The sequence below is a fragment of the Nonomuraea sp. NPDC050451 genome (assembly GCF_044458585.1).
Genome location: NZ_JBITHZ010000002.1, coordinates 398,879 through 850,420 on the forward strand (window position 1 = coordinate 398,879; position 451,542 = coordinate 850,420).

Consider the following 451,542-nt stretch of genomic DNA (forward strand, 5'->3'; position numbering starts at 1 on the left):
TCTTTGGAATCCTCGCGGCGACGGCTCAGCGACCCGGCCGCGATGCGGGCGTTCGCGCATCCGGTGCGGCTGGCGCTGCACGAGCTGCTGCTGAGGGCGGGCGCGATGACCGCCGCCGAGGCCGCGCGGGAGGTGGGCATCAGCCAGGCGCTGGCCTCCTACCACCTGCGCCAGCTGGCCAAGTACGGCTTCGTGGCGCAGGCGGCGGCGCGCGACGAGCGCGAGCGGCCGTGGAAGGCGACCGAGACCATCCAGGAGTGGGACGACGACGCGGCCGGGCCGGAACACGCGGCCGCCCGGAGCCTGCTGGAGCAGGTGATCGTCGAGCGCGCGCTGTCACGCCTGACCGAGTGGCACCAGCACCGCGGGGACGAGCCCGAGGCGTGGCGGGGCGTGGGCGGCGTGGGAAACCTGTACCTCTACGCCACGGCGGAGGAGGTGGCGGCGCTGGGCACGGCGGTGGCGGAGCTGCTCGGGCCGCTGATGGCCCGCGTCGACGCCCCCTCCACCCGCCCCGACGGCGCCCGGCCCGTGCTGGTGACACAGATGGTCGTCCCCCTGCCACCCACGGACTCCGGTGATTGACGGGGCCGGCGGGATTCGCGCGCTGTTAGGCGGCAACCGGGACGACCGGCGGGGCGGGGTGTTCGGCGTGCTGGGTAGCGCCCACGCGGCGACCGCGCTGGCCGGCATGGGGCTGGCGGGGGTGCTCGGCGGGGCGGCCGGCGTCGTGCCCGCGTTGTGCGTGCACGCCGCCGGGCTGATCGTCGCCGGGATCATGATTCTGACGTGGGCTCATGCGTGAACCGATATCGATTCCTTCGCGATATCGCTATTAGACACGTGGTGATCGCATCTGCTTTGCTCCTAGCCCACTGACGGACGACCGCAAGGACATAGCATGCGAAACCGCCGCTTCACGGCAGTTGCCACGTTGACGATCTCCTTCCTGGCGGGCGGCGCCCTCCCGGCCGGCACGGCCTCGGCCACGAGCTCCGTGCAGGCGCTCTCGGGCGAGGCTCAGGCGCGCAAGGAACTGCGCGCGCTGGAGGCGTCGTTCAAGGGGCGCATCGGCGCGTACGCCATCGACACCGCCACCGGCAGGACGATCGGGTACCGGTCGAACGAGCGTTTCCCGCTGCTGTCCACGTTCAAGGCGATGGCCTGCGCGGCCGTGCTGCACAAGGCCCGCACCTCCGAGCCCGGGCTGATGGAGAAGGTCGTGCGCTGGACGGCCGACGACCTCAAGCCGAACTCCCCCACCACCGAGAAGCACGTGGAGGACGGCCTGACCGTCAACCAGCTGTGCGAGGCGACCATCACCCTGAGCGACAACACCGCAGGCAACATGGTGCTCAAGCAGATCGGCGGACCGGCCGGCCTGACGCGCTACTTCCGCACGCTGAAGGACCCGATCTCCCGTCTGGACCGCTGGGAGACCGAGCTGAACGACTGGACGCCCAAGGAGAAGCGCGACATCACGACGCCCGCGTCCATCGCCCGCGACCTGCGCGCGGTCACGACCGGGAACGCGCTCACCGCCAAGGACCGCGAGCAGCTCAACGCCTGGATGATCGCGACCAAGACCGGTGACGCCCGCATCCGCGCCGGCCTGCCGAAGACCTGGACGATCGGCGACAAGACCGGCACGAACGGCGCTTTCGGCGGGGCGAACGACATCGCGGTCATCTGGCCAAAGAAGGGCGTGTCTCCCATCATCATGGCCATTTACACCAACCGCAGTGCCGGAGACTCCGGCGACGACACGGCCATCGCCCGCACGGCCACCATCCTGGCCCGCGCCCTCGGCAAGCTCTGAGGGCGCGGATTTCGATACCCCATTCGCACCCGCGCTTAACCTGAAAATAATTCTCTCCGATTTGGGCGGATAATTCCGGACTAAAGGCACCACTTGCCCTCTGACCAGGGGAATCTTCATTCGATTCCGCTTGTGATCGCCAATTGAAGGGGTATCCTCTTGGCAAAGAAGCGGGACCGGAGATCACTACCATCCCCGGTCCCTTACCTCCAAGGTAAGGGAGATCAACATGAGCTTCAAGGAACTCTGCTGCAAACTCGGCACCGAGTTGGACAACGAGTTCATCCGGCTCCGGGCGGACCAGGCAGAGCTCGGGCAGCAGCTCACCGAGCGGATCAACGGCGTGGCCAACCACGTCAAGACCCTCGACACGAAGGTAACCGCCCTGGATGCCAAGGTCACCGTCCTCGACGAGCGAGTCACGGCACTCGACGAGAAGTTCACCGCCCTCGACGCCAAGATCGACACCAAGTTCGAGGCGATCGACACGAAGTTCGAGGAGATCGACAACAGGTTCGAGTCCATGGATGCCAAGTTCACGACCAAGTTCAACGAACTGCAGGGCAACCAGAGCGAGATGATGCACATCCTCATCGACATCCAGCGCAAGGTCAGCGCCAACTAGAGCCTGACCCGCTGTGAAAGGGCGGACTCGTGAAGCACAAGTCCGCCCTTCGCGTTCCCTAGCGCTTGTTGAAGCAAGGACCGTCGAACGTGTAACCCTGCGCCGTCGGCCCCGTGAAGAAGTCGGCCGCCTGGCCGATGATCGTGGCGGGCGTCGGCCGGGTCGGGGGTGAGGATGACCAGGTCGGGCTCGTTCTTGGTGATCTCGATGATGGCCCGGCCCTGCTCCTGCGCCGCTCATGCGGCAGCGGGAACAGCCCGTAGACGCACTACAGGTGGGACTCGGCCGCCGACCTTGACGTTCTCCTCGACGGTCAGCTCGGGAGGATGCGGCGGCCCTCCATCACCTGGCTCACCCCGAGCCGCACGATCTGGGCGGGCTTGAGGTGGTGGATGGGCACGCCCTCCAGCGTCACGCTGCCCTTGGTGATCTCGCCGTCGTGCACGTCGAGCAGCCCGGAGACGGCACGGAGCAAGATCGTCCTGCCCGCGCCGAGCAGCGCCACGACCGCCCCGGGCGGGACGCTGAGGCTCACGCCGCGCAGCACGAGCATCACGTCGTCGTGGACGGCTTCGAGGTTGCGGACCTCCAGCACGCCCGGCTCCAGGGGTGGTGTGGCCTATGTCACTCCCGGATGAGCACGATGTCCACGCTTGCCCGGCGGCCGACAAGAGGGGCGGCCGAAATTTGATCGTGCTGGTGGTCCTAGGATTTCTCTTATGGCAATTTGCGAGCATCTTTCCCAGGCGGACGATCCGGCCGCGAAGACGCCGGAGGGCTGCGAGGAGTGCCTGGCCGTCGGGGGCCGCTGGGTGCACCTGCGGCGCTGCCTCGAGTGCGGTCACATCGGCTGCTGCGACTCCTCGCCGGGCAAGCACGCCACCCAGCACTACCACGAGACGGCCCACCCGGTGATCCAGTCCTACGAACGTGGCGAGGACTGGCGCTGGTGCTTCGTCGACAGCGCGATGGGCTGAGCGGCGCGGCTCCTCCCGGCTAGCGCTCCAGGATCGCCTCCTCGAAGTCGAGTTGCGCCATCACGTCGCGCATCACCTCGTCGTCGAGGCGGCGCTCGTCGCGCAGCCGCACGAAGACCTGGCGCTCGGCCTGGAGCATGTCACGGCGCAGGCGGCGGTAGAGGGCGCTGGGAGTCTCCGCGCCTCCCTGCCCCGTGCCGCCACCCAGGCGCTCCCAGGCGCTCAGCGAGCGGCGCCAGGACTTCTCCCTGAGCTGGTCGATGACCTGCTTCTGGATCTCGTCCGGCTCGCCCTGCTCGGCTACGAGCCGTTCGAGCTCCGCCACCCCGGCCTCCAGCGCGGCCTGCTGGGCCGCCGCCTCGGCCAGGCGGTCTTCGTACTGCTCCCGCTCGCTCGACACGCGCAGCCGCCTGATCAGCGCCGGGAACGTGGTGCCCTGGATGAGCAGCGTGCCGATCACGGTCGTGAACGTCAGGAACAGCAGCATCGCGCGGTCCCGCGCGGGGATCTCCGGCGGGATGGCGAAAGCCGCCGCCAGCGACACCACGCCGCGCATGCCCGCCCAGCCGAGGATCACCGCCTGCGGCACGGTGGGCGCGTTGCTCCTGCTCACCAGCTTCGTCAGGTACGTCACCGCGAACACCCACACGAACCTGCTGACGATCGTCATCGCCAGCACGGCGGCGGCGTAGCCCGCGACCGCCCACGGGTCGTAGCCGGAGATGCCCTGGATGACGGTCGTGAGCTGGAGCCCGATCAGGGCGAACACGATCGTCTCCAGGAGGAAGTCGGTGACCTTCCACACCGCGCCCGACACCAGCCGGGTGCCGAACCCCTGCAGGTGCATGCGGTTGCCCAGATAGAGGCCGACGATCACGACCGCGATCACGCCCGAGGCCTCCACGCTCTCCGCCGCGAGATAGGCGGCGAACGGGATCAGCAGCATCAGCGTGTTCTCGACCAGGGAGTCGCGCGTGTGCTTGAACAGCCAGGCCAGCGCGAACGCCACCGCCAGCCCGATCGCCACGCCGCCCGCCGCGGCGAGCGCGAAGTCGCCGAGGCCGTGCCACATGTCCAGGGTGCCGCCCAGCGCGGCCCCGACGGCGACCCGGTAGAGGGTCAGCGCCGTGGCGTCGTTGAACAGGCTCTCGCCGACCAGGATCGTCAGCGCCCTGCGAGGCAGGCCCAGCCGTCGGCCGACCGCGACGGCGGCCACGGCGTCGGGCGGCGCGATGATCGCGCCCAGCGCGAACGCCAGCGCGAGCGGGAGCTGCGGCAGCAGCAGGTGGACGACCAGTCCGACGGCGGCGGTGGTGAAGAGCACGAGCCCGACCGACAGCAGGGCCACGGGCCGTTTGACGTCACGCAGGCGCAGGTAGGAGCTGTCGAACGCGGCGGAGTAGAGCAGCGGCGGCAGGAAGACGTACAGCACCAGCTCCGGCTGCAGCGGCACCGCCGGCACCAGCGGCGACACCAGCAGGCCGGCGGCCACCAGGAGCAGGGGGGCGGGCCAGCCCCTGCGCCGGGCGACGGCCGCCACGCCGATCGCGCCGCCCGCCACCAGCAGCAGTTGCAGGCCCATGGTCGGGTTCACGGGAGGAGCGTACCTGGCTCCCGGACCCGGCGTGTCACCACTCCCTGCGGTCGCTCCGCTCGTGGTAGTCCGGCTGCTCCCCGGGCCGCAGGCGCTCGCCCGTGGAGAACATGGGGTCCACGACGTACGGGCGGGACAGCGCGTCGGGCTGCTGGTGCTCCTGCCGGCCCATGGACAGCAGCGGGTCCACCGGGTTCGGAGCGGGACTCTGCTGGTAGGCGGCGTAGTCGTCGCGCAGGGGCTGGGGGGCCGCGTAGTCGTCACGCAGGGGCTGGGGGGCCGCGTAGTCGTCGCGGACGGGCTGAGGGGCGGGACGGCGCCGGCCCGCGCCCGGGATGCCGTGCATGGGGGTGCCCAGGCCCGCGGCGGCCGGGGCCTGCTGCTGCGGCGGCTGCTGCTGGTAGGCGTCGGAGCGCCTGGCGTAGGGGTCGGACGAGTAAGGGTCGCCCTGGTACTGGTCGGGCCGGTGCTGGGCCGGCTGGTGAGGAGCCTGCTGGTGGGGGGCGGCGGCCTGGGAGGGGAAGCCGAGCGGGTCGGTGCTCAGCGGCGCCGGGCGGCGCTGGTCGCCGGGCATCTGGTAGACGGGCTCGTTGTCGATGTACTGGGGGCCCGGGAAATGGTCGGCCTGGGCGGCCGGGCCGGCGTACTGGGGCGGCTCGGGGGTGTACTGCGGACCGCTGAAGGGGTCACCGGTGTACTGCTGCGGGCCGCTGAGCGGATCGCCGGTGTACTGGGGCCCGCTGAAGGGGTCGCCGGTGTACTGCGGGCCGCTGAGCGGGTCGCCGGTGTAGCGCTGCTGCGGGGCCGTCGTCTCGACGTACTGGGGGCCGGTGAAGGGGGCCCGCTCGCCGTAGGCATCCCTAGGAGCCTCGCCGTACGCCGGGGGCTCGCCGTACGCCGGGGGCATGGTGTCCCTGGGGGCCGTGGTCTCGCCGTAGGAGGCCACCAGCTTGTCCTGGTGGGCAGGAGGGGCACCCCTGGCCACGAGGACGTCGTTGGGCGACAGGGCGGCCGTGGGCCGTTCCTCGGGCTGGTGCTGCTGCGCCTGCGGCGGCTGCTGGACGGGCTGGGTCGGCCGCTGGTACTGGCCGGTGCCGGGGATGACCTCGGTGCCCGGGTCGTGCGCGGGCACGGCGGGCTGCTCGCCCGTGGCCTCCGCGAAACCCTCGTCGAGAGTGTCGAGCAGGCGCCCGACGTCCTCCATCGGCATGCGGAAGCTCGCGGTGCACATCTCGCCGCGCCAGAGGCTGAGGACCAGCGTGCCCTCATGCCACGTGACGCGGAGACACCGCTCCTGACCTCGCGCATCGAAGAACACTTCGCCGAACGACGGCAACGGGACAACTTCCGACATGGCAGACATACTGCTTTAACCAGCCTTTTCCCGTCCACTCAACCCCGGAAAACCCTCTTGAACCGGCCTTCCCATCTACACCGGGAACCCCTTTGGTCACTCCGCGTGAAGGCCTTCTCTGACCCGCCGGAGTCCCGACCGCCCAGTGTGCCACGGGTGCCGCCGCGAGGGTCCGGGAACGCCGGGATGCATCTGGCCGATCACACCGCGTTCGGCACGGCGACCCCGGAATGCGGGTAGCGTTTACTGCCGTGCCGGACTCCCATCTCCCGTCTGCGGACGAACTTCTCAAGGTCGCGGTAAACGCTCTCGGAGGGAGCGAACGGCAGGGCCAGATGACCATGGTCCAGGCCGTGCAGCAGGCCATCGACGGCGAAGAGCACCTGGCGGTCCAGGCCGGCACCGGCACCGGGAAGTCGCTGGCGTACCTGGTGCCGTCGATCCGCCACGCGATGGACAGCGACTCGCCCGTCGTGGTCTCCACGGCCACGATCGCGCTGCAGCGCCAGCTCGTCGACCGCGACCTGCCCCGGCTGGCCGAGACGCTGGGCAAGGAGTTGCCGCACGAGCCGACGTTCGCGATCCTGAAGGGCCGCCGCAACTACCTGTGCCGCTACAAGGCGACGGCGGGCTGGCCCGAGGAGGACGAGCAGGACCAGCTCTTCGACCCCCGCGAGGTGAGCGCGACCGGCCGCATGGTGCAGCGCATCCAGGAGTGGGCCGACGAGACCGAGACCGGCGACCGCGACGAGCTCGTGCCCGGGGTGAGCGAGCAGGCGTGGCGGCAGTTCTCCGTGAGCGCGCAGGAGTGCCTCGGGGCCAGCCGCTGCCCGAGCGGGGCCGAGTGCTTCGCCGAGATGGCCAGGGCGCGGGCGGGCGAGGTGGACGTCGTGGTGACCAACCACGCGCTGCTGGCCATCGACGCCATGGGCGACCTGCCGGTGCTGCCCGAGCACGAGGTCGTGGTCGTGGACGAGGCCCACGAGCTGGTCGACCGGGTGACCTCGGTGGTGACCGGCGAGCTGTCGGAGCTGACCGTGGCGCTGGCGGTGCGCCGGGTGGGCAGGCTGATCGAGCAGGGGATCGCCGACCAGCTCATGGAGGCGGGCGAGGACCTCAAGGCGCTGCTGGCCGCCGCGCCGCCCGGGCGCATCGACGAGCTGCCGCAGGTGCTCGGCCTGACGCTGGCGCTGGTGCGCGACTCGGCCGCGCGGTGCGTCACGGCCATGGGGCCGCGCGGCGCCGACAAGGACGACCCCGACAAGGCGGGGCAGCGCAAGGCCGCGTTCTCGGCGCTGGACGAGGTGCACGACACGGCGGTGCGCATGCTGGAGGCGTACGGCCATGCCTCGGAGTCCGACCGCGCCGAGGTGGTCTGGCTCGACGCGGGCACCGACCGGCGCCCGCCCACGCTGCGGGTCGCGCCGCTGACGGTGAGCGGCATGCTGCGCGACAAGCTGTTCGGCGAGCGCACGGTGATCCTCACCTCCGCCACCCTGGCCCTGGGCGGCACGTTCGACGCGCTGGCCGCGCAGTGGGGGCTCGGCGACGGCAAGGGCTGGCAGGGCATCGACGTCGGCTCGCCGTTCGACCACCCCCGCGCGGGCATCCTGTACGTCGCCAAGCACCTTCCCCAGCCCGGCCGCGACGGGCTGCCGCAGCAGTACCTCGACGAGATCACCGAGCTGATCGAGGCGGCCGGGGGGCGCACGCTGGGCCTCTTCTCCTCGATGCGCGCCGCCAAGGCGGCCACGGAGGCGCTGCGCGAGCGGCTGGACGTGCCGCTGCTGTGCCAGGGGGACGACTCGACGATGCTGCTGGTCAAGCAGTTCGCCGAGGATGAGCCCACCTGCCTGTTCGGCACGCTGTCGCTGTGGCAGGGCGTGGACGTGCCGGGGCCCTCGCTGCGGCTGGTGATCATCGACCGGGTGCCGTTCCCGCGCCCGGACGACCCGCTGACGTCGGCCCGGCAGCGCCACGTGGCGGCCAGGGGCGGCAACGGCTTCATGGCGGTCGCGGCCAACCACGCCGCCCTCCTCCTCGCCCAGGGCGCCGGCCGCCTCCTGCGCGCCCAGGACGACAAGGGCGTCATCGCCGTCCTCGACCCCCGGCTCGTCACGGCCCGCTACAGCGGTTTCCTCCTGGGCTCCCTCCCTCCGTTCTGGCGCACCACCGACCCGGCCATCCCCCGCGCCGCCCTGAAACGCCTCACCGCCGACTCCCCCACCTGACCCGCCCGCCGAACGCGGCAGCCAGGCGTGCAGCGGCGCTCGTCACCACGCACACCACGCCACAACGCACGGCGGGACGGCGGCGGCACACGGCGGCGGCGCACATCGGGACGGCGGGACGGCGGCACGGCGGGACGGCACCCGCCACCCCGCCGAGCGCGAGCCACCGGGCACCGCCCCCGAGCCATTCGGGCGCCGGTGCGGCGAGCAGTCACGCGGCGGAGCTCGGCGCAACGCGTGCGGCGCGTAACCCGGGCGCCGGTGCGGCGAGAAGCCGTGCGGTGGGGGCGGCGCAACGAGAGCGGGGGAAAGGGGGAAGCATGGAGCCGGTCCGGCTTTCAGCACCCAGCCGGTCAAGCGTGCGCTCCGTAGCGGCGGTCAGCCGGTGAAGGGTCAGCGGCCGTTTCCTGGAGGGCCACCAGCCGAAGTCCGGCGGGTGGCCTGCCCGTGCTCAGCCGTAAAATACTAAAAAGCAGTCAGGTCAGGACGCTTGGGAGACAGCCCGTCGCCGGAGGAGACGCCGCGGAGGCGGCGGGACATCCAGGGGACGAGGTGCTCGCGGATCCATTGGGCGTCCTCGCGCCGCCGCGCCCGGGGGTCGACGGTGCGCGACGGCCAGTCCTTGCGCCAGTCCTCGAACGGCACCCCCAGCACGTCCAGCACCCGCGCCGCCACGAGCCGGTGCCCGTCCTCGTTCATGTGCAGCCGGTCCGCGCTCCACGCCCGCCAGTCGCGCAGCCCCTGCATCGACCACTGATCCACCAGCCGGCACCCGTAGAGGTCGGCGATGGAGCGCACGTGCAGGTAGAAGACGGCGAAGCGGCCGCGCAGCCGCCGCATCAGCGGCGTGTCGCGCGGGTCCACCCCCGTGAACAGCAGCACGTCCGAGCCGGCGGCCCGCAGGTCGCGCACGGCGCGGGCAAGCTTCTTGGCCATCACGTCGGGGTCGCTGCCCGGTCTGAGCAGGTCGTTGCCCCCGGCGCAGAGGCTGACCAGGTCGGGGGCCATCTCGACGGCCACCGGCACCTGCTCGGCGACGATCTGGTCGAGCAGCTTCCCGCGCACGGCCAGGTTGGCGTAGCGGAAGCCGGGTTCGTCGGCGGCGAGCCGTTCGGCCACCCGGTCCGCCCAGCCACGGTAGTGACCGTTGTGACCGGGGTCGTTCAGTCCTTCTGTGAAGCTGTCGCCGAGGGCGACGAAGGACTTGTAGTGCCTCATGAGGTGGTGTTCATCTCCGCGATAGCGTGCAGCGCAAGGACGTACGACTGTAGTCCGAAGCCCGCGATGGTGCCCGTCGCCACCCCGGCGACGACGGAGTTGTGGCGAAACTCTTCCCTGGCGGCCGGGTTGGAGATGTGCACTTCAACGAGTGGCGCCGTGCGCATGGCGATCGCGTCGCGCAGGGCGTAGGAGTAGTGGGTGAAGGCGGCCGGGTTGAGCACGACCGGGATGCGGCCGTCGGCGGCCTCGTGGATCCAGCCGATCAGCTCGGCCTCGTCGTTGGTCTGGCGCACCTCGACGTGCTCGCCGAGTTTCCTGCCGGTGTCGCGGCAGAGCGTCGCGAGGTCCTCGAACGTCTCGGCGCCGTAGATGTCGGGCTCGCGGGTGCCGAGCCTGCCCAGGTTGGGCCCGTTGAGGACGAGGATCATGCGGAGATCTCCTTGTACGCGGCTTCGAGCAGCTCTTCCGAGGGGCCTTCGAGCCGGCCCGGCTCGGCCAGGCCGTCGAGCACGACGAACCGCTGCTTGGCGCCGCGGTTCTTCTTGTCCAGCCGCATGTGGTCGCGCAGGGACTTCCAGGCGTCGGCGCGGTAGGCGGTGGGCAGGCCGACGCCGGTGAGGATGGATCTGGTGCGTTCGACCAGGTCGGCGCGGCCGGCGAGCTTCGACAGCTCGGCGGCGTAGACCATGCCGATGGCGACGGCCTCGCCGTGGCGGATGGCGTAGTGCTCCTCGCGTTCGATGGCGTGGGCGAGGGTGTGGCCGTAGTTGAGGATCTCGCGCAGGCCCGCCTCGCGCAGGTCGGCGCCCACGACGTCGGCCTTGACCTGGATCTTGCGCTCGATCAGCTCGCGGGTGTGGGGGCCATCGGGCCTCGTGGCGGCCTCCGGGTCGGCCTCGACGAGCCTGAGGATCTCCGGATCGGCGATGAACCCGCCCTTGATGATCTCGGCCAGGCCGGCCACGTAGTCGCGCTTCGGCATGCTCGCCAGCGTGGACAGCTCGCACAGCACCCCGGCGGGCGGCAGGAACGTGCCCACGAGGTTCTTGCCCTCGGGCGTGTCGATGCCGTTCTTGCCGCCGACGGCCGCGTCGACCATGGCGAGCAGCGTCGTGGGCACGAGCACGACCTGTACGCCGCGCAGCCACGTGCCGGCCACGAACCCCGCCAGGTCGGTCGTCGCGCCCCCGCCCACGCCCACCACGGCGTCGGAGCGGGTCACGCCGTTGCGGCCGAGCGCCGACCAGAGCCCGGCGGCCACCTCGACGCTCTTGGCCTGCTCGCCGTCGGGCACGGGCAGCTCGACCACGTCGTAGCCGGCCTCGCGCAGCGCCTCGCCGACCGGGCCGGAGATCTCCGGCAGGGTCTCCGGGTGGATGACGGCGACCGTGCGCACGCCGGGCTTGAGCAGCGTGGTCAGCTCGGCCAGCACTCCGGTGCCGACCACCACGTCGTACGGGCTGTCACCGCGTACGTGGATCCTCGTCGCACTCATGCCGGCAGCCCCTTGATGATCTCGTCGGCGAGCTCTTCCGGCTCCCGTTTGTCGGTGACCACGGTCGCCACCGCCAGCCGCTCGTAGACCGGCCGCCGCTCCTCCATCAGCTTCTTCAGCTGGCTGCGCGGGTTGAGCACGAGCAGCGGCCGGGCCGAGGCGAGCCCCACCCGCTGGACCGCGTCCGACAGCCCCACCTGCAGGTAGACGACGTGGTGGCCCTCCAGCAGGGCCTGCGTGTCCTCGTTGAGCACGGCGCCGCCGCCGAGCGACAGGATCCCGTCGTGCTCGGCCAGGGCCCGGCGCACGGCCTCGTGCTCCAGCTCGCGGAAGCGGGCCTCGCCGTCCTCGACGAAGATGTCGGAGACGGGCTTGCCGGCGACGGCCTCCACGTCGGAGTCGGTGTCGCGGAACCCGACGCCGAGCCGCTCGGCGAGCAACCGCCCGAGCGTCGTCTTACCGGACCCGGGGGGACCGATCAATACAGCCCTGCTCATTTGATCACCATCGAAGACAGGTAGCCGGACAGGTTGCGGGCGACCTCCTCGACGGAGTCGCCGCCGAACTTCTCGAGGGCCGCGTCGGCCAGCACCAGCGCGACCATGGCCTCGGCCACGATGCCGGCGGCGGGCACGGCGCAGACGTCGGAGCGCTCGTGGTGGGCCTTGGCCGCCTCGCCGGTCTTGACGTCGATGGTGGCCAGCGCCCTGGGGACGGTGGAGATCGGCTTCATGGCGGCGCTGACGCGCAGGATCTCGCCGTTCGTCATGCCGCCCTCAACGCCGCCCGCGCGGTTGGTGATGCGGCGCACGCCGTCTTCGGCGGTGTATTCGATCTCGTCGTGGGCCCGGGAGCCGGGCCTGCGCGCGGTCTCGAAGCCGTCGCCGACCGCCACGCCCTTGATCGCCTGGATGCCCATGAGCGCGCCCGCGAGCCTGGAGTCGAGCCTGCGGTCCCAGTGGGTGTAGCTGCCGAGACCGGGCGGCAGGCCGTACGCGAGGACCTCGACGACGCCGCCGAGCGTGTCGCCGTCCTTGTGGGCCTTGTCGATCACGGCGATCATCGCGGCGCTGCCCTCGGCGTCGGAGCAGCGCACCGGGTCCTCGTCGATCCTGGCCAGGTCGCCGGGGCCGGGCAGGGTCTCGGCCGGGCTCTTCGCGCCGCCGATCTCGGTGACGTGGCTGACGATGTCGACGCCCAGCGCCTGCTTGAGGAAGCGCCTGGCGACCTCGCCGAGCGCGACGCGGGCGGCCGTCTCGCGGGCGCTGGCCCGGTCGAGCACCTGCCTGGCGTCGTCGAACCCGTACTTCTGCATGCCCGCCAGGTCGGCGTGGCCCGGACGCGGCCGGGACCGGGGCGCGTTGCGCGCGAGGCCCTCCAGCTCGGCCGGGTCGACCGGGTCGGCCGCCATGACCTTCTCCCACTTGGGCCACTCGGTGTTTCCGATCCGGATCGCGACCGGGCTGCCCATCGTGCGGCCGTGGCGGACGCCGCCCACGATCGTCACCTGGTCCTGCTCGAACTTCATCCGGGCACCCCGGCCATAACCGAGCCTGCGGCGGCGCAGGGCCTCGTCGATGGCGGCCGTGCTCACCTCCACCCCGGCCGGCAGGCCTTCGAGGATGGCGACGAGTTCGGGGCCGTGGGACTCTCCGGCGGTCAACCAGCGCAACATGCGTACAAGTCTTCCATGTGCTGCCTAGTGAGATGTCCCGCGTTCACCAGCCGAGACAGAGTGTCATGAACGCGCCCATCAGCATGAACGGCCCGAACGGGAACTGGGTGTGCCTCGTCCCGCGCCTGGACAGCAGGAGCGCCAGGCCGTAGAGGGCGCCGAGCAGCTGCCCGCAGAAGGCCGCGACGATCCACGCCTGCCAGCTCAGCGCCGCGGCGGCCATCCCGATGAGCCCGGCCAGCTTGACGTCCCCCAGGCCCATCGCCTCCGGCCTGATGAACCAGAGCAGCCCATATACAGCCGTCAGCGCCGCGCCGCCGGCCAGCGCCCTGGGCAGCTCTCCCGTCGGCGCCAGGGCCAGGGCCAGGATCGGGTACGCCGGGAGCGTGATCGCGTCGGGCAGCAGGCTGGTACGCCAGTCGACGACCGCCAGGGCGGTGCCGATGAGGGCGAAAGGTACGTACGGCAGCCCGAACCGCCAGGCGACCAGCGCGGCCACGGCGGCGGTCACCAGCTCGACGCCCGGCCCGGAGCGCTGGATCACTGCGCCCTGGTCGTAGTGGACCGGGCCCTCGTCGTAGGAGTCGGCCAGCCCGCGGAGGTGGCGTCCGCAGATCAGCCCGGCGAGCGCCATGAGTGCGACCACGAGCCGACCTTAATGCGCTGCCCCCGGGCACGTGGGGCCGTTCACTCCACCTGATGTCCCCGGCGCCGGACCCCGCCCCCGGAAGGCGTCACCTTCTGGAGAACCACCGGCGGCGCCGTACGGGCTCCACCTTGGCGACGGTCACGCCGTCGAGCCGATCGACGGTGCCCGACTCGACGGCCGCCAGCGCCTCCAGCACCGCTCCCTCGATCACGAACTGCACCGGCCCCGCCACGTCCACCACGACCGCGGCCGCCTTCTCCTGCACCGCCGCCTGGCACACCTGCAACGCCGTGGCCTGGATCGGCCGGGCGTCGGGCCGCCATCGGGCCAGCGCCTCGCTGCCGGTGAACGCGAGCACCGCCTCCCTGCCGTCCGCCCCGACGAGCTTGGGCAGCGCCATCTCGCTCTCCTTCTCCTGCCGCAGCCCGTGCGCGCCGACCTCGCTCTCGGTCAGCAGCGCCACGACGGGCACCAGCAGCCTGGCCCCGCTGAGGGCGTTCAGCACGTCGGCGGCGTCGGCGGTGCCCTCCTGATAGGAGGCGAGGGCTGCGGCCACGGCGGGCGCGGCGCCGCCGTCGTCGTGGGGATCGAGAGGTCGCGGGATGCTCGGCACAACCCCCGAGACTACCCGCGCCCGCCCCTGCCCCCGAGCCAGGCCTGCAGCGCACCGACGGCGGGTCTAGATTGCCGGGCCCGGGTGGTGGTTCAGCCAGCCGGGCACCTGCTGCCTGCGCGACCGGTAGGCCCGCGCGACGGCGTCACGCGCCTGTTCCGCGCCGTCCGCGGTGATCCGGTGGTAGCGGCGGCGCGGGCGGCCCTCCGCGACGTGCGTCTCCGGATCCTCCCACCGGCTCTCCACCCAGCCGATCTGCTCCAGTCTGGCCAGGATCGGGTAGACCGTGCCGCTCGGCAGCTGCGCCAGCTCGCACACCTCGAGCCCGTAGCGATCGTGCCCGGGATCATGGAGCAGGGCTCGGAGCTCGGCGGCAATCCCACCCTGACCGCCGTGCTCGACGGCGCTCGCGGTCGTCCAGACGATCTGGAACCACGTCACCGGCCGCGACCCGGAGCACGGGATCAAGGACTACGACCTGGTCTACTACGATCCGTCCGACCTGTCCTGGGAGGCCGAGGACAGGGCGATCAGGGCAGGGGCCGAGCTCACCGCCCTCCCCTGGCCCTGAGCTTTGACGCGACCCCGGGCCCCTATTCCTGGGGCGACAGGTCGGAGATGGCGGCCACCGGGCCGCCGCCCGAGGGGCCCTGGTGGACGGCCGCCACCGAGACGAACACCGCCGGGTCGCCCGTGACCGAGGCTGCCACCCCGCCCACCGTCGCCTTGATCTGCCGGTGCCAGTGCACGTCCGAGTCGTCCAGCATGATGTTGCGCCGTCCGCGCACCCGTCCCGACGGGTCGGCCTCGCACTTCATGAACACGTTCACCAGCCGCCCCCCGAGGTCTGACGGGTGCGGGCGCTCCGGCAGCGACAGCCCCGAGTCCCTGATGGCCTCCCAGATGCCGTCGGCGTCCAGGGCGTCCTTCATGACGCTGTGGCCGATGCGGTAGCGGCCGCCGATCCCCCGGACGTTCCCCACCAGCACGATCTGCGCCCGGTCCAGCTCCACCCCCGACGAGCACGAGGCCACGGACGAGTACAGCGACAGGTCCTTGTGGATCTGGTCGGCGCTCGGCATGTCGATCTCGCCGAGGGCGACGGCGATGCCGAGGGCGGTGGTCGAGTTGGACAGGTCCATGGAGGGGCCGGTCTCCTCGATGGCGGTGTCCTGGCCACGGCTCTTGGCGTCGGTGATGGTGGCCAGGGTGAGCAGCGGCGTCTTGGTCTGTACGTAATGGACGTCGCGCGGGTCGTCGATGCCGGCGATCTTCATGGCCTCGCGTACGCCTGCCGCGACCTTCTCCACCATCGCGGGCCTGCCGATGTCCTCGGGCAGGATCACCTCGCTCATCGCCACCCCCACCGACAGCCGTGGCTCGTCGGACGGGGGCGCGTCAGCCGTGGTGGCGAAGATGGTGGCGTGCGGGCTGAGCACGCCGTCGGTGCCGCCCGACCACACCAGCGGCACGCTCTCCGGCGAGGGATGCCCGTGCTCCGCCAGCACCTCGCGGAAGGCCCGGTCGGCGAGGATGCGCGTGTAGTCGTTCACGCCGCCGTTGCCCTCGGTCTTGCCGACGACGGCGAGCACCCGGCGCGCCTCGATCACCCCGTCGGCGATGAGCCGCGCGAGACCGGAGGCGTCGGTGACGCTCTCGATCGGCACCTTGCGTACTTCTATCGGGTCCGGCATATGACGCCCCTTCTCCGTTACCGGTCCTCCCCGCCCTCGCGACGCTATCCGAGCCGGTCAGCGGGGTTCATGGTCAATGTCTGCCCATGAAGCCCGCCGACGATGTCAAGGTGCGCTCAGCACCACGGGCCGGGGAGTACGCCGAGAGCCGAGAAGAGTCCGGAGCCGCGAGCGATATGGTCGCCGGTGTGATTCGCGAAGCACACGTCAACGGGATCAAGCTCGTGTACCGGGAGGAAGGCGACCCCACCGCTCCCCCGCTCCTGCTGATCCACGGCCGGACCGCCAACCACAACGACTGGAACGGCATCACCCAGCACTTCGCGGCGCGCTACCGCGTGATCGCCCTCGACCTGCGCGGGCACGGGGCCAGTGATTTCCTGGGCCCGTACGAGCTGCCCGAGATGGCCGAGGACGTCGTCGCGCTGCTCGACCACCTGGACATCGGGCGCACCACGCTGATCGGGCACTCGCTCGGCGGCGTGACGGCGTACCACGCGGCCATGAACCACCCCGACCGGGTCGAGCGGCTGGTGCTCGAGGACGCGCCGCCGCCGCTCCCCTTCAAGAACCGCCCGCCGCTCGTCGAGGACGATTCGACCGGGTTCGACTGGCGCATGATGCACGACACCGAACGGCAGCTGGTCGGCCCCGATCCCGCCTGGCTGGAGGGGCTCGACAAGATCACGGCGCCGACGCTGGTGTTGAGCGGCGGGGAGCAGAGCCAGGTCGACACCGGGGAGCTGGCGGCGCGGATCCCGGGGGCGCGGCTGGTCACGATCGACGTCGGGCATCTGATCCACACCATGGCCCGCAGCCGGTTCCTGCAGGCGGTGGACGCTTTCCTCGACGCCTGACGGGGCCGCGCCGCATCTCATCACGCCGTAACCCTGGTGTCACGTAACCACGGCAGGGTAGGGGCGTGGTTGACATGCACGTACATCAGCGTCTGGGCAGACTGAGGCTGATGGCCCCCTCGATCGGCCAGTGCGCGGTCGGAGCCGCGATCGCCTGGCTGGTGGCCAAGGACCTGCTGGGCCACAGCCGCCCGTTCTTCGCGCCCATCGCGGTGGTGATCTGCATCGGGGTGGCGCTGGGACAGCGGATGCGACGGGTGGTGGAGCTGGTCGTGGGGGTCAGCCTCGGCGTCGGCGTGGGCGACCTGCTGGTGTCGCGGATCGGCTCGGGCGCCTGGCAGATCGCGCTGGTGGTGGCGCTGGCCATGGGCGTGGCGGTGCTGCTCGACAGCGGCTCGCTGATCGTCCTCCAGGCGGGCTCCTCGGCCGTGCTCGTCGCCACGCTCCTGCCGCCGAGCGGCAGCGGCGGGTTCGACAGGATGGTCGACGCGCTGGTCGGCGGGCTCATGGGGCTCGCGGCCGTCGCCCTGCTGCCCACCAGCCCGTCGGCGCTGGCGAGGAGGCATGCGAAGGGGACGTTCGGCGCGCTGGCGGACGCTCTGCGGCAGATCGCCGAGGCCATCGAGAATCGCGACGTGCGCTTGGCCACCGACGCGCTGGAGGAGGCTCGTGGCAGCCACAAGAACGTCGAGGAGTTCAGGCAGGCCCTGGAGACGGGCAAGGAGATCGCCACCATCTCGCCGCTCCACCGCCATCGCCGTCCCTCCCTGGAGGGGTACGAGCAGGCGGCCGTGCCACTCGATCACGCGCTCAGGAACGCCAGGGTGCTGGCCAGGCGGGCCATCGTGGCGCTCGACGGCCCCGCCACCCTCCCTCCCTGGCTGCCCCGCGAGCTGCGCGAGCTGGCCGACGCGACGCTCATGCTGCGGGACGACCTCGCCGCCGAGCGCTCGCCGGAAAGGGCGCGCCGGGCGATCCTGGCGGTGGCCTCGCGGCAGGGGGCGGAGCGGTGGGGCTTCTCGGCGGACGTGATGATCGCCCAGCTCAGGTCCATCATCGTGGACCTCCTCCAGGCCACCGGCATCGATCGGGACGAGGCGGTCGCGACCCTGCCGCCGCTGGACGTCCACCCCGACGACCGGTCAGCTGACGAGGAGGACGAACCCCCAGACTCAAAGGACTCCAGCAGCCCCAGAAAATCCACACAACGCCCGACTAAACGGACTTAGCTGGGGCAAACGTGACCTCAATGTCATATAAATCCGCCAAGGTGGAAGGGTGCGAACCAGGCTCAGCGATCATGTGAAGGAACGACTGGGCACGTTCGGCCTCATGGCTCCCTCCATCGCGCAGTGCGCGGTGGGCGCCGCACTGGCCTGGATCATCGCCATGGAGCTGCTCGGCCACCCCCGTCCGTTCTTCGCGCCGATCTCGGTGCTGATCTGCGTGGGCGTCGGGCTGGGTCAGCGGCTGCGCAGGGTGGCCGAGCTGGTGATCGGCGTCAGCCTCGGGGTGGGCGTCGGCGACCTGCTGGTGTCCTGGATCGGCTCGGGCGCCTGGCAGCTCGCGCTCGTGGTGGCGCTGGCGATGGCCGTCGCGGTGCTGCTGAACAGCGGGGCGCTGTTCGTCGCGCAGGCCGGGTCGTCGGCCGTGCTGGTGGCCACCCTGGTGCCCGGCGACGGGGCCGGCGGACTGGACCGGATGGCCGACGCGCTCACCGGGGGCATCGTCGGGGTCGTGGCGGTCGCGCTGCTGCCCGCCAGCCCGTTCACGATCGCGGCCAAGCACCTGTCCGGGGTGCTCGACGCGCTGTCCACGGTGCTGGAACGAGCGGCGGAGGCGATCGAGAAGCGGGACGTGGAGCTGGCGGCGGAGGCGCTGGAGGAGGCGCGGAACACGCAGGAGGCGGTGGAGGAGTTCGAGCACGCGCTGGAGACCGCCAAGGAGATCACGATGCTCTCGCCGCTGCACTGGCACAGGAAGGCCAGGCTGGCGCGCTACGAGACCGCCGCCGTGCCGGTGGACCTCGCGATGCGGAACGCCCGGGTGCTGAGCAGGCGCACCCTCGCCTCGCTCGGGGAAGCCAGCCCGCCGCCCACCGCCCTGGCGGAGGCCCTGCGCGAGGTCTCGGAGGCGGCGCTGCTCCTGCAGCTGGAGCTCGGCGCCGGCCGGGAGCCGACGCTGGCACGCCAGGCGCTGCTGGCGGTGGCGGCCAGGGAGCGGCCCGAGGGGCTCGGCTTCTCGGCGCACGTGATCATCGCGCAGCTGCGTTCCGTGGTCGTCGACCTGCTGCAGGCGACCGGGATGGAGCACGAGGCGGCCACGGAAACGCTCACCCCCTTGGACGAGCCCCGCGACGAGACCAGCCGCCGCTGACCGCAGGCAGCCTGCCGCGTCAGGGCGGGATCGTGAACATACGCAGGACGTCGGCGACGCCCACCCCGGGATGGCGGGGGCCGAGTGGCGCTTCCAGGCGCAGCCGTCCCAGCGGAGCAGGGTCGGCTGGGGGGTGCCGTGGTCCGGTGGCGGGCGGACCTGGCAGGCCGTGGCGAGCCCGAACAGCAGCTCAGCGGGGGACGAGGTGGAAGAACGAGCCGTCCATGGGGCCGAGGTCGCGGTGGGAGATCTCGTCCAGCCGGGCCACCGCCTCCTCCGGGAGGTCGAGGTCGAACGCCGCCAGGTTCTCCCGCAGCTGCTCCACCGATCGCGGGCCGATCAGCACCGAGGTCACCCCGGGGCGCCGCGCCACCCAGGCCAGGGCCACCTCCGCCGGTGTGGCGCCGAGTTCGGCCGCGACCTTGACCAGTTCGTCGGCGACGTCCAGGTTGCGTTCGTTGAGCAGTGATCGGGCCCAGCGGTTCGCGCCGGGGAGGGAGTGGCCGAGCAACCTGCCCATGCGGCTGTCAGGGGCGGGGGCCTCGCCGTGCTTGTAGCGGCCGGTCAGCACGCCGCCGCCGAGCGTCCCGTGGCGGCGCAGCACAACGGGTGGGACGAGGGCCTGCGGACGAGGACCCTCGCCATCGTCTTCGACGGCCTGCGCCCCTCGTCCGCGACCGGCACCACGCCGCCCGCCTGAGCGCTGATGGCGGGTCAGGTGGAGAGGTGTTTGAGGCGGGTCACGGCCTCGTCGATGACCTCGTCCTTCTTGCAGAACGCGAACCGGACGAAGTGCCGCCCCCGGTCGGCGTGGTCGTAGAAGACCTGGGTCGGGATGGCCACCACGCCGGCGAGGTCGGGGAGGCGGCGGGTGAGTTCGAGGCCGTCGGTGAAGCCCAGGGGGCGGATGTCCGTCTGGACGAAGTACGTGCCGGAGGGCCGCAGGACGGAGAAGCCGGCGGCCGCGAGGCCCTCCATGAGGCGGTCGCGCTTGTCCTGGAGGCCGGCCCGCAGCGCGGACACCCACTCGAGCTCGTGCCGCAGCCCGTACGCCACCGCCAGCTGCCACGGCGCGCTCGACGTGAACGTGAGGAACTGCTTGACCGTCTGCACCGCCGTGACCAGGGCGGGAGGGGCGCAGATCCAGCCGGTCTTCCAGCCGGTGACCGAGAACGTCTTGCCCGCGGACGAGATCATCACCGTGCGCTCGCGCATGCCGGGCAGCGTGGCCAGCGGGATGTGCTCGACCGCGTCGAACGTCAGGTGCTCGTACACCTCGTCGGTCACCGCGATCAGCCCGCGCTCCTGGCAGAGCTCGGCGATGACCTCGAGCTCGGCGCGGGTGAAGACGGTGCCGGTGGGGTTGTGCGGCGAGTTGACGAGGATGACGCGGGTGCGCGGGGTGACGGCGGCGCGCAGCTCGTCGGGGTCGAAGGTGAAGCGCCCCTCCACCGGGCGCATCGTGACGGCGACCAGGCGGGCCTGGGCGAGCGCGATCGAGGCCGCGTACGAGTCGTAGTACGGCTCGAAGGCGATCACCTCGTCCCCCGGCTCGCAGAGGGCGAGCACGGCCGACGCGATGGCCTCGGTGGCCCCCACCGTGACCAGGATCTCGCCCGCCGGATCGTAGGAGAGGCCGTAGTGGGCGGAGCGGTGTTCCGAGATCGCCCGGCGCAGCTCCAGGATCCCCGGACCCGGCGGGTACTGGTTGGCGCCCGAGGTGATCGCCTGGACCGCGCGGTCGAGCATGGCCGCGGGCCCGTCGGTGTCGGGGAAGCCCTGGCCGAGGTTGATGGATCCGGTCTCGACGGCGAGCGCGCTCATCTCCGCGAAAATCGTCGTGCCGAAGGCGCGCATCCTGGCAACAAGTGGTTCGGTCACGGCACTTAGGCTATGCCCGGCGGGAAAGCCGCTCATCATTCCGCCCCCTGATGTCGTGTGGAGCGGTCCGGCGCGCCTTGTCGGTACTCTCGTCTCGTGATCATTCGGGTCGTGCTCGCCCTAGCCTTAACGACACCCCCTGTCATGACCCCGTCGGATGCCGGCCCGAGCGCCTGCCCGGTCGCCATGCCACCCCGTACGACCTGCGGTTTTCTCGAGGTTCCCGAGCGCAGGGACGCGCCGGAGCGGAAGATCAAGGTGGGGTACGCGGTCCACGCCTCCACCGCCAAGGACCGCAAGCCGGACCCCGTGGTGTACATGAGCGGGGGTCCGGGGTCGGCGTCCATGCAGCTGACGGGTTTCCTGAGCCAGATGTTCCCCGATCGCGACGTGGTGACGATCGAGCAGCGCGGCAGCAAGTACTCCGAGCCGGTCCTGGGCTGCCCCGAGACGGCCGAGGCGCTGCTCGGGCAGCTCAGGCGGCCGCCCGCCGACGTCGGCGCCGCGGCCGGCCGCTGCCGCCAGAGGCTCCAGGAGCAGGGTGTCGACCTGCGGGGATACAACACGAAGGAGATCGCGGCCGACGTCGTCGCATTACGGGAGAAGCTGGGGTACGACTCCTGGAACCTGTTCGGCGTCAGCTACTCCACCAGGGTCATGATGGACGTGGCCGCCGCGGACCCCAAGGGCGTGCGGTCGGTGGTGCTGGACTCGTACCTGCCGGAGAGCGTCAACTGGTACGACGACGCCGACCGGAATCTGGCCGACACGGCAGCGCGGCTGGACATGAAGGACGCGTTCGAGGCCATGACGGCCCGGCTGAACGCCGCGCCCGCGCAGGTGACGACGACCGACCCGCTGCTCGGCAAGGCGTTCGCGGCGCGGATCGGCGGCGACGACGTGGCCACGATCATGGCGGAGGCGCTGCACGAGGCGGACTTCGCGGCGGTCGCGCCCGCCATGGTCGGCGCGCTCGCGAAGGGCCACGACGAGCTGCTGCGGGCGCTGGCCGACGCGGTGGGCGGGGGGCTGGTGTCGCACGAGCTCGGGCTGTATCACGCGGTGCAGTGCCAGGACGAGGTCCCGTTCAACACATACGCCACAAAATCCCGACTTTTCACCGTAAATGGGGACAAGGCGGTGTGTGATGCTTGGCAGCTCCCCAAGTCCAAGCCCGTCAACGCCACCACCAAGGCCCCCGTGTACGTCCTGGGCGGCCAGTACGACCCCACCACCCCCACCAGGACCGCCAAGCCCGCGGCCGAGGCCCTCCCCGACGCCCGCTTCGAGGAGTTCCCCCGCGCCTCCCACGCCGTCTTCCTGACCAGCGCCTGCGCCCGCCGCAAGATCGTCGAGTTCCTCGACGACCCGAAGGACGACACGACCTCGCCGTGCGCCGACGACGACACCGGGCGGGCAGGCGACCTGCACGTGACCGGCGCCCCGTACCAGATCTCGAAGTCGCCCTGGCTGGCCGCGCCCTTCGCGCTGTTCGCGCTCGTCTCCCTGATCCAGCTGGTCGCGGCCGCGCTGAAGGGCCGGGCGCTGGCGGCCTTCGGCGGGCTGACCGGTGTGGCCTTCGCCGGGCTGGTCGGGCAGTCCGTGTACGCCCTGGCGAGCCGGAACGAGACCGCGCTCGCCGTCGGCGTGCCCGGCACGGCCGTCGTCTACACCTGGATCGCCGCCGCCTCGGCCGCGCTGACCGCCGCCGCGCTCCTGCGCGACCGGCGCTGGCCGCAGATCGCGGCGGCCGCCGTCGGCGCCGGATTCCTCGTATGGTGGTTGGCCTGGTTCCTGTGACGCGCATCCGTGAGCTCGACGCCCTCCGCGGTTTCGCGGTGGGCGGCATCATGCTGGTCAACACCTGGCAGCACACCGCCAAGGACCCGCGCAACGGCGTCGACTGGGTCATCGAGGCGCTGTTCCAGAGCCGGTTCTACCCGATCTTCTCGCTGCTGTTCGGCATCAGCTTCATGCTGTTCCTGCGCGGAAACAGCCGCTGGGCGCTGCTGAGCAGGCTGTTCTGGCTGTTCTGCCTCGGGCTGGTCCAGCACACGTTCTACGAGGGCGAGGTGCTGACCGACTACGCCGTCTACGGCGCCGCGGTGCTGCTGCCGGCCTCGTTCCTGACCGGCGGCCTGCCGGTGCTGCTGCTCGGGCTGGCGGTGGTGGCGTGGGGGCTCCAGGTGGGCGGCGGGGCGATGCTGATCCCCGGCCTGTTCCTGATCGGCATGGGGCTGTGGCGGCTGAGCCCGTCCAGGTCGCTGCTGCTGCCCTCGTTCGCGGTCACCGCGCTGGCCGGCGCGCTGCTGACGGCCGCCTGGGCGAGCGTGGGCGGGTGGATCCTCTACAGCACGGCCGCGCTGGCGGGCGCGGCGGCGTACTCGCTGGGGCTGCTGCTGGCGCTGCGGCCGTGGTCGTCGGCGGTGCTGGAGCCGCTGGGCAGGATGGCGCTGACGAACTACGTCACGGGCACGGTCGTGATCGTCCTGGCCACCCCGCTGCTGAACACCGACCCGACGCGCTGGTCGGTGGTGGCGCTGGCGGCGGTGACCGTGGCGGCGCAGGTGCTGTTCAGCAGGTGGTGGCAGGCCAGGTTCAGGTACGGGCCTCTTGAGTGGATCTGGCGGTGCCTGACCTGGTTTCGAGTGGTGCCCAACCGGTTAGAGTCGGGCCGTGACCGAAATCGCCCTCTGCCAGATCCCGGTGTCTCCTGACCCGGCCACGAACCTCGAACGAGCCCAGGAGGCGCTCGCCAGGGCCGAGGGGGCCGACCTGGCGATCTTCCCCGAGGCCGCGCTCACCCGCTACGGCCGGCGCATCACGGACCTGGCCGAGCCGCTGGACGGGCCGTTCGTGACGGGCCTGGCGGAGGCGGCCAGGAAGCACGGGCTGGCGGTGATCGCCGGTGTCTTCGAGCCGGGCGACGACCGCGTGCACAACACGGCCGTGGCCATCGACGCCCAGGGCGCGGTGAAGGCGGCGTACCGGAAGATCCATCTGTTCGACTCGTTCGGCGCGAAGGAGTCCGACCTGGTCGCGCCCGGCGCGGAGCCGGCCGTGGTGGAGCTCGCGGGGCTCAAGGTCGGCCTCATCACCTGCTACGACGTGCGTTTCCCCGAGCTGGCCAGGGCGCTCGTGGACAAGGGCGCCGAGCTGTTCGCGGTGATCGCCGCGTGGGGCTCCGGGCCGCTCAAGGAGGACCACTGGGTCACCCTGGTCAGGGCCCGGGCGCTGGAGAACACGATGTGGACGGCCGCCGTCGGCCAGGCGCCCAACCCGGCCGAGTCGTCCGACGGCTACGGCGTGGGCCGCAGCATGCTGGTCGATCCCCTGGGCGTGATCCGCGCCGATCTGGGCACCGCGCCCGGCGTGCAGATCGTGCGGGTGGATCACGAATGGACAACAGCGGCCAGGGCGACCCTGCCCTGCCTCCAACACCGGGTTCTCTGAGGTTCAACCGATCGTAAAGTAGTACCGTGAGCGGAACGCAGATGCAGAAGGTTGTCCCGCCGCGTCTGCTCGTGCCATACCTGTCGGGCAAACGCACGGTGATCTCGGGTTACGTCTACCGCGTGCAGGACTGCGTCAGGCTGACCACGCCTGAGTCGCTCTACTACGGGCTCGATCTGTCCTTCGACGGGTCGGAGCTGTTCGCCGAGGTGCCCGAGCTCTACCTGATGCGCTGGTACGCCCGCGACGTCGACACGTACGCGGTCCCGTACGGGCCCCACATGGGTGGCGACTGGAGCGACGCGCCGCCGTTCGCCGGCAACGGTTTCACAACATCGTCGGACCACGTGGTGCCGCAGTTCCACACCGTTCCGATGCCGATCCCGGCGGGGGCGGAGATCGTCCACGTCACCGCCGACGGCGAGCGGCCCTTCGCCGAGTACGACGGCCTGACTTGGCGGCCCGCCGCATGAGTGAAGAGATCATGCCGGTGGCCTCCGGCTTCGTGGCGCGCTTCGACGATCGCACGCTGCCCGCCGCCCTGGGTCCCGACAACGGCCAGGTGGTGCTGTTCAGCGAGGTCGAGCTGGACGGGTTCGAGCCCGCGTCGGGCTACTGGCGCAGGGTGGTGGCCAGGTCGCAGGTGGAGTGGCTCGTGCTGATCCGCACCGTGGGGGCGTTCGGCGGCGAGCCGTGCATCGTGATCGACGAGGACGACGACGGTCTGCACATCGCCTACACGGGGCACAGCGGGATGAAGGCGGAGGCGCTGGGCTACTGGCTGGTCGACCACGGCGCCTACGAGGTCGTGGTGCCCCGCGAAGAGGTCTTCTCGATCCGCGTCGAACGAATTCCGGTCCCCTAGTCAACCTGCCGCCGTTCCGGGTGTCTCTATGAGGTGACCGAAACAGCGACCATGGCGCAGCCGTCGTTCGCCGACCTGTTCGCGGCCCAGTACCACTCCCTGGTACGCCTGGCCGGGCTGCTCGGCGCGGACGACCCTGAGGACATCGCTCAGGAGGCGTTCACCCGGCTGCACACAAGGCGGTTGCGCGACGACGGGGCCGCCCTGGCCTACCTGCGCTCCACCGTCTGCAACCTGACGCGCAACCGCCTGCGCCACCTCAGCCTCGTCCGGCTGCGCCGCCCCGACCCTCCCGAACCGGCGCGCAGCAGCGAGCACGCCGTGCTCGCCTCCGAGGAGCACCGCGAGCTGCTGGCCGCCGTGGACCGGCTGCCGCGCCGCCAGCGCGAGGCCCTCGTCCTGCGCTACTGGCTGGACCTGTCGGAACGCGAGATCGCCGACGCCATGGGCGTCTCGCCCGGATCGGTGAAGACGCACGCGAGCCGGGCCCTGGCCGCCCTGGGCAAGGCGCTGAAGGAGGAGGACGCGTGAACGACCTGGAAGAGCGCCTTCGAGCCGCGTTCGACGCCCGCGCCCGGACCTACGAGCCCGACCCGCACGCCTGGGCGCGCATCATGGAGCGCCGGCCGCGGCGCCGGCCGGCCCGGTGGCTGCTGGCCGCGCTGCCGGTGGCGCTGCTGACCGTTTTCGTTCCTGCGCTGCTCAACGGGGGCCTGGGCAGGAACACCGCGATCGACCCGACCGGGATCTACCAGCAGCTCATGAAGGAGCGCACGCCCCTCGGCAAGGAGGCGTCCGTCGACAACCCTTCCGAGGGCAAGCCGCTGCGGATCTGGTTCGCCAGAGGGAAGCTGGGCTATCCCGAGGTCTGCTACGTCGTCGAGCGGGCCGCCGGCGAGCCGTACGGGGCCTGCGCCGACGCCGTCGGGTTGGAGCACGCGGACGCCTGGTACGTCGGCAGCACGCTGCGGGACGGCGCGGGGACCGCGATGGACTGGGGGCTGGCCCGCCAGGACGTGGGCGCGGTGGCCGGGGTCACGAAGGGCGGGCAGGAGTTCCAGGGCACGGTGCTGAGCCTGGACGGCGCGCCGTACCGGCTGTGGACCGTGACGTATCCGGCCCAGGAGCCCATGTCCAGGATCCGGATCTCGGACGACGACGGCAAGGGCCTCGGATGGTGGTCCCGCGACGGCCTGTCCGCGCCGAGCGGGCAGCCCATGAGCGCGCCCATGGAGCTGTCCCAGGGCATCTCCGTCCGGCCGTACCGGACGAAGGACGGGACGCGGCTGACGTGGTCGCGGCACGGCGCCGAGCTCGTCTCGCAGCTGCCCGCCGCGGCGAGCCCGGTGGTGATCACTCCCCTGCCCGACATGATCATCGGCTTCGCCCGCAAGGACGTCGCCAGGATAGAGGTCTCGTTCGGCAGCGGGAGCACGGCTAGCGTCGAGACCAGGCCCGATCCCTGGAACCTGGGCGTCACGCTGTTCGCGGCCGGGAGCCCGTCCGACGACCCGGACGAAAGTCGCCGCGTCACCGCCTACGACTCGTCAGGCAAGCAGGTCTGGAGCCACAACGAGCCGGCCAGGACGGCGCCGGACGAGGCCGACAAGGTCGCCGGCGAGGTGATGACCCTCCCGGGCACCGAAGGTTCCGGCCGCCCGGTACGCCTCTGGTTCACTCAGAGACCCGACGACGGGACCGAGTTCTGCTCCACCGGCGGACCCGCGCCGAGCAACCGGAGTATGCGCAGCTGCCTTCTCGACTTCCCGCAGAACTCCCACTCCTTCCAGGAGGCGACCACCTACCTGCCGGACCCCGGCGCCGACATCTACTTCGGCCCGGCCCTCGCGGACTGGGAGTCGGTCGAAGCGGTGCTCCTCGACGGGCAGCGGGTCCGCGCCTCGTTCCTGCGCGGCAAGGGCACCCCGTATCCGGTCTGGCACGTCAGCGTCCCGCGTGGCACCGAGGTCGGGGGCTTCGTCGTCAAGGCGAAGGGCAAGCCGGACAAGCAGGTCCCGAACTACAGCAAGAGCTGCGAGAAGCGGGCCGCGAGGTCCGGGGCCGCCCGCCAGATCCTGCCGGCGGGCATCACGGCGCTCATCGTGTCGGGCTGCGCGACCTTCTGGGAGAACGGCGAGGTGGTGCCGGCGCTGCCGGGGCCGCTGCCCGGCGCGCGCCTGAGCGACCTGCTCGACACCGCGCGGCCGGTCCAGTGGATCGACACCAAAACGGCCTGGTACGGCTACGCGCCCGCGGGCACCGCCAAGGTGGAGCTCCGCATGAAGGGCGGCGCCACCGGAACGGCCGAGGCCGTCCCGGACTCGTGGGGGCAGAACGTGACGCTGTTCGCGGCCCCGATTCCCAAGGGCGACGAGACCGTATCCCTCACGGGCTACGACGCCGGCGGCAAGGAGCTGTGGCGGTACGAGCTGCCCAGGCAGCAGGGCCCGCGTTCCTAGCCGAGGTTGCGGTAGCGGGCCCGGCGGGCCGCGAAACGGTCCGCCGGGCTCAGCTCCAGCAAGTTCGCGATCTCGTACTCCAGCGCCCGCCCCACCCGCTCGCAGAACTGCCTCGGCTCGTACGCGGCGTCCGGCACCTCCGGGACGACGCGGTCCACGATGCCGTCGCGGCGCAGGTCGGTGGCGCGGATGCGCTGGGCCTGGGCGATCTCGGGCGCGAAGTCCACCGAGCGGTAGAGGATGGCCGAGGCGCCCTCCGGCGGCAGCGGCGACAGCCAGGCGTGCTGGGCGCAGAGCACCCGGTCGGCGGGCAGCAGCGCCAGCGCCGCCCCGCCCGCCCCCTCGCCGAGCAGCAGGCACACGGTCGGCGCGTCGAGCATGACCAGCTCGGCCAGGCAGCGGGCGATCTCGGCGGCCAGCCCGCCCTCCTCGGCCGCCTTCGACAGGTCGGCGCCCGCCGTGTCGACGACGGTGATCAGGGGCAGGCCCAGCTCGGCCGCCAGCCGCATGCCCCGCCGGGCCACCCTGAGCCCGGCCGGGCCGAGCGGCGAGTTGGTCCGCTGGACCCGCCGGTCCTGGCCGAGCACCACCGCCGGCGCCGTGCCGAACCTGGCCAGCGCGAGCAGCAGCCCCGGCTCGTTCTCGCCCTCCCCGCTGCCGCTGAGCGGGGTCACGTCGGTGGCGGCGAGCTTGAGCAGCGTGCGGACACCGGGCCGGTCGTCGCGGCGGGAGCGGGTGATCGCCTCCCACGCCTCCACGGGTCGCAGGTCCTCCTCCGGAGGCGTGCCCGCCTCCACCCGTGACCTGTCGTCGGCGAGCACGCCGAGCGCCCTGATCGCGATCTCCCGCGCCTCCTCGGCCGGGACCACCGCGTCGATCAGGCCCTTGCGGTGGAGGTTCTCCGCGACCTGCACGCCTTCGGGGAACGCGTAGCCGTGCAGCGACTCGAACACCCGCGGCCCCATGAACCCGATCAGCGCCCCCGGCTCGGCCGCCGTGACGTGCCCGAGCGACCCCCACGACGCGAACACCCCGCCCGTCGTCGGGTGCCGCAGGTAGACCAGGTAGGGCAGGCCCTCGCTGCGGTGCAGCTGGATCGCGGTGGTGATCTTCACCATCTGGACGAACGCGAGCGCGCCCTCCTGCATCCGCGTGCCGCCCGACGCGGGCGCGGCCAGCAGCGGCAGCCGCTCGCGGGTGGCCCGCTCGACGGCGGCCGTGAACCGCTCGGCCGCCGCCACCCCGATCGAGCCCGCCATGAAGGAGAACTCGCAGGCCACCACGGCCACCCTCCGCCCGCCGAGCAGCCCTTCGCCGGTGATGACCGACTCGTCGTAGCCGGACTTGACGCGGGCCGCGGCCAGCTCGTCGGCGTAGGGGGAGCCGGGCTGCGCGGGGTCGGCGGGCGGCGCGTCCCACGACTTCCACGACCCCCGGTCGAGGATCGTTTCGATCAGTGTGCGCGCGTCCGGACGGCTCACTATCGCTCCCTAAATGTCGGCCAGCCTTGCAATGTTGACGCACGAAGAGATCGTCCGGTGCCGCGAAATGCGGATCATCGTTCACGCTCTTCGAGCCAGGCGAGCACGGCGTCGCCGTCCTGGCCGAGGGCGGGCGGCGCGGTGTGCTCGAACCCCTCGAGACCGTCGAAGCGCAGCGGCGGACCGGGCAGCTCGATCGTGCCCAGCACCGGGTGCTCCACCTCGACGACCAGCCCCTGCGAGCGGGTCTGGTCCCAGGCGTAGACCTCGTCGAGCGTCCTGATCGCGCCCGCGGGCACGCCCTCCTCGCCCAGCCTGGCCAGCCAGTGGGCGCGGTCGTGGGCCGCCAGGGCCTTCTCCATGTCCGCGATCAGCTCGTCCCGATGCGCGAACCTTTCCCTGTTCGTGGCGTATTTCGCGGCATCGGGGTCGATGCCGAGGAGCGTGGCGACCTTCTTCCACTGGCCGTCGTTGGCCGCGGCGATCTGCAGCATGCCGTCTGCGCAGCGGAAGGCGCCGTAGGGGGCGATGGAGGCGTGGTGGTTGCCGCCGGCCGCCGGCACCTTGCCGCCGACCGTCCAGGCGGTGCCGTGGTAGGCGTGGACGCCGGTGATCGCGGCCAGCAGCGAGGTGCGTACGACGCGGCCCTTGCCGGTGCGCTCGCGCTCGTAGAGGGCGCCGGTGACGCCGTACGCGCCGTGGATGCCGGCGAGCAGGTCGGCGATGGAGGCGCCGACGCGGTAGGGCTCGTCGGGCGACGGCCCGGTCAGCGACATCAGGCCGGCCTCGCCCTGGGCGATCTGGTCGTAGCCGGGGCGCCCGCCCTCCGGGCCGTCGTGGCCGAAGCCGGTGATCGACAGGATGACCAGGCGGGGGTTGAGCTCGTGGAGGCGCTCGACGGAGAAGCCCAGGCGGTCGAGCACGCCGGTGCGGAAGTTCTCGATGAGGACGTCGCTCTGGCGCACGAGGCGCTCGATGAGCTGCTTGCCGTCGGCGGACTTGAGGTCGACGGCGATGGACTGCTTGTTGCGGTTGGCTGCCAGGAAATAAGTCGAAATTTCGTGATCCGGCCCGACGAACGGCGGTCCCCACCCGCGCGACTCGTCGCCCCCGTCCGGATGTTCCACCTTGATCACCCGAGCGCCCAGGTCACCCAGCATCTGCGCCGCGTGCGGCCCGGCCAGGGCCCTGGACAGATCGAGCACGACGATGTCACCGAGGGGTCCGAGCAAGATCAACCTCCTGCTTGCGTTCGGGGCGAAAGAACATTCTCTCAGTAGCCCACACCACGTCTTCTACCCTGGGTCCGGTGAACCACCTGGCCGATCGCATCATGACCCTGCGCCCCTCGTGCGGCCCCGTCCGGCTGGTGGCCGTGGACGGGCCGGCGGGGGCGGGCAAGACGACGTTCGCGGGGCGGCTGGGGGCGGCGCTCGGGTGCCAGGTGATCCACAGCGACGACTTCCCCGTGCCGTGGGAGGAGGGGCCCGGCGGCTGGTTCCACGCGCTGGAGTCGCAGGTGCTGGTCAGGCTCCGGGACGGCCTGCCCGGAGGTTTCCGCAGGTACGACTGGGTGCGCGGCGAGTACGCCGAGCACGTGGCGGTCCCGCTCGCGCCGGCCCTGGTCATCGAGGGCGTCGGCACGGCCCGCGCCTCGATCGCCCGCCTGCTGGCGTTCACCGTGTGGGTGGACGCGCCGCGGGCACTGCGCTTCGCGCGGGTCATGGAGCGGGACGGGCCGGAACTGGAGCCGCGGTGGCTGGAGTGGTTCGCGGCCGAGGAGAAATGGTTCGCCGAGGACCGGACCCGCGACCGGGTCGACCTGATCGTCGAGACCGGCTAGACCGGCTGGTCAGAGGCGGGCCGGAGATGGCCGACGTCGTTGAACCGGACGAGCCCGGAGCCGTCCCAGACGGAGACGGAGGCGTTCAGCACCGGCGCGAACTTCAGGACCGCGGCCAGGTCCGCGTCCCTGTCCGTCTCTGGGCCGCCCGCGAGGACGTGGCGCAGGCCCAGCACCACCGAGTCGTGGGCGACGATCAGCACCCGCCGCCCGGCCGCGTGCTCGCGCAGGTCGGCGAGGAGGTCACGGAGCCGCACCACGACGTCGGCCAGCGACTCGCCGCCCGGCGGCCGGAAGGCGTACGCGCCCTCGGCCTCCCGCCGCGCCATCTCCTCGGGGAAGCGCTCCCTGATCGCGGCCAGGTTGTAGCGCGCGAACGCCCCCGCCTCCTGGTCCCTGAGCCGCCGGTCCACGGTGAGCGGGAGCGGGCCGGCCCCCCACGCCCGCAGGGCCGTCCGCCACGTGTCGAGCGCCCGCAGGTAGGGCGAGCACCACACCACCTCGGGGGCCTCGGCGGCGGGCAGGCCCGCCAGCGACCGACCGAACGCGGCGGCCTGCGCCCGGCCCAGGGCCGTCAGCGTGACCTCGTCGTCCCCGCGCTCGTAGACCAGCGGCGCCGGCCCGGCCTCCCGATGGGCGAGGTTGGCCTCGCTCTCCCCGTGCCGCACCGCCATGATCCGCGCCGGTCCCATCCCGCCATCTTGTCACGGGCCCCTCCGGCAAATTACGGTCAAGCCCGTTATATCGCTCTGGGAGGTCATACGTGCCCACCATCCTCCGGGCACCGAACGGCCCCTCACGGGAGGGTCCTCCCGGAGGGGCCGGTCGTGACTAGACCGCGGACAGCTCGCGTTGGAGGCGCGAGGTCCACGGGCACCACACGTAGCCGGGCAGGAAGGCCCCGCCGGCCTCGTCCAGATGGTCTTCGACGTAGGGGATGGTCGCGTCACAGACCTCGATCCCGTAGTCGAAGAAGTCGATCGTCTCGGGCCGCAGGTGGTAGCTCCACCTTGGGTTGTAGTAGGCCCCGTGCGGCAGGATGCGCCCGATGACGTGCGGCCTGTCCCGGGTGGTGCCGTTGATCAGGTCACGGGCGTGCTGGATCTTCCAGGGGTCGGTGAGCTCGATGACGAACCGCTCTCCCGTGATGTCGGTGATCTCGAAGTAGGCGGCCGGAGCCGCCTGGGCGGGCGCGGGGGCGGTGACGACGAGCATCGCGACTGCCGCGAGGACGGCTGCGATCTTGGCGGGGATGCTGCGCATTTGGGGGACGCACCTCCAGTACCGATGGGCCGTTTTCCACGGCCATGCATCGCATACTGTAGTTGATCGCCCACTGAACGTAATGGCGACAGTTCAGTGGCCCCCAAGGGCTGTAAGCACCTTCGCGAGGGCCTCGGCGATGTCGCCGGCCGCCTCAGGGGCGTCCATGAGCATGGCCTGGCGTACCCACACCACGGTCCTGGCGGCCTCCTCGGCGCCCGGACAGGGTTCGACGCGGGCGCCCTCGGCGGTGAGGGCGGCCATCGTGCCGAGCGGCGGGTAGCCGGCGTCGAGCGGCACCCCCTCCGCGGCCATGGCGGCCAGCAGGAACTCGCGGTCCATCTCGGCGTCGAGGCGCAGCATGAGCAGGTGGCGCGAGTCGCGCGTCGTGCCCTCCGGCTGCGGCACCACGGTCACCTCGGGGACGTGGTCGAGCTCGCGCTCCAGGGCGGCGCAGAAGGCGTTCCTGCGGTCGATCTCCTCGTCGAGGCGGTCCAGCCAGGGCAGCAGGAGCGCCGCCTGGATCTCGGTGAGGCGCAGGTTCCAGCCGACGGACGGGTGGCCGTACCAGCGGCCGCCGGGCGCGCGGCCGACGTTGCAGGCCGACCAGACGCGGTCGTGCACGGCCTGGTCGCGGCAGACGATCAGGCCGCCCTCGCCGGCGGTCATCGCCTTGCTCGCCTGGAAGCTGTAGACCCCCGCGTCGCCCAGGCCGCCCACGGGACGGTCCCGGTACGTGGCGCCGTGCGCCTGGGCGGCGTCCTCGACGACCGCGAGCCCGTGCCGGGCGGCCAGGTCGTTGAGCGGGTCCATGTCGGCGGGGCTGCCCGCCAGGTGCACGGGCATGATCGCCGCGGTTCTGGCGGTCACGGCGTCCCGCACGGCTCGCGGGGACAGGTGCAGGTCCGCCGGGTCCACGTCGGCGATGACGGGTACGGCGCCGGCCAGCAGCACGGCGGTGGCCGAGGCCACGAACGTGTACGCCGGGACGATCACCTCGTCGCCCCTGCCCACGCCGAGGCCGCGCAGCGCGGCGAACAGGCCCAGCGTGGCGTTGCCCACGGCGACGCCGTACGGGACGCCGGAGCGGCGGGCGAACGCGCCGGTCAGGTCCGCCACCACGGAACCGCCCTGCGTGGCCCCCCACAGGCCGCTCTCGAGCACCTTGGTGACGAGCTCGCGCTGCGCGGGGTCGAGGGGCGGCGGCCAGGCGGGCCAGGGGGCCGAGCGGACAGGAGTGCCGCCGTGGATGGCGAGCGTCACGGGAGACGTCCCTTCACAGGTGGCCGAGCAGGCGGGCCAGGTTGGCGCCCTGGACGAGGGCACGGTCGGTGTCGGTGAGCGGGGCCAGGGCGACGCGGCCGTAGCCGGTGCGCAGGTCGAGGAAGCAGGCGTCCGAGCCGAACAGCACCCGCTCGGCCCCCGCCAGCGCGGCCAGCCGGGCGATCCACCGGCCGGTCATCTTCGAGCCGCACGTCTCCAGGTAGACGTTCGGAACGTCGGCCACCAGCCGGGCCGCGCGGCCGAACCCGTACGCCCAGAGCCCGGTGTGCCCCATGATCAGCGGCACGTGCGGGTGCCGGGCGCCGACGGCGGCGAACTGGGCGGGATCGCTCCAGGGCGAGTCCGTCTGGCCGTGCGCCAGGACCGGCAGGCCGAGCCGCCAGACCGGCTCGTACAGGGGGTCGTCCAGGCGGCACTGGTGCACGTCGGGGTGGAGCTTGATCCCCCACACGCCGTCGCGGGCGAGCGGGGTGCGGTGGTGCGGGTTGTAGACCTGCCACACCCCGAACCGGCCGGGGAAACGTCCGGCGATCTCCATGGCCAGCTCGTTGCCGCGCACGGCGTCGGGGCCGACGGCGAGCAGGTGGCTGATGCCCATCGCGGTGACGCCGATCCGGTCCATCGCGGCCACGAGGTGTTCGGCGGTGGGATGGGGGATGAGGAAGTCGGGCCAGGTGCCGACGTGGCCGTGGGCGTCGAGGATCACAGCAGCTCCTCCAGAGTCCCGGCGGCGATCCGCTCGACGTCCCGCGGGGGCAGGTCGAGGTGGTCGAGCAGGAAGCGGGGGCCGCAGTCGTCGGACACCGGCGCGCCCGTGCCGAACACCAGCCGCTCCGCCCCGAACAGCGCCGCCAGCCACTCGACGCCGCCCTGGGTGTTGACGGTGCCGATCTCGGCCCGCACGTTCGGCGCCTCGGCCATCAGCTCGGCCAGCGCGCGCAGCCGGCGGTAGCCGGGGTTGAGCACGAGCACGGGCAGGGTGGGCAGGCGCTCGGCGAGGTGGCGGAGCTGGGCGGGCGAGGTCTCGTCGAGGTCGATCGCGACGGGCAGGCCGATCTCGGCCAGCCACCGCAGGGCCCACGGTCCCGTGAGGTCGAAGCGGTGGCGTTCGGGGCAGAGCCTGATCATCCGTACGCCCCACGCCGCCACCTCGTCCGGCCCCTCCGGCGCCCCGGGCACGGGCACCACGACCGGCACGGGGATGAGCCGGGGGTCGTCGAGCGCGAGCAGCGCGTCGTTGCCCGCCTTCGGGTCGGAGTAGAGGCTGAGCGTGTGGGTGACGCAGGCCCGGTCGATGCCCAGCCGGTCCATCTCGCCCCGGGGGTCCGTCGGCAGGTCGTCGAACGGCACGGGACCGATGAGCCGGTGGGCATCGATCACATATTTCGGCACAGACCGAAACTAGCGAGGTTACGGAGTGACGGTCAAGGCCGGGCAGCGCGGATCGAGCCGGATCCTGGCCAGGTCCCGGCCCACGAGCGCCCACGCCCGCCAGGAGCCGGGCTCGAAGTGCAGCTGCGGGTTGGTGTACCACTCGTCACCGAGCCCGGTGGCCAGCAGCTTGGCCTCGGTGCCCAGCTCGTACGCGTTGCCGCCGCCGAAGAACGTGTCCGCGAACACCCTGCCCCGGTGCACGGTCAGCTCGCCGTACCCGGAGAGCTTGCCCTGCCGCACCACCGCCCTGGTCGCCAGGTCCATGGCGATCCAGGTGCCCGAGTCACGCTTGTAGACGCCGTACAGCAGCCCGTCGTGCACCTTGACGTCCTGGAACGTGCGGTGCCCCGGGATCGGGTCCACCTGCCAGAGCACCTTGCGGGCACGCAGGTCGAAGGCGGCCACGGACGCGGACGTCCTGACCGGCGGGGTGCCGCCCCCGCCGAGCACGTCGCCGCCCAGGTAGACGACGCCGCCTCGGGGGTCGACCGACAGGCTCATGAGGCTCTGGTCGGGGATGACGCCCTCATAGACGTCGATGCGGCCGGAGCGGGGGTCGATCACGGACAGGGCGCCGTTCAGCTTGGCGCCGAGCGGGGCGCTGGCGACCACGAGCTTGTCGGTGGCGGGGTCGTACTCGATGTCCCAGGGGCGCTGCTGGCCGTGTCCGAGGTAGCCGAGGCTGCGCACCCGGTCCGTATGCAGGTCGACGGAGACGATCTGCCCGCTCGGGTAGATGGCGGCGTAGATCTTGTTGCCCTTCCGCACGAGGTCCTTCGGCTCGCCGGGCATCCGGAACCTGCGCTTCTCGCCCGTGCGCAGGTCACGCACCTCCATGGAGAAGTGGCCGCCGATGTAGACGGCGCGGTTCGGCACCACGAGCATGCTCTGCGGCCGCTCCGGGCCGCTGGGCAGGCCGGCGTCGATGAGGTCGACGAACTCGGACTTGCCGGTGCGCAGGTCCAGCCACCACATGCCGCCGCTGCCCGAGAAGCCGAGCAGGGTGTTGTCGTCGAGCTGCTGGATCCGCCTGGTCTCGTCGCCCGGCGACGGCGGTTCGGCGACCTTGGTGAAGGCGGTCTCGCCCGTGCGGTAGCGGTGGACGGCGCCGTCGGGCCGGGAGGTGGCGTAGATCGTGTCGTCGCCCGCCACGGTCAGCATGTCGATCGTGCCGCCGGCCAGGGTCGTCCGGCGCTCGTCCGTGCCGTCCGAGCGGATGTCGATCAGCGTGTCGCCGGCGGCGGCCAGCACCCGGTCGCCGTGCACGGCGACGGCGCCGATGCCGGTCGGGGCGGCGGCCAGCTCCTTCACCGTGCCGTCCGCCCGGGTGATCCGGACGAGCCGGCCCTTGTCGAGCAGCCCCGCGTACACGTAGGTGGCGTCGGCGGCGACCGCGCGCACGTACCGCTCACCCTGGACCAGCACGCCGAAGTCGCGCACCGCGCCCGTGCCCGGCTCGTACTCCCGGACCCGGCCGTCAGGGTAGGTGCCGGCGTAGAGGGTGCCGTCGGGCGCGGCGGCGAGGCTCCAGACGAAGCCGCCGTTCTTCCCGAACGACGCCAGCCGCTCCACCGTGCCCGTGGCCGGGTCGAAGCTGTAGAGGTCGGGCACCGGGTAGGTGCCGACGTAGATCTTGCCGCCGGACACGGCCGTGGCCCAGGCGCCCTCCGGCTCACCGGTGGCCGGGCCGTCGGGCAGGGTGACGCTCCTGACGACCTTGCGGGTGGCGAGGTCGATGTCGGCCAGCACGGGGGGCTTCAGTCCGCGGGTCACCACGTAGGCGTGCCCGTCGAGCACGGTGGCGCCCACGATGGCGCCGGTGACCGACGCCGGGCCGAACCGCTCCACCGCCGGGGCGTCACAGGACGTCGCCGCCTGCGCGACCGGGCCGGTGAGGAGCGCGGGTAAGAGCGCCGACAGAATTACCAGGAGGGATCGGAGCATGGGCGCACCTCGCGTTCATTGCTGAGCAATTATGGGCCAGACCGTAACTTTATAAGCACAGTTCGTCAATGGCATGATGTGCCGCATGGCGATTGAGGATGGGTCCGGTATTCCGTTCGACGCGTGGCGCCTGGTCGGCGGGCTGGAGGTGGCGCTGGACGTGGACGTGCTGTTCGGGGCGTACCCGGACCGCGACGGCCCGCCCGGCGCCCCGGAGCAGGTGCTGCGGCTGCTGGGTGAGCACCGGATCAGGGCGGCGGCGGTGGCGAGCCTGCGGGCGGCGCTGTTCGACGTGCGATCGGGCAACGACGAGCTGATCGCGCGGGCGGCCCCGGAGGTCGTCCCCGTCGGGGCCGTGGACCTGCGCGACCCGATCGGCGCCGCGCGCGAGCTGGAGCGGCTGGCCGCCGAAGGTGTGCGGGCCGTCCGGCTGTTCCCCGACGAGCAGGGCGTCGAGGCGGGCTTCCCGTCCGTCAGGCACGTCGCGCGCCTGGCGGCGCGGCTCGGCCTGGTGGTGCTCACCGGCGGTGACGTGCGCAGGTTCTGGCAGCCCTTCGCGGGGCTCGGCGCCAGCGTGGTCTTCCTCGACACGCACTTCTACCACCTGGGCGACTTCCTGGTGGCGGCCGCGGACGAGCCCGGCTTCCACACCTCCACCCGCCTGCTCAACTCCCCCGACGCGCTGGAGCTCGCCGCCGCCGAACTCGGCGCCGACCGCCTCCTGTACGGCTCGCGCACCCCCCACTACGAGCCGCTCGTGCCCCTCCTGCGCCTGGCCACCAGCGGGCTGAAGCCGGAGGAGATCGCCGCCGTGGCGGGCGGCAACGCGGAAAGGCTGCTGAGGAGGCCCCAGTCATGATCATCGACGTGCACGCCCACTGGGGCCCGTGGTTCTTCACCATGGACGTGGCCGAGGCCAACCTCGCCACCATGGACCGCTACGGCATCGACCGGGCGATCGTCTCGGCCACCGAGGCCGTCATCTACGACGCCGCCGCCGGCAACCGCGCCCTGGCCTCCTACCTGGAGACGCAGGACCGCCTGCTCGGCTACGTCACGGTCAACCCGCGCAGGCTGCGCGAGGCGGAGGCGGACCTGGCGGCGTACCTGCCGGGCGGCCGGTTCGTCGGCGTGAAGATCCACACCGACTACACGGGCTCGCCGGTCGGCTCCGCTCAGCTCCGCGAGGCGCTCACGATGGTGGCCGCGACGGGGCGGCCCGCGCTCGTGCACACCTGGGGCACGTCCGTGCTCGCCCTGGCGGAGGCCTGCGCGGACATCCCGGACCTGCGGGTGATCGCCGGGCACATGGGCGCCGACGGGTTCCGCCACGCCATCGAGGCCGCGAACGCCTGCGACCGCCTCTACCTGGAGCCCTGCTGGTCGCACTTCCCCGCCGGCCGCATCGCGGAGGTGGTGGCGGCCGTGGACCCGGCGCAGCTGCTGTTCGGCACCGACGCGACGCTGATCGACCCGTCGTCGGCGTTCGGGGCGGTCGCGGCGGCGGGGCTCACCGGCGGGACCGCCGAGCGGATCGCCTGGCGCAACGCCGCGGCGCTCTTCTCTCTGGACATTACGGCCTAGCCCGTTATAGCGTGCGGGCCAAACTTCACCAAGGGAGCCCGCGCATGATCCCCCGCCGTCGTTTCCTCCAGGCGGCCGCCGCGACCACGGCGGCCGCCACGTTCACGGCCACCCCAGCCCGCGCCGCCACCCACGAGAAACCGCAGCCCGAGGGCACGGTCACGGACCTGGGGCCGGCGAGCGTCGCCAGCCCGCTGGGCAACGGCGAGTTCGTCGGCGGCGTGCTCTACGCGGGCTCGCGCGGCCTGTCGCCCAACGTGGTCGGCGCGTTCGACCTCGCCCAGGATTCGGTCACGACCCATTTCGACATCCCGACCGGCGTGGGCATCTGGGCGATGTGCAAGGTCGGCACCGACGTCTACGTCGGCACCCACGCGAGATCCGACCTGTACAAGATCGACACCGTTGCCGGCCAGGTCACCAAGGTCGCCGAATACCCCGACCACTACATCTGGACCATGGCCTCCTCCCCCGACGGCAAGGTCTACATGGGCACGTCGGAGCCCGGCCGCATCTGGGAGTACGACCCGGCCACCGGCACGAGCCGCGACCTGGGCCAGCCCGCCCCCGGAGAGGCGTACGTCCGCAGCATCCAGGCCGACGACACGTACGTCTACGCCGGGATCGGCGCCAACGCCCACCTGATCGCGATCGACCGCAGGACCGGCGAGAAGCGCGAGCTCCTGCCGTCCGCCGTGGCCGACCGCGACTGGGTCTCCAGCATGGGCATGTCCGAGACCCACCTGGCCGGCGGCATGAACTCGCTGGGCGAGCTGCTCGTGCTGGAGAAGGCCGCGCCGCAGAACTACAAGGTCGTCAAGGCCACCGCGGCCGGCGAGAAGTACATCGTCGCGGTCCTGATCCACGACGGGTACGTCTACTTCGCCGGCCGCCCCTCCGGCACGTTCTACCGCTACCACCTGGCCACGGAGAAGCTGGAGGTGCTCGGCGTCCCCTACTTCGAGGCCCTGACCCACCGCCTGCTGGCCCACGAGGGCCGGATCTACGGCATCCAGGACAGCGCGGTCTTCGTCTACGACCCGGCGACCGGCTCGCTCGACTACGTCAACCTCGTCCAGCGCGGCTTCAAGGCGGCACCCGAGGAGCCGATGTCCGTGCACTCCGACGGCCGGCGCGTCTACGTCGGCGGCAAGGGCGGCGCCGACGTCCACGACCTGGCGACCGGCAAGGTGACCCGGCTGGGCATCTCGGGCGAGCCGAAGACGCTGCTCACCGTCGGCGACACCACGTACCTGGGCGTCTACACGCAGGCGGCCCTGTACGCGCACCGCCGCGGCAAGACCGAGGCCGAGCTGATCGCCCGTACGGGCAACCAGCAGGACCGCCCGCGCGACCTCGCCTACGACGCCACGACGGGCCTGATCGTGATGCCCACCCAGCCGGAGCCCGGCCACATGAACGGCGCGCTCTCCCTCTACTCGCCCCGGACCGGCACGTACGAGACGTACCGGCCGGTGGTGGAGCGCCAGACCGTCTACTCGGTTGTCGCCCGGCACGGCGTCGCCTACCTGGGCACCCTGATACAGGAGGGCCTCGGCCTGCCGCCGGTCACGACGACCGCCCGCCTGGCCGCGTTCGACATCCGCACGCGCAAGCTGCTCTGGCAGCTGGAGCCGATCCCCGGCGCCCGCATGATCTCCTCGCTCGCCCTAGGCAGGAACGGCACCCTGTACGGCATGGCGAGCACGGGCGAGGTGTTCGAGTTCGACGTGCGGAGCAGGAAGGTCACCAGGACGATCAAGGTCGGGACGAAGGGCGGCGAGCTGTTCGTCACCGGCCGGGTGGCGTACTGCACGGACGGCGGCTCGATCTACAAGATCGACCTGGTCGCGTTCACGTCGAAGGCCATCGTGGAGGGGCTGGCCGGGCAGTGGTTCGGCGGCGAGCCCAAGCTGGCGCTCGATCCCTCCCGCCGGGCCCTGTACGCGGTGCGCGCCCGCAACCTCGTCCGGGTGGCCATCGCGGGCCGCTGACTCACCCGAACGCGGCGACCACGACGGCCCGCTCCTCCTCCTGGAGGGGCGGGCCGTACGGGTCGTGGGCGTGCGTCCCGGGCACGCGACCCTCGGCGGCGGCCAGCCAGAGCATGCGCTGCACGTAGCCCTCCATGGGCTCGGTGAACGTGACCTGCGCCAGCCGGTCCAACCGCCCGGACGCCTCCTCGAACGCGCGCAGGTCCTTGCCCGCGAACGCCTCCAGGACCGCGGCGGTCACCCCCACGCTGGCCGCGGCGATGCCGACCAGGGCCGCCTCGGCGCCCCACAGCAGGGACGGGCCGAACATGCGGTCCTCCCCCGTGATCGCCAGCCGGTCCGCCTCCCTGGCCAGCGCGATGGCGCGCTGGCAGCCCATCGCGTCCGACAGCAGCGCCGTCTTCAGCCCCGCCACTCCGGGATGCGCCAGCAGCTCGCGCAGCGTGCCGGCCGGGCACGGGCGCGTGTAGAGATCGAAGGCGATCATCGGCAGCCGGGCCGCCCGCCACACCTCCTCGTGCAGCGCCACCCGGTCACCGTCCGATGGGAAGACGAGCACGCCGTCCGCGCCCAGCTCGGCCGCCACCCGCGCCTGCGCCGCCGGGTCCTCCGCCCCGCCGCCCACGCCGGCCAGCACCGGGACGCCCCCTTCACCGGCGCAGGCGACCGCGCGCTCGATGACGGCGGCGCGGACGTCCGGGGCGAGATACGGGCCGCGACCCGTGTGGGCGAGCACGGCCAGGCCGGTGGCGCCGTCGGCCACCAGGCCGGCGAGGTAGCGGGAGACCAGGTCGAGGTCCACCTCGCCGGATGCGGTCATGGGGGTGGCCGCGGCGGCGATCAGCGCGCCGCGGAGCCGGTCCCGAAGGTTTCGTACAGCGATGTCCACCCGCACGACCCTATTTCAGGCCGGTCATCGCGATGCTGTTGACCAGGTACCGCTGCAGCAGGAAGAACACCAGCAGGCAGGGCACCACCGACACGGCCGCAGAGGACATGAGCACCGACAGCTGCAGCTCCTCGGTCCGCAGCGTGGTCAGCCCGACGGTCAGCGTACGGGTGGCGTCGCTCTGGCCGACGACCAGCGGCCACAGGAAGTCGTTCCAGTGCCACAGGAACACGAACACGCCCAGCGTCGCCAGGATCGGCCTGGTCAGCGGCACCACGATCGTCCAGTAGACCCGCCACTCGGAGGCCCCGTCGACCTTGGCCGCGTCGAACAGCTCGTCCGGCAGGCCCAGGATGAACTGCCGCATGAGGAAGACGGCCTGCGAGTTCGCCAGCGTCGGCACGATCAGGCCCCAGAACGTGTCCACCCCGCCCAGGCTGTTGACCAGCACGAACGTCGGGATGAGCGTGGCCTGGAACGGCACCATCATGGTGGCGAGGAACGTCCAGAACATGGCCTCGCGGCCGGGGAAGCGCTTCTTGGCGAACGCGTACCCGGCCATGGACGAGGTGAGCAGGATGATCACCACGGAGACCACGGCGTAGACCAGCGAGTTGATCGTCCACGTGACGAAACCCGACGACTCGAGCACCCGCGTGATGTTGTCGAGCGTGAGCGAGTCCGGCCACTGGACCGGCACGGTCGGCCGGCCCGCCGGCGAGAGCGCCACGATGAACATGGCCACGAACGGGCTGACGGTCAGCACCGACAGCACCGCGAGCAGGGCGGCCAGCGGCCACCTGCCCCGCCACCACCGGCGGCGGGCCGCGCGCACCTCGGTGACGGGCCGGGAGGCGATGATCGTCATGTGTTCCCCCGATCCAGGAAGCGGCGCTGGACCAGCGACACGATCAGCACGATCGCGAACAGCACCATGCCCCACGTGGCGGCGTAGCCGAAGTCGAACGATCGGAAGCCGTGGTCGTAGATGCCGAAGATGAGCGTGTAGGTGGCCCTGGCCGGGCCGCCGCCCGTCATCACGTACACGGTGTCGAAGGTCTGGAACGCGCTGATCGTCTCGATCACCACGACGAAGAAGATCGTGGGCTTGAGCAGCGGCAGCGTGATCCTGCGGAACCGCTGCCACGTGCTCGCCCCGTCCACCGTCGCCGCCTCCAGGTAGGAGGACGGGATCGACTTCAGCCCGGCCAGCAGGATCAGCATCGAGTAGCCGAAGCCCTTCCACACCGACACCACGGCCAGCGCGGGCAGGACCACGGCCGACTGCTCCAGGAACGCCACCGGGCCGAGGTCCGCCTTGGCCAGCAGGCCGTTGATCAGCCCGTCGAACTCGTAGATCCAGCGCCAGATGATGCCCGCCAGTACGAAACTGGTCACGTACGGCAGGAACAGCATGCCGCGGAACAGCCCGCGCATGAAGACCACCTGGTTGAGCAGCAGCGCCGTGCCGAGCGCCACGAGCAGCGTGAGCGGCACGTAGATCGCCACGTACACGAGCGTGACCCGCAGGCTCAACCAGAAGTTCACGTCGTCGAGCAGCCGGGCGTAGTTGTCCGCGCCGATGAACTCCCAGTCTCCGCCGATGTTCCAGTTCGTCAGGCTCATCCCCGCCGCGCCCAGCGACGGGAAGATCCGGAAGATCAGGAACAGCACGAGCACGGGCAGCACGAACAGCAGGCCGGTGACCGGGTCACGCAGGCGATGACGCACCAGGGTTTCCTTTCTGGCGGGTGTGCGAGGGCTCAGCCGCCGCTGCCGAGCAGCTGGTTGGCCTCCTTGGCGGCCGCGTCGAGCGCGGTCTTGGCGTCCTCCTTGCCGAGCAGCGCCGCCTGGATGTGCGGCGCGAGCACGCCCATGACCTGGCGGGCCTTGGGGTGGGTGTCGCCGGGGAAGGCGTACTGCAGGGACTTGGCGAACTCCTTGGAGGCCGCCGACTGGTCGGGCACGGTCACGTCCGTGCGGGCGGGGAAGAAGCCCGACTCCTTGGCCAGCGCGCCGGACACCTCGGGCGAGGCCAGGTAGGTGGCGAACTTCTTGGCGGCGTCCTTGTTCTCGGTGTGCTTGGCCAGCACCAGGGCGCCGGGGATGCCGAACGCGACCCGCTTGGTCCCTTCGAGCGGCAGGCCGATGCCGACGTTGTCGGCCCCGATGGCGGCGCCGAGCTGGTCGGCCATGCCCGCGGTGGCCGCGTGGTACATGGCGGTCTTGCCGGCGGCCAGCGGGCCGCCCTCGATGTCGTTGGCCTTGCTCGCGGTGTTCTCCGGCAGGCCGCCCGCGGCCTTCAGGTCGAGCAGGAACTGCAGGCTGGCCACGCCCTCCTGGCCGTTGAACGCGACGCTCTTGCCGTCGGCGGAGAAGACCGAGCCGCCGTTGGCCCACAGGATCGGGTAGAAGCTCTGGTTCAGGCTGACGTCGGGCTTGCCCGGGTAGTCCAGCACGGCGACCTTCTTGGCGGCCAGCTTGGGCGCGGCCTCCTTCAGCTCCGCCAGCGTCTCCGGCACCTTCTCGACGCCCGCGTCGGCGAACAGCTTCTTGTTGTAGATGGGCGCGGTGATCGTCTGGTAGATCGGCACGCCGTACAGCTTGCCGTTGGCGGTGAGGGCGGCCAGGGAGTTGGGCAGGTACGAGGCCTTGGCCGGGGCGACGATGTCGTCCACCGCCTCGACCGTGCCCTGCTGGGCGTACTGGGGGATCTGGTCGGGACCGAGCACCACCAGGTCGAAGCCCTTCTTCGAGACCAGTGCGGTGGTGACCTTCTCCTGGCGGCCCTCCCAGGGCTGCTGGTCGATCTTGACGTCGATCGTGGGGTTGGCGGCTTCGAAGTCCTTCTCCACCTTGCCCCAGAACGCCTGGCCCTTGGCCTGGTCCGCGATGACGGGATACATCCACAGGGTCACGGTGCTCTTGTCCGAGCCGCTGCTGGATCCGCACCCGGCGGCCGCGAGGCTCAGGGCGGCCGCGAGGCCGACTGCCGCTGCCTTCTTCATCGGCGGCTTCCTTTCGACTAATACCGGTCCTGACCGAAACCTAATGAGCGCGTCTCGACCGGGTCAATCCCTGATACATGAACGTAACTACGGTCGAGCCCGAAATTTCGTGATTTCTTGGGCGATCAGCTCGACGTGCTCGGGGGTGTAGTTCTCGTTCCAGTCGATGACCAGCAGCGTACGGTCCACCATGAGCTCCGCCTGCGGGCAGGGGTTGGGCCGGTATCCCTCGAGCGGATAGCGGGAGGAGCCGTAGATGGCAGCCTCCCACACGGGCGCCCTGTTCAGCGGCTGTGCGAGGTAACCGGCCCGCGCGGGGATCCCGGCCGCGGCCAGGTGCACGGCCAGCTCGGGCGCGTCGCCGTCCGGGCACACGATCGGGAACAGCCACCAGGCGTGGCCGTCCGGGCGCGGCAGCAGTACCCCTGGGAGGCCCTTCAGGGCGTCCAGGAGCTGTCCGGCGGTGCGGCGGCGGGCCGCGAGAACGCCGGGGAGTTTCGCGAGCTGAGCGCGCGCCACGGCGGCCTGGAGCTCGGTCATGCGGTAGTTGATCCCGAAGGCGGCGTGCGACCTCCCGGCGGCGCGGTCCCATCCCTTGTCCGAGAACAGCCGCATCCGTCTGGCCAGCTCGTCGTCGTCGGTGATCGCCACCCCGCCGTCGCCGCAGGTGATGTGCTTCCACTGCTGCAGGCTGAGGCAGCCGACCTGGCCCACCGTGCCCGCGAGCTCGCCGCCGGGCAGCTCGGTCAGCCAGGCCTGGGCGCAGTCCTCGATCAGCGTCAGGCCGCGCTCGTCGGCGAGCGCGCGCAGCTCCCCGACCTTGGCCGGCGCACCGAACAGGTGGACCGCCATGATCGCCTTCGTACGGGGGCCGACGAGCGCGGCCACCGCGTCCGGATCGAGATTGCCGTCGGAGGGATCCACATCGGCGAAGACAGGGACGGCGTTCTGCGCCAAGATGGGGGCCACGGTCCCGAAATCCGTGATCGGCGTCGTGATGACCTCGTCTCCGGGGTCCGGCGCGGCCGCGACGACCGACAGGTGGAGGGCCGCGGTGCCGGAGCTGCAGGTGATCGCGTGACGGGAGCCGTAGACTCGGGCGATCTCATGCTCCAAGGCCCGCGCCTCGGTCCCCCAGACGGAGTTGAGCATGCCCGAGCGGATCACCCGCTCGGCGGCGGCCACCTCCTCGTCGCCGAGCGTACGGCCGTCCGCTTCTGCCATGGACGGGAACTTCACCGGGCACCTCACAAGATATGATTGCGGTCTTGACCGAAAATAGCGAGAGGGAGGCGTGGGTGGGAATCGTCATCGGGGTCGTCGGCCCGCACGACCTGGTCGACGACGTCGCGGCCGTCTGCGAGGAGCAGCCGGGCGTCAGCACGCTGCGCCTCGACTACGACCACGAGTCTCAGGCGCCCGCGATCGTCGAGGCGCACGCCTCCTCCGTGGAGGGGTGGTTGTTCACCGGCATAGTGCCCTACATGCTCTCGCGTGACGCCGACGCGCTCACCCGCCCGGCGGCGTTCGTCGACTACTCGGGCGCGACGCTGCTCAGCGCCCTCGTACGCCTCCAGCACGAGGGCCAGGACATCACCCGGCTGTCGATCGACACGCTGTCGGCCGCCGACGTCCAGACCACGTTCGCCGAGGCCGGGCTGCCCACCGCCGACCTGCGCACGCTCCCTTACCGGCCGGAGATGACCTCCAAGAAGGCCGTCACCTTCCACCGGAAGGGCGCCGCGCACGCGGTGATCACCTGCCTGAGCTCCGTGCACGAGGCCCTGCGCGACGAGCTCCACGTGCTGCGCCTGGTGCCCTCCGTCCATTCGGTACGGGTGGCGCTGCGCCAGCTGATGCTGACCGCCGAGGGACAGGCGCAGGAGGACGCCCAGATCGCGATCGGGCTCGTCGAGGTGGCCAACGAGGAGGGACTGCTGCGGGAGGCCACGGCGCTCGGCGGCACCCTGGCGGCCTTCCGCGGCGGCACGCACCTGCTGGTGACGACCCGCGGCCCGCTCCACGACGCCACGGGCGGCTTCACCGGGTTGCCCATGCTGGCGCGGCTGGCCGCCCAGAACGACGTCGTACGCGTCGGCTTCGGCCTGGGCCGCAGCGCGGCGGAGGCCGAGAGCCTGGCCCGCCGCGCCCTGGCCAGGGCCCGCCGGATCGGCGAGGTGGCCGCGGTCCTGTCGCTGCGGGCGGACACGGACATCGTCCTGGAGTCGGTCACCCCGGCGCCCACGGGGGCGCAGAACCTGTCGGTCATCGCCCGCCGCGTCGGCCTGTCGGTGCCCACGCTGGAGAAGCTCCTGGAGGCGCGGGCGGCCGCGGGGGACGAGCCCCTGACGACCCGCGAGATCGCCGAACGGCTGGCCGTCCAGCAGCGCACGGCCCGGCGCATGCTTCATCGGCTGGAGCTCGCGGGCCTGGCGGAGCGCACCGGCAACCTCACCAGCGGCACCAGCGGCCGCCCGCTGACCCTCTACCGCCTGACCCTCTGACCCCCGCACCCCGGCCCCCGGGCCAGGACGGCGGCAACCGGCGCAACGCGCACGCACGTTCAGGGCGCAAGCGGGCGGCGCAGGGGTGGCAGGCGTGGGGGCGGTGGGGAGGGGCATGCGGGTCAGGAGAGCCAGCGATCGAGCCCGGCCGAGACGAAGTCGTCGTCCCGGAGCCACGGATACGCGCCCCAGATCCGATCGATCTCCGCGAGCTGCCCCGGCGAAAGCTCCTCCTCCGGGTCGAGGCACCACCGCCCCGCCAGCAGCCCCTGCCGCCGCAGCACCTCGTGGATGCCCGGGATGCACCCGTGGAACCCGTTGGCCGAGTCGAAGATGGCCGCGTTGGCGTCCGTGAGGTGCCCGTCCAGCGTGAGCAGCCGCCGTACCACCGCGTCGTCCCCGCCCCGGGCGAGCTTGGCCTCCTCCAGCAGTTCCACGGCCCGCCGCACCCACACGGCCCACTGCCCGAGCAGCCCGCCGACGAACTCGACCTCCACCTCGCGCCCGTCCACGACCACCCGGTGCGAGGTGATGAGGTCGGCCAGGATGTGGTCGTCGTTGCCCGTGTAGAGCGCCACCTCCCCGGCCCGCCCCGCCCGTACGACGCCGTGCAGCACGTCCAGCGTGCGATACCGGTCGAAGGGCGCGACCTTGATGCCCACGACGGACTCCACGGCGGCCAGCCGCGTCCAGAAGTCACGGGACAGGGTGCGCCCGCCCACCGCGGGCTGCAGGTAGAAGCCGATCACCGGCAGCACCTCGCCCACGGCCCTGGCCCGCTCGATGAGCGCGTTCTCGTCGAGCTCCCGGTAGGGGCTCAGCAGCACCATGTGGTACCCGAGCGACCTGGCCAGCTCCGCCTCGGCCACCGCCTGGGCGGTGGGCCCGGTCGCCCCGGCCACCAGCACCACCTCGCGCTCGACCTCCTTGGCGGTGCGGGCCGCCAGTTCGAGCACGGGCGGCAGCAGGCCGGTGCCGTGGATGGCGAACTGCGTCGTGTGCACGCCCACCGCCAGGCCGCCCGCGCCCGCCTCGACGTAGTAGCGGGTCAGCGCCCGCTGGCGGCGCTCGTCCAGCTTCCTGTCCTCGGTGAGCGCGAGCGGGTGCGCCGGGATCACCAGGCCGCGCCTGAACAGGTCGCGAACGGACGTCTGCGCCTGTGGAGCCGTGCTGAGCACGTGAGGTCCCCCTTGGTCGTCGATGTGGCGTGCAGAGTGGCGTGCAGGGTGCCGGGCAGGGTGGTGCCGGAGCCGGTCAGAAGCGGCCGTCACGGCGTTCGAACTTGGTGGGTTTGCCGAGCAGCGGCCCGCCCTCGGCCACCCATCGCGCCGTGTGCTCGATGAGCTCGGCGGGCGTGAGCTCGGGGTAGCCGAACAGGCGGTGGCAGCGCCCCGCGTTCGACAGCAGCGCGGTCGGCGCCTCCTCCCCGGTGAACACGGGCTCCTTGCCCAGCGCCGCGCCGAGGTCCAGGGCGATCTGCCGCACCGAGAGCAGCTCGGGACCGGTCACGTTCAGGATGTACGGCGGCGCGGAGGCCAGGGCCAGCGACCGGAGCGTGACCTCGTTCGCGTAGCCCTGCCAGACCACGTTCACCTGGCCGGTCGACAGGTCGACGGGCTCCCCGGCGAGGACCTTCTGCGCCAGGTCGATGAGCACGCCGTAGCGCAGCTCGACCGCGTAGTTGAGGCGGACGAGCGACAGCGGCGTGCCGTACGTCTCGGAGAAGTGCGTCAGCACCCGCTCGCGCCCCAGGCAGCTCATGGCGTAGTCGCCCACGGGCCCCGTCGGGGAGTCCTCCGTGCTGCCGCCACTGGTGACGGGGACGAGCGGGTAGACGTTCCCGGTGGACAGGGCGGCGATCCTGCTGTGCCTGAAGCGGTCGGCGACCCTCCCGGGCAGGTACGCGTTGGTGAACCAGGTGGCGTGCTCGCGCCCCTGCGTGCCGAACTTGGCGCCGACCAGGAAGACCACGTTCGGCGCGTCGGGCAGGTCGCGCAGCGCCTGCTCGTCGGCCACGTCGGCGGACACCACCGTCGCGCCGTCCTCGGCCAGCGACTCGGCGAGCCCCGGCTCGGAGAAGCGCGAGACCGCGATGATCCGCCGGTCCCCGTTCGTGGCGTTGAGCGCCAGCCGTACCAGGCTCGGCCCCAGCTTGCCGCCGGCGCCCAGGATCAGGATGTCGCCGTCGAGCCCGCTGAGATCGTCCACCAGCCCGGCGCCGGGCCGGGCCAGCCGCTCCTCGAGTTCCGCTGTCGTGCGCACGCGGGTATCTCCTCCGTCTGTTATTTACGGTCCAGACCGTAACTGTCGCAGACTTCGGCTGTCAACGGGTACGCACAACTGGGTCAGGCGACCTCACGGGCTGTGACCAGCACATCGAGGATCGCCCTGGTCTGCTCCCACGGCACCGGGCTGGGCGCGCCGCGCACCATGGAGAGGAACGCGTCGATGGTCCCCTCGTACCCGAGCCCCTTGACCGGGTCGTCGCCGCTCTCGATCACGATCGACTCGGAGCCGTCGCGCCTGTGCACGGTGACGGTGTAGGCCTCGCCCTCGGAGACGCCGAGGATCTCCACCGTCCCCGTGACGCCGCTCCCCCACCGCAGCGCCATCACGCCGGTGTCCTCGGAGCGCAGGCCCTGGTAGTGCCGCTTGGCCCCGGCGGCGCCCACCAGCCGCACGTCCGGCCCCAGCAGGGCGACCAGCAGCTCGACGCCGTGGATGCCCATGGTCACCATGGTCCCGCCGCCCTCGCCGGGCGTGTCCTGCCAGGCGTTGTAGCCGTCGGCCCACAACCCCACGTCGTGCCGTACGGTGGCCCGCACGGCCAGCACCTCGCCGGGATCGACCCGGACTCCGGCGAAAGCAGGGGCGAACCTCAGCACCGAGCTCGACAGCACCCCATCGCCGATCGCCAGCCGGTCGAGCGCGTCGAGCTGGGCCCGGCTGGCGGCGGCCGGCTTGTTCACGAAACAGGGCGCGCCGGTCTCCAGCACCCGCGCCAGCGCCTCGGGCACCTGCGGGTTGGGCACGGTCAGCACCACGCCGTCGGGCCCGGTGGCCAGCGCCTCGCCGAGGCTGCCGGTCACCTTCGCCGCCGGGTGCTCGTCGGTGAAGCGGCGCAGCCGCTCGGGGTCCTGCTCCCACACCACCAGCTCCGCGTGGCGGGCCAGGGTGTGGGCGTCGGTGTACGGGTGGCTGGTGGCCAGCCCGGCGAGGACAATACGCACGAAGGTATCTCCCTAAAGCTCGTCCACCTCGGCGTACGCGCGTCCGCCCGACAGCTTCGCGTACCCGGGCCCACGGTCGAAGAAGCGGTCGCCCGGCGGGCGCAGGCGGGCGCGGAGCTCGGCGGTGCCCTGCTCGTCGATGCGGTCGCCGTCGAGCACCACGCCGTAGTCGCCCAGCGCGCCCGCGATCGACACCTTCCCGTCCCGCACGTCGGCCGCCACCGCCCGGGGGTCGCGGTCGTACGGGGAGCCCCAGCCTCCGCCCCCGGTCGTACGGATGCGGATCAGCTCACCGGCCTGCACCGGATGGTCGTCGACCAGGCCCTCCATCTCCTTGCCCGCGATCTCCACCCGGAACGGCCGCCCCGCGAGGCCGCCGTTCACGCCCCAGCAGGACAGGATCGACCGGTCGGCGATCGACATGTAGGAGGCGTCCCTGAGCATCCTGATGTGCTTGTCGTAGCCCAGCCCGCCCCTGAACATGCCGGGCCCGCCGGAGTCGCAGGCCAGCGCCAGCCGCTCCACCCGGAACGGCCAGCGCGCCTCGGCGAACTCCACCGGGATGTTGCGCGAGTCGGGCACCACATGGATGGTGTCCTCGCCGTCGGCGTACCAGCGCCCGCCCGAGCCACCGCCCAGGACCTCGCGCATCAGGTACGGCTGGTCGTCGGCGTCCGCGCCGTACACGCCCGTGTAGCGGATGGTCTCCTGGTCGGCGGGCATGCGGCCGCCCGTGGCCTTGGCCAGCACACCGGCGAGCACGCCGAGCAGGCGCAGGATGACGAACGTGCGGGCGTTCGTGGGGGCCGGGAAGACCGGGGTGAGCAGGGTGCCCTTCTCCGGGAAGATCATCTTGATGAGGGGCACGACGCCCTCGTTGACGTCCAGCTCGGCCATCCGCTCGGGCGTGTCGGCCAGGTTGCGCAGCACCGGGGCCAGCCACTTCTTCAGGAAGACGCCGTCGGCGTAGTCGCCCGCGTGGTTGATCGGCCCCTTGGCCTGCGGCGACGTGCCGGTGAAGTCGATCGTGAGAGGGGCGTGTTCATGGTCGCGCCCGCTTCGCTCCTCGTTGGCTCCTTCGTCGCTCTCTCGTCGCGAGCTCCTGCGCTCGAGGGCCGCGTGGTCGACCGTCAAAGTGATCCGCTGGGCGTGCAGGCGGGGCTCGTCCACGCCGTCGTGCTCGGCGTAGTCCTCCCACACGTACGTCCCCTCGGGGATCTTGGCCAGCAGCTCCCTGCGGAACGTCTCGGTGGTCTTGGAGATGATCGCGTCGAAGCACTCCTCGACGGCCTGCCTGCCGTACCGGTCGAACAGCTCGCCCAGCCGCCGCGCCCCCATCAGGCAGGCCGAGCACTCGGCGTCGAGGTCGCCGGCCAGCGAGTCCGGCATGCGGGAGTTGCGGGTCATGATGCGCAGCGCGGCCTCGTTCGGCACGCCCTCGTCCCACAGCTTGATCGGCGGCACCATCAGGCCCTCTTCGAACACCGACCGGGCGTGCGAGGGCATGGAGCCGGGCACGGACCCGCCGATGTCGTCGTGGTGGCCGAACGCCTGCACGAACGCCACGACGGCGCCCTCGTGGAAGACGGGCACGGTCACGCACAGGTCGGGCAGGTGGCCGATGCCGCCCTCGGAGAGGTAGACGTCGTTGTGGAAGTACACGTCGCCGGGCTTCATCGTCTCGACCGGGAAGTCGCGCACCACCGGCTGGACGAGCGCGCTGTAGGAGCGGCCGGTGAGCTTGCGCAGCCGTACGTCGTGGATGCCCGCGCGGAAGTCGTGCGCGTCGCGGATCATCGGCGAGCGGGCCGTACGGGCGATGGCCGTCTCGACCTCCTTCTCGACGGACGCCAGCGTGCCCTCGACGATCTCCACCAAGATGGGATCAGTCACGACGGACCTCCACATTTCCGTACTCGTCCACCTTCGCGGTGAAGCCTGGGTGGATGGGGATCGTCGAGCCGTACTCCTCGATCACGGCCGGACCGGTGACCGTGGCGCCGGGGCCGAGGGCGGAGCGCTGGTGGATCGCGGTGTCGCGGGTCTCGTCGAAATGCACGGGACGCACCGAGGTGGCGCCCTCACCGGCCTTCTCCAGGCGGCGGACGGCCGGACGGGTGATGGGGCCGATGCCGGAGACGCGCAGGTTCACCCATTCGACGCCGTGGCGAGGATCATCGCGGTAGGCGTACCCGTACAGCTTCTCGTGGGCCGCGTGGAAGCGGTCGACCACCTCGGCCTGCCAGTCCTCGTCGATCTCGCCCGCCGGGGCCGGCACGCGCACCTCGTACGCCTGGCCGTAGTAGCGCAGGTCGGCGCTGCGCAGGTAGACCGGGTCGTCGAAGCCCTCGCGGTCGAGCGCCTCGCCCGCCTGATGCTCCAGGTCGTGGAAGATCTCGACGGCCTTGCCGAGCGAGAGGTCGCGGGTGACGTACGTACGGACGTAGTCGTTCTTGACGTCCACCGTCAGCAAGCCGAAGGCTGAAACGTTCCCAGGGTCGCGCGGGATGATCACGGCCGGCAGGCCGAGGATGTCGATCAGCCGGCACGCCAGCAGCGGCCCGGACCCGCCGAACGTCACCAGCGGGAAGTCACGCACGTCCAGCCCGCGCTTGACGGTGAGCTGCCTGATCGCGTTGCTCTGGTTGAACGCGCTGATCTCCAGGATGCCCGTCGCCGTGCGCTCGGGGGTGAGGCCGAGCTTGTCGGCCAGCGCCTCGATGCCGCCACGCGCGGCGTCGGCGTCCAGCGGGATCTCGCCGCCGAGCAGGTGGGGCGGGATCCGGCCGAGGAACACGTGCGCGTCCGTGACCGTCACCTCCGTCCCGCCCTTGCCGTAGCAGATGGGGCCGGGGTCGGCGCCCGCGGACCTGGGGCCGACCTTGAGCGTGCCCTCGGGCGAGATCCACGCGATCGAGCCGCCGCCCGCGCCGACGGTGATGATGTCGATCATCGGGATCTTGCACGGGTAGCGGCCCACGGAGCCCTCGGTGGTGATCGAGGGCTCGCCGTCGATCACCACGGCGACGTCGGTCGAGGTGCCGCCGCCGTCCAGCGTGATCACCGACGGGTGCCCCGCCGTGGAGGCGATGAGCGCCGCGCCGAGCGCGCCCGCCGCCGGGCCCGACAGGACGGTGGTGATCGGCTGGTTGACGACCTCGCGGGCCGACAGGATGCCGCCGTTGGACTTCATGACGGAGAACGGCTTGCCGAGGCGGTTGGACAGGCTCGCGATGTAGCCGCGCATGGCGGGCTTGACCGCGGCGTCCACCAGCGTGGTGACCGAGCGCTCGTACTCGCGGTACTCGCGCAGCACGTCGCTCGACAGCGAGATCACCGCCTCCGGGTGCTCGCGCCAGAGCACCTCGCGCATGCGGCGCTCGTGCTCGGGGTTGGCGTAGGAGTGCAGGAAGCAGACGCCGATGGCGTTGATCCCCTTGGCCCGGAACCAGCGGGCCACCTCCACGGCCTGCTCCTCAGAGAACGGCCACACCTCCTGCCCCAGGTGGTCGAGCCGCCCCCCGACGGTCTTCACCAGGTGCACGGGAACGATCCTGGGCGGCTTGACCCAGAAGTAGGAGTTGCCGTAGCCGTCGGGCACGCTCTGCCTGGCGATCTCCAGGACGAACTCGAAGCCCTCGGTCGTGATGAACCCGAGGTTGGAGATCCGGTCCTCGAGCAGTTGGTTCGTGGCCACCGTGGTGCCGTGGACGATCGACCCGACGTACTCCATGGTCGCGCCCGCTTCGCTCCTCGTTGGCTCCTGCGTCGCGCTCTCGTCACGAGCTCCTGCGCTCCGGATGAGCCCGCCGAGCTTCTCGATGCCCGCGACGAACCCGTCCGCCGGGTTGGCGGGGGTCGAGGGGGTCTTGGTGGTGAGGATCTCACCGGTCTCCTCGTCCACCGCGACCACGTCGGTGAACGTTCCTCCGGTGTCCACTCCGATACGCACGCTACGCATGGCTCCTCAGCTCGGTGACCACAGTTCCTCCTGCGAACTCCAGAGGAGAAATGTCCCACGAGGTCATGGAACAAGCCAAGCCACTAAGCTGGCCCCCCGTGACTGAACTGTCTGCCTTGTCTGCTGTGCCGTCTGGCGCCCGGGATGCCGTGCTCAAGTTTTACTTCGGCCCCATGGACTGTGGGAAGTCCACATTGGCGCTCCAGATGAACTACAACCACGGACGCCAGGGTAGGCGCGGACTGGTGCTGACCAAGCACGACCGCTCCGGCGGCCCCAAGATCACCAGCCGGATCGGGCTCGGCCTGGAGGCCATCGAGGTGGAGGACTCCCTCGACATCCTGGAGCTGGTCACCTCCCACGACCGCATCGACTACCTCATCTGCGACGAGGCCTGCTTCTACACCGTCCCGCAGATCGAGCAGCTCGCGGACCTGGTAGACGAGCACGGCGTGGACGTCTACGCGTTCGGGCTGGCCTCGGACTTCCGCTCGGTGATGTTCCCGGCGGCGCAGCGGCTGTTCGAACTGGCGGACGAGGTGTGCCGGCTGCAGGTCGAGGTGCTGTGCTGGTGCGGCCGTCCCGGGCAGCTCAACGCCAGGGTGGTGGGCGGGGCCATGGCGCGTACGGGCGAGCAGGTCGTGATCGGCGACACCGACGCCTCGCCGGTGCGCTACCAGGTGCTCTGCCGCCGCCACCACCGCTCCGGCCAGCTCGGCGAGGGCGCGAACCAGGCCCTCCTCACACCAAGCGGTCCAGCAGGTCTCTGAACAGCCGCCGATCCTCCTCCGGCAGGCCGGCCAGGAACTCCTCCTCCGCCACGCCCACGGCGCGGGTGGCCGCCTCCAGGACCTCGCGCCCGTGGTCGGTCAGCTCGACCATGTTCTTGCGCCGGTCGGCGGGGTGCGGCCGGCGCCCGACGAGCTTCTTGCGCTCCAGCCCGTCCAGCAGCGCCACCATCGTCGTCCGGTCGATGCCCAGCCGCTGGGCGGCCTCCAGCTGGGAGAGCGGCTCCTGCGTGCGGAGCACCGACATCACGCCGAACTCCCGCCCGTCGATCTCGTACGGCTCCAGCGCCGGCCCCGTCAGCTCCGACAGGCGCAGGTTGGCGTGCTTGAGCAGGTAACCGAGGCGACGTCGCGACACGCCTCGATTGTCACACACCCCTTTCGCCGGGCGGCTATCCGGCGGCCAGCTCCTCCAGGCGGTAGGGAAGGTACGCCGAGTCGTCCACGAGCGCCGAGGCGCCCCGCCACCACCCGAACCACTCGCCGCTGCGCCACATCCAGTCCACGCGTTCGATGGCGGCCACCACGTCGCCGACCGTCTCCCACCGCTCGCCGAGCTGCTCCCGCGTGGCGCCGTGCCGCATCGCCCAGGCCCGCAGGACTCCCCCGGCGGCGGAGGGGACCTCGCGGGCGTACGGGTCGGGGTCCTCGCCCGGCAGCCGGTGCGGCCCGAGCCCGGCCGCCACCCCCCAGCTCCACTGCGCCTCGGCGGGCCGGGAGTAACGCAGGGAGTGGAAGTCGAGGTTGGACCCGAGATCGTCGTCGGGCCTGCGGGTGACGACCGCGTCGAGCCGCCCGCCGGCGTCGAAGTGGACGACCAGCCGCTGCCCCGGTTTCACCCCGGGCGGGAGCCGGAAGCGGTCCTCGGCCTGCCACGAGTTGAGATCGACCTCGGCGACGGGCCGCCCCCACATCTGGTCGGCGGCGTCGTCGGAGATCCAGGCGGCCAGCATCTCCAGCGCGGTCAGATCGGTCCACGGCTCGATCGCGACCGCCGTGCGCACCACCTCGTCGGGGGCCGGCAGCTTGCCGCCCCTGGCCCGGCTCCACCATTCCTCGCCCAGCTCGCGGGTGCCGACGAGCAGCGCGGCGATGGCGGCCAGCTCGGCCGAGCGCCGGGTGAGCGAGGCCCCGAGCGCGAGCTCCAGCGTGCGCTCGGTCCGCTCGTCCCCGAGCACCGGGCGCACGTCCACGATCAGGGTCTCGGCTGTGGGGCGCTCGTCGCCCAGCAGGTTGCGAACGACTCTCCTGGCTTCGGTCCGTGCGTCTTCCGCGTGTGCCTGCCGCATACCAGCCACGCTACGCCTGGAGATCCTTTTCCGCGAGAGCCCTCAGGGGCGCTGACGCCGGGAAGCGCGTCCGAGCAGCCACCCCACCGCGACACCCGTGAGCGCGATGCCCGCCCCCATCCCGAACGACGCCAGCATCACCCACGGCCGCGTCTGCGTGTGCTGCTGAAGGGGCCGGTCGTAAACAGGACCGGCCACCGGGCTCACCGCGCCCGCTTGGGCGCCGGCATCAGCGGGAGCGACCGCCGCCGCACGCAGGTGATCCTCGACGGCCGCGAAGAACTCCCCCGCCGTCCGCTTGGCCACCGACCCCAGCATGCGCTGCCCGACCCCGCCGATCATCCCGCCGATCACCGCGTCGGCGTCGTAGTCGACCCGGGTCCCGCCGTCGACCTCGCTGAGCCGCACCACGACGGTGGCGTCCACCGTCCCGGGCGCGCCCTGCCCCCGCGCCTTGAGCGTGAAGCTCTCGGGCGCCAGCGGGTCGGACAGCGCCACCTCCCCCTGGTAGACGCCCTTGACGGACGCGACGCCCGCGTTCACGGTCATCCGGTACGTGTCCGGCCCCGTCTCCTCAAGGCGCTCGCACCCCGGAATGGTGCTCACCAGCACCGCCGGATCCTGGAGCGCGGCCCACACCCGATCCCTCTCGACGCCGATCACGGCGCTGCCCGCCACCTTCATCGGAGTCCCCCGAGGAAACCCAGCCCTTCAGCTTCAGGGCTGGGAGGGATCGGGGTCCCGTCAGGAGTAGCCCGGCGAAGCCGGGACAGCCTCAAGCACGAAGCTCGCATACTTCCTTCTCCTTCGTGATGATGTACGCATAGCCATCCGCACGCTGCAGCAGGCGGACATGCCGGTGATGGATGCCCTGAACAGTGCCATGGGTGGTGGCGATGTTGAAGCTGCCGGTGGCGCGTACGGCGACCCGGCCCGTGTGGGTTCCGGCCTTCTTACCGGTGAGGACAACAGCACGGACGAGGTCGCCGGTGGCGAAACCGTAGAACTGCTTGCGGCGCGGGAGCCGCAGGCGGGGAAAGCCGTACTTGTCGGTGCGGGTGCGAGTGTGGCTGCCACGGCTCGCGCATCCGGCGATCAGAACGCGGCTGACGGTTTCGGTGATGGTGTCGAGCTTGCCCACCGCTAGTGCGTCGAGCGTGTGGGACTTGGGCAGGCCGCATCGGGTGCGGTTCCACTTGGTCCGGCCACCCGACGCGCTGTGGGTGGGCAGCCGCTGATCGAGGGCGCGCCATAGCGCCCAGCGGACCGATTGGACGGCGGCGGCGTCCCACAACGGTGCTTTCGCTTGGGCCAGGATCCGGGCCAGCACCCGGTGGTTGGTGACAAACTCCTCAACCGGGCGGTTACTCTTGGCCTGGTTACACCAGATACAGGCCAGGACCAGGTTCGACACCCGGTCCGAGCCGCCCCGCGACCGGGGATGGACGTGGTCGATATTCAACGGCACACCAGTCGTGCCACAGTAGACGCAGGCCCGGCTGAACTTGGCCAGCAGGTACTCGCGCACCTCGTATCCGTACAGGGTGCCATGCTGGTACTCGGCTCCTTCCAGCGGACGGCCGGTGCTAATGGCGTGGGTGTCGAACGCGACCCGTTCCACGTGCACCACGCGGACCGGCGCCCACCTGGCCAGCCTGTCTGCCCACGAAACCATGGTGCCGACGCGGTGCCGCAGCGACGGGGCGAGCCAGCCGCTCGGGCGGGCGCGGTTCAGGAACCGCGGTGCGCGGTAGCGCAGGTTCGCGGACCGGCGCCGCCTGCGGTAGTCAGCCCGCTGCTGCAGTTTCTTGCGGATCTGCGCGCCGCGATGATCGAGCTGGAGAGCAAACCGGCCGCGGCGCTCCCCGGCCACGGCGGTGAACACGGCGATGCCGGTATGGCGGGAGCCGGGGTCAACGCCCAGCTCCACCCCGTCGACCTGACTGTCGGCGGCGGTGCGATCCTTCAAGCGGATCACGAACGGAGTGTGCCGGGCGACCGCCGCCCGCCCGGACTTCAGCAGCCTTCGCGCCCTGGCGGGCGTGCACGGCTGCAACGGTGTGCCTTGCTTGTCGAGCACGAACACGAACGGGTGCCGCTCACGCGGCCTCTCCCCGGCCCCGAAAGGCTCGGGGGTGACGCCACCAGGCGCAGGTGAACGCCTGGCGGTCTCCTCTCGACCATCTTCCATGCACGGTGCCGTACGGCGCTGCGGGCCCGTTTCGTTCCCGATCCGGGGAGTGTCTGCTGCCCGCAGTTCCAGAGCAAGCTGCTGAGGAAGCACAGCCTGGTGGGTCTTCTGTCCTGCACGAAAGGTAGCCAACGTAGTCACCTCCTTGTCGGTGTTGGCTGGGTCTGGTAACGGCGGCCCTCAGCCCGTGGGGCTGAAAGCCCGTCCTTTGAGGCCGGGATCCCGTTACGTCGCCACTCTAAGCACCCAGGACCAGGCGGATAAGGGCAACAGCTGCCGAAGGAGTGGCGCGTGCCATTTGGTGGTCGAGCGGCGGATTGCCGTCACACACCTCCTGTCGCAGAAGCATCACCCACCGCAACATTATTACCCACTGTTATCGAAGTTTTCCATACTGTTTTCGAAGGGGGAGCGGCGCCACCGATCCCCGGGGGCCACACCTCCACCCCCGGACGTACGAATGAATCACCCCGGCGGCGGACGCGCCGGGGCGCTCCCGCACGGGATCCTCGACGCGGCAACAACCAACGGGGGCGATGTGACCAAGCTCGCATCGCGTTGCTCTACGAGTTGTAGTACTACTTCAAGTAGATAAACTACACGCTGTAGAGCTCAGGGAGTCGGCGGGGAGATGGACGCACTTGACCTGGCACGGTGGCAGTTCGGGGTGACCACCGTGTACCACTTTCTGTTCGTGCCCTTGACCATCGGTCTGGGGATTTTCGTGGCGGGCCTGCAGACGGCCTGGCACCGGACAGGGAAAGAGCACTACCTGAAGCTCACCAAGTTCTTCGGGAAGCTGTTCCTGATCAACTTCGCCATGGGCGTGGTCACCGGCATCGTGCAGGAGTTCCAGTTCGGGATGAACTGGAGTGAATACTCCACGTTCGTCGGCGACGTCTTCGGGGCGCCGCTGGCCATGGAGGCACTGCTGGCCTTCTTCATGGAGTCCACGTTCCTGGGATTGTGGATCTTCGGGTGGGAGCGGCTGCCGAAGAAGGTGCACCTGGCGTGCATCTGGGCGGCCGCCATTGGGTCCAATTTGTCGGCGTATTTCATCCTCGCGGCCAACGCCTGGATGAAGCACCCCGTCGGCTACGAGGTCGTGGACGGCAAGGCCAGGATGACCGACCTGTGGGCCGTGCTGACCAACTCCACGGCGGTGGCCCAGGTGCCCCACGTGATCGGGGCGGCATTCATCGTGGCGGGCGGTTTCGTGCTGGCCGTGAGTGGCTACTGGCTGCTCAGGACGCGCGCCCCCATGTGGCGCAGCGCGGCCCGCGCCGCCCTCGTCATGACGGCCCTCGCGGGCGCCGTCGTCGCGGGCACCGGCGACATGTCGGCCAGGCTGATGTACGAGCAGCAGCCCATGAAGCTGGCCTCCGCCGAGGGCCTGGAGCACGACACGGCCGGCGCGCCGTTCTCCCTGGTCCCCGGCATCGAGATCCCCAAGGTCCTCAGCTTCCTGTCCGCCCACGACCCGAACGCCACCGTCCAGGGCACCGAGGACCTGCAGCGCCGCTTCGAGCAGCAGTTCGGCCCGGGCGACTACCGGCCGGACCAGCCGGTCGTGTTCTGGTCGTTCCGGGTGATGATGGGGTTCGGGATGGCCACGGTGGGCCTGTCGGTGCTCGGCCTCTGGCTGACCCGGCGCAGGCGTGAGTTCCCGAGATGGCTGTCGCGGGCGATGCTGCTGGCGGTGCCGCTGCCGCTGATCTCGGTGATCGCCGGGTGGCTGCTGAGCGAGATCGGCCGCCAGCCGTGGACGGTCGCGGGCGAGCTGCTCACCGCCTCCAGCGTGTCGCCGGGCGTGAGCCTGGCCGAGGTGGCCACGTCCCTGACGATCTTCACGCTCCTGTACGGCGCGCTCGCCGTGGCCGAGGTCGTCCTGCTGACCAGGCATGTCCGCAAGGGCGTCGAGGAGCACGCGCCCATCCCCGCCGCCGCCGAGCGGCGCGAGCCGTCGCTGATGTACTGAGGGAGCAGACAATGATCGAGTTGTGGTTCGTCATCATCGCCTTCCTCTGGACGGGCTACTTCGTGCTGGAGGGCTTCGACTTCGGCGTGGGCATGCTGGCCCCGCTCGTCAGCCGCAACCCCGGCGAGCAGCGGCAGAGCCTGCAGACCATCGGCCCGGTGTGGGACGGCAACGAGGTGTGGCTGATCACCGCCGTCGGCGCCATGTTCGCCGCGTTCCCCGCCTGGTACGCGGGCGTGTTCAGCGCCTTCTACCTGCCGGTGACCCTCGTCCTGGTCGGCCTGATCGTGCGCGGCGTCGGCCTGGAGTGGCGCGGCAAGGTGAGCGACCCGCGCTGGTGCGACCTGGGCATCGTGGTGGGCAGCGCGCTCCCGGCGTTCCTGTGGGGGGCGGTCTTCGCCGACCTGCTGTTCGACAGCGTGCCGGCCGCCCTGCTGGGGGGCGCGTTCTCGCTGGCGGTGTCCGCCCTGCACGGCGCCGTCTTCCTGGCGCTCAAGACCACGGGCCCGGTGCGCCGCCGCGCCCGCGTCGTGGCGATGGCCGCCAGCGGCGTGGCCGTCCCGGTGGCCGTGGCCGCCCTGTCGAGCCTGGGCACGTTCCCCGCGCTGGCCGCCATGGCGGCGCTGGCGGCGGCCACGGCGCTGATCTGGCGCCGCCGCGAGGGCTGGGCCTTCGCGGCCACGGCGGCGGCGATCGTGCTGTCGACCCTGGCGGTCTTCATGGAGCTGCGCCTGCGCCCGTTCCCCGGCCTGACGCTGGCGGAGGCGGCCTCCGGGCCGTACACGCTGACGATGCTGAGCTGGATCGGCCTGATCGCGCTCCCGTTCGTGCTGGTCTACCAGGGTTGGACGTACTGGGTGTTCAGGAAGCGCGTCCGGGTGGAGGGCACCCTCCTCACGCACGGCTAGGTGGCAAGGGGGCGCCGCCGAGGTAGAGGCGGCCGAGGCGGGGATCGGCGGCCAGCTCGCGGGCGGGGCCGGAGATGTGGACACGGCCGAGGTCGAGCACGCACCCGACGTCGGCCATCTCCAGCGCCCTGCGCGCGTTCTGCTCCACCAGCAGCACCGCGACGCCCGTGCGGCGCATCAGGTCGATCTGGTCGAAGACCACCTGCGTGTTGCGCGGGTCGAGGCCCATCGACGGCTCGTCCAGCAGCACCACGGAGGGCGCCAGCATGAGCGCCCGCGCGAACTCCACCTGCTTCTGCTGCCCGCCCGACAGCAGCCCGGCCATGCTTCCCCACCGCTCGCCCACCACGGGGAACAGCTCCTTGACCGCCTCCATCCGGGCCTGGAGCTTCGCGGAGTCGCGCACGGTGAAACCGCCGAGCCGCACGTTCTCGGCCACGGTCATCTCGCGGAACACGCTGTGCCCCTGCAGCACGTGGGCGAGCCCGAGCCCGAGCAGGCGCTGCGGCGACAGGCCCGTCACGTCCTGGCCGGCCAGCAGGACCCGCCCCGACCGGGGTGCGAGCAGCCCGCTGGCGACCTTGAGCGCGGTGGACTTGCCCGCGCCGTTCGGCCCCACCAGGCAGACGACCTCGCCGGCGCGCACGGTGACGGTCAGGCCGCGCAGCACCGGCGCCGCCCTGCCGTAGCCTGCCTCGACGTCTTCCAGCGCCAGGACGGTCTCAGACACCGAGGTACGCCTCCAGCACGCGCGGGTCGTCCCGCACCTCGGCGGGCGGGCCGGCCGCGATGGGCCCTCCCCGGTCGAAGACGATCACGTGGTCGCACATGCCCATCACCATGTCCATGTTGTGCTCGACGACGAGGAACGTACGGCCCTCCGCGTTGAGGTCGCGCACGAGCGAGACGATCCGGTCGATCAGCGCCGGGTTGACCCCGCCCGCCGGCTCGTCCAGCAGCACCAGCTCGGGCTCGGCCATGAGGACGGCGGCCAGCTCCAGCAGCTTCTGCTGGCCGTAGGACAGGTCGCGGGCCTCGGCGTCCTCCAGGTGCTCGATGCCCATGCGCCGCAGCCAGTGCCGGGCCCGCTCGACCTCGCCCTGGTCCCGCAGCCCGGCCAGCAGCTCGCGCAGGCGGGTGCGGCGGACGGCGACCAGCATGTTCTCCAGCACGGTCAGGCGCGGGAAGACGCGGCAGAGCTGGAAGGTGCGCCCGATGCCGGCGTGCGCGACGCGGTGCGGCGAGTGGCGGGTGATGTCGCGGTCGCGGTAGAACACCCGGCCGGAGTCCGGCTTGATCATGCCGGTGACGATGTTGAAGAACGTGGTCTTGCCGGAGCCGTTGGGGCCGATCAGGCCGTTGATCCTGCCCTCCTGCAGCTCGACGCTCGCCCCGTCCACGGCGAGCACCCCGCCGAACGACCTGGTCAGTCCCTCGGTGCGCAACGAGCTCATCGGGCCACCCCCTGAAGCCGCTGTTCGGCCGTCTCGTCCGGGATGGAGGGCCCGGCGCGTCTCCTCGTGAGCCGGGCGAGGATGCCGTCCGGCATGAACAGCACGACCAGCACGAGCAGCAGGCCCGTGGCGGTCAGGTGGATCTGCGTCTCGCCCAACGCGATCAGGAAGTACTCGCCCGCCGGGGCCACGATGAGGGCCCCGAGCAGGGGCCCGAACAGGTGCCTGACCCCGCCGAGCAGGCTCATCAGCACCATGTACGACCCGATCAGGATGGAGAAGACGAAGATCGGGTCGAGGCTGCCGAACCAGACCGCGTAGAGCCCGCCGGCGAGCGACACGAACAGGGCCGACAGGGCGAAGGCCGTCACCTTGTACGCCCCCGTCGGCACCCCCAGGGACTCGGCCTTGTCCTCGTCCTCCCTGATCGCCCGCAGGCCGGCGCCGAACCGGGAGCGCGAGACGTACCACCAGGACAGCAGCGCGAGCCCGAGCAGCGCCAGGAACAGGTAGAAGAACACGATGTGCGTCTGCCCCCGGTGCAGGTCGGGGAAGGGCGAGGGGACCTGCAGCCCGGTGGACCCGCCGGTGAGCGAGCGCCAGCCCTGCACGACGAGGTTCATCATCGACACGAGCGCGATCGACACGATCACGAACGACGCGCCGCGCACCCGCACGGCCGCGACGCCGACGAACACGGCGAACACCGTCACGGCGACCGCCGACACCAGCAGCGCCGCGACCCACGGCACGCCCAGGCGCACGACGAGCAGGCCGGTCCCGTACGCGCCGAGGCCGAAGAACGCCGAGTGGCCGAGGGAGACGTATCCGGTGAAACCGCCCAGCAGGTTCCAGGACGTGGACATGGCCGCGTACATGACGGTCAGCGCGCCCGCGTACACGAGGTAGTAGTTGGGGACCAGCCACGGGTAGGCGAGCGCCAGGCAGGCGACCAGCAGCGGGATCCCTCTAGAAGCGATGCGCAAGCCGGCCTCCGAAGAACCCCTGGGGGCGCGCGAGCAGCGTCAGGAAGAGGAAGACGTAGAACATCATCGTGGCCCAGGTGGCGTCCACGGTCACCAGCACGAGGCCCTCGACCACGCCGAGCATGACGGCCGCCAGCGCCGCGCCGACCACGCTCCCCAGCCCCCCGACCACGATGATGGCCATGAGCTTGCCGATCCACACCCAGTGCGAGGCGGGGAAGAACGGCGTGATGAGCGCGAGCACGGTGCCGCCGACGGCCGCGGTGGCCAGGCCGACGCCGAAGCCGTACCCGGCGACGCGCTCCGTCTGGATGCCGACGAGCCTGGCCGCCTCCCGGTGCTGGATGGTGGCCCGCAGCGCCTGCCCGAACCGGCTCTTGATCAGCACCGCGAACAGCACCGCGAGGGTGAGCGCCGCCACGAAGAAGGCGATGATCTTGTCGTACGGGAGGTGCACGCCGCCGATCGTCAGCGACTTGGTCGCGTACCCCATGCTGACCGACTTGTAGGAGCCGGTGTAGATCGTCCCGAGCAGCCCCTCGATCGTCAGCGCGATCCCGAACGTCAGCAGCACCGACATCATCGCCAGGTTGTCCGCCGGCAGCCGCGCGATGAGCAGCCGCTGCACCGCCACGCCCAGCGCGAAGAAGAGCGGCACGGTGACGGGCAGCGCCAGGAACGGGTCCACGCCGAGCGCCGTGTGCAGGGTGTAGGTCAGGTAGGCGGCCAGGAACAGGAACGCCGGGTGGGCCACCATGACCACCCGCATCACCCCGAAGTACAGCGACAGGCCGGAGGCCAGCAGCGCGTAGAGGCCGCCGGTCAGCACGCCCAGGGCCAGCCCCTGCAGGAGCAGGCTCACCAGTCCTTCTTCGGGTAGACGAGGTCGGCCGTCTTGGCCTGCTCGGGAAGCACGATCTCGACCTTTCCGCCGACGTACTGCTGGATCATGTGCGCCTGCTCGGGCCTGCCCTGGTCGTCGAAGGAGAGCTTGCCGACGACGGTGTCGAACGTGCCCTGCCTGATGTGGTCGGCCAGCTTGTCCTGGCACTCCTTGGTGGCGTCGACGCACTTGACGGCGTTCACGGCGGCCTCGACGACCTGGCCGACGGTGAAGCCGTTGGCGGTGTCCTCGTTCGCCTCGCCCTTGAACATCTCCTTGTGGCGTTTGATCATCTCCTGGTTGCCGGTGAAGGTGGCCGTGGCCGACCAGCCCACGGGCGAGATGATGTTCTCGGCCGCCCCCTTCACCGCGGCGGGAAACTCCGGCTCCGTCGGCCCGGTCGAGAAGGCCGCCAGCTTGGGCTGCACCTTCAGCTCCTGCAGCGCGCGCACCAGGCCCACGGAGTCCTCGAACTGCGTGCCGCCCACCACGATGTCCGGCTTGGCCGCGGCGATCTTGGCGGCGATGGGCGAGAAGTCGGTGGTCTCGGGCGGGTAGACCTCGTCCACGACCGTCTTGATGCCGGCCGCGGCCAGCTTGTCCCGCAGCCCGTACGCGGTGCCCTGCGCGAACGGGTCGTCCAGGCTCGCGTACGCCGCCGTCTTCGGCCGCTTGTCGGCCGGCAGCTTGATGATGTAGTCGGCCAGGTAGTTGTAGTGGTCACCGGCGATCGCGGGCGCCGCGTAGAACAGCCGCTTGAAGCCCTGCTCGAAGACCTCCTTGGCGGCCCCGGCCGGCTCCACGAACAGCATGTTGTACGACTCCGCGACCTTCGCCGCGGGGATCACCAGCCGCGACGAGAACGGCCCGAAGACCAGGTTGACCTTGTCCTGGGTGATGAGCGACTCGTAGTCGGAGCTGACCCGGTTGGGGTCGGAGGCGTCGTCGCGGAAGATCAGCTCGACCTTCCTGCCCAGCAGGCCGCCCTTGGCGTTCACCTGGTCTGCCCAGACCTGGTAGCCGTCCTTGATGCCGTTGCCGGGCTCGGCGAAGTCGCCTGTGAGCGGTAGGGAGATGCCGATCTTGACTGGACCCTGCTGCTGTCCCGCCGGTTGAGCCGTCCCCGGCTCGTCGGTCTTGGCGCAGGCGGTCAGGGCTAAAGCGCAAATCGAGGTGATCGTCAGGCTCTTGAGAACTCTTGCCATCGAGGAGACCCCCGTCAGAAGAGGCGCCGCGAAAGCGCTTACGTAAGCGCTTTCGGTTACGATTACACGGGATTCAGCCCCGGACAAGGGGGGTTCGCAGCGCATGACCGAGCGACCTCATCCGCCCCGCCTCGTCGACGTGGCCAAGGCCGCGGGGGTCTCGCTGGCCACGGCCTCCCGGGCCCTGACGGGCAGCACCGGCGTGAGCGCCGAGGTCGCCGCCCATGTCCAGGCGGTCGCGTCCCAGGTCGGCTACGTGCCCAACAGCCACGCGCGGGCCCTGGCCGGCGGGCAGGCGTCCATGGTCGGGCTGATCGTGCACGACGTCGGCGACCCCTACTTCGGCGAGATCGCCAGGGGCGTGCTGCGCGAGACCGAGAGCCGCGGCTACATGGCGCTCATCAGCCAGACCGAGCGCGACCCGCGTGCCGAGCTGGCCAGGGTCCGGGCGTTGCGCGCCCACCGCGTGACCTCGATCGTGCTGGCCGGATCCGGCTACGTCGAGGCGGGGACCGAGGCCGACATCGCCACCGAGGTGCGCTCGTTCACGGCGGCGGGCGGCCGGGTGGCCGTCATCGGCCGCCACCACCTGCCGGTGGACGCCGTGCTGCCCGACAACGCGGCCGGCGGCTCCACGCTCATGCACCACCTGCTCGACCTGGGCCACCGCCGCCTCGGCGTGCTCGGCGGCCCGGCCAACCTCACCACGGTCGAGGACCGGCTGGCCGGGCTGCGGGCGGCGCTCGCCGCGGCCGGGCTCGACTGGCGTTCGTTCCCCGTCGTGCACGGCGACTTCACCAGGGAGGGCGGCGCGGCGGCCACGGCCCGGCTGATGCGGGCCCACCCCGACCTGACGGCGGTGGTCGCGCTCAACGACCCCATGGCGGTGGGCGCGCTGTCGTGGCTGCTCAACAACGGGCGCAGGGTGCCCGAGGAGATCTCGGTGGCCGGGTTCGACGACGTGCCGGTGGCGCGCGACGTCTATCCGGCGCTCACCACGATCCGGCTGCCCATGGTCGAGATGGGCAAGCAAGCGCTTGAGCTAGTTCTCAAGCCGCCCGCCTCGCGCCCGCGCCGCCGCCGCACCTCGCACGAGCTGGTCGTACGCGCCTCCACGGCCCCACCGCCGCCTTGACCGCAGTTCACCGGGCCCCTTGACAGCCTGGTACCCCGGGTTAAGATCCGCTGGAAGTCCCGAGAAAGCGCTTTCGGAAGCGCTTACGAAAGCACACCCGGCGAGAGGATCCCGGATGTCAGCCTTTCGCACCCTCGTCCTGACGGCCATGCTCGCGCTGGCCATACCGATGCCCGCGCAGGCCGCCACAGCGGCACCTGACTGCCGCCCCGGCCACGCCAAGGTGAAGCACGTCAACGACGGGCGCAACTGGGCGCCCGTGACGCCCGGCAAGTGGCAGTTCCCCGGCGACCAGGTGATCCTCGCCGAGGCCGGCGTCGCCCGCCCGGGCCCGCGGCGGCCCTTCGAGTACGCGGTGCTGAAGACGGGCCCCGAATTCGGCTCGGTGCGGATCGACGCGCAGGTCCGCCTGGACACCCCGACCAGCGTCAGCAACCGCGACGTGATCATCGTGTTCGGCTACCGGTCGGACACGGAGTTCTACTACGTCCACCTCTCGCAGGACAACACCATCTACCCGCACAACGGGATCTTCGTCGTCAACAATGCGGACCGGCTGCGCATCGACGACCAGTGGAACGGCCAGGTGGGCGCGCCGCCCGCGGTCACCGACACGGAGTGGCACCGCGTCCGCGTCACCCACTGCGCCGAGACCGGCCGCATCGCGGTCTACATGGACGGCGCCACCACGCCGCTGATCACGGCCACCGACCGCACGTTCGCGTCGGGCCGGGTCGGCTTCGGCTCGTTCGACAACATCGGCAGGATGCGCGACATGACCGTCAAGGGCACCCCGGCCTGCGACAGCGCCGATCAATAGCCCCCCGACTCCCCTGGTGGTGAGCAGGTATGCCGAAACCCCTCCGGTGCCTGATCGCCGCGGTGCTGGTGACCGCGTTGTGCGCGCCACCGGCAGCCGCGCAGGCCGACCCGACCCCCGTCGACGACCCCATCCCCGAGAAGCCCGCCGCCTCGGGGCTGACGCTGACGCTGGAGGAGTTCGCCTCGTTCCCGAAGACGGAGACGACTCCCGATCCGGTCGACAGCCGCCTGGTCCGCTGGGCCCGGATCAACTACCTGGCCGAGCTCCCCGACGGCTCGCGCCGCCTGTTCGTCAACGATCTCAACGGCAAGCTCTACTTCCTCGACAAGGGCCGGCCGCGCGAGTACCTGGACGTCGGCGCCGCCTTCGCGCCCGACTTCGTCTCCGGGCGCGGCCTGGGCAGCGGATTCGGCTTCGCCGCCTTCCATCCCGAGTTCGCCGGTAACGGCAGGTTCTACACCGTCCACACCGAGTGGGGCGGCGCGCTGACCACGAAGACGCCCGACCTGACGCCGCAGCCCGGCACCAGGTTCCACGGCGTCATCACCGAGTGGACGGCCACCGACCCGAAGGCGAACATCTTCGCCGGCACCCGCAGAGAGGTGCTGCGGCTCGGCTTCAGCGGCCAGATCCACGGCATCCAGCAGATCGACTTCAACCCGACGGCCCGCAGGGGCGACAAGGACTACGGCCTGCTGTACGTCGCCGCCGGTGACGGCGGCCGCGGCTCGTCCAGCGACGACCCGCAGAACCTGGCCATCCCGCAGGGCAAGATCCTCAGGATCGACCCGGCCGGCACGAACAGCGCCAACGGCAGGTACGGCATCCCCGCCGCGAACCCGTTCACCGGCCAGGCCGGCAAGCTCGGCGAGATCTACGCCTACGGCATGCGCGACCCGCACCGCTTCAGCTGGGACCCGCAGGCCGGCAACCGGCTGTTCCTCGGCCACATCGGCGAGCACGCCATCGAGGCCATCTACGACGTCGGCGCCGGCGACAACCTGGGCTGGAGCGAGCGCGAGGGCGCGTTCGTGTTCAACAAGGCCGACCGCTGCCACCTCTACACGCTGCCGGACGACGACCCGCAGTACGGCTACACGTACCCGGTGGCCGCCTACGACCACGACCCGCCGCCCGGACACTCCTGCACCTCCGACAGCGGCCACGCCGTCACCGGCGGGTTCGTCTACCGCGGGCAGAAGCTGCCGCTGCTGTACGGCAAGTACCTGTTCGGCGACATCGTGGACGGCCAGGTCTTCTTCACCGTCGCCGCCGAGATGAACGAGCGCACCGGCCGCCGGGCCACGATCCACAAGCCGCGGCTGGTGGACACGTCCGGCAAGCAGCTGACCATGCAGGACCTGGCCGGCAGCACCCGTGTGGACCTGCGCTTCGGCCAGGACGGCGCGGGCGAGCTCTACGTGCTGTCCAAGGCGAACGGCAAGATCTGGAAGATCACCAAGGCCGGCTGGACCCTGCCGGACGTGCTGCCGACCCTGCGTGACCACCTGGTGGCCGCCTACGACTTCGAGCACCCGCTGGCCGCCGACCCGGCCAAGGAGCGGGACCAGGGCCTGTCCGGCACGAACATCACGCTGGTCAACGGCGGCGCCGCCATGCGCGTGGCCGACAGGGCCTACCGGGGCAGCACGTACGCGCTGCAGACCCGCCAGGTCGACCCGGCCACGACCGGCAACGACGACTGGAAGGCCGGCGTCTACGGCGCGGACGGCGTGCCGACGCTGCGCGCGTTCAACGCCGTCAAGGGCGTGACCGTCATGGGCTGGTTCAAGATGCTGGGCGACGGCCCGGCGCCCAACTCCAACACCGAGGACCCGGCCGACTTCTTCAACGCGATCGGCCTGGCCGGGGTGCTCAGCGGCAACTCCCAGGGACACGACGTCCGCGCGCTCCTGGAGCTCATCACGGTGAACGGCGAGCTGCGGGTCGTCGCGCTCGCCCGGCGCGTGGACGGCAGCGCCTCCCAGACGTTCGCCGCGAACAAGCCCTGGCGCGAGGTGCTGCCGCGCGACCAGTGGGTTTTCCTGGCCGCGACGTTCGACTTCGACACGGGGACGATGAAGCTCTACAGGAACGGCCGCCCGCTCGACGGGTTCTACTCGGTCACCGGCGACCCGTGGGGCGTCGAAGGGGACCCCGAGCCGGACGTCACCTCGGCGACGGACCCGAGAGGCATCAAGATCGGCGGGAGCTATCCGCAGAACACCAGGGAGCAGAACCCCTGCGACTGCCGGATGGACGGCCTGATGTTCCTGGACAGGGTCGCGGCCCCGGCCGAGGTCTGGGCCCAGTACGAGCTGGTCAGGACCCGCTAGCCGATGGTCTTCATCTGCTTCGTACGGTGATCGGTGAGGTGGAGGTCGCCGCCGAGCCGCTCCTTCAGCAGGTCGAGCACCTTGCGACTGGACAGCACGGTCCAGAGGTTGCCGACCAGGTGGGGGTTGTACTCGGGGGCGGCGTCCATCCAGGCGTCCTTGCCCGCCTGGGTCCTGAAGGTCGTGACGAAGAACTCGCCATCGGGGGTCTTGCAGTAGCCGGTGCGGATCTCGGCCGCGTTGACCTGCATCTTCGGCTTGCAGCCGACCTTGGCCGAGAGCTGCTCGACGGTGAGGGGGGCGGCGTGGCCCTGCTTTCCGGCTGCTGCGACATAGCCGCCCGCGCTCCCTGCGGAGCATCCGGCGACCAGTCCGGCCAGCAGCGCGAAAGCGGCCAGACGTGGAAGTGTCGTCATGTGCGAAGGTACGCGGGCCCACCAGCCCCGGTTCACCCCATACCGATCGGTTACTTCGGTGGCGCCGGCGTCTGGGAGACCCTGTGGTCCATCAGATGCAGATCGCCGCTGAGCGGCTCCTTCAGCTGCTCCAGCACCGGGAGCGGGCCCAGGACGGTCCATTGCGGGCCGACCAGGTGCGGGTTGTACTCCGGCGCCCGGTCCATCCACTCGTCCTTGAGCTTCTCGCTGGCGAACGTGTTGACGAAGAACTGGCCGGCCTTGGTCTTGCAGTAGCCGGTGCGGAGGTCGGAGGCCTCGACCTGCATCTTCGGCTTGCAGCCGACCTTGGCGGAGAGTTGCTCGACGGTGAGGATTGCCGCTGGTTTCTGCGTTTCGCCCGCTGCGACGTAGTCGCCCCAGCCCCCTGAGGAGCATCCGGCGACCAGTCCGGCCAGCAGCGCGAAAGCGGCCAGACGTGGAAATGTCGTCATGTGCGGAGGTACGCACCCTCGATAACCCCGGTTCACCCCGAATCAGCCTAAAACCGGAGCGATTTCATCAGCGCAGGATGACGCAGCCCTGATCGCCGAGCCGTCGCAGCACCTCCGGCTCGCCGTCGAGCTTGTTCCACCGCAGGTCGAGCTTCTCCAGCGGGGGCAGGTTCGCGGGCAGCTCACGCAGCCGGTTGTTGCGCAGATCGAGGTGTCTGAGCCCGGGCGGCAGGCGGTCCGGCAGCTCGCGGATCCGGTTGTTGCGCAGGTCGAGCACGCGCAGCTCGCCCAGCTCGGCGACGGACGCGGGCAGCCGCGTCAGCCGGTTGCCTTGGGCGTGCAGCTCCCGCAGCCCGGCCAGGCCGCCGATGGCCTCGGGCAGCGACTCCAGCCGGTTGTTGTAGAGCCGCAGCTCCACCAGCGCGGCCATCCGCCCCAGCGACTCGGGCAGCCGGGTGAGCCGGTTGTCGGTGAGGTTGAGGTAGGCGAGCCGGTCCAGCCGCCCGATCGCCTCCGGCACCTCGGTGAACCGGTTGTCGCTCAGGTAGAGGTAGTCGGTCAGGTCGAGGTCGCCCAGCTCGGGCGGGATGGAGGTGAGCCGGTTGTGCCCGAGGTCCAGCATGCGCAGCCGGGTCAGCCCGCCGATCGCGGCCGGGACCTCGGTGAGCGCGTTCTCGGCGAGGTTGAGGGATTCGAGGCCGGTCAGCTTCCAGAGCGAGCCGGGCACGCCGGTCAGCCCGTTGCCGCCCGCCGCGACGTGCCGCAGGGCGGGGCTCAGCCGGTCGGGGATCGCGCCGACGCGGTTGCCGTACAGGAAGAGCACCTCCAGGCCCGGAGGGCAGCCGGGGAAGGACGTCAGCTCGTTGCCGTCCAGGTGCAGCGCGCGCAGCGCGGTAAGCCCCGACAGGTCGGGCAGCGAGCGCAGCCGGTTGCCGTCGAGCCTGAGCTCCTCCAGCGCGCTGAGCCCGGCCACCCAGGCGGGCACCTCGGCGATGTCGTTCCAGGCCAGGTCGATCAGGCGGACGTCGGCGGGAACGGCGGGGAATTCGGTCAGACCGGAGGCGGGCGCACGCATGGCGCCGATCATCGCACAGCGCTGGTCATCGTTCGGCGGCGCGCAGGTGGAAGAGCTCGGACGGGGAGATGGGCATGCGGTCGATCGCGATGCCCTCGGCGTCCTCGATGGCCGAGGCGATGACCGCGGAGACGGGGATCACGCCGGCCTCGCCCGCGCCCTTGACGCCGAGCGGGTTGAGCGGCGACGGCGTCTCCAGGTGGGCGGTCTCGACGTGGGGGATCTCCGTGACGTACGGCATGAGGAAGTCCATGAAGGAGGCGTTGACGAGCTGGCCGTGCGAGTCGTACACCATGCGCTCGTAGAGCGCCCCGCCGATGCCCTGCGCCACTCCCCCGTGGATCTGGCCCTCCACGATCATCGGATTGATCAGCCGGCCGCAGTCGTGCACGACGGCGTAACGCACCACCTTGATCTCGGCCGTGTCCGGGTCGGTCTCGACGATCGCCGCGTGCATGCCCGAGGCGAACGTGGACCTGATCGGCGAGTAGTAGTCGCGTCCCTCCAGCCCCGGCTCCTCGCCCTCGGCGACCGGCGGCCGGTCGGGCGACGCGGTGCCGGAGAACTGGGTGGCCTTGGCCGTCTCGTCGTCGAACGCGTAGCGCAGCGGGTTGGCCAGCACCGCCACCGTGGACAGCGGGACGGACGCGCTCGGCGTGCCGGCCACGTGCACCATGCCGTCGGTGATCTCCAGGTCGGCCGGGTCGGCCTCCAGCGCGTCGGCGGCGATCCGCAGCGCCTTCTCGCGTACTTTCCTGCAGGCCAGCGCGATGGCGTTGCCGCTGACGACGGCCGCCCGCGAGGCGAACGTGCCCACGGCGTAGCCGAACCTGCGGGTGTCGCCGGTGACCACGCTCACCCGCTCGATGGGCACGCCCAGCTCGGTGGCCGCGATCTGCGCGAAGGCCGTCTCGTGTCCCTGCCCCTGCGAGGTGAGCCCGGTGGACACGTGCACCCGCCCGTCGGAGGTTACCTGGACGTGCCCGCCCTCGTACGGCCCCACGCCGGTGCCCTCGACGTAGCACCCGACGCCGATCCCCCTGCCGGGCCGCGCCTCGAAGGAGTCCCAGCCGATCAGCTCCTTGACCATGCGCAGCATCTCGGGGTAGTCGCCGCTGTCGTAGATCAGCGGCCGGCCGTCCTGGAACGTCATCCCCTGGTCGTACGGGAACTCGTCGGGCCCGATGAAGTTGACCTCGCGTACCTCGGTACGGTCCTTGCCCAGGTATCGGGCGATCTTGTCCATGGTCCGCTCCATGCAGAACACGCCCTGCGGCCTGCCGGCTCCCCGGTAGGGCGTGACCTGCACGGTGTTGGTGTAGACGGCGGTGAACTCGACCCGGTACGCCCCGATCTTGTACGGCCCCAGGAGCTGCGTCGAGGTGACGATCGGCACGATGATCCCGTAGGGCGTGTAGGCGCCGTGGTCGTGCAGGATCGTCACGTCCAGGCCGAGCACGCGGCCGTCGTCGTCGAAGCCGACCCGTACGTACTGGACCTGGCCGCGCTCGTGGGCCGAGGAGATGAAGTGCTCCCTGCGGTCCTCCGTCCACTTGATCTCGCGCCCGAGCGTCATGGCCGCCCACGGCACCAGCACCTCCTCGGGCCACGGGTGCACGATCTTCACCCCGAAGCCGCCGCCCACGTCGGGCGCGATCACCTCGACCTGCGGCAGCGGCAGCTCCAGCGCGGCGGCGACGGCCATGCGGACGCTGGTGGAGGTCTGGGTGCTGGAGTAGACGCGCAGGTCCCGGCCGTCCCACCGGGCGTACACGCCGCGCCCCTCCAGCGGCATGCTGGCGCTGCGCTCGATGTCGAGCCGGAAGGCCAGCGTGTGCGGCGCGGTCTCGATCGCCTCCCGCGCGCCGCGCCCGTCCGTCCCCGCGACCTCCTGGACGAGGTGCGCGCCGACGTTCCCCGGCACGTCCTCGTGCACGAGCTGGGCGCCCTGCACGGCCTCCTCCAGGCCGACGACCGGCTTGAGGAGCTCGTAGTCGACCTCGATCAGCGCGCAGGCGTCCTCGGCGGCGTACCTGTCCCTTGCCACGACCATGACCACCGGCTCGCCGACGTGCCTGACGACGTCCCTGGCCAGCGGGTACGCGGTGCGCCCGTGGGTGAGCGCCGGGTGCGGGATCAGCAGCGGCAGCGGCCGGCCGACCCGTTCGGGCAGGTCCTCCCAGGTGTAGATGGCGACGAGCCCTTCGACGTCGAGCGCGGGGTCCACGTCGATGTCGCGGATGCGGGCGTGCGCGTGCGGCGAGCGCACGAACGCGGCGGCCAGCGCGTCGGGGCCGAGGTCGTCGAGGTAGCGGCCCCGGCCGGTGAGCAGCCTGGGGTCCTCCCGCCGCTGCACGGGCTCCCCGAACAGCCTCGTCGTCATGCTTCCTCCGCCAGCAGCTCGGCTGCCCGGTGGACGGCCTTGACGATGTTCTGGTAGCCGGTGCACCGGCACAGGTTGCCCGAGATGCCCTCCAGCACCTCCTCGTCCGTGGGGGCGGGGTTGTCCCGCAGCAGGGCGGTCACCGTGCACAGGAACCCCGGCGTGCAGAACCCGCACTGCAGTCCATGACACTCGGCAAAAGCCTTCTGCACAGGCGACAACGTGTCCGCGGCACCCAGCCCCTCGACCGTGGTGACCTCGGACCCGTCCACGCTGACCGCGAACGTCAGGCACGACCGGATCGGCTCCCCGTCGAGCAGCACGGTGCAGCAGCCGCAGACGCCGTGCTCGCAGCCGACGTGGGTGCCGGTCAGGCCGAGGTCGTGGCGCAGGCAGTCGGACAGCAGGCGGCGGGCGGGCACGCTGACCCGCCTGGCCGTGCCGTTCACGACGAGCGTGATCTCATGCTCCACGATCCTGTGCCTCCCTGGTCGCGTTCCGCACGGCCCGCTCGGCCAGCACGCCCACGAGGTGGCGGCGGTAGGCGGCCGAGGCGTGGATGTCGCCCTCGGGTTCGACCCGGTCGCGTACGATCCGCGCCGCGTCCGCGGGGCTCTCCGTCACGTCCACGACGACCGGCACGTGGCCGACGCCGATGCAGGCGAGCCTGGCCGCCTCGACGCGGCCGTCCTCGTCGAGCGTGACGACGGCGCAGACGCCGGCCAGGGCGTAGTCGCCGTGCCGCCGGGCCACCTCCTCGAAAGCTGCCCCGGTACGCGGACCCAATGCCGGGAAATATGCCGACACGGCCAGCTCGCCCGGCTGGACCGCCGACTCCATGGGCCCGACGAAGAACTCCTCCGCGCCCACGTCGCGTACCTGCCCCTGCCAGCGGGCCACCCGTACGGAGCCGCCCAGGACGGCCAGCACGGCGGGCAGCTCGGCGGCCGGGTCGGCGTGCACGAGGCTGCCCACCACGGTCCCCCGGTTGCGGATCACCGGATGGGCGACCAGCCGCAGCGCCCGGCTCAGCAGCGGATGCGCCCCGGCCCGCTCGGCCTGCGAGTGCCGGACCGCCGCCCCCACCCGGACACCGTCCGGCGCCGCCTCCATGACCGCCAGCCCTTGGACGCGGTTGATGTCGACGAGATGCTCGGGAGCGGCCAGCCGCATGTTGAGCATGGGGATCAGGCTCTGCCCTCCGGCCAGCACCTTCCCGCGTACCTCCGCGAGGGTCCTGAGCGCCTCGTCGAGGTCGCGGGGGGCGTGGTACTCGAACGGGGGCGGTTTCACCCGGCCTCGCTCCCGACCGGCCGGGCGGGCCGTCCGGCGATGGCCCGCAGCAGGTGGTATCCGCCCAGCACCACGATGGTGCCGAGCGCGATCCCCTCAAGGGTGAAGTCGCCGCCGATGAAGTGGTTCACGGGTCCGATGGCCAGGATGATGCCCGCGCCGATCGGAACCATGTTGACGGGATCGGAGAAGTCGACGCGGTTCTCGATCCAGATCTTGGCGCCGAGGAGGCCGATCATCCCGTACAGGATGACGGTGACCCCGCCCAGCACGCCGCCCGGGGTCGCGGCGACCAGCGCGCCGAACTTGGGACAGAGCCCGAACAGGATGGCGATGAGCGCGGCGATGTAGTAGGCGGCGGTCGAGTAGACCTTGGTGGCCGCCATGACGCCGATGTTCTCGGCGTACGTGGTGGTGGGCGAGCCGCCGACCGCGCTGGCGACCATGGTGCCCACGCCGTCGGCCGTCACCGCCCGGCCCACGTACGGGTCCACGTCCGCCCCGGTCATCTCGCCGACGGCCTTGACGTGCCCGATGTTCTCGGCGATGAGCGCGATGACGGCGGGCAGCACCAGCAGCACGGCGGAGGTCTTGAAGTCGGGGGCGTGGAAGTTCGGCACCCCGAACCAGGGCGCCGACGCCACGGAGTCGAAGTTCACCCGGTCGTGCGGGAAGGCCGTGGCCACGCAGTACGTCCCCTCGGCCGGGCAGCTCGCGCCCGCCGCGTCGCGCAGGTTGGCGCCGGGCAGCACGGACGTGACGGGCCCGGCGGTCCTGTCCAGCACCCACGACAGCACGAACCCCGCGACCAGCCCGACCAGCACCCCGATCCGGCCGACGAACCCCTTGAACAGCACGATCACCACGAACGTGACCAGCATGGTGATGAGCGCGACCCAGTGGTCCTGCGGCCAGTAGACGTCCGCCACCACGTACGCCAGCCCGAACCCGATCAGCATGACGACCGCCCCCGTGACCACGGGCGGGAAGACGCGGTGGATGATCTCCACACCGAGGAAGTGGATGGCCAGCCCGGCCAGCGCCAGCACGAACCCGGCGACCAGGATCGCGCCGGTCACGATCGCGTCCGCCCCCGCCGTGTCACCGCCCCAGGCGGCCCTGATGGCCAGCACCCCGCCGACGAAGGACGCGCTGGTGCCGAGGTAGCTGGGCACCTTCCCCTTCACGATCAGCAGGAACAGGATCGTCGCGACGCCTGACATCATCACGGCGACGTTCGGGTCCAGCCCCATCACCAGGGGGAAGACGAACGTCGCGCCGAACATCGCGATCACGTGCTGCGCCCCGAAGCCCACCATCCTGGGCCAGCTCAGCCGCTCGTCGGGCCTGACCACCTCTCCGGGCGCCAGGTGCTTGCCGTCACCGTGTTTGGTCCATCCCAAAGCCATGGAGAGCCCCTCTTGTACTGGGCCGGCGACACGTTCCGTTGCGGGCACATTAGGCCCGCCGTAACGCTCCTACACGGGCATGATCTGCCAAATCTACGCGCAGGGCCAGTGAAAACCTCGCGCACACGCGATCCGTTTCACTGTGCGGATCGGATCGCCTCTTCTTCTGCCGGCCCGCCCAAGACGTCCGCGCTACTCCACCCGGATGGAGAACCCCTCCCCGCTGACCACCTGCCCCGAGCGGATCTTGGCGCGCTTGCGCAGCTCCACCTCGCCGTCCACCAGCACCAGCCCCTCGGCGATCAGGTGCTTGGCCATGCCGCCCGTCTCCGTGATCCCGCAGTACTTCAGCAGGTCGCACAGCGGGATGTACTCGGAGCGAAGTTCGAAATCCACAACCCCCAACCCTAGATGCCGCGCATCCGCAGCACGTGCAGGGCCAGGGTCAGGTTGAGGCGCAGGTGCGGGTCGTCGGTGAAGTTGCCGAGCAGGCGCTCCAGCTTCCCGATCCGGTAGCGCAGGGTGTTGTAGTGGAAGTGGAGGCGCCGCGCCGTCTCGGCCACGTTCATGTTGGTCTCCAGGAGCACCTGCAGGGTGCGGCGCAGGTCGGCGTTCTCGGCGTCGGCGTCGGAGGCCAGCGGGCCGAGCGTCTCGCGTACGAAGGCGTGCAGCTCGTCCGTGTCGTTGACCAGGGACAGCAGCCGGTAGACGCCGAGCTGGTCGAAATGGGCGACGGCGCCGGGCCCGTGCAGCTGGCGGCCCACCCGGGCCGCCTTCAGCGCCTGCGAGTACGCCTCCGGCAGCGTCTCCGCCCCCGGGCTGGGCCGGGAGGTGCCGGTCGAGAACGTCGCGGGCGGCACGTCGGCGAAGGCCGAGGCCGCGTCCTTGGCGACCCGGGTCGCGTCGATCGAGGCGTCCACCACGGCCACCACCTCGTGCGAGAACCCCGCCACCGCACCGCGCGGGTCGTGCCGGCGCATCGCCGCCGTCCAGCACGCCACCAGCCGGTCCTGCGCGCTGCGCTCGTCGCCGTCCGGGTCCAGCTCGGCCACCAGTACGGTCACCGGCCGCGCCAGGTCCCACCCGAACGCCCGCGCCCTGGCCGTGATCCGCTCCGCCGTGCCCGCCCGGCCGGTGAGCACGTCGCGCAGGAAGTCGGCGCGGTACTTGCTCTCGACGGCGTTGACCGCCTCCTGCCGGGTGACGACCAGCGCGGCCACGGTGGCGGCGCGTTCGAGGATGCCGACGTCGCTGTCGCGGATCGTCCCGGACGGGCTGTAGGCGACGATCCTCCCGTGGTGGTGGCCCCCGGCCAGCACGGGCACCGAGGCGAACGACCGCGCGCGCCCCGAGGCGGGCGTACGGGGCGGGCCCTCCTGGGAGATCGACTCGCGCAGGACGGCCACGTGCTCGGCGGGCCCGGCGGTGGCCAGCACGCGGCCCGAGCCGTCCACGGCCGCCACCGACACGTCGAGCAGCTGGGCCACCTCGGCGGCCACCTCGTTGAGCCCGCCGCCGGCCAGCACCACCTGCACCAGCGCCCGGTGCGCCTCCTCGGCGCGGGCGAGCACGGCGGCCTGGCGGTTGAGGATGTCGGTCAGCACCTGGTTGAGGATGTCGTCGAACCCGACGTCGTTAGGCAGCAGGATGAGCGGGAAGCCGAGCCGGTCGGCCTGCTCGACCATCTCGTCGGGCAACTCGTCCACATACCGGCCGAGCTTGATCGCCAGCGCCGACAGTCCGCGCTCGTCCAGGTCGGCGACCAGCCGGCCGAGCGACTGCGGCGTGTTGCGCAGCGGGTAGCCGGTGGTCAGCAGCAGCTCGTGCGGCTTGACCCAGGCCAGGATGTCGGGGACTTCCATGACGTTCAGCCGCTGCACGATGCGGCCCAGCCCGCTCTCCCCCGCGATCAGCCTGGCCTCGGCGAGGGTGGAGACGCCGAGCACCTCTCCGACGGAAACACCGTGAATGATCGTCCCGGTGCTGGCGAGACGGACGGGGGGCTCCATGTGGAGATTGTGACCCCAGAAGCCGTCTGTCAGGAAGAGCCAACCTTCCCGCTGACTGTTGGCAAATTTACCCGTACGGAGGGTTCCCGGCGCGTTTTACGGTCAGGTCCAAGGTCGGATGGGAGGTCCGGTGACCGTCAGTACTCATGCGAGGCGTACGCGCATCCACGTCACGGGCGCGGCCAGCACGGCGGTACGCCCCGTCCTGGAGTCGCCGCGCCGCCCCGCCCGGGTTCTCGCCGCGTTCCCGGCGGGGGTGTATCTCGAGGTCAGGACGGACCTGGAGCCTTCGGTGATCGCCGTCATCACGGGCGCGGCCACCCGGCTGCCCAACTCCGTGCTGCTGGCGGGCCCGCTGCCCAGTGTCACGGTCGGTGACGACGCCTCTGTGGGCGACCGCAACATCGAGCTGGGCCCGCTGAGCCTGAGTGTGCGCCGCTGGTGGGACCCGGCCCCGCCGCTGGGCCGGATCGATCGGGCCCGGCTCGAACAGGCCGCCGCCCGCTTCGGCGACCCGCCGCAGCCGGGGCTGGCCGGGAACGGCGCCGTCGAGCTGCTGGCCGACAGCTGCGCGAAGGGCTGGCTGCTGGGAGCGGTGACGGCGGCCGAGCAGCTCATGGGCCTGGGGCCCGGCCTGACGCCGAGCGGCGACGACGTCCTGGCGGGCCTGCTGGTGACGCTGCGGCACCTGGGCGCGGCGGCCGGGGCGGAGCGGGCGGTCTGGCTGGCCGACTGGCTGGCGGCGACCGTGACGTTCGACGCGAGGACGCGTACGACGCCCATTTCGGCCACGCTCCTGCACTGCGCGGCCAGGGGCGAGTCCAGCCCCGAGGTGACCGCGGTGCTGCGCGGCATCACGGGCGCGCAGGCCCTCGAACCGGCCCTGCGCCGCCTCCACAGCCTCGGCCACACCTCGGGCTCCGACCTGGCCCAGGGCGTCGCCATCGGCGTGACCGCCGTCCTCACGCTGGGCAGGCCGCGATGAGCGCCGACACGGTGCTGGTTCGGAAGGGCGCGTACGTCGACTCCATCTCCCTGATGCGCATAAGTCGGGCGCTGACTGAAATGTCGGGCGTAGAGGCCGCCATGGTCGCCATGGCCACCGAGCTCAACCTCGCCGTCCTCCGCGACCTGGGCTTCACCGTCCCGCAGGCCGGCCCCGGCGACCTCCTGATAGCCGTACGCGCCCGCGACGCCGGCGCGGCCGTCGAGGAGGCCGACCGGCAGCTCGCGACCTTCCGCCGCCCGGAGGCGGCCACGGCCGACCAGCCCCCGCTGACCACCCGCTCGGCCACCGGTACCCCGGCCGATCTGGTGCTGGTCTCCACGCCGGGCGAGCACGCCTTCGCCGAGGCGCTGGACGCGGTCCAGGCCGGGCTCCCCGTCATGATCTTCAGTGACGGCGTCCCCCTGGCCCAGGAACGTCGGCTCAAGGAGCTCGCGGAGGCCGCGGACGTCCTCGTGATGGGCCCCGACTGCGGCACCGCCGTGATCGGCGGCGTCGGCCTCGGCTTCGCGAACGTCCTCACCCCCGGCCCCGTCGGCGTGGTGGCCGCGTCCGGCACCGGGGCCCAGCAGGTGACGTCCCTGCTCGACTGGGCCGGCACCGGCATCAGCCACGTGCTCGGCGTGGGCGGCAGGGACCTGTCGGCCGAGGTGGGCGGCCTGTCCACGCTGCGGGCCCTGCGCATGCTGGACGAGGACCCGGCCACCGAGCTGATCGTGCTCATCTCCAAGCCGCCGTCCCCCGAGGTGGCGGAGACCGTGCGGGAAGCCGTGGGACGCCTGCGCACGCCGGTCGTCCCCGCGCTGCTCCCCGAGTCCGACCTGACGGAGGCGACCGAGCGGGCCCTGCGCGCGCTCGGCCGGCCGGTGCCCGAGTGGCCCTCCTGGCCCGCGTGGTCGGGCAAGCAGAGCCGGGCCAAGGCCATCAAAGGTGTCTATTCCGGCGGGACGCTCAGCACCGAGGCCGAGCTGGTGGCCGGCAAGGGCGACTTCGTCGACTACGGCGACGACGCCTACACCAGGGGCAGGGCGCATCCCATGATCGACCCGACCCTGCGCGTCGAGGCGCTGGCCCGCGCCCAGGAGACGGACCTGGTGCTCATGGACGTCGTACTCGGCCACGGCGCCGACCCCGACCCGGCCGCCTCGCTCGCGCACGCCGTCGCCCGCACCCCCGCCACCGTCGTGATCGCGCTCATCGGCACCGAAGGCGACCCCCAGGACCTGCACCGCCAGGCCGCCGCCTTCCGCGAGGCGGGCGCGGCCGTCTTCACCTCCAACGCCCAGGCCGCCCGGCACGCCAGGAGCCTCGTATGAGCTCGCTGTCCGTCCCGTCCCGCGTCATCACGGTGGGCGCGGGCCTGCTCGACGAGGCGCTCAGGGCGCAGGCCGTCGAGACGACGCCGGTGTCCTGGCGCCCGCCGCTGCCCGGCACCGCCGAGGCCCTGTCCGCGGTGCTCGCCGACCCGCGCAGGCAGGCCGCCAACGAGCTGGCAGTGAGCCGGCTGACCTCTGCCCGCCCGCACCTGGTGGGGGTGCGGCGGGCCTCGGAGGTGCTGGCGGCGGGCACGTTCCTGCACGCGGGCCCGCCCATCACGTGGGAGCGCGCGTCGGGCCCGATGCGCGGCGCGCTGATCGGCGCGATGCTGCTGGAGGGCCTGGCGGGCGACGAGCACGAGGCCGGGCGCAGGCTGGCGGCGGGCGAGATCGCGCTGCGGCCGTGCCACGAGCACGCCACGGTGGGCCCGATGGCGGGCGTGGTGAGCCCGTCCATGTGGCTGTTCGAGGTGCGCGACGACGAGCACGGCGGCACCGCGTACTGCTCGCTGAACGAGGGCCTGGGCAAGGTGCTCCGGTACGGCGCCTACGGGCCCGAGGTGCTGGAGCGGCTGCGCTGGATGGACGCGGTGCTCGGCCCCGCACTGGCGGCGACGCTGGAGCGCACGGGGCCGATCGACCTGCGCTCGCTGATGGCGCAGGCCCTGCAGATGGGCGACGAGCTGCACAACCGCAACCGCGCCGCCACCTCGCTCCTTCTGCGCGAGCTGGCCCCGTCCGTGGTCGAGGCAGCCCCGGGCGCGGCCGCGGAGGTGCTGCGCTTCATCAACGGCAACGACCACTTCTTCCTGAACGCCGGCATGGCCGCCGCCAAGGTCAGCACGGACGCGGCCCGTGACGTGCCCGGCTCGTCCATGGTCGTCGCCATGGCCAGGAACGGCACCGACTTCGGCGTCCAGGTCTCGGGGCTGGGCGGCCGGTGGTTCACGGGGCCAGCCGGCGTGCCCGACGGGCTCTACCTCGGCTCGTATGGGCCGGACGACGCGAACCCGGACATCGGCGACTCCACGATCACGGAGACGTCGGGCTTGGGCGGGTTCGCGATGGCGGCGGCGCCGGCCATCGTGCGGTTCGTGGGCGGCGAGGTGTCCGACGCGGTGCGGGCCACCCGTTCCATGTACGAGATCACGCTCGCCGAGCACCCCGCCTACCAGATTCCGGGGCTCGGCTTCCGCGGCACGCCGGTCGGCATCGATGTGACTCTCGTCGCGAGAACGGGCCTGCTGCCCATGGTCAACACCGGTATCGCGGGCCGCGTCGCAGGAACCGGTCAAGTAGGAGCAGGCCTGGTCAAACCCCCTGTAGAGGCATTCACTACTGCATTGATCGCATTGGCGGAACAAGCCATCTGAATGGTGATATTTCCGCAGGTCAAGAGCTTTGTAAGGATGCTCCAGCTTCCCTTGCGCATGCCCCGCCGATATCGTAACGAACCACTTTTAATTGCTCGTAGCGCGGGATGGGGGCGGGATCATGGCAGCCGACCGCTTGCTCAGCGGCCCCGGCGCGGAGGGAGGCGCCCCGAGCGGCGCCCCGCAGAGCCAGGGCCGTCTGATCGGCCGGCGTTACCGGCTCATGTCACCTGTCGGCAGGGGCGGCATGGGGATGGTGTGGCACGCCCACGACGTGCTGCTCGACCGGGACGTGGCGGTCAAGGAGCTGATCCTCCCTTACGGCCTCGACCACTCGGGCATGCAGGTGGCCCACCGGCGCGTGCTGCGCGAGGCCAGGTCGGCCGCGCGGCTGACGCATCCCGGCATCGTCACCGTGCACGACGTGGTCGAGGAGGACGGCCGCCCGTGGATCGTGATGGAGCTGGTCCGGGCGTGGTCCCTGGAGCAGGCCGTACGCCAGAGCGGGCCGCTGCCGGTGCTGCAGGCGGCCGAGATCGGCATCCGGGTGCTCGACGCGCTCAGGCACGCGCACTCCGCGGGGATCCTGCACCGCGACATCAAGCCCGGCAACGTGCTGCTGACCCAGGACCGGGTGGTGCTGACCGACTTCGGCATCGCGGCCATCGAGGGCGACGTGACGATCACGCAGACCGGCCTGCTCATGGGGTCGCCGGCGTACATCCCGCCGGAGCGCCTGTCCGGGCAGCCGATCACGCAGGCGGCCGACCTGTGGTCGTTCGGCGCGACGCTGTACGCCGCCCTTGAGGGGCGGCCGCCGTACGAGGGGCCCGATCCGGTGGCGGTGCTCGGCGCGGTGCTCACTCAGGACGCGATCGTGCCCCAGCGGGCCGGCTCGCTGATGCCGGTGATCGAGGGCCTGCTGCGCAAGGACCCGGCCCAGCGACTGACCTCCGACCAGGTCATCGAGATGCTGGAGGCCGTGCTGCGCGCGCACGGCTCCGTCCGGCCGCGCCCGGTCGAGACGCTGCCCCCCACCGGGCCCGCCCCGGGGGACACGCCGGCCTCCGGGCTGCTGGAGTCCCCGTCGGGGCCGATGCCCTCGCGGATCGTGGAGACGCCCTCGGGTCCGATCCGCGTGCCGTACGACCCGCTGACCAGCCCGTCCGGCGGTCACTCGATGCCATACGACGGTCTGACGAGCCCCTCCGGCAGCCACAGGACCGACCAGCTGGTGCCGCCGCCGCCAGAGTTCGGCGGTCCCTCGGGGGCCCAGCCCGCCTTCGGCATGCCCTCGGGCCCGCACCGGGCCCCCAGGGGCGTCGGCGACGACTCCGGCCCGCAGCCGGCGCCGATCCTGCCGCTGACCACGGACAGCCGTACGTCGTCCACCGCCACGCCGTGGCCGCTGGCCTCGGCCGAGGACCTGCGCGAGCAGTCGCGCGACCTGTCCCGTGACCTCGGCCACAACCGGCTGGCCACGCTGCCCAGCGCGGCGCCGCGCACCGGCAAGAGCCGGCGCAGGCCCGACGAGGACGAGGGGATGTGGGTGCGCCGCGGGCGGCCGACGCCGCTCACGATCATCAGCGCTGTCGTGGCGGTGGCCGCCGTCGTGGGTGCCGTCATGTTCCTCATGCCGGGCGGGTCGCCGTCCCAGGTGACGGCCACGCCGCAGGTTGCGACGTCCTCACCCGCGAAATCCCAGAACGCCGAGCCCTCGGCGATCCCCTCGGGCTACACCGAGCACGGCACGGCCGGGTTCGCCGCCGCGGTGCCCGCGGGCTGGAAGCCGGCCACGTCGGGCGGGGTGACCACGTTCAACGGGCCGAAGGACTCCGGCATGCGGATCATGGTGCAGAAGGTGAGCCCGCAGACCGACGGAGGGCTGTCCGAGCTGGGCCGCCAGGAGGCCAAGGGCGGCGTGGAGGGCTACATCCAGGTGCAGCTCCAGGCCGTCGACTACCGCGGCTGGCAGGCCGCCGACTGGGAGTACACCTACACCACGGGGAGCGGCGTCCCCATGCACGCGCTCACCCGGTACGTCACGATCGACGACATCACCGCGTACAAGATCACGTTCGACCTGCCCGAGCTCAAGTGGGACGACCAGGCGGAGACCCGCAAGGTGTTCCTGGACACGTTCCGGCGGGACGGCTGACGTATTGCACCGCTCATTCCAAAACGGGTAATGTGCGAGATATGGGGCGACCGAGGAAGTTCGAGGAGGAACGCGCCGTCGAGGCTGCCATGCGCGCGTTCTGGTCCGCGGGCTTCGAGGCCACCTCGACGGCGGACCTGTGCGCGGCCACCGGGCTCGGGCGCAGCAGCATCTACAACACCTTCGCCAGCAAGCACGACCTGTTCGTGAAGGCCCTGCGCCGCTACATGGACCAGCGCAACGCCGCGCTCGCCGAGACGCTGGACGCCGACCTGCCACTCAAGGAGAAGATCAGGTCCGTCCTGTGGTGGGCCGTCGACCCCGTCCCCGGCGAGCCGCCCGGCTGCCTGGTGGTCAACTCGATGACCGAGCTCGCCCCGCACGACCCGGAGATCGCCGAGCTGCTGCGGCGCGACAACGACAGGCGCCGGGAGATGCTGCGGGCCGCCATCGAGACCGGCCGCTCGCGGGGCGAGATCGACTCGGGCAAGGACCCGCTCGCCCTGGCGCACTTCGTCTTCGCCACCGTCAGCGGCCTGCGCGTGGCCGCGCGGGGCGGGACGGACCGGGACGGGCTCGAGTCGATCGCGAAAACCGCCCTGGGCGTTTTCTGATCTTTTTTACGCCCTCGTTTTGCACCGATCAATCCAAAAAGGAGGAACGCCATGCCCTTGGCCGTCTACATATTGGGGCTTTCGATCTTCGCTCAAGGCACTTCTGAGCTCATGCTGGCCGGGCTGATCCCGGAGATGGCCGCCGACCTGCGCGTGTCCGTGCCCGAGGCGGGGCTGCTGATCTCGGCGTTCGCCATGGGGATGCTGGTGGGCGCGCCGGTGCTGGCCGTCCTCACCCTGCGCTGGCCACGGCGTACGGCGCTGCTGACGTTCATCGCGGTCTTCGCCCTGTCGCACGTCGCGGGCGCGCTGACGTCGAGCTACACCGTTGTGTTCGCCACGCGTGTCGTGGGCGCGTTCGTGTACGCGGGCTTCTGGGCCGTGGCGGCGAGCACGGCGGTCGGCCTGGTGCCCGCGAACGCCCGCGGCAAGGCGATGAGCGTGCTCGCCGGCGGCCTGACGGTCGCCACCATCATCGGGCTGTCCCTGGGCACGGTCATCGGCCAGCACCTCGGCTGGCGGGCCGCGTTCTGGGCGGTCGCGGCGCTGTCGGCGCTGGCCGGAGTGGGCGTGCTCACCACCATCCCCGGCGGCCGCCCAGAGGCCGGCGCGACCCCGCGCGTGTCCGTCGAGCTGCGCTCCATGATCAACCCCAGGCTCTGGCTCGCGTACGGCACGACCGCGCTGGCCACGGGAGCCCTGCTGGCCTCCTTCAGCTACCTGAGCGTGCTGCTGGTCGACACCACGGGCCTGGAGCCCGCCTGGGTGCCCGCGGTCCTGGCGCTCTACGGCGCCGGCTCGCTGATCGGGATCACCATCGGCGGCCGGACCGCCGACGCGCGGCCGTTCCCGTCCCTGTACATCGGCGTCGCCGGCCTGATCGTCTGCTCGGTGGCGCTGGCCCTGACCGCGTCCGTCCCCGTGGCGGCCATCGCGATGGTCTTCCTGCTCGGCGCGTTCGGCTTCGGCATGAACCCCGCTCTGAACACCCGCGTCTTCTCCCTGGCCAAGGACGCCCCCACCCTGGCGGCCGCGGTGAACGTCTCCTCCTTCAACGTCGGCATCACCGTCGGCCCCTGGCTCGGCGGGCTGGCCATCGGCGCGGGCCTCGGCTCCCCGTCCGCCGCCTGGATCGGGGCCGCGATCGGCGTGCTCGCCCTGGCCACCGTGGCCCTGGCGGGCGTTCTGCACCGCTCGCCGGCTCCGGAGAGCAGTCGGGTACCTTCAGCCGTGTCAACGACCACCGATTGAAAGCGGTGGTTTGCTCTCACGGTCCCGTCTGGCTGAAGGGAGGCCGGTAGCGTGTGGCTGGTTGACAACAGCCCAGCCCGCAGCGCCGCGTGCGGCGATGTTGCGGGCCGCGATGTGATCGGCGTGCCCAGCGAGGCCACACCCGGTGCAGACGAACCGGCCCCGCGACGGCCGATTAGCCCTACTGATACACCCGCACTCCGGACAGCGCTGAGAGGTGTATGCCGGGTCGACCAGCACGAAAGTGCCCCCGGCCCGCGCGGCCTTGTAACGGGTGAATGCCATCTGCTGAGCAAACGCCCAGCTATGCAGGGTGCGCCGCTGGAACCGATGAGCCCTTACCCGCCCGCGGATGCCCTGCAGATCTTCCAGGGCGATGCCTCGGCCGGTGCGTTCGGCTTCGCGCACTACATACGTGGAGATTTGGTGGTTGAGGTCGGTCATCATCCGATGTTCGCGCCCGGCCAAGCGGCGCAGGACCCGCCGCGCTGAACTCGTGCCCTTCTTCTGTAGGCGGCGGCGTTGCCGATGCCGCCGCTCCCGCAGCATACGGATGTGGCCGTTGCCGTCGATCGGCCCGGCCAGGGCGGGGTTGGGGAGCACCGCCACGTCGGACGTGACCGCCAGGTTCGCCACCCCTTGGTCCACCCCTAGAAAGCCGTGAACCGGCTCACGCGTCCGGGGCTTGGGCAAGGTAACGGCAACTTGCAGCAGCCATACGCCGCGCCGACAGATCAGGTCGGCCTCTCCGAGAGGCAGCGCGTCGACAGCCTGGAGGTCCTCTGGCCGACCTGCGTATGGCACAGCCACACTCCCCGTGGAGGTCCACAGCGACACGGTCTGGGCTTCACTGGACCAGCTCATCAGGCGCGCGTCGTACGGGATGGCGCCGTGCTGGCGGAAGATGTGGGCCCGTTTCTTGGTGGCTCGCCGATTGCCGTAGGCGCCGGCCACCCGGGCGATCGCCCGCACCGCCGTCTGCGCGCCCAGCCCGGCGAACTGCGCACGCGCGGAATGGTAGGCCAGCCGATGCAGCTTCAGGACGGTGAAGGTACGGTGCTGCCAAGCGAGACGGGAGACAAAGGTGGCCGCCTGATTACATACCAGCACCGTCGCCGTCAGGGCGTCAGCCTGAGCAGGGGTGGGCATGAGCCTCAACTGCACCACCGACGGCAGGCCTGCCAGCTTGGCCGTGGAGCGGCGGATCGCCATCGCGCACCTTCTGTCACCGAAGAGTCACCCATCGCAAACAGTAGCGACTGTTACTGATGTTTTCCATACTGTTTTCGAAAGGAGGAGTGGCGCTTCCCTCCGATCCCGAAGGACCAGGTCTCGCGCCACAACTCAGATGAAGCTGGCGAGCATCCACTTTTACCCCGTCAAGTCCACCGCCGGGCACCAGGTTCCCGAGGCCGAGGTGCAGCCGTGGGGGCTCGCCGGCGACCGCCGCTACCTGGTCACCGACGAGCACGGCGAGCTCCTGACGGCCCGCCAGGAGCCCCGGCTGCTGGCCTGCGTGGCCCGGCTCGACGGCGGCTGGCTCACGCTGACCGGCCCGCACGCCGCCCCGCTGCGGGTCACGCCGACCGCCGCCATGTCCACGGTCACCGTGGGGCGCACGCCCGTTGAGCTCACCGACTGCGGCGACGACGCGGCGGACTGGCTGTCCGGGCTGGTGGGCCGGCCCGTCCGGCTCAAATGGCTCGACGACCCGACCCGCCGGCCGGTCAATCCGGAGTACGGGCGGCCGGACGACCGGGTGAGCCTGGCCGACGGCTATCCGCTGCTGCTCACGTCCAGCGCCTCGCTCGCCCTGCTCAACGACTGGATCGTGGAGACCGCGCTGGAGCGCGGCGAGGAGGCGCCGGAGCCGCTGCCCATGCACCGGTTCCGGCCGAACGTGGTGATCGACGGCGTCGGCACGCCGTTCGCCGAGGACGAGTGGAAGCGGGTGCGCATCGGCGCGGTCGACTTCCGGGTGAGCAAGCGGTGCGACCGGTGCGTGCTGACCACGATCGACACGTCCACGTACACGAAGGGCAAGGAGCCCATCAGGACGCTTTCGCGGCATCGCAGGTGGGACGGCAAGGTGTGGTTCGGCATCAACCTGATCCCGGACGTGCCCGGACGCATCGCCCAGGGGGATTCAGTCACCATTCTCTGAAATATCGCCCTTTGGGGTGATGTCAGGGGCTATGCGAGACTTCACAAGTGACCAGTGCCCCCACAACGCCCGCTGTCTCGTCCTCTGACCGAATTCGCGCCGTTCAGCGCCGCACCTTGGCCGTCCTGTCCGCGACGCAGATCGTGAGCGGAGTGGGGGTCGCCGTCGGGCTCGCGCTGAGCTCGGTGGTGGTGGACGAGCTCTCGGGGTCCACGGTGATCAGCGGCTTCGCGGGCACGGCCACCGTGCTCGGCGCGGCGCTGCTGGCCCTGCCCACGGCCAAGGCGTCGGGCAGCGGCGGTCGCCGGGCGGGCCTGTCGCTGGCGTACGCGGCGGCGCTGGCGGGCTGCCTGATCTCGGCGCTCGCGATCAGCCTGCGTACGTGGCCGCTGCTGCTGGCGGGCCTGGTGCTCGTGGGCGGCGGGAGCGCGGGCAGCCTGGCCGCGCGTTACTCGGCCACGGACCTGTCTCCGCAGGGCCGCTCGGCCAGGCACCTGTCACTGGTCGTCTGGGCCTCCACGATCGGCTCCGTGGCCGGCCCGAACCTGGCCAAGCCCACCGACCAGATCGGCATGCGGCTGGGGCTGGTGGAGAAGGCGGGGCCGTTCGTGTTCGCGGCGCTGGCGTTCGCGGTGGCGATGGCCCTCATCTTCTGCCTGCTGCGCCCCGACCCGCTCACGCTGGCCCGCTCCCTGAACGACGGCCCCGGCACCGGCCGCAGCCCCAAGGGGACGATCCGCACCGCATGGCAGACCCTCCGCACCACCGCGACGGCCCGCCGCGCCCTCGTCATGATCGCGGTGAGCCACACGGCGATGGTGTCCGTCATGTCCATGACCCCGGTCAAACTCCACCACGACGGCTCGAACCTGGACGTCATCGGCCTCGTGATCAGCCTGCACATCGCGGGCATGTACGTGCTGTCGCCGGTGGTGGGCTGGCTGGCCGACAAGGCGGGCAAGGTGCCGGTGCTCGTGCTCGGCATGGCCCTGCTGCTGAGCGCCGCCACGCTCGCCGGCACGGCGGGGCACCGGGTCTGGCAGGTGACGGCCGCGCTGGTGCTGCTCGGCCTCGGCTGGTCGTGCGGCCTGGTGGCGGGCTCGGCCCTGGTCACGGAGTCCGTCCCGCTCGAACGCCGCCCCGCCGTACAGGGGCTCTCGGATCTGCTGATGAACGTCTGCGGCGCCACGGGCACGATCGTCGCGGGCGCCATCGTGGGGACGCTCGGCTACGGCGTGCTCGGCCTGGTCGTGGGCGTCATGGCCGCGCTCGCGGGCGTCTGGCTGACGATCATCTGGCGCGCCGACCGCCCTTAGCCGTGGCGGCGGGACCGTCACTCGGCATCCGCGTCACGGCGGGCCGTTCGTCACTCGGCATCCGCGTCACGGCCGGACGGTCGTCACTTGGCACCGGCGTCACGGCGGGACGGTCGTCACTTGGCATCGGCGTAGGCCGACACCGCCACCGCCTCCATGGGAAAGCGCACCGGCGTGGCCCCGAACAGCAGCCGGGTGGCCTCGGCCGCGGCCGAGGCCACCGCGACGATCACCTCCTCCGCCTGCTCCAACGGGCAGTGCACCATCACCTCGTCGTGCTGGAAGAACACCAGCCGCGCCGGCTCCGGCAGCAGCCCGCGCAGCACCGCCATCAGCGCCAGCGCCCACTCGGCCGCCGTGGCCTGCACCACGAAGTTGCGCGTGAACCGCCCGCGGTCCCGGGCCGCCCGCGCGCCCTCGGGCCCCGACACCAGCTCCTTCCACCGCGGCGAGGGCGGCGGGCTGGTGCGCCCGAGCCAGGAACGCACGAGCCGCCCCTCCTCCCCCGCCTTGGCCGCGTCCTCCACGAACTGGTACGCCTTGGGGAAGCGCTGCCGCATCACCGCCAGCAGCTTGGGCGCGTCACCGCTGGTGCCGCCGTACATGGCGGACAGCATCGCGATCTTGGCGTGGTCACGCTCACCGCCGAACGACTGCGCCAGCGCCGAGTACAGGTCGATCTCCCCGGCGGCCCTGGCCAGCCCCACGTCGCCGGCCATCGCGGCCAGCACCCGCGGCTCCAGCTGGGCGGCGTCGGCGACGACCAGCACCCACCCCTCGTCGGCCACCACCACCCGGCGCATCACCTTGGGGATCTGCAGCGCCCCGCCGCCGCTGGTGGCCCACCGCCCGGACACCACGCCGCCCACCACGTATTCGGGCCGGAAACGCCCGCCCCGCACCCACTGGTCGGCCCACACCCACCCGTGGAAGCTGTAGAGCCGTGCCAGCTCCTTGTAGGCCAGCAGCGGCGCCACCGCGGGATGGTCGATCTGCTTGAGCTCCCACGACCGCGTGGTCTTCAACGCCACCCCCGCCCCCTTGAACGCCTTGACGAGCTGCTGCACCGAGTCGGGGTTGACCGGCTGGCCGAGGGCCGCGGTCACCTCGTCGGCCAGCGCCTGCAGCTTGGCCGGGCGCATGCCGTGGACGGGCCGCGGCCCGAGCAGCTCGGTCAGCAGCTCGTCGTGCACGTCGCGCCGCCACGGCATGCCGTCGTACGACATCTCGGCCGCGATGAGCGCCCCCGCCGACTCGGCCGCCACCAGCAGCCGGAACCTGCCCGGCTCGGGCAGCGCCTCGATCCGGCGCAGCTGGTCGGCCAGCACCTCCGCCACGGCCTCGGCCGCGAGCGGCTCGGGCTCGAACAGCGTGCCGGGCGCGCTCGGCTGCTCCTCCGGCACCGGCAGCCCGTGCAGCCGGGCGTGGGCGGCCCTGGCCGAGCGGCTCTCGCCGTAGCGGCCCTCGTACGCGAGCAGCAGCCCCTCGGTGAGCGCGAGGTCGTGGCAGCGCGAGACCCGCACGCCCGCGCTCAGCAGGTCGGGATAGACCTCCCGCGCATCGGCCCACACCCACCGCGGGTGCTCGGCCTCCTCCAGCTCGCGTACGGCCCCCGCCAGGTCGGCGGGGCGCCGCACCGAGCCGCCCACGGGCAGCAGCGCCTCTCCGGCGACCACGACATGCACGTGGTCAAGGGTGCCAAACGGCCCAGACAAAAAAGCTACGACAACGCGATGCGCACCTCGTCCTCCAGCGGCGGATCGACCTCCTGGGCCCGGCACCCGGTGGCGGCGAAGCACCGCACGGTCAGCTCCTCGGGCGTGACCGACAGGTGCAGGAACTGCTTGAAGAACGGCGGCGTGTCCCAGTCGGACAGCTCCGACAGGTAGCGGTGGAACACCTTGTCGACCGGCAACCTGAACGGCCACGGCCACGCCCCGAGCAGCCGCGCCGCCCACCGCATCCTGCGGGTGATCGTGACCGGGCCCTCGGGGCTTCTGACCGGCTCGTTCTTGATCTGGTCCGACATGATGCACAGGGCCTCGGAGGGCGTCAGGTAGATCCACTTCATCCGCAGGCGGCGCGCGTACAGCTGGCTGTAGAACGACAGGGAGTCGCCGCGCAGCGGGTAGCACCTGAAGTCGTCCTCGTGCACTCCCTTGACGTCGACCCTCTGGATCGTGTGCGTGGCGTGCATGAACGCGCCGCCACCGCCGGACACGATGTACTGGATCACCCGGTCGCCCACTTTGACCGGGTAGCGCTGGTAGTTGTGCACGTCTCCGCCGATGGCCGCGACGTACCGGTGCGCCGGATCGCGCACGATGTCGTCGATCGTGCCGCCTTCCTCCAGCGGTGAGGGCTTGTAGACGTTCGCGGTGTAGATGGGCTTGCCCGTCACGAGGATCTTCGGCCGCGGATCGCGCGAGACGCGCCGCAGCCACGCGGTCTGCCCCTTGTCGATGATGTTCTTGATGCCGGTGTCGACGCCGACGATCAGCAGGCTGTCGCTCTCGATCGCCCAGTACGGCGCCGGCTGCGTCGCCTGCTGGGTCGGCTTGCCCCTGAGCTCGCGCGCCTCGGCCAGCCGTACCTCGTCGATGGCCTCCGGCTTGCGCCACAGCAGGCGGCGCAGCCAGCGGTCGGGCTTCGGCTTGAGCGGCGGCGCGTCGCAGAAGATCCGCATGAAGCCGCCGAGCCCGTCGTACCAGTCGTGGTTGCCGGGGACGGCGTAGATCGGGGCGTCATAGTCCTTGTACGGACGGAAGAACTTGTCCCCGTACTCGTTGCCCGATCCCGTCGGATAGATCACATCGCTCGCGATTACTGCGAACGACGTCCCTTCCCCCACTCTCAACATTCCTGGAACAACGGCGTACTGGGACGCGTCTCCCTCTCCGGTATCACCGAGCAGCAGGAAACTGAAATTTCCCCCGACGGGCGGTTTGATGCGAAATTCCGGATCAATCCCCCGCGCTTCCTGAGCCGCCACCCATCGCGCCCGAACCTCTCCCGACGGATCCCCGAGCAACCCCGCGAGGATGTCGTTACGCGATCTCCACAACGTCACCAAATTCAGCCACGTAAACCCGTGATCGTTGGGTCTGAGCTGCGCGAACGTCCCCGTCTGTGTGCAGGCCCATCCTGCCCCCTCTTCTGACACCCTTGAGGAAAGTTGCTTTCCTCGCTCGGCCGCGACTTCCACCATGACCACATACTTACCGCGATCACCCATTCGCGCACCCGGAACGCTCCGTACCGTAAGGAACACAGAAGGTTCGCAATGGTGTACCCTCAACCCCCCAAGCAAGCGGTAGGGACCGTCGAGGGGGGTGCTCCATGACCCGTAACGGCCCGGACGACACGACCCGGAGCGGCACTTCCGACGTGGAGGTCATCGAGGGCCTGCTGGCATACGCACAAACCCGGTCATCCCGCTGGGGCGGGGCGGCCCTCAAAAGGGTCAGCGAAGCGGTCGCGCGAAGCCGCGCCCTCGACGCCCGCTCTCCCGGCACCCACACGACCCTGCTGGCCCGCAGCCTGCTCGCCAAGGCCAAACTCCTCCTCAAACGGGACCGGGCAGCGGAGGCGCTACCTCTGGCGCAGGAAGCGGTGATGCTCACCCGCCCGACGGGCGGCGCCCCGCTGGTGGTGGCACTGAGCTGCCTGGCCACCACCTTCGAGTCCCTCCACCGCTACAGCGAAGCCGCCGCCACGCTCGCAGAAGCCGACCGAATCCTCCCCCCAGACGAACCCTGACCCACCGCCGGAGGAAGGACCCCCCGTTGGGGCGAGGCAGCGAGGGCGACGAAAAGGACAGCGGGAGCGGTTGGGAGACGGCGGCGGGAGACGGCGGCGGGTGGCGGCAAACGGCGACGGCGAACGGCGGTGCCGGGCCGTGGTGCCGGGCCGTGGTGGGTGTGGCGGTGGCTTGGAGCGGGGGCCGGTCTATGCGGGGGGAAATGAGGTGGGGGGTGGGATGAGGGCGCCGGGGTTGAGGATGCCGGCGGGGTCGAGCCGGGCCTTGACCGCCTGCAGGATGCCCATCCCCACCGGCCCCAGCTCGGCCGCATAAGCGTCCCGGTGGTCGCGGCCGACCCCGTGGTGGTGGGTGATCGTGCCGCCGGCCTCGACGATGGCCGCGTTCACCGCCTCCTTGGCCTGCTCCCACTGCGCCACCGGGTCACCCTCCTGCGCGGTGACGACCGTGAAGTACAGCGAGGCGCCGGTCTCGTACACGTGGGAGACGTGGCACATGACGAGCGGCGAGCCGAGCGCGGCGGCCAGGGCGAGCCGCACCGCGTCGTAGAGGCGTGGCAGGTTCGCCCAGAAGCCGGCCGTCTCCAGGGTCTCGACGGTGGCCCCGCCCCCGAGCAGCGAGTCGCGGAGGTACGGCGCGGAGAAGCGGCCGTGCTCCCAGGCCTCCCCCGGCTCGGTGCCCAGTGGCTCGCCCCCCATCCGGGTCAGGACGGCGGCGGCCCCGGCCTGGCGGGCTGCCACCGAGCCCCATCCGGAAGCTCCTTCCGAGACTGAAGTGCTTTCGTAGCCGGCGATCAGGAGGCAGCCTGAGCCGCCCGACCCGATCGTGTCGGGCTTCGCGAGGCCGATCATGGTTTCGGTCTCGTCCGAGAGCCGCAGCACCGTCGGGAGCGGCCCCTCCTGGGCGAGCGCCCGCACCGCCGCCGTGCCCTCCGCGAACGTCCCGAACCGCCACCCCTCGTACCGACGCTCGACGGGAGCCCGGCGCACCCTGAGCCGCAGGGACGTGATGACTCCGAAGGCGCCCTCGGAGCCCAGCACGAGCTGGCGCAGATCGGGCCCGGCCGCCGACTTGGGGGCGCGCCCGAGGTCCAGGGTGCCGGTGGGCGTGGCCACCGTGAGGCCCACGACCATGTCGTCGAAGCGCCCGTACCCGGCGGAGGCCTGGCCGCTGGAGCGGGCCGCCGCGAAGCCGCCGAGGGTCGCGTACTCGAAGGACTGGGGGAAGTGGCCCAGCGTGAGGCCGTGCGCGGCGAGCAGCCGCTCGGCCTCGGGGGCGCGCACCCCCGGCTCGAAGGAGGCCACGAGGGACTCCAGGTCGACGGAGAGCAGGCGGTCGAGCCGGCCCAGGTCGAGAGCGATCGTCCCCACGAAGCCCGAGCCGGAGCCCGAGCCGGAGCCGGAGCCCGAGCCCGAGCCCGAGCCGGAGCCCGACGCGGACGCCGGTGTGGAGGCGGTGAGGCCGCCTACCACGGAGGTGCCGCCGCCGAAGGGGATCACGGCGACGCGTTCGGCGGAGCACACCCGCAGCAGCTCCGCCACCTCCTCGTGCGAGCCGGGCAGCACCACCGCGTCGGGCGCGGCCGAGCCGTCCCCGACGCGCATCCGCAGCAGGTCGGGGGTGGACTTGCCGCGCGTGTGGCGGACGCGGGCCTCGTGCGAGGTCAGCACGTACGCGGAGCCGGCCACCCCGGCCAGCGCGCCGAGCAGCGGCTCGGGCAGGGCGACCGGCGGCAGGCGGACCGATTCGAGGCCGACGGCGGGCACGTCCGGAGCGCGTACGCCGAGGAAGTCACGCAAAAGCGCACGGACCTCCGGGGGCAGTTCGCGGGCGAGAGCCGGGTCGCCCCAGCCGGACCACAGCATCGGTTCTCCAGTCACGCTTACACTGTGACACATGACGTCGATTCGTCACAATGATGGCGTGCTGGACGCGGCCCGCGACTGCGTGCTGGCCTACGGGGTGCGCAGGACGACGCTCACCGACGTGGCGCGCCGGGCGGGGGTGTCGCGGATGACGATCTACCGCCGCTGGCCCGACGTGCGCACGCTGGTCGCGGACCTGATGACCAGGGAATGGGTGCGCGTGGTCGAGGAGCTCGACATGTCGGACCCCGTGCGGGCGGTCGTCGAGGGCGTCAAGGGGCTGCGCGCCCACCCGCTGTGGCGGAAGATCGTGGAAGCGGATCCGGAGCTGCTGCTGCCGTATCTGCTCGACCGGCGCGGCGCCAGCCACGAGGCGATACTCGAGGTCCTGGAGCGCGCAGTCGGGGGCCCGGGCAGGGCGCGGGCGGTGCTGCTGGTGGCGCAGTCGTTCCTGCTGTCGGCGCCCACGATGCTCGGCCCCGTGACCATGGACGAGCTCGACGGCGAGCTCACCGCCCTGCTGGAGGCCTATCTTGGATAGCTCGCATGGAGGCACCTTGGACGACAGCTCGCTGAACGCCCGCAGAAGATCCCGTGAGCTGCGCCGCGTCGCGGAGGAACGGCTCGACGTGCTGGTGGTCGGGCTCGGCGCGACCGGCGCGGGCGCCGCGCTGGACGCCGCGTCCCGTGGGCTCAGCGTAGCGGCGATCGACGCGCACGACCTGGCTTTCGGCACGTCCAGGTGGAGCTCCAAGATGATCCACGGCGGCCTGCGCTATCTGGCCAAGGGGCAGGTGGACGTCGCCTACGAGAGCGCGGTCGAGCGCGGCATCCTGCTCCGCACGACGGCTCCGCACCTGGTCGCGGCCCACCCGTACCTGCTGCCGCTGACCAAGGGGGTCTCGCGGCGGCAGGCGGCGCTCGTGATGAGCGGCTACCGGCTCGGCGACGGCCTGCGGGCCGCCGCGCGCACGCCGCGCCGGCTGCTGCCCGGTCCGACCCGGCTGAGCGCGGCCCGCACGCGCACGCTGGCGCCCGTGCTCGACGGCGACGGCCTGCGCGGCGCGCTCCTGTCCTGGGACGGCCGGCTGCTGGACGACGCCCGCCTGGTCGTGGCGATCGCCAGGACCGCCGCCGCGCACGGCGCCCGCGTGCTGACCCGCTGCCGCGCGCTGCGGCTCACGGGCCAGGGCGCGCTGGTACGCGACGAGCTGACGGGCGAGGAGTTCGACGTCCGCGCCAGAGTGGTGATCAACGCGGCCGGGGTGTGGGCGGGCGGGCTGGATCCCGAGGTGAAGCTGCGCCCCTCGCGCGGCACCCACCTCGTGCTGACCCAGGGGACGCTGCCCGGGCTGATCGCCGGCATGCACGTGCCCATTCCCGGAGAGACCAACCGATTCGCGCTCGTACTCCCCCAGCGCGACGGCCGCGTGTACGTCGGCCTCACCGACGAACCGGTGGACGGCCCCGTCCCCGACGTTCCCGAAGTGCCCGAGGAAGACGTCAGAACGCTCCTGGAGGTGCTGAACGGGGTTCTTGAGACTCAGGTGACCCGGGAGGCGGTCTCGGGCGCCTACGCGGGCCTCAGGCCCCTTCTGGCGGCTGACGGCAATACGGCCGACATCTCGCGCAGACACGCCGTTGTGTCGCATGACGGGATCGTCACGGTCGTCGGCGGCAAGCTCACGACATATCGGCGGATGGCCGAGGACGCGGTGGATGAAGCGGTCTCGTCCGCGAAACTCCCAGCACGCCGGAGTCGTACCAGGAAGATCCCGCTCGTCGGGGCCGGCCCGCGACCGTCCGGGGTGCCGCCCCGGCTGGCCGAGCGGTACGGCAGCGAGGCCGCGGCCGTGCACGAGCTCGTCAAGGCGTACCCGGAGGAGGTCGGGCTCGGCATCACCGAGGGCGAGCTGGTCTGGTCGGTCCGGCACGAGGGCGCGCTCGACGAGGGCGACCTGCTGGACAGGCGGACCAGGATCGGCCTGGTCAAGCAGGACAGGGACCGCGCACTGCCCGCGACACGGGACGTGTTGGACCGAACCACCCGCGACTGACCCCACCAATCCGTTAGGTTAGTCTTACCTAATTCGGATCGGGGAGGGTGAACAGGCGTTGGCAAGGGGCTGCGAGCATCCGGCCGGGTGCCACACCGGAGGGGTTCCCACGTTGGCCAGCGCCACCGTGGGAGCGCGGCTGTGGCTGCTCGTCGAATACACCGGCGCCTGGCCCTCGCACCTGGAAAACTTCGAACTTCCTGAAAAAATCTCCGAACTGGTCCGCCGGGCGCTCGAGCGCGGTATCAGGCCCCAGTTGATCCGCCGGCCGGGAAAGCGGACCCGCCCACAGGAGCAGGGGATCCGTGTGCTACTCGCGTACGCGGTAGGAGACCGCCCCTGGTTGGCGAGCGGTGTCGTCGCAGGTCCCGACGATCTTGACCTGGACGCGCTCGTGGCGGGAGTGGTCCCGGAGTCCTGCATACTTGAAGACGAGCCGGTATTTCTGGTCTGCACGCACGCCAAGCGCAATGCGTGCTGCGCCCGCATTGGACTACCCCTCGCTCGCACGCTGGCCGATTCTTTGCCGGACAGAGTGTGGGAAACGTCACACGTTGGCGGCGATCGCTACGCCGCCAACCTGGTGTGCTTGCCACACGGAATTTTCTACGGCAGCATGTCTCAGGCTGCTGCACTGGCAGCGGCTAACGCGTACCGGTCGGGCGAGATCATTCTCGACCGCTACCGGGGACGCGCAGGCATCCCTGAGCCATTGCAAGCCGTGGAGCACTTCGCCCGAGCCCATACGGGAGAGTGTTCCGTCGGCGCGGTGGCCGTGGAATCCTCCAGGTCGGACGGCGACGTCACCGTAGCCATCGTGCGAGTCAACGCGCGGAGCTGCGGCGACGTCCGGCTCCAGGTTGTGGTTGAGCCATCGGCGTTCACAGCGCCGTGTGGTACGGCTTGCGCCGAGACGATCACCACCTACCGGCTGGTTTCGCTGGACAGGCTCACGCCTGTGCGGTACGCCACGCCCGCTCTCGCCTGAACAGGGAACATCGCGGCCCAACGTTGCGTTGGAACAGTGACGCCATAAGCGTCCAATGCGGCTCAATTACCGAAATACCTCTCACGAAGGTGGTTTTCTCATGTCTCAGGTACGTCGGCAGCTCGCCCGCCCGCGCCCCAGCTGGGGTTGGCAGGATGATGCCGCGTGCCGGGGTGAGGACCTCGTGCTCTTCTTCGGCCCCGACGGGGAGCGGCAGCCCGAGCGTGACGTACGTGAGCGGAAGGCCAAGGCGATCTGCGCCCAGTGCCCCGTCCGCAACGAGTGCCTTGACTACGCGCTGTCCCGTCCCGAGAAGTACGGCACGTGGGGCGGTCTCAACGAAGACGAGCGCGCCTCCGAGCGTCGTCGTCGCATGCGCCGCGCGGCCAGCGCCGGCATCTCCGCCGCCTGACACACCCGGCAGCGTCACCATCATCGCGTGATCAAGCAGTTGTCCCGATGAACCGGAGCTTGGCCCTCCACGCACAGGCTCCGGCGAACCCGGTCGGGACAACTGCCTGATCAGGCAGCACCTCCGAGGGCACCGGTCCGCACGAGCATCGGCACCACGTGGTCGCGCACGGCAGGCGCGAGGCGCGGCACGTACGCGTCACGCCCGTCCGTCCACCCCAGTGCCGCCAGCTCAGCGGCCGGCCTCGGATCCCCCGAAACCCTGGCGGTGAAGACCGTCATGCGCATGGGCACGCCCTCCAGCGCCGCCATGTCCTCGACGTGGTCGAGCAGGGCCAGGTCGTGCGCAGTCACCCCGAGCTCCTCGGCCAGCTCACGCGCGAGCGTCTCCTCCGGCTCCTCCCCCGCCTCGGGCTTGCCCCCAGGCAGGTAGAAGACGTCCGGAGCAGCGTGCTTGCTCACGACGAGCAGCCGCCCCCGGTCCACGACCGCCGCGGCGACCACGCGCAACGCATCCATGCCCGACAGCATCCCATGCGGCACCGACAAACCGGATCTCCGAGGATTGTCACCCCCGGCCGATAAGGTGCCCGGCATGACAGAATCCCAGCCCTCCCCCGTGACCGCCGACGACCTCGACGAGGCCGTCCGGCTGGCCGTCGCCACCCTTCGCGAGGCACCCGAGACCGCGTGGGACCGCAAGGCCGGCACGCTGGAATGGACATGCTGGGAGACGGTCGAGCACCTGGCCGACGACCTGTTCGCCTATGCCGCCCAGCTCGGGCTCAGGATGCCGCCGCTGGACACGTACGTCCCGTTCGTCCTGGAAAGTCGCAGGCCGGAGGGCCCCGCCAACACCATCCACGCCGACCCCAAGGCCGGTCCCGTCGGGCTGCTGCAGGTGCTGGAGGCGTGCGGCGCGATGTTGTCCTCGATGGCGCGGACCACGCCGCCGGAGGTCCGCGCCCACCACGGCTTCGGCGCGGCCGACCCCGAGGGCTCGGCGGCGATGGGCATCGTGGAGACGCTCGTCCACACCCACGACCTGGCCGAAGGGCTCGGGCTCGGGTGGGCGCCGCCGGCCGGGATGTGCGCCCGGGTGCTGGCGCGGCTGTTCCCCGACGCCCCGCGCGACACGGATCCGTGGACGACCCTGCTGTGGGCCACCGGGCGCGCCGACCTCCCCGGCCGTGAGCGCCCGGTGAAGTGGCGCTGGTACAGCGCGCCGCGGTCCTGAGCGGCGCGCGCTCCCCTAAACGTCAGACCTCAGACGATCAGGTCGTCGAACTCGCCGTCCTTGGCCCCCAGGACGAACGCCGTGATCTCCGCCTGGGTGTAGACCAGCGCGGGACCTTCGGGAAAACGTGAGTTACGCATGGCTATCTCCCCCGTGGGCAGGTTCGCGACTTCGACGCAGTTGCCGTTGGGGTTGCTCCGCTTGCTCTTGCGCCAGACGACAGGAAGGCGGCCGGCGGGCGTTCCGTTCCGGAACTCATGCATGGGGGCAGCTCCTTGCGATCTTACGGATGCACGTGCATCCGCGTTTGCGAGGAGACAATACGGTAACGCGTCGGTCTCCATATAGCGGACGACCAAAAAACCCGATATGGGGTGGGTCACAGGGATATCAGCAGCTCATCGGGAAAGGAGGCGTTCCAGAAAACGCCTGGTCTCCTTGGGTTCCTCGGCCTGGATGCTGAGCCGGTCCATGACTTCCATGTAGTGGTCGGAGTCAGCGGGTTTGTCCAGGTAGAGGGCGCTGGTGAGCTGCTCCATGTAGACGACGTCGGGCAGCTCGGGCTCGGGGAAGCGCAGGATGCTGAACGGGCCCCCGGCCGCCGCGTGGCCGCCGCGGTCGAACGGCATGATCTGCACGGTGATGTTGCGCTCGGCCGTGAGGTCGAGGAGATGGGCGAGCTGCGCGCGCATGATCTCGGAGCTGCCGATCGTACGGCGCACGACGGCCTCGTCGATCACCGCCCAGACCGTCAGCCCGCTCTCCAGCCGCCCCTGCCGCGTGGTGCGCACCGTCACGCGCCGGTCGAGCTCGGCCCTCGGGGCCTTCTCGTGGGCCAGTTCGATCACGGCCCTGGCGTAGTCGGGGGTCTGGAGGAGGCCGGGCACGAACTGGTTCTCGTACGTACGGATGCTGGAGGCCGCGCCTTCGAGCCCGATGTAGACCTCGAACCAGGGCGGCAGCACGTCGCCGTACTTGTGCCACCAGCCTGGGGCGTTGGCCTGCTCGGCCAGGGCGAGCAGCGGCTCGCGCTCGGCGGGGTCGGTGACGCCGTACAGGGTCAGCAGGTCGGCCACGTCCCGCTGCTTGAAGCTGACCTGGCCGAGCTCCAGCCGGCTGATCTTGGCGTGAGATGCGCGAATCGAGTACCCGGCGTCCTCGCGCGAGATACCCTTCTCCGTGCGGAGCCTGCGCAGCTGAGTGCCGAGCAGGATCCGCAGCACCGTCGGGCTTCCCGGCGAATGGTTGAGAAGCTTCCCTTCCGCGCTCTCTGCGCTCACCCTGCCGCTCCTAGATCATCTGCACGTGCAGATGCGATCCGCATCCGTAAACGACGAAAAGTCTTGCATCGGTAAGCACTCCCCGTAAAGATGGGCATTGGATCACCAGACCGCGCTTCGGGGGCCAGAATGACGACTTTCGACGCTCGGCCGCAAGCCGCCATCGGTTCTCGGCCACCAGGATGGCTTTCTTCCATTCTGGTCGAGGGGCATGCCTGGGAGTGCGACGCGGTGTTCCCCTTCCACCAGCGGGTCGCGCTCGAGCCGGCCTGCGTGGCGACGGCACGGCGGTTCGTCGATCAGACGCTGACCACGTGGGGGGTGCTGGGGCTGGCCTTCGACGCTCAGCTGGTGGTCTCGGAGCTGGTGACCAACGCGATGCGGCACGGCGGCGGGGCGGCGCAGCTCCGGCTGCTGTCGCACGGGCCGGAGCTGGCGTGTGTGGTGACCGACCACAGCCGGACCGTGCCGGTGGCGACGGCCCCCGACGTGTTCTCCGAGTTCGGGCGGGGGCTGCGGCTGATCGACGCCCTCTGCACCGCCTGGGGCTGGCTGTCGCCCGGCGGCGCCCGCAAGCTCGTCTGGGCCGTACTCGCCGCCTGACCTCCGGCACGCGTACGGCCTCATCGCCACGCTCGGCCTCATCGCCACGCTCGGCCTCATCGCCGCGCCCGGTCTCATCGCCGCGCCCGGTCGAGCAGTTCGAGCACGTCGGCGTCGGTGAGCTGCTCGAAGTGCTCGTACCACTGGCCGACTGCCCTGAAGTCGATCGGCGTCCGCAGGACCACAACCTCGTCGGCCTCCTGCCGCAGCGACCCGACGGTCTCCCGGGCCCCGACCGGCACGGCCAGCGTCACCTTGGCGGGCTTGGCCGTGCGGACCGCCCTGAGCGCGGCCCGCGCGGTGCCGCCGGTGGCCAGGCCGTCGTCCACCACGATCACCTCGCGCCCCTCCAGCGAGGGCAGCGGGCGGTCGCCGCGGTAGGCGAGCACCCTGCGCGCCAGCTCGCGCCGCTCCTTCTCGACCACGTCCGCCACTGACTCGGGCGTCATGCCGAGTCGGCGCAGCAGCGTGTGGTCGAAGACAGGCTCGCCGCCCTCGGCTATCGCGCCCACCCCCAGCTCCGGGGTGGGCGGATAGCCGATCTTCCGCGTCACGAGGACGTCGAGGGGGGCGCCGAGCCTGCGCGCGATCGGCAGGGCCACCGCCACGCCGCCGCGGGGCAGGGCGAGCACGACGGGGTCGCGCACGTCCTCCAAGCGTTCGGCCAGCAGCTCCCCGGCCTGGGCACGGTCTGCGAAGAGCTCCATGACCAGTGCCCTACCCGCTCAAACGCGCTCCTCGCCTCACCTGCGGCGGCCGGGCCGTCAGGGCCGGCTGCGGCCCGAGCGGCGCATCTCCTTGGTGATGAGCTTCCACTTGTTCTGCTGCTCCTTGCGCAGGCGGGCATCGGTCCTGGAGGCCATCCAGGCCGCCTCCCGCTGCAGCTTGCGCCAGCTCTCCAGCCGCCGCTCCGGCAGCTCGCCGGCCTCCAGGGCGGCCAGCACCGCGCAGCCCGGCTCGCCGGAGTGCCCGCAGTCGCCGAAGCGGCAGCGTCCGGCCAGCGCCTCGATGTCGGAGAAGACCAGGTCGACGCCGTCGGCGATGTCGTAGAGGCCGATCCGCCTGATCCCGGGCGTGTCGATGACCAGCCCGCCCCCGGACAGCGGGATGAGCTCCCGGTGCACGGTGGTGTGCCGGCCCCGCCCGTCGGCGGCGCGCACCTGCTGGGTCTCCATGACGTGCTCCCCGGCCAGCGCGTTGACCAGGGTGGACTTGCCGGCTCCCGACGGGCCGAGGATCACGGCCGTACGGGAGCCCTCCAGGTAGCCGGCGACCAGCGACACACCGTCGCCGTACAGGGACGAGACCGCGTGCACGTCCACGCCGGGCGCGGCCACCCGGACGTCGGCGAGCAACTGGTCGAGACCGTCCTCGAACAGGTCGGACTTGGTGATGAGCACCACGGGCGTGCCGCCGGACTCCCAGGCCAGCGCGACGAGGCGCTCGATACGGCTGAGGTCGGCGAAGTCCGTGGAGTGCATGGACGGCTCGGCCACGAAGACGACGTCGACGTTCGCGGCGAGCACCTGGCCCTGGCCGTCGCCGGACAGGCCGCCCACCGAGTCGCGGCTCACGCCGCCCCTGATGAACGCGGTCGTGCGCGGCAGGACCTCGTCGAGCTCGTAGCGGCCCTCCGGGAGCAGCCTGAGCGCGACCCAGTCGCCCACGCACGGCAGCGCGACCGGGTCGGCGGCCGACGCCCTGCGGACGCGGGCGCCGTACTTGACGTGAAGCTGACCCTCCGCCGCGATCACCTCGGCGGCGCCGCGGTCGACGCGGGCCACGCGGGCGGGGACGGTGTCAGCGGGCAGCTCGGCGGCGCGGAAGTCGGTCCAGCCGAGCAGGGAAAGATCGTAAGACAACGCAGTGAAACCTTTGATCGAGAAGGGAAACCGGGCAGCTCAGTGAAGCCCGGGGAGGTGGACGAAAGGCATACGGAACAGGACGACCCGCATAGTCCTCACCTCCTCGATCAGTTGCCGCCGACTCTACGCACCACTCCCCACGGATGCAATCGGATTAAGTATGGCGATCTGTTGAACCCTGCCTGGGCGGCTGGCCGTACCACCTGCCGACGGACCCGAGAAAGGGGAATGATGCACACCAGCACTTATCCCCCGCCCTCGGCCGAGGGAGCCGCCCCCATGGGGAAGCCGCGTTTTCGACACTGGATCCGCCGCGTGCGGCCGGATGACGGGGTGCCAAATGACGAGGCGGCAGTGTCCGCGCTCTACCGGGAGTATCACAGGCCCCTGCTGGCCTTCGTGATCAGGTTGACTGCGGGCGATCGGCAGTGGGCGGAAGACGTGGTGCAGGAGACCATGATCCGGGCTTGGCGCAGTGCGGACCAGCTCGATCCCGAGTCGGTCTCGTTGATGCCCTGGCTGGCCACGGTCGCCAGACGTATCGTGATCGATGACCGGCGGCGCCGGGACGCCCGCCCTCATGAGTCGGGTGACGGGCCGCTGGAGACGATGCCCGTGCCCGACGAGATGGAGGGTCTGCTGCACCAGGTGGTCGTGTCAGAGGCGCTGAAGGCGTTGTCGCCGGCACACCGCGAGATCCTCAACGAGACGATCTTGCGTGACCGGTCGGTCAACGACGCCGCCGAGGCGCTCGGCATCCCGGTCGGCACTGTGAAGTCCCGGGTCTATTACGCCGTTCGCGCGTTGCGGATCGCACTTGAGGAGAGGGGGGTGACGGCGTGACTTCGAGAGTCGAGCACACGGACGTGGGCGCGTACGCGCTCGGTCTGCTGGAGGAGGACGACAGGCACGCCTTCGAGGCCCATCTCCTGGGCTGCGCTCCCTGTCGTGCCGAGCTGTCCGATCTGTCCGGCATGGCCAGCGTGCTGAGCGGGATCGGCCCGGTGGAGGACTACGGGGCGCCGTCCCCCGAACCGGTGATCGATCTGCTCCAGCGCAAGAGGAGGACCGACAGGAAGACGCGCAGGGGAACGTTCGTGATCGGGATGGCGGCGGCGGTCACGCTGGTGGCCGGCGGGCTGACGGTCGGCACGCAGCTCTCCGCCGACGACGTCCCCCAGATCGCCCAGGGGCACGGCAGCCACATGGGCCCGGCCGAGCAGTTCTACGCCGACGGCACGCCCATCGAGGGGAAGGGCGTCGACGGGGTCACCGGCGGGCTGGTGGTCGAGTCGAAGGCCTGGGGCACGCACGCCGCGCTCAAGCTGGCCGGGGTGAAGGGGCCGCTCGAGTGCGAGCTGGTCTCGGTCGGCAAGTCGGGCGAGCGCCGGGTGATGACCGGGTGGTCCGTACCTCCAGCCGGGTACGGAGTGCCGGGTTCGCCCGATCCGCTCTACATGCACGGCGGCAGTGCGACGCCGATGAAGGACATCGACCATTTCGAGGTGGTCACCTCGACAGGTAAGAAACTGCTCACCATCAACGCCTGACCCGCCAGGCGCTCAAAGCCCTCCCGCCGCTGGTGGGAGGGCTTTTTCATGCCTTTGGGCTTGTGTGCAAAATTACGGATTCGCGGGTTGAACCTCCCCCGGTCCCGGGCGCGTACTGCCTGCCGTACCAACCGGAATATCAAACCGTTTAAGAGGTTTAGCCATGTTCATCCGAAAGTTCGTGATTCCTGGCACGCTGCTCGCCGCCGCCCTGCTCGCCTCCCCCGCCTCGCCGGCGAACGCCTCCGGTGACGACGTCTATCTCGCCGCCGGCCTGCGTGGCGGCAACGAGGTGGGCGTCAAGGGCGACGCCGACGGCCGTTCGACGGTCGTGATCAGGATCAGCGGGAACGAGGTCACGTTCGCGGCCCGCTGGAACAAGATCGGCACGCCCACCGCCGGCCACGTCCACCTGGGGGCGAAGGGCGCCAACGGGGACGTCAGACTCGAGTTCTTCACCAAGCCGCTGCCCGCCGGGGTGCTCGGCGTCACCGGCACCGTCAGGGCCGACAACGAGCTGGTCAAGGCGCTCATCGACAATCCCGGCGGCTTCTACGCCAACCTGCACGACGCCAAGCACCCCAAGGGCGCGGTCCGCGGCCAGTTCCACCGGCTGAACAAGCCGATCGACCTCAACGGCGTGCTGCAGGGCAGCAACCAGGCCACGCTCTCCGCGCGTGCCGACGGGGCGCAGGAGGTGCCGGAGAACGACGGCAAGAAGCGCGGCGACCAGGACGGCCAGGCCGTCTGGTGGCTGCGTCCCGGCGGCTCGTCCATCGCGTACACGGCCTACTGGTCGGGTCTCGGCGTGGTCACCAACGGCCACCTGCACAAGGGTTCCGCAGGCGGGAACGGTCCAGTGGTCGCGGACCTGTTCGCGGGCGCCCTCCCGGAGAACGTGACCGGCGTCGCGGGCGAGACCCCGGTCGCCGCCGGCGTCGTCAAGCGCATCGCCGCCCACCCCGACCGCTACTACGCGAACCTGCACACCTCCGACTTCGACGGCGGCGCCGTGCGCGGCCAGCTGTCCGACCGGCCCTTCACCCACCCGCGCGCGCTCACCGCCGAGGTGCTGCGCGGCGCGCAGATCTACTCCTGCACGGCGCAGCCGAACGGCGGGTACGCCTTCACCCAGCTGGGCGTCTCGGCCAAGCTGCGGCGCGGGATCGACCACTCGTTCGTGACGCCCGCCGCGGGACCGCCGCAGTGGATCGCTCCCGACGGCAGCGCGGTGCGCGGCGCGGTCGTCACCAAGACGCCCAACGGCGACGGCAACATCCCCGAGCTGGTGCTGGACGCCACCCAGGCGGGCAAGGACAGCGGGCTGCTCGCGCACGCCACGCAGATCCTGCGCCTGAACACCACCGGCGGCGTCGCGCCGTCCGGCGCCTGCACGCCGGGCGCCGAGGCCCGGGTCCCGTACGGGGCCGACTACCTGTTCCTGGGCTGAGGCTTCTGGGGGGCGATTCGGTCCCGTCCCCTGGAACGCCTTCCCCGGTCGATCCGGCCCACGTCCCCCGGGCCGCCGGTCGGCCGACCGCGAGCGGGGCACTCCGGCCCGCCCCGCCCGCACCGAACGCCCCGCCGCACTCCGGGAGCCCGTGCGGCGGGGCGTTCGCCGTCTGCGCGCAGTCACCCTCCGCCGTCCCCACACCCGCCGCCCACGCCGGGCTCCCCATTACGCCATCTCCACGCCGCGACATGGGGCGTCCGCCGATCAACACGGACCGGCGCCGCATCGCGGGGCGGGGCGCATCGCGGGGCCGGGCGCATCGCGGGGCCGGGCTCATCGCGGGACGGGGCCCATCGCGGGACGGGGGCGCATCGCGGGGCGGGGTGAGGGAGTGCGCGGGCCGAGGAGCGGGATTGGGACAGCCGGACCCCGGCTGTCCCTTTGGCGCGCCACGTCGGCGGAGCATGGCGCGGGCGGGCCGGTGGCGGCGTCCGGAGGCGGTGCACCGAGTCGCCGGCGACCGCCACAGGCCGTGTGCCGGGCAGGCGGTGACCTCCGCAGGCGGCGCGCCGGACCGGCGATGCCTCGGCCGCGCGCTGGGTCGGCGGCACGCCGGAGGCTGTGTGCCGGGTCGGCGGCGGCACGCCGGAGGTCGTGTGCCGGGTCCGGGCCTTCGCCCTGGAGACCGACGGCGGGCCGCCGTGGCGGGTGAGGTCACCCGCCACGGCGTGAAGCGGTTACAGGCCCGGGGCCGGGAACTGAGCCGTGAGCTCGCTGACCTCGTGGTGTACGCGGGCGATGACGTCCTCCGCGTCCCCCTTGGCCAGGGCCGTGACGACCTCGTCCATCCACGCGCCGATCTGGCGCATCTCGGCCTCGCCCATGCCCCGGGAGGTGACGGACGGGGTGCCGATGCGGATGCCCGACGGGTCGAACGGCTTGCGGGGGTCGAACGGGACCGTGTTGTAGTTGGTCTCCAGCCCCGCCCGGTCGAGCGCCTGGGCGGCGGGCTTGCCGCCGATGCCCTTGGGCGTGAGGTCGAGCAGGATCAGGTGGTTGTCGGTGCCGCCGGAGACCAGGTCGAACCCGCGGGAGGCGAGCTCGTCGGCCAGGGTCTTGGCGTTGGCGACGACCTGGTGGGCGTAGTCGCGGAACGACGGCTGGGCGGCCTCGTGGAGCGCGACGGCGATGGCGGCGGTGGTGTGGTTGTGGGGGCCGCCCTGCAGGCCGGGGAAGACGGCCTTGTTGAGCGCGGTGGCGTGCTCGTCGGCCGTGGCCATCAGCATGGCGCCGCGCGGCCCGCGCAGCGTCTTGTGCGTGGTCGTGGAGATCACGTCGGCGTGGCCCACCGGGGACGGGTGCGCGCCGCCCGCCACCAGGCCCGCGATGTGGGCGATGTCGGCGGCCAGCACGGCCCCGACCTCGCGGGCGATCGAGGCGAAGCCCTCGAAGTCGATGGTGCGCGGGATCGCGGTGCCGCCGCAGAAGATCAGCTTCGGCCGGTGCTCGAGGGCGAGCTGCCGCACCTCGTCGAGGTCGATGCGGCCGGTGTCCTTGCGCACGCCGTAGCGGACCGGGTTGAACCACTTGCCGGTCGCGGAGACGGACCAGCCGTGGGTGAGGTGGCCGCCGAACGGCAGGCCCATGCCCATGACGGTGTCGCCCGGCTGCAGGAACGCCATGTAGATGGCGAGGTTGGCGGGCGAGCCGGAGTAGGGCTGGACGTTGGCGTGGTTGACGCCGAACAGCGACTTGGCCCGCTCGATGGCCACGGTCTCGACCTGGTCGATGACCTGCTGGCCCTCGTAGTAGCGCTTGCCCGCGTAGCCCTCGGAGTATTTGTTGGTGAGGACGGTGCCGGTGGCCTCGAGCACGGCCTTGGACACGTAGTTTTCGGACGCGATGAGCTTGACGGTGTCGGCCTGGCGCCGCTCTTCCGCCTTGATGAGCTCGGCGATCTGCGGGTCGACGCTCGCGAGAGAACTCATGATTCTCCTGTCATCGTTGACAATTGCGAAGACCCAGGCGCACGGCCTCCGCTCCTTTCGCTCCCCGGTGGTCGATCCCACCAAATGCGCCAGTCGCGTCTCCTCCTAGACGATAGCGGATGTCACAGGGCCTTCTTCCTCGTGATCGGCGCTTTCACGAGGAGGCGACGGCCACGTTCCTGATGACGCCGAGCACCGTCAGGTCGACGTCCTGCGGCACGCCCTCGAAGATCGCGTACATCCGTAACTACGCGCCCGCGGGGAACGGCGCCATCGGCAGGTCCGTGCACGCGCAGGTCTTGTCCCAGGCGGGTAGATCGGCCGGCCGACGCCGGGCGGGATGAGGTTCACCCGCGAGACGGTGGTGTCGAGGGCGCCGCCGCCGAGTTTGCCGGCCAGGGGCGCGTTCTCGGTGCCGACGTTCTTGACCGTCCACTGCAGGCGCACCGTGCCGCCCTGGCGGGTCAGGGAGTCGATCTGGACGCTCAGCGTGCCGCCCGCGGCCTGGACGGTGCCGCGGGCGGCCGGGGTCCCGGCCTCGTTGCCCGGCGAATCCCACGGACGCAGCACGGCGAGCATGAGGGCCGCGCCGAGCACGGCGGCGAGCACGCCCCCGGCGACGGGCACCCATGGCTTCCTCCTGGAGGGCGCCGGGGACGGGGGCACCACGAGCGGCGTCACGAGCGGGGTCCAGGTGTCGGAGACCATCCCGGTGGCCGTGTCCACCGGCACCTCGGCGCGGCCGAGCATCCGGTCCATGGGCTGCTGGGCGGTGGGGCGGACGCGGGCGTGCCCATGCTCTGCGCGACCGTGGGCAGCGCCCCGGCGGTGTCGGCGAGCTGGGCGATGCCGAAGTCGATGACGCGGGGGCCGACCGGGCTGAGCAGCACGTTCGACGGTTTGAGATCGCGGTGGACGACCCCGGCCTGGTGGATGGCGGCCGGCGCGGTGGCCACGCCGACGGCCGGCGCCTCCAGATTGGCGCCGGTCAGCGGGGCCTGCCTGACCACGGCGGCCAGATCGGGGCCCTCGACGTATTCGGTGACCAGGTGCGGTGCCGCCGTCCGGCCAGGTAGACGAAGCCCATGCCGCCTTCGCCCAGCTTGCGCACGAGGGTGTGAGGCCCGCCTCTCCGCTGCGCCTCCATATCGGCAGGCTCTATTTGGTACGGCTGACGCCCGGCCAGAGCCGGTCCACCTCGGCGTTCAGGATGGCCCCGATGAGCACGGCCAGGGCGGTGATGTAGAGCCAGAGGAGCACGGCGATGGGCGCGGCCAGCGACCCGTAGACGGAGACGGGCGAGAACCAGGCGGCCAGCACGGCCCGCAGCACGGCCGCGCACACGATCCACAGGAACAGCGCCAGGATCGCGCCGGGCAGCTCCCGGTACCACTTGGTCCGTACCGGCACGCTGACGTGGTAGAGCACGGTCAGGAACAGGACCGAGCCGATGATCACGACCGGCCAGTAGAGGATGTCGATGAGGACGCCGTACTGGGCGGGCAGGGCGTCCCTGAGCAGGGTCGGCCCGATGACGAGGATCGGCATGACGATGATGCCGATGATCAGGCCGACGACGTAGAGGCCGAACGACATCAGCCTGGTGCGGATGATGCCGCGCTCCTCGCCGAGCCCGTAGGCCACGGAGATGAGGTCGACGTACACGTAAAGAGCCCTGGAGCCGGACCAGAGCGACAGCAGGAAGCCGACCGAGATGATCGACACCTTGCTCGCGTCGTCGCTGAGCACGTCGGTGAGCAGCGGGTTGATCACCTTGCTCACGGCCTCGTCGGTGAACAGCACCCCCGCCTGCTCGATCACCCACGCCTTGACCTGAGCGACCACGCTGGAGCCCAGCCACGTGCCGAGCTTGGCCAGCACACCGATCAGGCCCAGCACGAACGGCGGCAGCGACAGCAGCGCGAAGAACGCCGCCTCGCCCGCCAGGCCGGTGACCCGGTAGGTGACACCGGCGTTGGTGGCCGCGCGGACGATCGCCCACGATTTCGTGTCGAGCACCCAGCTCAGCCTGGCCCTGGCGTTGGAGACGAGCCCTCTCTTCGGCCGGGGAGGCGCATCGGTGGACGTCATGGCACCCAACGGTATTCGCAGTGACTCTTCGGGACAGCTTACGTCCCGGGGACTGCCCTAGTCGTTGTCAACGATGCGTGCGCCCAGCGGAAGCAGGGAAACGGGGATGAGTTTGAGGTTCGCGACGCCCATCGGGATGCCGATGATCGACAGGAACAGCGGGATCGACGTCACGACGTGGCCGATGGCCAGCCAGACGCCGGCGACCACGCACCAGATGACGTTGCCGATCAAGGAGAACGCGCCCGCGCCGGGGTCGCGCACCACGGTCCTGCCGAACGGCCACAGCGCGTACGCCGCGATCCGGAACGACGCGATGCCGAACGGGATCGTGACGATCAGGATGCAGCAGATGATCCCGGCCAGCGCGTAGCCGGCGGCCAGCCAGAGTCCCGCGAAGATCAGCCAGATGACGTTCAGAATCGTGCGCATATTCGAAGGATGTCACCGGCCGGGCCGCCCACGTCATCCGGCAAGACCCTGACTTCACCCTGACCGGGGCGCCCGCCCCTTGCCAGGGGGCCCGGCGAATGCCTGCGCGATCTCCATCCAGGCCCGCGCGGGCTCGCCGGTCAGCTCCAGCGCGGTGTCGGACAGGTGGACGCGCTGGGTGACGGCCAGGCAGAAGTCGAGGACGGTGCCGCGGACGAGGCCGTCGGCGCCCTCGGGCCCCGCCGTCCAGGTGGTGCCGTCCGGCATGGCCAGCTCGGCGCGTACGGTCTCCTCGGGCACCGGCAGGCCGCGCACGGCGAAGCTGTAGGGCCGGGCGCGGAAACCCATCGTGGCCACGTGGCGCAGCCGGGCCGTCGGCTCCCTGGCGACGCCGAGCGCGTCGGCCACGTCCTGGCCGTGCGCCCACGTCTCCATCAGCCGCGCGGTCACGAAGGAGGCGGCCGACATGGCGGGCCCGAACCACGGCACCCGATCGCGCGCGTCCAGCGTCGCGAACACCGCCAGGCTGCGGGAGCGGGCCGCGCGGAACCACGCGCGCAGCTCGGCCGGCGGCATCCCGCGCGACTCGAGGGCGAGGTCGTCCACGGACGTGAAACCCGCCAGCGAGTCCTGGAAGCCGCCGGGGTCGGTGGCCGCGCGCACGGCGGCGTCGTCGAACCAGGCCAGATGGCTCACCTGGTCGCGGACCGCCCATCCCTCGGCGGGCGTCGGCCGCTCCCAGTCCACGTCCCTCAGAGGATCGAGCAGAGCTTCGAGGGACGCGGTCTCGGCGCGCAGGTCGTCGAGCAACTCGGCCATGAGATCCACGCCCGCCAGCCTAACCCGAACAACGTTCTAGGAGAATAATCGCAATGTGATCTGCGAGAGCTGCAAGGACAAACGACACGAGGACTGTCGTGGCGGCTCCTGGTGCGACTGCCAGCACCAGGTCCAGGACAAGCCCCACGAGCCCGACCTCAGCTGGAAGAGCCAGGGCTGAGCGAGCTGGACAGTCCCACACTCTGGACCCTGTCTTGGACAAACGGGACGGCCAGAGTATCTTCTAGGTATGCCAGCGGACCCCATGCTCGTCGGTCGACGCCACGTCGACCTCCAGCGTGTCCGCAGTGCCATCTGTTGCGACGCCCGCCTGTAACCCAGCCTTTTCTACCGCTGAGCGCGTCGCACACCTCCTCTCCACCCCTGCCCTCGACGACGAGGCAGGAGGAACCCTGCGCGCGCCCATGAACCGAAGGACGCGCAATGAGCACCCCTGCCAGCCGCACTCCTGCCAGCCGCACTCCTGCCAGCCGGCACCACAAGCGCCCGCGCGGCGAAGGCCAGTGGGCTCTCGGTTACCGTGAGCCGCTCAACAAGAACGAAGAGAACAAGAAGAACGACGACGGCCTCAACGTCCGACAGCGCATCATCGACATCTACTCCAAGCGGGGCTTCGACTCGATCGACCCGGCCGACCTGCGTGGCCGCATGCGCTGGTACGGCCTCTACACCCAGCGCAAGCCCGGCATCGACGGCGGCAAGACCGCCATCCTGGAGCCGGAGGAGCTCGACGACCGCTACTTCATGCTGCGGGTGCGCATCGACGGCGGCCAGCTCGACCTCGCCCAGCTGCGCACGATCGCGGACATCTCCAACGAGTACGGCCGCGGCACCGCCGACCTGACCGACCGCCAGAACATCCAGCTCCACTGGATCGAGATCGAGTCGGTGCCGGACATCTGGCAGCGTCTGGAGGCCGTGGGCCTGTCCACCACCGAGGCGTGCGGCGACACCCCGCGCGTGATCCTGGGCTGTCCGCTGGCCGGGATCGACGCCGACGAGGTTCTCGACGCGACCGAGCAGATCAGCGAGGTGCAGGAGCGGGTCGTGGGCAACCCGGCGTACTCCAACCTGCCCCGCAAGTTCAAGTCGGCGCTGAGCGGCTGCCCCGCCCACTGCACGGTGCACGAGATCAACGACGTGGCGTTCGTCGGCGTGGTCAACGAGCAGGGTGAGATCGGCTACGACCTGTGGGTGGGCGGCGGCCTGTCGACCAACCCGATGCTGGGCAAGCGGATCGGCGTGTTCGTCCGGCCGGAGCAGGTGGCCGACGTCTTCGAGGGCGTGGTCGGGATCTTCCGCGACTACGGCTACCGGCGGCTGCGGCACCGCGCGCGCATCAAGTTCCTGGTCAACGACTGGGGGACGGAGAAGTTCCGGGAGATCCTGGAGACCGAATACCTCAAGGAGCAGCTGCCCGACGGGCCCGCCCCCGAGCAGCCGCGCGGCAGCCGCCGCGACCACGTGGGCGTCTTCCCGCAGAAGGACGGCAACTTCTACGTCGGCTTCGCGCCCAAGGTGGGCCGGCTCGACGGCGACAAGCTGCACCTGATCGCCGACATCGCCGAGCGGCACGGCTCCGGCCGGGTCCGCACGACCGTCGAGCAGAAGATGGTCATCCTCGACGTGGCGCCCGACCAGGTCGACTCGATCGTGGCCGAGCTGGAGGCCAACGACCTGCGGGTCAGGCCGTCCACGTTCCGCCGCCAGACGATGGCCTGCACCGGCATCGAGTACTGCAAGCTGGCCATCGTCGAGACCAAGGCCACGGCCGCCGACCTGATCGACGAGCTGGAGCGGCGGCTGCCCACGTTCGACGAGCCGCTGACGATCAACGTCAACGGCTGCCCCAACTCCTGCGCCCGCATCCAGGTCGCCGACATCGGCCTCAAGGGCCAGCTCGTGGTGGACGAGAACGGCGACCAGGTCGAGGGCTTCCAGATCCACCTGGGCGGCTCCCTCGGCGTCAACGCCGGCTTCGGGCGCAAGGTCCGCGGCCTCAAGACCACCGCCAAGGCGCTGCCCGACTACGTGGAGCGCGTCGTCAAGCACTACGACGCCCAGAAGAAGGAAGGCGAGTCGTTCGCCGACTGGGTGCAGCGGGCCGACGAGGCGGACCTCAAATGAGCGAGCGAGCGGTCCCGTTCCACTGCCCGTACTGCGGCGACGAGGACCTCGAGCCCTATGAGGGGGACGGCGGCTGGTACTGCCGCGCCTGCGCTCGCGCCTTCAAGCTTAAGTTTCTTGGGATCGGAGTGAAGATATGACGCTCGTGGACATCGAGGTCGGCCTGAAACAGCAGCGCGGCACCCTTGACCTGCAGGACATCGTCGAGTCCGCCGCGACGTTCCTCGAGGGCGCCCCCGCCCGCGAGATCATCCGGTGGGCGGCGGCGACGTTCGGCGACCGGCTGTGCCTGACCTCCTCGATGAGCGACGCCCTCCTGATCGACCTGGTGAGCAGGGTCAAGCCCGGCGTCGACGTGCTGTTCATCGACACCGGCTACCACTTCGCCGAGACGGTCGGCACGCGTGACGCGGTACGCCAGGTCTATGACGTCAACGTGATCGACATCAAGCCGTCGCGGACGGTCGAGGAGCAGGATCGCGACCTCGGCCCGCGCCTGTTCGGCCGCAACCCCGACCTGTGCTGCTTCCTGCGCAAGGTCGAGCCGCTCAACCGGGCACTGGAGCCGTACCTGGCGTGGATCTCCGGCATCCGCCGCGACGAGTCCCCCAGCCGCGCCGGCTCCAAGGTCGTCGAGTGGGACGCCAAGCGGCAGATGGTCAAGGTCAACCCGATCGCGGCCTGGACCCAGGAGGACGTCGACAACTACATCGCCGACAACGGGGTGCTGATCAACCCGTTGCACTACGACAACTACCCCTCGATCGGCTGCGCGCCGTGCACGCGGCAGGTCGCTGAGGGAGAGGATCCGCGCAGCGGACGCTGGGCGGGCCTGGGGAAGGTCGAATGCGGCATTCACCTGTGATCCCCAGCAGGGGACCCGTCCCGTTGGCAGGCGGGGCGGCCCCCGGCCGCGTGCCACTGGTGGCGGTGGCGCACGGGTCGCGAGATCCGCGTGCCGCCGCCACCGTGGCCGCGCTGCTCGACCGGGTACGCCTGGCGCGCCCTGAGGTGCCCGTACGGGTGGCCTACCTCGACCACTGCACTCCGGCACTGGGGCAGGCGCTGAGCGGCCTCCAGGAGGCCGTTGTGCTGCCGCTGCTGCTCACCGAGGCCTACCACAGCCGGGTGGACCTGCCGACGGCGCTGAACGAGGTCCGGGCGCGCGAGCCGCGCCTGCGCGTGCACTACGGCACCACGCTGGGGCCGCACCCGCTGCTGCTGACGGCGCTGGAGCGGCGCCTGGCCGAGGCGGGCGTGCGCGCCGGGGACCCGGAGACCGCGGTGGTGCTGGTGTCGGCGGGTTCGAGCGACGCCAGGGCCAACGCGGTGATCGCGAGGCAGGCGCGCGCGTGGCGGCGTTCGGGCTGGTGGACGGTGTCCCCCGCCTACGCGTCGGCCGCCGATCCGTCGCCCGCCGAGGCCGTGGCCGCGCTCAGGCGGGCGGGCGCGCCGAAGGTGGTCGTCGCGCCGTACCTGCTGGCGCCCGGCTACTTCGCCGACAAGGTACGGCAGACGAGCCTGGAGGCCGGGGCCGCGGTCGTGTCGGACGTGCTCGGCCCGGCGCCGGAGCTGGTGGACGTGCTCCTGGAGCGTTACGAGGCGGCCCAGCGGCAGCCGGTGTCCTCCCTGGTCGGCTGAGCCTGGGTCAGTAGCCCCACCGGTCGCGGCGGCCGTCCTCGCGCACCTGCCGGCCCAGCTCGCGGGCCTCCTGCCGCATCTGCCGGCCCAGCGCCCGCCAGTCCTCGCCGTGCAACCGCCGCCAGTGCTCCCGCCAGGCCGCGAACCCGCGCTGCACCGGCTGCGCCTGCGAGTCGCCGATCACCTTGACGTCCCCCATCACCGCGTACGCGCGCACGCGCACCACCGGGACGTTCATGCCGGGGGCCGCCTGGAGGACGTCCACGCGCTTGTCGCCCATGACGGCCATGCCGTCGAGGTCCACGTTGACGCCGTCGGGGACGATGATCTTGACGTCGCCCATCACGGAGACGGCCATGATGTCCACCATGTCCGTACGCACTTCGGCCTCGCGCAGGTCGAGCAGCACGTCGCCCATCACGGCGACCGCGCCGAGCTCCTGGTCGATCCGCCAGGTCCCGCGGCGCTTGGAGTCGCCCATGACGCCCACGAACCACCGCCGCTTCCTGCCCGAGGGCGTCGGGGCGGGCGCCGGAGCGGGCGTGGCCCCCGCCGGCAGGTCCTGGGTGAGCAGGGCCAGCTCGGCGTGCGTGGTCGCGGTATAGGCGGCCTCCGTACGGTCGGTCAGCTCGGCGAGCGTCAGCCTGCCCTCGACCGATGCGACACGGAGCTGCTCGACGACGGCCTCGCGCTCGGCGTCCGAGGCGCGGAGCCCACCGGGATCACTCATACTCGCAACATATCGCGTCTTGCCGGGAATGCGACTCCTCCCATAGAAGGAAAACATGTCATCCCTTGTAGGTGTTTGAACCCAGACGCCGCTTTGGCGCGTACCAAGCGATGACACGGGGCTCTGGCTTGGCCCGGGGCGCGGCCGGACCAGGCTAGGGTCCCTGTCATGCATGAGGAACAGCTCTACCGCGCGGCGTTGAACGGCGAGATCGAGACCGTGGGCAAGTTGCTCGCCGGCGGCGCCGACCCCAACAGCCCAGGTGAGGAGGGGCTGCCGCTGTGCGCGGCCGCCGCCTGGGACCGCGTGGAGGTGGCCGGCACGCTCCTGACGGCCGGCGCCGACGTGAACGGCCGGGAGGAGGGCGGCTGGACGGCGCTGCACTGGGCCGCCTCCAACGGCCACGCCGCCGCCGCCAAGGCGCTGATCGAGGCGGGCGCGGAGGTCGACGCGGCCAACGAGTCCGGCGACACCCCGCTCACGCTGGCCGCCAGGCGCGGCGCGCTGGGCGTGGTGCAGGTGCTGCTGGAGGCGGGCGCCGATGCCGAGAAGTACGACGGCGACGGCGACACGCCGCTCGAGATCGCCGCCTCCTGGGTGGGCGTGCACCTGGAGAGCGCGCTGCTCGACCAGATCGAGAAGGAGGGCTGGGAGTACGTCGTGGCCCGCCAGTACGCCAAGGACGGCACCGAGCTGGTCACGGTGGCCGGGCGCGCGGCCGACGGCTCGGAGAGCGAGCAGGTGCAGGCGCAGCGCGGCCACGCCGCCGTCGCGACCCTGCTGGAGGACGCGACGGGCACGTACACGCCGGTGGAGCAGCTCGTGGCGCGGGCCGTCGCGCACCGCGACATCGACGAGGACGCCGAGACCTGGTGGATCGTGGCCGACTCGCTGGGCAGGCGGGCGGACGACGAGACGTACGAGGCGCTGGTCCGGCTGTGCGGCAGCGAGGACGCCAGGGAGCGGGAGTTCGGGGTCGACGCGATCGCCCAGTTCGGGTTCGCGGAGGGGGAGAAGCCCTACCTCGACACGACGCTGTCGCTGCTGCAGAAGATGGTCACCACGGAGGGCAACCCGCAGGTGCTGCGGTCGGTCCTGGCCGCGCTCGGGCACCAGGGGGACTCCCGGGCTCTGCCGTACGTGCTGGACGTCATCGGGCGTCCCGGGCACAAGCGCACGATGACGGACGCGATCGCGCTGGCCGACGTGCTGCCGCCGGGCCACGAGGAGGGGCTGGCCCTGCTGATCGCGATGACGGAGGACGAGGACACGGAGGTCCGCGACTGGGCCACCGCCGGGCTCGCCGGGCTGTCCGAGGACACGCCCCGCATCCGTGAGGCCCTGGCCGCCCGCCTCGCCGACGCGGACCTCCGCACGGTGGCCGAGGCCACCCGCGGGCTGCTGACGCGGGGCGACGAGCGGGCTTCGCAGGGGGTGGAGCGGGTGCTGGCGGAGAGCGACGACGAGTACGAGCGGGACCTCGTCACCCAGCCCGTCACCGGCTGACCCGCACCCACCGCCGGGCCGAGGGGCGCTCAGTCGCCGTTGAGCACGCGCGTCACCCATTCCAGGGTGCCGGTGCGCAGCGCCTCCTCGGCCAGCCGTTTCCCGGTCGGGGTCGTCAGGGCGTCCAGGGAGCTGTCGATCCAGCCCTGGACGTTCTGGTGCCCCTGTTCCCGGTATTCGACCGCCTGGATGAGGCATTCCAGCTTGTCGGCGTCCCGGGCGCAGACGGCTTCGAGGCTGGCCTTCTCCTCGTACTCCCCCACCGCGTCGCTGACCATGTCCGCCACCTCCGCGGGCAGGCCGCGCATCTGGTCGGCGGTGACGTCCTCGTTGGAGGCCGCCTTGAGGTAGCGCTTGCCGATGTACGGGATGTCGGTGATGCGGGTCTCCTGGGTGTCGTGGAAGAGGCTCATGAACGCGGCCCGTTCCGGATTCGCGCCCTCAAGCCTCGCGATCACGCCGGCTATGACGGCCGCGCGGAACGAGTGCTCGGCGATGCTCTCCGGATCCCGTACGCCCGCCACCAGCCACCCGGTCCGCTTGTAGCGCTTGAGCAACCCGAACTCGTACAGAAGCCCCGCCAGTCCCGTCACGTCGTCCATCACGAGGACCCTCCTCTCCTCATACGGCAAATGCCGTGGCCGTTTCGCCGGCCACGGCATTTGTCATCGACCGTTTTCCGAAAACGGGAGCTGTTTCAGCTCACCGGTTAATTGTCGCCGCCGCCGAAGATATCGCGCCAGTCGTCACCGTTGGGCCACCAGCTGTCGTCCTGGCCCGTCTCGTCCTGGCCCGTCTCGTCGGGGCCCTCGTACTTGTCGTCGTCCTTGACGGGCGGCTTGACCGGCTCCTCCTTGACGGGAGGCGTCTGCACCGTCGGCTGCGTGTGCCGGACCGGATGGTGGTGGTCACGACGCGGAGTGCGGATGCGGATGATCTCGTCATCGTGGCGGCGGTGGTGGTGGTGACCGCCCCAGCCACCCCAGCCCCACGGGCCACACCAGGGGCGCCAGCATCCTCCCCATCCGCGACGACCGCAGTGCTTGCCACAGAGCGGCGGCTTCTCGTTCGAGGAAACCCCGACGCCGGCGGCGCTGCTGGGCACCGCGCTCGCCGCGGCCGCCAGCCCCGTGGGAAGGAGCAGGGAGCCGACGATGGCGCCGGCCAGAGTTAGTGTCGCGGCCCGCCCATGGCGTGGCGTCCGCGATTGCCGACTTTCAGTGTTCACGTGCATTCGTTTCCGTTCATGGGTAGATCGGCCCGAAATCCAGCGCCCACTATCTCCGCAGGCACTCAGACAGGGGCAGACGTACCCATGCGTGTATTCTCGCCTAACTCCGTAAACCCAAATAACCTGTCAAAACCCGGCGGGGTCATTAAACGATGTTTTGGCGGTTACTTAAAGGACCTCGAGGTATATCGCAGGGCATTTCCCGCCCAATTCCCCCAGAATGGACAGCACCGCAGGTCAGGGGCCGGAGAGCGCCGGGGCCGAGGTCAGGACGTCCCTGGCCAGCGGCAGATCGCCGGCCAGCTCGGCCGGGAACTCGGCGGGCTCTCCCCTGCCGCCCAGCAGGAAGCAGAACGCGACCACGTCCGCCGTGATGTGGGCGTCCGGCGTGCCGGGCCGGGTGTCCTCCACGCCCAGCGGCACCTGCCACTCGCCCCCGCCCGCGCCCGTCAGGGTGAGGTGGAGGGTGCGGCCGGAGCCGTCCATGCCCGACAGGAGCATCGTCCAGGGCAGCAGGCGCGCGCACAGGTCGGCGGTCGGGTGGATGTGCTCGGCGACGGGGTCGGGCAGGCGCAGCCGGGCGGTCCGGGCGGCGTCGGCCGTGTGGATCCAGGTCTCCAGGCACCGCGCCAGGAGGTGGTCGCGTACCGGGACCTCCATGCCGTCCAGGGTGGCCGGGGTCGTGGGCGGCAGGTCGGCCAGGTGGCGGCAGAGGGCGTCGGCCTGGGCCCGCCAGTCTCTTCTCGTCTGCTCGGGGCTGCGGGTGCGCTCGTACGCCTGCACGTCGCTCGTACGCCCCAGCGAGTCGGTCGCGCCCATGGGCGGCCCCAGCACGGGGGCGCCCACGGAGGCGGCCAGGAGGCCGTCCTTGGCGGCCAGGTGGGCGACGAGCTCCTGAAGGGTCCAGCCCTCGACGATCACGCGCGACCAGTCGTCGTCCACGGCCGAGGTCAGCAGCGCGTCCATCGCGGCCACCCGGCCCGCATACGGCTCCGCCCAGGCCGCGGTGGGTGCCGCGGGCCTGCGCCGGGCCCTGGCCCCGGCCAGGAGCTGGGGCCGCAACGAGCGGGCCGGCACCTCCGGGTCCTCCATCATCGCGTCCAGATAGAGGCGCTCGAGGGGATCCATTACACCTCTTCCTCCGCAAGCGCGTCCGCCAGGCGTCTCAGCGCCAGCCGGATGCGCGATTTGGCCGTGCCCTCGGGCACGCCCAGCTCCTCGCTCACCTGCCGATAGGTCCTGCCGCCGAAGTAGGCGAGCTCCACGGCCTCCCGGAGGCCGTCGGGCAGCGAGGTCACCGCCTGCCGCACCCGTTTGGCCTCGTCCGAGGCCAGGACCGTGTCCTCCAGTCTGTCAGGCTCGCGCTCGAACAGCCTGGGTCCCAGCGCCGACACCCGCCGCCGCTCCTCGGCCCTCACGTGGTCGACCGCGCGGCGGTGCGCGATCGTCGCGAGCCAGGCGCGTAAGGTGCCGCGCTCCGGGTCGTAGGACAGGGGCCGCTCCCAGAAGACCAGGAACACCTCCTGAGTGATGTCCTCGGCGATCACCCGGTCCCTGGTGACCCGCAGCGCGAGCCCGAAGATCAGCGAGGAGAGCCGATCGTAGACCTCGCCCAGCGCGGACTCGTCGCCGCCGACCACCCGCTGGTGCAGCAGGCGGTCGTCGTACGGTGCCTCCACTGGCACCACACTCCCGTGTAATCCGGACCAAGGCGGCGGGTGCGCCGCGACCCGAGCATGTCATTATTCGCCGGAAAAGTAGAGCCGGATGACCGAGAGGCCGGCTCTTTGCCGGCGCGCGATAAGGTCGGAGGACCAGTACGGAGGGAGCACGTCATGGCCACCACTCGCACCGCCACCACCCAGTGGAAGGGCAACCTGATCAACGGTTCGGGCACCGTATCGCTCGACACCTCGGGCGTGGGCACGTTCGAGGTCTCCTGGCCGTCCAGGTCCCAGGAGGCCGGCGGCAAGACGTCCCCGGAGGAGCTCATCGCGGCCGCCCACTCCTCCTGCTTCTCGATGGCGCTCTCGCACGGGCTGGCAGGCGCGGGCACCCCGCCGGAGTCGCTGGAGACCAGCGCCGACGTGACGTTCCAGCCGGGTGAGGGCATCACGGGCATCGTGCTCACGGTGAAGGGCCACGTTCCCGGCATCTCGGCCGAGCAGTTCGCGGAGGCCGCCGAGACGGCCAAGGCCAACTGCCCGGTCAGCAAGGCCCTGACGGGCACCCTGATCACGCTCAACGCCGAGCTGCTCTGACGGTCCCCGCGACCTGCCCGGCCCGAGGGCCGGGCACGTGGAGACCACGGTACGGAGGGTGATCGGCGCATTGAGAGACCAAGAGCGTGTTCGCGTGCGACAATTGGGCCACATGCGCGAGGTCTGGCCGGGCGAACCCTATCCACTCGGCGGCACCTGGGATGGCGTTGGCACCAGCTTTTCGGTGTTCTCCGAGGTCGCCGAGCGAGTCGAGCTGTGCCTTTTTCATGACGACGGCTCCGAGGAGCGCGTCGACCTGCCCGAGGTCGACGGGTTCGTCTGGCACGGCTACCTGCCGGGCATCCAGCCGGGCCAGCGCTACGGCTACCGCGTCCACGGCCCGCACGACCCGTCACAGGGCCACCGGAGCAACCCCGCCAAGCTGCTGCTCGACCCCTACGCCAAGGCCATCGACGGCGAGCTGACCTGGAACCAGGCGCTGTTCCCCTACTACTTCACCGACCCCTCCCGGCGCAACACCGAGGACAGCGCCCCCTACATGCCGAAGAACGTGGTCATCAACCCGTTCTTCGAGTGGGGCAACGACCGGCCGCCGCGCATCCCGTACCACCAGACCGTGATCTACGAGGCCCACGTGCGCGGGCTCACCATGCGCCACCCCGACGTGCCGCCTGACCTGCGCGGCACGTACGCGGGCGTGGGGCATCCGGCGATCATCGATCACCTGCTGTCGCTGGGGGTGACGGCGGTCGAGCTGATGCCGGTCCACCACTACATCCCCGAGCACTTCCTGGTCGCCCGCGGGCTGACCAACTACTGGGGCTACAACACCATGGCCTACCTGGCGCCCCACGGCGGCTACTCCAGCGCGGGGACGCGGGGGCAGCAGGTGCTGGAGTTCAAGGCGATGGTGCGGGCGCTGCACGAGGCGGGCATCGAGGTCATCCTCGACGTCGTCTACAACCACACGGCCGAGGGCGACCACATGGGGCCCACGCTCGGGTTCCGGGGGATCGACAACGCCGCCTACTACCGGCTGCACGACGGCGACCGGCGCTACTACCTCGACTACACCGGGTGCGGAAACTCCCTCAACGTACGCTCGCCGCACGCGCTGCAGCTGATCATGGACTCGCTGCGTTACTGGGTCCTCGACATGCACGTGGACGGGTTCCGGTTCGACCTGGCGTCGGCGCTGGCCAGGGAGCTGCACGACGTCGACCGGCTGAGCGCGTTCTTCGACCTGATCCAGCAGGATCCGGTGATCTCGCAGGTCAAGCTGATCGCCGAACCGTGGGACGTGGGGCCCGGCGGCTACCAGGTCGGGAATTTCCCGCCGTTGTGGACGGAGTGGAACGGCAAATATCGCGACATCGTGCGAGATTTCTGGAGAGGCACGCACTCCGCGCTCCCCGAGTTCGCCTCCCGCCTGACCGGCTCCGCCGACCTGTACGAGTCCTCCGGCCGCCGCCCGGTCGCCTCGATCAACTTCGTGACCTGCCACGACGGTTTCACCCTCTCCGACCTGGTCTCGTACGACCACAAGCACAACGAGGCCAACGGCGAGGACAACCGCGACGGCACCAACGACAACCGCTCCTGGAACTGCGGCGCCGAGGGCCCCGTGGAGGATCCCGGCATCGTCCAGCTCCGCCACCGCCAGCGCCGCAACTTCCTGGCCACCCTGTTCCTGTCGCAGGGCGTACCCATGCTCTCCCACGGCGACGAACTCGGCCGCACCCAGCGCGGCAACAACAACGCCTACTGCCAGGACAACGAGCTGGCCTGGGTCGACTGGTCGATGCTGCACACGGAGCCGGAGCTGCTGGAGTTCGTCAGGGCGCTGTCCAAGCTGCGCCGTGAGCACCCGGTTTTCCAGCGCCGCCGCTTCTTCCACGGCCGCCATCCCGACGACGGCAAGCGCGACCTGGTCTGGCTCACCCCGGGCGGCACGGAGATGACGGCGGGCGACTGGCACATCGGCTACGCCAAGTCGCTCATGGTCTACCTCAACGGCGAGGCCATCACCGAGCCGGGGCCGAGGGGCGAGCGGATCGTGGACGACTCGTTCCTGCTGCTCATCAACGCCCACCACGAGAACATGCCGTTCACGCTGCCGGGCGAGGAGTGCGGCACCGGTTGGGTGCCCGTGCTCGACACCAGCCACGAGACGATGGAGGACGCGTTCGTGGACGAGGGCTGGCAGGCCGGCGACCTCGTCGCCGTCACGGCCCGCTCCCTCCAGGTCCTCCGCCAGCCGCGCTCGCGGTGAGCAGCACCAGCGCGAACGTCGCCACCCCCGCCAGGCCGTGCAGCGTCACCGCCAGCACCGGGAATCCACGCCCGCCCATCGTGTGCCGCCCGGCCCCGAGCCAGCGCGTGGACATCGCGAACCCCAGCAGCGCCGACACCGCCAGCCCTCCGAACGCGGCCCACGCCAGCGCCCTGCTCCCCGTGACCAGCCCGGCCACCCAGCACGCCAGCGCCGACACGGCCAGCGTCGGGTGGGAGAACACCAGCGCGGCGGGGAATCGGGTGACCTTGGCCCGGCGCAGCCCGTCCCCCGAGAGCCAGAAGTAGAGCAGGTACACCCCGGCTAGCGCGGCGATCGCCCACGCGACAGCGGTGACCAGACCCACAGGGCCTCCCTCCCCCATCCCCTGCGGCCACCGTAAGCATGTGAACGCCCGTGCGTCCTTGGATACACAAAAGTGCTATACGCCCCGTATCCCGAAATGTCGGCTCGCACGGTGATCGGGATCTGCTAGCTTTACCCTCCCGGCCGGAGGTTGCTTCCGGCCGGAACGTGTTTGTATGACCACTTCTCTGGCAACCGTGCGGCCCGTGAGCGCCGCGGACCACCCCACCATCGAACGGCTCTGGCTCATGTTCCGCCACGACATGGCGGACTTCCAGGGCGGGCTGCCCGCCCCCGACGCCACCTATCACAGCGACCGGCTGCGCGCGGCGCTCGAGGACGACGACTGGGCGGCCTACCTGTTCACCAGCGGCGACCGGCCCGTCGGGTTCTCGCTCGTGCGCGCGCTGTCCGGCCCGGCGCGCGTGCTGAACAGCTTCTTCGTGGTACGCGGCGCGCGCCGGTCCGGGATCGGGAGGGCAGTCGTGCGGGAGGTGATCTCCCGGCACCCCGGCCCCTGGAAGATCGCCTTCCAGGACTCGAACACGGCCGCCGTCGCGTTCTGGCGGCGCGTCGCCACCGAGATCGCCGGTGACGCGTGGACGGAGGAACGCCCGCCCATGTCCGACCGGCCCGACGTCCCCCCGGACGTGTGGATCTCCTTCACCACCGCCTGACCAGCCCGAGGCCCAACTGTCGGTGGGGTGTGCCAAGGTAGAGGAGTGCGGCGCATCTATCCCGACATACAGGACAACCCGGACATCGTGCAGGCGTATGCCTACCCCGAGGGGCAGCCGTGGCTGCGGCTCAACATGGTGGCCAGCGCCGACGGCGCCGCGTGGCTGAAGGGGCGCTCGGGCGGGCTGTCGAGCTCTGGTGACAAGCGGATCTTCCAGACTCTGCGCGGCCTGTCCGACGTCGTCCTCGCGGGCGCCGCGACCGTGCGCAAGGAGGGGTACGGCCCCGTCCCCCCGCGAGACTCGTGGGGGGAGATCCGCATGGGCAGGCCGGAGGTGCCGCCCATCGCGGTCATCACCCGCAGCCTCGACCTCGACCTCGACCACGAGCTGTTCACCGAGGCCCCCAGCCGGACGATCGTGATCACCTGCGAGGCCGCCCCGCACGAGCGGCGCAAGGCGGCGGCCAGGCACTCCGACGTCATCGTGGCCGGGGGCGAGAGCGTCGACATGGCGCTGGCCGTCACGGAGCTGCACGCGCGCGGGCTGACCAGGATCCTGTGCGAGGGCGGCCCCAGGGTCAACGCCCAGCTCTCGGCGCAGGACCTGGTCGACGAGATGTGCCTGTCGATCAGCCCGCTGCTGGTGGGGGGCGGCGCGGCGCGCATACTCAACGGCGAGGCCGCGCAGGTCTCGCTGCGCCTCAGCCAGGTGCTGGAAGAGGAGGGGGTCCTCTTCTGCAAATACAACAGGGAGCAGAGCCATGACCCAGCCGACTGAGCCGACCGAGCTCGCGGAGCCCGCCGAAGAGCAGCCGGTGCCCAATCTGCCGGTGCGCCCGCCGGTGCCGCCCATGCTGGCCAAGCCGGTCAAGGCCATGCCCAAGCAGAACGGCTCGCTGTTCTACGAGCCGAAGTGGGACGGTTTCCGGTGCATCGTGTTCCGCGACGGCGACGAGGTCTATCTGGGCAGCCGCAACGAGCGGCCGTTCACGCGCTACTTCCCCGAGCTGGTCGAGGCGGTCAGGGCGGAGCTGCCCGACAGGTGCGTGGTGGACGGCGAGATCGTGTTGCCGAGGGGGACGCAGCTCGACTTCGACGCGCTGCAGCAGCGCATCCATCCGGCGGCCTCGCGGGTGAAGCTGCTGTCGGAGCAGACGCCGGCCCAGTTCGTCGCGTTCGACCTGCTGGCTCTGGGCGACGAGTCGCTGATGGAGGCGCCCTTCTCGGAGCGCCGGGCGCGACTTGAGGGGATTTTTTCGGAAAAGGGCGCGTCCATCCGGCTGACCCCGGTCACGACCAGCGACGAGCAGGCGGCCGAGTGGTTCGAGACGTTCGAGGGCGCGGGGCTCGACGGCATCATCGTCAAGCCGGGCGACCAGCCCTACGTGCCCGACAAGCGCACGATGTTCAAGGTCAAGCACGAGCGCACGGCCGACGTGGTGATCTGCGGCTACCGCGAGCACAAGTCGGGACCGATCGTGGGGTCGCTGCTGCTCGGCCTCTACGGCGACGACGGGCGGCTGCACCACGTGGGCGTGGCGGCCTCGTTCCCGATGGCGCGCAGGGCTGAGCTGGTCGAGGAGATCAAGCCGTACCTCGCGGAGCTGAGCGAGCACCCCTGGGGCCACTGGGCCGAGCAGGCGGCGGCCAACATCGGCCAGCCCGCCGCCGGGCCCGCGACGGGCGGGCAGCGGGTGCCGGGCGCGGTGTCGCGGTGGAACGCCAAGAAGGACCTGTCGTTCATCCCGCTCAGGCCGGAGCTGGTGATCGAGGTGGCCTACGACCAGATGGAAGGCGACAGGTTCCGGCACACGGCGCAGTGGCGGCGCTGGCGGCCCGACCGCACGCCGGAGTCATGCACGTACGAGCAGCTCGAACGTCCCGTGAGTTACAACCTGGACGACATCCTTGCCCGGTAGCCGTAAACCCCGTTATATCTCGACATATGAGTACAGGGGATGAGTTAAAGGCGGCCGTGTCCGCCCGCCGCGACCTCGGGCCGGAGTTCGAGGATGCCGTGGTCGAGTCCTTCCTCGACAAGATGGGGCAAGAGGTCGATCGGCGGGTGGACGAGCGCATCGCCCAGCGGGAGTCGAAGGGGCCGGTGCGCGACCGGGCGCCCGACGGGCAGCGGCTCGCCCTGGCGATCGTGTCGCTGAGCCTCGGCACCATCTCCACCCTCCTGCTGGTCCTGCTGGGGGACGACAAGGCGGGCTACCTGGTGCCGATCTGGCTCGGGATCATCATCATCAACGTGATCTTCAACTCGGGGAGGTCGAGCGACAAGAGCAGCTGACACGCCCGTCGTTCACGCCGGGGAAGCGTCGGTCTCCACCGACCAGCTCCGGCGTGCGTTCAGCGTGGCGGGCTCGAAGCCGGCCAGCTGCTTGTGGCGAAGGGCGATCTCCTCGCACTCGGCCAGCGGCAGGACGTCCTCGATGTCGGTGAAACCCCGCGGGGCGCGCTGGTGGGCCAGCTTCAGGACGACCTCCGCCCCGTCCTTGCGGTTGGCCGGCACGACGTTGTTCGTGACGGGCCGGCGCTGCTCCTCGTAGAACTCCAGCCCTCGGCCGGTCGCCAGCGCGACACGCCCCCACCCGCCCGTTGGCCACCGACCGCGCTGCCTTTGCATCGGAGGTCCTCCAGCATGGCTGAGCCGCGCCCGATCGCCCCCGCATTCGTGGTGCCCGGCCCGTCCGGTGTCGCCGTACGCGACCGGCTCAAGCACCTCACCCCCGCAGACGAGCAGGCGTTGCGCCTGGTCGGCGCTCATCTGGGCGCGCCGGCCTCGCGCGATCTGAAAGCCCGATGTGCCGACGGGCTGGAGCGCTCTTCCCACACCTGGGCAGCGCGCAAACGTGAGCTGACCGTGCAGTCGTCGGCGCGCTGGGCCGGGGCCATCACCAAGGCATCGAGCGACCTCCTCGTACAGGATCCGTCCTCATGACGGGGAACAGGCCCTATGCCAGCCAGATGAGCCCGGCGAAACGACCGCCCGGCTGCTCCCTGCGGTGCGAGTAGAGCTCCGCCGACTCGATCGTGCAGCGGGCGTCATGGCGTACGTCCTGGACCCCCGCCGCGCGCAGCTGGGCCTCGATCCCGGCCCGCAGGTCGAGCGCGGGCGTCTCCCACGACGTCGTGGACCACGTCTCGGGCACGCGGGAGGCCACCCGCTCGCGCAGCTCGGCGGGCACCTCGTAGCAGCGGCCGCACGCGCCGGGCCCGACCAGCGCGAGCATCCGGCCCGGCTCCGCGCCCTTGCCTGCCATGGCCGCCACCAGGGCCGTCGCGATGCCGGCCTCGGTGCCGGGGCGGCCGGAGTGCGCGGCGCCCACCATGCGCGCCACCGGGTCGGCCACCAGCACCGCCGGGCAGTCGGCCCCGAGCGAGGCCAGCGCCAGCCCCGGCTCGGTGGTGAAGACGCCGTCGAGCGCGGGCGGATCGTCCCCGAAGGGCTCGCTCACGTAGGCGACGTCGGCGCTGTGGACCTGGCGCATGAACACGATGCCCCGCACGCCCAGCTCGGCCGCCACCCCCGCCCGGTTGGCCCGCACGGCCTCCGGGTCGTCGCCGACCATCCCGCCGAGGTTGCGCGACCCGTACGGCGGGGCGCTGACCCCTCCGTGGCGATCGGTGACGGCGACACGCACTCCAGGGGCCAGCTCCATGGCTCGATCTTAGAGCGCGAGGCTCACTGGCCCCGCCAGGTGACCTGCTCCTTGGCGAGGAAGGCGGGGACGGCGGCGTGGAAGTCGGCGCTGCCGAAGACCGTGGCCACGATGTCGTCCCCGTCCGGCAGGCCGGCCACGCGCAGCCGCCTGACCGCCTCCTTTGCGGCCCACATCGACAGCGGCGCGTGGGAGAGCAGCCGCTCCTCCACCTCCGCCTGCCGCGCGGGCAGGTCGTCGAGGGCGCACAGCTCGGCCACGAACCCGGCGGCGTGCGCCTCCTCGGCCGTGTACATGCGGGCCCGCAGCAGCATGTCCAGCGTGCGGGCCGGGCCGAGGTGGTGGACGAGCAGCGAGTACGTGTTCATCGACAGGCAGTTGCCCAGCGTCCTCGCGATGGGAGCCCCGAACCGGGCGCCCGGCACGGCCAGCCGCAGGTCGCAGGCGGCGGCCACGACCAGGCCCCCGCCCACGCAGTAGCCCTGGACGACGGCCACGGTGGGCACCTTGACGCGTTCGAGCCGGTCGATGATCCGCTGGACCTTGCGCTCGTACGCGATCCCGTCGTCCCCGTCGACAAAGGTGGAAAACTGCGAAATATCGGTGCCCGCCACGAAGGCCCGCCCACCGGCCCCCGACAACACGAGCAGCTTGATCGCGGGATCCGCGTCCGCCCGCTCGCAGGCGTCATATAGACCGTCCCACATCGCCCAGGTCAGCGCGTTGTGCTGCTCGGGCCGGTTGAACGTCACCCGCAGCACGGGCCCGTCGGCGACGACGACAAGCTCGGTCACACCGTCTCCTTGACTCTTCGGGGGATGAGCTTCAGCTGTGAGGGACCGGCCGCCAGCAGGGCGGCCAGCACGAGCACCGCCAGCGCGATCGGCCGGGTGAGGATGATCGTCAGGTCGCTGTCCCCATCGTGGACGTCTGCACGAGCGCCTTCTCGAACAGCGGCCCCGGGTGGATCCCGTACATCGTGAACGCCCCCAGCAGCACGGCCGTGGTCGCGCCGTCCGGGATGCCCAGCGCGAGGGTGGGGAGCAGGTAGCCGATCACGCTCCCCCGGGCGATCGCCCCCTTGGAGCGGGACAGCTCCTCCCGGATGATCACCAGGTCCCTGAAGCGGGCCCGGATGGGCTCGGCCGCGCCCTGCCTGATCTGGTAGAGCACCTCCCCCGCCGCGAACAGCCCGATCATCACCTGGACGAGACGGCAACCCGGACAGCAGGTCCACGTCCCCGAAGGTGTAACGGGGCAGCCCCGTGGCCGTGCTGGAGGTCAGCTACCGCGGCATGGACTTCCGCGACCGCGCCCACACGTGCCGGGGCAGGGTGGTGTCCACCGCCGGGAACCGGGCGGAGCTGGAGCTGTGGGGCGAGGACGACATGGGCCGCCGCACCACGCTCGGCAGCGCGGAAGTGATCTACGACGAGGAGTTCAGCGGCTGAGGCGGTGGACGGTGAACGCGCCGCCGCCCCAGCGGCCGATCGCCTCCTCGTCGGCGAAGGCCAGCACGCGCATCATGTTGCCGCCGTCGCTGAGTTCCACGTTGCGGCGCAGCCTCCGCCTCAGCGGGCCGGGCAGGCCGGTCGTGCCGGCCTCGACCGTGTCGCCGTAGTGCGGGGCGAAGGCGACGCCCGCGAAGCCGGTACGCCTCAGCAGAGTGCGCACGGTCCACGAGGAGTAGAACATCAGGTGGTTCCTGGTGAAACCGCTCCACGCCGGCCCGTACGCCTTGAGCAGCAGCGACTGGGCGTTCACGGTCATGATGAGCAGCACGCCGCCGGGCGCCAGCAGCTGCCGGAACCTGCGGAAGTCGTCCAGCGGCCTGGGCAGGTGCGCGAGCACCGACCAGAGCGTGATCACGTCGAATCCGCCGCCGGCGATCTCCGGCACGTCCTCGGGGGCGCCGAAATACGCGCGCGCCCTGCTCAGCCGCTCGTTGGCCTGGGCGACCGACTCCGGCGACAGGTCCACCCCGCAGGCGTCGAACCCGCGCCGCTCGGCCAGCTCCAGGAACAGCCCGGCCCCCGAGCCGAAGTCGAGCAGCCGGCGCTCCTTGCCCTCGTCGAACACCGGCGAGAACGCGTTCATGGTCAGCTCGTAGCGGCGCTGCCGGTTGGCGGCGTACGAGCCGGTCAGGAAGGAGTTGTAGCCGGTGGCGTACAGGTCGCCGAGGCGTTCGGGCAGGATGTTGGGGTTGCGGTAGAGAAAGCCGCACGACGGGCAGCGGACGACGTGATAGTGCCAGCCGTTGCCGGAGGGCTCGTACAGCGGCTGCTGGCGGGACTCCCCGCACATCATGCAGGCCAGGAACTCCTCGTTCGCCTTCAGCGGCCTGAGCCTGCGGTAGTCCGTCAGCTCCATGACCGGGGCCCGCGTGGTCAGCAGCTGCCACTGCGCCTCGCGCACCAGACGCTCCCCCGGACGGACGTACACCCGCTGCGCCCAGGGAACTCCGTCGTATCGGGAGCCATACACCAACCGGCCCAACAGTCGATATGCCATGCGAAGCGTCTTCCCCGACACGAAGGATCGCTATGCGTGAAGATCCGGGCACTTTACGTGTTCTTAGGGCTTCATGGCGAATGATGACAAGCAAGCATATGCTTGGTTCGTGCCTGACTATCGCAATCTCATCGGCGGCGAACTGGTCCCCGCGAGCGACGGCAGATTCCTCGACTCGGTCAATCCGGCCACCGGGGAGGTGTGGGCGCGGATCCCGGCGAGCGGGGCGCCCGACGCCGAGGCGGCCGTGGCGGCGGCCCGGCGCGCCTTCCCCTCCTGGTCGGCGCTGCCCGCCCTGGCCAGGGCGGGTTACCTGCGCAAGGTGTCGGAGGTGTTCGCCCGCAACGCCGAAGAGCTGGCCAGGCTGGAGACGCGCGACAACGGCCGGATCCTGCGCGACACGCTGAAGAAGGACCTGCCGGGGATGGCCTACCTGTGGCAGCTGGCCGCCGGGCAGTGCCTGGACGCGGCCAAGGGCGACACGGTCATCCTCGGCCCGGACACGCTCGGGCTGACGCGGCGGGAGCCGTACGGGGTGGCGGTCTGCATCATCCCGTGGAACTCGCCCATCTCCACGTTCTCGGCCAAGGCGGCGTACGCGCTGGCGGCCGGCAACACGGTGATCGTCAAACCGGCCGAGCAGGCGAGCGCGTCGGTGCTGCGGCTGGGCGAGCTGCTGGCCGAGGTGTTCCCGCCCGGCGTGCTGAACATCGTCAGCGGCCTCGGCGAGGAGGTGGGGGACGCGCTGGTACGGCACCGCGACGTCGCCAAGATCAGCCTCACCGGCTCGACGGCCACCGGCCAGGCCATCACCCGGGCGTCGGCGGACGCGCTGAAGCCGCTGACGTTCGAGCTCGGGGGCAAGTCCCCGAACATCGTCTTCCCCGACGCCGACCTGGACGCGGCCGCCCAGGGCGTCACCGTGAACTCCGTCTACACCGGCAACGCCGGGCAGGTCTGCGTGGCGGGCTCCCGCATCCTCATCCACCACTCGATCTGGGACGAGATGCTGGACCGCATCGCGCGCATCTGCGCCGATCTGGTGCTCGACGACCCCCTCGACCTGCGGACGACCATGGGCCCGATCGTCTCCTCGGCCCAGTACGAGCACGTGAGGTCGTACCTGGAGCTGGCCGAGAAGGAGGGGGCGAGCCTGCTCTTCGGCGGGCGGACGGGGGCGGAGGTGGTGCCCGGCCTCCCGGGCGGCTACTGGGTCTCCCCCACTCTCTACACGACCACGGACAACTCGCTCCGGCTCTGCCAGGAGGAGATCTTCGGCCCGGTGGCGGTGGCCATGCCGTTCTCCTCCGACGAGGAGGCCCTGGCGATCGCGAACGACTCCCGCTACGGACTGGCGGCCGGCGTCTGGACGCGTGACCTGGGGCGGGCGCACCGTTTCGTGCGCGATCTGCAGAGCGGGACGGTGTGGGTGAACACCTTCCGGCAGATGCCGCCCGGCCTCCCGTTCGGGGGCGTCAAGGACAGCGGGTACGGGCACGATTCGGTCCTCGAGTACACCCGCGAAAAGGCGGCCATAATCCAGATTTAGTCGGATAGATTTACGCCTCATGAGCGAGGGGATCAAGGACGAATCCGAGCTGCCGGACGCAGCCGCGCAGTCCCGTGCGTCCGTGTTGCGCAGTCGCGCCGAATCGTACATCGCCCTGTCGAGGTACGACGCCGCGATCGCGGATCTGACGGAATCGATCGCGTTAGTACCGGACAACGCCCGCGCCTGGCGGCTGCGCGGCGAGAGCCATCGCGTCATCGAACGCTACGAGACCGCGCTGGAGGACTTCGACGAGGCGCTCAAGCTGGAGCCGGACAGCGCGTACGCGCTGGGCTCCCGGGGCCAGACGTACGCAGCGATGGGTCGGCTGGACGAGGCCATGACCGACTTCGAGCACGCCCTCACCCTCTCCCCCGACTCCCTGTGGATCCTTGAGGCGAAGGCCGACGTCCTGGTGGACCTGGACCGCCTGGACGAGGCGCTTGAGGAACACGCCAAGATCATCGCTCTGAACGAGGACCTCCCCTACTCCTGGGCCGCCCGCGGCGACCTGTACCAGCGCATGCACCTCTACGCCGAGGCCATCGAGGACTACACCAAGGCGCTGGAGGCGAACCCGGAGTATGTGCGCGCGCTGAGCCGGCGGGGCGAGGCGTACCGCATGATCGACCGGTACGAGGAGGCGCTGGCTGACCTGAGCCGCGCGGTGGAGCTGGACCCCGAGAACGACCGGGCCTACGGCAGCCGGGGCGCGGTGCTGAGCGAGCTGGGCGACAACGAGGCGGCGCTGAGCGACCTGAACCGGGCGATCGAGCTGGACCCCGAGTACATCTGGGCGTTCCGCGTACGCGGGGAGATCCTGCAGGAGATGGAGCGCCACGAGGAGGCGATCTCCGACTTCACCCGGGCCCTCCACCTGGAGTTCGGCGACTGACTTCGAGCGGGCGGGAGTGGCGGCCAGGTGCTCGACCTGGCCGCGCCCCCGTCTATGCGTTGCGGGTCTCCAGCAACCGATCGAGCCTGCGGCCGAGGTCGACCATGTCGTGCCGCAGGGAATCGAATACGCCGAGGATCTCCGCGCGAGCGGAGATGAATTGATCGTTGGTCTGCCGTCGAAGGCCGGTCAGTTCGTCGCCCAGGGCCGCGAAGTCCTGGGAGATCTCCAACTGAACATCCGCGATCTCGGCCCGCATCTCGGCGACGGCGATCTCCGCCGAGGTGATCTGCGAGCCTTTCACGCGTGTACGTCTCCCCGTTCGCAGGTGGGCATGGCTGTAGTCGTCAGAATCTGCGTCGCCGGAACGCACGATCGCTTCGAACGCGTCGATGCGGAGCTTCAATGCGCGGATCTCCGCCTCTATGTCCACGTACTCCTGCCTTTGCATGTACTCGGAAGGGATTCCGTGCCCCGATGACGCGGATCTCCGCTTCCTCTGAGGACATCGTCGCAGGTAGTTCGAGATCGCGATGATCGGCGAGAACGCTCTGGGTGTGGTTTTCTCTGTCTCGGGAGTGCCAGAGATCTCTGCGGGGATGACGTATGTAAGCCGCGCCGTCGCAGGAAATGACCAACCATCCGATGACTCTCCAAGGGGGAGAAATGCGGATGGATCCATGCATGATGGTCGGCATGATTGACAAGATCGCGTGGATCCACCTGGCGGACGGCAAGATCCTCAGCACCCGGTCGCGGGGCAAGACCATCTACTACCTCCCCGGCGGCAAGCGCGAACCCGGCGAGAGCGACCTCGACACCCTCGTCCGCGAGATCGACGAGGAGCTGTCGGTCGCCATCGTCCCCGCCACCGCCGTCCACCTGGGCACGTACCAGGCTCAGGCGGACGGCCACGCCGACGGCGTGATCGTGAAGATGACCTGCTACACCGCCGACCACCAGGGGACGCCGACGCCCAGCAGCGAGATCGAGGAGGTCGTCTGGCTCACCTACGCCGACCGCGACCGCGTGGCGCCCGTGGACCAGATCATCTTCGACGACCTCCACCAGGACGGCCGGCTCCGCTGACCCCCGATGCCCGTCCGGGGCCACCCGGACGGGCATCGAGGCCTACCCCGCCCAGGCAGGCAAGGGGAGGCGGGGCGCGGACAGAGGGCGCATGGCGATGCGGAGCAGGGCCAGCGCGTTGTCGTCACCCGCGATGCGGTTGGCGCTGAGCTCGTCGCAGGACTGGCAGTGGTGGATGATCAGCCACTCCCCGTTCGGCCGGACGGTGATGCTCAGCGCCGCCATCCTGCCCCGGCAGGCCGCGCGGCGGTCCCCCGGGATGCGACGGTCGACGTGGAGGCTCGTCAGGCAGTGCGGGCAGTGGTTGCGGTGGGCGGTGCCCGGCGCGATCATCGGGACGTCCAGCCTGCAGGACACGCAGCGGAACGCGTCCGGGTGATGCGCCTTCTTGCGTTGCTGAGCCCTCTCCCGGGCCGGGTTCCTCCTGGGCATGTCACAGACCGCCGAACGCCTCGAGCGGGAACGGCGGCTGCGCCAGCGGCCGTACGGCCATGCGCATGAGGATGAGCTGGTTGTCGTCCCCGCAGATGGGGTTGGACGTCAGCTCACCGCACCGGGTGCAGCGATGGATGAGCATCCAGTCGCCGGTGCGCAGGACCGCGATCGAGATCGGGATCATCCGCGCCCTGCACTCCGAGGGGCCGCCTTCCGCGCGGTCGAGCACGTGCTGCGAGTGCAGGCAGCTCGGACAGTGGTTGCGGCGGGTGCCGTCCGGCGCGGTCGCGGTCACGGTCAGGCCGCAGCGCACGCACTGGAAGGTTTCGGTGTTCACGATGGAACGTGGTTTGCCATTGGTGGACAACCTGGGTACTCCTTGCCGGAATGACTTTGTCGAAAAGCCAGCAGTCGAAAAGGCAGCAAGAGAGCGCCGAGCGAGCCTCGCGGCGTACGCGGGCATGCTGGTACAGCAGGCGGTCCGGGCCTGTCAGAGGTGATGTTTCAGAGGCAGGATCCGCCCACGGCACGACGAGGCGCGCAAGGCGCGGTGCCAGGCATTAATCCACCCCTCCCCAGATCATGAGCTCCATCGTCAGGACATCACGGAGGCTAGCCGGGCGAGTCCGCCTGCCGCCAATGGTTTTCCTGGCCATCGACCGAATGTTCTTCTAGGTTCGGACGTATGGGCATTGGGACCACCGAGGAACACCAGGCGCTGACCGCCTCCGTGCGGGGGCTCGCCACGCGCACGACCGAGCACGCGGCTCTGGCGGGGCAGGGGATTCTGGGGTTGCATCTGCCGGAGGAGTGCGGGGGGCAGGGGTACGGGCTGCTGGAGTTGTGCGTCGCGCTGGAGGCGCTGGGCGAGCGGCGGGTCGCGGGGGCGTACCTCCCGACCGTCCTGACCTCAGCCGCACTCACCTGGCCCCCAACGGCCCACCCAGCCGAGGTCACCCACCCGGAAACGGACTCCCCAGCCCGAGACGCCACGGTCGCCGGGCCGAGAACGGACCGTCCTTATGCGCCCACCGCGCCACTGATCGCGGGGCTCGCCGACGGGTCCATGACCGCCGCCGTCGCGTTCCCCGCCGAGGGTGGCGAGCCGGGACGGATCCTGGCGCTGGGGTCGCCGGAGGCCGACCTCTTCCTCGTACCGGTGGACGGCCGGGGTTGGGCGGTGCTCGACCGTGCCGACGTCGTCGCCGAGCCCGCCGACGGCGTCGACCTCGACCGCCCGCTCTGCTCCATCACCGCCCGCACCGTACCCGCCGACCGGGTCCTCGGCGAGGTGCCGGTACGAGAGCTCGCCGCCGTACTGCTCGGGGCCGACGCATGCGGCGTGGCGGCGTGGGCAGTGCGGACGGCGGCCGAGTACGCCAAGGTACGCGAGCAGTTCGGGCGGCCGATCGGGCAGTTCCAAGGGGTCAAGCACCGGGTGGCCGCCGCGCTCGTGACCCTCGAACAGGCGCGCGCCGCCGTATGGGACGCCGCCAGAGCCCTGGACGCCACACCAGGAGGTGAGGTCCGACCGGCGACGAAGGACCTCGCCAGGGATGAGCTCGATGGCGAAGCCCGGCCGACGGCAGCGCAAGACCTCACCGAAGATCGGCCCGGAGACGAAGCCCGGCCGACGGCGGCGCAGGACGTCGCCGGAGGTGGGCTCGGAGGCGAAGTCCGGCTGGCGGTGGCGGTGGCCGGGGTGCTGGGGACCGAGGCGGCCGTACGATGCGCGGCGGACGCGATCCAGGTGCTCGGCGGCATCGGCTACACCTTCGAGCACGACGCGCACCGCTACTACCGCCGGGCCCTGTCCGACCGCATGCTGGCCGGCGACCCGGGACCGTGGGCCGAGGAGGTGTGCGGGCTGGCGGTGGCCGGGGTGCGGCGGGCGATGGAGCCGGACCTGCCCGAGGAGGCGTCCGCCGTCAGGGACGCCATCAGGGCGGAGGCCGAGTCGCTACGGGCCGAGGAGCCACTGGCCCGGCTGGGCAGGTTCGCGAGGGAGGGGTGGATCATGCCGTACCTGCCCAGGCCCTGGGGCAGGGACGCCTCGCCACTGGAGCAGGTGATCATCCACCAGGAGTTCCGCGACCTCAAACGACCGAACCTGGGCATCGCGGCCTGGGCCGTCCCCTCCATCGTCCGGTACGGCACACGGGAGCAGCAGGAGCGGTTCCTGCCGAAGACGTTCACCGGGGAGATCGTGTGGTGCCAGCTGTTCAGCGAGCCCGACGCCGGGTCCGACCTGGCCGGGCTGGCGACGAAAGCCACGAGGGTCGAGGGTGGCTGGTCGCTGACGGGTCAGAAGATCTGGACGTCCCTCGCGCAGTACGCCCACTGGGGCATCTGCCTCGCCCGGACTTCTCCCGAAAAAGCGAAACATAACGGCATCACGTACTTCCTGGTGGACATGGCGTCCCAGGGGGTCACCGTCAGGCCGCTCAAGGAGATCAACGGGGACGAGGTGTTCAACGAGGTCTTCCTCGACGACGTCTTCGTACCGGACGATCTGGTCGTCGGCGCGGTGGACGAGGGCTGGCGGGTGGCCCGCGACACGCTCTCCTACGAACGCGTCGCACTAGGCGACTCCTGGGGACCCGGCTCGCAGCACACCGACATGGCCGAACTGATCGCGAAGCTGCCCCCACTGCGGCAGTCGCAACGCGAGCAGGCCGGTCGACTGTGGGCCGAGGGCCAGGCCATCTCGGCGCTCGGCCTGCGCGCGACACTCTCCAAGCTGTCCGACCCCAAGCTGTCCGACTCCGGGCTATCCGACGCCGGGCTATCCGGCGACGGCTCGGGCGGCTTTGGACGGCCCGGCTCGGGCGGCTCCGGACAGTCCGGCTCGGGTGCCGCAGATAGGCCCGGGGCCGATGCCGCGATCGCCTCCAGCGTGCGGAAGCTGCTCGGCATGCGGCACGCTCAGGCGATCTCGGAGTTCTGCTGGTCGCTGACCCCGGCGAGCCGCCACTGGAGCCGCATGATCCTCGCGACGCGGGCGTTCACGATCGGCGGCGGCACCACGGAGGTGCAGCTCAACATCATCGCCGAACGCGCCCTCGGCCTGCCGCGCGACCCGTGATCAGCTCTTGGGGTAGTACGGCGCCGCCAGGTGCGCGTACACGATCGTGTTGTCCCGGTAGCTGTGCGCCTGCCGGTCGAACGTCCCGCCGCAGGTCACCAGCCGCAACCCGGGATAGGTGAGCTTGCCGTACACCTTCTTGACGGGGAAGCTGCGCTTCGGCGTGTGCTCGACCTTGTCGACGACGAACACGGCCACCGAGCGGTCGGCACGCAGCACCTGCACCTGGTCGCCGCGCTTGACGTTCTTGAGGTTGGCGAAGACGGCGGGGCCGGACCTGGTGTCCAGGTGGCCGGTGATCACGGCAGCGCCGCGCTGGCCGGGCACGGGGCCGTAGCGGTACCAGCCGACCAGGTCCGGGGGGTCGAACGGCGGGTTCTCGATGGCGCCCTCAGCGTCCAGGCCCAGCTCCATGAGCCGGGCGGCCACGCCGATGGACGGGATGTAGACGGCGGTCGGCTTGGCGGCCCGCATGGGCGCGGCTACCTTGCCTAGCGGCAGGCCGGTGACCGGGGCCGCGCCCTCCATGGGTTCGCGTCGCGTGGCGGCGACGGGCTCCGGCGCGGGCTCGTCACCGACGATGCCGCTCAACCCGAGCCCGATCAGCAACGCCCCGGCCAACGACACCGTACCGGCCACGACCAGCATCATCCGCTGCCCGGACCTTCGGCCACCACCGCCCAACTCCCGCCCCTCGGCAGACTCCGGGCCCATGCGCGACTCACGGCTCATAACAGACACCGACCCACCCGCGACCGGACCCTGCCCCGCGACGGGACCCTGCCCCGCAAGCAAACCTCGCCCCGCGACCGGACCCGCGACCGGACCTCGCCCCGCGACCGAGCCCTGCCCCGGGTCCGGACCTTGCCCCGCGGGCGCCTGCGGCCCATGGGCGACTCCCGACCCTCAGCAGCCGCCGGGCCCACCACCCGCTCCCAGCCCTCGACCCACTCCCAGCCCGTGCACGCCCACAGGACTTCGACCACCCGGCCCGCGACCTGCTCCCGGCCCCTGCGCGACGCCTGGCCCTCAGCCAAGCCCCGGCGCGCGGCCGGGTCCGGGAACTCGGCTGGGTCTCGCGGTTCGGCTGGATCACGACGCCTGGTTGGATCCCAACGCTCAGCTGGGTTCCGGCGCACGGCTGGACCCCAACGCTCAACTGGGCCCCGGCGCACGGCTGGACCCCAACGCTCGGCCGGATCCCGACGCCCGGCTGGATCCCAACACGCGGTGGGATCTCGGCGCTCGGCCGGATCCGGCGCTCGGCTGGGTCCTGGTCCGGGGTTTTCGCTGCGGCCAAGCTAGGCGACACCCTTGCGGCGCCGTACCGCGACTCCGGCCAGGCCGGCGCCCGTCAGCAGTGCCACCCCGCCCAGCGCGAACGGCCACATCGGGTCGTCCGGGGCGAGCCCGCCGCCGCCGGTCTCCGGGTGCCCCCTTGGCACCCGGTGCTCTTCCTCGCCCGCAGGACGCCACGGCCGCGCGGACTCCTCCGGCCCCGGCCAGGAGTCGCCGGGGCCGGGCTCGGCGGAGGGCGGCGGGGTCGGCTGCTCGGGCTCGGGTTCGGGCTGCTCGTCGCAGAGAAGCGGCAGCGGAAGGAGGCAGGTGGGCAGATCGACCGGCAGGTCGACCGGAAGATCGGGACCGGTCCGGGCGGAGGCGTAGGACGGGCCCGCCAGGGTCACTCCTCCCACCACGAAGACGGCCACCAGCGCCGCTAGATGTCGCGCTTTTGCCATGAGACAAGGCTCCAGGAATCGGTTGTCGCCCCCCGATACACAAGAGAGCCTTGCGAATTATTAGATAACGAGTCAAGTAATGTGACCGAAGTGAAATCAGCCAGACACGGAGGGTTTAAGCACGTCCCAATGTGGCAGGAAATAACCTCATAAAGGGGGACAAATGCCATGAGCAATCCACAGCAGCCCGAGATTCGCAGATCAGGCAAATCGCCCACCGAGTTCAAGTCCGCCCACCTCGTTCCCGAAAAGCAGCGCGGCGCCAGGCGCGCCGACCACCCGCACGCGACGGACAAGGGCAACAAAGGGGGCGGCAAGGGCGGCGGCGTGCCTCCCGACCAGCGCTCGCCGTACCCGGGGTGAGCCGAAGTGAAAGGCAGCCTGCAGTTCATCGGCAACGCGACCACGCTGATCCGCTACAACGGCCTCACGCTGCTGACCGATCCCAACTTCCTGCACCGGGGCCAGCGGGCGTACCTGGGCTACGGCCTGTCCTCACGCCGCCTCACCGACCCGGCCGTGGAGATCGAGGAGCTGCCGCCGCTCGACGGGGTGGTGCTGTCGCACCTGCACGGTGACCACTGGGACCGGGTCGCCCGCAGGAAGCTGGACAAGGACACGGTGATCGTCACGACGACCTCGGCGGCCCGCAAACTCCGCCTCCAGGGCTTCCACCGCAGCGTGGGGCTGGAGGAATGGCACACGCACGAGCTACGCGGCGCGCACGGCACCGTAAAGATCACCGCGCTGCCCGCCAAGCACGCGCCGGGCCCGGCCGAGGCGCTGCTGCCGCCCGTGATCGGGACGATGCTGGAGTTCCGCAACCTGGACGAACGGGTGGAGCTGACCGTGCACGTCAGCGGCGACACGCTGCTCGACCGCCACCTGGACGCGATCCCGCGCCGCTTCCCCGACATCGACCTGGCCATCGTGCACCTGGGCGGTACCCGGCTGCTCGGCCTCCTGCTCGTCACGATGGACGGCGAGCAGGGCGCGTCGTGGTGCGACCTCATGAACCCGCACGCGGTCGTGCCGGTGCACTACGACGACTACGCCGCCTTCAGCTCGCCGCTGGACGACTTCCGCCACCACATCGAGCAGAACGGCCTGGCCGACCGGGTCGTCTATATGCGGCGGGGCGAGATCCGCGAACTCGCCCCGCACCACCTCGTCCGCTAGCTAGTCGGCGTTCCGGGCCCGGCTCGGCTGGACGCGCATGGGCTCGCCCGGCATCTTCGGGTAGTTGGGCGGGTACGGCATGTCGCCCCGGTCGTCCTTGGCGTAGAGCTCCAGCAGCGGCTCGATCGAGTACGCCACGTCGTCGATGGCCGCGTGCACGTCGCCCACCTCGGCGAACCGGGCCGGCACCGTACGGATGTCGAAGTCACGCGGGTCGGCGTCGACCAGCTCGTCCCAGGTCAGCGGGGCCGAGACGGGGGCGTGCGGCTGGGCCCTGACGGAGTAGGCGCTGGCGACGGTACGGTCTCGGGCGTTCTGGTTGAAGTCGATGAACACCCGCTCCCCGCGCTCCTCCTTCCACCACGCCGTGGTCACCAGCCCCGGGTCCCGGTCCTCGACGGCCCTGGCCAGGGCGATGCCGGCGTGGCGTACCTGGATGAAGTCCCAGCGCGGCTCGATGCGCACGGCGATGTGCACGCCCCGGTTGCCCGACGTCTTCACGAACCCGGTCATCCCCAGCTCCCCCAGCACCTCCCTGGTGAGCAGCGCGGCCTTGCGGGCGGCGTCGAAGTCGAGGCCCGGCTGCGGGTCCAGGTCGACGCGCAGCTCGTCGGGGTGCTCGACGTCGGAGGCCCGCACCTGCCAGGGGTGGAAGTCGATGGTGCCGAGGTTCGCGGAGTAGGCGATGGCCGCCACCTCGGTGACCCGCAACGACTGCGCCGTACGACCGCTCGGGAACCGCACCGTCACCGACTGGAGCCAGTCGGGGTGCTTGGGCGGCATCCGCTTCTGATAGATCGCCTCGGTCTGGACGCCGTCGGGGTGGCGCTTGAGGTTGGTGGGCCGGTCCTTGAGCGCGCGCAGGGCGCCCTCGCCGATGCTCACGTAGTACTCGACCAGCTCCCGCTTGGTGGCGCCGATCTCAGGGAAGTAGACCTTGTCGGGGTTGGTGACCTTGACGGTCCGCTCCCCCACCTGAAGCTCAATGTACGGCGATGCCATGCACCGAACCTATCTCCTGCTTATGGCCTCCGCTCCGCAGAGGCGGGCTCGATCGCTTCGAGCCGTCGCGCGTCGTGGACGAGGTGGGCCCGTCCCGGAGCCGCCTCGGTGGCGGGACCGAGGGCTCGACGGGACGGGCCGCTAGATCACCCGCCGCCGTTCCGGGCGCTGGCGCGCCACCCGGCCGGCCGTGACGATCCCCAGCGGCTCCAGCACGGGCGTGGGCTGTGCCGCCTGGCGGGATCTGCGGATGATCTCACCCCTGACAGGAGGCGATGACACCCCCTTGCCTACAAAGACGCGAATTCACCCCAGAACAGATGCTTCAGCCTGCGAAGATCTCTTTTTGCCTGATCTCTCATCGCTTCCGATCTCGTACGCTGGACGCATGGAGAAGGTGGTCAAGAGCGAGGCCGAGTGGCGGGTCCAGCTCTCGCCTGAGGAGTTCCACGTCCTCAGGGAGGCCGGGACCGAGCGCCCGTTCACGGGCGAATACGTCGACACCAAGGCGGAGGGCGTCTACTCGTGCCGCGCATGCGGGGCGGAGCTGTTCCGGTCGGACACGAAGTTCGAGTCGCACTGCGGGTGGCCGAGCTTCTTCGCGCCGGGCGACTCCGACGCGGTCCGGCTGATCGAGGACCGCAGCCACGGAATGGTGCGTACGGAGGTGCGGTGCGCGCGGTGCGACTCGCATCTGGGGCACGTGTTCCACGGCGAGGGATATCCCACTCCGACCGACGACCGTTACTGCATCAACTCGATCTCCCTTAGGCTTGAACCCAAGGGGTGATCGGCCAGCGACAGCGCGTACCGATCACCTGCCTCGGGTAGGAGTTTTGCGTGCGCTTTGTCCATCTGCGCCATCGCTGGGTGACGATTGAGACCATCGGGCGGGTCGTGACGCAACGGTGTGACGTGTGCGCCAAGACCCGCGTCCGGGTCCGCTAGTCAGGTTCGGGGTGAGTGACGCGACAGCTGCTGTCGGAAGGGCCGAGGATGTTGGCGAGCACGGGATTCCCGTTCTCGCCGAACTCTGCCTGTACGAACACGACCGGATTGGCCACTCCCCGCGCGCGCAGGTAGGCGAGACCGCGCTCGCACAGCGTGATCGCTTGGGACGAGTTTCCCGCCGTTTCCGGTAAATCCGTGTAAATGCGCAAATATCCGCCGACCGTGCGGATGTCCTTGAGGCGTTTCAGCGCCTTGTCGTCCGGACCCCAGTGCGTACGGAAATACTCGGACGCCTGCTGATCGGTGTGCCGCGACGGGCCGTTCGCCCTGTACCCCTCCGCCTCGCCGGGGTCGGGCCCCTCCGCCAGCAGGTCCTCCGCGTCGGTGGTGCCCGGTACCAGCCCTGGCTCGACCGTACCGGGAGAAGCCGGAGCAGCCGGGCTCGGAGCGGCCTGGGACGGCGGCTCGGACTTCGGCAGCTCACGTGCCTTGGCCTCCGCGCTCGCCCCCGCGCTGATGGTGCTCTTGCCGGGCAGCGCCGCTGAGCCGTTCTCCGGCTGGGCCCGAGCCTGCGGCGTCAGTCGCGCCTGCTGGGACGAGGCTGCGGTCAGCGCCCCGCCGAAGTTCCCGTTCGCGCCGAGCACCGCGGCCACGCCGCCGGCCAGCGCCACGGCCCCGACCGCGCCGGCAGCCCACCGCCGGCCCAGGCCGCGCCGCCGCGCGTGCCGCGAGCGCGTCGCCACATGACGGCCGGCCGCGCGCCGCCGGCTCCCCCGTTTTCCCGATCCACCCATCACCCCGCCCTCCCCGCCTCCGTGGAACGCCGCCACGGAACGCCGCCACGGAACGCCCCTGGAACGCGTCTTGGAACGTGCCACCGCAAGCCGCCCGTACGAACAGAGGATTTCCCTGATTGTGACAAAGCGGATAGATCAATTCGCCTGGATCGCCAACTTCGGCCTCACTCTTTGGTGATCGACCGCAGCAAGAGAGTCGTTATCCGGACAGCCTCCGGGGCAGCGAGAGAGCAGGGGCGATGGATCGTTCCACCCTCGAGAAGCGGCCCGGATGAGCAGGAGGTGGTCCCGTGATTGAGGCAACCGGCAGGGTGGCGTTGGTGACGGGGGCCAGCAGCGGAATCGGTGCGGCCACCGCACGCGTTCTGGCCGCGCGAGGGATGCGCGTGGTGGTCAACTACCTCCGCAGCGCCAGGGCGGCCGAGGAGGTCGTGGCCGGCATCGAGGCCGCAGGCGGCCGGGCCATGACCGCGCAGGCCGACGTACGCGCGGCGACGGCGGTCGAACGCATGGTCCATCAGGTTCAGGCGGCATGGGGCGGCATCGACGTGCTCGTGCACAACGCGCTCACCCCCTATGTGGTCAAGCCGTTCCACGACATGACGTGGGAGGAACTGGGCGGCAAGCTCGATGACGAGATGCGTGCGGCGTTCACGGTCACCAAAGCCGTCCTGCCCGCCATGACCGAACAGGGCTGGGGACGCATCATCTATCTCGGTACCGGCCTCAGCCGCCGGCCCCGGGAGGGCATGATCGCGCTGGGCACCGCCAAGGCGGCACTGGCGCAGTTCGCCCGGTACCTCGCCCAGGAACTGGGCCCGCGGGGCATCACGGTCAACGTCGTCGAGCCCGGCCCGGTTTCGGACACCCGTATGTCGAACGTGCTCGACGAGGAGCTCAAGCAGCGGCAGGTGGCCGCCACCCCGCTGGGCCGCCTGGCGCACCCGGACGACGTCGCCCAAGCGGTCGCCTTCTACGCCGCCGAGGACAACGTCTTCATGACCGGCACCACGGCCGCGGTCAACGGCGGGATGGCCATGTACTGATGCCCGGCCGTCCTGCGGACACGGGGCCGTAACGTCCCGGCCGACGGCACGCCGTCACCCGGCACCATGGCCCGCGGCACGCTCGGCGCATGGCGCTGCGCGACGGCTGCTCCTGGGACGAGGAGCGGCTGCGCCACGTCGCCACCATCGGGCTCGGCCGGGCACTGCTGTCCCGGCTGGCCGCCCTGGTCGGCAGCACCATGGCACCGGAGGCGATCCACGACGAACCCGACACCACGGTCCGGCTGACGTTCCTCGGCCGGCACACCGCGGACGAAGCCCGAGCCCACCACGAGACGTTCATCGCACCACATTTCACCACCGACGGCGCCACCGCGATCATCGCGGTCGGCGCCGAACTCGGCGTCCCTGCCACCGTCACCGCAGCCGAGTTCTACCGCACGGCGGCACCCTGAGCCCTCGGCTCCTGGCGCTGACCCGTTACGGGAGGGCCGCCACCAGCTCCCGCACCGGCTTGCGGGCGCCCGTGTAGAACGGGATCTCCACGCGCGTGTGGCGGCGGGCCTGGGCGCCCCGCAGCGTACGCATCAGGTCGACGATCCTGTGCAGCTCGTCGGCCTCGAACGCCAGCATCCACTCGTAGTCGTTGAGCGAGAAGCACGCCACCGTGTTGGCCCGCACGTCGGGATAGTCGCGCGCCATCCTGCCGTGCTCGGCGAGCATGGCCCGGCGCTCGGAGTCTTCTAGCAGATACCACTCGTACGACCGCACGAACGGATAGACGCTCACGTAGGCCCGCGGCTCCTCCTCCGCGAGGAAGGCCGGGATGTGCGACTTGTTGAACTCGGCCGGCCGGTGCAGCGCCATGGCCGACCAGACGGGCCTGCTGTGGCGGCCCAGCTCGGTGCGCCGGAACCTGGAGTAGACGTCCTGCAGGTCCTCGGGGTTGGGCGCGTGCCACCAGAACATGAAGTCGGCGTCGGCCCGCAGCCCGGCCACGTCGTAGACCCCCCTGGTCACGACGCCCTTGCCGGCGGCCTGGTCAAGCAGCTCCTCGACCTCAGCCGTCAGGCCGTCACGGTCGGCGGGACACGGCTCGGTCACCTGGAAGACCGACCACATCGTGTAACGGATCACCTGGTTGAGATCGCGGGCCTTGGGCCGCGGGGCTGCCTCTGTCATGGCGTCTATTGTCCTCTCAAGGACAGGTGGTCCAGAATCCGGGCCGCGGCCGTACGCGCCGTGCCGATGCAGGCGGGGATGCCGATCCCGTCGTACGCGGCGCCGCAGACGGCCAGCCCGGGCTGCACGGCCACCGCCGCGCGCACCCTGGCCACCCGGTCGAGGTGACCCACGTTGTACTGCGGCAGCGCGCCGCCCCAGCGCGTGACCCTGGTGTCCAGCGGCAGCCCGCTCGTGCCCATCACGTCGGCCATCTCGGCGGCGGCCAGCGACACCAGCTCGGTGTCGTCGCGCTGGAGCAGGTGCTCCTCGCCGACCCTGCCGATCGAGCAGCGCAGGATCACCATGTCCTTCGCCAGGTGCGGCCACTTGACCGAGCTGAACGTCACCGCCTTGACCGGCCGCCCCTCCACGGGCGGCACGAGGTAGCCGCTGGAGGTGGGCGGCTCGGGGAAGGCGTCGATCGGGTACGCGAGCGTGACGATGGCCATGCTGGCGTACTCGATCCTGGCCAGCTCGCTCGCCGCCTTGGGCACCTCGGCCTTGAGCAGCCGGGAGGCCGCGGGCCCCGGCGTGGCCACGATCACCGCGTCCGCCTCGATGACCTCGGGCCTCGGGACCGGGCCGGTGACGAGCTGCCAGCCGTCGCCGGTCCTGCGCAGCTCGCGTACGGTGACGCCGGTCCTGATGTCCGCCCCTGACGCCTTGGCGACCGCCTCCGCCAGGCTGCCGACGCCGTTCCTGAGCGTCGTGAAGACCGGCCCCGTGTCCTGCGGCGCCTCCTCGACGAGCTGCCTGGCCCCGGTCAGCAGCGAGCGCTCGGACCGGGCCACCGCCGCCACGCGCGGCATCGTGGCCTCCAGCGACAACATGTCGGAACGGCCCGCGTAGACGCCGCCGAGCAGCGGCTCGACCAGCCGTTCCACGACCTCGGCGCCCATCCTGGCCCGGATGTACGCGGCCACGGACACGTCGGTGCGGACCAGCGTCGCCGGCAGGATCTGGTCGAGCGGCACGCGCAGCAGGCCGCCGGGCGAGACGATGCCGGACTTGGCCAGCTCGGTCAGGTCGGCGGGCACGCCCATGACCTGGCCCTTCGGCATCGGCCGCAGCGTGCCCCTGCTGTAGATGGCCGAGCCGGCCGTGCCGGGGAAGACCAGGTCGTCGCCGAGCCCCACCGCCCCGGCCAGCTCCTTGCCCTCGGGCCGCCTGGCCAGCATGGCCTCCGCGCCCGCGTCCATGCTCACCCCGGCGACCTCCGAGGCGTACAGCTTGCCGCCGATGCGCGAGGCGCCCTCCAGCACGGTCACCTTGACCTGCTTGCCTCCGCTCTGGCGGAGATACCACGCGGCGGCGAGACCGGAGATCCCTCCGCCGATGACGACCACGTGGGCCCGATTCCCTTCCACGCCTCCTGACGCTACCGCCTCAACGCCCTGCCCACCCCCCTCGGGTGCGAGGGAGCGCCGTTGCCTGGACTGAGGAGCGTCGGGAGCGCAGCGACCAGAGCGACGAGGGAAGGCAACGGCACCAGGGCGACCGAGCCGTCTCCACGAAGTGGAGACCATAAACACGGTGACCTTAACGTGATTCACCCCGTCAAACCGGGGCTATCTCGCGCCCGTCTTATGGGCATGAGGAGAATCCGGTACGGAATCGCACTCGCGACCGCCTGCTCGGCCCTGCTTCTAACCGGCTGCGGCGGCAGCGGCTCGAATGTCCTCACCAGCGACGCGGGCAGCGGGGCGGCCGCACCGGCCGTGGCCTCCGCACCGGCCCAGGAGCAGGACGTGAGCAAGCAGCCGAGACCCCAGCGCCAGGACAGCGACGGGCTCGTCTCGAACGTCAAGGTCACCCAGCAGGACCGCCAGGTCATCTACACCGGCAGCATGACCGTGCGGGCCAAGCAGGTCACCGCCGCCGTGCAGCAGGCCAAGCAGATCGTGACGTCGGCGGGCGGCTACCTGTCCAAGGAGGAGACCAGCTCGGCCAGCGACACCGAGGACACGGCCATGCTGGAGTTCAAGGTCCCGCCGGACAAGTACGCCGAGGTGCTCGCCCGGCTCGGCAAGGACCTAGGCAAGCAGCTGTCCATGAACCAGGGCACCCAGGACGTCACCATGCAGATGGCCGACGTCAACAGCCGGCTCAAGTCGGCGCAGCAGTCGCTGGATTCCCTGCGCACGCTGCTGAAGAAGGCCGACACGATCGGGCAGGTGCTGCAGGTGGAGCGGGAGATCTCTTCCCGCGAGTCGGACCTGGAGTCGCTGCAGGCACAGCAGAAGGAGCTGGCCACGCAGGTCGCCATGGCCACGCTGACGCTCCGGCTGGTCGGGCCGGTCACCGAGGTCAAGGACCCCGAGGAGGAGCCCGCGGGCTTCCTGGGCGGGCTCAAGGCAGGGTGGGCGGCGCTGGTGTCGTTCACGAAGACCGCGCTGACGGTGCTGGGCGCGCTGCTGCCGTGGCTCATCGTGTCGCTGCCCCTGATCGCGCTGGTGATCTACCTGGCGCGGCGCAATCGCGTCAGGCGCCCCCGCGTCCCCACGCCCCCGCCGGGCCCCGGCCCCGAGGCGGCCTGACCGCCCCGAGGCCGGGTACGCCGTCCGGGCCGACCCGACATGGGCCGACCCGGACACCGATCATCAGACCAGGTCGAACCGGTCAAGGTTCATGACCTTGTCCCACGCCGCGACGAAGTCCTTCACGAACTTCTCCTTCGCGTCGTCGCTCGCGTAGACCTCCGCGACCGCGCGCAGCTCGGAGTTGGACCCGAAGACGAGGTCGGCCCGGCTGCCGGTCCACTTGACCTCGCCGGTGACGTCGTCCTTGCCCTCGAACGTGTTCGCGTCCTCGGACGTCGCCGTCCACGTCGTGCCCAGGTCGAGCAGGTTGACGAAGAAGTCGTTGGTCAGCGCCCCGGGGGTGGCGGTGAGGACGCCGAGCTGCGACTGCTGGTAGTTGGCGCCCAGGACGCGCAGGCCACCGACGAGGACCGTCATCTCGGGAGCGCTCAGGGTCAGCAGGTTGGCCCGGTCGATGAGCAGGTACTCGGCCGGCAGCCGGTTGGCCTTGCCGAGGTAGTTGCGGAACCCGTCGGCGGCCGGCTCGAGCGCGGCGAACGACTCGACGTCGGTCTGCTCCTGCGCGGCGTCCACGCGGCCCGGCGTGAAGGGCACCTGGACGTCGAACCCGGCGTCCTTGGCGGCCTTCTCGACGCCCGCGGCGCCGGCGAGCACGATCACGTCGGCCAGCGAGACCTGCTTGCCGCCGGCCTGGGCGCCGTTGAACGCCTTCTGGATCCCCTCAAGGGTGCCCAGCACCGTCGCCAGTTGGTCGGGGTCGTTGACCTCCCACCCGCTCTGCGGCTGCAGGCGGATGCGAGCGCCGTTGGCGCCGCCACGCTTGTCGCTGCCGCGGAAGGACGAGGCCGACGCCCACGCGGTGGAGACGAGCTGCGACACCGACAGGCCCGAGGCCAGGACCTGGCCCTTGAGGGTGGCGATGTCCTCGGCGTCGATGAGCTCGTGCGTCACCGCGGGCAGCGGGTCCTGCCACAGCAGCGTCTCGGACGGGACCTCCGGGCCGAGGTAGCGCACGATCGGGCCCATGTCGCGGTGGGTCAGCTTGAACCACGCGCGGGCGAAGGCGTCCGCGAACTCGGCGGGGTTCTCGAGGAAGCGCCGCGAGATCTGCTCGTAGACCGGGTCGAACCGGAGCGAGAGGTCGGTGGTCAGCATCGTCGGAGCGTGGCTCTTCGACGAGTCGTGGGCGTCGGGGACGGTGCCCGCGCCCGCGCCGTCCTTCGGCCGCCACTGGTTGGCGCCGGCGGGGCTCTGGAACAGCTCCCACTCGTAGCCGAACAGGATCTCGAAGAAGCTGTTGTCCCAGGTGATCGGGGTGTTGGTCCAGATGCCCTCGAGACCGCTGGTGATCGTGTCGCCACCCTTGCCGGTGCCGAAGCTGTTCTTCCAGCCGAAGCCCTGCGCCTCGATCGGGGCGGCCTCGGGGTCGGCGCCGACGTTGTCGGCCGGGCCGGCGCCGTGGGTCTTGCCGAAGGTGTGACCGCCGGCGATCAGGGCGACCGTCTCCTCGTCGTTCATCGCCATCCGGCGGAACGTCTCACGGATGTCGCGGGCCGCGGCCAGCGGGTCGGGGTTGCCGTTCGGGCCCTCGGGGTTGACGTAGATGAGACCCATCTGGACCGCGCCCAGCGGGCTCTCCAGCTCGCGGTCGCCGGTGTAGCGCTCGTCGCCGAGCCAGGTGGTCTCGGGGCCCCAGTAGACGTCCTCGTCAGGCTCCCAGACGTCCGCGCGGCCGCCGGCGAAGCCGAAGGTCTCGAAGCCCATCGACTCCAGGGCGACGTTGCCGGCGAGGATCATGAGGTCGGCCCACGAGAGCTTCTGGCCGTACTTCTTCTTGACCGGCCAGAGCAGGCGGCGGGCCTTGTCGAGGTTTCCGTTGTCGGGCCAGCTGTTGAGCGGGGCGAAGCGCTGCTGCCCGGCCCCGGCGCCGCCGCGGCCGTCGCTGATCCGGTACGTGCCCGCGCTGTGCCAGGCCATCCGGATGATGAACGGGCCATAGTGACCGAAGTCGGCCGGCCACCAGTCCTGCGAGGTCGTCAGCACCTCCGCGATGTCCCGCTTGACGGCCGGAAGGTCCAGGCTCTTGAACGCCTCGGCGTAGTCGAACTCCTGGCCGAGGGGGTTGGTCTCGGCGGGGTTCTTGGCGAGGATCTTCAGGTTGAGCCGCTCCGGCCACCACTGGCGGTTTCCGCCACCCTGAGTCGGATGGGGAGCGCGCTGGTGCGCGACCGGGCAACCGCCGCCTTCTTCCGCCTTCGCGTCTGTGACGATTGCATCATGGTTCTCAGACATGGGAATCCTTCCGGACTAGATCACGGTGCTCAGGAACCGCTGGCGGTGGAACAGTCGGGGCACAGGCCCCAGTAGATGACCTCGGCCTCGTCGATCGTGAAGCCGTGGGCGTCGGACGCGGTCAGGCAGGGCACCTCGCCCACCGCGCAGTCGACGTCGGCGACGACACCGCACGAGCGGCACACGACGTGGTGGTGGTTGTCGCCGATGCGTCCCTCGAACCGGGCCGGGCTGCCGGCCGGTTCGATACGACGTACGAGCCCCGCTGCGGTGAGCGCGTGAAGGGCCTCGTACACGGCTTGAAGGGAGACGTGGCCGACACGGTCGCGCACCCCGGAGGCGATCGCCTCGACATCGAGGTGATCGCCCTCCCGGACGGTCTCGAGCAGCGCGACGCGGGCGGCCGTCACTCTCAGGCCTACACCGCGCAGCTCCTCGGCGGTGGTCTTCATAAACACGAATCATACAAGATAATGAATGATCCAAGTCTAGTGACGCGCCGGGAAACATTCCATGGACATGCGAAAAGGCCTGCCCCGCGCTGCGGGACAGGCCTCGGCTCTGCGGTCAGACGTCAGCCGGTGACGCCGGCCTCGTGCACCAGGTCGGTGAGGCGCTTGAGCTGGTCGGGGTCGGTCGAGGGCAGCACGCCGTGCCCCAGGTTGAACACGTGCCCCTCGGCCGCCCGGCCCTGGCGCAGCACCTCGCGCGCCTTGCGCTCGACGACCTCCCACGGCGCCAGGAGCACGGCCGGGTCGAGGTTGCCCTGGAGCGCCCTGCCGGGGCCGACCCGGCGGGCCGCCTCGTCGAGCGGCACCCGCCAGTCCACGCCCACCACGTCGGCCCCGGCCTCGCCGAGCACGCCGAGCAGCTCGCCCGTGCCGACGCCGAAGTGGATGCGCGGCACGCCCGCCACGCCCTCGAAGATCCGCCGGGTGTGCGGCAGGATGAACTCCCGGTAGTCGGCCGGCGCCACCGCCCCCACCCAGGAGTCGAAGAGCTGCACCGCCGAGGCCCCGGCCGCGATCTGGATGCGCAGGTGCTCCAGGACGATCGTGGACAGCCGCTCCATGAGCGCGTGCCACAGCTGCGGCTCGCCGTACATCATGGCCTTGGTGTGGTCGTGGTTCTTGGACGGGCCGCCCTCGATGAGGTAGGAGCCGAGCGTGAACGGCGCCCCGGCGAAGCCGATCAGCGGCGTGCCGCCCAGCTCGCCGGTCAGCGCCTGGATGGCCTCGGTGACGTACGGCACGTCGTCCGGCTCCAGCGGGCGCAGGGCGTCGACGCCCTTGGCGTCGCGGATCGGGTCGGCCACGACGGGGCCGACGCCCGGCTTGATGTCGAGATCGACGCCGATGGCCTTGAGCGGGACGACGATGTCGCTGAAGAAGATGGCCGCGTCCACGCCGTAGCGGCGCACGGGCTGCATGGTGATCTCGACGATCATGTCGGGCGTCGCGCAGGCGGTGAGCATCGGCACGCCCTCGCGGACCTTCAGGTATTCCGGCAGCGACCGCCCGGCCTGGCGCATGTACCAGACCGGAGTGTGCGGGACGGGCTGGCGGCGGCAGGCACGCAGGAACGCTGAGTCGGCGAGGTTCACCCCACAAGGGTGCCACGTCCGGGCGGCGGTCCCGACACTGATGCGAGGTGTCGGAAAAACATCGATCGAACACCCCAAGTCATGATCAGATAGCCAGATGAAGGTTTACCGGTCTGCTCGGCATCGGCACCGCACGAGGGTCGAACACACCCCATGCCCGGCCAGAGTGCCGGTCTCGACTGGGCCAAATGTTCGCCAACCCCCCGCGCGGCATCGATTCAGAGACCACTTTCGGGACACGCCGAGCGCGTTGCGGGGAAATGTCAGCGGCTCGTGCCAACGTCGGAGCCACGACCCGAAGAAAGGCCCCGGTTCGATGACTCGTGCGACTACCGCGTTGTGGACTTCCCCAGAGCGCCGCAATGAGCGCTGCCTGTCCTGTGCCGGTGAGCGGCTGTTCGAGCAACCGCCGTGCCTCGACGGGCACGAGCCCGGCCACTGCCCGGAGTGGGCCTGCGTCGAGTGCGGTCACGCGATCATCATCGGCACCGCCGAGTCCGTCCGACAGGTTCGCCAGCTGGTTACGGCAGCGGCTTGATCACGAAGGATGAGCACCCCTGTGGTCCCCTTCCGTCCGACTTCGACCTACGCTTCCGCTATGACACTCAGTGACCAGCCTCCTCCGCCCGCGGCGTTCACGCGCGCGGCGGAGAGCATGCGGTTGACCGAGGTCAGGCCGGAGATCGAGCTGGAGGAGCTGCCCGCGCCGCAGCGGCTGGCCCCCTACTCGTCGGCCATCGGCGCGTCGGTCTACCGCGACGACGACGAACTCGCGGTGGGCAGGCTGATCCTGCTCTACGACCCTGACGGCCAGCGCGGGTGGGAGGGCCCGTTCCGGCTGGTGGCCTACGTCAGGGCCGACATGGAGCCGGAGATCACCTCCGACCCGCTGCTCGGGCCGGTCGTCTGGAGCTGGTTGACCGAGGCTCTGGAGGCCCACCAAGCCGACTACTCCGCCGCTGGCGGTACCGTGACAAGAGCCGTGTCAGAGGGGTTCGGCAACAAAGCCGAAGACCCGGTCACGACCGAGCTCGAGCTGCGGGCGTCCTGGTCTCCCGCGCAGGAGGATCTCTCCGGCCACGTCGCCGCCTGGTGCGACCTGATGTGCCTGGCGGCGGGGATCCCGCCGCTCCCGCCCGATGTGGCCGCCCTTCCCCGCCGCCGTGATGATCCGGAGAGTGACCGTACGAAGTGAGGGCACCAGTCAAGACAGCACCAGCGTCATGAGGTCGGTGAACTCGTGACAGAAGAACGTACCGTCGTGCCGCTCCTGGAGCCGCGCGAGGGCATTCCAGCGGTCATCGCGGACGCCGACGCGCTGACTGAAATCGTTTCGCGTTTCGCGGCGGGCAAGGGTCCCGTGGCGGTCGACGCCGAACGCGCCTCGGGCTATCGCTACGGCAACCGCGCCTACCTCGTACAGCTGCGCCGGGCCGGGGCGGGCACCGCGTTGATCGACCCGATCGCCTGCCCCGACCTGTCCGCGCTCGACGCGGCCGTGGCCGACACGGAGATCGTGCTGCACGCCGCCTCCCAGGACCTGCCGTGCCTTCTGGAGGTGGGGTTCAGGCCCAGGGAGATGTTCGACACCGAGCTGGCGGGGCGGCTGCTCGGCTATGAGCGGGTGGGGCTCGGCACGATGGTCGAGACCGTGCTCGGGCTGCGGCTGGAGAAGGGACACTCGGCCGCCGACTGGTCCACCAGGCCGCTGCCGGAAGACTGGCTGCGCTACGCGGCCCTCGACGTGGAAGTGCTGGTCGAGCTCCGTGACGTGCTCTACCAGGAGCTGGCGGACAGCGGGAAGCTGGAGTGGGCGCGCGAGGAGTTCGCCGCCGTGCTCAACACGCCCCCGCCCGTGCCGCGCTCCGATCCCTGGCGGCGTACGTCGGGCATCCACAAGGTCCGGAACGTACGCGCACTGGCGATCGTGCGGGAGTTGTGGACCATGCGCGACAGGATCGCCCGGGAGGCCGACCTGGCGCCCGGGCGGGTGTTGCCCGACGCGGCCATCGTCACCGCCGCGCTGGAGGGGCCCCGCACCAAGAAGGCCTTGACCGAAATATCAGCATTCACCGGGCGTAGCGCACGCCGCCACATGAGCGACTGGCTCTCCGCCGTCACCCGGGCCCGCGGCCTGCCGGACAACCAGCTCCCGCAGCCGAGCACCCCTGGCGACGGACCGCCCCCGCCCAACCGCTGGGCCGACCGCGACCCGGCCGCCGCCAAACGCCTCGCCGCCGCGCGGGCGGTGGTGGCGGGGCTGGCCGAGCAGCACCACATGCCGACCGAGAACCTGCTGCAGCCGGACGCGGTGCGGCGGCTCACCTGGGAGCCGCCGGAGGAGATCACCGAGGAGACCGTGACCGGGCGGCTGCGCGAGCTCGGAGCCCGCGAGTGGCAGCTCTCCCTGACGGCCCACCCCATCACCAAGGCCCTGGCCCGCCTCGAGACCCGCGGCGACCTCTAGCACCCGCCCTTCACTCCAACGCGCCCCGACCCACCCGAACCCGGGAGGGTCGGGGCGCGTCGCGCTGGGCCGGGCACCGCGCGTTGCGCCGGCCACCGCCGCACACCATCCCGCCGACGCGGCGCCATTCGGTTGCACCCGCGCATGACGTAAAGGCGCACCAACGCGCCGCACGACCGGGCGCTCGGAGGGCGGGCGCGCCCACGCGACATGAGCCGGCACCTCGCGCTCCTGCAGTGTGTGTGCAGCGCTGGACGTCCCTCCGACGACGGCCGTGCAGCCGCCTTGCGCACGCCGCAGGGCGGCCGCGCCTGTCCCCGGCGCGTCAATCGGCCGCAACGCGCCGGCGTCCCGCCTCCGGTGCGAGGTTTTTCGGGTGTGTGGGGGTTGGGGCTACTTGACGGGGTTGGTGGGGCGGCCGTACGGTTCGGGAAAGCGCTTTCCCCATGTTTGTCCTGAAGGGATCCTCAATGAGCGTGCGCACCATCGGCGTCGTGATGAACGGCGTCACCGGGCGGATGGGCTACCGTCAGCACCTGGTCCGTTCCGTCCTGGCCATCAACGAGCAGGGCGGGGTCACGCTCTCGGACGGCGGCAGGGTGAAGATCAAGCCAGTACTTGTCGGCAGAAATGCCGATAAATTGGCAGATATCGCGGCGAAGCATGGGATTTCGGATTTCACTACGGAGCTCGACTCCGCCCTCGCCGACGACGACAACCTGATCTACTTCGACGCCCAGGTCACCAGCGCCCGCGTCAAGGCCGTCTTGAAGGCCATCGAGGCAGGTAAGCACATCTACGCCGAGAAGCCCACCGCCGAGTCGACGCAGGAGGCCGTGGCGCTCGCCGAGGCCGCGGCGGCCAAGGGGGTCAAGAACGGCGTCGTGCAGGACAAGCTCTTCCTGCCCGGCCTGCTCAAGCTGAAGCGGCTGATCGACGGCGGTTTCTTCGGCCGGATCCTGTCGGTGCGCGGGGAGTTCGGCTATTGGGTGTTCGAGGGCGACTGGCAGGAGGCGCAGCGCCCGTCGTGGAACTACCGGGCCGAGGACGGCGGCGGCATCGTGCTCGACATGTTCCCGCACTGGCACTATGTGATGGAGAACCTGTTCGGCCGGGTCGAGTCCGTCTACGCCCGCGCCGTGACGCACGTCCCCGCCCGGGTGGACGAGCAGGGCAACACCTACCAGGCCACCGCGGACGACGCCGCGTACGGGATCTTCGAGCTCGAAGGCGGCATCGTCGCGCAGATCAACTCGTCCTGGACCGTTCGCGTGAACCGCGACGAGCTGGTCGAGTTCCAGGTGGACGGCACGCACGGCAGCGCCGTGGCCGGCCTGCGCAACTGCCGCGCGCAGCACCGCTCCGCCACCCCCAAGCCCGTCTGGAACCCCGACCTGCCCGCCACCGCCCGCTTCCGCGACGGCTGGCAGGAGGTGCCGGACAACGCCGAGTTCGACAACGGGTTCAAGGTGCAGTGGGAGGCGTTCATCAAGCACGTGCTGGAGGACGCGCCCTTCCCGAACGACTTCGCCTCCGGCGCCCGCGGCGTGCAGCTCGCCGAGCTGGGGCTGCGTTCGTCCGCCGAGGGTCGCAGGATCGAGGTGCCGCAGCTGTGACGACGATCGACCTGCCCGGGATCGGCGCCTACACCCTGCGCGAGCCCGTCACGTGGGAGGTTCCCGGCGGGCCGCCCGCCGGCCGCGTCGTGTACGCGGCCGCGCACGTGGTGGCCGACCCGCTCGGCGACAACACGCCCGGCTCCCCCGCCGCCGTCGACTGGGACGCGACCCTGCGCTTCCGCCGCCACCTGTGGTCGCACGGCCTGCGCGTCGCGGACGCCATGGACACCGCCCAGCGCAACATGGGCCTGGACTGGGCGGCCACCAAGGAGCTCATCCAGCGCAGCGCCGCCGAGGCCCGCTCGTACGGCGACCCGGCGACGCTGGTCGCCTGCGGCGCGGGCACCGACCACGCGCCCCAGGCCGCCGACCTCAACACGATCACGGCCGCGTACGCCGAGCAGATCGAGACCGTCCAGTCGGCCGGCGCCGGGGTGATCGTCATGGCCTCCCGCCAGCTCGCGAGGGTGGCGGCTGGTCCGCAGGACTACCACCACGTGTACGGCAAGCTCTTCGGCCTGGCGGACCGGCCGGTGATCCTGCACTGGCTGGGCGAGATGTTCGACCCGCAGCTGGCCGGCTACTGGGGTTCGGGCGACGTGGCGGCGGCCACCGAGTCGTTCCTGGAGCTGATCCACGCGCACGCCGCGATGGTGGACGGCGTCAAGGTGTCGCTGCTGGACGAGGACCACGAGGTACGGCTGCGCGCCGCGCTCCCCGAGGGCGTCCGGCTGTACACGGGGGACGACTTCAACTACCCGTCGCTGATCAAGTCGGGCTCGCACGCGCTGCTGGGCATCTTCGACGCCATCGCCCCGGCGGCGACGGCGGCGCTCCAGGCCCTGGACGCGGCAGAGGCGGCGCAGGACGACGACGAGGCCGCCCGGCAGCTCGCCCGCTACGACGAGATCTTCGCCCCGACCGTCCCCCTGTCCAGGAAGATCTTCGAGACGCCGACGTACAACTACAAGACCGGCATCGTCTTCCTGGCCTGGCTGAACGGCCACCAGGACGCGTTCGCCATGGTGAACGGCGCCCAGTCGGCCCGCTCGCTGCGGCACCTGGCGGAGGTGTTCCGCCTCGCCGACCAGGCCGGTCTCCTGTCCGACCAGGAGCTGGCCGTGGGCCGCATGAAGGCGCTGCTGGCGGTGAACGGACTGTGAGTCTTTCTCTGAACCAGTGGACGACCCGGCGGTGGTCGGTGGCCGAGGCCGTGGACGGGTGCGTACGGCACGGTCTGGAGGCGGTCGGGCTGTGGCGTGAGAAGGTCGCCGAGCAGGGCCTCGCGGAGAGCGTGAAGCTGGTGCGCGAGGCCGGCCTGCGGGTGTCGTCGCTGTGCCGGGGCGGCTTCCTCACGGCGGGCGGGCTGCCCGGTGAGGAGGGCCGGCGGGCCTTCGCCCAGGCGCTGGACGACAACCGGCGGGCCATCGACGAGGCGGCCGAGCTGTCGGCGGCCTGCCTGGTGATGGTGGTCGGCGGCCTGCCCGGGGTGAAGCCGGGCGAGGCCCTGCCGCCGAGCGGGTTCTCGCGGGACGTGGCCGGGGCGCGCGAGCGCGTGGCGGAGGCGCTGGCCGAGCTCGCCCCGTACGCCGGGGGGCGCGGGGTCAAGCTGGCCCTGGAGCCGCTGCACCCGATCTACTGCCCCGACCGCGCCGTCCTGTCCACCCTGGGCCAGGCGCTCGACCTGAGCCTGGCCCACCCGGAGGAGCAGGTCGGCGTGGTGGTCGACACGTTCCACGTGTGGTGGGACCCGAGGGTGTTCGAGGACATCGCGCGGGCCGGCCGCAGGATCGCCTCCTACCAGGTGTGCGACTACCTGCACCCGCTGCCGCAGGACATCCTGCTCGGGCGGGGCATGATGGGCGACGGCGTGATCGACTTCCGGCCGATCACGCAGGCCGTCCTGGACGCCGGTTACGCGGGCGACGTCGAGGTGGAGATCTTCAACGCCGACGTCTGGGCCGCCGACCCCGACGAGGTGGTGGCCACGATGAAGGCCCGCTACGAGGACGTGGTGCTCCCCGTACGGTGACGCCCGGCGCTACCTCGGCTTGTCCCGGACCACGAGGTAGCGCCGCAGGAAAGGGCGTCGGATCATGATGGCGTCACGGTCCCGGCGGCGCCGTTCACTTCGATCTCCTGCCCCGTCGTGATGCGGTGGGTGGCGTCGGGGACGCCGACGACGGCCGGGATGCCGTACTCCCTGGCCACCACGGCGCCGTGCGACATCGCGCCGCCCATCTCCATCACCAGCCCGCCCGCCGTCAGGAACAGCGGCGTCCAGCCGGGATCGGTCGACGGGCAGACCAGGATCTCGCCCGGCTCCAGGTGCGCGCCGACGGGGTCGAGCACCACTCTGGCCACGCCCGTGACGGTGCCGGCCGAGGCGGCGGTGCCCGTCAGCGCGCCGTCCGCGGCACCGGTCGCGAGCGCCTCGGGCTCGGTGCCGTCGGACAGTAGGATCCTCGGGACGTGCCTGCGGCGCGACTCCCGCTCGTGCGTCTCCCGCCGCTCCGCCACGAGCGCGCGCAGGTCGCCCCCGTCCAGGGCAGCCCTGGCCTCGTCGAAGCCGAGGAAGTACACGTCCCGCGCCGAGTCCAGGACGCCGAGGCCCACCAGGTGCTCCCCCACCGCGAGCATGCTCCGCCGCACCCCGGCGAGGGTCTTGACCAGGTAGAACTTGGGCAGCTCGCGCAGCCCCGCGAACTCCCTGGTCCGCCGGAGCCCGAAACGCACGACCGCGGCCCGCCAGCGGCCCTTGCGGCCGGCCTCGGAGGCGACGTGGGCGATGGCGGAGCGCGCCGCCTCGGCCCCCTTGGCGAACAGCGCGGAGGGCGCGAGGTCGGCGCCGCCGTCCATGCGCAGGTAGTTGGCCAGCACGCCGAGGATGTGCGCGGGCTCCTCCGACCAGCGCGGCACGCCCAGGTCGATCTCCGCGACGCCACGGTGGCCGTATTTGTCCAGGAACGCGGTGATCTCGCGCTGGGCGACCGGCGGGAGCTTCCCGGCCTCGAAGAGGCGGACCAGCTCGGCCACCGGCTCCTTCCTGAACGGCTCCGGCTCGATGCGGGTGGCCAGGTGCCACAGCTCCAGGTCCATCTCCGTGGTCGGGTTGTGCGGGACGCTGCGCAGGACGTCCTGCATGTCGGCGATCGGCACGCCGGACAGCTTGGAGGCCAGCGCGAACAGGCCGTAGCCGGTGATCACCATGGGCATGATCGAGAGGATGGCAGGGAAGGTGGCGGCGAGCATGCGTTCGGCGTGGTCCAGGCGCTGGGCGGGAGTGGCCGAGTCGTCGAGCTGCAGGCGCCGGTCCAGCTGCTCGCCGAGGCGGGCGGCGTACGCGAGGCCCTCCTTCGGCCGCGTCAGGGCGAGCAGGATCCGGGAGGGGGCGTGGATGCGGCGGGCGAACCTGCGCAGGCCGCGCAGGACCGGGCGTGGGGACGTGTGCACCACCGAGAGCCTCGGGTCCTCCGCCAGCCGCTCGAAGACGGGGACGGTGCGCGCCTCGCCCAGCGCGAGCATGCGCGGCAGGACCGCGCGGCCGAAGCGGCTGCGTACGGCCGTGGTCAGGTCCAGCCACATGCGCTGGCCCGACACGGCCATGAACGGCGCGCCGTCGCGCGGGTCGGCCGGCCCGTAGCCGGGCAGCCCGGCCGCTCCGGAGGAGATCAGCCGGAACGCCGACAGCCCCATCGGGGTGAGCGGCCCCATGACGCCCTGGACGACGTTGACCGAGAAGTACACGCGCAGGCCCGGCCGGGTCTGGTCGGGCAGCGGGTAGAGGGTGGTGATCGGTCTGGCCTGGGTGAGCCAGAGCCGGCCGTCCTCGTCGATGGCCCACTCGGTGTCCTGGGGCGCGCCGTAGTGGTCCTCCACGCGGACGCCCAGCTCGGCCAGCGCGCGCACCTGGTCGTCGGTCAGGCAGAGACCGTCGTGCGCGGTCTCGACGCGTTCCGTGCCGCCGCCGGGCACGGAACGGATGGTCAGGCGCTTGTCGCCGGCGTGGCGTTCGAGGATCTCGCCACCGTGCACGATGAACCGGTCGGGGTTGACGGCGCCGGAGACGACGGCCTCGCCCAGCCCGGGGTTGGCGTCGATGACGGCCTCGCGCCGCCGCCCGGTCACCGGGTTGGCGGTGAACATCACGCCCGCCACCCGCGCGTCCACCATCTCCTGCACGACCACCGCGAGCCGGACGGCGGCGTGGTCGATGCCGTTGGACTCGCGGTAGGCGACCGCGCGGTCGGTCCAGAGGGAGGCCCAGCAGCGGCGCACGGCCTCCACCACGGCCTCGGCGCCGACGACGTTGAGGTAGGTGTCCTGCTGCCCGGCGAAGCTGGCGAACGGCAGGTCCTCGGCCGTGGCGGACGAGCGCACCGCCACGGGCACGTCGTCGCCGAGCGCGGCGTAGGACGTCACGATCGTCTCGCGCACGTCGTCCGGCACCGGCGCCTCCAGCAGGTGCCGCCTGGCCCGCTCGGCGAGCCCGTCGCCGCTCGTCTCCAGGCCCTCCGCGACCCGCCGGTACGCCTCCGTGGTCAGCACCCATCCCGGCGGGACGGGCAGACCGGCCCTGGCCAGCTCGCCGAGGTTCGCGGCCTTGCCACCCACCTCGGCGAGCATCCCGGCGTCGATCTCGGAGAAGGCCAGTGCCGTCTTCATCGTCTGCTCCCCTGAGGTTCAGCGTCCTGTCACTCAGTCTGGCTCGTCCGGGGCAGAAATTCAACAGTTGATGAAAAGATCCGCACCGTCCAGATCCCAGGCGGGCTCGGCCTTGACGCCCAGGACGGCCAGGGCCGTCGGGCCCACGTCGACCAGCCGCGGCTCGCCGAGCGGGCGGCCGCCCAGGTCATCGTCCAGCCGGTTCGCGATCACGAACACCGTGCGCTCCTCGTCCGACGTCCCGCCGTGGCCGCCCCCGTCCACGTGCCCGTGGTCGGTCGTGATCAGCACCGTCCATCGCTCATCGCGGTACGAGGACCGCCCCCGGACCGTGTCGAGCAACTGCCCCAGGTAGGCGTCCTGGGTCTGGAGCGCCTCGAAGTACTCGGGGCAATGGGGCCCGAGGTCGTGGGCCACCTCGTCGGTGTCGCCCAGGTAGACGAAGACGGCGTCGGGGTCGGCCGCCGCCAGGTGCCGCCCGGCGGCCTCGGCGACCCGCCTGTCGGCCTCGGCCCAGGAGCCGAACCCGTAGCCGTCCAGCACGAACCGGTGGTCGATGGCCGGGCTGAACGCGCCGTGCTCGTCCAGCGCCGCCCAGGAGAAGAACGCGGCGGTGCTCAGCTCCGGCCGGGCATGCTTCGCACGAGTCAAGAAGTCCGGATATTTCGTGAAACGGGGGTTGGCGAAGCCGTTGTCCACCACGCCATGTTTGTCCGGCCAGACTCCGGTGGCGATCGACGACCAACCGGGGCCCGAGTCGGTCCGCGACGCGATGACGCGCCCGCCCGGCTCGGGAGACTTGGGGACGACCTGGCCGGGCGACTCCGTACGCGGCGTTCCCGCCTCGCCGTAGGGGAGCTTGCTGGTGCCGTACGCGCCGGAGGACATGAGCGAGCCCAGCACGGGCGCGCCCAGAGCCTGGAGGCGGTCGAACCGCAGGCCGTCCATCCCGACGACCAGCACCTTGTTCCGCTTAGATAGCATCCCCCTATCTAAGCGGCGACAGGTATCTACAGGGCGAAACGCCGCACCCAGTCAGCCGCCCCCGGGAGGATCTCCTCGACCGGGGCGACCTGCAGATACCAGGTGCGCTCCCACTCCAGCGACACCCATCCGTCGTAACCGGCCGCGCGCAGCAGCTCGCCCGACTCCTCCAGCGGCACCGAGCCCGTCCACATGGGCACCGGCGTGGTGTCCTCGGCCGAGACCGCGTCCTTGACCTGGACGTAGGAGAGATACGGGCCCAGCGCGGCCAGCGTCTCGGCCGGGGGCTCGCCGTGGCGCCACGGGTGCAGCAGGTCCCAGATGGCGCCGGTGGTCTCGGGGCAGCCGGCCTCGGCCAGCAGCGCGGCCACGGCGGCACCGGTGGCCATGTGGTCGTGCGTCTCGACGAGGACGCGGGTGCCGAGCACGGAGGCCGTACCGGAGACCGCCTTGAGCCGGCGGGCGCCGACGGCGGGATCGTCGCCGCCCGGGAACACCCGCACAGCGGGGGCGCCCAGGTCGGCGGCGAGCCGGAGGTCGGCGAGGAGCGCCTCGATGAACGGCTCGTCCGGTCCAGGCTCACAAACCCTGACATATCCGGCGAGTGCCGCGATCTCCAGGCCCGCCCGCTCGACCCGTTCCCGCACCGAGCGCCGCTCCACGGCGTCGAGGCCGCTGTGGACCCCGGTGTCGGGGTGCAGGCGCAGTTCGAGGCCCTGGCAGCCGCCGCCGGCCGCGATCCCGATCGCCCTGTCCAGCCCCTCACCGGGCATGCCCAGGGTGCTGACCGCCAGTTTCACGCCATCCTCCGTACGCTCTCTCGCAGCACGACCTCGCCCGCGACCTGCTCGACCACGACCGCCTCCGTCTCGCCCAGCGCGAGCTCCAACGCCCGCGCGCCCATGTCCGTCAGGGGCAGCCGCACGGTAGTCAGCGCGGGCACGTGGTCCCGCAAGGTCACGATGTCGTCGAACCCGGCCACCGAGACGTCCTCCGGCACCCGGACCCCGCGCTCCCTGTAGGCAGCGAGCGCCCCGACCGCCATCACGTCGTTGACCGCGAACACGCAGGTCGCGTCCTTGACCTGCTGGGCAGCCGCGTAGCCGCCGTCGCGGTCGAACGGCCCGTGGATGACGTGCGGCGCGGGCAGCCCCAGCTCCTCCAGCGCCCCGGCGAACCCGGCGCACCGGTCGGCCGCCGTCACCAGGTGGGGTGGCCCGGCCAGCACCGCGAACCGGGTGTGCCCGAGCCCGGCCAGCGCGCGGGCCAGCTCGGCGGCACCCTCCCTGTTGGCGGGCGCGACGGTGTCGACGCCGAGCAGGTCCTGGCCCACGCAGGCGGCGCGGCCGCCGCCCGACTGGTAGCGGGCGAGCTCGTCGCGCAGGCGTCCGGTGACGGCGGGGTCGGCGACGCGCGAGCCGACCAGCAGCACCGCCCGCACGCGCTGGGCGTTCAGCGTCGCCACGTAGGCGATCTCCTGCTCGGGGTCGCGATGCGTGGTGCCGACCATGACCAGCAGGCCCTCGGTGGCGGCCGCCCGCATCGCCCCGTCGGCCAGGGCCGCGAAGTAGGGGTCGGTCAGGTCGTGGACGACGATGCCGATGACGTTGCTGGCCCCGCGGGCGAGCGTCTGGGCGGCGATGTTGGCGCGGTAGCCCAGCTCGTCCGCGGCCTGCTCGACGCGCGCCCGCAGGGTGGCGCCCACCTGGCGGGTGCTGCCGTTGAGCACCCGCGAGGCGGTCGCGAGCGAGACGCCCGCCTGCTTGGCGACGTCCTCAAGCGTGACCACGAGACCTCCCCGGAAAGCGGTTTCCAAGTCTGCCAGATCAGCACCCGGATCCGCATCCTCGCACGTCTCAGGCCCAGGGGAACAGGATGTCCAGAATTCCCTTGCTCTCCTTGGTGGGCGTGGGCGCGGGCGCCTGGGTCTGCGGCGGCGCCTGCGTGGGCGGAGCCTGGGTGGACTTCGACTCCGGCCCCTTGGTCGACACCGTGCTGTCCCTGTTGTCAGCCGTGTTCGGGCTGTCGTCGGTGTCGTTCGTCTGGTTCTGCGGGGCGCGGGTGGGCCTGGCGCTCGCCTTCGCCGTCGGCTGGCCGATGCGCGTGTTCGTCGGACGGGCCGAGGGCTCGCGCGTGGGCCGGGCCGCCCGCGTGGGCGCGGTCGTCGTCGGGGTGTCGGACTCGGACTCGGTCGGGTCCGGGGTGTCCGTATCCTCGGTCTCGGGAGACTCCTCCTCCGAGGTCGTGTCCTCAGGGGCCGCGCTCTCCGAGGGGCGCGTCACCTCGCCCGCGCTGGCGCACTGACCGCCCTTGCAGGGGTCGTCGGAGGAGTTGCCCGTGAGCATGAAGCCGGCGCCCACGCCGACCAGCACCACCGCGGCCGCGACCACCAGCAGCTTCCTGGTCCGCCGGCGCACCTCGCCGTCGTCGCCGTTGCCGCCGCCGGAACGGCCGCCCGAGCGCCGGTCCTCCGGGCGCTTGTCGTCCGAGTCCTCCGTCCAGCCCGCACCGAGGAAGCCGCGCTTGGGCCTGTCGTCGTCGTGGTCGTCGTCGAGCCCGGCGTCGTAGCTGCGGTCGAGCGGGAGGTACGGGTTGTCGTCCTCGACGCGGTGGGGGCCGCTGGGCCCGCCCAGGTCGTTGGCGTCCAGGACCTCATGGGGCCCGCTGGCCCCGCCGTACACGTCGCGGTGGCTCCCGTCGAGCGGGTCGCCGGCCACGTAAACGTCGCGATTGCTGCCGTCGAGGGGGTCACCGGCCACGTACATGTCACGCTGGCCCCCCGCGTCGAGCGGGTCGCCGTACAGGTCACGCTGACTCGCGTCGAGCGGGTCATTCTGACCGCCGAGGACGTCGTGCGGGCCGTCGTCGAGCAGGTCACGGCCACCGATGAGCTGCGGCTCGCTCTTGTCGAGCGGGAGGATGTAGGTCTCGTTGCCGACGACCTGGATGGCGGGCTGCTCGTCGGTGTCATCGGTGCTCCACCGTGGGGAAAGCACGTCGCCCGTCAGATCCGGGTTTAACGACCTCCCCTGCCCATCCTCATAAGGCCTGTCGTTCTCGTCGCGCGCCACGATGAACCTCTCTAGTACGAATTCGGACCGCGCCCTTCTTAACAGACCCGACCATCACTTGTCCGGAAATTTCACATGTTTCCCTAAAAACACTCTCTGTAACATTCGTCACTCTAGGAGATCGAGAGCGCGCTGTTGGTGAGCCGATCGGCCCTCCAGCACCCCCTTTGACCACGGAATTCACCCACGCGGGCACGCTCCGGCGTCGCGGGGCAGGACAGGCCACCGGCCGCCCGAAAACCAGATCCGGGCGGCCAGTCAGGGGGCGCAGTCAGGGGTCACAGGCAGGGGTTGGTGGTGGAGTCGACGACCTTGTCCTTGAGCGAGTCGGGGATCGCCGACACGACGCGCACGCCGGGCCAGTCCGTCCCGATGACGAGCTGGACGATCGGCCCGCCGGGGACCTCGACGCCGGCCTTGGACTTGTACGGCTGCGTGGTGACCGGCCTGACCTTGCCGGCCACGGGCGTCCTCTTCTCCTTCGACAGCCGCGCCGCCACCGCGTCCCCGTAGGCGGGCCCGTCGGCGGCGTCCTTCTTGGCGTACCGGAGGGCGGTCTTCGGGGTCGCGGCGACGTTGCCGACCTCCGTGATCACGAACCCCTGGGCGGCCAGCTCGTCGGCCACCTTGAGCGCCTTGCCCTGCTCCCCCGTGCCGTTGAGCACCTGGACGCGCACCTGCTTGTTCTCGATCTTGGGCCCGGCGGACTTGCCGGGCGTGGGGGTGGTGGTGACCTCGACGTCGTTGCGCACGCTCTCGAAGAAGTCGCGCGCGGCCGGCTGGCTGAACTGGACCCGGTTCTTGTCGGCCGGGTAGGGCTCGGTGGGCACCGTGATGCCCTTGAGCTCCTTGGCCGTCAGGCCCTTGACGCTGACGGCGATCTCCAGCATGCGGTCGAGCGTGAGCTGGTCGTCCAGGGTGACGGCCTTGGTGGCGGCCAGCAGAAACGAGTTCAGCTTGGCCGGGTCGGTGAGCAGGCCGCCGTCCGTGACCGCCTGCAGCACCTTGGTGAGGAAGACCTGCTGGCGCTGGATCCTGCTCAGATCGCTGCCGTCGCCCAGCGCGTAGCGGGTGCGCACGTAACCCAGCGCCTGCTCGCCGTTGACCACGTGCCGGCCCTCGCTGAGCACCAGCTTCGCCTTGGGGTCGTTGACGGCCTTGGGCAGGCAGATCTCGATGCCGCCGATGGCGTCGATGATGCCCTTGAAGCCGGTGAAGTCCACCTTCACGAAGTGGTCGATCCTGATGTTCGTGAGCGACTCGAGGGTCTTGATCGTGCAGTTGATGCCGCCGTCGTTGAAGGCGGCGTTGATCTGGCGCAGGCCGCCGGGGATCAGGGCACCGGTACGGCTCTTGCACTCCGGGATCGCGACCATGGAGTCGCGCGGGAAGCTGATCATGGTGGCCTTGTCCCGGTTCGGGGAGATGTGCAGCAGCATGATCGTGTCGGTGCGCTCGCCGATCTCCTTGAGGTGGGGGCCGTACTTCTTGTTGTCACCCTGACGGGAGTCGGAGCCGACGAGCAGGACGTTGAGCGCGCCGGTGTCCGGCGGGCGGCTCCCGACGTCGATGGGCTCGCGGGGGATCTCGCTCTCGATGCGCCGGTAGTACGCGTACGCCCCGACCGAGACGACCACCAGCACCAGCGTCAGCCCGATGCCGACCCACCCCAGCACGGAGACCCGCCTTCGCGGACCCCGTTCACGCCGCCTCCTGCGCCGCGGCGAAGCACCCACCACGTGTTCCGGACTCTGCCTCACGCGCCCCCCTTCACCCACCCCACAAGAGAACGCGTTCCGCCAGATGGCGGCGCGTAGCTCACCGAGTTACCGATGATTCCAGGACTGTCGCGCCTTGCAGATAAAAGTGGCAATCCTCGGGGCTGCCACTGTTGCGTGCCGGGCGAGGAGCTCCATCCAAAGCACGGGAATCCAGGGCGTCGCCACACAGAGTGACGCCATGATGACATTCATGCTGTTGACCGAGATGGCGCCCCCTCCAGGCGCCCAGGAACTGGCCGGGCTGCGGGCCAGGGCCAGGACCGCCCGCCGCCGGGCCTTCGTCGCGCTCTCCGCCTCGATCGCGCTGCTGGCCACCGCCCAGCTGCTCGCCGACCGGGCGCAGACGAGGGAGCAGACGCTGCCGCTGGCCGTGTTGTCGCTGGTGGTCTTCGCGGCCGCGGTGCCCGCGCTGGCGATCACCCAGTACGTCTGGGGCACCCATGCCCGGCACGTCCACCGTAAAGAGCGCGAGCTGTACGCCGCCTCCCGCACCGGACGCGTGCGCCCCCTCAGCAGGCTGGCCGTGGCCTGCTGCTGGGCGGTGACGCTGCTGCTGGGCTGGACGGCGCCGCGCCTGTTCCGGGAGGCGGCCCTGTACGGCTTCGCCGACTCCCTGGGCTGGGCCATCGAGGCGCTGGCGCTGATGAGTCTCGCCGCGGGGGTGTTGTTCGTCCTCTGGTGGGCACGTGACGCGTTGGGGACACTGGCGCGCGCCCTGCGGTCGGGCGGGTCACCTGGCGATCCGTGGGACCCCGGCCGAGGCGCGCGCCGGCGAGAGGGCGCGGCGCTCTGGACGGGCGCGGCCGTGGCGGTCGCGGCCCTGGTCGGGGCCCGCGCCCACCTCTGGGAGCCGGCCACGGTGGTCGTTTACACATTGCTGACCGCCGCCCTCGTCTGCGGAGTAGTTACTGACGAGTAGCATAGGCACGGAACCCTATCAACGAGGAGCGAATCCGTGCCTTCCTCTCGTGACGTCGTGTTCGTCGACGGCGTGCGCACGCCTTTCGGCAAATCAGGACCGAAAGGGCTGTACGCGGAGACCCGCGCTGACGACCTGGTCGTCCGCGTCATCCGCGAGCTCGTCCGGCGCAATCCCAACCTGCCCCCCGAGCGAGTGGACGAGGTGGCCATCGCCGCGACCACGCAGATCGGCGACCAGGGCCTGACCATCGGCCGGGCGGCGGCGGTGCTGGCCGGGCTGCCCAAGAGCGTGCCCGGCTACGCGATCGACCGCATGTGCGCGGGCGCGATGACCGCGGTCACCACGGTCGCGGGCGGCATCGCGTTCGGCGCGTACGACGTGGCCATCGCCGGCGGCGTCGAGCACATGGGCCGCCACCCGATGGGCGAGGGCGTCGACCCCAACCCGCGCTTCCTGTCGGAGAAGCTGGTCGACCCGAGCGCGCTGGTCATGGGCATGACGGCGGAGAACCTGCACGACCGCTACCCGAACATCACCAAGGGCCGCGCGGACGCGTACGCGGTGCTGTCGCAGGAGCGGGCGGCCAAGGCGTACGCCGACGGCAAGATCCAGCCCGACCTGGTGCCGACCGCGATCAGGACGGCCGAGAAGGGCTGGAGCCTGGCGGTCGAGGACGAGGCGCCGCGACCCGGCACCACGATGGAGGGGCTGAGCACGCTCAAGACGCCGTTCCGGCCGCACGGCAACGTCACGGCGGGCAACTCCTCCGGCATCAACGACGGCGCCACCGGGTGCGTCGTGGCCGCCAAGGAGGTCGCGGACGAGCTGGGGCTGGGCGCGAAGATGCGGCTCGTCTCCTACGCGTTCGCGGGCGTGGACCCCGAGGTCATGGGCGTCGGGCCGATCCCGTCCACGGAGCGGGCGCTCCGGCTGGCCGGCCTGGACATCTCCGACATCGGGCTGTTCGAGATCAACGAGGCGTTCGCCGTCCAGGTGCTGGCGTTCCTCGACCACTTCGGGATCGCCGACGACGATCCCCGCGTGAACCAGTACGGCGGCGCGATCGCCTACGGACACCCGCTCGCCTCCTCCGGCGTGCGGCTGATGACGCAGCTCGCGCGGCAGTTCGGCGAGCGTCCCGACGTGCGGTACGGCATCACCACCATGTGCGTCGGCATGGGCATGGGCGGCACTGTGATCTGGGAGAACCTCGCATGAGCGGTATCGAGACCTGGCGCACGCTCCTGAGCCGGCGCAGCACCGACGAAGTCGTCACCAAGGCGCTCGTGCGCGACGTCCAGCTCCCCTACGGCGCCGGCACGATGGCGCTGATCACGCTGGACAACGGCTTCGACCACACCAAGCCCAACACGTTCGGCCCGAACGGCCTGTTCGCGCTCAACGGCGCGCTGTCGGAGATCGCCGAGCGCAGCGACCTGGCCGCGGTGGGCGTGACGGGCAAGCCGTTCATCTTCGCCGTCGGCGCCGACCTCAAGGGCGCGGCCGCGCTGTCCACGCGCGAGGAGGCCCTGGCCATCGGCGCGCTGGGCCACCACGTGTTCCGCAGGCTGAGCGAGCTGTCGATCCCGTCGTTCGCGTTCGTGAACGGCGCCGCGATGGGCGGCGGGCTCGAGGTGGCGCTGCACTGCACGTACCGGACCATCTCCTCGGGCGTGCCCGCGGTGGCGCTGCCGGAGTGCTTCCTCGGCCTGGTGCCGGGCTGGGGCGGCACGCAGCTGCTGCCCCACCTGATCGGCCCGGCGAAGGCGATCAAGCTGATCATCGAGAACCCGCTCTCCCAGAACCGCATGGTCAAGGGCAAGGAGGCGTACGAGCTGGGCGTCGCGGACGCGATGTTCGAGCCCGCCGACTTCCTGGAGGAGTCGCTGCGCTGGGCCGCCCGGGTGATCAAGGGCGAGCTGGCCGTGGAGCGGCCGGCCCACGACGAGGACTGGGACAAGACGGTCGCCGACGCGCGCTTCCTGGTGGACATGAAGCTGCGCGGCGCCTCGCCCGCCCCCTACCGCGCGCTCGACCTGATCGCCCAGGCCCGTACGGCCTCCCGCGACGAGGGTTTCGCCGCCGAGGACGAGGCGCTGGCCGACCTGCTGATGGGCGACGAGCTGCGGGCCGGGCTCTACTCGTTCGACCTGGTGCAGCGCCGCGCCAAGCGGCCCGCGGGCGCGCCCGACCGCTCGCTGGCCCGCAAGGTCACCAAGGTCGGCGTGGTGGGCGCGGGGCTGATGGCCTCGCAGATGGCGCTGCTGTTCGCGCGCCGCCTGGAGGTGCCGGTCGTGCTGACCGACCTCGACCAGGCCCGGCTCGACAAGGGCGTCGGGTACGTGCACGCCGAGGTCGACAAGCTCCTCGGCAAGGGCCGCGTCTCGGCCGACCAGGCCAACCGGCTCAAGGCTCTGGTGACCGGGTCGCTGACGAAGGACGCCTTCGCCGACGCCGACTTCGTGATCGAGGCCGTGTTCGAGGACATGGCGGTCAAGAAGCAGGTGTTCGCCGAGGTGGAGGCCGTGGTCTCGGCCGAGTGCGTGCTGGCCACGAACACCTCCTCGCTCTCCCTGACCGAGATGGGCGCCGGGCTGGCGCACCCCGAGCGGCTGGTCGGGTTCCACTTCTTCAACCCGGTCGCCGTCATGCCGCTGCTGGAGATCGTCCGTGGCGCCGCCACGGACGACGCCACGCTGGCCACGGCGTTCGCGGTGGGCAAGTCGCTGAAGAAGTCGTCGGTGCTGGTCAAGGACGCGCCGGCGTTCGTGGTCAACCGGCTGCTGACCTGCTTCATGGGCGAGGTCGTGACGGCCGTGGACGAGGGCACGCCCCTGGAGGTGGCTGAGCACGCGCTGGACGGGCTCGGGCTGCCGATGTCGCCGTTCGCGCTGCTGCAGCTCGTCGGCCCGGCCGTCGGCCTGCACGTCGCCGAGACGCTGCACGAGGCCTTCCCCGACCGCTTCGGCGTCTCGGAGAACATGGCCAAGCTGGTCGCCACGGGCAAGCCGGGCGTCTACCGGCCCGACTTCACGCTCGACCCGGAGGCGGTCGCCCTCTTCTCCGGCGGCACGTCGCCGTCCACCGCCGAGCAGGTGCGCGAGCGCGTCCTGGCGGCGCTGGCCGGGGAGATCCGCATCATGCTGGACGAGGGCGTGGTCGCCGCGCCGCAGGACATCGACCTGTGCATGATCCTCGGGGCCGGCTGGCCGTTCCACCTGGGCGGTATCACCCCGTACCTGGACAGGACCGGCATCGCCCAGCCGCGGTTCCTGCCGCCCGGCGTGGCCTCGCTGCCCGCCTGAATCCTTTGAAGGAGGCCCGCCCGGCGGGCCTCCTTAACCCTCACCGATCTCCGTCGTAGCGTTGAGTACCGTTCTACGAACGGAGAGTATTCATGATGAGAGCACTCGGCGCCGTCGCGCTCTGCGGAGCCTTCCTGCTGGGCGCGTCGGCGCCCGCCCTGGCCACACCCCATCCGAAGGCGGAGCTCAAGATCGTTGACGCCGCCAAGGGCGGTGAGACGAAGACGGCCTGGCTCAACTGCGGGCCCGCGGGCGGCACCCACCCGAACGCGCGCGCGGCCTGCCAGCTGCTGGAGAAGGTCGACGGGCACCCCGAGCGGCTCAACGTCACGCCGAACGCCATCTGCACGAAGGAACTGCAGCCGCACGCCGTCGTGGTGGCCGGCCAGTGGCACGGCAGGGCGGTGCAGTGGGCCAAGGTCTTCGGCAACGGCTGCACGATGAAGGCCGCGGTGGGAGCCGTCCTCTCGCTCTGACCGGCCACGGGGGCGGGCCGCGCGCCCGCCCCTCAGCGGCCGCTCTTGGCGCGGACCTTCACCGTCCTGCTGTGGCGGTAGCCGTAGACGAAGTAGATGACGACGCCGAGGATCATCCAGACGAGGAACCTCAGCCACGTCTGCACCGGCAGGTTGAGCATGAGGTAGAGGCAGGCCAGCACCGACAGGACCGGCAGCACCGGCACGAACGGCGCGCGGAACGCCCTCGGCAGATCGGGTCGGGTGTTCCGGAGAATGATCACCCCGATCGAGACCACCACGAACGCGAAGAGCGTGCCGATGTTCACCAGCTCGGCCAGCTCGCCGAACGACACGAACCCGGCCAGCGCCATCGTCACCACGCCGATGATGATCGTGAGCCGGGCCGGCGTGCCGAAGCGGGGGTGGACCTTGGCCAGCGGGCGCGGCAGCAGCCCGTCGCGGCACATCGCGAAGAGCACCCGGGTCTGGCCGAGCAGCAGCACGAGCACCACGGTGGTCAGGCCGGCGATGGCGCCGACGCTGATGATCGTGGCCAGCCAGCCGTAGCCGACCGAGGTGAACGCGTCGGACAGCGGCGCGGAGGTGCTGAGCTGGTCATAGCGCTGCATGCCGACGACGACGAGCGAGACGGCCACGTACAGGGCCGTGCAGATGGCCAGCGAGCCGAGGATGCCGCGCGGCACGTCGCGCTGCGGGTGGATGGTCTCCTCGGCGGCGGTGGCCACGATGTCGAAGCCGATGAACGCGAAGAACACGATCGCCGCGGCGGAGAAGACGCCCATCACGCCGAAGGCGACCGGCGTGATGCCGAACAGCACCTGGATCAACGGCGCCTTCAGCCCTTCCACCCGGGGCGTGGACACGGCCTCGGGGATGAACGGCGTGTAGTTGGCCCCCTTGACGAAGAACAGCCCGGCCACGATGACCAGCAGCACGACCGCGATCTTCGTGATCACCAGGATGAGGTTGACCCGCGAGGAGACCTTGATGCCGATCACCAGGATCACGGTGAGCAGGAGGACGATGAGGATGGCGGGCACGTTGACCACGGGGTTCTCGCCCGCGATCGAGGCGGGCAGATGGATGCCGATGGACGCCAGCATCGAGGCGAAGTAGCCCGACCAGCCGACCGCCACCACGGCCGCGGCCAGCGCCAGCTCCAGGGTCAGGTCCCAGCCGATCACCCAGGCGGGGAACTCGCCCAGGGTGGCGAAGGCGAAGGTGTAGGCCGAGCCGGCGACCGGGATGGTGGAGGCGAACTCGGCGTAGCACAGGGCCGCCAGCCCGCAGACGACGCCCGCGACGACGAACGAGAGCGCCACCGCCGGACCCGCCACCTCCTTGGCGACCTGTCCCGTGAGCACGAAGATCCCGGTGCCGACGATCACCCCGATGCCGAAGACCGTCAGGTCGGTGGCCGTCAGGCGTTTGCGCAGCTGGTGCTCCGGATCCTCGGTGTCACGGATCGACTGCTCGACGCTCTTCGTGCGAAAGATGTCCACGCCCGGTGATCCTTCCCACGCCCTGGGTGATCATGCGTGGCCAGGATCCAGTCTCACCGTGGGGACAGAAGTCCGGGACGCGGCGGTGATCGCCGTACTGGGGATCACCGCCGCGGTGCGCCGGGCGTTCAGTGGCGGGCGGGCACCTCGTGGGAGGTCCGCTTCGCGACCGCCTCGGTGATCTGCCGGGCGAGGTCCTGCCCGGTCAGGCCGACCTTGGCGAGGATCGCGGCCCGCTTGGCGTGGTCGAGGAACTCCTGCGGGATGCCGTACGTGCGCACGGGCACGTCGACGTCGGCGTCGCGCAGAAGGCGGGCCACGGCGTCGCCCACGGCGCCCACGCGGCCGTTGTCCTCGACGACGGCCACCAGCTTGTGGGCGCCGGCGGCCAGCACCAGCGCCTCGTCGAGCGGCTTGACCCACCGGGGGTCGACCACGGTGGCCCCGATGCCCTGGGCGTCGAGCAGGACCGCGGCGTCCATGCAGAGCTGCGCCATCGGGCCCACGCCGACCAGCAGCACGTCGGGGTCGCCCTTGGGGGTGCGCAGCAGGTCCATCTCGCCCAGCTTGCCCACCGGCTCGACCGGCTCGGCGACCGGGCCCTTGGGGAAGCGCAGCACGGTCGGGCCGTCGGTGACCTGGACGGCCTCGCGCAGCAGCTCGGTCAACCGGTCGCCGTCGCGCGGCACCGCGACCCGAAGCCCGGGGACGACCTGGAGGATCGACAGGTCCCACATGCCGTTGTGGCTGGCGCCGTCGTCGCCCGTGACGCCGGCCCGGTCGAGGACCACCGTGACGGGCAGCCGGTGCAGGGCGACGTCCATGAGCAGCTGGTCGAAGGCCCGGTTGAGGAACGTGGCGTAGACGGCCACAACCGGGTGCATGCCGCCGAGGGCGAGGCCGGCGGCGCTGGTCAGCGCGTGCTGCTCGGCGATGCCGACGTCGTAGATGCGCTCGGGGAAGGCGTCGGCGAAGGCGTTGAGGCCCGTCGGGTGGAGCATGGCCGCGGTGATCGCGACGAGGTCCTCGCGCTCCTTGCCGAGCCGGACGAGCTCCTCGCTGAAGACGTTGGTCCAGATGCGCGGCTTGGGCTTCTCCGCGCCGGTGGCCCGGTCGAAGGCGCCGGGCGAGTGGAACTGGTCCTCGTCGTGATTCTCCGCGGGGGTGTAGCCGCGGCCCTTCTGGGTGAGGGCGTGGACGATGACGGGGCCGCGGAAGTCGCGGGCCTTGCGCAGCGCCGCCTCCATGGCCTGCTCGTCGTGACCGTCGATGGGGCCGACGTATTTGAGCCCGAGGTCCTCGAACATGACCTGCGGGGCCAGCACGTCCTTGACGCCCTTCTTGAAGCCGTGCAGGGCGTCGTAGAGCACGGGAACGTTCCCCAACTTGTCCTTGACGTAGTCGAGGAAGTCCTCATACCTGCGGTTGACCCGCAAGGAGGACAGGTGGGAGGCCAGACCGCCGATCGTGGGCGAGTAGGAGCGGCCGTTGTCGTTGACCACGATCACGAGCCGGAGGTCCTTGGCGGCGGCGATGTTGTTGAGCGCCTCCCAGGCCATGCCACCGGTCAGCGCGCCGTCGCCGATCACCGCCACGACCGTGCGGTCCTGCTCGCCGCGCAGCTTGAACGCCTTGGCCAGGCCGTCGGCGTAGGACAGCGCGGTCGAGGCGTGGGAGTTTTCGACGAAGTCGTGCTCCGACTCGGCCTGGCTCGGGTAGCCCGACAGGCCACCCTCCTGCTTGAGCGCCTCGAAGCCGGAGGCCCGTCCGGTGAGGACCTTATGCACGTACGACTGGTGGCCGGTGTCCCAGACGACGGGGTCGCTCGGGGAGTCGAAGACCCGGTGGATCGCGATGGTGAGCTCGACCACACCCAGGTTGGGGCCCAGATGGCCGCCGAACCTGGCGCACGAGTCGACCAGCAGGTCGCGGATCTCCCCCGCAAGCCGCGGCAGCTCCTCGACAGCGAGCCGTTTGACGTCGTGCGGTCCCTCTATCGAGCCCAGCAACCCGCTCACGGATCCGACTCCCCTCTGCTCTTGTGCGCCGATGACCCGAGTCTAGTTCGCTCGCGCCTCACTGACTCCATCGAGTCAAATCCACCCACATATGTATGATCTTGGGATAGTTTTTCGGAACATATGAACTCTGCCCCCAAAAGCAAACTCGCGGCACTGGCGGTCGCCATGCTGGCACTTGCCCTGGCAGCGGCCGGTTTGGTGCTCGTGCTGGCCGACGTGGCCACCACCTCCACGGAGCCGCGCAACGGGGCGGCCCAGCAGCCCTCCTCCCCGGCGGCCAAGGGTTCGAGCGAGTCGAAGAAGGGGCCCTCGATCGGCAGGGCGCTGGCGACGGCGAACCCGCTGTACCGCACCGGGCGCCTGACCGACGTCAACTGCGCGCCCGGCGACCTGCCGGCCGGGAGCATGACCGCGTACCGGCGCTTCCTGACCCGCGTGACCAACTGCCTCAACAAGGCGTGGGGCGCCCAGTTCCGCAAGGCCGACCTGCCCTTCGCCAAGCCGCGGCTGCGCATCATCACCACCAAGGTCAGGACGCCCTGCGGCACGTGGAACACCGGCGCCGACGGCGTCTACTGCTCCACCGACCGCACGATGTACCTGATGATCAGCAGGGACCAGCTGCGCAACCCGTTCCCGCTGGGCATCACCCGCCTGATCGCCCACGAGTACGGGCACCACGTCCAGCAGATCTCCGGCATCTGGAACTACTACTGGACCGCCAGGAATGTCGCGGGCAAGGCGAAGCGGCTGCAACTCTCGCGCAATTCAGAACTGCAGGCGGAGTGCTTCTCCTCGGTGTTCATGAGCACGATGAAGGGAACGGCGCTGGTCACCGACGCCGACTGGGCGTACACGGTCGACTGGTTCAGGAAGAACGGCGCCAAGGGCTGGCCCCAGAACGACCACGGCAGGGGCCCGACGCAGGCAGCCTGGATGACGCGGGGCTTCAACCGCGGCGGTCCGGGCGCGTGCAACACCTGGTCCGCCGCAGCCCGCAACACGCTTTAATCTTCCTTTACCTGGAACTCCCTATTCAATAGGGTGCCTTCTCATGCGAATCACCCGATCGGCGCTTATGGCAGGCGCCCTGGCGAGCCTGCTCTTTGCCGGAACGGCCCACGCGGCCACCGCTGCGCCGGCGTACAAGCCCGTGCTGGCGAAAAGCCCGATCTACAAGACGGGCAAGCTCGGCTTCGACTCGTGCGAGGAGCCGAAGGTGCAGTCCGGCACCCTGGAGGAGATCAAGGGCTACCTGGACGTCGTGCTCGACTGCCTCAACGCCGCCTGGGAGCCGAAGGTCAAGAAGGCGGGCTTCACCTTCAGCAAGCCCTCGCTGCAGGTGATCACCAAGATCGGCGCGAAGACCGGCTGCGGCGCGTACCCCGCGGGCGCGCAGGCGATCTACTGCTCGACCAACAAGAAGATCACCTTCCTGGCCAGCGGCAACCTCGTCGAGGAGCAGACCGACCTGATCCTGATGCTGGTCCTGGCCCACGAGTACGGTCACCACATCCAGCAGATGACGGGCATGTTCAAGGCCATGACGCCGTACAGCCGCAAGAACGAGGCCCGCGTGCTCGACGAGTCCCGCCGCTTGGAGCTGCAGGCCGAGTGCCTGTCGGGGGTCTTCGTCGGCAGCGTCTGGCACTCGCTGGGCCGCCAGGAGTCCGAGTTCACCTACTGGGTCAAGAACGGCGGCACCGGCCTCGACCTGTCCGCCCTCGGCGTGAAGGTCGACAACTGGGGCGAGAAGACGCACGGCAACGCCAAGAACGCCGGCGCCTGGCTCAAGCGCGGCTTCGACACCGAGTCGGCCGGCGGCTGCAACACCTGGAAGGCCCCGAAGTCCCAAGTGTCCTAGAAGTCCTCTAAGATCCGCGATCGTGCGCATATCCCTCTTAGCGGGCATGGTCGCGGGTCTGCTGCTGTTCTCGGGGCTTTTTTCTGGGCCGGCCTGGGCGGCGTCGCGTATCGCGCAGGCCGGCCTTCTGGGGGCGATGGGCGGCGACGTGGTCGCCCACACCTGCGAGATCCCGGAGATCCGCGTGGGGAGCGTCGCCTCGCTCAAGGCGTTCTACCGGGCGATGGCCGGATGCGCCGACCGCTTCTGGGCCGGGCGGTTCGCGCAGGCCCGGCTGCCGTACGCGCCGCCCGAGGTCACGATCACGACGGGGAGCGACTCCGTCTGCGGGGAGATCACCAGCAACGGCGCGCAGTACTGCCCCGAGCAGCGCACGATCGCCATCCGGATCATGAAGCACGACCTGCGCGACCCCTTCAGGATGAACATCGCGCACTCCGTCGCCCACGAGTGGGGACATCACGTGCAGCAGCTCATCGGGGTGCTGGACGCGCAGAACGCGCTGTCCTGGCAGGCGTCCGGCAACGCGAAGGCCCTGCTGAGCCACCGGCTGGAGATGCAGGCCGAGTGCTTCGCCGGCGTCTTCTACAGCGCCACGCTGGAGTCGATCAAGCCGGGGATCAAGTGGGACGACTGGGTCGACGCGGTGCGCAGGGCCGACGAGAGCGAGATCCACGGCAAGCCCCGCAACCTCGCCTTCTGGCAGGAGCGCGGCTACCGCGGCGGGGCCACCGGCTTCTGCAACACCTGGACGGCCGCCAAGTCGAAGGTCGGCTGACGGGTCAGGCGTTGGCGCGGGCGAGGACCTCCAGGGGGTCGGCGAGGACGTTGGCGAAGGCCAGCTCAGCCGCTCCCACCAGCGGGGCGGCGTCCCCTAGCGACGCCGTACGCAGCCGCAGCCTCTCGCGCTGCGGCGCCATCGCGTGCAGGGCGAGCTGGGAACGCACCCGCGCGGCCGACCCCAGGTAGATCTCCCGGAGGATGCCCCCGAAGATGACCATTTCGGGGTTGAAGATGTTGACCAGGTTCGCGACGCCGAGGCCGAGCCAGTCGCCGACCTTCTTGAGCGCGTCCTGCGCTCCGATGTCGCCCCGGTCGGCGGCCTCCACCACGGCGCGCACCGCGTCGCGCCCGTGCTGCCCGGGGCCGATGCGGCCGGCGGCCTCCAGCAGCGCCCGCTCCCCCACCTCCGCCTCCAGGCACCCGTGGGACCCGCAGCCGCAGGCGCGCCCGCCGGGGTTGACGACCATGTGGCCGACCTCGCCGCCGTAGCCGTCGTGGCCGCCGAGCAGGTGGCCGCCCGCGATGATGCCGCCGCCGATGCCCACGTCGCCGTGCAGGTAGATGAGGTCCCTGACGGCGGCGCCGACGCCCCTGCTGTGCTCGGCGAGGGCGGCCAGGTTGGCGTCGTTGCCTACGCTGACCGGCAGCCCGAGGCCGAGCCGGCGGCCCAGCTCCTCGCCGAACGGGATCTCCTCGGCCAGCAGGTTGGGTGAGAACCGCACGACGCCGTCGGCCTTGCGCACGCCGCCGGACACGGCCGCCGCCGCGCCCACGCAGACGGTGTCGTCCCTGGTCTTGCGCCGCATCTGCCGGGCGAAGCCGGACAGCACCCCGGTCAGCTCGTCCAGCTCGAACTTCCCGCGCTCGCGGGTCGTCTCCCGGCGGTCGAGGATCACCCCGCCCAGCCCCACGCGGGCCACCGCGAGCCGGTCGGGGCCCACGTCGAACGCGAAGACGTAGACCCGGGCCGACTCGGGCCGCACCACGAGCGAGGGCCGCCCCGCGCGGCCCGTCTCGCGGGGCAGCTCCTCACGCACCAGCCCGGCCGCGGTGAGGTCCGAGGTCAGCGCCATGATCGTGCTGCGGTTGAGCCCCATCCTCGAGGTCAGCTCGGCACGCGAGATCGGCCCGCCCAGATGGACATGGCGAAGCAGCGCGCCGAGATTGTGGCGCCTGATGTCCTCTTGGGAGGGGCCGGCACGCATCGTCTGGTATTCCTTCGGGGGCTGAGAGTCGCTGATCACCTTAGACCAGCGGCCGACGCCCGTTTGCGGGCCAGGGCGTCGACGCCCGCGGCCAGCAGCAGGACGGACCCCGTGACCAGGTATTTCACGCTGGCCCCATACCCCATCAGACCCATGCCGTTCTCGATGACCGCCACCACGGCGCCGCCGAGCACGGCGTCCAGCACCCTTCCCTTCCCGCCGAACAGGCTGGTGCCGCCGATGACCGCCGCGCCGACCGCGTACAGCAGGACGGAGCTGCCGCCCGTGTTCGGGTCGACCGAGCTGGCCCTGGACGCGGCCACGATCCCGCCGATCGCGGCCATCGAGGAGCAGATCACGAACGCGCTGATCCTGATCCGGTCGACCGGGATGCCGGCCCGGCGGGCGGCCTCGGTGTTGCCGCCGACCGCGTAGATATGGCGGCCGAACGCGGTACGGCGCAGCACCATCGTCCACGCGACCAGCAGCACCAGGATGATCGGCACCACGATCGGCACGCCGGTGAGCGAGACCAGCGCCGGGTTGCGGCTGCGCTCCAGGTTGAGCACGTAGACCGCGAGGCCGGCCAGCACCGCCAGCGCGCCCACGCGGGCGGCGATCAGCGACATCGGGTCGGCCACCAGCCCGCGCTTGGTGCGCTTCCTGGCCCGCAGGAGCTGGACGGCGGCGAAGACCGCCACGCAGGCCGCGTAGAGCACCCACCCCAGCCAGGGCGGCAGGTTCTTGTTGGCGATGGCGACGATCACGCTGTCCCTGATGGAGATGTTCGTGCCCTCCTGGACCAGCACCAGGACCAGGCCCTGGAAGGCCAGGAAGGCGGCCAGCGTGACCACGAACGACGGGATCCCGACCTTGGCGACGAGCGTGCCGAGCACCGTGCCGATGATGACGCCGGTGACGATGGCGGCCAGCACGCACACGTACCAGGGCAGGCCCAGGCTGGTGAGCGTGACGGCGAGCACCGCCGCGCACACGCCGCTGGCGAAGCCGGCGGACAGGTCGATCTCGCCGAGCAGCAGCACGAACACCAGGCCCATCGCGATCAGGGTGATCGCGGCGCCCTGGGTGAAGAGGTTGGCGAAGTTGATCGAGGTGACGAAGGCGGGGCGCGCGACGGCGAAGACCGTGCAGAGCACGACCAGCCCCAGCACGGCGGGCAGCGCGCCCATGTCCCCGCCGCGTACGCGCTCGACATAAGCGAGGAAGCTGTTGCCGATCGACGGCGACTGCGTCGCGGCGGCGATGGCCTCGCCGGGGAGTTCTTTGACCTTGCTCATGGGGTGACCCCGTTCTTGAGGCCGAGTTCCCCGCTGCGGCCTGAGGTGATCAGTTCGACGACCTGGGCGTGCGTCACGTCGGCTGTCCTGACCTGGGCGGCCATCCTGCCGAGGTAGAGCGCCGCGATCCGGTCGGAGACGGCGAAGACGTCGTTCATGTTGTGCGAGATGAGCACGACGGCCAGGCCGGTGTCGGCCAGCCTGCGCACCAGCTCCAGCACCTGCGCGGTCTGGGCCACGCCCAGCGCCGCGGTCGGCTCGTCGAGGATGACGACCTTGCTGTTCCACAGCACGGCCTTGGCGATGGCCACGGTCTGCCGCTGCCCGCCGGACAGGCTGGAGACCTGCTGCCTGATGGACTTCACCGTGCGCACGGACAGGCCGCTGAGGGTCTTCTCGGCCAGCTCCTCCATGCTGTCCTCGTCGAGCAGGAGCCCGTTCTTGCGCTCCCTGCCGAGGAACATGTTCTGGACGATGTCGAGGTTGTCGCACAGGGCCAGGTCCTGGTACACGATCTCGATCCCGAGCTCGCCCGCGTCGCGGGGGCTGTGGACGTGCACCTGCCGGCCGTCGAACAGGATCTCGCCCGCGTCGATCGGATAGATGCCGCCGATGCACTTGACCAGGGTCGACTTGCCCGCGCCGTTGTCTCCGACCAGGGCTGTCACCTCGCCGGCGTATGCCTCGAACTCGACCTTGTGCAGGACCTTCACCGGACCGAAGCTCTTGTCGATCCCGCGCACTTCAAGGAGGGGGGTCATGGGGCTCCCTAAAAGGGGGCACGACCGGTCGGGCCGCGCCCCCTTTGGTCTTATTGAATACCTGCCTCGGTGCACTTCTTGGCGAAGTCACCCGTGCACAGTTCCTCCTTGGTCACGTAACCGTCGGCCACCACGTCCTTGACGTTGTCGAGGTAGATGGCCTGCGGCTCGAGCAGCTCGGAGGGGACGTCCTGACCGCTCTCGGGGTCCTTGACGCTGCCGCTCGCCGTGGGCTTCTCACCCTTGGCCAGCGCCACCGCGAGCTTGGCCGCGGCGTCGGCCTCCTTCTTGACGGCCTTGTAGACGGTCATGCACTGGTCGCCGGCCAGGATGTTCTGCAGGCCCTGGACGGTGGCGTCCTGGCCGGTGACCGGCACCTTGCCGTTGAGGTTCTGCTTCTTCAGCACGGTGATGGCGGCGTTGCCGAGGCCGTCGTTGGCGGCCAGCACGCCGGCGATCTTCGGCTGCTGGGTGAGCATCTGCTCGAAGATCGTGCCTGCCTGGGTGTTGTCCCAGTCGGGCACGGCCTGGTCGGGGCCCTTGACGTACTCGCCGGAGTCGAACTTGGGCTTGAGCACCCCGTCGTACCCCTGCTTGAACAGCGTGGCGTTGTTGTCCGTCGGCGAGCCGTTCAGGTAAGCCACGATGGGCTTGCTGGCCTTCTTGTCGGTCAGGCACTTGCTCAGGCCCTCACCCTGCAGGGTGCCGACCTTGGTGTTGTCGAAGCTGACGTAGTAGGCGGCGCCGCCGCCGAGCGTCAGCCGGTCGTAGTCGATCGTGGCCACGCCCTGGGACTTGGCCTTGTCGATGACCGCCTTGCCGCTGCCGCTGTCCAGGTTCACGATCATCAGGACGGTGGCGCCGTTGGTGATCATCTGGTCGGCGATGGTCTGGAACGCCGTCTTGTCGTTCTGGGCGTTCTGGATGTCGTACTGGACGCCGGCGGCCTTGAACGCCTCTTCGAGGTATTTGCGGTCCGCCGTCTCCCACCGGGCCGAGGACTTGCTGTCCGGCAGGATGACGCCGATCTTCCCGGCCTTCGCAGCCGAGGCAGTGGCCGACGAGGTCGACGTGGTGGTCTGACCGCTGTTCCCCCCGCAGGCGGTGAGACCGAGGGCGAGCACGGCTGCCGCGGCGGTCAGGCTGAGGATCCCCTTGCGCATGGTGCAGGGTCCTTTCTTCCGGAGGGGCCCGGATGAATGTTGTTTGCGGCAACGTATTCCGGGATGGCCTGCTTTGGAAGACCCTGCAGGCCGGGAGTTTGTTGTTTCGGGTAACAATCCAGAAACGTCACCTCAATCTTCCTGGCTCCGGTCTCAGGTGAGCTGTGCGATCACGTTCTGCACGAGCAGCGCCACGGCGGAGGCCGCGGCCACCACGAGCACGGCCGTCCGCACCTTTCCGCCGTCCAGATATCGCCGCAGCGGCCCCGAGACCAGGAACCCGAGCACCATCGGCACGATCAGCACCGCCCCCGTCGTCAGCGCCCGGGCCGGGAGCTCGTCCACGACCGCGAGGATGACCAGCGACTGGGCGGCGCTCAGGAAGAAGAACATCGCCAGCGTCGCCCTGATCTGCGGCCCCTTGGCGTGCTGGTACACCAGCCCCATGGGCGGCCCGCCGATGCCCGTCGCCGTCCCGGTGATCCCGGAGACGAACCCGGCGGAGGAAAGTGTCAGCCCGTTGCGCGGCACGCTCAGCGCCCTGGCCGTCAGGGCGACCGCGACGAGCACCATGACGGCGACGAAGACGCCTCTGGTGTACGCGGAGACGTAGACGACGATGACCGCGCCGATGACGCTCCCGGGCAGCCTCCCCAGCACCGCGAACCCGAGCCCGCGCCAATCCACCATCCGCCACTCTGCGGCCAGCGTGAACAGCGGGAGCGTCGCGTTGACGACCTGGATGGCGCCCGGCATGAGGTCGGGGCCGAGCATGGTGAGCACGGGAGCGGCGACCAGCCCGAGACCGAAACCCACCCCGCCCTGGACGATCGCCCCAACGAAAACCGCCAAACCGCCCACAATCAGCACCAAAGCCGCATCAGTCATGGGCGAGAGTCAACCACCTTTACTCTCTGTCGCCGTTCCCGGTGCGAGGGTGATCGGGCGCGAGGCGCCCCCGCAGATCGTTAAGCTGCCCTCCGTGCAGTTCCTCCCGTTCAAGCGCGCTCTCGCCGCCGTCTCGATCCTCGCGACCATCTGCGTACCCGCCCAGGCCGCCGACGCCGCCCCCGTCAAGAGCCCGTTCTCCAAGAAGGCCGGGAAGCTGCGCGACACCGCCTGCCCCGAGACGGCGATCACGTACGGGGGGATTCCGCGGGCTCGGCAGTACCTCGAAGCAGTCATGAAATGTCTGGACAAGTCGTGGGCCGCCTACTTCGGGCGGGCCGGATGGGCGTTCAGCAAGCCCGTCGTGCGGTACTACGACGAGCCCGAGAGCACCGTGTGCGGCGTGCCGTGGCCCGAGCAGGCGGCGGCCTTCTACTGCATGGAGCGCGGCACCCTGGTGTTCCCCCTCACCGGCCGGTGGATCGAGGACAGGACCGATCTGTACCCGTTCAAGGTCGCCGCCCACGAGTACGGGCACCATGTGCAGAGCCTGCTCGGCGTCTGGCGGTCGTACAAGGCGAAGATCCGGACCGACCGCCAGGGCGAGCTGAAGCGGCGCTTCGAACTGCAGGCCGACTGCCTGTCAGGGGTGTTCCTCGGCAGCGTGTGGGGCTCGCTGCGGCGCGGCCCGGACGACTGGACGGCACTGCTCGACGCCACCCGGGCCAGCGGCGACGAGGACGGCCACCGCAGCCACGGCAAGGGCGCCACCCGCGTCTACTGGCTCCAGCGCGGCTACCGCGCCGTCTCCCCCTCCGCCTGCGACACCTGGTCCGCGCCCGCCGCCAAGGTGGCCTGAGCCTTCAGGCGGAGCTCCATGCCGTCGAGGATCAACTGCAGCCCGCCCTCGAACGACAGGTCGCCCTGCGGGTCACCCACCTCCGCCAGGCCCGCCGTCAGCCGCGGATAGGCCGCCTGGAACTCCTCCATGTCCGGCATGCCGGGTTCCCCGTCCGGACGCGTCCGATCGGCCTGCTCCTCCAGCACGAAGCCGTCCGCCGCTACCGGACGATGTCCCGATGACGAAGAGCCGCCCGGCGGGGGTTGTCCCGCCGGGCGGCTCTTCTTTGTGTCGGGTGGTTCCCCCGATACGGGCGCGTGAGGATCACGCCCCACCCCCGGCTTCAACGAGCGGCCAAGGGATCCCGGCCCCCGCGCGGCTCATGACCGCGCGCGAGCCCGGGAAGTCACTTCGCGAGCAACGAGCGAAGAACGTACTGCATGATCCCGCCGTGCCGGTAGTAGTCGGCCTCGCCCGGCGTGTCGATGCGGACCACCGCGTCGAACTCCACGTCGCCGGCCTTCACGTGCACGGTGCTCGGGATGCCGCCGGAGTTGAGCTCCTCGACACCCGTGATGTCGAAGGTCTCCTCGCCGGTCAGTCCGAGCGACTGCGCCGAGGCGCCCTCGGGGAACTGCAGCGGGAGCACGCCCATGCCGATCAGGTTGGAGCGGTGGATACGCTCGTACGACTCGGCGATGACCGCGCGCACGCCCAGCAGCGCCGTGCCCTTGGCCGCCCAGTCGCGCGAGGAGCCGGAGCCGTACTCCTTGCCCGCCAGCACCACCAGCGGCGTCTCGGCCGCGGCGTAGTTGACCGAGGCGTCGTAGATGAACGACACCGGGCCGTCTGGCTGGGTGAAGTCGCGGGTGTAGCCGCCCTCGGTGCCCGGCGCGATCTGGTTGCGCAGGCGGATGTTGGCGAACGTGCCCCGGATCATGACCTCGTGGTTGCCGCGCCGCGAGCCGTAGGAGTTGAAGTCCTTTACCTCGACGCCGTTGGCCTGCAGGTACTGCGCGGCCGGGGTGCCGACCTTGATGGAGCCGGCCGGCGAGATGTGGTCGGTGGTGACCGAGTCGCCGACCTTGACCAGCACGCGGGCGCCGGCGATGTCGGTGACGGGCTCCGGCTTGGACGGCATGCCGTCGAAGTAGGGGGCCTTGCGGACGTAGGTCGAGGACGGGTCCCACTCGAACGTGTCGCCGGTCGGGATCGGCAGCGAGCGCCAGTGGTCGTCGCCCTTGAACACGTCGGCGTAGTCGCGCTCGAACATGTCACGGCCGATGGAGGAGTTGACCACCGCGGAGATCTCCTCCGGCGACGGCCAGATGTCCCTCAGGTAGACCGGCTTGCCGTCGTTGCCGAGGCCCAGCGGCTCGGTGTCGAGGTCGACGTCCATGGTCCCGGCCAGCGCGTACGCCACCACGAGCGGCGGCGAGGCCAGGTAGTTCATCTTGACGTCGGGGTTGATGCGGCCCTCGAAGTTGCGGTTGCCCGACAGCACGGCCGTGACCGCGAGGTCGTTGGCCTGGACGGCCTCGGAGATCTCGGGCGGCAGCGGGCCCGAGTTGCCGATGCAGGTGGTGCAGCCGTAGCCGACGAGGTTGAAGCCGATCTTGTCGAGGTACGGCTGGAGCCCCGAGCGCTCGAAGTAGCCGGTGACGACCTGCGAGCCGGGGGCCAGCGAGGTCTTGACCCACGGCTTGCGGGTCAGGCCCTTCTCGACGGCGTTGCGGGCCAGCAGCGCCGCGCCGAGCATGACGTACGGGTTGGAGGTGTTGGTGCACGAGGTGATCGCGGCGATCGAGACGATGCCGTGGTCGATCTCGAACGAGGTGCCGTCGGCCAGCGTGACCGGCACCGGCTTGTGCGGCCGGCCGCCGTTGGCGCGGGCGTTGGAGGCGGGCGCGTCGGAGGCCGGGAAGGTCTCCTCGCCCGCCTCGTCGACACCGTCCTCGACGTAGTTCTGCACGTCGTGGCGCCAGGTCGCCTTGGCGGCCGACAGCGCGATGCGGTCCTGCGGGCGCTTGGGGCCGGCGATGGACGGCACGACGGTGCCGAGGTCGAGCTCGATGTACTCGGAGAAGACCGGCTCGGGCGCGGACGGGTCGAGCCAGAGGCCCTGGGTCTTGGCGTACGCCTCGACGAGCGCGATCTGCTCCTCGGAGCGGCCGGTCAGGCGCAGGTAGTCGACGGTCTGGCCGTCGATCGGGAAGATCGCGCAGGTGGAGCCGAACTCGGGGCTCATGTTGCCGATCGTGGCCCGGTCGGCCAGCGGCACGGACGCGACGCCCTCGCCGTAGAACTCCACGAACTTGCCGACGACGCCGTGCTTGCGCAGGATCTCGGTGATCGTGAGCACCAGGTCGGTGGCGGTGGCCCCGGCGGGCAGCTTGCCGTTGAGCTTGAAGCCGACCACGCGCGGGATGAGCATGGAGATCGGCTGGCCGAGCATCGCGGCCTCGGCCTCGATGCCGCCGACGCCCCAGCCCAGGACGCCGATGCCGTTCTCCATCGTGGTGTGGGAGTCGGTGCCGACGCAGGTGTCGGGGTAGGCCTTGCCGTCGCGGATCATCACCACGCGGGCCAGGTGCTCGATGTTGACCTGGTGGACGATGCCGGTGCCGGGCGGGACGACCTTGAACTCGTCGAAGGCCGTCTGGCCCCAGCGCAGGAACTGGTAACGCTCGCGGTTGCGCTCGTACTCGCGCTCGACGTTGCGCTGGAAGGCGTCGGGGTGGCCGAAGTAGTCGACGATGACCGAGTGGTCGATGACCATCTCGGCCGGCGCCAGCGGGTTGATGCGGGCCGCGTCGCCACCGAGGTCACGCACGGCCTCGCGCATGGTGGCCAGGTCGACCACGCAGGGAACGCCGGTGAAGTCCTGCATGATGACGCGCGCGGGCGTGAACTGGATCTCCACGCTCGGCGCCGCCTTCGGGTCCCAGCCGCCCAGCGCCCGGATGTGGTCGGCGGTGATGTTCGCGCCGTCCTCGGTGCGGAGGAGGTTTTCCAGCAGGATCTTCAGGCTGTACGGGAGGCGTGCGGCGCCCTCGACGGCATCCAGCCGGAAAATCTCGTATGACGCGTCGCCGACGCGTAGCGTGTCACGGCTGCCGAAGCTGTTCGCGGACACGGTGATTCGCCTCCTCCATCAGACATTTTCTCAGACCAAATCCTGCCGCACTCTTCGCACGACCAGCACGTTAGGTGACCCTAACTGGCGAGCTCCGCGGCGGATGTCTCGACGTCAAGATATCTCTAGAATATCTCGACATCAAGTTAACCGGGTGCCAGCCGCCAGAACAGCAGGCCGACGATGGCCACCGACAGGATCGGCGCGAGGATCTTCTGCTCGAACTTCTTGCCGGTCTTGATGCCGATCTTCCACGGCAGCAGGAACTTCACCCCCAGCGGCCACAGCACTGGACAGCCCCGTTCGGTCATGCAGTCGCCGACGACATGGATGAGGCAACCGATCGCCACCGCGAGCCCCAGCCAGGCGTAGCCCACGCTGAGGGAGAGGAAGACGGCGTACAGGCCGGCGGTGAGCCCGATGTTGATCATCGCGGAACCCGCCTTGTTGCCGGGGATCCCGACGCCGATCGCCCGCAGGGCCAGGCCGATGAGCAGCACGACCATGATGTCGCGCCCGATGGGATAGGTGTTGGCCAGCCAGTGGGCGCCGAATCCGAGCGCCACCGCGAACGCCAGCGAGTGGGTCGCCCCGCGGTGTCCGCCGCTGACCCAGCACACGGCCTTGCTGATCACCCACGTGACCGGCCCGAACGTCTGCGCGATCGTCGCGCTGGGATGGTCGAGGTCGGGCAGCATCGCGGCGCCCGCGCAGATGAGGGCCCCGGCGATCAGCTCCGCTGGGCTGAGCGCGGTGGCCATGATTCCCGTCTCGACGAACCGGGACGACTCATTCAGCAACGGAAGTGCGGCGAGGGGCGGCGCCAGCCCCAGCCAGGCGATGGCCCCGGTCATCGCGTGCGTGTGCCCCATCATGATCCGGACTGTACGGCAAAGAATCCCTTTACGCGCCGAGACCCGCCTGGCGGGCCTTCACGATGGCCTGGGCCCGATCCGCGACGGATAACTTGGCGAAAACATTGGATACGTGGTTACGCACGGTCTTCTCCGACAGCTCCGGCACCTAGTGCTCGCGGCCGATCCGAGTGGGGTGCGCGGGCACAACGCGCCCCAAACGCAGACGAGGCCGTCTCCGCGGCGACAGCACCCCCCAGCCCTGCCGACGCGGAACGACCTCGTCTGCTCTAGATAACGAGCCCTTCCTCAATCCTGTTCCCGGATTCCGCAACTTTTTCGTGATCTGGCTCACTCCCACCCCAGGCTTGCTAACGACACACTATCGATATATCGTTGACGCATCGAGAACAGATCACGATATAGGGGGAAAAATGGATTCCGCACAAGCAGCAGGCGGGCACTGGCCCGGCGCGCACGAGTACCGGCAGGCGGCCCGTGAGGCCAAGCAGGCCGCCCGCGAGGCGTTCAGGGCCGTTTCCGAGGCCTTCGACGAAATGGGTGGCCGCCGCCACCATCACGAGCACCGCCAGCGCGGCAGGCGCGGCGGTCCCGGGCCGTTCCCGTTCGACTGGGGGCGCGGCGGTCCCTGGGGCGGCCCCGGCGGGCCGTGGGGCGGCCAGCGGGGCTGGGGCGGCCGGGGCCGCAAGGCCAAGCGGGGAGACGTCCGCGCCGCGATCCTGGCCCTGCTCTCGGAGGAGCCGCGCAACGGCTACCAGATCATCCAGGAGATCGCCGAGCGCAGCGAGGGCGGCTGGAAGCCCAGCCCCGGCGCCGTCTACCCGGCGTTGCAGCAGCTCACCGACGAGGGCCTGGTGATCTCGGAGGAGAGCGAGGGCCGCAAGACCTTCCGCCTCACCGAGGCGGGGCGCAACTACATCGAGTCGCACTCGGACGAGGTCCGGGCCCCGTGGGACGAGATGCGCCCTGACATCGACGACAACACCGCCGATCTCTGGCACATCGCCCGGCAGTCGGCCTTCGCCATGATGCAGGTTTTGCAGACCGGGAACGACGCACAAATCCGAGAAGCGCGTAAGACTCTTATAGAGACCCGGCGCAAGCTCTACCAGATCCTGGCGGACGACGAACCGGGCGAGGAGTGAGCGCGAGCTTCCGGAAGGATTCGGGATCAGGTATGGACTCGCACGACCTTCGCATCGGCGACGCCGAGCGTGAGCAGACGATGGCCGTCCTGCGCGAGCACTTCGCGCAGGGCCGCCTGACCCACGAGGAGCTCGACGAGCGACTCGACCAGACGCTGGCCTCCAAGACAGCCCGTGACCTGGCGAAGGTGACGGCCGACCTGCCGGGGCCGCAGCCCGCGCCCGGCTACCGTGAGCCCGCTCCCCACTACGACGCTCCCCGCTACGACATGGACGGCTGGCGGGAGGCGATGTCGGCGCACCACCGGCAGATGCAGTCCATGCACCAGGCCCACCATGACATGCGGCACTCCATGCACCAGGCCCGCCGGGAGATGCGCCGTCAGTGGCGCGAGCAGCGCGGCAACCACCCGTGGCGGCACCACCATCGCGGGCCGCACCCGTTCCTGGGCGTGCTGTTCGTGTTCATGGTGCTGGGGCTGATCTTCGGCGGGTTCGGGATCTTCAAGGCGCTCCTCGTGGTGTGGCTGGGAGCCATGCTGTTCAGCCTGATCCACCGGCGCTTCCACTACCGGCGCTGACGGTCCGCCCAGATCGTTTTGGGCCTTGACCCTGTCAGGGGCTCATTTCATGATCGGGGCGGATCTTCAGAGTCGAAGGGACGCCGCATGACCCAGCAGGGCGCTCCGGCCCGCCGCACGAACCCGTTCGCCGCCGTCGGCCGAGCCGACGGCCTCGCCCTGGACGTGCCGGAGTACCAAGCCGGTTTCGACCGCGACCACGCGATCTGCCCCGAGCCGATGTGGAAGCTGGAGCGGGCCCAGCACTTCTACGAGCCCGACGTGGCGAGCTGGCGGGCCATGATGGACGGCGACTGGGAGCGTTCGCTGGCCCTGACCGAGCGCATGGCGGCGACCGTGGCCGACTATTTCCGGCACCGCGTCCCGGTCAGGCGGGTGCGGGTCGTCGAGTTCCCGATCACCTCGTACCTGCAGTGGGAGATGCACATCCTGGCCCTGCGCGCCAAGGCCGGCTCCCCGTGCCGGGTGGTGCCGGCGGAGCGGGTGTCGGGCCTCGACCCGATGCCGGAGCTGGTGATCTTCTCTCCGTCCCTGATGTACGAAGTGCTGTACGACCGGTACGGCGGGGGCATGGGCGGGCGGCGGATCACCGATCCCGCGGTCGTGGGGCCGTGCCTGCGGACGGTCCAGGAGCTGTTCGCCGAGGGGGAGAACGTGCTCGACTTCCACGAGCGGGAGATCGTGCCGCTGCCGCCGCCGCTGGTCACCGACGAGATGCGGGCCGCGCTGCCCGCCTACGCGCACCGTACCGAGGAGTTCCGGGTCTGACCGACCTCAGCAGGCCGGGAGCCGGGCGCACGCCACCAGATGGCCGGGCTCGGCCTCCAGCAGCGCCCCGGTGCCACCGCGCTCGTGGTAGAGGCAGGTGTCCACGGGCGTGGCGTCGTCCCAGGCCTGGTGCAGGCGCGGGACGGCCGACAGCAGCTCCCGGGTGTACGGGTGCAGCGGATCGCCGAAGACCTTGTCCGTCAGCCCCATCTCGACCACGCTCCCCTGGCGCAGCACCACCGTGCGCTCGGCGAGGTAGTTGCCGAGCGAGAGGTCGTGCGTGATGTAGAGCACGCCGAGACCCCTGGTCTTCAGCTCGGCGAGCAGGTTGAGCACGTCGATGCGGGTGGAGGCGTCCAGCATGCTGGTGATCTCGTCGGCCACCAGCAGCTTGATGTCCAGCAGCAGCGCGCGGGCGATGAGCAGGCGCTGGAGCTGGCCGCCGCTGAGCTGGTGCGGATACTTGCCGAGGACCTGGTCGGGGTTGAGCCGCACGTCGCGCAGGCAGGCCGAGACCCGTGCGGCCCACTCGGCCGCCGGGACGGCCGGGTAGTACGCCTCCTTGACCAGGTCGAACACCCGGTCGGCCTTGAACACCGGGTTGAACGAGCTGAACGGGTCCTGGAAGATGCCCTGGATGTGGCGGTAGTACTCCTTGCCGCCGCGCACGGGCCGCCCGTCGAAGGTGATCGTGCCGCTGGTGACCGGGTTCAGGCCGAGGATCATCCGGCCGATCGTGCTCTTGCCGCTGCCGCTCTCCCCGATCAGGGAGACGACCTCGCCGGGCACGACCTCGAAGCTCACGTTCCGTACGGCCGCGATGCTCTTGCCGCCGAACGCGCCGATCCTGAATTCCTTGGTGACCTCGTCGAGTTTCAGCATCAGGCCTTCCAGCAGGCGACGTGATGGTCGGGGGCGAGCTCGACCACGGGCGGCTCCTCGGCGCACTCGTCGCCCGCGATCGGGCAGCGGTCGCGGAAGCGGCAGCCGGCGGGCGGGTCCAGCAGCGACGGCGGGCTGCCGGCGATGCCTTCCAGCCTGCGGTCGGCGTAGCGGACGCCGACCTCGGGCAGGGAGTCGAGGAGCAGTTTCGTGTACGGGTGGCGGGGCGCCTTGACGATCACGTCGGCGGACGCCTTCTCGGCGAGCTTGCCCGCGTACATGACCATGATCGTGTCGGCGATGTGGTGGGTGAGCGCGATGTCGTGGGTGACGAAGATCATGCTCTTGACGTAGCCGCTCTCGCGGAAGCCGAGCAGCGCGCGGGCGACGGCCTTCTGGGTGGAGACGTCGAGCGCGGAGGTGACCTCGTCGGCGATCAGCAGGGACGGGTCGAGCAGCGTGGAGATGACCATCACCATGCGCTGCTTCATGCCGCCGGACAGCTCGATCGGATAGCGGTCGAGCACCTCGCGGGGCAGGCCGACCTGGTCCATCCGGCGTTCCAGCTCGGTGGCGTCCAGCTCCGCGCCCCTCGACCTGAGCAGCTCGCCGACCATCCTGCGGATCTTGCGGGTGGGGTTGAGCGCGCTCATGGCGTACTGCGGGATGAGGGAGACCTCCTTGAAGCGGAAGTCGTTCATCCTGCGGTCGTCGGCGATGGGCAACTCCCGGCCGTCGAGCACGACCCGGCCGCCGACGTGGCGCATGCGGCCGTCCATGCGGATGAGGCTCTTGCCCAGCGTGCTCTTGCCGCAGCCGGACTCGCCGACCAGGCCGAGGATCTCACCGTCCGACAGCTCGAAGGACATGCCGTCGAGGGCGCGGACCTCGCCCCTGAGCGTGCGGTAGTACACCCTGAGCTCGCTGACCTGCAGGCTCATGTCTCCCTCAGTTTCGGGTTGAAGACCTCGTCGAGGCCGACGTTGGCCACGTACAGGGCGCCCACGATGGCGGTGATGGCCGCGCCCGGCGGCACGAACCACCACCACATGCCGAGCTGGAGCGCGCTCCACTGGTTGGCGTTCTGCAGCATCAGGCCGAGCGAGACCCCCTCGGTCGGGCCGAGGCCGATGAAGTCGAGCGAGGAGGCGATGAGGATCGAGCCGCCGAACAGCAGGATGAACGTCATGAACAGGTAGGAGCTCATGTTCGGCGCGATCTCCCTGGTGATGATCTTCCAGGTGCTCGCGCCGCTCATCCTGGCCAGGTCCACGAACTCCCTCGTACGCAGCGAGAACGTCTGCGCCCTGATCGCCCGCGCCGCCCACGGCCACTGCGTCAGGCCGATGAACAGGCCCTGCACGGCCACGCTCCTGATCCCCAGGTACGCGTTGATGATCAGCAGGACGGCCAGGGTCGGGATGACGAGGATGACGTTGGTCAGCATGTTGAGCACCTCGTCGACGATGCCGCCGCGGTAGCCGGCCACGAAGCCGACGAGCATGCCGATGGCCGCCGCGATGCCGCCGCCGACCACGCCCACGGCGAAGGTGCTGCGCAGGCCGTGCACGAACTGGAGGAAGATGTCCTGGCCGAACGTGGTGGTGCCGAACCAGTGCCCGGCCGAGGGCGGGCTCATGGGCTGGGGGCCGTACTCGTTGGGCGTGCCGCCGGTCAGCACCGGCCCGATCAGGCCGAGCAGGAGCAGCACCAGCACGAGGCCGAAGCCGAACATCAGCTTGCCGTTGCGCACCGCGAAGTAGAGCGCCTCGCGCCGGACCCCGGCCCGCTCGCGCGGGGCGACTTCCTGGAGTGCCGTCATGCCTGCGCACCCGCCATTCCCGCCCTGGTACGCGGATCGACCACGACGTAGACGATGTCGATGATGAAGTTGGCGATCAGCACGCCGAGCACGATGAACAGGAACGTGCCCTGGAGCAGGAAGAAGTCCTTGTTCTTGATGGCGTTGAGAATCAGGCTGCCCAGGCCCGGGTAGGCGAAGACGATCTCGGTGACCAGGGCTCCGGCCACGATCACGCCGAGTTGCAGGGCCAGGCCGGTGATCTGGGGCAGGACCGCGTTCCGGAAGGCGTACCTGCGGATGAGCCTGGCCGGCGCGCCGAGCGCGGCCAGGTAGTTGGAGTAGTCGGACTCCAGCTCATAGATGATCATGTTGCGCATGCCGATGGCCCAGCCGCCCAGCGCCACCAGGAACAGCGACAGGAACGGCAGCGTCCAGTGGTGCACCAGGTCGAGCAGGAACGTCCACGACCAGTTGGGCCGCATCGAGAAGCTGTAGCCGCCGGCCACCGGGAACAGGCCGGCGATCACGCCGAGCGCCCAGGCCAGGAGCACGGCCAGCCACATGTACGGCATCGCGGTCAGGACGTAGCCGACCGGGAGGACGGTGTTGTCGAGCAGCTTGCGCCGGGCCGCGTACGCACCGAACCGGTTGCCCACCACCCAGCTCAGCAGCACCGACGGGATGATCAGCGCCAGCGTGTACGGCACCGCGCTCATGATCACGGAACTGACGGGGGACGGGAACAGCCAGATGCTGATCCCGAAGTCGCCCCTGATCAGCGCGGCCCAGAAGTTGAGGTACTGCGTGATCAACGGCTGGTCGAAGCCGAAGAGGTTGCTGTAGTAGACCCGCATCGCCTCCGCGGCGGCCGGCTGGGTGACGTTGGCCCTGGCCACCATGCTCGCCACCGGGTCGCCGGGCATGAAACGCGGGATCATCCAGTTGACGGTGACAGCGACGAAGAAGGTCAGCCCGTATATGAGCAGTTTTCTGCCGAAATATCGACGCACGTGATGCTTTCTCCGTGAGAGCCGTGAAAGTCCCCCGCTCCGGCGGAGCGGGGGACGATGGGGTCAGGAGCCGGAGGGCTGGAGCTGCGTGAGGGTCTCGAAGCCACCCAGTTCGAGCCAGTTGTGCCACATCACGGCCGGGGTCTTGGGCGTGCTGCCCGCCGCGGCCGGCCAGTTCTTCCAGACCTGGTTGCTCGACTGCGCCCAGAGGCCGTTGTACCAGAGCGGGATCACCGGCAGGTCGTCCAGGTGGATCTGCTGGAGCTGAGAGACGATCTTCTTCATGCCCTCGGCGTCGTCGGTCTTGACCTGGTCGAGCTGCTTGGTCAGGTCCCAGGCCCGCTTGTTCTCGTAGCGGGCGAAGTTGACGGTGTTCTGCTGCTTCTGGATCGGGAGCTGGAAGAGGTACTCGTAGTAGGTGTACGGCGAGTTGGACAGCTGCCGCTCGTTGTTGATCAGCAGGTCGAAGTCGCCCTTGGCGCGCTTCTCCACCAGGGCGTTGAAGTCGGGGAAGTCCGGGGTGATCTGGATCCCGGCGGTCTTGGCGCTGGCGGCGATGGACCTGGCCGACTCCATCCAGTCCGTCCAGCCGGACGGCACGATGATGGTCAGGCTGATCTTGGAGCCGTCCTTGTTCTCGACGTACCCGTCGCCGTCGGTGTCCTTGTACCCGGCGTCGGCCAGCAGCTTCTTCGCCTTGGCCGCGTCGAAGGCGAAGCCGGACTTGGCCACCACGCCCTGGTCGACGTACTGCTCCCACTGCGGCAGCAGGCCGGTCGGGCTGGCGGCCTTGACGAGGTTGCCGTACACGCCTTCGACGATCTTCTTGACGTCGACCGAGGAGGCGAGCGCCTTGCGGAAGGCGGGGTCGTCCATCGGCTTCTTGGTGGTGTTGGGCACCAGCCACGCCGTGTTGGCCGACAACATGTACGGCGGCTCGGCGTAGTAGGTCGTCAGGCCGAAGTTGCCCTTCACCAGGTTGGCCACGCCGGGCAGGAAGTTGTTGCTCAGGTCCATGCCCTTCTGCAGCAGCAGGCCCATCGCGACCTCGTTGCTCGGGGTGGCGATGTCGACGATGTAGCGCGGCTTGGGCTCCATGTTCAGCGCGGTCTTGCCCCACCAGTCGTCGCGCCGCTGCAGCACGACGCGGTCCTGGTCCTTGGCCATGAACTTGTACGCGCCCGTGCCCACCGGGTTCTCGTTGATCCCGTCGAGCACCTCCTTCTCCGAGCGGCCCTTCCAGATGTGCTCGGGGACGATCGACCGGTTGAACAGGTTGAAGTCCCACTGCTGGTAGTTGGCCGTGGAGAAGGTGAACTTCACCGTCTGGTCGTCGACGGCCTCGACGCTCTTCAGCCAGGTCCACAGGTTGTGGTACGGGATCGTCTCCATCTTGCCGAGCTCGAAGGAGTACACCACGTCCTTGGCCGTCAGGGGCTGGCCGTCGGCCCACTTGACGCCCTGGCGCAGCTTGGCCTGGTACGTCTTGTCGTCGGCCCACGAGCCGCTCTCGGCCAGCCAGGGGGTCAGCTTGCCGGCGGTCGCGTCATAGTGGAACAGCGTCTCGTACACCAGGCCCTTGGTGCCCGTGGCGTGGTCCCATTCCCTGATGGGGTTGAAGTTGACGGGCGGCCCCCACTGGGTGCCGGTCGTGTAGAGCGTCTCGTTGCGCGGCAGCGAGTCGGGGTTGGCGTCGGCCACCGCGCCCTGGCTCTGCGGCTGGGAGGCCGGTGGGGTCGGCGTGGCTCCGCCGCCGGTGCAGGCCGCGGCGAGCAGGCCCGCCGCCACGAGCGGAATCATGATCCGAGCCCGGTTTCGCATCGCTTCTCTCCTTCCTCCGCGCGGGGCGCGAAGGTTCGCACGTCTTCCATCGACCCCCGATGGGCCGGCTTGCTCTCGAACGGGCGGCGGGGGCTCCCACCTGGGAGCGCTCCCAGGAAGGACGCAGAACGCGCTCCCGCCCTGGAGACCGGTGAGCGATCACTTTGGAGTAGTCACAGGCCGCACGGGCCTGCTGAACCGGATAAGTACCGCGAACGTAAATTCACGATGTCCGTGCCGTCAATAGCCGTGACGTTTTCGAGACGCGCCCCGCAAACGCTCTCACCGGTTCGATCCGAGGCCCCTGAGGTGGGCGAAATTGACCTCTACCGCGCTTGAGGTTGCACTGTGGAGCGCATGGAGAGCTTCACGATCGGTGTCATCCTGCCGGGGGTCGTCGTGCAGCGGCGCGACGACGTCGACCTGCCTGCCGCCGCGCGGCACGCCGAGGACGCCGGGCTGGACGGCGTCTGGCACGGCGACCACCTGGCCATCGGCGGGCCGACATTGGACGGGCCCATCGCCCTGGCCGCCGCGGCGGCGGGCACCCGGCGGATCAAGGTGGGCATGAGCGTGTTCATCCCCGCCATCCGGCCCCTCGCGTGGGCCGCCAAGCAGATCGCGACCCTGCAGTACGTCACCCGCGACCGCCTCGTCCTGGGAGTGGGCTCGGGCGGCGGGGCCGGGCAGTGGGCCGCCGCGGGGGCGCCCTACCGCTCGCGCGGCCGGCGTACCGACACGGCCCTGGAACTGCTGCCCCGGCTGCTCGCGGGCGAGGAGACGCGGCTGCCGGACGAGCCCGGCGAGCCGCCCGTGCGGCTGGCGCCCGCCGCCACGATGCCGCCGGTGTGGGTCGGCAACGCGTCCGACGCGGCGATCCGGCGGGCGGCGCTGCTCGGCGACGGGTGGTTCCCGTCCCTGGTCCCGCCCCGGGAGGTGGCCGAAGGCCGGGCCCGGCTCGCGGAGCTGGCCGCGGGCCGGGGCCGTCCCGCACCGGTCATCGCGATCGGCGGCACGGCGGCCCTGGGAACCGGCGACGGCGTCCCGTCGCGAGAGGAGATCGCGTCGGGCGTCGCCGCCGCCTACGGCCGTCCCTTGGAGGAGGTCCTGCCGATCCCGCTCACCGGCCCGCCGGAGCAGGCCGCCGAGGTGCTCGCCGCCTACCGCGACGCCGGGGCGAGCCACGCGGTCATCGGCATAGCCGGCGGCGACTGGCGCACCCAGGTGGACCTGCTGGCGAAGGTACGCGAACTGCTGCGGTGACGTCCCCGGCCGGACGTCACCGCAGCCCAGGGTGCTAGCTCTCGCAGAACAGCTCGGTCTCGGCGTCGCACCTGTCGGTGCCGGCGCCGCCGTCCGACGTGTCCACGCCCGCGCCTCCCACGAGGACGTCGTTCCCGGCGAGCCCGCCGAGCTTGTCGTCGCCCTCGTCGCCGGAGGCGAGGTCCCTGCCGAGACCCCCGATGAACCTGTCGGCCCCGGTCCCCAGGGCCACCTTGCTCGGCAGCGACGTCCGGTTCCTGAACGAGTCGTCCCCGGCGCCGGTGGCGGCCGCAACCGCGGTGACGCCGGCGCTGGAGCAGTCGACCTCGTTGGCGGTCACGGCCACGCAGGCCGCGCCCGGGACGACCGTGTCCCCCGTGTTCCTGACGATCAGCGAGCCGTCGGTGTCGACGAACACGACGATGTCGTCGGCCACGTGGTCCCCGGTGATCTCCAGCGCCGAGCCGGTGACGCTCACGCCGGTGGCGGCGTGCGCGGGCCCGGCGATCGCGATCAGCGCGGCCGCCAGCGCGGCGCCCGCCGTCAGGGCGCGCACCCCGTGCCGGCGCAGAACGGTGGCCCTGTTCCCCCGTGTACTCATGAATCCCCCTCGGAGTCGGTCCCTCCGCCGATCGGAGGGCCGAGGACGAGTACAGCGCGGACGCCGCCGGCGGCTCAGTGCCCGAGCCGACAGGCGTTGTGTGCCTTATTGCGCGGTGCTCAGAGCCAGCCCATGCGCTGGGCCGTGCGGATGGCCTCCAGGCGGTTCTGGGCATTGAGCTTGGTCATCGCGCTCGACAGGTAGTTGCGCACCGTGCCCTCGGTCAGGTGCAGCTCGGCCGCGATCCGCGAGATCGTGGCCCCGTCGCCGGCCAGCCGCAGCGCGTCGCGCTCGCGCTCGGTCAGCGGGCTGTCGCCGGCGGCCATCGCCGCGGCGGCCAGCTCGGCGTCGAGGTAGCGGCCGCCCGCCTGGACCTTCCGGATCGCCATGGCCAGCTCCTCCGCCGAGGCGTCCTTGCCGAGGAAGCCGCTCACCCCCGCCGCCATGGCCCTGCGCAGGTAGCCGGGGCGGCCCAGGCTCGTCAGGATGACGATCTTGCACTGCGCGCTGATCTGCTCGGCCGCGCTGAGGCCGTCCATGCCGGGCATCTCGATGTCGAGCACGGCCACGTCGGGCCGGTGCTCGGCCACGGCGGCCACGACCTCGTCACCCCTGCCCACCTGGGCCACGACCTCGATGCCCTCCTCCAGGTCCAGCAGGGCCGCGATGGCGCCCCGGATCAGGTGCTCGTCGTCCGCCAGTAACACCCTGGTCGTCATGCCGGCACCGCCGCCCGCAGCAGGTAGCTGCCCTCGTGCGTCGGCGCGGCCTCCAGGGTGCCGCCGACCGCGCGTACGCGCTGGGCCAGCCCCGCCAGGCCGTTGGGCGCGTGCTCGCCCGGCGGCCCGCTCACCCCGTCGTTGGACATCTCCAGCACCCCATCCTCGATCGTGATCGTGCAGCGTCCGGCCGTGCTGTGCTTGAGCACGTTGGTGGCGCCCTCGCGGACGACCGTGGCCAGCAGCGTGCGGGTCTCCGGCGACAGCGAGCCCGTCTCGGCGCGCACGGTGCATCGTACGTCCGCCGCCTCCAGCACGGCCCGCACGCTGGCGAGCATCTCGTCCAGGTCGACAGCTCGGTAGCTCTGCACGACGGAGCGCACCTCACGCAGCGACCGCCGGGCCAGGTCACGCACCGCGAACATCTCCCCGGCCGCCGCGGCCGGGTCGGCGGGCAGCGTGCGCGAGGCGCCCTCGGTGCGGGCGGCGATGTCGGTGAGGCTCTGCCCGAGCAGGGCGTTCAGATCGCGGGCGAAACGCAGCCGCTCCTCCGAGACCGCCAGCCTGGCCTGCGCCTCCTGCCCCTCGTAGGCCTCCTTGGCCACCCGCCAGAGCCACAGGTTCGTCAGCACGCCGCCCACGCCCATGCCGGTGAACACCGACTGCACCAGGAGCGTGCCCCAGATGGGCACGCCCAGCAGCGCCACGTAGAGGTTGAACAGCACGATCGACAGGACCGACAGGATCACGATGGTGCGTCTGCGGACGAAGGGCCCCAGCATGCCCAGCCACGCCGGGATGGCCCACATGAACGCGGCGACGAACATGACCAGGATGATCACGCCGGTCACGGCCACGATCGCGGTGGGCCGCCTGCCGCCCCTCATGGCCACCCGGTGCGGCCGCGTCGCCAGCACGTTGAAGACCAGCAGCAGGACGACGCCGACGACGACCAACGGCCACGGCACTCCGCCCTGCCAGCGGGCGTAGAGGTCGTAGTAGCCGAAGAGGGAGAGCATGTTGACGAAGTCGGTCGAGTAGACGATCACCCAGCGGATCTTGTCCAGCTTCGTCGCACGGCGTCTCACGCGGGCACCGCCGCTCGCAGCAGGAACTCTCCCGCCGGGGTCGGCTGGGCGGAGAAGGAGCCGCCCGCCGTGGCCAGCCGCTCCGACAGGCCCCGCAGGCCGCTGCCCGGGGCGGAGGGGCGCTCGGCCACGCCGTCGTTGAGCATCTCGAGCACGCCGCCGTCGATCGTGATCGCGCAGCGGGTGGCCGCGCTGTGCTTGAGCACGTTGGTGGTGCCCTCGCGGACCGCCCAGGCCAGCAGCGTCCTGGCGGCCGGCGACAGCCCGTCGGCCCTGGCGTCGATCAGGCAGCGCGCACCGGCCGCCTCTAACGCCACGCGTGCGCCGGCCAGCTCCTCGTCGAGGTCGAGCGTCTGGTAACCGTGCACCGCCTGCTGCACCTCGGCCAGCGACTCGCCGGCGAGCCGGTGCACCTGGGCCATCTCGGCGGCCGCCCGCCCGGCGTCCTTGGCCGCCAGCTTGGCGGCCAGCTCGCTCTTCAGCGTGATCACCGACAGGCTGTGCCCGAGCAGGTCGTGGAGGTCGCGGGCGAAACGCAGCCGCTCCTCCGACACCGCCAGCCTGGCCTTGGCCTCCTTGCCGTCGTGGGCGTCCCTGATCGTCCACCAGATCCAGCGCCAGAGCAGCATGGCCACCGTCAGCGCGACGGCGCTGAGCGTCTCGGGAATGAGCACGTCGTACCACGGCTCGCCGGTCACGGCTATGACATAGCCGCTGGCCAGGCCGACCACGGCCACGCCGAGGCAGAGGGTCACGACCGGCGGCAGGTAGAGGGCGGCGACCGACATCCACAGGACGCCGACCTCCAGCCAGGTGGGCACGCCCTCCAGCGGCTGGCGCGGCACCAGCAGCACCGCGACCACCGCCGACAGCCCCGCGATCACCAGCTTCGGCGTGGGCCGCGGCTTGGCGTCGTAGGCGTCCCTGAGCAGGGAGGGGAAGAGGCCGAAGCACCCCAGCAGGCAGCCGAGGACGACCGCGGCGTGGAGCATGGAGATCCGGCCGTCCACCAGGTAGATGACGGCGATCACCGCGAACATGACGCCCAGGAGGAGGATCGCGGCGTCCATCCAGTAGAGCAGGATCTTTCGCGCCGTCTCCGGACGCGCCGCCATCACGCCATCCCCCTGCCGCTGGAAACCTCGCCCGTCGCGGAAATCCTATAGTCAGGGAGAGGTCTGCCAAAGAATCCGCGACACGTCCGGCTTGGGGGCGACCCCGCGCAGCGACAGCCAGGCCAGCCCGTGGCGGGCGGCGTAGGCGGCCAGGGTCCGGGCGTCGACCTCGTTCAGGTCGCCCTCGCCCGCCAGCACCGGGGTGAGCGCGATGCGCGGCCACGCTTCCTCGGGGTCATCCAGACCCTGGGCCTGCGCGATCTGGTCCCTGGCCAACAGCACGGCCTCCGCCACCCGGCGCAGGCGGCCGTCCGGGGCGCCGCGCGGCTCGATGTCGGCCAGCAGGTTGACGGTGCCGATCTCGGCGCCCGCCTGGCGGGTGGCCCGCAGCATCGCCACGTCGCGGGAGCCGAGCCCGTCCGGCTTCAGCGCCAGCGTGAAACTGACCTGCAGCCGCCGCTCGCGCTGCATGGCGTAGATGGCCCGCGCCCTGCGCAGCACGGCGGCCTCGTCCTCGCTGTCGCTGACCTCGAAGTCGATGCTGTCGGCGTCGAACGCCCCGACCACCCTGCGGTAGGCGGCCGCGAGCCCGCCCGGCCTGGTGCAGGTGTCGGCCAGCTCCTCCCCCTCCGGGCCGCCGAACACCGGCGCGGCGTCGCCGCCCAGCGCCCTGAGGCGGCCGATCCGGTTGGCCACGGGGTTCTTGCCGGGATCGAGCGGGTCGGACTGGGACGGACCATTCCATTTGGGCGCACAGCCGTCGTCGCCGGCGACGAGATGGCCGAGCGCGTACCTTCGCACGCCGGTGCGCCGGGTCTCCTTGGACAGGTCGAACTCGGGCTCGCGAGCGGTGTCGACGAACTCCACGAACGCCGCCTGCGGCTCCACCGCCACCGGTGGCGAGACGGCAGGGGAGTGCCTCACCACCGGCGGCCTCGGGGCGAGCGTGGCACCCGCGGGAAGCAGGCGCACGATCGCTCCGGTGGCGCCGGTGAGCGCGAGGGCCCCGAGGATCGCGAGTGGGCGCGGGAGCGTGCCCGGCTCCCTCTTGTGCCGCGGCATAGGCCACCCCACGTGGTCATTCGGCTACGTACCGGCGCTGACACGAACGGTAGCAAGCGCGCGAGCCGCTGCGCGGTCCTTTTCCGGCACGCGTCCGTTGTGTGCGGATAATGTCGTCATGAAGCTGCGGATCTTCACCGAACCTCAGCAGGGCTCGACATATGACGACCTGCTCACCGTCGCCCAGGCCGCCGAACGGCTGGGTTTCGACGCTTTCTTCCGTTCCGATCACTACATGCGCATCGGACCCGGCGACCCGGGCGCCGGCTCGTCCGACGCGTGGATCATGCTGGCCGGCCTGGCCAGGGAGACCTCGAGGATCCGGCTGGGCACGCTGGTGACGCCGGCCACGTTCCGGCTGCCCGGGCCGCTGGCGATCAGCGTCGCGCAGGTCGACCAGATGAGCGGCGGCCGGGTCGAGCTGGGCTTCGGCACGGGCTGGTTCGACACCGAGCACGCGGCGTACGGCATCCCGTTCCCGCCGCAGAACGAGCGGTTCGGGCGGTTCGAGGAGCAGCTCGAGATCATCACGGGCCTGTGGACCGCGGAGAAGAGCTTCTCGTTCGAGGGCAGCTACTACCGGGTGGCCGACTCGCCCGCGCTGCCCAAGCCGGTCCAGCGGCCCAGGCCGCCGATCATCATCGGCGGATTCGGCGCCAAGCGCACGCCGAGGCTGGCGGCCGCGTACGCCGACGAGTACAACCTCCCGTTCCACACCCTGGCCGACACGGAGCAGGCGTTCGCGCGGGTGCGGGCGGCCTGCGAGACGACCGGGCGCAGCCTGACCTACTCGGTGGCGCAGACCACCGTCGTGGGCGCGGATCGGGCGGAGGTCGAGCGGCGCGCGGCCGCCATCGGCGAGAACCCCGAGACCCTGCCCGTGGGCGGCCTGTGCGGCACCCCGGCCGAGGTCGTGGAGAAGATCGGCAAGTTCGCCGAGCTGGGCGCCGATCGGGTCTACCTCCAGATCATGGACCTGAACGACCTCGAGCACCTGGAACTGATCGCCGCCGAGGTGCTCCCGCACGTGTAAGTAATCATTGGCGGCGCTTCGTGGCGGTACGGCAGACTTGGGGCGTGCTGCTGACGATCACGACCACCGCGAGGCCCGCCACTGACCTGGGCTTCCTCCTGCACAAGCATCCCGGGCGAGTGCAGGAGTTCGGCCAGTCGTTCGGCACGGCGACGGTGTTCTACCCCGAGGCCGACGAGGAGCGCTGCACGGCGGCGCTCCTGCTGGAGGTGGATCCGATCGCGCTGGTCCGGTCGCGCGGCAAGAGCTCGCCCGACTTCAGCCTGTCGCAGTACGTCAACGACCGCCCCTACGCGGCCTCCTCGCTGCTGGCCGTGGCGCTGGCCGACGTGTTCCGCACGGCGCGGGCGGGCCGGTGCAAGGCCAGGCCCGAGCTGCCGGGCACGCCGCTGCCGCTGGAGCTGCGGCTGCCCGCGCTGCCCTGCCGGGGCGGCCCCGAGCTGGCCACCAGGCTGTTCGAGCCGCTCGGGTGGGAGGTGGACGCGCAGGCTCTGCCGCTCGACGAGGGCTTTCCCGAGTGGGGTGACTCGCGCTATGTCCGGCTCACCCTGCGCGGCACGGCCCGCCTGGCCGACGCGCTCAACCACCTCTACGTGCTGCTGCCGGTGCTCGACGACGGCAAGCACTACTGGATCGCGCCCGACGAGGTCGACAAGCTGATCAGGGCGGGCGAGGGCTGGCTGCACGGGCACCCGGAGCGCGGCCTGATCACCCGGCGCTACCTGGGGCGGCGCTGGGCGCTGGCCCGCACCGCGCTGGCGCGCCTGGCCGAGCTGGGCGACGAGACCGAGGAGCAGCTGGAGCCCGCGGTCGAGGAGGACGCGCCCGCCGGGGAGACCGCCGCCGACGAGGCGGCCGCCGCCGAGGCCGAGGCCCAGGGCGACGCGCCCCGGGAGGAGCCGGCTCCCAAGGCGAAGCCGCTCAACCTCCGGCGGCGCGAGGCGGTGCTGGCCAAGCTGGAGGAGCTCGGCGCGGCCAGCGTGATCGACCTGGGCTGCGGCCAGGGCGAGCTGGTCGGCGCGCTGCTGGCCAGGCCCAGGTTCGCCAGGGTCGGCGGCACGGACGTCTCGTCGATGGCGCTCACCATCGCCGCCCGCAAGCTGCGCCTGGACCGCATGCCCGACAGCAAGCGCGCCAGGCTCACCCTGTTCCAGGGCGCGCTCACGTACACAGACAAGCGGCTGTCCGGCTACGACGCCGCGGTGCTCATGGAGGTGATCGAGCACGTCGACCCGCCGCGGCTGACCGCGCTCGAACGCGTCGTGTTCGGCCGCGCCAGGCCCCAGCACGTGCTCGTCACCACCCCCAACGTCGAGCACAACGTCCGCTACGAGTTCCTGACCGGCCTGCGCCACCCCGACCACCGCTTCGAGTGGACCCGGGCCGAGTTCGCCGCCTGGGCCACCAGGGTCGCCGGCGAGTACGGCTACCAGGTCGCGTTCGAGCCGGTCGGAGACGACGACCCCGAGGTCGGCCCGCCGACCCAGATGGGAGTGTTCACCCGTGATCAGCGTTCCTGAGCTCTCGCTGGTGGTGCTCGTCGGCGTCTCGGGCAGCGGCAAGTCGACGTTCGCCAGGAAGCACTTCAAGCCCACGCAGGTCATCTCCTCCGACTTCTGCCGCGGCCTGGTCTCCGACGACGAGAACGACCAGTCGGCCACGCCCGCGGCGTTCGACCTGCTGCACCACATCGTCGGCGTGCGGCTGGCCAGGGGCCTGTTCACCGTGGTCGACGCCACCAACGTCCAGTACGCGGCCCGCAGGAACCTCATCGACCTGGCCAAGAAGCACGACGTGCTGTGCGACGCGATCGTGCTCGACGCGCCCGAGGAGGTGGCCATCGAGCGCAACGCCGCCCGGCCCGACCGCGACTTCGGCCCCGGCGTGGTGATCCGCCAGCGCAAGGAGCTGCGGCGCTCGCTGAGCAGGATCTCCAACGACGGGTTCAGGCGGGTCCACGTGCTGCGCGGCCTCGACGAGATCGACGACGCGGTGATCACGTACGAGAAGGCCTGGTCCGACAGGACCGAGCTGACCGGGCCCTTCGACATCATCGGCGACGTCCACGGCTGCCGCTCGGAGCTGGAGGCACTGCTGCGCAGGCTCGGCTGGGAGGGGCTCACGCACCCGGAGGGCCGCACGGCCGTGTTCGTCGGCGACCTGGTCGACCGCGGGCCCGACACCCCCGGCGTGCTGCGCCTGGTGATGGACATGGTCGAGGCCGGCACCGCGATCTGCGTGGCCGGCAACCACGAGCAGAAGCTGGTGCGCGCGCTCAACGGCCGCAAGGTCACGGTCGCGCACGGCCTGCGGGAGTCGCTCGACCAGCTCACGGCACAGGAGCCAGAGTTCGTGGAGCGGGCCAGGACGTTCATGGACGGCCTGATCAGCCACTACCGCCTCGACGGCGGCCGGCTCGTGGTCGCGCACGCGGGCCTGAAGGAGGCCTACCACGGCCGTGCCTCGGGCCGGGTGCGCGCGTTCGCCCTGTACGGCGACACGACCGGCGAGACCGACGAGTACGGCCTGCCCGTCCGCTACCCATGGGCCGACGAATACCGCGGCCGGGCGATGGTCGTCTACGGCCACACCCCCACGGTCCGCCCCGAGTGGGTGAACAACACGATCTGCCTCGACACCGGCTGCGTCTTCGGCGGCCACCTGACCGCGCTGCGCTACCCGGAGCGGCAGATCGTCCAGGTCCCGGCAGAGAAGGTCTGGTACGAGCCGAGCAAGCCCCTCGGCGTGGGCTCGGCCCGCGATCCCGGCATGCTGGACATCAACGACGTGATCGGCACCCGGCACGTCGAGACCAGGTTCGGCACCAGGGTCAAGGTCCTGGAGGAGAACGCGGCCGCGGCCCTGGAGGTCATGAGCCGGTTCGCGGTGGACCCGCGCTGGCTGGTCTACCTGCCGCCCACCATGGCGCCGCCGGAGACGTCCCGGTTGGACGGCTACCTCGAGCACCCGCACGAGGCGTTCGAGGAGTTCGCCGCCGCCGGGGTGCGCGAGGTCGTGTGCGAGGAGAAGCACATGGGCTCGCGGGCCGTCGCCGTGCTGGCCAGGACGCCGGAGGCGGCGGCGGACAGGTTCGGGGTGACGGACGGCAGCACGGGCGCCGTCTACACGCGCACCGGCCGGCCGTTCTTCAACGACACGGCGCCGCTGGTCGCGCGGCTGCGCGAGGCGTGCGAGCCGCTCTGGGCGGAGCTGGGCTCCGACTGGGTGGTGCTCGACTGCGAGCTGCTGCCCTGGTCGGCGAAGGCCGGCGAGCTGATCAGGTCGCAGTACGCCTCCGTCGGCGCGGCCGCCCGCGCCGCGCTGCCCGGGGCGGTCGCGGCCCTGGAAGCGGCGGCCGGGCGGGGAATGGACGTGGGCGGACTGCTGACCCGCACCCGGCGCCGCTCCCACAACGCTGCCCTGTTCCGCGACGCTTATGCACGTTACTGCTGGCCGGTCGACGGCCTGGAGGGCATACGGCTGGCGCCGTTCCAGATCCTCGCCTGCGAGGGGCGGGCCACGGCGCTGGAGCCGCACGCCTGGCACCTGTCCACGCTGGCGCTGCTCGACTCGCCGCTGATCGCCCCCACCAGGCACGTCTTCGTCACGCTCGACTCGCCCGAGTCGAGGGCCTCGGCGACCGAGTGGTGGGAGTCCATGACGGCGGCGGGCGGCGAGGGCATGGTGGTCAAGCCCGCCGAGTACGCCCCCGGGCGGGTGCAGCCCGGGGTGAAGGTGCGCGGGCGCGAATACCTGCGCATCATCTACGGCCCCGACTACACCGAGTCGCTCGACGTGCTGCGCCGGCGCTTCCTGGGAAAGAAGCGCTCGATGGCGCTGCGCGAGTACGCGCTGGGGCTGGAGGCCCTGTCGCGGCTGGCGGACGGCGAGGCGGCCTGGCGCGTGCACGAGCCGGTCTTCGCGGTGCTGGCTCTGGAGTCGGAGCCCGTGGATCCCCGGCTCTGACTAACGCCATGACCTGCGGGTATGTCCCCCACCACGGGGAAGGACCTGCATGGCAACCAAGTTCTCGCACCACGAGCACCTCGGTCACGTCGTCTTCATCACGGCGGCCGCGGCCATCGGGGGGTTCCTGTTCGGCTACGACAGCGCCGTCATCAACGGCGCCGTCGTCGGCATCCAGAAGTTCTTCCGCGTGGGGCCGGTCGAGATCGGGTTCGTGGTGGCCATCGCGCTGCTGGGGTCCGCCGTGGGGGCGTGGGCGGGCGGCGGGCTGGCCGACCGGCTGGGGCGCACCAGGACGATGCAGGTGGCGGCGCTGCTCTTCGCGGTCAGCTCGATCGGTCAGATGCTGCCGTTCGCCATCTGGGACCTCGCGTTCTGGCGCGTGATCGCGGGCTTCGCGATCGGCATGGCGTCGGTGATCGGGCCCGCGTACATCGCCGAGGTGGCACCGCCCGCCTACCGGGGACGGCTGGGCTCGTTCCAGCAGCTGGCGATCGTGCTCGGCATCGCGGTCTCGCAGCTCGTCAACTACGTGATCGCCCAGCTGGCCGGCGGCAACGTGAACAACCCCCTCTGGGGCCTGCAGGCGTGGCAGTGGATGCTGGGCGCCTGCGTCGTGCCCGCCGTGTTCTACCTGACGTTCGCGCTGGTCATCCCCGAGTCGCCGCGCTACCTGATCATGTCGGGGCGCACCAGGAGGGCCCGCGAGGTGCTGGCCGAGATCGAGCCCGAGGACGTGGACATCGAGGCCCACATCGCGGAGATCCAGCACGTGCTGCGCACCCAGCGGGTGCCGGGGCTGAAGGACCTGCGCGGGCCCGCGCTCGGGCTGCTGGCGATCGTCTGGATCGGGATCGGCCTGTCGGTCTTCCAGCAGTTCGTCGGCATCAACGTGATCTTCTACTACTCGTCCGTGCTGTGGCAGTCGGTCGGCATCGACCAGAGCGCCTCGCTGCTGATCAGCTTCTCCAGCTCGATCATCAACATCGTGGGCACGTTCATCGCGATCTCGCTGGTGGACAGGATCGGGCGCAAGCCGCTGCTCCTGATCGGCTCCGCGGGCATGGCGATCTCGCTGGCCACCGCGGCGTGGGCGTTCAGCGCGGCCAGGACGGTGGGGAAGACGGTCACGCTGCCGGACCCGCAGGGGCTGATCGCGCTCGTGGCGGCCAACGTGTTCGTGCTGTTCTTCGCCCTGTCCTGGGGCGTGGTGGTCTGGGTGCTGCTGGGCGAGATGTTCCCGAACCGCATCCGCGCCGCCGCCCTGGGCGTCTCCGCCGGGGCCCAGTGGATCGCGAACTGGGCGGTCACGGTGACGTTCCCGGCGATGGCGGCCTGGAACCTGCCCCTCACCTACGCCATGTACGCGCTCTTCGCGGTGCTGTCGTTCCTGTTCGTGACGAAGTGGGTGCGCGAGACCAAGGGCCGCAAACTCGAGGACATGGGCTAATCTTCGGCACGTGATTGACGACGTCCTGGTCCCCTCGCTCGACGTGCTGTTCTGCGGCATCAATCCCGGCCTCATGTCCGAGGCCACCGGCCACCACTTCGCCCGCCCCGGCAACCGCTTCTGGCCCGCGCTGCACCTGTCCGGCTTCACGCCGCGCCTGCTGGCCCCGACCGAGCAGCACCTCCTCCCCTCGTACGGCCTGGGCATCACGAACATCGTCGCCCGCCCGAGCGCCAAGGCCTCGGAGCTGACCAAGGAGGAACTGGTCGAGGGCGGCCTGGCCCTGGCCGCGAAGGTGGCGGCCGCGGCGCCGACGATCCTGGCTGTGCTCGGGATCTCGGCGTACCGCACGGCCTTCGTCCGCCCCAAGGCCCGCATCGGCCCCCAGGACGAGCTCGTCGGTGGGGCCAGGGTGTGGGTGCTGCCCAACCCGAGCGGGTTGAACGCCCACTGGACCCTGGCCACCATCGCCGACGAGATGGGAAGGCTGCGCGGTTACTTGGCCGCGAAGTCCTGGGTCCAGTAGATCCGGCCCTGGGAGTTCTTGGCCACGCCGACGCCGATCAGGTTGTACCGGCAGTTCATGATGTTGGCCCGGTGGCCCGCGCTGTTCATCCAGCCCTCGACCACGGAGGCCGGGGAGGGCTGGCCGAAGGCGATGTTCTCGGCAAAGGCCGTGCCTCCGCTGAAGCCGGCGGCCCGGATGCGGTCCATGAAGCTGCGGCCGTCCTTGGAGGTGTGGTCGAAGTAGCCCTGCTTCGCCATGTCGTCGGAGTGGCCGAACGCGGCGGCGCGGAGCTGCGGGTCGTGCTTGAGCGGCTGGCAGCCGCCCTTGGCCCGCTCGGCGTTGGTCAGTCTGAGGACCTCGTTCTCCTCGGCCGTGCCGACCGTCCCTCCGGACGACGGGGGCGGCGCGGTGGGCGTCGGGGTGGACGTGCCCGTGGGGCTGCCCGTGGGGGTGGGCGTCGGCGTGCTGTCAGGGGTGCAGTTCAGCCGGACGGCCCGGGACTTGGCGGTGCCGCCGCGATAGTCGGTCGCGACCGCGTAATAGGTGCCCGGCTTGCAGGCGAGTGTCAGGGTGATGCGGCCGTCCTTGGAGGCCCCGCTCTTGATGACGGGGTCGGGGCCCGGGACGGCGCGCTTGATGCGGATGCGCAGGAGTGCGGTGTCGTCGCAGCCACGGCGGGTGGCGAACGACTTGATCTTCAATGCGTTGGTGAGGCTGGGCTTGGCCACGTTCACGCGGCACGAAGCTGTCGCCTCGGCCGAGCTCTGCGCCGCGGCCTCGGCCGCACTGATCGGCGCGCAGAGCGCCGCCAGGCCGATGAGCCCGGCAAATACCCCAATGGGTCTACGCATAGGGGATTCCCTCCAGTTGCCATAGACGCTGGATGGCAAGGCATTCTGTCGGGAACGAGACCGACTTGTCACTAAATTGCGACATAAATCTCGAAACTCAGGTAAACCAGAGTGCCCCATGGGGCGTCAGTGCCCCCGCCGCCGCGGGCCCGAAACCCCTGCCTCACTGGGCTTTACGCGCCCATGGCCCCCGTGGAAGCCACCTGGAGATACGCGGGGGATCGCTTGGGGGTTCACGAAAAACCCGCGGCGCATTTTGCGCCGCGGGCTGAGGAGGGCCCGGCTCACCCGCGAGGCGGGCCGGGGTGACGGATGCAGGTCCACACACTCCACGCGGTGGGTCAGCGGGAGCACATCGAATCCGCGTTGACGCAGGTCAACGCCTCAGGATCAGTCCCCCGACGCGGCCGTGCGCTGCTGATGCGAAGCGCCTGTTGCACCAACCACGATGCCGCGGTGTGACGGCAGTCGTGCACATCGAGCCGTGGCACGCCGGCGCCGTTCTCGCTGGCCTCGTCGGGCCGTCTCGGTCGGATGAGCAGACCGGGTCCATCATGGCGTTCGTCGCCATGGCCGTGGCCATGTTCGTTCGGCAGGTCTCCAGCCCCAAGGCGGTCGGTGCTCCGCGCCAGCCTTCGCTGGTGGTCTCGCCCCGGAATGCCGGGTGTCGGGACTGCCCGAGATCCGGAGGACGGCATTGCCTGAGTCCGGTGTCTTACAACCAGCCAGGGACGCCTCAGGCGTCGCCTGGATTGGGCCCGCAGGGGCGTGTGCCAGGCCAAGGCCGCGCTCAAATGACCATCAGGCGCCCTGCGGACCGTCTCGGCGATAAAGGGGTGGAGTCCACCTCTTTACTGATGGGATAGTCGAGACGCACGCCTGCATAGCTCAGTCGGCGAGAGCGCCGCACTCATAATGCGGAGGTTCCCAGGTTCGAGTCCTGGTGCAGGTACGCGGGGAGGCGGGGCCTTCGGGTCTCCGAGTCGCTTCAACCGGCGCCGACAGGCGGCGGTGGAGGGGCGAAGCCGGGCAGACGTGTCCGCGTGGATCTCACCTGCTGCTTAGGGCCCGGCCTCGGACGACAGTCCCGGGCTGGGACACCTCGTACGGGGTCGGGTCGCCTTCGGGCAGGCCCCTTCAACCATTTCCGCGCGATGTGCCGGCCGCGTTCGAGGCCGGCCAGACGAGTTACACCGCCTCGACAGCCGTCCTGCCGTACGTGGAGTGGCGGGAGACGTGATGGCCCGCATGCTCCCGCTACAGCTGGTTTCCCAGTCGTTCCAAGCGGCTCACAAGAGCCGACGGGTTGCATGGTCCTCATGAGATCTCGTGTACGCCGGGCTGCGGCTCTGGCTCTTGTGGCTGTCACCGCCGTTCTCACCATCGGTATGGCGAGCGCTCCTGCTCAGGCCATGCCCCCAGGCGACGGCTGGTACCGCTGCTACATCCCGGACCACGGCTGGATGTGGTGCCTGGACGTGTAGGACCAGGACGGACGCCCCGCTCTTCCTTCGGGAGGAGCGGGGCGTCTGTGCGTTGTACAGACTTGGGAGCTTCACATCTCGGATGGGCCGCGGTAGCGGGGCGTTTCATGATCGTGCGTCATGATCTTGAGAATCCGGGCGACGCCCGGTCCCGCTGCTGGTCAGAGCCATGAGCTACTGCTTGACCAGCAGGGCCACGCACTCCACGTGGTGGGTCATCGGGAAGGCGTCGAAGGCCCGCAGGTCGGAGAGCGGGTAGCCGAGCTCGGCCAGCCAGGCCAGGTCCCGCGCCAGCGTGGCCGGGTCGCAGGAGACGTACACGATCCGCTGGGCGTCCAGCGAGGCGATCCGCTCGACCACCTCGCGCCCCAGCCCGGAACGGGGCGGGTCCACGACCACGAGGTCCGCACGCTCGATCTGGAAGCGGTCCAGCGCCTCCTCGACCCTCCCCCGCTCGACGCGAGCCTGCGGCAGGTCGCGGAGGTTGGCGCGGGCGTCGCGGACGGCGGCCGCCTCCGACTCCAGCCCGAACACCGCCCCCTCGGCCCCCACGGCCTCCGCCAGCCCGGCGGCGAACAGGCCCACCCCGCAATAGAGGTCGAGCGCCCACTCTCCCGGCTCCGGCGCCGCGTAGGCCAGCACCGCGTCCAGCAGCGTCTCGGCGGCGCCCGGGTGCACCTGCCAGAAGCCGCTGCCCGCCACCCGGAACCCGCGGTCGCCGACCTGCTCGTGCAGCACCCCGGAGCCGCGGCGCGGCACCGTGCGTCCCTTGCCCTGGTCGAGGAGGACCGAGGCGGGCGCGTCGAGCTCGGGCACGGTGACGCTGCGGCGCGGCCGCGGCGAGACGACCACGGCCCGGTCGCCGGCCGAGGACGCGATGACCTCGACGCCGGCCGCGCCCGGCCAGGCGCGCTGCTCCGCCCCGACCGCCTCCACCTCCGGGTGGGCGATCAGGCAGGCGTCCACGACCTCGATGTCGTGCGAACGGTGCCGGCGGAAGCCCAGCTCGCCGCCGGGCCGGGCGGCGAACTGGACGCGGGTGCGCCAGCCGAGCCCGTCCTTGGCGCCCGGCACCTCCTCCACCACGACCTCGCGTGACAGGCCCGCGAGCCGCTTCAGCTGCTCGGCCACGACCTGCGCCTTGAGCCGCCGCTGCGCCTCGAGCGTGGCGTGCTGCCAGTCGCAGCCGCCGCACCGCCCAGGGCCGGCGTACGGGCAGGGCGGGACGACGCGGTCGGGCGAGGGCTCCAGGATCTCCACGGCGTCGGCACGCAGGAACCTGGCGGTCTCCTCGGTGACGTCGGCGATCACCCGCTCGCCTGGCAAGGCGTGCCGTACGAACACCACGCGCCCTTCATGGCGCGCCACACACCAGCCGCCGTGCGCGACCGGACCTACCGTCAGCTCGAGAGATGCCTGTTCCACAGGGACACCCTATGCCCGAGCCTGCTCCCCATCTTTGGCGGTCTGCTCCCAGGGACGGCGCACCGCGCCCGGCGCGAACGGCTCCGGCCTGCCCTTGAGGCGGTCGGAGGAGTGCAGCTGCCAGGGCACGCTCGTCACCATGACCCCCGGCTTGAACAGCAGCCGCGCCTTCAGCCTGAGCGCGCTCTGGTTGTGCAGCGCGTGCTCCCACCAGTGGCCGACCACGTACTCGGGGATGAACACGGTCACCACGTCGCGCGGCGAGCGCCGCCGCAGGGTCTTGACGTAGTCGAGAATGGGCTGCGTGATCTCGCGGTACGGCGAGTCGAGCATCTTGAGCGGCACCGGGATGCCCCGACGCTCCCACTCGTCCTGCAGCTTGCGCGCGTCCTCGCCCTCGACGCCCACCGTGATGGCCTCCAGCGTGGACGGCCTGGTGGCGCGGGCGTAGGCCAGCGCGCGCATGGTCGGCTTGTGCAGCTTGGAGACGAGCACGATCGCGTGGTTGCGAGCGGGCAGCATGGCCGGCTCGTACTCCTCGCTGATCTCCAGCTCGGCCGCCACATTGTCGTAGTGGCGCCTGATGCCCTTCATCATGAGGAACAGGATCGGCATCGCGATGCACACGATCCACGCCCCGACCAGGAACTTCGTCAGCAGCACGACCACCAGCACGAGCCCCGTCATGATCCCGCCGAAGAAGTTGATCACGCGGGAGCGGTGCATCTGGTGGCGCACCTTGGGATCGGTCTCGGTCTTCAGGTGGCGGGTCCAGTGGATGACCATGCCGGTCTGGCTGAGCGTGAACGAGACGAAGACGCCGACGATGTAGAGGTTCAGCAGGCGGCTGACGTCGGCCTGGAACCCCCACAGCAGCAGGCACGCGCCGAGCGCGAGGATGATGATGCCGTTGGAGAAGGCCAGCCGGTCGCCTCGGGTGTGGAGCTGGCGCGGCAGGTAACGGTCCTGCGCCAGGATGGAGCCGAGCACCGGGAAGCCGTTGAAGGCCGTGTTGGCGGCCAGGAAGAGGATCAGGGCGGTCACCGCCGAGATCACCACGAACGGCAGCGACCCCCCGCCGAACACCGCGTCGGCGACCTGGGAGATGATCGGCTGCTGGTAGTAGCCGGCGCCGACGGGCGTGCCGTCGGGCAGGTGCAGGTCGGTGGCCACCACGGACGGCTCGGCGACCTTCACGCCCGACGCGAGGCCGAGCGCGATGATGCCGCCGAACATCGTGATCGCGACCAGGCCCATCATCAGCAGCGTGGTGGCGGCGTTCTTGCTCTTGGGCTTTCTGAAGGCGGGCACGCCGTTGCTGATGGCCTCGACACCCGTCAGGGCGGCGCAGCCGGAGGAGAACGCGCGCAGGATCAGGAACGCGGCGGCGAAGGTGGTCAGGTTGGTCTGCTCGGGCTCGATGGTGAAGTGGGCGCTCGGCGCCTCGAGCTGCTCACCCAGCACCAGCAGCCGGAACCCGCCCCAGGCGATCAGGCCCAGAACAGCGATCATGAACGCGTACGTGGGGACGGCGAAGGCGGCGCCGGACTCGCGGATGCCGCGCAGGTTGATCACCGTGAGGAGGATCACGATGGCGATGGCGATGGCGGGCCTGTGCTGGCCCACGAACGGAATTGTGGCGCCGACGTAATCGACGCCGTTGGCGACGGACACGGCGACCGTGAGCACGTAGTCGACCATGAGCGCGCTGGCGACGGTGAGCCCGGCGTTCTTGCCGAGGTTGGTGGTCGCGACCTCGTAGTCCCCGCCGCCGCTCGGATAGGCGTGCACGTTCTGCCGGTACGACGCCACGACGGTGAGCATCACGACCACGACGGCCATCGCGATCCAGGGACTGTAGGTGAAGAACGAGACTCCGGCCAACGACAGGATGACCAGAATCTCTTGGGGCGCATACGCCACAGAAGAGAGCGCGTCACTCGCGAAAACCGGCAGTGCTATCCGTTTTGGGAGGAGTTGCTCGTGAAGCTGCCCGCTACGCAGGGCGCGCCCCACGAGCAAGCGTTTGACAAGATCCGTTACCTTCGCCACGTAACGAGATGCTAGCCCTATGCCGAGGCCTTAAACGAGGCGCTCCCCCCTCGGGCCATACTGGTGTCCAGCAATGGGCCGACCGCGAAAGTGCGGGGGGAAATGCATATAGTGATCATGGGGTGTGGCCGGGTCGGTTCGACTCTCGCTCATATCCTCGAGGACAGCGGCCATTCCGTCGCCATCATCGACCGCGACCCGCAGGCGTTCCGGCGGCTTCGCGCCGGGTTCCGAGGGCGGCGGGTGACGGGCGTGGGCTTCGATCGCGACGTGCTCACCGAGGCCGGCATCGAGTCCGCCGCCGCGTATGTCGCGGTCTCCAGCGGCGACAACTCCAACATCATCTCCGCCCGCGTGGCCCGCGAGACGTTCGGCGTGGACAACGTGGTGGCCCGCATCTACGACCCCCGCCGCGCCGAGGTCTACCAGCGGCTCGGCATCCCCACGGTGGCGACCGTGCGGTGGACGGCCGACCAGATCCTGCGCCGCATCCTGCCCGAGGGCGCCGAGCCGCTCTGGCGCGACCCCACGGGCACGATCATCCTGGCCGAGGTCACCGCCCACTCCGAGTGGATCGGCACCCGCGTCGTCGACCTCGAGCACCGCGTCAAGACGCGCGTGGCCTTCATCAACCGCATGGGCGAGGCCCTGACCATCACGGAGGACACCGTGGTGCAGGAGGGCGACGTGCTCCACGTCATCGCCGCGGAGAACGACATGGACCGGATCAACAAGGTGCTCGCCGCGGCACCGGAAGAGGACGAGTGATGCGCGTCGCCATCGCCGGAGCGGGCGCCGTGGGCCGCTCCATCGCGGCCGAGCTCCTGGAGAACGGCCACGAGGTCCTGCTCATCGACGTGGACCCCCGGGCCATCAAGATCGACAGCGTGCCGCGCGCCGAATGGCTCCTCGCCGACGCCTGCGAGATCGCCTCCCTCGACGAGGCCGGGCTCAACAACTGCCACGTCGTGGTCGCCTCCTCCGGCGACGACAAGGTCAACCTGGTGGTCTCGCTGCTGGCCAAGACCGAGTACGGCGTGCCGCGCGTGGTGGCCCGCATCAACCACCCCAACAACGAGTGGCTCTTCAACGAGTCCTGGGGCGTCGACGTGGCCGTCTCGACCCCGCGCCTGCTGAGCGCCCTGGTGGAGGAGGCGGTCAGCGTCGGCGACCTCGTCCGCCTGATGACCTTCCGCCAGGGCCAGGCCAACCTCGTGGAGCTCACCCTGGCCGAGGACGCCCCGGTCGTGGGCCAGCGAGCCGGCTCGGTGCCGTGGCCGGTCGACTCGGCCCTGGTGGCGATCCTCCGGGAGGGCCGGGTTCTGGTTCCGACGGCGGACGACCCGCTGGAGGCGGGCGACGAGCTGCTGTTCGTCGCGAACCAGGAGGTGGAGCAGGAGCTCGCCCACCTCCTCTCCCAGCACTAGAGGCGGGTACGGGCCCGGGGCCGAAAAGCGAGGTCCTCGCCTTGGGGGCGCTTCGCGCCGTGCGAGCACTCGGGCCCTGCCTCCCAGGGGCTCCGCCCCTTCGACCCCGCAAAGGCACGGTCCTCCCATTGGGGCGCGCTTCGCGCGACAGGAGCTCGGGCTGCGTTGTGTGGGGGCAAACCCCCACACCCCCAGGCGGGGACCTGCCGGTCCCCGCGCCCCCGGACGCGACCCTGATTACCGTGGCGTAAAACTGTTGCGGCAGATGACGACGGTGACAGGAAGCAAACGGCATCTGGCCACCCGGGTTAGAAGGATGGCCTGATCCTCGGCCCGATCTTGACTCCGCCTGCTCTTGTGCCCCACGCCATCCGGAAGCTCAGGCTGCATGCCAACTCTCATTCAATGCAGGTGCGGCGAGGAGATCTTTGCGATGATGACTCCGATGCGAGTTCTCGATCGAGAAGAGGGAGGGGTGGAGCCGATGTCCTACAGTCCGAAGCTTGCGGCGGCGCTGTCGGGTGCCACACTTCGCCAACTCTCGCACTGGCGTAAGGCCAGCGCCGGCCGTGGAGCCGTACTCATTGCTGAGATCTCCGAGAGCCGCCCCATTCTCTACTCCTTCCGCGACCTGGTGGCACTGCGGACCTGCGTGAAACTGCGTAATGACACCTCGCTGCAGAAGATTCGGCGAGCTCTGGACACGCTTCGTGACGACCTGCGGGAGCGTGAGCACCTGTCGGCTTACCGCCTGGTGACCGATGGCTCCACGATCTATCTCGTGGAGCCCGGACAGGCGACCGACCTCGTGCATCGCAAGGCCCACGTGGTCATCCATGAGATGGTGGACGTCCTACGCCCGTTCTACCGGGATGGCCGGCACATTCCCGATCTACTTCGGCCTCGTGACCACGTCACCATTGATCCGGCCGTCAGGGGCGGAATCCCGGTGATCGAAGGCACCCGCGTGCCCTATGACGAGGTCGCAGCGTTGTTGCGCGACGGGGTGCCAGCCGAGGAGATCTCCAAGTACTACCCGAGCGTGACGGCCCCCGCGGCATTGGACGCGAAGGACTTCGCTGATTACGTCGACAGCTACGACCTCCCTAGGGAGCCGCGTGAGGCTGCTGCTGGATGAGAACGTCCCCAAGCCGCTCCACCAGGTCCTCACCACATTCATTCTGAACCATGAGATTGTGCATCTGCTCGATCTTGATGGCTGGTCTGGAACCCGCGATGAGACGCTCTACCCCCGGGCTGCGGCTGACGGGTTTGATGCGATCCTGACCAACGACGGGCGGCAGATGCAGCGTCCCCGAGAGGTCGCGGCCATCGCCGCCTCGGGATACATCGGGTCGAGTACTCCCACAAGCACCCAGGTCTGGTCGGGATAGGCATCGCGATCGCGACCGTTGCGGCCGGTCTGCCTGGTGCGCTGACCTTGCTGGAGGAGTCTGATGGTCAGCGGTTGGTCACCTTGCGTGGGATCGATCCGACCGCGGCCAGTCGCCTACATCTCATCGATCCAGCCAAGACGCCGCCGAAGTTCTGGCCCTCGCTTCAGTGAAATGTCGCTTGCCAGGGTGAAGGTCACCTGGTCGTGTAGTCGATCATAGTGATCTCCCTTGTCGGAACCGGCGCTCAGTCGCCGGTCACATAGGCGACGCACTGCTCGTGGTGAGCGAACTGGTCGCCAACGCCGTCCTGCACACCGTCTCGGGGCTGGCGGGCGGGCTGATCACGGTGGCCGTCCGGGAGATCGGTGAGGCTACTGCGCGTATCGATGTGATTGACCGGGGCGCACTGACCGTCCCCCGGATGCGCGAACCCAACGGTACCTAGTGCTCTGGGCGAGGACTGCGGCTCATCGGAGGAACTACGTTCCGCTGGGGCGTAAACAATGACGTCGCGTAAGACCCTGGCGCACGCCTACGTCGACAGGATCGATCCGGAGGTCTTTACCGGTGTGCCGTGTGTGCCGAGAGGTGACCATGGGGCAACCCAGCCGATGACGAAAGACCCCTCGCCACAGGGAGCGAGAGGTCTTTTCCGGAGCGGAACCGGCGCTCAGTCGAAGGTCATGCGGAGGCGCGGGTCGTCCGGGTCGACGCAGCTTGCGGTGATCTTCATGGGCAGCACGATGAAGCCCGTCTCCAGGAACTCCATGTAGCGTTCGCACAGAGCCTCTTCCGGCCCCTTCCAGTCGTCGGCGACCGCCGGCGCGGATGACAGGAGCAGGGCTGCGACGGTCGTGGCCAGGGCGGTGACGGCGCGTGTGTGCATCGGGGCCCCCGATTGGCTCGAAGTGATCGTTCGCCAGCCTTCGTACCCGCACAAGTGGATCAGCTCGTCAAGGGAACGATCCGGAGATCTTTACCGAGGCGCGCGCACGCCGAGCAGGGGTGTGCGGCTCGGCCGGATGGGCGGCCGAGCCGCAGGAGTCAGGCCGGGGCGACCGGGGGCTTGATCGGGGTGCGGCCGCGGCCCAGGACCCAGAGCATGGCGCCGAGGGCGGCCACCTGGAGCGGCCAGCCCATGGCGATCTTGGCGACGCCGAGGGCGGCGACCGCCTCGTTGCCGCCGCCGAACCAGTAGACCGGCCCCTGCACGGCCACCCGGACAGCGCACGGCAGCAGGAGCAGCCAGGTCAGCCGGGTGCACAGCTTCACGATGCCCGCGTCCTTGTGCCAGGCGGTCGGGTCGCCCGTGACCGAGCCGATCAGGAAGCCCACCACCGGCCACCGGGTGACGATGGACAGCAGCATCGCCACCATGTAGCCGGCGTTCCACAGGATGCCGGGCAGGAAGTAGTCCTTCGCGTCGCCGGTGCGGCTGGCGAAGAACGCGCCGATCGCGATGCCGATCAGGCTGTTGATCACGAACTGCGGCGTGGACCGCTGCACGATCCTCACCAGCAGCAGCACCACCGAGAGCGAGACGCTGACGATGAGCGACAGCTTCAGCTCCTCGCTGGTGACCCAGCACAGCGTGAACGCGATCGTCGGGATCGCCGCCTCGATGATGCCGCGCACTCCGCCGAACGCCTTGGCGAGCTGGGCTCGCACCGCCGCCTCAACGGTGTCGTGGGCGACCTCTTCCGCCTCAGCACTCACGTGTCAACTCCCTGGGCGCAGCTCGTAACGCGGATTGAACATCACCTTGCGTCCGTCCTGCATGCTGACCAGGCCCTCGGCCTTGACCGTGCGGCCCGGCTCGATGCCCGCGATCTTGCGGCGGCCGAGCCAGACCAGGTCGATCACGTCGGACCCGTCGTAGAGCTCGGCCTCGAGGGCGGGGGCACCGCCCCTCGGACGGAGTGTCACCGTACGTAGCGTACCCGCCACGCAGAAGCGCCGGCGGCCGCCACACGACACGATGGGGGTCGCACCCACCTCGTCGGCGTCTTCTCGCAGTTCCTGGGCCTCGATCTCGGACTGGGGTGAGGCCAGCCGACTAAAGAAGCCGCGCAATCCCCCGCGTTTCGGAGGCTCTGCCGTACTCATGATGAATCAGCCTATGTGATGTCGGCGCGATGTCAGCCCTCAGCGAATCTCGCTGATTTCGGGTCCCCGTTTGAACGGGTTGAGCCCGGGCCGCTCGTCCGCCTTGTCGCCTGCTTGTTCGTTGGGGCGGCGCAGCGGGATGGGCTCCTCGCGGGCCATCGGCTCGCTGCCCCGGACCACCACGACGTCCTTGACGAAGTCGATGTACGCCGCCGCGAGGGCCTCGTCGAGCGCCGCCTTGCCGGAGATCACCGCGAGCAGGAACCAGCGGGGCCCGTCGATGCCGAGATATCGGGCGGGACGGGAGCCGTCGTCGACCTTCATCTCGCCCTTCAGCTCTCTGCCGAACGGGCCCTCCCGCTCCTCCAGATGCTGTGCCTGGGCCAGGATCTTGGTCTTGACCTCGTCCCACAGGCCCGAGCTGCGCGGTGCGGCCAGGGCCTGGAGCTGCAGCGAGCTCTCCTCGTAGAGGACGACGACACCGACGTGCTGGTCTCCGACGGAGGCCAGCCGGACGTCGAAGTCGGGATTGTGCGGCAGCCGCAGGCCGCCCAGGTCGATCCTGTCGGTCTCCGGGTGGGGCTCGTCGGCGTCCCACGGGCCGGCCTCTCGTACAGGGGCGGCAGACTCCTGCTCGGCCACCTGGTCCGGCTGCTCACGACGACGACGTCGGAACACGTTCCTCACTCTCCTCGCTCGCGGGGCCGTCAGCGCGGCCCATTGGTCATCGTCCTGTCGATCCGAACCCGTTGGCGCCACGCACCGAACCGGGCAGGCCCTCCACCTCGTAGAAGGCCGCGCGCTCGACCCGCTGGACCACGAGCTGGGCCACCCGGTCGCCCCGCTGGAGGCGGAACGGCTCCTTGGCGTCGGTATTGATCAGGGTCACCCTGATCTCGCCGCGGTAGCCCGCGTCGACCGTGCCCGGGGCGTTGACCAGCGTGACGCCGTGCTTGGCGGCCAGCCCGGACCTCGGGTGGACGAACGCGGCGTAGCCGTCGGGCAGGGCGATCGCGACGCCCGTCCCGACGACGGCCCGCTCGCCGGGCAGCAGCTCGACGTCCTCGGCCGCGTAGAGGTCGGCGCCCGCGTCTCCCGCGTGGGCGTAGGACGGCATCGGCAGCCCGGCGTCGAGCCGCTGGATGAGGACCTCTACGTTGCTCAAGGGTTCACCTCGTAGTCCTGGTGTTCTGTACGGTGGCGTGCTTGGCGAAGTGTCCCATGCTCACCTCGACGAACAACGCCGCCGCGCGGACGGGCGGCCGGACCGTCGGGGGCCGTTTCGCCCCTCAGCCTCAAGGTACGCCTTCCCGCCCGCGATGCCGTCGCACCGGGCGCGCGAGTGGAGTGTCGTGCCCGAGGGAGCGGAGAGGAGACAGGGGGTCACGGCTGACGAGGTTACTCGGTGTCGACCCGCCGGCCGTTCTCGCCCTTGCTCCCGGGCTCGGCGCCTCTGCCGCCGGGCTCAGCGCCGCGCGGTCCGGACACGTCGTCGCGGGGAGCGGCTCCCTCGCCGCGCGGACGGGGGACCTCGCCGGGCCCTCCCCCGGCGTCCCCTCTGGGCCCCTTGTCCTCGCCGGGGCCGTGGCTGGGCGGTGGCAGGGCGGGCGGTTGGTGTCTCAGCTCGGGCAGCGCCCGGTAGATCACCGCGGCCACCGGCACGGCGACGGCGGCCCCCGCGATGCCGGCCAGGATGCCGCCGATGGCCAGGACCAGGATGATCGCCAGCGGATGGAAGTTGAGCGCGCGGCCCACGATCAGCGGCTGGAGCACGTGATTTTCCAGCTGCTGCTCGACGATGAGGATCCCGAGGAAGATCAGCGCGTAGACGAGCCCCTTGGCGCCCAGCGTGACGAGGGTGGCGACCGTGCCGGCGAAGAAGATGCCGACGATGGGGATGAAGCTGGCGAAGAAGATCAGCACGGCCAGCGGCGCCCACAGCGGCACGCCCATGCCCGCCAGCACGATGCCCATGATCAGCCCGTGCACGGCGGCCACGGCCACGGTGCCCTGCACGTAGTGGGAGAGCGTGGCCCAGGCGGCCCGCCCGGCCCGGTCAACGCGCGGCGCGACGGTGCCGAACCCCCGCAGGACCCACGCCCAGATGCGGTCGCCGTCCTTGAGCAGGAAGAACGTCACGAACAGCAGCAGCACGATGGACGCGAGCACCTCGAAGGCGACCGCGCCTGCCGACAGCACGGTGCCGGTGATGGCCGTGCGCTGCGTGTTGACCATGGTGGCGATCTCGTCGACGTAGCTCGTGATCTGCGCCTCTTTGAGGTGCAGGGGGCCGGTGATCAGCCAGTCCTGCACCGATCGGGCCGTCGCCTGCACCTGCTGGACGAGGTTGGGGAACTCGTCGCTGGCCCGCGCGCCCACCAGCCACCCGGTGCCGACGAGGATGGCCAGGGCCACCAGCATGGTGATCCAGGTGGCGTAGATGGGCCGCATGCCCGCCTGGCGCAGGCTGTTGGTCAGCGGGAACAGCAGCGCGGTGAGCAGCAGCGCGATCGCCACGGGCAGCGCCACGAACGTGAGCCGGGCGATGACGAGGGCGAAGAAGTAGACCACCACGCCGACGAGGATCAGGCACGCGCACCACGCGGCCATCTTGGCCAGCACGGGCGGCACGAGCTTGGTTGGGCGATCGGGCAACACGTGTTCAAGACTGGCACGTCCGCGGCCCGGATGCGCGCCCATAAATCATGGGGCGGCTGACAACAGAGCAACGCGAAGGCAGCGGAACCAGCACAAGCCCCCTCCCCAAGGTCGGGCCTGTGCAAGAAGTGGACGGCGTGTCACCGTCGTGGTCATGAAGGCTGTGGTGGTCCTCACCGTGCTCGCGTCGCTCTTACCCGCCCCCGCGTACGCCTCCCGCGCCGATCTGGCGCTGGACGTGCTCTCCAGCCGCCCCGGCCAGGTGACCGGCGGTGACGCCCTGCTCAGGGTCCGCCACCGCGAGGGCACGCGGCTGCGCGTCACGCGCGACGGCGAGGACGTCACGGCGGCCTTCAAACAGACCAAGGACGGCCTCACGGCCCTGGTCACCGGCCTGAAGACGGGCGCCAACACGATCGTCGCGACGGCGGGCCGGGAGCGGCGGACGCTGACGTTACGCAACCACCCCATCGAGGGCCCGGTCTTCTCGGGACCGCACCAGTACCCGTTCCTGTGCAAGACCGAGCGCAGCGGCCTCGGCCCGCCAGCGGTGGACAACCAGGACGGCCAGGGCATGCGCGTCGCGGGCGGCTGGAGCAGGGACTGCTTCGCGCCGGCCGTCACCGACCGCCTCTACCGGTCCACGGACGGCACGTTCAAGCCCCTGCCGACGAGCGGACCTGATGGGCGGCCCGCCGACATGGCCACGACCACGCTGCTGGACGGCCGCACCGTCGACTTCGTGGTACGCAGGGAGCGCGGCGTGATCAACCGCTTCCTCTACTCCATCGCCATGGTCGAGGACGGCTGGACCGGGCGGGCGGTCTACCGGTTCGACGGCGGCGTGGGCATCGGCCACGACCAGGGCACGCTCGGCGGCAACGCCCTCGACCCGTACGGGCTGGGCAAGGGCTACGCGATCATGTACTCGTCGGGCACCCGCACCTCCACCCACTACAACCTGATCCTGGGCGGCGAGACGGCCCTCATGGTCAAGGAGCGCTTCATCGAGCAGTACGGCGTCCCGCTCTACACGGTGGGCGTGGGCGCCTCGGGCGGCGCCATCCAGCAGTACCTCTACGGCCAGAACCTGGGCGACCGGCTGATCGACGCCGCGATCCCGCAGTACTCCTATCCGGACATGGTCACCCAGACCATCCACGTGGGCGACTGCGAGCTGCTCGAACGCTACATGGACCACAACCCGCGCTGGGCCCGCTGGGACGACAGGACGGCCCTCATCGGCATGAACGCCGACGACACGGTCGCGAACCCGTACACCGGCAAACCGGGCTCCGACGAGTGCGTCAACGGCTGGCGCGGCCTGACCCCGCTGACCATGAACCCGCTGTGGACCTCGAACAACGACCCCGAGTGGCAGCGCATGGACCCGCCGGGCGTCAAGGACACCGTCCAGTGGACGCACTGGGACGACGTGCGCAATGTCTACGGCGTGGACGAGCACGGGTACGCCCGCTCGACCTGGGACAACGTGGGCGTCCAGTACGGGCTGAAGGCGCTGGCCGACGGCGTGATCACCCCGGCCGAGTTCCTGGACGTCAACGCGAAGGCGGGCTCGTGGAAGGAGGCGGCGGACATGGTCCAGGAGGGCTGCCCGTTCGTCCAGTCCGCCTGCCCGGCCGACTTCGACCCCTGGAGCGCCCGCAACATCAACCTGGGCGACCCGGCGCCGAGGCGCACGGGAGACCCGATCGCGATCAGGAACGTGCAGCGCAGCGGCCTGGTGTTCAGGGGCGACATCGACATCCCGATCATCGACTGGCGGCACTACCTGGAGGACCGGCTCGACATGCACAACTCGCACCAGTCGTTCGCCTCCAGGCAGCGGATGCTCGATCACGACGGCCGGGCGGGCAATCAGGTCATCTGGTTCACGGACGCGCGGCCTGACGGGCCGAAGTTCGACCAGACGCCGCAGGCGCTGGAGACGATGGACACCTGGCTGGCCAACATCCGGAAATATCCGGCGCGCGGCGTGGTCGGCAACAAGCCGCCCGAGGCCGTGGACCGCTGCTTCGCCACCGACGGCACGCGGATCGCCGCGGGCCCGCACGTCTGGGACGGCATCCTCGACCGCCGCTCCCCCGGCGCCTGCACGCAGCGCTTCCCGCTCTACTCGACGAGCCGCGTGGTGGCGGGCGGCCCGCTGGAGGGCGGCGTCTACAAGTGCCGCCTCCAGCCGGTCGATCGGGCCGTCGCGAGAGGCCTGTACGGCTCCTGGCACCCGACCGAGGAGGAGCGGGCCAGGCTGAAGCAGATCTTCCCTACCGGAGTGTGCGACTACTGACGGGCAGCTCGCGCATCGAGCGCAGGGGCGAGGTGACCAGCGGCAGGAACGCCAGGCAGGCCCCGGCGGCGGCGACCAGGAGCGTGTTCCGCACGCCGATCGCCCCGCCCAGCGCGCCGCCGATCAGCCCGCCCAGCGGCAGCGTGCCCCACACGAGGAAGCGCATGGTGGCGTTCACCCGCCCCAGCAGCGGCTCGGGCGTGATGCCCTGGCGGAAGCTGAGCTGCGTGACGTTGTAGATCACCACCCCCGCCCCGACGCAGAACTCGTAGGCCACGAACAGCCCCAGCCGCCAGTCGGCCGCCATCCACGGCAGCACGAACGTCAGCGGCGCGGGCACGGCTATGCCCAGCCACATCGCCGGCCCCTGCCCGAGCCGCCTGACGACCCGGGCGTTGACCAGCGCGCCGACGATCCCGCCGAGGCCGCCCGAGGCCATGAGCAGCCCGATGGCGCCCGCGTCCAGGCCGAGCTCCCTGGCCAGGAGCAGCAGGACCATGGGCTGGGCCACGGAGACGAAGAAGTTCGCGGTGGCGGTGCAGGCGGCGATGCGGCGCAGCAGCCGGTGCCCGAGCACGAATCGCACGCCTTCGGCGATCTCCTTGCCCAGGTGGGCCCTGCCGGGCTCCTGGCGGGGCTCGTGCCTGCGAATCGTCCCCAGGCACAGCGCCGACCAGGCGAACCCGGCCACCGTGGTGACCAGCGCGAACGGCGCGGTGAGGAGGTGGATCAGGTAGCCGCCCCCGCTCGGCCCGCCGACGTGGGCCACCGTACGCACGATCTCCAGCGTGGAGTTGCCCTCGACGAGCCGCTCGCGCTCGACCAGGTGGGGCAGGTAGCTCTGGTACGCGACGTCGAAGAACACGGTGAACACGCCCAGCACCAGCGCCACCGCGTACAGCTGGTGGATCGCCAGCACGTCCAGCCACCACGCGACCGGCACGGACGCGAGCGCCAGCGCCCTCGCCCAATCGCTGACCACCATGACCACGCGCTTGCGCAGCCGGTCGACGAGGGCGCCGGCGGGGAGCCCGATCACCACGAATGCCAGCGTCTGGCACGCCGCCAGCAGGCCCACCTCGAACTCCGAGGCGCGCAGCGCCGACACGGCCACCAGCGGCAGGGCCAGCACCAGGAGCTGACTGCCCGCCTGGCTGGCGACGTCGGCGAGGAACAACCGGCGGAAGTCGTGATCGCGTAACAGGCTCACCCGTCAGAGGATCCCTGACCGATTGATAAAAATCAACCGGTTATAGGGTGGCGGTCCATGGGCACCCAACGCCGCCCCGCCACCGAGGCCGAGGCCCGCGCGCTGGCCTCGGCCGTACGGCTGCGCATCCTGCGGCTCTGTCTCGACCAGGCGCTCACCAACAAAGAGATCGCCGGCCGCCTCGACGCGAACCCGGCCACCACCCTCCACCACGTGCGCAAACTCGTCGAGACGGGCTTCCTCGCCGCCGAGCCCAGCCGTCCCGGGCCGCGCGGCTCCACGGAGATCCCCTACCGGGCCACCGGCAAGTCATGGGAGATGGACGTCCGCGAGAGCGGCGTGAGCGGGGGCAGCGCGGCGATGCTCGCCGCGTTCCTGCAGGAGAGCAGGCTCATCGACATCGACAAGGCCGACCTCGTCAGGCTGGGGCTCAGGCTCAGCCCAGAGGGGCACGCGGAGCTGCGCAGGCGACTGGCGGAGCTGTTCGACGAGTTTCGCGAGCGGCAGCCGCCGCCGGACGGGCAGGCGTACTCGATCTTCCTGGCCATGCACCGCGACGTGACCCGGGACCCCTGAAACGCACGGACGCCGGGCGCCCCGCAGAGGGGGGCGGCCCGGCGTCCTGCCATCCGGACGTCAGCCCAGGTGGACCTCGACTTTCAGCTCGTCACCATACTCCAAGACGAACTCCTCCACAGTGCCTGCGGCACAAAGGTCGTCCTGAGCTTGGCGGACAAGCCCGACTTCGGTCGCCCAAACGGTCAGCCTGGAGACCTCGGCCCGCATCGACAGCTTGGCCGCGGACTTGGCCTTGCGCACCTGACCGAGCACCTCGGACGCCACGGCCAGCACGGCCGGGTCTCCGCTCCCGCGCGACAGGTCGGGCCACGGGGCCCGGTGCACCGACCCCTCGCGCCACCACGACCACACCTCTTCGGTCACGAAGGGCAGGAACGGCGCGAACAGCCGCAGCAGCACGTCGAGCGCCTGCCGCAGCGCCGCGTGGGCGGAGGCGGCGGCCGGACCGGACTCGTAGGCCCTGGCCTTGACCAGCTCCAGATAGTCGTCGCAGAAGGCCCAGAAGAAGCGCTCCACGGCCTCCAGCGCCCTGGTGTGGTCGTAGGCCTCGAATGCCTGGCCGGCCTCGCGCACGACGTCGGACAGGCCCGCGAGCATCGACAGGTCGAGCGGCTCGGTGACCTCCCCGTCGCTCTCGGCCAGGCCGAGGACGAACTTGGACGCGTTGAGGATCTTGATCGCGAGCCGCCGCCCGATCTTGAGCTGCCCGGCGTCGAACGCGGTGTCCACGCCGTAGCGGCCGTTGGCCGCCCAGTAGCGCACCGCGTCGGAGCCGTGCTGCTGCAGCAGGTCGAGCGGGGTGACCACGTTGCCCTTGGACTTGGACATCTTCTTGCGGTCGGGGTCGAGGATCCAGCCCGAGATCGCGACGTCGCTCCACGGCAGCTGGCCGAACTCGTAGTGCGACCTGACCACGGTCGAGAACAGCCAGGTGCGGATGATCTCGTGGGCCTGCGGCCGCAGGTCGGCCGGGAAGACCCGCTTGAACAGGTCGTCGTCGGTCTCCCAGCGGCCCGCGATCTGCGGCGTCAGCGAGGAGGTGGCCCAGGTGTCCATCACGTCGGGGTCGGCCATGAACCCGCCGGGCACGCCGCGCTGATCCTCGGTGTAGCCGGGCGGCGCGTCGGAGGACGGGTCGACCGGCAGCATGTCCTCCGTGGGCACGATCGGCGCGTCGTGGACGGGCTGCCCCGACTCGTCGATCGGATACCACACCGGGAACGGCACGCCGAAGAACCGCTGGCGCGAGATCAGCCAGTCGCTGGTGAGCCCCTCGACCCAGTTGTCGTAGCGCACGCGCATGTGCGGCGGGTGCCAGGTCAGCTCGCGTCCGCGCCCCAGCAGCCGCTCACGCAGCTCCTCGTCGCGCCCGCCGTTGCGGATGTACCACTGGCGGGTGGTGACGATCTCGAGCGGCCGGTCGCCCTTCTCGTAGAACTTGACCGTGCGCGAGACGGGCCTCGGCTCACCATCGAGGTCGCCGGACTCCCGCAGCAGCTCCACGATCCGCTCGCGGGCGCTGTGCACGGTCTTGCCGGCCAGCTCCTTGTACGGCTCCGCCTCCACGCCCTCCGGCGGCTCGGGCAGCAGCCGCCCGTCCCAGCCGATGACCGGCCGGGTCGGCAGGTGCAGCTCCCGCCACCAGGTGACGTCGGTGATGTCGCCGAACGTGCAGATCATGGCGATGCCGGTGCCCTTGTCGGGCTCGGCCAGCCGGTGGGCCAGCACCGGCACCTCAACCCCGAACAGCGGCGTCAGCACCGACGTGCCGAACAGCGGCTGGTAGCGCTCGTCGTCGGGGTGGGCGACCAGCGCCACGCACGCCGGGATCAGCTCGGGCCTGGTCGTCTCGATGAAGACCGGCCCCTTCTCGCCGTAGAACGAGATCTTGTGGAACGCGCCCGGCCACTCCCGGTCTTCGAGCTCGGCCTGGGCGACGGCGGTGCGGAAGGTGACGTCCCACAGCGTCGGCGCCTCGGCGAGGTAGGCCTCGCCGCGCAGCAGGTTGCGCAGGAACGCGCGCTGGGAGACCGCCTGCGCCTCGTCGCTGATCGTGGTGTAGAGCAGCGACCAGTCGACCGACAGGCCGACCCGACGCCAGACCTCCTCGAACGCCTGCTCGTCGAGGGCGGTCAGCTTGTGGCACAGCTCCACGAAATTGCGCCGCGAGATGGCGATCTCACGTTTGCCGGGCTTGTCCGGTGGCACGAAGTCAGGGTCGTAGGGCAGCGACGGGTCGCAGCGCACGCCGTAGACGTTCTGCACCCGGCGCTCGGTGGGCAGGCCGTTGTCGTCCCAGCCGATCGGGTAGAACACCGACTTGCCGATCATCCGCTGGTAGCGGGCCATGATGTCGGTGTGGGTGAAGGAGAAGACATGACCGACGTGCAGCGAGCCGGACACGGTCGGCGGCGGGGTGTCGATGGCGTAGACCTGCTCGCGCGAGGCGGACCGGTCGAAACGGTAGGTGCCCTCGTCCTCCCAGCGAGCTACCCATACCTGCTCCAAGCCGTCGAGGGTCGGCTTTTCCGGCATGGATGCATGGCGTAGTCGCTGTTGAGTCATGCCTCCATATGGTACGGCTTCGCAGGCCCGGCAAGCGGTACAGACTAGTGTTCGTTACAGAGGGGAAGGGAGATCGACATGGCGGAGGACAAGCCCGATGTCGCCTGGCGAGTGATCGGCGGCCTGGTGGGTCTGGCGACCGGCTGGGCGGCGAGGAAGATCCTCGGGTTCGTCTGGGTGAAGGCGACCGGGAAGGAGCCGCCGCTCGACACAGACTCGCCCGAGGTCAGCATGGGGGAGGCGATCGGCTACGCCGTGCTCATGGGCGTCGGCATGTCCGTGGCGCAGATCGTGGTCAACCGGACCGCCAAGAAGCGTTACGACGCGTGGAAGTCTGTGAAGCAGGTGACTCAAGGGCAGTGAGAAACTCGTTGGCCCAGCGGTCCACGTCGTAGGTGGCGACCCGGCGGCGCATCGTGCGCATCCGCCGGGCCAGCTCGTGCGGCGTGGCCCGCATCGCGGCCAGCATCTGCCGCTTGACGTCCTCCACGTCGTACGGGTTGACCAGATAGGCCTGGCGCAGCTCGTCGGCCGCCCCGGCGAACTCGCTGAGCACCAGCGCGCCGTGCAGGTCGTGGTGGCAGGAGACGTACTCCTTGGCGACCAGGTTCATCCCGTCGCGCAGCGGGGTCACGACCATGACGTCGGCGGCCAGGTAGAGGGCGGCCAGCTCGGAGTGGTCGTACGACTGGTGGAAATACTGGACCGGCTGGTAGCCGAGCTGCGCGTGCTCGCCGTTGATCCGACCGACCTGCAGCTCGATGTCGTCGCGCAGCCGCTTGTACTCCTCCACCCGCTCCCTGCTGGGCGTGGCGATCTGCACGAACACGGCCTCGTTCGCCTTCAGCCGCCCGTCCTTGAGCAGCTCGCCGAACGCCTCCAGCCGCTGCCCGATGCCCTTGGTGTAGTCGAGCCGGTCGACGCCGAGCAGCACATGCTCGGGATCGCCCAGCTCCGCCCTGACCTCCTTGGCCCGCGCCATGATCTGGGGGTCGCGCACCAGCGAGTCCAGTTGCCCGAAGTCCACCGAGATGGGGAACGCCTGCGTGGTCACCACCCGGTCGTCGAGGAAGATCTCGTTCCCCTTGTACGGCAGTCCGAGCAGCCTGCGGCACAGCCGCCGGAAGTTGGAGGCCCCGCCGGGCAGCTGGAAGCCCACCAGGTCGGCCCCGAGCAGCCCTTCGACGAGGTCCTTGCGCCACGGCAGCCGCCAGAACAGCTCTGTCGGCGGGAAGGGGATGTGCAGGAAGAACCCGATCCGCAGATCCGGCCTGAGCCTGCGCAGCATGGCCGGGACGAGCTGGAGCTGGTAGTCCTGCACCCAGACCACCGCGCCCTTCTCGGCGGCGTCGGCGGCGGCGTTGGCGAAGCGCTCGTTGACGGCGCGGTAGGTGTCCCACATCGCCCGGTCGAACACCGGCGGCGCCACCACGTCGTGATAGAGCGGCCAGAGCGTGGCGTTGGAGAAGCCCTCGTAGTACAGCTCCACCTCACCGGCCGACAGCGGGATCGGGATGAGGTTCATGCCGTCCTGCTCGAACGGCTCCAGCTTCTCGTCGGGGGCTCCGTGCCAGCCGAGCCAGGCTCCGTGGCGGCGCTTCATCACCGGTGCGATCGCGGTCACGAGCCCGCCAGGGCTCCTGCGCCACGAGGCCGTTCCGTCAGGCTCGAGCGTCCGATCCACCGGCAAGCGGTTCGCGACGATCAGAAACGAGCTACGGCCAGTCACGCAGTTCCTCCTATTGTTCGCCGAGCACACGGCGGACGGCGCCCGCCATCGAGTCCGGACCCGCATGGGGGATGATCGCGGCGATGTGGGAGTCGGGCCTGATGAGCCATGCCTCATCCGGTCCGGCGCCGAGCCTTTCAGCGAGCGAGCCGGTCCCATCCATCTCCGCGAGCCCGCGCACGGCGAGCGGCGCCGTAGTGACCTTGCCCAAGACCTGCGCAAACAAACGCGAATCGCACATATCACCCAACAACACGAGAAATCCGTCGCGACAGAACTCCCGCAATCTGCCGCCCGGAAGTCGCACGTCCGGAAGGATCACGCCGGGCGCCGGAACGCACAGCGCCCCCTTGGGCGGCCTGCCTTCGAACGGCCGCGTCGGCTCGGGGGTCGTCAGCGGCGAGTCCACGTACCAGAACGGCTCCGCGAACCGGCCCGAGTCCACCTCCGCCACCAGCCCGCCCTCCAGCACGGCCCGCCTGCGCATGCGCTCCGCCACGGTCCTGGGCGCGAGGAAGCGCATCGTGGCGGCGGTGATCTCGAGGTTCTCCCGCGCGGCCGCGTGCCGCTCGGCGTGGTACGACTCCAGCAGCCCCTCCCCCGCCCAGCCGTTGAGCACGAAGGCCAGCTTCCAGGCGGCGTTCTCGGCGTCGGGCACGCCGGAGTTGAGCCCTCTGGCGCCGAACGGGGCCACCAGGTGGGCGCTGTCGCCGGCCAGCAGGACCCGGCCGACGCGCATGCGGGAGGCGAGGCGGGAGTGGAAGCGGTACGTGCTGTGCCAGAGCAGGTCGTAGGGCCGGTCACCGATGATCTGCCTGATTTTTCGCGAAATATCGGCCTTTGTTGGGATGAAGTCGGGCGGGATCTGCCAGTCGATCCGGAACGTGCCTCCCGGGCAGGGGTGGATCAGGACCTGGCGGCCCGGGTTCCACAGCGGGTCGAAGTAGAAGCGGCGCTCGTTCTCCCAGCCGGGCAGGTCGGCCTTGATGTCGCAGATGAGGAACTGGTCGTCGAACGTCTCCCCGTCGAACGAGACGCCGAGCGCCTGGCGTACCTGCTGGGCCCTGGCCCCCGCGCAGACCAGCGCGTAGGACGCGCGCAGCGAGCGCTGGCCGCAGCGGACCGTCACGCCCGAGGGGTCCTGGTCGAGGCCGGTGACCTCGTGGTCCCAGCGCACCTCGATGAGCGGCTGCGCCGCGATGGCCTCGTCCAGGATCTGCTCGGTGCGGGTCTGGGAGATGTTCACGCACGCAGGCAGCGGGCCCTCGCGCTCGAACGACCAGGAGAACAGCTCGCGGTCGCGGTAGTACGTGCGGGCGGTCGCCCAGGCCAGCCCCTCCTCGGCGATCTTGCCCGCCCCGGCGGCGGTCCAGATGTCGAGCACGTCGCGCTGCTGGCAGATGGACTTCGACCCGGTGGAGTCGCGCCTGGGCCGCCGGTCGAGCACCAGCACCTGGATGCCCCAGCGGGCCAGCAGCAGCGCGGCACTCTGCCCGACCGGCCCCGCCCCGACCACGATGACCTGCGCACTGGCTGGGGCGTTCATCGAAAGTCTCCAAGGAAACCCGATCCTTTAGGCTCAAGAGGATTCGGGCTCCTGCGAGGCAGGGCAGGAGCGGGTGTTCGGGCCTCAGGCGGACCGCCGTTCGCCGCAACACCCCATCCTTTAACCGATCCTTCTTTAGAATGTGAGGAGTGGCGCAGATCGTGAAGCGGGCCTACAAGTACCGCTTCTACCCGACCTCCGAGCAGGCCGACGAGCTTGCCCGGACGTTCGGCTGCGTGCGCCTGGTCTACAACAAGGCGCTGGAGGAGCGGACCCGCGCCTATGCCCTGCAGGGTCGTCGCGCCTCCTACGTGGAGTCGTCGGCGGCCCTGACGGCCTGGAAGAAGACGCCCGAACTGGCGTTCCTGGCCGAGGTGTCCAGCGTTCCGCTCCAGCAGGCATTGCGGCACCTGCAAGCGGCCTTTGCGAACTTCTTCGCCAAGCGGGCCAGGTATCCGACGTTCAAGTCCCGCAAGAAGGCGCGGGCCGGCGCCGAGTACACCCGTAGCGCGTTCCGCTGGCGCGATGGCCGCCTGACGCTGGCGAAGATGGACGCGCCGCTCGACATTCGCTGGTCGCGCCCGCTGCCGGAGGGAGCGGAGCCGTCCACGGTGGCCGTCTCGCGCGATGCGGCCGGGCGATGGTTCGTGTCGATCCTGGTGGAGGAGAAGATCTCCCCGCTGCCGCCGGTCGAGGCGTCGGTGGGGGTGGACGCGGGCCTCACGGCGCTGGTCACCTTGTCCAGCGGGGAGAAGATCGTCAACCCTAGGCACGAGCGGGTCGACCGGCGCAAGCTCGCCAAGGCCCAGCGTGAGCTCGCCCGCAAGACGAAAGGGTCGAACAACCGCGCCAAAGCCCGGCTCAAGGTGGCCCGCGTGTACGCGCGGATCACCGACCGGCGCCGGGATTTCCTGCACCAACTGTCCACCCGGCTTGTTCGCGATAACCAAGTGATCGCCGTGGAGGACCTCACCATCCGCAACCTGGTCAAAAACCACCGGTTCGCCCGCGCCATCTCGGACGCGGCCTGGCGGGAGTTGCGGATGATGCTGGAGTACAAGGCCGCCTGGTACGGCCGCGCGCTGGTGGCGGTGGACCGCTGGTTTCCCTCCTCCAAGCTGTGTTCGGCGTGTGGCACGCTCGTCGGGAGCATGCCGCTGACCATCCGGGAATGGACATGTGCCTGTGGCGTGGTCCATGACCGGGACGTCAACGCTGCCAAGAACGTGCTCGCCGCCGGGCTGGCGGAGAGCTGAAACGCCTGTGGAGCTGATGTAAGACCTCACAGAGAGTCCTCTCTGGCAGGCGGTCGGCGGTGAAGCAGGAAGCCCAACCCGTGAGGGTTGGAATCCCCCTCGGTTACGAGGAGGAGGAAGTCAAGATTGGAGCTGGTCCCAGACTTCGCGGTCGCGCTCGGCGGTCCAGATGCGCGGGCGCTCGACGCCGTGCAACTCGTCCCAGAGCCTGGAGACGTTGAACGGCAGGCAGTGCTCGAAGATCGGCCAGGCCCCGTACCGGGGTTCCAGCTCCCGGTGCGTGCGCTCGAACGCCTCCTTGACCGAGCCCGCCGCGCCGACCTCGCGCAGCATCACGGCGAGGAAGTCACGCGTCTGAGCGATGGCCGCGTCCACCCCGTGCCTGCCGCGCGCCACCGCGCCCCTGCCCCCGACCAGCGTCTCCGCCCCGAACGACGCGACCTTGTCGAGCGTCGCGGCGGACCAGTCGAGGTGGAAGGCGTCGCCGGTGTAGAGGGCGGCCTGGGACTCGACGAGGTCGCCCGCGAACATGATCCGCTGCTTCGGCAGCCAGGCCACCAGGTCGCCCTCGGTGTGGCCGCGTCCGCAGTAGGCCAGCACCAGGTCGCCCCGGTCGCCGCCCAGGTCGATGGTGAACGTGTCGCTGAACGTCGCCGTCGGCCACGTCAGCCCGGGGATCGACTCGGGCTCCTTGAACAGGCGGGGCATCCTGCCGTACTCGCTGGCCCAGTCCTGCTCGCCACGCTCGGCGATCAGCTCGCGGGTCTTGTCGTGCGTCACGATCACGTCCGCGCCGAACGCCGACGCGCCCAGCACCCGGACGGCGTGGTAGTGCGACAGCACCAGGTACCTGATCGGTTTGTCGGTGTACTCCCGCAGCCTGGCCAGCCACTCGCGGGCGGCCACGGGCGTGGCGAGCGCCTCGAAGCAGACGAGGAAGTCCTCGGCCTCGATGGCGCCCACATTCGGATCGCCTTCTGCCGTGAGCGCGTACACGCCCTCGGCCAGCACCTCCAGGGACTGCTTCTTCTCGCCGAGATCGGCCGACGAGGCGAACGGTTTGGCCATCACCACTCCTCCCGCAGCGCGGTCAGCACCCGCCACCACCCCTTCCCCCTCCAACGCCCCCTCTCCCAACGCCACCCCACCCGACGCCGCCTGCCGTGGCCCCGCCGGGCACTTGCGTCACGCCGCCTCGCGAATACGCCGCACCGCCCGGCGACCCGCCACCGGCGCGGCGCCTCCGCCGCGACGTCGCCGATGGTCGCGCCGGTCGACGCCGCGCAAGGGGGACCTGGCGCCTGCCGCGCGTGGACGGCGACGATCCGGTGTCCGTCACGCGGGCCCGGGGCGGTCGGCGGGTGGGTCACGCTGGGCGCCGGGTTTGGACGATGTGGAAGCGGCCCGCCACGTAGCCCGGGTCCGTGAGCGAAGCCGTGGCGGCCGGGTTGGCGCCCGTGCCGTGGTAGTCGCTGAACGCCGCCGACTGGTTGACGAAGACGCCACCCGTCAGGTTGCACGACAGGTTCACCCCCGCGTCGACGGCGGCCCGTTCGGCCTGGTCGAGCACCTCGGCGGAGGTCGAGTAGGCGGCGGCCGTGAGCGCCCCGCGGACCTTGATCGTGCGGCGCAGCACGTCGAGGCTCTCCTGCGTCGACCCCGTCGGGACGACGAACGCGATCGGCCCGAAATGCTCCCGCCCGTAGACGTCGGAGTCGTCCGGCGAGACCTTCACGATCACCGGCGTCCGCACCACCGCGTCCGGGAACCCCGGGTGCTTGACGGCGCGCGACTCCAGCACCACCTCGCCCAGCGACGGCGCCGCCTCCACGCGGGCCAGCACGTCGGGGTTGACGATGGCCCCGGTCAGCTCCACCGCGCGGGCGTCGTCCCCGAGCAGCTTGCCGACGGCGCCCGCCAGCCCGGCGCAGACCTCGTCGAAGCTCTTGTGCCCCTCGTCCGTCTCGATCCCGCCGGCCGGCACGAGGATGTTCTGCGGCGCCGTGCACATCTGGCCGCTGTAGAGCGACAGCGAGAACGCCAGGTTGCCCAGCATGCCGCGCCAGGAGTCGGTCGAGTCGACGACGATCGTGTTGACTCCCGCCTTCTCGGTGTGCACGAGCGCCTGCCGCGCGTTCTGCTCCAGCCATTCGCCGAACTCCGTGGAGCCGGTGAAGTCGACGATGCGGACGTCGGGGTGGGTGGCGAGCGTCTTGGCCAGCCCCTGCCCCTCCTCCGCCGCGAGCGCGACCAGCCCGGGGTCGAAGCCCGCCTCGGCCAGCACCTCGCGGGCGATCCGCACCGTGATGGCGAGTGGCAGCACCGCGCGCGGATGGGGCTTGACGATCACCGGGTTGCCGGTGACGAGCGAGGCGAACAGCCCCGGGTACGAATTCCAGGTCGGGAACGTGTTGCAGCCGATCACCAGCGCGACACCCCGGGGCACGACCGTGAAGCGCTTGTCCATGACCAGCGGCTCGCCCTTGGCCGGCTTCTCCCAGCGGGCGCTCGCGGCCGAGGAGGTCATGGCCGCGTAGCCGTACGCGACGGCCTCGAGCGCGCGGTCCTGCGCGTGCGGCCCGCCCGCCTGGAAGGCCATCACGAACGCCTGCCCGGTCGTGTGCTGCACCGCGTTGGCCAGCTCGAAGCTGCGCCGGTTGATCCGGTCGACGATCTCGACGCAGGCCAGCGCGCGGGCCTCGGGCCCGGCGTCGCGCCAGGCGGGCAGCGCCGCCTGGGCCGCGGCGATCAGGTCGTCCACGAGCGGCTGTGGGTAGGTGACGCCGAGGTCGATGCCGTACGGCGAGCGCTCGGCGCCGATCCAGGACCCGGTGCCCGGCTGGTCGAGGGGGAACGGCTTGCCGAGGTAGGACTCGAACGCCTCCTTGCCCCGCTCGGCCGCCCCCTCGCCGTAGACGCGCGGGCTCGGCGACTCGGGGTAGGCGCTCCAGTATCCCCGTTCGGCGATGGCGGACAGCGCCTTCTCCAGAGTCTCGCGGTGCTGCTCGAACATGGTGTTCACCCTCTTGACAGGGATGGTCCGGACGGTGAATTGTTTACCGAACATTCGGTCAGTTGACAAGGGAGACCTGCGTTGGAGAGCGCGCGTCGCATGATGGACGCCGACACCGCCTCCGCCGCCCTGGGCATCGAGCTGACGGAGCTGGGCGAGGGGCGGGCGGTGTGCCGCATGACCGTGACCGACCAGATGATCAACGGGCACGCCCTGTGCCACGGCGGCTACGTGTTCCTGCTGGCCGACACCGCGTTCGCCTGCGCCTGCAACAGCCACGGCCCGGTGACGGTGGCGGCGGGCGCGGAGATCACGTTCGTCTCCCCGGCCCACGCGGGCGACGTGCTGGTGGCCGAGGCCGCCGAGCGGACCCGTTACGGCCGCAGCGGCATCTACGACATCACGGTGCGCGGGGCGAGCGGCCAGGTGGTCGCGGAGTTCCGCGGCCGCAGCAGAGAACTGAGACAGGTGGAGGGCTGATGAGACTCGGCGATCCCCCCGCGCCGGAAGACCTCGACCCCATCGAGCGGGTGTCCCGAGACGAGCTCATGTCGATCCAGCTGGAACGGCTCCAGCGGACACTCACCCACGCTTACCAAAATGTCCCGATTTATCGGCAAAAATTTGACCAGGCGGGCGTGCATCCGAGCGACTGCAAAGAGCTCGCCGACCTGGCGAAGTTCCCCTTCACCACCAAGCAGGACCTGCGCGACAACTACCCGTTCGGCATGTTCGCCGTCCCGCGCGAGCAGGTGGCCAGGATCCACGCCTCCAGCGGCACCACGGGCACGCCCACCGTGGTCGGCTACACCAAGCACGACCTCGACGTCTGGGCGGACGTCATGGCCCGCTCGATCCGAGCCTCCGGCGGCCGGCCGGGCGACCTCGTGCACGTGGCCTACGGGTACGGCCTGTTCACCGGCGGCCTGGGCGCCCACTACGGGGCCGAGCGGCTGGGCTGCACGGTGGTGCCGGTCTCCGGCGGCATGACGCCCCGGCAGGTCCGGCTCATCACCGACTTCCGGCCCGACATCGTCATGGTCACGCCGTCGTACATGCTGGCCCTGCTGGACGAGTTCGAGCGGCAGGGCCTGGACCCCCGCGCGTCCTCCCTGCGGATCGGGATCTTCGGCGCCGAGCCCTGGACGGAGCGGATGCGCGCGGAGCTCGAAGACCGCTTCGACCTGCACGCCGTGGACATCTACGGCCTGTCGGAGGTGATCGGCCCCGGCGTCGCGAACGAGTGCGTCGAGGCCAAGGACGGCCTGCACGTCTGGGAGGACCACTTCTACCCCGAGACCGTCGACCCCTTCACGGGAGAGCCCGCGCCGTCGGGCGAGCTGGTCTTCACCAGCCTCACCAAGGAGGCCATGCCGGTCATCCGCTACCGCACCGGCGACCTGACCAGGCTGCTGCCGGGCACCGCCAGGCCCGCGTTCCGGCGCATGGAGAAGGTGACGGGCCGTACCGACGACATGATCGTCCTGCGCGGCGTGAACGTGTTCCCGACCCAGATCGAGGAGCTGGTGCTGCGCGTGGAGGGCCTGTCACCGCACTTCCAGCTCCACCTGACCCGCCCCGGGCGGCTCGACGTGATGACGGTCAGGGTCGAGTCCCGCCCCGGCTTCGCGAGCCGCGCGGAGGCCGGCGAGGCGCTGCGCCGGGCCGTCAAGGACACCGTCGGCGTGAGCGTGGAGGTCGAGGTGGTGGATCCGGAGACGCTGGAGCGCTCGGTCGGCAAGCTCAAACGAGTCATCGACAAGCGGGATAATTAAGACATGGCCTCTCCGACCCCCACCCGTCAGCGCAAGCGCGGACACGACCCGGAGTCCGTGCTGTCCACCGCCGTCGGCGTCTTCAACGAGCGGGGCTACGACGGGACGAGCATGGAGGACCTGGCCAGGGCGCTCGGCGTGACCAAGTCGGCCATCTACTACCACGTGCCGGGCAAGGAGCAGCTGCTCGCGCGGGCGCTGGACCGGGCGCTCGACGGGCTGTTCGCGGTGGTGACCGACGAGCGCGCCGCCTCGGGGCCCGCGATCGACCGCCTGGAGCGGGCCGTACGGCAGAGCGTGCGCATCCTCGTGGACCGGCTGCCGTACGTGACGCTGCTGCTGCGGGTGCGCGGCAACAGCCGCACCGAGCAGGCGGCGCTGGAGCGGCGGCGGGAGTTCGACAGGTTCATCAGCCGCCTGGTCAAGGAGGCGGCGGCGGAGGGCAGCATCCGGCCGGACGTGGACCCGGCGCTGGTGACGCGGCTGCTGTTCGGCGCGGTGAACTCGATCACCGAGTGGTACAAACCGGCGCGCGGGGCCTCGGCGGACGACCTGGCCGACGCGCTGCTCAAGATGACCTTCACCGGCCTACGGGTCTAACGCGTCCCGCCGCTGGGGATCGACCTCAGGGGTCTCGGTGCCGCGGGGCAGCTTGCCGCGCAGGTCGTTGCGTACGGCCTCGCCGAGCTTCTTGGTGGCCATGCGATTGAGCGTGCCGCCGGCGATCGCTCCCGTGAGGAACGGGCCGAGCGTGGTCAGATGGCGGCCGAGCGTCCGGAGGAGGCGGTTGCGCAGGGCGGTCTTGGTGGCCGCGCCGAGCGCCAGCGAGACGGACGTGGGTGTGAGGGGGTCGATGCCACGTTGTTTGGCCCATGCGGCCGTGAACGCGACCGCGCGCTGGGTGCCCGAGCCCTGGACGCGTACGCCGTAGACCTCGTGCAGCTCGGCCAGCAGCTTGACCTCGATGGCGGCGACGACGATGGTCTCGGCGACGAGTTGCGCGGGGGCGGAGAGCAGAAGGGGCGGTGCGGCGAACTCTGCCGCCGCGAGCGCTCCGCCGATGGCGCCGACCGTCATCGTGGCCTTCTGGGCGGTGCGCACCAGGTCGTCGGCGAGTTGCTCGCCGGTCAGGCCGTGATGGTGCTCGGAAAGGGTGTGCAGGTCCCTGATCGGGATGCGAGGCGCGATGTTGAGAAAGACGTCGGCCAGCCAGCGGCCCCGGCCCGCGCCTGTGGCACGCGCCTTCTTGGCCCCGTCGGACAGCGCGCGGGCTAGTCGGCCGAGCAGCCTGCGCCGCTCGGCCGGCTCCAGCTCGCCGGGCGCGGTGAGCTTGCCTACGAGCTCGCCGACCTCGCGTTCGGGGCCGGCGACCTCGTTGTCTGGTTGCTTGTCTTGCTCAGGTACGGCCACGCGTTGCCTCCGTCCTCATGGTCGCGATCGCTCAGGGTCGGGCTTCGTCTCCCTACCCAGAGCATTTCGCTCCAGTCGATTAGGCGGCGCACTCCCGGCAGACCTGCTGGCCGTTCTTCTCGGAGGCCAGCTGGCTACGGTGGTGCACCAGGAAGCAGCGCGAGCAGGTGAACTCGTCGGCCTGACGGGGGATCACCCGCAGGGAGAGCTCTTCGTTCGACAGATCGGCACCGGGCAGCTCCAGCGACTCGGCCAGGTCGGTCTCGTCGATGTCGATGCTGCCGGACGACTTGTCGGTGCGCCGTGCCTGCAACTCCTGGAGGCTGTCCTCCCCCAGGTCGTCATCTGTCTTGCGTGGGCTGTCGTAGTCGGTAGCCATTGTGCTTACTCCATCCCCCTCATCTATATGTCCTCGCGCTCATCGCGCGTCTTCTAACGTCCAGGAAGCCCATCTTGTGCCCGTTCCGCCGGGGAGATTTCCCATGGGTACCCCGCGGGAACGGACGACGAACCTCCCAACACGTCAGGGCCTGCTGCCGTCGGCAATGGTTAGCCAAATATGGCGAAACCCACAGCCTTGGCGCCATGCACCACCGTGTTCGACGGCACATCCAACCACATGTGCGGCGTGAATGAGACGCCCCCCACGCCTCAACACGGGCACCAACACACGGACGAACGCGCCAGAGCAAGACGATCTCAGCGTCTCGGGAGCCGAATGGTCACGACGAGCCCTCCACCATCACGTGGCACCGCGGCCACATTTCCACCGTGAGCCTGAACCACCGCACGAACGATGGACAGCCCGAGCCCCGATCCCTTCGCCGAATCCACGCGGTCCGCATGGAGCCTCCTGAAGGGCTCGAACAGGCTGTTCACCTCGTACGCCGGGACATGCTGCCCTGTGTTGGCCACCTGAACAACCAAGGCACCGTCCGCCATTCCCGTCTGGATCCAGACTTTTCCGTTTTCGGGAATGTTGTACTTGACCGCGTTCTCCAGCAGGTTGCTGACCGACCGCTCCAGGAGCACCGGATCGCCTATGGTAGGCGCGCTGACCAGTTCGGCCGTCACGGTTACCCCGTGCTCCTCGGCGAAGGCGGTCACCTGTTCCACGGCCGTCTGAGCGACTTCCCGGACATCGACCGGTTTGCGCACGGCGAGTTCGCGCTCGCTCCTCGCCAGCAACAGCAGGCCCTCGATGAGCTTCTCGTTACGCGCGTTGACTTCGAGAAGGGTACGGCCGAGCGCTTTGAGATCCTCGGACGCCTCGGGATCGGACAGGGCGATCTCCAGGACGGTCCGGTTAATCGTGAGGGGAGTTCGCAATTCATGGGAGGCGTTGGCCACGAATCTGCGCTGGGTGTCGAAGGCGACGTTGAGCCGGGTGAGCATGGCGTCGAACGTGTCGGCCAGCTCCTTCAGCTCGTCGTTGGGGCCCAGCAGGTCGATGCGCTGGTGGGCCAGGGTGCTCTCGGACAGCTTGCGCGCCGTCGCCGTCATCTGGGCCACCGGCCGCATCGCCCGGTCGGCCACGAAGTAACCGATGATCAGCGCCAGGATGCCGACGCCCATCAGCGCGAGCAGGGAGTTGCCGAACAGCGCGTCCCGCGCGTCCTGGACCGCCTGCTTCTGCAACTTGTCCCAGACGAGCTGGAACTGCTCGTCCGCGGCGGGAGGCAGCCCCAGGTCGACGTTGGGCCACGCCGAGCTGAGCGCCGTCCCGACGATCATGTAGACCGACCCCAGCAGCACGGCGGACGCCACGAAGACCAGCGCGCCGTACGTGAGCGTCAGCCGCCACCGGATGCTGACCTTGGCGGGCAGCTCCTTCATCCGCTCCATCGGCGTGCGCTGCGCCGGCGACTGCCCGGGCGGCGGCGGGCCGTCCCAGGCGGGCGGCCCGCTGGGTGGTGGCGCCTGCTGCACGCGCGTCGCCTTCCTCCCCGAATGCGGGCTGATCATCGGATGCGTCGGCCCCGACTGGAGCTCCTCCGACCTCTCCGTCACGGAACCACCCCCGCGACGGACGTGCGGCGCTCAATGGATCGCCGTTCGCTCACAGTTTGTACCCAACCCCGGGCACAGTCTCGATCACCTGAGGCTCGCCCAGCTTCTTCCGCAGCGTCATCATGGTCACGCGGACCACGTTCGTGAAGGGATCGATGTTCTCGTCCCATGCCTTGTCCAGCAGGTCCTCCTGGCTGACCACGGCGCCCTCGGCCCGCATCAGCTCCTCGAGCACCGCGAACTCCTTCTTGGTCAGCACGACCTCCTTGCCGTCGCGCTCCACCAGCCGCTTGCCCGGGTCGAGCCGGATGCCGGCGCGCTCCAGGACGGGCGGCAGGGCGGGCGCGGAGCGGCGGCCGAGCGCGCGCACCCTGGCGACCAGCTCGATGAACACGAACGGCTTGGCCAGGTAGTCGTCGGCCCCCAGGCCGAGACCCTCCACCTTGTCGTCCACGTCGCCCGACGCGGTCAGCATCAGGATCCGCGAGGCGGTCCGCTGCTCCACCAGGCGACGGCACACCTCGTCGCCGTGGACGACCGGCAGGTCGCGGTCCAGCACGATCACGTCGTAGTCGATGTAGGAGGTCCGCTCGAGGGCGCCGCCCCCGTCGTAGGCGACGTCGACCGCCATGGCCTCGCGCCGCAGCCCGGTCGCGATCGCGTCGGCGAGCACCCGCTCATCCTCAACCACCAGCACCCGCACGCCTGATGCACCTCTCTCCGATTCTGGTCACTCATTCTGTCCACAGCCTCGATAAGCGCACGGTAAGGCATGTTCAGAGGTGGGTGACCCCCCGGTCAGGGAGAGGAGCACAAAATTCATGTTTCGGGGTGCGAGGGGGTGGGGTATGCCTGCGGGACACCCATTGCCCGGACATCACCCGGCAATGGACGTACTTCGCCCCAAGAGCACGGATCGGACCCCAGAGAGTAGGTGAGATGGGCGAGTTCACGACCACGATCGAACACCGCCTCGACCAGGCTTATAAGGGCCTTCGGGAGGCCCGTAGCGTCGGCGACGAATATCTCGCTGACACGCTCACCGCCGAGATCGAGGACCTGCGCAGGCTGGCCGACGATCACGGCATCCCGTTGCCTCGCTGATCAAGCGCGAACGGCCGGAGCCCCCGAGGGCTCCGGCCGTTCGCGTCAGGCGTCCCGTTCGGGGTTCTGCGCCGCCAGCAGGTCGTGCAGTTCCTCGAAGAGCCCCGGCGCCGCGCAGAGCGCGTACTCCGGGCTCACCGGCTTGCCGTGCAGGCCTTCGAGCCTGGCCCCCGACTCCGTCGCCACCAGGCCGGCCGCGCCGTAGTCCCACGGGTTGATGCCGCGCTCGTAGTAGGCGTCCACCCGGCCCGCCGCGAGCGAGCACAGGTCGATCGCGCACGAGCCGCCGCGCCTGATGTCCCGCACCCGGGGCAGCACCGCCGCGACCACCTGGCCCTGGACGGCGCGCCTGCTCACCCCGTAGCCGAACCCGGTCGCCACCAGCGCCTGCGCCAGCGGCACACCCGTGTTGCAGCGCAGCCGCTCCACACCGAGCCAGGCGCCCTCGCCGAGCGCCGCGGTGTAGACCTCGCCGCGCGCCGGCAGGTTGACGACCCCGGCCACGACCTGGCCGTTCACCTCGACGGCGATCGACACCGCCCACTCCGGCAGGCCGTACAGGAAGTTGACGGTGCCGTCGATCGGGTCGACCACCCAGCGCACGTCAGACTCGCCGGGCTTCTCCCCGCCCTCCTCTCCGAGGATCCTGTCGCCGGGCCTGGCGGCCAGGATGCGCTCGCGGATGAGCTCCTCCGACGCCTTGTCCAGCGCGGTGACCACGTCGGTGGGGCTGGACTTGGTCTCGATCTCCTCGGACATCGTGGGCCGCTTGGCGAGCAGCATGTCGCCCGCCTCACGCGCGATGTCCTCGGCCAGTCTCAGGAAATCCGTCATCAGGCCACCGAGTCCGGACGCTTCCACTCCTCGCCGAGCACGTGCTGGGCGAGGAACGCGAACACGGTCTCGTACCAGGCGACGATGTTGCCCGGCTTGAGGATCCAGTGGTTCTCGTCGGGGAAGTACAGGAACTTCGACTCGACCTCGCTGCGCCGCAGGTCCCACCAGAGCCGCAGGCCCTCGCCGATCGGCACGCGGTAGTCCTTGTCGCCGTGGATGACGAGGAGCGGGGTGGTGATCTTGTCGAGCGAGTTGTGCGGCGACAGGAGCTGGTACCGCTCGGAGCCGGGCTCGCCCATCTCGCGCTGCCAGTACATGGCGGCGTCGGTGGTGCCGGCGAACTGGTCGAGGTTCCACAGTGCCGCGTGGGTGACGATGGCCTTGTAGCGGTCGCTGTGGCCGGCGAGCCAGTTGGCCATGTAGCCGCCGTACGAGCCGCCCATCGCGCCGATGCGCTCGCCGTCGATGTCGTCCCTGGCCAGGGCCACGTCGACGATCGCGTCGAGGTCGGCCTGGGTGCGCGGGCCCCAGTTGCCCCAGCCGCGGTCGATCATCTCCTGCCCGTAGCCGGTGGACAGGCACGGGTCCGGCATGAGCACGGCGTACCCGCGCTGGGTCATGAGCCACACCTGCCAGCGCCACTGCCAGTCGTTCCAGGAGGCGACCGGGCCGCCGTGGATCCACAGCACGAACGGCGCCGGCTCGTCCGCCGAGGCGCCTTCCGGCAGCGCGAGCCAGCCGCGGACCGTGGCGCCGTCGTCGGCGGTGGCGGAGATCTCGGTCAGCGTGCCCGGCACTTCGGGGCGCGGCGCGGGCGAGGGCAGGTCGACGATCTCGCCGCTGGCCACGTCGATCCTGGCCGGCCCGGGGGCGAGGGCGACACCGCTGCGCAGCGCGTAGACGAAGCCGCCGTCGGAGGAGACGTTGAGCCCGACGTACGCGGCGTCGTCCGGGGTGAGCCTGGTGCTCTCCCCCTCCAGCGGGACGCGGAAGACCGGGCGGCGGCCCTGGTGGTCGGCCACGATGTAGACGGCCGAGGAGTCCGGCGCCCACTCGATGTCCGCGGGGAACAGGTCGGGCGCGTACGCGCGGCCCTCGCCGGTGGCCACGTCGGCGATCCACAGCTCGCTGCGCGCCGAGACCTCCAGCCCCGTCAACCGATCGCGGGCGCAGGCCACCTTGGAGCCGTCGGGCGAGATCGCGAGCGGGCCCGTGAAGTCGAAGCCGTCGTCGGTGAGCACCGTGCGCCGCTCGCCCGAGGCCACGTCGATGGCCACGAGGTCGGTACGGCTCTCGCCCTTCGGCAGGTACGTGGTCCAGGTCGCGATCAGCGTGGCGCCGTCCGGGCTCAGCTCGAACGAGGCCTCCCGCAGCGCCTCCCCCGCGTCGGGGGTCAGGTCGCGCACGTCCTCCAGGCGGTCGCCGCCGAGCCTGGCGGTGAACAGCCTGGTGCGGGCCGGGCCGAGGTCGTGGTCCCAGTAGCGGATCGGGTAGCCCTCGTGCAGGATGGCGCTGATCCCGGCGTCCTTGCGGGCCTTGCGCCTGGCCTCCTCGGCCGCCTCCTCGCCGTCGAGCACGTCGGCGGCGAACACCACGACGTCGGCGGCCGTACGCACGGCGCCGATCCCGCCTGGGCGGGTGGCCACCTGGCGGGCCTCACCGCCCGCGCGGGGCAGCAGCCAGAGCGCCGGCACCTCGTCGGAGGAGTCCTTGACGGTGGGGTCGGGGCGGGCGGAGGTGAACAGCACGTCGCCCGCGGCCGTGAAGACCGCGGCCGACTCGCCCTTGGCCGAGCGGGTCAGCCGGTAGGGCTCGCCGTCGATCGGAATCGCCCAGAGCGCGGTGCCGTAGGACTTGCCGTCGGGGTTGAGTGACTGGACTGTGGAGATCAACCTGGAGCCGTCGGGGGAGAGCTTCAGCGAGAGAACCCGGGGGATGGCCACGTAGTCGCGTATGTCATTGAATGCGCTCACTCAATCGAACCTACCCTGCCTATGGCCTCACTCCGTGAGGCTGCTGCTCAGTCGCTGGGGAGCCCAATAGGGTGGTCGCGTGGGAACTTACGACGCGTTGCTGGTTCTGTCGTTCGGCGGGCCCGAGGGACCCGAGGACGTGCTGCCGTTCCTGGAGAACGTCGTGCGCGGCAGGGGGGTGCCGCGCGAGCGGCTGCTCGAGGTGGCCGAGCACTACCAGGGCTTCGGCGGGGTCAGCCCGATCAACCAGCAGAACCGCGACCTGGTCGAGGCGCTGCGCCCGATCGCCGGCGTGCCCGTCTACTGGGGCAACCGCAACTGGCACCCGTTCGGCGAGGACACCGTCCGCCAGATGAAGGCCGACGGGATCAGGAAGGCGGCCGTGTTCGCGACCTCGGCGTTCGCGGGCTACTCGAGCTGCCGCCAGTACTACGAGGACATCGCCAGGATCTCCGTCGAGGACGGCCCCGAGCTGGTCAAGATGCGCCACTTCGGCGACCACCCGGGGTTCGTGGCCGCGATGGCCGACCACACGCGGGCGGCGCTCGAACGGCTCGGCCGCGACGACGCCAGGCTGGTGTTCACCGCCCACAGCATCCCCGTCTCCATGGCCGAGACCGCGGGCCCCTCGGGCGGCCTGTACGAGGCGCAGCTGCGCAGGAGCGCCGAGCTGGTCAACCAGGCGCTCGGCCGCACGCAGCCATGGGACCTGGTCTGGCAGTCGCGCAGCGGCCCGCCGCAGGTGCCGTGGCTGGAGCCGGACGTCTGCGACTTCCTGCGCAAGACGGACGCCCGTTCGGTCGTGCTGGTGCCGATCGGGTTCGTCTCCGACCACATGGAGGTCGTCTACGACCTCGACACCGAGGCCAGGCAGGTGGCCGCCGAGCTGGGGCTGCCCATGGAGCGGGCGGCGACCGCCGGCACGCACCCGCGCTTCGTCCAGATGGTGCGCGAGCTGATGGACGAGCCCGAGCCCGTCCCCTGCGCGCTCACCTGCTGCCCTCCTCCCCGTAGACGCCCTCAGGCGTAGGTACGGGCGTAGGCCTGAGCGATCCCCATGACCTTGTTCACGTAGTCCCACGAATGGTTGTAGAACCAGATCGCCTTGCGTAGCTTCTCGCCGCCCTGGCCGGCGCCGTTGGCACACAGGTAGTTGGCGGCGCCGGGCACCGCGTCGTACGGGCTCCAGATGTCGGCCTTGCCGTCCCCGTCGCCGTCGACGCCGTAGTGCTTCCAGGTGGCCGGCATGAACTGCATGGGTCCGAGCGCGCCCGCGCTGGACGGGCCGTTGTTGCGGCCGTGGCTGCTCTCCACCTGCCCGATCGCCGCCAGCACCGTCCACGACAGCCCCGGGCAGCGGGTGGCCGAGGCCTTGTACAGATCCAGGTAGCTGCCCGGGCGGCCCACGTTCACCGTCGTCTGCGGCTTCTGCTGCTTCGGCGTACGGTGCGCCGCGTCCAGCATGACGACCTGCGAGCCCTTGCCGAGCACCTTGCGCACCCCGGCCTCGCTGATCTTGCCGGCCTTGCCGTGCAGCAGCACCGCGACCCCCGGCGCGAACCCCAGCGACTTGCCCAGGTCCGCGCTCACCAGCCCGTCCACGCCCATGAGCCCGAGCGTGGCCGAGGCCGCCACGCGCAGCCTGGGACCGCCGTCCACCTGGTACATGGCGCCCAGGATCATCCCGAACTTGCGCATCGCGCTCGCGTCGGTCACCAGCTCGCCCCTGGCCAGCGCGCTCCACACGGCGGGCTGGTCGGCGACGGGCTGCGGCGTCCAGGAGCGGAAGTCGGCGGGGTCGACGGCCAGCAGGTTCAGGGCGGTGCCGGCCACCTTGACCGCGCCCGCGTCCACCACGATCACCTTCTGCACGTGCTTCAGCCCGCTGAGCGCGAACCTCTTGCTCTTCGGCACCGCGCCCGCGGCGATGGCCAGCACGCGCGGCGGCGTCGCGGTGACCCCGGGGCCGCCCTGGCCGAAGTCCTTGACCGGCTCCTTGACCGGCGCGGCCGTGGGCACGAGCTGGTCGAGGCGCGGCGAGGGCTGCTGCGGCCGCTGCGTGGGCTTCCTGCGCACAGGCTCATTCGCGGTCTTGACCAGGTCGTCGCCCAGGATCACGACGACTCCGCCGGCCGCGGCCGTGACCACGAGCACGGCGGCGACCATGAGGATGACCGCACGGAACGAGGGAAGACCGGACACTCGGGACACGTTAACCCACGCGGCCGCTAAATCACTTGCCATCCGGACATACGGTGCGCCATGGTTACTTGGCTCAAGTAAGGGGGAAACGGCGTGGTCGGGCCTTACCGGGGATTGTTCGACGGGCCCGGCGTCAAGGGATTCGTGCTGGCGGGATTCATCGGCCGCATGCCGATGTCGATGCTCGGCATCGGGGTCGTGCTGCTGGTCTCCGCGCTCACCTCGTCGTACGCCACCGCCGGCGGCGTCGCCGCCATGACCAACCTGGCCTTCGCCGTGGCCGCCCCCATGTCGGGCCGCCTCGTGGACAGGTTCGGGCAGGGCCGGGTGATCCCGCCGTTCGCCGTCGTCAACGCCCTCGCGCTGGTCGCGCTGATGCTGTGCGCCGGGTTCGGGCTGCCCGACTGGACCCTGTACGCCTCGGGCCTGCTCGTGGGCGCCACCTCGCTGTCACTGGGCTCGATGGTGCGGGCCCGCTGGTCGGTCATCCACGGCGGGTCGGGCAAGCTGCACACCGCGTTCGCCTTCGAGTCGGTGGTGGACGAGGTCATCTTCGTCACCGGGCCCGCGCTGGTCACGGTGCTGGCCACCGCCGTCAACCCGTACGCGGGGCTGGTCGTGGCCCTGGTCTGCATGCTCCTGGGCGCCCTCACGCTGGCGGCCCAGCGGCGCACCCAGCCGCCCGTGCAGCCGGTCAAGTCGGCGGCGGGCTCACCCATCCTGATCCCCGGCATCGCCCTGCTGGCGTGCGTCTACCTGGCGCTGGGCGCCGTGTTCGGCTCGGTCGACCTGATCACGGTGGCCTTCGCCGAGGAGCACGGCGCGAAGGGCGCCTCCGGGTTCCTGCTGGCGGCGTTCGCGGGCGGGTCGATGGTGTCGGGGCTGTGGTTCGGGTCGAGGAGCTGGCAGATCTCGCTGCGCGGGCGGTTCGTGCGGACGCTCGGGCTGTTCGTGGTGGGGCTCATACCGATCATGTTCATCGGTGACGCGCGGATCATGGCGGCGGCGTTGTTCCTGGCCGGTTTCGCCATCTCGCCGACGCTCATCACGGGCTTCTCGCTCACCGAGCGGCTGGTGCCGCCGTCCCTGCTCACCGAGGGCATGGCGTGGATCTCGACGTCGATCGGGTTCGGCGTGGCGGTCGGCGCGTGGGCCGGCGGGCGGCTCACCGAGATGTTCGGCGCGTCCAACGCGTACGCCTTCTCCTGGGGTTCGGCGATCCTCGCCGCGGTCGTGGGCATCGGAGGTTCGGGTTTGCTGAGACTTCCCGAGGCTCCTTCACCCGCCAAGAGTTGATCCGCTACGGTCGGGACATCCCTCGCAACACCCATCTCATTGGAAGCATTACCTATGTCCCGACAAATCAGTTCACTTCTAGCTATCGCGGCTGTCTGCGTCACCCTGGCCCCGGCGCCCGCCTTCGCGCAGGCGCCTAAGAAGGCGGCGCCCGTCGACTGCGAGCAGGTCAAGTGCCTCGCGCTGACGTTCGACGACGGGCCCGGCAAGTACGCGGGAACGCTGCTCGACACACTGAAGAAGTACGACGCGAAGGCGACGTTCTTCCTCGAGGGCCAGTACGTCAAGAGCCGCCCCGCGTTCGTCAAGCGCATGGTCGCCGAGGGCCATGAGGTCGGCAACCACAGCTACAGCCACCCCGACTTCACCAAGGCCGAGCCCGGCACCATCAGGAACGAGATCAAGAAGACCCAGGACGCGGTCAAGAAGGCGGCGGGCGTCGAGCCCAAGCTGCTGCGCCCGCCGTACGGGCTGGCCGACCTGCAGGTCTCCGACATCGCCGCCGAGTTCGGCATGCCGATGATCCTGTGGACCGCCGGCTCCGAGGACTGGGCCAGCAAGAACGTCGACGCCATCAAGAAGAAGACCATGGAGGTCGCGCAGCCCAACGGCATCATCCTGATGCACGACTGGGTGAAGCAGACCGTGGACGCGATGCCGGCCCTCATCAAGTCGCTCCAGAAGAAGGGCTACACCCTCGTGACGGTGTCCGACATCGTCAAGGGGCAGAACCTGCAGCCCGGCGACATCTTCCCGGTTCCCGCCGGCTGGGAGAAGTGAGTATCGTTCGCGCTTAACCGAATGACGCTCTGGAGGGGTGCCATGACGTTCGCGAACTGGGCTCGCAACCAGTCGGGCACCCCCGCCGAGGTGCGTACGCCGGCCTCGGTCGAGGACGTCGTACGCGCCGTGCGGGACGCCGCCGCCTCGGGGCGGCGGGTCCGCATGGTGGGCACGGGCCACTCCTTCACGGGGGTGGCCCTCACCGACGGCATCATGCTGCGGCCCGGCGCGCTCACCGGGATCAGGTCATGGGGCGACGACCGCGTGACCGTGCTGGCCGGCACCCCGCTCCGCGTGCTGAACGAACTGCTCGACGAGCGCGGCCTGGCCCTGGCGAACATGGGCGACATCACCGAGCAGACCGTCGCGGGCGCGATCCAGACCGGCACGCACGGCACCGGCCGCGACAGCGGCGGCCTCGCCGACCAGGTCGCCGAGCTGGAGCTGGTGCTGGCCGACGGCTCGGTGACGACGGCCGGGCCGGGCGAGGACCTGTTCGACGCGGCCAGGGTCGGGCTGGGAGCGCTCGGGGTGCTGACCGCCGTGACGCTCCGGGTGGAGCCCGCGTTCCTGCTGCACAACCGGCGGCGCAAGCTGCCGCTCAGCGAGATGCTCGACTCGCTCGACGAGCTGACCTCGGCGAACGAGCACCTCGACTTCTTCTGGCTGCCGCACACCGATGCCTGCCTGGTCAAGACCAACAACCGCAGCCAGGGCCCGGCCCGGCCGCCGAGCGCGTTCCGGCACTGGCTCGACAACGTCTTCCTGGAGAACACCGTCTTCGGCGCGGCCTGCGCGCTCGGGGGCCGCTTCCCCGACCTGATCCCGCGGATCAACGCCGTCAGCGCGGCGGCGCTCGGCGACTCGGAGTCGGTCGACACGTCGTACAAGATCTTCACGGCGCGGCGGGACGTGCGCTTCCTCGAGATGGAGTACGCGGTGCCGCGCGAACGCCTCGGCCAGGCCCTGCGCGAGACCAGGGACCTGATCGACCGGATGGACTGGAAGATCACGTTCCCGGTGGAGGTGCGGGTCACGCCGCCCAGCGACGCGTGGCTGTCCACCGCGTACGGGCGGGCGTCGGCGTACCTCGCGTGCCACATCTACCGGCCGACGCCGAACCCCGCGTACTTCGAGGGCGTGGAGGAGATCATGACGCGGCTGGACGGTCGGCCGCACTGGGGCAAGCTGCACACCAGGGACGCCTCCTACCTGAACAAGGTCTATCCCCGCTTCGCGGACTTCACCGCCCTTCGCGACCGGCTCGACCCAGGACGCCTATTCGGCAACGAGTACCTGGATCTCGTGCTCGGCTAACGCATCGTTAGGTAAAGAGCTTGCTCGAAAACGTGTCCCGGGATCCGCGCGGGCCGCGTGACGGGCATTCTCGTAACTCGTGCCCCGACGACTCGGCCTGCCCTCCGTGTACCTCGCCGCGGCCGTGGCCACCGCCGCCACGACCGCCGTTCCTCTCGCCATGACGCCCGCGTCAGGACTCGCCCTGCGCCCCGCCCCCACCGAGCCCACCCGGCCCTTCATCGTCACCGCACGCAGCCGCGGCGCCGCCCGCGATCTCGTCGGCGAGGTGCGGTGGCGGGTGCGGCGCTACTACACCGCCGCGCTGCCGGGATTCGCCACCTTCCTCACCGCCGCCGAGCTGGCCGAGCTCCGCTCCGACCCGCGGGTGCGCGCGGTCGAGCCCGACCGCGAGATCCGCCCCATGGCGCTCGGGAAATCCCGCCCGCTCTCCCGCTGGGCCACCGGCGCCGGCGCCACCGTGTACGTCGTGGACAGCGGCCTGGACGCGGGCCGGGCCGAGCTCGGCGACCGGGCCTGGCGCGCCTTCGACGCCACCGGCGGCACCGGACACGACTGCGCCGGCCACGGCACCGAGGCCGCCCGGCGCGTCAACGTCATGGCGCCGAAGGCCAGGATCGCCTCGGTGCGGGTGCTCGGCTGCGCCGGCTACGGCACCCTGGCCGACCTGCTGGCCGGGCTGGACTGGATCGGCAGGCACGCCCACGGCCCGTCCGTCGCGAACCTGGCCGTCGACGGCTCCGACTCCCCCGCGCTCGACACCGCCACGCGGTCGCTGGTGCGGTCGGGCGTCTTCGTCGTCGGGGCGGCATCCTCGGGCGCCTGCCGGACCGCGCCCGGCGGTCAGGCCCTCTCCGCTCACGCCCCGTATCTGGCCGGGGTCGCCGCCCGGTACCTGGAGCTCCATCCTGGCGCCGCGCCTTCCGTTCTGGCCTCTTGGCTCAAGTGCACGACAGCGGGCGGCGCGATTCGTCAGAATCCGTCAGGGGCCTCTAACCTCCACTTGCACAACGGCGGGCTCTAGAGGGATGGATTCGACAAATGTGACCGGCGTCACACCGTCCCGGGAGTATCCCAGGAAGGCGATGTTCGGACATGCCGGGTACGGTGCTGGCAGGCAACCGGCACACGCGAGAGACTCAAGGGTCCGGGGGAAGAATGGCGACGCTGACGAAGGGACTCGCATGCAGGAGCTCCGACTCGTCGCGGTGAGTGAGGACGGCACCTATCTCGTGCTGGCTACTGCCGGGCGAGGTACGCGCTTCACGCTTCCCGTGGACGACCGGCTCCGTGCTGCCGTCCGCGGCAACTTCTCCCGTCTCGGCCAGTACGAGATCGAAGTGGAGAGTCCGTTGCGCCCCAAGGAGATCCAGGCTCGCATCCGCGCCGGAGAGACGGCGGAGGAGATAGCCGCGACCGCCGGGATCCCGGTCGAGCGTGTCCGCTGGTTCGAGGGTCCGGTGCTGCAGGAGCGGGAGTACGTCGCCCAGCAGGCGCAACGCGTGGCCGTCCGCATGCCCGGGGAGGTGGCGCCCGGGCCCACCCTGGGCGACCTCGTCGCCGAGCGGCTGACCAGGCGAGGCGTGCCCACCGACGAGATCGACTGGGACTCCGCCAAGCGCGACGACGGGCTGTGGCGCGTCAAGCTCGGCTACGTGTGGAACGGTCACACGCGCCACGCCGAATGGCTGTTCGACCCGCGCAAGCGGCACGTGACGCCCCACGACGACGAGGCCATGCGGCTGTCGTCGGCCGACTTCGACCCGGATCCCGTCGTGGTGGAGGACACGACGGTGACGCCGTTCACGCCGCGGGTGGCCAAGCTGCAGCCGGTGCCGCCGCTCGCCTCCGACCCACTGCCGTTCCCGTCGGTGGTGCGCCGCGAGCCGGAGGAGCCGGCGGTCGGCTACAGCCCGCCTCCCAGGCCGTCGGAGACGTCGTACGGCCGCGCTCCGGAGGCGGCGCCCCCGTTCGAGCGCGGCGCGCCTCCACGTGAGCCTGACGCCGCCAGAGAGCCGTCTTACGACACGCCCGAGCCCGGCGAGCCCTACCGCCCGGAGCCTCCCGCTCGCGAGACCGGCTACGCCCGCCCCGGCGACACCTCGTCGCGCCGCGGCGGGTCTTCGCCGTGGCTGCCCGACTTCGGCTCCGGCCGTCCTGCCGGGCGCGACGCCGACTCCTCCATCTACGCCCCCGCCGCCACGCCCCCGGACTCCCGCACCTCTCCGCCGCCCGCCGTCGAGGAGCCGCCCGCCTCCTACGACCGGCCCCCCGCCTCAGGCCAGCCCGCCTTCGAGGACCGGCCCGCCTCCGGGGAGCAGCTCACCGCTCCGGCTCGGCCCGTCTCCCAGGATCGGCCCACGGCTCAGGACCGGCCTGCAGCCCAGGACCAGCCTGCAGCCCAGGACCAGGTCGCCGCTGAGGCCCAGCCCGTGGCCCAGGACCAGGTCGCCGCTGAGGCCCAGCGCGTCGGCCAGGGCCAGGCGACCGGCGCCGTGGTGCCGCCCGCGCAGCCCGAGGCCGCGACGCCCGCTGCGGTGCAGCCGCCCGCCGTGCCGGAGCCGTCCCCGGAGCCCGCCCAGGGCGCCCACTCCCCTGCCCGCACCGAAGCGACCAGCCAGCCGAGCACGGCCCCGGACCCGATCGCGACCTCCGAGCCGACCGCAGCGCCCGAGCCGACCGCGAGCTCCGAGCCGACCGCAGCCTCTGCTCCGGCCACGGCCCCTGAGCCGGTCGTGGCCCAGCCGGTCGTGGCCCAGGAGGCGACGGCGGCCGCGCAGCCCGCGGCGTCCACCGACGCCGTGACGCCCGCGGAGGCTGTGACGCCTGCAGAGCCCGTGACGACCCCGGAGGCTGTGGCGACCGCAGAGCCCGTGACGACCGCAGAGGCGGTGGCGACCACCGTGCCAGCGCCGCCCACCGTGCCAGCCGTCACCGAGCCAGCGGCCACCGAGCCCGTGACAACCGCAGAGCCGACGGCAGTCACCGAGCCCGCGGCGACCCCGGAGGCGACGGCAGTCACCAAGCCCGCCACCTCCGAGCCGACGACAGCTACCGAGCCCGTGGCATCCGAGCCGACTGCAGTCACCGAGCCCGTGGCATCCGCGGAGCCGACCGCAGCCGCCGAGCCGGTGACCGCCTCGGAACCGACCACGGTCACCGAGTCGACGGCATCTCCGGCACCGGCGGCGTTTGCCGAGCCGACCGCGGTCGCCGAGTCGGCGCCGGTCACCGAGCCTGTCGCATCCTCGGCCACCGAGCAGGTCGCGTCGTCGGCCACCGACGCCGAGACCACTCCTGAGCCCGCCCCCGCGCCGGCCTCCGGTACCGTCTCCAAGGCAGCGGCCGACGCGCCCACCGCCGAGCCGACGGCCACCACGCCCGAGGAGAAGGCGGCGCAGCCCGTACCGGACGCCAAGCCGCAGCCCGAGGTGGCCCCCGAGGTCGCCACACCGGAGGCCGCGATCACCGCCACGCCGGAGCCTGCCGGCGCCTCCACGCCGGAGGCCGCGAGCGCCGCCGCGCCGGAGCCCGAGCCCGCAGCTCAGGCCGCTGAGCCGGAGCCCCAGACCGCGCCCGAGCCCGAGCAGCCCGCCCAGGAGGCCAAGCCGCCGGCGCCCGCTCCCAAGCCCAAGCCCACCGAGCCCAAGACCGCACCGGCGGTCCCGGCGGCGCGTTCCGGCAAGGACCAGCCCAAGGAGGAGCCGCCCGTGCCGGTGCCGTCTCCCCCGCCCGCTCCGGCCGCCCGCCAGGCGCGCAAGGGTTCGCGGGGCCGCCGCGCCTCCGTCCCGACCTGGGACGAGATCATGTTCGGCGCCCGCCGCCAGGACTGACGCGCCCCAGCCGCAGAGACCGGCCTCGGCGGCGCACCGCCAGTCCACGACGCCACGACCGCAGCGGCTCACCGCCGCTGCGAAGGCCGGGGACCGCGACGAAGGACGGGAGCTCCTGGTCTCCGACGGTGGAAGAGGAATCGGTGCCTCGGCTCGGGACCTCCCGGTCCACCGCCAAGGGAGGGGAAACCGGTGCCGGGGTCAGGCTGTGGGCGGTGTGCTGTGGGACTCGAGGAAGGGTGCGAGCCACTCCGGCGTCACCTCGGCGGGAAACGCCGCCCCCTGGGCCACCGACACGTCGATCGCCGAGTAGCCCCCCTTCCCGGCCCCGACCCCGGCGATCAGCGTGAGCACTCCGGCCCGCCGCTGGAACCACGTCTGCCGCAGCCGCCACCCCACCACGGCCCGGCGTTCGATGACGGCGTGGGACCGCCGCAGCGACCCCGACCGCACCGCCACGCGTACCCCGTCGTAGCCGTGCCCCAGTGACCGGTACCGGTCGAGCCCCAGCGGAATCCCGACCCCCGCCAGCAGCAGCCCCAGCACCAGCAGGACCCACCAGACGATCGACCCGGTCGCCCAGATCCCCACGGCGCTCGCCACCGCCACCACGGCCCAGGGGAAGACGGCGCGGAACAGGCGGCGGTTGCGCGCGACGGGCGGGTGGCGGCGGAGTTCGGCCTGGGAGGGGCCGATGGCCTCGGCGGTCACCTGGTACGCCACCGCCCGGGGCACGTCGGGCAGCAGCTGCCCGCGCGTCTCGGAGTCGCCCAGCCCCGTGACGATGGCCCAGGCCCGCACGACCCCGGCCCAGCGTTCGGCGAGCCCGTCGACGATCTCGTAGCCGCGCACCCGGGCGGACTCCAGCGACACGCTGCGCCGGTTGATCAGCCCTCGCTCGGCCACCAGGTAGCCGTCGCGGTGCTTGAGCTTGAAGTCCCAGTTGAAGACCGCGTACATCAGCCCGCCCACGAACGGCATCGCCGCCACGAGCAGCACCGCCACGGCCACCAGCAGGTAGGGACGGTCCCAGACCCACTCCCCGGCGCTCCAGGCGGCGTCCTGGTCGAGGCCCAGTTCGTCGCCCCACTGGAACACCAGGCCCACGGCGCCCCCCGCGAGGGCGAAGGGGGTGAGCAGGTACGCGCCCGACAGCGGCCCGTACAGCAGCCACCTCCGCGGCACCCCGATGATCACCCGCTCCTTAGGGACCGCCGCCTCGGGCACCTGCGCCTCGGGCCGGGGCGCGCGCCGCAGCAGCAGCACCGACTTGAGGCGTTCGGCCTCCTCCGGCGTGATCCCGTCGAGCTCGGCCTCCTCGTCGCCGCCGCTGGCCCCGGTGTCGATCTTGAGTACGGTCAGGCCGAGCAGGCGGTGCAGGGGCGGCGTGGACACGTCGACGCCGCGGATCCGCTCGAGCGGGATGGTACGGACGGAACGGCTGATCAGCGACCGCTTGGTCTCCAGCCGGTCGCCGACGATCTCGTAGGTGAAGGTGGCCCACCTGATGATCGCGAACACCACGGTGCCCGCCACGCCCAGGGCCGCCCAGACGTACGAGTGGGCCGAGAACCCGCCCACGAACAGCACGCCGACGAGGGGCAGGAGGAGGGAGGGCAGCATGCGTACGGGGTCGATGAGCAGCACCTTGGGGCTCAACCGCAGCGGCACCCGGACCGGAGGACCCGGCGGACCGACGGGCGGACCGCTCCCGTCACCGCCTGCCGCGAGCGGCGCCCCCTGCGCGGGCCAGGAGGGAGCGCCTTCCCGTGGGTACGGCTCGCTTTCATGGGGAGGACCGGCCAGAGGATGCGGCTCGCTTCGAGGGGGAGGACCGGGCTGAGGGGGTGGGTCGCCTTGCGGTTGGCGGGGGTCGGTCATGTCGCGTCGTCCCTGAGCGCCTCGGCGCGGTGCGCCAGCTGCTCGGCGAGCCCGGCCGCCACCGCGTAGTCAAGACCCTTGATCGTCGAGGACCCGGCGTGGGACGCGGTACGGATCTCGAGCGTGGCCAGCCCCAGCAGCCGCTCCATCCACCCTTGCCCCTTGTCGACCGTCTGGATGCGGCTCACAGGCACGAACACCCACTCCCTGGTCAAGAACCCCGACCGGGCGTAGACGACGTCCCCTGAGAGCTCCCAGCGGTGCACGGCGTACCGTACGAACGGCTCGGCCACCAGGAACGGCGCCGTCACCAGCACGACCGCGGCCGGCAGCAGCCAGGAGTTGTCCGCGAACCAGCCCGGCACCCACGACCAGCCGCTCCCGCCGACCCACCGGGCCACCAGCAGCGAGCCGCCGAGGAAGAACACGAACGCGACCAGCGACTCGAGCAGCCACAGGCGGACGGCTTTCGGCGAGACGCGGTTCGCCGGATCGCGCAGCGGGCCAGTTGACGTCACAAGGCCAGCTTAGGGCGCGCGGGCGCAAGGCGATCAGTCCGCGAGCCGGTAAAGATCGACCGGGATTCCCGGCGTGTCGGCCGACGCGCCCCTCCGCCCCGGTGCCATGCTCGGTGGCGGCCGGCCGCAGGCTGTCGAGCTAGGCCACGTCGGCGGCGCCACGTACGTGCCAGCCAGGCCCGGCCAGCGCATGACCGCACCACCGCGCAAGCGCCTCACGCAACGTGGCAGCCGCCGTCCACCCCACGTACCACCCACCCGCGCCCCCAGACCGCCGGGCCAGAGCCACCCAAATCACCGCGAGCTCCTACATCTATGGACCGATCCGACGCACCTGGTTTTTTGCGACATCGCCGTGACCGAAAACGGTGTCCGTTTTGTCGGATCCGGGCGCACGGTCCCGTCCTCGTCCCGCCGTATCGAACCAGCAGGCCAGGCCGCGTCCCGAGGCGTGACCCGATCGGCTTCCCCAACAGACACGCAGGCCACTCCTGTGGCCAACCTCACTCGACGGATCCCGCGATTCTGACCCGTTTCGGATCCTTTACCGAGCACCGACCATCGAGAAACGGTCTGCGCACCGCCGAGAGCCGCGTAGCATCGTCCGGCATGGGGCTGTGTAACGCGGCAACACGTATGCGGCGCATCGCCGTCAGTGTGACGGCGGTGACTGCGGCGTTCGCGTTGGCCGGTTGCGGCAGCTTCATCGGCAGATCTCAGGCCAAGGACATCGCGGAGATCAACGTCTCGAGCCCGGAGTTGCGGGAGGGCAAGCCGCTCCCCGCCGAATACTCCTGCAGGGGCGGCGAGGGCAGTCCTCCGCTGCGCTGGTCGAGCCAGCCGCTGTCCGAGGCGAAGTCGATCGCGATCGTGGTCGACTCCCACACATCGTCCGATTCGGCCGTGAACTGGGTGCTCTACAACATCCCGGCGACCACGACCGAGCTGGGGCCCAACGCCGCGGCCGACCCCCCTGAGGGGTCCGGCCAGGCGAAGGTCACCGGCGGCAAGGAGGGCTACGAGCCGCCTTGCACAAGCCCGGGCAGCTATCGCTTCACCGTCTACACGTTGAACGGCAAGGTCGACGTCCAGAAGGGTGCCGAGCTCCCCGACATCCTGAAGAAGATCGCGGACAAGACCATCGCCCGGGGTCGGCTCACAGCGGTCGACATCCAGTGAGAGAGCGAACACAGCAGGTAGTCCGGTGTACCAATTCTTCACGTAGGGTGTGACAACGCTCATAGTGGTCCGACACAATCAGATCCAATCGTTAGGCACTGGTGATCAAAGGGGGCAGGTCGCGTCGATGGCCGCGCGATCTCACCGGCGCCGAAGGGAGGCCATGGCTTTGAGGGTGGTGCAATGATCGCGGTCGTAGTGAGCTTGGTCGCCGTCGTGCTCCTCGTGCTCGTCGTCGTGGCACTGGGCATGCGTTCAATGAGCCGCCGGGAGAGCTCTCTCCCTCCGGAACGGCTGAAGGAGATGGCCGAGAAGGAGGAGAGGACCCAGACGCGGTCCACTGACGAGTTCGCCTCGCACGAGCCTCGCATGGCCAATTTCAGCCCCGATTTCAGCCCCATCGGCGAGCGCGAGCCCAAACCGGTGCGCACCGGTCAGCGTGGCAGGCGTGGCGTCGACGAGTGGGGCAACCCGAGCACGGATGACGACGACGAGGAGTTCTGGGCCAACATCCGCAGCGACGCGGAAGAGGGCGGCTTCGGCGCGGGTGGCACCGTGGCGGCCAGGAAGGCCTCCTCCCGTCCGGTCGAGCGTGAGAAGCCCGCCGAGCGCCCCGCGACCCCCAAGCGTCAGGAGCGCACCGCGAAGCCGCGGCCGGCCGCCGCCTCCGCCGCCGTCGACCCCGACGCGACCACCGTCCAGGCCCCCCTGCCGCAGCGCCAGCCGGCCTCCGCCGCGGCCAACCTCGCCGACCTGGTGGAGCCCGCCAAGCGCCCCGTTCCTTCCCAGTCGGAGCTGGCCGACCAGCGTACGGTGACGTTCGCGGCTCCCACGGCCGACGTGATGAGCATCCTGGGCGCGGGCGCCCAGCCGGTCCCGTCTCCCCGCCCCGACTCCCTGTCGTCCAACAACTCGCCCAGGAGCGGCACCGGCGCCTTCCCGGCGACCCCCGCCGCCAACGGCACCTTCCCGGCCAACCCGGTGAGCCGGCCCGGCGGGAGCGGTTCCTACCCCGCCACCCCCGCCTCGAGCGGCTCCTTCCCCGCCCAGCCCGCCCCCATCCACGGCGCGCCCACGAGCGACCCGTTCCCCGCCTACAACAACGCGGCCGAGACCACCTGGACCAACCCGCCCGCGACGCCCTCCTCGTCCGGCTCCTGGCCCGCGCAGCCCGACATCCTCGACGACCCCTCCCCCGCCGCCGGCTACGGCTCGGGGACCTCCTGGCCGGCGTTCGAGCAGCCCGCCGCGCGTTCGTCCTATCCCGCCTCGTACGAGGTGCGCTCCGGCTGGGCCGTGGCCGACGACACCGACCCGCTCACCGGCCCCTCCCCCGCGTCCGGCACCCCGACCGTGCCCGGCAGGGCGGTCTCGGCCTACGACGACGTGCTGTCGTCGACCCCGGTCCCCCCGACGCCACAGGGGGCCCCGTTCGCGTACGAGACGGGCGACATCACCACCGCCCCGGCCGCCGCCTGGCCGGAGCCGCCGTCGAGCGCGACCGCGTGGCCGACGTACGGCTCCCAGAACGGCAACGGCAACGGCGGCGGCAACCACCGTCGCGGGTCCGACCAGGAACACCCGCACGACTACTACCGGTGAACGCACGCGCCCATTAATGGGTAAAACCAGCGTGAGACACCCTTAAAGCAGGGTCGACGGAGCAATAGGGTTTGCTCCATGATCCCCGACACGAAGAGTAGCTGGCTGAGCACCCTCCGGCATGACGTGCCAGCCTCGCTCGTGGTTTTCCTCGTCGCGGTGCCCCTGTCCCTGGGCATCGCGATGGCCTCCGGCGCGCCGCTGGCCGCCGGTCTGATCGCCGCCGTGGTCGGCGGGATCGTGGCGGGCGCGCTCGGCGGGTCCGCCGTACAGGTCAGCGGGCCCGCCGCCGGGTTGTCGCTGGTGGTCGTGGATCTCGTACAGACGTACGGATGGCGCGCCACCTGCATGATCACTCTGCTGGCGGGCGCCGTGCAGCTCCTGCTGGGCGTGTTCAAAGCGGCCAGGGCGGCACTCGCGGTGTCGCCGGCGGTCATCCACGGCATGCTGGCGGCCGTCGGCGTGATCATCGCCCTTGCCCAGCTCCACGTGGTGCTGGGCGGCAGTTCGCAGCGTTCGGCCGTGGCCAACCTGATCGAGCTGCCCGGCCAGATCGCGAACCTGCACGGGCACAAGGTCGCCGTCGGGCTGCTCACGATCACCGTCCTGGCGGTGTGGACGCGGCTGCCCAAGCGGGTCAAGGCCGTGCCCGCGCCGCTGGTGGCGCTGCTCGCGGCGGCGGTGACGGCGTGGGTTTTCGACTGGGACGTCACGCGCGTGGACCTGTCCCGCAGCGTCACCGAGTGGGCCTTCCCCGTCCTGCCGCACGGCGACTGGCACATGATCGCGGGCGCGGTGCTGCTGGTGGCGCTGCTGGCCGGGTGCGAGTCGCTGCTGTGCTGCGTGGCGGTGGACGGGATGCACGGCGGCCGCCGCGCCGACCTCGACCAGGAGCTGACCGGCCAGGGCGTCGCGAACATGGTCACCGGCGCCCTCGGCGGCCTGCCGGTGGCGGGCGTGATCGTGCGCAGCACCGCGAACGTGCAGGCGGGCGCGCGTACTTGCTGGTCGGCGATCCTGCACGGGGCGTGGGTGCTGGTGTTCGCGATCGGGTTCGGCTGGACGATCAAGCTGATCCCGCTGGAGGCGCTGGCGGGGTTGCTGGTGTTCATCGGCGTGCAGATGGTGAACCTGGGTCACATCCGGAAGGTGCACGGCCACGGCGAGGTGCCCGTCTACGTCGTGACGATGCTCACCGTGATCGTGCTCGGGCTCGCCGAGGGCGTCGTGATAGGGCTGATCCTGGCCGCGCTGCTCGCGCTGCGCCGCCTGACCTGGGTCACGGTCCTGAAGCACGACGGCGGCGACGGGCGGCTGCACGTGACGGTCTCCGGTTCGCTGACGTTCCTGGGGGTGCCCAGGCTCACGCACGAACTGCGGACGATCCCTCCGGCCACCTCCGTGGACCTCGACCTGAACATCGACTTCATGGACAACGCCGCCTTCGAGGCCATCCACTCCTGGCGGCTGGACCACGAGCGCATGGGCGGCACGGTCGACATCGACGAGCTGCACGACGAGTGGTACACGCTGGCGGCCAGCGGCGCGCGCATGTTCCCCGTGAAGTCGCCGCCCAAGGTGCCGGATCGCTGGTGGCTGCCGTGGTCGCACCGCCGTCGTCCGGTCCGCCCCTCGGCTCCCGACGTCGCCGAGGCGGAGTGCCTGCTGACGGCGGGGGCGCGCGAGTACCACCGGCGTACGGCGCCGCTGGTCCGGCCCATCTTCACCGAGCTGGCCCGCAAGCAGCAGCCGTCGCACCTGTTCATCACGTGCGCCGACTCCCGCATCGTGCCCAGCCTCATCACCGCCAGCGGCCCCGGAGACCTGTTCACGGTGCGCAACATCGGCAACCTGGTGCCGCGCCGGGGCTCCGAACCGCACGACGACTCGATGGTGGCCGCGATCGAGTACGCCACGCAGGTCCTCGGCGTACACACGATCACGGTGTGCGGGCACTCCGGGTGCGGCGCCATGGCGGGGGTGCTGAGCGGCGGGGTGCAGGCAGGCAGCCTGCCGGGGCTGAGGAGGTGGCTGCGGCACGGAAACCACAGCCTGGCCAGGTTCATCGAGACCGAGGGCGACCGGCTGCACAGCGGCGCTCTGGACGTGCTCTGCCGGGTCAACGTGCAGCAGCAGCTGGAGAACCTGCGCACGTACCGGAAGGTCGACGAGCAGGTGCGCGCCGGGAAGCTGGAGCTGGTGGGGCTGTTCTTCGACATCGGCTCGGCCAGGGTCCACATGGTGCCGCCGCTGCGCCCCGCCGCCGAGCGGACGATGAGCGTGTGAACCGTTCTGAGTAATCCTGCGCAGACGCGGCGCCTGGGGCGGATTAGTGTCGCGGGAGCCGGCGAGGTTCTCCACATGCCCATGGCGCTCCTCGCGACACCGGTCCTGACTCCCAGGGGCCGGAGGGGCGGAGGTGCCCACTGTCAAGCCATGGCCCCTAAGCGGGCCCGCCGATGGTAGCGAGACAGCGGGGTGTCACCTCCGCCCCTCACCACATCTCCCAAAGCCGCGCAGCGCAGATACTCCTTGATCGTCATGAAGTAACGTTCATGAGTCGGCCCGGCCCAGGCCCGCGAGGCGGCCGGCGACGTCGCCATCGCGGGTGGCGCGGGCGCGTCGTCCCTGTGATCTTCGGCAGGGCCAGCGGTTGTCAGACCGCCTCCTTGAACCGCTCGGCGACGCCTCGGACAGCGCCCTCATCACCCACCTGAGGTACCGCGTGATCCGGTAGCCCAAGATCGCTTCAGGTAAACCAGTCGATCCCAGCGGCCGACGTCGTCATGATGGCGGCCATGAGAAACCGCAACCGGCGGTCAGGGTCCCGTCGGGAGATCATGGCCGAGCTGCACGGTTCGCTGGATCGCCGTTACCGCCCGGAAGACGTCGCCGACCTGGTGCTGCAGGCGCTGGAGGGACGGCTGACCCGGCGCGAACGCGTGGTGCTGGAACGCGCGGCCAAGCATTCCTCACGGGGCGCGGCCTGGTTCTCGTCCATGTCGACCGACTACGCCCGCCCGGTGGGCGGGGCACGGCAGGTGGCGGCGACCACCCGGTTGTTCGGGCAGTCGGCGGAGGTGGATCCGGACGATCCGGAGTCGCTACTGGAGTACGCGGCGAATGTCGGCCGCTCGATCCGATGGACTCCGGCCCGTACCGACTTCCTCGCCGACCGGCTCAACCGTCAGGCCCGTGACACGGCCGGGATGGACCTGTCCAAGCGACAGTACAACCGGCGGTTCCGGATGCTGCGCAGGCTCTCGGCCAAGGCCGGGACGCTCGCCGTCGAACAGGACAAGCGGCGCCTGCTCATGGTCGGGGTCACCGGATTCGCGGCCGAGGTGCCGTTTGAGCGGTTCGCCACGGACATCGACGCCGCCTGCTTCGTGGCGTACTACACCGCGCGCCGCAAGCTGCGCAGGGAGTTCAGCCTGACCGGGCGGGACAACCCGTTCGACGAGATCGCTTCGCTCCTGCTGGATCGGTGTACGAGCCACTCCGACTGGTGGCTGATAGCCCAGGTGCGCACCAGCGCGGACGTCCTGGAGCATCTGAGCGAGGAGGATCGGGGCCTGCTGCTCGGCCGCTGGTCGTCGGTCCTGCGGCACAGCGCGGCCATGCTGCGCGAGCGCTGGAGGCCGGACACCGACCGCGGGACGATGATCGTACGGCGCGGCCATGACTCGACCACCTGGAACAACCTGGCAGTCGCCTACAACGCGGCCCGGGCGGGCTGGCTTGCCTGCCTGGCCGCGCTGAACGCTCTGCGGCTGCTGGATGCGGCGTGTCCCGGCAAAGTGATGCGGCTCATGGCCGCCGACCTGGCCGCCTGGCACCGCGCCGACGGCGGCGACGTCGATCCCAACACCAAGGTGTGGGCGGCGCTACCGCCGCCGTGGGAGGTCCTCGACGGCAGCGCCAGCTGCACGCGCGTCGATGTCGAGTCGGCCTGCCGCCGCGCCGGTCTCGATCCGGCCTCGTCCGGCTGGACGGCGCCCGCGCCGCCCCGCGCCGCGGCGGTGTTCCGGCCAACGCCGGAGCTGGTGCACGGCGTCACCGTCGCCGATCCGGTGTGGGCGCAGCTGCTGCGCCGTGCTGGCGTGTTCAGCGGCAAGCACGTGAAAGACGAACTGGCCACCGACGCTCTGCACGGGCTCGGATCCGGAGTCGTGATCAGCGACCTGCCCGTAAAGGATCACCCCGCATAAAAGGGTGGCGTCAGCCGGTCGGCCTCGAGCAGACTGGACGCGGCCACGCCGTAGTTCAGTGGTAGAACGCCTGGCTCTTCTTCCAGGTGGACGCCGGTTCGAGCCCGGTCAACGAGGCCGCTGAATCCGCCGTTGCCAGCATGTTTCACCATCGTGGGCAATGGAGTGAGGTGCCGATGCCTCCGCCCCTCACTCGGGTAATGCAATGACCGAATGGGTACGTAGCCTCACACAGAGTGATGATTCGCCCAAAACAGGGGGAATGGGTGGGGACGGCACTTCGGACAGCAGCGGTGGCCGCAGCAACGGGAGTGTTCGCGGTCGCGTGCGGCGGCACGCAGAGCACGACGATGACGGTGATCGGGCCGCCGGTCGGCCTTGAGCCGTTTTATCAGCAGAAGCTGTCGTGGTCTGACTGCAGGGACGGCTTCCAGTGCGCCACGTTGAAGGTGCCACGGGACTACGCCCGTCCCGGGGGTCGCCAGTTGAAGATCTCCGTCATCCGGCTGCCCGCGAAAGACGGATCCCGGCGCATCGGCTCACTGGTGACCAACCCGGGAGGACCCGGCGCGTCCGGCGTCTCCTTCCTCCGTACCTCCAGCCAGGCGTTCGGCGCGGCACTACGGGATCGCTTCGACCTCGTCGGGTTCGACCCCCGAGGCGTCGGAAAGAGCGAACCGGTGCGCTGCTTCGACTCCCGGCAGGCCGAGCAGCGCCTCTTCGCCGACCCGCCCGCCGCTCGCTCCCAGATCAACGCCGTGGTCATGTTCTGGCGGGCGTTCGTGGCGGCCTGCCAGGCCAGGTCCGGCGCCAACCTGCCGTACGTCGGAACGGTCAACGCCGCCCGCGACATGGACGTGCTGCGGGCGGCGCTCGGCGACAAGCGGCTGACCTACATCGGCTTCTCGTACGGCACGTACCTGGGCGCCTTCTACGCCGACCAGTTCCCCCGGAACGTGCGGGCCCTGGTCCTGGACGGCGCGTCCGATCCGAAACTGACGGGCGAGGAGTTCCTCCTTGGTCACGCCCAAGGCTTCGAGACCGCGCTGCGCGCCTTCGCCGCCTACTGCGTCAAGATCGCCGGCTGTCCTCTGGGCGCCGGGAGCGTGGACAAGGCGGTCGACAAGATCTCCGACCTGCAGGAACGGGCCGCCCGCAAACCCCTGAAGAACCGGGCAGGCGACCACAGCCCGGTGGACGACGACGTGGTGACACAGGGGATCTACATGGCCCTCTACAGCCGGAACGCCTGGCCCGAGCTACGGCGGGCCCTGACCCAGGCGATCGACGACGGTGACGGCACCGGCCTGTTCAAGCTCGGTGACGAGCAGGAGGCGGTCGACTCGACCGGGGCGCTGAAGGCCGTCAACTGCGTCGACAAGCCGTTTCCTCCCGATCTCGCGGCCGTCGAGAACCTGGCCGACCGGGCCGGGAAGGTCGCGCCGCACTTCGGCTCGTTCATCGTATGGCCGTGGCTGCCGTGCGCCTACTGGCCGGTCAGGCCCACTCGGCAGCCCAGGGCCGCGACCGCGGCCGGAGCCCCTCCGATCCTGGTGATCGGCACCACCCGCGACCCTGCGACCCCGTACAAGTGGGCTCAAAGTCTGGCGGACCAGCTCACGTCCGGCGTCCTGCTCACCTACGACGGCGACGGACACACCGCCTACCTGTCCAACACCGAGCAGTGCATCCGCCAGCCGGTCGAGCAGTATCTGATCAACGCTCAGCCCCCGCAGCGCGGCATCACCTGCAAGCAGCAGCCGCTGGACCCGGCCGGCAAGGGCGCACCGAGCTGAACCCTTTTCACCTTGGCTAACACCGGAGAAACAGCTGCGCCGCAATGCTGCCTGCCATGGCTTCGCGCTCTTTGTCGCTTTTCTCCCCCACGTAGGCCGTCGTGCCGTCCCAGCCCGGGAGGACGAGACCGCTCCAGCGAACCCTGCCGGCGTCCGTCCTCCTGTCATCCCTGCTCACCTCATGCAGCCCAGCCCCCGCCCCTGCCCCTACCCCTGCCCCGCTCGTCCCCCGCCCGGTCGCCGTGGCCTCACCGCCACCGCCCGCGCGGCGTTCGTACGAGAAGGCGCTGACCCGTTCCTTGGACCGCTACCTGGACGGCCTCCCGGGTCAGCTCTCGGTGTCGGTACGCGAGCTCTCCACCGGCCTGTCCTACACCTACAACCGCCGCCTCAGAACGGCCACCGCAAGCATCGTCAAGGTCGACCTCGTGGTCGCGCTGCTGCTCAAGGCCCAGCGCCGGCACCGTGCCCTCGCCGGCTGGGAGCGGCGTGCGGCGGCGCGGGCCGTCAAGGTCAGCGACAACGCCGCCGCGTCCACGCTGTGGTCCGCGATCGGCGGCGCGCCGGGGCTGGCCGCCGCCCACAGGAAACTCGGCCTGCGCAACACGACCCCCGGCCCTGGAGGAGCGTGGGGCGCGACCACGACCAGCGCCGCCGACCAGATCCGCCTCCTGACCGCGCTCACCTCCCCCAAGAGTCCCCTCTCCGCCGAGAACCGCCGGTACGTGCTCGGCTTGATGAGCGACGTGGCGCCGGAGCAGTCGTGGGGCGTCAGCGCGGCCGGACGCGAGGACGTGGCCCTCAAGAACGGCTGGCTGCCACGACCGCGCGACGGGGGCCGGTGGACGGTCAACAGCATCGGCCGGGTACGCGACCGCCACGGGCACACGTACCTGATCGCCGTCATCTCTCACCGGCACCGATCGATGGGGGCCGGGGTGAAGGCGGTCGAGCACGTCGCCGAACTCGTCACCAAGACCCTCTCCAAGACCGCGAGCCGCAGATGACGAGGACCTCCCGCCCCACCTGGGCCGACGGCGACTCACGAGCAGACCCGCCCGGCGGCCGCTGAGCCGGGCGCCGCCCACGCGCATGCCGGGGAGACGGACGGCCTCCCTCGGTCACCGTGACGGCTCCGCACACGCCTGCCGGGGAGACAGACGCCCTCCCTCGGCCACCGTGACGGCTCCGCACACGCCTGCCGGGGAGACAGACGTCCTCCCTCGGCCACCGTGACGGCTCCACACACGCCTGCCGGGGAGACAGACGCCCTCCCTCGGCCACCGTGACGACTCCGCACACGCGGATGCCCACTCGCGCAAGCATCAAGGGGGACATCCTCACCTGGCCGCTGTGACGGCCCCACACACGTACCGATGCTCACTGAGGAGCCCGCTCACGTCCCACGGCGGACGGCTTCGATCAGGGCGCGGAGGAGGGCGGTGCGCCGGGGCATCTCGGCGACGATGACGTGCTCGTCGTCCGCGTGCGCCCCGCCGCCCACCGCGCCCAGCCCGTCGAGGGTCGGGCAGCCGACTCCCGCCGTGAAGTTGCCGTCCGAGGCGCCGCCCACCGAGGCCGAGGTCAGCGGCCCCACTCCCAGGTCCGCTGCCAGCTCCTGCGCCAGCGCGTACAGCGAGGCCGACATCGCGCTCTCAAGAGGAGGCCGGTTGGGGCCGCCGAGGACCTCCAGGCGGGTGCCGGGCAGGACCGGCCGTAGCGCGTGGAAAGCGGCGTCCACCCGATCCTGCTCCGACATCTCGGCCACTCGCACGTCCACCGAGACCGAGGCCGCGGCGGGGACGGTGTTGCGTGCCGTGCCGCCCGACAGAACCGTCGGCGTGACGGTGGTGGCCCCGGCGCCCATGGCGGCGATGGCCAGGATCTGGTGAGCCAGCTCGATCGCGGCGTTCAGCCCCTTCTCGGGCTCGAGCCCGGCGTGTGCGGCCCGGCCGCGGACGTTGACGGTGTAGAGGGCGGTACCCTTGCGGGACGTCTTCAGCGCGCCGCCGTCGGCGCTCGCCTCCATGACGAACGCGGCGACCAGCCCGCGGGCGGTCTCTTTGATCAGCTCGGCCGAGGTACGCGAGCCGCACTCCTCGTCACCGTTGATCAGCAGGGTGATGCCGTCGAGCGAGCCGAGCCCGGCCAGCGCGTGGAACGTCTGGACCAGCCCCGCCTTCATGTCGAACACCCCGGGCCCCCTTGCCACGCCGTCCACCACGGACCAAGGGTGGGTGGCGAGGGTGCCCATCGGCCAGACGGTGTCGTGGTGACACAGCAGGAACACCTTGGGGGTGCCGAACGTCCAGCGCAGGTGCGTGACGCCGTCGATCACGAGGAACTCGGGCTGCGCGCCCAGGTAGCGGGCCCCCATCGCCGCCACGACTTTCGCGCTGCGGGCAACGGCCTCCAGGTCATGGGTGAAGGACTCGCACAACACCAGCTCTTCGAGATCCTCGATCATGCCATCCCTCCGTAGAGCTCGCGCTTCATACCGTTTTCCTCTCCGCAGCCGTCGCCTCGCACCGGCCCGATCGCCGTTCGAGAAGGGGTTGATGAAGGGGGTGATGCACATGCCGGCGACCCACCACCCGCTCACTCAGATCTCAGAAAGCGGTGCATGCTGCCGCCGACCACCGAACCGGCTCCCACCCCGGAACCAGCGCACGCTGCCGCCAACGCCATCAGTCGCTCGCCTAAGAGACGGCGCACGCCGCCGCCTGCTCCACCGATTACTCGCCCAAGCAGCGTCATCGCTGCCGCCGACCGAACCAGTTCCCCGCCCAGGAACCAGCGCACCTTGCCGCCAACGCCATCAATCGCTCACCCAGGAGACGGCACCCGCCGCCACCCACTCCACCTGCTACTTACCCGCAAAGCGGCACACGCTGCCGCCAACCGACCCAGCTATTTGCCGGAAGGCGGTAGTACGCCGGCGTCAACCGGCCGAGCTATCCGGCCGGAAAGCGGTGCACTCCAACGTTGACCGACTCAGCTGTTCGGCCGGAAAGCGGTGCACGCCGACATTGACCGACTCAACTGTTCGGCCGAAGTCGATGCACGCTGCCGCCAACCGACCTAGGTACTTACCGCGAACCCGTGCACGCCGACGTTGACCGATCTCAGCTGTTTGCCCGAAGTCGATGCGCACTGCCGCTGACCGGACCACGAGCGCATGCCGCCGATCATGCCAGTTGCTCGCCCAGGAAGCGGTGCACGTTGCCGCCGATGATCTTCATGACGTCCTTCTCCGGGAGGCCGCGGGCGAGCAGGCCCTCGGTGACCATGGGCAGGCCCGAGGGACCCTCCAACCCCGGGATGGCCGACTTCGGGTTGACGCCCCTCGTGTTGAGACCCTCGCAGCACGGCGGCGTCAGGTCGTCCATGACCTCGCGGATGAAGTCGGGGCCGAGCCCGACATGGTCGATCCCGGCGACGGACACGATGTGCTCGATGTGGTCGAGCAGGCGGTCGAGGGTCATGTCCTCCTCGCGCTCGGCGAGGAAGGGGGCGAAGAAGTTGACGCAGATCACGCCGCCCGTGGCAGCCACCGCGCGGAGCTGGTCGTCGGTGAGGTTGCGGTGGTGGTCGCGCAGCGCCCTGGCCGAGGAGTGGGTGGCCAGGACCGGTCTGGTGGCCAGCTCCAGGACGTGCGCCACGCCGGAGGCGCCCAGGTGGGAGACGTCGAAGACGATGCCGAGCCGCTCCATCTCCTCCAGCGCCGCGACGCCGTGGGAGGTCAGGCCGCTGCCCGTGGCGTCCTCACCGCTGCCGTCGGCCAGCGGCGTGCGCCCGAAGTGGGCGATGGACGCCACCCGTACGCCAAGACGGTGGACGGTCGAGATCAGCTCGAGGTCGGCGTCGATGCCCGGCATGCTCTCCAGCGCGATCACCAGAGCGATCTTGCCTTCGTCGAGCGTGCGGTCGATGTCGGCCGCGTTCAGACATATCCGGACATGGTCGGGGTTTCCCTCGGCCAGCACGTGCGCGCACTCGATCATGCGCAACGTCTGCCTCAGCGCGCCCTCCGGCCGATATTGGTCGTCGATGAAGACCGGCAGGACCTGCAGATCGACCCCGCCCTCGACGAGCTGGGGCAGCCATCTCTCCCGGAAGAACGAGGCCCACTGCTGAGACGGCCGCGCGGAGACGGCCATGAGCAGGTCGTTGTGTGTGTCGGCCACGACTGCGCGCTGGTGGAGGGAATGCTTCATGCGATGGACGTTATCGCGAGGGCTGGACCTGCTCCAATGCGCCCTGAGTCCGATTTTTTGGATCACTTGTACGACTGTGGGTTGAGTTTCGTCTGTGCCCAATGGGGAACCGCCCCCGGGTCAAGCGCCCACCGCGCGGCGACGGCCAACGGGCGAGTACGTGGGTGGCGGCCGCGTTCACGCGGCCGGGGAGACGGCCAGGGAGACGGCAGGGGAGACGGCCAGGGAGACGGCAGGGCTGAGCGGTGACGACGACCTGGGCCGAGCCGAGTCGGCCGGGCCGCGATGGGGGGGATGCGCCGCACTGTAGGGGCGGCGCCGAGAGCGGCGTCGTCGCCGGGAGCTCACCCAGGGCCGGGTGAGCCGGTCAGGCGTACTCGCGCGACTCCTGCCAGCCGGATTCGAGCAGTTCGAAGATGGCGTTCATCGCGGCCAGGGGGTCGGGCTCCGCACCCGCAAGCTCGGGGATCTCCAGGACATAGCGGGCGAGCGCGCGGACGGTCATGTCGGAGGGGTTGCGGCCGCTCTCGGCGGCGATCGCCTCGGCCAGAGGACCCTCGCCGGCTATCCATAGCTTGCGTGAGTACTCCCGCAGGGCGGGCGTGCTGACGATCAGGTCGCGCTTGGCCCGCAGTTCGGGCGGGAGATCGTCGGTGAAGGGCCCCCGGCCCGCCAGGCAGCGACGCAGGGCTTCCAGTACGGACTGACCGGTGGGCCGGTCGCGGACCGCGGCGGCCAGCCAGACGTGCCGTTCCGCGCCGTCGTCGAAGATCAGCGCTTCCTTCCCGTCCGGCACATGAGCGAACAGCGTGGCGATCGAGACGTCCGCCTCGTCGGCGATCTGCGCGACGGTGACGCCGTCGTACCCGTGCTCGGAGAACAGCCGCAAGGCGGCGTCCGACAACGCCCGGCGCGTCTGTGCCTTCTTGCGCTCCCGGCGCCCCATCTCCATGTCCCCATCGTAGCGAAACCTGGAACGCCTACGAATCCATAATGACTATAGTTTCAGAGTCAGTTCAGGATTATCGAGACAAGGAGCCGCACATGGTCATCCCGTGGGACGTACGACGCCTGCCGCGCGCCGAGGACAAGCACTTCCTCGTCACCGGCGGCAACGCGGGCATCGGATACTTCGTCGCCGAGCAACTCGCCGGCACCGGCGCCACCGTCATCATCGGCAGCCGCGACACCGCCAAGGCCGAAGCCGCCCAGGCCTCGATCCGCACCCGCGTCCCCGGTGCCCGCGTACGTCACATCCGCCTGGACCTCGCCGACCTCTCCTCGCTCAAAGCCTCCGTGGACGCCCTGCGGCTGGAGAGGCTGGACGCGGTCGTCTGCAACGCCGGAGTGCTGCTCAACCAGCCGCAACGACAGGTCACCGGGGACGGCCACGAGCTGATGTTCGCCACCAACCACCTGGGGCACTTCGCGCTGATCCACTGGCTCCTACCCCTGCTCACGGCCACGCCCGCGGGCCGCGTCGTCACCACCGGCAGCTTCACCGCCAAGTCCGAGAGCCTGGACCTCGACGACCTTCAGAGCACGCGCGACTACCGGCCCAAACGCACCTACGCGCGATCCAAGCTCGCCCAGATGCTCTTCGGTTTCGAACTCGACCGCCGCCTGCGCGCCGCCGGCAGTACGACGCTGAGCGTGGTCACCCACCCCGGCGGCGCGCTCGACTCCCTCACGCCCGCCCGCCCTCCGGTCCACCTCCCCACCACCGGCGAACGGCTGCGCGGCCTGCCCGCCGGCCTCCTCCTCCAGGGCAAGGAAGCCGCCGCCTGGCCCGCCGTCCGGGCCGTCCTCGACCCGTCCGTACGTGGCGGCCAGCTATGGGGACCCCGGGTCTTCGGGATCCGCGGCCTGCCCACCCTCGAACCCGTACGCGGTCACCTGGCCGACACCGAGCTCGCGGCACGCGTGTGGACCGCCGGCTCCGCCCTGACCGGCCTCGACCCCAGCCCTCCAGCGGCCCGGACCACAGTCCGCTAACGTCCTCCCGGCACAGACCGGCACCAGAACGCCCCTCCAGCGGACCTCACCCGGCGAGGGCCGCACTCGTTGCCGCGCGAGACCGCGAACTGACGGGCTTCGCCGGCACGGCCTGGCGGTGGCCGTCGCCACGATGACCCTCCACGACACCCCGACCGTCCTGGGAAAGCGCATCCCCGCCAAGCCCGCCCCGGCGGAAACGGCACCACGCAGCGCCGAAGCCTGGCGAGGGCATGATCGGGGCTCATGGCAGGGCCTGCTGATCCTCGACCAGGGCGGCGAAGCCGTCGAGATGGCGCGCGAGGCTGTACTCGAACAGCCCGTCCAGGTCCGACACCGTCTCCTCGGGAATCGTGGCCAACAGCGGAAATCGTCCGCTGTTGAGGAGTTCGTCGGCGCGGTTCCGTTGTGCGAGCCACCACCGGTCGAGGGACACACCGGTCTCCTGCTCCGCCTCGATCTCGTCCGCCATCGACAGGGCAACGGTGATGACCAGCCCGTGCAGCGCGAGCGCCTCTCGAATGCGTATCTCCATGGGCAGGCCGAGCCCGTCGAGCGCGCGCAGGGTCCATTCGGTGTGGGCCATCATGTTGGGCACGAGCAACGGGCGCGTGAACGAGACGGCCCTGGGCAGCCAGAGGTGCCGCCGGACCAGCTCCCATTGCCGCCGGGAGATCAGTTCGAGCTTGGCCCGCCACCCGTCCGGCCCGGGCACAGGGAGCTCCGGTTCGCCGAAGACCTCGTCGACCATCTGCGTCACCAGCTCGTCCTTGTGCTCCACGTGCCGGTACAGCGACATCGGACCGGCGCCGAGCTCGGCCGCGAGCCGCCGCATGGACACCGCGTCGAGTCCCTCGACGTCGGCGATCCTGATGGCGGTGCGGAGCACCTGCTCGCGGTTGAGCGCCTGTCTGGGGACGCCGGCCTGCCGCGGTCTCGACGGCGCGGCCGGCTGCTTGCGGGTCACGCTCGCGCTGACCACCGCACCGGAGCCGACCCTCGTCTCGACCAGCCCCTCGTCGCGCAGCGCCGCCATCACTTTGGTCGCGGTGGCGAGCGCGACACCCCATCGCTGGGCGATCTGCCGGATGGACGGCATCCGATCGCCGGACCGCAGGTCGCCGCTCAGGATCCGGGCACGGATCTCCGCGACGATCCGCTGATAGGGCGGATCCGTCCGCTGCATGGGGAGCCTCCGATCCATCGATACTGTACTAGTTCACTTCATACAGTACTAGTTCACTTCTTTGCCCCAAACCCGCCGTATAGACCGCTATCTCAATACTCTGTACGCATGACAGTTGATACGCCGTACGCATCCGTGCGGCAGGTGGACGAGCAGGCGGTGTTGGACGTCCTCACCGAGGCGTTCATGAACGATCCCCTCGCCTGCTGGCTCTTCCCCGAGGTGAGCGAACGAGGTCGGCTCCAGTCGCACTTCTACCGCTCCCTGCTCGCCCGGCCCACCGCCGAGGCGTACCTGATCGGCCGTGGCGAAGGCGCCTCGGTGTGGCTGGGTCCGGCGTCCCACGAGGAGCCTCCGGGCGCGCCCGAGGCGGACCAGAAGGCGGTCTTCGGCGAGAGCGGCGCGCGGCTGCAGGCCGTGGGCGAGGCGCTGACCCAACGGCACCCCGACCACGAACCGCACCTCTACCTCGCGTGCATGGGAGTGGTCGGCGGGCGGCAGGGCGCCGGACTCGGCTCGGCGATGCTGCGGCACCGGCTGGAGCGAGCCGACGCCGACGGGCTCGCCGCGTACCTGGAGGCGAGCTCGCCCCGGAGCCGCGCCCTCTACCTGCGGCACGGATTCGAGGATCTCGGCGAACCGGTACGCGTGGCGGACAGCCCGCTCCTGTGGCCGATGTGGCGCCGGCCGCGCCCTTGACCGCCTGCCCAAACCCGACGAACAAGGAAGACAACGACGATGACCAACCATGAAGCTGAGCGCGCGCCGACCCTGGTGTTCGTCCACGGCACCAACTCCTCCTCGACCTTGGGCACGGGGCTGATCCGCGAACTCACCCTGCGCGGGCACCGCGCCCTGATGGTCGACCTTCCGGGGCACGGCGACGAAGCGTTCTACCCCCGCGCGTATCAGGCCCCGCAGGATCTCCAGGCGCTGGCGACCGAGCCGTCGCCGCTCGCCAAGATCACCATCGACGACTACGTCGAACGCGTCGTGGACGTGGTACGCCGCGCCCGCCGCCTCGGGCCCGTGATCCTGGCCGGCGCCAGCCAGGGCGGCGTCACCGTGAGCACGGTCGGCAACGCCGTCCCCGAGCTGCTCGACCGGGTCGTCTACGTCGCCGCGTACTGCTGCGTGGACCTGCCGAACCTGGCCGCCTACCTCTCCACGCCGGAGAACAGCGACAGCCTGCTCCCCCAGGTGACCCAGGCGCTGGTCGCCGACCCCGCGGTTCTGGGGGTGACCCGGCTCAACTGGCGCTCGGCCGACCCGGCGGTGTTCCGCGGCGTCAGGGAGGCCCTGGCCGGCGACTTCACCGACGAGGCCGTGAGCCGGCTGCTCAACCTGCTCGAACCGGACGAGACCGCCGGCATTCCCATGGCCGAAGCCCGGGGCCAGGCGCACACGTGGGGCCGCATTCCCCGTACCTACGTACGTTTCACCCTTGACCGGCTGATCCCGCCGGCGCTGCAGGACCGGTTCATCAAGGAGGCCGACCGCCTCACACCGGACAATCCGACCGACGTGCGAAGCGTCGCGGCGCCCCACGTCGGCCCCTTCGACCGGCCCGAGCTGGTGGAGATCTTCAGCGAGCTCCTCAGCCGCTGACGCCTGCGCGCGCGGTCTCAGGGGGTACGGACGTCGCGGGTGGTCCCGTCGGCGATGGCCTGGAGTTTGTCCGGGTTGGCGATGTTGTGGATGGTGGTGATGCGGCCCTCGGCATCGAAGTCGAACGTGACAGTGGCGATCACCCGGTCCGGGCCGCTGAACACCACGCCCGGGCCGCCGTTGATCTCGACCAGTGCGGCGTTCATGTCGGCGGGCTCGACGCCCTGGTAGGTGACCTCGCCGATGGCGCCAAACCAGGCGGCCACTGTCTGGGCGCCCACGACCGGACGCAGGGCCTGGCGGACCTTGCCGCCGCCGTCGGTCCACAGGGTGACGTCCGGGGACAGCAGTTCCATGAGGGTGTTGATGTCGCCCCCGGTCGCGGCGGCGAGGAAGCGCTCGGTGACGTCGCGCTGCCGCGACCGGTCCGCGGTGAAGCGCGGCCGCCGGGCACGTACGTGCTCGCGAGCGCGGTGCGCGGCCTGGCGCACCGCGGTCTCGGAGCGCTCCACCGCCTCCGCGATCTCGGCATGGCTGAAGTCGAAGACCTCCTTCAGCACGAAGACCGCGCGCTCGAGCGGGCTCAGGGTTTCCAGCACCACCAGCATGGCCGTCGATACCGACTCGGCGTTCGTGACGTCGTCGGCGGTGTCGCCGCCGGTGAGGATGGGCTCCGGCAGCCACGGCCCGACATAGGTCTCGCGCTGGTGCTGCGTGGAGCGCAGCCGCTGCAGCGCCAGGTTCGACACGATCCGCGCCAGATAGGCCTTGGGGTCGGCCACCTGCGAACGGTCGGCGGCCGACCATTTGATCCACGCGTCCTGGACCGCGTCCTCGGCGTCCGCCACGGTGCCGAGGATGCGGTAGGCCACGGAGAACAGCAGGTTGCGATGCTGGTTGAAGACCTGCTGGTCGCGCTCGGAGTACGGCTGCGTCACCGCGCACCCCGGACCCGGGTGAAACGGCCGCCACGGGGCCAGAACGCGCCTGAGGCCGGCATCTTCTTCATGCGGCCGTAGGTCGGCCAGGGCGAAGCAGTCACCGTCTCCTTATACCGTGCCGCCATCCGGCCGGTCAGATACACCCGTCGGGGGCTGTCGTCAGGGTGGGTGAACTGGACGACCCCGTCGTGCCGCCCCAGGCTCACCGGCGTGTGGTAGTAGCCGAAGCGGAACGGCTTTGGCCGCTTGCCGTCCAGCGTGCGGATGATCGACACCGCGGCGTGCACACCGGTCGGCATGCCGCCCTGGCAGGTGCCGTGCATGACGCCGTAGCCCTGCCGGATCGCGGCCGCGTCGCCCACGGCGTACACGTCCGGGTGCGACACCGACCGCAGCGCGGCGTCGGTGACGACACGGCCGCGCTCGTCGACGGTCAGACCGGCCGCGGCCGCCAGCGGCGACACCCGCGTACCGCTCGTCCACAGCACGGCGTCGGCGGCGACGAGCTCCCCGCCCGCCAGCTCCACCGCGTCCGGCAGCACCTTCATCACCTCGACCCCGCTGAGCACCCGTACGCCCAGGCGCGCGAGCGCGGCCTGCAGGTACGCCCTCGGCTTGGGGCTCATGGCCGCGCCGGGCTCCTGCCGGCCCAGCAGCACGACGTCCAGCTCCGGGTACTGCTCGGCGATCTCCGCGGCCGACTCGACGCCGGTCAGCCCGCTGCCGCCGACCACGACCGTGCCACGGCCCAGCCGAGCCAGCCGGTCGGCCAGCAGCTCGGCGTCCTGCGCGCTGTTGAGGGTGTACGCGTGGTCCTCGACGCCCGGCACCGCCGCCGTGTCGGCCACGCTGCCCAGCCCGTACACCAGCGTGTCGTAGTGCAGCACCCGGTCGTCGTCGATCCGTACGAGCTTCGCGTCCGCGTCCACAGCCGTCACCCAGCCCCGCACGAACCGCGCGCCCGTGCCCTCCAGCAGCTCCGGGATGCTCAGCTCGGCGACCCGCTGCCCGGTCGCCGACATGTGCAGCCGCAGCCGCTCGGTGAACCGCTCCTGCGAGTTCACCAGGGTCACCTGTACGTTCTCGCGCCCCTTGCCCCGAGCCGCGAGCTGGATGGCCGCGGCCATGCCCGCGTACCCCGCCCCCAGGATCAGAACCCGATGCGTGCCCGCTTCACGGTTTTTGGTCATCTTTGCGCCTTTCTCCTCACGCTGACGACCACGAGATGCAAGCTGCTCGCCGATACGTGACATGAGCCGGGTGTGACGTGCGCCACACCCGGCCTCACGAAGGCTCGTGCCTGGTCAGCGGCCGCGAGGAGGACGCGTGAATGAGCGCTATCGCGGGGTCAGAACACAGAACTCATGGCCATCGGGATCGGCCATGACCACCCAGCTGACCTCGCCCTGACCGATGTCGACGCGCGTCGCCCCGAGGGAGATGAGACGCTCGACCTCCGCCTGCTGATCACCGTCGGCGGGCGGAGCGAGGTCGAAATGCAGCCGGTACTTCCCGGTCTTCGGATCCAGCGGCGGCCCGCCCCACGTGATCTTCGGGCCGCCGTGCGGCGAGCGGATCGCGGTCTCCTCGTTCTGGTCCCAGACCAACGGCCAGCCCAGCGCTTCGCTCCAGAAGTATCCGACCTGCTGCGAACCGTCGGACGCGAGCGCTCCCACGAATCCGCACTCGGCGAGGAAGTTGTTGCCCGGCTCGATCACGCAGAACTCGTTGCCTTCGGGGTCCGCGAGCACCACATGACCCTCCTCCGGACGCTGACCGATGTCGATGTGCCGGGCACCGAGCCCGAGCGCCCTCGCCACCGTCTGCTCCTGATCCTCGAGGGACGTGCTCGTCAGATCGAAGTGCATCTGGTTCTGGCCGATCTTCTGCGCCTGGGACGGAAGGAATCGGATCCGGAACCCGGTGTCATCGCTCGGCAGGAGCGCGATGCCGTCCTCGGGGTCGTCGGCCATCTTCCAGTCCAGAACTCCGACCCAGAAGTGCGCCAGACGGAGCGGGTCGTGCGCGTCGAAGCAGAGCGCGTGGAGGCGACAAGCCATTCCGCTCCGCACCTCCGATCTGCTGAGTAAAAAGCCGCAGAAAGGGCACGTCCTCCGCACCCACGGAGAAAATAACGCCAGGTACTCATGACTCGCCACACATTTTTCCCTCGCGCCCATGCCCGCCATACCCGGCGCTGAAAGTGACGAGTCGGCCTGCGGGCCGGGCTTTGATTCGGCATGATCGTGACCTGCAGAAACGCTATGGTCTTGCCGTTGCCTGACATCGTCTCGCAATGCGATGTGCCTTGCGAGGAGGCGCGGTTCTGCCCCGGCAACCTGGCGGAGCTGACCCGGTTACTCGACGCCGGCACCGATCCAAACGAGGTGTGGTCCAACATGACCTTGCTCTTGCATGCGATCGACGTTGAAGCTGATGGAGCAGCCCAGACCGGGCAGTCACTGAACGCTGCATGTACCGCCGTGCTTTTGGCCTATGGCGCCGATCCCGAACGTCCGGGCCCTGACGGGGACGTCCCGCAGCTCTTCGCCTTCCATTACGGTCACGGACTGGCCGTTCGGTTGCTTGAGACCCACATCGCTCGTCTTCACGGCGGCACGGTGCCGATCCCCTGTCCCGAGCTTCCTCCAGCGGAACCACGTCCATGGACGTGACCGTGGTCTTTGCCGAGGTCGATGGGCTGGTTGGTCTGCCGCGCTGCGCACTGGCGGGCGGGAGAATGGGTTCCCGATGTCACTCAGTTCGTCACTGAGGCGCGGAAGCGGTTATCTCACCGGGACCTCCCCTTCCTTCGATGGACACGTCAGAGATCGGGTCTCCACCACACGGAGGAATGGCCTGCCTTCACGATGACGCCCGCCTCTTGCGGCTCGAATCCTTCGGGCCAAATGGTTGCCTCGTTGGCCACGACGCCGTCGAGCCGTGCGCCAGTCAGGATGGCATCTCGCAGAGACGCGCCTTCCACATGCGCACCGCATAAGATCGCGTCCGTCAACTCGGCGCCCTTGAGACTGGCTCCGGCGAGATTCGCCTCCCGCAAGTCGGCGCGACTTAGGTCGGCGTCATCCAAGCGGGCTTCCGGCATCCAGGCGCCGCCCAGCCGCGTTCCCTCGAGATCAGCATCGACAAGGTGGGCTCTGGAGAGATTCGCCCTCCGCAGGTCGGTGCCGAACAATCGCAGGCGCTCCTGCTCGTCGGGCCGGATCAGTCCTCGTCCCAGGACCGTGAGCACCGCCTGAACGTCAGCGGCTCTGGTGACCAGAAGCGGCATCGCCGCCTCAGCGTCAGCCACGCCTGGCGTTACATCATCCTCGGACGCCTGTGCGTGCTGCCGGACGTAGGAGCAGAAGATCTCGGCGATGGTTTCAACGTCTGCCGGTGAATCCTTGGCGATGCGCGCCAGTGCATGAATGCCGCCCATGCGGATGACGAGCTGGCTGCTGCCGAGCTGGTCGACGGCCCGAGTGAACCGCTCGGTGATCTGACCTTGTTGCGCGATGACGAGCTGGTCTCTGGCCGTTTGAAGCTGTTCGGCCGTCGCGCGAAGGTTCAGCTGGAGCTGCTCGCGGCTCACGTGGAACTGACGCCAAGTGACGTACGCCCCCAGGAACACCGCCAGCCCAGCCAACCCCTGGAGGAGGAGCCCTCGTGCCTCATGCTGGGCACGGACCGCGTCCGCGGCGTTGTTGAAAGCGTTACTGGGCGCGAAATATGACGGCGCGACGAAAATGGCCATCGCCAGCACGAACACCGCCGCGATACCGATCAGCAATCGTATAAGCCAACCACGACTGACACGCCAGCGGTGCTGTTGACGCATAGGGGAATGATGGCAGCGTGGGCTGGACACCACTAGCCCAGTGAGCCCTTTTTCATCGTGGGGCAGTCTCGTAGTCCTGCAGGTCTGGCCCTCACTGCCAGTGCATCAACCTCTGGCCTGCCCGTATGCCGTCGTCCCACCCGAAGGGGAAGCGGGGCTGCTCGGCCGCGCGCCCGATGTCAGGGCCGTGGTGGAGCGGAGGCGGCCCAGCGGCTGGTCTGCTATGGCATGCCCTGGGGCCACCTCACCACCGCACATCAGGATCTTGCCCGGCCCGGAGCCGGTGTACCCCCACCGGAGGCATGCTCTAAGCCTCTGGCCGGCGGTAGGTGCGCTGATGAGCTTGGCCCTGTGACCCGACCAGTGCGCTTCCCTCTGCGGCCCTGTCCTCTCGTCCGCGCCGGCTGACCGGCGTCGTGCGGGCCAGGTCGGGAGCCCAAGTGGACGACCCGGCCCGCGCCGTGTCGGCGGCGCGTGCGGCCTGGTCAGGGCCGCTTTAATTCCATGATCTGAGGCACTCCTACGCCTCCGGACTGATCAAGGCCAACCTCAACCCCAAGCTGATCCGCCACCATCGCGGAGACGACGGACACTTACGGTCACCTTTCCCGGACCAAGACGATCTTGGATGTGAAGAGTGCTCCCCCTGGTCAGAGAGGGAATGGGTGACGAGTCGGCCTGTAGGCCGGGTTCTGTCCTTCGTGAGAAGGGGCGACCATCCATCTAGGGCCGCCGTTGCCGGCGGCCTCGAGCGGTCTACCCGCGCGGCTCGGGCGGGCAGCCCTCGAACGTCGCGCGCGGGACGCTCCGGAGAGCGTCCCTTCTTGACCTTGCTCCGGGTGGGGTTTACCTAGCCGCCCACGTCGCCGTGGGCGCTGGTGGTCTCTTACACCACCCTTTCACCCTTACCTCCCGTCAACCGGGAGGCGGTCTGCTTTCTGTGGCACTGTCCCGCGGGTCACCCCGGGTCGGTGTTACCGACCACCCTGCCCTGTGGAGCCCGGACCTTCCTCGGCGGGCCGGATGGCCCGACGCGGTCGCCCGGCCGACTCGTCTGCAGCACTTTACCAAGCTCCGCGGCGTTCCCGGTCAACGGCGCAGGTGCGAGGTGTCGTTGAACGACTTCACCACGGCCGGGCCGTCCGCGTAGTACTCGATCAGCGACAGGCAGGCCACGTCGAGGTGCATGCGGTAGAGGGACTCCAGAGGGGCCAGCAGGGCCAGCCGCAGCAGCATCTTGATGGGCGTCACGTGGGAGATCGCGAGGACGGTCTTGCCCTCGTAGCGCTCCACCAGCCGCTCCCCCGCCGCCTGGACGCGGTGGGCGACCGTGGCGAAGCTCTCGCCGCCCGGCGGCGCGGTCTCCGGGTCGGCGAGCCAGGTGGAGAGCTCGGCGGGCCAGCGGCGCTGGACCTCCGTGAACGTGTGGCCCTCCCAGTCGCCGAAATCGAGCTCCCTGAGGTCCTCGTCCACCTCGACGTCGAGCCCGGTCCGCCGGGCGACCGCCTCCGCGGTCTGCCTGGCGCGCTTGAGGGGTGAGCTGACGATCACATCCAGCCGGTACGGCTCGCGCGACAGCCGTTCGGCGGCCGCCGCGGCCTGGGCCAGGCCGTTGGGCGTGAGCTCGGCGTCACCCCTGCCCGAGAACCTGCGCTCCACGGACAGCGGGGTCTCGCCGTGCCTGAGCAGGAGCAGGGACGTGGCCACGCGGGTGGGCGGGGCCCAGCCGGTGCCCTTGGCGGGCGCCTTGGCCGTGCGTAGCTGGGCCGCGGCGGTGGAGGCGGTCGGGGCGGATATTTCGGAGATGGCGCCTATGTCGAGGAGGTCTGTCTGGTGGGCGATCGGAGGCGGCGTGGTGGGCGGCGTGGCTCGGGGCGATGGGGGCGGTCCCCCGGCTGCCGGCGGCTGTCCCCCTGCTGCCGGCGGCTGTCCCCCGGCTGCCGGCGGCTGTCCCGGTGCTACCGGCGGCTGTACGCCTGCGACCGGCGGCTCGCCCGGCGCCTCCGGGTGGGTGGTGCCGCCGGCCTTCCAGGTCAGGCCTTTGGCGGCCGCGTCCATGGCCTCGTTGGCCAGGCGGTCGGCGTGCTTGTTGCGCTCGCGCGGGATCCAGGTCCACTCCGTCACCCGCAGCCGCCTGACGAGGGCTCCGGCTTCCATGGCGAGCGGCCGCAGCCCCTCGTTCTTGATCTTCCAGCGGCCCGCCATCTGCTCGACGACCAGCTTCGAGTCCATCCGGACCGCCACCGGCGCGCCGTCGCCCCCCAGCCGGAGCACCGCCTGCAGGCCGGCGATCAGGCCGCGGTATTCGGCGACGTTGTTGGTCGTGACGCCGATGGCCTCGGCCGCCTCCGCCAGCACCTGGCCGTCGGAGGCGTCCTTGACCACCGCGCCGTAGCCGGCGGGCCCCGGGTTGCCGCGCGAGCCGCCGTCCGCCTCGATGACGTAGAAGGTCACAGGCCTGACTCTGCCGTACGTACGAGGATGCGCCGGCACTCGTCACAACGCAGGACCTCGTCGTGGGGCGCGGCCTTGATGCGGTTCATCTCGGCGATGGACAGGGCCACCTTGCAGCCCTGGCACCGGCCGCCCCGCAGCATGGCGGCGCCCACGCCGTACTGGTCCTTGAGCTTCTCGTAGAGCGCGAGCAGGTCGGCGGGGATCTCGCCGGAGACGCCGCCCCGGCGGCCCTGGACCTCCGAAGCCTCCTTGTCGATCCCCTGGAGCGCCTCGTCGCGGCGGGCCTCGGCGGTGGAAAGGGCGGCGGCGAGCTCGTCACGCTGCGTGATCAGGTCGGTGACCTTGGTGTCGGCGGCCTCCTTGCGCTCCATGATCTCCAGCACGACCTCCTCCAGGTCGCCCTGGCGCTTGTGCAGCGAGGCGATCTCGGACTGCAGGCTGGAAAGGTCGCGCGGCGAGGTCACGGCGCCGGAGTCGAGGCGCTTCTGGTCACGGTCGGCACGCGTGCGCACGGCGTCGACGTCGCTCTCCGCCTTGGCCTGCTCACGGGCCAGGTCACCCGCCTGGGTCTCGGCCTCGATCACCTGCGTGGAGACCTTGGCGAACAACTTCGACCGCTCGTCGATCTCGGCCAGCTCGGGAAGGGTGCGGCGGCGGTGGGCCAGCCGATCAATCACGGAGTCGAGCTCTGCCAGGTCGAGCAGTCTCTTCTGGGCCTCAGGGGCTGCTTTCATGATCAATATCCTTTTGTCCAAGCATCGGTGACCGTGGCGGAGACGCGCGTTTCAACGGTAACGCCACTCGAGTGCAGGATGGACGCCGCGCTGTCGAGCCAGGGCCACTCGGTCGCCCAGTGCGCGGCGTCGATCAACGCGGGCCCGCCCGACTCCACGAACTCACTCGCCGGATGATGCCGCAGATCCGCCGTCAGGAACACGTCGACCTCGGCCGCCTTGGCCGTGCCGAGCAGGGAGTCGCCGGCGCCCCCGCTGACCGCGACGCGGGTGACGGGCCGGTCGGGATCGCCTGCCACGCGGATGCCCCAGGACGTGCGGGGCAGGCCCTTGGACGCCTGCGCCGCGAAGTCGCCCAGCGTCATCGCCGAGGACAGCTCGCCGATGCGGCCCAGACCCCGCCACGGGTCGTCCGGGAACGGCTGGAGCGGCACCAGGTCGCCCACCAGGCCCACGGCTCGGGCCAGGGCGTCGGACACGCCGGGATTGGCCACGTCGGCGTTCGTGTGGGCGGTGTAAAGGGATATGTCGTTCTTTATCAGAGTGTGGATCAGGCGGCCCTTCGGCGTGGTCGCGGCCACGCTGGTGGTGCCGCGCAGGTAGAGGGGATGGTGGGTGACGATCAGGTCCGCCCCCCACTCCAGGGCCTCCTCGGCCACGGCCGCCACCGGGTCGACCGCGAACAGCACCCGGCGCACCTCCTGGGCCGGATCCCCGCAGACCAGCCCCACGGCGTCCCACGACTCGGCCCGGGCAGGCGGGTAGGCCGCCTCGAGCACCTCGATCACGTTCGTCAACGACACAGCCACCTGCGCAGACTATCGGCACGGGAGAGGGTGTCGGTGGAACGGCGTTCGGCGTAGTGTAAGTGAATCCTGACCTGCGGAGGGCGGCATGTCACCAAGCGTCGCGATCGTCGGAGCGGGGTTCGGCGGACTGTGCATGGCGATCCAGCTCGAACGGGCCGGGATCCGCTCGTACACGGTCTTCGAGAGGGCCGACGACCTCGGGGGCACCTGGCGCGACAACAGCTATCCCGGGGCGGGGTGCGACATTCCCTCGCATCTTTACTCGTACTCGTTCGAGAAGTACGCGAGCTGGACCCGCCGTTACCCAGAGCAGCCCGAAATTCTGGGATATCTTGAACATTGCGCCGATAAATACGACGTCAGGCGAAAAATCCGGTTCGGGGCGGAAGTCCAGCGCGCCGAATTCGACGGCACCAGGTGGCAGGTGACGAGCGGCGACCGCACCGAACCGTTCGACGTGGTCGTCACGGGCGCGGGCCAGCTCAACCGCCCCCGCCTCCCCGACATTCCGGGAATGTCGGACTTCGGGGGCGTCTCCTTCCACTCCGCCCGCTGGAACCACGACCACGATCTCACCGGCCGCCGCGTCGCGGTGATCGGGAACGGGTCGTCGGCGGCCCAGTTCATCCCGCGCATCGCGGAGCGGGTCGAGCGCCTGTACGTCTTCCAGCGCACCCCCAACTGGGTCATCGCCAAGCCGGACGCCACCTTCGGACCGCTGGCCAGGCTCGGGTTCCGCCTCGTCCCCGGCCTCCAGCGCGCCTACCGCGAGTGGCTCTACCGGTACGCCGAGGCCACCCTCTACCCCGCGCTCGCCCAGGGCTGGAGCGCGGACCTGCTCAGGAAACGCGCCCTGCGGCACCTGCACGACCAGGTGCCCGACCCGGCGCTGCGGGCCAAGCTCACGCCCGACTACCCGCCGGGCTGCAAGCGCGTGGTCATCGACAGCACTTTCTACCCCGCGCTGACCAGGCCCAACGTCGACGTGGTGACCGACAAGATCGTACGGATCACGTCCACGGGCGTCGAGACCACCGAGGGCCCGCACGAGGTGGACACGATCGTCTACGCCACCGGCTTCCGGACCACCGAGTTCCTGGCCCCCATGGAGATCACCGGGCGCGACGGCCGCACGCTGGAGGAGCAGTGGAAGGGCGGCCCCGAGGCGTACCTGGGCATCTCCGTGCCGAACTTCCCCAACCTCTTCCTCCTGTACGGCCCCAACACCAACCTGGGCCACAACTCCATCGTCTTCATGATCGAGTGCCAGGTGGAGCACATCATGTCCTGCCTGCCATACCTGTCCGCCAACGGGCCGATCGAGGTGCGGCCCGAGGTGATGGCGGCCTGGCGCGGGCAGCTCGACGCGGCGATGGCGCGGATGGTGTGGGGCGACGGCTGCCAGAGCTGGTACAAGACGACCGAGGGCCGCGTGACGAACAACTGGCCGGGCCCCACCCCCCTCTACCGCCGGCTCACCGCCAGACCCCCGGCCCCCGCCTACCGGCCCGTCGGCCTGCGGGCGCCGTAGCCGCGACGGTGCGGGTCCGGATCCCGGCCGACGTCTCACACCGAGTCGCGCGGGCGTGCGTAAATGGAGGGGTGAACGGTGGTGTGAAGATCAGGGAGTTGCGCGAGCTCGACGAGTTCGAGGAGGTCTACCGGCTCTTCGACGACATCTGGCACCCGGCGCCGCACAACCCGCCCGTGACGCTGGAGCTGATGATCGGGTTCGCGCACACGGGCAACTACGTGGCGGGGGCGTACGACGAGGGCGGCACGCTCGTGGGCGCCTCGGTCGGGTTCAGGGCGGCGGAGCGGACGCTGCACTCGCACGTGACCGGCGCCGTCATCGGCAAGGGCATCGGCCAGGCGCTCAAGTCGCACCAGCGCGAGTGGTGCCTGGGTCAGGGGCTGGAGCGGATCACCTGGACGTTCGACCCCCTCGTACGCAGGAACGCGCGGTTCAACCTGGTCAAGCTGGGCGCCATGCCGGAGGAGTACCTGGAGGACTTCTACGGGAAGATGGCCGACGCGATCAACGAGGGGGACGCGTCCGACCGGCTGCTGGCGGTGTGGCGCCTCACAGAGGCGGCGAAACCCGACGAACACCTCCGCCGAAACGCCGAGGCGCTCCTGTCGGACGAGGGCGGGTGGCCCGTGGTCAAGGAGGCGCGGGGCGGCACGGTGCTCGTGGGGACGCCGGCGGACGTCGAGCGGCTGCGGCGCGAGGACCCGGCGGCGGCCGCGGCGTGGCGGCTGGCCGTGCGTGACGCGCTCGGCCGGCTCATGAAGGCGGGCTGGCATGTCATCGGTTTCACCGATCGCGGAGAATACGTGGTCACGCAGGTTAACTAGGTATTCCACCAGAGTTTCCGGTCTCTGTAATGTGGCGGCTAGGCAACGCTTAGCAAGGAGATTCGCATGGCGGAGTTCACCCCGACCGTTCCCGCGCGAGTCCTACCGTCCGTCACCGTCCGCGACCTGCCCGACCCTCCCCGATCGCCCTGGCGCATCATCGGCCCCGGGCTGGTCGGCGCGGGTGTGGGGCTGGCGTCGGGCGAATTCATTCTCTGGCCGTACATCGCCTCCCAAGTCGGGCTCATCTTCGTCTGGGGAGCCGCGATCGGCATCATCACGCAGTGGTTCCTGAACATGGAGATCGAGCGCTACACGCTGGCCACCGGCGAGACCGCGCTCACCGGCTTCAGCCGCATGTGGAAACACTGGGGCCTGGTCTTCGTGGTGATGACGCTCTGCTCGAACCTCTGGCCCGGCTGGGTCACCACGTCCGCGACGATGGTGACGTACCTGACCGGGACGGGCGCGGGCAGCGTGCGGTGGATAGCCATCGGCATGCTCGTCGTGATCGCGCTCGGCCTGACGCTGGCGCCGGTGATCTACACCGCGCTCGAACGGGTCATCTTCGTGAAGATCATCCTGGTGGCCACGCTGATCGTGGTCGCCGTCCTGTTCGCGATCAACGCGGAGAGCTGGGTCCAGCTGGGCAAGGGCCTGAGCGTCGGCGCCCGGTTCCCGGTGCCGCCGCTGGAGTTCTCGGTGCTGATGGGCGCCATCGCCTACGCCGGCGCGGGCGGCGGCCAGAACCTCTGCCAGAGCAACTGGATCCGCGACAAGGGCTTCGGCATGGGCCAGTACGTGCCGCGCCTGGTCAGCCCGGTGACCGGCCAGGAGGAGGCGGCCGCCTCGACCGGCTTCCAGTTCGCGCCCACCAAGGAGAACCTGGCGCGGTGGCGGCAGTGGTGGCGCTTCGCGAACATCGAGCAGGCCTGGACGTTCGCCCTGGTGTCGTTCCTGACGATCGCGTTCATGTCGATGCTGGCCTACTCCACCGTGTTCGGCCGGGAGGGGCTGGCCAACAGCATCCAGTTCCTGCAGGTCGAGGGCCAGGTGCTGCAGGAGGTCGTCGGCCCGTGGTTCGGCGTGCTGTTCTGGTTGATCGGCGCGCTGGCGCTGTTCGCCTCCGCCATGGGCATCGTCGACTACACCTCGCGGCTGGCCTCCGACACGATCAAGACCGTCTACCTGCGTGACAAGCCCGTCTCGGTGAACCGCGTCTACTTCTACACCGTCTGGGCGATGGCGCTGATCGGGATCGCAATCCTGCTGGCGGGCTTCGACCAGCCGCTCATCCTGCTGGTGTTCTCGGCGTGCTTCGCGGCCGTGATGATGTTCGTGTACTCGATCCTGCTGATCATCCTCAACCGGCGGTCGCTGCCCGAGCCCATCAAGGTGCGCTCGTACCGGCTCGGCGCGCTGATCTGGTCGGTGGCCTTCTTCGGCACGCTGACCGTGCTGGTCGTCATCCAGCAGGCGCAGAAGCTGTTCGGCTGATCGTGAGGGAGTGACCTGCCCCGGGATTTGACCTCAACCTGACTTGAGGTTACAGACTCGGCCGCATGAACGTGATCGAGGTGACGAGGTTCGGCGGTCCTGAGGTGCTGGAGGTCCGGCAGGCGCCGGAGCCGGAGGCCGGCCCGGGGCAGGTGCTCATCGGCGTGTCCGTGGTGGACGTGATGTCGCTCGACGCGCAGTTGCGGGCCGGGTGGGGACGGGAGTGGTTCCCCGGCGAGCCGCCGTTCGTGCCCGGCACCGGCGTGGCCGGGCGGGTGCTGTCGGTGGGCGACGGGGTGGACGACGCGTGGGCGGGGCGGCGGGTGGCCGCGTTCCTGCCCGGTGGCGGCGCGTACGCCGAGCGGGTCGTGGCCGACGTCGAGACGGTGGTCGCGGTGCCCGACGAGGTTCCCCTGTGGCGGGCGGCCGCGCTGATCCAGGTCGGGCCCGCGGCCCTGAGCCTGGTGGAGGCGGCCGAGCTGAAGCCCGGGACGCGGGTGCTGGTCACGGGCGCCGGTGGGGCTCTGGGGCTGCCGATCGTGGGGCTGGCGAGCGCGGCGGGGGCCCAGGTGACGGCCGCCGCCCACGGCGCGGCCAAGCGGGCGGCGGCCCTGGCCATGGGCGCGGCGGAGGCAGTCGACTACGACGGGCTCGGCGGGCCCTTCGACGTGGTGTTCGACGGGGTGGGCGGGGAGGTCGGCGGCGCCGCGTACGAGCTGGTCGAGCCCGGCGGCACGTTCTTCGCCTACGGCGTGCCCAGCGGCTCGACCGCCCGGATCGAGCCGGGGGCCGCGCGGGTGGTGGGCATGGAGCAGGTCCAGTTCGCCCCGGACGAGTTCCGGCGGCTGGCCGTACGGGCCCTGGAGCACGACGGCCTCACGACCGTCGTGGGCCTGGCGGTGCCGCTGGAGCGGGCGCACGAGGCCCACGCCGCCCTGGGGAGCCGCGAGCTGGTCGGCAAGGCGGTCCTGCTGGTCACCGCCCAGGCCGCCCGCTACCGCGCCCACGGCGGTCCGGAGGTGCTGGCGCTGGAGGAGCTCCCGCTCCCCCAGCCCGGTCCGGGACAGGTACGGATCGCGGTCAGGGCGGCCGGGGTGAACCCCATCGACTGGAAGATCCGCCGCGGCCTCATGGGCGCGCCCCTCGGCGAGCCTCAGGGCACCGGGCTCGAACTGGCCGGGACGATCGACGCCATCGGCCCCGGGGTGACCGGGTGGCGGCTCGGGGATCCGGTGTTCGGGCAGGTCGAGGCAGGGGCCGCCGCCACGCACGCGATCGCGGACGCGAGCCTGCTGACGGCCAAGCCGGACGATCTGACGTACGAGGAGGCCGCCGCGCTGCCCGTCGCCGTCGAGACCGCCCGGCGCGCGCTGGGCGGGCTGGGCCTGGAGAAGGACCAGACGCTGCTGATCCACGCGGTCGCGGGCGGCGTCGGGCTGGCCGCGGCGCAGCTCGCCCTCGCCGCGGGCGCCCGGGTCGTCGGGACGGCCGGCGAGCGCCACCACGACTTCCTGCGCGGCCTCGGCGTCCACCCGGTCACGTACGGCGAGGGCCTGGAGGAGCGCCTTCCCGGCCCCGTCGACCGGGTGCTGGACGCCTCGGGCAGAGGCGAGCTGGAGCTGTCGGTGAAGCTGGCCGGCGACCCCGCCAACGTGATCACCATCGCCGACCGGGCCGGCGCGGCCAAGCTCGGCGTGCGTTTCTCGTCCGGTGGCGCGAAAGGGCCGGTGGAGCACCAGAACGTACGGATCCCCATCGCGGAGGCGTTCCCTCTGGAACGGATCGCCGACGCGCACCGGCGCAGCGAGGATGGCCACTTCCTGGGCAAGATCGTGGTGAACACGGAAGGAACCTTGCCGCGATAGCACGGCACACTGGTCTCCATGCTGGAAACCTCGGCCCGCCTGCTGAAGCTCCTGTCCCTGCTCCAAGCGCAGCGGGACTGGACCGGCCCCGAGTTGTCGTCCCGGCTCGGGGTCTCCACCAGGACGATCCGCAACGACGTCGAGCGCCTGCGCAGGCTCGGCTACCCCGTGCACGCCACGCCGGGGGTCACGGGCGGCTACCGGCTGGGCGCCGGGGCCGCGCTGCCGCCGCTGCTGCTCGACGACGAGGAGGCGGTCGCGGTGGCGGTCGGGCTCGGCAGGGCGGCCGGGGGCGGCGTCGAGGGCATCGAGGAGACCTCCGTGCGCGCCCTGGCCAAGCTGGAGCAGGTGCTCCCGTCCCGGCTGCGCCGCCGGGTGAACGCGCTCAACACCTACACCGTGCAGATCCCGGGGCAAATACCGGGCGACGTGCCGGCCGTACGCCCCGAAGTGCTCACCACGATCGCCAACGCGGCCCGCGACCACGAGGGGCTACGCTTCGACTACACCGGCCACGACGGCGGGACGACCGTGCGGAACGTGGAGCCGCACCGCCTGGTGCACCGGCGCGGCCGCTGGTACCTCGTGGGGTACGACGTCGAGCGGCAGGGCTGGCGCACGTTCCGGGTGGACCGGGTGCGCCCCCGCACGCCGGCCGGGCCCAGGTTCACCCCGCGCGAGCTGCCGGAAGGCGGCGACGTGGCGGCGTATGTGGAGAAGGGCGTCAACACGGCGACGTGGCGCTACCGGGCCACGGTCCTGGCCCACGCCCCGGCCCACGAGCTGACCCACCTGCCGCCGGGGCTGGAGGTGGAGCCGGTGGACGAGGCCACCAGCCTGGTCAGGCTGGGCAGCGACGACCCGGACCGCATGGCCGTGTGGATCGGGTTCATGGGCGTGGACTTCGAGGTGCTCGACCCGCCCGAACTGGCCGAGGCCGTGCTGAGGCTCTCCGAGCGCTACCGGCGGGCGGTCAGCGAACGGTAGGGCCGCGGTCAGCGGGCGGCCTCAGGCTCGGCGGCATGAAGAACATGACCAGGGTGGCGGGCGGCAGGGACGACTTCCAGCTCGTGCACCACCTCACCCTCAAGGGCAGCCAGTTCGAGATCGGCAGGGCGCTCACCGAAGAGGCACGCCGGCTGGGCTGGGCCCCCACGCCGGCCGACCCGGCGGTGAACCGGGCCCGCAGGACGTGGTTCGAGCGGCACTGGCCGCAGCACCACGCCCGCATGGACGGCGCGGCGGCGGCCCTCGGCCTCGACCCCGACCAGGACGATCTGGCCCTCGACGGGCTCGGCTATGTCCCCGAGGGCTCCGGTTGCTCGGCCCTGTGGATCCCGCCGTCGGCCGCCACGGACGGCCACGGCCGGATGGGCCGCAACTACGACTTCTTCCCCACGACCACCAGCGAGGTGATGGGCACCGCGCCCAGGCCGGGCGAGCTGCCGATGGCCTCGCGCCCCTACGTGATCACGACGGTGCCCGACGAGGGGCTCGCCTCCACCGTGATCACCATGTCGGACCTCGACGGCTGCATGGACGGCATCAACTCGGCCGGCCTGGCGGTCGTGCTGCTGGTGGCCGACTTCGAGCACGCCGCGCCGCCGGAGCACGTCTCGCCGCAGGTCGGGGTGGGGAGCGTGCAGCTGCCCAGGTTCCTGGTCGACACCTGCGAGAACGTGGAGCAGGCCAAGCAAGCGCTCCTGGGCGCCAAGCAGTACGACCACGGCACCTCCCTGCACTACCTGGTGGCCGACGCGGACGGCCAGGCGTTCGTGTGGGAGCGCGGCAGGGACGGCAGCGAGCACATCGTCCAGCTCGGCGACGGCCCGCTCTGCGTCACCAACCACCTGCTGCACCGCCACCCCGACCCGATGAACCTGCCCGAGGACACCCCGGCCGGCTTCCGGACGTACGAGCGGCTGCGCACGCTGTACGAGCGCAGCAAGGGCGCCACCGTGTCACCGGGGGAGCTGCGCGACCACCTGCGCGCGGTCCGGCAGGCCGAGGACCCGGCCCTGCCGTTCCGCACGTTGTGGACGACCGTCTTCGACACCGCCGACCGCACCCTGTCGGCCCGCTTCTACCTGGGGGACGGCCGGCGTTACAGCGAGGAGCTGGTCTTTCACGCCTCCGACAGGTAGTCCTCGCGCACCTTGGAGCGCGACAGCTTGCCCGTGGGCGTGCGCGGCAGCAGGGAGCGGTATTCGATCTCCTTCGGGTGCTTGAACCTGGCGATGCGCGGCCCGCAGTGCTCCAGCAGCTCGGCGGTGAGTTCGGGGCCGGGCGTGACCCCTTCGGCGGGCTGGACGAGGGCGACCACGTGGTGGCCCCACTCCTCGTCCGGCACCCCGATGACGGCCACGTCCGCCACCGCCGGGTGCTCGAGCAGGGCGGCCTCGATCTCGGCGGGGTAGATGTTCACCCCGCCGGAGACGATCAGGTCGGTGCGCCGGTCGCACAGGAACAGGTAGCCGTCCTCGTCCAGGTATCCGATGTCGCCCGGCGAGTACCACTCCCCCAGCATGCTGGCGGCCGTCTTCTCCGGGTCCTTGCGGTACTCGAACGTGCCCATGGCCGACTTGACGTAGATCAGGCCGGGCTCGCCGGGCGGCAGCTCGGCGCCGTCCTCGTCCACGATCTTGGCCTCGAACGTGGGCGCCGGCCGCCCCACCGTGCCGGGCCTGGCCAGCCAGTCGTGCGGCTTGACCGCGAACGCGATCGTCGACTCGGTGGAGCCGTAGTACTCGTAGAGCACCGGCCCCCACCAGTCCATGATCTGCTGCTTGACCGCGACGGGGCAGGCGGCGGCGGTGTGGATGACCTGCCGCAGGCTCGACACGTCGTACTTGCCCTTGACCTCCGCCGGCAGCTGCAGCATGCGGTGGAACATGGTCGGCACCATCATCGCGTTGTTGACCCGGTACCGCTCGACGAGCTCCAGGATCGTCACCGGCTCGAACTTGGGGGCGATGACCACGGTGTGCCCGAGGTGCAGCGCGAACTGGGTGTGCGCGCACGGCGCCGAGTGGTACATCGGCGAGGTCACCAGATGGACGTCGTCGCCCGGCTTGAGGTCCACGACCTCGCCGAGGAACCACTGGTAGGCGGGCACCATCTGCTCGGGCGCGACGCCCGGCAGCGGCCGCTGCACGCCCTTGGGGAAGCCGGTGGTGCCGGAGGTGTACCACATGACCGCCCCGGAGGTCCGCTCGCCGGGCGCGTCGGCGGGCTGCCCTTCGGCCAGCCCCGCCGTGCCGATCTCCCCGCCGGGCACGGCGTAGTCGGGGCCGGTGACCACGACCTTGGCGTCGCAGTCGGCCAGGATGTACGCCACCTCGGCCGCCGTCAGGTGCCAGTTGATCGGCACGTAGTAGAGCCCGATCTGCGCGGTCGCCATGACCATGACGATGGCGTCGATGCCGTTGGGCAGCACGCCCGCCACCACGTCGCCGGTGCCGAGCCCGCGGGCCCTGAGGCCGTGCGACACCTGGTTGGCCCGGGCGAGCAGCTCGCCGTAGGACGTCCTCGTGCCGTCGTGGTCGATCACCGCGAGGCGGTCCGGATCGGCGGCGGCGATGGCGTAGAAGCCCGGCAGCTGACTGACGTCCACTGCGTCTGATTGCCGAGCTGCGCTCGGAGTGCTGTGATGGATGTCCTCGCTGCGCTGCGGATCCATCACAGCTCCAGCAGTTCTGCGAGGCGGGCGCGGTGGATGCGGGGCGGGCCGAGCAGCACCTCGTCTGCCTTGGCCCGCTTGTAGAACAGATGCGCGTCGTGCTCCCAGGTGAAACCGATGCCGCCGTACAGCAGCAGGTGGTCGCGGGCCACCTCGAAGCAGGCGCGCCCGACGTACGCCTGGGCGAGGGCGGCGGCGCCGGGCAGCTCGTCCGGCGACTCGTCGGCGGCCCAGGCGGCGTACCTGACGATGGACTCGGCCTGTTCGAGCTTGCAGTGCATGTCGGCCAGCTTGTGCTTCACGCCCTGGTAGGAGCCGATGTACCGGCCGAAGGCGACGCGGATCTTGGCGTAGGCCACGATGGCGTCCAGTGCCGCCCGCATCACGCCGAGCTGCTCGGCCGCCAGCGCCACGCACAGCCGGTCGCCGACCTCCGGCGCCGGCCCCAGCACGCGGGCGGGCGCGCCCTCCAGCACCACCCGCGCCTGGCCGCGCGTCAGGTCGAGCGTCTCCAGCGGGGTCCTGGTGACGCCGGGCCCGGCCAGCTCGACGGCGACCAGGAGCTCGCCGTCGCCGCCGCGCGCGGGCGCCACCAGCACGTCGGCCTCCATGCCGCTGAGCACCTGCGCCAGCGTGCCGCGTACGGCCCCGCCGTCGAGGTCGACGGGGGCCTGGGCGAGCGTGGCCGTGGTGCGCCCCTCCGCGATGGCGGCGAGCAGTTCCTTGTCGGGAGCGCGGGTCAGGGCGATCGCGGCGAACGCGGTGGCCAGGAACGGCCCGGGCAGCAGGGCCGCGCCCGTCTCCTCCAGCGCGACCGCCAGTTCGGCCAGGCCCGCGCCCGCGCCGCCGTACTCCTCCGGGATGATCAGGCCCGCCAGGCCCAGCTCGCCGTTGAGCCTGGCGTACACCTGCGGGTCGTAGCCGTGCCGCGCCTTGGACAACGGCGAGGCGGTGCGCAGGAAGTCGCGCACGGCCTCGCGCAGTTGCCGCTGCTCCTCATCGAGTACGAGCTTCACCCCTGCGTCCCCACCTTCAGGTCCTTGAACGGCACGGTCTTGTCCACCCGAGGCTCCGGCGGCAGGTTGAGCACGCGGTCGCCCACGATGTTGCGCATGATCTCATTCGTGCCGCCGCCCAGCGACATGGCGGGAGCCAGCGAGATCGCGTGCGCGAGCGGCGAGTCGCCCAGGACGGCCTCCGGGCCGGCGAGCCGCGTGGCCAGGTCGGCCTGGAACATGGTCAACTCGGCCAGCAGCAGCTTGGCGGCGCTGCCCCGGGCGCCGGGGAAGATCCCCGCCTCGGTCTCCTGGGCCAGCCGCTGGTTGAACAGCGCCAGGGCGCGGCTGCGGATGTGCAGCTCGACCAGCTCGTCGCGGACCAGCGGGTCGCCGGTGTCGACCACCTGGCGCAGCGCCTCCAGCGAGGTCGGGTCCTCCTTCTGGCCGCTCATGCCCACGCCCGCCGAGATCGACAGCCGCTCGTGCAGCAGGGTCGTGACGGCCACGCTCCAGCCGTCGTTGACCTCACCCACGCGGTGCTCGTCGGGAATGGGCACGTCGTCGAAGAAGATCTCGTTGAAGTTGGACCTGCCGGTCATGTCCTTCAGCGGCCTGACCGTGACCCCGGGGTGGTGCATGTCCACCACGAACATGGTCAGCCCCTTGTGCTTGGGCACGTCCACGTCGGTGCGGGCCAGCAGCAGCCCCCAGTCGGCGTGGTGGGCGACCGAGGTCCACACCTTCTGGCCGTTGACGATCCAGTGGTCGCCGTCGCGCTCGGCCCTCGTCTGCAGGCTGGCCACGTCGCTGCCGGCGCCCGGCTCGGAGAAGAGCTGGCACCAGATCTCCTCGCCGCGCAGCAGCGGCCGGACGAACCGCTCGCGCTGGGCGTCGGTGCCCCGGTCGACCAGCGTGGGCCCGGTCATGCCGAGGCCGATCGAGAAGACGTACGTGGGGAGGGTGAAGCCGCGGGCCTCGGCGGCGAACGCGCGCTCCTCCGCCTGTGTCAGCCCCTGGCCGCCCCACCGCTGCGGCCACGTGATGCCGGAGTAGCCGGCGTCGTGGAGCTTGGCCATGAATTCCTTGGCCCGGGCGATCGCGTCTCCCCCGGGCCGGTCGTCCGCGGGGACGTTGTCCTGCAGCCAGGCCCTGGCGGACCGCCGATAGTCAGCAAGGTTCACATCGACTCCTTGGCATCAGTGCTCACTTACTCTAGTCAGGCGACCGGATGCCGCATAGAGCACTGTTCTGCAGGTCTTTTAGCGTGATTTGTCACTGAATCTCCGTTAATTGGATGCGGGGGCACGTACTGTGATCATCTGATCACGGGGGGATTGGGTGTGATCGAACGGCTGGGCCGGTCCATTCGCGCGCGCCTGGCGCTGTTCGCCAGCGTCGCCATGGCACTGCTGTGCCTGGCGGCAGGCTCGCTTTTCCTGTGGGTGGGGCACAGCACGGCCGTCAACATCCGCACGAAGGAGGTGACCGGTGCCGCGCTGCACGTGGGCCACGACATCCAGCGCAACCACCTGCACCCCGTGACGAACTTCGACCTGAAGGGCGTCCAGGTCGTCGACTCGACCGGTCGCGTGGTGGCCTCGACGCCGAACCTGGACGGAAAGCCGCGCCTGACCACCGTGGTGCCCGACCCGAACAGTCCCAGCCGCACCGACGTGCTGTGCAAGCTCCCCCAGCTTGACGGCGACTGCCACATCACGGCCGCCGTCCGGGTCTACTACGAGGCCGGCGACTGGGTCGTCTACGCCTACGACTCCACGGTGCCCTGGTACATCCACCCCTCCGTGATCACCGTGCTGGCCGTGCTGACCGTGTCACTGGTCGCGATCACCTGGTTCGGCGTGTCCAAGGTGGTGGCCAGGACGCTCGCGCCGGTGAACGAGATCACCCAACACCTGACCGACATCGGCTACGGCGACGAGACCATGCGCGTGCCCGTGCCGGAGAAAGCCGAGGAGATCGAGGCGCTCGCGGAGGCCGCCAATCGCATGCTCGCACGACTGGAGGCCGCGATGGACCAGCAGCGCCGGTTCGCCTCCGACGCCTCGCACGACCTGCGCAGCCCGATCACCGCCATGCGCGCCGAGCTGGAGTCGGCGATGCTCGCCCCCGAGGAGACCGACTGGCGCGAGACCGGCGACAAGCTGATGGCCAGCCTCAACCGGCTGCAGAACATCGTCGCCGACCTGCTGACGCTGGCCAAGCTCGAAGCGGGCGCCCCGTCGCGGCTGGAGTCCGTCGACCTGGCCGAGCTGGTCGCCGCCGAGACCACCAGGCCGCGGTCGAAGAAGATCGTCACCGCGCTGCAACCCGGCGTGGTCGTCACGGGCGACCGGCTCAAGCTGGCCCGCCTCCTGACGAACCTGCTGGACAACGCCGAACGGCACGCCGAGAGCACGATCATCGTGACCCTGCGCCGAAACGAGCAGGCCGTGCTCGAGGTGCTCGACGACGGCGCGGGCATCGCGCCGGACCAGCGCGAGGTGGTCTTCAGGCGGTTCACCCGGCTGGACGCCTCGCGCAGCCGCGACGCCGGCGGCACCGGGCTGGGCCTGCCCATCGCCCGCGAGATCGCGCAGGCCCACCGCGGCACCCTCAGGATCGAGGACTCCGACACCGGCGCGCGCTTCGTGCTGCGATTGCCGATACGAAAGGAGTGAATGTGGGTATGAGAAATTTTCCGCCCTTTGATGGATTTCTGGGCGCGCACGATTACCAGGCATGGGAGGTGAGTTACTCGCTGTGACTTCAGGGTTCAGCCGATTACGGCGCGAGGATTTACTGAAGACGGCCTGCGAGGTCATCGCGGAGCGCGGGTTCGGGCATACCCGGACCATTGACATCGCCAGAGCCGCCGGAGTGAGTCAGGCGCTGCTGTTTTACCACTTCGAGACCAAGGATCGGCTGTTCGCGCAGGCCTTCACCTACGCCGCCCGCCAGCATCTCCACTCGCTCGAACACATCGAGGAGTCCAAGGGCACGCCGCTCGAACGGCTGCGCACCCTGCTCAGGCTCTCCTCCCCGGCGATCCCCACCGAGGGATGGCGGCTGTGGATCGACGCGTGGTCCGAGGCGATGCGCAACTCGGAGCTGGAGGAGATCTCGCGCCGCCTCGACTCCCGGGGCCGACTGCTCCTACGCGCGATCATCGAGGCGGGCGTGGCGTGCGGCGAGTTCAAGTGCGACGACGCCGACGCCTCCACGTGGCGGATTCTCGCGCTCGTGGACGGGCTCGCGATCCAGACGCACGTGCATCCCAAGGTGCTGACCAGGCGCAAGGTGAACACGCTGATCCGTACGGCCGCCGCGGCCGAGCTCGGGGTCTCTCCGGAAACCCTCTGACCCTCCCCTCTTCCGACGCTATTGGATGCTCCGTACAATTAGCGGCGAGGAGAGGAGCACGCGATGGCATCCGCACCGAGCTCTGCCGCCGCCCGCGAACGCGACGAGCAGGTCGCCAGCAGGAGCGCCTACCGAGCGGTCATCGAACGGCTCTCGAAGGCGTCGGTCGACAAGCACTGGGAGCCGTACCGGGACATCCCGTGGGATGACCCGGAGTTCGCCGTGGACCCGGCAGATCCCCGCTGGGAGCTGCCGGAGGTCGACAAACTGGGCGGCCACCCGTGGTACCGCAGCCGCCCGCCCGAGGTGCGGGCGGCGATCGGGCTGTGGCGGGTGGCCACCGCGATGAAGATCGGGCTGCAGTTCGAGAACCTGCTCAAGCGCGGGCTGCTGAACTACGCCTACCGGCTGCCGAACGGAGCGCCTGAGTTCCGGTACGTCTACCACGAGACCATCGAAGAGGGACATCACGGGATGATGTTCCAGGAGTTCGTGAACCGCACCGGCTTACCGGTCCGCGGGATGCCCGGGCCGCTGTCGGTGATCGCCCAGGTGGCGCCGTGGATCCCGCTGATCTCGACGGAGCTGTTCTTCGTGTTCGTGCTCGGCGGGGAGGACCCGATCGACCACGTGCAGCGCAAGGTGCTGAAGGACGAGCGGGCGCATCATCCGCTGGAAGAGACGATCATGCGGATCCACATCGCGGAGGAGGCCAGGCACATCTCCTTCGCCCGGCACTACCTGCGCAACCGGGTGCCCCGGATGCCCGCGTACCGGCGGCTCCTGCTGGGGGTCATCTCCCCCGTCATCCTGGGCGTGATGGCCCGGATCATGCTGGCGCCCCCAGGGCCGATGATCCGGCGCTTCCGCATCCCGGCCCACGTGGTCGCCGAGGTCTATGTGCGCAATCCCGCCGCCAAGCGGGAGATCCACGACTCGGTGGGCAGGACGCGAGAGCTGTGCGCGGAGATCGGCCTGATCAACCCGGTCACCCGGCGGATCTGGCGGGCGATGGGCATCTAGCCGGCCGGCCGCCGGGCGATCAGCACCTCGGTGGCCACGGTGTACTCCCACGTCCCCGCGGGGTCGAGGTCGAGCAGCGCCTTCCTGGCCGCCTCCTTGAACGGCTCCAGCCGGTCGCCGAGGCGGGCCGGGGCGCTGTAGGAGTAGGACAGCTGCAGGCCGATCACGGCGTCCACGTCGTACGTCACGCGGTGCTCGTACAGGGCGGACTCCAGCTCGCTGAACGGCAAGGTGACCAGCACGTCGTGGGGGGTGCTCACCGCTGGCCTGAAAGGAGTTCGTGGCCGTGAACGTGTTGGCGCCGAACTCCTCGCGCACCCGGCGCATCGTCGGCTCCCAGGGCTCCTCCACGGGTTCGCGGCCCGGGCCGACGAGCAGTCACCGGATGCTGCGCACCTCCGCCGCCAGCCGCCTGCCCGTCTCCAGCATCTCCTCGTCGGGATCGACGGCCAGGACCTCGCGCACGCCGGGCGCCAGGGGGATCGCCACCGTGCCGGGGCCGCAGCCGAGATCGAGCACGGTGCTGTCCGGGCCGAACGTCCTCGCCAGGTGCTCGATCGCCCGATCCTCGTGATCGGTGCGGTACTTCGCGTAGTAGGGGGCCGCGCCGCCGAACAGGTCAGCCATGGATGGGACCATATACGGGTTCGTTTCGTCGTTGCTGGAAGGTTTTGATCTTTGAGGCGGCTACTCACGGTCCTGCTGCTCGCCTTCGCCGCCGCCGGGATCGCTTCTCCCGCGGCACAGGCGCACAACGTGCTCATCAGCAGCGACCCCAAGGACGGGGCCACGTTGCCGGCCGCGCCCGCGCGGGTGACTTTGGTGTTCGACCAGGCGGTGCGGCAGGGCTACGCGCAGGTGGGCGTCACGGGCCCGGACGGGTCCTCGTGGGCGGACGGCTCCGCGGAGGTGGCCGCCGAGCGGGTGTCGGTACGCGTCAAGCCGCTGCCGTCCGGGGGCGCGTACACGGTGGGCTACCGGATCCTGTCGGCCGACGGCCACCCGGTCACCGGCAAGATCACCTTCACCCTCGCCGCCGCGACCGGCACCGGTGGCCCATCCCAGGACCCGGCCCAGTCCACCACCGGGCAGGCGGCGCGGGACGCAGGCGCGCAGGCCGCCGAGGCGGCCGCCAACGGCGGCGCGGGCATGGCGGTGGTGTGGATCGTGGGCGCGCTGCTGCTGCTCGCCGCCGGCACGGCGGTGGCCCTGCGCCGCTCCCGCCCGGCGGAGACGGCGCCCGCCCCGGGCTCGGCCGGAGAAGCGCGGCCCGAGGCGGCGCCCGCCCCGGGCTCCGCCGGAGAGGCCCAGCCCGACGCCGCCGGCGAAGAGGCCCGGGCATGAGCGTCTCCGCGCCTCCCCTCCCCCGGCAGCGGGTCGGCGGGCGGCTGGTGGTCGGGGCGTTCGGCGTCTGCGCAGTCGTCGCCGCCGTGGCGGCGAGCACGTTCACCGCCCAGGAGACCGTCCCCGGCATCCCCATGCCCGGCCCGCTGGTGTCCTTCGGGCTGCCCGTCGTGCGGGTGCTGCTCGACCTGGCCGCCGTCGCCGTGGTCGGGCTGAGCCTGCTGCCCAAGCTGCTCGGGTTCGACGCTCCCGAGCGGACCGAGCCCGTCATGCTCAAGGTGCGTCCGCTGGCCGTGATGGCCGCCTGGGCGTGGGCGATCTGCGCGCTGCTCACCATCGTGTTCCAGACGGCCGAGCTCAATCCGGGCAGTGTGCCCACGTTCGGGATGATCGCCGCCTACGTCGAGACCGTCGGCACCGGCCAGGGGCTGCTGTTCAGCGCGGCGTGCGCGCTGGCGGCGGCCGGCATCGGGCTCATGGCGGTGCGGTTCGGCGAGAAGGTGCCCGCCGAGCTACGGGTGATCGTGGCGCTGTTCGGGCTGCTGCCCATCCCCGTCACCGGGCACGCCGTCAACTCGATCTGGCACGACCCCATCATGGTCTCGATGGAGATCCACGTGATGGGCGCGGCGGCGTGGACGGGCGGGCTGGCGGCCACGGCCGTGTTCGTGGCGCCGCGCCGGGAGCTGCTGGCCGTGGTCCTGCCCAGGTTCTCCAGGATCGCCACGGTGTGCCTGCTCCTGGTCGGGCTGTCAGGGCTGGTCAACGGGCTCGGCACGATGGCGCTCACCCCCGGCGTGACACTGCCCGACGCGCTGCTGACCAGCCACTACGGCGTGCTGGTGGTGGTCAAGACGGTCCTGGTGGCCGCGCTGGTGCCGCTGGCCGCCCACATCCGCTTCCGCCTGATGCCCGCCGTGCGCGAAGGCCGGGCCACCGCCCTGGTGGGCTGGGCGGCGGCCGAGGTGGGCGTGATGGGGCTGGCCTACGGCGTGGCGGTGGCGATCACCCGGGCCTCGATCGTCTGAGACCCGCGCCGCCGGGCGGCCAGCCATTCGACCGTCAGCCAGAGGGCCAGCAGGGCGAGCCCTGCCCAGACGGCCGACGACGTGGCCAGAGGGGGCGCTCCGAGCAGCCCCTTCTGGCCTTTGATCGCGCTGTACACGCCGCCCATGATCGCGCTCTGCGCCACCAGCGCGCCGTAGGCGGCCGCCGTGACGCCGACGCTCCCGAGCACGGCCCGTACGTACGGCATGCGCACCAGGAACGCGAGGTCCACCGCCAGTCCCGCGACGACCAGGAAGAACGGCACCGCCGACGGCGGGAACCCGGTGAACGTCAGCAGCGGCCACAGCAGCGTGCGCACCCCCACGTAGGCGCCCGCCACCAGCGTCGCGGCCCCGAACCTGCCGATCAGCAGCCTGGCCACGACCAGCACCGACAGCCCGGCGACCACCGCGTAGACGGGGTAGAGGAAGTCGGGGACGGGCAGCGAGAACGCGACCATCATCGCCCGGTCCACCGGCCGCCCCATCTGGTCGGCCGCGAACTGGAGCAGGATCTGCTCGGCGTAGGTCGCGTGGTTGTCCCAGGCGCCGATCGACAGGATGCCGTACTCCTGGTGCTGCTCGGGGAAGTGCACGTTCTCCAGGAAGAACGCGAAGAACGCGCCCAGCACGACGGTCCGCTCCCGCCCCGGCGGCGCTCCCATGAACCAGCCGCGGAGCACGCCCGCGATCATGAAAAACGTTCCAAGGTAGAGCATGATGTGCGACGGGCTCCACGAGGTGATGTCGAGCCCGTTGACACGGTGGTTGATCAGGTCGAGCGGGACCGCGACCAGGAAGATCCCGGTGCCCCACTGGATCAGCCGGAGCGCCGCCTTGTCCACGCCGTAGCCGGTGTATCCGTGGATGACGGTCAGCGCGACGACGATGGCCGTACCTACAGAGTTGAGCAGGTGGGGCGGGGCGAGATCATCCCGCAGCCACTTGAAGTGCCACGAAACGTCCCACGCCGAGCCGAGCAGCTTGAGCGTGAACGCCACCAACCAGCCGAAATAGAGCACCCTGAACAGATCCTGCGGCGTCTCACGCCCCGCCTGGCCCCTGGTCCAGTACGGCAGGGCCCACTCGGCGGCCCTCTTGAGAGATGCTGGAGACTTCACGGGAGTGAATCTTACGGTTCCCCGCGTTGAGGTGTTGCTGGGGTAATGCCAGGCAATGTCTTGGCAGGTCAGGCCGGCGCCGAGGCCCGCAGGGAGTAAAGCAGCGGGATCCTGGGCGCGCCCTCAGGGATGCGGAAGCCCTCCTGGCCGGCGACCAGCGTGCCGAAGCGGCGGAAATACGTGCGGTCGTGCTCGCGCAGGAACTCCACCCGCAGGCCCGCCGCCGCGACCGCGCTGACGACCTCGCCGAGGCCGTGCTGGAACTGCACGGAGGTCTGGTGCTCCAGGATTTCGCTGCCGGTGTAGGTGTGCGGGTACTCCCAGACGTGGGGCCCACGGTCGAAGTAGTCGTGGGTGACGGTGGTGCCCGTCTCGTCATCCATGGTGTCGGCGAACGGGTGGAACTCGGCGACGTAGAGGAATCCGCCCGGTTTGAGCAGCGCGGCGACCGTCCGCGCCCAGGCGGTGAGGTCGCCCAGCCACACCAGCGCGCCGAGGCCGGTGTAGACGATGTCGTACGTGGCCCCGCCGAGCGCCTCGACCGCGTCGTGGACGTCGGCGGTGACGAACTCCGCCGGGATGCCGCATTCGGCGGCGATGGCCCTGGCCTGCTCGGTGGCGGGCGCGGAGAAGTCGAGGCCGGTCACCTCGGCGCCGAGCCTGGCCCAGGACAGGGTGTCCAGGCCGAAGTGACACTGCAGGTGCAGCAGGCGGCGGCCGGCCACGTCGCCCACCTCGTCCCGCTCGAACGCCCGCAAGGGGCTCCGGCCCGCCTTGAAGCCTTCGACGTCGTAGAAGTCGCTGGCGACGTGAATGGGGACCCGCCCGTCCCAGTTGACCCTGTTGACGTCCAAGTAGTCCATGCGGGGCAGCGTAGGCGAGCCCCCGATCCCGCCGCCGCTGGTTTTCGGCGGGCTGGAGGCCGGTCAGGAGCGCCTTGTCAGCCGTACCGGGAGGTGCTTGAGCCCGTTCTGGAAGTTGGACGTCAGCCGTCGCGGGCTGCCCGCCGGCTCGACGTCCCACTCGCGCAGCAGCTCCGTGAACACCGAGCGGAACTGCGCGCGGGCCAGGTGGGCGCCGAGGCAGAAGTGGGGGCCGAAGCCGAAGCTGACGTGGTCGTTCGGGGTGCGGACGATGTCGAAGCGGTCGGGGTCGGGGAAGACGGACGGGTCGCGGTTGGCGGAGGCGTGGTAGACGACCACCTTGTCCCCGGCGCGGATGTGCCGGCCGCCCAGGGTGAGGTCGCGCGTGGCCGTCCGCCGGAAGTGCATGACGGGAGGCCAGAAGCGGAGCATCTCCTCGATGGCGGAGCCGAGCAGCGACGGGTCCGCGCGCAGGCGGGCCAGCTCCGCGGGGTGCTGGAGGAGCGTGAGCAGCCCTCCGGGGATGCCGTTGCGCAGGGTCTCGTTGCCCGCGACGGCGAAGAGGAAGAACATGTTCTCGAACTCCGCCTCCGTCAGGCCGCCCTTCCGCATGGCCGACATGACGGACTCGCCGTCCCCGGGGGTCTCGGCCAGGGCGTGCGCGTAGGCGAACATGTCGGCCAGCGCGGACTTCGAGCGCGGGTTCGCCCCCGGCGCGAGCTCCGGCCTGGACGCGACGGCCAGGCGGCCCATCGGGGTGAGCGACTCGACGTCGGCCGTGGACAGGCCCGCGTAGTCGGCGTCCTGGTAGCCGATCACGCGTGACGCCCAGTCGTACAGCAGCCGCTTGTCCTGCGCCGGGACCCCCATGACGTGGGCCAGCGTCCACACGGGCAGGTCGGCGGCCACCTCCACGAAGTCGCACTCGCCCTGCGCGAACAGCGCCGCGGCCCGCCCGGCGATCGTGCGCTCCAGGGCGCGCACGGCCCGCGGGGTGAAGGCCGCCGCCACGATCCTGCGCAGCCTGGAGTGCTCGGGCGGGTCCATATTCAGCATCTGGACCTGCACGAACGCCAGGTCGCCCGGGGTGTCAGGGTCACGGATCTGGGTGGCGCCGAGATGCGAGGAGAAGTCCACGGGGCTGCGCAGCACGTGTTTGACGTCGGCGTGCCTGAACACCCCCCAGTAGCCGGGGCCCTCCCGCCAGGGGCCGACGGCGGGCTCCGGGATCCGGCAGACCGGGGACTCCTCCCGCAACGCGGCGAACAGCTCGTACGGGACGGCCGACTCGTAGGTGGCCGGCAGGAACACCTCGACCACCGGCCGCCCGCTCGCACCCGCCATGCCGCCCACCCCCCGCACTCGTACGTCCTATTCCCGCCCTATACCGGCACCCTGACAGGACGCAAGCGATCGAGCCAGGAGCGGCGGGGCGCTCCGGCGGGCATCATGAGCGCGTGACTCCAGAAGACGCAGAGGCGATCCTCCAGGAATACTTCGCCCCCTGGATCCAGCGGCTCGGGTTGCGCGTGGAGGAGGTGGGCGAGCGCCACGCCGTCGTACGGCTCCCGTGGTCCGACGACCTGGCCAGGGAGGGCGGCGGGCTGTGCGGCCAGGCGATGATGGCGGCCGCCGACACCGCCACGGTCATCGCCATCTCCTCGGCCCGCGGCGAGTTCGTGCCGATGACCACCGTGCAGCAGTCGACGGCGTTCCAGCGGCCGGTGATGGGCAAGGACGTCCTGATCGACGTCCGCATCACGAAGCTGGGCCGCACGCTGGCCTTCTCCGACGTCACCCTCACGGCCGCCGGCAGCCGCGAGACCGCCGCCCACGCGACGACCGTCTACGCCATCCTGGCCTGATCCCTGGCCTGATCCCGCAGCTCAACCCCTGATCTCAGGGATCTCTCAGGTGCGGAAAGTAAGCTCACGGTCATGAAGCGTGTGGCCGCGCTGGTAGCGGCGCTCGCCCTCATCGGGGTGACGACGTGGCTCGTGTGGCCGTCGGCTCCTGGGGTGCGGGGCCAGGACCAGACAATCAGCGTCGTCGACGGACCCGGCGACGACCAACGGGTGGAGCTCGATACGACCTTCTTCCCGCCGCCCGACGGCGGGAAGGCTCCAGCCGTGCTGATCGGGCACGGCTTCGGCGGCAGCAAGCAGAGCGTGCGGGACCAGGCCGTCCGGATCGCCCAGCAGGGCTACGCCGTGCTGACCTGGTCGGCGCGCGGGTTCGGGCGCTCGACCGGCGAGATCGCGCTCAACTCGGCCGACTACGAGGTCAAGGACGTCAAGCAGCTGATCGACTGGCTGGCCAAGCGCCCGGAGGTCCAGCTCGACGCCGCGAACGACCCGCGCGTGGGCATCGCGGGCGGCTCGTACGGCGGCGCCATCGCCCTGATGACGGCCGCCTACGACCACCGGGTCGACGCCATCGTGCCCCAGATCACCTGGGCCGACCTGGCCGACGCGCTCTTCCCCAACGCCGCCGCGCAGGGCGCCGGCCCCGCCGCCATCGGCCAGGACGCCGCGCACGGGGTCTTCAAGCGCATGTGGGCCGGCATCTTCTTCGGCCAGGGCGTCTCGCTGGACAGCTTCGCGGCGCGGGGAGGGCGGCAGGCCGCCGCCGGCCCGCTGACGCCCGAGCAGGCGCGGTGCGGTAGGTTCCTGCCCGCGATCTGCGACGTCTACCAGCAGGTCGCCAAGGACGGCAAGGCCACGCCGGAAGCCGTCGCCCTGCTGCGCAAGTCGAGCCCGATCACCGTGGCCGGCCAGATCAAGGCGCCGACCCTGCTCATCCAGGGCCAGCGCGACTCGCTCTTCCCCCTCGGCCACGCCGACGCCAACGCCAAGGCGATCGCCGCCACCGGCACCCCGGTGAGCCTGGCCTGGTTCGACGGCGGGCACGACGGCGGCAACGGCGAGGCGGACTGGGTGTTCGAGCAGTCCACGGCCTGGTTCGCCCGCTACCTGAAGGGCGACAAGTCCGCCCCGGCGGTGAGCGCGTTCACGGTGACGCGCGACGGCGGCCGCGACCCCGGCACCCGCCAGCGCATCCGCCTCCACCCGGAGGCCGCCTCCTACCCCGGCCTGGCCGGCACCGACACCACCGCGGTCCAGCTGAACGGCCCCGCCCAGAACATCGTCAACCCGCCGGGCGGTGCCCCCGCCTCCATCTCGACGGTGCCCGGCATCGGCGGCCTGCTGGGCGGCGGCCAGGGCAGCACCGGCGTGTCCATCGACATGCCGGGCCAGAGCGCCGCGTTCGAGTCACGTCCGCTCACCGCCCCGCTCCAGCTCACCGGCAGTTCCACGGTCAGGGTCAAGGTGTCGGGCAAGGGCGAGGCGACGCTGTTCGCCAAGCTCTACGACGTGGCCGACGGCACCCAGCCGCCCATCCTGCCCGCCGGGCTGGTGGCGCCGGTCCGGGTGCCGATCCCGGAGGGCGCGGGCAGCGCGGAGGTCACCGTCACCCTACCGGCCGTGGACTACCGCTTCGCCGTGGGCCACCGGCTCCGGCTGGTCCTGACCACGACGGACATGGGGTTCGCGACCGCCGCCGAGCCCGCTTCGTACCAGGTGTCCCTGGCCTCCCCCGCGCTCGCCGTGCCGACGGTGCGCACGCTCGCCGCCCCGCCGACCGGCGTGGCGTGGTGGGTGTGGGCGATGCCGCTGGCCGCCGTGGTCGTCGCCGCCGTGCTGCTGGCGACGGGGCGCACGCCGTCCCGCCGCCGGACCGTGCCCAGCTCCCTGGGGAACGGCGAGGCGCCTGACGCGGCCGGCGACAAGGAGGTGCCGCTGGAGATCAGCGGGCTGACCAAGGCGTACCGGAACGGGGAGCTGGCCGTGGACGGGCTGTCGTTCCGCGTCGAGCGGGGCCAGGTCCTGGGCCTGCTCGGGCCGAACGGCGCGGGCAAGACGACCACGATGCGCATGATGATGGGCCTCATCCAGCCGGACGGCGGCGAGATCCGGATCTTCGGTGACCGCGTCACGCCGGGGGCGCCCGTGCTGTCCAGGCTCGGGTCGTTCGTCGAGGGGCCCGGGTTCCTGCCGCACCTGTCCGGGCGGGACAACATCGAGCTCTACTGGGCCGCCACCGGACGGCCCACCGCCGACGCGCACTTCGACGAGGCACTGGAGATCGCCGGCCTGGGCAAGGCCCTGGACCGGGCCGTCCGCACGTACTCGCAGGGCATGCGCCAGCGGCTGGCCATCGCCCAGGCCATGCTCGGACTCCCGGACCTGCTGGTGCTCGACGAGCCCACGAACGGACTCGACCCGCCCCAGATCCGGGAGATGCGCGAGGTGCTCAAGCGCTACGCGCAGGACGGCCGTACCGTGATCGTCTCCAGCCACATGCTGGCCGAGGTCGAGCAGACCTGCAGCCACGTCGTGGTCATGCACCGGGGCCGCCTGGTCTCGACCGGGCCGGTGTCGCGGCTGCTCACCGCGGCCGTTCCCTCCAACGGGCACGGGCCGCGCCTGGAAGACGTGTTCCTCGACCTCATCGGAGACAAGTCATGACCGTCGCCGCGCCGGGCTACGCGCCCCGTCGCACGCTGCCGCTGCGCGTGGAGATCGTCAGGCAGTTCAAGCGGCGGCGGACGCTGGTCATGTTCGGGCTGCTGCTGGCGCTGCCGTGGATCCTGGTGATCGCGTTCCAGTTCGGGCCGCAGCCGAGCGGGCAGGGGCAGTCGTCGCTGCGCATCTCCGACCTGGCGACGGCCAGCGGCCTGAACTTCGCCGCCTTCGCCCTGTCGGTGTCGGCCAGCTTCCTGCTGGTGGTGGCGGTCGCGCTGTTCTGCGGCGACACCGTGGCCAGCGAGGCCAACTGGTCGTCACTGCGCTACCTGCTGGCCGCGCCGGTCCCCCGCGACCGGCTGCTGCGCCAGAAGCTGATCGTGGCGCTCGGCTACTCGGCGGCGGCGGTGATCTGCCTGCCGCTGATGGCGCTGCTGGCGGGCACGCTGGCGTTCGGCTGGAACGACATCCAGGTGCCCGGCACGGGTGAGACGATCGCGGCCCTGGACGTGCTGCCGCGCTTCGGCATCGTGATCGGGTACGCGCTGGTCAGCCAGCTGGTGGTGGCCGCGCTCGCGTTCCTCGTCTCGACCATGACCGACTCCCCGCTCGGCGCGGTCGGCGGGGCGGTCGGGCTCTGGATCGTCTGCAACATCCTGCAGGCGGTGGAGGCGCTGGGCTCGCTGCGCGAGTTCCTGCCCACGTTCTGGAACAACGCCTGGCTCGACGCGCTGATGCCGGAGCTCGACTGGAGCGGCATGGCGAAGGGGGCCTCGGTGTCGGTGACGTACGCGGCCATCCTGATCGCGCTCGCGTTCCGGCGCTTCCGGCGCAAGGACGTGGTGAGCTAGGCCCAGTCGAACGACCTGGTCACGGCCTTCTTCCAGCCCGCGTACGCCTCCTCCCGCCGCTCCTCGCTCCACCGGGGCTCCCAGCGGCGGTCCTCCGCCCAGTGCGCCCGCAGCTCCGAGATGTCCTTCCAGTATCCGGAGGCGAGCCCGGCGGCGTACGCGGCCCCGAGCGCGGTGGTCTCCGACACGACCGGGCGGCTGACCGGTACGCCGAGGATGTCGGACTGGAGCTGCATGCACAGGTCGTTCGAGGTGACGCCGCCGTCCACCTTGAGCACGTCCAGGACCACCCCGGAGTCCTGCTGCATCGCCTCCACGACGTCGCGGCTCTGGAAGCAGATCGCCTCCAGAGCGGCCCTGGCGAGGTGGGCGTCGGTGTTGTAGCGCGACAGGCCGACGATCACACCGCGGGCGTCGGCCCGCCAGTACGGGGCGAACAGCCCGGAGAACGCCGGCACGAAGTACATCCCCCCGGAGTCCTCCACCTGCCGGGCGAGTGCCTCGCTCTGCTCCGCCGAGGTGATGACGTGGAGCTGGTCGCGCAGCCACTGCACCGCCGAGCCGGTCACCGCGATGGACCCCTCCAGCGCGAACACGGCCGGCTGGCCCCCGAACTTGTAGGCCGGCGTGGTGAGCAGCCCGCTGCGCGAGCGCACGGGGTCGGTGCCGGTGTTGAGCAGCAGGAAGTTGCCGGTGCCGTAGGTGTTCTTGGCCTCGCCGGGCGCGAAGCAGACCTGGCCGACGGTGGCCGCCTGCTGGTCCCCCAGGATCGCGCTGATCGGCACCTCCCCGCCGACCGGCCCGTACGGGAGCGTGGTCCCGTACATGGCGGGGTCGGCCGACGGCCGGATCTCGGGCATCATCCGGCGCGGGATCCCGAAGAACGACAGCAGCTCGTCGTCCCAGTCGAGCGTCTCCAGGTCCATCAGCATCGTCCGGCTGGCGTTGGTCACGTCGGTGATGTGCACGCCGCCCTTGACGCCGCCGGTGAGGTTCCACAGGGTCCAGGTGTCGGTGTTGCCGAAGACGGCCTCGCCCCGCTCCGCGTCCTCGCGGACGCCTTCCACGTTCTCCAGGATCCACTGGATCTTGCCGCCGGAGAAGTACGCCTCCGGCCGCAGGCCCGTCCTGTCGCGGATGACCTCCCCGCGCCCGTCCTGCTCCAGCGCGGCGGCGATCCGGTCGGTACGGGTGTCCTGCCACACGATCGCGTTGTAGTACGGGCGGCCGGTCCGCCGGTTCCAGACGACCGTGGTCTCGCGCTGGTTCGTGACGCCCAGGGCCGCCAGGTCCTTGGCGTGCAGCCCGGCACGCTGGATCGTCGTCTGGATCACGGCCGCCGTCACGGTCCAGATCTCGATCGGGTTGTGCTCGACCCAGCCCGCCTTCGGCAGGATCTGCTCGTGTTCGAGCTGGTATTTGGCGACCTCGGCGCCGTCGTGATCGAAGATCATGAATCGGGTGCTGGTGGTGCCCTGGTCGACGGCTCCCACGAACTCGGGCATGTCTTTCTCCTCTGCAAGATTCCGGTCAGATCTCCACCGGCTGCACGACCCCGCGCTCCTCGCTCGGCGGGAGGAACCGGGCGATGCACGCCTGGTACAGGCCGGCCCCGACGACAGCGCCGATCAGCGGGCCGACGATCGGCACCCAGAAGTACAGATCGCCGTACTGATCTCGCCAGGCGGTGGAGTAGCCGGTGAGGTAGCTCGCCAGGCGCGGCCCGAAGTCGCGGGCGGGGTTGATCGCGTAGCCGGCGTCGGTGCCGAAGGACATGCCGATCCCCACGATGAGCAGGCCGACGACCACAGGGCCGAGGTTCGCGCTGGGGGCCATGTTGGCGACGTCGGACACGGCGAAGATGACGAAGAGCAGGATGGCGGTGCCGATGATCTGGTCGCGCAACCCGCCCCACATGTTCACCGGCAGCACCCCGTTGCCGGGAAGGGTCGAGAAGACGCCCTGGGTCTTGATCGTGAGCCCGGGGTCGACCATGGTCAGCACCTCGGTGTAGTTCCACCGTACGAGGAGCGCCGCGATGAAGGCCCCGGCCGTCTGCGCCAGCGCGTACGGCAGGACCTTGCCCCAGGCGAAGCCGCGGAAGACCGCGAACGCCAGCGTGACCGCCGGGTTGAGGTGCGCGCCCGTGGTCCGGCCCGCGACGTAGACGCCCAGCGTGACGCCGATGCCCCACGCCCAGGCGATGCTGTCGTGGTCGCCGAGCTTGCCCGCGACCACCTGGGCGACCACGCCGACGCCGAACAGGATGAGCACCATCGTCCCGGCGAACTCAGCGATCAGTTCACCGGTCAGCCCTATCCGGTCGCGACGTCCGGCCACCGTTCCTCCTTGCGCGTGTGATCGTCGTGTGCCATTCCCGATTTCGAGGCATGCATACGATACGCACGCTATACGTCACGCAAAGTGACATCCACCGGCGGAATCAACCGCCGGTGCCGTCCCCCGGCCGTGGCGCCTGCTCTGCTCAGCCGGTACACGCGGACGGGCGGTGGACAGGGTGGGCGAGTTCTGGCGGTCCGAGCACGCCGTCCGGCTGGCGCCGGTCGGGGCGGTCGCCTGCACCTGCGGCACGTCTGGTACGCCGCGCGGGCGCGCCGGACGCCGCTCGGCGGCACCTGCGCCGCCACCCTGTCCCGGCAGCACGGGAAGGTCCGCTTGGGCATCGTCAACGACGGCGCGCACGGTCCCGTCGTCGATGGAACGGGGCTGTCCGGCGTGGCCGAACGCGCCCGCGCCGCCTCCGGTAGGTCAACCGCCGAAGTCCACGCTGGCCGGTTCCGGTTGTCGGTCGAGGTGCCCGACGCGGGATCACCTAATGATCGGAGACGCTTCGCCTGAAGGTCACCAGGGCGGTTCCCGGGCCGTTGTAGCCGGGGACGGGCTCGCTGACCTCGAACCCCATGCGGCGGTGGAACGCTATGGACGTCTGGTTGACGGGCGAGGTGATGGCCTTGACGACGCGGCGGTCGTGGCGGCGAGCCAGGTCGAAGAAGCGTTCGTACATGGCGCGGGCGACGCCGCCCGTCCTGGCCGCCGGGGAGACGCCGACGAAGTGGATGTACGCCTCGTCGGGCTCGGACGGGGAGATGAAGCCGATCAGGAACCCCGCCATGCCCGCCGGACCCTCCGCGATCAGGCTCGTCCGGTGGAAGTGGTCGAGGAAGAGCCTGGGCAGGGACGGCAGGATCGGCCGGCCCCACCACTCGTCGACGACGGCGGCTATGGGGTCGTAGTCGGCGGGGGTGGCGGGGCGCAGCTCGTACGCGGGCGAGGTCATGGGCTCCGTCACCTGACCTGCGCGGCGATGGCCCGCGCGCAGTCCAGGGACTCGGCACGCGTGGTGTCCACCTCCAGGTCGTAGGTCACGCCCTGGTGGACCACCTCAGCCTGCAACTCCGCCATCCCCCGGACCCGGTCTCCCCGGGCGATCTCACGGCCCGCGGCGACCGCGCTCTCACACTTGACACCGACCCACAGCACCTCCAGCCCGGCAAGGGCCTTCTGCCACCGCTCCTGGGACGCGGCTCCACCGAGGAAGACGTCGTCGACGATGACCCGGGCGCCCGCACGGACCATCGCGGCGACCCCTTCCGCCCACGCCGCGTCCAGCATCCGGAACTGCGGCCCGACACTGACCCCACCGTCCGGGGCGAACTCGATGCCCCCGTCCGATCCCTGCATGGACGCCGGCATCGCCTCGATCAGCGAGTCGACCCCGAAGGCGAGCCATGGATCCGGCAGGACCGCCTGCAGACACCGGACGATCCCGGACTTGCCCGAGCTGGAGCCGCCGTTCAACACGATCACTTGAGTAGTCACCGGCCCACGATAGGGGCGCTCCCCACCAGGCCCAAAGGCATTTTCCGGCGGAGCCGACCCCTCGCATCCCCGGCGTACTCGATCACCTGGTCGTGCGGTCGCGGAGCTGGGCCAGGGAGTCGACGTACTTGAGCATCAACCGGGCGAACTCGAGCCGGTCGCCCTCGCTCCAGTCGGCGGTGATGTACTCGAACGCCTCGCGCTGGTGGCGGCGGAAGCGCTCCATGAGCTCGACCCCCGCCGGACTCAGCTGCAGCACGGTGCGCCGCCCGTCCTGCTGGGAAGCGGCGCGGATCAGGTAGCCCGCCTTGATGTTGTCGCTCACCATGCGGCTGGCGACCGAGGGGTCCACCGCCAGCAGCTCCGCTATCGCGCCGACGGTCACCTCCTTGTCCTGACCGGTGGTGTGCTCCAGGACCAGGTTCAGCACGAGCGTCCTGCTCAGGTCCTTGGCCGAGATGGGGTTCTCGACCTCCAGCAGCGAGGTGCGGCGCAGCTTGGAGAAGGCCGGCCCCACGGCGTTGAGCAGGTCCTCGGCTGTCGCTGTCTCATCCATGCCCCCATCGTATCTCTGTGCAACCAGCAAGACATGTGTTGACACGAATTTATGTGCATGTCAGCATGCATGTGTCTTCAAGCACCAACTATCCCAGGAGTCACCATGACCATCCTCATCACCGGCGCCCGCGGCAAGGTCGGCCAGGCCGTCATCCACCGCCTGGTCACCGCGGGCCTGCCCACCCGCGCCGCCAGCGCCGACCCCGCCGGCCTGACCGCCCCCGCCGGTGTCAAGGTCGCCCAACTCAAGCTCGACCAGCCCGACACCTTCCCCGCCGCGCTGGACGGCGTCCGCCAGGTCTTCCTCTACCCCGAGCCCGCCGGCATCGACGCCTTCGTCAAGACCGCCCAGGACGCCGGCGTCGAGCACGTCGTACTGCTGTCGTCCTCCTCCGTCCTGGCCCCCGGCGCCGAGACCGACCCGCTGGCCTCCCACAGCCTCCAGGTCGAACGCGCCCTGACCGCCTCCGGCCTGACCTGCACCTTCCTGCGCCCCGACGCCTTCGCCGGCAACGCCCTCGGCTGGGCCCACCTCATCAGCCAGAACCAGCCGATCCAGCTCGCCTACCCCGACGCGCACATCGCGCCCATCCACTCCGACGACATCGCCGACCTCGCCGTGGCCGCTCTGACCGGCGACACGCTCACCGGCCGTCAGGTCACCCTCACAGGGCCGCAGTCGCTCACCTTCCGCGAGCAACTGGCCATCCTGTCCGGCGCGATCGGCCGCGACATCCCCCTCCTGGAGATCACCCGTGCCGAGGCCGAGCAGCAGATGACCCGGTGGATGTCCGCCCCCTACGCCGGCTCGCTGCTGGACCTGTGGGCCGCCGCCACCGCCGGTCCCGCCCCGATCGCCGAGACCACCCAGACGCTCCTCGGCACCCCCGCCCGCACCTTCGCCCAGTGGGCCGCGGAGAACGTCGCCGCCTTCAACGCCCGATGAGCGTCATCCGTCCACGCCCCGCCCTGCCCGGGTCGGGGTTCATCCCCCTTCACCCTCTTGGGAAGTCCTCATGCTCACCCCTGTGGGCCCCGCGCCTGCATCCACCTCCGCGCGCCGGCGCTGGGCCGTCCTCGCCGTCGTGCTGTTCGCCTCCATCCTCGACCTGCTGGATTCGACCATCACCAACATCGCCGCCCCCGCCATCGCCGCCGACCTGAACGGCGGCCAGGCACTCATCCAGTGGCTCGGCGCCGCCTACGCCCTGGCCATGGGCGTGCTGCTGGTGGTCGGCGGACGGCTCGGCGACAAGTACGGCCGGCGCCGCCTGTTCCTGGTCGGCATCACCGGCTTCACCCTGGCCTCCATCGCCTGCGGCCTGGCCTTCGACCCGGCCTCCATCGTGGCGTTCCGGCTGCTCCAAGGAGCGTTCGGCGCCCTGCTCATCCCGCAGGGCTTCGGCATCCTCGGCGCCGTCTTCCCCCGTGACCAGCTCGGCACGGCCTTCAGCGTCTTCGCCCCCGCCTTGGGCCTGTCCGCCATCGGCGGCCCCGTCCTCGCCGGCTTCCTCATCGACGCCGACCTGCTCGGCCTCGGCTGGCGTGCCATGTTCCTCATCAACATCGCCCTCGGCGGCCTGGCGATCGCCTGTGCCGTACGGCTGCTGCCCCCGGATCCCGGCGACCGCGCCGTCACCGTCGACGCGCCCGGCTCAGCCCTGCTCGCCGTCACCATGCTCACCCTGCTGTACGGCCTGATCGACGGCACCAGCCACGGCTGGAGCCTGCCCCCGGTCGTCTGCCTGGGCGCCGGGCTGGTGTCCTTCGCCCTGTTCTGCCGCCGCCAGCGCACCGCGCCCCAGCCGCTCATCAAACCCTCGCTGCTGACCAACCGCGGCTTCACCTCCGGGCTGATCCTCGGCCTGGCCTTCAACGCCGCCATCGCCGGCCTGCTGCTGGTGCTCTCCCTTCACCTGCAGAACGACCTCGGCCGCACCCCCAGCGGCGCCTCCCTCGGCCTGGCGCCCGTCGCCGCCGGCATCGTGGTCGCCTCGATCGCCACACACCGGTCCATCGCCCGGCTGGGCCGCAGGCTCATTCTCATCGGCCTGCTGCTCACCCTGACCGGCGTCCTGACGCTCCTCACCGGCATCGCGCTCATCCTGCCGGTGTTCGTGATCGGCCTGGGTCTGGGCACCTGCTTCGGCACCGTCTACCAGATCACTCTCGGCGACGTCGACCCGGCCGAATCCGGCAGCGCCAGCGGCTCACTGTCGGCCACCCAGCAGCTGGCCAACAGCATCGGCGCCGCCGCCCTCACCACCGTCTACTTCCACGCCGGCCCGACGGTCAGCCTCGGCGTGGTGGCGGCCCTCCTGCTGTCCTGCTGCCTTCTGGTACGGCTGCTGCCCCGCCACGCCCAACCCCGCCACTGACCGGCCCTCACCCTCTCCCGCGCTCTAGGAGGGCCGCCCCGGGACACGCGCTGCGACGGCTCGGCGCAGCGGACTGCTCGTCCGCGTCCGAAGGATTGACCGTTCCGCGGCGGGAGCGGATCTCGCCCCGTAGCTGTCTCGTGCTGTGCGCGTCACGGTTGTTCGTCGAGTGCGATGTAGTGCAGCTCGGGTTCGGTACGCGTCTCGTACAACTCGGTGTAGGCCTTGGCGATGACATCGGGCGCCGCGCCCGGGTGGCCGGCTCCGATCCATGCGCTGATGGCGATGTGCGCGACGTAGATGTTGTGCGGCTTGAGCTCGCTGTGGAGGTTCAGGGTCCAGTTGCGCAGCCCGGCGGCGGCGAGCGTGATGTTCGCCAGGGCAGGGACCGGGGTGACCGAGCCGCCGCCGGTGGTGACGAGGATCGTCCCCGTCCTGGCGGTGATCATGTCGGGGACGACCTGCCGGACGGCGTGGATGGCACCGTGGAGGTAGAAGTCGAGCTGCGGCTGGAGGTTTTCGGGGGTCACGTCGAGCACCCCGACGGCGTCGAGGCTCCGATCGGCGGGCGAGAACTCCAGGACGTCGATCGCGCCGTAGCGCTCTTTGATGGCGGCGAACGCCGCCGTGATGGTCTCGGGCTTGTAGATGTCGCCGACGAACCCGGCGGCCTCGATGCCTTCGGCACGGAGGCCGGATGCCAGGCCGTCGAGTTTGGTGGCGTTACGGGCGACCATGGCGACCGTGAAGCCCTTGCCGCCGAAGGCGCGGGCTATCTCGATTCCCAGGCCCGGGCCGGCTCCGACGATGGCGATGACAGGCACAGCTGTGTCTCCTCAGTTGAGAGAACGGTTGAAAGGACTTCCTCGCGGCAGCGGTTATCGGCCGTGGAAATCGAGGTCTCCGCGCCGAAGGTGGATGGCGGGCGGGGCTGTGGTCTTCCGGACGGTTGCTCGCGGATCCCGCTCAGAGGCCGTAGACCTCTTGCAGGCTTTCGTCCAACGACGTGGGCTTCCTGCCCAGCAGGTCTTCGAGGTCCTGCGTGATGATCTCGTACCGCCCCTCTCGCATGTCGGTGACGAACGCGGACAGGGTCGCCACGCCGAACTCGGGGACGCCCGCGCGGCGGAGGCCGTCCTCGAACGCCTGCGGTTCGGGGCTGATGTACCGGACGGGCTTTCCCGAACGCTCGGACAGCGCGTGCGCGATGTCCTCGAACGTGTAGGGCTCGGACGCCGTGAGTTCGTAGGTCTTTCCCTCGTGGCCGTCAATGTGCCTGCAGCATCTGGCTCATCGGTGAGGCGCCCGCGTCCTTCACCGCCGTGCCCGTGTAGACCACCTGCTTGACACCGGCCTGTCGCGCGGCGTCGATGACGTTCTGATGCTGGGTCAGGAGCTGGCCGTGGTCAGTGGAGGAGACGAGCAGCACCTTGCTGACGCCCTCCATCGCCCGTGCGAGCGCGGCCGGGTCGTCATAGTCCCCGAGCCGCATGTCGACGCCCTTCGCATGCAAAGGTGCGGCCTTCGCCTCGTTCCTCGCGAAGGCGGCGACGCTGCCGGGCCCGACCCTGGTGAGCATCTGGTCGACGGCCGCGGTGCCGAGGCTGCCGGTTGCGCCTGTTACAAGAATCATCCCTGTTGTCCTTTTCGATCGTTCCCTGTCGCGCTGTTGCCGGCGTCGGCGGTGGGCTCAGGTTCTGCCGCGCCCGGCACCACGCACACTCCGGTCACGGGATCGCAGTAGCCGTCCGGGGCGCCTTCGATGAGCTGCAGCGGCACCGCCGGCGTAGGCGCGTCGTCAGCCATGGACCTGCTCCCACGCCTGGTCGATGGCGCTCGCGTACTGGCTGACGCTGACCGCGCCCGGGATGCCGAGCCGTTCGCCGAGGACGGTGAACGGCACCCCTCGCGCGCCCAGGGCCACGGCGGCGTCGTGATCGGCGCGCACGGCGTCGGCGTAGCGGCCGGTGGCGAGCACGTCCCGGATCTCGTCGGCGGGAATGCCCAGCTCCACACCGATCCGGACCAGCGTGTCGCCCTCGAACGCGTCGGGGTTGCCGCTGAACACCTCGGCCTGCATCGCACGCAGGTACTCCCACGAGAGGCCGTACTCCGCGCCCAGGTGCACCAGCCGCAGCAGGTCGAACGTGTTGCGCGCGGGACGGTCGACCTCGTACCTCAGTCCCTCGGCGGCGGCCTGCCCGGCCATCCCTTCCTCCATCGACCGGGCCTGCGCCGCCGGGACCCCGTACTTCTGCGACAGGTAGTCGAGAGTCGCGAAGACCTCGGCGGGCGCGGTGGGATCGAGCTGGAAGGTATGGACCTTCAGCTCGATGTCATCGGCATGGGACGACTGGGCGATGGCGGCGCTCAGCCGCTGCTCGCCCAGGTAGCACCAGGGGCAGAGCACGTCCGCCCACACATCGATCGTCAGCCGCGTCGAAGCCGCGGCTCCAGTGGTCGTTTCCATCTTGTGGCCACCCTCCGGTAAGTTGAGTGCTGCCTCAGGATCAGAGAGTAGCACCTAACTTGAGTGGTTCCTCAAGATGTGACGGATGGAACATGACCGAGTCGAAGCCTCTCCGGCGCGATGCGCGGGACAACGTGGCCAAGCTGCGCGCCGCCGCGCTCGACGTCTTCCTGGCCAAGGGCCTGGATGCCCCGCTGGAGGAGATCGCGCGAGCCGCGGGCGTGAGCATCGGGACCCTCTACAACCGCTTCGGGTCACGAGAGAGCCTGATCGACGCGGTGATACCCGACGTCGCAGGCAACAGACTGCAAACCCTCGCCGCCACCGTGATGGCGAAGGACACACCTCGGCGGCGGCTCGAAGCGTTCGTGCACGGCATGATCGACCTGCAACGGGACGACCCCGCGCTCAACGACGCGATCCTGCGCCGCTATCCGGACGCCGTCGCGCTGCTCGGGATCTGCGACCGATCGGCCGAGCTGGGTCAGGACCTGGTACGCGCAGCACATGCGGACGGGTCGCTCTCGCCGGACTTCACCGAGCACGACCTGTTCTGCATGCTCTGGCTGGCCGGCACCGCCAGCAGAGAACCCCATGCGCCGGCCGGCTGGCACCGCGTGATCACGCGCGCCCTTGACGCCGCGTGGCTTGCTGCGACGTGAGGGGGCCTTAGGATCCCTTGCCCGGCGCATGATCTCGGCGCGCTCGCCGGACCATGCCGGCGTCGGCAACGCCGCGGGTCAATACAGGGCCATCGTGCCGACCGCTCTGCCCTCGCGCGAGTCGTGCGGGAGGTCGATGGTGATGTCGAGGCCGCCGCCGGTGCGGGCGGTGACTGCGATGCGTCCTCGGTGGGCGAGGGCGATCGCGCGGACGATCGACAGTCCCAGCCCCAGGCCGTCGGTGCGGACGCGGGTACCTTGCCCGTGCACGAACGGTTCCAGCAGCGTCCGCGCCTCGCCGGGCGCGATCTTCCGGCCGGTGTTGGAGATCCGCAGGACGGCGCGCCCGTCTGCCGTGCCGGTGTCGACAGCCAGGTGACCGCCTGTCCGGTTGTAGCGGATCGCGTTGTCGACCAGGTTGCCAATCATGCGTTCCAGCAGGACTGGTTCGCCGGTGACCGGAGCCGGCCGGAGCCGGGGGCGGACGGCGAGGTCGGCGGCCGCCGCCCGTGCTTGGCAGGCGTCGAGGGCGGCGGCCGCGATGCCGGCCAGGTCGGCCGGTTGCCGCGCCGCGAGCCCGGCCTGGCTGCGGGCCAGCAGCAGTAGGCCGTCCAGGACACGCTGCATGTGCTCGACGGCGTCGCGGACGTCACCGGCCATCGCGAGCAGCTCGGCGCGGCGGGGGTGTCCGTCCAGGGTGACGTCGATCGCGGTGCGTGCGGTGGTCAGTGGAGTGCGCAGTTCGTGGGCGGCGTTGGCGGTGAACAGCCGCTGGCTGTCGAGGATCCGGTCGCGCTCGGCGATGCCACGCTGGATGCGGTCCAACATGTCGTTGACCGTGCCCGCCAGCGCCGACAGCTCGTCGGCGGGGGTGGTGATCGGGGCCCGTTCGGTGAGGTTCTCGGCCGACAGCCGCCGGGCGGCGGAGGAGATCACTCGGATCGGCCGCAGCACCTGCCCGGCCACCAGCCAGCTCAGGACAGCGGCCAGGGCAGTCACCACGACGAGCGCCAGACCGGCCTGGGGCAGCAGCGCGGACAGGGTGTCGGCCTGCACCCGGTCGGCCAGAGCGCGCGCCCCGTCCTGCGCCGTCGTCCCCGGCGGAGAGGTGCCGGTCGGGTCCAGCTGGGTGAAGAACGCGCGGCGCCGCATCAGCAGGTACGTCAGCCCGGTCAGCGCGGCCCCGGCGACCAGCACCAGGGCGGTCTGCAGCAGGGCCAGCCGGGCCCGAGCGGTCAGCCGGACCATCCTGAGCCGGACCATCCCGAGCCGGGCCATCCTCAGGCGCCGATCCGGTAGCCGGCGCCGATGACGGTCTCGATCACCGGCGGGTCGCCGAGCTTGCGGCGCAGCGTGCCGACGGTGATCCGGACCGCGTTGGTGAACGGGTCCGCGTGCTCGTCCCACACCATCTCCAGCAGCGTCTCCGCGCTGACCACGTCTCCACCGGCGGCGAGCAGCCGCTCCAGCACGCCGAACTCCTTGGGCGTCAGCCGCAGCAGCCGCCCGTCCCGCTCGGCGCTGCGCCGGGCCGGATCCAGCACCACATCGCCGGCGCGCAGCACAGGCGGGCGAGCCGGGGCGCTGCGCCGCACCAGGGCCTGCACGCGGGCGACCAGCTCGGAGAACGCGAACGGCTTGCCCAGGTAGTCGTCCGCGCCCAGCATCAGCCCGCCGACCCGGTCCTCCACCGCGTCGGACGCGGTCAGCATCAGCACCCGTGACTCGCCCCGGTGGGCGAGCCGGCGGCACACCGCGTCGCCGTGCACGACCGGCAGGTCCCGGTCCAGGACCACCACCTCGTACGGCGTGAGCTCGCACTTGTCCAGCGCGCTCCGGCCGTCCAGGGCGACGTCGACGACGAAACCGTGCTTGCGCAGTCCCGCTTCGATGTACCCGGCCAGGGGCTGCTCGTCTTCGACCAGGAGCACACGCATCCGGGCAGTATCGCAACACCCGCATATGGACCACATATGGTCCGATGATCGCCCGCCGATAGGCGCCGCCCGGTAGATGTGATCACCCTCGAAGTCCCGCAGAGAGAGGATCACAAGAAATGAGCCGTGCACGAACGGCCGGCCTGACCGGGCTGGCATCCGCCATGCTGGCGTTGAGTCTCCAAGCACCCGCGACCGCCGCCGACGAGGTCAAGCTGGGAGACGTCCAGCAGGCGATGACGAACGTGGCGAAGACCGCCGGCGTGGTGGGCGCCATCGGCGAGGTGTACGTCGACGGCAAGCGAATGGGCCAGGGGACGGCGGGTTCGCGCCTGCTCGACGGCAAGGGCGGGCGCATCCCCCCGAACTCCCGTTACCGCATCGCGTCCCAGACCAAGCTCATGGAGGCCGCGATCATCCTGCAACTGGTCGGGGAGGGCAGGCTCAGCCTGGACGACAAGCTCAGCGACGTCCTGCCCGAGATGGCCGAACACGACTATGTGGACCGGGCCGGTGAGATCACCGTGCAGCAGCTGATCCGCCACACCTCCGGCATCCCCGACTTCATCGACAGCGGGAAGTTCGACGTCTTCGACTTCACCACCGCCTACAAGCCGATCGACCTGGTCAAGGCCGCACGTACCGTCCCCCGCCAGGGCGAGCCGGGACAGTACCGCTACTCCACCACCAACTACGTCCTCCTCGGCATGATCATTGAGAAGGTGACCGGACACGACCGGGCCGCCGAGTTCGAGCGGCGCCTGTTCGCCCCGCTCGGTATGAAGCACACCTATCTGGCCACCAAGGTCTCCGACCAGATCAAGGGCCCGCACGGACACGGCTACCACCCCGACGCCAAGGGCGTACCACGCGACGTCGACCGGCTCAACGCCACCATCGGCGCCGAAGGAGCGATCTCCACCGCGCACGACGTCAGTGCCTTCTACCGCGCGCTCAACCAGGGCAAACTGGTGCCGTCGGACCTGCAACGACAGCTGCCACGGCCGTTCCCGGAGCTGTGCGGCGGAACGGTCTCTTCGGCATCGGGCGGCATGCCCGGAATCAACTCCATCACCTTCTCCTCCGCTGACGGCCGGATCCAGTTCGCGGTGGCCGCCACCCTGAAGATCGATAACGAGAAGGCCATGGCCGTCGGTGACGCCATCAACAAGGCCGCGGAAGCCGTGCTCTGCCCCGGCCGATAACCGAAGCCATCCATCCACGACGGGCCGACGGGCACCACGTCGTACGGCGGGACCTCGCATGTGCCCAGGGCACACCCGTCCGGCGGCCGCTCGCATGGCGACGCATCTGGTCCGCCGATCGGTGCCCGCCGGTAGGTGTGATCGCCCTTGAGAACCCCGGAAGAGAAGACCATGACAATGAGCCGTGAGAGAACGAGGGGCATGGCCGGGCTGGCAGGCGCGGTGCTGGCATTGAGCCTCCCAGCGCCCGCGACCGCCGCCGAACGCGCCGGCCCGAGCGCGAGCGCCATTACGAAGTTCGATGTGTCGTCTGTTCAGTGGAAATCCTGCCCGTCGTACTCCGATGAGGTGATCCGGAGCCTGCGCGTGACGCAGGAGCAGCTTCCGGCCTTCCGCACCCAGTTGAAGCGCCTGCAGACGCGGCGCGCCATCGGCGGCACCGTCTACACCGTCGCCGACGACGTGCACGTCTCGACCACCCGGGTGCCCGGGTGCGCCGCCGACGTGGTGCGGTATTTCGAGACAGGCCGGATCGGCAGAGGTTGCGAGGGCAGCGGAACCCCGGCCTGACCATCGATGCACGGGCCCAGCGAACCAACGTAGCTTGCCGATTCCGGGGTTGAGCCAGGCGCACCTTCGGAAGGAAGGTCCGAGCGGAGCGGGGCCTTGGTTTCGGGGCTCCAGCTCGGAAGGAAAGCCCGAGCGGAGCGGAGGCCTTGGTTTCGGGGCTCCAGCGCAGCGGGCCCACCGGGCAACGGGCGGGGGCGGCGAGCGGGGTTTCGGGGGGATCCAAAGGAGGCCGGAGCGCCCTTGGGAGGCGCTGCCTGGAGCCCCGAGCGCGAAGCGCCCCGGCGTGGAAAGCCTTCGTCGACCCCGCGTCACCGCGGCTGGCCGCGACCGTCGCAGGCGAGGCATATTCGGTGGTCAGCCCTCGTCGGGATCGGCCGATGGCATGATCGTCCGGTTCGTTCCACCCGGGTTCTGGGGTGTCCTGGTGGCCAAGTCGTCCACCAGGCCCCGGCTCGGCTGCTCGGCCGTCCAGGAGGTGAGGATGCGCAGGGCATCGTGCGACGGGCTGCCGGGCTCGGCGGTGAGGACCATGAGCCGCTGCCCCGAGCCGTCGGGGCTGGTCCATGTATCACAGTCGAGCGTGAGATCACCGACCAGCCGATGCCGGTAGCTCTTGGTGCCGTAGCTGGCGGTGTTGACCCGATGCTCGGCCCACCAGGTGCGGAAGTCGGCGTCCTGGACGGACAGTTCGCCGACGAGGCGGGCAAGCTCGGGGTCGTCAGGGTCCGCGACTGCCTCCATACGCAGTGCGGCGACGGCATCGCGGGCGTCATGTTCCCACTGCCGGTGCATGCCTCGCATGACCGGGTCCGTGAACAGCAGGCTCACGTAATTGCGTCGATGTGACGGAACGTGCGAGAAATCGATGTACAAAGCCGCTGCGGCGGAGTTCCACTGCAGGATGTCCAAGCGTTTGCCCAGAACGATGGCCGGGGTTTGGGTGAGCTGGTCGAGCAGGCGTCTCATGGCGGGCCGTACGCGCTGCGCGGGCCGCCGCCGACGCGGCCGGGCGTCGGCCCTGCCGGCGAGTTCATACAGGTAGCGCTGCTGGTCGTCGTCGAGACGCAGCGCACGGGCAAGGGTGGCGAGCACCGATGCGGACGCCCGGACGCGGTCCTGCTCCAGCCTCGTGTAGTAGTCGACGCTGATCGCCGCGAGCTGAGCGACCTCCTCCCGGCGCAGGCCCGCGACCTTGCGGTGAGTGTTCGTCTCGGGCAGGCCGAAGTCCGTCGGGGCCAGTTGTGCCCGGCGAGCTTTGAGGAACGCGCCCAGCTCGCTGGGATCACGTACGGGAGTCATACTCTCCATTGTCCCGACCGACCACACAGATGTGAGGGGGCAGGTTCTTTCCCAGGCAAGAACCTGCCGCTTTTGCGCGCCCGGGACTGGGCCGACCGTAGAGACAAGCCCGGCACAGCGCCGGACCCGGAGCCCACCGCATCGGTGTGGCCCTGCCGAGACAGCACATGCGGAGAACCCCGTGACGAAGATCGACATCACCTTCGACAGCGCCGGCATCCCCCTGGCCGGCCACCTCTACCTGCCCGACACGCCGGCAGAGGGCCCACATCCGGCGATCGTTGTCGGTCACCCCGGCACCAGTGTGAAGGAGCAGACCTCCGGCCTGTACGCGCGGCGCCTGGCGGAAAGGGGCTTCGTCACGCTGGCCTACGACGCGGCCTACCAGGGCGAGAGCGGCGGCGAGCCGCGCGGTCTGGAGGATCCCGCCCAACGCGTCGAGGACCTCAAGGCCGCCGTCTCCTTCCTCACCACGCGCAGCGAGGTCGAGGCAGAACGCATCGGCGCGCTCGGCATCTGCGCCTCCGGCGGCTACGTACTCCCCGCCACCGCGAGCGATCACCGCATCAAGGCCGTCGGCACGGTCAGCGCCGTCGACGTCGCCCGCCAGTTCCGCCTGGGCCCCGACGGAACCCAGGACCCGGCCGTGTTCCAGGCCATGCTGGATACCGCCGCCCGTGCACGCACCGCCGAGGCCCGCGGCGAGCAGCCGCCGGTTCTCACTCTCTTCCCCGACACCGCCGAGCAGGCCCGCGCGCTCGGCGGAGAGCACGGGGTCGAGGGCTTCGACTACTACCGCACCCCGCGTGCCCGGCACCCCCGCGCGGCGAGCTTCTTCACCTGGACCAGCGTCGACAAGATGGCGACCTTCGACGCCTTCGCGCCGATCCCGCTGATCGGGTCACGGCCGCTGCTCATGGTCGTCGGCACCCGCGCCGTCACCTCGTGGATGAGTGTCGAAGCGTTCCAGCGCGCCATCGGGCCCAAGGAGCTCCACTGGATCGACGGCGCCAGCCATGTCGACCTCTACGACAACAAGCAGTACGTGGACACCGCTGTCGAAAGGCTCGCCGGCTTCTTTGCCGAGCACCTGGGGGAAGCGGTCTAAGGTTCGTCGTCAGTCCAGGGCGCGAGCGACGAGAGTGTGAGTGCCGCTTTCGTATGAGGGGGCGGTCTCGTCATCACTTGGTGGCGATGCCGCGCAAGGCCTTGAGCCGATCATGGCGCCTCTGGCTGGATGATCGAGTGACGGACTTTCGACGCGTGACCGGCTGTCAACCGCACCATGCGTGATCGGCGGGCTCGGCCCGGAGGGCACCCGGTCCGGGGCGGGCTCCGGCAGGCCCAGCCGGTAACCGGGCAACGGGCGGGCTCGGCGAGCGGAGCGAGCGGGGGTTTCGGGGGATCGAAAGGGGGCGGAGCCCCCTTGGGAGGCGCTGTCTGGAGCCCCGAGCGCGAAGCGCCCCGGCGTGGAAGGCCGTGCTTCTAGGCCCAGTGTGGAGGCTTGTTGTCCAGGTAGAAGGCGTCCGGGTCGGTTTCGGGCCAGTCGCCCCAGCCCTCGTCCGTGTCGTCAGCTGTCTGCTCCGGTAGAAAATCGTTCACGCCGGACATGCTACTCGGGCCTGCAAACCAGCACCCGGCGTGTCCGCAGGTCCAGGGACAGGCGGGGGCCGCGGCGGTACGATGCGAGAGCAGGTGTCGCCTATCCCCCGTGAGGCTGCTCATGGCAACCCCGACAGGCTGGCAGCGAGACGGCAATCTACCGGCGGAGCTCACCAGCTTCATCGGCAGGACACGGCTCCTCGCCAACCTCAAACGGCACCTCGGCGAGTCCCGCCTGGTGACCGTGACGGGCATCGGGGGCGTGGGCAAGTCCCGTACGGTGCTGAGGCTCGCGCATCTCGTCCGGTCGCAGTATCCGGACGGCGTGTGGTTCGCGGATCTCGGGCGGTTGCAGGACGCGGGCATGGTCAAGCACACCATCGCCTCCGCGCTGGGCATCGCCGACCAGTCCTCGCGGGCCGAGTCCGAGTCGCTGTCGGAGTGGGTGGGCGAGCGCGACATGCTGCTCATCATCGACACCTGCGAACACCTGGTGCACGGGTGTGCCGATCTGGTGCACGAGTTGCTGGAGGCGGCGCCCAATCTGAAGGTGCTGGCCACGAGCCGCCAGTCGCTGAACCTCCCGTACGAGCACGTGGTCCCCGTGCCGCCGCTGCAGGTGCCGTTCGAGGATCCGGGCGAGAGCCTGTTCACGAACGAGTCCGTGCAGCTCTTCGCCGAGCGCGCCGGGGCGAGCGTCCCCGACTTCGTGCTCGACGAGGACAACATCGGCGCCGTGGCCGAGCTGTGCCGCAGGCTCGACGGGATCCCGCTCGCGATCGAGCTGGCGGCCGTGCGGCTGCGGGCGCTGTCGGTGGAGCAGATCCTCGGGCTGCTGGCCGACCGGTTCAGCCTGCTGGCGGGCGCGAGCCGGACGGCGCTGCCGCGGCACCAGACGCTGCGGGCGGCCATCGGGTGGAGTCACGAGCTGTGCGAGCCCGCGGAGCGGCTGCTGTGGGCGCGGCTGTCGGTGTTCGCGAAGGACTTCGAGCTGGACGCGGCCAGGTTCGTCTGCTCCGACGGGCGGCTGCCGTCCGAGGACATCACCGACCTGGTCACGGGGCTGGTCGAGAAGTCCATCCTGCTGATCAGGAGCAACCACGCCGGTGTCCGCTACAAGCTCATCGACACCCTCGCGGAGTACGGCGAGGAGTGGCTCGACAAGCTCGGCCAGAAGGAGCAGATGCAGCAGCGGCACCTGGAGTACTACCTGAGCCTGGCCCAGCGCAGCGAGGACGCCTGGTCCGGGCCGCGGCAGATCTACTGGTTCGTCCGCATGCGGCAGGAGCACGACAACGTCCGGGTGGCGCTCGACCATGCGCTCAAGTCGCCGGGCAAGTCGGTGCTGGCGCTGACCCTGCTGTCGTCGTTGTGGTTCATGTGGATCTGCTGCGGGTTCGTCCGCGAAGGGCGGCTCTACCTGGAGAAGGCGCTGCAGGCCAACCCCACCGTGAGCAAGGAGCGCTGCAAGGCGCTGTGGGTGCTCTCGTACGTGCGCAGCGCCCAGGGCGACAGCGCGGGCGCGTTGAAGGCGGCCGAGCAGTGCAGCACCGAGGCCGTCAGGGTCGGCGACTCCAGGGCCGTGATCCTGGCCTCCAAGATGCAGGGCACGGCCGCGCTGCTCCAGGGCGACCTGCAGAAGGCCAGCGCGCTGCTGGGCGTGGCGATCGAGTTCAACACCGACAACAAGGAGCTGAACCCGGGCCTGCTGCCCGCCATCGTCGAGCTGTCGCTGGTGCTGTCGTCGCAGGGCGAGTTCTACGAGGCGGAGTCGCTGCTGCTGGACTGCCTGCAGGTGTGCAGGGAGCGCGGCGAGCTCTGGGTCAGCTCGTACGCGCAGTGGGCCCTGGCCTTCACCAGGCTCGCGACCGGCAGGGCGGAGGAGGCGCTGCAGAGCGCCAGGGAGGGGCTGCGGATCAAGCGGCACTTCCACGACACGCTCGGCACCCTGCTGGCGCTGGAGACCTCCGCGCGCATCTTCGTCATGCACGACGAGCTGACGCTGGCCGCCAAGCTGCTCGGCGCGTTGCAGCAGAACTGGAAGTCGGCCGGCCTGCCGCAGTTGGGCGCGCCGTTCCTGACCGACGACCACGACGTGTGCGTGCGCGATTGCAAGCGGCGGATGGGCGAGCTGGCCTACAAGAACGCGTTCGAGGAGGGCGCCAGGCTCGACCTGGACGAGGCGTCCGAACTCGCGCTCGGGGGCGAGCCGGACGCCTCTGACTAGCGCCGGCCTCAGACCGCCTGGGGCCAGCGGGTGCCGTCGGGCCAGGCATGGACATAACGTGCGCTGCCGAGGGAGAACTCGATGTGCCCGCGCACCCAGTGTTCGAGCCCCCGTACGTACTTGCGGACCGGCAGCGACGCCCAGTGCTCCAGCGCCGCGCGCCGCTCGATGAACGCGGCGATCGCGTCGTTGTGCATCTGCGCGACCCCGCGCAAGGCGTTCTGGAGAGAAAGATACTTGTGCGTGGCCAGCACGGTGACGAGGTTGTGCCGGGCCTTGTCGTTCCCCCGTTCCTTGGCGTACGAGAGCAGATCGTTGTCCCAGCCGATGAGGTCGCATGCCAGGTCGGACAGCGCGCGGACATCGGGATGATGCCATTCCTCCGCCTCGAGCCGGTAGCCGCCGCCCGCGTCGATGAGCGCGAAGCAGGTGTACGTGGCCCCCGTGATGCGGCGCATCAGCACGTAGTCCTCAGGGTTGGGGATCAGGTCGACCTCGCGGTTCGCCGCCTCCCAGATCTGGGCGAACAGGTACTCCTTCACCGTGATCCGCCACCGGTCCACCTGCGCGGGGGTGGCGGCTTCGGAGATCCGGTGCAGAAGCTCCTTGAGGGCGAGGCCGAACGGGTCGTCGGCGTCCGGCTCCCTGCGTCCGTCGAGGATCTCGAGCAGCGGCGGCAGGGCGCGGGCCAGCGCGGAGGCCCGGTGTCCCATCAGCTCGCCCTCGCAGAACGCGTCGTCGAACGCGAAGAGCCAGTTGTACCAGTCGTTGATCAACCGGAGGCTGTCACGCGGCACGGTCGGGTTGGTCCGGGCCGCGAGCAGGCCGATTTTGGAGCGCCGGAAGTGCTCGATCGCCTCGGCGCCGGTGAGCATGTTTGAGGCGGCCAGCCATGCGTGGCTCTCCGCGTCGACCTCCGTGGCATGCACGTTGATCTCGTTCGGGAACGGACATGGCAATGGAGGGATGTGGAGTGGTCGCCTACCAAAGGTTTGCGCAGAAGTAGCCACGTCATCCAGCATGACGATCGAGTGCACGAAAGGCCACACTCGGCAACTTCGAGCCCTTTAGTGCTTATTTCATACTATGAATCGCTTTGCGTGAACCATTGGATAAACTCGTCAATTGCCACATTCGCGCCGCGCCCAATGCCGGCGGTGAACCCGTACGGCGATCACCTCTCCCCTTCGGTAACGCTCTGACCACGACAGACTCCTCCTCGTGGCGAGCGGCCCCCACCCACGGTCGTAGACCCGGGCAGGAATCGGCGCTCCCGTGTTACAAGTAGGCGAAGAGTCCCGGCGTGACCGTAATAAGCCGCGAGCACCAGCAAAGTGTCACCTTTGCCGTCGGCCGCGTCGACCGGCACCCCGACCTCGGCCTACGCCCGCGACCTCCGGGCGACACCGGCCCTGGCCAGGTCGAACATCCCCGTGGCGAACCCCGGGCTTCGGGTCCGTGGCGATGTGTCCTATTGACCCTCGATAGGGTGCCGTGCGCGGAATCGTTCCGACCCGCCGTAGGTTCTGGTGAAGAGTACCTAGGGAAAGGCTGTCCAACCGTGTTCGACCCGAAGGATCTCTACAAGCTCGCAGACGACGCGCCCGAGCTGCCCGATCCGGTGTTGCTGTACCACTTCGACGGCTTCGTCGACGCGGGCGCCGCCGGACGCCTCGCACTGGGCCACCTGCTGGCCGAGCTGGAGCACCGGGTCGTGGCGACGTTCGACGTGGACCGGCTGCTCGACTACCGGTCTCGCCGGCCCATCATGACCTTCGACACCGACCGATGGGTGGAGTGCGAGAGCCCGGAATTGGCCGTATATGTCGCGAAGGACGCGACGGGAACGCAGTTCCTGGTGATGAGCGGACCCGAGCCCGACCGGGAGTGGGAGCTGTTCACCAAGGCCGTGTCGGACCTGGTGGAGCGCTTGAAGGTGAGCAAGATCGTGACGCTCCACGGCATCCCCATGGCGGTCCCCCACACCCGGCCGCTCGGCCTCACGATGCACGCCAGCCGGCCCGAGTTGATCAACTCCCAGACGAGCGCGTTCGGACGGGTCCAGGTGCCGGGGAGCGTGGCGGCGCTGCTGGAGTTCCGGCTGGGCGCGCAGGGCCACGACGCCCTGGGGTACGCGATCCACGTGCCGCACTACCTCGCGCAGGCCGAGTACCCGACCGCCGCCGTCACCGGCCTGGAGGCGGTGACGCGGGGCACGGGGCTGGTGTTCCCCCTGGACGCGCTGCGCGACGCGGCCCGCCGCACGACGACGGAGATCGAGGAGCAGATCCAGGCCTCCACCGAGCTCTCCACCGCGATCAAGGGGCTGGAGCAGCAGTACGACGCGTTCGCGGGCGGCGCCGAGCGCGAGAACCTGATGGCCGAGACGACCCCGATGCCCACGGGCGACGAACTGGCCGCCCAGTTCGAGCGCTTCCTCGCCGAGCGCGACGACGAATAGAACCCCATATTTTACGGTGACCCAAGCCGGCACCACCCGCCGCACGTGGCCGGGGCCTGTCCAGGGTGACGCTCACCAGGTGCGCGTGGCGGGCCGCCGTCACGCCGCCCCGTGGGCCGCCTGGGTGGTGCCTTGACGACCTCGGGGACAAGGCCGCCTTCGTGGACCCCGGACCAGCGGCGCCTTCCTTCGTCGACCCCGGAAACAGGCCCGCGGCCGGGCACTGCCTGAGGGGTCTCCCCGGGCCTGCCGGATAGCCTGAGGAAATGACTGACATCCGGGTCGGACTGGTCGGCTACGGCACCGCCGGAGCGTATTTCCACGCCCCCCTCATCCACGCCACCCCCGGCCTGTCCCTGGCCGCCGTCGTGACCGGAAACCCCGCCCGCCAGGCCGAGGTGGCCGAGAAGTACGGCGCGATCCCGGTGTCCGACGTGGAGGAGCTGTGGGGCAGGTGCGAGCTCGTCGTGGTCGCCTCCCCCAACAGGACCCACGTGGCCACCGCCGCCTCCGCGCTCACCGCCGGCCTGCCCGTCGTCGTGGACAAACCCCTGGCCAGGACCGCTGCGGAGGGCCGCGAGCTGGTGCGGCTGGCCAAGGAGCGGGGGCTCATGCTGACCGTGTTCCAGAACCGGCGATGGGACGGCGACTTCCGCACCGTCCGCAGGCTGGTCGAGGAGGGGCGGCTGGGTGAGGTGCTGCGCTTCGAGTCGAGGTTCGAGCGGTGGCGGCCGGTGCCCAAGGGCGGCTGGCGGGAGACCGGGGGCGCGGAGGAGATCGGCGGGCTCCTCTACGACCTGGGCAGCCACCTGGTGGACCAGGCCCTGCAGTTGCTCGGTCCCGCGCGCGAGGTCTACTGCGAGAGTGACGTGCGGCGCGAGGGGGTGGCCTCCGACGACGACACGTTCATCGCGTTGACGCACGCGGGCGGGGCCCGGTCGCATCTGTGGATGAGCTCGGTGGCGGCCTGGCGGGGGCCCAGGTTCCGGGTGCTGGGCTCGTCGGCCGGGTTCGTGAAGCACGGGATGGACGTCCAGGAGGAGCGGCTGCGGGCGGGGATGTCGCCCGGTTCGCCGGAGTTCGGGGAGGATGACGAGGGGAGCTGGGGGCTGCTCGGCACGGAGGAGGCCCATCGTGCCGAGCGGACGGAGCCGGGGGCGTACCTGGACTTCTACCGCGGGGTGGTGGCGACGCTGCGCGAGGGCGCGCCACCACCCGTGGACCCGGAGAGCGCGATCGACACGCTGACCGTCATCGAGGCCGCCCACCTTTCGGCCACCCAGCGCATCGTCACCCACCTGGGCTGACCCACCCGCCCGGACACGAGCGGCGGACCAGTCGAGTCACGCAGGGCGGCGACAACGTCGGTCCGGCGGCAGCGGTCCAGCGGTAGCGGCCCACCAGTGATGGCCCACCAGTGGCGACCCACCAGTGACGGCCCACCAGTGGCGACCCACCAGTGCCGACCCAGCAGTGCGGCGTCGGCCCGATCCTGGCGACGTCCGTCCGGTGGTGGCGGCGTCGTCCGACCCTGGCGGTGTCCGTCCGGTGGTGGCGGCGTCCGTCCGAACGTCGTGCAGGTCGCGGACGATCCGCAGCCGTTCAGCGAACACGGCCTGTCCACCGCGCTTCCTCGGCCTGGTCCCGAAGATGTCGCTGTGCGCGGTCGGCCTCGCCGCGCTGGCCGTCGCCGGCCGGCGCCGCCGCGGCGTCTCCCGCGGGGCGTGCGTCCTGTTCCTCCTCGCCGCCCTGGTCGCGATGCTGCTCTCCCCGCACCAGCCCACCGCTCTCCTCGCCGGCCTGGGTCTGGCCTGGGCCGCCAGGAGCTCGGGATCCCGGAAATGAGTAGGCCCTACTCATGAGAAATCCGCTGGTCACGCTCACTCTGGATCACATGACAGGAAATATGATCATGTCCTTCGCAGCAGTCCGCCGTACCCTCATCGTCGCCTTGACAGCAGCCGCCGGCCTCGCCGTCACCGGGATCGGGGTCGCCCACGCCGAAACCACCTACTACGAGGTCGTCGCCGAGCACAGTGGCAGATGCCTGGACGTTCAGGACGCCAGCCGCGCCAACAAGGCCAACGTTCTGCAGGCGTACTGCGTGAATGGACACAACCAGCAGTGGTCTCTCAAACGAACCGACAACGGCTATTTCAAGCTCGTCGCCCGGCACAGCGGCAAGTGCCTGGACGTACAGGACGCCAGCCGCTTCCACGGCGCCGACGTCCTGCAGGCGAACTGCTGGGACCCGGGCTACAACCAGCAGTGGAGGATGCGGACGATGCCCGGACCGAAATGGCGCGGCACGGACCTCCCCTTCGAGCTGATCGCCCGGCACAGCGGCCTGTGCCTGGACGTTCAGGACGCCAGCCGTGCCCACGGGGCCAACGTCATACAGGCGATCTGCAAGGACCGCCCCAACCAGATCTGGCGCCTCCGAACCCCATGAGCGCCGACCGAAGGTCCTGACCCCGGCCCCCGCATCGCTTCGGCGCGGGGGCCGTCCGCCAGCTACGCCACCGGAGTGGCGGGTCAGTCCCGCAGGCGGGCGCGCATGGCGGCCGTGTCGGCGTCGGTCCAGCCGTGCCGGGTCAGCCAGCCCATCGGCCCGCCGAACCGCTCGTCCAGCACCTGGAAGAACTGCTCGATGTACCGGGCCCGCGGCATGTGGTCGTCCGCGGGCCGCGAGTCCAGGTCCCCCCGGTACGTCTCGCTGCCCCGCAGCCGCTTGAGGATCAGCTCCAGCCGCTCGCCCGTCGCCACGTAGTCCTCGACGATCGCCTCGCGGGTCGCCCCCGCCACCTCCAGCGCCAGCGCCGACAGCACCCCGGTGCGGTCCTTGCCCGCCGCGCAGTGCACCAGTGCCGCCCCGTCGTCCAGCGACATCGCGCGCAGCGCCGCCACCACCGCGTCCGGGCGGTCGCGCAGGTAGCCGAAGTAGAAGCCGGTCACCCGCAGTTCCTCGTCCAGCGCGCGCTCGGCCCAGGGCAGCACCCGGTCGGCGTCGATGGTGTCGGCCTCGACGTCGGTGTGCGTGCCACCCTCCGCGAACAGCGTCAAGTGGTGGTGGCGCACCTCGGGCACCAGGGTGAGCGGCCCCGGCCCCTCCAACGCGACCTCCGCGTTCGAACGGAGATCCACGACGTGCCGCAGTTTCAGCTCACCCACCAGCACCGCCACGTCACCCGGCGTGAGGCCCTGCAGGTTGTCGGCGCGGAAGATCCGCCCGCGACGGGTGCGGCCACCGTCGCGAGTAGGCAGTCCGCCCAGGTCACGCGCGTTGACCGCGCCTTCCAGGTCTATCCACCTCGTCATCTCGTCCATTATTGCGACCCTATATGTCCGCCAATTATGAGCGGATTCGAGGTTCATAACGCAGCATGAACGTATGGATCCACGACGTCTGCCGCCTCGGCTGGTGATCGATCCAACGCTGCACCCGGAGATCTCGGTCGAGCTGCGGTCCAGCCCGCACATCCTCCGCATGGCCCGATCCGGTGTGCGCGTGGACACCACGAAGAACCCTGCCCTCCTCTTCGTGATCCCGGCCCTCCTGATGGTGATCGCCGTTGCGACCGGCGCGGAAGCCCTGCTGGTCCCCGGTGTGGGGCTCGGGCTGATCGTCCTGTTCAGGTGGATGGCGTTGGACGGCACCTACCGCTCGACCAGGCGGCGGATCCGCGCCGCCCAGGTCCACGCCAACCGCTTCATCCTCCCCGAGGACCTGGACTACCCCTGCCAGATGCTGCTGCGCAGGGCGCAGAACGCGGTCGAGGCGATCATGGCCTCCCGCGTCCACCGGGACGGCCTGATCGACACCATCGACAACCGGGTGTCACTGCCCGAGGAGATCTGGCAGATCGCCCAGCGGCTGCGGAAGCTGTCGTCCATGCACGCCGAGCACGGCAAGATCGTCCCCCGCGAGCTGCCGCCGGGCATGGAGGACGCGTTCAAGCCCTACACCACCGCGCTGGACGCCGCCTGGACGTCGCTGTCGCACCGGGTCCGCCACCTGGAGAAGTACGCCAAGCAGGTGATCAAGGCGGACAAGGTCTACCACGCGCACCGGCGGCTCGAGGCGCTGGCCGCCAAGACCCCCGAGTACCAGCAGCTGATCGCCGACACCGTGCGGGACGAGCTGGCCCACGAGCGCATCAGGGAGCTGGCCGACCAGGCGGCGCACGTGCGCAAGCTGTTCGAGGAGAGCATCGCCCAGGCCAGGCTGGCGGCGGGCGAGCTGATCAGGACCCCCCTCACGTGATCCGGCCGCTCAGGGGTCGGCGCGTCTGAGGAGCTCCAAGGTACGGCGCATCCCGGCCTCGTTGCCGAGGCTGCGGTAGATGTCCCTGGCCTGCTCCAGCGGCTCCACCGCGGCCCCACGCCCGCCCGCGTCGAGGTGCGCCTCACCCAGGTAGCGCAGGCTCCTGGCCATCCACCACCGGTCCTCGAGCTCCTCGAACCCCCGCACCGCCCGCCGCAGCTCCCCCTCCGACTCCTCGATCCGGCCCAGCCTCGCCAGGGCCCGCCCGGCCGACACGGCGGTCCTGGCCACCCCCCACGAGTCGCCCAGCGCGACCAGGATCTGCTCGGCCCGCCGGACGAAGTCCAGCTCGCGCAGCCCGTTGTCGGGGTCGCCGACCTCCCCCGCGGCCCGCAGGCAGCGGGCCTCCTCCCACAGCTCCCCGCGCTGCCTGAACATCTCGGAGGCCCGGTCGAGGCTGAACCCGGCCCTGGTGAACAGGTTGGCCGCCAGCCGGAGGTCGCCCGCGCGGTGCTCGGCGCGCGCCTGCGCGGCCAGCACCTCGCCGTAGACGCGCAGGGTCTGGGCCTCGGAGTAGCGGTTGCCGTCCCGCTTGAAGATCTCCAGGGCGTCTTCCAGCAGTTCCCTGGCCTCGTCGGGACGGCGTTCCGACATGCGCATCTCGGCGAGGTTGCGCTGGGTGCGGGCCATCCACCACAGGTCGTCCTCGCCCTTGAACGCGGTGATGGCCCCGATGAGGTAGTCCTGCGCCCGGTCCAGGTGGCCGTCGCTGAACAGCGTCATGCCGATCGTGCGCATGGCCCTGGCCGCCCACCAGGTCTCCCCCAGCTCCTCGAACGTCTCCAGCGCCCGCCTGGCCTCCTCCAGCGCCCGCTCCCGCAGGCCCAGGCCGCCGTGCACGGAGGAGCTGTCGAGCAGCGCGATGGCCAGCGCGCGCCGGTCTCCGGTCTGCTCGGCGGCCTCGCAGCCGAGCTCGGCGACGGCCACCCAGTCGGCCCAGTACGCGCGCAGCGAGTGGCACAAGGAGCAGAACGCCCTGGCCAGACCCCAGGTCAGCTCCCACAGCCGGAGCTGGCGGGCCAGCTGGATCATGACGAGCAGCGTCAGCCGTTCGGCGTTGAGCCAGTCGCCGGCCAGGACCTGCCCGTCGGCGTCGGAGCGGCGGCCGCCCTTGCTCCAGTCCTGCGGCCAGCGGTTCTGCGCGGCCTCCTCGGCGCGGCGGCGGTAGCCGTGGAGCACGCGCTCGATGGCGGCCCTGCGCCGCTCGACCTCGTCCTGCTCGGCCAGCTCCGCGGCGAACACCCTGACCAGGTCGTGCAGCCGGTAACGCATGGTGCCGGTCTGGTCGGTGCCCGAGCACTCGGCGAGCTGGGCGTCGATGAGGGCTTCGAGCTGGTCGGCGCCGTCGAGCCCGGAGCTGTCGAGCAGCTCGCCGGCCACCCAGCCGGGCACGTCGGGCGCGGTGAGCGCGCTGAGCAGGCGCAGCAGGCGGCGCTGCATGCCCGTGCAGTCGTCGTAGCTGAGCTGCACGGAGGCGCGCACGCTCTTGTCCACGGTCGGGGCCACTTCGAGCTGGTCGAGGCGGCGGCGCGTGTCGGCCAGCCGGGCGGCCATCTCGCGCATGGTCCACTGCTCGCGGGTGGCCAGCCGGGCGCCGCAGATGTTGATCGCCAGCGGCAGGTAGTCGCACAGCCGCACGACCTCCTTGGCGGCCTCCAGGTCGTCGACGACGCGGTCGCCGCCGGCCAGCCTGGCCAGCAGTTCCACGCCGTGCGCCTCGCTGAACACGCTCAGCCGCGTGTCATGGGTGCCGTTCAGGAACAGCGGCGCGCGCGAGGTGACCAGCACCGCGCAGCCGGGCTCGGCCGGGATCAGCGCTTTGACCTGGGCGGCGTCGTGGGCGTTGTCCAGCCCGATGAGGATTCTGCGGCCCTTGGTCCAGGTCAGCCAGAGCTTGCGTAACTCGTCCAGGCCGCCGGGGTCGGTGGTCAGGCGCACGTCCAGCGCGCGCAGGAACCCGATCAGCACCTCGTCGGGGCGCACCGGGGCGTCCACGCCGCCGCGCAGGTCGGCGTAGAGCCTGCCGTCGGGGAACCAGCCGGCCATCTCGTGCGCGAACCTGGTCATCAGCGCCGACTTTCCGACGCCGCCCCGGCCGTACAGGGAGACCACGAGGGGCGGTGAGGGGTCGGAGGTCTTCCTGCGCTCGGTGAAGACCTCGTGTAACTCGGCCAGCGCCTCGGCGCGGCCGGTGAAGTGCTCGGGGACCGGCGGCCACTGGTCGGGCGGGAGCGAGCCGGGCGCGGGGAGCGCCTCCTGCCGGGGCTCGCGCGGCTCGGTGGTGGCCCAGGTGGTCAGCCCGACGAGGACGGCCGCCGCGCCGGTCACGGCGACCTTGGCCAGCGGCGGGATCTCCCAGTCCACGGAGGCGGTCAGCACGCTCGCGGCGGCGGCCGCGAGGCCCGCGGAGATGGGCGCGGCCCATGGCACCTTTCTGCGTCTTTTACGCGGTTTGTCAGGTAGGTCCCCTGTCAACGAACACCCCCTATGGGGTAATTCAAGCCAATGGGGTACGGCTTGCGCCAGCCGTACCCCATCGTTCATCTGTTAGCCGATCACGTGACAGGTGGCCGTCGCCGTCTTGCTCGGGTCGCTCTCCGAGGTGGCGGTGAGCTTGACCCTGGCCAGGCGGTCGCCGCCGGACTCCCGCACGGCGTTCACGGTGACGAGGTCCTGCTTGCCGAACGCGACGGAGTCCAGCGCGTTCGGGAGCTGGGCGGTCCAGCCCTTGCCCTGGATCTCGGCCTTGAGCCGGTAGACGTCGGAGCTCAGGTAGGCGCTGACGTCCTCCGGGTGCTGCCCCTGCGCCGGGGCCGCCTTGCCGGTGTTGAACAGCGGGAACTTGCAGGTGGAGATGTTCTTGCCGGTGGGCAGGCCGGCCGAGGGGAGCAGCTTGACGCCGCGCTTCTGCGGGCCCGCGCCGTCGAGCGAGCGGACGGCGACCGTGTAGGACAGCTCGCCGGCGCGGTCGCGCTTGACGTCGGTGACGTAGAAGTGCAGGCGGTTGGCCTCGTCGACGTACTCGTACTCGCTGCCGGAGTCCGTGCCGGCGTGGAAGAGGGCGTCGGAGAGCTGGCGGTAGTCGCCGACCGTGATCGGCACCTTCGTCCCGTCGGGCAGCACGTAGTCGGTCATGCCGATGTCCTGCGGGTTCGCGTCGACCACCCACTCGAACGGGGCCCGGTCCTGGTTCTTGGTCTTGGCCAGCAGGACGCCGGAGTCGGGCGTGAAGGAGTCGGTGCCCACGCGGTCCACGACCTCGACCGTGTAGTTCTCGTAGCCGCCGCCGTCACACAGCGGGTTCGTCGTGACGTCGCAGGCGGGGCTCTTGTCGCCGGTGTCGAAGGAGATGTTCACGCCGGACAGCTCGTTCGCGCCCGGCTGGATGGCACGGGCCACGACCCTGGCGGTGACCAGGCCCGACTCGTCGAGCGCCTCCCGCGAGAGGCGTAAGACGTTCTGCTCGTCCACCATCTCCAGCTTGATCTTGTTGCGCAGCATGTGCTGGGCGCCCATGGACGCGCCGGCGGTCGGCGGGATGAGCCAGCGGGAGTGCGGGCCGCCGGGGCCGTTGAAGCTGCCGCGGCTGAGCATCTCCCAGATGCCCGTGTACGCCCTGCGCGGCGGCACGCCGTACGGGTTGTTGTAGTTGTCGGCGATGCCCATGATGTGGCTCAGCTCGTGGGCGTAGACGGCCATGCCCGAGCTCTCGGCCTGGACCGAGTCGACGCCGAAGCGGGCGTTCGGCCAGAAGTTGGAGCCGGCCTGCCACGAGGTCCAGTCGACGTAGCGGGTGTCCACCCAGTTGGGCAGCGCGGGGTCCGGCGGGCCCCACTCGTCCGGCACGTCCTCCTTGGTCGGGAACTTCATCATCCCGAACTCCTGCCAGGTGGACGACTCGTCCTGGCCGGCGCTCAGGTAGAAGACGAAGTCGAACTGCTTGGCCACCTCCTCGCCGACGGCGCCGATCCAGGCGGCGTTGCCCTCGGTACGCAGGTTCTTGCTGCAGCTGTCGCCAGCCGGGCAGCCGGTGCCGCCCTGGAACTCCATCGCGTACTCGTGGTCCTTGCCCGACAGCGTGTAGGGCCCGAACCCGGTCAGCTCCACCCCGTACCTGCCGCCCGAGTCCTCCATCCAGTACTCGTGGATGGTGTGACCCTTGTTCAGGTCGTTCGGGGTGTTGAGGAAGTCCTGGTAGAACTTGGCCACCTGGTCACGCGGGACGTCGTGGGCCTCGGCGCTCGGGTTCGCGTAGATCGTCGAACCCTTGGGCTGCGTCACCACGAACGGCTGGTTCGGGTAGTCGAGCAGCACGAGCGCGCCCTTGAACGTGCGCTTCGACCCCTTGACGGCGGGGTCGTTCCACTTGGTGCCGGGCGGCCGTTTGTAGTCCGCCCACGTCATGTTGTCGGGATTCTCCCAGTTCTGCGGATCAATCGGCTTGATGCCGCCGGCTGGGCGGGAGCGCAGGGCCTGGGCGTCGGCGGATTCGTCGAGCTGCCAGGGCTGCGTTTGCGGCCAGTGGTTCTGCCGCCACGGGTGCTCGGGATCGGTGGGGGGTGCTGCGGAAGCAGGGGTCGCCATCAGGCTCACCGGGATCAGCACGATGGCCGCCAGCAAACCCTTCAGCAGCTTCTTCGGGGCAATCACGGATTGACGGTATAGACGATATTGACGGAGATCACCGATCAGTTGTAGGGAAGAACCGTAGTTGGCTTTCCGACAACTGTTGAAATATCCACGTAAAGGTGTTGTTGTGGCGGATCTCCAGCGGACCGTCGACGAGCTCGCCGCCCGTCTCGGCCGCCCCCTGCTGCTCGAGGACCGCGTGCAACGCGTCGTCGCCTACAGCGAGCAGAACGGCGCCATGGACGACATCCGCCGCGACTCGATCCTGCGCCGCAGCACCACTCCCGAGGTGCGGCAGTGGTTCCGGGCCGCCGGCGTGCACGAGGCGAACGGGCCCGTGCGCACCCCGGGCGCGCCGCACTTCGGCCTGCTGCCGCGGGTGTGCGTCCCGGTACGGCACGCGGACGCGCTGCTCGGCTTCCTGTGGTTCGTCGACGCGGAGCCGGCCATGTCCGACGCCGAGATCTCCGAGGCCATGACCGCCGCCCCGGCGCTGGCGCTGGCCCTGTTCCACGAGAGCCTGGCCAGCGGGCTGGCCTCCCACCGGGAGCTGGAGGCGGTCACCGGGCTGCTGGCGGGCGAGCGGGACGCGGCCAGGCAGCTCATCGAGGCGGGCGCGTTCCCGCAGGCGCAGCCGGTGACCGTGCTGGTGGCCAAGCCGCGCGGGGCCGAGCCGGACGAGGCGCTCAGGCTGGGGCTGGAGCAGGGGCTGCTGGCGCTGCGGCGGCGGCTGAGCGGTCACCATCCGCTGCACCTGGTCCGCTACGACCACGCCGTGCTGCTGACCGCCGGGCCGCCGGTCTCCCCCGACGAGCTGCACGCGGCCATGCCGGTGCCGGTGGTGGTCGGGGTGGGGCGGACCAGGCCGGCGCTGGCGGAGGCGGCGCAGTCGTACCGGGAGGCCAGGCACGCGGCGGAGGTGACCTCGCGGGTGCCCGGGCTCGGGCGCACGGCCGAGTGGGCGCGGCTCGGCGTCTACCGCATGCTCACCCAGCTGCCCGACCAGGAGCTGCACCCGGGGCTGGAGGGACTGCTGGCGGACGCCCAGTACCTGCCGCTGCTGGAGACCCTGGAGACCTACCTGGACCTGGCCGGGAGCGCGGTGGCCACCTCGCGGGCGCTGCGGCTGCACCGGACGTCCCTGTACTACCGGCTGCAGCGGGTGGAGGAGCTGGCCCGTACCGACCTGAAGGACGGCGGCGAGCGGCTCGCCCTGCACCTGAGCCTGAAACTCGCCCGCCTCTCCGGTCGATATTTACCGAGAGAATCGCATACTTTGTCCTAATTGCGAACCTGACAGGGCTCACGTTTAATGCCCTGAAGGGATGATCCGACGGGAGTGCCGATGCCGTCTGCGAAGCGTGCCGGTCCGGTCCTGAACAGGCGTGCGCCCATGCCCGTCGTGGTCCATTCCGCCCCGCTCGTGCTGCCCGTCTGCGCCGATCCCATCCGCGACGGGGCCGTGGCGCTCAAGGGCGACCGGGTGGTCGAGGTGGGCACGCGAGCCTCGGTGACCACGTCCTTCCCCGCCGCCGAGGAGTCGCGGTGGACCGGGATGATCGTGGCCGGACTGGTCGACGCCCGCTCCGCCGCGTCCGCCGCCGGACCCGGGGTGACCGCGCGGGCCTGCGTGGTCTCCGACCTGGCCGAGCTCGCAGGGGTGCCCGGGATCTCGTACGTCGAGGTGACCAGCGCGAGCGAGGAGGAGTGGGAGACCCGCGGGCGGGACGCGGTGATCACGGCCATGCGCGAGGTCGACCGGCCCTGCGCGGTGGGGATCGCGGCGCACACGCCGGACCCGCAGGTGCTGGAGGACGTGGCGGTGCTGGCCAGGACGTTCGGGCTGCGGCTGCTGGTCGACCTGGACCGACACTCCCCCGCGGCGCTGGACGAGGCAGGAGTGCTGGGGCCGCTGTGCCACGTGGCGGTCTCCCGGCCCCTGGACCCCGGGGAGCGCAAGCTGCTGCGGCTGCGCAAGACCGTGGTGGCCGTCTGCGCGTCACCCGCCCCCGACGTGCTGGCCCTGCTCGACGAGGGCAACACCGTCGCCCTCGGCACCGGCGCCGGCGGCGGATCCGCCGGTGTGCTCGGGGTGGCGCGGGACATCCGGCGGCACGCCCGCGAGCTCGGGCTGCGGACCCGGGGGCTGGACGGCAGGCTGGTGACGGCCGCGACCATGGGAGGGGCCCGGGCGCTGGGGATGCACCGGGGCAAGGGGCGCATCGGGTCGCTGGCGCCGGGGACCCGCGCCGACTTCGCCGTCTTCGACGCCCGCGGGCGTTACCCGTACACCGCGCTCCTGGCCCAGCCACCCTGCCTCGCCACCGTCATCGGCGGCACCGTGCACCCCGCGGCCTGAACCACGCGACCCCTGCGGCCTGACCGTCAGCGGAACTGGGACTCCACCAGGCCCAGCAGGTCACGGAGCTGGTCGCGCTGCTCCTGCGTCAGGGCCGCGAACAGGACCTGGCCCGCGTCGCGGCGCGCCTCGCGGGCGCGCTCGGCCATCCGGCGCCCCTCGGGAGTGATCACCACTAACGTGGAGCGGCGATTGGCGGGATCCACCTCGCGGCGCGCCAGCCCGGCCTCCTCCAGCGCGTCCACCACCGGCGTGAGCGAGCGCGGCACGATCCGCAGCTCGTCGGCCAGCCGCACCATCCGCAGCGGCTCCGGGGCCTCCGCGAGCGCCCGCAGGGCCCGCGCCTGCCCCGGGTTGAGCCCCAGCGGGACGAGCCGATCCACGTACCCGCGCCGCAACCGCCGGCTGACGAGGTGCAAGAGCTCGGCGAGCTCCTTTTCTCCCATGTCGATAAGTTTAGCCGGAACAAATATGAGTTAACCTCTGTTTGAGTGGACATCTGAAAGGAGGCGCCACTTGGCGGAGGAACCACGCGCGCCCCTCGGGCGCATCATCAAGCTGTTCCGCCCCTACCGCGGCCGCCTGGCCCTGGTGGGCTTCCTCATCCTGCTGTCGTCACTGGTCTCGCTGGCCTCGCCCTTCCTGCTGCGCGAGGTGCTGGACGTGGCCATCCCGGCCAGGGACGCCGGCCTGCTCGCACTGCTGGCCCTGGGCATGATCGCGGTGGCGGTCACCACCAGCGTGTTCGACGTGGTGCAGACGCTGATGTCCACCACAGTGGGCCAGCGGGTGATGCACGACCTGCGCATCGCCGTCTACGGTCACCTGCAGCGCATGTCGCTGGCGTTCTTCACCCGCACGCGGACCGGCGAGGTCCAGTCGCGCATCGCCAACGACATCGGCGGCATGCAGTCGGTCGTCACCTCGACCGCCTCCTCCCTCGTCTCCAACCTCACCACCGTGATCGCCACGATCGTGGCCATGATCGCGCTCGACTGGCGGCTGACGGTCGTCTCGCTCCTGCTCATGCCGGTGTTCGTGTGGATCAGCCGCAAGGTCGGCACCGAGCGCAAGCGCATCACCAACGAGCGGCAGCGCAAGCTGGCGAGCATCGCCTCCATGGTCCAGGAGTCGCTGTCGATCAGCGGCATCCTGCTCGGCCGTACCATGGGCCGCTCCGACGGGCTGACCGAGCGCTTCGGCCGGGCCTCCGACGAGCTGGCCGACCTCGGCGTGCGCACGAGCATGGCGGGACGCTGGCGGCAGTCGTCCATCCAGATCGTCATGGCGGCCATGCCCGCGCTGATCTACTGGGCCGTCGGCCACACGGGCGCGATCTCGGTCGGCACGCTGGTGGCCTTCACGACCCTGCAGACCAGCCTGTTCAGGCCGATGGTCTCGCTGCTGCGGCTCGGCGTCGAGGTGCAGACCTCGCTGGCGCTGTTCGGGCGGATCTTCGAGTATCTGGACCTGCCGGTGGACATCCGCCCCGGCCCGCGGGAGCTGGAGGACGTGCGCGGCGAGGTCCGCTTCGAGGACGTCGACTTCTCGTACGGCGAGACCCCCACCCTCGCCGGTGTGGACCTCACGGTCCCGGCGGGCACCAGCCTGGCCATCGTGGGCGAGACCGGCTCCGGCAAGACCACCCTCAGCTACCTGCTGCCCAGGCTCTACGACGTCACCGGGGGGCGGGTCACGATCGACGGGGTGGACGTGCGGGAGCTGACGTTCGAGACGCTGAGCGAGGCGGTCGGCGTGGTGTCGCAGGAGACGTACCTCTTCCACGCCTCGATCGCCGACAACCTGCGCTTCGCCAGGCCGTCGGCCACCGACGAGGAGCTGGAGGAGGCCGCGCGGGCCGCGCGCATCCACGACCACATCGCCTCGCTGCCCGACGGCTACGAGACTCTGGTGGGCGAGCGCGGGTACCGGTTCTCCGGCGGCGAGAAGCAGCGCCTGGCCATCGCGCGCACGCTGCTGCGCAACCCGCCGGTGCTGGTCCTCGACGAGGCCACCAGCGCGCTGGACACGCAGACCGAGCGGGCCGTGCAGGAGGCGCTCGACACGCTGGCGCGGGGCCGTACGACCATCACGATCGCGCACCGCCTGTCCACGGTCCGCGACGCGGACCAGATCGTCGTGCTGGACGGCGGGAAGATCGTCGAGCGCGGCACCCACGACGAGCTGATGGCCCGCGCCGGCCTCTACGCGGCGCTGGTGAGCAGGGATCATCCGCTCGAGCTCGTCTAAACCTCCAACGGGCGTGTCCTGCCTCACATTTTGGCCGAACCGGAATCTACTCCTGCGAGCACCGCGTTTCACCCCCGGTGAATCTCGAAGGCTAGGACTTCCGTTTTGTCTCCCTCTTCCACCACGTTCAGAGCGCTGCGGCACCACAACTACCGGCTCTGGGCGGGAGCGGACCTCATCTCCGTGACCGGCACCTGGATGCAGGTGCTGGGTGTCAACTGGCTCATCCTGACGCTGACCGGCTCGGCCACCAGTGTCGGGCTGAGCCTCGTCATGCAGGCGCTGCCGACGCTGCTGCTGGGCATGTGGGGCGGCGCGCTGGCCGACCGGCTGCCGAGCCGCCCGGTTGTGATCGCCGCGCAGTTCGCGCAGGCCGCGCTCGCGGCCGTGCTGGCGGTGATCGCGGTCACCGGGGCCCAGTCCGTCCTGCCGATCTACGGCGTGGCGCTGGCCGGCGGCGTGGTCAACGCGCTGGGCGGGCCCGCGCTCGGGCGGTTCGGCGCCGAGGTGGTGCCGCCCGCCGACCTGCCGAACGCGATGGCGCTCGGCTCGGTCCTCAACTCCGCGGGCCGCATCCTGGGCATGAGCCTGGCGGGCGTACTGCTGCCGTTCTCGGGGAACGAGGGACTGTTCCTGATCAACGCCGCCAGCTTCTTCGTGGTGGTCGCGGCGGTGCTGGCCATGCGCCGCGAGGAGTTCCACGTGCTCACGCCCTCCGAGCGGCGGGGCGGCTCCGTGGGCGAGGGCCTGCGGTACGTGCTGCGCACCCCGTGGCTGCTCGTCGTGCTGGCCCTGTGGTTCGTGCTGGGCAGCGTGGGGCGCAACTACCAGGTCACCATGGCCGCCATGAGCGCCGGCCCCCTGGACGCGGGCGCCCCCGGCTACGGCCTGCTGTCCACGGTCTTCGCCGTCGGCACCGTGCTCGGCGGCTTCCTGGCGGCCGCCAGGCCCCAGCTCACCCTCCGGCTGCTGCTGATCACGGCGTTCGTGACCGGGGTGGCACAGGCGCTGAGCGGGCTGATGCCGCAGCTGTGGACGTTCGCGGCCGTGCTGCTGCCGATCGCGGCCGGAGCGGTGACGCTCGACACCACCGTCTCGGCACGCGCGCAGCTCGACACCCCCGAGCCGATGCGCGGCCGGGTCATCGCGGCGCTGTCCATCGTGAGCGCGGGGGCGGGCGCGCTGGGCGGGCCGCTGCTCGGCTGGCTCAGCGACACGCTCGGGCCGCGCGCCGCGCTGGAGATCGGCGGGGTGTCGTGCGTGGCGGCCGCGCTGCTCGCGGCCGTCGGGCTGGCCCGCCTGTCCGGCCGGACCCTCAGGCAGGCGGTACGGCTGCGCCCCCGCCTGGAGAACGCCTGAGAGTGATTCCCGGTCCCGTGGGTAGCGGTGGCCCCTATGGCAACCGACGTCATCACCTTGATCACCAAAGACCATCGGACCGTGGAATCCCTCTTCGAACGGCTCAAGTCGGGCCAGGGCAACCAGAAGGCCACCGTGACGGAGCTGCACGCCCTCCTGATCGCGCACGCCCGCGCCGAGGAGGACCGGGTCTATCCGGGCATCGACGCCCACCACAGCGTCGAGGAGCACAAGGAGGCCGAGATCCTGCTCGACGCGCTCGTACGGGCCGAGCCCGGCACTCCGGAATTCCGCATGACGCTGGAGAAACTGGTCGAGTCCGTCAATCACCACGTCGCGGAAGAAGAGAGCAAAATCCTGCCCGCGCTGGAGAAGGCGGTCGGTGAGAAGGGGCTGCGGGAGCTCGGCAAGGCGTTCAAGGAGCGCAGGGCGGAGGAGCTGAAGGCGCTCAGCGTCCCCAAGCAGGCCGCCCCGGCAGGCTCCCGGGAGGGCGCCACCAAGGCCGAGCTGTACGAAAAGGCCAAGAAGGCCGACATTCCCGGACGGTCGCAGATGGGCAAGGAAGAGTTGGCCGAAGCTCTGAGCAAGGCCAAGTCATAGTATTTCGGGCCGCGTGCTGGGTAGGGGCCCCGTATGACCGAAAAACCTCCTGACCGGTTCGGCTTCAGTGACGAACAGGCGATCGAGTTCGAGGAGTGGACCGAGGATCTCGGTTTTTACCACGAGGTCAAGGAAGACGACCCCCAGCGCCGGGACACTCTCGACGAACGCCTTCGCCGCGAGGCCAGGGACCGGCTCCACGAGCCCCGCCCCAAGCACCGGCTGACCCAGCCGGACGAAGGGCTGGCGCCCGACACGGAAGGCGAGGAGATCGCCCTTGAGTGGGGCGACGACGACGGGAACGACCTGTCGGCCGAAGAGCGTGCCATCCGCATCGACTCCGACGAGAACCTCACGTGATCCGTCCCCGCGCCGGCGCCGCCGCTCGCGCGGTGTGCCGGCGCGGGCGCTCAGCCGAGGCGTCGCAGCACGGGCAGCACGGCGTGCAGGTCGTCGACGATCGCGTCGGCGGCCGCCGCCTGCGGGCGCTCGGCGTGCAGGTACCCCCACGGACCGCGGCGCAGCAGCGCCGTGCGCATGCCCGCCGCGGCGGCCGGGAGCACGTCGTTGTCGAGCCGGTCGCCGACGTAGAGGATCTCGCCGGGCTCCCGCCCCGCGACCGCCGCGACCTTGGCAAAGAACCCGGCCTCCGGCTTGGACACGCCCCATCCCTCGGAGGTGTGCACGGAGTCGGTGGGCAGGTCCATGGCGACCAGCGCCCCGTAGGCCCGCGCCGGCTGGTTGCCCGCGATGATCACCTGGTATCCGGCCGCCCTGATGGCGGTCAGGGCCTCGCGCACGTCGGGGTAGAGGTCGTCGGCGTCGAAGTGGTTGCGCAGGCCGTCGGGATCGTCGCGCTCCCAGGCGGCCTCCTCCGCGTCCGCGTCGAAGCCGGGGCGGATGAGCTCGAAGGCGTCGGTGTGGGGGCGGTCCAGCGCCGCCATCCCGCCGAGCGCGCCCATCAGCAGGAAATCGCTCACGCCCAGCCGCTCGGCCCAGCGCGCCCAGATGCGCGCCTCGCTGATCAGCGTCTCCCCGACGTCGAACACCACGGCCTTCATCATCGATCCCCCCGTTTCAACCCGCTGGCCCGGGCACCTAGGTAAAACGCCTGACAAATCCTATAAGGGGGATTTCTTCATGCAGCCAGAGCGCGACGCGAAGCATCGCCAGCTCGACGCCGATCGCGTCCCACTCGACGACCTCACCATGACCACGGACCAGGGGTTCGGAGCTGTTGGTGTTTGAGTATGCATGAAGGTGCATGATGTGGCTCTGGTTACGCCATCGCCGCAGTGCAGACTCGACGGTATGTGTGCGCGCAGCGGGCAGTCCTCCTGCTCGCATACTGCTGTCGCGCCGGGCATACCCTGTCCGGGGTTTCGGCTCAGCTTGTGGAGGCTGCGTTGCGCATCCACCGGCAATCTCGTTCACATGTTCTACCGACAGGGTCAACTATTGGTATCGTTACGGACACGCAACGTGAAACCCGATAGGGGCGAGTGACAGCCATGCGAGCGTGCCCGTTCGACCGCCATCCAGCAGCATCGGTAGCGCTGACCGCTCGTGCTCGCCGGACGGCCCCGGACCGTGCCGCCATGGCATCGAAGGCCCCCCAGCATGGCTGAGCTGCGCCCGATCGCTCCCGCGTTCGTCGCGTCCGGTCCGTCCGGTGTCGCCGTCCGCGACCGGCTCAAGCACCCCGCCCCCGTAGACGAGCAGGTGTTGCGTCTGGTCGGCGCGCATCTGGGCGCGCTGGCCTCCGCCGACCTGAAAACCAGGTGCGCCGACGGGCTGGGGCACTGTGCCGGCACCTGGGCGGCCCGCAAACGCGAGCTGACCGTGCAGTCGTCGGCGCGCTGGGCCGGGGCCATCACCAGAACGTCCCACGATCAGTGGGCGCTGGCCCGCCGCTGCCAGGCCGACCACATCCGCGACCTTGAGGCCGCCATCGCCACGATCACCCGCCGGTTGTCCCTGCCCGTCGGGAAGAAGGGCACCCGCAAGGAGCCAGGCGGCTACCGCTCGGCGCAGGAGTGGTTCGCCAAGTCCCGCCGCCTGCACCTCCTGCAAGACCGGCTCAAGCGTCTGCGGGCCGACCAGCAGGCCGGGCGGGTGCGCGTGGCGCGGGGCGGCAAACGCCTCGCCCGCGCCCGGCACCACCTGGACGCTGCGGGTCTGACCGAAGCCGAGTGGCGGCAGACCTGGCAGGCCGCACGCTGGTTCCTGACCGCCGACGGCGAAAGCGGGAAACGCTACGGCAACGAGACCATCCGCATCACCCCTGACGGCCAGGTGTCGATCAAGCTGCCCGCGCCGCTGGCGCACCACGCGAACGCCCCACACGGCCGCTACGTGCTGGCCTGCCGGGTGGCCTTCGCCCACCGGCGCTCCGAGTGGGCCGATCGGGTTGAGGCCAACCGGGCGGTGGCCTACCGCATCCACCTGGACGTGGCGCGGGGACGCTGGTACATCACCGCCTCCTGGCAGATTCCTGCGGCTCCGGCCGTGCCCCTGTCGGCTGCGCTCGCCCACGGCGTGGTCGGCGTGGACACCAACGCCGACCACCTGGCCGCCTGGCGCCTGGACGTCCACGGCAACCCGATTGGCAACCCCCGCCGCTTCACCTACGACCTGAACGGGTCGGCCGAGCATCGCGACGCCCAGGTCCGCCACGCGCTGACCCGGCTGCTGCACTGGGCTAAAACCTGCGGCGTGAAAGCCATCGCCATCGAAGACCTCGACTTTCAGACTGAGAAGACCCGGGAGAAGCACGGCCGCCGCAAACGCTTCCGCCAGCTCATTTCCGGCATGCCCACCGGCAAGCTGCGCGCCCGGCTCACCTCGATGGCCGACCAGACGGGTATCGCGATCACCGCCGCCGACCCGGCCTACACCTCCCGGTGGGGCGCCCAGCACTGGCAACAGCCCCTCACAACCAACAATCGCACGACCACCCGCCACGACGCAGCCGCCGTGGCGATCGGCAGACGCGCCCAAGGGCATCCGATCCGGCGACGGACGGCACCGCCCCCTGCTCACCGGAGCGATGAGCAGGGGCATCGGACCGTCCAGGCCGGGCTCGAAGCCCGCGGGCGTGAGGGACCCCGCCCCCGCATCCCCGGACCACGGACACGATCCGTGCCGCCCGGACGCGGCGAGAACGCGGGCGACCAGAACGCTCAAGACCGTTCGGAGCGTTCGGCTGAGCATGGGCACCCCATGCTCATTCCTTAGGAACGGTTCGGGGTGCACACGTCCAGGGCAACGACCCCGACTACAGCCGCCGGGACCTGTGGGAGGCCATCGAGCGCGGCGCCTACCCCGAGTACGAGCTGTGCGTGCAGCTCGTGCCCGAGTCGCGGGAGCACGACTTCGACTTCGACCGGCCACCGCTTCTACGAACGCGACGTGAGCGCCGTCCCGGCGTGACACCCCCTCGAATCGGCCGCCCCACGGGGCGGCCGATTTTCGTGGCATCGGTGCGCACGGGATGGAATACTTAGCGTGCCCGTTCGAATACGAAGGGAGAGACTACATGGTCGCCATGGTGGAAGAAGAGCTCCACACGGACGCAGTGGAAGTGGAGGAAGAGCACCACACCGACGAGGTGGAGCAGGAGCAGCACTCCGACTCCGCTCAAGAGCGGCACCAGGCGGAATCAACCTCAGCGAAACTCCCAAAGGTGCCACGCACCGCTCGGGAGTTGTTCGATGTCCTACCCCCCCTCCCCGGCTTCCGGGTTGAGGTCATCGAAGAGAAACTGATCGTGAGCCCCTCAGGCACCCCCGAGCATTTCTTGACCAGTGACGAGCTGGCCTACGCTCTGGGTCCGTTGCGCAAGGAGCGCGGCTGGCACGGAGCATACGGTCCACAGATCTGCATCGATGGGCCCCGACACTCACTCCAGCCCGACTACGTGCTGTGGCCCCGCGACTGCAAACGATGGGGCAATGAGCTGCTGTCGACTGGAGTGATCATGGTCACCGAGGTGGTTTCACGCAGCAGTGTTCGCGACGACCGCGAGGAGAAGGTGCGTCTCTACGCGCAGGGCAAGGTGCCGGTCTACCTGCTGATCGACCAGATCGCGAAATGCCCGATCGTAACTGTCTACAGCGCCATCGAGGACGGCGTATATCGCGCGATCGACTCGGCGACCATGGGAAAGCCGCTGTACCTACCTGACCCCGTCAACTTGGAGCTCGACACCTCGATCTTCATGGGGTGAGCTTCTCCATCGCCTTGGTGATGCGCTTCTCCGAGACCGGCGTGGGCGTGCCCAAGGTCTGAGCGAAGAAGCTCACCCGCAACTCCTCGATCATCCACCGGATCTCCACCACGTCCGGATCCCCTCTCCGCGCCCGAGGGAGCTTCTCCAGCACGTCGTGGTAGTCGTCCTCGATCTTGTGGACCCGGTCCATCCACTCCTGGTCCCGCCAGGGCTCCTCGGGGAGCTTGGTGAGGCGGCGGTCGATCGCCCGGATATAGCGCAGGATGTCGGACAAACGCCGGTAACCGGTGGCCGTGACGAATCCCCGGTAGACGAGCTTGCCGAGCTGCTCGCGGATGTCGTCCGTCGACGCGCTCTCCCGCAGGGCGTCCAGCTGGCCGCCCGCCGCGTGCCAGACGCTCAGGATCTGCTCCACCTTCGACAGCACGTCGGCCGCCGTGTCGTAGAGGTGAGCCCGTACGTGCTGGTAGAGGCGGTCGAAGGCCACCGGGTCCCAGGCCGCGCCCCCGGCGTCGAGCATCAGCTTGTCGACCGCCGCGTTGACCACGTCCTCGAACAGCGCCACCGCCCCGCCGTGCGGGCTGCGTGACAGCGCCAGCTTGGCCTGGTTGGACAGGCCGCCCAGCAGGGATTTGGCCGGGTTGGTGACGTTCAGGAGGAGCAGGCGGCGCACGCCGGGCCAGTGGGAGCGGCGCTGCTCGGCCGCCGTGTCGAAGATCTTGATCGAGACGGAGTCGCCCGCGTCCACCAGCGCCGGATAGCCCTTCATCCGGCCCTGCTCGAACACCTTCGGCAGCGTCCCGAAGCTCCACGTGTGCAGGCCGGTCTGCTCCAGGTCGTCGCCTGCCTGCGAGAGCGTCTCCCGCAGGCGTGGGGCGAGGCGGCGCTTCAGCGCGTCGAGGTCCTTGTCCTCGGCCACCGTGCGCCTGCGCTCGTCGATCACCCGGTACGTGATGCGCAGATGGTCGGGCACCTGGTCGAGCTGCCAGGCCTCGCGCGGCACGCGTACGCCGGTGAGGCGCAGCAGCTCGCGCTCCACGGCCGCCAGCAGCGGCTCGCCGCCCTGCTTGACCCCCTCCAGCACCTGCTTGGCGTAGTTGGGGGCGGGCACGAAGTTGCGGCGCAGGGCCTTCGGCAGGGAGCGGATCAGCGCGGTGATCAGCTCTTCGCGCAGGCCGGGGATCTGCCAGTCGAAGCCGTCGGAGCTGACCTGGTTGAGCACCTGGAGCGGCACGTGGACGGTCACGCCGTCGGCGTCCGCGCCCGGCTCGAACTGGTAGGTCAGCTTCATCCGCTGCCCGAGCTGTTTCCAGGTGTCGGGGTAGTCGCGGGCGCTGACGTCGGCGCCCTCGTTGACCAGCATGTCCGGCGAGAACGTGAGCAGGTCGGGCGTCTGCTGCCTGGCCTGCTTCCACCAGGAGTCGAAGTGGCGGGCCGAGACCACGTCGGCCGGCACCCGCTGGTCGTAGAAGTCGAACAGCGCCTCGTCATCCACCATGATGTCGCGGCGGCGCGCCCGGTTCTCCAGCTCCTCGACCTCGCCGAGCAGCCTGCGGTTGTCCTTGAGGAAGCGGTGGTGGGTGTCCCAGTCGCCCTCGACCAGGGCGTGCCTGATGAACAGCTCACGCGACAGGTCGGGGTCGATGCGGCCGTAGTTGACCTTGCGGCCCACCACGAGCGGCACCCCGTAGAGAGTGACCTTTTCCAGGGCGATCACCGCGCCCTGGTTCTTCTCCCAGTGCGGCTCGGAGTAGGTGCGTTTGACCAGGTGCTGCGCGAGCGGCTCGACCCAGTCGGGCTCGATCTTGGCGTTGACGCGCGCCCAGAGCCGGGAGGTCTCGACCAGTTCGGCGGACATGACCCACTGCGGCTGCTTCTTGGCCAGCGCCGAGCCGGGGAAGATGGCGAAGCGGGCGTTGCGGGCGCCGAGGTATTCCTGGATCGGCCGGCGGCCGTCCTGGCCCCGCTGCTTGTCCATGACGTCCTTGACGCCGATGTGCGACAGCAGCCCGACCAGCAGCGACGCGTGCACGTGGTACGGCTGCGCGGGCTGGCTGTTGGGCTGGGCGCCGAGCGACTGGCGCAGCTGGCTGTAGATGTCCTGCCACTCGCGTACGCGCAGGTAGTTGAGGAACTCGGCCTTGCACAGCCGCCGGAAGGCGCTGGAGGACAGCTCCTTCTGCTTGTCGCGCAGGTAGTTCCACAGGTTGAGGTAGGCCAGGAAATCGGACTCGGGGTCGGCGAAGCGCCGGTGTTTCTCGTCGGCCTGCTGCTGCTTGTCGGACGGGCGCTCGCGCGGGTCCTGGATGGACAGGGCGGCGGCGATCACCATGACCTCGCGCAGGCAGCCGTTCTTCTCGGCCTCCAGCACCATGCGGCCCAGGCGGGGGTCGACGGGCAGGTTGGCCAGCTTGCGGCCGACGCCGGTGAGCTTGCTGTGGGCATCGAAGGCGCCCAGCTCGTGGAGCAGGTTGACGCCGTCCTTGACCTGGCGGCGGTCCGGCGGCTCCACGAACGGGAACGCCTCGATGTCGCCCAGCCCGATCGAGGTCATCTGGAGGATGACGGAGGCCAGGTTGGTGCGCAGGATCTCGGGATCGGTGAACTCGGGCCGGTTGAGGAAGTCCTCCTCCTCGTACAGCCGGATGCAGATGCCGTCGGAGGTGCGGCCCGAGCGGCCCTTGCGCTGGTTGGCGCTGGCCTGCGAGACGGCCTCGATCGGCAGCCGCTGCACCTTGGTGCGGTGGCTGTAGCGGGAGATGCGGGCGAATCCCGGGTCGACGACGTATTTGATGCCGGGGACCGTGAGCGAGGTCTCCGCGACGTTGGTGGCCAGCACGACGCGGCGGCCGGTGTGGCGCTGGAAGACGCGGTGCTGCTCGGCGGCGCTCAGGCGGGCGTAGAGCGGGAGGATCTCGGTGTTGCGGAACTCGGCCTTGGTCAGGGCGTCGGCGGCGTCGCGGATCTCCCGCTCGCCCGACAGGAACACCAGGATGTCGCCGGGCCCCTCCGAGATCAGCTCCCGGCAGGCGTCCACGATGCCCTGGGTCTGGTCGTCGTCCTCGCCGAGCGGCCGGTAGCGCACCTCCACCGGGTAGGTGCGCCCGGAGACCTCGATGATCGGCGCGTCGTCGAAGTGGCGGGAGAACCGCTCGGGGTCGATCGTGGCGCTGGTGATGACGACCTTGAGGTCGGGGCGCTTGGGCAGGAGCTGCTTGAGGTAGCCGAGGATGAAGTCGATGTTGAGGCTGCGTTCGTGGGCCTCGTCGATGATCAACGTGTCGTACTGGTCGAGCATGCGGTCGTTCTGCAGCTCGGCCAGCAGGATGCCGTCGGTCATCAGCTTGACGAGCGTGCGGTCGCTCGCCTGGTCGGTGAAGCGGACCTTGTAGCCGACGACCTCGCCCAGGTCGGTGTCGAGCTCCTCGGCGATGCGCTCGGCGACCGTGCGGGCGGCGATGCGGCGGGGCTGGGTGTGGCCGATCAGCCCGCGTACGCCGCGGCCCAGCTCCAGGCAGATCTTGGGGATCTGGGTCGTCTTGCCGGAGCCCGTCTCGCCCGCGATGATCACCACCTGGTGGTCGCGGATGGCCTCCAGGATGTCGTCTTTCCGCTGGGAGACCGGCAGGTTTTCCGGATATTTCACCACCGGTACGGCTTCGCGACGCCGAACCAGCCGCTGCTCGGCACGCTCGACGTCGGCGAGGATCTCCGCGACGATCTTGTCCCGGGCGTCACGCGACCGCACGCGGCGCATGCCGTCGAGCCTGCGCCGCAGTCGCCGCTGGTCGCGCGGCATGAGCTCGGGCAGGCGGGAGTGGAGCTCGGCGAGTGGAGAGGACAAGGAAGACGTTCCCATACTGCTTTCAGGATATTTGAGCCCCGCATCCCCGGAGCCAACCGACCATGCTGCCCGACACCGGCGGGGCGCGCATCCCAATATCCCGCCTGGCGCGGGATGCCTGTCGGTCAGGACAGCTCGGCGGCGAGGCGTTCGATCGTCTCACGGCCCTCCAGGGGACGCAGCCAGGCGGCGGGCAGGACGCCGGTGCCGTGGAGGGTGCCGAGCAGGTTGCCGCAGACCGAGCCGGTGGAGTCGCTGTCCCCCGAGTGGTTGACCGACAGCAGCAGGGCCCGCTCCACGGAGGGCTCGGCCAGGGCGCAGTAGACGCCGATGGCCAGCGCCTCCTCGGCCACCCACGCGCCGCCCAGCGACTCGACCCGCTCCGGCGAGTGCCCGCCGCCGGCGGCGGCGAGCGCCACGGCGGCGCGCAGGGCCGCGCTGGTCTCCTCGTGCGCCGGGTAGGCCGCCAGGAGGTCCAGGGCGCGGTGGACGGCGGGCTCCAGGGTCTCGCCCGCCACGAGGTACGCGGTGATCGCGGCGAACGCCCCCGCGGCCAGGTAGCCGGTCGGGTGCCCGTGGGTGATCTGCGCGCACGCCGCCGCCACCTCGAACGCCTCCCGCGGGTCCGGCCGCGTCCCCTCGACGCCGGAGAGCGGGACCAGGCCGAAGGGGGCCGAGCGCATCACGGTGCCGCAGCCCTTGGAGTTGGGGTTCACCGGACCCGGCTCCCCCAGCGGGGACGGCCCGGGGAAGCGCTGGTGGAGACCCGACAGGCAGGCGTTGCCCGGAGCCCTGCGCGAGTACAGCCAGCTCTCCTCGCGCAGCAGGCCCGTGCGGTGCGGGCGGTCCGCGGGCGGCGGGGCATGGTGGTCCTGGGTGTCGAGCCAGCGCAGGTACGCCTGCCGCACCGGCTCCACCACCGCGGGGTACGGGTACGCCGGCGCGGCGCCGTTCCCCGCGGCCGGCGGCCCGCCGGCGTGGCCCGAGCGGGCCTGGAGCAGCCCTTCCACCGTGAAGAGCGTCATCTGGGTGTCGTCGGTGATGAGGCCGGATTTGCCGCGCCACGTCGTGACATATCCGGTAATGCCCTCTGCCCCGTGCTCCCTGCGGATCTCCCGCAACGACTGGAACTCGATCGGCGCCCCGAGCGCGTCGCCGATCGCGCCGCCGAGGAGGCAGCCTCGTACTCGATCCCGTACGTCCATGGGGAAATCTTGTCAGGCTCCAGGCGGTCTGAGAGATTGCGGGGTATTCGGCCCACGTCCCGGAGGTCACGCGTGCCACAATTACGCCCGGCCCTCTTCGCCGTCACCCTCACCCTCGCGATCGCGACTCCCGCCCAGGCGGCGGCAGCACCCGCCATCACCGTCCAGAACGGCCGTACGCAGCCGGTCTTCTCCTATGCGGACGCCGTCCGCGAGCACGTGTACGTCGAGTCGACCGTCGACAGCGACCTCGACGGCAAGCTCGACAAAGTACGCGTGGACATCATCAGGCCCAAGGAGTCCGGAGCGGGACTCAAGGTGCCGGTGATCATCGATGAGAGCCCGTACTACGACAACTCCGGCCGCGGAAACGAGTCAGAGCGCAAAATTTATGACGCCGCCGGAAATGTCACTAAATTTCCGCTTTTCTACGACAACTACTTCGTCCCCCGCGGCTACGCCGTCCTCAACGTCGACATGCTCGGCACCACCCGATCGGACGGCTGCCCGGACATCGGCGGCAAGGCCGACGTCCTGGGCGGCAAGGCCGTCATCGACTGGCTGAACGGCCGCGCCAAGGCGTTCAGGGCGGACGGCACCCCGGCCGTGGCCGACTGGACGACGGGCAAGGCCGCCATGATCGGCAAGTCGTACGACGGCACCCTGGCCAACGCCGTCGCCGCCACCGGCGTCGAGGGCCTGAAGACCATCGTGCCCATCTCGGCCATCAGCTCCTGGTACAAGTACCAGCGCTCCAACGGCGTCATCTACAACTACGACTACGCCTCCTGGCTGGCCAACTACGTCGACACCGACCCCGAGGCCAAGTGCCAGGCCGTGCGCGACAGGATGGACGCCGAGGACGGCGACGACACGGGCGACTACAACCCGTTCTGGGCCGAGCGCGACTACATCAAGGGCCTGCTGGCCGACGCCTCCAAGGTCAGGGCCAGCGTGTTCGTCGTCCACACGGTCAACGACCTCAACGTCAAGCCCGACAACTTCTCGACCTGGTGGAAGGCCCTGGCCGACCGCAACGTGCCGCGCAAGATCTGGGTCGGCCAGACCCAGCACGTGGACCCGTTCGACTTCGAGGGCCGCCGCGCGCTCTGGGTGGACACCCTGCACCGGTGGTTCGACCACTGGCTGCACGGCGTACGCAACGGGATCACGAACGAGCCCCGCGCCGACGTCGAGATCGGCCCGGCCCGCTGGATCACCCAGCACGACTGGCCGGCGCCGTTCGCGCTCAAGGCGTCCCTGCGCCCCGCTTCTGACGGCTCGCTCGGCCTGAAGCCCGCCGCCAGGAACACCACCGCCTCCTTCACCGACGTCGCCATGACCGAGAGCGACATGGTGGCCGACGTCGGGACGGCGAACCCGGGACGGGTCGCGTTCACCACGGGCGCGCTCCCGCTCGACCTGCGCCTGTCCGGCACGCCCACCGCGGACCTGCGGGTCAAGCTGGACAAGCCCACCTCCAACCTGACCGCCCTGCTCGTCGACTTCGGCGACGGCACCCGCGTCGACTGGCGCCGCGGCCAGGGCATCACCACACTCACCGAGGAGGACTGCCACGGCGAGAGCACCGCGGCCGACGACGCCTGCTACAAGAAGGTCGTCACGAACGTGGCCACCCGCCCCCTCGAGATCGTGGCCCGCGGCTGGATCGACGTCCAGAACCGCGACTCGCTCAGCCAGGCCGCGCCGCTGCCGCCCGGCACGTACGGGACGGTCAGGTGGCTGACGCTGCCGCAGGACTACACCTTCAGGAAGGGTCACCGGGTCGGCCTCGTGGTGGCCGGCACCGACTCGACCTACAGCGACGAGACCGCCACCGGCGCGACCGTGACCCTCGACCTGGCCAGGTCCAGCGTCGTGGTCCCGTTCGTCCTGGGCACGCCGCTGGCGGACGTGCCGAGGGACACGACCACGTTCCGCGGTCCCGACCGGGTCGAGCTGCCCGAGCCCGAGCCCGGGTTCTCGTTCTTCTAGCGGCATGAGGGGGCCTCGGGCGCGCTGCCCGGGGCCCTCACTCGCAGGAGAGGACGCCGCGCCGGGCGTCGAGCATCCGCGTGCCCTTGTGCTTGACCGTCCAGGCGACGCTCAGGGCCAGGGTGCCGCGCCCGGCGGTGGTGCCGCCGGTGGTCTTGCCGTCACCGGTCACCTTGCCCGCCCACTGGACGGTGATCTTCCCCCGCTCCACGCTCGACCGCCCGGAGCAATCGAGCCGCGAGAGCGGCGCGGCCACCTTGAAGGTGTTTCCGGACACCGTGATGCCGTCGGTGCCCTTGGCGGAGACGATCTCGCAGCGCCCGTCGCACGACAGCGCGAACGTCCCGGTACGCCCCGAGCCCAGCCACGCCGTAGCCGGCGACAGCCTGGCCACCGGGGGCGCGGGCTTGGGCAGCTCGGCCTTCCTGGACATGCTCGTCAGGCCGGATCCGGCGGCCATCGGGGCCACCCCGGCCACCCAGCGCGACGGCTCGTCCAGCAGGCCGCCCGTCTGCGCCGAGGCCTTGGTGAGCGTCGGGGGATGCTGGCGGGCGTTCACGACGGCCCAGACCAGCCCCGCCACCAGCAGGCCCACGCCCACGATCAGACCGAGCCTGGCCACGGCCCTGATTGGCGGACCCGCCTCGGGGTCGTCGTCGTCCAGCCGGTCCCGCCAGAACTCCTGGACCTGCCCGTCCCGCAACTCGACCAGGTCGCCGCCCAGGTTGATCCCGCCGTACCGGATGATGGCGCCCTCGCTGTGGGAGCCGTTGCCCGAGCCCTTGATGGCGGCGCTGTAGACGAGCTTGTCGCCGTACGCGCCGCCGCGGAAGGCCCGCGTACGGCTCGGCGGCGTGAACGGGTGCCGCCCGCGCACGGCGGGTGCCACCGGGGGCTCCTGGTCGGCGGCAGCCGCGCCCGCCGCCGACCAGGGCTTTCCCGAGGTCGCCGTCGTGGGGTCGGCGACCGGGATCTGCGGCGTGGCGTCGGCGACCGGAGGAGCCGGGGAAGGACCGGTCTCCACCAGTGTGCGTGCCTGCACGGGAAAGCCGTCCGCCCGCCAGAGAGGCCCCTCGCCGGGCAGCGGCTGCGCCAACGCCAGCCGGTTGGGAAGTGTGCCGGGCAGTGTGGTGATCGGCAGGCGGCGCAGCAGCGCCGCCGCCGACATGGTCCTGGGCGCGGCCCGGCAGGTCGCGCAGGACTGGATGTGACGGCCGATCCTGGCCCTGGCCCGCCGGCCGGGCGCCGCGACCCACGCCGACACGCGTGCCGTCAGTTCGGGGCATCCGTCGCGCCCCCGCGCGGCGATGATCGCGGCGAACCACTCCTCCAGGGACTCGGCCGCCCGGGTGACGATGGTCCGCACCTCGTCCTGGCGCAGCTCGAAGATCACGGCGATCTCCGTGTCGGCCAGGCCGTGGCGCATGGACAGGTCGAGCAGTTCCCGCTGCGGGCGCTCCAGGGACAGCAGCGCCTCGGGCAGCAGCTCCGACATCCGGCCGGGCCGCGACCACGAGCCGATGCTCGCGGGCTTGGCGACGACCGCCCGGTGCGCGCGGGCCACCGCGTACAGCCAGGGCCGCCGCAGTGCCGGATCGACCACGCGATCCGCGTACAGGTGCGCCGTCAGCGCCGCGCCGGCCACCGCCTGCTCGGCGTCGCCCGCGGCGAGCTCCGTGCGGCAGTAGTCGTAGAGGCGGGCTCCGTGCTTGTCGCACAGGTCGCGAATGGCCTGGCGAGCGTCGTCAGACAGGGTTCGCCACATCCGGCGTCACACCTCCTCCAGTCAGTACGCGGAACGGGGGGTCGTCACCTCTTCCCTGGCACGGTGTCCAGTAATGAGGCCTGTGCCAGGTAGGCACGTGTCGCGTCCGGGTCCCCGGCGATGGCGCGCAGCCCGGCCATGGCGGCCGCCAGCCTGGCGCTGTCGCGTTCCCGCACGCCCGCGAGCCGGGTCTCGCGAGGTGGGATCACCCGCTGCAGCAGCACCGAGCGCCGCCGCCAGGCCCACGCCTCCAGCGCCGCCGGCGGGGCGAAGCCGCCGATCACGGCCGCGATCACCTGGCCCACCTCGGCCGCGTCGTGGATGCCGGCGTTCATGTTGAGCCCGCCGACCGTGGAGGTCAGGTGCGCGGCGTCGCCCACGAACAGCACCCGGCCGCACCGGTACGACGTCAGCACGCCCCTGGACAGCCCGAACCGGTCGGCGCCCGTCACGTGGATCGGCCCGCTCGCCCCCGGCAGGGCCCGGCGGACCAGCAGGGACAGGTTCGGCGGCGACAGCGGCTCGTGCGTGTCGCAGGGGATCTTGAAGATGATCCGCCAGTGGTCCGGCAGCCCGAGCAGCGTGCACGACTGCTGCACGTCCCGCACGTACGTCAGCGGCGCGAGGCTCGGCAGCAGCCGGTCCAGCGGCGAGTCGGTGAACACCCGCAGCGCCTGCGTCGGATAGGCGGACCTGGGGAACGGCAGGCCCAGGGAGCCCCTGACCGTGCTGTGCGCGCCGTCGGCGGCGATCATGTACCGGGCCCGCGTCCAGGTGTGGCCGACGCGGACCCGGATCCCTGTGCCGCCTTCGGCCACGCCGTCCACGTGGGTGCCGAACCGCACGTCCACGTCCGGGTAGACGCTGAGGGCGGCGAGCAGCAGCGGGGTGAGCGCGGCCTGGTCGGCGTGGATCCTGAACGGATGCCTGGTCAGGCCGTTGAGCCGGTTCATGCCCATCTCGGCCAGCACGATGCCGGACCGGTCGCGCCACTGCACCCGGTCGACGACGCGTCCCTTGGCGACCAGCTGGGAGGCAACGCCCAGGTCGTCGAGGAGGTCGAGCGTGGCCGGGTGGAACGTGCAGGCCCTGGTCTGCTTGCTGAGCTCGCTCTCGCGCTCCAGCACGGTGACCGGGATCCCGGCTTTGGCCAGCGAGAGCGCCGCGGTCAGCCCCGCGGGTCCCGCTCCCACCACGATGACGCCGTTCATGCCGCGCCTCCCATGTACCGCCGGTGCGGCACGCGGCCGAGCGTCACCTGCTGCCCGATGGTCCTGGACAGCGCCCACCAGGCCGTGCAGAGGTTGGAGGTCAGCAGGATCCGGTCGTTGCCGGCGCTGAGGGGGCCGAGCACGGGCAGCGTGGCCATGCCGGTGCCGGTGAACAGCAGCACCGCGTCCGCCGGCAGCTCGGCCAGTTCGACCTGGCTGATCAGCTCGGCGGGGGTGACCGCGTACGAGGAGTAGCCGTTCTTCGCGCGTACCTGGACGACCTGGGTGACGTTCAGGCCGGCCGTCTTCCAGAACCGCTCGGCCAGCTCGGTCAGCCACGGCTGGTAAGGGGAGACCAGCACGATGTCGCTCACCTCGGCGTGCTCCATCGCCTCGCGCGTGGCCTGCGTGGCCGAGGCGAAGGGCACCCCGGTCGCGGCCGACAGCTCGGCGCACTGGTCGCGGTCCTCATCGGGGCCGAGGAGGTAGCGGGGCTCGCTGCAGGCCATGACCATCGCGCTCAGCGGCAGGGCGTCGAACGCGTAGACCATGGAGGGCAGGGCCTCGTTGTAGCTTTCCAGCCGTTCGGCCAGGGACTGTCCGGGCCGTACCGGGAGGCGCGTGACGTGCATGTCGGCGCGCGACCCGAGCAGGCGGGTGAGCTCGGGCTCCGCCGAGGGGTTGGCGGGCGCCACGATCACTCCCACCCTCCCGCGGCTCACTGAATGCTCCGGGCGAGGACGGTGCGCATATGGGTTCTCCTCCTGTGCGGGAAGGGTGTGGGTGTCAGGAAGCCGGGTGGCGTAACGCGTGGTCGATCGGGGTGATCGCCCGCACGGACACCTGCCGGATGCGGCGCAGCCGGTGCACGGTGCGCGGCGGTTCGGCCGGCGGCGCGTCGCCCTGGTCCTCGCCCCAGGACGGCGGCGGCGCGTGGCGCGCTCTGCGTGCGTGAACCTCGTGTGGCTGTGACCGGCGCAGTTCATCCGTGAGCATGATCGCTCCTGTTCATCGCGGGTTGACGACCTTGGGGTCGTATGTGGCGAAGCGGGCCGGAACCTCGCTCCGTACTGGGTTGACGTGGCCGCGCGGCTCGGCGAGGAGCCGGCGGAACATCGCCGGCCCCTCTTCCGCCGCGCGTTGAGATCGAGGTTCGGTCTCATGGCCCGACGCCCCGGCGACCCGCACCAGCGCCGTGGCGGCGAGCAGGACGGCGGCCGGGAGAACAGCCACCAGGACGGAGGCGGGCCCGGAAGCGGGCCCCTCCGACAACGGCCGGTCGATCAGCACTGTGGCGCCCATCGCGCCGATCACCCCACCCAGCATCGCCCACGTGCCGATGGTGCCGATCGCGGAGGCGTGCTGACCGGGTTCGGCGATCGCGGTGGTCCCCGCCAGAAGGCCGACCGCGAGCGCGCCGAATCCGGCGCCCATCAGCACCGCGCCGAGCAGGCTCCACCCGTCGTGAGACGAGTGGGCGAGCAGCGGCGCGCAACCTCCGCCCAGAGCGAAGCCTCCGCCGTAGACGACTCCGTCGGTCCCGACGCGGCGGACGGCCAGGATGGCCGCCGGAGCCACCGCGATCATGGCCGACAGGAGCCCGGCCGTCTCCACAAAAGGCGGTCCCATGGCGAGCACGGCGAACGACGCCGCGCCGAACAGGCAGAACGCGCCCGCCGCCGACAGGAGTCCGCTACGTCGCCGGAGCCGCAGGTCGATCGCAGGCGCACGGTGCCGCCACGAGGCCGCGTACGACCTCGCGATCGGCTCCGCGGCCGCGGCCGCACGGCCCGGCGAACGCCGATAAAGCCGGCCCCAGGCGCTCCCCCTCGTGTCGGCCAGCACGCCAGCCGCTAACGCGCTGGTCGACAGCACCGCGCCGACTAAGTCGGGCACGTGCCGCGCGATGCCGGAGGGATGGGGAAGCGCCGGGGCCAGCGGCACAAGCGCAGCCGTCAGTCCCACGCGGGGAATCAGCAGGGCGAGTCGGCCGTGATCGGCCGGCGGCCACCCGCCGTCTGACAGCAGCGCCAGCATTCCCGCTCCTGCGCACGCGCACCAGAACGCGACGCCCCAGGGCCGGTGGCCGGTGGGCGACGCGCCGGGCGGCAGCGCGAGCGCGGCGGGGAACCTCATGGCGACGCCGAGGTGGTGAACCGGCCGCCTCCTGACCCGGTGCCGTGGCCACGCCACGGCTGCCGGGACCGGTGCGGCCCGGTGCGCGGGGATGGGCGTCGGCGTCATCGCGCCGTCCCCGCTCTGGTGGTGGCCACGTTGGGCACGCTGACGCAGACCATGCGCTCGGTCAGCCCCACTCCCGGGGAAGAATCCGGGGTGGCGGAGCACGATGCCGACGAACGCGCGCGCGACCTGGCCGGCACCGCACCACCGGCCACTGTGCGCGCGACCTTCGAGGCGAGCGCGAGATGTTCGCAGCAACGGCAGCCGACCTTGGCCTCGAGCCCCGCCACCTGGGCGAGCCTGAGCCGCAGCGGCTCCAGCGACGACCGGCGTTCGAGGCCGTCGAGGTCCTCCAGCCGGGCGGGCCAGCGCAGCGCGTCGCGGCAGCGAGCCTCCACCTCGGCCGGGAGTTCCTCCACCGGGAACCCCTCGTGGCGCAGCCGGGTGGCGATCATGACGGCCATGAAGGCCGTCTTGTCGAAGTCGGCCAGCCGTCCCGCCAGGGCCGCGCTCAGCATCCTGGCCCGGTGGCTCAGGCAGACCGCACTCCACCCGAGCAACAGCAGCCGATCAGGTCCCGTCTCCGTGTGCCAGCCGGCCAGCCGCAGCTCGCGGGCCATCCGGTGGTAGAAGCGCCAACGGTGACGAGGGCTGTCCAGCCAGACCTGGAGGCCGCCGAGCGGCAGGCTCGCGACCTGAACGCCGGCTCCCACCGCCGGCCCGGCCACGCGCGCGCAGATCCGCTGCACCACTCGCTCCTGCCCCGTGGAGGGCAGATCTTCGAGGTACGAGGATTCCATGGTCACGTCCGGCCACCTCCTCCCCGACTGTTAAGCCACAGTTACCATGCCCTCCGATAGTCTGCTTACGACTGAGGCTATGTCAACTGACAGTTTGCGCATAAGTTGATACCTACTCGCGGGGCAGAGCTGCCCCGCATGGCAGGGGACAGTGCGGCTCGCGTCCCTTACGCTGGAAAAGTTCACGGGCGGTGGATGGAGGTGTGCCGTGGCGAACTTCGCCGAGCGGCTCGATCTTGCGCTGACCAAGCGCGGCTTCACCGGCGCGCAGGTCGCCTCCGCCCTGACGGAGGCGGGCATCCCCATCACCCGCGCCTACGTCAGCCAGCTGCGCACCGGCAAGCAGACCAACCCGACGCTCCAGGTGCTCAGGGCGCTGGCCTCGTGCCTTCAGGTGAGCGTCGGCTGGCTGGTCGGCGACGACTACCTCGAGTCCGGCGCGGTCGAGGATCTCCAGCTGCGCGCGGCCGCCATCGGCCTGGGCGCCTCAGAGCTGTCCGAGAGCTCCCTGACCCTGCTGCGCGGCGTGGTCGAGCTGGCCCGCAGGGCCGAAGGGCTGCCCGACGAGCCCGAACCCCCCTCCTCCCCGGACATCCCCGAGGCAGCCGCGCCGCTGAGCGGGCCGCAGCGCCGGGCGCTCGGCAAGCGGCTGCACGGCCTGCGCCTGGCCGCCGACCTGTCGGTCGAGCAGGTGGAGACGGCGATCGGCAAGGGAGCCGCCGCGATCCCGGCCATCGAGGAGGGCAGGATCGCGCCCGCCCCCATCACCGCCGAGCGCCTGCTCGCCCTCTACGGCGTCACCGCGCCGCCCATCCGCGAATACGTGCTCTCGCTGGCCAGGGGCGAGCGCGAGGCCGCCTGGTACGACGCGCAGTCGGTGCCGGTCTGGCTGGCCACCACGTACGCGCTCGAGCAGCGGGCCACGGTGATCCGCACCTACCACCCCCAGTTCGTCCCGCCGCTGCTGCAGACCGAGGAATACGCCAGGGCGGCCGTCACCGTGGCCGGGCCGGCGACGCTCGGGCAGCAGACGGTCGACGAGGCGCTCGCCCTCGTGCTGGCCCGACAGGAGGCCGTGGCCCGCGACAGCGGCATCGTGGTGTGGGCGGTCGTCGACGAGAGCGTGCTGACGCGCTCGATCGTCGGGCCGCACGTCCAGCTCCGCCAGATCGACCAGCTCATCGAGCACGCCAAGCGGCCCAACGTCTCGCTCCACGTGGTGCCGACGGACGACCCCGTCTACGTGCCGCGCACCGGCCCGTTCACGCTCTGGCGCTTCGCCGAGGCGTTCGAGGCGGACATCGCGTGCGCCCACGGCATCGAGTCCGACGAGCTGATCACCGACACCGCCATGGTGGAGGCCTACCACCAGGCGTTCACCAAGCTGTCGGTGACGACGACGACACGCGAAGAGACTTTCGAGGTGTTGAATTTCCATCGCGAGCGGCTTTCGCGTTCCCTCGGAAAGTGATCTCTTTCCCTAATGGATGATCGTTATTCGCGGTAGAGGGTTAGGCAGATATACCGAAAACTAATGGCTTTTCCGGTTGTCATCCGCCGCGCAGCGAGGATCATAAGTTCTGGGTCATCGAGTGGGGTCCGAAAGGATCAGTCTTTTCCCGAGATAGTGGGCGAGGGGAAAGGGGCAACACTCAATGCGTCAGCGTGCCATCCGAAACCTGGCGAAGCTGGAGATGACCCAAGCTAGGATCACCCGGGTTCTCGACGCCGCCACGGGTGGAAAGAACCACTTCGTGGCGGACAGAGACGCAGTGCGCCGCTACGACCAGGCCGCTCCCATCGTGACGACGGCCGCACGGGCCGTGCTCCAATATTTGTGCCGTGTGGTGTGCCATCTGGCCAGCGAAGGCGTGGACCAGTTCGTCATTGTCGGGAGTGGAGTGCCCAGCGGCCTGCCGGCGGGCAGACAGTTGCACGACGTGGCCCGTGACGCCCTGCGCGGCGCGGTCCCCCGTGTGGTCTACGTGGAGAACGACCCGATGGTGCTGGCCGGAGCTCGGGCGACCATCGAGCCCGTCACCGACCTCGTACGCGTCGTAGAGGGCGACGTGCGCGAGATCGACGACATCCTCGATGACCGGGTCGTGCAGACGTTCCTCGACTGGGACCGGCCCATGGCCGTGCTGCTGCTGTCGACCCACAGCCTGAACGACGACGAGTACTTCCACTACGTGATCAAGCGGATCCGGCAGGCGGTGCCCGAAGGGAGCTACCTGTCGCTGCTGCAGACCACGTTCGACGCGATCCCGCCGGAGCTGCTGGGAGCGATTCACGACCTGCTGGCGATGACGCTGCCGGGTCACGCGATTCGCAACAGAGAGGAGGTCGCGGCGTTGCTCGAAGGTCTGGTGCTGGTCGATCCGGGGTTGGTGTGGATCCCGGAATGGCGGCCGAACGGCCTCGACACCGCTTGCGCCGAACAACCGAGCTCTTCGGGGAGTTACGGGGCCGTGGCCCACATTCCCTGACACCGGAGGGTCCGGCCGGGCCTCCATCGCGTGTGCGCGGCCGGACTCAGTCCCACCAGAACGACCAGGCGTGCTCACCGATGATCTGCTCGGCATAGCCCTGCAGGTCACCGGGGCCCTGGACGATGTTGTCCGGGCAGAACGTCCAGTGCTCGGCGGCCACGTGTAACGCGTGCTCGGGATCGACCGGCGGCGCGGCCACGCTCAGGTCCAGGGTGTTGAACCCGACGCTCACCACCCGCGCCCCGAACCGATCCTCCCAGCTGCGCACCACGGCGGCCAGCGGGACCATCCACTCGTTGTGGTGCAGCGCGCCCTGCCAGCCCATCACGGCCAGTGCGTCGGCGCCCCTGGGGGCGGCGACCAGGCCGAGCGGCATCCCCTTGACGGCCAGCTCGCGCGCGAGCCAGTCGGCGACCGCCTCGGGGGCGGCCTTGAGCACCCCGGGCGGGGCGGGCCCGGGGCAGATCGCTCCGAACGGGTCCAGCTCCTCCATCGCGTCCTGCGGCATCTGGGCCACCCACTCCTCCCACACCTCGGTCATGAAGCCCTCGGCGGTGAAGTGGTCGATCTGACGGGGATCGTCCGGGACGACCTGCCCGACCCCCCAGGGCTGCGCCGACTCGTCCAGCAGCACCGGCCACAGGCCGCTGTGCGGGTGCCACTCGCGCATGCGCGTCCAGTCCTCGCCGGACGCCGCCTCCTCGCTCATCCAGAACGCCGGCCTGAGCGCCTCGCCCTGCCGGGTGTAGCCGGGATCGGGCCAGATCACTTCGCCCGGCGGCAGCCCCGCGGGCAGCCTGTGCCCCCTGCCCCCGTCGGCGAACAGCCGCCCCAGCTCGCGTGCGCTCATGCCCTACCGTTCCGATACCGAATCCTGTCTCGGAGATGGTAGTCCGGCCGGTCGCCCTTGGACCTTTGACGACGCGGGAAATGCTGACGACTGTCACAATGAGGGGCTGTGATCCCCTTTGACGCGGTTCTGTCTGACCTTGATGGAGTGCTCCGGCTCTTCGACCATGCCGCCCAGGCCGACATCGAGGCCCGGTACGGCCTGCCGCTCATGAAGACGGCCCTCGACCCGGCGCTGATCATGCCCGCCACCCTCGGCCAGGCGACCGAAGCGGAGTGGCTGGAGTCGGTCGTGGTCGCGCTCGGCGGCGGCGAGCGGGCCCGCCAGGCCGTGGACGAGTTCGCGCAGGTGCGGTTCTGGGTGGACGAGGAGGTCAGGGCGCTGCTGGCCAAGGCGCAGCAGCACGTGCCCGTGGTGATCGTGACCAACGCCACGGACTCGCTGGAGCAGCACCTCGATCTGCTGGGGCTCACGTACTTCGCGGACGACGTGGTCAGCAGCGCCAGGGTGGGCGTGGCCAAGCCCGACCGGCGAATCTACGAGATCGCCGCGGAGCGGGCCGGGGTCGCGCCCGAGCGCTGCCTGTTCGTGGACGACCGGCTGCAGAACGTGGAGGCGGCCAGGGCGCTCGGCATGACCGGCGTCCACTACCGCTCGTTCCAGGATCTGGCGGCCGTACTGGGCTGATGCTCGGTGGCCTGGTCGAAGAAGGCCCGTTCCAGCTCGACCGCGAGGCGGAAGACGTCGAGCGCCGCCGTCCGGCGCTCCTCGTCCAGGTCCGCACCGAGGCGGTCGAGCTCGCCCCGCAGGAAGGCCACCCAGGCCCGGAACTCCGGGCCGTCGTGCAGCTCGATCCACTCGCGGTGCACGAAGCTCTCCGGCAGCGGCTCCTCTGCCCGTGACGCCCAGCCCAGGTAGCACCACTCGGCCACGCAGAGCACGGCGACGATCAGCAGGTAGTCCTGCGACGTCCGCACCTCGTCCATGAGTTGCCTGAACGCGGCCGTCACCGGCTCGGGCGGCGCATTGGTCCGCCCGCCCAGCGCGGCCAGCGCCCGGTGGAAGTACGTCTTCTCCTCGGTGGTCGCCACCTGGCCGAGGAACTTCCCGTAGGGCACCCGCGCCTCGAACGTGTCCGCGCTCGCCACGGCCGCCCCGAGCAGGGCCGTGAACGAGTCCACGAACTGGAAGTCCTGCTCCAGGTAGTGCCGCATGTCGCCGTCGGGCGCCGAGCCCGTCGTGATCGCCATCGCGAACGGGTGCGTCACCACCGCCGTCCACTCGGGCTCGCACTGCTCCCTGAGCCATTCACTGAAGGATCGCTCGCTCACGATCCGACCGTACCCAAGCCCCTGCCTCGCGGAGCGCCAGGGGACCTCGCCTCGCCGTCTCACGCGAGGAACTCAACCCCTTCCTCCCGGAGGACACCAGGTCCTCCGGGAGGAGCCAGCCCTTCCCCTACTCCCTCAAAGGGACCTCAGCCGGAGTGCGGCGAGGAGTAAGGGTGCGCCGGGAAGCACCAACAAGGGGGGTTGTTTCCGGCGCGGCTCGCGCCAACCGCGCCGGAAACGTCCGCGTGACCGCCGCCCCCGGCCGTGGTAGGCGAGCTGCGCTTCTCGCCAGGCCGGGGGCGACGGCGAGAGAGCGCCGCTCAGTACCCGCCGTACGGGTTCTGGGAGGACGACCGGCTACTGGGGGCGCTCGTCTGGTGGCCCGACGGGTGGTTCGTCGGGGAGCTCGACGGCGTCGACGTGGGCGTCGCGGTGGACGTCGGCTTGGTGCCCTGCGGGGCGATGATGCCGATCAGACCGTGCTTGGTGCCGTCGATGCCCGCCGAGAACCACATGGAGTTCTCACCGCCGTTGGTGGCGGTGCCGGGCTCCAGGTCCCACAGGCCGGGCAGCACGATCGGGTCGCCGTCGGCCGTGGTCAGCGCGCCCAGGTGGCGGCTGTTCTTGTACGCGTGCACGGTGCCGTCGCCGAAGTTGCCGATGAGCAGCGCGCCCCTGTACTGTCCCCAGCCCCTCGGCGCGGCGGTGATCCCCCAGGGGGCGTTGAGCCCCACCCTGGAGATGCGGCCGGTGAGGCGTCCGCCGGCGTTGAAGCGGCTCACGAAGCCCTTGCCCTCGCCGAATTCGGGCTTGCCGGTGGACGGGTCACGCAGGGCCCAGGACACCCAGATGCTGCCGTTGGCGATCGCCACGTTGTAGGCCTTGTACGTCCGGGGGACGCCCGGGTCGCGGAACTGCCAGCTCTTCAGGCTGATGCGCCGGAAGTCCTCGTCGAAGGCGTGGACGCGCCCGCTCGCGAAGTCGGCGGCCAGCAAGAAGTCTCCGTCGTCGGTCTCGACGAGCTCCAGCCCCTTGTAGTCGGCGCCGCGGGTGAAGGCCCCGATGATCGCGTTCTTCGGGTCCACGTCCTTGTTCCAGCCCGTGATGGCTCCGCTCGGGCTGGAGAAGATGAACGTGGCGGGCTTGCCCTTGACGGTGAAGCCCTCGCCCGGGTTGAACACCTGGCCGGTGGGCGCTCCGCCGGGGATCCACACCTCGGTCTGCTCCTTCTTGCCCGTGCCGGAGTAGACGGTGGCGGTGCCGGTGCCGGTGTTCGAGACCCACAGAGTCTTGCCCATGGCCAGGCCCCACGGGTTGACGACCTTGGCGTCGGTGACCGGGGCTTTGCCCTGAACGTCCGACACAAGGTTGATCACGTCGAATCGGTTCCTGGTTGTGGTGGCGTGCGCGGGAGTGGTGAGAGTCGCTCCCAGCACAACCGCAACAGCGCAGAGTGTGATGATGCGTGGCCGCATCCGTTGCCTCCTAGTTAGCGCTTGTGACGCGAGATACGTGGAGGGGGTGGGGAGCGGTTCAGCCGGTTCCGGAAATATCAGGACGGGAGTTTTTTCGTGTCCTGAAGGGGAGAGGGATTGACATGAACGTGTTGGGCATTGACATCGGCGGTTCGGGAATCAAGGGCGCCCCTGTCGACATCGAGGCCGGCGAACTGGTGCAGGAGCGCTTGCGCATTCCCACGCCCCAGCCGTCCAAGCCCGATGAGGTGGCGGAAGCCGTAGCGGAGATCGTCAAGCATTTCGGCTGGAGCGGTCCTGTCGGGGTGACGTTCCCCGGCGTGGTCAAGGACGGGGTCGTGCTGACGGCCGCCAACGTGGACCGCTCGTGGGTCGGCGTGGACGCGGCCAAGTTGTTCGGCGGGGCGACCGTGCTGAACGACGCCGACGCGGCCGGCGTGGCGGAGGTGACCTACGGGCGCGGTCGCGGGGAGCGGGGGACCGTGCTCGTGCTGACGTTCGGCACGGGGATCGGGAGCGCGCTGTTCACCGAGGGGACGCTCGTCCCCAACACCGAGCTCGGGCACCTGGAGCTGCACGGCAAGGACGCCGAGCACCGGGCGTCGGCGCGGGCGCGGGAGGAGCACGAGCTGAGCTGGGAGAAGTGGGCCGAGCGGGTGGAGGAGTACCTCCGGCACGTGGAGATGCTGCTGTCGCCCACGCTGATCGTCATCGGCGGAGGTGCGAGCAGGAAGGCCGACAAGTTCCTGCCGCACGTCCACATCGACACGCCCGTGGTGCCCGCCGCCCTCCAGAACGAGGCCGGCATCATCGGCGCCGCCCTGGCCGCCTCCCGTCGCTCATGAGCCGCTCCGGGCCGGGCTCAGTTCGTACGGGGCCGGCTCGGAGCCACCCATTCGAAGTCCTTCGCGGCGTCCGGCAGGGTGTCGCCCCGCTCGGGGGACTGGAAGGTGGGGAACGCCGACTTGTCGATCTTCACGGTGGAGAAGTCGACCTCGCGCAGCCTCGCCCTCGGCCAGCCGTCCTGCTCGTAGGGCTCGGCCATGTCGGCCAGCGCCTGCCCCTGCGCGATCAGGTAGCCGACGATGGTCGCCTGGCCCATGCAGTACGTGATGAGCGCGGCGCACATCACGGTCAGCACCTTGTCCGCGGCGTTGAGCAACCACCTCAGGTACAGGCGGCCCTGGACGGCGCCCACGGGCGACAGCACCATCATCGAGAGCCCGTACACGGAGGAGGCGGCGATCATCGTGGAGAGCGTCGCCATCGCCCCCTTGAAGAGCCGGAAGGCGTTGGCCACGCCTTCGAGGGTGTCTCCGACCCGGTCGAGGGAGTCGCGCATGGTCTCGGCGCCCGAGTGCATCTTGCCGGTCACCCGGGACAACTCCCGCTGGTCGTCGGCGATCCAGCCGCGCCGGGACTCGGCGGGAACGCCGTCCAGCACCTCCACGGAGGTGTCGAGGTCCCTGGCCATCCGCTTCCAGACCTTGGCGACCTCCGAGACCCGGTCATCGTCCATCTGGAGGGACTCCAGGAGGGCGAGCGACACCAGCGGGACGCCCGCGTACAGCTGCAGCCGCCTGAGCGTCTGGATGATCGGCCACGGCGAGGGCGCCATCACCGGTACTCCACGATGCTGGCCTGCTCGGCCGTACGCCAGTTCGCCGCGCAGGTGGACAGGCTGTCGGAGATGCCGCGGGAGGCGATGGCACCGCCCCGCAGGGCCTCCGTGCAGCCTCTCTGCGCCGTCTCGTAGGCCGGGCCGAGGATCCTGCCCAGGATCATCCCCAGCGTGCCGTCGCCGAGGTCGGTGTCGTAGGCGTGGTCTCCGCTCTTCATGAAGCCGGACCAGACGTCGTTGTAGCGCTCGCTCATGGCGGCGATGACCCGAGACGTGATGACCCTTGTCTCCTGCGGGGTGGACATGTCGCTCCTTCAGGTGTTTTGCGTCGAAGGTCATCTTTGTCGCCCTGGAGACGTTGATCATCTGGGTTCACCGGATGTTCGACCGGGCGAAACCAACCGCTGAGAACGGGTTCAGGAAATCTTGATCAACTCCGTGGGTCGCGCCGACGAACAGGAAGGTCATGGCATGTTCGACTTCGATCCGGCCGCCGTCACGCCCGAGGAGCTGGACAGGATCGGACGGCGCGCGGACGAGGCCATGTCGAAGCTCGCCACGGCCATGGACGGGCTCGGCGAGGTCACCGGGGAGGGCACCGCGGCCGGGGGCCGGATCCAGGCCACCGTGGAGGCCGACGGTCTCGTCCGGAACCTCCGCCTGGACGCGCGGGTGCTGCGCACGATGGGCAGCGACGAGCTGGCCGAGGCGATCGTGGCGGCGCTGCGCGCGGCCCAGCTGTCGGCCCGGGGCCAGTTGGAGGAGCGGCTCGCCGCGGCCCAGGGCGGCGAGCGCCTGCCGTTCGACCTCGGCGACGTCGGCCGCCGCTTCGAGGCCGTCCAGTCCGCCTTCCTCTCCGCTATCCCCCCGCGCTGACTCCCGATCAGAGGCCGGACTACCCCGCCTTCCGCGATAGCTCTTATGGTGGGTGTTCTCCAGCCGATGAGGAGAGGGTGCATGCGAAACGTCGCTCGGACGTCGCTCGTGGACGCCGCCATCGACGAGCTCCGCCGCGAGATCGCGCGTGGTGTGTGGCCGGTCGGCACCAAGATCCCGTCCGAGAGCCAGCTCGCGCAGAGCCTCGGCATGAGCAGACTGTCCGTACGCGAGGCGGTGCGGGTCCTGGCCCATGCCGGGCTGCTGCACACCCGCCAGGGCGACGGCACGTACGTGACCGCCACCGACGAGTCCAAGGTCGCCCTGCGCCGGCGGCTCGACACGGCGGCCGCCATGGACATCATCGACGTGCGCCGCGGCCTCGACCTCGTGGCCGCCCGGCTCGCGGCGGGCAGGCGCACGGAGGAGGACCTGACCGCGATGCGCGCGACGCTGGCCCGCCGGGACGCTGCAGCCCGCGCCGGCAACCTCGACGGCTTCGCGGACGCGGACGTGGACTTCCACCTGCTGGTCGCGGACGCCGCACACAACGCCCTGCTCGGCGACCTCTACCGCAGCATGAGCGACGCCCTGCGCGACAGCGTCAGGGACCAGGAGCAGGCGGCCCTGACCCCGGACAGCTCCCACGACGACCTGCTGCGCGCGATCGAGGACGGCGACGCGGCCCGCGCGGTCGCCGTCTCCGTCGCCATCCTCGACCAGCAGGAACGCGACCTCTGACCCTCACCCCGCGACGTAAAAACGCGCCGTGGCGTCAGGACACGATCCGGCTCACCCGGCACCGCAACGCGCCCCGGCCCCCGAGCGTGATCCGACCTCGCGACATCCAGGCGCGTCGCCCGCATCGGCACGCGTCCCGGCCCCCGCGGTAACGGGACGCGCCCGACTCGCCCGGCATCGGGACGCGGTGCGACTCGCGCGGCATCGGGACGCGGTGCGACTCGCGCGGCGGAACCGGGGTGAGCCTGCGACGCGGTGCCGCTCGGGAAAGCGACGCCGCAGGCACACCCCGGCGTTCTCTGCGCCGGTCCCGCCGATCACCTGCCGGAGATGACGATTGTCTCCCCCGGCGACCCCTCCGCACCAGACGGCTCGGCCGCCCCAGACGAGCCCGCCGACTCAAGCGAGCCCCCCGACTCAGGCGAGCCCGTCGGCCCAGGCGGGTCCGTAGGCGGGTCCGGCTCGGCTTCCGTCCGGCGCGGCCGGCGGGTCGGCCACGCCACGCGGGCCGGCCGCCTCGGCGACGCCCCGTCCGGCGAGGGCGGCCGAGGCGACAGACCCGGCAGGCCGGACCGAGGCAGCAGCCACAGAGCCGCCACCGCGACCAGCGCGCCACCGACGGCGGCGATCACCAGCGTGTAGGCGGGCACCCCGCCGGATCCCGGCCCCACACCGGCACCACCGGAGCCGTCCCGTTCCACACCGGCACCACCGGAGCCGTCCCGCTGGACACCGGAATCACTGGAGCCTCCCACGTCGGCAGCACCGGCACTCCCCTGCCCCTGCGGCGCCCGGGTAATCACCGCCGCGCCCCCGTCCGGGAACCCAGGCGGCCGCACGGCCCCCCAGAACGACTTCCCCGCCGACACCGGCGCCCTCATGCCGGCGGGCACCGGATCGACCTTCAGCCCGCCGGGAACGGTCAGCGTCCCCACCTCGTACGGCCGGAACAGCCCCTGGACGCCCTCCACCTTCCACACCCCCTCAGGCACCACCACCGACGTGGCGTAGTGCCCGGCCTCCGGCAGCGCCGTGCCGTCGAAGAGCAGGCTCTTCCCGTCCGCCCCGGTGAACCGCAGCCCGACCGCCCCGAGATCCCCCTCGAACGGGTGGGAGCCATGCTGCAGCACCCAGAACCCCAGCGCGTACGACGTCCCGCCCTCGAAGCGGGACGGAGCCGGATCCAGGTAGGTCACCGCCCACCCCCCGGCAGCGACGGCCGGCAGACCGCCCAGGGCCAGCGCCATCACCGCGGCCAGCACGGCCAGAATCCTCTTCATGGGACCACCTCCGCTACAGATACACCGGAGGCGCGGCCCAGGTTCTGACCGGCCTGCGACATTTCCCGATACGGCGCGCACAATGAAGGAAAGGCGAGAAATTCGGCGGGGAGCGAGGAGGCTTGCGCCGTGTCCGCCACCGGACGTGCATATGTGACCGCAATGCTCGACGTCCTCGTTTACGAGAACGTATTGGTGGCGTGGCGACGGAGTACGCCCTGGGGCGGATACATGATCGTCTCGCATGAGGGCGAGGAGATCAGGTTGACCGCGCGACAGGCGGAAACGTGGGCGCGGGGCGCCTTCGCCGTCTACCTGGCGCTCGTCGACCACGGCCGCATCACCCCGCGCATCCCGCGCGGCACCGCGCAGTCGTAGCCGCCCCGCGACCGACCGCCCATAACCGGCCCGGTAAATCCGTCCCGGAATTACCGCCATTCCCGGCGAACGTCACGTAAACGGCACCCAGTCCATTCCCGAGGTGGCGGCGGTCAGGACGACTGGTTGTTCATGAACCCCGAGATCTTCCACTTCCCGCCCTCCTTGCCGAGCAGGAACAGCTCGCGGAACCTCTCGTCCCCCTGCTTGCTCCCCGAGCGGACGACGGCGTTCTCGCCACCGGTCGTGCGCACGTCCACGATGCTGTGCGTGGCCGACAACAGGTCGGTCGCGCCCTGCAGTTGCTGCTGGTAGAGGGTGCGGATCGCCTGGGGCCCTCCGCCGTGGCCTCGCCGTCGATCTCGACCACCGCGTCGCGCGCGAACGTGCCGACGATCTGGTCCACGTTCCCTGCCTTGAGCGCGTTGAAGTAGGACTCGACGACGCCGCGCGGCTGCCCGCTCGCCGCCGTCATCGTCCCGGTCGGGGTCGCGGCCGCCTTCATCGCTTGCGTACTGTCACCACCCACGTCGCAACCGGCGACCAGGAGGACGGGGACGATCGCCGCCGGTAGCAGCGCCCAGCGCTGAAAAACCTTGCTCATGGCCGCTTTGATGCCCGCGCCCGTCATGAACGAATGCGGCGTTTGGCCACTCCGCACGACGGCTTTAGCTCGTTGAGGTGTTACTCACGGTAACGGTTCACTGGGTTTGATGAGACCGGTCAGAGCTTCGATCGTTGCCGCACCGAGACCAGCGCACAGGGCGCCGCCGATAGCGTCCGTCCAGTGCCGCGAATCCAGGCGAACGCCGAACCCCTCCCCCAGCGCGAGGACGCCGAACGTTGCGACAGCATCGATTCAGGACGGCGTTGCGTTTTGCCGCTGGCCCATCGAAGCCCGCACGTCTACCCCCCGGTGGAGACTGGAGCATAGCCGTCTGTCTGTTGTCGGCGCAGCCGATATGCCATAACGGCATCGCTCCGGTCTGAGCAGGGGAGCGGCGAGCCCGCTCTCCCCCGTGCGAGGTAGGCGGTCCCAGGGGCCGTCGGCTGGCTTCTGGAGCCGTGGCGGTTCCCTGGATGCCCCTGGAAGGCGGTGCTGTACCAGCTGCTCGGCGCGGCGTTGCTGACGCCGGCGGCGGCGGTTCTGGCCGTGGCGCTCGTGACGGAGGTGTCTCCGGCGCGGGTGCTGCTGCTGTGGGCGGCGTGCCTGCCCGCGTCGGCGCTCGTGGCAGGCCTGCCCGTGGTGCGGCGGCTGGAGGTCATCGCCCTGTCGGAGCTGCTCGGGGTGGCCGTGCCGGATCGCGCCGACCCGGTCTCTAACGGCGCTGCACCTGTTCGTGGGGGGCGACGCTGAGTGCCGGGCTGCTGGCGCTGGCGATGAGCCGGAGGATCCGGGTGGTGCCGGCCGATGACGAGCCGTTCATCCGCTCCGGCTGGGCCACCATGCTCTCCCTCTACAAGGACATCGAGGTGATCGGGGAGGCGGCCGACGGCCACGCGGCGGTCGGGCTGGGCCGCGCGGGCGCGGCCGGCTACGTGCTCAAGCGCTCCCCCGCCGCCGACCTGGTCACGGCGATCCGGCTGCGGGACGGCGTGCTCTTCCCCGACGCGCTGCGCCGCATCGCCGCCCCACGCCCGCGTGCCGCCGCTCACGACCTCACGCCCAGGGAGCTGGACGTCCTGCGTCACCTGGCCCGCGGCCTGAGCAACGCCGAGATCGCCGCCGCCCTGTACGTCACCAGGGAGACGGTCAAGACGCACGTCGGCAACGTCCTGGACCAGCTCGGCGCGAGGGACCGCACCCAGGCCGTCGTGCGAGCCTACGACCTGGGCTTGGTCCTGGCGGGCGACTAGGCGCCGACCTCCACGCCGCCGTCCGCCACCCGTACCTGGTAGACCGGCACGGACACCGCGTCCTCGTCCAGGCACCGCCCCGACACCAGCGAGAACACCTGCTTGTGCAGCGGCGAGGCCACGGTCGGCTCGCCCTTCCTGGTGCCGACGATGCCGCGCGAGAGCACGTACGCGCCGCTGAACGGGTCGAGGTTGCCCAGCGCGTGCAGCGTGCCGTCGTGGGTGCGGAAGACGGCCACCTGCTCGCCGCCCACCAGGGCGCAGACGCCGCGTTCCGGCAGCATGGCCTCGTAGTCGCAGACCCTCGTCCAGCTCATCGGGCCATCACCGGCTTGATCTGGCCGCGCTCGCTGGCGAAGACGATCGACGGGTCAGGGGTCCCGGGGGCGTTGACGAAGGTGACGAACCTGTTCAGCTTCTCGGGGTCGTCCAGCGTGGCCGCCCACTCGTCGGCGTACGTGGCGATGTGGTTCTCCATCTGCGCGTCCAGATCGGCGCAGATGCCGAGCGAATCTTCCATGATCACCTCGCGGAGATAGTCGAGCCCGCCGTCCAGCGACTCCAGCCAGGTGGAGGTGCGCTGCAGCCGGTCGGCCGTGCGGATGTAGAACATGAGGAACCTGTCGATCGTCCTGATGAGCTCCTCCGAGCTCAGGTCCGTGGCCAGCAGGTCGGCGTGGCGGGGCTTGAAGCCGCCGTTGCCGCCGACGTACAGGTTCCAGCCCTGCTCGGTGGCGATGATCCCGAAGTCCTTGGACCTGGCCTCGGCGCACTCGCGGGCGCAGCCGGAGACGGCCGACTTGAGCTTGTGCGGCGAGCGCAGGCCGCGGTAGCGCAGCTCCAGCGCGATGGCCATGCCCACCGAGTCCTGCACGCCGTAGCGGCACCAGGTCGAGCCCACGCACGACTTCACCGTGCGCAGCGCCTTGCCGTACGCGTGGCCGGACTCGAACCCGGCGTCCACCAGCCGCCGCCAGATCTCCGGCAGCTGCTCGACCCGGGCTCCGAACAGGTCGATGCGCTGTCCGCCGGTGATCTTCGTGTAGAGGCCGAAGTCGCGGGCCACCTCGCCGATCACGATGAGCTTGTCGGGGGTGATCTCGCCGCCGGGGATGCGCGGGACGACCGAGTACGTGCCGTTCTTCTGCATGTTGGCGAGGAAGTGGTCGTTGGTGTCCTGCAGCGCGACCCGCTCGCCTTCGAGCACGTGGCCGTTGTACAGCGAGGCCAGGATCGAGGCCACGGCCGGCTTGCAGATGTCGCAGCCCCTGCCCTGCCCGTGTTCGGTGATGAGCTGGGAGAACGTGGTGATCTTGCGGACCCGTACGATGTCGAACAGCTCGGCCCGCGAGTACGTGAAGTGCTCGCACAGCGCCTTGCTGACCTCGACGCCCGACTTCTCCAGCAGCTGCTTGAGCATCGGCACACAGCTGCCGCAGGTCGTGCCGGCCCGGGTGCAGGCCTTGATGCCGGGCACGTCGGTGACGCCCTTGTCGGCGATGGCCGTGCGGACGTCGCCCGCGCACACGTTGTTGCAGGAGCACACCTGCGCCTCGTCGGGCAGGTCGAGGCTGGCCCCGGCCCCGCTGAAGAGCAGGTCGGACGGCGAGGCGGGCAGCGCCTTGCCGACGAAGGGCCGCAGCGACGTGTACGGCGAGGCGTCGCCCACGCAGATGCCGCCGAGCAGAGTCTTCGCGTCGTCGCTGATGAACAGCCTCTTGTAGACGCCGCCCACCGGGTCCATGTAGGTGACGTCGAGCGCTCCCGACATGGCCCCGAACTGCGCCACCTCGACACCCAGCAGCTTGAGCTTGGTGGACATGTCGGCGCCCTCGAAGGCCGAGGACCCGCCCATGATCCGGTCGGCCGCCACCTCGGCCATCGTGTTGCACGGCCCGACCAGGCCGTAGACCATGCCGCCGACGAGCGCACACTCGCCGACCGCGTAGATCGAGGGGTCGGAGGTGAGCATCGCGGAGTCGACCACGATGCCGCCCCGCTCGCCGACCGCCAGCCCGGACGACCTGGCCAGCTCGTCACGCGGCCGGATGCCCGCCGAGAAGACCACGACCTGCGCGTCCACCAGCGTCCCGTCCGGCTTGCGCAGCCCCACGACCTGGCCGTCGTCGTCGGCGACGATCTCCTGGACGCCCGCCCCGGCGTGCACGCTGAGCCCGAGGCCCTCGATGTGCGACTTCAGCACCGAGCCGCCGCCCTCGTCCACCTGCCGCGGCATCAGCCAGGGGCTCATCTCGACGATGTGCGCCTTCAGCCCGAGCGCGCGCAGCGCGTCGGCGGCCTCCAGGCCGAGCAGCCCGCCGCCGACCACGACGCCCTCGACCGCGTCCTTGGCGGCCACCCGGATGGCGTCCAGGTCGTCGATGGTCCGGTAGACGAAGGCGTGCTCGGCGCCCGGCACCGGCGGCACGAACGGCGCCGACCCGGTGGCCAGCACGAGCACGTCATAGGGCTCAGTGGCGCCGTCGGCCAGGGTGACCTCGCGGGCCTCCCGGTCGATCCCGGTGACCCGGCTGCTCAGCCTCGTCACGACCCCCGAGGGCACCTCATAGGTGAGGTCCTCCACGGTGACGCCGGAGAGGTAGGAGGTCAGGGCCACCCGGTCGTACGCGGGCCGCGGCTCCTCCCCGATCACGGTGATCCTGCCGTCGAAGCCCTTGTCCACCAGGGTTTCGACGAGCCGGTGGGCCGTCGGCCCGTACCCAACGACGACGATCCTGCTCATACTGAAATCCCTTCCTGCTCGCACAGCCAGCCGACGATGCCCTCCACGGCGTCGCGGCAGGTACCGCATCCGGTCGTCGCCCTGGTCGCGGCCGCCACTCCGGCCACGTCGCGGGCCCCGGCCTCCCAGCACGCCCTGATCTGACCCTTGGTCACGTTGTTGCACTGACAGACCTTGGCCGCGTCCGGCATCAGCGTCGGGCTGTCGGCCACCGGCGCCGACGACAGCCCGGGGAACAGCAGCCCGGCCCGGTCCCCCGGCACCGGCGCGCCTCGGTCGAAGAGCTGGGTGAGCGTGCCCACGGCGTCGCTCTCGCCCAGCAGGATCGCGCCCACCAGCCGCCCGTCGCGGATGACGAGCTTGCGGTAGGTGCCGCGGGCCCGGTGGCTGAAGCGCACCACCTCGGCGTGCTCCTCGGTGAGCTGGGTCTCGCCCATGGCGGCCAGCTCGACGCTCCTGGCCTTGAGCCTGGTGACCAGCCGGGAGCCCCGGTAGAGGGCCTTGCCGCCGGTGATGACGTCGGCGGCCACGGCGGCCTGCTCCCAGGCGGGGGCGACCAGGCCGTACACGGTGCCGTCGTGCTCGGCGCACTCGCCGACGGCGAAGATCGACGGGTCGTCGGTGCGCAGCTCGTCGTCCACGACGATGCCGCGCCGCACCTCCAGCCCCGCCGCGGCGGCCGGCCCGGTGACGGGGCGCACGCCGCAGGCCAGCACGACGAGGTCGGCCTCGATCAGCTCGCCGCCGGCCAGCCGGACGCCGTCCTCCTGCACCGCCTCGGCGCTGACGCCGGTGCGGATCTCGACGCCGAGCCCGGCGAGCGTCTCGCCGAGCACCTCGCCCGCCTCGACGTCTAGCTGGCGTTCCATGAGGTGCCCGGCCAGGTGCAGCAGCGTCACGGGCAGGCCGCGCCCGGCCAGCCCGCGCGCGGCCTCGATGCCGAGCAGGCCGCCGCCGACGACCACGGCCTTGCGGCCCTGGTCGGCGGCCTCCATGATGCGCTCGCAGTCGTCGAGCGTGCGGAACGGGATGGCCCGCTCCACGCCGGGGATCGGCGGCACGATGGCCTCGCTGCCCATGGCCAGGACCAGCAGGTCGTACGGCTCGCGCCGCCCGCCCTCGGTCACCACGTGCCTGGTCTCCCTGTCGATGTGGGCGACCGCGTCACCGAAGGCGGCCTCGACGTTGTGGGCGTCGTACCAGGAGGATTCGAGCAGCCTCACCTGCTCGGGACGCGAGCTGCCGGCCAGCACGTTGGACAGCAGCACCCTGTTGTACGGCTGGCGCGACTCCGCGCCGAAGATCGTGATCCTGATGTGCGGGTCCCTGGTCCGTACTTCGTTGACCAGCCGCGACCCGGCCATCCCGTTGCCGACGACGACGAGCCTCATCGAATCTCCTCGATCGTGGAGACCCCCGGCGCGATGCCGCAGGGTTCGGTATCGTGTTCGGCGGTGGCGATAACCAAGCCACCATGTGCATGGCCTGCAGTGCCCTCGCCGCCGGGCTGGCGGAGAGGTGAAACGCCTGTGGAGGGCTGGTAAGACCCGACCCGTGAGAGCGGCGACGGCGCGGCCCTGTGAAGCAGGAAGATCCACCCGCGAGGGCTGGAATCCCCCGGCTTCGGCCGTGTGGAGGAAGTCAAGAGTCCCTCTCCACCCTGACAGCGCAGACCTTGAACTCCGGCATCCTCGATGCCGGATCAAGGGCCGGGTTGGTGAGCCGGTTGGCGCCCTCCCAGTGGAAGGGCATGAAAACGGTGTCGCGCCTGATGGCGTCGCTGATCCTGGCCACGGCCTTCCCCTCGCCTCTCCTGCTGCTGACCCGTACGACGTCCCCGGGCGAGATGTCGAGCTGCTCGGCGAGATCCGGGTGCAGCTCGACGAACGGCTCGGGAGCCGCCTGGACGAGCGACGCGATCCTGCGGGTCTGGGCGCCGCTCTGGTAGTGGGCGAGCACCCGTCCGGTGCTCAGGTAGATCGGGTAGTCCTCGTCGGTCTCCTCGGCCGCGGGCCGGTGCTGGACGGGCACGAACCTGGCGCGGCCGTCCGGGTGGGCGAAGGAGTCGAGGAACGGGCGCGGCGTGCCGGGGTGCTCCGGCTCGGGGCAGGGCCAGAAGACGCCCTTCTCGGCGGTGATGCGCTCGTAGGTGATGCCCGAGTAGTCGGCCGCCCCGCCCTTGCTCGCCCGGCGCAGCTCGTCGAAGATCTTGACCGGCTCGGTCTCGAAGCGGTGCCCGAGCCGCTCGGCGAGGCCGGCGAGCACGTCGAGGTCGCTCCTGACGCCCTCGGGCGGCGCCACGGCCCGGTTGCGGAGCAGGACGCGGCCTTCGAGGTTCGTCATGGTGCCGGTCTCCTCGGCCCACTGCGTCACCGGGAAGACCACGTCGGCCAGCGCCGCGGTCTCGGACATGACGAAGTCGCAGGTCACGAGCAGTTCGAGGGAGGCGATGCGCTCGGCCACGTGCTCGGAGGCGGGCGCGGAGATCACGGGGTTGGAGCCGAACAGCAGCATCGCCCGCGGCCCGCCGGGGGTGCCGAGGGCGTCGAGCAGCTCGTACGCCGACCGCCCCGGCCCCGGGAGGCTGTCGGCGGGGACGCCCCACACGCCCGCGACGTGCTCGCGGGCCGCCGGGTCGTCGATCTTGCGGTAGCCGGGGAGCTGGTCGGCCTTCTGGCCGTGCTCCCTGCCGCCCTGGCCGTTGCCCTGCCCGGTCACGCATCCGTACCCGGAGCCGTGCCGGCCGGGCAGTCCCAGCGCCAGCGCCAGGTTGATGAACGCGCTGACCGTGTCGGTGCCCTTGGCGTGCTGCTCGGCGCCGCGCCCGGTCAGGATGTACGCGTTGCCGGCCGCGGCCAGCGCCCGGACCGCCTGCCGCATCCGGTAGACCGGCACCCCGGTGATCCGCTCCACCCGCTCCGGCCACCAGGCGGCCAGCGAGGTGCGGACCTCCTCGAAGCCGGTGGTCCTGGCCGCCACGTACGCCTCGTCCACGAGCTCGTCGGCGATGGCCAGGTGCAGCATCCCGAGCGCCAGGGCCAGGTCGGTGCCGGGCGTGGGCTGCAGGTGCAGCCAGGCCAGCTTGGCCGTCTGGGAGCGCCGCGGGTCGATGACGATCACCCGGGGGCCCGACAGGTGGCGCACGAAGGGCGGCATGGTCTCGGCGACGTTGCCGCCGGCCAGCAGCACGACGTCGGCCTCGGCCAGGTCGGTGATGGGGAACGGCATGCCGCGGTCCATCCCGAACGCCTTGATCGAGGCGGCGGCCGCCGACGACATGCAGAAGCGGCCGTTGTAGTCGATCTGGCTGGTGCCCAGCGCGACCCTGGCGAACTTGCCGAGCGTGTAGGCCTTCTCGTTGGTGAGCCCGCCGCCGCCGAACACGGCCACGCCGTCGGGGCCGTGTTCGGCGCGGATCGCGGACAGCCGCTCCGCCACGTAGTCGAGCGCGACCTCCCACTCCACGGGCTCGCCGTGCAGGAGCGGGGTGGTCAGGCGCTCGCCGTTGGTGAGCAGCTCGCCCGCCGTCCAGCCCTTCTGGCACAGCGCGCCGGAGGCGTTGGCAGGGATGTCGGTCCTGGGGCTGATGGCCGGCCCCGGACCGATCTCCATGCCGCACTGGAGTGCGCAGTACGGGCAGTGTGTCTTCACGGGCTCAGTCATGAGGTCAGACCCGGGCATAGGCGAGGCTGGCCACGACCGAGACGCCGACCTTGCGGGTGTAGCACCACCAGGTCAGGGCGAAACAGGACACGTAGAAGGCTCCGAAGGCGAGGAAGGCGGGCGCCGGGGTTCCGGCCGCGGCGAACGACATTCCGAACGCCCGGTTGATGAGGAACCCGCCCAGCGCTCCCACCGCCGAGATGATGCCGATGGCGGCCGAGGCCTGGCGCTTGCCGTACAGCAGGGTCTCCTCGCCCTCGCCGCGCTCGGCGAGGGCCTTGGCCTGGAAGATGGCCGGGATCATGCGGTACGTGGAGCCGTTCCCGATGCCGGCGGTGACGAAGAGGAGCTGGAAGGCCAGGAAGAACATCCAGAAGTTGCCGGAGGTGCTGGCCAGCCAGACCAGCAGCACGCCGCCGCCCATCCCGGCGAAGTTCCACAGCGTGACGGGGGCGCCGCCGAGCTTGTCGGCCAGCCAGCCGCCGACCGGCCTGATCAGCGAGCCCAGCAGCGGTCCGACGAACGCCACGACGGCGAAGGGGGCCTCGGGGAAGAGGCTCTTGCTGAGCAGCGGGAAGGCCGTGGAGTAGCCGATGAACGAGCCGAAGGTCCCGATGTACAGGAAGGACATGATCCAGGTCTGGGCCCTGCCCGCCACCGCGAGCTGCTCGCGCGGGTTGGCCCTGGCGCTGGTGAGGTTGTCCATGAAGAAGAAGGCGCAGGCGCCGGCCACGACGATGAACGGGATCCAGAACCACCCCGCCGCGGCCAGCCCGAACCCGCCGATCACCAGCGGCATGACGAGCTGGACCGAGCTGACGCCGATGTTGCCGCCCGCGGCGTTCAGCCCCAGGGCGACCCCCTGCTTGTGGCGAGGGTAGAAGTAGGTGATGTTGGCCATGCTGGAGGCGAAGTTCCCCCCGCCGACTCCGGCCAGCGCCGCGATCACCAGGAACAGCCAGTACGGCGTGTCCGGGTTGCCGACCGCCACGCCGAGCAACACCGCCGGGATGAGCAACAATGCCGCGCTCACCACGGTGAAGTTGCGCCCGCCGAACTTGGCCGGGCCGAACGTGTAGGGCACGCGCAGCACCGAGCCGATCAGGTTGGGCAGCGCGACCAGCCAGAAGAGCTGGTCCGTGGAGAACTTGTAGACCCCCATCTTGGTGGCCACGATGCTCCACAGCGTCCACACGGTGAAGCCGAGGTGCTCGGCGACGATCGAGAAGATCAGGTTGCGCCGTGCGACGCGCTTGCCTGAACTCTCCCAGAAAGCTGGGTCATCGGGGTGCCACTCGGCGATCCAGCGCGCCATCGACTTTCTCCTACACTCGGCGTCCGGGGGGAACTCCAAGGTAGGAAGCGCGCGTTACGCACTTTGACGATCCGTGGCTGTGCGTTCGTTACGTGTGATTCACCGGCGTAACAAGCCACGCACATGCGTCACAGCGGAAACACGCTCGTAATACAGCCTGATGATCAGCCGTAATCTCATGCGTGGCTTGTCACGATACGTGAGCGATCAGTCCTGGCGGCCGGCCAGGCGCCGCAGCGGCTCGTCGGTCAGCCGGTACTTCAGCCACTCGTCCTGGCGCACCGCGCCGAGCTTGTCGTAGAAGCCGATGCTGGGCTCGTTCCAGTCGAGCACCGACCATTCGAAGCGCTGGTAGCCGCGCTCGGCGCAGATCCCGGCCAGCTCCTTCATGAGCGAGATCCCGTGGCCGCCGCCCCGGTGCCGGGGGCGTACGTACAGGTCCTCCATGTAGATGCCGTGCACGCCCCGCCACGTCGAGAACGTCAGGAACCAGAGCGTGAAGCCGGCCACCTCGCCGTCGTGCTCGGCGATGTGGACGAACGCGGCGGGGCGGTCGGAGAAGAGCGCGGTGTGCAGTTGCTCCTCGGTCACCCTCGCCTCGTGCAAGGCCTTCTCGTACTCGGCCAGCTCACGGATCATGTTGACGATTTCGGGCACGTCGGCGGGTGTCGCGGGGCGAATCATGGCACCCAGCGTATGGCCATGCCGGATTGAACCCGCCCAGTGTGTCAAACGTCGTAGTTCTCAGAACGGTATTCGGGGACCGTGGCAGACGCTCAGTCAAGGTATCGGACAGGGGAGCGGAACCGATGAGCGTTGCACAGCAACGGGGGGTACTCCTGCCCTCGTGCCCCGATCTCAAGCTGGCCCTCGTGCTGGGCGAGCGGGCGCTGTTCGTGAACGGCGACCTGCAGACCGCGCGGCGCTGGTTCGACTCGGCGTACCGGCTGGCCGAGCTCTGCGGCGACCCGTCGTCGCTGGCGCGGGCGGCGCTGGGCCTGGGCGGGATCTGGGTGCACGAGCACAGGACGTGTGCGGAGTCGGAGATGGTACGCGCCCGCCAGCGGCACGCGCTGTCCCTGATCGACCCCCGCTCGTCGACGGCCCTGCGGCTGCACGTGCGGATGCGGGGCGAGGAGGACTACCGCGCGGGCCGGCACGTCACGATCATGCGGCTGCTCACCGAGGTCAGGGGCTCCGGCGACGCGCAGGCGCTGGCCGAGGCGCTGAGCCTGGCGCACCACTGCCTGCTCGGCCCCGAGCACGCGGCGATCAGGCTGGAGCTGGCCGGGGAGCTGATCGGCCAGGCCGCCGTCACCGAGCGCAGGGGCGACCTGCTGATGGGCCTGCTGTGGCGCACGGTCGACCTCTACCTGGCCGCGGACCCGCACGCGGAGCGCGGCCTGGAGGAGCTGCGCGGCCTGCTGGCCGGCCACGACCACCTCGCGGTCGGGTACGTGGTCGAGGCGATCGAGGTCATGCTGACCATCCGCGCGGGCCGCTTCGCCGAGGCCGAGAAGCGGGCCGGCGAGTGCTTCGAGCGCGGCGTGGCGGCCGGCGACATGGACGCGACCGGCTGGTACGGCGGCCAGCTCGGCGCCATCCGCTGGTTCCAGGGCCGGGCTGCCGAGCTGCTGCCCGTGCTGTCGGACCTGGTCAGCTCGCCCACGCTGAGCCCGATCGACAACTCGTACCTGGCGGGCCTGGCGCTGGCCGCGGCCGTCGCGGGCGACCGGCGCGCGGCCGCCGGGCACCTGGCCAGGCTGCGCGTGGAGGAGATGCCGGGGTCGAGCACGTGGCTGGTCTCGATGTACTGCGTCGTGGAGACCGCCCACCTGCTCCATGACCCGGACACGGCCGCCCGCGCGTACGCGCTGCTGCGCCCGTTCGCTGACCTGCCGGTGGTCGCCAGCCTGGGCGTGGCCTGCTTCGGCTCCGTGCACCACTCGCTGGGCATGGCCGCGCTCACCACCGGGGACCTCTCCACGGCCGTGGAGCACCTGCGGGCGGCCGTGCGGGGGAACTTCGCCCTGGGACACTGGCCGGCCGCCGCGCTGTCGAGGTGGCGGCTCGGGCAGGCGCTGGCGCTGCGCGACGGGGCGCGGGACCAGGCGGCCAACCGGGAGCAGGCCGCCGCCGCGCGGGAGGCCGGGGAGCTGGGCATGGTGCTGCCGTCCGTGGTCGGGGGCTCGTCCGCGGGGCAGGGCGGCGGCCGGTTCCGCAGGCACGGGCGGCACTGGCAGGTCGAACTGGGCGGGCGGCTCGCGCTCGTCGACCACAGCGTCGGGATGGGACATCTGGCCACGCTGGTCGCCAATCCGGGCCGGGAGATCCTCGCCGCCGACCTGGCCGCGGGGACCTGGACGCGCGAGCCCGAGGGCGGGTCGGCCCAGCCGGTGCTGGACGACCAGGCCAGGGACACCTACCGGCAGCGGCTGGGCCAGCTGGAGGCGGAGATCGACGAGCTGGAGTCGATGAACGACCTGGAGCGGGCGGCGGGGCTGCGGCTGGAGCGCGAGTGGCTGGTGGCGGAGCTGGCGGCGGCGACGGGCATCGGCGGGCGGGCGCGGCCGTTCACGGGGAGCGAGGAGCGGGCCAGGATCGCCGTGGGCAAGGCGATCAGGCGGGCGCTGGCGCGTATCTCGGCGGTGGACCCGGCGATCGGGGAGGAACTGCGCGCCACGGTGCAGACGGGGCTGCGCTGCTGTTACCGGCCCCGATAGTGGACCCCGGGGGCCGGCTCGCGGTGAGCGACCTGCTCGCGCCGGGCTGCGGTCAGCGCCGCCTCCCCGCTGCTCGGCCGCCTAGCCCTCGGGGCGGGGTGCGGTTCCCATCCGGGAGACTGTTCCCATGGAACAACGCACGTTGGGACGAACAGGACGCCAGGTGGGCATAGTCGGCCTCGGCGCGTGGCAGCTCGGCGCCGACTGGGGCCAGGTGACGGAGGACGAGGCGTTCGCCACCCTGGGGGCCGCCGTGGACGCCGGGGTCACCTTCATCGACACGGCCGACGTCTACGGCGACGGCCGGAGCGAGCAGATCGTCGGCCGCTTCGCCAAGGGGCGGCCGGAGCTGACCGTGGCCACCAAGATGGGCCGCCGGCTGGAGCAGATCCCCTCCAACTACGTGATGTCCAACTTCCGGGCCTGGAATGAGCGCTCGCGCCAGAACCTCGGCGTGGACACCCTCGACCTGGTCCAGCTCCACTGCCCGCCGACCCCGGTGTATTCGACGGACGCCGTGTTCGACGCCCTGGACACGCTGGTGGCCGAGCAGAAGATCGCCGCGTACGGGGTCAGCGTGGAGACGTGCGAGGAGGCGCTGACGGCGATCGCGCGGCCGGGGGTGGCGTCCGTGCAGATCATCCTCAACGCGTTCCGGCTCAAGCCGCTGGAGCAGGTCCTGCCCGCCGCCCGGGCCGCCGGGGTGGGCATCATCGCCCGGGTCCCGCTGGCCAGCGGCCTTCTGTCCGGCCGGTACGACGAGCACACGACCTTCGGCACCGACGACCACCGCAACTACAACCGGCAGGGGGAGGCCTTCGACGTCGGCGAGACCTTCTCGGGCGTCGACTTCGGCACGGGCCTGGAGGCGGTCCGCCGCCTGGCTCCCCTGGTGCCCGAGGGCCTGACGATGGCCCAGTTCGCGCTCCGCTGGATCCTCGACCAGCCCGGCGTGTCGGTGGTGATCCCCGGCGCCCGCAACACGTCCCAGGCCACCGCGAACGCGGCCGCCGCGGCGTTCTCCTCGCTTCCCCCGGCCACGCTCGAAGCGGTCGAGGCCGTCTACGACGACCTGATCCGGCCGCAGGTCCACCATCGCTGGTAGGTGCATTGACGGCGCGCCCATCTTTTAGGAAACTTTCCTAAGCATTCTCGCCCGCTCCACCCCTTCCTCCAAGGAGCCAGCCATGAACGCGAGAAGATGGGCCGCCCCCGCCGCCCTCCTGACGGCCGCCCTCGTCCTCGGCCCCGTCCCCGCCGCCCACGCCTCCCCCTCCGGCTGCACGACCCAGCTCAACACCCAGGATCGCTGGGCCACGAGCCTGTGCACGTCGGGCACCGGCGAGCACCGCATCCGGGTCCTGCAACGGCACTTCCTGCCCGAGGTCGGCCTGATCCCGATCGAAGGCCCGTGGCAGCCCGTCGGCACCGTCTCCTACACCGGCATCACACCGCACACCACGGTCAGCGTCTGGGTCGAGACCCGGGGGTGACCTGACCGCGCCGGACCCCGGGCCGCGCCTTTACAGCCGCACGGCACTCGCAAATGATGAGGCCAGCAAGGCGCGGCGACGGGGTCTTCGGCACGGGGAGTGCGCCGCGCTCCGGCGAGCTCACGACTCCAGGGGAGCGACATGTTACGTCAGCGAGCACGCGCGGCTTGCGTGGCCGCCACGATCGTCTCCGCACTGGCCCTCGCGGCCGCTCCGGCCGGGGCCGCGACGGCCCGGCTCACCCTCTACTCCGACACCGCCTTCTCCCGCCCGACCAACTCCGTCAGCTACGACACCTGCGACAACTTCATCGGCAGGGTTCCCGGGCAGCGGGTCGGGTCCTTCGACAACAGCCCGCTGCCCGGCTGCCAGGTGGTGCTGCACTCGCTGGGCGGCGACTTCGTCCTGTGCGCGGGCAGGGCCGTGGTCCCGGCGGCCTACCGCCAGGTCGTCCTCTACTCGATCCGCACGGGCACCAGCACGGCCTGCCCGGTGTAGTGAGACCCCTGTGGCGGCGGGGTGAGGCGCGCGTGGCCAGGACGGCGCGCGAACCATGATTGTCGGTGGCGCCGCGTAGCGTCGCGGCTGTGAATCGTACCGACCGGCTCTACGCGCTCGTCGAAGACCTGCGCGCCATCGCGCCCCGCTGCCGCTCCGCCCGCGAGCTGGCCAAGCGGTTCGAGGTGAGCGTGCGCACGATCGAGCGCGACATCACCGCCCTGCAGGAGTCAGGGGTGCCGATCTACGCCGAGCCGGGCCGCAAGGGCGGTTACGCGATCGACAAGAAGATGTCGCTGCCCCCGCTCAACTTCACCCCGGCCGAGGCGGTGGCCATCGCGGTGGCGCTCAGCCAGGCCGGTGACCAGCCGTTCGGCCGGCAGGCCCGCAGCGCGTTACGCAAGGTCGTGGCCGCGATGCCGGGCTCCGAGGGCGAGCTGGCCAGGGAGCTGGCGCGGCGGGTGCAGCTCGTCCACCACCCGCCGGATCCCGGCTCCCCCGAGATCCAGCCCCTCGGGGGCGAGGGCATCTCCCGGGCCATCGAGGAGGCGCTGCTGCGGCGGCGCGTGCTCAGGCTCGAATACGCCGACGCCAAGGGCGCGCTGACCTCGCGGGACGTCGAGCCGGGCGTGTTCCTGGGCGGGCGGGGCGGTTTCTGGTATCTCGTGGCCTGGTGCCGGTTACGCGATGACGTGCGGGTCTTCCGGCTCGATCGCATCGCCGCCGCGACCGTGACCGCCGAGCGCAGCCCCGACCGGCCGCTCGAAGGCTTCGCCGCCGATGTGCCCAACATGATCGTGGACGCCGCTGTGCTCGATTAGTCAATCGAAAACACCGACATAGGGTTGTCGCCCCACCGTTAGATCGTTGTCTTGTTCGAGAAAGTCAGTGACGAGGAGACGACGATGGACAACACCGTGACCTGGTTCGAGATCGCGACCGACGATCCCGAAGGCGCCCAGGCGTTCTACGGCGGGTTGTTCGGCTGGACGTTCACCGCCGGCGAGGGGCCGATCGACTACCGGATGATCGGCCGGCCGGGTGGCGAGCAGCCCGGCGGCGGGCTGTTCAACACCAAGGGCGAGTTCCCGGCGCACGCGATCTTCCACGTGCAGGTGGCCGACGTCGAGGCGGCCTGCGCCAAGAGCGAGTCGCTGGGCGGCAAGGTGATCATGAAGGTGATCGACGACGGCGCCGGCACCGACTTCGCCTACCTGCATGACACGTCCGGGAGCGTCTTCGGGATCTTCCATCGCAGGTGACGCCATGAAAGCTTCCCCTCACAGGTGAATCACCCGTTCGAGGGCCGGGGAGAACGCCTTCCCCGCTGACCCCCGGCGTACGGACGGGCCGCTTCCTAGGAGCGGTTCACCCCGTGCCCTGGGCACGCCGCCGATCGCCGAGCGGCGGCGCGTCCAGGGCCCATCTCCCCCGCGTCAGAAGGCGGCCTTGGACAGCCAGCGCTTGAGGAGGTCGGCGTCGCCGTAGACGGTCAGCGCCTCGGGCGAGCGCCGGCCGTAGAGCATGAGCAGCAGGTCCTGGGCCGTCGCCTGGACGGCGCAGTCGCCCTTGGTGTGCCCGCGCGCCCAGTCGACCGTCCCGGCCGGGCCCTGGGTGATGGTCCACTCGCCGTCGGCGTCGTTCGCGTGGAGGTGGATCGTGGCCCCCTCCGCCTCGAGCCCAGCCAGCGACCGGGTCACCCAGGTCGCGTACGGCAGGTTGTGCAAATACTCCTCGACACCGTCGATCGCGACCTCGGCCGGGACGACCGGGTCGATGCCGAGCGCGAGCTCCGCGTCGGCCCGGTGGATCACCAGCTCGAAGAGCATCCGGCGGGACCACCACGACGCCTGCCGGTCCGGGCCCCACGTCCACACCGACAGCGAAGGGTCGGTGGCGCGGAGCGTGTCGAGCAGCTCGGCCGCCCCGGCGCTCAGCCAGGCCGCGTCGCCGCTCTGGCCCTCGGCCAGCCCGCTGGGCACCTGGCGCGACCAGATCCGCTCCTGGACCTGGTCGCGCAGCACGTGCGTGGCCCACCGGTGCGTCTGACCGACGTGCGTGATCAGCTCGGCGAACGTCCATCCCGGGCACGTGGGCACCGGGACGGACAGGTCCGTGGCCAGGGCCACCAGGCGGGCGGCCTCGGTGTCGATGAGCGATTCGTATCTCACAGGCCCCACCCTAGGCCGCAGGGCAGGTCGTGCCCTTCTGCGGCAGCTTGCCGTCGATCAGGTACGAGTCCACGAGCTCCAGCACGCACTTGCTGCCCGACAGGTAGGCGCCGTGCCCCTCACCCTCGTACGTCACCAGCCTGGCGGTCTTGAGCTGGGCCGTCAGCTTGGGCGCCCACTCGTACGGCGTGGCCGGGTCACCCTTGCCGCCGATCACGACGATCGGCGCCGAGCCGGTGGCGTTCACGTGCCGCGCCTGATCGCTGCCCTTGGCCGGCCAGACCCGGCACAGCCCGCCGGACCCCTCGCTGCCGAACAGCGGCGAGATCTTCATGGCGGCCGCCTCGGTGCGGCGCAGCTCGGCCTCGCTGGGCCGCTCGGAGGTGTCCACGCACGTGATGGCCGGGAAGCTGGTCATCTGCGTGGAGTATTTGCCGTCCTGGGAGCGGCCTGTGTAGGAGTCGGCCAGGTAGAGCAGCGCCTCGCCGCGCCCCTTGATCGCCTCCGAGAGCGCCTGCTCCAGGAAGGGCCAGGTCAGCTCCGAGTACAGCGCCGCCGCCACGCCCGTGGCGGCCAGCCCCTGGGTGAGCTCGCGGGCGCCGACCTTCAGCGGCTGGGCGGTGAGCTGGTTCAGCAGCTTGTCGACGTTGGTGTTGGCGCTCTCCTGGTCCTTGCCGATGTCGCACTTGTTCTTGACGCACGACCGCAGGAAGCTCTCGTACGCCTTCTGGAACCCGCGGGTCTGCACCAGCGTGCGCTGCTCGAACGTCACCGTCGGGTCGAGCGGCGCGTCGAGCACCATGCGGCCCACGTTCTTGGGGAACTCGGTGGCGTACACGGCGCCGAGCTGCGTGCCGTACGACATGCCGATGTAGTTGAGCTTGGCGTCGCCCACCGCGGCGCGGATCCGGTCCATGTCGCGGGCGGCGTTCACGGTGCCGACGTACGGGAGGATCTTGCCGGAGTTCTGCTGGCAGAGGGCGGCGAACTGCTTGTTGGCGGCCGCTGTCTCCTGGTGGGTCTGCTTGTCGGACGGCAGCGTGTCCAGCGCGGTGAACCTGTCCATCTCCACGGTGTCGCCGCAGCGCACGCCGGAGCTGCGCTCCACGCCGCGCGGGTCGAAGCTGATCAGGTCGTATCGGGCGCGCAGCGCCGTGAGCGCCTTGGCGGCCTGGTCGAGCGTGTCGACGCCGGAGGCGCCGGGACCGCCGAAGTTGAACACCACCGAACCCAGCCGGTTCTTGCCCGTGGCGGACAGTTTGATGAGCGCCAGGTCCAGCTTCTCCCCGCCGGGCTTGTTGTAGTCCAGCGGAACGGCCAGCTTCCCGCACCGTACAGAACTGTCCTGGCTGGCCGGTGACTCACCGCCGGGACGCTTGATGTCGGTGCACGGCCCCCAGCTGATCGTGCCGGTGTCCGCCGTCGACTGCGTGGCGGGCTCGGCCGGCACGGTGGAACAACCGGCGACGACCGGGATGAGCAGGGCGGCTAGGACGCGTCGCATAAACAGACTTCTCCCTCGTCTCTCAGGGGGAAGTAGTGCCCACAATACGTGACGCCGCACCATACCTGGGTGAGGCGGCACGTACCCCTCCTGAACGTGCCGCCTCACAGGCCGAACGCCGCGGGCGGCGGAAATGACGGCGCCCCCGCGAAAGGTTCTTCGCGGGGGCGCCGCTCCTGGATGACTCAGACGCCCATCGACTGGGTGTCGTTGCTCTCCGCGCCGCCCGCCTCGGTGACGCCGTTCTTGAGGTGGTAGCGGGCGATCGCCTCGCGCAGCACCTCGCCGTCGAGCTCGCCCCGCTTGACCAGGCTGGTCAGCACGGCCAGCGTGATCGAGGCGGCGTCCACGTGGAAGTGGCGGCGCAGCGCCGAGCGGGTGTCGGACAGGCCGAACCCGTCGGTGCCCAGCGAGGACCAGTCACCCGGCACCCACTGCGCGATCTGGTCCTGCACGGCCTTCATGTAGTCGCTGACGCCCACGAACGGGCCCTGCGCCTGGGAGAGCGCCTGGGTGACGTACGGGACGCGCTGCTCGGCGTCGGGGTTGAGCAGGTTGTGCTCCTCGCAGGCCAGCGCGTCGCGGCGCAGCTCGGACCACGACGTCGCCGACCACACGTCCGCCGAGACGCCCCAGTCCTCGGCCAGCAGCCGCTGCGCCTCCATCGCCCACGGGCCCGCCACGCCGGAGGCCAGGATGTTGGCCTTCGGACCCTGGGCCTGCGGCCCCTCGGCGAACTTGTACAGGCCCTTGAGCAGGCCCTGCACGTCGAGGTTGACCGGCTGGGCGGGCTGCAGGTAGGGCTCGTTGTAGACGGTCAGGTAGTAGAAGACGTCCTCCGGCTGGTCGCCGTACATCCTCCGCAGGCCGTCCTTGACGATGTGGGCCACCTCGAACGCCCACGACGGGTCGTAGGAGATCGCGGCCGGGTTGGTGGAGGCGATGAGCGGCGTGTGGCCGTCCTCGTGCTGCAGGCCCTCACCGTTGAGCGTGGTGCGGCCCGCGGTGGCGCCGAGCAGGAAGCCCCGGCCCATCTGGTCGCCCATCTGCCACATCTGGTCGCCGGTGCGCTGCCACCCGAACATCGAGTAGAAGATGTAGATCGGGATCATGTGCTCGCCGTGCGTGGCGTAGGCGCTGCCCGCCGCGATGGCCGAGGCCATCGAGCCCGACTCGCTGATGCCCTCGTGCAGGATCTGCCCCTGCGTGGCCTCCTTGTACGACAGCAGCAGCTCCCTGTCGACGGCCTCGTACGTCTGGCCGTGCGGGGAGTAGATCTTGGCCGTCGGGAACATGGCGTCGAGACCGAACGTGCGCGCCTCGTCCGGGATGATCGGCACGAACCGGTGGCCGATCTCCTTGTCGCGCATGAGGTCCTTCAGCAGCCGCACGAACGCCATCGTGGTGGCGACCTGCTGCTTGCCCGAGCCCTTGGCGAAGCCGCCGTAGACCTCGTCGCCGGGCAGCTTGACCGGCTTGGCGCGCATGACCCGCTTGGGCAGCACGCCGCCGAGCGCCGCGCGGCGCTCCTTCATGTACTGGATCTCGGGGTCGTTCTCGCCCGGGTGGAAGTACGGCGGCAGGTCCGCCTCCAGGGCCGAGTCCGGGATCGGCAGGTAGAGCCGGTCGCGGAACTCCTTCAGCTCGGCCTTGGTGAGCTTCTTCATCTGGTGGGTGGCGTTGCGCGCCTCGAAGTCCTTGCCCAGCGTCCAGCCCTTGATGGTCTGGGCGAGGATCACGGTCGGCTGGCCGACGTGCTCGCGGGCCGCCTTGAACGCCGCGTAGACCTTGCGGTAGTCGTGGCCGCCGCGCGACAGCTTGCGGATGTCGTCGTCGGTCAGGTGCTCGACCATCTTGCGCAGGCGCGGGTCACCGGCGAAGAAGTGCTCGCGGATGTACTCGCCGGACTCGACCGAGTAGGTCTGGAACTGGCCGTCGGGCGTGGTGTTCATCTGGTTGACCAGCACGCCGTCGACGTCGGCCGCCAGCAGCGGGTCCCAGTCGCGGCCCCACACGACCTTGATGACGTTCCAGCCGGCGCCGCGGAAGTACGACTCCAGCTCCTGGATGATCTTGCCGTTGCCGCGTACGGGACCGTCGAGCCGCTGCAGGTTGCAGTTGATCACGAACGTGAGGTTGTCGAGCTCCTCGCGGGCCGCCAGGCCGATCGCGCCGAGCGACTCCGGCTCGTCCATCTCGCCGTCGCCCAGGAACGCCCACACGTGGCTGCGGCTGGTGTCCTTGATCTGCCGGTTGAGCAGATAGCGGTTGAACCGCGCCTGGTAGATCGCGCCGATCGGGCCGAGACCCATGGAGACCGTCGGGAACTCCCAGAAGTCCGGCATGAGGCGCGGGTGGGGGTAGGAGGGCAGGCCGTGGAAGCCGTGCGACAGCTCCTGGCGGAACGCGTCGAGCTGGGCCTCGTTGAGTCGGCCCTCGAGGAAGGCGCGGGCGTAGATGCCCGGCGCGGCGTGCCCCTGGAAGAAGACCTGGTCGCCCGACTCGCCGTGGTCCTTGCCGCGGAAGAAGTGGTTGAAGCCCACTTCGTAGAGGGAGGCGGCGGAGGCGTAGGTGGCGATGTGACCACCGACATTGGTGCGGGCGTTGGCCCTGGACACCATGATGGCCGCGTTCCAGCGGATGTAGGCGCGGATGCGGCGTTCGACGTGCTCGTCACCGGGGAACCAGGGCTCGCGCTCCGGCGGGATCGTGTTGATGTAGTCGGTGCTCCGCAAACCCGGCACGCCGACCTGGTGCTCGCGGGCCCGCTCCAGCATGCGCAGCATGAGGTAGCGGGCTCTGGTGCGGCCTTCGGTCTTGACGACGTTGTCGAGAGACTCGAGCCACTCGTTGGTCTCGCTGGGGTCGACATCAGGCAGCTGGCTGGGTAGGCCGTCGCTGATGATCGAGAATCGCTGGCGTCCGGAAGCCACTGGGTCTCGCCTTCCGAGGATGACTGATGTCTGGTCTGGGTCGCCTTCCATCCTGGTCGCTAGCCGTAGAAAACGCATCTCTACTGACCGGTAACCAGTGGTGTCCCTGCTGGCAGAGACAGATCAGATGGCCTAGACCACCGATGGTAGGACGAATCGCCACCAAAGGTTACATCCCGGGAGCAATTTAACAAGACAGGAAAACGAACGAAATTTCGCTCGAATGTCCCTGGACTCCTGGGTCCCTGCACCCTCCACTCTCCCCCGGAGGGAGGAGGTTCTCACCTGGGACGGCGCGACGTGACGGGCGAGTCTAGCGGCCCCCCTCCCACCTCGTCCGCGACGGGGCCCGCCGGACGAAGGGCCGCCCATGAGCACATCTCCCCTGATCATGACCATGCCGCCCTGCCATCTCTCAGGCCTGTGGCGCCCCTCACACCCCACTGGCCCTCGATACGTCACCTCTTACGCCGCGGCGCGCCTCTCAGGATCCATGGCACGTCCCATCACCCACGGCGCACCACCCTCAGATCCATGGCGCCTCCCTCGGACCATGGAGTCTCCTCCACCTCTCAGGCCCCTTTGGCACTCGGAGCGCTCAGTCGGGGTCAGCCATCCCAAGGTTTGCCCACTCCACCAGCCCCGCGGGACACCCACACGGCACCGCCATCCACCCCCGGAGCCCGCAACGCCACCTCAGCCCCACGTAACGTTTCGGTCATTTTTCTCCGCCCCTCCAGAGGGGGAGCAAAACTTCCGAATCACTCTTTTCGGACGGCCCCCCGCGTACCAATGTGGGTTATATGAATGCTGCGGTAGGAGACCGGCTCCTGGTGCACGGGCATGCCGTTGGCGAAGGGGACCGGAGTGGTGTGATTGTGGAGGTCCAGGGCCTCGACGGCGGGCCTCCCTACATGGTGCGCTTCGACGACGGGCACACCGGACTGGTGTTTCCCGGCCCGGATGCCGTCGTGGTGCATAAGTAAGATTTCCCTGTGAGATCTGAAATCATCTCTGTGGCCACCGGGTCACGAGAGACAGTGCACGACATCACCGCTGAATGCGCTGATTTCGTGCGCACGCAGGGCGAAGACGGGCTGTTGCATATCTTTGTGCCCCATGCGACCGCCGGCGTCGCCCTGCTCGAGTTGGGCTCGCGCAGCGACGACGATCTGCTCGCCGCGCTGCGCGACCTGTTGCCGCCCGACGACCGCTGGCGTCACGCCCACGGCTCGCCCGGCCACGGACGGTCACACGTCATGCCCGCGCTGATCCCGCCGTACGCCACAGTCCCCGTGCTGGGCGGGCGTCTGGCGCTCGGCACGTGGCAGTCGATCGCACTCGTCGACCTGAACGTCGACAACCGGCAACGCCAGGTTCGCCTGTCGTTTTTGTCTGATTGATTCTGGCCGACTACGGCCGTACCCGTGGCGACCGTTGACGACTGAGGGTCACAGCGTGTGGACTGTGCCGAAGCGATAAACCGCATAAGCGGGGCCACTCAAGCAGGAGGGATAAACGTGAGCGCGACCGCGGGTCAGGCGCAGGGCGAGCGCGGCCTGGCCGAACGGCTCGGCCTCAAGCCGGGTCAGGTGGTGCAGGAGATCGGTTGGGACGAGGACGTCGACGACGAACTTCGCGACTCCATCGAGGACCTGACCGGCAACGAGCTGCTGGACGAAGAGAGCGACGACGTCGTGGACGTGGTGCTGCTGTGGTGGCGCGACGGCGACGGAGACCTCTTCGACGCCCTCAGCGACGCCATGCGAGCACTCGCCGACGGCGGCCGGATCTGGCTGCTGACTCCCAAGGCCGGACGCGACGGCCACGTGGAGCCGAGCGACATCGGGGAGGATGCCGCTACCGCGGGTCTCTCGCAGACCAGCAGCATCTCCGCCGCACCGGACTGGTCCGGCACCAGGCTCGTCACGCCCAAGGGCAAACGGTAGGGAGCCCGAGCGCCTTCCGTGCGGCAGGATGATGCCTGTGAACGCACATCCTGCCGAGGTCGGCGCCCTGGCTCCGGATTTCGAGCTGCAGGACCAGCACGGCACCCCGGTGAGCCTGTCTCAGTTCCGGGGCTCCAAAGTCGTGCTGGTCTTCTACCCGCTTGCCTTCAGCGGGATCTGTCACGGTGAGCTGTCCGCGCTGCGCGACCAGCCGCTCGACGGGGCACAACTGCTGACCGTCTCCGTCGACTCCATGTTCACGCACCGCGCATGGGCGGATCGCGAGGGTTATACGTTTCCGCTGCTCTCCGATTTCTGGCCACACGGACAGGTCGCGCGGGCGTACGGTGTGTTCGATGAGGCGAAGGGGTTCGCTCTTCGGGGGACCTTCATCATCGACGGCGAGGGCGTGATCCGGTGGTCGGTGGTCAATCCGACCTCCGCCGCACGCGACATCGCCGACTACGCCAAGGCACTCGCCGACATTTCTTGACCTCGGAGGGAACGATGCCCTGCTACCGATGCGGGGCCCGGCAGACCGACCCGGTGCGCGGCGCCAGCCCGTGGCAGCGCGGGGTGCACCACGAGACGCAGGTGTTGATCTGCCCGGACTGTCAGCGGCTGCACGACCTCGACCTCGACTCGTGCGCGGCCTGCGGGTCGGTCGCGCTGATCTGCCGGCTGGGCGAGGTGGAGTGCCGGTCCTGCGGCGACGTACGGCTGGCGCGCTCCGACGCGCTCGCGGGCTCTCCCGCCTCCCCACCGCCCTCACCCCCCGGCCTCTCGGCGGAGGTGGAAGCTGCCCTCAACCGCGTACTGGGCCGCGCCTGACCCCATGGGACCGGACGCGGAGGCAGGAAGCCCTGAGGCCGGACACAGAGGCACGCGGGGCCTGAACACGAGGACACGGGGCACGGCCGCCTGAGACCGGGCACAGAGCCACCCGGGCCTGAACACCAGGACCTGGGGGCACAGGGCCTGGACAGGAGGACACGGGGCCGTCACAGCGCCGTGAGCCACCCTAAGCCACCCTGAGCCGCCCTGAGCCGCCGATGGCCTGCCGCCTGCCCTGGAGCCCTGGAGGGCGCAGGAGCGGTACGGGGACCGGGATTACGGGGACAGGGAGCCCCGGAGATCCCAACACCGAAGGGACTCTTTCCAGACATTTGCTGAGCTGCGCTATCGTCTCCTGCGTGTCCGACATGACTCCGAGCGTGAGCGAGAGCCCGAACCCGAGTGTGAGCGTGAGCCCGAACAACCCGGCTCCGAGCTCGTTCGTCGTCGCGCTCGACGTCGGCGGCACGTCCATGAAGGGCGGCCTGGTCAGCGACTCCGGCGTGGTGCTGCTGAGCGAGCGGCGCCCGACTCCCCGGGCGGAGGGCCCGGAGGCGGTCGTGTCCGCCATCTCCGACTTCATCAGCCACCTGGCCTCCTCAGGCGACGGCACCCCGGCGGGCGTGGGCCTGGCCGTGCCCGGGCTGGTCTCCGACAACGCCGCCGTCTACGCCGCGAACCTGGGCTGGCGCGACGTCCCCGCCACGAGCTTCACCACCCTGGACATCCCCGTCCTGCTCGGACACGACGTACGCACCGGCGGCCTCGCGGAGAGCATCCTCGGCGCGGGTCGCGGCCTGTCCGACTTCCTCTTCCTCCCCATCGGCACGGGGATCGCGGGTGCCTCGATCATCCGCGGCGAACCGTACGGCGGCTCCTCGGGCTGGGCCGGCGAGATCGGCCACACCCCGGTCTTCCCGGACGGCGAACAGTGCGCGTGCGGCCAGTTCGGCTGCCTGGAGACGTACGCCTCGGCCGCCTCGGTGGGCCGCCGCTACAGCCAGCGCGCCGGCGTGGAGGGCGTCAAGGCGGAGCAGGTGGTCTCCTCCGACGACCCGATCGCCGTAGAGGTCTGGGACGAGGCCGTGGAGGCCCTGTCGCTGGCCCTGGCCACGTACACGCTCCTGCTGGACCCCACGGTGATCGTCCTCGGCGGCGGCCTCGCCGAAGCGGGCCCCGCCCTCTTCGACCCCGTACGCACCCGCCTCGTCAAACGCCTGGCCTTCCGCGAGGCACCCCCACTGGTACCGGCCGCACTTGGGGTCGACGCCGGCATGCTCGGAGCCGCCCTCCTGGGCTGGCGCGCCGCCGACCGCCCCGAACTGGGCCCCGGCTGGACAGTGGATGTGCGATCGGGCCCCGTGGTGTCGTAAGGTGTAGTGCCGATCAGGGGCGGTTAGCTCAGCGGTAGAGCACTCGCCTTACAAGCGAGGGGTCACTGGTTCGAACCCAGTACCGCCCACCTGCAGGAATACTTTGTGTTCGATCTTGAAAACAGCGGCTGAGTGACTAAGTGAGTGACTAACTCCCGAAGATCTTGTCCATCGCCGCAGCTCCCTGCATGATCACGGGCCGGATCTGGTGTCGGTAGACCGTCTCGGTGACCACCGTGTTGGAGTGCCCGACGAGGCGCGAGATGTCCTCGATGGGGACGCCGGAGTCTGACAGCACGGACACAAAGCTGTGCCGTAGCTCGCGAGGCGACCACTCCCGCCCGGTGAGCCCCGCCCCCTCCACGACCTTCCGGAAGTCACGCCGTACGTTGTGAGCCGTGACGGGGGTGCCGGTCCGCGTGCAGAAGACGAGGTCCGTGTCCTTCCAACGGTCGCCTGCCTTCTCCTGAGCGATCTCTTGGGCTTCCTTGAGCAGGCGTAGCGCCTCCACGCAGCGCCGAGGCAGCTTGAGCGACCGGCGGGACTTCACCGTCTTGGTGTCGCCCTTCTGCCGAACGGACCGCCAGACGTAGATCGCGAACTCCTCGTGATCCCAGCCTGTCTCCCCCACCGGCAGCCACACGGCCCGAGCCTCGTCGTAGGCCACGACGTGCGACCAGAGCAGCGCCCTCAGTTCCTCCGTACGAGCTCCGATCAGCAGCGAGAGGACGATGTAGGCCCGCATGCGCTCACCGCCCTCCTCGGCCTGCGTGAGGACGGCAAGAGCTTGAGCCAGCGTCAAGGCCTTCGACGGACGACCCTCGCGCCCCTCCGGGATGTCGCAGAGGTCCACGACGTTCCGCTTGACCTTGTCGCGACGCATCGCGCTCTTGACCGCCCGATTGAGGATGCCGTGGATCAGCTTGAGTGACCGGGTGCCCAGTTCGCCCGTCTTACCGGCCAGCCACTTGTCGACGTCTTCCACGGACAGATCCCGCAGCTTGCGGGCACCGAGGGCGGGGATCACGTGCGTGTCGGCGTAGGTGTTGTACATCTTGACGGTCGCGGAGGAACGCCCGCCGAGGCCGTGCTGAAGCCAGTAGCGGACGGCGTCGGCCACCGTGTAGGTGGTGGACGCGATGGCCAAGCCGTCCTCATGGTCGCGAACGATCTCTTTGAGCTTGGCCTTGGCTTCGGTCTTGGTCTTGCCGCTGGCCTTCTTCACGATGCGCTTGCCAGCCGGGGTGTAGCCGACCGTCACCGAGGCGATCCAGCGTTGCCGCTGCTCGTCCCAATGCAGGCCGCCGTCTCCTCGACTGCGTCGTTCGGTCATGAAGCCTCCTGTTCGAGTAGGGAGATGTAGTCCTCGATGGCTGAGGCGGGGATGAGCCGGGTTCGCCCCTGGGTCACGGAGCGGAGGCGTCCTGAGCGGATGAGTTCGTAGATCACGCTTCGGCTGAGGCTGAGCAGGTGCATGGCCTCGCAGACGCGGTAGAGCCGCCGGTCGTGGGCGGGTAGGGGTGGGGTCATCCATCCGCCCGCTCTGCCGCGATCTTGCGGGCGGTCTGGACACGCTGGCGGATGTGTTCGGCCATGATTGCTTCGCCCGGGGTGTAGCCGATTCCGGCGAAGCGCCAGTGGCCCAGGACGAGCGTGGTGGCGTCGCCGAGGGCGGGCAGGCCGTGACGCTCGCGGGCTTCGGCCGCGCGATGGGCGGCACGAGCATTGCGCAGGTCGGTGAGGTTGAGCGAGTAGGCGCGACTCTTGCTGGAGAAGTGGCCGCGAAAGCCGAGCATGTGCGCCCACGGGCGGAGCCGGAGCGCCCTGAACTCAGGGCGTCCGCCGAGGTCCCAGCAGGTGCGGATCATGCACCGTGCGTGGTCGGTAACGGGCAAGGCGTCCAGGTTCAGACCGGGCTTGAGGCCCGTGCCGTGGCACTGCCCGCAGGTGGCCATCAGGCTCAGCCGTCCGCGTCCGGCGCAGGCCCGGCAGGACAGGCGGTGATCGACCGTTCCGGAGGCTTCGGCACCCTTGGTGGCGTACTTGGCGATATAGGAGGCGACGGCTCGTTCACTGAGCCCGTCGGCGCTGGCATCGAGCAGGATAGGACGGATGTCGAGCTGATCGCCCCAGGTGAGAGTCCACCGGCCGAGATCGCTCGGCGGTGTGGTGACGGTGACTTGATGGGCGGCCGGTGGGATGGCCTGAGTGAGCAGGTGGTGGTTTGCCCAGTCGGGTGGCGGCTGGTTCGGTCCAGCGGGGCCGTCGAGGCGGATGATGGCGTGGAAGTGGATCAGGCCGCGCCGCTGGTACTCGGCGACCTTGGCGAAGGACACCTTGCCGTGCTGGGCGAAGGCACGGCGGGTCATCCCGGTCTGGTTGGCCAGTTCCTGGCGGATGGCCAGGGTGAAGCGGTGCCACAGCGAGCCCGCGTGTGCCTGCCACAGCACCGCGCCTGTGTAGTCGTAGCAGTCGGGGCAGATCGGTTGGCCGAGTCGTTCGTCGTGTGATTCGTGCCGGAGGTGGCAGCCGACCGGCCGCCCGTGCTCGCACAGCCTGTCGCGGTTGCGGGGACGGCAGGGACGGCCGTCGCGGTGCGAGTGGACGGGGCCGAAGGAGGGGGCGGTCAGGGTGACGAACGCCCGAGGGTGTGCGCTGACCGTCTCGGGGACGCCCTTGCCGCCGGACAGGCCCGCCCGGATCAGGTGGAAGGTGTCGGCCTGGTAGGTCTGCGAGCACGCCGGGCACACCGACGCGCGGCGGTTGCCGCAGGCCACCAGGAGATGCCCCGAGGGCTCACCATCAGTCGTGTACGCGTGCAGGATCTCGCCCGTGCCCGCATCCACGATCATCGACTGTCCAGCCAGGTGCACCGGATGGGCGCACCCGCCGGTCGCCGCGACCATGGAGCGCCACCGCTCATAGCCCGGCGCGTTGACCAGGCGGGCCAAATCAGCCATCCACTCGGTGCCGGATAGTTGATCGTCGTGCCGTTCCTCCTTGCTCATAGGGCACCACCTCCTTCGATTGACTACCTGTAGTACAGGTTGACAGACATGGCGCATGGTGGTCAACCTGTAGTACAAGTAGTCCTGAAAGCTTTACCGAGGAAGGCGCATCATGGAGATCAGCACCGACGACAAAGACGCCCGCTGGCGCGTCATCGCGAACGACCTACGAGCCGCCATCCTGGACGGCCGCTATCCCCCCGGCGGCGCACTGCCCAGCGAACCCGAACTCGTCAGGAAGTACGACGTCTCCCGCCCCACCGTCCGCAAGGCCATCGACACCCTCGTCTCCGAAGGGCTGGCCTACGTCATGCGCGGACGCGGCTCCTTCGTCCGCCCCATGCCCGAACGCCGCACCATCCTCATCACCGACCGCGACCGGCCCGACCTCGCTGCCCCTGGTAACCACCCGGACGTCCAAGCATTCGGCTGGGACCTCGCCCAACGCGACCGTGAAGTCCCGCTCTTCACTGGCGAGAAGATCACCGCCAACCGCGACGTCGCGATCATGCTAAGCGTCCGGCCCGGCCACCCGGTCATCCACCGTCGCAGCATGTGGCACCGAGGCCACACCGCCGCCATCCACGGCGCATCGGCTCGCCTGGAGATCAACTCCTACGCCAACGCCGACCTGCTCCCCGACTGGGACGACCCCAAGCGCCACGCCCAGTACCGCAAGCGCCCCGGCTTCTTCTATCAGTCCCTCGTCCGCGAACACGGCCCCGTCCGCTGGATGACCCTCACCACCGCCCGCATCGCCTACGAAGACGAACGCACCGCACTCGGCATGGACTACGCCGAAGCCGTCCTCATCATCCGCCGCACCATGGCCCACCCTAACGGCCACCCCATCGAAGTCACCGAGGTCAAAGCCCCCGCCAACCGCTATGAGATCGGCTACCACCGCGAACTCTCCGACGCCCCCGAAGCCGACCTCACCCCACAGGAACTCGCCGACAACGGCATAGACCTCGTGATCTAAACGCGGCCGTAAAGCTCGCGGATGTACCGGTGACTTCGCGGCACCCTACGGGCCGCCTCCTCGTCATCTCCGGGGTCCCAATCCTCGTCAGTGGGATTGGGCAATGCACGGAGCACGTAGCCGCGAGCTTCAAGAGCATCAAACAAGGCGCCGCTGTCTGTGCCTGTCATTTTCTCCCATGCCTTGGGAGCCACATAGGACAGGCATTCGAACTCTGGCCAGTCGTCGTCAGTCCGGGGGATTCGATCTCGCTGCATGGCCAGGAAGCGCTGAACCTCCGGCACGTCCGCAAGCGTGTCCGGATCGTCGGCGACCTTTTCGAAGGTCTCCCGACCGAGGCCGACCAGCCACATCTGGAAGTACCAGAAGCTGTCATCGCCGCCTGCCAGAGATAAGACGATTGCGGCTCCCCACATCAAATAAGTGTCGACCTTGCGCCGCGCCTCCAGAATCCATGCCTGGAAGTCGATGATCTCCTCGGCGGAACGTCCCGCCAACTGCTCTTCCAGCCATCTCAGGCGCGATTCCTTCCCGTCGGTCTCACGCGCGGACTGCTCGATCAGATGCCAGAACTCGTCGATGTCTATAACCGGCGATCATGGCAGGAGGCGACGACGAAATCGACGGCGAGCTGGCTCAGAGTTTCTTTACTGGTTCAAGGCGATCCGCCTCCGGCGGCTCGCGGCGCGTCGGCGGTCTGCTGGCCCGGCATGCGGCCTGGGGGCCGGTCCGGGCCAGCACCGCCGGCGCCATTAAGGTCCGAAGAGCCGGGAGCCTGGCTTCTTGGACACGGGATCGCTGACGACGAGACCTCCCCGCCACTTCCCCGTCTCGTCACGGTAGCGATATTGCAGACTTCGGAGTCGAGCACCGAAGTCAGCTTGCACGTTAGCGTAGAGTCCTGACGAATGAGGGTTTCCAGGCCGCCGAGGGCAATATGCCCATGCCGCCATAGGGAATACTAGGGTAGTTGCAAGTAGATCAGCGATCTGGAGCCCAGCGTGGTTCTCGCTGGCGGAGAACAGCGGTACTTCGCCGAGAGGCGAGTAGGGGTCACCGCCGGTTCTCCATTTCTGGGTAAAGATCGAATGTGCAACGCCGAGGTTAGTCCCGTGATCCCTGCCATCGGCAATCAAGACCCCCAAGGCACCTCGGGATGTAAGGTATTCACTGAAATGAAGGGCTATGTCTTGAACGGCATAGCTGTAGCTAGCTGCCGGATTGAGTCCTTTGCCGGCTTCCTTGATCCACACTCGACCTACAATCCGACAGTCGTGTGCTTCTACAAGATCCAATAAGTCTTGACGGAATCGATGTGCCTTGCGCCGCTGGTTCCGCGAAGGCTTCCGGGTCATCTGTAAGATCTCGCTGCCCTTGATCTCTTCGAGGATGTGATCAAGGGCATGCCCGCTGGCGAACCTTCCCGGGAAGTGATTGCGCTTCAGGGCGAGGAAATCTCTAGTCAGCGAGGGGATCGAAGCGCTGTTGACGATCAGCCCCAGAAGCACCATAACCGGGGTAGCCGTCGAGCTCATGTCGGGGGACTCACAGCCACCCGACTCATCGAGGTAGCAGAGCTGCACTAGGTCAAGATAGCGCTAAGGCCGCCCGTGGGCGGCCTTAGGATGTGGTGTTCGGGTTGGCCCCTAGGCACCGGTAGAAAGTTTCTAAGTGCATGTAAGCACAACTACACGTCCGAAAGCAAATGGGCCGTCAGCTCGCGCTGGTGGGGCGAGTTGTTGCGGTGTCCACTAGGATCGCTACCCAGAGGGCAAGTCGCGCAGCGATAGCGATCCTAGTGGACACCGCGTGCGGCAGCGATGTACATCCTCGTCCGCGGTATCGCCGTTCCCCTCGGGCCCCACTGCTTCGCGGCCCTCAGATGCGTCGGCTTGGGCCGGCCGCTCCGTCCGCTTGAGAGGAGGCGACTCTTCAAACTTCGTGCCTCCGGCGGGAGCGCTCCGACACCGAGGTGATCACCTCGCACACCATCGACTCAGGCAAGCCCAGCAGCCCGACTCCTCCGCATCAAGCGCGGCTCTGACCGCAGGACAACGCATGACCGAGGAACGGCGACCGGCGAACGTACACGCGAAGCCGAGCTTGACACTCCGTCCCCGGCCCGCTGCCGCTACGCGGTGAGTCGACGGCGTACGAGGTGAGTACGAAACTGCCCCCGGCCGGAACACGGTTGAGCGGCTATCGCGAGGAGGGGAGAGGGGACGCGGAATGCACCGCCCCCTCGTCCGCGGGCTGTTCGGCCAGATGGACGCAGGCCGGGCAGGCGCGCGTAGCTGTGGGGAGGAAAGGCAAGCACCAGCCGAGGGTCGGCAGCGGGCGCACTGCCTCGCCGCACAAGCTGACCTTCTGTTTGGCCCGTACGGCATGCTGTACGGCGTTCCTCTCGTGGTTGGACAGGCCGAGCCGGTAGTCGCATGCTGGCTTCACCGGTCCTGCCGGATCGTCGTGTACGAGTAGGTCATCCCAGTGGAATGGCCAGCGCTGCACCCCGCCGGGCAACTCGTGCGACTGTCCGTCGAGTTTGAGCAAGCCCAGGTTGCCGTAACGCAGCACAGCTACCACGGTCCCGCGACGGCCGAGCAGCGCTGAGGCCCACGCTCGTGTCTGCGCTGGGCTGTGGAGCAGGCCCACGATCTCGGCATGACAGCCGATTCGGGACGAAGGGACGCTCACTGCGCCTGCTCCGCTGCTTCCTGCTCCTTCAACCGCTCGGCCAGTTGAGCGACGTCATCCGCGTCGATCGTCTGGCAGAGACCGTGATCTATCTCGTGCTGGGATAGACGTCGGCCGTTTCGAGTCGCCCAGAGACGCCCCACAGAACTACGCCAAATACACCAACCGGGAAAAGCCGCTTGGAGATCTCCGAGAATTACCGGGGTTGACATGGGATCAGCGTGCTTACCTTTGCGTGACGAACCCACCGCGTTATAGAGACGTCCAGGACGTTATGGCGTTACGCTCAAAAGCGTCCCTGACATCCTCTGTCCCGAGGTGCACCGTGGCCAACGTCGCCCTACGCAGCGCCATGCTGAACGCCAAGGTCACGAACCAGAACCTGGCCGACCGGTGTGGCGTGGACGTCAAGACGGTGGAACGCTGGCTGCAGGACGAGGCTCGCGTCCCGCACCTGCGGCACCAGTGGGCCGCCGCAGAGGCACTAGGAGTTGAGACAGCCGTGCTATGGCCAGACGCAATTCGCAATACGGTAAAAACAGGTCCGGACAAGGAAGTCTTGACCGTTTACCCGTATCGCTCCGCGTGCCCGAAATCAATCTGGCGCAACCTCATCAACGCGGCGCGCAACGAGATCGTGTTCGCCGGTTACACGAACTACTTCCTGTGGCTGGAACACCCGAACCTGGCAAAGGCCCTCAAGCGGAAAGCGCAACAGGGCTGCAAGATCCGGTTCCTCGTCGGCGACCCGGAGAGCGAGGTCACCCACCGTCGGGAGGAAATGGAGAACGTCCCGCTGACCGTGTCCACGCGCATCCGGATCACACTGGCGGAGATCGAGCAACTACGCGACGTCCCCGGCGTCGAGGCCCGGTACGGCGACGAGCACATCGCCATGAGCGTGTTTCGGTTTGACTCGGAGATGCTGGTCACCCCTCACCTGGCCAAGCTGGTGGGACACGACTCGCCGATGCTGCACCTGCGTCGGTATCAGGACGACGGCCTGTTCGACCGGTTCGCGTACCACGCCTCCGAGCTGTGGAGCAACGGCCGTGACGTATGGCAGCAACCGCAGCCCACGGGCCAAATGCTGGGTGACTAACTGAGTGACAATCGCCCCGGACGACCCCGGACTCCAGAGGACCGTACGGAACCGCAACCCCAGGTAGGGGCGGGCATCAGCCAAGATCCCGCCCCCTCCTGATGTGCCTTACAAGCGAGGGGTCACTGGTTCGAACCCAGTACCGCCCACCTGCGTAAGCACCCTGTCTTCGATCTTAAACGGCGTCCGGGTGACCGACTCCCGAAGATCTTTTCCATCGCCGCAGCTCCTTGCGCCGAAAGGCTCTCCGCCAGATACGGGGAACGGCGCTCAGATCCTCCGTGGAATCAACCACCGGATGGAATCGGCCGATCCGTCTCCGGTAGCCACGACCGATCCCATCGCCGAACGCACACATCCCGTGCCGCCATGTGGGGAGTATGTCCACCTGTGGGCGATAAATGGAGACATTTAGCCGCATCGGCCGGGCGACAGGTCGCCTATGTCCGTGCGCAGCTCGCAGGGCTGGCCAAGCCGGATTCGCACCAGCGGCTACAGGTGCGGCAGATCGCCAAGGCCACCCTGGCGGCGGTGCTGGCCTGGCTGGTGGCCAGCAGGCTGTCGCTGTCGCAGGCGACTTGGATCGCACCGGCCACCGCGGTGATCATGGTGCATGCCACCGTCTATCAGACGCTGACCAACGGACTGCGCCGCGTCGCGGCCGTGGCCGCCGGGGTCATCCTGGCCGGCGCCGTCGGATATGTGATGGGCCTGGGCGTGCTGAGCCTGATCCTCATCGTGCCGCCCGCGCTGCTGGCCGCGCGCTGGCACCGGATGGGGCGTCACGGCAGCGACGTCGCCACCACCGCCGTGCTCATGCTGTCCTTCGGCGCCGCCTCCGAGGAGGGCTATCTGCTGGGCTACGTCGTGGCCACCGCCATCGGCGCGCTGAGCGGGATGAGCGTGAACCTGCTGCTGTGGCCGCCACTGTATCGCGACCGTCCCGTCCTGGCGGTGCGCCGCCTCGGCCGCGAGACCGCCGCCCTGCTCGGTGCCATGGCCGAGGGGCTGCGCGACGGCTGGAATCTGTCCGAGCTGCCGGAATGGGAACGCCAGGCCGTACGCCTGGACGAGCATCTGGCCGCGGCCACCACCGCAGTGGCTGACAGAGCCGAGAGCCGCCGCTACAACCTGCGCCTTCGCCTGCATCCCGGATCCGGCACCGCCGACCCGAGCCCGGTGCTGCAGCTGCTGACGTCGGCGGCGGCGCACGTGCACGCCATCGTGCACGCCCTGTCCTACCTCGACCACCCCGCCGCTCCCGGTTCCGGCCCGGGGTCCCCTCCCGGGCAGCCGGCCGACGTCAGCGACGACTACGCCCGCGACTACGCCGACCTGCTCGACCTGCTGGCCGAGGCGCTGGCCAGCAGGGTACGCCGCGGCGACCCCGCCCGTACGCATGAACTGATCGGCCGCGCCCAAGCCCATGCCGTCCGCATCCATGAGCGCATGACCAGCGAGATCCGCCACGGCCAGATCGAGCATCCCGGCGGCTGGGCGCTCAGCGGCAGCCTGCTCACCGACGCCGACCGCATCCTGGCCATCCTCTCCGACAGCCAGGACACTTTGCCCGGCTACGACCGAACAAGGCCGTAAGGCGCGATCAGTCGAGCAGCCGCCCGCCTTCTCCCAGGTCGAGCGTGGCCGGCTCGGCCCGCGACGCCACCCCGAGCTTCGGATACGCCTTGTACAGGTGGTAACCGATGGTCCGCGGGCTGAGGAAGAGTTGTGCGGCGATGTCTCTGTTGCTCCTACCCCTGGCCGCCATCCGGATGATCTGCAGTTCCTGGGGCGTGAGCCGGTCCAGCGCTCCCGCGGGAACGTGTCCCTCCATGATCTGGCGTTCCCCCGCGGCACGCAGCTCCGCGCGGGCACGGTCGGTCCACGGACGCGAGCCCAGTCGTTCGAAGATCTCCATGGCGGACCGCAACTGGCGGCAGGCGTCCGCGCGCCGGCGCAGCCGTCGTAGCCACTCGCCATAGAGCAGTTCCGTACGGGCCCGCTCGAACAACCGGCCGCCCCGCAGGTGCAGCCGAAGCGCCTGTTCGAAATACCGCTCGGCCTCCTCGTCCGAGGCCAGCAGCGCCTGGCAGCGCAGCGCCACCGCGCCGGCCCAGGGCATGGGGTCTGCGCGGTCCACATCCGCACCCGTTCGGACGCCGCCGTCGCGAAGTCGTGGCGGCCGGCCCGCACCGCCGCCTCGACCAGGTCCGGCATACGGTGCATGACCATCACGGTACGTGCGGCGGGCCCGAAGGCGCCGAACTCCTCGGCCCGGTGCAGAGCCGCCTCCGGCCGTCCCAAGGCGAGGTCGAGCAGGTTGAGCGAGACGCATCGCATGCCTCCCGTGGCGGCGTCGCGAACGCCGGCGATCTCCTCCGCCGGCGCCAGGCAGCGCTCTTCGTCGCCCTCGATCGCGGCCAGGTAGGTCATGACTCCGGTCAGCAGAGCCGCGTAGTGCCCCTGGTCGGTGTCGCGCGATGCGCAGTCCTTCCTTGGCGCCGGCCAGGGCCACTGGTTGGCTTACACCGGTGATCGGAGCAGCTCCATGACCTGCCCCATCGCGTCCATGCCGCCCTCCAGGACGGTGATGTAGCCGAACCCGAGCCGCTCGCGGTTCTTGCGCAGCTTGTCGCCGATCTGCCGGGTCGTGCCGACCAGCAGGCTCGGCGCTTCGGCCCGTTCCTCGATGCTCAGGTGGGGCGCGAAGGGGGCCGCCTTCTCCAGCGCCGCCCCGCTGTCGTTCGTGATGACGACGGTGGGAACGGTGCTGTTGAACTCCACCTCTCCGACCCGGTCGCCCAGCGCGGCCCGGACGAAGTCCACCCGTTCGGCCATGGACTCGGCGGACGCGAACGCCGGCAGGCCGCCGTCTTCGTGCCTGGAGGTGCTGGCTCCGCTGAAGCCGATGATGTCGGCTTCGCGCGCCGCGTACCGCAGCAGCCGGTCTCCTCGCCCGGCGATCATGAGGGGCGGCCCCGGTCGTTGCGCCGGGCGCGGCAGCACGTCGGGGTCGGCGAACAGTCTGCGCAGCTCCGACACCATGCGCTGGAGGCCGTCGACGCGCTCGCCGCCGCTTCCGTACGGGAGTCCGGCCGCCTCGAATTCGCGCCTGGCGTGGCCGGCGCCCAGCCCCAGCTCCAGTCGCCCGTCGATGAACAGGTCAGTGCTGGCGATGTCGCGGGCGGCCAGGGCGGGCCGGTAGAAGTTGGCGTTGAGCATGTGGGTGCCGAGCCGTACCCGCTCGGTGGCCTCGGCGGCCAGCACGATGGCGGGGAACGGGGCGGGCATGCCCAGGTGGTCGGCGACCGCGATGGTGTCGTAGCCCAGCGATTCGGCCTTCTTGCACTTCTCCACCCATTCGCGGCGGGTCGAGGGGACATGCAGTGCGACGCCGAAACGGAACGCGTACATGGACTGGCCCTTCATTGAAAGTCCTCACTCGGAGACTTGAATGTCATCACGTGAGGATATAATTTGAGCGGCGAGGAGGAAAGACGCGGCGGACAGGTCGTCGGCCCGGCTCCTCAGCTTTGGGGACGCGATCCGCTTCACTCACCAGGAGGGAAATCCCATGGTCGATCTTCCGAGTGGACCGCTGGCCGAGGTGGACCTCGAATTCCAGAAGATGGCGCTGGAGACCGGCGGGCTCACGTTCGAGCTGGCGGGGACCACCGTGCGGGAGAAGCTGCTGCAGGCCACCGCGCACGACATCTGCCGCGGCCATCTCGGGCTGGCCTTCACGATGCACATCACGGCCCTGAACATGCACGGCGTCCCCTACGCCGACATGCTCGCCCTGATCAGGTTCGTCGCCCCCTACGCCGGCTATCCGGCGGCGGCCGACGCGCTGGGCCGGGTGGCTCAGGTCGCCGCCGAACTGGGTCTGGACACCACCCCCGGGCCGAGCCGGGTGGCCGAACGTTCACCCGGCGTCGCCTGGCCGGTGAGCGATCCGTGGTTGGCCGAGTTCCTGGCCTCGCGTACCGGACGGGCCTGGTCGGAGGAGCGGCTGAGCCTTCGCGAGCGCGCGTTCGTCGCGCTGACCACGCACGTCGCCCGGAGCTCTTTCGGAGAGTCGTTCCACCGGCACGTCGCGCTGGCCCTGCGGGTCGCCGGCCAGGACGACGTCCGCGACGCCGTACGGTTCACCGCCGAACTGAGCGTCACCGACGCGGCCGCCGCGCTGGCGGCACTGGAGCAGGTGCTGACGGCGGCGTGATCTTCGGGTCGGTCTTCTACATTCCCAACTGGTCACTTGACTGATTCGGCAAGAAGGCACGGGTCCATAAATCTGATCCCACGTGGCGGCGGGGACAGTTGCCGCCCGCACCGGCAAAGGCGCTCTGCCGATGCCGAACACAACCCAGATTGGAGTCACGTCAGATGCGCATGCTCCCCCGATTATTGGTTGCCGTGGTGGCCTTCGGTGCGATGTTGCTGCCCGGAGGCGTGGCCCGCGCCGCCGATCCGGTGGTCGAGACCTTCAACGTATGGCAGTGGAATGTGGCCGGCTGGACGATGAATCAGGGGTCCGCGACCACCGGCATGGTGGCGGCCGCGGCCGCGTCCATCGTGAACCAGAACGCGGATTTCGCGTCGCTCAACGAAATCTGCTGGGATCAGTACAAAGCGCTACAGGCGAGGCTGGACCAGGCCGGCTGGCCCGAAGGCACCAGCTACTCCCGCTTCGCGGCCGTCCGGAACGCGGAACCCAACACGAGTGCGGCCTGCGGCGGCGAGCCGTTCGGCATCGCCCTCTTCAGCCGGCAACAGCTGGGAACCTCCAGCCAATACGCGCTGCCGGTCGACGGGAATGGCGGGGTGCACAAGCTCCTTTGTACGCCGCTGGCGGCCCGGCCGCATCTGCGGTTCTGCAGCACGCACATCACAGGTTCCAACGAGTACATCGGCGGAACCAGGATAAACGTGCAGCAACTGGCGGCGGTGCTGGGTCACCTCCAGGACTTTTACGCCAATGGGGACACCGTCCTCATCGGCGGCGACTTCAATGCCCGGCCACATTTCGGCCGGCTCGACAACTGGTACTCGCCCAGCCTCGACGTGCCGAACAACATCGCCAACACCGGCGAGCACCGGGAGCTTGACGACCTGGAACCCAGTTGCCCGGGCGTCGGCGAGACCACTGTCGGCGAGATCAACGGCAAGGGAGAGGCGATCGATCCCGAACCGCCATGCGACCAGCGTCCCAAGATAGATCTGCTCTTCGTCCGGGAGAGCGCGATCGTCGGCCCGTACACCGGTGATTCGCTGGAGATCAGCACCAATTGCGGCGGCCCGTGTTCCGACCATCGCATAACGACCGGCACGGTCTCGGTCCGGATCCAGGTATGACCGCGGTGCCAGCTGGCTGCACCGATAGACGTTGAGGAGGGGCGGTACCTGAGATGCGCGTAAATGCCTTCCTGGCCATCTCGGTGCTGCCCCTGATCGACACTCTGGTCACTTTCGCGATGTCCGGGGAGGCGGAGACGGTGTCGAAATCCGGATCGGCTTTCTCGTGACTGATGCAGGTCACCGGGGCCGGTTGCCCTTCCTTTTACGGCCGGCCGGCACGGCCCGGCGGCTGGAGCCGTTCTTTGCGGGTTTCTGTGTCTGTCGCCGTGCCGGTTTCTCCGCAGGGGCGGCGGTAGTACGGCCGCGCGAGCTGTTCACCGTCCGGCCGCGGACGATGCCGATGAAATCCTCCACCAGGTCGGTGGTCGCGTCCGTGGGCCAGGCCAGCGCCACCTGAGACTGCGGCGCGTCCGACACCGGCCGGTAAGTGAGATCCTTGCGGTGGTGGAGGCGTGCCAGCGACTGCGGGACCACGAGAAGCCCGGCGCCGGCCGCTACCAGCTCGACCGCTTCCGCCGTTGTGGCCGGGCGGGTGAACGCGGGCAGCCCGGGCCGGACCGGCCACTCGATGGTGTCGTCCAGAGGATGGAGCACCTCGTCGTCGGCCAGGTCGGCGATGGTCACCTCGTCGGCGGCGGCCACCGCGTGGTCCTTGGGCACCACGACCACCGTGGTCTCCACGTAAAGCGGAATCGCGCTGAGCCCGTCCCGGTCGACCGGCAGCCTGACGAATCCGGCGTCGGCGCCGCCGTCCTTAAGGAGGCCCACCACCTCGGCGACGGGAACCATGACCGGGATGATCGGCACGCCGGGCATTCTCTCGGACCAGATGTTGACCCATTTCGCCGGTGTCACCCCAGGCACGTACGCCAGCCGGAACGCCTCGGTCTCCCCATCAGTCACTTCCTCAGGGTACCGATGTCATGGAAACCCGTTCCGACTGACTACCCTTGACGTCATGACCTCGTCCAAACCGAAGACCACCCAGACGATGAAGCCCGAGACCGCGGCCAAGAAGCTGGGTGTCCTGCTCTCGGCCACTCCCGCCGAGTTCCAGGCGGGCGTCGTCTCCAGGGACGAGCTGAACGAGCTGCAGTCGAAGCCACCCGCCTGGCTCGCTGACCTTCGCCGCAACGGCCCGCACCCCAGGCAGGTCGTCGCCGCGAAGCTCGGGGTCTCCAATTCCGGCCTGCTCAGAGCCGGGATCACCGAACCGCTCACCACCGCCGAGATCGACGCGCTGAAGGCGGAGAACCCGGCGTGGCTGGAGCACGAGCGGTCCGTCCAGGCCGAGACCCGCAAAGAAGCACTCCGCCTCAAGCAACGGCAGGACGGCTGAGATCCTGCTCGTCTCCGGCCCGAGACAAGCCCGTCGAACCCAGAAAACCGACGAGCTGAGACTGAGACTGGGGCGACGCGGTTCGCGCCGGGCCAGGTGCGGCTGACCCGCGACGCGAGTCCCGTCTCCGGCCTGTGGAAACGGGACTCGGGCCATCAAGGTGCCATGTGCGCCATGCCAGAAGGTGCAGAGCCGAAGCACCCCGCCAGCCAGATGCCGCGCTGCTCAAATAACGGCTGACCTATAGGTTGGCAGGACGTTCGGTCGATGCCGTCGTCTGGCTCGTGGGCAGAGTGGAATTCCTTCCCAGCACACAGCGTCTCGCTGTAGGCGCCGTTCGCCCCTACGCCCGCCACATGGGCCTTGGCGTCTTCGGGGTGATCTCACTCCGGATGTTCCTGCCGCCGTAGGCGTGCGATGCGAATGCCCACGATCGCGGCCATTATCAGGAGCCCTGCAAGCTCGATGATCACGGCCGAACAGTAATGAGCACCGGCGTCCTTTCGCGTTGGACTTCAGGAATGATGCGCCGCTTACCTGCGGTGCATCGAACTCACAGACAGAGCCTCCGCCCGGCATGGCCGGATCGATGTGAATGATGCCGGGACCGATGGTCGCGAGCTGTGCTCGGCGACTGACCAGGAACTCCGGCGCCTCACATGAGCCGTGCTCGGCTGCCGAACGGGTTCCACTGGACGACGATGAGCCCGCCGAATTGATCGGCCAGCCGTCGGCGCAGGTCCTGGTCGAAGGCATCGGTCTCGAGGACGACCCGGTTGAGCTCCGCGCGGATCCCCATGCCAAGGGCGGCGGGTTCGCGAATCGGCCCGTCGCTCTCGGCCACCCGGGTCAGCGCCGCCTGGCTGTTCTCCACCGGCCGCACCTCCGGCGTGATCTCGTACGTGACCCGTTTCCCTTCGGACCAGTACGCACCCGAGATCACCGGGGAGGCCAGCGCACGTCCCCGCATCGTGACGTAGGGAGCGATGAGCCGGTACGACCCTCCGTGGGCGATGTAAGGGGGAGCGAGATCGTCCGGATAAGCCTCAGCCCTTAACCGGGCTATTTCCTGCGCCCGGTTGAACGGCTCGATCCCCTCGTACGACCTGACCAGCACGGGCGAAATGGCTTCGTAATACACCTCGACCGCATCATCCGTGGCGGGCTGGACGACCACCCGCCACTCACCTGGCAGAAACAGGGGCGCCGCCGTGACGACGTAGACGACGAAAAGCGCGAAGATCATCTTCAATCGCATGCGCGCCGAGTGTAAGCCAGATCGGGCAAAAGGCAGTGAGAGAAGGCGATCGCGCGCTTGCCGGGCACCGCCGTACCAAGGCGGCCGCTGACGCATCGTGGACGACAGACGTCTTCCGGTGGAATGCAGCAGGTGTCAGAGTATTGCTGTGGCTGAGCGATTCGATGACGTGCGCGGGCCCCGCCTAAAGGAGCACCCCCGCCCGACGCGGCCAATTTGGGTGAACTTGTTCTTCATTGTCTTTGGCCTGTTCGTCCTCACGACCCAAACCCTGGGGCTGCTCGCGGGCGGGCCCTGGGACCTGTTCGGCTGGAACCTGGGTTCATGGTCGTGGCTGGGGCGGCTCGTCGTGATCGTCGGCTGGGTCTTGCTCGTTCACCTGCATGTTCGAGATCTGCTGCGGAAGCGCCGAGGCGTCCACCCCGCACCGGAGGGCGGGGTGGACGTACCGGACGTTACGGGCGGATCTTCACCTGGCCGGTGAAGGTGCGGCCGTCGGTGAGGTGGCCGGTGACGGTCACGGCGACGGAACCGGTGTAGCCGGCCAGCGCCTTCGCGATGGCGGTGCCGTCCACCCGGAGTTCGCCGTGCGGGAGCGCCGTCGCACCGAGGTCGACGAGCTTGCCGTCGGCGACCGCGCTGACCGTACTCGGGAGGATCCCGGATGAGTCGCGCCGGGGCAGTTCCACGTTGAGCCGGTCCTTCCGGAGCGAGAGCCGGGCCTGCAGCGGGGAGCCGGTGGTCAGATACGGTGCCGGCGGCGGGGTCATCCCGGTGCCCAGGAAGAAGCCGGTGTGCGGGGGCTGGTTGTAGCCGACGTTCTGCCAGACGATCCCGGACTCGTAGACCGGGTCGTGCATGAGCGTCCGGAAGCGCTGATCGGTCGGGTACGGCGTGGCGTAGAGCCGCAGCGCCGTGGAGTCCTCGGTCCGGACGATCAGTTCCTCGCGCCAGTCGCCCAGGAAGTCGGCCTGGAGCGAGGGGTTGCCCTTGGTCGTGTTGTTGGAGTAGGCGCCGGTCGCGGTGAGCAGGTTGGCGGTGGTCTGCGTGGCCGGGTCCCACTTGCCGATGGTCGGCACCCCGGCCAGCTTGTCGGCGGAGTAGTCGTGGTCCAGGATCTCCCTGGACAGGTCGCCGTCCCACCAGATGGTGTTGCTGATCGCCGGGGTCTTCGTCGAGATGAGCTCGCCGGTGGCGGTGTGGAGGCCGGCCCCGGTGGAGGCCCAGGCCTCCTCGCCCGGGTGCGAGGGGTCGATGTCGCCGGTGAGGCCGCGCCCGGTGTCCTGGCCGGTCCTGACGCACCAGAGGATCTCGCCGCTGTCGGCGTCGTGCATCTCCAGGCCGCACGGCATGTCCGTGTGCTCGTGCACGCCGACGATCTCCAGGCCGGGGTGTGCCGGGTCGAGGTCGCCCAGGTGCATGGCGTCGCCGTGCTCGAGCTTGGTGGTGTAGAGCCCGGTGCCGTCGTCGTCCAGGGTCATGGCGCCGTAGGCGATCTCGTCCCTGCCGTCGCCGTCCACGTCGCCCACGGACAGGTTGTGGTTGCCCTGGCCGCCGTACCCGGGGTTGTCGGAGCTGGAGAAAGTCCAGCGCCTGGCCAGCTTGCCGCCCCGCCAGTCGTACGCCACCAGCATGGTCTTGGCGTAGTAGCCGCGGGTCATCACGATGCTGGGCAGCACGCCGTCGAGGTGGGCGGAGGCGGCCAGGAAACGGTCGGAACGGTTTCCGCCGCTGTCGCCCCAGTCGGCCACGTTGCCGCGGGCCGGCTCGTAGTCCACGGTGGCCAGCGCCGCGCCGGTGCGCCCGTCGAAGACGGTCAGGTACTCGGGCCCGCTCAGGATCCGCCCGCCGGTGGTGCGGTAGTCGGCGGCGGCGTCCCCGATCACGGTCCCGGCGCCGTCCACGGTCCCGTCCGCCGTCTTGACCACGAACTCGGCCCGCCCGTCCCCGTCGAAGTCGTCGACCAGGAACGGGCTGTAGTGCGCCCCGGCCCGGACGTTGCGGCCCAGGTTGATCCTCCAGAGCCTGGTCCCGTCCAGCTCGTACGCGTCGAAGACGGCCTCGCCGGTGTAGCCGCCCTGGGAGTTGTCCTTGGAGTTGGACGGGTCCCACTTGAGCACGATCTCGTACTGCCCGTCCCCGTCCAGGTCGGCGGCGGACGCGTCGTTCGCGCGGTAGTCGTAGCTGCCGCCGGCCGGGGTCACTCCCCCGGCCGGTTTGTCCAGCGGGAGGTCGAGGTACGGCGCCGCCCAGGGCCGCACGGACTCCGAGCGGCGGCCCGCCCGGCCGTCCAGCACCGCGGCGATGGAGTAGGTGCCGGTGCCGCTGTCCAGGTAGTTCGTCTTGTCGGTGGTGGTGAGGAGCTTCCCGTCCCGGTAGAGCTTGAAGCTCACCTCCGCCGGGTCGGTGCCGAGCATCCGCCAGCTCACCAGCGTCCCCTGCCCGGTCGGTACGGCGACCAGGCCACGGTCGAGCTTCGCCATCCGGCGCAGCGGATAGGCGGTCACCGGCGAGGTCACCGTGGCCGAGGAGGCCGACAACCCGCCCGTCCCCGCGGCCACCACCCGGTAGCCGTGCCGGTCGGTGGGCACGATCTCGTCGGTGTAGCCGGCCTCGGTCACGACGCCGACACGCTTGTCGTCCCGGTAGAGGTGGTAGAGGAGGGCGCCCTCGACCGGCCGCCAGCGCAGCGTGATCTTCTTGCTGGTGGCGGTGACCAGCTCCAGGCCCTCCGGCGCGGCCGGGGCCGCCTGCGTCGTGTCCTTGACGGTCACGGTGAGCGGCGCGCCCAAAGTGCCGCCGGGCACGGCGACCGCGTAGACGTAGGTCAGGCCCAGCTCAGGGGTGCTGTCGGTGAAGGCGGGCTCGGAGCCGCCGCCCAGCTTGGTCCACGGACCGGCGGTGCTCCCGGCCCGGTAGATCTCGTAGCCGGCGGTGCCGGTGGCGTTCCAGGCCAGCGTGACGCTCGGGGTGGCGCTCGCCTTGATCGCGGTGGCGGCCAGCCCGGTGGGCGCGGTGGCCGGCTCGACCCGGACCGCGTTCACCCGGCCGTCCCGGCCGAAGCCCAGGTTGAGCTGTCCGTCGGCGACCCGGGCGGTGCCGGTGTAGTCGCCGTACGCGCCGGTGCTCGCGGTGATGGTGCCGCGATCCTCGCCTTCCACGGCGAGCGTGGTGACGTTGGGGGCGATGGCGTCCCCGGAGATCACGGTGAGCTCGTACTCGCCGTTGGGCACGTCCACGGCGAAGCCGTACGAGCCGGAGACGGTGAAGTCACGCGTCACCGGGTCGGCGGTGCCGCGGTCGCGGAAGCCCACCGCCCGGTCCAGGCCGTAGCCGAGGTCGGCGGTGTAGAGGGTGGTGTGCGCGACGCGCGTGTAGCCCTCGGCCAACGGGCTGGACGTGGAACCGAAGTCGAACTTGAGTCCGGGGGCCGGGTCGAGGGGGGCGGCCACGGCGGGGGGCGCCGAGACGGTCAGCGTGACCGCCGCGGCGATGAGTGCAAGCCTCACGGGCGTACTCCTGCGGAGTGATCTTAGATTAGAACGTTTTTAGCCCCTCGGAAAGCGCTTGCCAAGGCTTTACTTTGCAGCCTGGATCGACTAAGGAGTGTCACGCCGAGCGGCCGATCGTGTCGGCGCGGACGGGGTGCGCGAACGGCAGGCCCAGTGTGTACCGTTCCAGCTCGTCGAGGGCCGAGTGGGCCAGGCGGCGCAGCTCGCCGCCCACCGAGCCGGCGACGTGCGGGGTGAGCAGGACGTTCGGGAGGTCGTAGAGCGGCGAGCCCGCCGGGAGGATCTCGGGCTCGGTGACGTCGAGGACGGCGTCGATCCGGCCCGAGACCAGTTCCTTGGTGAGCGCCTCCATGTCCACCAGCGAGCCGCGTGCGGTGTTGATGAGCGTGGCGCCGTCGCCGAGCAGTCCCAGGCGCCGCGCGTCCAGCAGGTGCCGGGTCTCCGGCAGCGCCGGGGCGTGCACGGAGATGACGTCGGAGGCGGCCAGCAGCTCGTCGAGGCCGACCAGCCGGGCGCCGAGCGCGGCCGCCGCGGTCTCGTCGAGGTACGGGTCGTTGATCAGGAGCTCGAGGTCGAACGGACGGAGCAGGTCGAGCACCCGGCGGCCGATGTGAGAGGCCCCGATGATCCCGACGGTCCTGCGGTAGTTGCCCAGCGAGGGGAAGTGCGCGGCCCAGTCGAGGGCCCGGCGCTGCGTCCGGTAGAGGTCGCGGATGCCGAGGACGCGTTTGCCGGCGAACAGGATCGCGGCGACGGTGTACTCGGCCACGGGGAGCGCGTTGGTGGCGGCGCCCGATGAGACGGTTATGCCGCGTTCCCAGCAGGCGTCGGTGATCAGGCTCTTGACCGTGCCCGCCACGTGGACGACGGCGCGCAGTCCGGGTGCCCGCCGCAGCACGGAAGCGTCGACGGGCGGGCAGCCCCAGCAGGTGACGAGGACCTCGGCCGCGGCCAGCTCCGGCACGTCCGCGAAGTCGCCGACGACCAGGCCGGGGTCGACGTCCACCAGCCGGGTGAGCCGGTCGAGCTCGTCCGGCCCGAACAGGTCGTCCTTGAATCGCGGCTCCATGACGAGCAGCGCGCGGGGAAGGGTCACTTGACGGCTCCAGCGGTCATGCCCGCCCTCCAGTACCGCTGCAGCACCACGAAGGCGATGACCAGCGGCACGACCGCCACCAGCGAACCGGTGATGGCGAGCAGGTAGTCCTCCGGATGGCCCTGGTTCAGCGACGTGGTCTGCCAGGTGTACAGACCCAGGTTGAGCGGGTACAGGTGTTGGTCGGTCAGCATCACGAGCGGCAGGAAGAAGCTGTTCCAGATGCCGGTGAACTGGAAGAGGAAGATGGTGACGAAGGCCGTGCGGAGCATCGGGAAGCCGATGCTGAGGAAGGTCCGCAGGTCACCGGCGCCATCGACGCGGGTCGCCTCGATCACCTCGTCGGGCACGTACGCGGCGCTGAACACCCGGGAGAGGTAGACCCCGAAGGGGAAGACCAGGCTCGGGAGGAAGACGCCCCAGAAGGTGTTCACGATGCCGGTCTTGGACGCCAGCAGGTAGATCGGCAGGGCCATCGCGCTGGCCGGCACGAGCACGCCTAGGAGGATCAGCCCGAAGATCTTCTCCTTGAACGGGAACGAGAGCTTGTCGAAGGCGTACCCCGCCGCCACGCACAGGGTCGTGGCGATGAGGGCGCCGCCCACGGCGTAGAGGGCGGTGTTGCCGAGCCACCGCAGGTAGATGCCGTCACCCGCGCTGAACAGGTGCGCCAGGTTGGCACCGAGGTCGAAGGTCCGTCCGAAGGCGAAGCCGCTGGTGCCGAACAGGTCACGCATGTTCTTCGTGGCCGCCATGAGCAGCCACAGCAGCGGCATCACCGTGTAGAGCACGGCGACGACGAGGACGCCGTTGACCGCCGCACGGGAGAGCAGGCGCGGCGCCGGGCGGGAGCCGGCCTTCCTGCGCCGCCTCGAGGCGGGAACCGGCGGCGCGGGCGTCACGGTGAGCGTCATGGCTGCGCCCTCCGTGCCGAGAACCGGGTCACGATGAAGGACAGGACCCCGCCGAGCAGGGCGATCAGGATCGAGGCGGACGCGGCCAGCCCGTAGTCGTGGTTGTCGAAGGCCGCGCGCATCGCGTACATGTTCGGGCTCCAGGCGCTGCCGATCTCGGTCGAAGCCCGGTAGATCACCTTCGGCTCGGTGAAGAGCTGCAGGGCGCCGATGACGGTGAAGAGCACGTTGAGCGCGATCGCCGGGCGGATGAGCGGAACCTTGATCCGCAGTGCGATCCGCAGCCCGCTCGCCCCGTCGACCGTCCCCGCCTCCAGGACGTCCCTCGGGACGGCCTGCAGGGCGGCGTAGAGGATGACCATGTTGTACCCGACCCACTCCCAGGTGGAGATGTTGACCACCGAGAAGATGGCGTGGTCGGCCGACAGGAAGCTCCACTTCACGCCGGCCGACTCGAGCACGTCGATCACCGGGCTGAGCCCGGGGGTGTACAGGTACACCCAGATGATCGCGGCGATGAGCCCCGGTACGGCGTGCGGCAGGAAGAGGCCGAGCTGGAAGAAGCGTTTCGCCCGGGCCATGGCCGAGTCGAGGAGCAGGGCGAGCAGGAGCGCGCCCCCGATCATCACCGGGATGTACAGCAGGACGTAGGTCGCGATGACCAGGAAACTGTCCCGGAACGCCGCGTCGCCGAGCGCTCGGGCGTAGTTGCCGAGGCCGACGAAGAAGGTCTCGACGCCGCCGAAGCCGAGGCCGGAGCTGCGCTCGGTGAACAGGCTGAGCCACGCCGCGTACACCAGCGGCGCGACGGAGAAGGCGAGGAACAGCAGGAGGAACGGGCCGACGAGCAGGGCGGCGGTGCGTCCCTGCCCCCGGGCCAGGCGGGTCGCCACGGCATCTCCTTGAAGGGGTGAAGTGGGCACTACTGGGCGACGCTCAGGCCGCGGTTCTTGAAGTCCGCCACGGCGGCCTGCTGGGCGCCGGTGAGCACGTCGGCCAGCTTCACCTCGCCGCCGGCGACCTTGCCGAGCGAGTCGGAGATCGCCGTGCCGGTCACGCCGGCGCTCGGCCCCCACGTCCAGCCGGCCGGGATCGACTCGTACGCCTTGGAGACGACGGAGAAGATGTCCTGGCCACCGTAGAAGTCGGTCTTGAAGGCGCTGGTGGCCGGCAGCAGGGCCGGCGCGGCCGGGAGCATGCTGCTGGTGCCGCTGGACAGCCAGGCCTTCATGCCCTCGGGATCCGTGGTGATCCACTTGATGAACTCGAGAGCCTGCTCAGGGTGCTTGGCGCCCTTGGGGACGGTGAAGGCCGAGCCGCCGAGCATCGCGGAGGCCGGCTGACCGTCCCAGCTCGGCACCGCCGCGATGGCCCACTTGCCCTTCTGGTCGGGAACGGTGGACTGCAGGGCGCCCGCGCACCAGTTCGCGCAGATGTAGGAGACGACCTGGCCCTTCTGCACCGCCTGGAAGAAGGCGTCGTCGCTCGTCGAGTTGTACGTGCCGACGAGCCCCTTCAGGACCAGGTCGTTCCAGTACGCGGCCATCTTCTTGGACGGCTCGTCGTCGATGGAGACCTTCCACGACTGGCCCTCGGTGCCGTACCACCGGCCGCCGGCCTGCCAGGAGAGCGCGGCCAGCACGCCGGCGTCGGCGGTCGCGAAGATCCCGCCGCGGGCCCTCGGGTCGGCCTTCTTCACCTCCGCGAGCAGCTTCGTGTAGTCGTCCCAGGTCTTCGGCAGCTCGAGCTTGTGCTTGTCGTAGAAGTCCTCGCGGTAGAAGAACACCAGCGGGGCGACGTCGCGGGGGATGCCCCAGGTCTTGCCTCCGAGGTTCACCAGCTGCTGGACCTGGGCGGGGAAGGTCTTGGCGACGACCGGGCCCGCGGTCTCGGTGAGGTCCTCCAGCTCGCCCTGGCTGACCACGTCAGGCAGCTGGTTGTACTCGACGATGGCCACGTCGGGAACGTTGCCGGCCTTCACCGAGCTGGCGAGCTTGGTGTAGTAGTCCCCGCCGCTCGGCACGTTCTCCCACTTGACCTGGAAGTCCTTATGGGTCTTGTTGAAGGCGGCGGTGACGACGTCGGATGCCTTGACGAAGGAGCGGAACGTGATGACGTCCGCCCCCGGCTTCGCGTCGGAGGCACCCGGATCCGTGCCCCCGCAGGCGGCCAGTGCCGACAGCGAGACGGCAGCGCCCGCGAGCAGGGCCGTGATCCGCAGGCATCTGGGCTTCATGTGCACCGTCCAGGGAGGGAAGTGAAGATTGGTGCAATCATTTTGTTTCGAATGAAGCCTGTCAACGCCCCAAAGCTCGCGATCAGTCACAATCGCGTTACATGCACAAGAAGCGAAAGAAAGCGAAAGTGCTTACGCGGACGTAGCCCCGCAGGACGCCCGGATCCGCAGGCTCGGCCGCAGCAGCAGGCCGCGCAGCGGCCCGTCCGGATCGTCCAGCCGATCGACGAGCATCCGCACGGCCGCGGCCCCCACCTCCTCCTTGGGCGGCGACACGGCGGTCAGGGGGACGTCGGCGAGGGAGGCGACCTCGTCGTCGTAGGTCACGATCGCCAGATCCTCCGGTATCGAGACGCCACGACCGCGAAGCTGCCTGACCAGGGAAAGGGCGTCCATGTCGTTGTGCACGAGCGCGGCGCGCACGCCCTCCTGCCTGAAGGTGTCCAGGAAGTCGTCGACGTGCTCGTCCATCCCCGCCGGCGCGCCCACGGCGGCCCGCGGGAACATGCGCACGGGCCCCTCCCGCAGGCCGAGAGAGCGCTGGGCGAGCTCGTGTCCCTCGCGGATCCACGGGGTGGTCCTGCTCTCGCAGGCGAGCAGCGCCACCCGCTCGTGTCCCAGCCGGGCGAGATGACACGTGGCCAGATAGGCGCCGTACGCGTGATCGGTCGCCACCTGCTCCACCGCCGGCATCGACCAGCCCGCCTTCCGCTCGACCAGCACCACGGGCAGGTCGAGCTCGTTCACCCACTGCTCCGTGGCGAGCGAGAGCGTGGGGTTGTCGCTCGGCGTCAGCAGCAGGCCGTCCACGCCGGACGACAGCAGCTGCGCCACCTGGCGGCGGTCCTCCTTAAGGTCGTAGCGGGAGACCGCGAGGCTGATCCGCACGCCGAGCTCGCGCGCGGCCGCCTGCGCGCCCCTGATCACCGCCGGGAAGTAGTACGCGGTCTGCGGCACGAGCATGCCGAGCACGTACGGCTCGCGCCGCGCACGCTCCCTGTCCTGCTCGCCGGCGGCCCGCTCCTCCCCCTCCCGCGCCGGTGCGTCCGGAACCGGCACGGCCCCGCCGTGCACCCGGACCAGCAGCCCGCGCCCGGCCAGCTCCCGCACGTCGTGCCGGATGGTGACGGCCGAGACGCCGAGCCTGGCGGCCAGATCGGCGACCTTGACCGAGCCCTTGCGGCTCAGCTCCTGCAAGATCGCCCCGTGTCGCTCCTCGGCCAGCACGTGGGTGCTCCTTCCGGCTCCGCGGATTTTCCCGCGTCATCGTACCGCCGACATTCGCTTTCGAAATCGATCGATTGCGTTTTAGCGTGCGACGATCATCCCGGTCATCTGCCCCGAGGCGGGGCGACCGAGGCGCGTCGGATGAGCTCGGAGCGGAGGGTGTGCATGGTGCGGGCCGGCTCGGCGCCGCCCAGGATGTCGAGAAGGACCTCGGCCGCCTTGGCGCCGAGCTGGTGCACCGGCTGGGCGATCATCGTCAGGGGCGGGTCCATGACCGCCGCCCACGCGCTGTCGTCGAACCCGATCAGCGCCACGTCGTCCGGGTAGGACAGCCCCGCCTTGCGCAGGGCGCGCAGGGAGCCGGTCATGCCGTCCGTCTCCGTGCAGAACACGGCGGTGACCCGGTCGGGGAGGGCGAGCATGCGGCCGACCTCCCCCACCACCCGCGCCTCCGTCTTGGGCCCGACCATCACCAGCTCAGGATCGAACGGGATGTGCGCGTCGTCGAGCGCGTCGAGGTAGCCGCGCAACCGCTCGCCGTCGGTCCACAGGTTGCGCGAGGCCGCCGCCAGCAGCTCGCGCCTGGTCGCCGGCGGCTGCGCCACCGGCGGCCCCCACACGAACCCGATGCGGCGGTGACCCGCCGCGATCAGCACCTCGACCGCCTCGCGGGCCGCGTCGCGGTTGTCGATGACGACCGCGTCGAGATCGAGGGCGGCCACCGCGCGGTCGACGAGCACGACGGGGATGCCCCGGTCCATGGCCGCCCTGATGTGGGCGACCTGGTCGCGGTCGAGGGCGGCCGAGGCGACGACGACGCCGTCGACCCGCTTGTCGATGAGCACGTTGGTGGCCGCGATCTCCTCCTGCAGGTTCTCGTACGTGCTCAGCACGATCACGTCGAACCCCCGCGCCCGCGCGCTGTCGGAGATGCCCCGCAGCAACCCGGCGAAGAAGGGGTTGCCGATGTCGGCCACGATCACGCCCAGGGTGTGGCTCACGCCCGTCGACATGCTGCGCGCGAGCGCGTTGGCGCGGTAGCCGAGCTTCTCGGCCGCCGCGAGCACCCGCGCGCGCAGCTCCGGGCTGACGTATCCGTAGCCGCCGAGCGTACGGGCCGCCGTGGCGCGGCCCACGCCGGCCTCGGCCGCGACCTCGGAGATCGTCGGCCCCTGGCCACGGTCAGCTGGCATGGATCCCTTCCCCCGTTCCTGATCGGCCCATCACATCGTAGTCAGCCGGCCGTGGCCGAAGGCGCCCTCGACGAAGCACTGGTCGCGGGCCGATTCCGCCCCCCGGGCCAGCGCCCGCGCGATCCGGCCGATCCCCGGCCGATCCCCGGAGGTCCAGCCGTCACGCAGCAGCGAGGCGACGAACCCGGCGAGGAAGGCGTCGCCGCAGCCCATCGTGTCAACGATGCCGTCGGCGCGCTGCGCGGGAGCGCTCACCAGGGCGTGGCCGTCGTGGGCGATGGCGCCGGCCACGCCGCGGGTGCCGACCGCGAGCCGGGCGCCCCGCCGTACCGCCTCGGCCAGCAGGTCGCCGGTGGCGGCCGCGTCGAGGTCGGAGCAGGACAGCAGCACGAGGTCGGCGTGCGGGCAGACGCGGTCGAGGTAGGCGGGGCTCCGGTACTCCTCCTCGCTGGACAGGTCGAAGCTGACCAGCGAGCGGAGCGCGGCCAGCTTCGGCAGCTCGGGCTCGCTGCGGGAGTAGACGCTCGAATGCACGAGGTCGAAGCCGCCCACGTAGCCGAGCAGGCCGTCGTCGAGCACGAGAGGCTCGCGTACGGTGACGCCGCCGCCGTTCCAGCCGAGGAAGACGCGGTCGCCGTCGTCGACCCGCAGGTGCGAGACGCCGCTCTCGCCCTCCCGCACGACGCAGCCGTCGATCGAGACCCCCTCCGCGGCGATCGACTCCCGCAGGAAGGCGCCGAGCGAGTCGTCGCCGAAGACGCCCAGGTAGGCCGACTCGAGGCCGAGGCGGCGGGCGTAGACGGCGACGTTGACGCTGTTGCCGCCGGGGTAGTCGACGCCGCGGTCGACGAACCGGTCGACGATGTTGTCGCCGAAGCCGAGCACTCGCATGCGGGCCTCAGTAGTCCATGACCCGGTAGTAGCGGCGCAGGTCGAGGGAGTGGTCCCGGACCCGCTCCAGGTGCTTGCTGACGCGGCTCATCACGGTGTCGAGCACGAGCGGTGCGAGCAGGCTGCGGAACTCGGGGCTGATCCCGGTGAGCGGGTAGTCGCGGGTGTCGAAGACGGTGACGTCCTTGGAGACGCGCCGGGCGAACGCCTCGGCGCGGTCGGTGAGCGGCCGCGTCTCGTCCTCCCCCTGGAAGATGATCACGCTGGTGTCCTCTTCGAGCAGCTCGAGCGAGCCGTGGAAGAACTCCGCGCTGTGCACCCTCGTCGTCCGCAGCCACTGCATCTCCTCGAGGATGCACATGGAGTAGAGGTACGTGAACCCCCAGAGGTTCCCGCCGCCGACGAGGAAGTGGTAGCCGCTGTCCTTGTGGGCCTCGGCGAACGCGGCGGCCACCGGCTCGGCCTGCTTGGCGACCTCGACGAGGATCCCGGGGATGCCCTCGAACTCGGCGGCGAACTTCTCGTACCCGTCGAACTCGCCCCGGCGCGACAGCAGCCGGGTCATGAACAGCAGCAGCTGCATGTCGAAGGGCCAGGTCTTGGGCTGCGAGACGAGCGCCGCGTCCACCTTCGTGGCCACGGGCGAGTCGGGGTGGCCGGTGAAGGAGACCGTGAAGGCGCCCTTGGACTTGCAGTACTCGATCGCGCGGATGGTGTCGTCGGTGGTACCCGAGACCGAGGTGAAGATCGCCACGGTGTCCTCGCCCAGGCGGGCGTCACCGGAGACGATGAGCTCGGCGGCGATCGCGGCGCGCACGTCGAGCGTCGAGCTGCGCCGGGCCAGGTGCTCGTACGGCCACATCTGGGCGTAGGTGCCGCCGGCGCCGACGAGGAGCACGTGCTTGAACCCCTCGTCCACGAGCCGGTCGACCAGCTCCTCGATCCGTGGGCGCAGGCCCACCGCGCTCGTCACCTGGGAGAGAAATTCCGGCTCGTTGAACCCGAGCATCTTCGCATCCTTTCCGGGGAAATGTCGCGCGACAACCTGATACCGGTATCACGCGGCAGTCACGTTGACACAGATACCTTGGATTCGTCAAACAACCAGCTACTTCATAGGGGATAGAAAAGATCTTGGCACTTGGGGCTGGTACCGGTATCAGATGCACTGTAAGGTCGGCCAACACCAAAAGGCGTTCCTGAAAGAGAAAGGATGCCCATGCGCCCTCGCGCACTGCCGACGTTCGCGGCACTCCTCGGGACACTCACGCTGGCCGCCTGCTCGGGCGGCGGGTCCGCGCCGGCCCCGGCGGCCGACGCCGCCGCCACGCCGGAGTTCTCCGGCACGCTGAGCATCCTCACCAAGTTCGCCGGCGACCCCACGGGTCCCTACTTCGAGAACCTCGCGGCCGAGTACCAGAAGAAGCACCCGCAGGTGAAGGTCGAGCTGATCCAGGAGACCGACCAGAGCGTCAAGGACAAGCTCAAGACGCTCACGGCCTCCGACGCGCTGCCCGACGTCTACTTCACCTGGACCGGCAACTGGGCGGACAACTACATCCGTGGCGGCCGCGCCGCCGACCTCACCAAGGTGATCGGCCCGGACACGGAGTGGGGCAAGACGTTCAGCCCCGGTTCGCTGGCCGCCTTCGCCCGCGACGGCAAGAACTACGGGATCCCGCTGTACGGCAACGGCAAGTTCATGGGCTACAGCAAGAGCGCCTTCGCCAAGGCCGGGGTCGAGGTGCCGAAGACGTTCGAGGACCTCGTCGCCGCCTGCGGCCCGCTGCGCAAGGCCGGGTACGAGCCCGTCGCCTTCGGCAACAAGGACGGCTGGCCCGCCCTGCACTACCTGCAGCAGCTGTTCGCCTACAACGTGCCGGACGCCGTGCTCCAGGCCGACTTCGTCCCGGCGACGGCCAAGCTGGACAATCCTGGCTACGTCACCGCGCTCAACCAGTTCAAGACGCTGGTCGACCAGTGCACCGACACGAAGAGCGGCACGAACGGCGTGCTCTACTCCTCGGCGCAGGAGGCCTTCGCCAACGGCAAGGCCGCCATGTACTACCAGGAGATCCTGGAGTTCGACAACGCGACGTCGGGCAAGCTCAAGCCCGCGGACTTCGGCATCTTCCAGCTCCCGGTCCCGGGCAACGCCCCCGGCGACCCGACGGTGCTGGAGGGCTCGCCCGAGGGATACCTGGTCAACGCCAAGTCCCCCAGGATCGCGCTGGCCGTCGACTTCATGAAGTTCGCCACGAGCGCGCAAAGCGCCAAGACGCTGTCCGCGCCGCCGTACGGGCAGCCCAGCACGGTCGTCGGCGCGGTCACGCCGGAAACCTCCAGCAAGGCCGTCTATGAGGGCGTCCAGCTGGTCAACAGGGCGCCGAAGCTGGCCATCTGGCTCGACATGGTCACCGTGCCCGAGGTGGCGGACGCGTGGCTGGCCGGCGGCGAGGCGATCGTCAGCGGTGGCAAGACCGCCGAGCAGGTGCTCGAAAGCGTGCGCCAGGCCTCGGCGGAAGCCAAGTAGGGAGACCGCACGTGCGCGCCACGCTCAGGCTCGTATGGGTCCTGCCCGCCCTCGTGCTGGTCGGAGTGTTCGTCTACCTGCCGCTCGTGCAGAACCTGCAGTTCAGCACGCTCAAGTGGGACATCTACAGCGGCAGCCAGGAATACGTCGGGCTCGACAACTACGCCAAGCTCGTCGGCGACCCGGTGTTCTGGTCGTCGCTGGGCAACAACGCGCTGTACGCGGTGGTCTCCGTCGTGTTCCAGGTGTTCGGCGCGCTCCTGCTCGCCGCGCTCATCGAGAGCATCGGCAGCGAGCGCTGGCGGCGCGGCCTGCGCGCGGTCTACTTCATCCCCTCGGCGATCTCGCTGACCGTCGCGGGGCTGCTGTTCTACTTCGTGTACGAGCCGAACCTGGGCCCGCTCAACCACGCGCTCAAGGCCGTGGGCCTGGGCCAGTTCGCCCAGGCGTGGCTGGGCCAGGAGAGCACGGCCATGTCGGCGATCATCGCGATGAGCCAGTGGCAGGGCTTCGGCTACTCCACGCTGCTGTTCGCGGTCGCGATCCAGCGCATCCCCTCGGAGATCTACGGCGCCGCCGCCATCGACGGCGTCGGTCCGATCCGCCGGTTCGTCCACGTGACGGTGCCGCTCGTGCGCGAGATGACCGGGCTCATGGCGATCGTCACCATCTCGGGCGCGTTCCAGGTGTTCAACGAGGTCATGGTTATGACCGCCGGCGGGCCGAACAACTCGACGCAGGTGCTGGGCACCTGGCTGTACCGCAGCGGGTTCGTCCGCAACAACTTCGGCTACGCCGCCGCGATCGCGACCGTCCTGTTCGTGATCACGCTCGGCATCGCGGTGGCGCAGCTGTGGGTCACCCGCAGGAGAAGGGTGGAATGGTGACGCGCATGAGCTTCCTCGGGGTGATCGCCCGCGTCTTCATGTGGGCCTTCCTGCTGGCCCTCGCGGTGGTCGTGGTCTATCCGCTGCTGTGGATGACCCTCAACGGGTTCAAGACCAACGCCGAGCTGTTCGGCGACCCGTTCGCGCTGCCCCTGCACTGGAGCTTCGAGAACTACCAGAAGGCGTGGAACCGCGGCGTCAGCGACTACCTGACCACCAGCGTGCTGGTGACGCTGACCTCGACGGTCGCCACGGTGTTCGTCAGCGCGTGGGCCGCCTACGGCCTCACCCGCGTGAACGTCCCGCTCAACAGGACGCTCACGGCGGCGATACTCGGCGGGCTCATGCTCGCCCCCACCGTGGCGCTCGTGCCGCTGGTGAAGATGTTCCAGGCGATGGGGCTGTACAACACGTTCTGGGCGCTGCTCATCCTCTACACCGCCTTCCGCGTCCCGTTCACGACCTTCCTCATCCGCGCGTACATGATCGACCTGCCCCGCGAGGTGGACGAGGCGGCCGAGATGGACGGCGCGGGCCGGTGGACGGCGTTCTGGCGGATCATCCTGCCGATGTGCAAGCCGATCCTGACCTCGACGGTCCTGCTGCACATCCTGTTCACCTGGAACGAGTACCTGTTCGCGATGATCTTCACCAGCGGCACCGGCGTGCAGACCCTCCCCGTGGGCCTGACCAGCCTGATGAGCAAGCACGGCACCGAATACCCGGTCGTCTTCGCCGGGATGGTGATCGCGGCGCTCCCCGTGGTCCTGCTGTTCTTCCTCGGCCAGCGCTACATCGTCAAGGGCCTCGCCGACGGAGTCGGCAAATAGGCAAGTGACGCTCAGGCGGCCGTCCAGTCGAGCAGCCGCTTCAGCGGCCAGGTGTTGACGACGCGGTCGGCCTCGATGCCAGACCGCGCGGCCCGTTCGCAGCCGTAGTGCTGCCAGTCGAGCTGCCCGGGCGCGTGGGCGTCGGAGTCGATCGCGAACACGCACCCCATCTCGTACGCCAGCCGCATCAACCTCTTGGGCGGATCGAGCCGGTCCGGCCGGGAGTTGATCTCCACCGCGACCCCGAACCGGCGGCAGGCCTCGAAGACCAGCTCAGCGTCGAACGACGACTCCGGGCGGCGCTCGCCGCGCCTGCCGCCGGCCTTCACCACCCGCCCCGTGCAGTGGCCGAGCACGTCCACCAGCGGGTTGGCGATGGCGGTGACCATGCGGCGGGTCATCTCGTCGCCGTCCATGCGCAGCTTGGAGTGCACGCTGGCCACCACCACGTCCAGCCGCTCCAGCAGCTCGGGTGACTGGTCGAGGGAGCCGTCCGTGTTGATGTCCACCTCGATGCCGGTCAGGATCCGGAACGGGGCCAGCCGCTCGTTGAGCTCGGCCACCACGTCGAGCTGACGTTCCAGGCGCTCGGCCGAGAGTCCCTTGGCGACGGTCAGCCGGGGCGAGTGGTCGGTCAGCGCCAGGTAGTCGTGGCCGAGCCCGCGGGCCGCCTCGGCCATCTCCTCGATCGGCGAGCCGCCGTCCGACCAGTCGGAGTGGCTGTGCAGGTCGCCTTTCAACGCGCCGCGCAGCGCCTCCGTCTCCTCGTCGAGCTGCACACCGTCGGTCGCCCGCAACCGCCGCAAATACGTAGGAACCTGCCCATCGAGGCTTTCGTTGACCACAAGGGCGGTGACCTTACCGATGCCGGGCAGGTCGCCGAGACCGCCGGTGCGGGCCAGCCGCACGAGCTCGTCCCTGGACAGGTCGGCGACGACCTGGGCGGCGCGACGGAAGGCACGTACGCGGTACGTGGGCTCTCCGGCGCGCTCCAGCAGGAAGGCGATCTCGCGCAGGGCCTCAACCGGTTCCATGTGAGCGAACATACCTCGGGGCTACGACTACAGGATTGAACGGGGACGAGGGCCGCCGATAGGCTGAGCGGCCCATGAAAGCAGGATCTTGATGGCACAACCTCCGCAAACCCATCCCACGCCACCGCCGCCCGCGCGCAAGGCGTCCAAGGCCATCCCGCTGACCATTCTCGGTGTTCTGTCCGTCATGCTGGTCGGGTACTGCGCGGCCACCCAGGATGACGACGACGTCACCGCCGACTGCGTCATCCAGCTGGAGGACGGCACGTACGAGATCGTCGACGACGACTACTGCGACGACGACAACGGTTCGTACCACTACTACGGCGGTTCCCGCGGGGCGTACATGTGGTACTACGGGGGCACCAGGTCGGGCAACAAGGTGCGCGGCGGCACCACGTACCGGCCCTCTGACGTGAGCATCAGCTCCCGCAACGGGAAAGAGATCCAGCGGGGCGGCTTCGGCAACCACTGGGGCGGCGGGAGCTGACAGGTGCGCCGTGAGCATGGCACTCCCAGGGACGGCTGGGAGAAGACGATCGAGGGCCAGGGCCTGGCCTACCACCGGGCGGCGCACCCGTCGGGGCTGAGCAGACCGTACTGGGACGAGTCCATCCATTACGTCTTCTCCATGGACGAGGTCGAGGCGCTGGAGGAGCAGGTCGAGGAGCTCCACGAGATGTGCCTGCGCGCCGTCGAGCACGTGGTCTCGGCCCGGCGCTTCGCCGACTTCGCGATCCCCGAATGGGCGTGGGACGACGTGGAGCGCTCATGGGAGCGCCGCGACGCCCACCTGTACGCCCGCTTCGACCTGCGCTACGACGGCACCGGCCCGGCGAAGCTGCTGGAGTACAACGCGGACACGCCGACCTCGCTCGTGGAGTCGTCGGTCGTGCAGTGGTTCTGGCTGCAGGACGTCCATCCGGGCGCCGACCAGTGGAACTCCGTGCACGAGCGGCTCATCGACCGCTGGCGCGAGCTGCGGCTGCCGCCCGGGCCCACCCACTTCGCGTTCACGAACATGGACGAGACCGGCGAGGAGGCCATGACCGTGGCCTATCTGCAGGAGACCGCCGAGCAGGCGGGACTGAAGACCGTCGCCGTCGCCATGGAGGACATCGGCTGGGACTCGCTCAACCGCCGCTTCGTGGACGCCGAGAACCGCATGATCCGCTCGGCGTTCAAGCTCTACCCGTGGGAGTGGATGCTGGCCGACGACTTCGGGCGGCACGCCGTACGGCACTCCACCTGGATCGAGCCGCTGTGGAAGACGCTGCTGTCCAACAAGGCGCTGCTCGCGATCCTGTGGGAGCTCGACCCCGGCCACCCCAACCTGCTGCCCGCCTACCTCGACGGCCCGCGCGACCTGACCTCCTACATCGCCAAGCCGCTGCTGGGCAGGGAGGGCGCCTCCATGCGCATCGTCACCCCCGAGGGCACCCAGGAGACGCCGGGCGTCTACGGCCGGGAGGGATACGTCTTCCAGGGCTTCGAGGCGCTGCCCGAGTTCGAGGGGCAGCGGCCGGTGCTCGGCGCCTGGGTGGTCGCCGACGAGGCCGCCGGGCTGGGTATCAGGGAGACGACCGGCCTGATCACCGATGACACCTCCTCGTTCGTCCCCCACCGCATCGCCTGACTCCCCACCGCATCCCCCGATAGGAATCAACGTGACTCTTCTCGAGACCCTCGCCCGCGGCGCGGGCGCCATCGCCGCGTACGCCGCCGTCGGCGTGATCCTGATGATCGTCGGCTTCTACGTGATCGACTGGGCCACCCCCGGCAAGCTGAGCGAGATCATCCGCACCGAGCGCAACCCGAACGCCACCCTGCTCGCCACCTCCGCCCTGGCCGCCGTCGGCCTGATCGTGGCCGCCTCCATCTGGTCCTCCGGCGGCCGGCTGGCCGAGGGGCTGGCGGGCACGGCGGTGTTCGGCCTGGTCGGCATCGTGGTGCAGACCGTGGCGATGCTGCTGTTCGACCGGATCGTCGGCATCTCCGTACGCGACCTCGTGAAGGAGCCCGAGCTGCAGCCCGGCGCGCGGCTGCTCGCGGTCACGCACGTCGCGATCGGCCTCATCACGGCCGTCGCGGTCATCTGACGCGGCAGGGGCCGGTCGCACGTCCCCAGGAGAACGACCGTCGCGGTCATCCGAACGGAGCTGGCACTCTAGGAGGCGTGACAGACCGGACCCGGGAGGACACCACACGCAGGCTCGAGCGGGCCATGGGCTCGCTTGGCACGGCGGCGATGGCTCGCATGGAGGAGCAACTGCCGTGGTTCCGCGCGCTCAGCGCGGAGGACCGGTCGTGGGTGGGGCTCGTGGCCCAGGCCGGCATCGCGGCGTTCGTCGAGTGGTTCTCGATCGCCGGCGAGGATCGCCCCACCCCCAGCATCGAGTTCTTCGGCACGGCTCCGCGCGAGCTCAAGCGGTCCATCTCGCTGCAGCAGACCGTCGACATCGTCAGGATCGTCGTCGAGGTGGTCGAGGCGCAGGCCCACGAGCTGGCCGCGCCCGGCGGCGAGGACCAGCTCCAGCAGGCCATGCTCCGCTACACCCGCGACGTCGCCTTCGCCGCCGCCCACGTCTACGCCCGCGAGGCCGAGGCCCGGGGCTCGTGGGACGCCCGGCTGGAGGCCCTGATCGTGGACGCCCTGGTCCGGGGCGAGGTCGACGACGGCCTGCACTCCTGGGCGGCCGCGCTCGGCTGGACCTCCTCCCCCGTGGTCGTCATCGCCGGCCACGCCCCCGCCGACGACCCCCGCGCGGTCATCGACGGGCTGCGGGAGAAGGGCCGCCGCATCGGCATGGACCTGCTGGCCGGCGTGCAGGCCGACCGGCTGATCGTCATCGTGGGCGGCGCCGAGAGCGTCAACGACGCGGCCAAGCAGGTGGTGCACCGCTTCGGGATGGGCCCCATCGTCATCGGCCCCGAGGTCCCCGACCTGCACGCCGCGGCCAGGTCCGCCAGGGCGGCGCTGGCCGGGCTGAAGGCGTCGTCCGGCTGGCCCGACGCGCCCCGGCCTGTGCACGCCGAAGACCTGCTGGCCGAGCGGGCGCTCGACGGCGACGACGACGCCAGGCAGCAGCTCATCGAGAACGTCTACCAGCCGCTCGCGGGCACTCCCCTGCTCGACACCCTCGCCACGTACCTGGAGCAGGGCACCTCGCTGGAGGCGACGGCGCGGCTGCTGTTCGTCCACCCCAACACCGTCCGCTACCGCCTGAAGAAGATCACGGAGCTGACCGGCTACCAGCCCACGGAGGGCAGGTCCGCCTTCACGCTCCAGGTCGGGCTGATCCTCGGCCGGTTGTCGGAGAGTGCCGAAATGTGGCGTGCCCTAACGTAATGCCGCCGAAATCCCCACTGTAGGCTTCCTACAAAACCCCCCGGACGAAGTTCGTGCGGATCATTATCCGCGTGTCGGAGTTCTACAGGGCAAGGTGGGTTTTGTGCTTGTACTCGTCGCTCCGGGCCAAGGTGCCCAAACGCCAGGCTTCCTTTCTCCCTGGCTCGAGCTCCCCGGTGTGGCCGACAGACTCGGTGCGTGGTCCGAGGTCGTCGGGCTCGATCTGATCGCCTACGGGACCACCGCCGACGCCGACGAGATCCGTGACACCGCCGTCGCCCAGCCGCTTCTCGTGGCCGCCGCGCTGGCCTCCGCCGAGGTGCTCGGCGTGACGCCGGACGTGCTGGCGGGCCACAGCGTGGGCGAGTTCGCCGCGGCCGCGCTGGCCGGGGTGCTCACCCCCGAGCAGGCGCTCACCCTGATCCGCGAGCGCGCCCAGGCCATGGCCAAGGCCGCCGCGATCACCGAGACCGGCATGACCGCCGTGCTCGGCGGCGCCGAGGACGACGTGCTGGCCACCCTCGAGAAGCACGGCCTGACCCCCGCCAACGTCAACGGCGCCGGCCAGATCGTCGCGGGCGGCACGCTGGAGCAGCTGGCCGCGCTCAAGGACGACCCGCCGACCCGCGCCCGGCTCATCCCGCTCAAGGTGGCGGGCGCCTTCCACACCCGCCACATGGCCCCGGCCGTGGAGAGCCTGCGCGAGGCCGCCGCCAACGTGGCGCCCGCCGACCCCACCGTCACGCTCCTGTCCAACTCCGACGGCCAGGCGGTCGCCTCCGGCGCCGAGTTCGTGGACCGGCTGGTCAAGCAGATCAGCAACCCCGTCAGGTGGGGCGCCTGCATGGAGACCATGGCCGGGCTCGGCGTCACGAAGATGATCGAGCTGCTGCCCGGCGGCACGCTCACCGGCCTGGCCAGACGCGGCCTGTCCGGCGTGCAGACGGTGGCGCTGAAGACCCCCGACGACCTCGATGCGGCCAGGGAGCTGATCAAGTGAAGATCCCCGACGTCGCCCCTGGCGGCAGGATCCTGGCCCTCGGCCACTACCAGCCGGCCAACGTCGTCACCAACGACGACCTGGCCAGGACCATGGACACCAACGACGAGTGGATCCAGTCCAGGGTCGGCATCAAGGAGCGCCGCGTGGCGCCCGACAGCGAGTCCCTCGAAGACATGGCCACCATCGCCGGCGGCAAGGCGCTGGCCGCGAGCGGCCTGTCGCCCGAAGAGGTCGACCTGGTCATCGTGGCCACCTGCACGCTCGAGACCCAGATCCCCAACGCCTCCGCCGTCGTGGCCCACCGCCTCGGCATCAAGTCGCCGGGCGCGTTCGACGTGAACGCCGCCTGCGCCGGGTTCTGCTACGCCCTCGGCACCGCGAGCGCCGCCGTGCGCGCGGGCTCGGCCCGCCACGTGCTGGTCATCGGCGCGGAGAAGCTGTCGCAGTGGGTCGACTGGACCGACAGGTCCACCGCCGTGATCTTCGCCGACGGCGCGGGCGCCGCGGTGGTGGGTCCCTCCGAGACCCCCGGCATCGGCCCCGTGGTCTGGGGCAGCGCCGGCGACAAGTCCGAGGCGATCGCCATCAAGGACCGCGACGACTTCCTCCGCCAGGAGGGCCAGACGGTGTTCCGCTGGGCGACCACCGCGCTCCACCCGGTGGCGCTGGAGGCCTGCGAGCGCGCGGGCGTGGACCCGTCGGAGCTGACGGCGTTCGTGCCCCACCAGGCCAACCTGCGCATCATCGAGGCCATCGCCCGCAAGCTGGGCGCCGACAAGGCCGTGATCGCCCGCGACATCGTCAACGCCGGCAACACCTCGGCCGCCTCGATCCCGCTGGCGCTCTCGCGCATGCTGGAGCGCGGCGAGGTCCGCTCCGGCGGTCTCGCGCTGCTGCTCGGCTTCGGCGCGGGGCTGACCTACGCCGGGCAAGTGATCGAGATCCCTTAGCCTCCCCCCGCATTTCATCCAGAGCTTGTACGGCGCAGCCGTACAGAACCCAGAAAATCAAAGGAGAACCAGCGACATGGCTGCCACCGAGCAGGACATTCTTGACGGCCTCGGCAAGATCATCAACGAGATCACCGGCATCCCGGCCTCGGACGTGACCCCCGAGAAGAGCTTCGTGGACGACCTCGACATCGACTCCCTGTCGATGGTCGAGATCGCCGTGGCCGCCCAGGACGAGTTCGGCGTCGAGATCCCCGACGACCAGCTCAAGAACCTGAAGACGGTCAAGGACGTCCTCAACTTCATCCAGGGCTGACAGAAAATCCAAACTGACTAGCAAGGAGCGCGAAACGTGAGTGCGAACCGGGTACGTGTCGTCGTCACCGGGCTTGGCGCGACGACGCCCGTCGGTGGAGACGTCACCTCGACCTGGACGGCGCTCCTCGCCGGTCAGTCGGGTGTCGAGGCCCTCACCACGGACTGGATCGACACCGTCCCCGTGAAGTTCGCGGGGACGGCCGCGGTGGACCCCACCGAGGTGCTGCCGCGGCCGGAGGCCCGCCGTCTCGACCGCAGCGAGCAGTTCGCGATGGTCGCCGCCCGGGAGGCCTGGCAGGACGCCGGCGCCCCCGAGGTCGCGCCGGAGCGGCTGGGCGTCGTGGTCTCCAGCGGCATCGGCGGCATCAACACCACGCTGAGCGCCTACGACACCTACCGCGAGCGCGGCTGGAACCGGCTGTCGCCGTTCACCGTGCCGATGCTCATGCCCAACGGCCCGGCCGCCTGGATCGGTCTCGACCTGGGTGCCCAGGCCGGGGTGCACGCCACCGTGTCGGCGTGCGCGTCCGGCGCGGAGGCGATCGGCCACGCGATGGACATGATCAGGGTGGGCCGCGCCGACGTGGTCGTGGCCGGCGGCACCGAGGCCGCCATCCACGGGCTCAACATGGCGGCCTTCGCCGCCGCGCGGGCCATGTCCACCCGCAACGACGACCCGCAGGGCGCGTCCCGGCCGTGGGACCGCGACCGCGACGGGTTCGTGCTCGGTGAGGGCGCCGGCATCGTGGTGCTGGAGTCCGAGGAGCACGCCAAGGCGCGCGGCGCGCGCATCTACGCCTACTGCGCCGGGGTCGGCTACTCCGCCGACGCCCACCACATCACGCAGCCCGAGCCCGAGGGCCGGGGCATCATCATGGCGATGACCCAGGCGCTCAACGACGCCGGTCTGACCGGCCTCGACATCAAGCACGTCAACGCACACGCCACCTCCACCCCTGCCGGCGACGTCGGCGAGGTGCAGGCCGTGGCCAAGGCCATCGGCACCCACCCGCTCGTGACCTCGACCAAGTCGATGACCGGTCACCTGCTCGGCGGGGCCGGCGGCATCGAGTCCGTCTTCACCATCAAGGCGCTGCAGGAGCGGATCGTCCCCGCGACCATCAACCTCGACAACCTCGACGACGGCATCGAGGTCGACCTGGTCTACGGGAAGAACCGCCAGCTACCCGAAGGAGACGTCGCCGCGGTCAACAACTCGTTCGGATTCGGGGGCCACAACGTGGCCGTCGTGTTTAAGGGGGCATAAATGACCGTGCTGGACAACGGGGTGGCTGCCGACGGCACCGATCAGGAGCCTGCCGATCCCCGCGATCCAGTCGTCCGCCTGACCGCGCTGCTCGACGAGGGCTCGCTGCGGCCGATCACCTCCGAAGACAAGAGCGGCGTACTGGCCGCCATGGGCCGCGTCGAGGGTGTTCCCGTCGTCGCCTTCTGCAGTGACGCCCGCTTCCAGGGCGGCGCGATGGGCAGCGAGGGCTGCGAGCACATCGTGCACGCCTACGACGTGGCCGTCCGTGAACGGGTGCCGATCATCGGGATCTGGCACTCCGGCGGTGCGCGACTCGCCGAAGGCGTCGAGTCGCTGCACGCCGTCGGGCGGGTCTTCGCCGCCATGACCAAGGCGTCCGGCGTGGTGCCGCAGATCTCCGTGGTCGTCGGCCCCGCCGCCGGCGGCGCCGCGTACGGTCCCGCGCTGACCGACCTCGTCATCCTGGCCGAGTCCGGCCGCATCTTCGTCACGGGCCCCGACGTGGTCCGCAGCGTCACCGGCGAAAACGTCGACGCCGCGGCGCTGGGCGGCCCGGAGCCGCACAGCAAGCGCAGTGGCGTCGTGCACGTCGTCACCAAGACCGAGACCGACGCGTACGTCAAGGCGCGCCAGCTCGCCACGCTCCTGGGCCACCAGGGCCGGGTGCGCACGGGAGAAATCGAGGAAGTGGACTTCTCCACGCTGCTGCCCGACTCGGCCAGGCGCGCCTACGACGTCAAGCCGCTGGTCAACGGCCTGCTCGACGAGCCTGGCATCGAGCTGCACCCCAAGTGGGCGCCGAACATCGTCACATCGCTCGGCCGCCTCGGTGGCCGGACGGTCGGTGTGATCGCCAACAACCCGATGCGGCTCGGCGGCTGCCTCGACGCCACGTCCGCCGAGAAAGCCGCCCGGTTCGTACGTATGTGTGACGCTTTCGGAGTGCCGTTGGTTGTCCTCGTGGACGTTCCCGGCTACCTGCCCGGGGTCGGGCAGGAGCACGACGGGGTCGTGCGGCGGGGGGCCAAGCTGCTGCACGCCTTCGCCGAGGCCTCGGTGCCGCGGGTCACGCTGGTGACGCGGAAGGCGTACGGGGGCGCGTACATCGCGATGAACTCCCGCGCGCTGGGGGCCACCAAGGTGTTCGGCTGGCCGACCACCGAGGTGGCGGTCATGGGGCCGGTGGCGGCCGTACGCATCCTCAAGCGGCGCGAGCTGGCCGCCGCGCCGGAGGAGGAGCGGGCCGAGCTGGAGCAGCGGCTGGCCGCCGAGCACGAGAAGCTGGCCGGCGGGCTCGACCGGGCGAAGGAGCTGGGGGTCATCGACGAGGTGATCAAGCCCGAGGAGACGCGCGGCGCCATCGCCAAGCTCCTCGCCCGGGCCACGCCCGCCCGCGGCGCCCACGGCAACATCCCGCTGTAGTTCTTCTGACGATCGGCCCCGCACCGAGCATCGGTGCGGGCCTCTTTCATGCTTCCCAAGAGGCCCCGCACCGGCGTAGGTGCGGGGCCTCTTGGGCGCAGCGCTCGCCCGTGGCGTGGGCAGGGTCAGACGGCGGCGTGGAGCCAGCGGACGGGCGCACCATCGCCCGCGTACCGGAACGGCTCGAGTTCCTCGTCCCACGGCCGACCGAGCATCTTGTCCAGCTCGTCCTCCAGCACGCACCGGCCCTGCGCGGCCATCATCATCGCCGCCCGGAGCCGATCTTCGGGGATCATGATGTCGCCCGCCACGCCGATGACCGCGGTGAAGGCGCCGAGCGTCGGCGTGTAGGCGTGGCGGGACCCGTCCACTCCCGGCGACGCGTCCTCGGTGATCTCGAACCTGAGGCGCTGCCAGCCCATGAGCGAGGACGCGATGGCCGCCGCGATACCGGCGCGGCCCTCCCACTCCGCCTGGGCCCGCACGACGTTGGGCGCGGCGGGTTGCGGAGTCCACGTCAGATCAACGGGCACGCCAAGGACACCCGCGACTGCCCATTCGATATGAGGGCACAGCGCGGGCTGAGCCGAGTGGACGTAAAGGACGCCACGAGCAGACACCGGACCTCCCGTTTCGGTACGAGGTGCGCCTTCCCCAACGGCCTCGCCCCGGGATGATCACAAGTGACTAGGGAGAGACTACCGTCGGTCGCTATCCGGCACCAGAGGGGGGCCATACCAAGTTGGTGCGGGAGTGGCATGTGACAGTTGGACCAGCGGGGAAACATACCGCCTCATGGAAATTCAATCTGTCGGCGCGTCGCTCATCCGGCCTGGTCAGGTGCTGGCCGACCGCTCGGCGCTGTCGGCCGTCTCACGCTGGACCCAGGCAGTCTCGGAGGCGGACGGCGTCTGCGTGATCCACCTGTCGCCCGGCACCGACCCCTGCGAGATCACCGCCGAACTCCGCGAGCGGGGCCTGCGCGCATCGCCGAACCACGTGTTCCGCGGCCAGCCCCTGTTCTTCGGTGGTCCCGCGTCCAGACCCTTCCCCACCCCGCCCATCGCCCACAAGCCGGGCCGGTCCCGTTCGGGCGTGGTCGTGGGGCTGCTCGACACCGGCATCGCCAAGCACCCGTGGTGGTCCGGCAGCGACTGGTACGGCGAGACCGCCCCCGAGAGCGCCGACGCGACGGAGGGCTCGCAGGCGGGTCACGGCACGTTCATCGCGGGCCTGCTGACCCGGCGGGCCCCGGGCGCGGAGCTGAGCGTGCACCGGGTGCTCGACGGCGACGGCATCGGCGACGAGGCGACCGTCGTACGCGCCCTCCACCGCCTGCGCGAGCACCCTCCGCAGGTGCTCAACCTCTCCTTCGGCGGCCACACCTACGACGACCGGCCGCCGCCGCTGCTGAGCGACGCCATCGCCGCGCTGCCCGGCACGGTGACCGTGGCCTGCGCCGGCAACACGGGGTCCGACCGGCCGTTCTGGCCCGCGGCGCTGCCCTCTGTGGTGGGCGTGGCCGCCCTGGACGCCGCGGAGGAGAAGCGCGCCCCCTACTCCGGCTACGGCATCTGGGTGGACGCCTGCGCCCGCGGCGACTGGCTGACCAGCAGTTTCCTGGACGGCGGCGACTTCGCGGGATACGCGGCGTGGAGCGGCACGTCGTTCGCCACCGCCCTGGTGGCGGGGGCCGTCGCGGACGGGGCCAAGAGCGAGCCCGCCAAGGAGGTCGCCAGGCGGCTCTTCGAGTCCGAGCAGGCCCGGCAAATTCCGGATCTGGGAGTTCTGATCCCGGCGAGTCTGTAGAGTTTACGCTCAGTCCTCAGCCAATCACGGGGAGGCATGATCGCCTGCTCGTGCCGGACGGAAGGAGGCCGCAATGCGCGATTCAGCGGAGCTGCTCGCAGCGGCGGCCGAGGGAGACCGGACGGCCTGGGACGAGCTGGAGTCCAGGTTCGGGCCGCGCATGTGGGCGGTGGCCCGCGCATGCGGCCTGAGCCCCTCAGACGCGGCGGACGCGGTCCAGGGCTCCTGGTTGCGCCTGCTGCAGCACCTGCCGAACATCAGGGATCCGGCCGGTGTGGGGGCCTGGCTAGTGACGACCGTGCGCCGTGAAGCCCTCCTGCTGCTGCGCAAGAATCGTCCCGGGGTCTCCTCCTTCGAGGTCGTCGAAGACCCTGACCCGGAGTCCGCCGTCCTGGAGGCCGACGGCCGCCGCCTGCTCTGGAAGACGGTCTCCGACCTGCACGAGCCCTGCCGCTCACTCCTCCAGCTGGTCGCCGTCGACTTCGGCAACCAGCAGATGGCGTCACAGCTCGGACTGCCCGTGGGCAGCATCGGTCCGACCAAGGCCCGGTGCCTGGAAAAACTGCGCACTCTGATCTCAATACAGGAGACAGCGCAATGATCAACGACGAATACTTCCTGGCGGCCCTCCGGCTGGCCTCCGGGAACGACCCGATCCCTGGCAACGTGTCCGCCGCCGCGCGTGACGCCTACCGGCTCCGGGTCCCCGGGGCGGTGACGGCCGCCCCCGCCGACCTCGGCGCGACCGGCGGCGTACGCGATGACGAAAACTCCCATCTGGTGCGCTTCGTCGTCGCGGGCCTCACCTTCGACCTGGAGGTGACGATCGGCGACGGGCTCATCGACGTGGCGGGACACGTCTTCCCGTACCCGGGGGAGGGCGCGCTCATCGACGTACGCACTCCCCATCTGACGCTCACCCGGCGGATCGCCGGCTCCGGCGACTTCGCCGCCACCGGCCTGCCGCCCGGCTGGCTGAGCGTGGTCTGCCACCGCCCCGGGCACAAGCCCGTTCAGACGCGATGGGTGCGCATCCGGCCCTGACACGCCCGCTGTTGACCAGCCCTGTCGACCAGCCGAGAGAGCCGCGTCGCCTCTCTCGGCCGTTTCCGTTCCCAAGCACCGAGTTTCCCTCCCAAGGCACCCAAATGAGCGCAACACCAGAGCGACCCGACGACCGAGATCCACTCGTCGTGGCGGCCGAGGCCGCTGTCATGCGCTCCCTGGTCGATCCCGATCACGCCCTTCACGCCGGCCGTACCGTGCTCTCGTCCGCCCGCCGCGCCGGCAACCCCGAGGGCGAGGCCGTCGCGCACAGGGCCATCGCGCTGGCCTCCCGCGAGCTCGGCGATCTGCGGAGCGCCGAGCACCACCTCCGCGAGGCCATCGCCACCCCGGGCGCCCCGCCGGAGCGCATCGCCCAGGCCCGGCTCTCCCTCGTCACCGTACGCACCGAACGCGGCCACCCGCTCCAGGCCCTGCGCGTGGCCGCCCTGGCCTGGGCCCACCTCTCACCGCTGGACCGCGCCAAGCTCGACACCCAGCGCGCGGTCGCCCTGGCCCGCCTGGGCCGCCACCAGGAGGCCATCGCCGCCTGCGACCGCGCGCTGCGGGCCCTCGTGACCGCTCCGGGCACCATCGACGACCGCAGGTTCCTGGCGGGCGGGCTGCTCAACCGCGGCCTCGTCCACTCCTACCGCGGCGACTGGGACGCCGCCATGCGCGACCTCACCGCCTGCCTGGAGATCTCCCGGCACTCGGGGCTGCGGCACCTGGCCCGCCTGTCCGCCGCGAACCTGCCTTTCCTCGCGGTACGCCGGGGCGACATCGCGGGGGCGTTCAAGCTCTACCGCGAGGCCGAGGACACCCTGTTCGGCTTCCCCGAGCGGCTGGCCACGATGCGGGCGGACTTCGCCGGCGCCCTGCTGGCCGCCCACCTGCCGGGCGAGGCCAGGGCCATGCTGAGCCTGGCCGTACCCGATCTCGAGGCGTCGGGGGCGCACGTGGCGCTGGCCGAGGCGCGGCTGAAGCTGGCCCAGGTGGAGCTGCTGACCGGCGACCCGCGCCGGGCGCGGGAGGTGGCCGAGCAGGCGGCCGGCGAGCTGGCCGAGCAGGACCGGATGTCGTGGCTGCCGCTGGCCAAGGAGGTCGTCCTGCGGGCCCGGCTGACGCTCGAACCCGTCACCCCCGCCCTGGTCGCCGATCTGGTCGAGTGCGCGGACGAGCTGGAGGACGGCCTGGCGCACCTGGCGGGCGCTGCCGCGCTGCGGCTGGTGGCGGCCGAGGCGGCGCTGGCCGTGGACGACCATCCGACGGCCTCGGCGCAGCTGGCCCTCCTCACCGAGCACGCCGAACGTGAAGAGCCGTTCCCCCCGATCGGCACCCGGCTCACCCCGCTGGACTCGGAGCCAGCGCGGGAGGCGGAGATCCCGGTGCCGGTGCGGCAGCACGCGCTCGCCCTGGAGGCGTCACTGCAGGAGGACGCCACGGGGGCCTTCCGGGCGGTTCGCGTCGGACTGTCGGAGGTGGGCGAGCGGGTGGAGACGTTCGACGATCCCTCGCTGCGCGCCCACGCGGCCAGGGCCGGGGAGCGGCTGGCGGGGTTCGGGCTGGGGCTGGCGGTGCGGGGCGGATCCGCGGGAGAGGTGTTCGAGTTCGCGGAGCGGTGGCGGGCGGTGGCCGCGCCCTCGCACGCGTGCTCGCTGGTGGATCCCGAACGGGTGCGGGCGGAGCTGGGGTTCGGGGCGCTGGTGGAGTTCGTGGCGGACGAGGACGCGCTGCTGGCCGTACTCGTCACCGGGGATCGGGTGGCGCTGCGGCGGGTGGGCGACGTGCGGCAGGTCAAGGAGGCGATCGTCCGGCTCCGTCACGCGCTGCGCCGCCAGTGCTCCGCGACGCCGCATCTTCGCTGCGGCTTGGAGAGCGTCGAGGTGGCGGCTCTGGAGGTCGAAGGGCTGCTGCTGCGCCCGCTCCTCGCCGAGCTGGGAGACGGACCGCTGGTGGTGGTGCCGGTGGACGCCCTGCACACGCTGCCGTGGGGCGCGCTGCCGTGCCTGCGCGAACGTCCGGTCGACGTGGTCGCCAGCGCGGCCGGCTGGGTGCGGGCTCGGGAGCTCGCCCGCGCCCGCCGGAGCGGTCCGCCGGTGGTGGTGGCGGCGGCCGGACCCGCCCTGGCGCACGCGCACGCCGAGGTGGGGAACGTGCTCGCCTGCCACCCGGACGGGCGCGAGGCGCCGGGGCGCACCGGGCCGGTCCTGGAGGCCCTGGTGGCGGCCGACGTCCTCCACCTGGCCGCGCACGGAGTCTTCCACGCGCGCAGCCCGCTGGTGTCGGGGATCACGCTGGAGGACGGCTCGCTCATGGCCTACGACCTGCTGGACATCCCGCGGTCGCCGGGGCTGGTGGTGCTGTCGGCCTGCAACTCGGGGATGTCGCGCACGCCGGTGGAGGGGGCGCCGCTGGGCCTGCCCGGAACGTTCCTGTCCAAGGGGTCCGCGTGCGTGGTGGCGGGGCTGGTGCCGGTGCGGGACGAGGGGGCTCGGGCGCTCATGAGCATGTTCCACGAACTGCTGGTGGCGGGCCAGCCCCCGAACGCGGCCCTGGCCTCCGCAGCCGCCAAGACCGGCGAAACCGGCTTCGTCTGCTTCGGCGCCGGCGACCATCCGTTGTATTGAGGGCCGGTGTTACGGGGGCCGCCGCGACGACTTACGCCAGGGCGACGGCACCCCCACACGCCGACCCGTTCGCCTCGGCCGCCCCCGGCCAGCCCCGGACGGCCCGGGCGTGGACGACCCGGGCGGCTCGGGCGGCCCGGGCGGCTTCGGACGACTCCAAGCCGATCGGGCGCGAGCCGTCGGATCAGCGGCAGCCGACTGCTGTGGGGCGCCTTGCCGTTGTCGCGTGGGCAAGTGGCAGCAGCCAGGCGGCCTCGTCGCCATCGGAGCAGGTGTCTCGCCGAGCACACCGCCCCACCCGCCATGCCGCAGCCGGAGACCGGCCGATCCGCCGCCCGCCGGGATCAGCTGGGCCCGGGGTCAACCGTGGGCCCGGGCCGGCCGGGGCCCAGGGTCAGCCGGTGGCGATTGGGCGGGAGGGGTCGGCCACCCAGTTGGACCAGGAGCCCACGTACAGGGCGGCGGGCAGGCCGGCCACCTCCAGGGCCAGCACCTCGTGCGCGGCCGTCACGCCGGAACCGCAGTAAGCCCCCGCCTGAACCCCTTCCCGGACCCCGAGCCCGGTGAAGCGGTCCCGGAGGGTGGCGGGCGTGAGGAAGCGGCCGTCGGGCCCGACGTTCTCCGTGGTGGGCGCGCTGATGGCCCCGGGAACGTGCCCGGCCACCGGATCGATCGGCTCCACCTCGCCCCGGTAGCGTTCGGCGGCTCTGGCGTCGAGCAGCACGCCCTGGGTGGCCAGCGTCGCCGCCTCGTCGGCCGTCAAGGCCGGCATCCCGCCGGGCCGCGCGGTGAAGTCGCCGGACGCCGGGAGGTCGGGTGAGTCCTTCGTGGTGGGCAGCCCGGCCTCGGTCCACGCGGGCAGCCCGCCGTCGAGGACGCGGACGTCCTGGTGGCCGAAGTAGCGCAGCGCCCACCAGGCCCTGGCCGCGACCGTGGAGCCGGCGTCGTCGTAGACGACCGCGGGGCGCCCGTCCGACACTCCGAGCCGCCGCATCGCGCTCTGGAACGCGCCTGCCCCGGGCAGCGGATGCCGCCCGCCCGCGCCGGGCGCGGCCGCGAGATCCTGGTCCAGATCGCAGTAGACGGCGCCCGGAATGTGACCCTCGCGGTAGAACTCCACCCCGGGCGGCCCGCCGAGCCGCCAGCGGACGTCGAGCACCGTCACGTCATCGAGCGCGGCGAGCTCGGCCGGTGTGATCAGCGGGCTGGTCAAGGCGTACCCCCAGAGAATTCGTCGCCGGAACTCGTCACAGTATCCCCGGCCAGGTCACGTGCGGACCTCAAGCAGCGGCACGTGCTGCTCGGCCGCCGTCATCGAGCCGTGGTAGCCGGTGAACAGGGCCTCGATCCTGTGGTGGGTGGGCGCGATGATCGCCAGGTCGGCGTACGGCACGGCCACGACGTCGCCGATGCGCCCCAGCCACGCGTCCCGCACCCGAGGGCCGAACCAGCCCGACTCCACCGCCTCCCGCCTGGACACCACCCAGGCCTTCCCGCGAAGGGTCTCGCGCCACGCCTCCAGCACGTCGCGCCCGGCTCCCGGCTCGGCGTAGACGTGCCTGGCCCTGGCCTCCCCGCCGAGCAGCGCCACGCCCTCCGTCAGCTCGGGCACGCTCTCGGCGTCGATCTTCTCGGTGGCGTTGACCATGCCGTGGTCGGCGGTCACGTAGAGGGCGGACCCAGGGGGCAGGCCCTGCGCGAGCCGCTGGGCCATGTCGTCGACGACGGCGAGCTGCCGCAGCCACTCAGCGCTGCCCCACCCCGTCATGTGCCCGGCGGCGTCCAGATCGCCGTAATAGACGGTGACATGCGCCGCCCCTTGGCGCATCGACTCGTGCACGCGGGCCACGCGGTCGTCCACGGTGTCGGCGGCCACGTAGCGTACGCCCCGGTAGACGGCCTTCGTCAGGCCGGTGCCCTCGAACTCGGCGGGGGCGACGTAGACCGCGTCGAGCCCGGCCAGGGTGGCGCGCTGGTAGACGGTCGGGGCGGGCTGCCACTGCTCGGGATCCATGGTGAGACCGTCGGGGAGGGTCCACCGCAGGCAGTTGAACAGGTGGCCGGTGCCGGGCACGGCCAGCGTCAGGCCGAGCATGCCGTGCTCGCCCGGGGTCAGGCCGGTGCCCAGGGAGCAGAGGCTGGTGACGGTCGTGGCCGGGAATCCGGCGGTGAGGGTCCGGCCCGCCAGGCCGGACAGGAACGGGGCGGCCTCGGCGTGGGCCCTCAGCAACTCGGCGCCCAGGCCGTCGACCAGGAACAGGCACACGCGATCGGCCGGCTCCAGGACGAGCGGCCCTCCACCTGACGGTGCGGGTGAGCTCGCCGTATCCGGGTCGGATGCGCGTACGCCCAGCGCCGCCAGCAACGCGTCGGGCAGGTCCGCGAGTGACCCGCCGCCGTACCCCGGCACCAGCATGTCGTTCATCCTAAGCCTCGGCGGATCGCTCCTCAGGAAGCGCGGGCGGTGGCTTCGGAGAGGGCCTTGGCGAAGGCGAGGACGTGGGTGACCGCTTCCGGGCCGTCGGCCGCCTCGCTGACCCGCAGGGACAGGTCGTCGGCCGTGATCGCGCCCGTGTAGCCGTGGTCGGCCTCGCAGTTTTCGTCGCCGCAGGTCGCCGGCTCCAGGTCCACGTGCGAGATGGCGCCCCACCCGATCGTGAGCGTCACCTCCGTGGGAGGCACGCCCGGGACGTAGGAGGCGGGGTCGGGCACCACGCGCGTGACGGCGACCGACTGGACGCGGCTCAGGCGCACGGCCTCCGTGGTCGTGGAGGCATGGGACGTCGAGACGCCCTCGACCGCGGGATGCTCGTCGGTGTGGCAGACCAGCAGCCGCGTCGCCGACAGCACCAGCACCGTGACGTGCCTGCGCACCTCCATGGCGGGATCGAAAGTGGCCTCGTGATGGACCACGAAGGCGGTCACTGCGTCCTTGCCCAGCGCGGATTCGACCGCATCGGTGACGAGGTCGGGATAGTAGCCGCTGCGCTCGATCGCTTCACGCAGGCCCGCGGCTGAGACTCGGGTTTCCCTCATGGGTCCATCCTGCCAGGACGAGGCTGTGTGCTCACCCGCCGGATATAACGCTCTATAACGTCTTTTATCCAGGCATCAAAGGACGCTTTGGTTCACCCCATTCGCCGCCGTCGGCCGCCCTTCGCTGAGAGCTGATCACGACAGCCTCCGGGGGCCGCCGTCGAGGCGTGGGCCCGCCGGAGTGCGGAGGGTGGCGCGGGCGCCGAGGGCGATGACCCCCGACTCGCCGACGAGCACCTGGTCCAGGTCCAGCCGGGCCACCTCCGGCAGGTCGTGGGCCAGGCGGCCGACGCGTACCAGGAGGTCTTCCAGGGCGTCCACGGCCACGGGCGGGTAGCCGTACTCACCGAAGAGCAGCGGGGCCGCGCGGACGGAACGCACGAGTGCGGCGGCGTCCTCGCGGGTCAGGGGGGCCAGGCGGAAGCCCTGGTCGAGGAGGAGGCGCGCGGTCACCTCGCCGAGCCCGAACGAGACGAAGGGGCCGAACGCGGGGTCCTCGACGACGCCCACTACGGTCGGGACGGCCGGCTGCGGCGCCATGCGCTGGACCGCCAGCTCGACGCGTTCGCCCAGCTGGTCGGCGAACTCGGCGTAGGCGTGGCGGACCATCTCGGGCCCGGTCAGGCCGAGCCGCACGGTGCCCGCGCGCTGCGAGGCGCCGGGGTCTGCCACCTTGAGCACCACCGGCCACCCGAGCCGCTCGGCCGCCTTCACCGCCTCGTCCGGCGACCGCACCACTTCGGCGGGCCAGACGGTCAGGCCGTAGCAGGACAGGAGCTCGGCGGCGTCCACCTCGACCGGCGGGCCAGGCTGCGCGAACGCCCCCGACTGCGACGGCGTGGCGGGGCCCTCCCCCACCTCTGACGCGCCGGTCGTGGTGAGGGCCGCCTGGACGAGGGCCTTGGCGCGGGCCGTGTCGATGTCGTCCAGCTCCGGCGGCGGCACCGCCGGGTGGGCGCGCCACCTCGCGTAGCGGACCACATGGGCCAGCGCCCGTACGGCCTCCTCGGGCGCCGCGTACGAGGGGATCGAGCCGCGCGAGGGCGTCGTCCCGCACCCCGGCGGGCCGGTCTCGACGCGGAGGGCCGGGTGCATGCCCAGATGCCCCTGGAACGTCGCCACCACCGGCTTGCCGGAGTCCTTCGAGACCCGCAGCAGCTCGGCCGCCACCGCGTCCGTGTCGCCGGGGATGGGCGGCATGTAGATCACGACGGCGGCGTCCACGTCGGGAGAGGCCAGCTCGCCGGCGAGGGCCGCGCCGAACTCCGAGGTCCCGGCGGCGGCGCCCAGGTTGACCGGCGAGCGGGGTTCGAGGCCGGCGGCGAGGCAGGCGTCGGCGGCCAGGAGCCCGAGCGCGTCGGAGTTGGTCACGAGCGCGACCCGAGGCCCGGCGGGCAGCGGCTGATAGGCCAGCAGCTGGCCCACGTCGAAGAGCTGGATGAGGTCGTCGACCCTGATCAGCCCCGCCTGCTCGAACAGCGAGCTGATCGCCGAGTCGGGCAGCCGCAGCTCCTCCGCCGAGTGCCCGGCGGGGGTGCCGCCGCTCTTGACCACCACGACCGGCTTGCTGTGGGCGATGCGCCTGGCCAGCCGGGTGAACTTGCGCGGATTGCCGAGCGACTCCAGGTAGAGCAGGATCACCTCGGTCGAGTCGTCTTCCTCCCAGTACTGCAGCAGGTCGTTGCCGGAGACGTCGGCCCGGTTGCCCGCGGAGACGAACGTCGAGATGCCCATGCCGCGCTGTGCCACCCGCTGGAGCAGCGCGGTGCCGAGCGCGCCCGACTGGCTGAAGAACCCCACCTTGCCCCGGCACGGCAGGGTGGCGGCGAGGGTCGCGTTGAGCTGGACGGCGGGGTCGGTGTTGGCGATGCCGAGGCAGTTGGGGCCCACGACGCGCAGCCCGTACGAACGCGCGAGGCGAGCCAGCTCGTCCTGCCTGGCCTTGCCCTCCTGGCCCGTCTCCCCGAACCCGGAGGAGACCACCACCAGCCCGTGCACGCCCTTCTCCGCGCATTCCTTGACCACGTCGATCACGCCGGAGGCGGGCACGGCCACCACGGCCAGGTCGACGTCGCCGTCGATGGCCCCCACGCTCGGATAGGCCCGCACGCCCGCCACGGCCCGCACCTCCCGGTGCACCGGGTAGACGGGGCCGGTGAAGTCGGCGCCCAGCAGGTTGCGCAGGACGGTCTGGCCGACCCCGCCGGGCTCGCGCGAGGCGCCGATGACGGCGACCGAGCCGGGGGCGAGCAGCCTGGCGATGGACCGGGACTCGGCGCGGTGCTCGCGGGAGAGCGTGACCTCCGTCGAGGTCTCGGTGGGGGTGAGGTCGAGCGTCATGCGTACGACGCCGTCCTCGAACTGGCTCTGGGCCGTGTAACCGGCCTGGCGCAGCAGGCCCATCATGCGCATGTTGGCGGGCAGGACGTCGGCGACGAAGCGTTCGATGCCGTTCTCGCGGGCGGTGGCCGCCAGGTGCTCCAGGAGCACGGAGGCCACTCCCCTGCCCTGATGCGCGTCCTCGACGAGGAAGGCGATCTCGGCCTCGCCGGGGCCGGTGCGGTCGTAACGGATGACGGCGACCATCTCGGCGCCGATGGTGGCGATCAGCGCGACCCGGTTGACGTAGTCGACGTTGGTGAACCGCTCGACTTCCCGGTCGGACAGCCGGGGCCTCGGCCCGAAGAACCGGAAATAGATCGACTCGTCGGACAGCCGCGAGTAGAAAGAGCGGAGGCGGTCGGCGTCGGCGGGCTTGATCGGTCGTACGTGCGCGGTGCCTCCGTCGGCCAAAACGACGTCGGCTTCCCAGTGGGCCGGATAGTGTGCCTCCACAGTGTCGAGCGTAAACCCGCATTTCATATGCCAAGACCGGAGCCCCTGTTGGGCAACGCTTGTGCATCGACTGCAGCCCGGTGTCCTGGGACCGCCCCACGGGCAGCCCGGAAGCTGTTAGTTTTGCCGTGGCCAGGCTCGTTCTGAAGGCAGCAAGGTGGTGACATCATGACGCGGGTCGTCGTGGTGGGCGATCTCATGACCGACGCGGTCGCGCGCGCCCGTTATGCGCTTGCCAGGGCGAGTGACACCCCGGCGATCGTGACCATGCACGGCGGCGGCTCGGGGGCCAACATCGCCTCGTGGCTGGCCGTCGAGGGCGCCGAGGTGGCCTTCATCGGCCGCAGGGGCGCCGACATCACGGGGCGTAACC

General features: G+C 70.6%; 425 protein-coding genes, 4 tRNA genes, 1 other RNA gene and 3 pseudogenes (2 of these 433 only partly in view). 206 read left to right on the forward strand and 227 right to left on the reverse strand.

Annotation, left to right across the window (positions count from 1 at the left end):
- The 4 genes from ACIBI9_RS07825 to ACIBI9_RS07840 form a co-directional block, all read left to right on the forward strand.
- A protein-coding gene (locus ACIBI9_RS07825) for a winged helix-turn-helix domain-containing protein (protein WP_397221176.1) crosses the window boundary here: on the forward strand, window positions 1-585 show its 3' portion. Its footprint begins 3 nt before the window's first position; the window shows 585 of its 588 coding nt (coding positions 4-588); its start codon lies beyond the left edge, outside the window; its stop codon occupies window positions 583-585.
- Window positions 578-805 carry a hypothetical protein gene (locus ACIBI9_RS07830; RefSeq protein ID WP_397221177.1) on the forward strand — a complete coding sequence of 76 codons (228 nt, stop codon included), beginning with the start codon at window positions 578-580 and terminating at the stop codon, window positions 803-805. The genes ACIBI9_RS07825 and ACIBI9_RS07830 overlap by 8 nt, the downstream gene beginning before the upstream one ends.
- Before the next feature lie 96 nt (window positions 806-901).
- On the forward strand, window positions 902-1,819 hold the full coding sequence (gene bla, locus ACIBI9_RS07835) for a class A beta-lactamase (RefSeq protein WP_397221178.1): 918 nt from the start codon (window positions 902-904) through the stop codon (window positions 1,817-1,819).
- Window positions 1,820-2,048: 229 nt separating this feature from the next.
- Window positions 2,049-2,444, forward strand: coding sequence for a hypothetical protein (locus tag ACIBI9_RS07840; protein ID WP_397221179.1), 396 nt, complete (start codon window positions 2,049-2,051; stop codon window positions 2,442-2,444).
- Window positions 2,445-2,757: 313 nt separating this feature from the next.
- Here ACIBI9_RS07840 and ACIBI9_RS07845 read toward each other — a convergent pair whose 3' ends face one another.
- On the reverse strand, window positions 2,758-3,039 hold the full coding sequence (locus ACIBI9_RS07845; RefSeq protein WP_397221180.1) for an ATP-binding cassette domain-containing protein: 282 nt from the start codon (window positions 3,037-3,039) through the stop codon (window positions 2,758-2,760).
- Between the two features lie 124 nt (window positions 3,040-3,163).
- Here ACIBI9_RS07845 and ACIBI9_RS07850 point away from each other — a divergent pair, with 124 nt between their 5' ends.
- A complete protein-coding gene (locus tag ACIBI9_RS07850) occupies window positions 3,164-3,421 on the forward strand; it encodes a UBP-type zinc finger domain-containing protein (RefSeq protein ID WP_364747060.1) in 258 nt (85 codons plus the stop codon).
- 19 nt (window positions 3,422-3,440) lie between these two features.
- On the opposite strand, the gene ACIBI9_RS07855 is transcribed toward ACIBI9_RS07850, so the two are convergent.
- Both ACIBI9_RS07855 and ACIBI9_RS07860 read right to left on the reverse strand, forming a co-directional pair.
- Window positions 3,441-5,015 (reverse strand): Na+/H+ antiporter, encoded by a 1,575-nt coding sequence (locus ACIBI9_RS07855; protein ID WP_397221181.1) that lies wholly within the window; start codon window positions 5,013-5,015, stop codon window positions 3,441-3,443.
- Between the two features lie 34 nt (window positions 5,016-5,049).
- Entirely contained in the window at window positions 5,050-6,369 is a 1,320-nt protein-coding gene (locus tag ACIBI9_RS07860; RefSeq protein ID WP_397221182.1) for a hypothetical protein, read from the reverse strand.
- A 230-nt stretch (window positions 6,370-6,599) separates the two neighbouring features.
- Between ACIBI9_RS07860 and ACIBI9_RS07865 the strand changes: the two genes are divergently transcribed.
- On the forward strand, window positions 6,600-8,600 hold the full coding sequence (locus ACIBI9_RS07865; RefSeq protein WP_397221183.1) for an ATP-dependent DNA helicase: 2,001 nt from the start codon (window positions 6,600-6,602) through the stop codon (window positions 8,598-8,600).
- 465 nt (window positions 8,601-9,065) lie between these two features.
- Here the strand turns inward: ACIBI9_RS07865 and ACIBI9_RS07870 are convergent, their stop codons facing one another.
- The 8 genes from ACIBI9_RS07870 to ACIBI9_RS07905 all read right to left on the reverse strand — a co-directional run bounded on the left by ACIBI9_RS07870 (window position 9,066) and on the right by ACIBI9_RS07905 (window position 14,694).
- Window positions 9,066-9,818 (reverse strand): SGNH/GDSL hydrolase family protein, encoded by a 753-nt coding sequence (locus tag ACIBI9_RS07870; protein ID WP_394500864.1) that lies wholly within the window; start codon window positions 9,816-9,818, stop codon window positions 9,066-9,068.
- Window positions 9,815-10,249, reverse strand: a complete 435-nt coding sequence (gene aroQ / locus ACIBI9_RS07875; protein WP_185077687.1) for a type II 3-dehydroquinate dehydratase — start codon at window positions 10,247-10,249, stop codon at window positions 9,815-9,817. The genes ACIBI9_RS07870 and aroQ overlap by 4 nt, the downstream gene beginning before the upstream one ends.
- Window positions 10,246-11,316 (reverse strand): 3-dehydroquinate synthase, encoded by a 1,071-nt coding sequence (aroB, locus tag ACIBI9_RS07880; protein WP_397221184.1) that lies wholly within the window; start codon window positions 11,314-11,316, stop codon window positions 10,246-10,248. Before aroB ends, aroQ begins: the two co-directional genes overlap by 4 nt.
- Entirely contained in the window at window positions 11,313-11,813 is a 501-nt protein-coding gene (locus ACIBI9_RS07885; protein ID WP_397221185.1) for a shikimate kinase, read from the reverse strand. Before ACIBI9_RS07885 ends, aroB begins: the two co-directional genes overlap by 4 nt.
- Window positions 11,810-12,991 carry a chorismate synthase gene (gene aroC / locus ACIBI9_RS07890; protein WP_397221186.1) on the reverse strand — a complete coding sequence of 394 codons (1,182 nt, stop codon included), beginning with the start codon at window positions 12,989-12,991 and terminating at the stop codon, window positions 11,810-11,812. The genes ACIBI9_RS07885 and aroC overlap by 4 nt, the downstream gene beginning before the upstream one ends.
- Window positions 12,992-13,034: 43 nt before the next feature.
- On the reverse strand, window positions 13,035-13,637 hold the full coding sequence (locus ACIBI9_RS07895) for a prepilin peptidase (RefSeq protein WP_397221187.1): 603 nt from the start codon (window positions 13,635-13,637) through the stop codon (window positions 13,035-13,037).
- Window positions 13,638-13,725: 88 nt separating this feature from the next.
- Window positions 13,726-14,253, reverse strand: a complete 528-nt coding sequence (locus ACIBI9_RS07900; RefSeq protein WP_397221188.1) for an SseB family protein — start codon at window positions 14,251-14,253, stop codon at window positions 13,726-13,728.
- 66 nt (window positions 14,254-14,319) lie between these two features.
- On the reverse strand, window positions 14,320-14,694 hold the full coding sequence (locus ACIBI9_RS07905; protein WP_397221189.1) for a PadR family transcriptional regulator: 375 nt from the start codon (window positions 14,692-14,694) through the stop codon (window positions 14,320-14,322).
- A gap of 22 nt (window positions 14,695-14,716) precedes the next feature.
- Here ACIBI9_RS07905 and ACIBI9_RS07910 point away from each other — a divergent pair, with 22 nt between their 5' ends.
- Window positions 14,717-14,824, forward strand: a complete 108-nt coding sequence (locus ACIBI9_RS07910; protein ID WP_397221819.1) for a nucleotidyltransferase family protein — start codon at window positions 14,717-14,719, stop codon at window positions 14,822-14,824.
- A gap of 22 nt (window positions 14,825-14,846) precedes the next feature.
- Here ACIBI9_RS07910 and ACIBI9_RS07915 read toward each other — a convergent pair whose 3' ends face one another.
- A complete protein-coding gene (locus tag ACIBI9_RS07915) occupies window positions 14,847-15,947 on the reverse strand; it encodes a ring-opening amidohydrolase (RefSeq protein ID WP_397221190.1) in 1,101 nt (366 codons plus the stop codon).
- Window positions 15,948-16,135: 188 nt separating this feature from the next.
- Here ACIBI9_RS07915 and ACIBI9_RS07920 point away from each other — a divergent pair, with 188 nt between their 5' ends.
- The 3 genes from ACIBI9_RS07920 (at window position 16,136) to ACIBI9_RS07930 (ending at window position 19,180) form a co-directional block, all read left to right on the forward strand.
- On the forward strand, window positions 16,136-16,804 hold the full coding sequence (locus ACIBI9_RS07920) for an alpha/beta fold hydrolase (protein WP_397221191.1): 669 nt from the start codon (window positions 16,136-16,138) through the stop codon (window positions 16,802-16,804).
- A gap of 110 nt (window positions 16,805-16,914) precedes the next feature.
- The gene (locus ACIBI9_RS07925; RefSeq protein ID WP_397221192.1) at window positions 16,915-18,033 is read left to right on the forward strand and encodes an aromatic acid exporter family protein; all 1,119 of its coding nucleotides are present in this window, start codon (window positions 16,915-16,917) and stop codon (window positions 18,031-18,033) included.
- Between the two features lie 49 nt (window positions 18,034-18,082).
- On the forward strand, window positions 18,083-19,180 hold the full coding sequence (locus ACIBI9_RS07930) for an aromatic acid exporter family protein (protein WP_397221193.1): 1,098 nt from the start codon (window positions 18,083-18,085) through the stop codon (window positions 19,178-19,180).
- A gap of 190 nt (window positions 19,181-19,370) precedes the next feature.
- Here ACIBI9_RS07930 and ACIBI9_RS07935 read toward each other — a convergent pair whose 3' ends face one another.
- Both ACIBI9_RS07935 and ACIBI9_RS07940 read right to left on the reverse strand, forming a co-directional pair.
- Window positions 19,371-19,784, reverse strand: a complete 414-nt coding sequence (locus ACIBI9_RS07935) for an aldo/keto reductase (protein ID WP_397221194.1) — start codon at window positions 19,782-19,784, stop codon at window positions 19,371-19,373.
- Window positions 19,785-19,894: 110 nt separating this feature from the next.
- Complete coding sequence (locus tag ACIBI9_RS07940; RefSeq protein WP_397221195.1) at window positions 19,895-21,061, reverse strand: pyridoxal phosphate-dependent aminotransferase; 1,167 nt, start codon at window positions 21,059-21,061, stop codon at window positions 19,895-19,897.
- Between the two features lie 144 nt (window positions 21,062-21,205).
- Here ACIBI9_RS07940 and ACIBI9_RS07945 point away from each other — a divergent pair, with 144 nt between their 5' ends.
- The 7 genes from ACIBI9_RS07945 to ACIBI9_RS07975 are packed head-to-tail and all read left to right on the forward strand — an operon-like array spanning window position 21,206 to window position 27,838.
- On the forward strand, window positions 21,206-22,861 hold the full coding sequence (locus ACIBI9_RS07945; RefSeq protein ID WP_397221196.1) for an alpha/beta hydrolase: 1,656 nt from the start codon (window positions 21,206-21,208) through the stop codon (window positions 22,859-22,861).
- Window positions 22,858-23,778: a DUF418 domain-containing protein gene (locus tag ACIBI9_RS07950; RefSeq protein WP_397221197.1), complete on the forward strand. Its 921-nt coding sequence runs from the start codon at window positions 22,858-22,860 to the stop codon at window positions 23,776-23,778. The genes ACIBI9_RS07945 and ACIBI9_RS07950 overlap by 4 nt, the downstream gene beginning before the upstream one ends.
- Window positions 23,738-24,514 (forward strand): carbon-nitrogen hydrolase family protein, encoded by a 777-nt coding sequence (locus tag ACIBI9_RS07955; RefSeq protein ID WP_397221198.1) that lies wholly within the window; start codon window positions 23,738-23,740, stop codon window positions 24,512-24,514. The genes ACIBI9_RS07950 and ACIBI9_RS07955 overlap by 41 nt, the downstream gene beginning before the upstream one ends.
- A gap of 26 nt (window positions 24,515-24,540) precedes the next feature.
- A complete protein-coding gene (locus tag ACIBI9_RS07960) occupies window positions 24,541-24,987 on the forward strand; it encodes a hypothetical protein (RefSeq protein WP_364830805.1) in 447 nt (148 codons plus the stop codon).
- Window positions 24,984-25,379, forward strand: a complete 396-nt coding sequence (locus ACIBI9_RS07965; RefSeq protein ID WP_394500884.1) for a hypothetical protein — start codon at window positions 24,984-24,986, stop codon at window positions 25,377-25,379. Before ACIBI9_RS07960 ends, ACIBI9_RS07965 begins: the two co-directional genes overlap by 4 nt.
- Window positions 25,380-25,412: 33 nt before the next feature.
- Window positions 25,413-25,910 carry a sigma-70 family RNA polymerase sigma factor gene (locus tag ACIBI9_RS07970; protein WP_397221199.1) on the forward strand — a complete coding sequence of 166 codons (498 nt, stop codon included), beginning with the start codon at window positions 25,413-25,415 and terminating at the stop codon, window positions 25,908-25,910.
- The gene (locus ACIBI9_RS07975) at window positions 25,907-27,838 is read left to right on the forward strand and encodes a hypothetical protein (RefSeq protein WP_397221200.1); all 1,932 of its coding nucleotides are present in this window, start codon (window positions 25,907-25,909) and stop codon (window positions 27,836-27,838) included. Before ACIBI9_RS07970 ends, ACIBI9_RS07975 begins: the two co-directional genes overlap by 4 nt.
- On the opposite strand, the gene ACIBI9_RS07980 is transcribed toward ACIBI9_RS07975, so the two are convergent.
- Together ACIBI9_RS07980 and ACIBI9_RS07985 are read right to left on the reverse strand one after the other, a co-directional pair.
- Entirely contained in the window at window positions 27,835-29,319 is a 1,485-nt protein-coding gene (locus ACIBI9_RS07980; RefSeq protein ID WP_394500887.1) for a carboxyl transferase domain-containing protein, read from the reverse strand. The genes ACIBI9_RS07975 and ACIBI9_RS07980 overlap by 4 nt on opposite strands.
- Before the next feature lie 74 nt (window positions 29,320-29,393).
- Window positions 29,394-30,551, reverse strand: a complete 1,158-nt coding sequence (locus ACIBI9_RS07985) for a CaiB/BaiF CoA transferase family protein (RefSeq protein ID WP_397221202.1) — start codon at window positions 30,549-30,551, stop codon at window positions 29,394-29,396.
- Between the two features lie 77 nt (window positions 30,552-30,628).
- Here ACIBI9_RS07985 and ACIBI9_RS07990 point away from each other — a divergent pair, with 77 nt between their 5' ends.
- On the forward strand, window positions 30,629-31,162 hold the full coding sequence (locus ACIBI9_RS07990; RefSeq protein ID WP_397221203.1) for a uridine kinase: 534 nt from the start codon (window positions 30,629-30,631) through the stop codon (window positions 31,160-31,162).
- Here the strand turns inward: ACIBI9_RS07990 and ACIBI9_RS07995 are convergent.
- The 6 genes from ACIBI9_RS07995 to ACIBI9_RS08020 all read right to left on the reverse strand — a co-directional run bounded on the left by ACIBI9_RS07995 (window position 31,159) and on the right by ACIBI9_RS08020 (window position 37,087).
- Entirely contained in the window at window positions 31,159-31,854 is a 696-nt protein-coding gene (locus tag ACIBI9_RS07995) for a histidine phosphatase family protein (protein ID WP_397221204.1), read from the reverse strand. The genes ACIBI9_RS07990 and ACIBI9_RS07995 overlap by 4 nt on opposite strands.
- 139 nt (window positions 31,855-31,993) lie before the next feature.
- Window positions 31,994-32,425 (reverse strand): calmodulin-binding protein, encoded by a 432-nt coding sequence (locus tag ACIBI9_RS08000; protein WP_397221205.1) that lies wholly within the window; start codon window positions 32,423-32,425, stop codon window positions 31,994-31,996.
- 93 nt (window positions 32,426-32,518) lie between these two features.
- Window positions 32,519-33,688: a DegT/DnrJ/EryC1/StrS family aminotransferase gene (locus tag ACIBI9_RS08005; protein ID WP_397221206.1), complete on the reverse strand. Its 1,170-nt coding sequence runs from the start codon at window positions 33,686-33,688 to the stop codon at window positions 32,519-32,521.
- 13 nt (window positions 33,689-33,701) lie between these two features.
- The gene (locus ACIBI9_RS08010; protein WP_397221208.1) at window positions 33,702-34,415 is read right to left on the reverse strand and encodes an amidohydrolase family protein; all 714 of its coding nucleotides are present in this window, start codon (window positions 34,413-34,415) and stop codon (window positions 33,702-33,704) included.
- Window positions 34,412-35,101 (reverse strand): amidohydrolase family protein, encoded by a 690-nt coding sequence (locus ACIBI9_RS08015; protein ID WP_397221209.1) that lies wholly within the window; start codon window positions 35,099-35,101, stop codon window positions 34,412-34,414. Before ACIBI9_RS08015 ends, ACIBI9_RS08010 begins: the two co-directional genes overlap by 4 nt.
- 18 nt (window positions 35,102-35,119) lie before the next feature.
- Entirely contained in the window at window positions 35,120-37,087 is a 1,968-nt protein-coding gene (locus ACIBI9_RS08020; RefSeq protein ID WP_397221210.1) for a PQQ-binding-like beta-propeller repeat protein, read from the reverse strand.
- An 85-nt stretch (window positions 37,088-37,172) separates the two neighbouring features.
- On the opposite strand from ACIBI9_RS08020, the gene ACIBI9_RS08025 reads away from it, so the two are divergent.
- Genes ACIBI9_RS08025 through ACIBI9_RS08035 form a run of 3 tightly spaced genes read left to right on the forward strand, consistent with a single transcriptional unit; the run spans window position 37,173 to window position 40,665 of the window.
- Window positions 37,173-37,946: an amidohydrolase family protein gene (locus ACIBI9_RS08025; protein WP_397221211.1), complete on the forward strand. Its 774-nt coding sequence runs from the start codon at window positions 37,173-37,175 to the stop codon at window positions 37,944-37,946.
- On the forward strand, window positions 37,943-38,671 hold the full coding sequence (locus ACIBI9_RS08030) for an amidohydrolase family protein (RefSeq protein ID WP_397221212.1): 729 nt from the start codon (window positions 37,943-37,945) through the stop codon (window positions 38,669-38,671). Before ACIBI9_RS08025 ends, ACIBI9_RS08030 begins: the two co-directional genes overlap by 4 nt.
- Window positions 38,672-38,715: 44 nt before the next feature.
- On the forward strand, window positions 38,716-40,665 hold the full coding sequence (locus ACIBI9_RS08035) for a hypothetical protein (protein ID WP_397221213.1): 1,950 nt from the start codon (window positions 38,716-38,718) through the stop codon (window positions 40,663-40,665).
- Between the two features lies 1 nt (window position 40,666).
- Here the strand turns inward: ACIBI9_RS08035 and ACIBI9_RS08040 are convergent, their stop codons facing one another.
- From ACIBI9_RS08040 to ACIBI9_RS08060, 5 genes are all read right to left on the reverse strand, one after another.
- Entirely contained in the window at window positions 40,667-41,554 is an 888-nt protein-coding gene (locus ACIBI9_RS08040; RefSeq protein ID WP_397221214.1) for a dihydrodipicolinate synthase family protein, read from the reverse strand.
- Window positions 41,555-41,564: 10 nt separating this feature from the next.
- A complete protein-coding gene (locus ACIBI9_RS08045; protein ID WP_397221215.1) occupies window positions 41,565-42,422 on the reverse strand; it encodes a carbohydrate ABC transporter permease in 858 nt (285 codons plus the stop codon).
- Window positions 42,419-43,285 (reverse strand): carbohydrate ABC transporter permease, encoded by an 867-nt coding sequence (locus tag ACIBI9_RS08050; protein WP_397221216.1) that lies wholly within the window; start codon window positions 43,283-43,285, stop codon window positions 42,419-42,421. Before ACIBI9_RS08050 ends, ACIBI9_RS08045 begins: the two co-directional genes overlap by 4 nt.
- Window positions 43,286-43,317: 32 nt before the next feature.
- Window positions 43,318-44,562: an ABC transporter substrate-binding protein gene (locus ACIBI9_RS08055; RefSeq protein ID WP_397221217.1), complete on the reverse strand. Its 1,245-nt coding sequence runs from the start codon at window positions 44,560-44,562 to the stop codon at window positions 43,318-43,320.
- An 87-nt stretch (window positions 44,563-44,649) separates the two neighbouring features.
- Entirely contained in the window at window positions 44,650-45,786 is a 1,137-nt protein-coding gene (locus ACIBI9_RS08060; RefSeq protein WP_397221218.1) for a DegT/DnrJ/EryC1/StrS family aminotransferase, read from the reverse strand.
- A gap of 44 nt (window positions 45,787-45,830) precedes the next feature.
- Between ACIBI9_RS08060 and ACIBI9_RS08065 the strand changes: the two genes are divergently transcribed.
- Window positions 45,831-47,066, forward strand: coding sequence for a hypothetical protein (locus ACIBI9_RS08065; RefSeq protein WP_397221219.1), 1,236 nt, complete (start codon window positions 45,831-45,833; stop codon window positions 47,064-47,066).
- Between the two features lie 122 nt (window positions 47,067-47,188).
- On the opposite strand, the gene ACIBI9_RS08070 is transcribed toward ACIBI9_RS08065, so the two are convergent.
- The 5 genes from ACIBI9_RS08070 to ACIBI9_RS08090 all read right to left on the reverse strand — a co-directional run bounded on the left by ACIBI9_RS08070 (window position 47,189) and on the right by ACIBI9_RS08090 (window position 54,257).
- Window positions 47,189-48,244, reverse strand: a complete 1,056-nt coding sequence (locus ACIBI9_RS08070) for a dihydrodipicolinate synthase family protein (RefSeq protein ID WP_394490064.1) — start codon at window positions 48,242-48,244, stop codon at window positions 47,189-47,191.
- Between the two features lie 76 nt (window positions 48,245-48,320).
- Window positions 48,321-49,328, reverse strand: a complete 1,008-nt coding sequence (locus tag ACIBI9_RS08075) for an NAD-dependent epimerase/dehydratase family protein (protein WP_397221221.1) — start codon at window positions 49,326-49,328, stop codon at window positions 48,321-48,323.
- Between the two features lie 83 nt (window positions 49,329-49,411).
- Window positions 49,412-50,296 (reverse strand): Gfo/Idh/MocA family protein, encoded by an 885-nt coding sequence (locus ACIBI9_RS08080; RefSeq protein ID WP_397221222.1) that lies wholly within the window; start codon window positions 50,294-50,296, stop codon window positions 49,412-49,414.
- A 12-nt stretch (window positions 50,297-50,308) separates the two neighbouring features.
- Window positions 50,309-52,189 carry a hydantoinase B/oxoprolinase family protein gene (locus ACIBI9_RS08085; RefSeq protein ID WP_397221223.1) on the reverse strand — a complete coding sequence of 627 codons (1,881 nt, stop codon included), beginning with the start codon at window positions 52,187-52,189 and terminating at the stop codon, window positions 50,309-50,311.
- Window positions 52,182-54,257 (reverse strand): hydantoinase/oxoprolinase family protein, encoded by a 2,076-nt coding sequence (locus ACIBI9_RS08090; RefSeq protein WP_397221224.1) that lies wholly within the window; start codon window positions 54,255-54,257, stop codon window positions 52,182-52,184. Before ACIBI9_RS08090 ends, ACIBI9_RS08085 begins: the two co-directional genes overlap by 8 nt.
- A gap of 65 nt (window positions 54,258-54,322) precedes the next feature.
- Here ACIBI9_RS08090 and ACIBI9_RS08095 point away from each other — a divergent pair, with 65 nt between their 5' ends.
- Complete coding sequence (locus ACIBI9_RS08095) at window positions 54,323-55,027, forward strand: thymidine kinase (protein ID WP_397221820.1); 705 nt, start codon at window positions 54,323-54,325, stop codon at window positions 55,025-55,027.
- Here ACIBI9_RS08095 and ACIBI9_RS08100 read toward each other — a convergent pair.
- The 4 genes from ACIBI9_RS08100 to iscB all read right to left on the reverse strand — a co-directional run bounded on the left by ACIBI9_RS08100 (window position 54,999) and on the right by iscB (window position 58,420).
- On the reverse strand, window positions 54,999-55,403 hold the full coding sequence (locus tag ACIBI9_RS08100; protein WP_397221225.1) for a MarR family winged helix-turn-helix transcriptional regulator: 405 nt from the start codon (window positions 55,401-55,403) through the stop codon (window positions 54,999-55,001). The genes ACIBI9_RS08095 and ACIBI9_RS08100 overlap by 29 nt on opposite strands.
- Window positions 55,404-55,437: 34 nt before the next feature.
- A complete protein-coding gene (locus ACIBI9_RS08105) occupies window positions 55,438-56,334 on the reverse strand; it encodes a hypothetical protein (RefSeq protein ID WP_397221226.1) in 897 nt (298 codons plus the stop codon).
- 42 nt (window positions 56,335-56,376) lie between these two features.
- On the reverse strand, window positions 56,377-57,018 hold the full coding sequence (locus ACIBI9_RS08110; RefSeq protein ID WP_397221227.1) for a carbon monoxide dehydrogenase subunit G: 642 nt from the start codon (window positions 57,016-57,018) through the stop codon (window positions 56,377-56,379).
- 91 nt (window positions 57,019-57,109) lie between these two features.
- Entirely contained in the window at window positions 57,110-58,420 is a 1,311-nt protein-coding gene (iscB, locus tag ACIBI9_RS08115) for an RNA-guided endonuclease IscB (protein WP_397221228.1), read from the reverse strand.
- Window positions 58,421-59,156: 736 nt separating this feature from the next.
- Between iscB and ACIBI9_RS08120 the strand changes: the two genes are divergently transcribed.
- Complete coding sequence (locus tag ACIBI9_RS08120) at window positions 59,157-60,503, forward strand: cytochrome ubiquinol oxidase subunit I (protein WP_397221229.1); 1,347 nt, start codon at window positions 59,157-59,159, stop codon at window positions 60,501-60,503.
- An 11-nt stretch (window positions 60,504-60,514) separates the two neighbouring features.
- Entirely contained in the window at window positions 60,515-61,411 is an 897-nt protein-coding gene (gene cydB / locus ACIBI9_RS08125) for a cytochrome d ubiquinol oxidase subunit II (RefSeq protein ID WP_397221230.1), read from the forward strand.
- Here cydB and ACIBI9_RS08130 read toward each other — a convergent pair.
- The 5 genes from ACIBI9_RS08130 to ACIBI9_RS08150 are packed head-to-tail and all read right to left on the reverse strand — an operon-like array spanning window position 61,398 to window position 65,939.
- On the reverse strand, window positions 61,398-62,141 hold the full coding sequence (locus tag ACIBI9_RS08130) for an ABC transporter ATP-binding protein (protein WP_397221231.1): 744 nt from the start codon (window positions 62,139-62,141) through the stop codon (window positions 61,398-61,400). The two genes, cydB and ACIBI9_RS08130, sit on opposite strands and share 14 nt — an antisense overlap.
- Window positions 62,134-62,865 carry an ABC transporter ATP-binding protein gene (locus ACIBI9_RS08135; protein ID WP_397221232.1) on the reverse strand — a complete coding sequence of 244 codons (732 nt, stop codon included), beginning with the start codon at window positions 62,863-62,865 and terminating at the stop codon, window positions 62,134-62,136. The genes ACIBI9_RS08130 and ACIBI9_RS08135 overlap by 8 nt, the downstream gene beginning before the upstream one ends.
- Entirely contained in the window at window positions 62,862-63,851 is a 990-nt protein-coding gene (locus ACIBI9_RS08140; protein ID WP_397221233.1) for a branched-chain amino acid ABC transporter permease, read from the reverse strand. Before ACIBI9_RS08140 ends, ACIBI9_RS08135 begins: the two co-directional genes overlap by 4 nt.
- On the reverse strand, window positions 63,835-64,713 hold the full coding sequence (locus ACIBI9_RS08145; protein WP_397221234.1) for a branched-chain amino acid ABC transporter permease: 879 nt from the start codon (window positions 64,711-64,713) through the stop codon (window positions 63,835-63,837). The genes ACIBI9_RS08140 and ACIBI9_RS08145 overlap by 17 nt, the downstream gene beginning before the upstream one ends.
- On the reverse strand, window positions 64,710-65,939 hold the full coding sequence (locus ACIBI9_RS08150) for an amino acid ABC transporter substrate-binding protein (RefSeq protein ID WP_397221236.1): 1,230 nt from the start codon (window positions 65,937-65,939) through the stop codon (window positions 64,710-64,712). The genes ACIBI9_RS08145 and ACIBI9_RS08150 overlap by 4 nt, the downstream gene beginning before the upstream one ends.
- A 103-nt stretch (window positions 65,940-66,042) precedes the next feature.
- On the opposite strand from ACIBI9_RS08150, the gene ACIBI9_RS08155 reads away from it, so the two are divergent.
- From ACIBI9_RS08155 to ACIBI9_RS08165, 3 genes are all read left to right on the forward strand, one after another.
- Window positions 66,043-67,074, forward strand: a complete 1,032-nt coding sequence (locus tag ACIBI9_RS08155) for a LacI family DNA-binding transcriptional regulator (protein WP_397221237.1) — start codon at window positions 66,043-66,045, stop codon at window positions 67,072-67,074.
- Between the two features lie 115 nt (window positions 67,075-67,189).
- Window positions 67,190-67,894 (forward strand): hypothetical protein, encoded by a 705-nt coding sequence (locus tag ACIBI9_RS08160; RefSeq protein ID WP_397221238.1) that lies wholly within the window; start codon window positions 67,190-67,192, stop codon window positions 67,892-67,894.
- 29 nt (window positions 67,895-67,923) lie between these two features.
- On the forward strand, window positions 67,924-70,233 hold the full coding sequence (locus ACIBI9_RS08165) for a PQQ-dependent sugar dehydrogenase (protein ID WP_397221239.1): 2,310 nt from the start codon (window positions 67,924-67,926) through the stop codon (window positions 70,231-70,233).
- Here ACIBI9_RS08165 and ACIBI9_RS08170 read toward each other — a convergent pair.
- The 9 genes from ACIBI9_RS08170 to ACIBI9_RS08210 all read right to left on the reverse strand — a co-directional run bounded on the left by ACIBI9_RS08170 (window position 70,230) and on the right by ACIBI9_RS08210 (window position 79,291).
- A complete protein-coding gene (locus ACIBI9_RS08170; protein ID WP_397221240.1) occupies window positions 70,230-70,649 on the reverse strand; it encodes a hypothetical protein in 420 nt (139 codons plus the stop codon). The genes ACIBI9_RS08165 and ACIBI9_RS08170 overlap by 4 nt on opposite strands.
- A 50-nt stretch (window positions 70,650-70,699) precedes the next feature.
- Window positions 70,700-71,122, reverse strand: coding sequence for a hypothetical protein (locus ACIBI9_RS08175; protein ID WP_350722606.1), 423 nt, complete (start codon window positions 71,120-71,122; stop codon window positions 70,700-70,702).
- A gap of 67 nt (window positions 71,123-71,189) precedes the next feature.
- Entirely contained in the window at window positions 71,190-72,197 is a 1,008-nt protein-coding gene (locus ACIBI9_RS08180) for a leucine-rich repeat domain-containing protein (protein WP_397221241.1), read from the reverse strand.
- 25 nt (window positions 72,198-72,222) lie between these two features.
- Window positions 72,223-74,580: an aerobic carbon-monoxide dehydrogenase large subunit gene (cutA, locus tag ACIBI9_RS08185; RefSeq protein WP_397221242.1), complete on the reverse strand. Its 2,358-nt coding sequence runs from the start codon at window positions 74,578-74,580 to the stop codon at window positions 72,223-72,225.
- The gene (locus tag ACIBI9_RS08190; RefSeq protein ID WP_397221243.1) at window positions 74,577-75,053 is read right to left on the reverse strand and encodes a (2Fe-2S)-binding protein; all 477 of its coding nucleotides are present in this window, start codon (window positions 75,051-75,053) and stop codon (window positions 74,577-74,579) included. The genes cutA and ACIBI9_RS08190 overlap by 4 nt, the downstream gene beginning before the upstream one ends.
- Complete coding sequence (locus ACIBI9_RS08195; protein ID WP_397221244.1) at window positions 75,043-75,873, reverse strand: FAD binding domain-containing protein; 831 nt, start codon at window positions 75,871-75,873, stop codon at window positions 75,043-75,045. Before ACIBI9_RS08195 ends, ACIBI9_RS08190 begins: the two co-directional genes overlap by 11 nt.
- On the reverse strand, window positions 75,870-77,282 hold the full coding sequence (locus ACIBI9_RS08200; protein WP_397221245.1) for a uracil-xanthine permease family protein: 1,413 nt from the start codon (window positions 77,280-77,282) through the stop codon (window positions 75,870-75,872). The genes ACIBI9_RS08195 and ACIBI9_RS08200 overlap by 4 nt, the downstream gene beginning before the upstream one ends.
- Before the next feature lie 192 nt (window positions 77,283-77,474).
- Window positions 77,475-77,678: an RNA-binding S4 domain-containing protein gene (locus tag ACIBI9_RS08205; protein ID WP_360712781.1), complete on the reverse strand. Its 204-nt coding sequence runs from the start codon at window positions 77,676-77,678 to the stop codon at window positions 77,475-77,477.
- A gap of 11 nt (window positions 77,679-77,689) precedes the next feature.
- A complete protein-coding gene (locus tag ACIBI9_RS08210; RefSeq protein WP_397221247.1) occupies window positions 77,690-79,291 on the reverse strand; it encodes a PucR family transcriptional regulator ligand-binding domain-containing protein in 1,602 nt (533 codons plus the stop codon).
- A gap of 130 nt (window positions 79,292-79,421) precedes the next feature.
- On the opposite strand from ACIBI9_RS08210, the gene ACIBI9_RS08215 reads away from it, so the two are divergent.
- From ACIBI9_RS08215 to ACIBI9_RS08240, 6 genes are all read left to right on the forward strand, one after another.
- On the forward strand, window positions 79,422-80,276 hold the full coding sequence (locus ACIBI9_RS08215) for a DUF2877 domain-containing protein (protein ID WP_397221248.1): 855 nt from the start codon (window positions 79,422-79,424) through the stop codon (window positions 80,274-80,276).
- On the forward strand, window positions 80,273-81,613 hold the full coding sequence (locus ACIBI9_RS08220) for an FdrA family protein (RefSeq protein ID WP_397221250.1): 1,341 nt from the start codon (window positions 80,273-80,275) through the stop codon (window positions 81,611-81,613). Before ACIBI9_RS08215 ends, ACIBI9_RS08220 begins: the two co-directional genes overlap by 4 nt.
- Window positions 81,610-82,986 (forward strand): DUF1116 domain-containing protein, encoded by a 1,377-nt coding sequence (locus tag ACIBI9_RS08225; RefSeq protein WP_397221251.1) that lies wholly within the window; start codon window positions 81,610-81,612, stop codon window positions 82,984-82,986. The genes ACIBI9_RS08220 and ACIBI9_RS08225 overlap by 4 nt, the downstream gene beginning before the upstream one ends.
- A 121-nt stretch (window positions 82,987-83,107) precedes the next feature.
- Entirely contained in the window at window positions 83,108-85,144 is a 2,037-nt protein-coding gene (locus ACIBI9_RS08230) for a protein kinase (RefSeq protein WP_397221253.1), read from the forward strand.
- 41 nt (window positions 85,145-85,185) lie between these two features.
- Window positions 85,186-85,758 carry a TetR/AcrR family transcriptional regulator gene (locus ACIBI9_RS08235; RefSeq protein ID WP_397221254.1) on the forward strand — a complete coding sequence of 191 codons (573 nt, stop codon included), beginning with the start codon at window positions 85,186-85,188 and terminating at the stop codon, window positions 85,756-85,758.
- Between the two features lie 51 nt (window positions 85,759-85,809).
- Window positions 85,810-87,009 (forward strand): Cmx/CmrA family chloramphenicol efflux MFS transporter, encoded by a 1,200-nt coding sequence (locus ACIBI9_RS08240; RefSeq protein WP_397221255.1) that lies wholly within the window; start codon window positions 85,810-85,812, stop codon window positions 87,007-87,009.
- On the opposite strand, the gene ACIBI9_RS08245 is transcribed toward ACIBI9_RS08240, so the two are convergent.
- Entirely contained in the window at window positions 86,992-88,221 is a 1,230-nt protein-coding gene (locus tag ACIBI9_RS08245) for an RNA-guided endonuclease InsQ/TnpB family protein (RefSeq protein WP_397221256.1), read from the reverse strand. The two genes, ACIBI9_RS08240 and ACIBI9_RS08245, sit on opposite strands and share 18 nt — an antisense overlap.
- A gap of 136 nt (window positions 88,222-88,357) precedes the next feature.
- Between ACIBI9_RS08245 and ACIBI9_RS08250 the strand changes: the two genes are divergently transcribed.
- Window positions 88,358-89,173, forward strand: a complete 816-nt coding sequence (locus ACIBI9_RS08250) for an MOSC domain-containing protein (RefSeq protein ID WP_397221257.1) — start codon at window positions 88,358-88,360, stop codon at window positions 89,171-89,173.
- A 116-nt stretch (window positions 89,174-89,289) separates the two neighbouring features.
- A complete protein-coding gene (locus ACIBI9_RS08255) occupies window positions 89,290-90,489 on the forward strand; it encodes an MFS transporter (protein WP_397221258.1) in 1,200 nt (399 codons plus the stop codon).
- Window positions 90,490-90,605: 116 nt separating this feature from the next.
- Here the strand turns inward: ACIBI9_RS08255 and ACIBI9_RS08260 are convergent, their stop codons facing one another.
- Complete coding sequence (locus ACIBI9_RS08260; protein ID WP_397221259.1) at window positions 90,606-92,174, reverse strand: bifunctional 3'-5' exonuclease/DNA polymerase; 1,569 nt, start codon at window positions 92,172-92,174, stop codon at window positions 90,606-90,608.
- A gap of 35 nt (window positions 92,175-92,209) precedes the next feature.
- Window positions 92,210-93,457 carry a metallophosphoesterase family protein gene (locus ACIBI9_RS08265; protein WP_397221821.1) on the reverse strand — a complete coding sequence of 416 codons (1,248 nt, stop codon included), beginning with the start codon at window positions 93,455-93,457 and terminating at the stop codon, window positions 92,210-92,212.
- Window positions 93,458-93,828: 371 nt separating this feature from the next.
- Here ACIBI9_RS08265 and ACIBI9_RS08270 point away from each other — a divergent pair, with 371 nt between their 5' ends.
- Window positions 93,829-94,248, forward strand: a complete 420-nt coding sequence (locus ACIBI9_RS08270) for a hypothetical protein (RefSeq protein ID WP_397221260.1) — start codon at window positions 93,829-93,831, stop codon at window positions 94,246-94,248.
- Between the two features lie 189 nt (window positions 94,249-94,437).
- On the opposite strand, the gene ACIBI9_RS08275 is transcribed toward ACIBI9_RS08270, so the two are convergent.
- A complete protein-coding gene (locus ACIBI9_RS08275) occupies window positions 94,438-96,114 on the reverse strand; it encodes an FAD-binding oxidoreductase (RefSeq protein WP_397221822.1) in 1,677 nt (558 codons plus the stop codon).
- Between the two features lie 31 nt (window positions 96,115-96,145).
- Between ACIBI9_RS08275 and ACIBI9_RS08280 the strand changes: the two genes are divergently transcribed.
- From ACIBI9_RS08280 to ACIBI9_RS08295, 4 genes are all read left to right on the forward strand, one after another.
- Window positions 96,146-96,655, forward strand: coding sequence for a TetR/AcrR family transcriptional regulator (locus tag ACIBI9_RS08280; RefSeq protein ID WP_397221261.1), 510 nt, complete (start codon window positions 96,146-96,148; stop codon window positions 96,653-96,655).
- Between the two features lie 16 nt (window positions 96,656-96,671).
- On the forward strand, window positions 96,672-98,171 hold the full coding sequence (locus tag ACIBI9_RS08285; RefSeq protein ID WP_397221262.1) for a glycerol-3-phosphate dehydrogenase/oxidase: 1,500 nt from the start codon (window positions 96,672-96,674) through the stop codon (window positions 98,169-98,171).
- Window positions 98,172-98,283: 112 nt separating this feature from the next.
- Entirely contained in the window at window positions 98,284-99,159 is an 876-nt protein-coding gene (locus ACIBI9_RS08290) for a sucrase ferredoxin (protein ID WP_397221263.1), read from the forward strand.
- Between the two features lie 100 nt (window positions 99,160-99,259).
- On the forward strand, window positions 99,260-99,571 hold the full coding sequence (locus tag ACIBI9_RS08295) for a WhiB family transcriptional regulator (RefSeq protein ID WP_080036407.1): 312 nt from the start codon (window positions 99,260-99,262) through the stop codon (window positions 99,569-99,571).
- 110 nt (window positions 99,572-99,681) lie between these two features.
- On the opposite strand, the gene ACIBI9_RS08300 is transcribed toward ACIBI9_RS08295, so the two are convergent.
- Complete coding sequence (locus ACIBI9_RS08300) at window positions 99,682-100,089, reverse strand: NUDIX domain-containing protein (RefSeq protein WP_397221264.1); 408 nt, start codon at window positions 100,087-100,089, stop codon at window positions 99,682-99,684.
- A gap of 76 nt (window positions 100,090-100,165) precedes the next feature.
- On the opposite strand from ACIBI9_RS08300, the gene ACIBI9_RS08305 reads away from it, so the two are divergent.
- Window positions 100,166-100,807, forward strand: a complete 642-nt coding sequence (locus tag ACIBI9_RS08305; RefSeq protein WP_397221265.1) for a hypothetical protein — start codon at window positions 100,166-100,168, stop codon at window positions 100,805-100,807.
- A gap of 29 nt (window positions 100,808-100,836) precedes the next feature.
- Here the strand turns inward: ACIBI9_RS08305 and ACIBI9_RS08310 are convergent, their stop codons facing one another.
- Together ACIBI9_RS08310 and ACIBI9_RS08315 are read right to left on the reverse strand one after the other, a co-directional pair.
- Window positions 100,837-101,070, reverse strand: coding sequence for a DUF397 domain-containing protein (locus ACIBI9_RS08310; RefSeq protein WP_127935054.1), 234 nt, complete (start codon window positions 101,068-101,070; stop codon window positions 100,837-100,839).
- 135 nt (window positions 101,071-101,205) lie between these two features.
- Entirely contained in the window at window positions 101,206-102,087 is an 882-nt protein-coding gene (locus ACIBI9_RS08315; RefSeq protein WP_397221266.1) for a helix-turn-helix domain-containing protein, read from the reverse strand.
- Window positions 102,088-102,318: 231 nt separating this feature from the next.
- Here ACIBI9_RS08315 and ACIBI9_RS08320 point away from each other — a divergent pair, with 231 nt between their 5' ends.
- Window positions 102,319-102,690, forward strand: coding sequence for an ATP-binding protein (locus tag ACIBI9_RS08320; protein WP_394490148.1), 372 nt, complete (start codon window positions 102,319-102,321; stop codon window positions 102,688-102,690).
- A gap of 74 nt (window positions 102,691-102,764) precedes the next feature.
- Here the strand turns inward: ACIBI9_RS08320 and ACIBI9_RS08325 are convergent, their stop codons facing one another.
- Complete coding sequence (locus ACIBI9_RS08325) at window positions 102,765-103,397, reverse strand: phosphoribosyltransferase (RefSeq protein ID WP_397221267.1); 633 nt, start codon at window positions 103,395-103,397, stop codon at window positions 102,765-102,767.
- A gap of 57 nt (window positions 103,398-103,454) precedes the next feature.
- A complete protein-coding gene (rsgA, locus tag ACIBI9_RS08330; RefSeq protein ID WP_397221268.1) occupies window positions 103,455-104,552 on the reverse strand; it encodes a ribosome small subunit-dependent GTPase A in 1,098 nt (365 codons plus the stop codon).
- Between the two features lie 357 nt (window positions 104,553-104,909).
- Here rsgA and ACIBI9_RS08335 point away from each other — a divergent pair, with 357 nt between their 5' ends.
- The 3 genes from ACIBI9_RS08335 to ACIBI9_RS08345 all read left to right on the forward strand — a co-directional run bounded on the left by ACIBI9_RS08335 (window position 104,910) and on the right by ACIBI9_RS08345 (window position 107,555).
- A complete protein-coding gene (locus tag ACIBI9_RS08335; RefSeq protein ID WP_397221823.1) occupies window positions 104,910-105,398 on the forward strand; it encodes a sigma-70 family RNA polymerase sigma factor in 489 nt (162 codons plus the stop codon).
- A complete protein-coding gene (locus ACIBI9_RS08340) occupies window positions 105,395-106,105 on the forward strand; it encodes an anti-sigma factor family protein (RefSeq protein WP_397221269.1) in 711 nt (236 codons plus the stop codon). Before ACIBI9_RS08335 ends, ACIBI9_RS08340 begins: the two co-directional genes overlap by 4 nt.
- Before the next feature lie 163 nt (window positions 106,106-106,268).
- On the forward strand, window positions 106,269-107,555 hold the full coding sequence (locus ACIBI9_RS08345; protein ID WP_397221270.1) for a CHRD domain-containing protein: 1,287 nt from the start codon (window positions 106,269-106,271) through the stop codon (window positions 107,553-107,555).
- A gap of 740 nt (window positions 107,556-108,295) precedes the next feature.
- Here the strand turns inward: ACIBI9_RS08345 and glyA are convergent.
- The 6 genes from glyA to ACIBI9_RS08375 form a co-directional block, all read right to left on the reverse strand.
- Complete coding sequence (gene glyA / locus ACIBI9_RS08350) at window positions 108,296-109,546, reverse strand: serine hydroxymethyltransferase (RefSeq protein ID WP_397221271.1); 1,251 nt, start codon at window positions 109,544-109,546, stop codon at window positions 108,296-108,298.
- Between the two features lie 198 nt (window positions 109,547-109,744).
- Window positions 109,745-110,173, reverse strand: a complete 429-nt coding sequence (locus ACIBI9_RS08355; RefSeq protein ID WP_397221272.1) for a hypothetical protein — start codon at window positions 110,171-110,173, stop codon at window positions 109,745-109,747.
- Window positions 110,174-110,223: 50 nt separating this feature from the next.
- Entirely contained in the window at window positions 110,224-110,595 is a 372-nt protein-coding gene (locus tag ACIBI9_RS08360) for a protein kinase (RefSeq protein WP_397221824.1), read from the reverse strand.
- Window positions 110,596-110,704: 109 nt separating this feature from the next.
- Complete coding sequence (locus ACIBI9_RS08365) at window positions 110,705-111,637, reverse strand: YihY/virulence factor BrkB family protein (protein WP_397221273.1); 933 nt, start codon at window positions 111,635-111,637, stop codon at window positions 110,705-110,707.
- Between the two features lie 57 nt (window positions 111,638-111,694).
- Window positions 111,695-112,069 (reverse strand): YccF domain-containing protein, encoded by a 375-nt coding sequence (locus tag ACIBI9_RS08370; RefSeq protein WP_397221274.1) that lies wholly within the window; start codon window positions 112,067-112,069, stop codon window positions 111,695-111,697.
- A gap of 54 nt (window positions 112,070-112,123) precedes the next feature.
- Window positions 112,124-112,888 (reverse strand): TIGR03084 family metal-binding protein, encoded by a 765-nt coding sequence (locus ACIBI9_RS08375; RefSeq protein WP_397221825.1) that lies wholly within the window; start codon window positions 112,886-112,888, stop codon window positions 112,124-112,126.
- A gap of 250 nt (window positions 112,889-113,138) precedes the next feature.
- On the opposite strand from ACIBI9_RS08375, the gene ACIBI9_RS08380 reads away from it, so the two are divergent.
- The 4 genes from ACIBI9_RS08380 (at window position 113,139) to ACIBI9_RS08395 (ending at window position 116,677) form a co-directional block, all read left to right on the forward strand.
- Complete coding sequence (locus tag ACIBI9_RS08380) at window positions 113,139-113,225, forward strand: putative leader peptide (RefSeq protein WP_350723228.1); 87 nt, start codon at window positions 113,139-113,141, stop codon at window positions 113,223-113,225.
- Between the two features lie 107 nt (window positions 113,226-113,332).
- Window positions 113,333-115,036, forward strand: a complete 1,704-nt coding sequence (locus tag ACIBI9_RS08385; protein WP_397221275.1) for a nitrite/sulfite reductase — start codon at window positions 113,333-113,335, stop codon at window positions 115,034-115,036.
- A 136-nt stretch (window positions 115,037-115,172) separates the two neighbouring features.
- Window positions 115,173-115,901 (forward strand): phosphoadenylyl-sulfate reductase, encoded by a 729-nt coding sequence (locus tag ACIBI9_RS08390; RefSeq protein ID WP_397221276.1) that lies wholly within the window; start codon window positions 115,173-115,175, stop codon window positions 115,899-115,901.
- Window positions 115,883-116,677, forward strand: a complete 795-nt coding sequence (locus ACIBI9_RS08395) for a sirohydrochlorin chelatase (protein WP_397221277.1) — start codon at window positions 115,883-115,885, stop codon at window positions 116,675-116,677. Before ACIBI9_RS08390 ends, ACIBI9_RS08395 begins: the two co-directional genes overlap by 19 nt.
- 7 nt (window positions 116,678-116,684) lie before the next feature.
- Here ACIBI9_RS08395 and ACIBI9_RS08400 read toward each other — a convergent pair whose 3' ends face one another.
- Window positions 116,685-117,407 carry a DUF1707 domain-containing protein gene (locus ACIBI9_RS08400; RefSeq protein ID WP_397221278.1) on the reverse strand — a complete coding sequence of 241 codons (723 nt, stop codon included), beginning with the start codon at window positions 117,405-117,407 and terminating at the stop codon, window positions 116,685-116,687.
- Window positions 117,408-117,575: 168 nt separating this feature from the next.
- Between ACIBI9_RS08400 and ACIBI9_RS08405 the strand changes: the two genes are divergently transcribed.
- On the forward strand, window positions 117,576-118,913 hold the full coding sequence (locus tag ACIBI9_RS08405) for an ankyrin repeat domain-containing protein (protein ID WP_397221279.1): 1,338 nt from the start codon (window positions 117,576-117,578) through the stop codon (window positions 118,911-118,913).
- 29 nt (window positions 118,914-118,942) lie between these two features.
- Here ACIBI9_RS08405 and ACIBI9_RS08410 read toward each other — a convergent pair whose 3' ends face one another.
- From ACIBI9_RS08410 to ACIBI9_RS08425, 4 genes are all read right to left on the reverse strand, one after another.
- Window positions 118,943-119,515 (reverse strand): HD family hydrolase, encoded by a 573-nt coding sequence (locus ACIBI9_RS08410; RefSeq protein ID WP_397221826.1) that lies wholly within the window; start codon window positions 119,513-119,515, stop codon window positions 118,943-118,945.
- Between the two features lie 107 nt (window positions 119,516-119,622).
- Entirely contained in the window at window positions 119,623-119,787 is a 165-nt protein-coding gene (locus ACIBI9_RS08415) for a hypothetical protein (protein WP_397221280.1), read from the reverse strand.
- A 594-nt stretch (window positions 119,788-120,381) separates the two neighbouring features.
- Window positions 120,382-121,272: a maleylpyruvate isomerase family mycothiol-dependent enzyme gene (locus ACIBI9_RS08420; RefSeq protein ID WP_397221281.1), complete on the reverse strand. Its 891-nt coding sequence runs from the start codon at window positions 121,270-121,272 to the stop codon at window positions 120,382-120,384.
- Window positions 121,272-121,829, reverse strand: coding sequence for a sigma-70 family RNA polymerase sigma factor (locus tag ACIBI9_RS08425; RefSeq protein ID WP_350722683.1), 558 nt, complete (start codon window positions 121,827-121,829; stop codon window positions 121,272-121,274). Before ACIBI9_RS08425 ends, ACIBI9_RS08420 begins: the two co-directional genes overlap by 1 nt.
- A 150-nt stretch (window positions 121,830-121,979) precedes the next feature.
- Here ACIBI9_RS08425 and ACIBI9_RS08430 point away from each other — a divergent pair, with 150 nt between their 5' ends.
- Both ACIBI9_RS08430 and glgX read left to right on the forward strand, forming a co-directional pair.
- A complete protein-coding gene (locus ACIBI9_RS08430) occupies window positions 121,980-122,405 on the forward strand; it encodes an OsmC family protein (RefSeq protein ID WP_397221282.1) in 426 nt (141 codons plus the stop codon).
- Between the two features lie 112 nt (window positions 122,406-122,517).
- A complete protein-coding gene (gene glgX / locus ACIBI9_RS08435) occupies window positions 122,518-124,638 on the forward strand; it encodes a glycogen debranching protein GlgX (protein WP_397221284.1) in 2,121 nt (706 codons plus the stop codon).
- On the opposite strand, the gene ACIBI9_RS08440 is transcribed toward glgX, so the two are convergent.
- Entirely contained in the window at window positions 124,592-125,005 is a 414-nt protein-coding gene (locus ACIBI9_RS08440; RefSeq protein ID WP_397221285.1) for a hypothetical protein, read from the reverse strand. The genes glgX and ACIBI9_RS08440 overlap by 47 nt on opposite strands.
- Before the next feature lie 175 nt (window positions 125,006-125,180).
- Between ACIBI9_RS08440 and ACIBI9_RS08445 the strand changes: the two genes are divergently transcribed.
- Genes ACIBI9_RS08445 through ACIBI9_RS08460 form a run of 4 tightly spaced genes read left to right on the forward strand, consistent with a single transcriptional unit; the run spans window position 125,181 to window position 127,979 of the window.
- Window positions 125,181-125,681 carry a GNAT family N-acetyltransferase gene (locus tag ACIBI9_RS08445; RefSeq protein ID WP_397221286.1) on the forward strand — a complete coding sequence of 167 codons (501 nt, stop codon included), beginning with the start codon at window positions 125,181-125,183 and terminating at the stop codon, window positions 125,679-125,681.
- A 45-nt stretch (window positions 125,682-125,726) separates the two neighbouring features.
- Window positions 125,727-126,461, forward strand: a complete 735-nt coding sequence (locus ACIBI9_RS08450) for a pyrimidine reductase family protein (RefSeq protein ID WP_397221287.1) — start codon at window positions 125,727-125,729, stop codon at window positions 126,459-126,461.
- The gene (locus tag ACIBI9_RS08455; RefSeq protein WP_397221289.1) at window positions 126,445-127,602 is read left to right on the forward strand and encodes an ATP-dependent DNA ligase; all 1,158 of its coding nucleotides are present in this window, start codon (window positions 126,445-126,447) and stop codon (window positions 127,600-127,602) included. The genes ACIBI9_RS08450 and ACIBI9_RS08455 overlap by 17 nt, the downstream gene beginning before the upstream one ends.
- Before the next feature lie 26 nt (window positions 127,603-127,628).
- On the forward strand, window positions 127,629-127,979 hold the full coding sequence (locus ACIBI9_RS08460) for a hypothetical protein (RefSeq protein WP_397221290.1): 351 nt from the start codon (window positions 127,629-127,631) through the stop codon (window positions 127,977-127,979).
- A gap of 12 nt (window positions 127,980-127,991) precedes the next feature.
- Here ACIBI9_RS08460 and ACIBI9_RS08465 read toward each other — a convergent pair whose 3' ends face one another.
- Complete coding sequence (locus tag ACIBI9_RS08465; RefSeq protein WP_397221292.1) at window positions 127,992-128,315, reverse strand: hypothetical protein; 324 nt, start codon at window positions 128,313-128,315, stop codon at window positions 127,992-127,994.
- 15 nt (window positions 128,316-128,330) lie between these two features.
- Here ACIBI9_RS08465 and ACIBI9_RS08470 point away from each other — a divergent pair, with 15 nt between their 5' ends.
- Window positions 128,331-128,630: a hypothetical protein gene (locus tag ACIBI9_RS08470; protein ID WP_397221293.1), complete on the forward strand. Its 300-nt coding sequence runs from the start codon at window positions 128,331-128,333 to the stop codon at window positions 128,628-128,630.
- Window positions 128,631-128,643: 13 nt separating this feature from the next.
- On the opposite strand, the gene pgeF is transcribed toward ACIBI9_RS08470, so the two are convergent.
- From pgeF to ACIBI9_RS08485, 3 genes are all read right to left on the reverse strand, one after another.
- Window positions 128,644-129,351, reverse strand: a complete 708-nt coding sequence (pgeF, locus tag ACIBI9_RS08475; protein WP_397221294.1) for a peptidoglycan editing factor PgeF — start codon at window positions 129,349-129,351, stop codon at window positions 128,644-128,646.
- Window positions 129,352-129,374: 23 nt separating this feature from the next.
- Entirely contained in the window at window positions 129,375-130,145 is a 771-nt protein-coding gene (locus ACIBI9_RS08480) for an enoyl-CoA hydratase/isomerase family protein (protein ID WP_397221295.1), read from the reverse strand.
- A 109-nt stretch (window positions 130,146-130,254) separates the two neighbouring features.
- Complete coding sequence (locus tag ACIBI9_RS08485) at window positions 130,255-130,551, reverse strand: tripartite tricarboxylate transporter permease (protein ID WP_397221296.1); 297 nt, start codon at window positions 130,549-130,551, stop codon at window positions 130,255-130,257.
- A gap of 65 nt (window positions 130,552-130,616) precedes the next feature.
- Between ACIBI9_RS08485 and ACIBI9_RS08490 the strand changes: the two genes are divergently transcribed.
- Complete coding sequence (locus ACIBI9_RS08490) at window positions 130,617-130,802, forward strand: hypothetical protein (protein WP_397221297.1); 186 nt, start codon at window positions 130,617-130,619, stop codon at window positions 130,800-130,802.
- On the opposite strand, the gene ACIBI9_RS08495 is transcribed toward ACIBI9_RS08490, so the two are convergent.
- Window positions 130,792-131,766, reverse strand: coding sequence for a class I SAM-dependent methyltransferase (locus ACIBI9_RS08495; protein WP_397221299.1), 975 nt, complete (start codon window positions 131,764-131,766; stop codon window positions 130,792-130,794). The genes ACIBI9_RS08490 and ACIBI9_RS08495 overlap by 11 nt on opposite strands.
- Window positions 131,767-131,971: 205 nt before the next feature.
- Between ACIBI9_RS08495 and ACIBI9_RS08500 the strand changes: the two genes are divergently transcribed.
- Window positions 131,972-133,411: an aldehyde dehydrogenase family protein gene (locus ACIBI9_RS08500; protein WP_397221300.1), complete on the forward strand. Its 1,440-nt coding sequence runs from the start codon at window positions 131,972-131,974 to the stop codon at window positions 133,409-133,411.
- Between the two features lie 19 nt (window positions 133,412-133,430).
- Window positions 133,431-134,306, forward strand: a complete 876-nt coding sequence (locus ACIBI9_RS08505; protein WP_397221301.1) for a tetratricopeptide repeat protein — start codon at window positions 133,431-133,433, stop codon at window positions 134,304-134,306.
- A gap of 52 nt (window positions 134,307-134,358) precedes the next feature.
- Here the strand turns inward: ACIBI9_RS08505 and ACIBI9_RS08510 are convergent, their stop codons facing one another.
- Complete coding sequence (locus ACIBI9_RS08510) at window positions 134,359-134,739, reverse strand: hypothetical protein (protein WP_394490201.1); 381 nt, start codon at window positions 134,737-134,739, stop codon at window positions 134,359-134,361.
- A 263-nt stretch (window positions 134,740-135,002) separates the two neighbouring features.
- On the opposite strand from ACIBI9_RS08510, the gene ACIBI9_RS08515 reads away from it, so the two are divergent.
- Window positions 135,003-135,395 (forward strand): NUDIX domain-containing protein, encoded by a 393-nt coding sequence (locus ACIBI9_RS08515; RefSeq protein ID WP_397221302.1) that lies wholly within the window; start codon window positions 135,003-135,005, stop codon window positions 135,393-135,395.
- Window positions 135,396-135,437: 42 nt separating this feature from the next.
- Here ACIBI9_RS08515 and ACIBI9_RS08520 read toward each other — a convergent pair whose 3' ends face one another.
- Window positions 135,438-135,827, reverse strand: a complete 390-nt coding sequence (locus tag ACIBI9_RS08520; RefSeq protein WP_397221303.1) for an RNHCP domain-containing protein — start codon at window positions 135,825-135,827, stop codon at window positions 135,438-135,440.
- 1 nt (window position 135,828) lies between these two features.
- The gene (locus ACIBI9_RS08525; RefSeq protein ID WP_397221304.1) at window positions 135,829-136,197 is read right to left on the reverse strand and encodes an RNHCP domain-containing protein; all 369 of its coding nucleotides are present in this window, start codon (window positions 136,195-136,197) and stop codon (window positions 135,829-135,831) included.
- Window positions 136,198-136,515: 318 nt separating this feature from the next.
- On the opposite strand from ACIBI9_RS08525, the gene ACIBI9_RS08530 reads away from it, so the two are divergent.
- The gene (locus tag ACIBI9_RS08530; protein ID WP_397221306.1) at window positions 136,516-138,915 is read left to right on the forward strand and encodes an acyl-CoA dehydrogenase; all 2,400 of its coding nucleotides are present in this window, start codon (window positions 136,516-136,518) and stop codon (window positions 138,913-138,915) included.
- Here ACIBI9_RS08530 and ACIBI9_RS08535 read toward each other — a convergent pair whose 3' ends face one another.
- On the reverse strand, window positions 138,916-139,566 hold the full coding sequence (locus tag ACIBI9_RS08535) for a class F sortase (RefSeq protein WP_397221307.1): 651 nt from the start codon (window positions 139,564-139,566) through the stop codon (window positions 138,916-138,918). It lies immediately after the preceding gene.
- 650 nt (window positions 139,567-140,216) lie between these two features.
- Window positions 140,217-140,654, reverse strand: a complete 438-nt coding sequence (locus tag ACIBI9_RS08540) for a hypothetical protein (protein ID WP_397221308.1) — start codon at window positions 140,652-140,654, stop codon at window positions 140,217-140,219.
- A 168-nt stretch (window positions 140,655-140,822) separates the two neighbouring features.
- Between ACIBI9_RS08540 and ACIBI9_RS08545 the strand changes: the two genes are divergently transcribed.
- Window positions 140,823-141,017: a hypothetical protein gene (locus tag ACIBI9_RS08545; protein ID WP_394490215.1), complete on the forward strand. Its 195-nt coding sequence runs from the start codon at window positions 140,823-140,825 to the stop codon at window positions 141,015-141,017.
- Window positions 141,018-141,023: 6 nt separating this feature from the next.
- A complete protein-coding gene (locus ACIBI9_RS08550) occupies window positions 141,024-141,833 on the forward strand; it encodes an MBL fold metallo-hydrolase (RefSeq protein ID WP_397221309.1) in 810 nt (269 codons plus the stop codon).
- On the opposite strand, the gene ligD is transcribed toward ACIBI9_RS08550, so the two are convergent.
- On the reverse strand, window positions 141,834-142,835 hold the full coding sequence (ligD, locus tag ACIBI9_RS08555) for a non-homologous end-joining DNA ligase (protein WP_397221310.1): 1,002 nt from the start codon (window positions 142,833-142,835) through the stop codon (window positions 141,834-141,836).
- 141 nt (window positions 142,836-142,976) lie between these two features.
- Window positions 142,977-143,117 (reverse strand): hypothetical protein, encoded by a 141-nt coding sequence (locus tag ACIBI9_RS08560; RefSeq protein WP_387566941.1) that lies wholly within the window; start codon window positions 143,115-143,117, stop codon window positions 142,977-142,979.
- A gap of 106 nt (window positions 143,118-143,223) precedes the next feature.
- Here ACIBI9_RS08560 and msrB point away from each other — a divergent pair, with 106 nt between their 5' ends.
- Window positions 143,224-143,625 (forward strand): peptide-methionine (R)-S-oxide reductase MsrB, encoded by a 402-nt coding sequence (gene msrB, locus ACIBI9_RS08565; protein WP_397221311.1) that lies wholly within the window; start codon window positions 143,224-143,226, stop codon window positions 143,623-143,625.
- A 154-nt stretch (window positions 143,626-143,779) separates the two neighbouring features.
- Here msrB and ACIBI9_RS08570 read toward each other — a convergent pair whose 3' ends face one another.
- Window positions 143,780-144,529 (reverse strand): hypothetical protein, encoded by a 750-nt coding sequence (locus tag ACIBI9_RS08570; protein WP_397221312.1) that lies wholly within the window; start codon window positions 144,527-144,529, stop codon window positions 143,780-143,782.
- A 344-nt stretch (window positions 144,530-144,873) separates the two neighbouring features.
- Between ACIBI9_RS08570 and ACIBI9_RS08575 the strand changes: the two genes are divergently transcribed.
- Window positions 144,874-145,629 (forward strand): SDR family NAD(P)-dependent oxidoreductase, encoded by a 756-nt coding sequence (locus ACIBI9_RS08575; RefSeq protein WP_397221313.1) that lies wholly within the window; start codon window positions 144,874-144,876, stop codon window positions 145,627-145,629.
- A gap of 89 nt (window positions 145,630-145,718) precedes the next feature.
- Window positions 145,719-146,045, forward strand: a complete 327-nt coding sequence (locus tag ACIBI9_RS08580) for a hypothetical protein (RefSeq protein ID WP_397221314.1) — start codon at window positions 145,719-145,721, stop codon at window positions 146,043-146,045.
- Window positions 146,046-146,070: 25 nt separating this feature from the next.
- Here ACIBI9_RS08580 and hemQ read toward each other — a convergent pair whose 3' ends face one another.
- Window positions 146,071-146,772, reverse strand: a complete 702-nt coding sequence (gene hemQ, locus ACIBI9_RS08585; RefSeq protein WP_397221315.1) for a hydrogen peroxide-dependent heme synthase — start codon at window positions 146,770-146,772, stop codon at window positions 146,071-146,073.
- A gap of 5 nt (window positions 146,773-146,777) precedes the next feature.
- Window positions 146,778-148,181 (reverse strand): protoporphyrinogen oxidase, encoded by a 1,404-nt coding sequence (gene hemG, locus ACIBI9_RS08590; RefSeq protein ID WP_397221316.1) that lies wholly within the window; start codon window positions 148,179-148,181, stop codon window positions 146,778-146,780.
- A gap of 225 nt (window positions 148,182-148,406) precedes the next feature.
- Here hemG and ACIBI9_RS08595 point away from each other — a divergent pair, with 225 nt between their 5' ends.
- Window positions 148,407-149,351 carry a DUF4349 domain-containing protein gene (locus ACIBI9_RS08595; protein WP_397221317.1) on the forward strand — a complete coding sequence of 315 codons (945 nt, stop codon included), beginning with the start codon at window positions 148,407-148,409 and terminating at the stop codon, window positions 149,349-149,351.
- Window positions 149,352-149,414: 63 nt separating this feature from the next.
- On the opposite strand, the gene katG is transcribed toward ACIBI9_RS08595, so the two are convergent.
- The 3 genes from katG to hemE form a co-directional block, all read right to left on the reverse strand.
- Entirely contained in the window at window positions 149,415-151,646 is a 2,232-nt protein-coding gene (gene katG / locus ACIBI9_RS08600) for a catalase/peroxidase HPI (RefSeq protein WP_397221318.1), read from the reverse strand.
- A gap of 29 nt (window positions 151,647-151,675) precedes the next feature.
- A complete protein-coding gene (locus ACIBI9_RS08605; protein ID WP_364747248.1) occupies window positions 151,676-152,098 on the reverse strand; it encodes a Fur family transcriptional regulator in 423 nt (140 codons plus the stop codon).
- 122 nt (window positions 152,099-152,220) lie between these two features.
- Window positions 152,221-153,225 (reverse strand): uroporphyrinogen decarboxylase, encoded by a 1,005-nt coding sequence (hemE, locus tag ACIBI9_RS08610; protein WP_397221827.1) that lies wholly within the window; start codon window positions 153,223-153,225, stop codon window positions 152,221-152,223.
- Window positions 153,226-153,847: 622 nt separating this feature from the next.
- Here hemE and ACIBI9_RS08615 point away from each other — a divergent pair.
- The 5 genes from ACIBI9_RS08615 to ACIBI9_RS08635 all read left to right on the forward strand — a co-directional run bounded on the left by ACIBI9_RS08615 (window position 153,848) and on the right by ACIBI9_RS08635 (window position 159,367).
- Entirely contained in the window at window positions 153,848-154,444 is a 597-nt protein-coding gene (locus tag ACIBI9_RS08615; protein WP_397221319.1) for a DUF3000 domain-containing protein, read from the forward strand.
- Window positions 154,445-154,489: 45 nt separating this feature from the next.
- Window positions 154,490-155,716, forward strand: coding sequence for an HRDC domain-containing protein (locus ACIBI9_RS08620; protein WP_397221320.1), 1,227 nt, complete (start codon window positions 154,490-154,492; stop codon window positions 155,714-155,716).
- A 470-nt stretch (window positions 155,717-156,186) separates the two neighbouring features.
- Window positions 156,187-157,332 (forward strand): Gfo/Idh/MocA family protein, encoded by a 1,146-nt coding sequence (locus tag ACIBI9_RS08625; RefSeq protein ID WP_397221321.1) that lies wholly within the window; start codon window positions 156,187-156,189, stop codon window positions 157,330-157,332.
- Complete coding sequence (locus ACIBI9_RS08630) at window positions 157,329-158,498, forward strand: dihydrodipicolinate synthase family protein (protein ID WP_397221323.1); 1,170 nt, start codon at window positions 157,329-157,331, stop codon at window positions 158,496-158,498. The genes ACIBI9_RS08625 and ACIBI9_RS08630 overlap by 4 nt, the downstream gene beginning before the upstream one ends.
- Complete coding sequence (locus ACIBI9_RS08635) at window positions 158,495-159,367, forward strand: sugar phosphate isomerase/epimerase family protein (protein ID WP_397221324.1); 873 nt, start codon at window positions 158,495-158,497, stop codon at window positions 159,365-159,367. Before ACIBI9_RS08630 ends, ACIBI9_RS08635 begins: the two co-directional genes overlap by 4 nt.
- 62 nt (window positions 159,368-159,429) lie before the next feature.
- Here ACIBI9_RS08635 and ACIBI9_RS08640 read toward each other — a convergent pair whose 3' ends face one another.
- The 6 genes from ACIBI9_RS08640 to ACIBI9_RS08665 form a co-directional block, all read right to left on the reverse strand.
- Window positions 159,430-162,000, reverse strand: a complete 2,571-nt coding sequence (locus tag ACIBI9_RS08640; protein ID WP_397221326.1) for a PEP/pyruvate-binding domain-containing protein — start codon at window positions 161,998-162,000, stop codon at window positions 159,430-159,432.
- A 60-nt stretch (window positions 162,001-162,060) separates the two neighbouring features.
- Window positions 162,061-162,984 (reverse strand): alkaline phosphatase family protein, encoded by a 924-nt coding sequence (locus ACIBI9_RS08645; RefSeq protein WP_397221327.1) that lies wholly within the window; start codon window positions 162,982-162,984, stop codon window positions 162,061-162,063.
- Between the two features lie 26 nt (window positions 162,985-163,010).
- Window positions 163,011-163,784: a sugar phosphate isomerase/epimerase family protein gene (locus ACIBI9_RS08650; protein ID WP_397221328.1), complete on the reverse strand. Its 774-nt coding sequence runs from the start codon at window positions 163,782-163,784 to the stop codon at window positions 163,011-163,013.
- On the reverse strand, window positions 163,781-164,773 hold the full coding sequence (locus tag ACIBI9_RS08655) for a LacI family DNA-binding transcriptional regulator (protein ID WP_397221329.1): 993 nt from the start codon (window positions 164,771-164,773) through the stop codon (window positions 163,781-163,783). Before ACIBI9_RS08655 ends, ACIBI9_RS08650 begins: the two co-directional genes overlap by 4 nt.
- A 67-nt stretch (window positions 164,774-164,840) precedes the next feature.
- On the reverse strand, window positions 164,841-165,980 hold the full coding sequence (locus ACIBI9_RS08660) for a hypothetical protein (RefSeq protein WP_397221330.1): 1,140 nt from the start codon (window positions 165,978-165,980) through the stop codon (window positions 164,841-164,843).
- 353 nt (window positions 165,981-166,333) lie between these two features.
- Entirely contained in the window at window positions 166,334-167,731 is a 1,398-nt protein-coding gene (locus tag ACIBI9_RS08665; protein ID WP_397221331.1) for an LCP family protein, read from the reverse strand.
- Window positions 167,732-168,026: 295 nt separating this feature from the next.
- On the opposite strand from ACIBI9_RS08665, the gene ACIBI9_RS08670 reads away from it, so the two are divergent.
- The 4 genes from ACIBI9_RS08670 to ACIBI9_RS08685 all read left to right on the forward strand — a co-directional run bounded on the left by ACIBI9_RS08670 (window position 168,027) and on the right by ACIBI9_RS08685 (window position 172,539).
- Complete coding sequence (locus tag ACIBI9_RS08670; RefSeq protein ID WP_397221332.1) at window positions 168,027-168,755, forward strand: hypothetical protein; 729 nt, start codon at window positions 168,027-168,029, stop codon at window positions 168,753-168,755.
- A gap of 57 nt (window positions 168,756-168,812) precedes the next feature.
- Complete coding sequence (locus ACIBI9_RS08675; protein WP_397221828.1) at window positions 168,813-169,976, forward strand: thiolase family protein; 1,164 nt, start codon at window positions 168,813-168,815, stop codon at window positions 169,974-169,976.
- On the forward strand, window positions 169,973-172,063 hold the full coding sequence (locus ACIBI9_RS08680; protein ID WP_397221333.1) for a 3-hydroxyacyl-CoA dehydrogenase NAD-binding domain-containing protein: 2,091 nt from the start codon (window positions 169,973-169,975) through the stop codon (window positions 172,061-172,063). The genes ACIBI9_RS08675 and ACIBI9_RS08680 overlap by 4 nt, the downstream gene beginning before the upstream one ends.
- 92 nt (window positions 172,064-172,155) lie before the next feature.
- The gene (locus tag ACIBI9_RS08685) at window positions 172,156-172,539 is read left to right on the forward strand and encodes an SSI family serine proteinase inhibitor (protein WP_397221334.1); all 384 of its coding nucleotides are present in this window, start codon (window positions 172,156-172,158) and stop codon (window positions 172,537-172,539) included.
- 32 nt (window positions 172,540-172,571) lie between these two features.
- On the opposite strand, the gene ACIBI9_RS08690 is transcribed toward ACIBI9_RS08685, so the two are convergent.
- Both ACIBI9_RS08690 and dxs read right to left on the reverse strand, forming a co-directional pair.
- Window positions 172,572-174,044: an amino acid permease gene (locus tag ACIBI9_RS08690; RefSeq protein ID WP_397221335.1), complete on the reverse strand. Its 1,473-nt coding sequence runs from the start codon at window positions 174,042-174,044 to the stop codon at window positions 172,572-172,574.
- Between the two features lie 128 nt (window positions 174,045-174,172).
- On the reverse strand, window positions 174,173-176,053 hold the full coding sequence (gene dxs / locus ACIBI9_RS08695) for a 1-deoxy-D-xylulose-5-phosphate synthase (protein WP_397221829.1): 1,881 nt from the start codon (window positions 176,051-176,053) through the stop codon (window positions 174,173-174,175).
- A 132-nt stretch (window positions 176,054-176,185) separates the two neighbouring features.
- Here dxs and ACIBI9_RS08700 point away from each other — a divergent pair, with 132 nt between their 5' ends.
- The 3 genes from ACIBI9_RS08700 to ACIBI9_RS08710 are packed head-to-tail and all read left to right on the forward strand — an operon-like array spanning window position 176,186 to window position 178,707.
- Entirely contained in the window at window positions 176,186-177,076 is an 891-nt protein-coding gene (locus tag ACIBI9_RS08700; RefSeq protein WP_397221336.1) for a neutral zinc metallopeptidase, read from the forward strand.
- Between the two features lie 43 nt (window positions 177,077-177,119).
- Window positions 177,120-177,929, forward strand: coding sequence for a neutral zinc metallopeptidase (locus ACIBI9_RS08705; RefSeq protein ID WP_397221337.1), 810 nt, complete (start codon window positions 177,120-177,122; stop codon window positions 177,927-177,929).
- Between the two features lie 22 nt (window positions 177,930-177,951).
- Entirely contained in the window at window positions 177,952-178,707 is a 756-nt protein-coding gene (locus tag ACIBI9_RS08710; protein WP_397221338.1) for a neutral zinc metallopeptidase, read from the forward strand.
- Between the two features lie 4 nt (window positions 178,708-178,711).
- On the opposite strand, the gene ACIBI9_RS08715 is transcribed toward ACIBI9_RS08710, so the two are convergent.
- The 5 genes from ACIBI9_RS08715 to ACIBI9_RS08735 all read right to left on the reverse strand — a co-directional run bounded on the left by ACIBI9_RS08715 (window position 178,712) and on the right by ACIBI9_RS08735 (window position 184,000).
- Window positions 178,712-179,917, reverse strand: coding sequence for an ROK family protein (locus tag ACIBI9_RS08715; RefSeq protein WP_397221339.1), 1,206 nt, complete (start codon window positions 179,915-179,917; stop codon window positions 178,712-178,714).
- Between the two features lie 35 nt (window positions 179,918-179,952).
- The gene (locus ACIBI9_RS08720) at window positions 179,953-181,215 is read right to left on the reverse strand and encodes a sugar ABC transporter permease (RefSeq protein WP_397221340.1); all 1,263 of its coding nucleotides are present in this window, start codon (window positions 181,213-181,215) and stop codon (window positions 179,953-179,955) included.
- Window positions 181,212-181,976, reverse strand: coding sequence for an ATP-binding cassette domain-containing protein (locus ACIBI9_RS08725; RefSeq protein ID WP_397221341.1), 765 nt, complete (start codon window positions 181,974-181,976; stop codon window positions 181,212-181,214). The genes ACIBI9_RS08720 and ACIBI9_RS08725 overlap by 4 nt, the downstream gene beginning before the upstream one ends.
- 50 nt (window positions 181,977-182,026) lie before the next feature.
- The gene (locus tag ACIBI9_RS08730) at window positions 182,027-183,139 is read right to left on the reverse strand and encodes a sugar ABC transporter substrate-binding protein (protein ID WP_397221342.1); all 1,113 of its coding nucleotides are present in this window, start codon (window positions 183,137-183,139) and stop codon (window positions 182,027-182,029) included.
- Between the two features lie 153 nt (window positions 183,140-183,292).
- On the reverse strand, window positions 183,293-184,000 hold the full coding sequence (locus ACIBI9_RS08735) for a TSUP family transporter (protein ID WP_397221830.1): 708 nt from the start codon (window positions 183,998-184,000) through the stop codon (window positions 183,293-183,295).
- Between the two features lie 121 nt (window positions 184,001-184,121).
- Between ACIBI9_RS08735 and ACIBI9_RS08740 the strand changes: the two genes are divergently transcribed.
- The gene (locus tag ACIBI9_RS08740) at window positions 184,122-184,886 is read left to right on the forward strand and encodes a neutral zinc metallopeptidase (RefSeq protein ID WP_397221343.1); all 765 of its coding nucleotides are present in this window, start codon (window positions 184,122-184,124) and stop codon (window positions 184,884-184,886) included.
- Here the strand turns inward: ACIBI9_RS08740 and ACIBI9_RS08745 are convergent.
- The 4 genes and pseudogenes from ACIBI9_RS08745 to ACIBI9_RS08760 all read right to left on the reverse strand — a co-directional run.
- Window positions 184,823-185,074, reverse strand: a complete 252-nt coding sequence (locus tag ACIBI9_RS08745; protein ID WP_397221344.1) for a hypothetical protein — start codon at window positions 185,072-185,074, stop codon at window positions 184,823-184,825. The genes ACIBI9_RS08740 and ACIBI9_RS08745 overlap by 64 nt on opposite strands.
- A gap of 200 nt (window positions 185,075-185,274) precedes the next feature.
- Window positions 185,275-188,004 (reverse strand): aconitate hydratase AcnA, encoded by a 2,730-nt coding sequence (gene acnA / locus ACIBI9_RS08750; RefSeq protein ID WP_397221345.1) that lies wholly within the window; start codon window positions 188,002-188,004, stop codon window positions 185,275-185,277.
- Window positions 188,005-188,150: 146 nt separating this feature from the next.
- Window positions 188,151-188,879, reverse strand: coding sequence for a metal-dependent hydrolase (locus ACIBI9_RS08755; RefSeq protein WP_397221346.1), 729 nt, complete (start codon window positions 188,877-188,879; stop codon window positions 188,151-188,153).
- Between the two features lie 28 nt (window positions 188,880-188,907).
- Window positions 188,908-189,018: pseudogene (locus ACIBI9_RS08760) on the reverse strand (LuxR C-terminal-related transcriptional regulator); the annotation flags it as partial.
- A gap of 274 nt (window positions 189,019-189,292) precedes the next feature.
- Between ACIBI9_RS08760 and ACIBI9_RS08765 the strand changes: the two are divergent.
- The 3 genes from ACIBI9_RS08765 (at window position 189,293) to ACIBI9_RS08775 (ending at window position 191,373) form a co-directional block, all read left to right on the forward strand.
- Entirely contained in the window at window positions 189,293-190,024 is a 732-nt protein-coding gene (locus ACIBI9_RS08765) for a PadR family transcriptional regulator (RefSeq protein WP_397221347.1), read from the forward strand.
- A gap of 32 nt (window positions 190,025-190,056) precedes the next feature.
- Entirely contained in the window at window positions 190,057-190,605 is a 549-nt protein-coding gene (locus ACIBI9_RS08770; RefSeq protein ID WP_397221348.1) for a DUF1707 domain-containing protein, read from the forward strand.
- Window positions 190,606-190,692: 87 nt separating this feature from the next.
- The gene (locus ACIBI9_RS08775) at window positions 190,693-191,373 is read left to right on the forward strand and encodes a DUF6879 family protein (RefSeq protein WP_397221349.1); all 681 of its coding nucleotides are present in this window, start codon (window positions 190,693-190,695) and stop codon (window positions 191,371-191,373) included.
- Window positions 191,374-191,379: 6 nt separating this feature from the next.
- Here the strand turns inward: ACIBI9_RS08775 and ACIBI9_RS08780 are convergent, their stop codons facing one another.
- From ACIBI9_RS08780 to ACIBI9_RS08800, 5 genes are all read right to left on the reverse strand, one after another.
- Window positions 191,380-192,255, reverse strand: a complete 876-nt coding sequence (locus ACIBI9_RS08780) for an ABC transporter ATP-binding protein (protein ID WP_397221350.1) — start codon at window positions 192,253-192,255, stop codon at window positions 191,380-191,382.
- Window positions 192,255-193,196 carry an ABC transporter ATP-binding protein gene (locus ACIBI9_RS08785; protein WP_397221351.1) on the reverse strand — a complete coding sequence of 314 codons (942 nt, stop codon included), beginning with the start codon at window positions 193,194-193,196 and terminating at the stop codon, window positions 192,255-192,257. The genes ACIBI9_RS08780 and ACIBI9_RS08785 overlap by 1 nt, the downstream gene beginning before the upstream one ends.
- Entirely contained in the window at window positions 193,193-194,077 is an 885-nt protein-coding gene (locus tag ACIBI9_RS08790) for an ABC transporter permease (RefSeq protein WP_394490297.1), read from the reverse strand. Before ACIBI9_RS08790 ends, ACIBI9_RS08785 begins: the two co-directional genes overlap by 4 nt.
- Complete coding sequence (locus tag ACIBI9_RS08795; protein ID WP_397221352.1) at window positions 194,074-195,069, reverse strand: ABC transporter permease; 996 nt, start codon at window positions 195,067-195,069, stop codon at window positions 194,074-194,076. Before ACIBI9_RS08795 ends, ACIBI9_RS08790 begins: the two co-directional genes overlap by 4 nt.
- Before the next feature lie 63 nt (window positions 195,070-195,132).
- Window positions 195,133-196,890, reverse strand: a complete 1,758-nt coding sequence (locus ACIBI9_RS08800; protein WP_397221353.1) for an ABC transporter substrate-binding protein — start codon at window positions 196,888-196,890, stop codon at window positions 195,133-195,135.
- Between the two features lie 357 nt (window positions 196,891-197,247).
- Here ACIBI9_RS08800 and ACIBI9_RS08805 point away from each other — a divergent pair, with 357 nt between their 5' ends.
- Entirely contained in the window at window positions 197,248-198,153 is a 906-nt protein-coding gene (locus tag ACIBI9_RS08805) for an LLM class flavin-dependent oxidoreductase (protein ID WP_397221354.1), read from the forward strand.
- 34 nt (window positions 198,154-198,187) lie between these two features.
- Here ACIBI9_RS08805 and ACIBI9_RS08810 read toward each other — a convergent pair whose 3' ends face one another.
- From ACIBI9_RS08810 to ACIBI9_RS08830, 5 genes are all read right to left on the reverse strand, one after another.
- Window positions 198,188-198,754, reverse strand: coding sequence for a calcium-binding protein (locus tag ACIBI9_RS08810; RefSeq protein WP_397221355.1), 567 nt, complete (start codon window positions 198,752-198,754; stop codon window positions 198,188-198,190).
- A 119-nt stretch (window positions 198,755-198,873) separates the two neighbouring features.
- Complete coding sequence (locus ACIBI9_RS08815) at window positions 198,874-199,473, reverse strand: DNA-binding response regulator (protein ID WP_192786541.1); 600 nt, start codon at window positions 199,471-199,473, stop codon at window positions 198,874-198,876.
- Entirely contained in the window at window positions 199,470-200,561 is a 1,092-nt protein-coding gene (locus ACIBI9_RS08820; RefSeq protein WP_397221356.1) for a sensor histidine kinase, read from the reverse strand. Before ACIBI9_RS08820 ends, ACIBI9_RS08815 begins: the two co-directional genes overlap by 4 nt.
- Window positions 200,558-201,676: a sensor histidine kinase gene (locus tag ACIBI9_RS08825; RefSeq protein ID WP_397221357.1), complete on the reverse strand. Its 1,119-nt coding sequence runs from the start codon at window positions 201,674-201,676 to the stop codon at window positions 200,558-200,560. The genes ACIBI9_RS08820 and ACIBI9_RS08825 overlap by 4 nt, the downstream gene beginning before the upstream one ends.
- 51 nt (window positions 201,677-201,727) lie before the next feature.
- Window positions 201,728-202,738 (reverse strand): hypothetical protein, encoded by a 1,011-nt coding sequence (locus tag ACIBI9_RS08830; protein ID WP_397221358.1) that lies wholly within the window; start codon window positions 202,736-202,738, stop codon window positions 201,728-201,730.
- A 118-nt stretch (window positions 202,739-202,856) separates the two neighbouring features.
- On the opposite strand from ACIBI9_RS08830, the gene ACIBI9_RS08835 reads away from it, so the two are divergent.
- From ACIBI9_RS08835 to mug, 5 genes are read left to right on the forward strand one after another with little or no spacing between them, the layout of a single operon-like run.
- Window positions 202,857-203,771 carry an LLM class F420-dependent oxidoreductase gene (locus ACIBI9_RS08835; protein WP_397221360.1) on the forward strand — a complete coding sequence of 305 codons (915 nt, stop codon included), beginning with the start codon at window positions 202,857-202,859 and terminating at the stop codon, window positions 203,769-203,771.
- Window positions 203,772-203,815: 44 nt separating this feature from the next.
- Window positions 203,816-205,291, forward strand: coding sequence for a 3' terminal RNA ribose 2'-O-methyltransferase Hen1 (locus ACIBI9_RS08840; RefSeq protein WP_397221361.1), 1,476 nt, complete (start codon window positions 203,816-203,818; stop codon window positions 205,289-205,291).
- Window positions 205,275-207,737, forward strand: coding sequence for a polynucleotide kinase-phosphatase (locus tag ACIBI9_RS08845; RefSeq protein ID WP_397221362.1), 2,463 nt, complete (start codon window positions 205,275-205,277; stop codon window positions 207,735-207,737). The genes ACIBI9_RS08840 and ACIBI9_RS08845 overlap by 17 nt, the downstream gene beginning before the upstream one ends.
- A gap of 49 nt (window positions 207,738-207,786) precedes the next feature.
- Window positions 207,787-209,187: a sugar porter family MFS transporter gene (locus ACIBI9_RS08850; RefSeq protein WP_397221363.1), complete on the forward strand. Its 1,401-nt coding sequence runs from the start codon at window positions 207,787-207,789 to the stop codon at window positions 209,185-209,187.
- Window positions 209,188-209,197: 10 nt separating this feature from the next.
- The gene (gene mug, locus ACIBI9_RS08855) at window positions 209,198-209,713 is read left to right on the forward strand and encodes a G/U mismatch-specific DNA glycosylase (RefSeq protein WP_397221364.1); all 516 of its coding nucleotides are present in this window, start codon (window positions 209,198-209,200) and stop codon (window positions 209,711-209,713) included.
- On the opposite strand, the gene ACIBI9_RS08860 is transcribed toward mug, so the two are convergent.
- The gene (locus ACIBI9_RS08860; protein WP_397221366.1) at window positions 209,683-210,546 is read right to left on the reverse strand and encodes a CAP domain-containing protein; all 864 of its coding nucleotides are present in this window, start codon (window positions 210,544-210,546) and stop codon (window positions 209,683-209,685) included. The genes mug and ACIBI9_RS08860 overlap by 31 nt on opposite strands.
- Window positions 210,547-211,423: 877 nt before the next feature.
- Between ACIBI9_RS08860 and ACIBI9_RS08865 the strand changes: the two genes are divergently transcribed.
- Window positions 211,424-211,498 (forward strand) — tRNA-Met (locus ACIBI9_RS08865).
- Between the two features lie 706 nt (window positions 211,499-212,204).
- Here ACIBI9_RS08865 and ACIBI9_RS08870 read toward each other — a convergent pair.
- Both ACIBI9_RS08870 and ACIBI9_RS08875 read right to left on the reverse strand, forming a co-directional pair.
- A complete protein-coding gene (locus tag ACIBI9_RS08870) occupies window positions 212,205-213,455 on the reverse strand; it encodes a class I SAM-dependent RNA methyltransferase (protein ID WP_397221367.1) in 1,251 nt (416 codons plus the stop codon).
- A 9-nt stretch (window positions 213,456-213,464) separates the two neighbouring features.
- Entirely contained in the window at window positions 213,465-215,507 is a 2,043-nt protein-coding gene (locus tag ACIBI9_RS08875) for an APC family permease (RefSeq protein WP_397221368.1), read from the reverse strand.
- A gap of 102 nt (window positions 215,508-215,609) precedes the next feature.
- On the opposite strand from ACIBI9_RS08875, the gene ACIBI9_RS08880 reads away from it, so the two are divergent.
- From ACIBI9_RS08880 to ACIBI9_RS08900, 5 genes are all read left to right on the forward strand, one after another.
- Window positions 215,610-216,275 (forward strand): potassium channel family protein, encoded by a 666-nt coding sequence (locus ACIBI9_RS08880; protein WP_397221369.1) that lies wholly within the window; start codon window positions 215,610-215,612, stop codon window positions 216,273-216,275.
- Window positions 216,275-216,934 (forward strand): TrkA family potassium uptake protein, encoded by a 660-nt coding sequence (locus ACIBI9_RS08885; RefSeq protein WP_350722859.1) that lies wholly within the window; start codon window positions 216,275-216,277, stop codon window positions 216,932-216,934. Before ACIBI9_RS08880 ends, ACIBI9_RS08885 begins: the two co-directional genes overlap by 1 nt.
- A gap of 445 nt (window positions 216,935-217,379) precedes the next feature.
- Window positions 217,380-218,072 (forward strand): DUF433 domain-containing protein, encoded by a 693-nt coding sequence (locus ACIBI9_RS08890; RefSeq protein WP_397221370.1) that lies wholly within the window; start codon window positions 217,380-217,382, stop codon window positions 218,070-218,072.
- On the forward strand, window positions 218,053-218,328 hold the full coding sequence (locus ACIBI9_RS08895; protein WP_397221371.1) for a hypothetical protein: 276 nt from the start codon (window positions 218,053-218,055) through the stop codon (window positions 218,326-218,328). The genes ACIBI9_RS08890 and ACIBI9_RS08895 overlap by 20 nt, the downstream gene beginning before the upstream one ends.
- A 283-nt stretch (window positions 218,329-218,611) precedes the next feature.
- A complete protein-coding gene (locus ACIBI9_RS08900; RefSeq protein WP_397221372.1) occupies window positions 218,612-218,776 on the forward strand; it encodes a hypothetical protein in 165 nt (54 codons plus the stop codon).
- A 225-nt stretch (window positions 218,777-219,001) separates the two neighbouring features.
- On the opposite strand, the gene ACIBI9_RS08905 is transcribed toward ACIBI9_RS08900, so the two are convergent.
- From ACIBI9_RS08905 to ACIBI9_RS08930, 6 genes are all read right to left on the reverse strand, one after another.
- The gene (locus tag ACIBI9_RS08905; protein WP_397221373.1) at window positions 219,002-219,217 is read right to left on the reverse strand and encodes a hypothetical protein; all 216 of its coding nucleotides are present in this window, start codon (window positions 219,215-219,217) and stop codon (window positions 219,002-219,004) included.
- A 158-nt stretch (window positions 219,218-219,375) separates the two neighbouring features.
- Window positions 219,376-220,047: a DUF3159 domain-containing protein gene (locus ACIBI9_RS08910; protein WP_397221374.1), complete on the reverse strand. Its 672-nt coding sequence runs from the start codon at window positions 220,045-220,047 to the stop codon at window positions 219,376-219,378.
- 3 nt (window positions 220,048-220,050) lie between these two features.
- Window positions 220,051-220,437, reverse strand: a complete 387-nt coding sequence (locus ACIBI9_RS08915; RefSeq protein ID WP_090929309.1) for an OB-fold nucleic acid binding domain-containing protein — start codon at window positions 220,435-220,437, stop codon at window positions 220,051-220,053.
- A 39-nt stretch (window positions 220,438-220,476) separates the two neighbouring features.
- Window positions 220,477-221,115: a DUF3710 domain-containing protein gene (locus ACIBI9_RS08920; RefSeq protein WP_397221375.1), complete on the reverse strand. Its 639-nt coding sequence runs from the start codon at window positions 221,113-221,115 to the stop codon at window positions 220,477-220,479.
- Window positions 221,116-221,161: 46 nt separating this feature from the next.
- Complete coding sequence (gene dut, locus ACIBI9_RS08925) at window positions 221,162-221,602, reverse strand: dUTP diphosphatase (protein WP_397221376.1); 441 nt, start codon at window positions 221,600-221,602, stop codon at window positions 221,162-221,164.
- A gap of 233 nt (window positions 221,603-221,835) precedes the next feature.
- A complete protein-coding gene (locus ACIBI9_RS08930; protein ID WP_397221377.1) occupies window positions 221,836-223,095 on the reverse strand; it encodes an AI-2E family transporter in 1,260 nt (419 codons plus the stop codon).
- Window positions 223,096-223,249: 154 nt separating this feature from the next.
- Here ACIBI9_RS08930 and ACIBI9_RS08935 point away from each other — a divergent pair, with 154 nt between their 5' ends.
- A complete protein-coding gene (locus tag ACIBI9_RS08935; protein WP_397221378.1) occupies window positions 223,250-225,403 on the forward strand; it encodes a DUF6351 family protein in 2,154 nt (717 codons plus the stop codon).
- On the opposite strand, the gene ACIBI9_RS08940 is transcribed toward ACIBI9_RS08935, so the two are convergent.
- On the reverse strand, window positions 225,381-226,613 hold the full coding sequence (locus ACIBI9_RS08940) for an MFS transporter (RefSeq protein ID WP_397221379.1): 1,233 nt from the start codon (window positions 226,611-226,613) through the stop codon (window positions 225,381-225,383). The genes ACIBI9_RS08935 and ACIBI9_RS08940 overlap by 23 nt on opposite strands.
- Window positions 226,614-226,670: 57 nt before the next feature.
- Between ACIBI9_RS08940 and ACIBI9_RS08945 the strand changes: the two genes are divergently transcribed.
- Entirely contained in the window at window positions 226,671-227,189 is a 519-nt protein-coding gene (locus tag ACIBI9_RS08945; RefSeq protein ID WP_397221380.1) for an ArsR/SmtB family transcription factor, read from the forward strand.
- A gap of 60 nt (window positions 227,190-227,249) precedes the next feature.
- On the opposite strand, the gene valS is transcribed toward ACIBI9_RS08945, so the two are convergent.
- Window positions 227,250-229,727: a valine--tRNA ligase gene (valS, locus tag ACIBI9_RS08950; RefSeq protein WP_397221381.1), complete on the reverse strand. Its 2,478-nt coding sequence runs from the start codon at window positions 229,725-229,727 to the stop codon at window positions 227,250-227,252.
- A 108-nt stretch (window positions 229,728-229,835) separates the two neighbouring features.
- On the opposite strand from valS, the gene ACIBI9_RS08955 reads away from it, so the two are divergent.
- A complete protein-coding gene (locus tag ACIBI9_RS08955) occupies window positions 229,836-230,120 on the forward strand; it encodes a DUF4235 domain-containing protein (protein WP_397221382.1) in 285 nt (94 codons plus the stop codon).
- On the opposite strand, the gene ACIBI9_RS08960 is transcribed toward ACIBI9_RS08955, so the two are convergent.
- Together ACIBI9_RS08960 and ACIBI9_RS08965 are read right to left on the reverse strand one after the other, a co-directional pair.
- Entirely contained in the window at window positions 230,053-231,486 is a 1,434-nt protein-coding gene (locus ACIBI9_RS08960; RefSeq protein WP_397221383.1) for a trehalose-6-phosphate synthase, read from the reverse strand. The genes ACIBI9_RS08955 and ACIBI9_RS08960 overlap by 68 nt on opposite strands.
- 10 nt (window positions 231,487-231,496) lie before the next feature.
- Entirely contained in the window at window positions 231,497-233,032 is a 1,536-nt protein-coding gene (locus ACIBI9_RS08965; protein WP_397221384.1) for an FAD-dependent monooxygenase, read from the reverse strand.
- 149 nt (window positions 233,033-233,181) lie between these two features.
- Here ACIBI9_RS08965 and ACIBI9_RS08970 point away from each other — a divergent pair, with 149 nt between their 5' ends.
- A complete protein-coding gene (locus ACIBI9_RS08970) occupies window positions 233,182-234,288 on the forward strand; it encodes an RNA-guided endonuclease InsQ/TnpB family protein (protein WP_397221385.1) in 1,107 nt (368 codons plus the stop codon).
- A 120-nt stretch (window positions 234,289-234,408) separates the two neighbouring features.
- Here the strand turns inward: ACIBI9_RS08970 and ACIBI9_RS08975 are convergent, their stop codons facing one another.
- Together ACIBI9_RS08975 and paaN are read right to left on the reverse strand one after the other, a co-directional pair.
- Window positions 234,409-235,356, reverse strand: a complete 948-nt coding sequence (locus ACIBI9_RS08975; RefSeq protein WP_397221386.1) for an MBL fold metallo-hydrolase — start codon at window positions 235,354-235,356, stop codon at window positions 234,409-234,411.
- Between the two features lie 298 nt (window positions 235,357-235,654).
- Complete coding sequence (paaN, locus tag ACIBI9_RS08980) at window positions 235,655-237,301, reverse strand: phenylacetic acid degradation protein PaaN (protein WP_397221387.1); 1,647 nt, start codon at window positions 237,299-237,301, stop codon at window positions 235,655-235,657.
- A 99-nt stretch (window positions 237,302-237,400) separates the two neighbouring features.
- Here paaN and paaI point away from each other — a divergent pair, with 99 nt between their 5' ends.
- Genes paaI through ACIBI9_RS08995 form a run of 3 tightly spaced genes read left to right on the forward strand, consistent with a single transcriptional unit; the run spans window position 237,401 to window position 239,676 of the window.
- Window positions 237,401-237,781: a hydroxyphenylacetyl-CoA thioesterase PaaI gene (gene paaI / locus ACIBI9_RS08985; RefSeq protein WP_397221831.1), complete on the forward strand. Its 381-nt coding sequence runs from the start codon at window positions 237,401-237,403 to the stop codon at window positions 237,779-237,781.
- Window positions 237,781-239,076, forward strand: a complete 1,296-nt coding sequence (paaK, locus tag ACIBI9_RS08990) for a phenylacetate--CoA ligase PaaK (RefSeq protein ID WP_397221388.1) — start codon at window positions 237,781-237,783, stop codon at window positions 239,074-239,076. Before paaI ends, paaK begins: the two co-directional genes overlap by 1 nt.
- A gap of 3 nt (window positions 239,077-239,079) precedes the next feature.
- Window positions 239,080-239,676: a TetR/AcrR family transcriptional regulator gene (locus tag ACIBI9_RS08995; protein ID WP_397221389.1), complete on the forward strand. Its 597-nt coding sequence runs from the start codon at window positions 239,080-239,082 to the stop codon at window positions 239,674-239,676.
- On the opposite strand, the gene ACIBI9_RS09000 is transcribed toward ACIBI9_RS08995, so the two are convergent.
- The 4 genes from ACIBI9_RS09000 to ACIBI9_RS09015 form a co-directional block, all read right to left on the reverse strand.
- Window positions 239,665-240,486: a hypothetical protein gene (locus ACIBI9_RS09000; protein WP_397221390.1), complete on the reverse strand. Its 822-nt coding sequence runs from the start codon at window positions 240,484-240,486 to the stop codon at window positions 239,665-239,667. The two genes, ACIBI9_RS08995 and ACIBI9_RS09000, sit on opposite strands and share 12 nt — an antisense overlap.
- Before the next feature lie 79 nt (window positions 240,487-240,565).
- The gene (locus tag ACIBI9_RS09005) at window positions 240,566-240,865 is read right to left on the reverse strand and encodes a DUF4193 domain-containing protein (RefSeq protein WP_020542847.1); all 300 of its coding nucleotides are present in this window, start codon (window positions 240,863-240,865) and stop codon (window positions 240,566-240,568) included.
- Between the two features lie 320 nt (window positions 240,866-241,185).
- Window positions 241,186-242,451 carry a sensor histidine kinase gene (locus ACIBI9_RS09010; RefSeq protein WP_397221832.1) on the reverse strand — a complete coding sequence of 422 codons (1,266 nt, stop codon included), beginning with the start codon at window positions 242,449-242,451 and terminating at the stop codon, window positions 241,186-241,188.
- A gap of 94 nt (window positions 242,452-242,545) precedes the next feature.
- The gene (locus ACIBI9_RS09015; protein ID WP_138693059.1) at window positions 242,546-243,199 is read right to left on the reverse strand and encodes a response regulator transcription factor; all 654 of its coding nucleotides are present in this window, start codon (window positions 243,197-243,199) and stop codon (window positions 242,546-242,548) included.
- A gap of 236 nt (window positions 243,200-243,435) precedes the next feature.
- Between ACIBI9_RS09015 and ACIBI9_RS09020 the strand changes: the two genes are divergently transcribed.
- The gene (locus tag ACIBI9_RS09020) at window positions 243,436-243,600 is read left to right on the forward strand and encodes a hypothetical protein (protein WP_165959788.1); all 165 of its coding nucleotides are present in this window, start codon (window positions 243,436-243,438) and stop codon (window positions 243,598-243,600) included.
- A 45-nt stretch (window positions 243,601-243,645) separates the two neighbouring features.
- On the opposite strand, the gene ACIBI9_RS09025 is transcribed toward ACIBI9_RS09020, so the two are convergent.
- Both ACIBI9_RS09025 and ACIBI9_RS09030 read right to left on the reverse strand, forming a co-directional pair.
- On the reverse strand, window positions 243,646-244,434 hold the full coding sequence (locus ACIBI9_RS09025; RefSeq protein WP_397221391.1) for an inositol monophosphatase family protein: 789 nt from the start codon (window positions 244,432-244,434) through the stop codon (window positions 243,646-243,648).
- Entirely contained in the window at window positions 244,434-246,410 is a 1,977-nt protein-coding gene (locus ACIBI9_RS09030) for a prolyl oligopeptidase family serine peptidase (RefSeq protein WP_397221392.1), read from the reverse strand. The genes ACIBI9_RS09025 and ACIBI9_RS09030 overlap by 1 nt, the downstream gene beginning before the upstream one ends.
- A 79-nt stretch (window positions 246,411-246,489) precedes the next feature.
- On the opposite strand from ACIBI9_RS09030, the gene ACIBI9_RS09035 reads away from it, so the two are divergent.
- On the forward strand, window positions 246,490-247,440 hold the full coding sequence (locus ACIBI9_RS09035) for a ferrochelatase (protein WP_397221393.1): 951 nt from the start codon (window positions 246,490-246,492) through the stop codon (window positions 247,438-247,440).
- On the opposite strand, the gene ACIBI9_RS09040 is transcribed toward ACIBI9_RS09035, so the two are convergent.
- Window positions 247,431-248,612 carry a lytic transglycosylase domain-containing protein gene (locus ACIBI9_RS09040; RefSeq protein ID WP_397221394.1) on the reverse strand — a complete coding sequence of 394 codons (1,182 nt, stop codon included), beginning with the start codon at window positions 248,610-248,612 and terminating at the stop codon, window positions 247,431-247,433. The genes ACIBI9_RS09035 and ACIBI9_RS09040 overlap by 10 nt on opposite strands.
- 93 nt (window positions 248,613-248,705) lie before the next feature.
- On the opposite strand from ACIBI9_RS09040, the gene ACIBI9_RS09045 reads away from it, so the two are divergent.
- The 5 genes from ACIBI9_RS09045 (at window position 248,706) to sepH (ending at window position 255,841) form a co-directional block, all read left to right on the forward strand.
- Window positions 248,706-249,908 (forward strand): MFS transporter, encoded by a 1,203-nt coding sequence (locus ACIBI9_RS09045; protein ID WP_397221395.1) that lies wholly within the window; start codon window positions 248,706-248,708, stop codon window positions 249,906-249,908.
- Window positions 249,909-249,962: 54 nt separating this feature from the next.
- Window positions 249,963-250,688, forward strand: coding sequence for a polysaccharide deacetylase family protein (locus ACIBI9_RS09050; protein ID WP_397221396.1), 726 nt, complete (start codon window positions 249,963-249,965; stop codon window positions 250,686-250,688).
- 42 nt (window positions 250,689-250,730) lie between these two features.
- On the forward strand, window positions 250,731-252,008 hold the full coding sequence (locus ACIBI9_RS09055) for a D-arabinono-1,4-lactone oxidase (RefSeq protein WP_397221397.1): 1,278 nt from the start codon (window positions 250,731-250,733) through the stop codon (window positions 252,006-252,008).
- Between the two features lie 79 nt (window positions 252,009-252,087).
- Window positions 252,088-253,032, forward strand: a complete 945-nt coding sequence (locus ACIBI9_RS09060; protein ID WP_397221398.1) for a S8 family serine peptidase — start codon at window positions 252,088-252,090, stop codon at window positions 253,030-253,032.
- Window positions 253,033-253,192: 160 nt separating this feature from the next.
- Window positions 253,193-255,841, forward strand: a complete 2,649-nt coding sequence (sepH, locus tag ACIBI9_RS09065; protein ID WP_397221399.1) for a septation protein SepH — start codon at window positions 253,193-253,195, stop codon at window positions 255,839-255,841.
- Between the two features lie 201 nt (window positions 255,842-256,042).
- On the opposite strand, the gene ACIBI9_RS09070 is transcribed toward sepH, so the two are convergent.
- Complete coding sequence (locus ACIBI9_RS09070; RefSeq protein ID WP_397221400.1) at window positions 256,043-257,500, reverse strand: PH domain-containing protein; 1,458 nt, start codon at window positions 257,498-257,500, stop codon at window positions 256,043-256,045.
- A 218-nt stretch (window positions 257,501-257,718) separates the two neighbouring features.
- Entirely contained in the window at window positions 257,719-258,240 is a 522-nt protein-coding gene (locus tag ACIBI9_RS09075) for a PH domain-containing protein (RefSeq protein ID WP_394490395.1), read from the reverse strand.
- Window positions 258,241-258,906: 666 nt separating this feature from the next.
- On the opposite strand from ACIBI9_RS09075, the gene ACIBI9_RS09080 reads away from it, so the two are divergent.
- The 7 genes from ACIBI9_RS09080 to ACIBI9_RS09110 all read left to right on the forward strand — a co-directional run bounded on the left by ACIBI9_RS09080 (window position 258,907) and on the right by ACIBI9_RS09110 (window position 268,035).
- Window positions 258,907-259,419, forward strand: a complete 513-nt coding sequence (locus tag ACIBI9_RS09080) for a YbhB/YbcL family Raf kinase inhibitor-like protein (RefSeq protein ID WP_397221401.1) — start codon at window positions 258,907-258,909, stop codon at window positions 259,417-259,419.
- A 183-nt stretch (window positions 259,420-259,602) separates the two neighbouring features.
- Window positions 259,603-261,021 (forward strand): hypothetical protein, encoded by a 1,419-nt coding sequence (locus ACIBI9_RS09085; protein ID WP_397221402.1) that lies wholly within the window; start codon window positions 259,603-259,605, stop codon window positions 261,019-261,021.
- 78 nt (window positions 261,022-261,099) lie between these two features.
- Window positions 261,100-263,307 (forward strand): SulP family inorganic anion transporter, encoded by a 2,208-nt coding sequence (locus ACIBI9_RS09090; protein ID WP_397221403.1) that lies wholly within the window; start codon window positions 261,100-261,102, stop codon window positions 263,305-263,307.
- Between the two features lie 512 nt (window positions 263,308-263,819).
- Window positions 263,820-265,232 carry a hypothetical protein gene (locus ACIBI9_RS09095; RefSeq protein WP_397221404.1) on the forward strand — a complete coding sequence of 471 codons (1,413 nt, stop codon included), beginning with the start codon at window positions 263,820-263,822 and terminating at the stop codon, window positions 265,230-265,232.
- Window positions 265,233-265,273: 41 nt separating this feature from the next.
- Window positions 265,274-265,352: transfer RNA gene (locus tag ACIBI9_RS09100), tRNA-OTHER, on the forward strand.
- A gap of 173 nt (window positions 265,353-265,525) precedes the next feature.
- Window positions 265,526-267,028: an alpha/beta hydrolase gene (locus ACIBI9_RS09105; RefSeq protein WP_397221405.1), complete on the forward strand. Its 1,503-nt coding sequence runs from the start codon at window positions 265,526-265,528 to the stop codon at window positions 267,026-267,028.
- Window positions 267,029-267,270: 242 nt separating this feature from the next.
- Complete coding sequence (locus ACIBI9_RS09110) at window positions 267,271-268,035, forward strand: serine hydrolase (RefSeq protein WP_397221406.1); 765 nt, start codon at window positions 267,271-267,273, stop codon at window positions 268,033-268,035.
- 389 nt (window positions 268,036-268,424) lie between these two features.
- On the opposite strand, the gene ACIBI9_RS09115 is transcribed toward ACIBI9_RS09110, so the two are convergent.
- From ACIBI9_RS09115 to ACIBI9_RS09125, 3 genes are all read right to left on the reverse strand, one after another.
- Window positions 268,425-269,495 carry a M20 family metallopeptidase gene (locus tag ACIBI9_RS09115; RefSeq protein WP_397221407.1) on the reverse strand — a complete coding sequence of 357 codons (1,071 nt, stop codon included), beginning with the start codon at window positions 269,493-269,495 and terminating at the stop codon, window positions 268,425-268,427.
- A 721-nt stretch (window positions 269,496-270,216) separates the two neighbouring features.
- Window positions 270,217-271,245, reverse strand: a complete 1,029-nt coding sequence (locus ACIBI9_RS09120; protein ID WP_397221408.1) for a dipeptidase — start codon at window positions 271,243-271,245, stop codon at window positions 270,217-270,219.
- A 367-nt stretch (window positions 271,246-271,612) separates the two neighbouring features.
- Window positions 271,613-272,197 carry a TetR/AcrR family transcriptional regulator gene (locus ACIBI9_RS09125; protein ID WP_397221409.1) on the reverse strand — a complete coding sequence of 195 codons (585 nt, stop codon included), beginning with the start codon at window positions 272,195-272,197 and terminating at the stop codon, window positions 271,613-271,615.
- A gap of 92 nt (window positions 272,198-272,289) precedes the next feature.
- Here ACIBI9_RS09125 and ACIBI9_RS09130 point away from each other — a divergent pair, with 92 nt between their 5' ends.
- The gene (locus tag ACIBI9_RS09130; protein WP_397221410.1) at window positions 272,290-273,240 is read left to right on the forward strand and encodes an SDR family NAD(P)-dependent oxidoreductase; all 951 of its coding nucleotides are present in this window, start codon (window positions 272,290-272,292) and stop codon (window positions 273,238-273,240) included.
- A 244-nt stretch (window positions 273,241-273,484) separates the two neighbouring features.
- Here the strand turns inward: ACIBI9_RS09130 and ACIBI9_RS09135 are convergent, their stop codons facing one another.
- Window positions 273,485-274,426: a TetR/AcrR family transcriptional regulator C-terminal domain-containing protein gene (locus ACIBI9_RS09135; RefSeq protein ID WP_397221411.1), complete on the reverse strand. Its 942-nt coding sequence runs from the start codon at window positions 274,424-274,426 to the stop codon at window positions 273,485-273,487.
- Between the two features lie 108 nt (window positions 274,427-274,534).
- Between ACIBI9_RS09135 and ACIBI9_RS09140 the strand changes: the two genes are divergently transcribed.
- Together ACIBI9_RS09140 and ACIBI9_RS09145 are read left to right on the forward strand one after the other, a co-directional pair.
- A complete protein-coding gene (locus ACIBI9_RS09140; protein ID WP_397221412.1) occupies window positions 274,535-275,125 on the forward strand; it encodes a GNAT family N-acetyltransferase in 591 nt (196 codons plus the stop codon).
- 39 nt (window positions 275,126-275,164) lie between these two features.
- The gene (locus tag ACIBI9_RS09145; protein ID WP_397221413.1) at window positions 275,165-276,034 is read left to right on the forward strand and encodes an alpha/beta fold hydrolase; all 870 of its coding nucleotides are present in this window, start codon (window positions 275,165-275,167) and stop codon (window positions 276,032-276,034) included.
- A gap of 17 nt (window positions 276,035-276,051) precedes the next feature.
- Here the strand turns inward: ACIBI9_RS09145 and ACIBI9_RS09150 are convergent, their stop codons facing one another.
- The 3 genes from ACIBI9_RS09150 to ACIBI9_RS09160 all read right to left on the reverse strand — a co-directional run bounded on the left by ACIBI9_RS09150 (window position 276,052) and on the right by ACIBI9_RS09160 (window position 279,035).
- Complete coding sequence (locus tag ACIBI9_RS09150; RefSeq protein ID WP_397221414.1) at window positions 276,052-276,972, reverse strand: RNA polymerase sigma-70 factor; 921 nt, start codon at window positions 276,970-276,972, stop codon at window positions 276,052-276,054.
- On the reverse strand, window positions 276,969-278,165 hold the full coding sequence (locus ACIBI9_RS09155) for an NAD(P)/FAD-dependent oxidoreductase (protein ID WP_397221415.1): 1,197 nt from the start codon (window positions 278,163-278,165) through the stop codon (window positions 276,969-276,971). The genes ACIBI9_RS09150 and ACIBI9_RS09155 overlap by 4 nt, the downstream gene beginning before the upstream one ends.
- Window positions 278,166-278,312: 147 nt before the next feature.
- Complete coding sequence (locus ACIBI9_RS09160) at window positions 278,313-279,035, reverse strand: VOC family protein (protein WP_397221833.1); 723 nt, start codon at window positions 279,033-279,035, stop codon at window positions 278,313-278,315.
- A gap of 216 nt (window positions 279,036-279,251) precedes the next feature.
- On the opposite strand from ACIBI9_RS09160, the gene ACIBI9_RS09165 reads away from it, so the two are divergent.
- Window positions 279,252-279,650: a hypothetical protein gene (locus ACIBI9_RS09165; protein WP_397221416.1), complete on the forward strand. Its 399-nt coding sequence runs from the start codon at window positions 279,252-279,254 to the stop codon at window positions 279,648-279,650.
- A gap of 149 nt (window positions 279,651-279,799) precedes the next feature.
- On the opposite strand, the gene ACIBI9_RS09170 is transcribed toward ACIBI9_RS09165, so the two are convergent.
- The 5 genes from ACIBI9_RS09170 to ACIBI9_RS09190 form a co-directional block, all read right to left on the reverse strand.
- Window positions 279,800-280,816: a pentapeptide repeat-containing protein gene (locus ACIBI9_RS09170; protein ID WP_397221417.1), complete on the reverse strand. Its 1,017-nt coding sequence runs from the start codon at window positions 280,814-280,816 to the stop codon at window positions 279,800-279,802.
- Between the two features lie 665 nt (window positions 280,817-281,481).
- Window positions 281,482-281,869: RNase P RNA component class A (rnpB, locus tag ACIBI9_RS09175), an RNA gene on the reverse strand.
- A 36-nt stretch (window positions 281,870-281,905) separates the two neighbouring features.
- A complete protein-coding gene (locus tag ACIBI9_RS09180; protein WP_397221418.1) occupies window positions 281,906-283,270 on the reverse strand; it encodes a bifunctional RNase H/acid phosphatase in 1,365 nt (454 codons plus the stop codon).
- Window positions 283,267-284,007, reverse strand: coding sequence for a zinc ribbon domain-containing protein (locus ACIBI9_RS09185; protein WP_397221419.1), 741 nt, complete (start codon window positions 284,005-284,007; stop codon window positions 283,267-283,269). The genes ACIBI9_RS09180 and ACIBI9_RS09185 overlap by 4 nt, the downstream gene beginning before the upstream one ends.
- A gap of 2 nt (window positions 284,008-284,009) precedes the next feature.
- Window positions 284,010-284,810, reverse strand: a complete 801-nt coding sequence (locus ACIBI9_RS09190) for a Nif3-like dinuclear metal center hexameric protein (RefSeq protein WP_397221834.1) — start codon at window positions 284,808-284,810, stop codon at window positions 284,010-284,012.
- 91 nt (window positions 284,811-284,901) lie between these two features.
- Here ACIBI9_RS09190 and ACIBI9_RS09195 point away from each other — a divergent pair, with 91 nt between their 5' ends.
- The 7 genes and pseudogenes from ACIBI9_RS09195 to ACIBI9_RS09225 all read left to right on the forward strand — a co-directional run bounded on the left by ACIBI9_RS09195 (window position 284,902) and on the right by ACIBI9_RS09225 (window position 292,680).
- The gene (locus tag ACIBI9_RS09195) at window positions 284,902-286,347 is read left to right on the forward strand and encodes a flavin-containing monooxygenase (RefSeq protein ID WP_397221420.1); all 1,446 of its coding nucleotides are present in this window, start codon (window positions 284,902-284,904) and stop codon (window positions 286,345-286,347) included.
- 71 nt (window positions 286,348-286,418) lie between these two features.
- The gene (locus tag ACIBI9_RS09200) at window positions 286,419-287,174 is read left to right on the forward strand and encodes a GNAT family N-acetyltransferase (protein WP_397221421.1); all 756 of its coding nucleotides are present in this window, start codon (window positions 286,419-286,421) and stop codon (window positions 287,172-287,174) included.
- Window positions 287,175-287,240: 66 nt separating this feature from the next.
- Window positions 287,241-288,671 (forward strand): Nramp family divalent metal transporter, encoded by a 1,431-nt coding sequence (locus tag ACIBI9_RS09205; RefSeq protein WP_397221422.1) that lies wholly within the window; start codon window positions 287,241-287,243, stop codon window positions 288,669-288,671.
- Window positions 288,672-288,736: 65 nt separating this feature from the next.
- A pseudogene (locus ACIBI9_RS09210) lies at window positions 288,737-289,630 on the forward strand (zinc-binding dehydrogenase); the annotation flags it as partial.
- Between the two features lie 12 nt (window positions 289,631-289,642).
- Window positions 289,643-290,536, forward strand: coding sequence for an NADP-dependent oxidoreductase (locus ACIBI9_RS09215; RefSeq protein ID WP_397221835.1), 894 nt, complete (start codon window positions 289,643-289,645; stop codon window positions 290,534-290,536).
- Window positions 290,537-290,554: 18 nt separating this feature from the next.
- The gene (locus ACIBI9_RS09220) at window positions 290,555-291,523 is read left to right on the forward strand and encodes a helix-turn-helix transcriptional regulator (RefSeq protein ID WP_397221423.1); all 969 of its coding nucleotides are present in this window, start codon (window positions 290,555-290,557) and stop codon (window positions 291,521-291,523) included.
- Between the two features lie 35 nt (window positions 291,524-291,558).
- Window positions 291,559-292,680, forward strand: a complete 1,122-nt coding sequence (locus ACIBI9_RS09225; RefSeq protein WP_397221424.1) for a C45 family autoproteolytic acyltransferase/hydolase — start codon at window positions 291,559-291,561, stop codon at window positions 292,678-292,680.
- On the opposite strand, the gene ACIBI9_RS09230 is transcribed toward ACIBI9_RS09225, so the two are convergent.
- The 3 genes from ACIBI9_RS09230 to ACIBI9_RS09240 form a co-directional block, all read right to left on the reverse strand.
- Entirely contained in the window at window positions 292,662-294,149 is a 1,488-nt protein-coding gene (locus ACIBI9_RS09230) for an AMP-binding protein (protein ID WP_397221425.1), read from the reverse strand. The two genes, ACIBI9_RS09225 and ACIBI9_RS09230, sit on opposite strands and share 19 nt — an antisense overlap.
- A 65-nt stretch (window positions 294,150-294,214) precedes the next feature.
- Window positions 294,215-295,231: an acyl-CoA dehydrogenase family protein gene (locus ACIBI9_RS09235; RefSeq protein ID WP_397221426.1), complete on the reverse strand. Its 1,017-nt coding sequence runs from the start codon at window positions 295,229-295,231 to the stop codon at window positions 294,215-294,217.
- Window positions 295,228-296,394: an acyl-CoA dehydrogenase family protein gene (locus ACIBI9_RS09240; protein ID WP_397221428.1), complete on the reverse strand. Its 1,167-nt coding sequence runs from the start codon at window positions 296,392-296,394 to the stop codon at window positions 295,228-295,230. Before ACIBI9_RS09240 ends, ACIBI9_RS09235 begins: the two co-directional genes overlap by 4 nt.
- A gap of 159 nt (window positions 296,395-296,553) precedes the next feature.
- On the opposite strand from ACIBI9_RS09240, the gene ACIBI9_RS09245 reads away from it, so the two are divergent.
- The 3 genes from ACIBI9_RS09245 to ACIBI9_RS09255 all read left to right on the forward strand — a co-directional run bounded on the left by ACIBI9_RS09245 (window position 296,554) and on the right by ACIBI9_RS09255 (window position 299,596).
- Window positions 296,554-297,891, forward strand: a complete 1,338-nt coding sequence (locus ACIBI9_RS09245; RefSeq protein ID WP_397221429.1) for a sensor histidine kinase — start codon at window positions 296,554-296,556, stop codon at window positions 297,889-297,891.
- Window positions 297,892-297,973: 82 nt separating this feature from the next.
- Window positions 297,974-298,573 (forward strand): TetR/AcrR family transcriptional regulator, encoded by a 600-nt coding sequence (locus ACIBI9_RS09250; RefSeq protein ID WP_397221430.1) that lies wholly within the window; start codon window positions 297,974-297,976, stop codon window positions 298,571-298,573.
- A 63-nt stretch (window positions 298,574-298,636) separates the two neighbouring features.
- Window positions 298,637-299,596 carry a diiron oxygenase gene (locus tag ACIBI9_RS09255; protein ID WP_397221431.1) on the forward strand — a complete coding sequence of 320 codons (960 nt, stop codon included), beginning with the start codon at window positions 298,637-298,639 and terminating at the stop codon, window positions 299,594-299,596.
- Here ACIBI9_RS09255 and ACIBI9_RS09260 read toward each other — a convergent pair.
- Together ACIBI9_RS09260 and ACIBI9_RS09265 are read right to left on the reverse strand one after the other, a co-directional pair.
- Window positions 299,593-299,856, reverse strand: coding sequence for a hypothetical protein (locus ACIBI9_RS09260; protein ID WP_397221432.1), 264 nt, complete (start codon window positions 299,854-299,856; stop codon window positions 299,593-299,595). The two genes, ACIBI9_RS09255 and ACIBI9_RS09260, sit on opposite strands and share 4 nt — an antisense overlap.
- Window positions 299,857-299,974: 118 nt before the next feature.
- Window positions 299,975-300,223: a class I SAM-dependent methyltransferase gene (locus tag ACIBI9_RS09265; RefSeq protein WP_397221433.1), complete on the reverse strand. Its 249-nt coding sequence runs from the start codon at window positions 300,221-300,223 to the stop codon at window positions 299,975-299,977.
- Between the two features lie 51 nt (window positions 300,224-300,274).
- On the opposite strand from ACIBI9_RS09265, the gene ACIBI9_RS09270 reads away from it, so the two are divergent.
- Entirely contained in the window at window positions 300,275-300,940 is a 666-nt protein-coding gene (locus ACIBI9_RS09270) for a copper resistance protein CopC (protein WP_397221434.1), read from the forward strand.
- Window positions 300,937-301,968, forward strand: a complete 1,032-nt coding sequence (locus ACIBI9_RS09275) for a copper resistance D family protein (RefSeq protein WP_397221435.1) — start codon at window positions 300,937-300,939, stop codon at window positions 301,966-301,968. Before ACIBI9_RS09270 ends, ACIBI9_RS09275 begins: the two co-directional genes overlap by 4 nt.
- Here the strand turns inward: ACIBI9_RS09275 and ACIBI9_RS09280 are convergent.
- The 3 genes from ACIBI9_RS09280 to ACIBI9_RS09290 all read right to left on the reverse strand — a co-directional run bounded on the left by ACIBI9_RS09280 (window position 301,926) and on the right by ACIBI9_RS09290 (window position 305,314).
- On the reverse strand, window positions 301,926-303,107 hold the full coding sequence (locus ACIBI9_RS09280) for a hypothetical protein (protein ID WP_397221436.1): 1,182 nt from the start codon (window positions 303,105-303,107) through the stop codon (window positions 301,926-301,928). The genes ACIBI9_RS09275 and ACIBI9_RS09280 overlap by 43 nt on opposite strands.
- Before the next feature lie 68 nt (window positions 303,108-303,175).
- The gene (locus tag ACIBI9_RS09285; RefSeq protein ID WP_397221437.1) at window positions 303,176-303,970 is read right to left on the reverse strand and encodes a class I SAM-dependent methyltransferase; all 795 of its coding nucleotides are present in this window, start codon (window positions 303,968-303,970) and stop codon (window positions 303,176-303,178) included.
- Between the two features lie 63 nt (window positions 303,971-304,033).
- Entirely contained in the window at window positions 304,034-305,314 is a 1,281-nt protein-coding gene (locus ACIBI9_RS09290; protein WP_397221438.1) for a cytochrome P450, read from the reverse strand.
- Between the two features lie 113 nt (window positions 305,315-305,427).
- On the opposite strand from ACIBI9_RS09290, the gene ACIBI9_RS09295 reads away from it, so the two are divergent.
- From ACIBI9_RS09295 to ACIBI9_RS09305, 3 genes are all read left to right on the forward strand, one after another.
- Window positions 305,428-305,835: a PaaI family thioesterase gene (locus ACIBI9_RS09295; RefSeq protein WP_397221439.1), complete on the forward strand. Its 408-nt coding sequence runs from the start codon at window positions 305,428-305,430 to the stop codon at window positions 305,833-305,835.
- Between the two features lie 72 nt (window positions 305,836-305,907).
- Entirely contained in the window at window positions 305,908-308,499 is a 2,592-nt protein-coding gene (locus ACIBI9_RS09300; protein WP_397221440.1) for an alpha/beta fold hydrolase, read from the forward strand.
- The gene (locus tag ACIBI9_RS09305; protein ID WP_397221441.1) at window positions 308,496-309,347 is read left to right on the forward strand and encodes an ABC transporter permease; all 852 of its coding nucleotides are present in this window, start codon (window positions 308,496-308,498) and stop codon (window positions 309,345-309,347) included. The genes ACIBI9_RS09300 and ACIBI9_RS09305 overlap by 4 nt, the downstream gene beginning before the upstream one ends.
- On the opposite strand, the gene glpK is transcribed toward ACIBI9_RS09305, so the two are convergent.
- The 5 genes from glpK to ACIBI9_RS09330 all read right to left on the reverse strand — a co-directional run bounded on the left by glpK (window position 309,344) and on the right by ACIBI9_RS09330 (window position 313,743).
- Window positions 309,344-310,852, reverse strand: a complete 1,509-nt coding sequence (gene glpK, locus ACIBI9_RS09310; protein ID WP_397221443.1) for a glycerol kinase GlpK — start codon at window positions 310,850-310,852, stop codon at window positions 309,344-309,346. The two genes, ACIBI9_RS09305 and glpK, sit on opposite strands and share 4 nt — an antisense overlap.
- A gap of 25 nt (window positions 310,853-310,877) precedes the next feature.
- A complete protein-coding gene (locus ACIBI9_RS09315; RefSeq protein WP_397221445.1) occupies window positions 310,878-311,687 on the reverse strand; it encodes an MIP/aquaporin family protein in 810 nt (269 codons plus the stop codon).
- A gap of 493 nt (window positions 311,688-312,180) precedes the next feature.
- On the reverse strand, window positions 312,181-312,645 hold the full coding sequence (locus ACIBI9_RS09320) for a GNAT family N-acetyltransferase (protein WP_397221446.1): 465 nt from the start codon (window positions 312,643-312,645) through the stop codon (window positions 312,181-312,183).
- 8 nt (window positions 312,646-312,653) lie between these two features.
- Entirely contained in the window at window positions 312,654-313,187 is a 534-nt protein-coding gene (gene cpt, locus ACIBI9_RS09325) for a chloramphenicol phosphotransferase CPT (protein WP_397221447.1), read from the reverse strand.
- 82 nt (window positions 313,188-313,269) lie between these two features.
- Window positions 313,270-313,743 carry a MarR family winged helix-turn-helix transcriptional regulator gene (locus ACIBI9_RS09330; protein WP_397221449.1) on the reverse strand — a complete coding sequence of 158 codons (474 nt, stop codon included), beginning with the start codon at window positions 313,741-313,743 and terminating at the stop codon, window positions 313,270-313,272.
- A 105-nt stretch (window positions 313,744-313,848) separates the two neighbouring features.
- On the opposite strand from ACIBI9_RS09330, the gene ACIBI9_RS09335 reads away from it, so the two are divergent.
- Both ACIBI9_RS09335 and ACIBI9_RS09340 read left to right on the forward strand, forming a co-directional pair.
- Entirely contained in the window at window positions 313,849-314,691 is an 843-nt protein-coding gene (locus tag ACIBI9_RS09335; protein WP_397221451.1) for an NAD(P)H-binding protein, read from the forward strand.
- 70 nt (window positions 314,692-314,761) lie between these two features.
- Window positions 314,762-316,123 carry an MFS transporter gene (locus ACIBI9_RS09340; RefSeq protein WP_397221453.1) on the forward strand — a complete coding sequence of 454 codons (1,362 nt, stop codon included), beginning with the start codon at window positions 314,762-314,764 and terminating at the stop codon, window positions 316,121-316,123.
- 152 nt (window positions 316,124-316,275) lie between these two features.
- Here the strand turns inward: ACIBI9_RS09340 and ACIBI9_RS09345 are convergent, their stop codons facing one another.
- From ACIBI9_RS09345 to ACIBI9_RS09365, 5 genes are all read right to left on the reverse strand, one after another.
- Complete coding sequence (locus tag ACIBI9_RS09345) at window positions 316,276-316,947, reverse strand: SDR family NAD(P)-dependent oxidoreductase (protein WP_397221454.1); 672 nt, start codon at window positions 316,945-316,947, stop codon at window positions 316,276-316,278.
- Window positions 316,948-317,089: 142 nt separating this feature from the next.
- Window positions 317,090-317,224: a hypothetical protein gene (locus ACIBI9_RS09350; RefSeq protein ID WP_397221455.1), complete on the reverse strand. Its 135-nt coding sequence runs from the start codon at window positions 317,222-317,224 to the stop codon at window positions 317,090-317,092.
- A 166-nt stretch (window positions 317,225-317,390) separates the two neighbouring features.
- Window positions 317,391-317,756: an NAD(P)H-binding protein gene (locus tag ACIBI9_RS09355; RefSeq protein ID WP_397221456.1), complete on the reverse strand. Its 366-nt coding sequence runs from the start codon at window positions 317,754-317,756 to the stop codon at window positions 317,391-317,393.
- Window positions 317,753-317,929, reverse strand: a complete 177-nt coding sequence (locus ACIBI9_RS09360; protein ID WP_397221457.1) for a hypothetical protein — start codon at window positions 317,927-317,929, stop codon at window positions 317,753-317,755. The genes ACIBI9_RS09355 and ACIBI9_RS09360 overlap by 4 nt, the downstream gene beginning before the upstream one ends.
- Complete coding sequence (locus tag ACIBI9_RS09365; protein WP_397221458.1) at window positions 317,922-318,593, reverse strand: DsbA family protein; 672 nt, start codon at window positions 318,591-318,593, stop codon at window positions 317,922-317,924. The genes ACIBI9_RS09360 and ACIBI9_RS09365 overlap by 8 nt, the downstream gene beginning before the upstream one ends.
- Before the next feature lie 134 nt (window positions 318,594-318,727).
- Here ACIBI9_RS09365 and ACIBI9_RS09370 point away from each other — a divergent pair, with 134 nt between their 5' ends.
- Window positions 318,728-319,255, forward strand: coding sequence for a TetR/AcrR family transcriptional regulator (locus ACIBI9_RS09370; protein WP_397221460.1), 528 nt, complete (start codon window positions 318,728-318,730; stop codon window positions 319,253-319,255).
- Between the two features lie 78 nt (window positions 319,256-319,333).
- Here ACIBI9_RS09370 and ACIBI9_RS09375 read toward each other — a convergent pair whose 3' ends face one another.
- Together ACIBI9_RS09375 and ACIBI9_RS09380 are read right to left on the reverse strand one after the other, a co-directional pair.
- The gene (locus ACIBI9_RS09375; protein WP_397221461.1) at window positions 319,334-320,518 is read right to left on the reverse strand and encodes a sensor histidine kinase; all 1,185 of its coding nucleotides are present in this window, start codon (window positions 320,516-320,518) and stop codon (window positions 319,334-319,336) included.
- 17 nt (window positions 320,519-320,535) lie between these two features.
- Window positions 320,536-321,192, reverse strand: a complete 657-nt coding sequence (locus tag ACIBI9_RS09380; RefSeq protein ID WP_397221462.1) for a response regulator transcription factor — start codon at window positions 321,190-321,192, stop codon at window positions 320,536-320,538.
- 119 nt (window positions 321,193-321,311) lie between these two features.
- Between ACIBI9_RS09380 and ACIBI9_RS09385 the strand changes: the two genes are divergently transcribed.
- Both ACIBI9_RS09385 and ACIBI9_RS09390 read left to right on the forward strand, forming a co-directional pair.
- On the forward strand, window positions 321,312-322,397 hold the full coding sequence (locus ACIBI9_RS09385) for a serine hydrolase domain-containing protein (protein WP_397221464.1): 1,086 nt from the start codon (window positions 321,312-321,314) through the stop codon (window positions 322,395-322,397).
- A 201-nt stretch (window positions 322,398-322,598) separates the two neighbouring features.
- The gene (locus ACIBI9_RS09390; protein ID WP_397221465.1) at window positions 322,599-322,967 is read left to right on the forward strand and encodes a hypothetical protein; all 369 of its coding nucleotides are present in this window, start codon (window positions 322,599-322,601) and stop codon (window positions 322,965-322,967) included.
- A gap of 354 nt (window positions 322,968-323,321) precedes the next feature.
- On the opposite strand, the gene ACIBI9_RS09395 is transcribed toward ACIBI9_RS09390, so the two are convergent.
- The gene (locus ACIBI9_RS09395; protein ID WP_397221466.1) at window positions 323,322-324,266 is read right to left on the reverse strand and encodes a helix-turn-helix domain-containing protein; all 945 of its coding nucleotides are present in this window, start codon (window positions 324,264-324,266) and stop codon (window positions 323,322-323,324) included.
- A 181-nt stretch (window positions 324,267-324,447) separates the two neighbouring features.
- On the opposite strand from ACIBI9_RS09395, the gene ACIBI9_RS09400 reads away from it, so the two are divergent.
- Both ACIBI9_RS09400 and ACIBI9_RS09405 read left to right on the forward strand, forming a co-directional pair.
- On the forward strand, window positions 324,448-325,374 hold the full coding sequence (locus ACIBI9_RS09400; RefSeq protein WP_397221467.1) for an alpha/beta hydrolase: 927 nt from the start codon (window positions 324,448-324,450) through the stop codon (window positions 325,372-325,374).
- Between the two features lie 615 nt (window positions 325,375-325,989).
- Window positions 325,990-328,095 (forward strand): ATP-binding protein, encoded by a 2,106-nt coding sequence (locus ACIBI9_RS09405; RefSeq protein WP_397221468.1) that lies wholly within the window; start codon window positions 325,990-325,992, stop codon window positions 328,093-328,095.
- Between the two features lie 8 nt (window positions 328,096-328,103).
- Here the strand turns inward: ACIBI9_RS09405 and ACIBI9_RS09410 are convergent, their stop codons facing one another.
- A complete protein-coding gene (locus tag ACIBI9_RS09410; protein ID WP_397221469.1) occupies window positions 328,104-329,024 on the reverse strand; it encodes a hypothetical protein in 921 nt (306 codons plus the stop codon).
- Between the two features lie 632 nt (window positions 329,025-329,656).
- On the opposite strand from ACIBI9_RS09410, the gene ACIBI9_RS09415 reads away from it, so the two are divergent.
- From ACIBI9_RS09415 to ACIBI9_RS09430, 4 genes are all read left to right on the forward strand, one after another.
- The gene (locus ACIBI9_RS09415; protein WP_397221470.1) at window positions 329,657-330,556 is read left to right on the forward strand and encodes a proteasome assembly chaperone family protein; all 900 of its coding nucleotides are present in this window, start codon (window positions 329,657-329,659) and stop codon (window positions 330,554-330,556) included.
- A 266-nt stretch (window positions 330,557-330,822) separates the two neighbouring features.
- Window positions 330,823-331,863 carry a Gfo/Idh/MocA family oxidoreductase gene (locus ACIBI9_RS09420; protein ID WP_397221471.1) on the forward strand — a complete coding sequence of 347 codons (1,041 nt, stop codon included), beginning with the start codon at window positions 330,823-330,825 and terminating at the stop codon, window positions 331,861-331,863.
- Window positions 331,864-332,206: 343 nt separating this feature from the next.
- The gene (locus ACIBI9_RS09425) at window positions 332,207-332,401 is read left to right on the forward strand and encodes a hypothetical protein (RefSeq protein WP_397221472.1); all 195 of its coding nucleotides are present in this window, start codon (window positions 332,207-332,209) and stop codon (window positions 332,399-332,401) included.
- Between the two features lie 67 nt (window positions 332,402-332,468).
- Window positions 332,469-333,008, forward strand: a complete 540-nt coding sequence (locus ACIBI9_RS09430) for an RICIN domain-containing protein (protein WP_397221473.1) — start codon at window positions 332,469-332,471, stop codon at window positions 333,006-333,008.
- A gap of 83 nt (window positions 333,009-333,091) precedes the next feature.
- On the opposite strand, the gene ACIBI9_RS09435 is transcribed toward ACIBI9_RS09430, so the two are convergent.
- Complete coding sequence (locus ACIBI9_RS09435; RefSeq protein WP_397221474.1) at window positions 333,092-333,874, reverse strand: tyrosine-protein phosphatase; 783 nt, start codon at window positions 333,872-333,874, stop codon at window positions 333,092-333,094.
- 73 nt (window positions 333,875-333,947) lie between these two features.
- Between ACIBI9_RS09435 and ACIBI9_RS09440 the strand changes: the two genes are divergently transcribed.
- The gene (locus tag ACIBI9_RS09440; RefSeq protein ID WP_397221475.1) at window positions 333,948-334,820 is read left to right on the forward strand and encodes a hypothetical protein; all 873 of its coding nucleotides are present in this window, start codon (window positions 333,948-333,950) and stop codon (window positions 334,818-334,820) included.
- Between the two features lie 9 nt (window positions 334,821-334,829).
- Here the strand turns inward: ACIBI9_RS09440 and ACIBI9_RS09445 are convergent, their stop codons facing one another.
- Both ACIBI9_RS09445 and ACIBI9_RS09450 read right to left on the reverse strand, forming a co-directional pair.
- Window positions 334,830-337,310, reverse strand: a complete 2,481-nt coding sequence (locus ACIBI9_RS09445) for an ATP-binding protein (protein WP_397221476.1) — start codon at window positions 337,308-337,310, stop codon at window positions 334,830-334,832.
- A gap of 117 nt (window positions 337,311-337,427) precedes the next feature.
- Window positions 337,428-339,530 (reverse strand): M6 family metalloprotease domain-containing protein, encoded by a 2,103-nt coding sequence (locus ACIBI9_RS09450; protein WP_397221477.1) that lies wholly within the window; start codon window positions 339,528-339,530, stop codon window positions 337,428-337,430.
- A 106-nt stretch (window positions 339,531-339,636) separates the two neighbouring features.
- On the opposite strand from ACIBI9_RS09450, the gene ACIBI9_RS09455 reads away from it, so the two are divergent.
- Together ACIBI9_RS09455 and ACIBI9_RS09460 are read left to right on the forward strand one after the other, a co-directional pair.
- The gene (locus ACIBI9_RS09455) at window positions 339,637-340,794 is read left to right on the forward strand and encodes a PucR family transcriptional regulator (protein WP_397221478.1); all 1,158 of its coding nucleotides are present in this window, start codon (window positions 339,637-339,639) and stop codon (window positions 340,792-340,794) included.
- Window positions 340,795-340,902: 108 nt separating this feature from the next.
- Entirely contained in the window at window positions 340,903-341,868 is a 966-nt protein-coding gene (locus tag ACIBI9_RS09460; RefSeq protein ID WP_397221480.1) for an amidohydrolase family protein, read from the forward strand.
- 26 nt (window positions 341,869-341,894) lie between these two features.
- On the opposite strand, the gene ACIBI9_RS09465 is transcribed toward ACIBI9_RS09460, so the two are convergent.
- A complete protein-coding gene (locus ACIBI9_RS09465) occupies window positions 341,895-342,314 on the reverse strand; it encodes a MarR family winged helix-turn-helix transcriptional regulator (protein WP_397221481.1) in 420 nt (139 codons plus the stop codon).
- 70 nt (window positions 342,315-342,384) lie between these two features.
- On the opposite strand from ACIBI9_RS09465, the gene ACIBI9_RS09470 reads away from it, so the two are divergent.
- The 4 genes from ACIBI9_RS09470 to ACIBI9_RS09485 all read left to right on the forward strand — a co-directional run bounded on the left by ACIBI9_RS09470 (window position 342,385) and on the right by ACIBI9_RS09485 (window position 346,437).
- Window positions 342,385-344,118, forward strand: a complete 1,734-nt coding sequence (locus ACIBI9_RS09470) for an ABC transporter ATP-binding protein (protein ID WP_397221482.1) — start codon at window positions 342,385-342,387, stop codon at window positions 344,116-344,118.
- 105 nt (window positions 344,119-344,223) lie between these two features.
- On the forward strand, window positions 344,224-345,477 hold the full coding sequence (locus ACIBI9_RS09475; protein WP_397221483.1) for an MFS transporter: 1,254 nt from the start codon (window positions 344,224-344,226) through the stop codon (window positions 345,475-345,477).
- Window positions 345,478-345,513: 36 nt separating this feature from the next.
- Window positions 345,514-346,077 carry a hemerythrin domain-containing protein gene (locus tag ACIBI9_RS09480; RefSeq protein WP_397221484.1) on the forward strand — a complete coding sequence of 188 codons (564 nt, stop codon included), beginning with the start codon at window positions 345,514-345,516 and terminating at the stop codon, window positions 346,075-346,077.
- Between the two features lie 33 nt (window positions 346,078-346,110).
- Window positions 346,111-346,437 carry a DUF5709 domain-containing protein gene (locus ACIBI9_RS09485; protein WP_364831355.1) on the forward strand — a complete coding sequence of 109 codons (327 nt, stop codon included), beginning with the start codon at window positions 346,111-346,113 and terminating at the stop codon, window positions 346,435-346,437.
- 50 nt (window positions 346,438-346,487) lie between these two features.
- Here the strand turns inward: ACIBI9_RS09485 and ACIBI9_RS09490 are convergent, their stop codons facing one another.
- Window positions 346,488-347,141 carry an HAD family hydrolase gene (locus ACIBI9_RS09490; protein WP_397221485.1) on the reverse strand — a complete coding sequence of 218 codons (654 nt, stop codon included), beginning with the start codon at window positions 347,139-347,141 and terminating at the stop codon, window positions 346,488-346,490.
- A 556-nt stretch (window positions 347,142-347,697) separates the two neighbouring features.
- Between ACIBI9_RS09490 and ACIBI9_RS09495 the strand changes: the two genes are divergently transcribed.
- The 3 genes and pseudogenes from ACIBI9_RS09495 (at window position 347,698) to ACIBI9_RS09505 (ending at window position 350,305) form a co-directional block, all read left to right on the forward strand.
- Complete coding sequence (locus ACIBI9_RS09495) at window positions 347,698-349,314, forward strand: IS200/IS605 family accessory protein TnpB-related protein (protein ID WP_397221486.1); 1,617 nt, start codon at window positions 347,698-347,700, stop codon at window positions 349,312-349,314.
- Window positions 349,315-349,331: 17 nt separating this feature from the next.
- Window positions 349,332-349,583 (forward strand): annotated as a pseudogene (locus ACIBI9_RS09500) (catalase); the annotation flags it as partial.
- A gap of 32 nt (window positions 349,584-349,615) precedes the next feature.
- A complete protein-coding gene (locus ACIBI9_RS09505; RefSeq protein WP_397221487.1) occupies window positions 349,616-350,305 on the forward strand; it encodes a Uma2 family endonuclease in 690 nt (229 codons plus the stop codon).
- Here ACIBI9_RS09505 and hrpA read toward each other — a convergent pair.
- A complete protein-coding gene (hrpA, locus tag ACIBI9_RS09510) occupies window positions 350,295-354,167 on the reverse strand; it encodes an ATP-dependent RNA helicase HrpA (protein WP_397221488.1) in 3,873 nt (1,290 codons plus the stop codon). The genes ACIBI9_RS09505 and hrpA overlap by 11 nt on opposite strands.
- A 110-nt stretch (window positions 354,168-354,277) precedes the next feature.
- Window positions 354,278-355,357 (reverse strand): ADP-ribosylglycohydrolase family protein, encoded by a 1,080-nt coding sequence (locus tag ACIBI9_RS09515; RefSeq protein ID WP_397221489.1) that lies wholly within the window; start codon window positions 355,355-355,357, stop codon window positions 354,278-354,280.
- A gap of 72 nt (window positions 355,358-355,429) precedes the next feature.
- On the opposite strand from ACIBI9_RS09515, the gene ACIBI9_RS09520 reads away from it, so the two are divergent.
- Window positions 355,430-357,352, forward strand: coding sequence for a Xaa-Pro dipeptidyl-peptidase (locus ACIBI9_RS09520; protein ID WP_397221490.1), 1,923 nt, complete (start codon window positions 355,430-355,432; stop codon window positions 357,350-357,352).
- Between the two features lie 37 nt (window positions 357,353-357,389).
- On the opposite strand, the gene ACIBI9_RS09525 is transcribed toward ACIBI9_RS09520, so the two are convergent.
- From ACIBI9_RS09525 to ACIBI9_RS09550, 6 genes are all read right to left on the reverse strand, one after another.
- A complete protein-coding gene (locus ACIBI9_RS09525) occupies window positions 357,390-359,117 on the reverse strand; it encodes an RNA polymerase sigma factor (RefSeq protein WP_397221491.1) in 1,728 nt (575 codons plus the stop codon).
- 44 nt (window positions 359,118-359,161) lie between these two features.
- Window positions 359,162-360,328, reverse strand: a complete 1,167-nt coding sequence (locus ACIBI9_RS09530) for an FAD-dependent oxidoreductase (protein ID WP_350723058.1) — start codon at window positions 360,326-360,328, stop codon at window positions 359,162-359,164.
- Window positions 360,325-361,050 (reverse strand): hypothetical protein, encoded by a 726-nt coding sequence (locus ACIBI9_RS09535; protein ID WP_397221492.1) that lies wholly within the window; start codon window positions 361,048-361,050, stop codon window positions 360,325-360,327. The genes ACIBI9_RS09530 and ACIBI9_RS09535 overlap by 4 nt, the downstream gene beginning before the upstream one ends.
- 64 nt (window positions 361,051-361,114) lie before the next feature.
- Complete coding sequence (locus ACIBI9_RS09540; RefSeq protein ID WP_397221493.1) at window positions 361,115-361,324, reverse strand: hypothetical protein; 210 nt, start codon at window positions 361,322-361,324, stop codon at window positions 361,115-361,117.
- A gap of 12 nt (window positions 361,325-361,336) precedes the next feature.
- The gene (locus ACIBI9_RS09545) at window positions 361,337-362,572 is read right to left on the reverse strand and encodes a hypothetical protein (RefSeq protein ID WP_397221494.1); all 1,236 of its coding nucleotides are present in this window, start codon (window positions 362,570-362,572) and stop codon (window positions 361,337-361,339) included.
- Window positions 362,569-363,315 carry a hypothetical protein gene (locus ACIBI9_RS09550; RefSeq protein ID WP_397221495.1) on the reverse strand — a complete coding sequence of 249 codons (747 nt, stop codon included), beginning with the start codon at window positions 363,313-363,315 and terminating at the stop codon, window positions 362,569-362,571. The genes ACIBI9_RS09545 and ACIBI9_RS09550 overlap by 4 nt, the downstream gene beginning before the upstream one ends.
- 202 nt (window positions 363,316-363,517) lie before the next feature.
- Between ACIBI9_RS09550 and ACIBI9_RS09555 the strand changes: the two genes are divergently transcribed.
- Window positions 363,518-364,780: a Scr1 family TA system antitoxin-like transcriptional regulator gene (locus tag ACIBI9_RS09555; protein ID WP_397221496.1), complete on the forward strand. Its 1,263-nt coding sequence runs from the start codon at window positions 363,518-363,520 to the stop codon at window positions 364,778-364,780.
- Window positions 364,781-364,964: 184 nt separating this feature from the next.
- On the forward strand, window positions 364,965-365,798 hold the full coding sequence (locus tag ACIBI9_RS09560) for an SAM-dependent methyltransferase (protein ID WP_397221497.1): 834 nt from the start codon (window positions 364,965-364,967) through the stop codon (window positions 365,796-365,798).
- Between the two features lie 46 nt (window positions 365,799-365,844).
- Here ACIBI9_RS09560 and ACIBI9_RS09565 read toward each other — a convergent pair whose 3' ends face one another.
- The gene (locus tag ACIBI9_RS09565; RefSeq protein ID WP_397221498.1) at window positions 365,845-366,651 is read right to left on the reverse strand and encodes a DUF4253 domain-containing protein; all 807 of its coding nucleotides are present in this window, start codon (window positions 366,649-366,651) and stop codon (window positions 365,845-365,847) included.
- Between the two features lie 108 nt (window positions 366,652-366,759).
- Between ACIBI9_RS09565 and ACIBI9_RS09570 the strand changes: the two genes are divergently transcribed.
- Window positions 366,760-367,338 carry an HAD family hydrolase gene (locus ACIBI9_RS09570; protein WP_397221499.1) on the forward strand — a complete coding sequence of 193 codons (579 nt, stop codon included), beginning with the start codon at window positions 366,760-366,762 and terminating at the stop codon, window positions 367,336-367,338.
- On the opposite strand, the gene ACIBI9_RS09575 is transcribed toward ACIBI9_RS09570, so the two are convergent.
- Together ACIBI9_RS09575 and ACIBI9_RS09580 are read right to left on the reverse strand one after the other, a co-directional pair.
- The gene (locus tag ACIBI9_RS09575; protein WP_397221500.1) at window positions 367,299-367,982 is read right to left on the reverse strand and encodes a TenA family protein; all 684 of its coding nucleotides are present in this window, start codon (window positions 367,980-367,982) and stop codon (window positions 367,299-367,301) included. The genes ACIBI9_RS09570 and ACIBI9_RS09575 overlap by 40 nt on opposite strands.
- Before the next feature lie 320 nt (window positions 367,983-368,302).
- Window positions 368,303-369,358, reverse strand: coding sequence for a TIGR03118 family protein (locus ACIBI9_RS09580; RefSeq protein ID WP_397221501.1), 1,056 nt, complete (start codon window positions 369,356-369,358; stop codon window positions 368,303-368,305).
- 221 nt (window positions 369,359-369,579) lie between these two features.
- Between ACIBI9_RS09580 and ppgK the strand changes: the two genes are divergently transcribed.
- Complete coding sequence (gene ppgK / locus ACIBI9_RS09585; protein WP_397221502.1) at window positions 369,580-370,302, forward strand: polyphosphate--glucose phosphotransferase; 723 nt, start codon at window positions 369,580-369,582, stop codon at window positions 370,300-370,302.
- A 17-nt stretch (window positions 370,303-370,319) separates the two neighbouring features.
- On the opposite strand, the gene ACIBI9_RS09590 is transcribed toward ppgK, so the two are convergent.
- Both ACIBI9_RS09590 and ACIBI9_RS09595 read right to left on the reverse strand, forming a co-directional pair.
- Entirely contained in the window at window positions 370,320-371,075 is a 756-nt protein-coding gene (locus tag ACIBI9_RS09590) for a hypothetical protein (RefSeq protein ID WP_397221503.1), read from the reverse strand.
- Complete coding sequence (locus tag ACIBI9_RS09595) at window positions 371,075-371,383, reverse strand: hypothetical protein (protein ID WP_397221504.1); 309 nt, start codon at window positions 371,381-371,383, stop codon at window positions 371,075-371,077. Before ACIBI9_RS09595 ends, ACIBI9_RS09590 begins: the two co-directional genes overlap by 1 nt.
- Before the next feature lie 166 nt (window positions 371,384-371,549).
- Here ACIBI9_RS09595 and ACIBI9_RS09600 point away from each other — a divergent pair, with 166 nt between their 5' ends.
- On the forward strand, window positions 371,550-371,954 hold the full coding sequence (locus ACIBI9_RS09600; protein ID WP_397221505.1) for a YbaB/EbfC family nucleoid-associated protein: 405 nt from the start codon (window positions 371,550-371,552) through the stop codon (window positions 371,952-371,954).
- Between the two features lie 81 nt (window positions 371,955-372,035).
- Window positions 372,036-372,695, forward strand: coding sequence for a FadR/GntR family transcriptional regulator (locus ACIBI9_RS09605; protein ID WP_397221506.1), 660 nt, complete (start codon window positions 372,036-372,038; stop codon window positions 372,693-372,695).
- 317 nt (window positions 372,696-373,012) lie between these two features.
- Here ACIBI9_RS09605 and ACIBI9_RS09610 read toward each other — a convergent pair whose 3' ends face one another.
- Window positions 373,013-373,975, reverse strand: coding sequence for a hypothetical protein (locus ACIBI9_RS09610; protein WP_397221507.1), 963 nt, complete (start codon window positions 373,973-373,975; stop codon window positions 373,013-373,015).
- 231 nt (window positions 373,976-374,206) lie between these two features.
- Here ACIBI9_RS09610 and ACIBI9_RS09615 point away from each other — a divergent pair, with 231 nt between their 5' ends.
- Window positions 374,207-374,353 carry a hypothetical protein gene (locus tag ACIBI9_RS09615; RefSeq protein ID WP_397221508.1) on the forward strand — a complete coding sequence of 49 codons (147 nt, stop codon included), beginning with the start codon at window positions 374,207-374,209 and terminating at the stop codon, window positions 374,351-374,353.
- Window positions 374,354-374,466: 113 nt separating this feature from the next.
- Here the strand turns inward: ACIBI9_RS09615 and ACIBI9_RS09620 are convergent, their stop codons facing one another.
- Entirely contained in the window at window positions 374,467-374,607 is a 141-nt protein-coding gene (locus tag ACIBI9_RS09620) for a hypothetical protein (RefSeq protein ID WP_397221509.1), read from the reverse strand.
- An 842-nt stretch (window positions 374,608-375,449) separates the two neighbouring features.
- Between ACIBI9_RS09620 and ACIBI9_RS09625 the strand changes: the two genes are divergently transcribed.
- Together ACIBI9_RS09625 and ACIBI9_RS09630 are read left to right on the forward strand one after the other, a co-directional pair.
- Entirely contained in the window at window positions 375,450-375,710 is a 261-nt protein-coding gene (locus ACIBI9_RS09625) for a hypothetical protein (RefSeq protein ID WP_397221510.1), read from the forward strand.
- Window positions 375,711-375,733: 23 nt separating this feature from the next.
- Window positions 375,734-376,210 (forward strand): response regulator transcription factor, encoded by a 477-nt coding sequence (locus ACIBI9_RS09630; RefSeq protein WP_397221511.1) that lies wholly within the window; start codon window positions 375,734-375,736, stop codon window positions 376,208-376,210.
- Here ACIBI9_RS09630 and nirD read toward each other — a convergent pair.
- From nirD to ACIBI9_RS09660, 6 genes are all read right to left on the reverse strand, one after another.
- Entirely contained in the window at window positions 376,207-376,527 is a 321-nt protein-coding gene (nirD, locus tag ACIBI9_RS09635; RefSeq protein WP_397221512.1) for a nitrite reductase small subunit NirD, read from the reverse strand. The two genes, ACIBI9_RS09630 and nirD, sit on opposite strands and share 4 nt — an antisense overlap.
- Complete coding sequence (gene nirB, locus ACIBI9_RS09640; protein ID WP_397221513.1) at window positions 376,524-378,953, reverse strand: nitrite reductase large subunit NirB; 2,430 nt, start codon at window positions 378,951-378,953, stop codon at window positions 376,524-376,526. Before nirB ends, nirD begins: the two co-directional genes overlap by 4 nt.
- Complete coding sequence (locus ACIBI9_RS09645) at window positions 378,950-380,344, reverse strand: FAD-dependent oxidoreductase (protein ID WP_397221515.1); 1,395 nt, start codon at window positions 380,342-380,344, stop codon at window positions 378,950-378,952. The genes nirB and ACIBI9_RS09645 overlap by 4 nt, the downstream gene beginning before the upstream one ends.
- Before the next feature lie 250 nt (window positions 380,345-380,594).
- The gene (locus ACIBI9_RS09650; protein ID WP_397221516.1) at window positions 380,595-382,616 is read right to left on the reverse strand and encodes a molybdopterin oxidoreductase family protein; all 2,022 of its coding nucleotides are present in this window, start codon (window positions 382,614-382,616) and stop codon (window positions 380,595-380,597) included.
- A 4-nt stretch (window positions 382,617-382,620) separates the two neighbouring features.
- Complete coding sequence (locus ACIBI9_RS09655) at window positions 382,621-383,931, reverse strand: MFS transporter (RefSeq protein ID WP_397221517.1); 1,311 nt, start codon at window positions 383,929-383,931, stop codon at window positions 382,621-382,623.
- 207 nt (window positions 383,932-384,138) lie between these two features.
- Window positions 384,139-384,642, reverse strand: coding sequence for a GNAT family N-acetyltransferase (locus ACIBI9_RS09660; protein WP_397221836.1), 504 nt, complete (start codon window positions 384,640-384,642; stop codon window positions 384,139-384,141).
- Window positions 384,643-384,740: 98 nt separating this feature from the next.
- Here ACIBI9_RS09660 and ACIBI9_RS09665 point away from each other — a divergent pair, with 98 nt between their 5' ends.
- From ACIBI9_RS09665 to ACIBI9_RS09690, 6 genes are all read left to right on the forward strand, one after another.
- Window positions 384,741-386,654: a hypothetical protein gene (locus ACIBI9_RS09665; protein WP_397221519.1), complete on the forward strand. Its 1,914-nt coding sequence runs from the start codon at window positions 384,741-384,743 to the stop codon at window positions 386,652-386,654.
- A gap of 127 nt (window positions 386,655-386,781) precedes the next feature.
- Window positions 386,782-387,759 (forward strand): aldo/keto reductase, encoded by a 978-nt coding sequence (locus tag ACIBI9_RS09670; protein ID WP_397221520.1) that lies wholly within the window; start codon window positions 386,782-386,784, stop codon window positions 387,757-387,759.
- Window positions 387,760-387,841: 82 nt separating this feature from the next.
- Window positions 387,842-388,147, forward strand: a complete 306-nt coding sequence (locus ACIBI9_RS09675; RefSeq protein WP_394490595.1) for a hypothetical protein — start codon at window positions 387,842-387,844, stop codon at window positions 388,145-388,147.
- Between the two features lie 141 nt (window positions 388,148-388,288).
- The gene (locus ACIBI9_RS09680; protein WP_397221521.1) at window positions 388,289-388,645 is read left to right on the forward strand and encodes a hypothetical protein; all 357 of its coding nucleotides are present in this window, start codon (window positions 388,289-388,291) and stop codon (window positions 388,643-388,645) included.
- Between the two features lie 89 nt (window positions 388,646-388,734).
- On the forward strand, window positions 388,735-389,466 hold the full coding sequence (locus tag ACIBI9_RS09685; protein WP_397221522.1) for a helix-turn-helix transcriptional regulator: 732 nt from the start codon (window positions 388,735-388,737) through the stop codon (window positions 389,464-389,466).
- 84 nt (window positions 389,467-389,550) lie between these two features.
- Window positions 389,551-389,907 carry a VOC family protein gene (locus ACIBI9_RS09690; RefSeq protein WP_397221523.1) on the forward strand — a complete coding sequence of 119 codons (357 nt, stop codon included), beginning with the start codon at window positions 389,551-389,553 and terminating at the stop codon, window positions 389,905-389,907.
- A 174-nt stretch (window positions 389,908-390,081) separates the two neighbouring features.
- On the opposite strand, the gene ACIBI9_RS09695 is transcribed toward ACIBI9_RS09690, so the two are convergent.
- From ACIBI9_RS09695 to aceE, 3 genes are all read right to left on the reverse strand, one after another.
- Window positions 390,082-390,816 carry a maleylpyruvate isomerase family mycothiol-dependent enzyme gene (locus tag ACIBI9_RS09695; protein ID WP_397221524.1) on the reverse strand — a complete coding sequence of 245 codons (735 nt, stop codon included), beginning with the start codon at window positions 390,814-390,816 and terminating at the stop codon, window positions 390,082-390,084.
- Between the two features lie 10 nt (window positions 390,817-390,826).
- Window positions 390,827-392,320, reverse strand: coding sequence for an alpha/beta hydrolase (locus tag ACIBI9_RS09700; protein WP_397221525.1), 1,494 nt, complete (start codon window positions 392,318-392,320; stop codon window positions 390,827-390,829).
- A gap of 185 nt (window positions 392,321-392,505) precedes the next feature.
- Entirely contained in the window at window positions 392,506-395,253 is a 2,748-nt protein-coding gene (aceE, locus tag ACIBI9_RS09705; protein ID WP_397221527.1) for a pyruvate dehydrogenase (acetyl-transferring), homodimeric type, read from the reverse strand.
- Between the two features lie 803 nt (window positions 395,254-396,056).
- On the opposite strand from aceE, the gene ACIBI9_RS09710 reads away from it, so the two are divergent.
- The 7 genes from ACIBI9_RS09710 (at window position 396,057) to ACIBI9_RS09740 (ending at window position 399,498) form a co-directional block, all read left to right on the forward strand.
- Window positions 396,057-396,239: a DUF1918 domain-containing protein gene (locus tag ACIBI9_RS09710; protein ID WP_192786669.1), complete on the forward strand. Its 183-nt coding sequence runs from the start codon at window positions 396,057-396,059 to the stop codon at window positions 396,237-396,239.
- A 9-nt stretch (window positions 396,240-396,248) separates the two neighbouring features.
- Window positions 396,249-396,656, forward strand: a complete 408-nt coding sequence (locus ACIBI9_RS09715) for a secondary thiamine-phosphate synthase enzyme YjbQ (protein ID WP_397221528.1) — start codon at window positions 396,249-396,251, stop codon at window positions 396,654-396,656.
- 117 nt (window positions 396,657-396,773) lie between these two features.
- Window positions 396,774-397,202: a DUF3052 domain-containing protein gene (locus ACIBI9_RS09720; protein ID WP_397221529.1), complete on the forward strand. Its 429-nt coding sequence runs from the start codon at window positions 396,774-396,776 to the stop codon at window positions 397,200-397,202.
- Window positions 397,203-397,233: 31 nt separating this feature from the next.
- A complete protein-coding gene (locus tag ACIBI9_RS09725; protein WP_397221837.1) occupies window positions 397,234-397,695 on the forward strand; it encodes a peroxiredoxin in 462 nt (153 codons plus the stop codon).
- A gap of 14 nt (window positions 397,696-397,709) precedes the next feature.
- Window positions 397,710-398,033 carry a hypothetical protein gene (locus ACIBI9_RS09730; protein ID WP_397221530.1) on the forward strand — a complete coding sequence of 108 codons (324 nt, stop codon included), beginning with the start codon at window positions 397,710-397,712 and terminating at the stop codon, window positions 398,031-398,033.
- 371 nt (window positions 398,034-398,404) lie between these two features.
- Window positions 398,405-399,409 carry an ROK family protein gene (locus tag ACIBI9_RS09735; protein ID WP_397221838.1) on the forward strand — a complete coding sequence of 335 codons (1,005 nt, stop codon included), beginning with the start codon at window positions 398,405-398,407 and terminating at the stop codon, window positions 399,407-399,409.
- 17 nt (window positions 399,410-399,426) lie between these two features.
- A tRNA-Val gene (locus tag ACIBI9_RS09740) sits at window positions 399,427-399,498 on the forward strand.
- Window positions 399,499-399,557: 59 nt separating this feature from the next.
- Here ACIBI9_RS09740 and xerC read toward each other — a convergent pair.
- The 3 genes from xerC to ACIBI9_RS09755 are packed head-to-tail and all read right to left on the reverse strand — an operon-like array spanning window position 399,558 to window position 402,417.
- Window positions 399,558-400,742: a tyrosine recombinase XerC gene (gene xerC, locus ACIBI9_RS09745; protein WP_397221531.1), complete on the reverse strand. Its 1,185-nt coding sequence runs from the start codon at window positions 400,740-400,742 to the stop codon at window positions 399,558-399,560.
- Window positions 400,739-400,939, reverse strand: coding sequence for a helix-turn-helix domain-containing protein (locus tag ACIBI9_RS09750; RefSeq protein ID WP_364752747.1), 201 nt, complete (start codon window positions 400,937-400,939; stop codon window positions 400,739-400,741). Before ACIBI9_RS09750 ends, xerC begins: the two co-directional genes overlap by 4 nt.
- Complete coding sequence (locus tag ACIBI9_RS09755; RefSeq protein ID WP_397221532.1) at window positions 400,936-402,417, reverse strand: replication initiator; 1,482 nt, start codon at window positions 402,415-402,417, stop codon at window positions 400,936-400,938. Before ACIBI9_RS09755 ends, ACIBI9_RS09750 begins: the two co-directional genes overlap by 4 nt.
- Window positions 402,418-402,529: 112 nt before the next feature.
- On the opposite strand from ACIBI9_RS09755, the gene ACIBI9_RS09760 reads away from it, so the two are divergent.
- Window positions 402,530-403,399, forward strand: a complete 870-nt coding sequence (locus ACIBI9_RS09760; protein ID WP_397221533.1) for a GntR family transcriptional regulator — start codon at window positions 402,530-402,532, stop codon at window positions 403,397-403,399.
- On the opposite strand, the gene ACIBI9_RS09765 is transcribed toward ACIBI9_RS09760, so the two are convergent.
- Both ACIBI9_RS09765 and ACIBI9_RS09770 read right to left on the reverse strand, forming a co-directional pair.
- Entirely contained in the window at window positions 403,396-403,986 is a 591-nt protein-coding gene (locus ACIBI9_RS09765; protein ID WP_397221839.1) for a DUF4240 domain-containing protein, read from the reverse strand. The two genes, ACIBI9_RS09760 and ACIBI9_RS09765, sit on opposite strands and share 4 nt — an antisense overlap.
- Window positions 403,987-404,151: 165 nt before the next feature.
- Window positions 404,152-404,982, reverse strand: a complete 831-nt coding sequence (locus ACIBI9_RS09770) for a DUF3800 domain-containing protein (protein ID WP_397221534.1) — start codon at window positions 404,980-404,982, stop codon at window positions 404,152-404,154.
- A 1,436-nt stretch (window positions 404,983-406,418) separates the two neighbouring features.
- Here ACIBI9_RS09770 and ACIBI9_RS09775 point away from each other — a divergent pair.
- From ACIBI9_RS09775 to ACIBI9_RS09785, 3 genes are all read left to right on the forward strand, one after another.
- Window positions 406,419-407,195: a hypothetical protein gene (locus ACIBI9_RS09775; protein ID WP_397221535.1), complete on the forward strand. Its 777-nt coding sequence runs from the start codon at window positions 406,419-406,421 to the stop codon at window positions 407,193-407,195.
- Between the two features lie 67 nt (window positions 407,196-407,262).
- Window positions 407,263-407,344: transfer RNA gene (locus tag ACIBI9_RS09780), tRNA-Val, on the forward strand.
- Window positions 407,345-407,693: 349 nt separating this feature from the next.
- Window positions 407,694-408,791, forward strand: a complete 1,098-nt coding sequence (locus ACIBI9_RS09785; RefSeq protein ID WP_397221536.1) for an aromatic acid exporter family protein — start codon at window positions 407,694-407,696, stop codon at window positions 408,789-408,791.
- 7 nt (window positions 408,792-408,798) lie between these two features.
- Here the strand turns inward: ACIBI9_RS09785 and ACIBI9_RS09790 are convergent, their stop codons facing one another.
- Complete coding sequence (locus ACIBI9_RS09790) at window positions 408,799-409,335, reverse strand: LuxR C-terminal-related transcriptional regulator (protein WP_397221537.1); 537 nt, start codon at window positions 409,333-409,335, stop codon at window positions 408,799-408,801.
- Between the two features lie 383 nt (window positions 409,336-409,718).
- Window positions 409,719-410,624: a TIGR03621 family F420-dependent LLM class oxidoreductase gene (locus ACIBI9_RS09795; RefSeq protein WP_397221538.1), complete on the reverse strand. Its 906-nt coding sequence runs from the start codon at window positions 410,622-410,624 to the stop codon at window positions 409,719-409,721.
- 145 nt (window positions 410,625-410,769) lie between these two features.
- Here ACIBI9_RS09795 and ACIBI9_RS09800 point away from each other — a divergent pair, with 145 nt between their 5' ends.
- Window positions 410,770-411,417: a hypothetical protein gene (locus ACIBI9_RS09800; RefSeq protein WP_397221539.1), complete on the forward strand. Its 648-nt coding sequence runs from the start codon at window positions 410,770-410,772 to the stop codon at window positions 411,415-411,417.
- Window positions 411,418-411,581: 164 nt separating this feature from the next.
- A complete protein-coding gene (locus tag ACIBI9_RS09805) occupies window positions 411,582-412,550 on the forward strand; it encodes an endonuclease/exonuclease/phosphatase family protein (protein ID WP_397221541.1) in 969 nt (322 codons plus the stop codon).
- 180 nt (window positions 412,551-412,730) lie between these two features.
- Here ACIBI9_RS09805 and ACIBI9_RS09810 read toward each other — a convergent pair whose 3' ends face one another.
- On the reverse strand, window positions 412,731-413,456 hold the full coding sequence (locus ACIBI9_RS09810; protein ID WP_397221542.1) for a LysR family substrate-binding domain-containing protein: 726 nt from the start codon (window positions 413,454-413,456) through the stop codon (window positions 412,731-412,733).
- A 55-nt stretch (window positions 413,457-413,511) separates the two neighbouring features.
- Here ACIBI9_RS09810 and ACIBI9_RS09815 point away from each other — a divergent pair, with 55 nt between their 5' ends.
- Window positions 413,512-413,892 carry a DUF5997 family protein gene (locus tag ACIBI9_RS09815; RefSeq protein WP_397221543.1) on the forward strand — a complete coding sequence of 127 codons (381 nt, stop codon included), beginning with the start codon at window positions 413,512-413,514 and terminating at the stop codon, window positions 413,890-413,892.
- A 655-nt stretch (window positions 413,893-414,547) separates the two neighbouring features.
- Here the strand turns inward: ACIBI9_RS09815 and ACIBI9_RS09820 are convergent.
- Window positions 414,548-415,150, reverse strand: a complete 603-nt coding sequence (locus ACIBI9_RS09820) for a hypothetical protein (protein WP_397221544.1) — start codon at window positions 415,148-415,150, stop codon at window positions 414,548-414,550.
- Between the two features lie 226 nt (window positions 415,151-415,376).
- Between ACIBI9_RS09820 and ACIBI9_RS09825 the strand changes: the two genes are divergently transcribed.
- A complete protein-coding gene (locus ACIBI9_RS09825; RefSeq protein WP_397221545.1) occupies window positions 415,377-415,634 on the forward strand; it encodes a hypothetical protein in 258 nt (85 codons plus the stop codon).
- On the opposite strand, the gene ACIBI9_RS09830 is transcribed toward ACIBI9_RS09825, so the two are convergent.
- The 9 genes from ACIBI9_RS09830 to ACIBI9_RS09870 all read right to left on the reverse strand — a co-directional run bounded on the left by ACIBI9_RS09830 (window position 415,606) and on the right by ACIBI9_RS09870 (window position 427,228).
- Window positions 415,606-418,659, reverse strand: a complete 3,054-nt coding sequence (locus tag ACIBI9_RS09830) for a hypothetical protein (RefSeq protein ID WP_397221546.1) — start codon at window positions 418,657-418,659, stop codon at window positions 415,606-415,608. The genes ACIBI9_RS09825 and ACIBI9_RS09830 overlap by 29 nt on opposite strands.
- Window positions 418,660-418,759: 100 nt before the next feature.
- On the reverse strand, window positions 418,760-419,758 hold the full coding sequence (locus ACIBI9_RS09835; protein WP_397221547.1) for a hydroxyacid dehydrogenase: 999 nt from the start codon (window positions 419,756-419,758) through the stop codon (window positions 418,760-418,762).
- On the reverse strand, window positions 419,755-420,672 hold the full coding sequence (locus ACIBI9_RS09840) for a carbohydrate ABC transporter permease (RefSeq protein ID WP_397221548.1): 918 nt from the start codon (window positions 420,670-420,672) through the stop codon (window positions 419,755-419,757). Before ACIBI9_RS09840 ends, ACIBI9_RS09835 begins: the two co-directional genes overlap by 4 nt.
- Window positions 420,669-421,565 (reverse strand): carbohydrate ABC transporter permease, encoded by an 897-nt coding sequence (locus ACIBI9_RS09845; protein WP_397221549.1) that lies wholly within the window; start codon window positions 421,563-421,565, stop codon window positions 420,669-420,671. The genes ACIBI9_RS09840 and ACIBI9_RS09845 overlap by 4 nt, the downstream gene beginning before the upstream one ends.
- 29 nt (window positions 421,566-421,594) lie before the next feature.
- Entirely contained in the window at window positions 421,595-422,908 is a 1,314-nt protein-coding gene (locus tag ACIBI9_RS09850; RefSeq protein WP_397221550.1) for an ABC transporter substrate-binding protein, read from the reverse strand.
- A 132-nt stretch (window positions 422,909-423,040) separates the two neighbouring features.
- Complete coding sequence (locus ACIBI9_RS09855; protein WP_397221551.1) at window positions 423,041-424,135, reverse strand: LacI family DNA-binding transcriptional regulator; 1,095 nt, start codon at window positions 424,133-424,135, stop codon at window positions 423,041-423,043.
- A gap of 104 nt (window positions 424,136-424,239) precedes the next feature.
- Window positions 424,240-425,328: a LacI family DNA-binding transcriptional regulator gene (locus ACIBI9_RS09860; RefSeq protein ID WP_397221552.1), complete on the reverse strand. Its 1,089-nt coding sequence runs from the start codon at window positions 425,326-425,328 to the stop codon at window positions 424,240-424,242.
- A gap of 30 nt (window positions 425,329-425,358) precedes the next feature.
- Window positions 425,359-426,219 carry a PfkB family carbohydrate kinase gene (locus ACIBI9_RS09865; RefSeq protein ID WP_397221553.1) on the reverse strand — a complete coding sequence of 287 codons (861 nt, stop codon included), beginning with the start codon at window positions 426,217-426,219 and terminating at the stop codon, window positions 425,359-425,361.
- A 7-nt stretch (window positions 426,220-426,226) separates the two neighbouring features.
- Complete coding sequence (locus ACIBI9_RS09870; protein WP_397221554.1) at window positions 426,227-427,228, reverse strand: SIS domain-containing protein; 1,002 nt, start codon at window positions 427,226-427,228, stop codon at window positions 426,227-426,229.
- Between the two features lie 210 nt (window positions 427,229-427,438).
- On the opposite strand from ACIBI9_RS09870, the gene ACIBI9_RS09875 reads away from it, so the two are divergent.
- The 3 genes from ACIBI9_RS09875 to ACIBI9_RS09885 are packed head-to-tail and all read left to right on the forward strand — an operon-like array spanning window position 427,439 to window position 430,469.
- Window positions 427,439-428,752 (forward strand): ABC transporter substrate-binding protein, encoded by a 1,314-nt coding sequence (locus ACIBI9_RS09875; protein WP_397221555.1) that lies wholly within the window; start codon window positions 427,439-427,441, stop codon window positions 428,750-428,752.
- An 11-nt stretch (window positions 428,753-428,763) separates the two neighbouring features.
- On the forward strand, window positions 428,764-429,639 hold the full coding sequence (locus ACIBI9_RS09880; protein WP_397221556.1) for a carbohydrate ABC transporter permease: 876 nt from the start codon (window positions 428,764-428,766) through the stop codon (window positions 429,637-429,639).
- 5 nt (window positions 429,640-429,644) lie between these two features.
- Entirely contained in the window at window positions 429,645-430,469 is an 825-nt protein-coding gene (locus ACIBI9_RS09885) for a carbohydrate ABC transporter permease (protein WP_397221557.1), read from the forward strand.
- 11 nt (window positions 430,470-430,480) lie between these two features.
- On the opposite strand, the gene ACIBI9_RS09890 is transcribed toward ACIBI9_RS09885, so the two are convergent.
- Window positions 430,481-431,503 carry a PHP domain-containing protein gene (locus ACIBI9_RS09890; RefSeq protein ID WP_397221558.1) on the reverse strand — a complete coding sequence of 341 codons (1,023 nt, stop codon included), beginning with the start codon at window positions 431,501-431,503 and terminating at the stop codon, window positions 430,481-430,483.
- A gap of 91 nt (window positions 431,504-431,594) precedes the next feature.
- On the opposite strand from ACIBI9_RS09890, the gene ACIBI9_RS09895 reads away from it, so the two are divergent.
- The 9 genes from ACIBI9_RS09895 (at window position 431,595) to ACIBI9_RS09935 (ending at window position 439,815) form a co-directional block, all read left to right on the forward strand.
- Complete coding sequence (locus ACIBI9_RS09895) at window positions 431,595-431,993, forward strand: hypothetical protein (protein WP_397221559.1); 399 nt, start codon at window positions 431,595-431,597, stop codon at window positions 431,991-431,993.
- Between the two features lie 3 nt (window positions 431,994-431,996).
- Window positions 431,997-433,139 (forward strand): glutathionylspermidine synthase family protein, encoded by a 1,143-nt coding sequence (locus ACIBI9_RS09900; RefSeq protein ID WP_397221560.1) that lies wholly within the window; start codon window positions 431,997-431,999, stop codon window positions 433,137-433,139.
- Window positions 433,140-433,170: 31 nt separating this feature from the next.
- Window positions 433,171-433,602 (forward strand): DUF350 domain-containing protein, encoded by a 432-nt coding sequence (locus ACIBI9_RS09905; protein WP_397221561.1) that lies wholly within the window; start codon window positions 433,171-433,173, stop codon window positions 433,600-433,602.
- Between the two features lie 125 nt (window positions 433,603-433,727).
- Window positions 433,728-434,852 (forward strand): PucR family transcriptional regulator, encoded by a 1,125-nt coding sequence (locus tag ACIBI9_RS09910; protein WP_397221840.1) that lies wholly within the window; start codon window positions 433,728-433,730, stop codon window positions 434,850-434,852.
- A gap of 103 nt (window positions 434,853-434,955) precedes the next feature.
- Entirely contained in the window at window positions 434,956-435,852 is an 897-nt protein-coding gene (locus tag ACIBI9_RS09915) for an ACP S-malonyltransferase (RefSeq protein ID WP_397221562.1), read from the forward strand.
- Window positions 435,849-436,805 (forward strand): beta-ketoacyl-ACP synthase III, encoded by a 957-nt coding sequence (locus tag ACIBI9_RS09920; protein WP_397221563.1) that lies wholly within the window; start codon window positions 435,849-435,851, stop codon window positions 436,803-436,805. The genes ACIBI9_RS09915 and ACIBI9_RS09920 overlap by 4 nt, the downstream gene beginning before the upstream one ends.
- A gap of 76 nt (window positions 436,806-436,881) precedes the next feature.
- Window positions 436,882-437,121, forward strand: a complete 240-nt coding sequence (locus ACIBI9_RS09925; RefSeq protein ID WP_350723184.1) for an acyl carrier protein — start codon at window positions 436,882-436,884, stop codon at window positions 437,119-437,121.
- A gap of 36 nt (window positions 437,122-437,157) precedes the next feature.
- The gene (gene fabF, locus ACIBI9_RS09930; protein ID WP_185077985.1) at window positions 437,158-438,390 is read left to right on the forward strand and encodes a beta-ketoacyl-ACP synthase II; all 1,233 of its coding nucleotides are present in this window, start codon (window positions 437,158-437,160) and stop codon (window positions 438,388-438,390) included.
- Window positions 438,391-439,815 (forward strand): acyl-CoA carboxylase subunit beta, encoded by a 1,425-nt coding sequence (locus ACIBI9_RS09935; RefSeq protein ID WP_397221564.1) that lies wholly within the window; start codon window positions 438,391-438,393, stop codon window positions 439,813-439,815.
- A 125-nt stretch (window positions 439,816-439,940) separates the two neighbouring features.
- Here ACIBI9_RS09935 and ACIBI9_RS09940 read toward each other — a convergent pair whose 3' ends face one another.
- Window positions 439,941-440,435 (reverse strand): DUF3145 domain-containing protein, encoded by a 495-nt coding sequence (locus tag ACIBI9_RS09940; RefSeq protein WP_346111797.1) that lies wholly within the window; start codon window positions 440,433-440,435, stop codon window positions 439,941-439,943.
- Between the two features lie 175 nt (window positions 440,436-440,610).
- Between ACIBI9_RS09940 and ACIBI9_RS09945 the strand changes: the two genes are divergently transcribed.
- The 4 genes from ACIBI9_RS09945 (at window position 440,611) to ACIBI9_RS09960 (ending at window position 445,298) form a co-directional block, all read left to right on the forward strand.
- Complete coding sequence (locus ACIBI9_RS09945; protein ID WP_397221565.1) at window positions 440,611-441,624, forward strand: S8 family peptidase; 1,014 nt, start codon at window positions 440,611-440,613, stop codon at window positions 441,622-441,624.
- 73 nt (window positions 441,625-441,697) lie between these two features.
- A complete protein-coding gene (locus ACIBI9_RS09950) occupies window positions 441,698-442,225 on the forward strand; it encodes an RNA polymerase sigma factor (RefSeq protein WP_397221566.1) in 528 nt (175 codons plus the stop codon).
- Window positions 442,222-442,668, forward strand: a complete 447-nt coding sequence (locus ACIBI9_RS09955) for a hypothetical protein (protein ID WP_394490666.1) — start codon at window positions 442,222-442,224, stop codon at window positions 442,666-442,668. The genes ACIBI9_RS09950 and ACIBI9_RS09955 overlap by 4 nt, the downstream gene beginning before the upstream one ends.
- A gap of 104 nt (window positions 442,669-442,772) precedes the next feature.
- Window positions 442,773-445,298, forward strand: coding sequence for a CHAT domain-containing protein (locus tag ACIBI9_RS09960; RefSeq protein WP_397221567.1), 2,526 nt, complete (start codon window positions 442,773-442,775; stop codon window positions 445,296-445,298).
- Window positions 445,299-445,692: 394 nt separating this feature from the next.
- Here the strand turns inward: ACIBI9_RS09960 and ACIBI9_RS09965 are convergent, their stop codons facing one another.
- The 4 genes from ACIBI9_RS09965 to ACIBI9_RS09980 form a co-directional block, all read right to left on the reverse strand.
- Window positions 445,693-446,511, reverse strand: a complete 819-nt coding sequence (locus ACIBI9_RS09965) for a sulfurtransferase (RefSeq protein WP_397221568.1) — start codon at window positions 446,509-446,511, stop codon at window positions 445,693-445,695.
- A gap of 54 nt (window positions 446,512-446,565) precedes the next feature.
- A complete protein-coding gene (locus ACIBI9_RS09970; RefSeq protein ID WP_397221570.1) occupies window positions 446,566-447,714 on the reverse strand; it encodes an alkaline phosphatase family protein in 1,149 nt (382 codons plus the stop codon).
- 32 nt (window positions 447,715-447,746) lie between these two features.
- Complete coding sequence (locus ACIBI9_RS09975) at window positions 447,747-448,334, reverse strand: DUF5998 family protein (RefSeq protein WP_397221571.1); 588 nt, start codon at window positions 448,332-448,334, stop codon at window positions 447,747-447,749.
- A gap of 135 nt (window positions 448,335-448,469) precedes the next feature.
- Window positions 448,470-451,196 (reverse strand): GNAT family N-acetyltransferase, encoded by a 2,727-nt coding sequence (locus ACIBI9_RS09980; RefSeq protein WP_397221572.1) that lies wholly within the window; start codon window positions 451,194-451,196, stop codon window positions 448,470-448,472.
- Between the two features lie 141 nt (window positions 451,197-451,337).
- On the opposite strand from ACIBI9_RS09980, the gene ACIBI9_RS09985 reads away from it, so the two are divergent.
- On the forward strand, window positions 451,338-451,542 hold the 5' end (the start) of the coding sequence (locus tag ACIBI9_RS09985) for a carbohydrate kinase family protein (protein WP_397221573.1). The gene runs 689 nt beyond the window's last position; only the first 205 of its 894 coding nucleotides appear in the window; the start codon lies at window positions 451,338-451,340; the stop codon falls past the right edge of the window.

Excerpts from the sequence above, each read along its gene's own strand:
- ACIBI9_RS09300 (WP_397221440.1), top strand. The coding sequence starts at position 305,908 with ATGAAGCGTGTGGCCGCGCTGGTAGCGGCGCTCGCCCTCATCGGGGTG.
- ACIBI9_RS09655 (WP_397221517.1), bottom strand. The coding sequence starts at position 383,931 with ATGGCGCGCTGGATCGCCGAGTGGCACCCCGATGACCCAGCTTTCTGG.
- ACIBI9_RS09565 (WP_397221498.1), bottom strand. The coding sequence starts at position 366,651 with ATGAGCGCACGCGAGCTGGGGCGGCTGTTCGCCGACGGGGGCAGGGGG.
- ACIBI9_RS08020 (WP_397221210.1), bottom strand. The coding sequence starts at position 37,087 with ATGCTCCGATCCCTCCTGGTAATTCTGTCGGCGCTCTTACCCGCGCTC.
- ACIBI9_RS09860 (WP_397221552.1), bottom strand. The coding sequence starts at position 425,328 with ATGCCAGCTGACCGTGGCCAGGGGCCGACGATCTCCGAGGTCGCGGCC.
- ACIBI9_RS08420 (WP_397221281.1), bottom strand. The coding sequence starts at position 121,272 with ATGGATCCCCTCGAGCGCCTCTATCTGGACGCGATGATGGAGGACCCG.
- ACIBI9_RS09725 (WP_397221837.1), top strand. The coding sequence starts at position 397,234 with ATGCCTGTGAACGCACATCCTGCCGAGGTCGGCGCCCTGGCTCCGGAT.
- nirD (WP_397221512.1), bottom strand. The coding sequence starts at position 376,527 with ATGAGCTGGACGAGGGTCTGCGACTACGAGGCCATGCTGCCGGAACGC.
- ACIBI9_RS07850 (WP_364747060.1), top strand. The coding sequence starts at position 3,164 with ATGGCAATTTGCGAGCATCTTTCCCAGGCGGACGATCCGGCCGCGAAG.
- ACIBI9_RS09055 (WP_397221397.1), top strand. The coding sequence starts at position 250,731 with ATGACGTTCGCGAACTGGGCTCGCAACCAGTCGGGCACCCCCGCCGAG.
- ACIBI9_RS09910 (WP_397221840.1), top strand. The coding sequence starts at position 433,728 with ATGGGCTCGCTTGGCACGGCGGCGATGGCTCGCATGGAGGAGCAACTG.
- ACIBI9_RS09225 (WP_397221424.1), top strand. The coding sequence starts at position 291,559 with ATGAAGAACATGACCAGGGTGGCGGGCGGCAGGGACGACTTCCAGCTC.
- ACIBI9_RS08345 (WP_397221270.1), top strand. The coding sequence starts at position 106,269 with ATGTTCATCCGAAAGTTCGTGATTCCTGGCACGCTGCTCGCCGCCGCC.
- ACIBI9_RS09255 (WP_397221431.1), top strand. The coding sequence starts at position 298,637 with ATGGCATCCGCACCGAGCTCTGCCGCCGCCCGCGAACGCGACGAGCAG.
- ACIBI9_RS09950 (WP_397221566.1), top strand. The coding sequence starts at position 441,698 with ATGCGCGATTCAGCGGAGCTGCTCGCAGCGGCGGCCGAGGGAGACCGG.
- ACIBI9_RS09970 (WP_397221570.1), bottom strand. The coding sequence starts at position 447,714 with ATGCTGGTGCCGGGGTACGGCGGCGGGTCACTCGCGGACCTGCCCGAC.
- cydB (WP_397221230.1), top strand. The coding sequence starts at position 60,515 with ATGATCGAGTTGTGGTTCGTCATCATCGCCTTCCTCTGGACGGGCTAC.
- ACIBI9_RS09750 (WP_364752747.1), bottom strand. The coding sequence starts at position 400,939 with ATGACCCCACCCCTACCCGCCCACGACCGGCGGCTCTACCGCGTCTGC.
- ACIBI9_RS09700 (WP_397221525.1), bottom strand. The coding sequence starts at position 392,320 with ATGCGACGCGTCCTAGCCGCCCTGCTCATCCCGGTCGTCGCCGGTTGT.
- ACIBI9_RS09120 (WP_397221408.1), bottom strand. The coding sequence starts at position 271,245 with ATGAAGCATTCCCTCCACCAGCGCGCAGTCGTGGCCGACACACACAAC.
- ACIBI9_RS08325 (WP_397221267.1), bottom strand. The coding sequence starts at position 103,397 with ATGGAGCTCTTCGCAGACCGTGCCCAGGCCGGGGAGCTGCTGGCCGAA.
- ACIBI9_RS09945 (WP_397221565.1), top strand. The coding sequence starts at position 440,611 with ATGGAAATTCAATCTGTCGGCGCGTCGCTCATCCGGCCTGGTCAGGTG.
- ACIBI9_RS09850 (WP_397221550.1), bottom strand. The coding sequence starts at position 422,908 with ATGAAGCCCAGATGCCTGCGGATCACGGCCCTGCTCGCGGGCGCTGCC.
- ACIBI9_RS08455 (WP_397221289.1), top strand. The coding sequence starts at position 126,445 with ATGACCCAGCCGACTGAGCCGACCGAGCTCGCGGAGCCCGCCGAAGAG.
- ACIBI9_RS08165 (WP_397221239.1), top strand. The coding sequence starts at position 67,924 with ATGCCGAAACCCCTCCGGTGCCTGATCGCCGCGGTGCTGGTGACCGCG.
- ACIBI9_RS09125 (WP_397221409.1), bottom strand. The coding sequence starts at position 272,197 with ATGGAGATGGGGCGCCGGGAGCGCAAGAAGGCACAGACGCGCCGGGCG.
- ACIBI9_RS09590 (WP_397221503.1), bottom strand. The coding sequence starts at position 371,075 with ATGGCGCCCTCGCCGTGGCCGATCATCCAGACGCTCAGGCGGCTGCAG.
- ACIBI9_RS08810 (WP_397221355.1), bottom strand. The coding sequence starts at position 198,754 with ATGAGTACACGGGGGAACAGGGCCACCGTTCTGCGCCGGCACGGGGTG.
- ACIBI9_RS08580 (WP_397221314.1), top strand. The coding sequence starts at position 145,719 with ATGGCGCTGCGCGACGGCTGCTCCTGGGACGAGGAGCGGCTGCGCCAC.
- ACIBI9_RS08160 (WP_397221238.1), top strand. The coding sequence starts at position 67,190 with ATGTCAGCCTTTCGCACCCTCGTCCTGACGGCCATGCTCGCGCTGGCC.
- ACIBI9_RS09375 (WP_397221461.1), bottom strand. The coding sequence starts at position 320,518 with ATGGTCCGGCTCAGGATGGTCCGGCTGACCGCTCGGGCCCGGCTGGCC.
- ACIBI9_RS09155 (WP_397221415.1), bottom strand. The coding sequence starts at position 278,165 with ATGACCAAAAACCGTGAAGCGGGCACGCATCGGGTTCTGATCCTGGGG.
- ACIBI9_RS08025 (WP_397221211.1), top strand. The coding sequence starts at position 37,173 with ATGGCGATTGAGGATGGGTCCGGTATTCCGTTCGACGCGTGGCGCCTG.
- ACIBI9_RS08680 (WP_397221333.1), top strand. The coding sequence starts at position 169,973 with ATGAGCGGTATCGAGACCTGGCGCACGCTCCTGAGCCGGCGCAGCACC.
- ACIBI9_RS08470 (WP_397221293.1), top strand. The coding sequence starts at position 128,331 with ATGGCTGAGCCGCGCCCGATCGCCCCCGCATTCGTGGTGCCCGGCCCG.
- ACIBI9_RS08715 (WP_397221339.1), bottom strand. The coding sequence starts at position 179,917 with ATGCGTGCCGGCCCCTCCCAAGAGGACATCAGGCGCCACAATCTCGGC.
- ACIBI9_RS08240 (WP_397221255.1), top strand. The coding sequence starts at position 85,810 with ATGCCCTTGGCCGTCTACATATTGGGGCTTTCGATCTTCGCTCAAGGC.
- ACIBI9_RS09595 (WP_397221504.1), bottom strand. The coding sequence starts at position 371,383 with ATGTCCACCCCGCAGGAGACAAGGGTCATCACGTCTCGGGTCATCGCC.
- ACIBI9_RS09885 (WP_397221557.1), top strand. The coding sequence starts at position 429,645 with ATGAGCTTCCTCGGGGTGATCGCCCGCGTCTTCATGTGGGCCTTCCTG.
- ACIBI9_RS09290 (WP_397221438.1), bottom strand. The coding sequence starts at position 305,314 with ATGGCGGGTGCGAGCGGGCGGCCGGTGGTCGAGGTGTTCCTGCCGGCC.
- ACIBI9_RS09650 (WP_397221516.1), bottom strand. The coding sequence starts at position 382,616 with ATGACTGAGCCCGTGAAGACACACTGCCCGTACTGCGCACTCCAGTGC.
- ACIBI9_RS09205 (WP_397221422.1), top strand. The coding sequence starts at position 287,241 with ATGGCGGAGTTCACCCCGACCGTTCCCGCGCGAGTCCTACCGTCCGTC.
- ACIBI9_RS09870 (WP_397221554.1), bottom strand. The coding sequence starts at position 427,228 with ATGCTCGGGTTCAACGAGCCGGAATTTCTCTCCCAGGTGACGAGCGCG.
- ACIBI9_RS09630 (WP_397221511.1), top strand. The coding sequence starts at position 375,734 with ATGAGCCGGAGGATCCGGGTGGTGCCGGCCGATGACGAGCCGTTCATC.
- ACIBI9_RS09730 (WP_397221530.1), top strand. The coding sequence starts at position 397,710 with ATGCCCTGCTACCGATGCGGGGCCCGGCAGACCGACCCGGTGCGCGGC.
- ACIBI9_RS08310 (WP_127935054.1), bottom strand. The coding sequence starts at position 101,070 with ATGCATGAGTTCCGGAACGGAACGCCCGCCGGCCGCCTTCCTGTCGTC.
- ACIBI9_RS08250 (WP_397221257.1), top strand. The coding sequence starts at position 88,358 with ATGAAGCTGGCGAGCATCCACTTTTACCCCGTCAAGTCCACCGCCGGG.
- sepH (WP_397221399.1), top strand. The coding sequence starts at position 253,193 with ATGCAGGAGCTCCGACTCGTCGCGGTGAGTGAGGACGGCACCTATCTC.
- ACIBI9_RS08595 (WP_397221317.1), top strand. The coding sequence starts at position 148,407 with ATGAGGAGAATCCGGTACGGAATCGCACTCGCGACCGCCTGCTCGGCC.
- ACIBI9_RS09185 (WP_397221419.1), bottom strand. The coding sequence starts at position 284,007 with ATGAAAGCAGCCCCTGAGGCCCAGAAGAGACTGCTCGACCTGGCAGAG.
- ACIBI9_RS09440 (WP_397221475.1), top strand. The coding sequence starts at position 333,948 with ATGGATCCACGACGTCTGCCGCCTCGGCTGGTGATCGATCCAACGCTG.
- ACIBI9_RS09385 (WP_397221464.1), top strand. The coding sequence starts at position 321,312 with ATGAGCCGTGCACGAACGGCCGGCCTGACCGGGCTGGCATCCGCCATG.
- ACIBI9_RS09505 (WP_397221487.1), top strand. The coding sequence starts at position 349,616 with ATGGTCGCCATGGTGGAAGAAGAGCTCCACACGGACGCAGTGGAAGTG.
- ACIBI9_RS08835 (WP_397221360.1), top strand. The coding sequence starts at position 202,857 with ATGAAGCTGCGGATCTTCACCGAACCTCAGCAGGGCTCGACATATGAC.
- ACIBI9_RS09690 (WP_397221523.1), top strand. The coding sequence starts at position 389,551 with ATGGACAACACCGTGACCTGGTTCGAGATCGCGACCGACGATCCCGAA.
- ACIBI9_RS07840 (WP_397221179.1), top strand. The coding sequence starts at position 2,049 with ATGAGCTTCAAGGAACTCTGCTGCAAACTCGGCACCGAGTTGGACAAC.
- ACIBI9_RS09390 (WP_397221465.1), top strand. The coding sequence starts at position 322,599 with ATGGCCGGGCTGGCAGGCGCGGTGCTGGCATTGAGCCTCCCAGCGCCC.
- ACIBI9_RS07995 (WP_397221204.1), bottom strand. The coding sequence starts at position 31,854 with ATGGGACCGGCGCGGATCATGGCGGTGCGGCACGGGGAGAGCGAGGCC.
- ACIBI9_RS08545 (WP_394490215.1), top strand. The coding sequence starts at position 140,823 with ATGAGCAATCCACAGCAGCCCGAGATTCGCAGATCAGGCAAATCGCCC.
- ACIBI9_RS08860 (WP_397221366.1), bottom strand. The coding sequence starts at position 210,546 with ATGCGTAGACCCATTGGGGTATTTGCCGGGCTCATCGGCCTGGCGGCG.
- ACIBI9_RS08880 (WP_397221369.1), top strand. The coding sequence starts at position 215,610 with ATGCATATAGTGATCATGGGGTGTGGCCGGGTCGGTTCGACTCTCGCT.
- ACIBI9_RS08505 (WP_397221301.1), top strand. The coding sequence starts at position 133,431 with ATGAGCGAGGGGATCAAGGACGAATCCGAGCTGCCGGACGCAGCCGCG.
- ACIBI9_RS07915 (WP_397221190.1), bottom strand. The coding sequence starts at position 15,947 with ATGCCGGACCCGATAGAAGTACGCAAGGTGCCGATCGAGAGCGTCACC.
- ACIBI9_RS08805 (WP_397221354.1), top strand. The coding sequence starts at position 197,248 with ATGGAGAGCTTCACGATCGGTGTCATCCTGCCGGGGGTCGTCGTGCAG.
- ACIBI9_RS08535 (WP_397221307.1), bottom strand. The coding sequence starts at position 139,566 with ATGATGCTGGTCGTGGCCGGTACGGTGTCGTTGGCCGGGGCGTTGCTG.
- ACIBI9_RS09540 (WP_397221493.1), bottom strand. The coding sequence starts at position 361,324 with ATGCTCACGGATGAACTGCGCCGGTCACAGCCACACGAGGTTCACGCA.
- ACIBI9_RS09680 (WP_397221521.1), top strand. The coding sequence starts at position 388,289 with ATGTTACGTCAGCGAGCACGCGCGGCTTGCGTGGCCGCCACGATCGTC.
- ACIBI9_RS09670 (WP_397221520.1), top strand. The coding sequence starts at position 386,782 with ATGGAACAACGCACGTTGGGACGAACAGGACGCCAGGTGGGCATAGTC.
- ACIBI9_RS08270 (WP_397221260.1), top strand. The coding sequence starts at position 93,829 with ATGACCCGTAACGGCCCGGACGACACGACCCGGAGCGGCACTTCCGAC.
- ACIBI9_RS08605 (WP_364747248.1), bottom strand. The coding sequence starts at position 152,098 with ATGAAGACCACCGCCGAGGAGCTGCGCGGTGTAGGCCTGAGAGTGACG.
- msrB (WP_397221311.1), top strand. The coding sequence starts at position 143,224 with ATGGAGAAGGTGGTCAAGAGCGAGGCCGAGTGGCGGGTCCAGCTCTCG.
- ACIBI9_RS09485 (WP_364831355.1), top strand. The coding sequence starts at position 346,111 with ATGACCGAAAAACCTCCTGACCGGTTCGGCTTCAGTGACGAACAGGCG.
- ACIBI9_RS07870 (WP_394500864.1), bottom strand. The coding sequence starts at position 9,818 with ATGAGGCACTACAAGTCCTTCGTCGCCCTCGGCGACAGCTTCACAGAA.
- ACIBI9_RS09515 (WP_397221489.1), bottom strand. The coding sequence starts at position 355,357 with ATGGACGTACGGGATCGAGTACGAGGCTGCCTCCTCGGCGGCGCGATC.
- ACIBI9_RS09425 (WP_397221472.1), top strand. The coding sequence starts at position 332,207 with ATGTCGCTGTGCGCGGTCGGCCTCGCCGCGCTGGCCGTCGCCGGCCGG.
- ACIBI9_RS09610 (WP_397221507.1), bottom strand. The coding sequence starts at position 373,975 with ATGAAGAGGATTCTGGCCGTGCTGGCCGCGGTGATGGCGCTGGCCCTG.
- ACIBI9_RS08850 (WP_397221363.1), top strand. The coding sequence starts at position 207,787 with ATGGCAACCAAGTTCTCGCACCACGAGCACCTCGGTCACGTCGTCTTC.
- ACIBI9_RS09465 (WP_397221481.1), bottom strand. The coding sequence starts at position 342,314 with ATGGGAGAAAAGGAGCTCGCCGAGCTCTTGCACCTCGTCAGCCGGCGG.
- ACIBI9_RS08540 (WP_397221308.1), bottom strand. The coding sequence starts at position 140,654 with ATGGCAAAAGCGCGACATCTAGCGGCGCTGGTGGCCGTCTTCGTGGTG.
- bla (WP_397221178.1), top strand. The coding sequence starts at position 902 with ATGCGAAACCGCCGCTTCACGGCAGTTGCCACGTTGACGATCTCCTTC.
- ACIBI9_RS08770 (WP_397221348.1), top strand. The coding sequence starts at position 190,057 with ATGGACTCGCACGACCTTCGCATCGGCGACGCCGAGCGTGAGCAGACG.
- ACIBI9_RS09285 (WP_397221437.1), bottom strand. The coding sequence starts at position 303,970 with ATGGACTACTTGGACGTCAACAGGGTCAACTGGGACGGGCGGGTCCCC.
- ACIBI9_RS08375 (WP_397221825.1), bottom strand. The coding sequence starts at position 112,888 with ATGGCCGAGTTGCTCGACGACCTGCGCGCCGAGACCGCGTCCCTCGAA.
- ACIBI9_RS08055 (WP_397221217.1), bottom strand. The coding sequence starts at position 44,562 with ATGAAGAAGGCAGCGGCAGTCGGCCTCGCGGCCGCCCTGAGCCTCGCG.
- ACIBI9_RS09495 (WP_397221486.1), top strand. The coding sequence starts at position 347,698 with ATGGCTGAGCTGCGCCCGATCGCTCCCGCGTTCGTCGCGTCCGGTCCG.
- ACIBI9_RS08955 (WP_397221382.1), top strand. The coding sequence starts at position 229,836 with ATGGCGGAGGACAAGCCCGATGTCGCCTGGCGAGTGATCGGCGGCCTG.
- ACIBI9_RS09560 (WP_397221497.1), top strand. The coding sequence starts at position 364,965 with ATGCGTCAGCGTGCCATCCGAAACCTGGCGAAGCTGGAGATGACCCAA.
- ACIBI9_RS09355 (WP_397221456.1), bottom strand. The coding sequence starts at position 317,756 with ATGATTCTTGTAACAGGCGCAACCGGCAGCCTCGGCACCGCGGCCGTC.
- ACIBI9_RS09755 (WP_397221532.1), bottom strand. The coding sequence starts at position 402,417 with ATGAGCAAGGAGGAACGGCACGACGATCAACTATCCGGCACCGAGTGG.
- ACIBI9_RS08395 (WP_397221277.1), top strand. The coding sequence starts at position 115,883 with ATGCGGCATTCACCTGTGATCCCCAGCAGGGGACCCGTCCCGTTGGCA.
- nirB (WP_397221513.1), bottom strand. The coding sequence starts at position 378,953 with ATGAGCAGGATCGTCGTCGTTGGGTACGGGCCGACGGCCCACCGGCTC.
- valS (WP_397221381.1), bottom strand. The coding sequence starts at position 229,727 with ATGCCGGAAAAGCCGACCCTCGACGGCTTGGAGCAGGTATGGGTAGCT.
- ACIBI9_RS09005 (WP_020542847.1), bottom strand. The coding sequence starts at position 240,865 with ATGGCTACCGACTACGACAGCCCACGCAAGACAGATGACGACCTGGGG.
- aroC (WP_397221186.1), bottom strand. The coding sequence starts at position 12,991 with ATGTTGCGCTGGTTGACCGCCGGAGAGTCCCACGGCCCCGAACTCGTC.
- ACIBI9_RS08755 (WP_397221346.1), bottom strand. The coding sequence starts at position 188,879 with ATGATGGGGCACACGCACGCGATGACCGGGGCCATCGCCTGGCTGGGG.
- ACIBI9_RS08705 (WP_397221337.1), top strand. The coding sequence starts at position 177,120 with ATGCGAATCACCCGATCGGCGCTTATGGCAGGCGCCCTGGCGAGCCTG.
- ACIBI9_RS09025 (WP_397221391.1), bottom strand. The coding sequence starts at position 244,434 with ATGACGGATTTCCTGAGACTGGCCGAGGACATCGCGCGTGAGGCGGGC.
- ACIBI9_RS07925 (WP_397221192.1), top strand. The coding sequence starts at position 16,915 with ATGGCCCCCTCGATCGGCCAGTGCGCGGTCGGAGCCGCGATCGCCTGG.
- ACIBI9_RS09220 (WP_397221423.1), top strand. The coding sequence starts at position 290,555 with ATGCTGGAAACCTCGGCCCGCCTGCTGAAGCTCCTGTCCCTGCTCCAA.
- xerC (WP_397221531.1), bottom strand. The coding sequence starts at position 400,742 with ATGACCGAACGACGCAGTCGAGGAGACGGCGGCCTGCATTGGGACGAG.
- ACIBI9_RS09615 (WP_397221508.1), top strand. The coding sequence starts at position 374,207 with ATGATCGTCTCGCATGAGGGCGAGGAGATCAGGTTGACCGCGCGACAG.
- ACIBI9_RS09530 (WP_350723058.1), bottom strand. The coding sequence starts at position 360,328 with ATGAACGGCGTCATCGTGGTGGGAGCGGGACCCGCGGGGCTGACCGCG.
- ACIBI9_RS09800 (WP_397221539.1), top strand. The coding sequence starts at position 410,770 with ATGGTCGATCTTCCGAGTGGACCGCTGGCCGAGGTGGACCTCGAATTC.
- ACIBI9_RS08045 (WP_397221215.1), bottom strand. The coding sequence starts at position 42,422 with ATGACGATCATCGCCTCCCGGCCCGTCACCGAGGTGCGCGCGGCCCGC.
- ACIBI9_RS09605 (WP_397221506.1), top strand. The coding sequence starts at position 372,036 with ATGCGAAACGTCGCTCGGACGTCGCTCGTGGACGCCGCCATCGACGAG.
- pgeF (WP_397221294.1), bottom strand. The coding sequence starts at position 129,351 with ATGGAGCTGGCCCCTGGAGTGCGTGTCGCCGTCACCGATCGCCACGGA.
- ACIBI9_RS08150 (WP_397221236.1), bottom strand. The coding sequence starts at position 65,939 with ATGGCAAGAGTTCTCAAGAGCCTGACGATCACCTCGATTTGCGCTTTA.
- ACIBI9_RS08645 (WP_397221327.1), bottom strand. The coding sequence starts at position 162,984 with ATGCTATCTAAGCGGAACAAGGTGCTGGTCGTCGGGATGGACGGCCTG.
- ACIBI9_RS09460 (WP_397221480.1), top strand. The coding sequence starts at position 340,903 with ATGCCCGTCGTGGTCCATTCCGCCCCGCTCGTGCTGCCCGTCTGCGCC.
- ACIBI9_RS09365 (WP_397221458.1), bottom strand. The coding sequence starts at position 318,593 with ATGGAAACGACCACTGGAGCCGCGGCTTCGACGCGGCTGACGATCGAT.
- ACIBI9_RS09980 (WP_397221572.1), bottom strand. The coding sequence starts at position 451,196 with ATGAAATGCGGGTTTACGCTCGACACTGTGGAGGCACACTATCCGGCC.
- hrpA (WP_397221488.1), bottom strand. The coding sequence starts at position 354,167 with ATGGGAACGTCTTCCTTGTCCTCTCCACTCGCCGAGCTCCACTCCCGC.
- ACIBI9_RS08095 (WP_397221820.1), top strand. The coding sequence starts at position 54,323 with ATGGAACAAGCCAAGCCACTAAGCTGGCCCCCCGTGACTGAACTGTCT.
- ACIBI9_RS08530 (WP_397221306.1), top strand. The coding sequence starts at position 136,516 with ATGGGCATTGGGACCACCGAGGAACACCAGGCGCTGACCGCCTCCGTG.
- ACIBI9_RS08220 (WP_397221250.1), top strand. The coding sequence starts at position 80,273 with ATGAGCGCCGACACGGTGCTGGTTCGGAAGGGCGCGTACGTCGACTCC.
- ACIBI9_RS08765 (WP_397221347.1), top strand. The coding sequence starts at position 189,293 with ATGGATTCCGCACAAGCAGCAGGCGGGCACTGGCCCGGCGCGCACGAG.
- ACIBI9_RS09890 (WP_397221558.1), bottom strand. The coding sequence starts at position 431,503 with ATGGAACCGGTTGAGGCCCTGCGCGAGATCGCCTTCCTGCTGGAGCGC.
- ACIBI9_RS09805 (WP_397221541.1), top strand. The coding sequence starts at position 411,582 with ATGCGCATGCTCCCCCGATTATTGGTTGCCGTGGTGGCCTTCGGTGCG.
- ligD (WP_397221310.1), bottom strand. The coding sequence starts at position 142,835 with ATGGCATCGCCGTACATTGAGCTTCAGGTGGGGGAGCGGACCGTCAAG.
- ACIBI9_RS08110 (WP_397221227.1), bottom strand. The coding sequence starts at position 57,018 with ATGAAGGTGGCGGGCAGCGCCGTGATCGGCGTCGAGAGGGATCGGGTG.
- ACIBI9_RS08965 (WP_397221384.1), bottom strand. The coding sequence starts at position 233,032 with ATGAACGCCCCAGCCAGTGCGCAGGTCATCGTGGTCGGGGCGGGGCCG.
- ACIBI9_RS08210 (WP_397221247.1), bottom strand. The coding sequence starts at position 79,291 with ATGGAGCCCCCCGTCCGTCTCGCCAGCACCGGGACGATCATTCACGGT.
- ACIBI9_RS09675 (WP_394490595.1), top strand. The coding sequence starts at position 387,842 with ATGAACGCGAGAAGATGGGCCGCCCCCGCCGCCCTCCTGACGGCCGCC.
- ACIBI9_RS07885 (WP_397221185.1), bottom strand. The coding sequence starts at position 11,813 with ATGAGCAGGGCTGTATTGATCGGTCCCCCCGGGTCCGGTAAGACGACG.
- ACIBI9_RS08400 (WP_397221278.1), bottom strand. The coding sequence starts at position 117,407 with ATGAGTGATCCCGGTGGGCTCCGCGCCTCGGACGCCGAGCGCGAGGCC.
- paaI (WP_397221831.1), top strand. The coding sequence starts at position 237,401 with ATGATGGACGCCGACACCGCCTCCGCCGCCCTGGGCATCGAGCTGACG.
- ACIBI9_RS08090 (WP_397221224.1), bottom strand. The coding sequence starts at position 54,257 with ATGCGTAGCGTGCGTATCGGAGTGGACACCGGAGGAACGTTCACCGAC.
- ACIBI9_RS08120 (WP_397221229.1), top strand. The coding sequence starts at position 59,157 with ATGGACGCACTTGACCTGGCACGGTGGCAGTTCGGGGTGACCACCGTG.
- ACIBI9_RS09420 (WP_397221471.1), top strand. The coding sequence starts at position 330,823 with ATGACTGACATCCGGGTCGGACTGGTCGGCTACGGCACCGCCGGAGCG.
- ACIBI9_RS08725 (WP_397221341.1), bottom strand. The coding sequence starts at position 181,976 with ATGACCCCCCTCCTTGAAGTGCGCGGGATCGACAAGAGCTTCGGTCCG.
- ACIBI9_RS09085 (WP_397221402.1), top strand. The coding sequence starts at position 259,603 with ATGATCGCGGTCGTAGTGAGCTTGGTCGCCGTCGTGCTCCTCGTGCTC.
- ACIBI9_RS08405 (WP_397221279.1), top strand. The coding sequence starts at position 117,576 with ATGCATGAGGAACAGCTCTACCGCGCGGCGTTGAACGGCGAGATCGAG.
- cutA (WP_397221242.1), bottom strand. The coding sequence starts at position 74,580 with ATGACGACGAGGCTGTTCGGGGAGCCCGTGCAGCGGCGGGAGGACCCC.
- ACIBI9_RS08935 (WP_397221378.1), top strand. The coding sequence starts at position 223,250 with ATGAAGGCTGTGGTGGTCCTCACCGTGCTCGCGTCGCTCTTACCCGCC.
- ACIBI9_RS09820 (WP_397221544.1), bottom strand. The coding sequence starts at position 415,150 with ATGCGATTGAAGATGATCTTCGCGCTTTTCGTCGTCTACGTCGTCACG.
- ACIBI9_RS08775 (WP_397221349.1), top strand. The coding sequence starts at position 190,693 with ATGACCCAGCAGGGCGCTCCGGCCCGCCGCACGAACCCGTTCGCCGCC.
- ACIBI9_RS08830 (WP_397221358.1), bottom strand. The coding sequence starts at position 202,738 with ATGCCGCGGCACAAGAGGGAGCCGGGCACGCTCCCGCGCCCACTCGCG.
- ACIBI9_RS08175 (WP_350722606.1), bottom strand. The coding sequence starts at position 71,122 with ATGACGACATTTCCACGTCTGGCCGCTTTCGCGCTGCTGGCCGGACTG.
- ACIBI9_RS09115 (WP_397221407.1), bottom strand. The coding sequence starts at position 269,495 with ATGATCGAGGATCTCGAAGAGCTGGTGTTGTGCGAGTCCTTCACCCAT.
- ACIBI9_RS09735 (WP_397221838.1), top strand. The coding sequence starts at position 398,405 with ATGACTCCGAGCGTGAGCGAGAGCCCGAACCCGAGTGTGAGCGTGAGC.
- ACIBI9_RS09760 (WP_397221533.1), top strand. The coding sequence starts at position 402,530 with ATGGAGATCAGCACCGACGACAAAGACGCCCGCTGGCGCGTCATCGCG.
- ACIBI9_RS08365 (WP_397221273.1), bottom strand. The coding sequence starts at position 111,637 with ATGACGTCCACCGATGCGCCTCCCCGGCCGAAGAGAGGGCTCGTCTCC.
- ACIBI9_RS08200 (WP_397221245.1), bottom strand. The coding sequence starts at position 77,282 with ATGGCTTTGGGATGGACCAAACACGGTGACGGCAAGCACCTGGCGCCC.
- ACIBI9_RS08275 (WP_397221822.1), bottom strand. The coding sequence starts at position 96,114 with ATGCTGTGGTCCGGCTGGGGCGACCCGGCTCTCGCCCGCGAACTGCCC.
- paaN (WP_397221387.1), bottom strand. The coding sequence starts at position 237,301 with ATGTTCGAGCAGCACCGCGAGACTCTGGAGAAGGCGCTGTCCGCCATC.
- hemQ (WP_397221315.1), bottom strand. The coding sequence starts at position 146,772 with ATGACAGAGGCAGCCCCGCGGCCCAAGGCCCGCGATCTCAACCAGGTG.
- ACIBI9_RS09340 (WP_397221453.1), top strand. The coding sequence starts at position 314,762 with ATGCTCACCCCTGTGGGCCCCGCGCCTGCATCCACCTCCGCGCGCCGG.
- ACIBI9_RS08670 (WP_397221332.1), top strand. The coding sequence starts at position 168,027 with ATGCTGTTGACCGAGATGGCGCCCCCTCCAGGCGCCCAGGAACTGGCC.
- ppgK (WP_397221502.1), top strand. The coding sequence starts at position 369,580 with ATGAACGTGTTGGGCATTGACATCGGCGGTTCGGGAATCAAGGGCGCC.
- aroB (WP_397221184.1), bottom strand. The coding sequence starts at position 11,316 with ATGAGTGCGACGAGGATCCACGTACGCGGTGACAGCCCGTACGACGTG.
- ACIBI9_RS09305 (WP_397221441.1), top strand. The coding sequence starts at position 308,496 with ATGACCGTCGCCGCGCCGGGCTACGCGCCCCGTCGCACGCTGCCGCTG.
- ACIBI9_RS09010 (WP_397221832.1), bottom strand. The coding sequence starts at position 242,451 with ATGATCAGCCCGCATTCGGGGAGGAAGGCGACGCGCGTGCAGCAGGCG.
- ACIBI9_RS09050 (WP_397221396.1), top strand. The coding sequence starts at position 249,963 with ATGTCCCGACAAATCAGTTCACTTCTAGCTATCGCGGCTGTCTGCGTC.
- ACIBI9_RS09925 (WP_350723184.1), top strand. The coding sequence starts at position 436,882 with ATGGCTGCCACCGAGCAGGACATTCTTGACGGCCTCGGCAAGATCATC.
- ACIBI9_RS08180 (WP_397221241.1), bottom strand. The coding sequence starts at position 72,197 with ATGCGTGCGCCCGCCTCCGGTCTGACCGAATTCCCCGCCGTTCCCGCC.
- ACIBI9_RS07965 (WP_394500884.1), top strand. The coding sequence starts at position 24,984 with ATGAGTGAAGAGATCATGCCGGTGGCCTCCGGCTTCGTGGCGCGCTTC.
- ACIBI9_RS08785 (WP_397221351.1), bottom strand. The coding sequence starts at position 193,196 with ATGAGCCTGCAGGTCAGCGAGCTCAGGGTGTACTACCGCACGCTCAGG.
- ACIBI9_RS09395 (WP_397221466.1), bottom strand. The coding sequence starts at position 324,266 with ATGACTCCCGTACGTGATCCCAGCGAGCTGGGCGCGTTCCTCAAAGCT.
- ACIBI9_RS09795 (WP_397221538.1), bottom strand. The coding sequence starts at position 410,624 with ATGAAGGGCCAGTCCATGTACGCGTTCCGTTTCGGCGTCGCACTGCAT.
- ACIBI9_RS08230 (WP_397221253.1), top strand. The coding sequence starts at position 83,108 with ATGGCAGCCGACCGCTTGCTCAGCGGCCCCGGCGCGGAGGGAGGCGCC.
- ACIBI9_RS09955 (WP_394490666.1), top strand. The coding sequence starts at position 442,222 with ATGATCAACGACGAATACTTCCTGGCGGCCCTCCGGCTGGCCTCCGGG.
- ACIBI9_RS08245 (WP_397221256.1), bottom strand. The coding sequence starts at position 88,221 with ATGGCGATCCGCCGCTCCACGGCCAAGCTGGCAGGCCTGCCGTCGGTG.
- glgX (WP_397221284.1), top strand. The coding sequence starts at position 122,518 with ATGCGCGAGGTCTGGCCGGGCGAACCCTATCCACTCGGCGGCACCTGG.
- ACIBI9_RS08225 (WP_397221251.1), top strand. The coding sequence starts at position 81,610 with ATGAGCTCGCTGTCCGTCCCGTCCCGCGTCATCACGGTGGGCGCGGGC.
- ACIBI9_RS08730 (WP_397221342.1), bottom strand. The coding sequence starts at position 183,139 with ATGCGCAAGGGGATCCTCAGCCTGACCGCCGCGGCAGCCGTGCTCGCC.
- ACIBI9_RS08515 (WP_397221302.1), top strand. The coding sequence starts at position 135,003 with ATGATTGACAAGATCGCGTGGATCCACCTGGCGGACGGCAAGATCCTC.
- ACIBI9_RS08060 (WP_397221218.1), bottom strand. The coding sequence starts at position 45,786 with ATGGCAGAAGCGGACGGCCGTACGCTCGGCGACGAGGAGGTGGCCGCC.
- ACIBI9_RS08615 (WP_397221319.1), top strand. The coding sequence starts at position 153,848 with ATGACACTCAGTGACCAGCCTCCTCCGCCCGCGGCGTTCACGCGCGCG.
- ACIBI9_RS09960 (WP_397221567.1), top strand. The coding sequence starts at position 442,773 with ATGAGCGCAACACCAGAGCGACCCGACGACCGAGATCCACTCGTCGTG.
- ACIBI9_RS09840 (WP_397221548.1), bottom strand. The coding sequence starts at position 420,672 with ATGACGCTCACCGTGACGCCCGCGCCGCCGGTTCCCGCCTCGAGGCGG.
- ACIBI9_RS08445 (WP_397221286.1), top strand. The coding sequence starts at position 125,181 with ATGACCACTTCTCTGGCAACCGTGCGGCCCGTGAGCGCCGCGGACCAC.
- ACIBI9_RS08485 (WP_397221296.1), bottom strand. The coding sequence starts at position 130,551 with ATGATCGGGCTGTTCGCGGCGGGGGAGGTGCTCTACCAGATCAGGCAG.
- ACIBI9_RS09380 (WP_397221462.1), bottom strand. The coding sequence starts at position 321,192 with ATGCGTGTGCTCCTGGTCGAAGACGAGCAGCCCCTGGCCGGGTACATC.
- ACIBI9_RS08235 (WP_397221254.1), top strand. The coding sequence starts at position 85,186 with ATGGGGCGACCGAGGAAGTTCGAGGAGGAACGCGCCGTCGAGGCTGCC.
- ACIBI9_RS08790 (WP_394490297.1), bottom strand. The coding sequence starts at position 194,077 with ATGACGGCACTCCAGGAAGTCGCCCCGCGCGAGCGGGCCGGGGTCCGG.
- glpK (WP_397221443.1), bottom strand. The coding sequence starts at position 310,852 with ATGCCCGAGTTCGTGGGAGCCGTCGACCAGGGCACCACCAGCACCCGA.
- ACIBI9_RS09330 (WP_397221449.1), bottom strand. The coding sequence starts at position 313,743 with ATGGATGAGACAGCGACAGCCGAGGACCTGCTCAACGCCGTGGGGCCG.
- ACIBI9_RS09020 (WP_165959788.1), top strand. The coding sequence starts at position 243,436 with ATGGGCGAGTTCACGACCACGATCGAACACCGCCTCGACCAGGCTTAT.
- ACIBI9_RS09135 (WP_397221411.1), bottom strand. The coding sequence starts at position 274,426 with ATGCAGCGGACGGATCCGCCCTATCAGCGGATCGTCGCGGAGATCCGT.
- ACIBI9_RS08155 (WP_397221237.1), top strand. The coding sequence starts at position 66,043 with ATGACCGAGCGACCTCATCCGCCCCGCCTCGTCGACGTGGCCAAGGCC.
- paaK (WP_397221388.1), top strand. The coding sequence starts at position 237,781 with ATGAGACTCGGCGATCCCCCCGCGCCGGAAGACCTCGACCCCATCGAG.
- ACIBI9_RS08915 (WP_090929309.1), bottom strand. The coding sequence starts at position 220,437 with ATGAGTACGGCAGAGCCTCCGAAACGCGGGGGATTGCGCGGCTTCTTT.
- ACIBI9_RS08035 (WP_397221213.1), top strand. The coding sequence starts at position 38,716 with ATGATCCCCCGCCGTCGTTTCCTCCAGGCGGCCGCCGCGACCACGGCG.
- ACIBI9_RS08370 (WP_397221274.1), bottom strand. The coding sequence starts at position 112,069 with ATGCGCACGATTCTGAACGTCATCTGGCTGATCTTCGCGGGACTCTGG.
- ACIBI9_RS09815 (WP_397221543.1), top strand. The coding sequence starts at position 413,512 with ATGACCTCGTCCAAACCGAAGACCACCCAGACGATGAAGCCCGAGACC.
- ACIBI9_RS08720 (WP_397221340.1), bottom strand. The coding sequence starts at position 181,215 with ATGAGCAAGGTCAAAGAACTCCCCGGCGAGGCCATCGCCGCCGCGACG.
- ACIBI9_RS08685 (WP_397221334.1), top strand. The coding sequence starts at position 172,156 with ATGATGAGAGCACTCGGCGCCGTCGCGCTCTGCGGAGCCTTCCTGCTG.
- ACIBI9_RS09140 (WP_397221412.1), top strand. The coding sequence starts at position 274,535 with ATGACAGTTGATACGCCGTACGCATCCGTGCGGCAGGTGGACGAGCAG.
- ACIBI9_RS08825 (WP_397221357.1), bottom strand. The coding sequence starts at position 201,676 with ATGGCGGCGCGTCCGGAGACGGCGCGAAAGATCCTGCTCTACTGGATG.
- ACIBI9_RS08410 (WP_397221826.1), bottom strand. The coding sequence starts at position 119,515 with ATGGACGACGTGACGGGACTGGCGGGGCTTCTGTACGAGTTCGGGTTG.
- ACIBI9_RS09170 (WP_397221417.1), bottom strand. The coding sequence starts at position 280,816 with ATGCGTCAACAGCACCGCTGGCGTGTCAGTCGTGGTTGGCTTATACGA.
- ACIBI9_RS08945 (WP_397221380.1), top strand. The coding sequence starts at position 226,671 with ATGGGCACCCAACGCCGCCCCGCCACCGAGGCCGAGGCCCGCGCGCTG.
- ACIBI9_RS08030 (WP_397221212.1), top strand. The coding sequence starts at position 37,943 with ATGATCATCGACGTGCACGCCCACTGGGGCCCGTGGTTCTTCACCATG.
- ACIBI9_RS08170 (WP_397221240.1), bottom strand. The coding sequence starts at position 70,649 with ATGACGACACTTCCACGTCTGGCCGCTTTCGCGCTGCTGGCCGGACTG.
- ACIBI9_RS08305 (WP_397221265.1), top strand. The coding sequence starts at position 100,166 with ATGACAGAATCCCAGCCCTCCCCCGTGACCGCCGACGACCTCGACGAG.
- ACIBI9_RS08815 (WP_192786541.1), bottom strand. The coding sequence starts at position 199,473 with ATGACGACCAGGGTGTTACTGGCGGACGACGAGCACCTGATCCGGGGC.
- ACIBI9_RS09090 (WP_397221403.1), top strand. The coding sequence starts at position 261,100 with ATGATCCCCGACACGAAGAGTAGCTGGCTGAGCACCCTCCGGCATGAC.
- ACIBI9_RS09405 (WP_397221468.1), top strand. The coding sequence starts at position 325,990 with ATGGCAACCCCGACAGGCTGGCAGCGAGACGGCAATCTACCGGCGGAG.
- aroQ (WP_185077687.1), bottom strand. The coding sequence starts at position 10,249 with ATGATCCTCGTCCTCAACGGGCCCAACCTGGGCAGGCTCGGCACCCGC.
- ACIBI9_RS08975 (WP_397221386.1), bottom strand. The coding sequence starts at position 235,356 with ATGGCCAAACCGTTCGCCTCGTCGGCCGATCTCGGCGAGAAGAAGCAG.
- ACIBI9_RS08520 (WP_397221303.1), bottom strand. The coding sequence starts at position 135,827 with ATGCCCAGGAGGAACCCGGCCCGGGAGAGGGCTCAGCAACGCAAGAAG.
- ACIBI9_RS09600 (WP_397221505.1), top strand. The coding sequence starts at position 371,550 with ATGTTCGACTTCGATCCGGCCGCCGTCACGCCCGAGGAGCTGGACAGG.
- ACIBI9_RS09935 (WP_397221564.1), top strand. The coding sequence starts at position 438,391 with ATGACCGTGCTGGACAACGGGGTGGCTGCCGACGGCACCGATCAGGAG.
- ACIBI9_RS09095 (WP_397221404.1), top strand. The coding sequence starts at position 263,820 with ATGAGAAACCGCAACCGGCGGTCAGGGTCCCGTCGGGAGATCATGGCC.
- ACIBI9_RS08300 (WP_397221264.1), bottom strand. The coding sequence starts at position 100,089 with ATGGATGCGTTGCGCGTGGTCGCCGCGGCGGTCGTGGACCGGGGGCGG.
- ACIBI9_RS09710 (WP_192786669.1), top strand. The coding sequence starts at position 396,057 with ATGAATGCTGCGGTAGGAGACCGGCTCCTGGTGCACGGGCATGCCGTT.
- ACIBI9_RS08385 (WP_397221275.1), top strand. The coding sequence starts at position 113,333 with ATGAGCACCCCTGCCAGCCGCACTCCTGCCAGCCGCACTCCTGCCAGC.
- ACIBI9_RS08105 (WP_397221226.1), bottom strand. The coding sequence starts at position 56,334 with ATGCGGCAGGCACACGCGGAAGACGCACGGACCGAAGCCAGGAGAGTC.
- ACIBI9_RS08135 (WP_397221232.1), bottom strand. The coding sequence starts at position 62,865 with ATGAGCTCGTTGCGCACCGAGGGACTGACCAGGTCGTTCGGCGGGGTG.
- ACIBI9_RS09320 (WP_397221446.1), bottom strand. The coding sequence starts at position 312,645 with ATGACCTCGCCCGCGTACGAGCTGCGCCCCGCCACCCCCGCCGACTAC.
- ACIBI9_RS09275 (WP_397221435.1), top strand. The coding sequence starts at position 300,937 with ATGAGCGTCTCCGCGCCTCCCCTCCCCCGGCAGCGGGTCGGCGGGCGG.
- ACIBI9_RS09430 (WP_397221473.1), top strand. The coding sequence starts at position 332,469 with ATGTCCTTCGCAGCAGTCCGCCGTACCCTCATCGTCGCCTTGACAGCA.
- ACIBI9_RS08390 (WP_397221276.1), top strand. The coding sequence starts at position 115,173 with ATGACGCTCGTGGACATCGAGGTCGGCCTGAAACAGCAGCGCGGCACC.
- ACIBI9_RS08890 (WP_397221370.1), top strand. The coding sequence starts at position 217,380 with ATGCGAGTTCTCGATCGAGAAGAGGGAGGGGTGGAGCCGATGTCCTAC.
- ACIBI9_RS09335 (WP_397221451.1), top strand. The coding sequence starts at position 313,849 with ATGACCATCCTCATCACCGGCGCCCGCGGCAAGGTCGGCCAGGCCGTC.
- ACIBI9_RS09480 (WP_397221484.1), top strand. The coding sequence starts at position 345,514 with ATGGCAACCGACGTCATCACCTTGATCACCAAAGACCATCGGACCGTG.
- ACIBI9_RS09895 (WP_397221559.1), top strand. The coding sequence starts at position 431,595 with ATGGCACAACCTCCGCAAACCCATCCCACGCCACCGCCGCCCGCGCGC.
- ACIBI9_RS08780 (WP_397221350.1), bottom strand. The coding sequence starts at position 192,255 with ATGCTGAAACTCGACGAGGTCACCAAGGAATTCAGGATCGGCGCGTTC.
- ACIBI9_RS08905 (WP_397221373.1), bottom strand. The coding sequence starts at position 219,217 with ATGCACACACGCGCCGTCACCGCCCTGGCCACGACCGTCGCAGCCCTG.
- ACIBI9_RS09525 (WP_397221491.1), bottom strand. The coding sequence starts at position 359,117 with ATGTGGCGAACCCTGTCTGACGACGCTCGCCAGGCCATTCGCGACCTG.
- ACIBI9_RS09645 (WP_397221515.1), bottom strand. The coding sequence starts at position 380,344 with ATGAGGCTCGTCGTCGTCGGCAACGGGATGGCCGGGTCGCGGCTGGTC.
- ACIBI9_RS09865 (WP_397221553.1), bottom strand. The coding sequence starts at position 426,219 with ATGCGAGTGCTCGGCTTCGGCGACAACATCGTCGACCGGTTCGTCGAC.
- ACIBI9_RS08800 (WP_397221353.1), bottom strand. The coding sequence starts at position 196,890 with ATGCGAAACCGGGCTCGGATCATGATTCCGCTCGTGGCGGCGGGCCTG.
- ACIBI9_RS08995 (WP_397221389.1), top strand. The coding sequence starts at position 239,080 with ATGGCCTCTCCGACCCCCACCCGTCAGCGCAAGCGCGGACACGACCCG.
- katG (WP_397221318.1), bottom strand. The coding sequence starts at position 151,646 with ATGTCTGAGAACCATGATGCAATCGTCACAGACGCGAAGGCGGAAGAA.
- ACIBI9_RS09195 (WP_397221420.1), top strand. The coding sequence starts at position 284,902 with ATGTCACCAAGCGTCGCGATCGTCGGAGCGGGGTTCGGCGGACTGTGC.
- ACIBI9_RS09360 (WP_397221457.1), bottom strand. The coding sequence starts at position 317,929 with ATGGCTGACGACGCGCCTACGCCGGCGGTGCCGCTGCAGCTCATCGAA.
- ACIBI9_RS08380 (WP_350723228.1), top strand. The coding sequence starts at position 113,139 with ATGCCAGCGGACCCCATGCTCGTCGGTCGACGCCACGTCGACCTCCAG.
- glyA (WP_397221271.1), bottom strand. The coding sequence starts at position 109,546 with ATGAGTTCTCTCGCGAGCGTCGACCCGCAGATCGCCGAGCTCATCAAG.
- ACIBI9_RS08465 (WP_397221292.1), bottom strand. The coding sequence starts at position 128,315 with ATGCAAAGGCAGCGCGGTCGGTGGCCAACGGGCGGGTGGGGGCGTGTC.
- ACIBI9_RS07865 (WP_397221183.1), top strand. The coding sequence starts at position 6,600 with ATGCGGGTAGCGTTTACTGCCGTGCCGGACTCCCATCTCCCGTCTGCG.
- ACIBI9_RS09265 (WP_397221433.1), bottom strand. The coding sequence starts at position 300,223 with ATGGCTGACCTGTTCGGCGGCGCGGCCCCCTACTACGCGAAGTACCGC.
- ACIBI9_RS07945 (WP_397221196.1), top strand. The coding sequence starts at position 21,206 with ATGACCCCGTCGGATGCCGGCCCGAGCGCCTGCCCGGTCGCCATGCCA.
- ACIBI9_RS08280 (WP_397221261.1), top strand. The coding sequence starts at position 96,146 with ATGACGTCGATTCGTCACAATGATGGCGTGCTGGACGCGGCCCGCGAC.
- ACIBI9_RS09160 (WP_397221833.1), bottom strand. The coding sequence starts at position 279,035 with ATGGCTTGTCGCCTCCACGCGCTCTGCTTCGACGCGCACGACCCGCTC.
- ACIBI9_RS09665 (WP_397221519.1), top strand. The coding sequence starts at position 384,741 with ATGAGCGTTGCACAGCAACGGGGGGTACTCCTGCCCTCGTGCCCCGAT.
- ACIBI9_RS07860 (WP_397221182.1), bottom strand. The coding sequence starts at position 6,369 with ATGTCGGAAGTTGTCCCGTTGCCGTCGTTCGGCGAAGTGTTCTTCGAT.
- ACIBI9_RS09490 (WP_397221485.1), bottom strand. The coding sequence starts at position 347,141 with ATGATGAAGGCCGTGGTGTTCGACGTCGGGGAGACGCTGATCAGCGAG.
- ACIBI9_RS09145 (WP_397221413.1), top strand. The coding sequence starts at position 275,165 with ATGACCAACCATGAAGCTGAGCGCGCGCCGACCCTGGTGTTCGTCCAC.
- ACIBI9_RS08295 (WP_080036407.1), top strand. The coding sequence starts at position 99,260 with ATGTCTCAGGTACGTCGGCAGCTCGCCCGCCCGCGCCCCAGCTGGGGT.
- ACIBI9_RS08000 (WP_397221205.1), bottom strand. The coding sequence starts at position 32,425 with ATGCGCAGCATCCCCGCCAAGATCGCAGCCGTCCTCGCGGCAGTCGCG.
- ACIBI9_RS08640 (WP_397221326.1), bottom strand. The coding sequence starts at position 162,000 with ATGAAGACGGCACTGGCCTTCTCCGAGATCGACGCCGGGATGCTCGCC.
- ACIBI9_RS09975 (WP_397221571.1), bottom strand. The coding sequence starts at position 448,334 with ATGAGGGAAACCCGAGTCTCAGCCGCGGGCCTGCGTGAAGCGATCGAG.
- ACIBI9_RS09130 (WP_397221410.1), top strand. The coding sequence starts at position 272,290 with ATGGTCATCCCGTGGGACGTACGACGCCTGCCGCGCGCCGAGGACAAG.
- ACIBI9_RS08700 (WP_397221336.1), top strand. The coding sequence starts at position 176,186 with ATGAACTCTGCCCCCAAAAGCAAACTCGCGGCACTGGCGGTCGCCATG.
- ACIBI9_RS08430 (WP_397221282.1), top strand. The coding sequence starts at position 121,980 with ATGGCCACCACTCGCACCGCCACCACCCAGTGGAAGGGCAACCTGATC.
- ACIBI9_RS08885 (WP_350722859.1), top strand. The coding sequence starts at position 216,275 with ATGCGCGTCGCCATCGCCGGAGCGGGCGCCGTGGGCCGCTCCATCGCG.
- ACIBI9_RS08625 (WP_397221321.1), top strand. The coding sequence starts at position 156,187 with ATGAGCGTGCGCACCATCGGCGTCGTGATGAACGGCGTCACCGGGCGG.
- ACIBI9_RS09435 (WP_397221474.1), bottom strand. The coding sequence starts at position 333,874 with ATGACGAGGTGGATAGACCTGGAAGGCGCGGTCAACGCGCGTGACCTG.
- ACIBI9_RS08460 (WP_397221290.1), top strand. The coding sequence starts at position 127,629 with ATGAGTACAGGGGATGAGTTAAAGGCGGCCGTGTCCGCCCGCCGCGAC.
- ACIBI9_RS09545 (WP_397221494.1), bottom strand. The coding sequence starts at position 362,572 with ATGACGCCGACGCCCATCCCCGCGCACCGGGCCGCACCGGTCCCGGCA.
- ACIBI9_RS09875 (WP_397221555.1), top strand. The coding sequence starts at position 427,439 with ATGCGCCCTCGCGCACTGCCGACGTTCGCGGCACTCCTCGGGACACTC.